The organism is Petrimonas sp. (assembly GCF_963921705.1).
Classification (GTDB): Bacteria; Bacteroidota; Bacteroidia; order Bacteroidales; family Dysgonomonadaceae; genus Petrimonas; species Petrimonas sulfuriphila.
The window spans coordinates 519,045-980,417 of the sequence record NZ_OY997410.1; the positions used below are offsets into that span (position 1 = coordinate 519,045).

Below are 461,373 nucleotides of genomic sequence, written 5' to 3' on the forward strand. Positions count from 1 at the left end.
TCGGTTCGGAAACGATCCCCGTTTATTCCACATATGATGACCTTGTCGGTTTTTTTCGTGAGAACCAATCTTTCTACGGTATCAATCAAGCCAGTGTAGTTGCTTGAAATACAATTGTAAGGAACAACCAAGTGTCATTACGACGGCTTTTTTGGATCAGAATTGAAAAATATTCCGTAAAACCAAATGTTTTTTGCCCAAAGGAAAAAACACACAAAAGTGTGTATTTCGATAGTGTATGCCAAAAACACACTTTTGTGTATAGTAAATGGAAAAACAAGGGTATAATTTTGCATCAGTAAAGCAAAAAAATGAATTAATCAACAGATTTTTATAGTGCGCAATATGGAAAGAAGGTTGTTAAGATAGTTCATTGACAAATATTTATTCATACCCTGAGTACTTGAATACAATATGTACGGTATGGGGACAAAAAAATTACAATTATGAGAACAATTCTTTTTACATTGCTGGCATTAACATGCATGCTACTATCCTCTTGTAATAATGAGTTGGATGAACAACAAGTAGCGATCACCGATGAAACTAATACAGTTTTTAGGCAATCGGATGGAATTCTTATGTTTGATAATGAAGCAGCATTTTTAGAAGCTGTCGAAAAAGTGAGAAATAATGAAGTTGGAACTGCCTCTTTTACCCGTTCTGCTTCCGGGGAAGAATTTATTTCTTTATTTAGAGAATTTGATCAGGCTATGACTGAAGCAGACGATTATTACCAACGTGAGGGAGGATATGAAGAATTTAAGGTGAAATTCCCCAATCTGTATTATCCTGAATACGAAGAAGATTATGCAGCGTTCCTGCCAGTAAGTGACGAGGCTATTGCAAAGCTATTAAATCAGCAAGGTAAAGTTATAATAGCTGGAAAAGAGATAGATATGCGTGATGTTTTTTCTTATGAAAAAATTCAAGAATTAGGATTAGGTATGCCCGAAAATGTAAATGTTGATGTAGAGGAAAATCCCAATACTCGCGCATTTACAGATATAAAGTATCTTACCTTGGATAAAGAAAATATGAATAAAAAAAGAAAAGCTTGGATTACTTTGAGAGGAATTGAGGTTAGTGATAAAAATTCAAAAGACGGGTCTAAAGTTAAACTAGGAAGAGTTGATTTATGTTTTAGGAAGAAAGGGGCTGTTCATTGGTATAATGGGAAAATGACATCAAGGGGTTATTGGTATTCAACAAATGGCGTTCGAACCCCCATAACAAGTCAAGGTCTAAAAGAACTTGAATATTCCCCCCATAAATATTATGTTTCTGCATCCAGGTATTATCAAACTATAAAGCCATCAGAAGTTGATAAAATTAAATTGGAATTCGCATGCGGAGAAGATTATCCTAAATACTCTTTTACAGGAATTTATACTGTAGATATAAATCATTTAATGTCACTAGATAACGGTACGGGTTTTGGGGAAGACCTTGCAAGTTTTTTGGTTAATTGGGGCCTGTGGTTAATACCTGTAGCAGTAACCATTATTTTATTATAAATATAAAAAAAAGGATTATGTTTTCGATTTTAAGGACATCATTATTTGTGTTATTTGTTTTCGCATGCACATACATGAACGGCCAGAACTTAGAAAAGATGGAATTTTTTTTTGAAGCAGGTTCCGCAAAGGGGATAAATGACGTTTTTAGTTATAACTTCCAGTTTTCTCCAGGATATAAATTAACAGAAAATTTCACATTAGGAGTAGGAATTGGATTTGTAGACTATAATAATAGAACGGATTTAAAAAATGAATTAATAGATAATCATTATTTTCAAACAGGCTGGCATAATGCGTGGAAGCCTTATCTACATGGAAAATATAGTATTTCGTCAAATCATCGGGTAAACCCCTTCATTAAGGTTGACATTGGCTATGCATTCTTTTCCCATAAGAAAAAACTTTCTTATGTAGATGAAATTGAAAACGATTATGTTACTATACCGTTTGATATAAAGGGGGGGATTAACTCTACTATCAATTTAGGCATTTTAAAACATTCAAATCATTTTGGAGAGGCATTAACTGTATCCGTGTTTTATCTTTTTCAGCCTGTAACATATAAATATATGTCGAACTCTGTAAGGAAAAACATATCTTCCATTGGATTTAATGTAGGTGTTATTTTTTAGTCTCCTGCGATTGTATCGCATGGATGAGCATGAGCCATATGAATGTGAAATATACGTTCTCCTCACGTGGTAAGATCGCTCCTTACGTCAAAGGCCGGGTAGGACATGGGATTCTCTTATCCACTTGCGGGAGAAGCTCGTATATTGTTAGCTGTTTCTTATCATTATCAGCGGTTAACAAATAGATACCTGGAGCATCCATGAGAATATAGCCGGTTGCAAGACAATTCCTCCGTAGGATTAAACGTCGATATTCTTTTTTAAGACAAATGTCTATTGAAATAGTAGCACTATCATTTCAGCATGCTGCCTTTTAAAAATTTTATGGAAATGAAATTGATTAAGTACTTTTATTTGACAGCTATATTGTCCCTGCTAGTAAGTTTGGGGTCAAATATTACTTTTAGAATATATTTGATTCCAAGCCAATTTCTCTTTCAGAATTACCCGCAGGAGTTTTGTTCTTACATTCAACAATGATCACGGCACTATGTGGGGGGAATTTGAAATTAATTGATAAGGTAGAGTTGAGACTTTAACTAAAGTTTCTTTGTAAACTCTAAATGACAATATTGGATAAATACTCTATCCTCTTCTCAATGGCAGCAAGCTTGTGGCTGAAATAAGACAAGCAATAAAAGCAATTATTAATTTCGTCGTGAATGCGTAGGGACATAACACAATTTTACAAAATGAAAAAGTTTAATGTATTCATGCTTGTAGCATGTTTTGTTGTTTTTCAGTTTTTGTCTTCATGCAATAAAAGTGAAGATAATTTTGAGAATGAAATTTTGGTTAAACAGACAGAATCTGTTTCTGAGATCAATGCTTTTAGTAGTAAGGAAGAATTAAAAAATGCGATAAACAATACAGGTTATACTCGATCGGCATCTTCTGTTTCAGCATTTGACTCTGATATTTCCGAGGTACTCGTTCCAAATGAAAATTTCAGAAAATTATTGAATGAAAAAGGACAAATTATCGTAGATGATACCTTATATATGATTACAAGACAGGGTACACTATTTACCCATATGTCAAATCAAACAGTTGTTGACACGCTTTCTGATTTTTCAGTTTTTGAGCAAGTTTCTACCGATTTAAAAAAATTCAATGAAATATTTCTTTTTGATACTTTCAAAGATTTGTCAGAAGAAGATTTTTATGAAGAACCGGATGGAGATGAAGAGGATATTTCATCTATCTCTACACGTGCAACCGCATATAATCTACAAAGAGATCCTGTAGATATAAAGAATTTTCCTGTTATGTCAACAGAACCGTATACTTTGGTTGGGAAAGGACTTGCAGGTTTATTCGGAAATAACAGTGCTCACAAAATAGATATTCAACATAAAAGAAGATTGAGTGCTTCTTTATATAGTTATAATTATTTGGTCTATAGTGAAACAGGATTAAAAGCGGCTGTAATAAGAAGACGATCGTTGCTTCATAACTGGACTAAAGAAGCAAGTTGGGGGCCTGGAACAGTTATGGGATGGGAACATATTCATTTTGTATATGATAAGTTAGATATACCTGACATGCCTGATTTACATGATCAGACTAAGAGAATGACCTACGGCAAATTCATGGGAAATTTAGCTAAAGTCTCTACATTGTATAAATTTGACAAGAAAGTCTCGGATGGTAATATTATTACCATACCTATTATTTTAGGAAAAGAGATTGAAGTTAATTCACTTGATATTGCAAATGCAGGTATAGACTTAATGACAAAAGCAGGATTAGATTATCTGAAAAAATTAGGAGACCCCTATCTTACTCAAGCTCTTGAGCAAAGAGAAGCGGCGATTAACAAGAGTATATGGAATACAAATCCTTTTCAAAAAGTACCGATTCCGGGTATTTCAATACATATTATAGATTTGAAGAAAAAGCAGATGCATGTTTTTATTGGTTCCGATAAAATTTGGAAACCCGGGCCAAGCCAAGTGAAAGTTTTTGATAGTGGTGTTGTATTTGAAGTTGAATACAATTCAAATTTAGGACTGGTTGGAAGTGCCCTTAAAACTTTAGCAAAAAATGTCAAGAATAAAGCTCCTAATGTGGAATCTGCATTTGTTTACGCATATACAACAACTGATTCCGGCGGTGAAGTAAAAGGTATGATTCTTAAAAAGACAAAAGACAAGTAATAGAATCATAGTAAAATATTATATTTAAATTTTATATCCGGCGTGAGTGTTTATTTGCTTGCGCCGGATTAAAAGTAAAATAATCAAAATAATACGAATATATAAATGGAAACGAAGAAACTACTTTTTAGATACTTTTTATTTTGCTCCCTTTTTATTACAAACACTTTGTATTCACAAGAGTTGCAAACAGTATCCAGAATAGGATTGGGAATAAATGGACTTGATCTGGCGGTTGAGTTACCCATAGCGAAAAAAATAACCATTGAACCGAGCATTGGTCTTGGGCCAAGTTATGATTTCGGTGAAGGTGAAGCCCTTACGTTCAGGATGGATTGGCATTGGACATTATTGAATCCGAGCGTACATTTAGGAGTAAATGGCAAGTTTATTTATAACCATAAAAGTGAACCGAAATTATTCAATTCGGGAAACTTTATCGGTTTAAAAGTGAAATATGTATCAAAACCATTAACTGATGAGATACATTATTTGACCAATACATTGCTAACAAATCTGAATTGGGGAGGACAGCGAAATATTGGAAGACATTGGATTTTCAGTTATTCGTTAGGAGCAGGATACGGCTACAACCTCGATGAACCGTATGGTTTATTCTATCCGGCTTTCGATCTCAAATTTGCCTATGTATTGCCCTACGGAAGAAGCAATTAAAATTTAACTATAGCAAACAAAATACTAAATAGTCTCTTAGCTAATAAATTAATGTTTTCACAATTATAATTAGTATGAGGGACTATTATTTTACTAATTGTTTCTTTCTGCAAAAATAGAAGAACAAATAATGATACAAATATCGGCATGAAACGTATAATATTTTGTACTTTGGTTTTGGTTATGTTTTTTCTTAATTCAGTTTATTTGAATGCGCAAATCCAAAAAACTTTAGGTATGGATGGCGGTTTTTACTTTAATTCCAGTAACATAGCATATCATTTTTCGTTGACTTATAGCCTTCAATTCAATCAGTATTTTGGAATTTCTGCTGGAACTATGTTCCTTTCCGTTCCATTGGATATTGCTGGATGGTCGGATAGTTCAAGAAATAGCAGCTATTATTTTGATGAAGATAATATTAAACGTTTCAATCTGTTTTTTTCTACTTTTTATTCACGACCACTTTTCCAATCTACAGGTGTTTACACGAATTGGTCGGTTTCATTCGAACCAATTCCATATGAGTATATATCATTAGAGAAACGGATGAACAATGATATACTATCCGAGAATGTAGGTAAATACCAATTTACTGGATTTTCACCCGGTACATTTTTAGAAATGGGCTTAGTTCAATATTTAAATAGAGATAATAATGGATTAAGGCTATCCCTCGGGTTTGGTTATGGCTGGTATGATATGTATGCCGGTTATAATAGAGCTATTATTGATGGACAAAGAATATCGACATATATTCCTAATAATAATCTTTATAAAAGGATAAGTCTAAAGTTAATTGGACTTTAGACGATTAATGACTTAAAAATAAATGTAATTACACTTTCTAAATTCTAACGCGCTCATACCATATTTTCATTAAACAAATAGTTGGGATAATGTTTTCATTTAGCGAAGGTGCCTAAAATATCACATTTTACAACCAGTTCGGTGTTATACAGGAATTGGTTTCCTTATCTTTGAAATTAACAGACACAGTCTGTCATATTTCGGGAAACGATCATCCGGTTACAGACAATAGACTTATCGTATTATATTTTCTGATGTTTCGCAGTTAAAAATGAAGTTGATAATCAGAGGATAAGAGATAAAAAAAGCAGCATATTTTAGCTAATATATCATTGAAAATGATTATCTTAGCGATGGAAACCAAACCATTAAAATATGCTGCAGGACAAAGATATTAAAAAGATTCAAGAGTTGAAAGCGGACTTTACCCCCGGCAGGGTTTCCGCTGAAGATATTTTTAGCCGCTTCAAGGCGTTGAAGCTAAGCGAAGGTCTTTCTGAGTTCAAATGGTTCAAGACCCGGGGATATGATTTTAAAATGGTCCTGGCCCTGCTGGTCTCCATGGTGGTCAGTTCAGACAAGACGGTCAACTCCTATCTGAACAGCCCCACAGGTGAAGGTTCCACCATGGGCAAGGATGTGTTCTATCGCTTGAAGAACAGTTCCATCATATGCTGGCGGATGCTTATGTGGCATCTTGTGCATCGTTTTCTGACGGTGACGTCCAAAGATAGTGATGTAGATGATACCTCATCCCGTTACCTGATCTTCGATGACACCACCCTGTCTAAAACCGGGAAGCGTATAGAGAAGATCGGGAAGGTATGGGATCATGTAACCAACAGCTACGTGCTTGGATTCAAGCTGTTGGTGATGATGTACTGGGACGGTAAGTCCTCCATACCACTGGATTTCAGTCTTCACCGGGAAAAAGGGAAAAAGCAGGAACGCCCGTTTGGGATGACCAAAAAGCAGATCCGCAAGCAATACAGTTGCAAGCGTATCAAGGACTCGTACACCGCTAAACGTGTGGAAGAACTGGACACGAACAAGATTCAGATGGTCCTGCGGATGTTTTTCACGGCCATCTATCGCGGGCTTCGTGTTGATTACGTCCTGGTGGACAGCTGGTTTACTTGCGATGCGTTGATACAGGCTATCCGGAGTGTGAAGGACAAGGAAGTTCACCTGATCGGGATGTACAAGTTTGCAAAGACTAAGTTTGAGTATCAGGGTAAGAGCCTGACTCACGCCCAGATCAATAACATGCTGGGCAAACCCAGGCGCTGCCGTTCCCTGGGTTACCAGTACAAACAGGCCAGGGTGCTGTACCAAGGTGTTGAGATCTGCCTTTTCTTTAGTCGTCGGGGCAAAAATGACAAATGGAAGGTTTTGTTGACGACGGACACGAAACTGACGTTCAAGGGATTGATCGGGCATTACCAGGTAAGATGGGTTGTGGAGGTGTTCAATCGAGAATCGAAGCAATTGTTGAACCTGGGAAGATGTCAATCCAGTAACTTTGACGCCCAGGTAGCAGAAACGACCATCAGCATGATAGCCTATCTGTTATTGACACTGCGTTTCCGGTACGATAACTACGAGTCGAAAGGGGCACTTTATCGGTCAATGAACGCCGATGTGCTCAGGGAAACACTCGACAGACGGCTATGGGGGCTGTTCATCGAGTTAGTCTGCTCAGTATGCGAGGTATTGGAGATGGATGCCGATGATTTACTTGAAAAAATGTTGGCCAATCCAAAAGCAGAATCCATGATCATTGCACTGTGTTGTTCGGTGATGGTTAAGGACGATTGAGAAATTGTAAAATATAAAATGTTATAGTACAGAGATATAGATAATAATGCATTTCCCTTCTATTTCTTTGTCAATGGTTTGAGGGAAGTGCGAAACATGAGTATTTTTTGTTTGGGTTTAATAGTTTAGAATTCACCTCTCTCCTTTTTTTGGGGGATGGATTATTATAGCCGGCGGTTACATTCTTTCCAGTACTATGGCCAACCATTTGTTTAACGAAAATCTCACTAATATACATTTCGCTTGTAAGATGAGTTACGTAGCTGTTACGGGTATAGGCGGTCGATAAATTCCGGTCTATCCCTAATTGTGCTGCTATTACTTTTAATGAATTATTTATTGGGTTTAATGCCAGTTGAATAGCGTCTTTTATCTTTCTTTCGTTTTGATCTACTCGTTCGATGCCGTTAAGAAATGGAAAGATATATCCATTCTGTTCTTTATTGCCGTGTCGGTTAATTATTTCTACCATTGGAGGTAGTAGCGGAGCGCAAATAGGCTCTGGATTTTTTTTCTTTTTTGTATCTCTGGTTTTCTTACGATGAAATACAATCTCTTGGGATGCTCCGTCGATGTCTTTGTATTGCAACCTGCATAGATCACCGAAATTTAGTCCGTTACAATAGAACATGAATATGAAAATATCCCTTGCAACCATCAATCCTTGATTGTCAGTCTCAAAATCCTCTATTTTCCAAATGTCCTCAATGTCTAAAGCGATAGATTTTCTCCCACCTTCCGGAATAGAATATTTATTCTTGCCCTCTCCAAATGGATAGCGAGTTCCGCTTAAATAAGGGTCTTCTCCATTGTTTATTATTGCCCTAAGTGTTCTCATATAAATCCCGATAGTAGCGTATTCTATACCGGTCGCACTCCAAAAGTCTTCGCAGTCAGATAAAAATTTCACCGTGATATCGTCAAATTTAATATCAGCGATGACGTTTAAAACATCCTTACCTTTTGTCTTATGCTTTTTACTTACACATTCTTCAATAAATAGTTGTTTGGCTATTTTACTTTTGATTTTTCTGTAATACTGAAAACGTATAAGAGCGTTTAATGTGGTTCTGTATATTGTTGCATTCCCGACCTTGAAGGTGTTGTTTAAAGTGTTTATTTTGGCCGTAAACGCATCATTTACGGTTAAGATATCCGACTTGCCTAATTTGTGATCGAGTGCTGCAAAAGAGAAATTGTCTGCAGTCTCTTTAACTGCGGGTTTAAGAATATCATCAAAATATTTTTGTATGTCGTCTTTATGCTCTCTTAGATGTGCCGCTTTAGTCTTAAAATTAAAATCAGCTTCCTCTGAAGCTTCAAATAATTCCCAGTCCTCACGATCTAATACTTTTCCTGTAGAGTAGTAGTCGCTATCTCTTTTATATGTTACACGCCACCGTAGTGGGCATTCATTTTCGGGATTTTTATTCCTTATATCTCGAACAAGTTTAACGGTTATACCGTTATTGGAATAGTAGAATTTCATATCAGTATATTTTTAGATTGTATTCGATATATAACAAACAATCATAACAAACAAATAACAAACAAAAGTAGCAAAAATATACAAATAGAAGAAATAGGAAAGAGTTAATAATTTATTATATATGCTGTTAAACAGGTATTTATGAATTATTTGAAAATAGAGAAAAAATACAGAAATAACTGTTTAAAAGCTTCCCAAGCTGAGGGTCGCGAGTTCGAATCTCGTTTGCCGCTCCCTCAACAACAAGCACTTATCGGTTTATTCCGGTAGGTGCTTTTTCTTTGGGGAAAACAGTGTAAGAGCAAATCGTTACAGTTCAGCCAATACTCTTAAAATCAACAACTTATAAAAAATACTGCCATGATAAAAAATAAGGTATATTTAAAAGAAATCGATTGGCCCAGTTTTGGTGAAGCTGACCCGATTATTTATCCATCAGCAACGGAGTTAACAGAAAGAATTGAAAAATGCCGGCAAGTGATGGAGGAAAGAGCGCTTACACACCTGGTTGTGTATGGTGATAGAGAACATTTTGGCAATATAATGTACCTGACTCATTTTGATCCTCGTTTTGAAGAAGCATTGTTGTTAATAACCAAAGAAAATAATCCATTGATTCTAGTTGGTAATGAGTGCGTGAGTCATTTAAGCGTATCTCCATTATACAACAACGGTTCTTTAAGGTACGAAAGGTACCAGCCATTCTCTCTACTGGATCAACCCAGAGATGAAAGTCGCTCACTCGCTGAAATCCTTTCAGAAGAAGGAATAGACAAAGAATCGAGAATCGGGTGCATCGGTTGGAAATATTACTCAAGACTGGAGTTTGAACATCATCAGCACGTTATTGAAATACCTTCGTTTATAGTAGATATGCTCCGTTCTTTGAGCAGTTACGAAAACGTAATCAATGTAACTGATATGTTAATGGCCCCCTCCTACGGATTAAAGTCTTTCCTTTCATCTTTCGAAATTGCACATTTTGAATTTGTTAATGTAATGGCATCAGAAGGAATGAAATCCTTAATAACCAATTTTAAGTCAGATATAACCGATTTTGATTTGGCAAAGGAATACCGGTACACAGGCTACCCGTTAGGATGTCATATTGGCATGAAAAGTAATGGAAATCAAAGTATTGGGTTATCCAGTCCAGTTGGAGCATTGATTGAAAAAGGATTGCCCTTTTCTACAGGAATTTCCTATTGGGGAAGTAATATTTGCAGGGCTGGATGGGTTGCTGAAAGCGAGCATGATCTTCCGGAAGATGCACAAGACTATGTTTCGAATTTTGCAGGGCCCTATTTCTATGCCTGCACTAAATGGTTGGAAAATTTGAAAATTGGGACAAAAGGGGGTGTTCTGCGCCAATTGATTGATGAACATTTACCTTTTGAAGACTTTGGAGTTTTTCTGAACCCGGGTCATTTGATTCATTATGAAGAATGGTTAAGTTCTCCCATTTATCCTAACTCTGAAGAAGAGATTCATTCAGGCATGTACATGCAGGTTGATATTATACCCCGGTCAAAGAAATATTCAACCTCAAGAATGGAGGACGGGGTTGTAATTGCAGACAATCATCTCCGAAACAAGGTAAAAGAAGAATATCCCGAAGTGTATGAGAGGTGTATGAAACGACGTTCCTTTATGATTGATGTACTGGGTATAAATTTGCCCGAAGAAGTTCTGCCTCTTTCCAATATACCCTCTTTAGTCCCCCCATTTTTTCTTAATCACAAAAAAGTATTAAGTTTAAAACCTTGATTGATAAAAGATAGGAATATATAAAACTGTTCCTTATAACAACAGTTATTACAATATCTTTTAAGCAAGAAGATCGCTCATGAATCATTTAGTTGAATTAATAGGCATTTTATCAAAGAGAAAAACTGAAGCATGAAACAAGGAGTAACACGTATTTTAATTTTTATATGTGGAATGTTCTTTTTGGTTAGCTGTGTTAACCGTTCAAGACCCACAACTAAAAAAGTTTTAACACTCGGTATTCGTCACGAGTCGAACACATTCTCCACTTTACCCACCAAAGAGTCAGACTTTAAGGTGTTGCGGGATAAGGATGTTTTAAAAGATGAACCATGGGCTGAAGCGGGAAAGGATTTAGGTATGGAGTTTATCCCAACTCTACATGCCTATGCCTGGCCAGGCGGAGTTGTTGAAAAAAGAATATTTGATTCGTTCAAGTCAGAAATATTGGAACGAATACGTAAAGCCGGTTCATTAGACGGAATTTATATGGATATGCACGGAGCCCTTCACGTTGAAGGCTATGAAGATGCACAAGCAGAGTTGATCAGAGAAATAAGGGAAATAGTTGGAAATGATGTATTGATTTCCGGCAGTTTTGATTTACACGGAAATTTATCAAAGGACTTCCTAAAGCATATTAATCTCCTGACAGCTTATAGGACCGCCCCTCACAGAGACGGTACCGAGACAAAGGTACGTGCCATACGGATGCTTTCTGAGGCTATGAATAAACGGCTCAAGCCTTACATAGCCAGTGTTGAGATACCTATTTTAGTTCCTGGAGAAATGAGTATTACAGAGGTTGAGCCGTTGAAGTCGATCTATTCACAGATACCCGAAGTTAGTGGGAAAGAAGGATTAATGGATGTTTCAATTTTTGCAGGATACTGCTAGGCCGATCTCAATCGCTCAGCCATGCGGGTCTTTGTAGTTGCATCCGATAAAAAATTTGCCGACAAAGCGAATCGTGAAGCAGCTCTATTGGCTCAACAAATATGGGAAAAACGCGAAAGTCTAATACTCGATGTCCCTTCAGGTTCTATTGATGAGATGATTGTAAAAGCTTCAGAGTATGACAATACAGTTTTCATCTCCGACTCAGGAGACAATACTACCGCCGGAGCTCCAGGGGATAATCCACAAGTACTAGAAGCTTTAATCAGGCACAATGTCAAGAACACTTTATTTGCCGGAATAGTTGATGAGGAAGCCTTGAAGCAATGTAAAAATACAGGCATTAACAACGAAATAGATTTAGTTGTCGGAGGAAAAGTGGATAATGTCTTTGGTAAACCTTTTGCCATAAAAGGGAAAGTCATTTATTTACCATCGGATTCATTAATAGGTACCAATCATGAATCCGCCATACTTGATGTCAACGGTATTAAAGTTGTTATCATGAATTCCCGACGCTCATTCGTAACGCTGAGAGATTTCGAAGAGTTAGATATTAACCCATTAGACTTCAATATTGTAGTTGTCAAGTTGGGATATCTTTATCCTGAATTAAGGGATATCGCTCCTGTACATCTAATAGCATTAACATCGGGGTTCTGCAATCTGGATATGCGAACATTACCCTTTAAACGTGTAACCAGACCCGTATATCCTTTAGATTTGGATATGACCTGGCAATCTCAATAAGTAATTCAAGCTCACTCTTTCCACAGGCTTTCCATCTCTTCCAGTGATTTTCCTTTGGTTTCGGGGACCATTTTCCAAACGAAAAGAGCCGAAAGTACAGCCATCAGCCCGTAAAAACCGTAGGTCAAAGCTCCACTATATTCCATCATTGCCGGATAGGTAGACGAAATCAGGTAATTGGCAGCCCATTGTGCGCCAACCGCCACGGCGACCGCCTGACCCCGGATTTTGTTTGGAAAAATTTCAGAGATGAGCACCCAACAGATCGGTCCCCACGACATCATAAACGACGCCGTGTAGATAATGATAAATACCAGCGTGCTTATTCCGATAATCTCATTATAGGACAACCAGGATATGGCAAACATACCGATAGCCATGCCAATGGAGCCGGTAATCAACAACGGTTTTCTTCCCCACTTATCCACTGTCAGGATGGCCACAACCGTAAACACGACATTGACAAACCCCATGATGATGGTTTGTAGCATGGAGGCATCTTTCGCGGCCCCCATACTCTCGAAAATACGCGGAGCATAATACAACGCAACATTGATTCCCACAAACTGCTGAAACACCGACAACAAAATACCGATAAGAATGACAATTTTCCCGTAAGAAAAAATACGGGAACGTTCTGTTGTGCGTCCGATGGACTGCTTAATTTCGGAGAAAATGGCTTCAGCCCTTAATTTATCGGCGTTAATCCGGCTTAAAACAGACCGTGCTTTTTCATCGCGATTCGACAATACCAGGTATCTCGGCGTTTCGGGAACCAGAAACAGCAGCATCCCAAACAAGGCTGCAGGAATGGCTTCCGATGCGAACATATACCGCCATCCCACATCGTTGATCCAGTCGATACTCTGTCCAAAGGCGATGCCCCAATTAACAAAATACACCACCAGCATTCCAAAAATAATGGCGAACTGGTTAAAGGAAACCAGCCTTCCCCGAATATCTGCAGGAGCTATCTCACTGATATACATGGGCGAAACGGCAGATGCCAGTCCCACTCCGACACCTCCGATTATACGGTAAAAATTGAATGTCAACAGCAACCCGATGGAAGGGTGCCCTTTGGAGAAAAAAATAAATTCGGGAAATCCAGATCCCAATGCCGACACAAAAAATAAAACAGCAGCTATAAGCAGCGTTTTTCTTCTGCCAAACCGGTTTGAAAACACTCCCGAAATAACTCCCCCGATAATACAGCCGATCAAGGCACTCGATACGGTGGCTCCATGGATTAACGAATTTAAGCCCAACGGCCTGATCAGATAAGCCTCTATCGATTTCTCCGCACCGGAAATCACAGCCGTGTCGTAGCCGAAGAGTAAGCCACCCAGGGTCGCTACCAGGGTGATGCCGAATATGTATGTTTTGTTATATTTCATTTTTCCTTAGATTATAAGACATAAGAACCAGGACAGACAAAATATTGCCAGACCCGATAGGCTTTTTTGTTAAATTGTTCAACGTCGTATCCGATAAGTTCACAGACCGTTGTATTGAGAGTTGAAACAAAGATTCTGATTTCTGGCTCTATCGTCTTGGTTCCGTCAAATATACATGTTAACAATCGCCTCATAAAGTTCCTGCTTGCCACTGATCTGACCCGGCTCTTTACCCAGCGAGAGGGCGTATTCACGCATATCTTCCAACGAAAGGCTGCCTTCTTCAAACTCTTTTCCTTTACCGCTATCGAAAGAGGCATATCTCTCCGTCAGCATCTGCATGTAGGGCGATTCCTCCAGAATCCCGGCGGCAGCTTCCAGAGCACGTGCAAAAGCATCCATGCCGGCAATATGTGCAATAAAGATATCTTCCAAGTCCGTGGAATTTCTCCGGGTTTTGGCGTCGAAGTTTGTACCACCGCCCTGCAGTCCGCCGCCTTTCAGGATAACCAGCATGGCCTGTGTCAGCTCATAGAGATCGATGGGAAACTGGTCTGTATCCCAGCCATTCTGGTAATCACCCCGGTTGGCATCAATGGATCCCAACAAACCAGCGTCGACAGCACATTGCAGGTCGTGTTCAAAGGTGTGTCCGGCCAATGTGGCATGGTTCACCTCAATGTTCAGTTTGAAATCCTTGTCGAGGTTGTGTGCGCGAAGAAATCCAATCACGGTTTCTGCATCCGTATCGTACTGGTGTTTGGTCGGCTCCATCGGCTTGGGTTCAATGAGAAATGTACCTTTGAATCCTTTTGAGCGAGCATAATCGCGTGCCTTGGCCAGCATCATGGCCAGGTGTTCCTTTTCTCGCTTCATATCGGTGTTCAGGAGGCTCATATACCCTTCGCGCCCGCCCCAGAAAACATAATTTTCCCCTCCAAGCTCGATGGTGGCATCAAGTGCGTTTTTGATCTGTGTGGCAGCGTAGGCAACACTGTCGAAGTTGGGGTTGGTGGCTGCCCCGTTCATGTAACGCTTGTGACTAAAAACATTGGCTGTGCCCCAGAGCAGTTTGATGCCTGTCTCTTCCATTCTTTTTTTAGCGTATGCAACGATGGACCTGAGGTTAGCTTCATACTCCCTTATGCTTTTTCCTTCGTCGATCAGATCGATATCGTGAAAACAGAAATATTCGATTCCAATCTTCTGCATAAACTCAAAGCCGGCATCTAGCTTCTTCCGAGCTCTTTCCAAAGCACCATTGCCATTGTTCCATTCAAAATCTTTGGTTTCTTCTCCAAAAGGGTCGCTCGATTCCGCACAAAGGGTATGCCAGTAAGCCATGGAGAATTTGAACCAATCTTTCATCTTTCGTCCGTAAACCACTTTTTCAGCATCGTAGTAACGAAATGCAAGCGGGTTTCTGCTTTCTTTTCCTTCAAACCGGATCTTGCCGATTCCGGGAAAAAATTCTTTTTTTGTTTCCATAATTATTTATTGTGTGTTGTTTGCTATTGAGTTATGTATGTTTTCCAACGTTGGTAAGCCTCCTCATACCTCTCTTTGTCCCTTTCACCGGACCCGATGGTCATGATCTTCTTCAGCGAAGCAAATGCCTCTTCGTTGGAAGAATAAATTCCTACACCCATGCCGGCAGCTTTTGCCGCGCCCGCCGCTCCGTCGGTATCGAACAGTTCAATGGTTGCTCCGGTAACACCAGCCAGTGTTTCCCGGAATACAGAGCTTAAGAACATATTGGCATTTCCGGCCCTGATAACATTGATTTCCATCCCCATCTCTTCCATGATTTCCATTCCGTACCTGAAGGAGAAGACAATGCCCTCCTGCGAAGCACGAACAATATCAGAAAGGGTATGGATATTGAAGTTGATGCCGTGAAAAGAACATCCCGGATTCTTGTTTTCCAGCACCCGCTCTGCTCCGTTGCCGAAGGGGATCACCGAGACCCCCCTTGAACCGACAGGAGACTTTTCAGCCAGCCCGTTCATGTCGTTGTAACTCAATCCCGGCTGTATCATGTTCCTTTTTATCCACGAATTCAGAATACCGGTTCCGTTGATGCACAATAAGACACCCAGCCTCGGCTTCCCGGATGTGTGGTTCACGTGTGCAAAGGTGTTAACACGCGAAAGCGGATCGTAATTCACTTCGCCCAGCACGCCGTAAACCACTCCCGATGTTCCTGCGGTAGAGGCTATTTCTCCTGGGTTGAACACGTTGAGCGAAACGGCATTGTTGGGCTGGTCCCCTGCCCGGTATCCCAGCGGTGTACCCTCTTTCAAACCAAGTTCTATGGCGGCTTTCGCACAAACTGTTCCCTGAAAACCAAACGTCGGGACGATCGGAGGGATGATATCGTTACTAAAGCCAAAATAACTCATTACCTCTGTCGAGACAGTATTTCTCTGAAAATCCCAGAAAACACCTTCCGATAATCCTTCAATCGTAGTGCAAACACCACCCGTCAGCTTCATGGCAATATAATCACCGGGGAGCATGATCTTATCGATTTGTCCATAAAGGTAGGGTTCATTTTCTTTTACCCAAGCCAGTTTTGATGCGGTGAAGTTACCCGGCGAGTTCAACAGTGCAGCCAGGGCATTCTCTGCCCCTATCGCCTCGAATGCTTTTTCACCGTAGGGTACAGCGCGACTGTCGCACCAAATGATGGACGGGCGAAGCACTTTTCCGTTCTTATCGATGGCGACCAATCCGTGCATCTGCCACGATATCCCGATGCCTTTGATTTCGGCAACATCTATACCCGACTTTTTAATTACCGATTGGTTTGCCAGCTTCAGGTTTTCCCACCACATGTCGGGGTCTTGTTCCGCCCAACCCGGTTGTGCAGCATAGATCGGCATCTCGGTCTTCGGGAAAAAATCGGATGCTACCACCTGCCCCGTTTCTGCATTCACCAGGCAAGCTTTTACCGATGAACTGCCTATATCGTATCCCAACAAATACATGATGTTCTCTTTTTATTCGTTAATAAAATAATTATCCCCCTCTGTCTCGATAAAAACCTCTACTACGTTTCCGGTAGCCAGCGAACCGGCATCGGGTTGCTTACCTCCGATCGACACCTGCACTTTTCCGGTCTCAACAACCGGTATGTTCGCTTTGTTCCTTGCAGCAATCTGATGCGGTTTCAACGTAAACTTCACGGTTTGTGTTTCACCTTTTTTCAAATGTACCCGTTTAAATCCCTGCAAAGCACGAATCGGTTTTTGCAATTTACTGTCGGGTAGAGACACGTAAAGTTGAACAACTTCATCTCCATCCATATTGCCGGTATTGGTCACATCGACAGAAACCGAAATATCCTCTCCGTTCTTCACGCTTTCGGGAACAGTGCGCAGTTTATACTGAAAGGTGGTATAACTTAACCCATAACCAAACTCGTACAGAGGTTTTCCTTCAAAATACCGGTAAGTTTTACCCTGCATGTCATAATTATCAAAAGCAGGAATCTGGTTCACATCTTTATAAAAGGTAACCGGAAGGCGGCCTGCCGGATTGTAATCGCCAAAAATAACGTCGGCAATGGCTGTTCCGCCCGACTGCCCGGGATACCATGCCTCCAGAATGGCAGAAATATTTTCAGCTTCCCAGTTAAAGGCTAAGGCGCTTCCATTGAGAAGGACCAGAACAGTGGGTTTCCCGAGTTTCTGAATTTCTTTCATGAGCTCGGTTTGAACAGCGGGTAGTTTGATGTCGAGACGGTCTCCACCCGCAAAACCTTCTACATTGACTTTCATCTCTTCGCCTTCCAATAAGGGGCTCAGTCCCATACACAGAATCACCAGATCGGAGTTCCTGGCCAAATCAATGGCTTCTTGTTTCAAATTAGGATTAGGCACATCCCAAAGTATCTTCACATGAGCATATTCTGTTTTATCCTGAACGTATTCCACCTCTATTTCATACGGTTTTCCGGCTTCAAACTGCACATACTCATACCTTTTTCTCGCGTGATGCTGGTCCCTGCCTTGTGTTACCACCTTACCGTCCACCGACAGTTTGTATCCGGTGAAAGCTTCGCCTCCAATGGCATATTCACCTGTAACAGGTGGCACAAGAACTCCTCTCCAGCAGATCGAGAATTCTTCAGGGTTTAAATCATCGAAGGGTGCTTTATTCCACCACACGAAATCGATATTGTCATCAACGCGCGTGCGCTTTGCGATACCTTCCAGCTTGTTGTTATCGAAATATTCAACATTAAGTCCTTTCGTTTGAAGCGTTTTATCGGTATAAAAATAATCAGCCGGAATAACGGTAAAGTAGGGAAGCTTTTCCGCCAGTGTGCATCCCTGAGCAAAAGCAACTTCAGCATGGGGTAATTTTTCGATAATCCCTTTTAACGGCGTGATTCCTTTCGAAGGGTATCCGTTGTAGTTGCCCAACAGAACCTCGTTATCGTCCGCATTTGGACCAATAACGGCTACCTTTTTTACTTCCTTGCTAAAAGGCAAGAGGTTGTTGTCGTTCTTCAATAAAACCATCGATTTTCGTGCAGCTTGTAATGCCAGCACCCGATGATTCTCACTGTCCACGACCTCAATAGGGATTTGCGCATATTTCACTTCGCTATCCGGGTCAAACATTCCGAGCTTGAATCTGGCAAGCAAAAGCCGCTTTACCGAAACATCCAGCTCCGCTTCCGTGATTAGATTTTGCTTCACGGCTTCAATCAAACCTTTGGCATATGTATCGCCACAATTAAGGTCGGTTCCGGCTTTTACCGCTTTAGCCGATGCTTCTTCGGGTGTGTTGACTATGTGGTGGGCATTTTCCCTGTAAAAATCACTGATGGCCCCACAATCGGAAACAATATATCCGTTGAACCCCCATTTGTTCCGCAACAGATCTTCCAGGTATTTATCGCCACAGCACGGCTCACCCCGTAACCGGTTATAGGCACACATGACGGAATAGGCACCCGCCTCCTGGACAGCACGCCTAAAATGAGGCAGATAAGTTTCTGCCAGATCATAATCTGAAGGATATACGTCGAACGAATGCCGGGTGGATTCCGGACCGCTGTGAACAGCAAAATGTTTGACGGTTGCCACTAACTTCAGGTACTTTGAATCATCGCCCTGTAATCCTTTAATGAAAGGGATGGCAAGTTCTGCCGTCAGGAACGGATCCTCTCCATAGGTTTCCATCCCCCTGCCCCACCGCGGATCACGGAAAATATTGATGTTGGGTGTCCAGAAAGTCAATCCCTGGTAAATACCTCTTTTCCCTTTTGAGACATAATCGTGATGCTTGGCGCGCGCTTCGTCAGAAATGGCTGTTGCAATTTCTGACATTTGCTGACTGTCCCACATAGCCGCCATTCCGATAGCTTGTGGAAAAACCGTAGCCAAACCGGAGCGCCCGACACCGTGCAAGCATTCGTTCCACCAATTATATGCAGGTATGCCCAGCCGATCAATGGCCGGTGAATCGTATCGCATCAGCTCAGCCTTCTCTTCGATTGTCAACCGTGAGAGCAGGTCGTCCGCTCTTTCTTCGAAAGAGAGTTTTGTGTTTAAATAAGGCTGTACCTCTTTGCAGGAAAAAAAGAGAAATCCTGCGATCCACAAAAGAAACAGGTAGTAACCAGAAGTCTTTTTCATCGCAAACTGTATTTTGAGTTTAACATGAACGGCTAACTATATAGTTTTCGTGTATTTTTTTTGTGTACTTTTTTATCGAACCTGTAAAGCCTGGGAGCTCTGTAAGGTACATCTTTCTGCACTTCGTCCAATTGTTCCAGGCCTTCAATCTGCATTATTTTTTTCTTGAAGTTACGGACATCAGACGTTGTGCCCATTATGATATCATACAGGTTTCTAAGTTGTGTCATGGTGAACTTCTGAGGCAGCAGTTCGAATAACATGGAGGGCTCCGACTTCACTTTGTGGCGGATATGCTCTAACGCAGTATCCGCAATTTCATTGTGATCGAAAGCTAGCCGTAAAGATTTTAATGAACTTACGTCGTACCAGTTTGCTGCAGTATTCTCCGACTCAAAAATAATTTTTCTACTTATTTTAATCAGTGCCACATACCCTACTGTAACGATTCTGCCGATTTTCATGTTTGTCAGTTTCTCCAGCCAATTTTTGTCCCTCATATTCTTTGTCCTTTGGGGATTGCCAAAGCTATGAAACTGGCTCAGGTAAATGTTTTTTAATCCCGTCAGTTCGTTAAGGATACGTATAGCTGCCTCATCCAGGTCTTCATCTTCGAAAATAATGCTTCCCGGTAATTTTTTATCGCTGAAGTTTTGTTCTTCTATCGTCCGTTCGATAAGCAATACTTTCAGTTTTTCACCGTCAAACCCAAAAACAACGCAGTCCACCGAAACGTGAGGGTTGTAAACATGAGTGCTATTTTTCATGACATATTCTTAATAAGAATACAAAATTATACAGATTAATCACAATACATGTAAAATTTTTATATGTTTTAAAACATTATTATCAGCAATTTATATAAAGTAAAAAATACATATATAAAAATAACCTTATTGTAATTATTACTTATTGGAATTACTAACTTAGCCGGGACACAGAGTTAAGCATAAACGCTTATTTTTGTGTAATATGAGAAAACAAAGAACCCATTTTGACAAGGCATTCAAAGAGAATGCGGTCAAACTCAGTTTAGAACGCAAGAATATTTCCGAGCTTGCACAGGAATTGGGTATTGCCCCCTTTCTTTTATATCGTTGGCGGAAAGAATACCAGCAGAAAGGAGAAGCCAGTTTCCCCGGACACGGTGTCCAGTCATTAAGTGAAGATACCAAAAGGATTGCTGAACTGGAAAAACGCCTTGGCGAGGCTGAAACGGAGCGGGACATATTAAAAAAAGCTTTGAGCATCATCTCCAAGAGAGATCGTTGATCTATCTCTTTATAAAGGAATATAACTCGAAACAATGGACGGTCGAGGTGATGTGCAGAGTACTGAAAGTCCCCAGGAGCAGTTATTACCGCTGGCTTAAAGATCCGGAGGGCCAACGTAAGCGCAAATATATGGAGCTGGACGAAAAGATCAGGGATGCATATTTTGCAGCCAGGGGACGCAATGGAAGCCCCCGGCTGGCAAAGGATTTGCAGGTATCCGGAACTCCTGTCTCGAGAACCACTGTAGCATGCCACATGAGGAAAATGGGCTTGCGCAGCAAACTCTCGAGACGATTCAAAGTGACGACGGATGCCTCTCACAACTATAAGGTTGCTCCAAATCTGTTGAATCGCGAATTTAATCAGAATGAGCCTGTGAAAGCGTGTGTCTCTGACCTGACGTATATTCCGTGTAAGGATGGATTTCTTTATCTGACCTGTGTGCTGGATCTTTTTGACCGCAAACTGATCGGATGGTCCATAAGCGATCATATGAATGCATCCCATACCGTAGTTCCGGCCATCAGGATGGCCAATAGGAACAGACCTTTTGGAGAAGGAATGATATTTCATTCTGACCGGGGCATACAATATGCTTGCAAACAGACTGTCAATCTGTTGAAATCCTTGAAGCTGGAACAAAGTATGAGTGGAAAGGGAAATTGTTGGGATAATGCCGTGGCTGAAAGCTTTTTCAAAACTTTCAAATCTGAATTGGTCTATGGTACCAAACTCAAAACAAGAGAGCAAATGCGCTTGTATGTATTTGAATATATTGAATCCTGGTATAATCATAAAAGAAGATTCTCAGCATTGGGAAACTTAACCATTGATGAATTTTGGAATCAGTATAATATTAAAAAAGAATCAATTAAAAATGTCGCTTAACTTTTTGTCTCAATTAAGTTTGCAAGTCCATATATTACATCTTGAAAACTACTTCGAATTACTTTTATAGCTTTACCTTTTTATGAAAATATTCATGAATAGTTTTATATATATGATTAGCTTAGGAGAAAAGTTTCCTGCCAAAAGAAACAGATTTCTGACATAATTCCAATAAAAAACTTGTTTCAGGAGATTATCTTCTTTTTTTTTTGTTATTTTGCGTGTAAATCTCCTTAATAATACTTTTTATGATTCACAAATTAGCTGAGCTTACAGAAAAAGCCAAGCAGAAACCCCAACGAAGAATTGCTGTCGCAGCGGCAGAGGACGAATCGGTACTGAAGTCTCTCAAAGCCGCTATGCAGGACGGACTTGTTAGCCCCATACTGATTGGGCACAAAAGTGAAATTGAAAAACTCGCAGAGCTCGTCGATTTTGATCTGAGCCAGGTAGAAATTATCCACAACGATAACGGAGCCCATGAATCGGCGAAAATAGCCGTCTCCGTGATAAAGAAAGGCGGTGCCGATATCCTCATGAAGGGACTTGTCAGCACAGGCGACCTGTTAAAAGCTGTTCTTGATAAAGAAAACGGCCTGCGAAAAGCAGCTATCCTCAGCCATATGGCTTTTTTCGAGTCTCCCTACTACCACAAACTCTTATGTGTAACGGATGCAGCCATGAACATCGCTCCCGATTTCGACACCAAAGTACACATTCTCAACAATGCCGTAGAGGCGTGTCACAAACTCGGGATAACTGAACCGAAAGTAGCTGTTGTCGCAGCCGTGGAAATTGTTAACCCTAAAATGGAAGCCACCGTTCATGCTGCTCTGCTAAAAGAGATGAACATCAAAAAACAATTGCAGGGATGCATCGTGGACGGGCCCTTCGCCATCGATATCGCTGTCGACAAGGAGGCTGCCGCACACAAAGGCATCGTCAGTGAGGTTGCCGGAGATAGCGACATTATTCTCGTGCCCGACATCGAAGCCGGAAATATTTTCTACAAGGCATTGAACTTCTTGGGAGGGGCCGTCTGTGCAGCCGTCATTACGGGCGCAGCGGTTCCTATTGTACTCACTTCGCGTTCTGATTCAGAAACCAGTAAGATGCTTTCCATCGCTTTGGCAGCAGCTATACACTAAACACTACCCTTATGGACAATCATCCGCGGATCCTGGTGATTAACCCGGGTTCAACATCAACAAAAATTGCCGTCTATAAAAACGGAGATGTGGTTTTTTTAAAAACAATCCGTCATTCGGCTGAAGAATTAAGCCAATTTAAAAGAATAAGCGATCAGTATGAGTTTCGTAAAAATATTATTTACAATGAATTAAAAAACGCCGAGATCAGGTTGGACCTTATCCGGATCGTCGTCGGACGTGGAGGCATAGTGAAACCTATTGCGTCGGGAGTTTACAGGGTAAACGAAACAATGAAGAGAGACCTTATCGAGGCAAAAAGAGGAGAACACGCCAGCAACCTAGGAGCACTTATTGCCGATGACATTGCCAAACAACTCCCTTCAGCAGAAGCCTTTATTGCTGACCCGGTGGTAGTGGACGAACTTGAACCCATTGCCCGGTATTCCGGACATCCCCTTTTCGAAAGAGTCTCTCTTTTCCATGCGCTCAACCAAAAAGCCATTGCCCGCGCTCACGCCAAGTCTCTCATGAGAAAATATGAAGACATGGACCTTATTGTAGTGCACTTAGGGGGAGGAATATCGGTAGGCGTACATCACAAAGGACGGGTCGTTGACGTTAACCAGGCGCTTGACGGTGACGGGCCCATCTCACCGGAACGGTCCGGAACACTCCCCGTAGGCGAACTTCTGAAGATGGCTTTCAGCGGCAAGTACACTTACGAAGAAATGAAATCGATGGTGGTCGGCAAAGGAGGACTGTATGCCTATACGGGCCTCAACAATGCCTACGAAGTGGAAAAAGCCGCTCAGGCCGGAGATAAAAAATGCTACGATGTGATGGAAGCCATGGCTTATCAGACGGCAAAAGAAATCGGCGCATTCTCAACCGTACTGAAAGGCGATGTGGATGCCATCCTGATCACCGGAGGAATGGCTAACAGCAAATGGTTCTGCAACCTGATCATCGAACGTATCCATAAAATCGCACCGGTATACGTTTATCCGGGTGAGGATGAAATGAAAGCCCTGGCTGAAAACGGTGCACTGATCCTAAGCGGAGAGATTGAACCGAAAGAGTACGTGTAACCCAAGCGTATGCATCTCTTCAATCCCGAGAACGATCTGGCCCTGGCGAACTTCGGTATTAACTACACGCCTCCGGCATCTGCAGTGAAAATTGCGGACGATCTGGCCATTTTGCCGATGTGGTATGCTCCGGAAGGTGCTAAGGTGATTGCCGCCACTGCTCAAAACGAACAGTTCCTTTCCCGATTGAAAGAGTTTTTCGCTCTCGAGGTTTCCCTCATCCCTTTTTCGGGCATTTCCCTTTTTCCGAAAGAGAAAATTATCCCGTGGGGATGGAACCCCGCATTGAGAAAAAAGTTGCTGGACGCCGGTGCAATGGAAGAGAGCCTGCCTTCGATGGAGGAGTTAAAACAGCTTCGAAGCGACTCGGGCAGGAAGAACGCCATACATATTCTGAACGAACTCAGGGCGGAGAATAACGCGTTTTGTGGAGAATCCTATTTTTTCTCCGCTGTTGATGATGTTTTGCACTTTTTACATTCGCGAAACGGGGATCACGTATTGAAAATGCCCAATTCCGGCAGCGGCAAGGGATTAAGCTGGATCAAAGGGAAAATAACCGACAAACAAGCCGATTGGTGCCGGCGGGTAATTCACGAACAGGGAGGCCTTATTGCGGAGCCTGTTCTGAACAAGATTCGAGATTTTGCCATGGAATTCTGCCTTTCCGATAACAAAGCTGAATTTATCGGGTACTCCCTGTTCCAATCCACATCTTCAGGTGCCTACATGGGCAACTTCCTGATGCCACAAACCGATATTGAAGAAAGGTTGGGTGAATACACCGGTCCGGAGTTGCTGCCGCAACTCCGGAAATCTCTTGCCGAAAAACTCTGCCGCCAGTACCCATCCCATTCCGGTTGTCTGGGAGTGGACATGATGGTTTGCAAAACCAACAGAGGGTATCAAATCCAACCTTGCGTTGAGATTAACCTTCGAATGAATATGGGGATTGTCGCCTACATTCTCTACGACCGTTTTGTAAAACCCGGGTCTACCGGAAAATTTACGGTCGATTTTTTCAAAAAAACGGGCGGAGCGTTAACCTTCCAACAGAAAATGTCAACAGATTTTCCTCTCATCGTTGAAAACGGGAAAATTATTTCGGGATTTTTAGCTTTAACACCGGTTTCCGAACAAACACAATATCTGGCTTATGTGTTTGTTACCTCCCCATCTCTTCTGCAAAATACCGGTAAAACAGCGGAATAGTACGGATTCCGTTGTAAAACTGTTCCAAAGGGTAATTTTCATTGGGTGAGTGAATGGCATCAGATCCTAACCCAAAACCCATTAGCACCGACTTAATACCGAGGATCTCTTCAAAAGTGGCGATAATCGGAATACTTCCTCCCGAACGGACAGGAATCGGAGTTTTTCCGTATACCTCCGTGTAAGCCTTTGCGGCGGCTTTGTATGCCGGCAAATCAATAGGGCAGACATACGACGGCCCTCCGTGCAGGTATTCCACTTTTACCTTTACCGATTTCGGAGCAATGCTTTCAAAAAACTTCACAAACAATTTGGCTATTTTGTTGTGGTCCTGGTTGGGCACCAGCCGGGTACTGATTTTAGCATATGCCCTGGAGGGAAGCACTGTTTTGGCGCCTTCACCCGTGTAGCCGCCCCAGATACCGCATACGTCGAAAGTAGGCCGGATGCCGGTGCGTTCATTGGTGGTGTACCCTTTCTCGCCGAAAACTTCCTTCACGTCAAGCGATTTTTTGTATTCCTCAAGCGAAAACGGAGCTTTCGCCATCATGTTCCGTTCCTTTCGGGAAACCTCTACAACATCGTCGTAAAATCCGGGAATCAAAATACGTCCGTTATCGTCCGTAACCTGTGCAATCATTTTGGCCAGCACATTGATGGGATTGGCTACTGCACCGCCAAAGAGGCCCGAATGAAGATCTTTGTCCGGGCCGGTAACTTCCACCTGCCAGTATGCCAATCCGCGCAACCCGGTGGTAATGGAAGGAACATCCGGGGCTATCATTGAGGTATCTGAGACCAGAATAACATCGGCCTGCAGCATTTTTTTGTGTTTTTTGCAAAACTTGGGCAAACTGGGCGACCCAACCTCTTCCTCACCTTCAATCAGGAATTTCACGTTACAATTCAATTTTTCCGACTTCACGAGGTATTCAAACGCTTTGGCGTGCATAAATCCCTGGCCTTTATCGTCATCGGCGCCACGCGCCCAGATCTTCCCCTCTTTCACCACCGGTTCAAAGGGGTCGGTTTTCCATAAGCCGACCGGATCAACCGGCATAACGTCCATATGAGCGTAAACCATTACGGTGGGTGCCTTGGGGTCGATTATCTTCTCGCCATATGTCACCGGATTTCCATCGGTTTCATATACCTCCGCCTTATCGGCACCGGCAGCGAGCAGAATTTCTTTCCATTTTTCGGCGGCGCGGTACATGTCCGGTTTGTGCTCGGGAAGTGATGAGATGGATGGGATTCGGATCAGTTCGAAGAGCTCGTCTAAAAATCGTTGCTTGTGGGTTTCCACGTAGTTGTTAATCTCCTGCATAATTAATTTAGTTTTAGGGTTTGGGCGTAAAACTACAAAAAAAATTGCATCCAGAAGCGGATGAAACGCTTTTTAATTACCTTTGCAACATAATGTTAAAGTTTAAACATGAAAAAGATGAAGCCACTACTATCCGTTTCACTACTGTTGGCATTACTTGTTTCTTGTAATACCCACCCATCAAAAAAAGAGAATGATATGTCAGAAAGCCGTTTTATTGCAGAAGCGCAGCGCAACGAAGTAATTTCAATGTTGAAGGATTCGTTGGGAGAACCGGCCTATTTCCGTATTGAACGCGGTGTCCGGCAGGTTGCTGACCTTTGGCGGGAACCGGACGGAACGGCAGGAGAATTTGCCGAGTTCTGCAAGCGGAGTTTTGTTGCTGATGAAGCTCGACTCGATCAACTTTTTCATACACTGGAGCGAAACTTTGAAGTATTCGACGGATACTTCCACAAAATCGATGTCCTGTTGAAAGAGCCGCTACAACTGGAAGGTGAAGAAATCACCCCCGTGGACATGATGTTTGGAAGCTACGATGTCACAGCACATCTGAACGATGACCTGTATGCCAATAAAGTTGCCTTTATTACAGCATTGAACTTCCCGTTCTATTCGTTACAGGAGAAGACAGGGCTGGGGGAGAAATGGTCAAGAAAAGAATGGGCTTACGCCCGCATGGGCGACCGTTTCACCGCGCGTGTGCCGGCAGCTGTTCAGCAAAACATATCGAAAACAATTACCGAGGCCGACGCATACATTTCCGACTACAATCTTTTTATGGGAAAACTTCGCAACGATAACGGGGAACAGCTTTTCCCGGATGATATGAAACTGATCTCCCATTGGGGGTTACGCGATGAACTGAAATCGAATTATGCCGACACGGCCAGGGGGCTGGAAAAACAACGCATGATATACACGGTGATGAAACGTATCATCGACCAGACTATTCCTCAGCAAACCATCAACAGCGACAAATTCACGTGGAACCCGGGTACGAACCAACTGTTTGAAAACAATGCCGAGGCATCAGCTTCTCCCGAACCCGATACCCGGTACAAGACTTTCCTCGCGAATTTCCACGCTATGCGCCAGCTCGACACCTATTTTCCGCATTATCCCACTCAACTCTCGCGAGCCTTTGATGCGACCATGGAGATTCCGCAAAAAGACGTGGAAACCCTTTTTAAAGGGTTGCTCTCTTCATCCGAAGTAAAAGAAGTAGCCGCATTTATCGAGTCGCGCTTAGGACGGAAATTGGAGCCGTTCGATATTTGGTACAACGGATTTAAAGCCCGCGGGGGAATACCCGAGGAACAGCTTACAGCCATCACCTCTAAAAAATACCCGAACCCAAAAGCATTGGAGACCGATCTCCCCAATATCCTGGTTAAACTGGGATGGAAGCCAGACAGGGCCCGGGAAATTTCATCACTCATTGTGGTTGACCCGTCACGTGGCGCCGGGCATGCCTGGGGGGCAACGATGCGTAACGACATAGCTCATCTGCGTACAAGAATCGGTGCTGGCGGAATGGATTATAAAGGCTATAATATTGCCGTACACGAGTTCGGTCATACGGTGGAGCAAACCATTACGATGAATGATGTAGACTACTATGTTCTCAACGGTGTACCCAACACAGCATTTACCGAAGCAGTGGCTTTCCTTTTCCAGAAAAGAGACTTGGAACTGCTGGGCCTCAAAAATCCAAATCCTGAAGACGAGCACTACCTGGCTTTGGACAACTTCTGGTCGAGTTACGAGATCATGGGAGTTTCCCTGGTGGATATCCGCGTTTGGGAATGGCTTTACAACCATCCGGATGCCACTCCCGATCAATTGAAAGAAGCGGTTATAACGGCTGCAAGAGATGTGTGGGACACCTATTATGCCGATATTTTGGGAGGGAAGGGAGAGACGCTTCTCGGGATTTACTCGCACATGATCGACTACCCGCTTTATCTACCGAACTATCCGATGGGACACCTCATTGATTTTCAAATCGGCCAACAGGTGCGCGGAAAAAATCTTGCCGACGAAATGGACCGGATGTACACCCAGGGTAGAATCATCCCACAGCTGTGGATGAAGAGCGCTGTTGGCTCCGGCATATCTATTGAGCCGCTTCTGGCATCCACAAAAGCAGCGTTATATGCTTTAAAGAAATAACTTTCAGGGGCCACAACATGCAAATATCCAAAAATATTGTACCTTTGTATCGTTTTTTAAAACCATATTTTAATGATGAAAAAGTTAAGTATTTTATTATTTGCTTTTGTTGCAATTGTCTTCATCAGCTGCAATAACGCAAAACAAAAAAATGCCGAGACTCCCGATATGCATACATCTGAAATGGCTTTAGACTATCTTGGCGTTTACGAAGGCATACTTCCTTGTGCTGATTGTGAGGGCATTAAAACCCAACTGACAATCCACGACGACAACACATTCACTCTCGTCAGCGATTACCTGGGTGAAAAGGAAGCTAAGTTTGAAGATAAAGGCTCCTATTTTATCGAAAGTGGAGAAATTTTAGTTATTCAGGACGAAGACGGAGATCAAAAATATTTTAAACTGCAAGAAGGAAGTCTGGCTCAGTTGAATGCCGATAAAAAAATGATTGAAGGAGAATTGGCTCCTTTTTACGTTCTTACAAAAGTAAGGTAAGACTTGACATAAAGCCAATAGCGAATAGGCTTTAAAAGGAAAGATGCCGGAGTGGTCGATCGGGGCGGTCTCGAAAACCGTTGTACTCTTACGGGTACCAAGGGTTCGAATCCCTTTCTTTCCGCGGAGGTAACACAACAATGATATCCCACGTATTTCCGGAATATGTGGGATTTTTTATTGTCGATTTTCTATTTTCACTTACATTTGCAGTATGAGAAAAGTGTATGCATCGACACAAATAGAAATTTACAAACCGGAGTTTTCGGAAGTGGAAATTTCATTGGGGGGCAGCGTAGCGGCGGGCCCATTCTCGAATGTGGACGATTTTGCAAGCGAACGGATCGATATAAACAAATTGCTTATCCGGCATCCGGAAGCCACATTTTATGCCCGTGTCCGGGGGAATTCCATGCTGGGAGATTTTAACGATGGAGACCTGCTGGTTGTGGACAAGGGAGAGGAATGGTCGCACGGCAGGATTGCCCTGTGTTATCTGGAGGGTGAATTTACCGTGAAACGTATACACCTGGAAAACGGTGTTTGTATGCTTATGCCCTCCAATACAAGTTATAAGCCTATTGTCGTCACATCGGAAAATACACTCATTGTGTGGGGTATTGTCACCTACTCAATCCGCAAACATCCATGATTGCTCTTATCGATTGCAATAATTTTTACGCTTCGTGCGAACGGGTGTTCAATCCTTCCCTTAACGACAAGCCGGTAGTTGTGCTTTCCAACAACGATGGGTGTGTTATCGCACGCAGCAACGAAGCTAAAAAGATAGGCATCGAAATGGGAATTCCGGCCTTTAAAGTACAGGAATTGTTCAGGAGAAATAACGTGGCTGTCTATTCAGCCAACTTTGCCCTATATGGTGATATGAGCCGTAGGGTAATGAGTATTCTATCGGGTTACTCCCCTCTGCAGGAAGTATATTCCGTGGATGAATGCTTTCTCGACCTGGCGGAAACGGCAACCCCGAAAGAGTACGGCCTACGAATGAAGGAGCACGTGGGGAGATGGACAGGAATCCCCATTAGTGTGGGTATTGCCCCCACCAAGGCGTTGGCAAAAGTAGCTAACCGTATTGCCAAAAAGTATCCTTCACAAACGGGAGGATGCTACGTAATGGATACGGAAGAAAAGCGGGTGAAAGCCTTAAGGTGGCTGTCGGTAGAAGATGTGTGGGGCATCGGCAGGCGCAATGCCGTGAAGCTTCAGACGGAAGGAGTGTTCAAGGCCGTCGACTTTGCGGAGATGTCCGAGTCGTGGGTGCGCAGAAACATGACCGTTACAGGAATTAACCTGCAAAGGGAATTAAACGGGATTCGCTGTATTGAGTTTGTGGAAGAAGAGAAAAGCAAGAGTTTTTCCGTCACCCGCACGTTCGAAAAAGAATACGGAACGTGGGACGAGATAAAAGAGCGTGTGGTTACGTTCACAGCAATGGCTGCCGCAAAAATACGCAAACAACAATCGCTGTGCAGCCGGATACAGGTATTTTTACAGACCAATTATTTTAAGGATACGGAGGAAGTGCTTTCAAGGAGCGTTGAAGTGCGATTACCCTTTTCCACATCGTCCACGCTGGAGATAGTGGACTTTGTCGTATCCGGACTAAAAAAAATCTATGAAAAAGATCTCCACTACAAAAGAGCGGGGGTTACACTTTATAATTTCACCGATGAAAAGCACCATCAGCCCGCTCTTTTCCCTGAAATGAATGCCAATCCCCGCCACAAAGGACTGATGAATGCCATAGATGCGATCAATCACTTTTCATCGTCGGGAGGCATAAGGCTGGCTTCACAAGATGCCCGTATGTTTAAAATGCACCAGGAACATCTCTCCGGAAGATATACCACCGATATACGGGATATTTTACAAGTAAGGGGCGAATAGACAGACGATTTTTGCACACACAAAAGTTGTGTATATTTTCCACGTTTTATCCCTCATTTACAATTAATTGAAACAATTAAAGTAATTTTGTCGTTATTAATCTATTAATTAAGATTGTAAGATTATCAACAACAAAAAAGATGAAGGCTATAAAAATCATTGCACTGGCCGCGCTTATCGCATTACTAGCAAGCTGCGGCAACGGACAGCCCGCTGACGAAAACCAAAACGACCTGACTTCAAAAACGGAAAATGAACAGATTGCCAGCCCCTTAACAGATATCTATGGAACCTACCAAGGTGTTATCCCGGCAGCAAACACCGCTGGTATTGCAATCCATCTTACCATTAATTCCGATGAAACTTTTATCCTCACCCGTGAATATCAGGACAAAAAACAAGGTTCTTTCAAGGACCATTTGCCTCACGCTATCAACTCAAAAAGATTTAACCCATGAAAAAGGTTGCTTATTTGCTTCTGGCATTGACTTTTTTGGTCTCATGCGCCAAATCGAAAGAAGACCAGGTATTGAATTACGTTCAGAAAACTATCGGGGAAAAACCGAGTAACGTTGAAGCCAATCTGGGAGATATTCTTTATGAATTTGAATACGTGAATGAAAAAATGATGCTTGACCTGCTCAACGACTTTAGAATCTCGACCAACGGATTGGATAAAATCATGAACAAGAAGCACGAAAACCGAAAAGGAGTGATTGTGAGCGATGCCAGCGGGCGGCAACTCGGCACATCGGAAGTAAATATCTGGGAAACAAGGGATATGACAACTTTACTCGAACTTTTTTCACCCACTGAACAGCAATTCAATCACAAGATAAACGTTCGGGTGATATCCAAATGAGCACGCGGCCTATTTTTTGACTGCCCGCAACATTTCCCTTTTTCCGGGCGGCCCCGGCAGCCTCTCAACAAAGAAACCCGCAGCCTGTAACATTCTCCTCACGGACCCTTTGGCGCAATAAGTGGTCAATATCGCATTTTCGGAAGAAACAGAATATATTTTATCGAAAATTGCCGGTGTCCACATTTCGGGTTGTTTTTCAGGAGCAAAAGCATCGAAAAAGACGACATCAAACTTGTTCTCTGGATGGAAATTAGATGGGTTGCTGAAATCGAGCCGCATTTTCAGCAGCGAAAAATAGAGCGCTACCTGATTCCATTTTCCCCAGCCTGTTTTGTGCAACTCATTAAAAACTTCCTTTCGGGTGGGATCAATCAACTCGGCATAATTTAACTTTTCAGCATCGGTTATTGAAACAGGATAGAGTTCAAGTGAAGTGAAATCTATTTTCCTGCTGTTTTTTTCGGCTTCCAACAAGGTCAGAAATGCATTTAACCCGGTTCCGAAACCGATTTCCAGCACCTTTACTTCGCTTTTCACGCAATGTCGTAATCCGGCATCAATATACACGTGCATCGATTCCTGTATGGCTCCATGCGTGGAATGGTAATGTTCGTTCCGTTCAGGAACAAAAAGGGTGTGCGAACCGTCTTCGGTAATTTCAAATTTGATGTTCATGTCCGTCTTTAACAACAAACAAAAATAGAAAATCTTTGTTTATAACTTTCCTGTTGCGCTATTTATCTTAATTTTGCAACAGATTCTAACAAAACAATCAACCCAACAGGATGAGAAAATATATTTTCACGCTCTTATTTCCATTCTTACTTCTTGCCTGCCATTCCAACCGCGAAAAGGAAGCAAACGTACTCACGGTAACTATTGAGCCGCAGCGGTATTTTCTGGAACAAATCGTGGGCGATAAATTTCAGGTAAACACGCTTGTCCCTCCGGGTTCAAGCCCGGAAACCTATGAACCGTCGCCCTCGGCCATGATAAAGCTGGGAAACAGTCGCGCCTATTTTAAAGTAGGTTTTCTGGGTTACGAAAACGTGTGGACGGGAAAACTTGCCGAAAACAATCCTGACCTGAAAATCGTGGATTGTTCAGTAGGAATTGAACCTGTTTATGGCGGACACGGGCATCACGATCATTCGCACGAGGCCGCAGACCACGGTCATAACCAGACAGATGCTGCTGATCCGCATGTATGGAGCTCTGCCAAGAATGCGGTTCTTTTTTCGCAAAATATGTTGAACGCAGTAGTGGAACTGGACGTTGAAAACGCCGGTCTCTACCGGGCCAACTTCGAAAAACTGACACAAAAGATCGCCGAAACCGATTCCGCGTTAACCCGCTTGCTGAAAGATATTCCTACCCGGAGTTTTATTGTTTACCATCCGGCGTTGGCTTATCTTGCCCGCGACTACAACCTGACGCAGCACAGTATTGAGTTTGAAGGGAAGAACCCGTCACCCGCTCAAATGAAAGAACTGGTGGATCTGGCAAAGGCTGAAAACATCAAGATCGTTTTCGTTCAGCAGGAATTCGATATAAAAAACAGCGAGGTTATTGCCCGGGAAATCGGGGCCACATCACATACCATCAACCCATTGGCTTATGAATGGGACGAAGAATTGATTCGCATTGCCCAACTGTTAGCCAGCCAGGAAAAATGAACCCGATCATTGAAATACATAACCTGAACGCCGGCTACGAAAACAAGCCCGATGTACTGAAAAACGTTTCGCTCACCGTTTTCGAAAATGATTTTCTGGGTATTATCGGGCCTAACGGCGGAGGAAAAACCACCCTGCTGAAAGCTATTTTAGGGTTAATACAACCGTCTTCCGGCAATATCACGTTTCTCGATGCCGGAAAAAAAGTTAGCCACCTTAACATCGGTTACCTGCCACAGATCAACCAGATCGATAAAAAATTCCCCATCAGCGTACACGAAGTTATTCTCTCCGGCTTAACGCTACGGGGGAAGTTTATCAAAAGATACACGGCAGAAGACAAACAAAAGGTAGAACCAATTGCCGTAAAAATGGGCATTGAAAACCTACTGCACAGGGCTATCGGCGAACTTTCGGGCGGACAACTGCAACGCGTGTTGCTGGGGCGAGCCATCATCGACAACCCCAAGCTTATCATTCTCGACGAGCCAAGCTCATATGTCGACAAACTCTTCGAAACTAATTTTTACAAATTGCTCGACGAAATAAATAAAGAGATAGCTATCGTGCTGGTCTCCCACGACGTGGGGACCATTATTTCGCAGGTGAAAAACATCGCCTGCATCAATCAAAACCTTCACTACCATTGTGGAAGCAATATTTCGCAGGAGTGGCTCATGGGGGCTTACGATTCGTGTCCCATCGAAATACTTGGCCACGGTTCCCTGCCGCACCGGGTGCTTTTGCAGCATGACCACGATCACGATGAAAAAGAATAACTCATGTTGCCCGAGCCGTTACTAATCTCCCTGGCCGTAATCTGCGTTATTGTAGGAGCCGTCGGTACGGTTGTACCGGTATTACCGGGTGTTCCGCTTTGTTGGGCAGGATTGCTGGCGCTGAAATTCGTACCTTCGGTAAAAGATAACGTTTCGTGGACCGTAATCGTGCTTCTGGGAATTATCACCATCGGCGTCACTATCCTCGACAATATTTTGCCGCTGTGGGGAACCCGGAAGATGGGCGGAAACAAAAAAGTGGTCTGGGGAGCAACCATCGGTTTACTGATCGGTTTTTTCCTGGGTCCGTGGGGGATTATTTTCGGCCCTTTTGCCGGAGCGCTCGTGAGTGGATTAATCGTCGGGAATAAAATAAAACCCGCCGTAAAACACGCGTCAGGCGCATTTTTCGGCTACATTGCCGGACTCATTATTAAGCTGATCACTGTGGGGTTGATCGTTTTCTTTTTTGTGATGACGTTGGTATAAAACCTTTACTGTTTTACTGTTTCATCAAATACTCTGCAATTTGCACCGCATTTAAGGCGGCACCCTTACAGATTTGATCGGCTGCTGTCCAGAACGTCAATCCGTTGGGGTTAGTAAGGTCTTTTCGAATCCTTCCCACATAGACCGGATCTTGTCCGGCAGCATCCAACGGCATCGGGTATACTTTTTTCTCCGGGCTATCGAGTAATACAACGCCTTCGGCTTTGGCAAACGCTTCACGAGCTTCCTCCACCGACACCGGCCTTTCCGTCTCGATCCAGATAGCTTCCGAATGTGCACGTAATACAGGAACACGTATGCAGGTAGCACTCACTTCGATATTGCTGTGCATTATCTTGCGAGTTTCGTTGAACATCTTCATCTCTTCCTTAGTGTATCCGTTTTCAGTAAACACGTCTACCTGTGGTATCAGGTTGTATGCCAATTGATACGCAAATTTAGAGATCGTCGGATTTTCGTTGTTCACCAGTTGCCTGTGCTGTTCCTGCAACTCGGCCATCGCTGAGGCGCCCGCTCCCGAAGCTGCCTGGTAGGTAGACACGTGTACGCGCTTAATGTGTGAAATATCTTCGATGGCTTTCAACGCCACAACCATCTGAATAGTAGTACAATTAGGATTGGCAATGATGTTTCTGGGACGCTTCAGCGCATCTTCCGCATTCACCTCGGGCACCACTAACGGAACATCGTCGTCCATCCGGAAGGCACTTGAATTGTCTATCATGATGGTTCCGTACCGGGTAATCGTTTCTGCAAATTCCAACGATGTTCCGCCTCCTGCCGAGACAAAAGCAATATCAATCCCTTTAAAATCGTCGTTATGCTTGAGTTCTTTCACGGTAATTTCTTTACCGCGAAAAGTATATGTTGATCCTGCACTTCTGGAAGAACCGAAAAGAAACAATTCATCCACAGGGAAATTTCTTGCATCAAGTACACGAAGCAATTCCTGACCTACCGCTCCGCTTGTTCCAACAATCGCAATTTTCATTTTAGTAACTGTTTTAATGATGATAAATAAATGAAACAACAAAGGTATAAAAAAACTACCATTACACGCAACATCGCCTTCAAAAAGCAAGTGCTTTTATAACTTTATGCGCTAAAATATACTTTTTTCACTTTAATAATATCTTTTTGACTAAATCTCCAATCCGGATGATGTAATACCCCTTAGGAAGGTCGAGTTGGTATTCGTTCGTTCCGGCTTTTATTTTCCGGGTATACACTTTTACACCCATGATGCTGAAAATTTCCAACACTCCATCTTTCGGAAGATTTTCGATGACCAGCCGGTTTTCCGTTACCTTGATTTTTGTTTCAGGGACGACCTCTTCCATAACCTCTTTCCTGTTTTGATCTTGTGCGTAAATTCCGTCAATCCCAAAACCGCATAAAAAAAGCAATATACATAGCGTTGTCCAGTAAAATCTCTTCATACTTAACCCTTTTGAGTGTCGAACCTCCGGGGTTGAAAACCTCACAAACTGTTTTGTGTTCAATACCCTGCAAAAGTAGGAAAAAATTACGTTGTTGTAACTGTTTCTCTTAAAGATTAATCGTCATCCCTTCATCAGCCAGTTCTGTTTCAGGAAAAACGGCCTGGGCTTCGTCAAGCAATTCGCCCAATTCATGGTACCGTGACGAAAAATGACCGATAATAAGTTTTCTCACGTTTGCCGACCTGGCGATTTCGGCCGCCTGTCGTGCAGTGGAATGGTACGTCTCCTGCGCTCTCAGGTTCTCGGCTTCAGCAAAGGTAGCTTCGTGATACAGCACATCGGAATGTTGAATGTATGGAATAATTTCGGGAGAATAGGCAGTATCCGAACAATAAGCATAGGTCCTGGGTGGAATGGCCGGAGTAGTGAGAATTTCATTTTTAATCCATTTTCCATCATCAGTCAGGTAGTCACCCCCTTTTTTGATCTCATTTATCTTGCAGACGGGAATGTTGTAAAAGTCAATCATCTCCCGCTTGATGTGACGGGGCCGGTCTTTCTCTTCGAATAAAAATCCGCTGGTGGGTATCCGGTGCTTCAAAGGAAACGAAAAAACGCGTATGGAGTTGTTTTCGAAGATCAGTTGATGTTGATAAGGATCCAAAGGAGTGAGGTTTATTTTGTACGGAAACTGGTTGCCGAAATGTTTGATGAAAGGGTCGAGAAACAACTCCATATCCTTGTGCGCGTAGATATTCAAATCGCCGGTCCTTCCCAATAAACTCAGTGTAGCCAGCAATCCGGGAAGCCCGAAAACATGGTCGCCGTGCAAATGGGATATGAAAATGCTGTGCAGCTTGTTTATCCGGGTTTTATACTTCCGCAACTGAAGCTGGGTACCTTCACCGCAATCGATCATAAAGAGTTTTTCGTTTACATTGACCAGTTGCGAAGAAGGGTTATGCAGCGTGGTTGGCATTGCCGAACCACAACCTAAAATCGTTATTTCAAAGCGAGTCATAAAATTTTAAACGGATAATCCTACAGTTACCTGATTCCAATGAGCTTATGAACTTGTAAACTCAACCCCCATTGCGGATTTTGCTTGATAAGTTCCACGCAGTAATCCACATTTTCCTGTATTACGTTCAACCCATCAAAGATAGGGCTTAACAAATAACGTTTTGTTTTGGGGAGGACAGAGACATCGGGCAAGGGATCGCCCTTGGCCATGGGAAAGCGCAATTCATCCACCTCAGGAATAAGTATGCGAATCTTCCCGAACTGCTGTTTGGGACTGCACGTGATGTAGTCGATCCCCGAAGGAACCCGGCGCGTCCCATTGGTTTCAATGGCTTGCCTGTATCCCTTGTCTTTGAAAAAAGCAACGATCTCCTCGTTAAGTTGAAGCGTAGGTTCACCTCCCGTCCAGATAATCCACCGGCAAGGATAGGATGAAATTTCAGCGTAGATCTCGTCGAGCGCCATGCTCTTCCCAGACTTGAAATCGGTATCACAAAAACTACACGCTAAATTGCATTTGGACAACCTGATAAATACGGAAGCTTCGCCAGTACGGCCTCCTTCTCCCTGTAATGAATAAAATATCTCATTGATCATCAGGCTCATATATAGCAGAAGTTTTTGGTGTTTCACTCACTTCAACAGCATACAACTCGGGAAGCATCGGTTTAAAAATATCGAAAAACATCCGAGCCAGGTTTTCGGCTGAGGAGTTCAACGGATACATGATGTCATTCAGGTTTCGGTGATCTATATGTTCATCAATATATTGCTTTACTACCTTCAACTCGTTGTAGTCTTTCACAAATCCCGTATCGTTCAGCTCTTTGGACCGAAGGTGCACCGTAATCACATAATTATGCCCGTGTAAACGGGTACACGGATGATCGCCGGGCAATCCGTCAAGCGAATGCGCAGCGGAAAATGCAAACTGTTTACTTATCTTATACATAAATTTTTATCATTTTTTAGTGTTCTATTTCACCAGACTCTCAGCATCGCTTTCTGCGAAACAGATAAAGCCAAGGGAATAATTAGTCGCCCACGTTCAAAAAGGTAGTTAACGGATAATGATCGGAATAGGGCACTTTGTCTACCTTCGCCTTGTAGGATTTCAGGTTGGGGCTGTGCATAATATTGTCGATCCGGAACCAGAAGAAATCCTTATGATAGGTGATCCCCGGACCGAAACCGGTGGATGCAAACGCGTCATCCATTCCTTCCTTCATCTGTGCGTAAACGTAAGAAATGGGTGTATCGTTAAAATCGCCGCAAATCAGGGTTCCATCAACATTTAATTCCGAGAGATGATCTTTTACTTTCCGTACCTGTTCCGCACGCATGCGATAAGCTCTCCCTAAACGGGAACGAATATTGGATGTTACATCTTCCAGGTTTACCTCATCACTGTTCTGAATGAAATCGCCATAAAGTTTCTTATCTTCTGCAGAGATACTGTTCGACTCAAGATGTACATTGGCAACAGCAAGTTTTTTCCCGTTTACATCAATGGTATAAACCGCAGCACCGTTAAACGACGAATTAAAAACGACTTCATGGGTTTTTTCAATGGGGTATTTGGAGAAACAAGCCAACCCGTAAATATGGTATTTCCCCGACGCTTCCAGTGCCGTAGAAGAGTGATACGGATATTTATTGAGGATACGGTTCACATCGCGCTGCGATTTTATCGATTGCCCTGTTTTACTTACGAGGTACTCCTGCAGGCAAACAATATCAGCATCCGTTTCTACAATATAATCGAGGATAGGATGCTCTTTGTCCTCTTTTTTGTTCTCGTTGACAAAACCCTCCACGTTATAAGTAAGAATTCTCAAGCTGTTCCCCGGGACTTTCTCCGGAAAGATGTTCATCGGGAAAAAAGTAGCTATCGGATGGTAACACAACAGCAGAGAGACAAGAGAGAAGAATGCCAATTTCCATTTTTTAAAAGCTATCCATAAAAAAAGATAGCTGATATTCAGGAAGAAAACAAACCCGAACGCGATTCCGATGTAGGAGAACAGGTTGGTTTTGAGCGGCGAGACACGCCAGGATAAAAATGAACTGAAAAGCAACAGTATAGCTATAATATTCGTAGCGAATATTATGTTTCTTACTATTCCCCGGAACAAGGCTATTTTATTTTTTACTGGCATCGAACAACTTCTTTTTCTCTTCCGACGATAAATTACTATATCCCGACTTTTTCAATTTATCCAGGATAGCATCGATCTCTGCCTGTTCATTATGCTTGCGCTCATTATATTCCCTATCTGTTTCTCTTCGACGGTACTCAACTTTCATTTTTGTTTTTTTTCTTCTCGGCTTCGACAGGTTGGCCAAACCGTCAAGCAGTTTACTCACCCAACCGGTAATATCACGTCCGTTCCGGTACTGTCGCGCAAAGATATAACCCGCAATAGCTCCGCCGATATGGGCAACATGTCCGCCTTCGTTTATCCCATTACCCAAGGAGAGGAAGTCTATCAAGAAAACGCCAACAGCAATATAAACAATCCTCACCTGACCTATCAGCAACAGGTTTAACTGAACATTGGGGCGGTAAAAAGCGGCACCCATCACGACAGCCATGACGGCGGCAGATGCTCCAATCATCCAACTGTGACCCATTCCAACAAAATAGGGAACTGTATTAAACGCTACGATATAGAGAAATGCGCCGGCAAAACCTCCCAAAACGTACAAACTGCCTAACGTCCTTCCGCTGAAGTATTGCAGAAAAATGCGTCCAAACCAATAAAGCCAAAGCATATTGAAAAGCAGGTGCCAGAATTGTTCGTGGACAAACATATAACTAAGGAGGGTCCAGAAGCGGTTTAGCAGCTGAGACAACTCGGAAGGAACACCCAAAAAAGAAATCAAGTCTATCGCGCTGACATTGAACAAGACAAAAAAGACGCCAATCACCTTAAGTATGAGAAAAACTGCCACATTGATGAAAAGAAACTTCACCAAAACATCTCCGTTTTTGTACCTGTATTTTAACCGATCAATAATAGTTGCCATGCACCCTGTCTTTTTTCCTCCAATATAATATCATGAATATACCGAATAACATACCTCCCAGGTGTGCAAAATGGGCAACATTATCCCAGGAAAAGTTACTGATACCGAAGATAAGTTCAAAAACACCGTATCCGAGAACAAACCATTTTGCTTTGATGGGAAACGGAAACGGAATGATAAAAAGTTCCGCATTGGGAAACAACATCCCAAAAGCTAGCAGTATCCCAAAAACAGCTCCGGAAGCCCCTACCGTAACCGAATTCAGTGCAATGTTCAAGCTACCCTGTGCACTATTGATGTAATTCATATTCTGCTGCAAAAGCTGATATCCCTGGGAGTAAACCTCCTCTATAGCTTCAACAGACATACCGTTCTTGACGGACTGAATACGTAAAAAGGCAACAACCAGTTGTACCAGCCCTGCTCCAACACCCGTTACCAGGTAAAAACTGAGAAACCGTTTCGATCCCCACACATGCTCTAACGTACGCCCAAACATAAAAACGGCAAACATATTAGAGAAAACGTGCATAAACGAACCGCTATCGTGAAGAAACATATATGTCACTAGCTGATAAACCCGGAAGCCTTCGGACGCTATATAATGCAGCCCGAACAGTTCGGCCAAGCTGATTCCCTGCCTCAAAAAAACCACCTGAGCGAGCCACAAAATAACATTTATTATTATTATATTCAGTGTCACCGGCGGTAATGCAGCGCCAAATCCCGATCTAAAATTGTTCATAATTGCTTTATGGAAATGAAAAGCAAAAATACGTATATTTTCGTATTATGTCGAGATTTTGGGGCATAATTCCTTTTTTTTAAATAAAATCAAATACTTTTTATCTTTTTTCTTGATTGTTTTTAAATAATCAATTATATTTGGCGCTAAAATAGGTGAAAACCTTAACATTAATGTTTGTTTAATTTTTTATTAACGTTTTCTTATGAATAAATCAGAACTAGTTAGTGCTATTGCTGAAAAATCAGGCCTCAGCAAAGTTGATGCGAAAAAAGCATTGGACGCAACCCTCGATGCAATCTCGGGTGAAGTGAAAAAAGGTGGCAAAGTTGTATTGGTAGGCTTTGGAACTTTCTCTTTAACACAAAGAAGCGCACGAAAAGGTATTAATCCCCGCACGAAAAAGGCAATCAACATCCCGGCTAAGAAAGCAGCTAAATTTAAAGCAGGCGCAGCCTTGTCCAACCTCTAATAATTTAGTCAAACGATCTAAATAAGGAGCAAAGTCCAATAACTTTGCTCCTTATTTTTGTTTTTATAAGAAAAATAATCCGTAACTTTGTGCGGTTTTTCAGACTCCGTAGCTCAGCTGGTAGAGCAATTGACTCTTAATCAATGGGTCGAGGGTTCGAGCCCCTCCGGGGTCACAACAATCGCAAAACAGCACGAAAAGGATTTCATTACGAAATCCTTTTTTTGTATTTTTGCACTTTAATTCAGAAGCGTAATGGAAATCTCAAGTAAGTACAACCCTGCGGAGGTAGAAGACAAATGGTATTCATACTGGATGGAACACAAACTGTTTCGTTCCAAGCCCGATGAACGTGAACCTTATACAATTGTCATTCCACCCCCGAACGTCACCGGTATCCTGCACATGGGGCATATGCTCAACAACACCATTCAGGATATCCTGATACGACGTGCACGGATGGAGGGAAAAAATGCCTGTTGGGTTCCCGGAACCGATCATGCCTCCATTGCTACCGAAGCGAAAGTGGTTGCCAAGCTTGCTGCGGAAGGAATAAAAAAATCCGACCTTACGCGCGAAGAATTCCTGTCCCATGCCTGGGAGTGGACACACAAGCATGGCGGAATGATTCTGGAACAGTTGAAAAAGCTGGGTGCATCGTGCGACTGGGACAGAACCTGCTTTACCATGGACGAAAAACGTTCCGAAAGTGTAATCAACGTTTTCGTGGATCTGTACAACAAAGGGCTCGTTTATCGCGGTGTCCGTATGGTAAACTGGGATCCGCAGGCACTTACCGCACTCTCGGATGAAGAGGTGGTGCACAAGGAGGTGAACGGGAAACTTTATTACTTGCGTTATAAAATCGAAGGAGAAGAGACCTATGCGGTTGTAGCCACGACCCGTCCGGAGACCATTATGGGCGACACGGCGATGTGTATCCATCCGGATAATCCTAAAACGGCACATTTGAAAGGGAAAAAAGTTATTGTCCCGCTCATCGGCCGCGTTATCCCCGTTATCGAAGATGAATACGTGGATATGGAGTTTGGAACGGGATGTCTGAAAGTTACGCCGGCCCACGATGTCAACGATTATGTGCTGGGAGAAAAATACAACCTGCCGTCCATCGACATTTTTAACGATAACGGTACGCTCAACGAAAACGGAGCGATGTATGCTGGAAAAGACCGGTTCGAAGTTCGGAAACTCATCGAAAAAGACCTGGAAAATGCGGGCCTGATTGAGAAAACCGAACCCTATACCAATAAAGTCGGTTTTTCTGAACGAACCAACGTCGCCATTGAACCCAAACTCTCCATGCAGTGGTTCCTAAAAATGGAAGACATTGCTAAACCTGCCCTTGATGCGGTTGAAAACGATACCATTAAATTTCATCCGGTGAAATACAAAAATACCTATCGCCACTGGATGGAAAATATCAAGGATTGGTGCATCAGCAGACAATTGTGGTGGGGACATCAGATTCCAGCATATTATCTTCCCAAAGGCGGAGTGGTGGTAGCCGTGACAAAAGAGGAGGCTTACCAAAAGGCGCTTCAAACGGTGGATTACCCACTCACCATAGACGACTTGCGTCAGGACGAAGATTGCCTCGACACCTGGTTTTCATCGTGGCTATGGCCCATCTCGGTTTTCGACGGAATTAACCAGCCCGACAATCCGGATATCAGTTACTATTATCCTACAAACGATTTGGTTACCGGGCCCGACATCATTTTCTTCTGGGTGGCCCGAATGATTATGGCGGGATATGAATACCGCCAGTCTCTCTGTTTCAGCAACGTATACTTCACGGGAATCGTTCGCGACATTCAAGGCCGAAAGATGTCGAAACAGCTTGGAAATTCACCCGATCCCATTGAATTGATGGCAAGACACGGCGCCGACGGCGTCCGAATGGGTATGTTGCTGGCCTCATCAGCGGGAAACGATTTGCTGTTCGATGAATCACTCTGTGAACAGGGCAGAAACTTCAACAACAAAATCTGGAACGCTTTCCGGCTGGTAAAAGGCTGGGAAGTAAACGACACAAATGAACAGCCAGAAACGGCAAAAATTGCCATCAACTGGTTCGGGAACGTATTGTCGAAAACCATTGTCGAGCTGGATGATTTATTCAGTAAGTACAGGCTTTCGGAGGCATTGATGATGGTCTATAAACTATTCTGGGACGAGTTTTCATCGTGGTACCTCGAATTGGTAAAACCGGCTTACCGACAACCCATAGACCGGGCAACCTATCAGGCGACACTAGCGTTCTTCGACAGCCTACTGCGCCTGTTACACCCGTTTATGCCCTTCATCACCGAAGAATTGTGGCAGGCCCTGAACGAAAGGAAACCGGGTGAAAGCATCACGATCGCTCAACAGCCAAAGGCTAATCGGGTGGATGAAAAACTGATCGCCGATTTCGAAATTACCAAACAAATTATTGCCGGCATCCGTACTATCCGTTTGCAGAAGAATATTCCCAATAAAGATGAATTGACACTGCAGGTGATCGGGAATCACGATAGCCGGTTCGATACGGCTGTTGCCAAAATGGCAAACCTCTCATCGATCGAGAACCTATCGGAGAAGCCTGCCGTCACCATCGGTTTTTTGGTGGGTACCACCGAGTTCATCGTCCCGATGAGCGATAAGATGGACGTGGAAGCCGAATTAAAAAAGATGAAAGCCGAACGGGAGTACTACGCAGGCTTCTTGCAATCGGTGATGAAAAAGCTGGGTAACGAACGGTTTGTACAAAATGCCAAACCCGAGATCGTGGAAAACGAACGCAAAAAACAGGCCGATGCGGAAAGTAAAATTGCGTTGCTCGAAGAAAGTATTAAGGCGTTGGAGCAATAACCAATAATGCAAACAATCCTATCTCATATTTCCCAGGAAATCGGAGAAGGCATTGCCTCATACCGCTCCATTCCCGGAGGCGATATTTCTTCAGCATATCAACTGCAAACCGAAACCAAAAAGTATTTTCTCAAAGTAAACACCAACCCGTTTGCGTTGGCAATGTTCCATGCGGAACAAAAAGGGTTGCAGACGATTGAAAAAACAAAGACTATTGCCATACCGCACGTGTATGTAGTGGGGTCGCTTGAAGGAAAATCATTTCTGCTGATGGATTTCGTGGAAGCCAAACGTCCTGACGCAAACGATTTCAGGCAGTTTGGCACGCAACTCGCCCAATTGCATCGGTGTACTCAAAAAGACTTTGGTTTTTTGTCGGATAACTTTATCGGAAGCTTGCCGCAAAGCAACCGCCTCCATCCCGACTGGGCAGAATTTTACTGGCACGAGCGTATTTCCCAGCAATTAAAGCTGGCTTACGACCACCAGTTACTCCATAAAAAGGAGATTCCCTCGCTTGAAAACGCACTTCCGGTTTTTCGTGAAATTTTTGGAGTTGTAAAGCCGTCACTCTTGCACGGAGACTTGTGGGCTGGAAATTACCTCATCTCCACCGACGGAACCCCTTACCTTATCGATCCTGCCGCCTATTACGGACACTCACTGGTAGATATAGCCATGAGCAAACTTTTCGGCGGTTTCACCTCATCATTCTACGACGCCTATCACGAGATCATTCCCAAATCAGGGAGTGACGGCCAACAGATCGAACTCTATCAGTTATACTACCTGCTGGTGCATTTAAACCTCTTCGGAAGCGGATATTATTCTTCTGTTAACTCTATTTTGCAAAGGTATTTTTAACGGACTCATTCCACCTTAAACCTGATTGTCAACGAATTTCCCATTTCATCCACCACCGTCAACCCATGTGCACCCGATTCGGGTGAAAGCTCCATCTGATGAACATCCGCTGTTTCACCGAGGTATTCATTGTCCAAGTGCCAGAACACCCGTGCCGAAGGGTTTCGGTGAGCAAGTTCGAAAACCGCTTTTCCACGCGAACCATCCAGTTGCCTGGTTATTTTGATGACTGAGTTGGGATAAGGGTAGATAAACTGCATCACCTCTCCCGATGCGCCATCGCTACATTCAGGCGAAAAAAGCGGAAGCGACCGGTATGTAGGGTGTTGTTGTTTGTAATACCACTCCCACGACGGAGGCAACACAAACCACGAAACCGGGCGAATTCCCCTGCCTACAGCACAATGTTCATAAACCCGGTAACGCTCATCTTCCGAAACATGCACCCGTTGGTGATAATTGCAGACGCTTCCCTGCACCGCTTTTGCCGGAGCAAAAACAGTATCTGCCGATGAAGGCGGACAATGCAATCCCACGAGGCATCCGCTCTCCCGGCAGACAACAACCTCGGTCAGATGATTATAAGGTGTCTCGAACCAGGAAGTGGGCGGCAACAAGTTGAACAAATCAAACATCACCCGCGCCGATGTACGCGCACCAGTCAGTCCGGGACGGCCTTCGCCACTCGCATTCCCTGTCCATACCGCCACAAGATATTTCGGTGTAACACCCACTGCCCAGGCATCGCGGAAGCCGAAACTCGTTCCTGTTTTCCACGCTACCCTCCGCATCGAAGGGATAAACTGCCAGTCGATCTCTTCGGGGCGGTTGACGTTGGTCAGCGCTTCCAATGTCAACCACGCCGCTCCAGCATCCGTAAAGGCGTTTACCCGTCCTCCCCTATAATCCTGACCTTCATGCACCAGTGAAAATTCCTCCTTACGGGGAGCAACCGTCCTTACGGCGTTCGCCATATCCGCATACGCGTTTGCCACTTCCCAAAGTGTCCCTTCAGCACCGCCCAGAATAAGCGAAAGTCCGTAATAGTCGGCCGGGCGGTTAAGCGTTGTCAATCCGGCTTTTTTCAGAAAATCGTAAAATTTCGGCACTCCATACCGGCGCAGCGAGACTACAGACGGAACGTTCAACGAGCGTGCCAGCGCCTCATTTGCATGAACTGCTCCGTCGTATTGCAAACTGAAGTTTTTGGGCGAAAAACCGCCAACATTTATCGGTATATCGGGCAACAACTCACCGGGTAACAGTGCGCCCTCCTGTAACATGGCACAGTAAAGAAAAGGTTTGAGGATACTGCCCGTACTTCGCGACGATTGAATAATATCCACTTGATTTCCTGATTGTTGTTTGCCGAAGTTTACGTTACCGATATACGAAATGACTTCGTTTTTTTCCAAATCGACAATCAGCGCCGCGAGGTTCAGAATATGGTTCTGCGAAAACTCGGTGTTCCATCGCTCCAGCACATTATCGGCTTGGAGTTGCAAGCTTTTGTCGATAGTGGATTGCACATGCGTTCCGGGTTGAGACAAATAAAGCCGTGTGACCAAATGAGGGGCGATTTGTGGCAACGAATGTGGGTTTTCGGGTAGCGGCTCGGCGGTGGCTAATCGATAATCGGTTTCGGAAATCGTGCCGTTGTCAAGCAATTTTTGCAGCAAACGATTTCGTTTCGTGAGTAACGCATCCCTGTTCCTGCCGAAATGCATTAACGACGGTGAATTAGGCAAAACAGCTAGAGTGGCCGATTCGGCCCACGACAACGACCGCGCGCCGTGACCGAAATACCGCCACGCGGCGGCATCAATTCCCACCACATTTCCCCCCATCGGTGCGTGGGAAGCGTATAGCGCGATAATTCGTTTTTTGGAGTACGACAGTTCCAATCGCGTGGCGAGAATAATTTCAATAAATTTCTCGAAGTAGGTGCGTTTGTTTTTCCGCATTAATCGTACGGTTTGCATCGTGAGGGTACTTCCGCCGCTCACTACCCTGCCCGCTTTGATATTTTGCACCATCGCACGCCCCAACGACAACGGATTCACTCCCGGATGATACCGAAAATAGCGGTCTTCAAACGCCATCAGACAGGTTTTGTATTTATCGGGAATACTATCGGTTGGCGGAAACCGCCACTGCCCGTCCGACGCAATGCGTGCACCCAATAATTCACCGTTCCGGTCAGAGACTAACGTACTGTATGATGCATCGAACAAGGGATCGGGAAGGGAAAAAGCATACCCCATCATCAGTATAAAACCGATAATCAAGGTTGCTTTTTCCCATCGTTTTAAAGATAGAAATTTGTCAATCATCTTACCTCTACCCATATCCCGCTCGTTCGGGCCTGTTCACGCGGTTCATACATCGCCTGGCACGATACGGCAGGCAGGTAATAGTTACCCCGATACGCCGCCTGGAGCCTTGCACGGAACGTGGCCGATTGACCGGCTCCCAGGTTGAAATAGGTCAATACCCGGTCGTCCCGGATATCCCGGTAGTTATAGGCTTCGGCAGCCGATTGGGTTCCCGTCAGGCGTTCGTTAAAAATCTCCCAACCCGACGGAAATACCTGCAGCAACGCCAGATCTGTAAACGACTGCTCCACCGAATTCCGGACAGTAACCACGGCCGTAAATTCCGTTCCCTGTTTCAGCGATTTCACGTCCAGCGGTTTACCTGCGGCATCAAGGTAATTAACCGACAACCGCAACGAACCCTCCGCGGCACGAAGTGTGTCCACCAACGGTTGCATGAAGGCGGTAAGCCGGGCATACACTTTGCCCTTGCCTTTGTTGGAAATCTGTACCGATTGATTGGGCGCCGTTTTCAAATCCACCTGATGAAAAGCATGCGGCGTATTCACGGCAGCCATTTTCTTTCCGTTCAATGTCCAATCCACATCAATATTTCCCGAACCCATTTTTTCTGCTAACTGCGCCATTGCCATCAATCCGAACGCGACGGTTTGCGTGGAGATATAATCGGACGAAAGCGCCCGTGACACATCCGGAGCCAATTGCAACGCTTTCTCTATATTCCCCAGCAGCAGATACGTCTGCATGATCATCGCCTTATCACGTGCCGGAGAACCGTACGTATCGTTATTGGAACGATAATCTTCCACTGCATCCGAAGCATTGAAAACAAGAGAGTTAGCAACATCAGGCTTTCCGGCCAACGCATAAGCCGCCGCAAGCCGCCATTTCGCCTGCAAGTTCAAGTCAGCGATTTCGCGCATCCGGTTCATAGCGCCCAACTCCGTATTTCCACTCAATGCCAAGGCATACAACCGATAAGCCTGCTGCAATTCAGTCATCGAAATCCCGTAATAACCCCGATGAGAATCGATACGTGTCCAGTTTCGGGCTAGCTTCTGCTGAAAGCCTACCCACCGGCCGATCACGCTCTGCGATACATCGAAACCCTTGTTTTTGGCTTCCACCAGGAAATGTCCGGCGTACGTAGAAGCCCATTCCGAGGCAAAGCCTTGTCCGGGCCAATAGACGAATCCTCCGTCCGGCAACTGCCTGGAGGACAAAACCTGAATTACCGACGCTATTTTTTTGTTCGTCAGCTCTTTTTCCCCATCCGATAACGAAACAAAATTACCCAGATACAACAAGGGAAACCCTTGTGATGTAACCTGTTCGGTGCATCCGTGCGGATATTCTGCCAAATAAGACAGATTTTTGTTTAGATTGACACTCGGAATGCGCGACAGCTCCAGTTTTGCCCAATCGGTAGGGTTCACGTTTCCGGGATTGAGCGCAAGTTGCGCATTCCCGTTCGGGTCGATAAGCACCGATTGGCTGATGACAACAGGAGGATTTGGATTCCGGATGCCGATATCGATGGTCTCCGATACCGATTCTCCTCCACCCGACGCCTTGATTCTTACCTGCTCCGCTCCTGTGCTGTTCCCGGCTTTCAGCGCAAAGTAAACGATCGTATCGCCTGTGGCGTTAAACGAAACCGACTTAGACGCTCCATCCAGTAGTTTCAGCAACCCGCCTGTCTGGACGGAAACTTGCACGTTTTTCACTTTTCTGTCCATCGCAAACACATTCACCGGAAGCCAAACCTCTTCACCCGGGCCCAGTACGCGCGGGAGCGTACTGAGTGTCATCAGCGCATTTTTCACCGCAACTGTTTTCTCGGCGCTTCCGTATGCCCCGTTTCCTCCGGCAACTACCATCACGCGGACAGAGCCTACGTATGGCGGAAGTTTTATCTTGTGTGTTTTGGTCTCTCCATTTTTAATCGTAAATGGTCCCAAAAATTTAACTACAGGCTTGAAACGGTTTACCTTATCGCTCGATGCTTTCAGCGCCTCGTCGCCTCCGATGCTCAGCAACGGGCCAATCATTCCCGTATTCGCTCCCAATACACGGTCGAACAAGTCCCAAGTACGCACGCCAAGCGCCTCGCGGGCATAAAACTCATTCCACGCGTTGGGAGTCTTAAAAGACGTAAGATCCAGTAAACCTTCGTCCACAATGGCAAGCGTGTAAGTCATCGACTTTTTGGTTTTCTCCGAAATCAAAACCGAAAATTCCTTTTCCGGACTTAACTCATTGGGCATTTGTATAATGGGTTGTAACTTGCTATTTTTATCTTCAACGTTTATATTTCTCACACCATACAAGCGGATGGGTAAATCGTTTTCGGTTTGCGCGTGCGGTTGAAGTAACGTGATGAAAAGATAGAAATTGGGGTTCATATCTTCGGTAATTTTGAATCGATATTCGGTGTCTTCGGTTTCCGACGTTTTTATCCATTCTTTCCAGATAATGCTCGAACCGTTTTCAATACTTATCAAAGCACGTCCCGATGAGCTTTTCGGAATGATAACCGTAGCCGTTTCGCCCACAGCGTAGGTTTCTTTATCGGTAGAGAATGACAACATGGTCAAGCCGTTCGGATCGGTCTTATTGGAACGTCCATATGTCGATGCCCAGTCCACATAAAAGATTGTTCCCGCCGTGTGTCCGCTCCCGGCATCTTTCACCAAGATCAGGTAACGACCCCAATCGGGATAATCAACCTGAAATTTAACTTTTCCGCTTCCGCCCGATGTCGAAATAACTCCGTTGGCAACGGGCGAGACCGCCGTGTTGTTCACGTACGAGCCCAAATCTTCTTCGGAGCTGTTCCACCACCACGACCAGTTAAGCTTGTAGATTTTATATTCTACATTGTCGCGCGAAACCTTTTTCCCATAAGGATCCAAGGTAACAACATCAAAAACGATGGGTTTGTCTGTCTCCAGAAAGCCCGATGCTTCTGTCTCCGGTGTTTTCACTCCGGCGTACACGCCATAAGGCGAGTAATAAGCGGTTTGCGCGTAAAAACTCATGTCGCCGCCGGTTTCGAAAACGCGTGACACAATATTGCCCCGCAACATGCCCGGTGCACTTTCAGCAACCGGAATCCTCGAATTCACACCCGCCACACCCGATGCATTAAGCGTTCCTTCAAACAACTTGTAGCTGTTGGTTTCAAACTTGAAAAGCGGATTGTTGAAAACATATTTATTGTATCCCGAAAACGGATTTTCCGTACGCGAAAGTGTGATTTCCACTTCCGATTTCAAGTTAGATGCCGGCGCACCGTGCAGCCACTGCGACGTGAGCGTTCCCGAAAAAACACCTTTACTTGCATCGATAATGGAATCGGTTTCCAAACGCACTTTCAACCGGTTCGGCTTAACGGTTTCTATCCGCAATGGTTTGTAGAACGAAGTGCCGCCCACTTTCACATAAGACTGCCAAACACCGGTGGGTGCTGACGGGTCGGTAACGATTTGAAACGTGTAAAATCCGTTTTCACCGTTGGTTTTCACTTGGCGGTGATAAAACTGACGCGTGGGTGTGTACACTTCGAGCGCAACGGGATGTCCTTCGGGCAGTTTCTTTGCCCTGTCCTCTAGGATAAACGACAAGTAGATAGTGTCGCCGGGACGCCAAACACCTCGTTCGCCATATACAGAACCTTTTAAACCTTTCTGGATCTCTTTTCCGCTTACATCAAAATTACTCAGCGAAAGCGAAAGTTCTTCCTTCACTTCCAGATAGCCTATATCTTTTCCGTTGGTGGCAGTAACCACAAACGGTTTCCCGTTTTTATAATCAATTTCGGCAAAACCCTGTCCATCGGTTTTCCCTTTTCCTATTGCCTGCATCTGATAGTTATAAACCGTTACATCAGCACCGGAAATAGGTGATGTGGAAAGAATATCGGTAACAGCGATCAGGATTTTATTCTCGTCTCCGCCTTTGGCAATAATCCCCATGTTGGATGCCATAACCGTGGTTTCGATAATGCGGTCGCGGTTCATATAATAGGTGGATTTGCACGGGTCGTCACGCTCTTCCCAATTGTATTCTGCCCAGTCGATGGGTTCGTAATAATACGGGTTCGTTTCGTCCCAAACCGCTTCATCTTCTTCGCTGATGTTTTCGTCTTCAAAATTACGCATCGATGAGCTTTGGGGAATCTGTGGCGTTATACCTCCACAATTGAAAAGCGAATAATCGGATTTCATAGAGAGTTGCACTATATAGATAGCTCCCGGGTCTTCGTTAATCATCGGTGCCAAGTCGATAGAAAAATTGTTCCAGCGGGTTAAATCCAGTGTTTTATCAGTATCTAAACGAATTTGTTTCTTTTTGATTAACCGTCCGAAACGACGTACTTCGCCATTCGAATTGCTGTTCATTGAATTCGATTGCAAGAAGTAAAGAATATTATTCTGATAAATTTTTATCACTTTCACATCCACGGCCCACAAATTCACAGCACTAAACGGAAGGACTAATTGTGAGGAATTGGGCAGGATATTTCCGCTTTTTCCCATTTTCACCTGTGGTTTTTCGCTTTCGGCACGAAGTTGATAGGTATAATCTCTTGCGAGTGCCCGATTTTCGAAACTCCGTAACCCTTGATGAATTTGCAATGTAATTTCTTCCCGCGGGTAAGCTTCGGGAAATATTTTCAGTACGTTTTTATCGATTTGATACGTGAAATTACTGATTCCTGAAGGAACGACCAATCCCTGAATATCCTGGTCATGTGACAAAGGGCTACTGAAAGCGATACGAATGTGAGAAGCGGTTTCACTTATCATCCGCACATCAATCACCTGAAATTCGGTTTCGGGCAATGAAGGGAGCTGAATGCTAAAGTTCTCCCTTTTTTTGGCTCCGATAGCGTTTCCGTTCACCGTAAGTTCATAGCTTTCCGCATTATTTGTCCGAAGCAAACTATCTATCGAAATCTGATACATTCCGTCTGAAACCGTTTTCACATTAACTTTTGCTTCACGATTAGCCCCTTTCAGTTCAAAGATACCAACGATTTTCTCGGGTGATTCGTTATTGGCCAATCGTAATGCTCCCGTTACGGAGTTCCATTTCAAATCATTGATACTCATAGGAGAATAGGGTAACAGATCGAACGAGAAGTTTTGCTCGTTTACCCTGAAATAGAAATTGAAAGTCTTAAACTTCGGCTCCACTTTCAACGCTTTATCCAAATAAAATTTCGCCGTATATTCTTTTCCGGGTTTTAATTGTCCGTATTCGGGAACGAATCGTATGGTTCTCGAATTGATCCAATATGTTTTCCCTTTGATGAAAGGCGAGAACGAGAAAAACTTCTCTTGCACCTCGGTATTTAATTCCACGGAAGGTAGTTCCTGTGCAAGCTCGATTTCGATGTACGAATCGGGCGAAATATTGCCGTAAGTGAATGCCGCTATATATCGGGCAAATTCGGGGTCGATCTGCGTTGTTTTCTGTTTGCAGGAAACAAACGAGAAGAAGATTATCGTGCAAATAAATGCAACGTAAATATAAAGAAGAGGTTGTTTTTTCATATCGATTGTTTTTTCTGAAGATTTTTTTAACCGAGTTATTTTATGAGCAGGCTGTCGTGAAAGTATGAGGAAAGTCAAAATGCCAGATAGGGTTCAATCCGAAAAATATCTTCCGAGGTAAATTCATCCAATATAACCAATTCATGGATGGAAGCAATATTTCCTTTCTTTTTCCGCAGGTTCATAATGGCTCGTACCTGTTTGTAATTGAGGTAAGGATGCCTTAATAGTTCCTTAAATTCCAACTCGTTAATCCGAAGCTTTCTGAAGTTTTCGTCAGCTTGGATATACGGCGAGATCCTGGAAAACAGTTCGTTGTCAATCCCATAAACCTCCCTGAGTTGCTCTACCGAAACAAATCCCCCCAGCAGATTCCGATACTTCACAATCCGCGAAGCGAAGGTACTGCCTATTCCCGGGATCTTTTTCCATTCAGCCGTATCAGCAGCATTCAAAAGGATCGTTTCTCCTGCGTCTAATTTTTCTGCTGTAGGAAAGGGAGCATCGCGATCCGGACTGTTCTCTTCGGAAAGTTTTTTGGATCGCAACCCGTCGTTACTCCTTCCTTCATTTTGCGGCACAACATGCGCTGAGTCCAGAACGTCTATACCTTCACGCAAACTAAGGTTCCGCTGAAATTCTTCAAATACTTTCACCAGCGAATCGTTTTGCGTGAAAATGACGCCCCGGCTGTTGCGTTGCGAGAGTATCAGGTTTAAAATCAGCGTCAGCACAATCAGGATAAGCAGCAGAATTACCGCTAATTTCTCGCTTTTCCGATAATATAGAAAATCCTTCCAATGCATAGACGGCAGCACTTCTAAGGGGTAAAGATAAAAATTATTTCCCCGAAAGTATTACCTTTGATGGAATAATTGTGAAATGCTTTTGCTATGGTCCTGAATTACATATGGATTGCCTTTTTTCTCATCGCTTTTGTAGTTGCTCTGGCCAGACTTGTTTTCTTCGGCGATGTAAATGTATTTACAGAAATAATGAATTCCACGTACGACTCTGCCAAAACTGGATTCGAGATTTCACTGGGTCTGACAGGCATTCTTTCGCTTTGGTTGGGCGTGATGAAGATCGGCGAACGTGGTGGAATGATCGATCTTTTTTCGCGTGGTGTGGCACCGTTATTCTCCAAACTCTTCCCGGATATTCCTAAAGGACATCCGGCGTCGGGCTCTATGCTTATGAACATCTCTGCCAATATGCTCGGGCTCGATAATGCGGCCACCCCATTCGGGCTGAAAGCAATGCAGGAGCTTCAGGAGATAAATCCTGACAAAGGCAAGGCATCCAATCCAATGATCATGTTTCTGGTGATGAACGCCTCGGGACTGACCCTGATTCCTGTCACTGTGATGGTTTATCGTGCACAAATGGGTGCAGTTAATCCGGCAGACGTGTTTATCCCGATAATGATAGCAACATTTGCTGCCACCCTCGTGGGGGTTATTGCCGTTTGTCTCAAACAACGGATAAACATCTTTAATAAGGCCATAATGGGATTTTTCCTCGGTATGCTGGTAATAATTGGAGGAACCATTTTTGCTTTTAACTCTATGCCGCAGGAGAAAGCAAACATCGTTTCGGGACTTGCGGCTAACATTATTCTGCTCTCTGTCATAGTCCTTTTTATCGTGGTGGCGTTGCGGAAGAGGGTCAACATCTTTGAATCATTTATCGATGGTGCCAAGGACGGGTTTAAAACAGCCGTTACCATCATCCCTTACCTCATTGCTATCCTGGTTGGAATTGGTGTTTTTCGAGCATCTGGCGCCATGGACTTCCTGATGGATGGCCTGCGGAATTTAGTAGCACTTACCGGAATGGATACCCGTTGGGTAGACGGAATGCCCACGGCGATTATGAAGCCGCTCAGCGGAAGTGGTGCCCGCGGGATGATGATTGATGCGATGAAGACTTTCGGAGCCGATTCATTTACCGGAAGGCTCTCATCCGTCCTGCAGGGAGCGACAGACACTACGTTTTACATTGTTGCTGTTTATTACGGAGCCGTGAACATCAAAAACAGCCGCTATACCGTTCCCTATGCGCTTTTGGCAGATTTGGCAGGTGTTTTGACTGCGGTTTTTGTTGCCTACCTTTTCTTCGGATAAAAACAAGCTCTTCTCTGCGTAAATAAAAGTTAAAAAATATGGCAATTACATTTCAGGCTGACAAAATCAATTTTCCGAAGATAAGGAAAGGCAATATTAAAAATTGGATCAAACGTGTTGCCGCCAGCTACGGCAAAACAATCGGCGAGGTCAATTATCTGTTTTGTACGGATGATAAAATTCTCGAGGTAAACACCCAATATCTTTCCCACGATTTTTACACCGACATTATCACGTTCGACTATTCGGAAGGAGATAAAATATCGGGCGATATCATTATCAGCTTAGAGACGGTCCGCACTAATTCACAAAAGTATAGCACCGATTTTACGGAAGAACTACATCGTGTTATTATTCACGGAATCCTCCACATGTGCGGGATTGATGATAAAAGCGAAACGGCTTCCCTCAATATGAGGAAGGCGGAAAACCAGGCTTTGGAACAAATAAACCCCCAATAATTACAGTTCTCTTTATCAGCAATTTACTTTTGGAAACATACAAATGTTAATCACCTAAAATAAACCGTAATGACAACCCCGTTTTCTTTTATGTTTTATAATACCGAGAATTTTTACGATACTTCAGATGACCCTGGAGTAATGGACAGCGAATTCACTCCAGGGGGAAGATTAAGATGGGATGAGAAAAGATTTAACGACAAGGTAACCAAGTTAACATTTGTAATTCAAGACATTGTAAAACCGGAAATTCCCGATATTATCGGACTGGCCGAAATCGAGAACAAAAACGTGATGATGAGTATTCTGGACGATTTACACAGAAAAGGAATGAAGCACTACAGCTTTGTTCATTACGACAGTCCCGACGAACGCGGCAGCGACGTAGCCATGATCTACAATACACAATCATTCATCGTACTCGAATCAAGTCCGGTTCTTGTTCACCTACCGGGTATTGAGGATCGTACCCGCGATATTCTCCACGTGAAAGGCAAAACTACATTTGACGAGATCTTCCACATCTTTATTGTGCATTTCCCTTCGCGAAGGGAGGGGACAGACAGATCGGAGCGCAGGCGCTATTTCGTGGCAAGCGAGCTGCACAGTGCCGTTTACAAGGTATTAAGTGAAAACCCCGATGAGAACATACTTATTATGGGCGATTTCAACGACACTCCGGACGACAACAGCGTTGACGAGGTGCTCGGGGCGCAAAAATCATTCGACAACATAAGCAACACCAAACTCTATAACCTTACATACCCTAGGCACAAAAAAGGTATCGGATCAACCTATCACAAAGGCTGGCTGCTGTTTGACCAGTTTATCGTTTCGGGACATGTGCTTCTGTCCGACAAGTTTGACTGCAAGCCAGAGAACGCCGACGTTTTCAATCCCAAGTACCTGCTCCATTTTGATAAAAAAGGGCGACCCAACACCAATCGGACCTACCGGAATCATTATACCGGTGGCTTTAGCGATCACCTGCCTATCTACCTGAAGATCTATGTGAAGTAAGTTTAATTTCACTCAATTAACATCTTATAAGCGCATTAGCAGCTTCTTTTTTCGTATATTTGCAGCCGCAAAACAAAAAAATGGATTTCAAGTACGACATAATTGTGGTGGGCGCCGGACACGCCGGATGCGAAGCCGCTGCCGCCGCCGCAAATTTGGGCTCAAAAACGTTGTTGATAACAATGGATATGAATAAAATCGCCCAAATGAGCTGCAACCCTGCGGTTGGAGGTATTGCAAAAGGACAGATTGTGCGTGAAATTGATGCGTTGGGCGGACAGATGGGTATTGTAAGCGACAGAACAGCTATCCAGTTCCGTATGCTTAATCGTTCCAAAGGGCCTGCCATGTGGAGTCCTCGTGTACAAAGCGACCGGGCAAAATTCATCCAGGAATGGCGTTCGATCATCGAAAATACGCCTCATCTGCATGTATGGCAGGACACCGTTACGCAGCTTTTTTTCCAAGACGGTGAGGTAGCTGGCGTAAAAACCCGTATGGGGGTTGAGTTTACCGCCAAATCGGTTGTTCTGACCAACGGAACATTCCTTAACGGGCTGATTCACATCGGCAGCGTACAAATAGGCGGCGGACGCATGTCGGAACCGGCCTCTTTCGGGATGACGGAACAATTGCAAGCAATCGGATTTAAAACCGACAGGATGAAAACGGGTACGCCTGTACGCATAGACGGTAGAAGCGTTGATTTTTCACTGCTGGAAGAACAAAAGGGGGACGATGATTTTCACAAATTCTCCTATTTGGATAACATTCAGCGTGAACTCACCCAACGCAGTTGCTGGATAACGTATACCTCGGAAGCCGTGCACAACCTGCTTCGGGAAGGCTTGAATGATTCACCGCTCTATAACGGCCAGATCCAAAGTATCGGACCGCGCTATTGTCCAAGCATCGAGACCAAGATCGTCACGTTTTCAGACAAAACGAGCCATCAGCTCTTTCTTGAACCGGAAGGCGAAACCACCCACGAATACTACCTCAATGGATTCTCCTCTTCCCTACCCCTGCAAATTCAGCTAAACGCACTTCAAGCTGTTCCCGCTTTCAAGAACGTACATATTTTCCGGCCGGGATATGCTATCGAGTACGATTTCTTCGATCCTCGCCAGCTCAATCCGACACTTGAAACAAAACGGGTGAAGAACCTGTTTTTTGCCGGACAGATCAACGGCACTACCGGCTATGAAGAAGCGGGGGGACAAGGCATTGTAGCCGGAATAAACGCCCATATCAATTGCCATGGCGGAAACCCGTTCACACTGCGCAGGGATGAGGCCTATATCGGTGTACTCATTGACGACCTCATCACAAAAGGAGTGGATGAACCGTACAGAATGTTTACGTCGCGCGCCGAATACCGCATCCTGCTTCGCCAGGACAATGCCGACGAGCGACTCACACAGCGAGCTTATGACCTTGGGCTTGCTTCTTCAGAAAGAATGATTTTACTGGCAGAAAAACGAGAAGAAGTGGACAGGATTATCGATTTCGCACGCAATTTCTCCATCAAGGCAGACCGTATAAACCCATACCTGGAGACCTTGAATACGGCACCGTTAAAGCATGGCGTGAAGCTTATCGATCTGCTTACCCGCCCGCATATCGACCTGGAAACAATGTCCAGGGAGATTACCCCTTTAAAGGAGCTGTTGTCGAACATCAAAAACCGAAAGGAAGAAATTATTGAATCTGCCGATATAAAAATAAAGTACGAGGGCTATATCAAACGTGAAAAGTTGATGGCCGATAAGATAAACAGGCTGGAAGATATCCGGATCAAAGACAAGTTCAACTACAACGAGATTCAATCCTTATCAACCGAAGCACGGCAAAAATTAACGTCTATCAACCCCGAAACCATTGCCCAGGCCAGCCGAATCCCCGGAGTATCCCCGAACGACATATCGGTTTTACTTGTGCTTCTGGGAAGATAGAATACAAATGTTCCACGTGGAACAATCCCAAATTATACACACATTTATAATTATACAAAAATGAGTATTGAAACATTAACCGCTGCCGTCAGGAATATCCCTGACTTTCCTACTAAAGGAATACAATTCAAGGACATCACTACGCTGTTCCAGTCGCCATCGCATTTAAAAGAACTGTCCGACATTCTTTACGAAAGGTATAAAGAAAAAGGCATTACCAAGGTGGTAGGTATTGAATCCAGGGGTTTTTTCATGGGGCCTCAATTGGCAGTACGGTTAAACGCAGGATTTGTTCCAATTCGTAAACCGGGTAAACTTCCTTACAAGGTTATTGAAGAAAAGTATACCAAGGAGTACGGAGAAGACACCATCCAGATTCACGAAGATGCACTAACAAAAGAGGACGTTGTTTTGATTCACGACGATTTGTTGGCTACCGGAGGGACAATGGTAGCTGCCCATAAACTGGTGAAAAAAATGGACGTTAAGAAAATTTACATCAATTTTCTGATAGAACTAGAAGCACTCCACGGGCGCTCCCTGTTCCCCGATGAGGTGGAGTTGGATACGATTCTTAGATTTGAAATATGACACAAGAGATACGGGATACACTAAAAATACTTCCTCAGGGACCAGGCTGCTACCAATTTTTAGACGAAAAAGGCAGAATAATCTATGTGGGCAAAGCCAAGAACCTGAAGAAAAGAGTATCCTCGTATTTCAATAAACACCAGGAAAACCCTAAAACCCGCGTTCTCGTCCGGAATATCCGACAGATAAAATATATTGTGGTTAATACGGAAGAAGACACATTTCTTCTCGAGAACAATCTTATCAAAGAGCTGAAGCCACGCTACAATGTGATGCTGAAGGACGATAAATCCTACCCTTCAATCGTTATAAAAAACGAATTTTTCCCACGGGTTTTTAAAACAAGAAATATCGTAAAGGATGGCTCAAAATACTTTGGCCCGTACACTTCCGTTGCTGCGGTCGACGCCCTGATTGAGGTTTTTCGAAAAATTTACAAAGTAAGAACCTGCAGGCTCAATTTAACTCCCGAAAACATCTCTGCCGGGAAATTCAAGGTTTGCCTCGAATATCACATTAAACGATGCGATGCTCCCTGCGTTGGATATCAATCACTGGAAAATTACAACAAAAACATTGCAGAGATTACCGAAATTCTGAAAGGAAACATCTCCCTTATTGAGAAACAAATAACGATTGAAATGCAGCACTACTCCGATGAGCTCCGTTTTGAAGAAGCACAGCGGCTCAAGGAGAAACTTCTGCTGATCCGGAATTTCAGGGAGAAATCGCAAGTGGTAAGCAATGTTCATTATAACTTGGATGTCTATGGATTTGCGGAAGACGAAAATGCGGCTTACATCAACTATCTCCACGTGGTGAATGGCGGTATAATCCAAGCGTACACTTTTGAATACAAGAAAAAACTGGATGAAACACCCGAAGAACTGCTGGGGTTAGGAATTGTGGAAATGCGTCAACGCTTCGGTAGTGAATCGAAAGAGATCATGGTCCCCTTCATTCCTGATCTTATTCTTTCCGGAGTTGAATTTATCGTTCCTATACGGGGAGACAAGCGAAAACTCCTGGACCTTTCCGAGAAGAACGTCAAGCAGTTTAAAGTAGACAAACTGAAAAAGTCAGAGATGCTGAATCCGGAGCAGCGAACCACACGCATTTTAAAGACGGTTCAGAAAGATCTGCATCTGAAAGAGATTCCATGGCACATCGAATGTTTTGACAATTCAAACATTCAAGGTACAAATCCCGTGGCAGCTTGTGTGGTTTTCAAAAAAGCAAAGCCATCGAAAAAAGATTACCGCCATTTCAACATTAAAACCGTCGTAGGTCCCGATGATTACGCCTCGATGGCCGAAATTATTCATAGACGCTATTCTCGTGCAGTTAACGAAGGTCATTCTTTGCCTCAACTCATTGTAATTGACGGTGGTAAAGGGCAACTCCACGCTGCAACAGAATCGCTTCAGAAAATTGGACTTTACGGCAAGATCGCCATTATTGGAATTGCAAAGCGATTGGAAGAAATTTATTTCCCTGAAGACTCCGTCCCGCTCTACATTGACAAAAATTCTGAGACACTAAAACTCATTCAGCAACTTCGCGACGAAGCTCATCGTTTCGGCATTGCTCATCACCGAAACAGAAGAAGTAAATCGCAGGTGACTTCCGAACTGGATCAAATAAAAGGAGTCGGAAAAGAAACCAAAAAGAAACTTCTTTCACACTTTAAAAGTGTGAAGCGCATAAAAGAAACCCGTGAAGAAGAAATTGCTTCAGTTGTCGGAAAAAGTAAAGGAAAACTCATTACCGATTTTTTTAAAGAAAAATAAGATATTTACTTGACCTATGCGTTTATTGATTCAACGAGTATCTGAAGCATCGGTAACGATTAACAACCGAAAAAAGAGCTCCATTAAAAAAGGACTGCTGCTCCTGGTAGGAATAGAAGAATCCGATACAAAAGAAGATATCGATTTTATGTGTAAAAAGACCATTTATTTACGTATATTTGACGATGAAAACGGTGTGATGAACAAATCGATCTTAGAAACCGATGGGGAAATTTTGGTGGTCTCCCAGTTTACCCTTCTCGCAAGCACAAAGAAAGGGAATCGTCCTTCCTATATTCGTGCTGCCAAGCCCGATGTGTCCATACCGCTGTACAGACAATTTTGCATAACATTGTCGGAAATGCTGGGAAAACCGGTGCAAACCGGCGAATTTGGTGCGGATATGCAGGTTCAGCTTATTAACGACGGTCCCGTGACCATTTGGATAGATTCGAAAATGAGAGAATAAGATGACCATTCAGGAAGCACAACAACTAGTAGACAAGTGGATCAAGACCTACGGGGTTCGTTATTTCAGCGAACTTACCAATTTGGCCATTCTCACCGAAGAAGTGGGGGAATTGGCGCGAATTATGGCACGTAAGTACGGTGAACAATCGTTTAAAGAGTCCGATATGGAGAAAAACCTTGCCGATGAGATGGCGGATGTATTGTGGGTATTGCTATGCCTGGCCAATCAAACCGGAGTAGATTTAACGGATGCTTTGAAAAAAAACATCGAGAAAAAAACAAAAAGAGACAAGAACAGGCACAAAAAAAATACTAAATTATAAAAAATAAACATCAACCGATTGATAATATGAATACTACAAACAAATACACCGATGCGCTAAAAAAATATCCGTTTACCCTTTCGGATACTCAGATAACAGAATCCATCAACAAAATCATTGCTGATGGATTCAACGGGAACAATACGCAGGAAGTATACCGGAAAATCTATTCCTGCATCGATCTTACAACACTCAATTCTACTGATTCCAGGGAAGAGGTATGGAAATTCACGGAGAAAGTGAACGCTTTTGAAGATATACACCCTGAATTACAGAATGTTGCATCTATTTGTGTATATCCAAACTTCGCCAAAACCGTAAAAGAAGCATTGACCGTTGATGTCAACATCGCCTGCGTATCGGGGGGGTTCCCCAACTCTCAAACCTTTTCGGAAGTGAAAATAGCGGAAACTGCACTTGCCGTGGCAGACGGAGCCGACGAAATAGACACTGTCATCAATCTTGGACTTTTTCTGGACAAGGAATACGAGGAAATGTGTGAAGAACTTACGGAGATAAAGGACGCGTGCCACGGGGCAACTCTGAAAGTCATTCTCGAAACCGGAGCCTTGAAATCGGCAGAGAATATTCATAAGGCCTCCGTCCTATCGCTCTACTCAGGTGCGGATTTCTTAAAAACATCCACGGGAAAGGGATATTCCGGCGCCTCTCCGGAAGCTGCCTACGTAATGTGCAACGTCATTAAGTCCTATTACGAAAAAACAGGGAACAAAGCCGGATTTAAGGTTTCCGGCGGTGTATCTTCTGTAGAAGATGCGGTAAAATATTATACCCTTGTAAAAGAAATTCTGGGTGAAGAATGGTGCTCCCCTACCCTCTTCCGTATCGGTGCAAGCCGCCTGTCCGATAACTTGCTAAATGCAATAAAAGAGGATTAATAATCCAGAGAGAATCAATAACAAATTAAATAATGAAATTCAAATTTTTATCATCGGTGCTAACGGTTGGACTTTCAACAATCGTAACCCTACACGCTCAGGAGAGCAGAATGATCTCATCCCAGCGAAAAACGCCGTACTGGCAAGATGTAAATGTAGTGCAGGTAAACAAAGAATATCCGCGCACGCAGTTTATGACCTTTGATAACAAGCTGGAAGCGATGAACTCCCGTTTCGAAGAGAGCAAATACTACATTTCGCTCAATGGTACGTGGAAGTTTTACTTTGTAGAAGGATACAAACAACTGCCCGAAAATGTGACTGACTCCGTAGTTTCACTTTCTGACTGGAAAGAGATAAAAGTACCGGGGAACTGGGAATTGCAGGGCTTTGGTACACCTATCTATGTCAATCATCCCTACGAATTTGTAGAGCGTGATCCCAAAACACGTTTTCCAAAATTTGCACCCCCTTATCTCCCCGAGAAAAATCCTGTAGGGGTTTACCGCCGTGAAATTGACATCCCCCAAGACTGGAAAGATAGGGAGATTTTCCTGAGCATCGACGGAGCCAAATCAGGTGTATACGTGTATATCAATGGAAAAGAAGTTGGTTATAGCGAAGATTCAAAAACCAGTGCCGAATTCAGGATAAACAAATACGTGAAACCGGGGAAGAACTCCCTTGTATTGAAAATATTCCGCTGGTCAACAGGCTCTTACCTCGAATGCCAGGACTTTTGGCGCATCAGCGGTATTGAACGCGATGTGTTTTTGTGGTCTCAACCCAAGACTTCACTCCGCGATTTCCGCGTGAAATCCACGCTTGATGACAGTTACCAAAACGGCATCTTCGAACTGGAAACCACCGTTAGCAACTACAGTCCCGGCGTGTCGTATGCCGAGGTCTCTTACGAGTTGCTGGATGCGGCTGAAAAGACGGTAGCCTCCGGATCACAGGCAGTCAGTGTGCAAGGACAAGGCGAAAACACCGTAAAATTTGAAGCTCAGCTACCCAACGTAGCCACATGGACATCGGAACACCCCAACCTCTACAAGCTTCTTATTAGCGTAAGAAAAGAAGATGAGAAGTCGGGAGAAGTAGTCCCCTACTCCGTCGGATTCCGCCGTTTTGAAATCAAAGCCGTAAAAACCGGTGAGAGAACCGACCGCTTATTTCTGGTGAACGGGCAACCCATCAAATTAAAAGGGGTCAACATCCACGAAACCAACCCCAAAACAGGGCATTACGTGCCCGAAGAATTAATGCGCAAGGATTTCGAACTGATGAAACAAAACAACATCAACACCGTCCGTTTGTCGCACTACCCACAAGCACGCCGCTTCTACGAACTGTGCAGTGAATTCGGATTATACGTTTACGACGAAGCCAACATCGAGTCTCACGGCATGTATTACGGCCAGGAATCGCTGGCCAAACACCCCGAGTGGGAACAGGCGCATATGGACAGAACGGTGAACATGTTTGAGCGTAACAAAAATCATCCCTCTGTAGCCATATGGTCACTTGGAAATGAAGCCGGTAACGGAATCAACTTCTTCCATACCTATAGATACCTGAAAGATCAGGAACGCAATTTTATGAACCGTCCTGTAAACTACGAGCGTGGACTTTGGGAATACAATACCGACATGTACGTTCCGCAATATCCAAGCGCAGCGTGGCTCGAAGAAGTCGGGAAAAAAGGGAGCGATCGCCCTGTTGTGCCTTCAGAATACTCGCACGCAATGGGAAATTCAAGTGGAAATCTCGATCTGCAGTGGCAAGCCATCTATAAGTATCCTAACCTCCAAGGCGCATACATCTGGGATTGGGTTGACCAGGGTATGGAGGCTGTTGACGAAAATGGCCGGGTTTACTATAAATATGGCGGCGATTACGGAACAGATATGCCCAGTGACGGAAATTTTCTCTGCAACGGTATTGTAAATCCTGACCGTACCCCCCACCCCGCTATGGCCGAAGTGAAATATACCCATCAAAACTTTGCTGTTGAAGCCGTTGACCTACCGAAAGGGATTGTCAACATCATTAACCGGCAATACTTCTCCAATACAGACAATTACACGTTTAAATACAACATTACAGAAAACGGGAAGCAAATTTCCGAAGGTATCCTCCCGGTAACACTGGCACCGCAACAAGCCGCTCATGCAACCGTTCCTGTTGGCCAAATAAAAGCAAGGCCGGGGATGGAATATTTCCTGAATTTCGAAGTGGTTCAGAAAACCGCAACCCAACTTATTCCAGCCAATCACATCGTGGCTGTAGAGCAATTTAAATTACCGATAACGGTACCCAAACAAGCGTTTACCGACAAGTCCCAAAAACCCGAATTGAAGATTACTTCGTCGGGAAAAAGTATTGTTGTCAAATCACCTACAGTAAACTTTGTTTTTGATAAGAAAAGCGGAACGGTGACATCCTACAAGGTAAACGGTCAGGAATATTTCGATAAGGGCTTCGGCATTCAACCCAACTTCTGGCGTGCACCCAACGACAATGACTTTGGAAATGGAAATCCGCACCGCCTCCAGGTATGGAAACAATCGAGCCGCAACTTCAACGTAACCGACGTCAAGGGATACGCTCAGGGCAATAATGCCGTGGTTGAAACAACCTATCTGCTGGCCGCCGGCAACCTTTACACGATTAAATATACCGTTCATCCATCGGGAGTAGTGAAAGTAGACGTAGAGTTCCATTCTACTGACATGCAGGCCGCCCAACTTGAAGCATCGGAAGCAACACTTATGGCAACCGCATCGCCCGAGGCCACTGCAGCGCGCAAGGCCTCATCGGAACTGGTTGTTCCACGTATTGGCGTACGCTTTCGCCTGCCCGCATCCATGAATGCGGTAGAATACTTCGGCCGTGGGCCCGGTGAAAATTACATCGACCGCGCCTCAGGCTCAAAAGTAGGCCTCTATAAAACCACCGCTGATGAAATGTATTTCCCATACGTCCGTCCCCAGGAGAACGGACATCGTACCGATACACGCTGGGTTGCCCTTAAGGGTGCTGGAAACGGACTGATGGTTGTTGCCGACGAAACCATCGGCTTTAACTCACTGAAAAATTCAGTGGAAGATTTCGATTCGGAAGAAGCTACTCAACGCCCCTACCAATGGAACAATTTCAGCAGCGAAGAAATTGCCGGACGCGACGATGCCGATGCTAAAAATAAGCGCCCCAGACACACCCACATCAATGACATCACTCCACGTAATTTTGTGGAAGTCTGCGTGGATATGAAGCAACAGGGCGTAGCCGGATACAACAGCTGGGGTGCACGCCCGCTGCCCGAATATTCCATACCGGCGAATCAAAACTACAAGTGGGGATTCACGCTGGTGCCGTTCGGTAACGCGGGCGATATTCAAATCAAATCGGTATTGAAGTATTGATCCGTCAGATATATTCGAAAACGGGAATGTTGAATAACAACAGTTCCCGTTTTTTTTTTGAGGAAAACGTCACATTTTCTTCACTTAATTCCGAAACATTACCTCAAGTTTATTGTTGAATCTGTATAAGTAATTCTGCATTAACATGCATTTATCATTGACGTATACAGCTTGATGAGTGACATTTAGCTGCTATACGCACACGTAAGAAAATTCAACAAGCAAAAGATATCAACAATGAGAAAGAACATTTTACTTCTTTTTGCCTTGCTGGCAAGTTTTACCGCTCATGCTCAGCAGATGGCTTCAGGCTATGTGTTTGAAGACACCAATAAAAACGGTAGGAAAGACCGTCGTGAAGCGGGAATTCCTGATGTTGCCGTCTCCAACGGAATCGAAGTAACCGTTACAAACGACAAAGGGCATTACTCCCTTCCGGCGGGAACCGACAATACGATTTTCGTGATAAAGCCTAGCGGATACGGAATTCCTGTGGATGAGCATTTTATACCTCGGTATTATTACCACCATAAGCCGGAAGGCTCACCCGGTTCATTCCGGTACAAAGGTGTTCCGCCAACTGGAGAACTTCCCGGCTCAATAAATTTTGCACTGTACAAACAGGATGAACCCAACGATTTTACAACCGTCGTTTTTGGGGATCCCCAGCCCTACTCCATTCAGGACCTGGATTATTTCTCTCAGAAGATCGTGGCCGATGTGCAAAAGACCGGGAAAACGTTGTTTGGCATCAGCCTGGGCGATATTGTCGGCGACAACCTCGATCTTCAACCGGTTTACAAGGAAAGGATGAAACGGCTTCAGCTGCCCTGGTACAACGTGATGGGCAATCACGATATGAATTACGACGCCACGTCCGATATCCTGTCGGATGAAACTTTCCAGCAAAATTTCGGACTGGCAAACCTTGCCTTCAATTACGGCGATGCCCATTTTGTTATTCTTGACAATATCCTTTATCCCGATCCCCGCGGCGGAAAAGGGTACTGGGGCGGTTACCGGGAGGATCAACTCCGTTTTCTGGAAAACAACCTGAAGCGGGTACCCAAGAACAAGCTGGTGGTGTTGTCGCAACATATTCAAATGAAAGACAACACAGGCAGATCCTACCGATTGGAGGATAAACAACGGATTTTTGAGCTGCTTAAAGATTTTGAGAACGTACTGATTATGTCTGCGCACACCCATCTTCAGGATCAGATTGAATATACCGAAGTCGACGGGTGGCAAGGGAAAAAACCGTTGCATGAATATAACGTGGGTACCACTTCGGGTGACTGGTATTCGGGTAAACTGGACCAAAAAGGATTGCCCGACGCCACCATGCGCGACGGTACTCCACAGGGATACGCATTCCTTCATATAAAAGGCAACCAATACACCGTCGATTACAAAGTAGCCGGAAGAAATCCTGATTATCAAATGAATATATACGCCCCCAACGTAGTTCCCCACAACGGAAGAACTACCTCCCAGGTGGTGGTGAACTTCTTTATGGGAAGCAAAAACGACGCGGTTGAATATAAAATCGACAACGCCCAGTGGCGCCCGATGCGGTACCTCGAAGCTGTTGACCCGAATTATATGATAAAGCTTATTGAGTGGGATTTTACAGAAAAACTTCTTCCCGGCCGGCGTCCATCGAATGCGGTAAACAGCACACATTTGTGGACCGGAGGAATCCAACTGGACCTGGAACCCGGAGCACATACCATTCATGTCCGTGCAACCGACCGGTTCGGGAAAGCGCATTATGGGCAAAAAACGTACAAAATAGTGGCACCCTGATATGCGTGAAAACCTGGCGACTCAATGCCATTTTGTCAGCATTTCTTTCGGTATTCAGCAAATATCATCTTTTTTCAAGCCATTTTGTCGTAAATAATCTCAAAACGACGCAAATATTCCATCGGCACATAATTTGGTGTTTTTTTGATGTATCGCTGGCGATGCATATAAAAAAACGAATAAATAACTAAAAAGAAAGGATAGAATTATGACAATTATTAGACGAACAAACACATGGCTGCCCAGTGTTTTCAACGATTTTTTTGGAAACGAGTGGGTTACGAACAACAACAAGTCGGTGCCGGCAATCAATATTCAGCAAAATGAAGACGGCTTTACCGTTGAGGTGGCTGCTCCCGGCATGACCAAAGAAGATTGCAACGTAAGTGTAGATGAAGATAACAACCTGGTTATCTGCTTTGAAAAGAAAAATGAATCGGAAGAAAAGGACAAGAAAGGGACTTACCTGAGGCGCGAGTTTTCTTACACGCAATTCACCCGAAAAATGATTTTGCCCGATAATGTAGTGAACGAGAAAATCGCTGCTAAAGTGGAAAACGGCGTATTAACGGTTGATATACCGACAATCAAAGAAGAAGAGAAGGTATCAAAGGTAAAACAGATTGATATTCAATAAGGTAATTTACCTTAAGCAGGTTAAGAAATATCACTCCAGGCAGGGGTGATATTTTTTTTGGGATATCCGGCCTAATTGTTAAAATCGAATTGTTTTTACATTTTGATGCAACGTTTTTCCATTTTTTTCATCTATACCCTATACATAACGACAAGCGGCTCGATTATCTGGATTTTATAAATTAATAGTATGAACAAACGCATTACCTTATTTTGTCTGTTTATCTGCCTGTTGCAATATACTGGAGCACAACCCGTCAATGAAGCACTTTATCCGAGAGTTGAGAGAGGATACATCGAATTGAAAGATGGCCGCATTCTCAAAGGAAAATACATCTATTCTCCTGATTTTGGAAAGATAAGGATCGTCACCTTTCACGAATCTGTTGTCCTGGATGCATCGGAAGTGGTGAGGATCACCAAGAAAAAACCGGGAACAGGGGAAACGAATGACTCCGGGGAAGAATTTTCACAAACTAAAAGCTACTTTATTTTTAGTGAATTAGGGATTTTACCCGGAAATCCGGACAACATGAACAAAATGCCGTTTATTTTCCATACGACAGTAAATTACAGGCTGCTTGAAAAACTATCTGCCGGATTGGGAGCCGGTGTTGAGTTTTACAAAGAGACATACCTGCCGGTAACGATAAACGGGATTTACAGGTTCAACAACAACCGTGCTGCCCCGTTTGCAATGCTTCAGGCCGGATATCAGGTGCCAATAGAAGGTTCCCGGACAAAAGTTGTAAACGTAATGCCGGCACATACAGACTACATTTGGCCGGGCCCGCAGGTAAGTTACGATATGGAATTAAAGGCCAGAGGCGGAATTTTGCTTAATCCGTCGCTCGGAATTATGTGGCAAACCCGGTCGGATGTAAATTTCACTTTTTCTGTCGGTTATCGTTTTCACAGGCTGGCTTACCGCAACAAAGAAAAGGAGTATAACTTAAATGTAGATTACAACCGGCTCTCTTTAAAACTTGGTCTTATCTTTAACTAACTTGTTATGAAATATATAAAAATATTTTTTTGTTTTATTTTGGTGTTGGCTCTCAGCTCCTGCATGGATACATACACCGAAGATTACATGGCCAACGTGCCGGTTTATATGAGTTATGCCGATTTAAGAAGCTCCGTCAAGGCTTTGCCCGCCAGGGAACTGGAAAAACCCGGAAAAATTTATTTCAAAGACAATTACTTGTTAATTGTCGAGAAATTTAAAGGAATACACGTGATCGATGTTTCCAATCCGGCAAATCCGAAGAATACATCTTTTGTTGAGGTTCCCGGCTGTGTAGACATTGCCGTAAAAGGCCATATTTTATATGCCGACAGCTATGTAGATCTGGTAGCCATCGATGTTTCGGATATAAGCAAAATCAAGGAAGTAAACCGGTTGAAGGAAGTTTATCCTTACGCGGTTCCGCCCACCGACAATCAACTGCGGATAGGCAATGTGGAAAAGGATAAAGGCGTTGTTATTGCCTGGGAACAAAAGAAAGAGCACAATAAACTGGAAGAGCACATAACATACCCTATTTATTACGGATGGGATAGCTATGGAAAAAACTCAAATCTAAGCATGGATGCGGCCTTTGGTGGCACTGTCGGAGGAATATCAAGCGCATCGTTTGGCAAAGGCGGGTCAATGGCCCGGTTCGGCTTATACGATAACTTTCTTTATACGGTAGATCAGTACCAGCTATTCGTCTTCAATGTTTCGGAAGCGTCCAATCCGGTAAAAGTAGTTACCCAACCTATCGGATGGAACGTGGAAACTATGTTCCTGTATGACCATCACATGTTTTTGGGAACAACCACCGGGATGCTTATTCTGGAGCTGGTGAATCCATCGGCTCCACGGCAAATAAGCTCGCTCTGGCATGTAACAACCTGCGATCCCGTAGTGGTGCAGGACGGATATGCATACATTACCCTCCGCTCCGGTGTTACCTGCAACAGAAATGCAAACCTAAGCGTAAACGTTCTCGATGTGGTAAAACTATCCGACGATTACAAAATGAATAACCTGATAGCTACGTATAATATGAAAGCGCCTTACGGGTTGGGGATCGATAATAATACGCTTTTTCTGTGCGATGATGGATTAAAGGTATTTAATGTAGCAGATAAGTTGAATATCAACAACAACCTGATAGCTCACTTTAAAGAGATAGAAACGTACGACGTAATTCCGCTGAACAAATTCCTGTTTACGATCGGCGACGACGGATTTTATCTTTATGATTACTCCAATTTACAAGATATCAAACTATTGGGAAGTATCCCGGTGAAGGAACAACGTTAAACCATCCGGTTCTTCAAATACATCACCAACAGGTTTAAGATTATTTTAAACTCGTTGTCGATCGAAACATTTTCGATAATCTGTTCAGCCTCTTCCAGTAAATTGTCTATGGTTTTCTGGGCATATTCAATACCTCCGTTACTTTTGGCAAATTCAAGCAAGAGTTCGATGTTTACGGGCGAAAAATCACAGGAACGGATAATCTTCATCATTTCATCCGATAGTGCTTGGGGCGCATGGTTGAGTGCATAGATTAATGGAAGCGTGATCTTGCCTTCCCGAATATCGTTTCCGGTAGGCTTACCTACATCGGCTTTGTAATAATCGAAAATATCGTCACGGATCTGGAAAGCAATACCCAATATACGGCCCGCTTTTCCGAATTCATCTATCGTTACCCGGTCTGCACCTGCAGTAATGGCACCGATCTTTGCACAAGCGTACAGTAGGGAAGCTGTTTTTTTGTCAATTACTTTAAAATACTCTTCTTCATCAATAATTATCTCATTGACCAACGAGTATTGGTTAAGCTCTCCTTCCGCCAGGTTTTGCCCAAGTTCGGAAATGATCCCGATTATTTCCAGGTTATTGGTTTTAACACTCTCACGCAGGGCCGATGACAACACATAATCTCCTGCCAGAACGGAACGTTTATTATCGAAAACTGCATTTGACGATGGTTGTCCGCGACGTGTCGATGCCTCATCCACCACATCGTCATGCATAAGCGTCGCCATATGGAGCAACTCCACCGTAACAGCACCGTGGTACGTGGCAGGCGTTATCTCCCCGCAACATTTTGCCACCAGAAAAACCAACATCGGCCTTATCCGTTTACCGTCAACCTTAAAAGCATGCCGGAGAATCTCCGATATCCGGGAATTATTGTTTTCCAGCGATTTCCAGAGATAAATGTCGAATTGATTCAACTCGTCACGCAACGACTCCTTTATAACCTGACTTTCGTCCATTCCTGTTTTTATTGAACGCAAATTTAAAAATAATTCACCTTAAAGCAATCAAATATTCGTAACTTTACGTCTTTAAAAGAAATATTTAGTTTATATGTCCAAACAGAAACTGTTTCTACTCGATGCTTATGCGTTGATTTACAGAGCATATTATGCATTTATTAAAAACCCTCGCGTTAATTCGAAAGGACAGAATACATCGGCAATTTTCGGGTTTGTGAATACGTTGGAAGAAGTGCTGAAAAAAGAGAACCCGTCGTACATTGCCGTTGCTTTCGATCCCCCGGGACCCACATTCCGTCATACGGAGTTTGAGGCCTACAAAGCACAGCGCGAAGCCACTCCCGAAGACATAAAAGCTTCAGTCCCCCTCATCAAAAAAATCCTGGAAGCCTACAACATACCGGTGCTTGAAAAGGAAGGCTTCGAAGCTGACGATGTAATCGGAACCCTGGCCAAAAAGGCGGATAAAGATAAGTTTGACGTTTATATGATGACTCCGGACAAGGATTACGGACAATTGACGGAGCAGCATGTATTTATCTATAAACCCAAATACGGCAGTAATGAGTTCGAGATACTGGACGATAAGAAAGTGATGGAGAAATACCGCGTTTCCCACCCATCACAGGTAATCGATTTGCTGGGCCTGATGGGCGACACGTCCGACAATATTCCCGGCTGCCCGGGTGTGGGACCTAAAACAGCGGAAAAGCTGTTGGAAGAGTTCGGATCCGTTGAAAATCTGCTTGAAAACAGTGATAAACTGAAAGGAACGCTACGTACAAAAATTGAAGAGAACAAGGAACAGATTTTATTTTCAAAATTTTTGGCCACGATAAGGACAGATGTTCCTATAGAGACCAGTATCGAAAGCTTGAAAAGAAAAGAACTGAACGAAACAGCTATAAAAGAGATATTCGAAGAACTGGAATTCAGGACATTGATAAACAGGGTACTGAAAATTGAACCCCAAAAACCGATTGGTAAACAACCCGTCCAGGGCGACTTGTTCAGTGGCTTCAGCGATGTTTTGGAAGAAGTAAAAACGGCTCCGGTTGAACTCCCGGGCAGCTTCTCCGACATCCACTCCACCAGGCATACGTATAAATTACTGGAAACGGAACAGGAACTTACAGAGTTGAATCAACAACTTTGCGCACAGCAATCGGTTTGCTTCGATACCGAGACAACCGGAATCGACCCGCTGTTGAGCGATCTGGTGGGCCTATCGTTTGCATACACTGAGGGCGAAGCGTTTTACGTGCCCATTTCCGAAAACAGGGAAGAAGCGCAAAAGCAAGTAGATATTTTCAGGCCTTTTTTCGAAAATGACCGGATCGAAAAAATTGGACAAAACCTCAAATACGATATCCTCTCCCTTCGCCATTACGGCATTAGCGTAAAAGGAAAACTCTTCGATACGATGATTGCGCATTATCTCCTCAATCCCGAACTCCGGCACGGGATGGATTACATGGCAGAAACCTACCTGAAATACAAAACCATCCATATTGAAGAGCTAATCGGTCCAAAAGGAAAAAATCAAAAATCAATGCGTGACGTGGATAAACAAGTCGTTTGCGATTACGCGGCAGAAGACGCCGATATCACGCTGAAGTTGAAGAACATGCTGGAGGAGGAGATCAGACAAAACAACTTCGATTACCTCTTTTACGAAGTGGAGTCGCCCCTCGTTTATGTACTTGCCGATATGGAATGGACGGGTGTTCGTCTCGATCTAGACGCGTTGGCTCAACTTTCGGAAGAATTTACCGCCGAGCTGCAACAAGTTGAAGCGGAAATCATCGCTATGGCCGGGGAGGAGTTCAACGTAAATTCACCCAAACAAATAGGGGAAGTGCTTTTCGAAAAGATGAAAATTATCGAAAAACCAAAAAAAACCCGGACCGGGCAATACAGTACCAGCGAAGATGAATTACAGAAGTTGCGCAACAAACATCCCGTTATCGAAAAAATACTGGAGCAACGGGGATTGAAGAAACTGCTGGGAACCTATATCGATGCTTTTCCCTTACTGGTAAATCCCCGGACGGGAAAAGTACACACCTCCTTCAACCAAACCGTCGCTGCAACGGGACGACTGAGCAGCACCAACCCCAATCTGCAGAACATACCCATTCGCGATGAGCGCGGTAAAGAAATGAGACGCGTTTTCATCCCGGACGAAGGGTGCACGTTTCTTTCCGCCGACTATTCGCAAATTGAACTCCGCATCATGGCGCACCTGAGCGAAGATAAAAATATGCTGGAAGCCTTTAACCAGGGACTGGATATTCATACCGCCACAGCCGCCAAAATCAATCATATCCCCGTTGAAGAAGCCACTTCCGACATGCGGCGCAAGGCAAAAACCGCCAATTTTGGAATTATTTACGGCATTTCGGTCTTCGGACTTTCCGAACGGCTGAATATCCCTCGTGGGGAAGCCAAAGCACTTATCGACGGTTATTTCGCCACCTATCCCGGCGTGAAACGCTATATGGACGAAAGCATTGCCGACGCACGCGAAAAAGGTTATGTGGAAACCGTGTTGGGACGCAAACGTTTTTTGGCCGACATCAATTCCAAAAACGCCGTCGTTCGTGGGTATGCGGAAAGGAATGCGATAAACGCACCCATTCAGGGGAGTGCGGCAGACATTATAAAAGTGGCAATGATCCGCATCTTTAACCGGCTGGAAAAGGAAGGACTGCAATCGAAAATGATTCTTCAGGTACACGACGAACTTAACTTCAACGTTCCGGCAAACGAACTGGAAAGGATGAAAAAAATTGTTGTCGAGGAAATGGAAAACGCCTATAAACTCCGTGTCCCTCTGAAAACGGATTGTGGAGTGGGGGATAACTGGCTGGAAGCGCATTGATTATGCTTGACGGATTAGCAGAATACGGGTATTGGGGACTATTGCTTGCATCGTTCCTGGCAGCAACGGTACTGCCGTTCAGCTCTGAAGTAGTTTTTGCGGCGCTTATCGCCGCAGGAATGGATGTTTGGACTTCTGTCTTTTATGCCACCATCGGGAATGCTGCCGGAGGAGCCACTTGTTATTATGTGGGAAAACTGGGAAAAACCGAATGGCTGGAGAGGTGGTTCAAAATAAAACCGGAAAAGATCGATAAAACGATCAGATGGTTGCACGGCAAGGGTGCAATAATGGGTTTTTTCGGATTTCTTCCCGCCGTAGGCGACGCCATTCTGGTAGCGTTAGGGTTTATGCGGGCAAACGTTCCCGTGGTAATGGTTTCGATGACTATCGGAAAATTGTTGCGGTACGTGTTGATCGGTTTTGGGACGGATCAAATTGTATCGTGGCTATGATCTTTCAACATTATTTTTTTAGCTAAACAACATGTCTACCATCCTTTTTCACGAAATAGTTTACGGCCCGGTTCACAGCCGTCGGATGGGCACTTCACTGGGCGTAAACCTGTTACCTTACGACGGCAAGCTTTGTTCGTTCGACTGTATTTATTGCGAATGCGGATTCAACAAGGATTTCAGAACAAAAACAAAGCTTCCCGATAGAGAAAACGTTTACGCCGCTATGGAAGATAAATTGCAATCGCTGCGCGGGCAAAACGTAAAACTCGACGTCATCACTTTTGCCGGAAACGGCGAACCGACGATGCATCCTCAATTTTCAGGCATCATTGAAGATACCGTTTCGCTGCGCGATAGGTATTATCCCGAAGCAAAGATCAGCGTTCTGTCGAATGGAATTAACGTGGGCAAGGTATCCGTTTTCGATACTCTCCGGAAAGTGGACAACCCCATTCTCAAACTCGACTCTGCTTTTGACGAAACCGCTAAACTCATTGACCGTCCGAATTCTCCCAATTATTCGGTTGCCCGCCAAGTGGAACTTTACAAGAAGTTTCGCGGTAATTTTATCTTGCAAACGATGTTTCTCAGAGGCGAGTTTGAAGGGAAGCGGCTGGATAATTCCACCGAAAAGGAAGTTTCTGCCTGGTTAGAGCTCGTCAGAGCACTTTCTCCCCGCGAGGTAATGATTTACACCATCGACCGCGAAACACCCGCCAAACAGCTCGAAAAAGTCTCCCTGGAAGAGTTGCGGAAAATAGCTGACAGGGTAGGGGAGCTTGGAATCCGAACAAACGTGGCAGGATAAAACAAACCCGACAGATGCCAGCATCGCTGAGGTCAATATGACTTATGTTGTTAAGAACAATCCCAATTTCCGGTATTTTTCGTATTTCCCGGCGTAATGAGGTTTACGACCTTCATTCGGCAAATATTCAGCCCGTACTCCTTGTCCCATAGCACACTGCGCATTTTCCAACGAGGAATAGACTCCCGAAGCCACCGCCGCGCACATAGCCGCACCCAGCGCACCTGCTTGTTCCGTAGCAGCCACTTTTATCGGCACTCCCATTACATCAGAAAGTACCTGCATCACATAAGGCGATTTTAATGAAATCCCTCCCACGCCAATCACTTCGGTCACTTTCACCCCTTCTTTTTCAATATGATCCATAATGGCTTTCGAACCAAAGGCGGTAGCTTCCACCAGACTCCTGAAAATCTGAGCTGGTGTTGTTCCGAGTGTCAATCCGGTAATTCCCCCCTTTAAGGTCTGGTCGGCAAAGGGTGTGCGGCGGCCGTTGAACCAATCGCTGGAGGTGATCCCGTCATCGGTTAACGGAAGATCCTGCGCCTCTTCGGTCAGTTTCTGAAGAATTTTCCCGGTGGCATTCTCCACATCCCCTGCCGGCAAAACTGCAAAACTCCACGAAAGCAAATCCCGTAACCAGGCATATACATCGCCGAATGCCGATTGCCCTGCTTCCAGTCCGACAAGGCCCGGAATGACAGAGCCGTCTACCTGCCCACTGATGCCGGGGATCAACCTGTCCTCTATGTCGGACTTGGGAGTAACCACAATATCGCACGTGGAGGTTCCCAGAATCTTAACCATCGTGTTTGCCTTTATTTCTGCTCCGATTGCTCCGGCGTGAGCATCGATGATGCCTACAGCCACATCAATCCCTCCGGGCAATCCGAGTCGCCCTGCCCACTCTTCGGACAGTTTGCCGGCACTTGCGTCACTCGTGTACGTATAAGCGCTCAAATGGGCTGCAAACCCGTTTAGCAGCGGATCCAGTTCCGAGAGGAATTCCTGGGAAGGATAACCGTCCCATTCTTCGGCCCACATGCATTTGTGTCCGGCCGCACAGCGGCTACGTTTCAGTTCTTCGGGTTTCAAATTCCCGGTAAGGAGTGCCGGCATCCAATCACAATGTTCAACGATGGAATAGGCATCTTTACGAATCGATTCATCTTCGCGCAAGGCGTGCAATGCCTTAGCCCAGAACCATTCCGATGAATAAATTCCTCCTGAACGGGAAGTATAATCAATCTCCCACCGGTAAGCGAGTTGGTTGATTTCCCCAGCCTCCTGGATGGAAGTATGATCTTTCCACAAAATAAACATGGCGTTGGGATTATCGGCATAATCAGGCAACAGGGCCAGGGGAGTTCCCTGTCTGTCGGTCAGACAGGGTGTGCTACCAGTGGTATCGATGCCGATACCGATAACTTGCCGGGCCGCATCCGCAGGAAGTTGTCCCAATACTCCTTTTACAGCCTGTTCCAGCGTATCGATATAATCTTGCGGATGCTGGCGGTATTGATTCTTGGAAGCATCGCAGTACAATGCTTTTTTCCACCGGGGATAAAATGCAACATGTGCAGCCATTTCTTTTCCCGAAACAGCATCAACGACTAACGCCCGGCAGGAGTCCGTTCCGTAATCGATTCCTATAACTAATTTTTCCATTATCCGTTAATTTTGATTTTTTTACTTCGTGCTACCGTAAAGCTGTAAAACGCAATGATGATGAAAGCGATGGTGGGCACCCAATACGCAAATTCGATACTTCCTGCCTGGTCGGAAAGAATGCCCTGCATTTGAGTCAATAGTGCAGCACCCGCAATAGCCATCACCATCCCCGATCCTGCAATCTTGGTATCTTCCCCCAGTCCTTTCATCCCAATTCCATAAATGGTGGGAAACATCAGCGACATACAGCCCGATATTCCCATTAAGGCATAAACACCAATAAATCCCTGACCGTAAATAGCAACCAATGAACAAACCACCGCAAGTACTGAAAGGGCTGAAAGTAAATTTACCGGCCTGGTCCATTTCATCAGGAACGTGCACACAAAACGTCCTACTACAAACAAGACAAGAGAAAGTACGTAATAGGTGGCCCCAGCCTGTTCGGCAGTTCTCGGCAGCAAAGCGTCAATCCCCAGCGATTCCGCCAAGTTATAAAATCCTCCGGCAATGGGTTCAACGCTTCGAAGAGCTGCAATAATTGATTCCTGAGATGCATTATTTCCCAAGCCCGAGATTACAGCATCAAACTGCAATTGCTGCATGGCGTACCGGATGATATACGACCAAACTGCAATTTGCGCACCGACGTAAAAAAACTGTGCTACAACACCCCAAACGTAGTTTTTATTTCTTTTCAAGCGATTGAAGGTCGCTTTCAGGTTCAGGGTTTTGTCCTCATCCTGTGCCTGAGGCATTTTAGTAAAAAAGATTAACAGGAAAAGGGCAAGCATTACCAAACCCAGTATGAGATAGGCTATGGTGACCGCATTCAACTCTGCATTCTGAACGTTTACCAACTCGGCTTCGTTCAACACTGCTCTTTCCGCTGCACTCATCGTATTTAATTGCGAGAGTACAAAGATCTGGCTTGCCAGTACTCCGGTTAATGCACCGAAAGGGTTGAATGACTGCGAGAAATTCAGTCGTCGCGTGGCCGTATGCGGATCGCCTAATGCATACACGTAGGAATTTGCCGATGTTTCCAATACCGACAGTCCCGCAAAAAGGACAAAAATAGCCAGCAAATAGGTAGCGAAGCTAAGCGGTGAGCTGATGTTGTTAGCCAACATTGCCGGATAAAACAATACTCCTCCGAAGATACATAATCCCAATCCCAACAATACACCATACTTGTACGTGTGTTTTTTAATGAAAATGGCACCCGGAAGGGCGAAGCACCCATAACCGAGCAAATAACAAACCACCTGGATCCAAGCTGTTTGCGTATCCGACAAGCTCATGATCCGCTTGAAAGCGGCCAGCATGGTATCGGTCATGTTGTTGGGAACCGCCCAAATGAAAAATAGGGAAGTAAGCAGGATAAACGGAAACACAATTCCCGCAGGCACTAAACGATGTTTTTCTACGTTGCTATTCATACGAATAAAATTATTGATTTTAAATGTGTTGCATGGAACTTGCTTTTAATCATTTGCTCGGGTGCAACTGATTTACATGCTCGTTCCATACTGTTTTTTTCAGAAAATGGTTGTAACTTGATGGATACTTACTCCGAGCAATTTTTCGCAAACAGGCGACAAGACTGCTTCGTCACCTACAAAATGGTAAACATTGTGTACATGCGACAATGATTCTCCCGGTTTTAAAAATGCTGCCGGAGAACAGCTTTCCAGTTCCAGGAAAGGCCCCATGATGCTGCCATCTTCCAGCGGGCCATCGTTATACGCATTCAGGGCATCTCCTGTAAGTGGATTTCTTGCCGGATTCCATTCCTGGTTCAGGTACACTGCAGAAGGATCAACATCGAACGTAATTACCGTAAGTCTCTTGGAAATCGGGTCGTAATTGCCCGCAATAGCTTTTGTTCGTTTAGCATTCATCCCCAGTTTGCTTCTGAATTTTCCGTCAGTTTTCAGGTAGAGCGTTCCGTTTTCGGCTTTCAGCCTGTCAGCTGGAATTTCACCGAAATAGTCCGTCGTTGCCAATGTCCCCAGCTGGCCCTCATCTCCCTCGTTATATGGAACAACGGTTACTGCGGAATCCGAAGGATTGAACATATCCAACATCCATATACAAACGGTTCCTGTTTTGCTGGTCCATTCAAAATCATTCTTGTTGGTGATTTTATTCTCGGTAGCATAGCCAACAGCGCTTACTCCATCAGGCAGGGTTACACCCAGTTTGCTTGCCATTTCTGCTTCGGTAACAAGCGAAATTTTCCTCTCTACGGTTATATTTAAGATGCTTCCCTGATAATTTTCAAGTTCCATATATTTGGTTAACACAGTTTCTTCCTGAGTAGCACGGTCCACTTTCCACTCCTCTATGTCTATGGCTTTAGGGGTATGCCAATTATCGAAAACCTGTTCTTTTCCCGGTTTGAAATAGATAGAATACTGTCCTCCCTCGGGGCCCAGCCACAACCGATTCTCCCCACCAAATCCGTTCATATGCTCATCCACTGTTCCGGCATCAAAGAACTTGTAATTCACAAAACCCAGACTATTTCCTTCTTCACCGTTTGCCGTTGAGGTAAAGACTTTTGCCTGATATTTGGCAGACACGATCACCTGTGCTTTTCCGTCGTCGGACTTCAGCACAATGAGGCTGTCTTTTTTCGATAGATAATTCAGATCGTATCCAAATGTCCCTTTTTCATACTCCTTTTTCATATTATCCGATGATTTTTTAGCGTTACCCGTGCAGGAAACAAGGATGGACCCTGCTGTGAGCAAAAACAGATTTAATTTCTTCAGCTTCATACGTTTCATTTTAGACTGTTATATTATAAACTTCTTATTTTTCTATTGTTCGATTTCCCCGAATTTGTCCAATATCCGATTATAGGCTTCGGCAGCAGCTCCGTTTCCCCAATCGTATATAGTGAATTCGCCCATTCCTTCTCCTTCGGAACTTGTTCGTCCCCCGTGGCCGTAATTCTCCATCGTGAATCCGTAATCTTTTTCCCCGAAAAACGGATAAACTTTCTCCCACTGTACTTGTGTCAACGGATTTTCGGGGCAGTACATCATCACAAACGATGCTTTTAGTGCAGCAAAGCCTCTTTCGATATACTCACGGTTATTCAGCAGTTTTCCGTATTGTAAAATAAGCTCAGCAAATAAACTTTCGCGTGAATCGTTCCACTCGCCGTCCGCATTAAGGACTCCAAATCCACCCAGTACATTTACAAACATATATGGCGGTTGCCACGATGCTTGTGTCATCAGCAATTCATCCAGTGTTCGCTGCCCAGATCTCAAATATTTTCTGTTACTTGTCGTGCGATAACACTCGTACAGGGCTTCTGCCGTCCAAAACATGGAAAAATTATTTTGCTTGTGCATGTTATTGCGTAGAACCTTTTTCCCGACCAGATCTTGTGAACCATACCGGGAACAAGACCAGTAGGTCTCAAAATCTTCCCAGCGTCCCGTAGGGATAACCTCACGGATCACCGCCTCCATAGCTTTAAGCGCAGCTTCCTTATATTCCTGCTTCCCGGTCATCTCATGCAGTTTCAGAAGAAAGGTTACCGACAGGGATGTTTCGGGCGAATCGTTCAGGTGCTCCATCGGCTCAAGTTTATCGAGCGACAACCATGCCGGAAAAAAACCGTTGGGATATTGGGTTTTCAGCAGCGATTTGGCATAATTCTCGGCAAAATCAAGCAACCGGATATCTTTTTCCAACTCATCATACCAACGAAGCATCAGTAAACCCGTCCAGCTCATATCCAGAATATGAAACGGCGATTCGCGGGGGTTCCACGTATATGGATTCCGATTAGAGTTGCCCCAATAATGGGTATCCCAACCTTTGCTGCGGTTGTATTTTCTACCGTCAATTTCCACTTCGTGCATTTCGGTGCCGATAAGTCCGTAAAAAAAACCGTTGAGCTGTGGAAAAGAGAGGGCCAGCTCTTTGGTAAGCCGGGCTTTTTTCATCAATTCCTCATTGCCTGTCCTCCTGGCATACCGGTACAATCCGCTTGCCGAGCGAAGAGAGCTAAACCACGCCTGGTTCCAGACAGACCTGAATTCTCGCTCGTTTACCTCACCCGGATAATTGGGGCTTTGTGTTACATTAACGATAAAGGCAGGCGCACCCACTTTTCGCCCTTCAACTTCAAACTCCTGCCACACGCTTTCCTTCCAGTTTTTAAATGCCCAGTCATACGTGTGTTCTATGTAAGGCTCCAAATCGCCTCTTATGGGATTACCAGCTCTGTAGGCTTCTCTTCCCCAGTTTGACCAGATAAAATCCAACGGTTTTCTAAAGGGATTTACGATAGAACCTTCATCCGTATAGTGCAGCAGATAAAATCCGATTTCCACTTTTCCGGCCGGATATTCCGCTCCTTCAGTACGTTCGAAAAGAACATGGTCGGCGACGCGGCTATCACTCATTCCCAGCGTAAGCGTGTTGGTTTCGGCACTCAGGTCCAGGTACCACCGTACAGGCGTACCTCTCTGCATAACGCTTAAATCGGGAATGAGCGCAAGAACTTGATCTTTATCGGCGATAATAAGCGCCGGTGAACGGAAAACATGCTGATCGATCACGTGATTATCGGTAGGAGTCAAATGGGGCGACCAATGGAAAGAGGGAGTAAAGGCCGGTTTAAGGGTCAGTTGCCAGTCATCTTGCCGCAGCAGTTGGTCCAGGGAAAAGGTGAGTTTCACATGCAACGTGTTCCGGTCTATTATTCTCACCGACCTTTTTCCCTTTTCATCTCCCATCCGGTCGTATTGCATATGCTCAAGGGTTTTGCTGAAATTATGCGGGACAGAAATTTGTTCCTGAGCAAATACACTCCAATAAAACAGGGCGATCCACGCAAATCCGATCACAAAAAAACGTTTCTGCATACCAACTAATCTATTCTTTCTAGTGTAATTAAATTCAGTTCAAATAAGTCGGCATTCCCGTTTTTCCGGATATGAAACGTTATCGAATTCGTTTGCTGAGTGAGTTGAATATCACCCACATGAACTTTTTCCTTGTACTTTTCCTGACCGGCTTTGGTCGATATCCATTCCGAGAGTTGGTTTTGCCTTTGCCAAACCTGAAAATCGGCACCGTTTACCCGTTCGTGATAAGTAACCAGAACCTTGTAATTTCCTTCGGGAACGTCCGTGAGCATAATCCTTGCGGCACCCTGACCGTAGGCTGTCAGCATAAGGCCTCTGTCTAAAATCACCCCGATTCCTCTTTCGGGAGTAACTTGCATTAACTGCGGAAAATAGACATGAGCAGAAGGCAGGTAAACCTCGCGTAATTCAGCAGTAGGTTCCATTTTTTCCTTAAGGGGTTGTGACGCATAAAAAAATGCTACCGATGTGTAATCTACCGGAAAATTATTGCCTGATTCGCCGTGTTCCATTCCGTGATAAATCTCTTTCTCGAAAGACAATTTGTCGGAAAGGAAGAAGCGGTAAGCACCGGTTCTGTTCATAGGCAGAGAATAATCCAGCGAACCGTGAACAGGCATGCTTATTCCTCTGTCCCAACGGTCGAGTAGAGCATACCAGCCACCGTTATAATAGTCTTCCGACCCCGTGCCATGCATGCGTGCCTTTCCGTCTATACGCGTGCTGTCATCTCCCTCGAAGAACAGTGTCATCCCCGGACGAAGTCCTTGTGCCAGGTGAACGGTTCCTACATAATGACCCTTACCCGCTGTTTTCAAAAACGTATAAAATTTACCCATATCGGGTTTTTCCCTCTTCCAAACGCTGTAAAATTTTCCTTCGTCTTTTAGGCTACGCTTCGTGTTGTTGTAATAAACCTTCACATTCACCTGGACGGGATTTTGCTGCACGCTCTTTCTTTCTCTGTAAATTAGTCTCATGGAAGCTGCACGGTCATAAGGCATGGGTAGATAACAGTAGTTGGTTGTTCCGTACCTGCCCATCAAGATACTTCGCATGGCCGGTTTTCCATAAGCATAACCAAAGAAATCTGCAACCGGGGCATGGATGGACTCCACCTTTTCATCGTCCCATTTCGCCGAAAGGATAATATCTTTATAAATACCCTCGAACGATGTTCCTCCATCTATTTCGAATCCAACAATGCGTCCTGCTGTTTTTTTATCGAAAAATGTGAACTCCTCTCCCGGTTGCAGCGTAAAGCTTTTTTGTTCCGTTTTAATTCCGGCCGACAACCCCGACGTATAATTTTGTACCGTTGGAAAAATACCGGACCACAACGTGCTTATTTCCGACAAAAGCTCCCGGTCGGATTCCGAGAAGTTCCCTGTCCAACTTTCCACATCCATGCCCGGCAGCTTTCGAGCTTGTATCTGATGAAACATGATCTTTTCTCCTTCAAACACAACCTTCAGTGATTTTTTGAACGGGATGGGAATGTAGCAGTAATATCCACCAATTTCATTTCCGCAAACCGGTTTTACGAACGGATACACTTTTCCCGAAAAGAGATCCGTAAACCGAATCTTCAAACGCGGTGTTTTTTCGCCATCGAAATAAAACGAAAGAAAGTCGTTGGTAGGGGTAGGAGTCCAGATCCTGTTTACCACACCGGGACCTTCAAATTCTGCAAGGACAAGGTGTCCGTTTTCCTTCCGGATATAGGAGTATTTTCCCGAAAAACCGTCGTCGTTTCCCCACGTTCGATCGTAACTCGATTCTTGGTCTATAAGTTGATTGTGACGGTAAGCGGGAAGCAAATCCACTCGTTTTAGTAACGCCAGTTCTTTCCGGAATGTGTGTGTTTGCGAATATGTGTTTAAACTGCAAATAGATACTAATATGACACTCAGAAGAATTTTCAGCGATATCTTTCTCATTATTCCTCGGTTTTTAATTAACTTCCAATTGCTGCCAATCGGGTAATTGCGGGAATTTGGCATGTGGTTCAGATTGGTACCAGAAACACACAGACGAAATATCCGATTGCTGCGGTAAATAACGACCGCCGTGCCGCCATCCCAAATCCTGAATGGTTATGCGCAAGTCTTTTTTGAAACGGATGGGATCCATTATGTGCCACCTGTACAGTCCGAAACGTTGTCCCGATCTGTACGTAATATCGGGAGACAATACCTGAACCAGGCCCGCATAAGGTGTGGTAAATGTAACGTACTTTCCTTGCCTGTCAAAATTGTAGGATCCGCAGAAATAATCTTCAGTACCCGTTCCGATGATGGTCGGGAATTTTTTGTCTCCATCCATAAAGAACTTAATTTCTCCTTCGCCCCACCAACCGTTATTGTTTACTTGCCAGGCCATGTACACACCTACGTAATGGCCTTCTCCCTTAATGCCGTCGACGATTGTATAATCGGATGTTTCGTTCACTTTCGTACGTCGGTACTGCGCATGAAAATAGGCGGCATCTGCCGGAACATCAGTCAATGTGTAGTCAATCTGATAATACAGGTTCATGGCTTCGGCATCGTTGATGTTGGTCATGGTTATTCTGCATTTCCTGCGGAAAGGCATCACCCAGTAAGAGTTAAACGCGCTACCTGGATTTACCGTAACAGGCATCGAGTTCAGGGGTGCATATTCATTCCATCCCATACCGAAAAAATGGCCGATCGGGCACTCCACCGAGGGTTCAGTCTCGTCATCCCAGTATATGCGGATGATTGAAAAGCGCCAGTTGCCTGTAGGGGTCATCCAAATATGTTGGATGGCGCCGGGCCCTTCAATTTCAGCCATAGTGAACGTTTCTCCCGGATTGATGCGGACGTAGGGATTTACTTTCCATCCCTGTCCCAAATCGCGTGCTGCATGAGTAGCGTTCGCCGTGTTGCGGAGAGCATTCGGGTCGGGAGTGGCCATTCCTCCCTGTCCCTTTTCACCGGTAAAGTTTTCGGGACTGATGGAACGGGTTTCGGCATTTGAAAGCTTGTACAAGTTACCCATGTTCATATCCAAGCCGTTGAACTGGCCGGATTGTGAAAATCCGAACAGCGCAATCGAAACGAAAAATAGGGTTGAGATAATTGTTTTTGAGTTCATGACGGTTTGTTTTTTTAGGATTAATGAATAAGCTTTACAAAAATATTTAAAAATATTTAAATTCTAACGCTTCAGCTAATTATTTAAGGTTTGTATGTTGCGTACTCATTTCAACGTATGAACATGCTAAATTTCAACTAAATAAAGCACAAAAAAATATATAGCATATCGTTTATCAATAATTACCTGTAAATTCCTGACAGACGCAGAAGATACTCAAAAATAGTAAAACTAGTTGCTTTACACGTGAGTAAGGAAAGGGGTATGGCAGTTACCTTCTTTTTCTAGCGAAAAAAAGGTGATAAATCTGGATTATACAGACTACTGAATTTGAAATAATTAATGGCCATTTGAATCCCAGTAGCACACCGTAAACAATAAATAAAGCACAGGCAACGAAATTGATCATCCTTACTTTTTTAACCTGTTCAGGGAGAAAGGATACAACAAGGAAGATCATGGCAAGGTAACCGAATATTTCAGTGGTATTCATCATTATCTGTTTCTATGCAGAATTACACATTAAACCTGAAGTGCATGATATCTCCGTCCTGAACGATGTACTCTTTACCTTCCACGTTCATTTTTCCGGCTTCCTTAACGGTGGCTTCTGAACCGTATTGTATGTAGTCTGCGTATTTTATTACTTCTGCCCGGATAAATCCTTTCTCAAAATCAGTGTGAATAACACCGGCACATTGGGGTGCTTTCCATCCTTTCTGAAATGTCCACGCACGAACCTCCTGCGGGCCGGCAGTCAGGAATGTCTGAAGGTTTAACAATTTGTAGGCAGCTTTAATCAACCGGTTTACACCCGACTCTTCCAAACCGAGTTCAACGAGAAACATTTCCCGCTCTTCGTAGGTATCAAATTCAGCTATTTCGGACTCAATTTTTGCCGCCACGATCAAAATTTCAGCATTTTCTATCTTTACCGCCTCGCGAACCTGTTCTACGAATTTATTTCCACTCACGGCACTCTGTTCGTCAACATTACAAACATAAAGTACCGGTTTGGACGTTAAAAGAAATAAATCCCGAGCCACTTTATTTTCATCTTTGGTATCAAAAACAACAGTTCGGGCCGATTCTCCTCGCAGCAATGCTTCACGGATTTTTGAATAAACTTCAAAAGCCAGCTTCGCATCTTTGTCGCCGCCGGTTTTGGCTTGTTTTTCTACTTTTTGAATTCTTGATTCAATAGTTTCCAAATCCTTTAGCTGCAGTTCAGCATCGATTATTTCTTTGTCGCGAACTGGATTAATATTTCCATCAACGTGAGTCACATTTTCGTCCTCAAAACACCGCAACACATGTAAAATAGCATCCGTCTCCCGAATGTTGGCCAGAAATTTATTTCCCAATCCTTCCCCTTTACTTGCTCCTTTTACCAAACCTGCTATATCGACGATCTCAACGGTTGTGGGAACAATTTTTTGGGGATGGACCAACTCTGCCAACCGGTTCAGTCTTTCATCCGGAACAGTTATAACACCCACATTGGGCTCAATGGTGCAAAAAGGAAAGTTTGCAGCCTGTGCTTTAGCGTTTGATAAACAATTAAAAAGAGTTGATTTCCCTACATTAGGAAGCCCAACGATACCACATTGAAGAGCCATGTTTTCGAGATTGTTAGACCGTTACGCTTTTAGAGCCAAGTATCAGGGCTTCTTGACGAAAACGGTATGTGAATATTTTTGCGGGTGCAAAGGTACAAAAATTTACTTGGTTTTTCTAAATGTCCTTGGTTGAGGTTTGTTTTTGCCTTTTCCACGTAATTCCTTTGCTTTTGGATTGACAAAACCTTCGTTTCTTTTGGATTGAGCCTTTTTGGAACTATTAAACGACTCTTCATAGGAGGAGCGAAACTTTTTTCTCTCCTGTTCCTGTCCCGAAACAAGGGGTTGTTTTGATTTGGCCGGTTGGTTTTCGTTAGACGAATAAGCAATCGTCGTTTTTAATTCTTTCATTTCCTGTTCTTCCAACAACCGCCAATCGCCTAAACCAATACCTTTCAGTGAAATGTTCATAATCCGGACACGTTCCAGTTTCTCTACTTCATACCCAAAATATTCGCACATCCTGCGGATCTGGCGATTAAGTCCCTGAACAAGAATTATTCGAAAAATAAATTCCGATATTTTTTCAACTTTACACTTTCGAGTTACCTCTCCTAACACTGGCACTCCACTCGACATCCGCTGCACGAATTCATCGGTTACCGGCCTGTTTACAGTCACAACATACTCTTTCTCGTGACTGTTTCCTGCACGAAGGATTTTATTCACTATATCCCCGTCATTGGTAAGGAGAATCAACCCCTGAGAATCTTTATCCAACCGTCCGATAGGGAAAATTCGCTCGTGGTAACCTATATAATCAACAATATTGTCCCGCACACCTTTCTCGGTGGTACTTACTATTCCCCGTGGCTTATTGAAAGCCAGCAAGACAAAATCTTCCTCCGCTTTGGATTCAATAAGCAAACCGTTTACCAACACTTTATCACTTTTGCTTACGAGTGTTCCTATTTCTGCACGCTTCCCGTTTACTAATACCTGCCCCTTTTCAATGTATTTGTCCGCTTCTCGCCGGGAACAAATTCCGCTCTCGGAAATAAATTTATTAATTCGTACTGCCATTATAATCCGTATTTAGCTGATATTTCCAACATCCTTTCAATCGGTTTCACTGCTTTCAAACGAACCTCTTCTTCGACAAAAATTTCTGGACGTTCGTTCTTCAAACATAAATACAACTTCTCCAACGTATTCATTTTCATATAAAAACAATCGTTGCAAGCGCATGTAGAATCTTCCGGTGGAGCCGGAATAAATTCTTTATCCGGATTATCTTTCTGCATCTGGTGTAAAATCCCCGATTCTGTGGCTACAATAAATTGTTTATATCCTGAATTCCGGGCAAACGCAATTATTGACGATGTCGACCCAACGTGATCGGCGATTTCCAGGATATATTTCCTACATTCCGGATGTGCCAGTAACAATGCCTGTGGATACTCTTTTTTTAACTCAAGAATTTTTTCCAACGAAAATTGTTCATGGACGTGACAAGCACCTTCCCATAAAAGCATATTCCTTCCCGTAAGTTTATTGATGTAATCTCCTAAATTTTTATCGGGTCCGAAAATAATCTTTTCATCTTCAGGAAGTGAATCCACAATTTGTTTTGCATTGGTAGAGGTTACCACTATATCGGTTAACGCCTTTACAGCCGCAGTGGTATTTACATACGAAATAACCGTATAACCAGGATATGCCTGCGTAAATTTCTCAAATTCATCGGCCGGGCAACTTTCTGCCAACGAACAGCTAGCCATACTATCGGGAATAAAAACCCTTTTTTGCGGAGAAAGAATTTTTGCCGTTTCGCCCATAAAATGAACGCCGCAAAGCACAATGATATCTGCCGTTGTCTTAGCTGCCCATTGTGCCAATGCAAGACTATCGCCTACAAAATCAGCAATATCCTGAATATCTGATTCTTGATAGTAATGTGCCAATATAATCGCATTTTTTTCCTTTCGAAGTGTATTTATTTTTTCAATCAATTCTTTTTTTTCCATTGAACATTATTTATTAATATTATAGTTTAAAAATAAAGAAATATAATGATGATGATGAATGCCTGTTGATAGTGTTGATAAATAATTCTAAAAAAAATTGCAAAATAAGTTATTAAAATATAGACGATCCTAAAACTGTCTTATCAACAATTAAAATTAAATCAAGTTGTTTATTAATAATTTATTAGAGACTTTATCAACAATCTTTTTATAATTCTGTTGTTGATAAAATATTTCGAATTTGTTTCTTTTTTCTGTTGATGAGACGTGCAAAAATTCCCGAGAATTTTTAGCAGCCTTTTTTGCATCCTTAACTTAATTTTTTCATATAAACAAAAAATCAACGAAACAAAATAAAGTTATGCAATAATTCTCTACATAGAATTAACAGTTTATCAACAACCTTTTCAAAACATCGAATGCAAAAGTATTATTTAAAAATTAGTTATACAATTACTTATGTTTTAAAGTTATAAAAAATGGCAAAAATCTGATTATTTATTGTTAAGTTAGAAACGCAAGAGTTTTGTTTACAAAATGTTTTAGCTATATTTGCTTGCCAAAATCAAACGCGGGTGAGAATATATAGTTATCAAATTATTTCGGCTTTTTTTTTGTTGATTGCAGCAGGTTGCGCATCAACAGTTAAAATAACATCTGTGGCAGAAAAGAACAAAGACGGTGATTTACTTCTCAAATGGGAAGTCAGCCCCGATCAGGAAGGAAATATCAACATTTATTCTTCTCAGTCAGACAGTGATATTTCCGCTTTTACACCCATAAAAACTTCCAATATTACTGATCAGGTAACGGTAATCAATCCTTCGAGTCCCGATATCCGGGAATTCTACATATTAAAAACTACCTCTGCATATTCGGGAATTATTGCCAACCGGATTATTGAGATGAGTAATATAAAAAATTTCAGGGATATGGGCGGATATTTCACACGAACTGATCAACAAATGAAATGGGGAAAAATTTTCCGCTCAGGTGATTTGAGTAGCGCAACATTATATGATCAGGAGAGGATAAGACGGTTAAATATAAGAACCATTATTGATTTCAGATCAGATAGAACAGCTAAAAGATACCCTATTCTCGTTCATCCGAACATTAGGAAGATATCGTTACCCATTACTCCGTTGGACGACGAAAAAATCAATGAAATGATGGATAACGAACATTTAACGCGCAGCGATGCCATTCGTGATGTTCAGGATTCCTACATAGGAATCATTGAGAACTACAAAAGCGTGTTTGCAGAGATGTTTAATATTCTAACCGATGAAAACAATTATCCTGTGTTGCTTAGCGGATCGTTGGGTAAGGACAGGGTAGGGCTGGCCTCATTTTTCATACTTTACGCAGTGGGAATTCCGCAAAATGTAATTATTGACGATTATCTTCTGTCTCGCCAAACTGTAGATATATCTAAAATTGCAGAAAATGTGAAAACAAAACCCGAATATTTCCAGGAAGCCGTTACAGCGTTGATGTCTGTAAATCCTGCATACATCAATTATACCATCGATTACATAAACCAAAAATACGGTTCGATTGATAATTATCTGGAAAAAGAACTTAAGTTGACTTCCGGGAAAAAGATTTTATTACGCAAATACCTGCTCTATAATCAATAAGATTGATTTTTTTTTCGTACCTTTGCGCCCGATTTAAAATTCGGGCTTTTTTGTTCCGGAATAATCAGATTTTGTATATCAAATTTTCTCACATCTTTATATATATGTCGTGTTGTGGGGGTTTCGAGAAAATGCGAATACTTTCACCATTAAAATAGAATTAAAGAAAAAAATGAGAACTTTTGAAGAACTTGGGATTGCACCCGCGATTTGGCGTGCCATTCAGGAAATGGGTTTTGAACAACCCATGCCGGTACAGGAGGAAGTGATTCCGCAACTGCTGGCAAATACCCGTGACATAATTGCTCTGGCGCAAACCGGAACTGGAAAAACTGCTGCTTTCGGTTTGCCAATCATCCAAAAAACAGCCATCGAACTGCATGCACCGCAGACACTGATCCTTTGTCCTACACGGGAGCTTTGTTTACAGATAGCCGGTGATTTAACCGATTTTTCCAAATATATTGATGATATAAAAATCCTTCCTGTCTACGGCGGATCAAGCATAGAAAGCCAGATTAAAACGTTAAAACGAGGCGTTCATGTTATCGTTGCCACACCGGGTAGGTTGATTGATTTGATAAACCGCAAAACCGTTTCGTTGGCAAATGTCCATACCGTTGTGCTGGATGAAGCTGATGAAATGTTACACATGGGATTTACGGAAAGTATAGATGAAATTTTGTCTCACGTTCCCGACAACCGCAGCATGCTGCTTTTTTCAGCCACCATGCCCCAGGAGATAGCCAAAATTACCCGGAAATATATGTCCAACCCCATGGAGATAACCATTGGACGGAAAAACGAAGGTGCGCTGAACGTGAAACACACCTATTTCATGGTTCACGCAAAAGACAAATACCTTGCGTTAAAACGGATCGTGGATTACTACCCCAACATATACGGCATTGTCTTTTGCAGGACAAGAAAAGAAACGCAGGAAATAGCAGATAAGCTTATTCAGGATGGCTACGATGCCGATTCGTTGCACGGTGACCTGTCGCAGGCACAACGTGACTATGTCATGAACAAGTTCCGCTTACGGAACCTGCAGTTGCTTATTGCTACCGACGTTGCTGCCCGAGGACTGGACGTGGACGATATCACTCATGTGATTAACTTTGGGCTTCCCGATGATTACGAAGTATACACGCACCGTAGCGGACGTACAGGCAGGGTGGGAAAAACCGGAACATCCATATCCATTATCCATACCAAAGAAAAAGGAAAAGTTGCTCAGATAGAAAAACTCATCAATAAAAAATTTGAATATCGTCAGGTACCCAAAGGAGATATTATTTGCGAAAAGCAACTGTTCAACTTTGTAGATAAAATTGAAAAGGTTAAGGTAAATGAAGAAGAAATTGCCCGTTTACTGCCTTCCATCTTCAAGAAACTTGATTGGCTGGAAAAGGAGGATGTCATTAAACGTATGGTCTCCTTGGAATTTAACCGGCTGATTGACTACTACCAAGCCGCCAATGAAATTGAAGAACCCAAAGAACACAACTCGAAAAGAGAGGAACGTGGAAAAGGAAAAAAATTTGACAGAAACGAAGGGGGACCGAAAAAGGCTGAAAATGGATATGCCCGCTTTTTTATCAATATCGGAAAAATGGACGGCGCCAACCCGGCTAACCTGATGGGTTTTATCAACGATTATGTGCCCGGGAAGATCAGGGTAGGGCGTATCGATCTGATGAAGAACTTTTCGTTTTTTGAAGTCCCCGAAGAAAATGTCAAGCAAATTCTCAAATCCTTTAAAGGAGTCTTCGTGGAAGACAGAAAACTGGTGGTTGAATTAGCAGACAACAATATGCCGGAGAACAAGAAATACAAAGGTGACAAACCAAAACAGGATTTCAACGTCTCCAAGAAAGGGAAAAAACGTTTCTAAGGTGTAATTTCCTTTCGTTTACACACCCGGAAGCAGCATTTTAAACACGAAATGCTGCTTTTGTTGTTTTTAGCATGAATTAAAGAAAAAAATCTTTAATTAATTGCTTATAATTCGAAATTAATTTGTTACTTTGTATGGCGAAAGATAAAACTAAATTTCTGTATTTGAGATATTTATAATGTTTAAAAACTGTAAGTATAAATAGTGAAAAACAACGAAACTAATGTCAAAAACCACCATAAAAAGTAGAAATTAAATTTTTAAACAGATGAAACGTAAACTTTTAATCAGAGATCTCACTTTGAGGGACGGTCAGCAATCGGCTTTTGCTACCCGAATGAACCAATCACAAGTTGACAGAGTGTTGCCTTATTACAGAGATGCCAATTTCTATGCAATGGAAGTTTGGGGAGGTGCTGTTCCAGACTCCGTTATGCGCTATTTAGGCGAAAACCCATGGGACAGGTTAAAAAAAGTCAGCGACGGTGTGCAGGGAGCCTCAAAACTCACAGCGCTTTCTCGTGGACGAAACCTCTATGGATACGCTCCCTATCCGGATGAAATTATTGATGGATTTTTCAAAAATGCCGTCTCTAGCGGACTCAACATTATGCGTATTTTCGATGCGCTAAACGATGTTGACAATATAAAATCGAGTATAAAATACATTAAGAAATACGGTGGTTTGGCAGATTGCGCGGTTTGCTACACGATAGATCCCAAATACGACGATGAGGTTAAAATTGTTGAAAAGAAAGGCTTTCTGGGGCTGTTCAACAAGAAAGAAGAAATACGGATAAAAAAAGAAAATGTGTTTACAGACCGCTATTTTCTTCAGAAAGCCAAGGAAATGCTAGCGTTGGGTGCTGACATGATCACCATTAAAGATATGAGTGGACTGATTCCGCCCACGCGTGTGGCAAACCTTATCTCATTATTCAAAAAAGAACTTAATGTTCCCATCGATTTTCACACACATTGCACCCCGGGGTATGGATTGGGTTCCGTACTCTCAGCAATCGTAAATGGGGCAGATATCGTAGACACCAATATCTGGTATTTTTCCGGCGGGCCGGCTGCTCCAGCCATTGAACTCGTTTATATTTTCTGCCAAAAACTGGGCATTGAACTGGATGTAAACATGGAGGCTGTGGCAAAAATAAATGCCGAATTGTTCGGAATCCGCCGGGAATTGGAAGCTTTCGATACGGTAAAACAGTTCCCAAATCCGTTTAACCCGCTTACGGATACCCTGCCTGCTGCTATTGATAAGTTGTTTGACGAAGCTATTGCCGCAGTTCAAATCAACAACGAGACGGCTTTACTGGAGGCCTGCCACCAAATTGAAGCTTATTTCAATTTCCCCAAACCCGACAAGAGGGTGAAAAACGCCGAGATTCCCGGAGGGATGTACACCAATATGGTGGCACAATTGAAACAATTTAACTCGCTGGATATCTTGGAAGATGCAATGAAACTTATTCCAAGTGTCCGGCTCGATGCTGGATTGCCACCTTTGGTTACTCCTACAAGTCAGATCGTAGGAGTGCAGGCGGTCAGTTCGGCCCTGAATCTGAAGAATGGGCGGGATAAATATGCCAATGCTTCTAATCAATTTGTTGCACTAGTAAAGGGGGAATACGGAAAAACTCCCGTTCCGGTAGATCCGGAATTCAGGTTGAAAATTGCCGGAACGCGTGATGAAACTCCGTACGATACCAGCACGTATAAACGTCAGGAGAATCCTGTTTTGCCGGAGTTCGAAAATGTCCGGCTGGCTAAAGACGAAAAAGAGGAGTTGTTACTTGAACTTTTCCCTGCCGTGGCCACCCAATACCTGAGGAAAATCCGTGAAACGGAATTTGCATCGCATCAATCGCAAAAAACAACTGTAACCGGTGCTGGAACGGTACCTACCGATGCGGAAGTAAAGGAACCCGAGGGATACATTACAGAAAGCCCTATGCCCGGCAGCGTTATGAAGTTTCTGGTAAAAGAAGGCGATGAGGTGCAAAGGGGAAAAAACCTGTTTGTTCTGGAAGCTATGAAAATGGAGAACGACGTAATTTCTGAATATTCGGGAAAAGTGTATAAGATATATGTAAAACCGGGTGATATCGTTCAGGCCGGAGAGCCTATAATGAAAATAGTACAATAGAAGTAACAGCACATGAGTAAGTTGGAAAAACCGGTACACCAGTATCGGTTTTTTTATTGGTGAAAACTTAACAATAATGTAATCAGAATGTAACTGCTTTGTAACATTTATACTTGACCTTTGTGACGATAAATTATGATACTCGTTAATGAAAAAAGACTCAAAATTAATGATAAGTAAAGCAAAGGTATTGTTTAGGTTATCTGTTTTACTTTTATTTTTCGTTTCAGCATCCGCTATTTATGCTCAGACGGGAACAATCAAAGGAACAATTGTTGATGCCAAGACCAAAGAACCACTAATAGGAGCTTCGGTTTTGGTCGAAGGAACCACAAACGGGGCTGCCGCCGATCTGGACGGCAATTTCGTTATCAATAACGTATCGGCGGGAACGCACACGCTCGTTGCATCTTACGTGGCATATCAACCGGTAACTAAAACGGGGATTGCAGTAGAAACAAACCGCGAAACGGTGGTGGATTTCGAAATGAACTCCGACGATATCAGCCTCGAAGCGGTTGAAGTGGTCGCACGCGCTAACCGCGAAAGCGAGAATATTCTGCTTCTCGAGCAAAAAAAAGCATTACTTGCCACGCAAGCTGTAGGGGCAAGAGAGCTATCACGCAAGGGGATTGGAAATGCGGAAGCAGCCGTGTCCAAAGTTTCGGGAATATCCAAACAGGAAGGCGTGAAAAATGTTTTTGTGCGGGGCTTGGGCGACCGATACAACGCGACAACCCTCAACGGTTTTCTTGTCCCTTCGGAAGATCCCGAATACAAAAACATCGCACTCGACTTTTTCGGAACCGATATCATTCAAAATGTAGGGGTAAACAAAGTTTTTTCGGGTAGCTCTACCGGAGATGCAGGGGGTGCTATCATAGACATTTCGTCAAAAGAATTGATTAATGACCGGGCTTTTGGTGCCGAAATATCGGGAGGGTTGAACCGGGGGACTATCGGAGTTGATTTCCTGCGTCAGGACGGCTCAAACTACCTGGGATTTGCCAACAATAAAAAACCGAACGAAAACAAGGTTGATTTCGCCAACAGCCTCGATCCAACGGTCATAAAAACACCCGTAAACCACACTTTTGGTATCTCCGGAGGAAAACAATTTAAAGTGGGAGCGGATAATAATCCACTTTCATTTTTTATTGTAGGCTCACACGGAACAAATTATTCTTATACCGGGGAATTGATCAGAAACACCACTTCCGACGGAACCATTTATCAAGACCAGCAAGGCGACAAGTATTCCCAAAACATTAACCAGCTTGTTCTCGGAAATATCAATTTCGGGATTAACAAAGCGCACAACCTGGCGTATAATTTCATGATGGTCCATGCCAATAATCAATACGTTGGGCAATACAGCGGAAAACATACCGAAAGCCATCAAGACAGTAACGATTACACGGGAAGGGCAATCAGACAACAAACGAACGACAATTTACTATTCACGCATCAACTTATTTCCAGCTGGAAATTATCGAACAAAATGAAACTAAACGCCGGGGCATCGTATAACAGGATAAAAGGGCTGGAACCTGACCGTCGCGAAAATTATCTTTCAAAACAGGATGATGGTACCTATATTTTAACGGGAAGTAACCGGCAAAAACGTTTCTTTTCTGAACTGAAAGAAAATGATATAAATACAAAAGTGAATCTTCAGTATAAACTGAATGATGAATTTGACAATACGAACTCTGCCCTGGAAATAGGTTACAATGGACGCTTTGTTGATGACAAGTTTGAGGCTGTAGAGTACAATTTTGACGCTCTTTCGGGAACATTCCCCATAGATAACCTGCAATTGGATGATTTATATAACCAGGCCAACTACGAAAGTGGAAAATATACCATGAGCGTTGGTGAATTAAATACCTACAACGTTAAAAAAAATGTCCATTCAGCATATGCGGAGGCTACATATCAATTGACTTCTCCTCTTACCGCGAATGTGGGTTTACGTGTAGACAATGTGGATATGACCGTTAACCATCGTGTTCAACACGTGGACCCTGGAAGGGAATCTATCAAAAAAACCTATTTTTTGCCCAGTTTGAATCTGAAATATGATTTGAACGATAAAAACGCAATACGGATGGGCTTGAGTAAGACATACACATTGCCGCAATCGAAAGAGATTTCACCCTATCAATATGTGAATATCGGCTTTGCCAGTCAAGGTAATCCTAACCTGAAACCGTCTGATAATTACAATGCTGATCTTAAATGGGATTATTATTTGAGCCCTTCGGAATTGTTTACCGTTACCGGATTTTTTAAACACATTGTCAATCCTATCGGACGAGTGGATCAGGGTAATTCAGCCGGATTACTCTCCTATTCAAACATCAGCGCGTTTGCAACTGTCGCCGGTATAGAGGTGGAGTTGAGAAAAAACTTGATCAACAGAGTGAATACTGCAACTTCAAAAGTAAACCGGGTATCCCTGGGATTGAATGCTTCGTATATTTATACGGATCTCGAAGTTGATATCGTTAACACACCGAGAAGAAAAGCACAGCTGGAAGGAGCTGCACCGTTTATAGGAAATTTCGATGTTTCTTATAGTTATTCAAATCGCGATAAAAATTTACTTGCTTCGGTCGTTTTTAATTATTTCAGTAACAGGGTACATACAATCGGTACACGCAACTACGGCAATATCATAGAAGAAGGAGTTCCCACGATAGATTTCGTGTCTTCCTACAAATTTAACAAGAACTTTACCGCGAAATTTAAAGCATCAAACTTGCTGGATCCTTCGCTTAAATTATCCAGAAGAATGAATTCAAGCGGTGAAAACATTATCCTGAATAAATACAAAAAGGGTATTAACCTCAGCTTAGGAGTAAGCTATGATTTATAACTGACGAATACGAACAACTAATCAACTAAATTTTTAAACTGTATTAAAATGAAAAAGTTTCTTTTGAGTATTATGATGATGGCCACAATTTCAGCTCCTGCAGTTCTGACTTCTTGTGGCTCCGATGATCCGAAACCCGAACCTCCGGTAACCGAGTCGGAACTGAAAGGTTCTATAACCACTACCCAAACCCTGGATGCAGCAATTACTTATACCATTACCGGTCCTGTTATTGTTGAAGACGGGGGTGTATTAAACATTCCGGCAGGAACAATGATCAAGGCTAAAAATGGATTCAGCAATTATATTCTCGTATTGCAAGGTGGAAAAATCAATGCGAGGGGTACTGCCGAAAAACCCATTACCCTGACTGCCGATATTGAAAATGCTAAACAAGGACATTGGGGAGGGCTTATTATTAACGGTAAAGCACCACTTTCGGGTGGGACAAAAGGGTCTACCGAAATTAACAGCGCCTATAGTTACGGAGGCGATAACGTTTCGGATAGCTCAGGTGAATTGACATACGTTAAGATAGAATATACCGGCGCCCGTTCGAGTGCAAACGTTGAACACAACGGACTTACGCTGAACGGCGTTGGAAATGGCACCAAGATCGAAAACATTTACATCCCTTATGGGGCAGACGATGGGATAGAATTTTTTGGCGGTAGCGTAAACGTGAAAAACCTGTTGGTGGTTGACTCGGACGATGACATGTTCGACTTTACTCAAGGGTACACAGGAACACTGGAAAACGCATACGGAATCTGGCAAAAAGGTTACTCCAGCTCAGAATCAGACCCTCGCGGAATTGAAGCTGATGGAAACCTGGACGGTTTAAATCCCGATGAGAAAGGGCAGTCCGACTTCACCGTCAAAAACATGACTATCGAACTTAAGCTGGATGCGAGCAGCGATGTGAAAATGCAAATGCAGGATGTCATCAAGATCCGTCGTGGAGCCAAGACTACCGTTACCAATGCTCTGGTGAAAGGCGTTGGCACAGCTATGGATTTAGTTGACTGTACAGACGGTAAAGGTGATGCCGCTGCGGGAACAGTGATAAATCTTACAAATAGCTTAACCTCTCCCATTACCGGCAAAGACATAAAACCGGGTGCAAATGCCGCAACGATAGATATTAAAACCGGAAATACCGGCTGCCCAACCGATGTATTTGCTTGGACCGGATACAAATTTTAATCAGAACAATCGGTTTATAAAAACAGGAGGTATTTCGTGTAAAAACCGGAGTACCTTTTTGTTTTTATGCACCAGGAAATTGTATCTTTGCTATGGAGGTACAACTTAAAAACAAGAATCGTATGAAAAATAAAACAATACTATTGCTGGGTGTTTTTCTTTTAACGTTAAGTGTTCAGGCTCAAGATCAGCAGGGTAATCCTCAAATCTATCAGAATGAAGGAGTCTATTACAGAGACAAGAAACAAAACGAACTTTATACCGGAGATTATCGTGAATATTACGATAACGGCACACTCAAGCTTGAGATGCAGATTAAAAACGGCTTACCCGAAGGAGCTTACCTGATTTATTTCGATAACCGTAAACCCAAAGAAGTGCGTTCTTACAAGGAAGGTAAATTACACGGCCTGTGGCGTACGTACGATATTTCGGGACAGCTCATTTCGGAAGCTGAATACAAGAATGGCGCAAAACACGGCACCTGGCGTATTTGGGACGAATTGGGAAATCAGCGTTACGAAATGAATTACTACGAAGGCAATAAAATCGGCTTGTGGCGTATGTGGGACGACAAGGGTAATCTATTGGATGAGAAAAAATATTAACAAAAACTTAACCGAAACTTAACCGTTCTGTAACATTTATGCCTCACCTTTGTATCGGTTTAAAACGGAAAATTTTCAAAAATTAGATACATAGGATGAAAACAATTTTGGTATTAATCGCAACGGTTTTATTGTCTGTTTCAGTGTATGCTGAAGACAACAAAAACGACAAGAATGTAAAAAGTACTGCTGTTACCGAAGCTGTACGGAAAGTGAATACGGTGGATATATCGGGTTCCGTTGTCGACAACAAAAGTAACGAATCGTTGGCTGGTGCAGCTATCTTCATTGACGGTAACAAATATTATTCGGACTTGGACGGAAACTTTTCGGTTTCGGATCTTAAACCGGGTAAACATACCGTACGTGTGGAATTGATTTCGTATCAACCTTCTGAAATGCAAGTAGATTTGCAGAAAGATAAAGAAATCAACATTGGGCTGATACAGGAATAGGAGATCAGTTGAGAAAACATTGAAAAGTTTGCTTCATAGCAAACTTTTTGTTTTTTATGTCAGGAAAAGTTAACCAAAACTTAACTGAAATGTAGCGGGTTCGTAACAAAAGATACCGATATTTGCAACGTTGAAACAATATTCATTTGGTTCAAAAATAGCAAAAAATCAATTTTTCATTAACTCTCTATGGGTCTTTGTAAATGGTGAAGATGTGAATCTGCACCATTTTTTATTATCTTTGTAAACCACATTGTTCCCATTATGGCAAAACGAACATTTTCACAAACGCAATTCGGCTTCATCGCCATACTTTGGGTGATTTTAGCCGGGTATATCCTTATGAACGCAGAGATAAACGCTATCACGATTATTTCCCTGATCATGTCGGGGATTATTGTATTTGTTCCTGTTTACAGAAATCTACGAAAATAAACTTTTTTCTGTCAAAACATAAAAAAATGATGAAATATTCTTTCATTTAAATTTTTGATACTATTTTTGTATTTCAAAGTGATTGTTTACAAAGTTATCACAATTAAATCCTTTTTTTATGAAGTACGAAGAAATTATCAGTCTGGTAAAAAGACGTTTTCCAAATGAGCCTGAATATCTTCAGGCTGTTGAAGAAGTGATTGAGTCGATCGAAGAGGTGTACAACCAACATCCTGAATTCGAAAAGGCGAACCTGGTCGAACGGTTGATTATTCCCGACAAGATTCATACGTTTCGTGTCACCTGGGTAGATGACAAGGGTAACGTACAAACGAACATGGGATACCGTATACAGCACAACAACGCTATTGGCCCCTACAAAGGAGGAATTCGTTTTCACGCATCCGTGTCTCCTTCCATCTTGAAATTCCTGGCTTTTGAACAAACCTTCAAAAACGCGCTTACCACACTTCCCATGGGTGGTGCCAAGGGCGGGTCAGACTTTTCTCCACGCGGTAAATCGGAAGGTGAAGTCATGCGCTTCTGCCAAGCTTTTACCGAAGGATTATGGCGGGTTATCGGGCCCGATACCGATGTCCCGGCCGGCGATATTGGTGTGGGCGGCCGCGAAGTGGGCTATATGTTTGGGAAATACAAAAAGCTGGCCGGTGAGTTCACGGGAACGTTTACCGGAAAAGGGCGTGAGTTCGGCGGGTCACTTATTCGTCCGGAAGCTACTGGTTACGGAAACGTTTATTTCCTGCTGGAAATGCTGAAAACCAAAAATATCGATATAAAAGGAAAAAGATGCCTGGTATCTGGCTCGGGGAACGTGGCTCAATATACGTGCGAGAAGCTGATCGAGCTGGGTGCAATTCCGGTTACCCTTTCCGACTCCGACGGATACATTTACGATCCTGACGGAATTACATCGGAAAAACTGAAATTTGTGATGGATTTGAAAAACCTCTATCGCGGCCGTATCCGTGAGTATGCAGAGGAATACGGTTGCAAGTACGTTGCTGGTGCCCGCCCGTGGGGTGAGAAAGCCGATATTGCACTGCCTTCTGCCACACAGAACGAAATCGACGGAGACGATGCCCAGTCACTCGTGAATAACGGAATCTTTGCCGTATCGGAAGGTGCCAATATGCCGAGCACCCCGGAGGCAATCGAGATTTTCCAGAAACACAAGATCCTCTATGCTCCTGGGAAGGCAGCCAATGCCGGTGGAGTATCGGTGTCGGGCCTGGAAATGACGCAAAATTCCGAACGTTACAGCTGGAGCGCTGAGCAAGTGGACGAAAAGCTAAAATGGATTATGGGCAATATTCACGAAAACTGTGTAAAATACGGTACCGAACCGGATGGTTATGTAAACTACGTGAAAGGGGCTAATATTGCCGGATTTATGAAAGTAGCCAAGGCGATGATGGGGCAGGGAATTTTGTAATTTTATCGATTTGCCTTAAATTCAGTTTCATAAATTTTTTTTATTCTCAGAATTGCCGTATTTTTGCAGCCTGAATTTGCACAAGGAGGGTCGGGTAGCTCAGCTGGATAGAGCAACAGCCTTCTAAGCTGTGGGTCCTGGGTTCGAATCCCAGCCTGATCACGTTAGAAACGAAACACTTATCAATGAATGTTGGTAAGTGTTTTTTCTTTTTCAAAAAAATGTGGAAAAATTACACACTCTGCCGTTTTTTTGTAAGAAGCCGGTTTGATTTTGTTTTATCGATTACCTTTGTTTCGGATTCATTAATAAACAATAGAATTACGCGCATTGATTTTTATTTTAATCCAACCAAAATCTTAACTATGTTTTTATTTTTTTCGTAGTGATTACGGGAGCTTAAAAACATAGTTTTTTTATTCTTATTATCCCCAACACTTTGTTGATCTCGTTTGTTATATCGTAAAATGCAACCGGTATGGGCTACGAAATCGAACGTAAATTCCTCGTCAGCGGTGAATATAAATCACATGCTTACGACCATTATGTCATGAAGCAGGGCTATCTCTCCCTGTCGGGTATTAGCGTAGTGCGGGTACGTGTGAAGGGAGAGAAAGGGTATATCACCGTTAAAGGCGCTGTGGGAGAAGGGGGGATCACCCGGCGTGAGTGGGAATATGAGGTTCCGCTCCGCGATGCGGAAGAGATGCTGCTTCTCTGTGAAGACGCCGTGATTGAGAAAACCCGTTACCTCGTGAAGGTGGGAAAGCATACCTTTGAAGTAGATGAGTTTGGCGGAGAAAATGCAGGGCTGCAAATTGCGGAGGTGGAGCTGGAGAGTGAAGAGGAATCCTACGAAAAACCCGGATGGTTGGGTCACGAGGTTACCGGTAATGTCCGCTATTACAACTCTTATCTTTCCATCCATCCCTACAGGGAATGGGCTGAGCAGTAACAAAAAAAAGCGGCAATCGCCGCTTTTTGGTTTTATTCAACGATGGTTACCCAACCGTGCGTATCCGGCTCGTCACCGTACTGGATAGCGCGAAGTTTCTTATATAGTTTTTCCGAGATCGGGCCGGCCTTCCCGTCTTTGCAGAATGCATAGGTTTTATTTTCCACCAGGTCGTCGATGCGCAGGATAGGGCTGATTACTGCGGCCGTTCCGCACGCTCCGGCTTCTTCAAAGGTGGCCAGTTCTTCTTCGGGAACACGGCGGCGTTCCACTTTCATTCCCATATCTTCTGCCAGTTGCATCAGGCTTTTGTTGGTGATGGAAGGCAAGATGGATGTTGATTCGGGCGTGATATAGGTGTTGTTTTTGATGCCGAAAAAGTTGGCAGGCCCGCATTCATCCAGGTATTTTTTCTCTTTGGCATCCAGGTAAAGAACCGCAGAATAACCCATTTTGTGGGCTTTTTCACCTGCTGTGAGGCTTGCAGCATAGTTGCCGCCCACTTTAAAAGTCCCGGTTCCGAGTGGCGCAGCACGGTCATATTCGCGCAAGATCACCATGGGTGTAGGCTTGAATCCTTCTTTAAAATAGGGGCCTACGGGGGTTACAAAGATCAGAAAAGTGTATTCAGATGCCGGTTTTACTCCCACCTGTGCACTGGTTCCAATCAGGAGCGGGCGGATATATAATGATGCGCCGCTTTCGTAAGGCGGCACAAACCGTTCGTTTTTCTTCACGGCCAGTAAAACCATCTCTTCGAATAGTTCCACAGGAAGCTCTGCCATCATGATCCCGTGGCACGATGATTGCAGACGTAACGCATTCTCACGCATACGGAAAATCCGGATTTTTCCGTCTTTTCCTTTAAAGGCTTTTAGTCCTTCAAATGCTTCCTGCCCGTAATGCAGACAAGTGGCAGCCATGTGGATGTTTAAAAACTCGGAGGTATCGACTTGTGGTTCACTCCATTTTCCGTCCTTGAAATAGGTGCGGATATTGAAGTCTGTTTTCATATAGCCGAACGATAAATCGGCCCAATTGATCGTATCCATTTTTGTTGTGTTTAAAATAATAAAGTCAGGTTTTATACCCTATGCAAAAGTAACATTTATTTTCAAATTATCCCTTATTGACGATTAATTTCACTATTTTCGTATTCCCAAAATGATAGATTCGCAAACCATAGAACGGATTCAAGACACGGCTCAGATCGTTGATGTGGTGTCTGATTTTGTCACGCTTCGCCGGAGGGGTGTTAACTTTGTGGGGCTGTGTCCGTTTCACGACGACCGGACCCCGTCGTTTTATGTGTCGCCCGCCAAAAATATCTGCAAATGTTTCGCTTGTGGTGAAGGCGGTTCTTCTGTGCATTTTATCATGAAGCACGAGCAGCTTTCCTATTACGAAGCACTGAAATTCCTGGCAAAAAAATACAACATTGAAGTTGTTGAAAAAGAGCTGACCAGCGAGGAAAAGCAAGCCCAGAGCGATCGCGACAGCATGTTCATCTTGAATGAGTTCGCGCGTGATTATTTTGTGAAAAAGCTTCACGACGACCCGGAGGGGAAAGCCATAGGGTTGAGTTATTTCAAAGAGCGCGGATTTCGGGACGACATAATCAAAAAATTTCAGCTTGGTTACAGCCTCGAGCAGCGCGATGCGTTTTCCTCGGAAGCGCAAAGGGCCGGTTACAGAAGCGACTATTTGCTAAAAACCGGACTTTCCGCCGGAGGTGAAAATAACAGCCCGCTGATCGATCGATTCCGGGGAAGGGTCATTTTTCCCGTACATACGTTATCGGGGAAAGTAGTGGCCTTTGGCGGCCGTATTCTCAAAAAGGCGGAGAACACAGGAAAGTACGTAAATTCGCCGGAAAGTGAGATCTACTCCAAAAGCAAGGAGCTTTACGGGATATTTTTCTCTAAAAGTGCCATTGTTAAAGCCGATAAGTGTTTTTTGGTTGAAGGTTATACCGATGTGTTGTCGATGCACCAGGCAGGTATCGAGAACGTGGTTGCATCGTCGGGAACAGCGCTTACGCACGGACAGATACGGATGATTCACCGCTTTTCCGAAAACATCACGGTCCTGTACGACGGCGATGCAGCCGGTATTAAAGCTGCCCTGCGCGGTATCGACCTACTGTTGGAAGACGGAATGAACGTAAGGGTAGTGCTGCTGCCCGAAGGTGAAGATCCCGATTCGTTCGCCCGCAAGCAGAGTGCTGAAGAGTTCAACCGGTTTATCGAAGAGCATGAGCAGGACTTTATCCGCTTTAAAACCCACTTGCTGTTGGATGAGGTCGGGGATGATCCTATCAAAAAAGCCGGGCTTATCACAAACATCGTCCAGAGTATCGCGCTTATTCCCGACAACATCAAGCGCTCCGTTTACATACAGGATACGGCAACATTACTCAGCACGCGCGAAGATGTTGTTATTGCTGCCGTCAATAAAATCAGGATCAGGAACTACGAAAAGAAGAAAGAACAGCACGAGAAGGAGGAATCCCGGGAAACGGCCGTTGGAACGGCATCCTTACCCGGCGATACTGCAGATAACGGAAGCCGTAAGATCTTAACGGCAAGAAACCCTTACGAGAAACCGGAACGCGAACTGATCCGGTACATCATCCGGTACGGGACGCTACCCATTTTTGTGAGGTATGAAAAAGAAAAACAAAAAGTGGAAGACGAAGAGATTGAAGTGGAGGTAACCATCGAGGACGGACCGTCCGTTATCGAAGTTATCCGGTTCGATCTCATGAGGGATAAATTTATTTTTTCAAGCGAAGCCTTTTTTTCCAACACACTATACCGGGCAATTTTTGACGAAGCCTGCGGAAAGGTAAGCGACGAGTCGTTCGTTTGTGACAGGTATTTTCTTACCCATCACGATCCCGGAATCAGCAAACTGGCTACCGATCTTATCAGCGACAAATACCAGTTGAGCAAGATCCACGCAAAATCAATCGGAGAAAGCGAAGATGAGAAAAGCTCACGCCTTCGCGAACGAAATTCACTGGACAAGTTGGTTATCCGTGCCACCACAGAGCTTAAGAATGCTCACGTGATGCAGCGGATAAACGAAGTGAAAAAAAACATAGAAACTGCAGATGCCCAGCAACAAATGGAGTTGATGAACGAACTTAGGCAATTGCAGGATTTGAAGAAAGTATTGGCCAAGAATCTGGGAGAAAGGATAATACTGAGGTATTAGGTATCTACTGAATAACTACAGAATATAATGTATTTAGAAACCACCAACGTTGTAAAACAGTATGCCAACCATTTGGCGCTGAACAAAGTCAGCATCCGGGTTCCCAAGGGGACAGTTTTCGGGCTGCTAGGACCGAACGGAGCGGGGAAAACCACCCTTATCCGCATCATCACGCGTATCACTGCACCCGACAGCGGTGAGGTGCTTATCAACGGACGCCCGTCGAAGAGCGATGACGTCCTCAATATCGGATACCTGCCCGAAGAGCGTGGATTATACAAAAAAATGAAAGTAGGCGAGCAGGCCATGTACCTGGCTCAACTGCGCGGATTATCGAAAGCCGACGCACATCGCGAGCTGATGGTTTGGTTCAGGCGGTTCGATATCGCGAATTGGTACAACCGCAAGGTGGAAGAATTATCGAAAGGAATGCAGCAGAAAGTGCAGTTTATTTCCACCGTCATCCACAACCCCGACCTGCTGATCTTCGATGAACCGTTCAGCGGCTTCGACCCGGTAAACGCCGAGATGATAAAAAACGAAATGCTTCGCCTGAAGGCCGAAGGGAAGACCATTATTCTCTCCACGCACAACATGGAGTCGGTGGAAGCGTTGTGCGACAATATCGCGCTTATTCACCGGTCGCAGGTCGTCTTGCAGGGAAAGGTCTTCGATATCCGGCGGGAACACCGGACCAACATTTTTCGTTTTCGCCTTCGTGACAGCGACTTCTCGTTTGAACATCCCTCCTTCACGCTGGTCTCAAAAGAGCCCTACCACGAATTTACCGATATCCGGGTCAGGAAACAACCCGAAGTCGCCACTAATGAACTGGCGAAACTTATTTTCGATAAATTCGATGTTGTGGCATACGACGAGGAAATACCTACGATGAATGATGTTTTCATTGAAACCGTATCAAGCTAAAATTATGAATACCTTATCATTAGTTATACAACGCGAATACCTTACCCGGGTAAGGAAAAGATCGTTTATCCTCATGACGCTGCTGATGCCGTTGCTGATGGTGGCGCTGTCATTTGTGCCCCTGTGGCTCTCCACCCTGAACGACGGTGCGGTGAAAAACATCGCCGTCATCGACAATACCGGCATCTATGCGCCGTTATTGAAATCCACCGACCTCTACCGGTTTCAAATCATCAACGAAGCGCAGCCAGGCGAGTACCAATCTAAAATAGGAAAAGACCTGTTTGCCATCCTGCAGATTACCGATGACCTGAACAGGAATAGCCAGGCGGTGACCATATTATCTGAAAAACAGACGCCGCAGGAACTGCGTACGATGGTTGAAAGTGCACTGAACGAAAAGGTTATGGAACAGCGGCTGGACGATTTGTCTCGGCAGGGCAACGTAAACGCGGAAGCCATCTCGGAGGTCCGTTCCATCATTGAAGCCGGTTCAGACATTTCCGTGAAAACGATGAAATGGGGAGACGACGGGACAGTGTCGGAATCATCCACCGAGATTGCCACCATTATCGGAATGGTATTTACCATTCTTATCTACATGTTTATCCTGATGTACGGAAACATGGTGATGCAGGCTGTTCTGGAAGAGAAGAAAAGTCGTGTGGTGGAGGTGATGGTTTCGTCGGTGAAGCCTGTCAACCTGTTGGTCGGAAAAATTACCGGGATCGGTTTGGTGGGGATTACCCAGCTCATTATCTGGGGAGTGCTGACCGGGGTGTTGTTTACCTCGCTCTCCCTGTTTATTGCTTCACCACAACAAGCCCCGGGGGCCGTGCCGGCCGAGATGAGCAGCTTCGACACGGAGGGAATCATGAAAGCCGTATTGAGTGTCAACTGGTTTGAGATTATTGTTTACTTTTTGCTTTTCTTCGTAGGGGGATACATCCTGTATGCTTCCATTTTCGCAATGTTTGCTTCGGCAGTCGACAGCGAAGAAGATACATCGCAGTTCATGATGCCCGTAACCCTGATCATCATGTTTGCCTTTTTTGCCGGATTTTACAGTGTGGGCAATCCCGACGGGCCGTTGGCATTCTGGGGTTCCTTGATTCCGTTTACATCACCCATTGTGATGATGGTGCGACTGCCGTTCGGGATTCCGCTGTGGGAGAAACTGCTTTCGCTGGTGCTGCTTTACGGAACGTTTATCCTTATCTCCTTCTTTGCCGCTAAGATCTACCGAGTGGGGATCCTGATGTACGGCAAGAAACCATCGGTGAAAGAGATGATAAAGTGGGTGAAGTACAAGTGATTGAAAATCCTGAGGCATGAAGCAGAAACTCATTTTTTTCCTTTTGTTTGCCGCAAGCCTGGTGAATGCGCAACAAAAACCGTCGCAACGGTGGATCGACCAGAAATTTTCGATGTTTATTCACTTCGGATTGTATTCCGTTTACGGTGGAGTTTACAACGGAGAGCCTGTTCGGCGCGGCTACAGCGAACAGATCCAGTCGTTTGCCGGGATTTTCAGCGACTGGTACGCGAGTACCGCTCAGGAATTTAACCCGGTAAAATGGGATCCCGATGAAATAGTGAAGCTCGCCAAGGATGCCGGAATGCGCTCCATTGTTTTTACATCCAAGCATCACGACGGGTTTTGCATGTACCACTCCCGGCATACCGATTTTAATATCGTGGATGCCACGCCTTACAAGCGCGATTTGATGAAAGAGCTGGCAGAAGCCTGCCGCCGCGGAGGAATCGATTTTTCGGTTTATTATTCCCTTATCGACTGGAACTTTCCGCAAGCTTATCCTATCTCGAGCCACAATGCGGACCAGCTCACGGAAGAACACTACCGGTTCAACCTGAACCAGGTGGAGGAGATCATGACAAACTACGGCGATATTTCGGAAATCTGGTTCGATATGGGTTCACTCACGCTTTCGCAAAGCCAAGGATTGTACGAGCTGGTCAGCCGCCTGCAGCCGCAGTGTATGATCAGCGGACGGTTGGGCAACGATTGGGTGGATTTTGCCGTGATGGCTGATAACGAATATCCCGATTATAAGCTCGGCGTGCCGTGGCAGACCGCCGCCTCCATCTTCCCCGAAACGTGGGGCTACCGCTCGTGGCAGGAGCGGGGAGAGGTTCAGCCGAAAGTGAAAGAGAAGATCGCCAGCCTGGTAAAGGTGATCAGTCGTGGAGGGAATTACCTGCTCAATATCGGCCCCAGAGGTGACGGATCGGTAGTGGAGTTTGAGCGCGATGTGCTGCTCGGTATCGGTAAATGGATAAAAGTGAATGCCGAAGCCATTTACGGTACGAACGCCAACCCGTTCGACCAGCCATTCGCCTGGGGCAGCATAACCACGAAGGGCAACGACCTGTTTGCTTTTGTGGAAAATATTCCTGTGTCGTCCAGCATACGTTTATCGGGCTTTTCCGGAAAGGTGAGCGAGGTACGCCTGCTGGCGTCGGACGAATCCTGCCGGTTTTCCCAAAAAGGAAACTCGGTTGTGATCAATTTGCCACAAAGGATCTCCGGGGAATTTATCCCTGTTTTAAAGATCCGGTTTGAAAACGGATTTAAAGTTGTCCCTTCAACCGTTGTAACCGGTAATGTGCTTTCGCCACAAAACGCCACACCCGTATTCGGCCATTCCAGCTTAAACTATTATGGTGGATATAAGAGCCTGATCGGGTACGGCTGGAGGGTGTCCTCAGGCAAAAGAGCGGGGAGCCCGGAGCTTGTGTATACGGACAATGAACGGGGGCGTCGTCTCCATATCGAGATCGACGGAAAGACACAAGCCGTTGTGCTTAACGGCGGCAGCCCCAGGATCGAAAAGCTGAAAAAGAACACGGTGAAGTGGGGCAGTTTATACAGAAAACCCGGACGCGGCGTGTTTGGATATGTGGAAGAGGAGGGTATGGCTGTCGTGAATGTCCGTGCGGAGGATTCGGGCTGGGAACCCGTCAGTCATTTCCGGTACGGTGAGCCCTACTCCGAAAAAATTCCGCCGCGTCAAAGCATGTTGTTCCTGCAAGAGATTGAATCAGAAAAAGATCAGTCCATAGCGGTGGAGGTAGGCAGTGGAAACGGGGTATATATGTTGCTCAACGGAGCATACCTCACTGCTCATTTATCTCCCTGGCGCGTAAAATTCGGGAAGGAGATTGTCCTTCTTCCCCTCCAGAAAGGCCCGAATCAATTGGTTATAAAACACTATAACGGATACGAGAGAGAGCTGAATTACAGTTTGCGACCTCTCGAAGAATGGTCGATCTACTCCCAACAACTCCCGGGAACGCGGATAAACCAATCGGTTTCCATACGTGCTGCGGATGCGGAGTCGAAAGTGGCACCGTTGAGGATGAACAATTTAAGGATTATAAAATGAAAATAGGAAACATAGCATTTACATCGCGGTATCCCGTTTTTCTGGCACCGATGGAGGATGTTACCGATATTGGTTTTCGGTTGCTGTGCAAGCAGTTCGGAGCAGATATGGTATATACCGAGTTTGTGTCGAGCGACGCACTTATCCGCCACGTGAGGAAAACCAAGGAAAAGCTTACGATCTGTGAGGAAGAGCGTCCCGTAGCTATACAGATTTACGGAAACGATCCCGATTCAATGGTCGAGGCTGCGAAGATCTGCGAGGAGGCAAACCCCGATGCCATCGATATCAACTTCGGATGTCCGGCCAAGAAGGTGGCCGGGAGAGGCGCCGGTTCGGGAATGATGAAAACACCGGGTTTGATGCTTGAGATCACAGAAAAGGTGGTGAAGGCTGTCGGCCTGCCCGTGACTGTGAAGACCCGGTTAGGGTGGGACGAGAACTCCAGAATCATTGTTACGCTGGCAGAGCAGCTGCAGGATTGCGGAATTGCCGCACTCACCATTCACGGAAGGACACGCTCTCAAAAATATACCGGAGAGGCCGACTGGACCCTTATCGGCGAGGTTAAAAACAATCCCCGTATGCACATTCCCATCATAGGAAACGGTGATCTGGTAACGCCGCAGGACTGTAAACGCCGTTTCGACGAAACCGGCGTGGATGCGGTGATGATCGGGCGGGCGAGTTACGGGCAGCCGTGGATCTTCAGTGATGTAAAGCATTTTCTCGAAACGGGAGAGCTGGCTCCTAAACAATCTTTTTCCTGGTACCTCGATGTGTTGAAGCAACAGGTAATGCAGAGTGTGCAGCGACTGGATGAGCGGCGTGGTATTCTCCATATCCGCCGCCATCTGGCAGGGACCCCCATCTTTAAGGGTATCCCCGATTTTAAACCCACCCGCATAGCGCTGCTCCGGGCGAATACCGTGGAGGAGTTGTTTGCCGTGATGGATGAAATTCCTGAAAAGTTCGGGATACGTTAAACAAACAGCCTTCGGGATAGTCAGATTACTAACACTAAAAAAGGACGAGATGAAAAAATTGGGATTGTTGCTGACCGCTTTGATTGCAATTGCTGCCATCGCCCCGGCACAAAAAACGGGAATTATTGCCGACGTGCTGAAAAAGAGCGCCGAAGAGAAAGTGGCCAGGATGCAGGAGATGATCGGTTTTGACGATAACAAGGCCAGGCAGCTCAATGAGCTGGAGTTTACGTTTCTGCTCGATGTGCAGAAAGCGGAGAACTGCTGCCTGTGCAACAGGAAAAAACGGATCGAAAGGTTGAAGCAAAAACGCGACCAGGAATTGCAGCGAATTTTATCACGCGACGAGTATATCCAATACGATGCGGTGGAGAACGAGCGGATAAAGAAACAACCTTTATGGGCTGAATAAATAGGACAACCTTTTTCAATGGGTAACTATTTACTGTTGAGGGCCTTTTCCGATAACAGAAACCCCCGAAAGACGAATGATAGGGTATGAGGAAATTCCGATTGTGGCAATAAAACGGTTGAACTTTTTGCAATATTTATTTATTTACTCTATCTTTGTGTATACATTTGTGTACTCATTAAAAGATAACAGGTATGAATATGAATATTATTACAACAAGAGAAATCAGAAAAGATACGAAAGCTTTTTTTGAACTAGCCGAAAAAGAAAGGGTTTCCATTAAAAGAGGTAAAAAGTATATAAATCTCCTGGTTTCGGACAACCCGGCAAAAAAATACGTAGATGAAGATTGGATAAAGGAATTTATGGCTATTCCTGCTCAATATAGAGTCAATCCGTTTGATCTTAGCCCATCCGGTGATTTGTTTTTTGCCGATAAAAGAAATATAGATCATATTAACAATGCAATAGATCAAGCTAAAAAAGGACAGGTAAAAAAACTCTCCAAAGAAGATCAAGGTAAGTTCTTTAGCTTATAGTGGTTTTTTATCTTAAAAAGATTTTATGGAGAATAAAGAATACGAGATAAAGTACACAGAGCAATTTTATGCTGATGTGGAAGCTCATAAAAAATCCGGCCAAAAAGCTATTCTTATTAAGATAAATTCTCTTATTAACGAGCTGCGTAAGCATCCAACGACCGGAACCGGGAAGCCTGAACCTTTACAGGGCGACCGTCTGGGCCAATGGTCACGCCGAATAACCTCGAAGCATCGATTAATTTATGAAATTAAGGAGTCTGAAATAACAGTATTGGTTCTTTCCGGATTGGGCCATTACGGTGACAAATAAATAAGGCTCCTATTTATTCATAATATTGCGAATTACTTCTTGGCGTTTATCGTCATACATTTCGGTTATTTTCATGGATTGAGAACTTTTTACTGCTTTCAAGTCTGTATTTGTCTTTACTGATGTTTCGCAGTTAAAAATGAAGTTGATAATCAGAGGATAAGAGATAAAAAAAGCAGCATATTTTAGCTAATATATCATTGAAAATGATTATCTTAGCGATGGAAACCAAACCATTAAAATATGCTGCAGGACAAAGATATTAAAAAGATTCAAGAGTTGAAAGCGGACTTTACCCCCGGCAGGGTTTCCGCTGAAGATATTTTTAGCCGCTTCAAGGCGTTGAAGCTAAGCGAAGGTCTTTCTGAGTTCAAATGGTTCAAGACCCGGGGATATGATTTTAAAATGGTCCTGGCCCTGCTGGTCTCCATGGTGGTCAGTTCAGACAAGACGGTCAACTCCTATCTGAACAGCCCCACAGGTGAAGGTTCCACCATGGGCAAGGATGTGTTCTATCGCTTGAAGAACAGTTCCATCATATGCTGGCGGATGCTTATGTGGCATCTTGTGCATCGTTTTCTGACGGTGACGTCCAAAGATAGTGATGTAGATGATACCTCATCCCGTTACCTGATCTTCGATGACACCACCCTGTCTAAAACCGGGAAGCGTATAGAGAAGATCGGGAAGGTATGGGATCATGTAACCAACAGCTACGTGCTTGGATTCAAGCTGTTGGTGATGATGTACTGGGACGGTAAGTCCTCCATACCACTGGATTTCAGTCTTCACCGGGAAAAAGGGAAAAAGCAGGAACGCCCGTTTGGGATGACCAAAAAGCAGATCCGCAAGCAATACAGTTGCAAGCGTATCAAGGACTCGTACACCGCTAAACGTGTGGAAGAACTGGACACGAACAAGATTCAGATGGTCCTGCGGATGTTTTTCACGGCCATCTATCGCGGGCTTCGTGTTGATTACGTCCTGGTGGACAGCTGGTTTACTTGCGATGCGTTGATACAGGCTATCCGGAGTGTGAAGGACAAGGAAGTTCACCTGATCGGGATGTACAAGTTTGCAAAGACTAAGTTTGAGTATCAGGGTAAGAGCCTGACTCACGCCCAGATCAATAACATGCTGGGCAAACCCAGGCGCTGCCGTTCCCTGGGTTACCAGTACAAACAGGCCAGGGTGCTGTACCAAGGTGTTGAGATCTGCCTTTTCTTTAGTCGTCGGGGCAAAAATGACAAATGGAAGGTTTTGTTGACGACGGACACGAAACTGACGTTCAAGGGATTGATCGGGCATTACCAGGTAAGATGGGTTGTGGAGGTGTTCAATCGAGAATCGAAGCAATTGTTGAACCTGGGAAGATGTCAATCCAGTAACTTTGACGCCCAGGTAGCAGAAACGACCATCAGCATGATAGCCTATCTGTTATTGACACTGCGTTTCCGGTACGATAACTACGAGTCGAAAGGGGCACTTTATCGGTCAATGAACGCCGATGTGCTCAGGGAAACACTCGACAGACGGCTATGGGGGCTGTTCATCGAGTTAGTCTGCTCAGTATGCGAGGTATTGGAGATGGATGCCGATGATTTACTTGAAAAAATGTTGGCCAATCCAAAAGCAGAATCCATGATCATTGCACTGTGTTGTTCGGTGATGGTTAAGGACGATTGAGAAATTGTAAAATATAAAATGTTATAGTACAGAGATATAGATAATAATGCATTTCCCTTCTATTTCTTTGTCAATGGTTTGAGGGAAGTGCGAAACATGAGGTCTTTATTATTCGGGTAGCTGACTTTAGGGCTGTCCCGGTAATAAGGCTAAGAGCTTTACTTCCTTAGCAGGATAAGTTTTTGAAAATCGTCTGCCGTTAATTTTATATTATCAATAATTACAGGTTTAGCTTCATCATGCCTATTGACAATTTCTTTACGAATTGTTTGAATACTTCTTGTTGAGCTAGGTTCAACAGGTAAGTAACTGACATTTCCTGAAATTAAATATAAGGCTTGTCCCAAGAAAACGTCTTTAGTGTCTCCAAGCTGTGTCCAGCGATCAATATATCCAAAACCTTCTTCTAAATTATAATCGGGACTTAAATATCCAGGAATATTAAAACTTTTGCTGTCTTTATTGGCATACATCGCTACGATGGGTTGCATTGCCCATTTTTTCAGTTTAGTTTTTTCATCTGTCTTTAAATCGTTCGTATCATATACTGTTGCTCCTAACTCTTTGTCGTATGCGTGGATTGTCCACGAAGCAGTATATTTTCCACCGGTATTACTCCCAATATGAACAACATTCATAAACGACTTTAGACAATGTGTAACAAGTTCCGATGCAGAATAGGAGTTTCCTGTTGCAATAATGTAAACTTTATCTAAATTTAGATTGGCGTCTAACGGATTTTTATCGTTTGAACTATAAGTTCCCAAATAATCTTTTCTATCGTATTTATACTTATCTGCCGGTGCAGCTTCATCATACCACTTATCGAAAGAGGTATTTAATAAATTATTATAATCCATTACAATAAACGGAGATTTATTTTCCACAGCTGTTCTTGGAGCTATCAGAGAACTTAAATAAATGGCCGATGATACGGATCCTCCTGTGTTATAACGTAAATCTAATATCAAATCAGTTATACCCGCTTGTTTAAATTTGTTGAAAGCCTCAAATAAGCGATAGTTGAAATTGTCATAGAAATTTGTGTAAAACAGGTAGCCTACTTTCTTATCGCCTACGGTATAGATATTCTCGTAAAGAACAGGATCTTTATCGCTCTCATCAGGAGTAATGGACACTTCTTTGTCCAGAATAATATTATTATCCAAAAATTTATAAATTGAAAAATTAACCGTACTGTTACCATAAAGCAGATTCATGTCTTTGTCGCTAACATAAGTATATGCACCTCGTTGTTCAGTTGAAATGAGCTGCCCATTTAGTTTTCCTATTAAATCCAGCCTTTTTAAACCCGCTTTGGCAGCCGGAGTATTGTCATATACATATTTAATGTATGCATAAACAACATTATTAATAATTATAAAACCAATATTGTATCCAAACGATAATGATTTGCCTGAGAAATCCGCTAAAAGGGCATTTACGTCGTCGGTGATCCATGACCAGCCGTGTTGCGTATCGGTACTGTTGAGGATCTTGTAAAAATAATTTTCAGGATTGACATCTGCAACGGTGGGCTTTTTGTTTTTCACTTCATCCGCCCAGAAGTAATAGAGCGACATACCGTCGTAAACAAACTGGCTTACTATATTGATCTCTTTGGCTATGGTTGCCGCTCCGGCTACGGTGGCATCCCCAGCATAAATTACGGTTCCGTCCTTCAGTGTCGCAGTGGCTGTTGGAGGATCGGTCTTGTCATCAACCACCGCATTTACCGTTTCGGTCTGTCCGCTGCTGTAAGTGAGGGTGAATGACTTGGTGGCGGGGTTATATGTTGCCGATTGCAGCGTTCCTTTCTCAACGATCGGATCTTTGGTCTCGCAAGAGGAAACCACAATCATCAGGGTGGCGAGGATCGAAAAGAGTGCAACTAGTTTTTTCATAGGGTTGGCTTTTTTATTGTAACGAACATTTGACTGCGAAAGTAACGAAGATTTTAATCGGGAAGTCGATATTTTAAAGATTTAACACTCCTTTTCCCTGACGCACGATCACCGGCTCATCGGAAGTGCAGTCCACTACGGTAGAGGGTTCAATCCCACCAAATCCGCCATCAATAACGATATCGACAATGTCGCTCCATTTCTCGTGGATAAGGTCGGGATCGGTAGTGTATTCGATCTCCTCTCCTTCGTCCTTTACCGAGGTGCTGAGGACAGGGTTTCCGAGCATCCGGGCAATTTCGCGGATTACCGGATTATCGGGTATACGGATCCCTACTGTTTTCTTGTTTTTGTAGATCTTAGGCAGTGACGATGTGGTGGGTAGGATAAAGGTGAAAGGTCCCGGCAGGTTTCGCTTCATCAGCTTGAAAGTAGGCGTATCTACCCGGGCGTATTCACTGATGGCGCTCAGGTCGTTACAGATGATGGAGAGGTTGCTTTTCTGCGGATTGATCCCTTTCAGGTCACAGATTTTTTCTACGGCACGCACGTTCAGCGCATCGCAACCCATCCCGTAAAGCGTATCGGTAGGGTAGACCACGATGCCGCCGTCCCTCAGGGCCGACACTACCTTCTCAATCTCTCTCGGATTGGGATTCTCATTGTATATCTTCAGTAGCATAACGAACACAAAAATATAAAAAAATAGCTTCGATACACTGTCCGAAGCTATTAAATTGTCATTTATGGGAGCCTGCCTCAACTTTCACTGTCTGAAAGCGTCGTGTTTTCATCAAGGCCATTGCTGTACTGTTTCATTGCCCTGAGGCTCATCCCCATGCTGGAGAATCCTCCGTCGTTGTACAGGTTTTGCATGGTTACCTTGCGGGTGAGGTCGGAAAACATCACTACACAGTAATCGGCACAATCGTCCGCGTCGGCATTTCCGATGGGAGCCATTCTTTCGGAGAAATCCATCAGGTCGGTCATCCCTTTTACTCCACTTCCGGCAGTGGTCATGGTCGGCGATTGTGAAATGGTGTTCACCCGAACCCCTTTGTCGCGGCCGTAAATATAGCCAAAACTCCGCGTTATCGATTCCAGCAACGCTTTGGCATCCGCCATATCGTTGTAGCCGTAAAATACGCGCTGTGCGGCAACGTAAGTGAGAGCAAGGATGGAACCTCCCCGCTGAATAGCATCCAGCTTGCGGGCTACCTGCAACATCTTATGGAAGGAGATGGCTGAAATATCCAGTGTCTTGTTCAGTAAATCGTAATCGAGGTCGTCATACGTGCGCTTTTTACGCACATTGGGCGACATGCCTATGGAGTGAAGTACAAAATCAATTTTTCCGCCCAGTATCTCTACCGATTTAGCAAAAACCATTTCCAGGTCTTCTACGTTGGTAGCATCGGCAGGAAGAATTTCGGCATTGAGCTTTTCGCCCAGTTTGTTTGTGTCTCCCATCCGCACGGCAACAGGAGTATTCGACAATGTGATGGTTGCCCCTTCTTCAACGGCTCGTTCGGCCACTTTCCAGGCGATTGACTGATCGTTCAACGCCCCAAAAATAATGCCTCTTTTGCCTTTTAATAAATTGTGATTCATTTTGACTTTTTGTTTATGAAATAAAAAACTGCACAAAAGTACAAATAATGTGCAAACTTATAAACATCTAAACAAATAAAGATCAAATATGTTCTTTCCCTCGCCTTATTTTGTGCTTTTTACTCAAAAATAAGGTTTCTGCAAGGTGAATCATGCGATTCAGGTTGTTTCCATTTCGTTTTCAACGGTAATTCCTTTCCAGACGAAGGCTGCGATAACTGCACCCAGAAAAGGCGCTACGATGAACACCCAAAGTTGAGCAAGTGCAGCACCTCCTTGGAAGATAGCCGGTCCGATGCTTCGCGCTGGATTAACGGAAGTCCCCGTGATGGGAATACAAACGATGTGTACCAGCACCAATGCAAGGCCTATCGCCAGGCCGGCAAACTTGTTCAGTCCGTTTTTTGCTGTAACTCCAAGCACAACCAGAACAAAAATAAAGGTAAATATCGTTTCTGCAACGAAAGCCTGAGCCATTTGTCCTTCTGCAAAACCGTTAGCACCCGTAAGCGTTGAGGTTGAGCCCGATTCTTTTGCCAAAAACCAAAGAATAGCAGAGCCTAAAATGGCGCCTATAATTTGGAATACAATGTACAATCCCGCATCTTTCCCGCTCATCCGGCCGGTCAACAAAACGCCCAACGTGATAGCGGGGTTAATGTGGCATCCCGAAATACTGCCGATAGCGTAAGCCATGGCCACTACAGAGAGTCCGAACGCAAAGGCTACGCCCAATGTCCCTACCGGGTCGAAAGGCTGGCCAGCACCTGCAAACACGGCTGCTCCGCAGCCCATCAACACCAGTACCATCGTACCGATCATTTCTGCTAAATACTTTTTCATAACTTTTTGAATGAATTTTTGTTGAAATTAAACATAGGTAAAACCAAAATTAAGCAGAATTAAGGTTTATGCAGAAGAATACTTGAGCTAATAAAACAAACGGTGATAAATTCCCCATTTACGTTTTTTTGCCCATTTTTTACCTTTTCATCATTCACTAGGCACTCATTCACAAAGGTATGCTTTTTACAGTTTTTATCAAATTTTATAGCCCTTAAGATGAACAAAATTCCGTAGAATTGTTATAAAGATAAGTTAAGATGTAAATTATGACAGTCACCTATATTTTTCACAGTTGTTACCTGCTTGAATTTGATGGTTTTTCAATCGTTTTCGATTTTTACAAAGACGAAAAAAGAGACGACGGACGTTTTTGGATAAGTGATTACCTGCTTGAAAAGCCGGAGGACCTATACGTTTTCTGTACCCATTCACATCCCGATCACTTCAATCCGGAAATATTGAAATGGGGGTTAAACAAGACAAACGTGAAGTATATTTTTTCAAAAGAGGTGATGGATAGCCGGGAGATATTGGTTTATCAAAACATCGTTTTTCTCGATAAACTAGAGGAGTACGAAGACAACCGGATAAAAGTAAAAGCATTCGGTTCCACAGATACCGGAGGATCGTTTGTGGTCAATGTCTCGGGGAAGCGCTTTTTTCATGCCGGAGATCTCAACAATTGGCACTGGAATGAAGAAGTTCCCCTGCTTGAGTCCACGGGTTATGAAAATAGTTATCTTTGTCAGCTGGAACTGCTGGCGGAAAATGTAGATCAGCTTTATCTGGCGATGTTTCCCGTTGATCCCCGGTTGGGAAGGGACTACATGCGTGGAGCGGAACAGTTGGTCAACAGGATATCTACTGATTATTTTCTGCCCATGCATTTTGGAGAAAATTACGAAAAAGTCAATGCATTCAGCCGGTACGCCCGATTGCAGAACTGCACCTATCTCAACGTGTATAAAAAAGGACAGTCGTTTGAATTATAAAAAGGAGTCATTAGCGCTTACAACAGGCGCGGGGTTTCCGGTATATTGGTTCCGGGTTCCAACAGAATAAACAGTTTAAAAACAATATGAAAATTAAAAGCAGATTTGATCATTACAATATCAATGTGTTTGATCTTCAGAGAAGTATCGAGTTTTATGATAAGGCTCTGGGTTTGAAAGAGGTGAGAAGAAAAGAAGCTTCTGACGGATCGTTTGTCCTGGTTTATCTGGGCGACGGTGAAACCGGTTTTACCCTTGAACTAACTTGGCTACGAGATTGGGACAGGCCTTACAACATGGGCGACAATGAGCAGCACCTGTGTGTACGGGTAGCGGGAGATTACGACCGGGTAAGAGCCTATCACAAAGAAATGGGCTGTGTGTGTTATGAAAATGAATCCATGGGATTGTATTTTATCGTTGATCCGGACGGATACTGGATCGAAATACTCTAAACATTTGCGCAGTTCGGGCGTTTATTTCTCACGTAAAACAATTTATAATGGATTATTTCAATTATCACCGCCGTCCAACCATCGATGTACACATCGGAAACATCAGTATGGGCGGGAATCATCCGGTTGTTGTGCAAACAATGACCAATACCAACACTCTCGACACCGAAGGCAGTGTTGCTCAATGCGAAAGGATTATCGCCGCGGGAGCCGACCTGATCCGGTTAACCACGCAAGGTGTTCGTGAAGCGGAAAACTTACGACTTATTCATCAGCAATTAAGGGAAAAAGGATACAGTACGCCGCTTTCGGCTGACATTCATTTTAATCCGCGTGCTGCGCACGTGGCAGCTACCGTTGCCGAAAAAGTACGTATCAATCCCGGGAACTTCGTCGACAAGCAAAAAACGTTTGCCGTAGTGGAATATACCGATGAGGAGTATGTACAGGAATTGGAAAAGATCCGTTCCAAGGTAGTTCCTTTCCTACAGGTTTGTAAAGAACACGGTACAGCGGTGCGGATCGGTGTCAATCACGGATCACTATCGGACCGGATCATGACCCGTTTTGGTGACACCCCAGAAGGGATGGTAGAATCCTGCATGGAGTACCTGCGTATCGCTCTGGATGAAGGTTTTACCGATATTGTTATATCGATGAAAGCGTCCAACACATTGCTAATGACCAAAGCCGTTCGTTTGTTGGTAGACAGAATGGATAAGGAAAATATCCATTTTCCGTTGCACCTGGGTGTGACCGAAGCAGGTGATGGTGAAGACGGGAGAATGAAATCGGCTGTAGGTATCGGAGCGTTGCTCTCCGACGGCTTGGGCGATACCGTCCGGGTGTCGCTGAGCGAAGATCCCGAAGCGGAAGTCCCCGTAGCCCGAAAAATAGTAGACTATGTGGCGAAGAGAGAAGGACATAAGCCCATATTGGGTGAACTCTATCCCGGATTCTCCCCCTTCTCTACGGACAAACGAGAAACGCGTGCCGTGAGAAATATCGGTGGAGGATTTGTTCCGGTGGTTATCTCCGACAGAAATGCAATAGCCGACATGTCGATCAATCCGCATTTCATTCCAGATTACATATACGTGGGTGACAACGTTCCCGGTAATTTTCCCAAAGGGATGAAGTCAATAGTAGATTTCCCAAACTGGGAAGACAGGATCGATAACTTCCCGATGTTTACTGCCGGAAATATTTCGGATATCAAGGAGTGCCAGGCGGCTGTCAAGTTTCTACAACTTTCCTATCCACAACTGACAGACGAAGTTTTATCCGTGCTGAAAAACACGGAAAAGTTGGTCGTTATACTCCAGACCAGCCACGTGAACGGAGTGGGAGAGCAGCGAGCATTTTTCCATAAATTGCTGAACGGACACTGTGATATTCCGGTTGTGTTGCAACGTAGTTATTTTGAAGACAAGGCGGAAGATATTCAACTTAAGGGAGGAGTTGATTTTGGAACTGTTCTGCTGGATGGTTTCGGTAACGGGATCATGATATCCAACACGGGGAAAATCGATATTGCCGAACTCGACTCCTATGCCTTTGGCATTCTTCAGGCTGCCCGTGTACGCACCAGCAAAACGGAGTTTATCTCTTGTCCCAGCTGCGGGCGCACGCTTTTCGACTTGCGGACGACTGTAGCGCTGGTAAAGAAACATTTCTCTCACCTGAGACACCTGAAGATCGGGGTGATGGGTTGCATTGTGAATGGTCCGGGTGAGATGGCCGATGCCGATTATGGTTACGTGGGGGCAGAACACGGTAAGATATCGCTCTATAGGAAGAAAGAACTGGTGGAGAAAAATATTCCACAGGAGGAAGCCGTAGAACACCTAATCCAGCTGATCAAGGATAACGGGGACTGGATAGAGCCGTAAGGGCCTCTTTATGCCAAAGCTATATGTACCGGTGTAGGATTAGTCAGGTTATCGCTAACCGGACAACGTGCTTCAACCGTTTGTATCCATTTCTGTAATGTATCTTTATCGGTATCGGTGTCGGGCTTGATTTCTACATGTATCGATTTATAACCCGCACGATTTTCGGTCTCTTTTCCAAACAATTTCTCCGGATTCAATGCTCCCGATATTTTTATTTCTACTCCCTTGAGTTTTATATTCATTTCCTGGGCCACAATATGGCACATGACGTTAAGGCAACCGGATAAAGCGGCCAACACGTATTCAACCGGGTTTGGGCCATCGTTTGTTCCTCCCAGATCGGTAGGTTCGTCTATAATCATCTTGAAAGTTCTCGCTTTTACCACAGTTTTTGTGGGATTTTCACTGTGCGCTTTTACGCGGAATGTTAATTCTTCCATTTTTTCTGTTTTTGAAGTTGTGATCTTATTTTTTTGTTTCTGCATTTTATGCGGTGTAAAAATAAGAATAATAAGTGTGAAAAAATCATTAATCTTTTCAATTAAACATTTTTCTTTTATTCCGATCAGTTTAATGCATTCCGGTTTGGTAATTTGCAAAAAAAGTAGTAATATTGCACCCGCTTTCGACGCAAGAACTGTCGAAAAGGTCCCATAGCTCAGTTGGTTAGAGCACCTGACTCATAATCAGGGAGTCCTTGGTTCAAGCCCAAGTGGGACCACAGCCCTCGAAATTTCCTCCGGAACGTCCAGTACGTACCGGAGGTTTTCATTTTATGCCAAAAAAACAGAAGGGAAAAAAAGAATGTGTATATTTACCGTTAAAATTAAGAAACGGTTGACATGATTATTGCGGTTGATTTTGACGGGACCATTGTTGAGCACGCTTATCCAAAAATAGGGAGACCCATTCCTTTTGCCATCGAGACCCTTCGCATGCTTCACAACGACGGACACCGGCTCCTTCTCTGGACGGTACGCGAAGGGCAGTTGTTACAGGAAGCCATTGATTATTGCGAACAAAACGGCATTTACTTTTTTGCAGCAAACGCGAATTATCCCGAAGAAAACCGGGAAGCCTCTCCTCGCAAATTAAAGGCAGATTTGTTTATCGATGATCGTAATTTAGGAGGACTCCCCGATTGGGGAATAATCTACGGGGCGGTGCAAGCTACCGTGAGGGGAGAGTGCTCGTTTGAAGCCTTTATAAGCAATACTCCTGTTCCCGCAAAGAAAGAAAAGAAGGGGTTCATGGGATGGCTTAAGTTGAGGAATTTATTTATTTTTTAAGGGCTTACCGGTGATTTTATTAAAAAAACTACGAACGGGATAATTTGCCATAAACCGATCCAGACCTGTACGGTAGCCTGTGGGAAATGATGCCAAGACAAGTAGAGATGCAATTTCAATCAGATTCCTGTCGACAATCCAGTAATTTCCATCTGCATAAAGTCCGGCCGCGGCACTGCTAAAAGGAGGATAGGTAAAATAATAAAGGGATAATAGTATGATGCCCAGCAGTTTGGCAGGCCTTTCGAAAAATCCCAAAAACAGACACAATCCAATTAAAATTAACCCCCATATATTTAACATGTCAATATAATGTATTGCCTTGTCGGATTGCGCCCACATCTTAAACAAAGAAGCCAGCGGCCCTGTACTGTTTAACAGGAAAGAGCGCGATGACCAGACACCGCCGATATATTTAAACATTCCTTCATAGAGGAAATGCCACCCGATGACTACCCTTAATGCAGTTAGGGTTATAATTTGCCTGGAAGAATATTTTGTATCCATTTTTTTAACCAATAAGGTATTGTTCATTTTGTTTATCCCAGAAAATAGGTTTTTTGTGTAAATATGATAGGTTGGCCAGACAGAAAGTAACGGTTTCTTCAAACCCCTGATCAATGCCGCAACTTACTTTTCCCTGTCCCCTGATGGCATCTATCCATTCTTTTAGGTGTAAGAAAGTCGCATCGATCACCTTTCCATCGATAAATGTAGGGCCATAGCCGCTTTTAAAATAACTGGTCGCCGTTGCAGAAGTGATGCCATCTACCCCTACGCGGGCATTTGGCGCATAATAATAAAACGGTTCTTCCGAATCTTCCACAATATCTTTATATCGCTGGGAGTTTGGATCTTTATAGAGCATAATTGCCCGATCTATTTCCATTGTCGCTTCTGAGCCCAATACCTTGGTTTGTCGATAAATACCACTTTTTAAGGTGCCATCGTAGGTCATCGTCAATGCTCTATCCGGATAATAGAATATAGCGTTGAATACGTCGGGCAAATCATCAATGCCCACGTTATAAAAGAAATGGCCACCCATCGCCATCACAGATTCCGGAATGCCCATTTCGAAGACTTGATTTACACAATCGTAAGTGTGCGAAAAATCATTTCCTATCATGCCCGTACCGTAATCGCTATATCTTTGCCAGTTAAAATAGCGTTTACTGTCAAACTCATGCCAGGGGGCATTGCACAAAAATCCCTTCCAGTCTATTGTTTGCTGGTTTCCCAAATGGTCAAATTCTCTCTCCCGGATCCACGCTCCGAAAAGGGAGTTCCTGTTGGTAAATGTCTGGATCATTGATACGTCGCCCAATACTCCTTTGCGGTACAATTCCCTTCCCAGTTTATAACTCATCTGTTGTCGATTCTCATGGCCTATCTGAAAGACGATGTTGGAGGCGCTTACAACTTTTTTTAATTCGACCGCTTCTTCTATGCTGTGGCACATCGGTTTTTCTAAATATACGTGCTTTCCCGCCTTCACTGCATCTATTGTAATTTGAGCGTGGCTATGGTCGGGTGTTGCCACAATGACCGCATCAATATCCTTGCTGTGGATCATATCCTGATAGGTTTTGTACCGTTTAATTCCGGACGAGATTTCCGGGGTACTCCTCTCTTCCCGGATATTGTTTCTGCCCACTTCTATTCCTCTTTCCGCGTGAATATCGAATGTATCGCAGATACCCGCGATGTCCACATAGAGGTTTTCATGTCTTTTCTGATAAGGCAGCCACCGGTCATATTGCCCGTCAGTCTTCATCTTATCCACATAATCCGGGTGAAAATAACCGAAAGAGTTTAACAGGGATTCGCCCCGCCAGCCGTTTCCGATAAGTCCTATTTTTATTCTTGTTTGTTCATTACCCGTAGAGCCAGGTAATCTCTCGCTCATCACATCAAACTGGTCAATGTCCAGCAGTCGTTTTGAATCGACGCGACGATCATCCAACACTTTCAGTATGTTTTTGGTCGACCCTATTGAATATGCACCCAGGATGGGTACAGTTGAAATCCCCATCAAAAAATCCCTTCTTTTCATACGTACCTCTCTTATTGAATTTTATTATTGTGAATCTGAAATTTGCAACATGACTTTTACACAGTAGCTGGTACAGTTTAGCCAATCAATATACCCGCTTTCCTTTTTTTGGCGTTCATTCAATTGCCAATAAGTAGGGTACCGCCCTGTGTTTGCGTGTTGAGCCACTGTTACGGCATTTGCCAACTCTATCATTTTAGCTTTATAAACCTCATTTTTTGTTGCCTTATAACCGGTCAGGTAGGCTTCCATCATATTGGCTACGCTTGCATTGATGGGTTCATAGCATGCATATTGTTCCAACACACAAGGGGTTATCCACTCTTCTACGTTGTACTGCTTCTGAGGCATTGGTTTCTCCCAGATAATAAATTGATCTTCGCAAAAACGCAACAGATCATCAGCAACTGAACGAAATTCCTTCTTTTGATGTATGTTTTGAAACAGGTATATTGCAAAGGCGCTTGCTTCATCTTTCGATAAATTTTTATACGGTTCTACCGGTGCAACATCCTCAAACTGACCGGACCAGTTGTATGTCTTTAACGGATTATTGATGATCCAATCATAAGCTTTTTTTCTCGTATCGACATATTCTGTTACAGCATACTGCGATTCTAATCGATCCAGAAAGTTGATTATCCCAATGGGGATACAGTCGTTTTCCGTTACGGGAGAGCCATCTATCCATAATTTCAGCTTCCAGGTTCCCGATGGTTCCTGAATTTTTTTATACGTTTGCGCGATTTTTAAAGCAGCTTCCTTGAATTTATTATCGCCGGTGATTTCATACAGGTCTAAATAGGTAGAAGCAGTTTTTGCCGGATAAATTATCATGAATTGATTTTTAAACGCTTTTGATGTGCGCTGCTCTCCCGCATAAGTGGGAGGGAAAAACTCCAATGGGCTACCTACAGGCTCACTTACGCCTATAAGATATTCCGCTGCATTAATGGCTATTTTTAGCGCTTTTTCCCGATTCGGCTCTGAGATTTTTGCATACTCAACCATACTTTCAATCACTGCTCCTATTATTTTTGACGGATAACAGTATAAATTGTATGAGGTGGTATCTGGAGTACCGTTGAATGCCCAATTTTGTATGTGCGGTTGATTAAACTCGTACTCCAATGCCATTTCGGCACTTTTTCGGTAGTTCAACATTTTTTGATGATAAGGCCCATTAAAAAAAGCGGCTTTATAGAACGAAAATTCATGCTTGTCGATTTCGTTCCCCGCCTCATCCATCCCGGAAACAGTCAACTTCATGAAACCAACAGGTAAATCGGCCCATATGGGGGATAAACTTTCACAAGGGCTTGTCGATTCAAAAGTGTATTCTTTATTGTCGACACCTCTTGCTGCAAAAACATATTTTTGTGCGTTAGGAGCAGGCTCAACCTTAAAGTATGGAGCATAAATAAATTGTTGGGAGTATTTGTTCCAAAAAAGATCTTCGTAAGGCCTTACCGGTTTTATTGATTCTTGACGTGTAATACGGTTAACTTTGTCGTATTGAATGGAATCCTTTTTTTTACATGAAATGAGCATTATGAAAAAAAACACTACGATAATGACCGTGATGGTTGGTTTAAAAAAGTTGTGTGGCATAATGTGTTTATTGTAAATTATTTGTATTATATCTTTGTGATTCATATGTTTATGTTGTGTGAAAAGTAATTCCGCAATTAAATGCTTTTGAGGCTTCGATCTATTCATTGCGTTTCTCCTTCCGAATCCGGATTGTTGCGCCAAATCTTATATGTTCCATGATTTCCTGAAAATTGCAATGAATTGGCATTTTCTTTAACCTTAAATTTAAAATGTGTATTGTTATCTTGTTTACATACATACCAAAGGCCCGGCTTCAATCCTGCCAATATGACTTTTTGGTCGGAATGATCCAAAAGGGTGATATCAAAAGAATCGGGAAGTAACTCCGATTTTGAGGGCAGTACAACAAGATAGTCATGGACTTTAATTCTGTATTCCGTGCTCGTCTCATCAAAATGAACCAACGGGGGCCTTACACCGTCTGCTGCCATCAGGAATAGATTCAAAAAAGTATCTTTTTTATTGGCTTGTTGGGGGGATATCACAAGCTGGTACCCCTTTGTTTCAGGTTCATGCGTGCTGATTGCAGGCAAAGGTGCAATCGGATTAACGGTATCCTGGCTGTTCCAATACACCGTCTTCCGGTTTGCTTTTGCAGGCAGTAATGTTTTAATATGAGTCCATCCGGTAGGTCCGGTCTCTTCCCTATTGTGCAGTAGAATGGAAGAATCGGAAATAAGAGGTTCTTTTATTGTATTTATTTTCCAGAATTTTTTAAAATCGGCGTTTGAAGAAGTGATATTGTCCAATACTACAATAAAGGCAGGCACCTGCTTATTCCCTGTATTCACAAAGCAGAATGTTTTGGTGTAGTTTCTAACTTTGGATGAATAGGCATGGGTAAGGTCGGCCTTAAAATAGCTATACTGAAAGCTATTGTTATTATGTTCTATGTTTGAGGCAAGGACAACACCGTTACTGAACCAAGGATCATGTAGCGTATCAAAAACCGACTTAGGACTCCGCTGGTTAAATCGGGTTCCGCCGTCATTGAGCAGATTATTTCCAAACGCCTCATCGGGATCAACAACGAGCATCATACTGTGGGAGGCGGATCGTTTATTGAAATTAAAATCGTAAGGCGATCCGTATGAGATGTAAAGCCCCAAATCACAGACCTGTAGGCCATGGTAATAAATTTGTATGGCTCCGGCATCTGCATGTTGATGGTTCCCAAAAAGATATCCTCCTCCTTTAATTTCAGCCACTACGTCATCACTCCCCGGCTTCATATTCCAGCCGGTACGGGAAATGAGGGATCCGGTAACATTTCCCGTAGAAAAAGCTAATGGGAAATGACTGTAATCTTCAGAGGGGATCAATTCCGGATTATTCAGCAACAAAAAGAGGATCGGGTTGTCGGGTATCCCTCCCTGGCGTTGAAATTCTGCTTTCAAAATTGCATTCTCAGAATAACAGTAATCCAACAACAGCATTTCGGGTTGCCCCCAATAATAAGGCTTCATTCGGTTTACCTCTCTGAACACATCGCCGTCGCGGAACAGCCTTCCGTTGGGTAGCCGCATATACATCCAGTAAAGCGGCAGCTTTTTTATGTTATCGTCGAATACCTGCCTGCCGGACATTCTATAAAAGAGCCAGGCCGCATTCATTTCCCACATATGTCGGTATGCCCCATAGTCTACTCCTTGATTGGGGCGGGCAGATTGATATTGAAACCGGCGCATGGGAACCAGTTCTTCTAAAATAAGGTAGGATGTATATTTGTACGGAATAGGGTCTTGCTCATAAATGGCAATACTCATGGACAATAAATCACGATTTACCTGAGCTTCTGCAGCGTGTCCGTTTACAATGCTTTCTTTAAACGGAGGCCAGCCGATACTCATTTTTCGGGATAAATCCATCATACGTTCATAAAGCTGTTTTTTTTCTTGCTTTGTCAATAAACCGTTACACCAATCGTACACAAGAGCCGATACATAGATTGTGTGTCCTATGTCTCGGGTTATATCTCCATAGTTTATATTTCCGTATTCCAATACGGATAAATAATTTTTTAGGATGCTGATCGCTTCCCGCCCAACCTTTTTTTCATCAGTCATCAAATAGTAGAAAGCTTTAGTTTGCACCGTTTTTTCTAAATCGGTAGAATAGGGTATCTCTTTCCACGGATAAAAGTGAAAGGTGAATTCTTGCAGAGCATCCTTTTTTACTTGTTGCCATACACGGTGATTTTCACCTTTGTCCAAACGTGCTTTAACAACCGGTAACGACTCTCCGTTAACCCAAAGGCGGGGATGGCCTTCAGGAGGAACAATGGGAGGTTGATAAATTTGAACCGTTTCTGGAACTGTAACCGGACAATATTCATTTACTACAATCTTTTCAAACTGGATACCTTTAGGAAGCCAAACTCTTAGAAGTGAATCAGATTCGGTTATTACAAAATCCCCCAAGACATGGTATGTGTAATTTCTTGCATCCGATACAATTCTTTTTGTAATGCGCTGATTTCCGATTTGTATCTCGATATTCAGATCATTTACGGGGCCGTTGGGAAACTGGGTCCGTTTCACGTGACTGCTCAATAAATACCTCCCTCCCTGAGGGATACGAAGGGGAAATGTTATATCGGCTTCTCTCCAAACCTCACCCTCCGCATCCCTTTTAATGCTATCTTTTAGTTCTAACAATTGGTCATTACTTGTTCTCCTAACGGTATTAGGATTAATACGCGCCTCTTTTGAAGTCAGCGACAACTCAGTGCTGTTGCTCTTTTGTTGAGAGAACAAAGAGGCACTGAGAAATAACAAAAGTAAAGTAGAAAAAACATATTTATGAACCATAAAATAAGTGTCATCCGATACTATAAAGAGCACAATAAAATCCATGATAGCAATTGATCTGAGACCCGTCGCTCTCCTTATTTCCAGCCCGGATTTTGCGTTAATTTAGGATTTAAATCTATTTCTGTCTGGGGTATGGGCCATAGGTAATAATGGTCGGGAAACCCTCTTTGACGGATTTTTACTCCGGTAAATTCCGTCATCCAAATTCCATCTACCACCTCTTTCCCAATCTTCCATCTCCGGATATCTGAATAACGTTGCCCTTCCCCACAAAACTCTATCATTCTCTCGTGCTGAATTTTTTCGAACATTTGCGCTTTATCCAGTCCTGCAGGTATAGTGGGCATGCCCGCACGGACACGAACCGAGTTTATAGCATCATAAACAGACTGGTCAGGAGCGCCGAGGGCTTCGTTTTTTGCTTCCGCATACATCAGTATTACGTCAGCTAAGCGAATAAGTGGAAAATTTTGAGGCATGTTATCCTGCAAACCATATACAGAACCTGTTTCAACAAATTTCCTCCAGGAATAACTCCCGTTTTTCCATACAGGCACATAGGCATCAGGGGTATTAACGACTGGGAATCTGTAAGTTAGTGAAATGCTGTTTTTCCCCACAAATTCTGCCCAGGGAACTATTATTGACTGATGCAAACGGGGGTCTCTGTTTTCAAACAATTTTCTTACCGAGGCTTCGTCTTTCCAATCAGCAGGACTATCAGGGTTAAAAGTCTCTCCCTCCGCATTGGTATACTTATTAAAATCAAAGGGGGTGCCGTCTATCATCTCGTAGGAATTGACCAATTTAGGTGTCGGCCGCGTACGCTGTGATCCGGTTGTCGCCCCCATGGCGTTTCCATAGTTCCGATCGGTTGCGATACCGTGTCCCTTTTCTGCGATATATTGTACATCGAAAATGACTTCGCTGTTGTTGTTCCCCGCTACACGAAATAAATCATGATAGTTGTTCAGTAATTTCCGGTCGCTTTTTTCCATGACCTCCTTAAAATCGGCAGCCGCTTTTTCGTATTGTTTCGCCCATAAATGTGCTTTCCCTCTCATAGCTAACGCGGCCCATTTAGTGGCGCGTCCCACATTTGTCTGATCATAGCTTTCCGGCAGGTATGAATAGGCATCCGTCATATCACGCACAATAAATTCATACACCTCCTCATTTGTATTACGTGCCTTATAGGCTTCGTCAACATTCATGGGGGAGTCATAAAGAGGAACTTCGCCAAAAAAGTCCCAGAGCTTAAAATAGAAATACCCCCTCAGAAACAACGCTTCTCCCAAGGTGCGTTTCTTGATGTCCTCACTCATCTCAATTTCCGGTATATGCTTTATCGCTGTGTTTGCCCGGTAAATACCTTTATAGAATATGCCCCACGAGTTGGCATAAAAAGAAGCATTAGCCGGAAAATTTCCCGTAGTGAGGCCTGTTGACCATGACTGATAAGAAATATCGGTAAAATCGTCCATCATGCCATACATTACTATGCTATTGGTAAATTCACGGTTGGCGTGATACAACGAATTAATGCCCATAATCGCATCTTCCTGCGACTTCCAAAAGTTTCCTTCAGATAATCCCACTAATGAATTTCGATCAAGAAAATCATTGCAAGAAGACAAAATACAAACAGCCAGTAGAACTAATATTTTTATATTCTTTTTATTTTTCATGACTCTTTTTTTATAATGTTATATTTAGACCAATCACCCACTGCTTCATCAAAGGATAAGACATGTTCGGATTTTCCGGATTGTATCCTTCAAAACGGGTAAACGTGAGATAATTTTCCAGGTTTGTATATATCCTTAGCCGGTCGACGAAAAGCTTGGACGTTATTTTTGTTGGTAAAGTATAACCTACCTGTAAGGATTTAATTCTGAAATAGGAGGTATTGTATAACCAATAATCGCTATAGGCGGTATTAAGTGAAGATCCCGATGTTAACAAACGGGGATAAACTGTCGATTTTTTTTCGGGAGTCCAACGGTTTAAGATCTCTTTTCGCAACAAGAAACCTTCATTGATATTGAAAGTATTAAAACCATCATTCCCCCAATACCCTTTTACGCCACTGACGCCTTGTCCCACAAGATTAAAGTCCAGACCTTTGTATGCTGCTCCGAGGTCTATTCCGTACGTCATTTTTGGAAGGGGAGAATAATCTTTAATAACCCGATCCTCATCATTAAATATTTTGTCATTATTGGCGTCTTTATACAGCATGTCACCGGGTGAGGGAGTTCCTCCGACATAAGTCCCAAATTTATATCCATCTGCTAATAACTTGTCTATTTCAGCCTGGTCTTGTAGGATATGGTCAAATTCGAGCAAATAGTAGCTATTGAGTGATTTTCCTTCAGTTGTGATTGTAGTTCCGTCAATTGATTTTTCGCCATTGAACTTTATCACCTTATTATTCACGGTTGACAAATTTCCTCCGATATTGTAAGAAAAATCCTTTCCGATATTGCCCAGGTAGGTTAATTGAAGTTCGAAACCCCTGTTCTCCATCTCGGCTATATTTTGCCAGGGAGGTAGGAAGTTCCCCATTACCAGAGGAATGGGAATTTTAGTTAATATGTTGCTCGTGATCTTATCATAATATTCGGCACTTAACGATAATCTGCTCTTTAACAGAAGCAAGTCTATCCCTACATTAGTAATGGTTGTAGTTTCCCATTTTATTTTGCTGTTTGCGATTTCAATCGGGGCTACCCCTTGTTGAAGCTGGTTGCCAAACGGGTAAAGAAAAGAGCCATACACCACTTGATAAGTATAATCTCCAATTCTGTTATTCCCCAGTTTCCCCCACGATCCTCTTAATTTAATATCATCAAAAACTGTTTTTAATGATTGGGCAAAAGGTTCTTCCGTTAATCTCCAACCGGCCGAGAATGATGGGAAGAAACCCCATCGGTTCTCTTTCGCAAACCTCGATGATCCGTCATACCGGGAATTTATCTCAAGCAGGTACTTGTTTTTGTAATCGTAATTAATACGTCCAAAATAAGACTGAAGGGCATCGTCTGTCCCGGATCCGGTAATCGATTCAAGATTGACGCCTACATCCATGATGTATATGGCATCATCCCCCAATATGTCGTTTTTCTTTGCATCGAATTTATCCATCCGGTTGTATTGTTGATCGAATCCGACCAATGCCGTCAGGTGGTGATGGTCCAGAAAAGAGGTGTTAAAGCGTAAAAGAGAGTTAAAAATCATTGAGTAATCCCTTCTGTTTCCGTTGAATAGGCTGTTGATGCTCGGCTTCTTTTGGTATTCAAAATCCGTTTGTAAATTCCACAAAGCATATGGGCGGGTATATTCCCAATTACGGCGGTTATCGTAGTTAAAACCCAGACTGTTTTCCCAATCAAAGAAATGTAAGAATTTTGTTTTTACATAAAACTTTAATCCTAGTTTCTGCCTTTCATAGTTTCCCCGGATATTATCTATATATGCACGCGGATTTGACCCTTGGGGAAGCCCTTCAAACATCTCGCCGCCATAACGCCCGTCCGTATATTTGGGGATGACGCCCGGGGTGGTATTCCTGATATTGTTAAAGAAACTCGTTACATCAATAGGATCCCTATCCGACCAGGTTCCAAAGGCGGTTCCCCCTAGCTCCAATCCATTGGATATTTTTGAATCGGCACTTAACCGGAATGAATATTTGGTATAACCCGAATTGTCAATAATTCCTTTATTATCCAAATAACCGAGGGATAAGTAAAATTTGCCTTTTTCACTACCGCCTCTTGCTGTCAGGTTATGCTCGGTCAAAACAGAGGTGTTTAAAATCTCATCATACCAATCTGTATTAGGATATAAGATGTTGCCTGATTCGGCTTCTTTCCTCCAGTTGTCGATCAAACTGACAGGGTATTTTTCACGTCTTTCCGATTCGTTAACTAACTCCATATGTGTTGCCATATCATTGATAAACTCGATCTCTTTTGCAGCACTCTGCCATCCCATATATCCATTGTAAACGACATTAACTTTACCTTCAACACCCCGTTTGGTGGTAACCAGGATAACACCGTTGGCAGCCCTTGAACCATAAATTGAAGAGGAAGATGCATCTTTTAAAACGGAAACACTCTCCACATCACTGGGATTTACATCATTCAATGCTCCCGGCACCCCATCAATAATAATCAGAGGCGATGCGTCGTTCATAGTTCCCTTACCCCTTACGAAGATGTTTAAGTCCTCCGCACCTGGAGTGGCCGACATCTGGGAAATGTTGAGCCCGGCACTTAAGCCGGTTAATGCGGAAGACAAGTTCAACGAAGAACGGCCCGTCAATGCTTCGTCAAATCGAACAGACGATACGGCTCCCGTTAGATTTGCCTTCTTCTGTACGCCATATCCTACAACGACTAACTCTTCCAATGCCTGGGTATCTTCTATAAGTACAATGTTAAAAGTATTTTTTCCCTCTGCAGACATCTCCTTTGTGTGATAACCGATGTAAGAAATGTTAATTTGGGCGTTATCTTCAATATCCAACGAAAATTCTCCATCCACATCTGTAACGGTCCCATTGGTGGTTCCGGCTTCAACGATATTTGCCCCTATAATGGGCTCTCCTTTTTCATCCACTATTTTTCCGGTAACTTTTTTTAGTGTTTTAATGGGTTGACTTTGTTTTTCTGAGGTTCGGTTCAGGACAATCTGCTTGTTTTTCAGGGTGTATGTAATATCCGTTCCGGTAAACAATTGCGATAAAACAACACTCAAATCCTTGTTCTGTACATTTACACTTACTTTGCGGGTTACCTCTACCAGTTCTTTGTTGTATAAAAAGCGGTAACTTGTTCTGGCCTCGATAGCCGAAAATACTTGTTCCAACGGTACGTTTTGTAAATCTAACGAAAGGCTAATCTGCGCTTGTGCCTGGAATCCTGCGAAATGCGATCCAAAAAGCATACACAGAAAGACAATAATAGGACGAAATGCGTTCCTTCTTTTAAAATTTATCATACATGTTTTTTTTGAAATGATTAAAGTAAAATTAACGTGCTTCTGTATCTAAGACGTTTCAAAAAAGAAATCCCACATCCGAAAGTGAAAAAAATCGAATATGGGATAAAATTTGTTTATATTTTCCGCTACTAATTCTGGGATACCTCAATTATTTTTTTTGGGTTCCGCTTATCCCCGTTGAAACTATAACGGATAGGAGCAGACATCCGCAACAATTCAAGTATTTCGTCTAACGATTCCTGTTCAAAGGTAGCCCTGTAACGTTGTTTTGCTAATGCAGGATCTTTTATGGAAATATCCACATTAAAGGTTCTGGCCACTCTTTTAAAGATATTTTCGAGGGTTTCATCCCTGAAAATAAGAATTCCTTCTTTCCATTTGCCGTACAGTGAAGCATCCACGGTATACACATCGTGCCGGTTGGTATTTGTGTTCCATACAAATTGCCGGTTAATATCCATTTCCGTTTTTTTGTGCTGTTGAGGTGATTCGATGAAAACATGGCCTTCTTCCAGGGTGATTGTCCGTAGTGTGTCGGAAGGGTAGGCATCCACATTGAATTTCGTTCCGGTAGCCGTGATACTGATGCCATCGGCGACAACAATAAAGGGGGATTCCCGGTTAGCCTTTACATCAAAGAATGCTTCGCCTGCCAGGAAGGTTTCCCGTTTGGTTTTTTCAAAAGGGATGGAATAAGATAGCTTGCTGCCGGAATTGAGCCAAACCGTGGATCCGTCGGGTAGGGTTATTTGCGTATAGGTGCCTTTAGGCGCAATGATCTCTTGTCGTGAATCAATGAACTCTTCCTTGGATTGACGATTAAAAAATAGATACAAGGAAATTAACAACAACGGAATGACGATGACTGCCGCTGCCCGTTGCCACCACACAAGAAAGCGAGTTTGCCCTCTCTTTCCTTTTCTTATTTCTCTCAGTATTTTTGCTTCTGCCCGATCGATACGAATATCTTGAGCGGGAAATGCAGGGTGTGTCGTATCCCAGATATTCTTTAATTGAGCAAAAGCTTGTCTGTTTTTTGCACTTTCGTTGCACCAAACAGCCAATCGCTCTTTCTCTTCAGAAGTGATGGTCCCGTTGAAAGACCTGACAATTAATATTTCTATATCTCGTTCCAATTTCAGTTCTTTTTTTATCATAAAATCGTTGAAACTCATTCGACATTTTTTTCGCTCGGCAAATCATCCGTCGGATGAACGATCACCTTAGCTCTTGCTTAATGAACCCGTTCAACGGTTATTTTCTGTATTGATAAGACGTTTCATCTTCTCTTTTCCACATCATGAAACTATAAATAAAGTAAAAATGATATCCATAGAAAAAAGTCTCTTAAATAATGACGCAGGAATTTTAACGCTTTTCCTATTCTTTCTTCAATAGTTCTTTCAGACACATGCAAGCCGGCCGAAATCTCCTTATACTTTAATCCGTAAATCCGGTTTAACTCAAATGCTTGACGATATTCTTCGGGCATTGCGCTCAATCCTTCTTTTAAACGGGATTCCAAATCTGAGTACAAGATATATTGTTCAGTCAAAGAGTCAGTATCGTTCCCTAAAAATGAAACATAGTCAACGTGGGCCCTGACAACTTTACCGTGCCGTAATTCGTCCAGGCATCCATTTCGGACAGATTGCAGGAGAAAGCCTTTAAGAGAAGTCTTGATACTGATGCTACTACGACGGTTCCAAAGATCCAGGAAAACATCCTGTACGATATCCTCACAAATATCCCTTCTATTGGAAAGAATTGTTCCGGCGAACAAAACCAGATCCTTGTAATATCTACGAAACACAAACAAAAAAACATCTTCGTTTCCTTCTTTCAACTGGTCTAATATTTGCGCCTCATCATACATTAACAAAAAGAGATTAGATCGGGAACATTTCTGCTGTTTTCTCTATAAATAATTATACACATATATATTGTCAGGCCCTGTCTGATTTTTCCCCTTTATTCTTTCCAGACCGGCACTAAACAAGGACTGATTTAATATTGACATCTGATATATAGAGGGTTAAATCATAATATCCTGATTACATTGCGTGCAAATTTAGTGTAAATATTTAGATCGGAGATAACTTTAGTAAAGAATTTGAAAAATAAAGAAGGGGTTCATGGGATGGCTTAAAAGGTGAAAAGGGATGCTCAGGGGTTTCTACGAGGTAAAATCGTAAATTTTCCCGTCAGTTCTTCACTGGATCTGTATCCGTACCTGACGGCCTTTACCCGGATGGTATGCGTCCCCTCTGTCAGCCTGAGACTCCCGGCATACAGCTTCCAGCGAGGAGAATCGCCTTCTTCTGTAGTATACACTATGGAAGAACCTTGTGTGGGGCAATAGAACGACAAGGACATCGGGAGTGTGTAGGTCCCTCCTTCCCGGTAGTTTTTCAATCCCCGGTCCTCTTCCGCATTCACAACGAAGTAGGGCTTATCCGTTACCGGTTGTTTCCCGCCAGGCCACATCTGCTCAATCATTTCCGACTCGTTGAGTAACCCCATGTCGTTGGTTTCCTCTCTCCACCGCTTTTGTTGGAGGCGCATCTCATCGAGCACTCTCCTGTATTCCGGGTTTTCGGCCAGGTTGTTCAATTGGAAAGGGTCAGCCTCCACATCGTAGAGCTCTTCCGGCGGCCGGCTGTCTGCCATCCATTTTTTCTGGTGAACGGTCAGCTTGCCTTCCGCATTGAGGCGCATCACTTCCTGCATGATCGGCATCCGGTTGAGGTAGGGAACCCAAATAGCGAAAGGCTCATTGGGGTAGTAGTTTTGGATGTAGAGGTATTTCTTGTTGCGGACGGAGCGCATCATGTCGTACGACTCATCCACCCGATCGCGTGCTGCGAAGACATACTCCCTGGGGGCTCCGGCCTGTGGCCCCAGAAAGGGCAGTCCCTGCATGTGAACAGGGACGGGGATGCCGCTAAGCGAGAGAACCGTCGGGCCGAGATCGATGGCCGAGATCAGGTCGTCGTTGACCGATCCCGCATCCCGCTTGCCGGGAAAACGGATGATTAGCGGGATGTTTAACCCTGAATCGTACAACCACCTTTTGGCCCGGGGGAGTCCGTCGCCGTGATCTCCCCAGAAAAAGACTACGGTGTTGTCCGCCAACCCCTCTTTCTCCAGTTCGTCCAGCAGCCTGCCTACGACCGAATCGAGTCTAGCAGTATTGTCGTACATCCTGGCAAGGTTGCGCCGGACAATGTCGGTATCGGGATAGTAAGGAGGAACCTTCACCTTGTCGGGATTGGTCTTCACCCGTGAAATGTCCCAGTTCTGGCTCTCGTGGGTTCCCGTATAGTTGAAGACTGCGAAGAAAGGTTGGTCTTTTTCCGGGCGGTTTTTGTAGTGGGCCTGATTGCCGCACTCATCCCAGATGCTTTCCGGCACAGGATCTTTGGCAAACTGATAGTCGGTCTTGCTATTGTTGGTGCAATAGTATCCGCCTGCCCTTAGGTATTCGGTAAAAGCTTTGACGTAATGCGGGGGGACCGCTGTGAACTCAACGGGATTCTCAACGGAGCGGCGATAGCTCGTTGTTCTCATGTGCATGCATCCGATGGAGGTCTGATACATGCCCGTTATGATGCCGGCTCTGCAGGGAGCGCTGATTGCTGCAGTTGTAAACACATGGGTATAACGTATTCCCTCTGCTGCCAGCCGGTCTATGTTGGGGGTCCTGGCCAGTTCATCGCCGTAACACCCCAGGTGGGGGCTGAAATCTTCGGTAGAGATCCACAGGATATTGGGCCGGTTTGCCCCGGCTTGATCTTTTTCCGGTTGGGATGCCGCAGGTAGGATGCTCCCCAGGGTTGCCGGCAATACACCCAGCAACAGTTTTTGATGATTTTTCATAGTCATGTCTGTCTAGTCGGTTACCGGGAGCACTCTTTTCAGCAATCTCTCCCCCGAGGCATTGATCACTTCAACGGTCAGCCTGTCACCTTTCTTCTCGAGGACCATCACCGTGCCATCGGGCTCCTTGTTCCCTCCTCCGATGATGACGGGAAAGTTATTTCCCGCTTCGCCTTTCTCGATCACCCGGAAGCGGTGAGTATGGGCATTGAGGGAGATATCGAACGGTGCACCTTTCAGTACCGGTATCCAGAGGTCAGAGCAGGGCGAAAAGCTGCCGGGGTTCACCCCGAAAATGGGAATGTGGTGGATCAGTATCCGTTTGGTTGCTTGGGTAAAGGCTCCGGACTCCAGTTCCTCTTTCAGAAAGTTGGCCTGATCGATCCGGTGTTGCGTGAAGTCGTTCATGCCGTAATAGACCTCGTGGCTGTCGGGTTTGTCTTCCCCGCAGTCAAGAAGGACAAAGCGGGTGTCCCCCAGGGAAAAAGCACTGTAGGAACGGCCTCTCATTCTCCCGAGGTAATCCCACAGGTGTAGGGAGTATTCGCCCCGTGTTTCGTGGTTCCCCCGAATAAAGACGGAGGGCACCTCATCGCTTTTAATGCGGGGCGTGTAGGCGAGCAACCGGTTCACGATATCTCCCTCGACTTCCACGTCATCGAAGCAATCGCCGTTGAAGATAACCAGATCGTACGGCTTCTCCTCTACCAGCGCGTGCAACTTGTGGAACATCGTCATGTTGCTGTGGAGGTCGTTGTAGACGATAACCCGGAAATCCCGCGCTTTATCGTTCCAGGTGGTAAACGTTTTCAGGTCGGACCGGACCGTATCACCGAACTCCTTATAGTAACTGGAATAGCGGGTGATTTCCTGCGAGACAACCCGGTAATAGTACTTCGTGCCAGGGCGGAGGCCGCTCAGGTGTACGCGGTGGATCTTGTTGTTTGCTACCATCACTCCTTCGAGGAAGGGTCGCACCCGTTGCAGGCGGGTACTGTCGGTACCGTATTCCACCCAGCTTCGCGCCGGAACATGGGTAAGCCACATAACGGTCATCTCGTCGCTTCCCGGATTTTGCAGGTAAGGGATGGTACGCATCACCTCCGATGCAGGTGTCTTGAGGCGTATATCGGCGAACAGGGGACGGTGGTCGGATGCCACCGGTTCATCCACCACCTCGGCCTTGTACCTGGCGTAGGTCTCTCCTTTGGCTGTGTATCCAAATATATAATCGATCGTGTTGAGCGGATTGACTGAGGGTGAGGTGGGTTGTTTGGGGTTGGAAAGTATCTGCCATCCTTTTCTCAGGAATTCGATGGGGGCCGAGTCGGGGGTTGCGTTCAAATCCCCGATCAGGAAGACCGGTTTGTTGTAACCGCTCACGGCTTCGGTGATGATTTTTACCGATTGCAGTCGCTCTTCCCCGGTGAGGGAAAGGTGGGTGTTGACCACCACATACTTTTCAAGTTCTACGATGAGCGCTGTGCGGGCTTCAGTGGCTCCGGGCAGGTCGATTTTCTTCACCGCCGCCGGTTTTTCCCGAGTCAGCATGCCGTTGCCGTATTTTCCTCCGTCGTGCAGGATGGAGTAGCCGAAGGTAGCGTACATCCCGGTCTGCTCGGAGAGCAGCCGGATAATATCGATGTTGCCGCTCCTGTTCGTCATGCTGTCCACCTCCTGCAGGCCGACCACTTCCGGGTTGACAGCGAGGATCAGTTTTCCGATGCGTTCGATATCGACTGTGTCGTCCATTCCCCTGCCGTGGTGGATGTTGTAACTCATGATCCTGCGGGTGTTTTCCCTCTGGGGAAATCGGTTGCCCTCCTGCAGAGAAACGGGTTGTGCCCCGCTGTGAAAGAGGGTGAGGAAGAAGATCAGTAAAAGGATCGTTGTTTTCATATGCATTAATTTTGATGCTCGAGGTATTCTTTCAGGAACTTTTTGTCCAGCTCATCGCTGTCCCCGTACTGTCTCCGCAGCTCCTCCAGTTTCTTGTGCATCGTTTCGCGCACACCGGCATAACCGGGATCGTTGTAGACATTCCTCAACTCCATCGGATCCGTGTGCAGGTCGTACAGTTCCCATTCATCGATGTCGTAATAGAAATGCATCAGCTTGTATCGTTCAGTAGCCACGCCGTAATGGCGCTTCACCATGTGTACCGAAGGATACTCGTAATAGGTGTAATAGACCGCGTCGCGCCACTCGTCGGTTTTTCCGGCAACCAGCTCCCGGAACGTTTCCCCTTGCATCTCTTCCGGTGGAGTGATGCCGGCATAATCGAGGAGGGTAGGTGCAAAATCGAGGTTCTGAACAAGTTTGTCGACAACGGTGCCGGGCCTGATCTCTTTGGGATAGCGGATCAATAACGGTGTCCGGAACGATTCTTCATACATGAACCGCTTGTCGAACCACCCGTGTTCGCCCAGGTAAAATCCCTGGTCGGAGGTGTACACCACAATAGTGTTTTCCGACAACCCGGCCTCTTCCAGGTAGTCGAGTAGCTGGCCCACGCCGTCATCCACCGATTGGATGGTGCGCAGGTAATCTTTGATGTACCGGTTGTACTTCCATCGGGCAATCTGTTCGTCGGTGAGGTGGGGGTAACTGACTTTGAACGCTTCGTTTTTGGGTGTATAGGCTGCCAGCCACTTTTCGCGTTGCTGCGGCGTAAACCGCTCGAGCTCACGGTGAAATCCGGTGCTATCGCCCTGCGGATCCACGATCATTTTAAAATCGTGCCCCCACGTAGCATGCCCGTGGACCTGCATCTCCTGCTCCTTTGCGGCCCTTCCCCGCCCTTCGTAATTGTCGAAGAAAGTGGAGGGGGGCTCAAAGGTGACGTCGTCGAAGAGGTTGAGGTACTCCGGTGCCGGCTGCCAGTTACGATGCGGTGCTTTCTGGTGATAGAGCACGCAGAACGGCTTCCCGGGATCCCGTTTGTTTTTCAGCCAGTCGAGAGTAGCTTCGGTGATGATATCGGTGCAGTACCCTTCCTTTCGGATCTTCTTTCCGTTGATCAGGAAGTCGGGATTGTAGTACTGGCCTTGTCCGGGCAACACCATGGAGAAGTCAAATCCCTGGGGGATACCGTCGAGGTGTATCTTGCCGATCATGGCTGTCTGGTAGCCGTTGGCCTGCATGAGCTTCGGGAAGTTGGGCTGGTCCCAGTCGAACGGCTGTACGTTGTCCACCTTGCCATTGACAAAACTGTGTTTGCCTGTCAACAATACAGCCCTGCTCGGAGCGCTGATGGAATTGGTGACGGTCGACCGGGTAAACAGGGCACCTTCCTTCGCCAGCCGGTCGATATTGGGTGTCCGGTTGAGTCCGTATCCGTAAGCGCTAATTGCCTGATAGGCATGGTCGTCGCTCATGATGTAAATAATGTTCGGCTGCCGGGGCTCCTCGTTTTTATTTTGGCAGGCGGTCAGCAGGGCCAGTGAGCCGATGCCGGCCCACGTTGTGCGGATTACCGTGTTGTACTTTTTCATTTTTACGTCACGTTCTAAAGCGTGTTCAGCAACCTCTTGGCGTCGCTCAATCTCTTCTGCCAGTCGCTTGAAGGTTCCAGCGTGCCGAACCCGGCAATCGCCTCTTCTAGCTGCGCCAGCTTCTTCAGGGATTCGGGCGTGTTCTCTCCGGTGTACTTTTTCCGCAGTACCCGGATTTTTTCCGCGTCCTGAATCCCTTCCACCAGTCGTTCAAACCGGATGGAGCTTCGGGCATCGGGATACACGAAATAGGTGTCTCCTGCCGGCCAGGTCCGGAAACGGGAGTCGGTCAGCGGGTTCTCTACCCAGGAGTTATAGGCCCAGCGCAGGAATCCGTCTAAATCGAGGGCAGCCGCATACCAGGCTGCGTATACCGATTCTGCCGAGGGGGAGAAAGTAAACATGTTGGGAAATTTATCGGCACAACAGACGTAGTAAGTGGTGGTAAGCCCTTTTGCTCTTCGTGCCTCGATCTCTTCACGGCTTACCTTGTTGCTGGCACCCACGCAAATATCTTTTATCCACGGATATTCGCGGTAACTCTTGTGATTATCCGCAAGCGAAACACCCAGCTCGGGTGCATAGAGTTCCAACACTCTAAGGGCTGCCTTCATATCGGCAGGCCCACGTTCGTCCATCGCGATATTGGTCTTTTCCAGCCATCCCTTTTCCCGGAGGTGACGGGTAAAGTCTTTCAGGAACACTCCCCACAGCTCTTCATACTCTTTCGACTGCGCCTTCAGCTCTACGGTAACCAGCTCGCCTTTCTCCATATCGTTGTAGTGCAGCTGGTTATTCCAGGTAAGGAGAGAGTAGCAGTTGATCATCTTATTGATGCCCAGATCCATCATGAACTGTACCCAACGGTCGAAAACGGTATAGTCGAAACTCCAGCTCCGGTCTTTGTTCTTCGTCCAGACAATCATGTCGGCATACGCATCAAAGCACTGGTTGTTCCAGGGGTCCTTGTTCAGGGTAGCAGTAATCACTTTTTGTCCCGCATCGGCCAGCATCTGCATCAACGGTTTCATTTTCTCGAAATGGGCGTCGCTCCACAGCTCCAGGTTGTGTACACGGGCTACGGCTGACGGGTGCTGCCACAGGTCGAGGTGGTAGCTCCATTCTGACGGCTCGGGCAACAGCCGGTCAACGATTTCCAGTTCGATCTCGAAATTATGGGGTGACTGGCCCCGGGCGTAGATGGTAAGTTCTCCCTTGTAGTTTCCGGCCGTAGCATCGGAAGGGATGTCAAAGGTGATCCATAGCGGCCTGACGGTTTTTGCATCCAGGTTAAAGCATTCCAGGTTATCCAGCATGTCCGGCGCCAGCGAAGCAGGGAAGTCGCCCGGTTGGCGGTGCCCGCAGCCCGGGCCGAACTCATCGGTCATGACATAACGGACGAACCGGGCTTGTGCTACAGATGCGGGCAGGCTGTTCCCTTCAGTCTTGAAGTCGTTAAACGCGTACTCTACCTGGTCGATATCCTCGGCAGTCCAGAGCAGCAGTTGGGCGGACACTTTCTCGCCTTTCCATCCGGAAATTTTCACGTTGTTGACGAGGGTGATCTCCGGTGCCACGGATTTGGGCAGTTTGTCATCAACAGAGATGAACGAGGCGTGCAATCCCGCAGTTACGTGCGACCAGTCGGACAGGGTGTCGTTGGTGGGGTCTTTCATCTCTTCGAAGGTGATGCACTCTTTTTCCGGACGGTTGTTGTTACACGCCACAGCTGTAAGGACCGGTAACCCTAGAAAAACACCGAGGGCATACCGGGAAATTATTTTCGCGATTCTCATATCTCTTTTGTAGTTTAATGCCAAAGATAGTTAATTTTCGGTTGAAGAACTTAAAATATGGCGTTCAACCTCTTTCCTGTTCCTGATGGGGATCAGCGTAAAACCGTAGGTGGCCGAAGCTTCACCCGGGCGGATCAGGTACTCTTCCAGCGGCAGCTTGCCCCAGCTGTTGTTCCCTCCCACACCCTGCATGCGGTGATCGATAAAGAGGTCCACCACATCCGACGGACGGTAGTCGCTTATATGCTTGTTCCGGGGCGCAGTTCCTGCCGGTGCGTCGTTGTTGAGCGATTCTCCGTTGGTGATCGTCTCCAGCAGGTAGTTGGACACGTTGAACTCAAACAGGTCGTCTGCTACAAAGAGCAGTCCATTACCCGATTTCCGGGTTAGTGCCAGCCAGCGGGTATCGGTATGATGTCCGTTTTCCTGCGGCAACACGTAGCGGGTTACCATTTCGTTGATGGGTGATGTGTAACGGTCGAGGAAGGCGGAACTTTTTCGGTCGGCGTAGTTCTCCCAGGGGCCCCTGCCGTAATAATCCGCTTGCACCAGCTCTCCTGTGAGCTGCATCCGCATACCGATACGGGGTATCATTTCTGTATCTGAGTTGGTGGCATCGAACCGGTTGGAGATATGGAGGGTGCCGTTGTCATAGAGAGTATAAGTCACTTCGTTGCTGGCCCCGGTTTCGGGGTAGCTGTAGCGGTAGGTGAGGGTTGTTGTCTCGCCGCGGGTGATCTTCAGGCCTTCCGCCCTGAGTTCCCGGTAGCTGGCCTCTCTCCATGCGGAGAGCCTTTTAGGAAGCCGTGCGCCGTAATCGTTATCGATGGGAGCCCGCCAGAAGAAGGGACGGGGACCAGCACCGTTTTCGATATATTCGGTGCCGTCCACCCGGTAGGAGGTGAGCAGCCCGGTCTGTTTGTCGAAGACAGCCTTGAAACGGCGGCCGCTTACGATCACCGAGGTTTCTGTCTCTTCTGTTCCGGCTGCTTTCAGCTTCCCGGTTATCCGGGCAGAGTAATCGTTGACCACAAACTGGTTACGGGCTACCACCCAGCCGGCAGGGATCAGCCGTTCCTCCTTCTGCTGTGTGACCGTAAAGTTGACGGTCAGCTGCTCTTTGCGTCCGGCGTAACGGGCCCAGCCGGGTACCGCTACCTTTACGGCCTCCTGTGGAGCTGCTTCTGCCTGCAGCCCCCCCTGGGCCAGTTCCTTTCCTTCGGTTTTGATGCTGTATGTAATCTGGTAATTACTCAGATCGGAGAAGAAGTGCTCGTTGAAGAGTTCTACCGACCCGTCCACCGGGTTGAAATTGCGGAACCAGACATGTTGGTACACCTTGCGCATCTCTTCGGTATGTGGTTTCACGCTCCGGTCGGGGAAGACCACACCGTTGATGCAGAAGTCACCCGAACTGGGAGTACCTGTTGGCCCGTAGTCGCCTCCGTAGGCCCAGAAACGGCTCCCTTTCTCATCGTTCTTCACCAGTCCCTGGTCTACCCAGTCCCAGATAAAGCCTCCCTGCAACAGGGGATACTTCCGGATGATGTCCCAGTATTCGGTGAAGTTGCCCAGGCTGTTTCCCATGGCATGAGCGTACTCACAGAGGATAAGGGGGCGGTCGGATGCGGGATCGTTGGCGTACCGCTCGATCTCATCGGGATCGGAGTACATCGGTGCGAAGATATCGCTGTTCCACTCCATTACAGCCCGTTCGTACTGCACGGGGCGGGAGGTGTCGCGGCTTTTGATCCAGCGATAGGTCTCGTAGAAATTGTATCCGTTACCAGCCTCGTTGCCCAGTGACCAGGTGATGACGCAGGGGTGGTTCTTGTCCCGTTCCACCATGCCGGAGGTGCGGCTCAGGTGATCTTCCAGAAAGAGCGGGTTGTTTCCCAGCGTACCTCCTTTTCGGAGGTTGTATCCCATCCCATGGCTTTCGATGTTGGCCTCGTCGATCACGTAGATCCCGTATTCGTCAGCCAGCCTGTAGAAGAGTTCCGGTTGCGGGTAGTGGCTGGTACGCACGGCATTGACGTTGTATTTGCGGAACAGTTCGAAATCTTTGCGTATCAACTCTTCGGTGACGTAATGGCCGGTATGTTCGTTGTGTTCATGCAGGTTCACCCCTTTCAACAGTATCGGCTGCCCGTTCACTAGGAACTGGCGGTTTTTAATTTCTGCTGTACGGAAACCTACTTTCAGGGCTGTCGCTTCGAGGGTGCTTCCCTTTTCATCCATCAGCTCAACGGCTAGCGTATAGAGGTGGGGTGTCTCGGCGCTCCACTTTTTCACGCCGGGTATCATCTCTTCAAAGCGAACGGATGCTCTTTCGGAAACTTTTTCAGTGAGGGATCCGCCGGCCACTTTTTTGCCGGCTTCGTCCGACAGGGTGTAGGTGAGAGTGAATGGGCGGGTGTTTCTTTCGGGGGAAGCTACGGTGATATCGAGCGCAAACTGTCCGTTGGTGTAGCTGGCATCGAGGCCCGGATGAGCGAAGATATCCGCCAGGTGTAGCTTGGGACGGGCATAGAGGTAGACATCGCGGTCAAACCCCGAGAGCCGCCAGAAGTCCTGACACTCCAGGTAGGAACCACTGCTCCAGCGGTGAATCTGTACCGCCAGCACGTTTTCTCCCGCTTTTGCCTGATCGGTCACGTTGAATCGTGCCGGTAGCTTGCCCTCCTTGTTCATGCCGACGAACTCCCCGTTGAGGTAGTAGTAGGCTGCTCCTCTGGCTGCATCTGCAACGAGGATGATCTCCTTTTCCTGCCAGTTGTCGGGAAGGGTAAATGTTTTCCGATAGGTTCCCGTGGGGTTGAATTCTTCCGGAACGAGTGGGGGATTGGGCCTATCCCAGTAGGGTGTGTGGCCCGGAGAGGTGAATTCGTAGGTGGTATTCACATAAATGGGAACACCAAATCCCTGCACCTCCCAGTTGCCCGGCACCCGGATATCGTTCCATCCGCTGTCGTCAAAATCAGCCTTCTGAAAGCCTTCTTTAGGGCGTTGACTGAACCGGTCGGTGTAATGAAACTTCCAACTCCCGTTCAGTAGCACCACATCGCTTCCTTTGGATATGTAACCGGCAGCAAGGGCTTCCTTTAGATCTGTGAATGAAGAGAATGTTGACCGCGGCTCTTCGCGGTTGATGTGCAACAGTTTAGGGTTGATGATTTCCGCATAACGGTCTGACTGCTCCTGGGCAGATAGCATGCCGGCGGTCGGTCTACCGCATACGATCAGGGACATCAGGATCAGAGGAATTGTTCTTTTCATGTTATGTTTCTTTATGTTTGATAGTGCAAAAATATTAATTAAATCTTCACAAGTGTTACAAAAACACTTAAATCTTGCGGCTAATAATTTTTTGCAGCTTATCTATTTTCTTATTTTGAGTTTCTGAGCATCCCATTTGATTGCTTCGTTGCGTAAATAGCTTTCGTAACTCAGCAGTGCAGGTGCTGCAGTTCTGACTGCGAAGAGGACGTCTGCCGTCAACGGTGTATTGTTCCTGATTCCATTGAAAAAATTGAAATGATGGTCATAATGTCCTCCTTTGTACCCTTTCTTCGCATTGAAAACATACTCACGGGAGGATACTTTCCGGGGAGCATCAAACTCCTGTCCCAATTCCCCCAATGCTTCAAAATCTTTGGTATTGACATCCCCGGTTGTTTTCAGTACAATTTTATCCCAGCCCACGTCCAATGAACCTTTTGAGCCGACAATCCTGAAATCCATGCTTCCCCACTTTTTGGATACGCCATCCACATAATTGGCTCCCAGCTGCACCGTAAAAGCTCCTGTGTTATTCCTGTCGGGATAATCGAAATATCCCAGCATGATATCGGGCGTATCTCGTGAACCGTCGGTATAGTGATGTATTCCTCCGGTGGTATATACCTTTTCCGGGCCTATTGCATCCATGATATAGTGAATGCTTGAGAGGACATGTACAAACAGGTCTCCTGCTATGCCCGTACCATAATCTTTCCAGTTTCTCCATTCAAAAAAATGGTGGGGGTTGAATGGGATTTTAGGCGCGTTTCCCAGAAAACGGCTCCACCAGATTGTTTCTTCAGAGGCATCATCGGGTGCGGTAAAGGCATTTAGCATGCCCGGAGCTGAAGTGAACTGCCCGTCAACAAAATTAACCGCTCCGATAATTCCCTGCCGAATCAGCAACCGGGCTGCTCTGTTTCCCAGGGAGGCCATGCCCTGACTGCCTACCTGGAAAAGGACTCCGCTTTTTTTCTGCGCTTCGATCAGGCCTTTTCCTTCTGCCAGCTTATGGATGACTGGTTTTTCGCAATAGATGTGTTTCCCGGCCTTCATCGCTTCAATGGCAATCGGCTGATGCCAATGGTCGGGAGTAGCAATAATTACCGCGTCGATATCTTTCCGCAGAAGAATTTCCCGGTAATCTTTCGTAACGAAAATTTCATTTCCCCATTGCGCCTTGGCATCTTTTAACCGTTTATCGTACAAGTCACAAACCCCAACAAGCTTAACGCCTTTAACCGTTAATGCGGTAAGGGTGTCTGAGGTTCCCATGCCTCCCTTGCCGATCAGGCCGATATTGATAAAAGAGTTGGGTGATACCGATAATTTCACGTTTTTGGCTGGTTTGCTTCCTGCTGCATGGAGCAGGGAAGTGGCCGAATTCAAGGCAACAGTGCCTATGGCCATTTTTTTTAGAAACTCGCGTCTGTTTTGCATATGATGTAATTTAGGTATAAGTTGTTTTGCCGGTATATTTTTCTGCACGATTTACACTTCAAATTTACAAAAACTTGTGATATAAAAACGCGATCGATCAGTGTTTATGCTACTTTTTTTAGATCTTCCGTTATCTCTTCATTACGGATGGGGATAGGTGCTTGGTTGTATTCTGCTTTTTTAAAAGGAGATAATCTTGTCCATCAGTGCGGAGATTTTCTTTAAATGCGTTAAATCTCCACCGGGAACTTCAGCGGTCAGCCAACCTCCTTTATGGCCAGTGTCCCGTACGGCTTTCATGACCACCGGCCAGTTGTTGTCTCCCTCAAGGAGTTCTACCTTAAAGCCCTCCCTTAATCCTTTCGAGTTCATGTTCTCACGGCTGAACTCCTTGATGTGCAGCCGCATGATACGGGACTTCAAGGTGTGGATCCAGTGTTCCGGCCATCCGTACCGGAGCACATTTCCGATATCGAAATACCAGCCGACCAGCGGGTGGTTGAGTTCATCGATAAATCGCTTTGCTTCTACGGGGCTGAGGATAAAGTTGTTCCAAACGTTTTCCAGGGCAATTTGCACACCCGTTTTTTCAGCATGGGGAATCAGTTCTCTGATCGCGCTTTGCGAGGTTATGTAAGCTTGTTCATAGGATACCTTTTCATTCACTACGCCTGGAACGACCAATACGGTGTCTCCACCCAGTTCTTTCACTTCATGCATTGACTTGATCACCGATTCAATGCATTGCTGCCTGATTTGTTGATCCGGATCCGATAATGGTTTTGACCAATGGTCCTTATTGATCACGCTGGGCAGTTCTATGCCGGCATTCCGTTTTGCCTGAAGGAGATCGGTTAAGGAAAGGTCGGTCGGACTATTGAGCTCAACTCCGTCAAAACCCGCATCCCGGGCAATCTTGAACTTGTCCGTGAGTGAACCCTTGTCCTGGATCATCCCGAAGACCAACGCTTTTTTTAACGACACCTTGGATTTTTGCTGTGCCGCAGCAGATGGTGTTTTATTTTTGCCCGATACGGTTGCAAACGGGGTGATGGCAGAAACTCCCGCCATCACCGCTGCCGATTTGATAAAATCTCTTTTGTTCATGTTGGTTTATTTAAATGCTGTAACCCCCGGTATCGCAATGGGAAGGTCGTACTTTGTATCCCAGGAAATATCTCCCGGGAACAATACCTCCGATGAGTTCAGCGCCTGGTCAAAGGTGATGGTCTGTCCCGAGTAGGCAGCCATGCGGCCGGCCAGAGCGAGCAGGTTGGAGCGTGTCATCCACTCGCCGTCGTTCATCGGCTTGTTTGCCCGGATGGAAGCAAACAATTCGTCGTGCTCCACCTGGTACATGCCTCTTACCTTTGTCTGCTTGTAAGCTTCCGCATCTGTGAATTTTGTCGCGTCAGCCAGGTTCCACGCGTTTTTTCCGGTAATTTTATGTTCGCCGGTTCGACAGTCTACGTAGCATCTACCGTCCTTTCCAATTAATTCAACCGCATAGGAAGGGGTTGTTTCCGCTTGTTGACGGCAGAAGAAATATATTTTCACGCCGTTATCATATTCGTAGGTCAGTCCGAAATGGTCGTATACATTTCCGAACTTCGGATCGGTTCTCTTTTGCCTTCCGCCGGTACCGCTGATTTTCAGCGGAGCTTTGTCCCCCATTGCCCAGGAGAACATATCGATACTGTGGATGGCCTGTTCAATAAGGTGGTCTCCCGAAAGCCAGTTGTAATAAAGCCAGTTACGGAGTTTGTACTCCATGTCTGACCAGCCGCGTTGTCTTTCCTTGAACCACAGTTCACCGGTGTTGTAAGTTGCCTCCCCACCCAGGATCTCTCCGATCTGACCGTTCAGAACCCTTCCGAAGGTATCTCTTTTGGGTTGATGGTACCTCCAGCAGAATCCGGAAACCAGGGACAGGTTTTTTGCCTTGGCCTTCTTTGCGGCATCCATCACCCTTCGTAAACCGGGAGCGTCCACGGCAAAGGGTTTCTCACAGAAGACATGCTTGTTGGCGTTAACGGCTGCTTCCAGGTGTTGAGGCCTGAAACAGGGGGGCGCGGCAAGCAGGACAACATCCACATCGGAGTCGATCAATTTTTGGAAGGCATCGAGACCGGCGAATTTATTGCTTTCCGGCACCTGCACTTTATTCCCGTACTTTTCTTTAAGGGTGTTGAATGATGTTTGCAGCTGATCTTCAAAAGCATCCGCCATTGCGGTTAAGATGACGTTCGGATCGGCATTCAATGCTTCTCCTGCGGCACCTGTCCCGCGGCCACCACAACCGATCAGCCCCACTTTCAGCGTGTTGCTGTTGGACGTCCAGATGGAGTTAGACCCCAAGGCGACCCTGGAAGAGATAATTGTTCCGGCAGTAGCCAGTCCTGCAGTTTTGATAAATTTTCTTCTTGAATAGTTCATTGTTGTGATAGTTTAATTGTATTTATTGCTTTAGTCTTTGTCATAAGGTGGAATCTGAAGATTTATTTTTTTTGGCCCTAAGGTTCCTCCTAAATTATAATTCTGTAAGTTTTCGATGTTATATTTGCTCGCTCCTTTTGTCATGAGCCGTTGTAATTCATCCAGGTGTTTCTGATAAACACCGCGTGGTGTTGTTTTATTTTTTGCAGCGACCGAGGCAGCCATTCCCACCACTTCGCCCATCATACCGGTTGTACGCATAACCCTCACGGTACCTAACGCCACGTGTGTAACGCTGATATTTCTTCCCGCCATAAAAAGGTTATCCACGTTTCGGGAATAAAAACAACGGTAAGGTATGGGGTAGGGATGTATGGTTTTGTGAACCGCAATCGATTTAAATTCAGCGCCGGGAAAATGCTCCGTGTTTTTTGGATCGGGATAATGGAGATCAATCGTCCAGCTTGTTGGTGCGGAGGCGTCAGGGTAGATTACGAAATCGGTAATGTCTTGTTCTGTCAACACCATATCGCCAATTAGCCTGCGTGATTCCCTTTTTCCCGCAATATACGCTACCCAATCCAAATACTTGTTTTTGTACTCTTCTTTAAATGAACTTTTGTTCTTCAGATAGGACCAATTCGAGTATACCACCAGCATGCCGTAGTCCCTTACCCTCTCGAAATCGGAAATCTGGTCAAAGTTCATGCCCGTCTCCCACGTCCATTCACCCATGGTTACTTTTTGAGCGTTTGTTTTATTAAAGTCCATCCCGTAGTCAAACTCCGGAAAATCGGAGCTTTTGTCTCCTTCTTTTGAGTACCACTGGACAGATGATCCCATGGTCATTTTATCCGCTTCCTCGGGAGCGGTCGGTTCATTAAACTCTGCTTTACTTTCCCTTCCCATGGCAAAATCGGCACCTGCGAAATAGCCGATTGTCCCGTCTCCGGTGCAATCCGCGAAAAGGGGCGCAGAAAAGCTTAATTCTTCAGAGGATTCGATATGCCTGGCAAATACCGTTTTAATGGTTGTTCCCTCTTTTTCAACTTTAAATGCTCTGAAATTAAGAAACAGACTAATGTTTTTTTCAGCATTGACCATCTCCAGCTTTTTCTCATCTTCGTAGTAATCTCCCGGCTGGGCGTTACCTCCCCTGAGAGGGGCAATCTCGTTGACCACATCCCCTAGCTTCGGGTAGGGATCGAGGTTAATCCTACCCCCAAGGTGTACCCTGACTTCTGAACTGTTGTTCCCTCCCAAAACTGGCCGATCCTGGATGAGAGCTACCTTAAGGCCCTGCCGGGCAGCGGTGAGCGCGGCGGCAGTGCCGGCTACTCCTCCACCGATAACCACAAGATCGAATTTTCCTGCTTTGGGTACAACTTCAGGTAATCCCAGTTTTTCTTTTCTAAAGGCCGTCAAAACCTCCGGTTCGTTAGGAGGCAAAATGTTGTCCATAGTAAAGTATACAGCATCGCAACGGCCGTTGAAACCGGTCAGGTCACGCAAACCAACGGTAACTGTCCCGGAGCTTATCTTTACTTTACCGACCTCCTGCCACTCCCAAGTATTGCTTTTCGTACCTAAGATTTTGTTGTTTAATACTTTTCCGTTTACCGTCAATTGAAACTTGCCGGGGCCTTCTTTAGTGGTCCAAGGAGATGTCCAGTTGTACGTTCTGACAAATACGGTATATTCTCCGGTCTTGGCGAAGTTCACCGTTGTGGTTGCGTCACTCACGGGAGTACCCAGGCCATGTGCCATCAGGTAGGATGATCCCATCAGGTCCATGAATTGTTGATCTACCACCCATCCTCCCTTGTTTTGAAAACTCTCCGCTTCAATGAAAATCGAACCAGAATCTCCGGCATAGATAGACAAGGTAATAATACAGGCAAAAAAGACAGAGATGATTTTTATCATTTTTCGAATTGATGTTTAGTCGACCAGTCTATCGTCATGATTATAACGTATTTATTCTTTTATTTGGCACTTCCCGGCACAGGGACAGTAAAGCCTTTCATGTCCATCTTGCCGATGTTCAGGTCTGCCGGGGTATAATCCAGGGGAGCCGCCGCCATGGCGTCCCAGGTGGTCTCCTGGCCGCTGTAGGCCGCCTCGCGTCCCATGATGGCTGCCAGGTTGGAAACTGCCGTTTCGGATGCCTGTTCGATGGGGGTGTTTGCCCGGATACAGTTAATCAGGTTCACGTGTTCCAGCGTGTAGGGGTCGGTCTGCTTGAAGTTCGCCTTTTCAGCCTCACCGTCGTATTGCCAGAGGACGTTTCCGGCCAGATCCTTGATCACGTGCCCGCCCTGGCTTGTCCACGAACCTTTTGTTCCCTGGATGAATTCGCTCACGTTGTTGGCGCATCCGTCAATCTGGCGGCACATGCTGTGCAGGTGGATCCCGTTCTCCATGGTGAAATCCACACTGAAATTATCGTACTGGTCTCCGGTCACGCGGCGCTGGCGGGAGCCGAAGGCGACTGCTTTCGCCGGTTTCAACCCGCTGAACCAGGTAAACACGTCGATGTTGTGGACGTGCTGTTCCACGATGTGGTCTCCCGACAACCATTTCCAGTTCACCCAGTCGCGGACCATGAATTCGAAATCGCTCCAGGCGGGTTGGCGGTCGCGGTACCACAACATGCTCTGGTTCCAGTAGACGGCTCCCCCGGTGATCTCCCCGATAAGGCCGCCCATGATCTGTTTGTATGACTCAACGTATGAGCGTTGGTGGTGGCGCTGCGTTCCGGTGACAACGCTTAAATTCTTGGCCTGGGCCTGTTTGGCTGTCGCCACGATGGTGCGGTATCCCACCGAATCCACGCAAACCGGTTTTTCCAGGAAACAATGCTTGCCCTGTTCCACGGCATACTTGAAATGTTCCGCGCGGAAAAACGGCGGCGTGCAGTCGATCAGGATATCAATCCCGCTGTCAATGACCTGCTTGTACGCATCCAGGCCCACGAAACGCTTGTCGGCCGGCACATCGATGCTTTTTTCCGCTTTCAGCTTGTCGGCCAGGCCGTTCACCTTGTCTTCGAACACGTCGCCCAACGCCACGATCGTAACACCGTTAGCGGCATTCAGGAAATTCATGGCGGCGCCCGATCCTCTTCCTCCGCAACCGACAACACCAGCTTTCAACTCTTTTCCGTCTGTAGCCAGGTCCACCAACTCCGGCACATAGTACGTTCCGGGTTCTTTCAGGGGAACCGTCACATCCTTTTTCTCACCGTTGCAAGAGGTTAAAAAACCCGTCGTTCCGGTCCCGATCACGCCTGCTGCTCCGGCAACAGCCGAAGTTTTAAGAAATGTTCTTCTCGTTAAGTTGTTCTCTCTTTTCATATGGTTATATTTTTTTTGTTTGTTATGCATCATTTATTTAACAAGGTCAAGTTTTGCCATCTCGTGAATATTCGCTATTCAATCCATTTCTGCCATTTTGTATGATTATCGCCTCCCGATTGTACCATCATTTCTACGAATTGCATTCCCCTTACCCCGTCGTATACGGATGGAAAGTCGGAAACCAGTCCGTTCGGTTTTTCTCCGTTTTCCCTGGCCACGACGGCCAGGGCGAAATTGCGGTAAATATTGGCAAAAGCTTCTATAAACCCTTCGGGATGCCCGGCAGGCGTTCGTGTATTCCATTTTGCCAGGTCGCTTAGAAATTCATTGTTTCCCATGTATAGTTCCTCGGCTGGCCTGTCTCCCCACCTCAGGATCAACCTGTTCGAATCCATCTGCCTCCATTCCAGTCCGCCCTTGTCGCCATACACACGCAGACGGATATTGTTTGCCTCACCGGTAGCTATCTGGGTAGCCATCAGCACTCCGGTAACCCCCTCTTCCATTCGCAGCAGGGATGCCCCGTCGTCGTCCACCGGGCGTCCCTCCACGTACGTTTGCAGATCTGCACACACCTCCAGCACTTTTAGACCGGTAACGTATTCTGCCAGGTGCCAGGCATGCGTTCCTATGTCGCCCATGCAACCGGCCTTGCCCGTGGTCTTTGGATCGGTTCTCCATCCGGCATTATTCCCTCCCTGCAGCTCTATGCGTTGCGACAGCCATCCCTGGGTATACTCCACGTATACTTTGCGCAGTTTACCCAGTTCTCCGCTTGCGATTCTTGCCTTTGCCTCCTTGACTGCCGGATATCCCGAGTATACGTGGGTCAGCGCCAGAACCAGTCCCGTCTCTTCCACCTTCTCCTTCAGCTTGAGGGCCTCTTCCAGTGAAAAAGTCATCGGTTTGTCGATAACCACGTGAAACCCTCTTTGCAATGCCATCATAGCGGGTTCAAAATGCCACTTGTTCGGTGTGACTATGGTTACAAAATCCATCCGTTCTCCGGCAGGCAGCTCCATCTCCTTCTCGAACATCTCCCGGTAGGAGTCGTAAATCCGGTGATCCGGGAGGAAATATTCCCTGCCTGAGCTTCTGGAGATTTCAGGATTGACGCTGAAGCAGCCACAAACCAGCTCAATGTAGTTGTCCATAAAGGCAGCACGACGGTGTATGGCCCCGATAAAGGCATCGCTGCCGCCGCCGATCATGCCCATTTTCAGTTTTCTCTGTTTCATAATTATGCAATGTTTACGTAGTTGAAATTAGTTTGAAAATAGCTTCGGAAGTCATGTCCGCTGTACCGCTACCCGGTCCCTGACATCTTCCCTGAACAGGAACAGGAACCCGGCAAGGAAAATGATTGCCATGACGAAAGGAACCGTCCATATGGATATCCAGTCGTACTTTCCCTGTTCGGAATAGAGGTCCACCACGTTTCCGGCAATCAACGTGCCGAGGTATTTGCCTACCCCGTACGTGGCAAAGGCGATGAGCCCCTGTGCGGAGTTGCGCAGCGAGGAGGGAGCTTTCTCATCCACGAAGAGCTGGCCGGCGACGAAAAAGAAAGTGAAGCAGAAACCGTGGAGGGGCAATACGGCGAAGATGAATCCGTTTTGTCCGGTGTGCGCCCCCAGCGTGAACAGCCCGTACATCAGGATCCATGCCGCGATGGCGGCGAGGATGCTTCCCTTGTAGCGTAACTTGAGGAAGAAGATGGGGAAAGTGAACAGGAAGATCACTTCGGCAACCTGGCCGAGGCTCATGGCGGCGGCGGCATTTTCGATCCCCACATCGGTAATGAAAAGGTTTGTAAAGGAGTCATAGAATGCCAGCGGGATGCAGATGAGCGCCGAGAAGACGAGCAGGACCAGGAAAGACCTGTCCCTGGTCAGTTTGAACGCGTCGAACCCGAGCAGTTGGCGTACGCCCGCTTTCTCGACGGTCCGCACGGGAGCGTTGTGGGGCAGGGTCAACGCATATACTCCGGCCAGCAGGGAGATGCCTGCCCCGATCAGGAAAGGGGTGGAATAGGGTTCAATCTTCAGGGCGCTGATCAGAAGCCCGGAGCAGATCCACCCAAACGAGCCGAAAAGCCTTATCTTGGAAAATTCCTTGGCCGGATTCCCCAGGTTTGCGAACGAGATGGAGTTGGTCAGCGACATGGTGGGCATAAAGCAGACGCTGTAGAGCAACAAGACGGGAAAAAACAAGGAGAACGATTCGATGCGGGTCAGGGAAAAAAGCAGTACTGCCCCCACGATGTTCAGGAATGCCAGCACCCTGTTTGCCGAGAAAAACCGGTCGGCGATCATTCCCACGATCACCGGTGAGATGATGGCTGCTATGGCGGCGGTGCTGTAGGCCAGGCCGATTTGAACTCCGGAAAAGTCGAGGGTCCTTCCCAAATAGGTTCCCATGGTCACGTACCATGAACCTTGAATAAAGAACTGGAAGAACATCATGGCGGATAGTTGAATCTTCTTGTTTTTGTTTTCCATAAATAATTTAAATTTTATCCAAATACTGTTATTGATTGAATGTATCAAAATGGTTTAAGGTGTAATATAAGCTTAATTGGAACATTGATTTATAACATGTTTCTCAAATATTCTTTAACATTAATCATCTGAATCTTAAATATTGTTGACGCATCAAAGTTATGCAAAATAATGTACAGTGTGATGTATTTGAGTTAATAAATAATGTGTATTCCTGTTGCAGCAATATTCATCCTCTTTTTGTGTGACTTTTTGTATAGAAAAGAAACATCGAAAAAAACAGGGCTGTGACAGCGAATCCTGTTCCGTAGGAGATGGGTCTTGAAAGGGCAAACCCTTCGGGTGCAAGCATGATGTAGGTTGTCACCACGGCAGTCATGAACAGGGCGGGGAGCAGGGTTATCCAGTACGTTTTTCTTTTCTGGAACAGGTAGACCGTTATGGTCCAGAGAACGACGGTTGCCAGGGTCTGGTTGGACCAGGCAAAATAGCGCCAGACCACATCGAAGTTTATCTTTGTAAGCATAAATCCCACGGCGAAGAGCGGAATCGTGATGACCAGCCTGTTCCTTACCGGCTTCTGGTTGAACCCCAACAGGTCTCCGACGGTAAGCCTGGCGCTCCTGAAAGCGGTGTCCCCGGAAGTGATCGGCGCCGCCACGACTCCCAGTATGGCCAGTACCGCCCCGACTTTTCCCAGCAGGGAGTTGGAGATTTCATTCACCACCCAGGCGGCGTTCCCCTTTTGCGCCACCATCACCTCGCCCAGCTCCCGGATGCCGCCGAAGAAGCTCATGCTGATCGCCGCCCAGATAAGGGCCACGACCCCCTCGATGACCATCGCCCCGTAAAATACTTTCCGTCCCTCCTTCTCGTTTTTCATGCAGCGGGCCATCAGGGGCGATTGCGTGGCATGGAAACCGGATATGGCGCCGCAGGCTATGGTGATGAACAGCATGGGGAAAATGGGGAATTTCTCCTTGTCGTAATGAAAGTTCTGCCAGTTCCCGGAGGTCAGCTCCGGGATGGCATAGCCTTTGATTATCAGGGCGATCATCAGGCTTACAGCCATGAACAGCAGGGCAAATCCGAAAACCGGATAGATTTTTCCGATGATCTTGTCGATGGGCAACAGGGTCGCCAGGATATAATAGATGAAGATGGCCCAAACCCAGAACCTGAAATCGAGGGTGGCGGGTGTCAGGCTGGCGAGGATACCGGCGGGGCCCGAAATAAAAACGACTCCCACAAGCACCAGCAGCACTATCGTGAACACCCTCATCAGCTGCCTTGCCTCATTCCCCAGATAGATGCCGATGACTTCGGTTATGCTCAGCCCGTTGTGCCTCACCGAGAGCATGCCCGAGAAATAGTCGTGCACCGCCCCCGCAAACACGGTTCCAAGAACGATCCACACGAACGCGACGGGCCCCCACAACGCTCCGGCAATGGCACCGAAGATGGGACCCAGACCGGCAATATTCAGGAACTGAATAAGGAGAACGCGCCACCAGGGCATCGGAACGAAGTCGACCCCGTCACTCATGGATATGGCCGGGGTAGGCCTCCCGGAGTCGGCTTCCATCAGCCGTTCCAGGTATCTGGAATAAAAAATGTAACCGGCTAAAAGGATGGCCAGGGACAAAATAAATGTAATCATCTGGTGCTCTTTAAAAAGTTTTTAGTAAGATTGGCGGTGTAGGGATCCGAATGTTTTGACAGTTGAACCAGTCGAGATTCTATCTCGTTGTTATTCAGGATATTTTTGTTGGTGACTATCTGTTTAGAAATAATTTTAAAAATTTGATTCAGCCCTCCTGCGCTTATTTTTCCAGTTGCGTATTTATCGATTAAAAGAATAATTGCATCAGTGGATATATTGTCTATCAACTGTAATTTATAAATTATTTCGTATTTTGTTTCCGGCAAAGAATGATCCATTAACTCAATAAACCTAAGTTGATTCTCTGAATTACTCAGATACTGAGGAGTTACTACAGATAGTGCTTTTTCAGAAATATTCTTGTTTTGAGAAGCAATCAGGGGGAGTAATTGGGAGTTAAATTCGAAGAAAAAAGAACTGTTTTGCCTAATTATCTCAAGAGCAAACAGTTTTTGATTTTCACTTCCGTTCAGTAATTTGTTCAGATAATTAGAATCAATCCTCCCTTTCAGTATATCATCTATGTTCACTTTTGTTTCACCATACACCGTATGCCACAATGTGTAACATGTGAACACGGCATCCTTGATCACATATTCTTTCAAGGATGGCAATGTAGCACTTGAGTAGCCGTCCACTTCAAATAGATCCTTTTCAGGTATATCATCGATGTTGGGCTGAGGCCCATCTTCAATGACGAGATCCTCGTATTGAAGTTCTTTTAAAATTGAAACCGTATCCCCCAGAATTTCGTCCAACCGGATATAATCCTGTGGTTCGAAAGGAGTGTGGTCAGATTTTGTCAACGGTTCTTTTTCATCCAGTTGTATGCCTAAATAATTCCCGACACCGTCCCAAAATATCCACAATTTGACCATCCGGCATATTCCTGTTATACAGATATCTTTGTAAAAATAGCGGCCAAACCAGATGGTAAGTCCGTTTTCATCCTGCAATTCTACGATTTTATTGTCAGACAGACTATCGCTGGAATTTTTTATAACGTGGGAAACAGCTATTCCCTTCATATTGAGAAAATCTTCCGAAGGGAAAGCTGTTTTAAAGGAATCACCGGGAGAATAATTGTATCCGCCCAAGAATAGAGAAGAAAAAAAAATGAGTATCGCTAATTTAGTCTTTGTCATAAGGTGGAATCTGAAGATTTATTTTTTTTGGCCCTAAGGTTCCTCCTAAATTATAATTCTGTATATTCTCGATGTTGTACTTGCCGGCACCCACTGTCATGAGTCGTTGTAATTTATCCAGGTGTTTCTGATAAACACCGCGAGGGTTTGTTTTGTTTTTAGCAGCAACCGAAGCAGCCATTCCCACCACTTCGCCCATCATACCGGTTGTACGCATAACCCTCACGGTACCTAGCGCCACGTGTGTAACGCTGATGTTTCTTCCTGCCATAAAAAGGTTATCCACGTTTCGGGAATAAAAACAACGGTAAGGTATGGGGTAAGGATGTATGGTTTTGTGAACCGCAATCGATTTAAACTCAGCCCCGGGAAAATGCTTTGTATTTTTTGGATCGGGGTAATGGAGATCAATCGTCCAGCTTGTTGGTGCAGAGGCGTCAGGATAGATTACGAAATCGGTAATGTCCTGTTCTGTCAACACCATATCGCCAATTAGCCTGCGTGATTCCCTTTTTCCTGCAATATAAGCTACCCAATCCAGGTACCTATTTTTGTACTCTTCTTTGAATGAACTTTTGTTTTTCAGGTAGGACCAGTTCGAGTATACTACCAGCATACCGTAGTCCCTTACTCTCTCGAAATCGGATATTTGATCAAAGTTCATGCCCGTCTCCCAGGTCCATTCACCCATGGTTACTTTTTGAGCGTTTGTTTCATTAAAGTCAATTCCGTAGTTAAATTCCGGAAAATCGGAACTTTTGTCCCCTTCTTTTGAGTACCACTGGACAGATGATCCCATGGTCATTTTATCCGCTTCCTCGGGAGCGGTAGCTTCATTAAATTCAGCTTTACTTTCTCTTCCCATGGCAAAATCAGCACCTGCTAAGTAGCCAATCGTCCCGTCTCCGGTACAATCCGCAAAAAGTGGTGCGGAAAAGCTTAATTCTTCGGCTGTTTCAATATGCTTGGCAAATACTGTCCGAATAGTTGTTCCCTCTTTTTCAACTTTAAATGCTCTGAAATTAAGGAACAAGCTGATGTTATTCTCTGCGTTGACCATCTCCAGTTTTTTCTCATCTTCGTAGTAATCTCCTGGCTGGGCGTTGCCTCCCCTGAGAGGGGCAATTTCATTGACCACATCTCCAAGTTTGGGGTAGGGATCGAGGTTGATCCTGCCTCCAAGGTGTACCCTGACTTCTGAACTGTTGTTCCCTCCCAAAACCGGTCGATCTTGGATGAGGGCAACTTTAAGGCCCTGCCGGGCAGCGGTGAGCGCAGCGGCAGTGCCGGCAACTCCTCCTCCGACGACCACAAAATCAAATTTTCCTGCATTGGGTACAACTTCCGGTAACCCCAGTTTCTCTTTTCTAAAGGCTGTTAACGCTTCCGGTTCATTAGGAGGTAAAACGTTGTCCATAGTAAAGTATATAGCGTCACAACGGCCGTTAAAACCTGTCAGATCACGCAATCCAATGGTGACAGTCTTGGAGTTTATCTTTACTTTACCGACCTCCTGCCACTCCCAGGTATTGCTTTTCGTACCTAAAATTTTGTTGTTTAAGGCTCTTCCGTTTACTGTCAATTGAAACCTGCCGGGACCTTCTTTAGTGGTCCAGGGAGATGTCCAGTTGTACGTTCTGACAAAAACGGTATATTCTCCGGTTTTGGCGAAATTCACCGTTGTGGTTGCATCGCTCACCGGAGTGCCCAGGCCATGTGCCATCAGGTAGGAAGACCCCATCAGATCCATAAATTGTTGGTCGACAACCCACCCTCCTTTGTTTTGAAAACTCTCCGCTTCAATGAAAATTGACTGAGCATGGGATGACACCATGCAGAGGAAAGATAAAGAAAACAATAAGATAGCTTTTATGGATTTCTGTTTCATTAAATATTAATTTATTTGTTACAGGAGAATTTCATCTCTTTTTTTATTTGTACTCTAACCAGGTGGTTGCGGAACAGTCCCTGTCTGCAGAAAAACGTATCCATCGGGCCTGAAAATTAGTTGGGAACTGATGGTTGAAAGTTTCACCCGGCTTGACGGTTATTTTCTTGTAGGTCATCCAGGGTCCGTGTCCCACGGGTTCGGTCTCGATGACGAAAGTTACCGTTTCGCGGGCGTCGTGGGATATTTCGAGCCTGCGCTCGTCGTAAAACCCGATCAGGTAGGGGTCGGAATGCTCTCCGGGCTTCACGCGGCTGTTTTTCCAGGGTCCGCCATGTCCCACGGGTTTTCCCAGCTCCCACAAGTCATCGATCACGCCGACCCACACGGCAGCCTTTCCGTCGTCCGAGCGTACAACATGTTCCCCCGCCTTCGCCTCGGGCTCAATGCCCGTCATCACCAGCAGTCCCCGGTATGATGCGTAATCGTGAATCCTGAAGTCATGTGATGAAATGGGCCTGATCTTGGCGAACCCGTCCGCGTTTTCCGCCGGCAGCTCATAAAAAGTGCCGCAGGAATGGAAGAGGTCCCTTTCGGTGGCCACTTCCCGACAGATACGCAGTTGCGCGTCATCGGTAAGTTGTTTGTAGCGCCCGTCTCCCAGGGGCAGTCTCCACCTGCGGTTCTTGTCGTCCACGACCAGCACCGACGATTCCTGCACGTCGATCACCTTTTCGGGGACGGCGAATTTTTCCCTGATGAACGCGTGGGTTTGCGGGTCCTCCTTTTTTATCAGGTTCAGCCGGCTGTCCAGCTCGTAATATCCGGTTTCCGAGGCTTTCCCGTCCTCGAATGTGACGGCCGCTACCCCCAGTGCCCGCCGGTTGTCGCCCAGGCCGTAGAGCAGTCCGCCGGTTGTCCTGTTCCGGGTTACTTTTGCGATTCCCTTGAACAGGGGCGAGGCGGAAGCGGTGCGCTTCTCGTCCCCGGAGTAATTGAAGCTGACCGTGGCGAGGGCGGGAGTGTTGGCCTTGACCCTGATCCATTCGCCCGGTTCCCGGGGATCGAATTCGATGAAGCTGCTTTCTCCCGCGGCGAGGGAGACGGTTTTCAACTCGCTCCAGTTCCGTGTTCCCTCCCTGTCCACCTCGAGAACGAATACGGCCGGGGTCTCCCCCCCGTTGTGAATCCAGGCTCCGCGGCCGGGCCATCCTGCGAACAGGAAAGGTTCGGAAACGTCCCCGGCCTGTACCCGGTCGTTCAGCCAGACGGATCCCGCGGCCGTGGTTGTTCCCAGCCGGTCGGGTTTGTCGAGGGAGGTGAACCACAGGTTGGAGTTCGACTGTCCGGGTCCCTCGATCCCTCCTTTGTGTTTGCGTTTATTCAGGAATTCCCTGTTTGCCGAATCGTCACATCCGAAGACCAGTTGGCCGTTCCACCTGGCAAAATCGCCGATGACTTTCAGGTAGGCCGACCGCGGTCGGATACCGGATGACTGGCCGGCTGTAAACGATTTGGGGAACTGCCAAAACATGCCGTGCATGGTCATCAGGTAATCGGGGTTGTCCCCGGTTCCGATGTCCCGTATCCTGGGCCACTCCGTATTCCATCCGTGGGCTCCGTCGTAACTGTGGCTGGCCTTTGGCAGCCTGAAAAAATCCCACCCCGTTTCCGGATTCCTCACCGCCAGCAAGACGGATTTATGGTCCCATCCGGTTGCCCATATCGGGTCGGTCTCCGGGTTTGAGTTGCCGTATATTCCTCCGGGGCCTGTAACCTCAACAAACTGGTTGCGGCGAACGAGCTTCCATTCCTTGCCGTCCCATTCAAAAAGCCCTCCCGCCTCGATGTCGAATTGCCTGAGGGCCGCTTCTCCGGTCTCCCCGTTGTTGGAATAGACCATCACGCCCTGGCCGGAGTATAATCCTTTACCGTGGGCACCTGGCAAGAGTGCGGCCTCCTGGGCCATCTCTCCTGCTTTGCGACTAACATTCCCGTCTTCGTAAAGCATTTTTGGCTCCAGGCTGTTTACATCCACTTCGTAAAATCCCTCTTCCATCGTCCCGTAATAAATTTTATTTGCCGGATCGATCAAATGTCGGGCATTTCCGGTATGTCTTCCAGGCATTACGGCATAGGGAATTGTACGGACGCCACCTTCCTGGTCGATCGCATAGGGACCGATGAAAAGCTGGTTGCTTTCCTTGTGGATCATCCGGTTGGCCGGTGTCCCCCCGACGCTTTCCGGGCGGACTATCTGTTCCAGGTCCGGAGTTACTTCATAGAGCTTGTCGGAAGAACCGAAGGGAAGATGCGGTCCGTAGGTGATTACCCACAACCTGTCGGCCCAGGGGACAACAGCTCCTGTGCCGCACTCTCCCTCATTGTTGTAATATGCCAGATGGGGGTAGATACCACTTACCTGGCACCATTTATTGCCTTCATTTCTCTGGTTTATACAAGAACTGAAGTAAAATAATGTACTGAATATAAATATTGAACCGATTTTATTTATAATTCTCATGGATCTCATATGTAAATTTTAGTGAATTCATAATGGTTTTTTTAGATACGAAATAATCATATATATATGTTGGATTATGTAAGTTTTATTTATTTCATTTCATTTCATTTCATTGATTCTTGCATATAGAACTGAATTGTATCAGCCAAGTCTTTACCAAATAATCTTGCATTTTGAGGTGTAACCATTTGTCCTTCATTGTTTGCATAAGGAAGCTCAAGCGAAGTAGCAAGAGATATTCCTTCAACAGTAGATACCCATTCCCTAAAAAAATTTCCATTGCTCCACGTGCTTGGGACATTCCAATCAGTTCCATAAGCGAGAATGAAATTCTCAGGATTCATTCTCAATTCTCCTTTTTGCCGTTTATAAAGAATGTTTACATATTTTTGCTGTTCGTTATCTGGTTTTTTTTCGTTAAAACCAACAAAATGAATGTTTTCGTGCCATCTACCCGATAAGACAGGACAATGCATATCTAAAGCAACCTTTAATTTCCCATCACTCCACTGTAGGATTCTTTCTCTTAATGCTTTTGTGCTTTTATAAATACTCTCACCAGAATAATCTCGATTATGGTCATGCGGCCTTCTGTTTTTTCCTTGATCACCCTCTTCAACTCCATCTTTATCGACAAATGGTACAATCAGAAAATCAACATTTTGTCGGAGCCATTCATAATCAGGTTCGTCTAATACAGCACTTATTAAACCTTCAAGAGCGTAGCTTGCCGTCATTTCACATGCGTGATGCCTGCATGTAATAACGGCCTTGTATTTAGGCCTTTTTTGAGGATGAGAAATGTGAATCTCTTCAACATTTCTGCCTTTTTCAGATATTGTTAAAGAATGCTTTGAAATATAGGGATTGCTTTCATATTGAGATATAAATCTATCGAAATCTGCTTGTGTATAAAGCGGTGCGATACAAAAGTACACTTCATGATCATCTTCACCAAAAGTGAAAGAAAAATCATTAAGTTTTTTCTGAACTTTGTTGTATAGCCAGTGCCAAGTCTTACCATTATCATTACTATAAGCTGGTCCGAAAGATCCTAAATATTTACCGGGGAATTCAAAATGAAATGTTTGGTCAGCTGCTCCACTAACTCGAAAACACCAATAAAACCAGTCCCCCTCAGTGTCTCTAAGGTCAGGCCTTATAGAAATGGTATCATTAAAGAATATCTCATAATATTGCGTACTAGTACTGCTCGTTCTTTCAACGATAATATTTCCTCCGAAGAAATCTGTATCAATATGGATATTCTGCGTATTTTCGATCCTATCAGCAGGATTCCCAAAACCACATACTTCTTCTTTTACGATCATTTCTCTTTCTCTGACCATCATTTCTCGGTGGCCTTTCGCATGTAAACTCATACAAACCATTAATATAGCAGTGAGTACAATAAAAAGTTGTTTCTGTTTCATTTTTATTTTTTCTTTTGAAAATGGAAATATTTCAAAATTTCAGTGAATTCAAAACACGCCATTGATGAAAGTATTAGAGATGGATACCTTCTTTCTATTCAACAATAACCTCCATCTTTAATGTTGCAGGTTCTTTTTTTTCGTTCACTGAGAGCAGTGTAACAACATATCTTCCTTTTGATTTATAAGCATGAGTTATTTCATTTTTGACTGTAACCCAATTTGAGCTATCTCCAAAATTAATTTTTACATCAGAATCTGTGTTGATCATTCGGTTCCAAAATAAAACAGTATCACCTGTTTTGATGTTACGGGTAGGATAATAATATGCCCAGCCGTAAGTAAAATCATATTTATGATCATAATCAAACACTTTGACATACAAAAAATCCCGGTCTTTTTCTCCTTTGTCGTTTTCAACTATCAGTTCTTCTGCATACAGACCAGGTTTATCATAAACAATCTCAACCTGCTCCTGATCTGCTAATTTACCGTTACTTAATTTCCAATTGACGTTAAAAATATTTCCATTTTTTACGATCGAACGGGAAGCATCCAAAACCACTTTTTGTCCAGGAATAGCAAATCGATATCCTCCGGCAATCGCAACTATTGGATCTTTATATTTTCTTAAATATGACTCCATAAGATAAGGAAAAGAGGCCAGATTGATTTTCTTGATTGAAATATCTGTATGAAAATGAGGATCGGAATGTTGTTTTTTTGCACCATCCCACGTCATTCCTGTTTTTGCAACGATGGTACCTGCTCTAACCCTTGCTCCCACCTGATATCTGTTATCTATATGTTCTATGTTCATATGTGACATACGCCATGTAAATCCATATTCATTTTCAATACAGATTGTATTTGAACTCCCATCTCCATCAGGTAAAGGTGTCTCAATTATTATTCCATCTATAGGAGATACAACATCAAATTTGTCAGGAATTGCACCATAATCTTCACCTCTATGATAATATACCTGATTAAAAGGAACAAGTGCTCCCCAAGTGTTGTTGTATACTGACGAGTGCCATAAGTAATCGTTTATTGGGAAAATAATGTTTTCTGGACCCCAAGGTTCATCTTTGAGACAGACAGATAATCTTACCTGTTTCTCCATGTCATCTTTCCTATTGTAAAGAGCACTCTCATCCATCAGCTTAATATTTTCAACGTATATTCTTAGACCTTCAAAATTTATAGGCATTTGGTAAGGTCTATAAAAAAGGGTAACTGGTATTCCATTTACTTCAATTTCTACATTAAACTGATAAAAATTTACCGGATGTGTTTCTTTAAACCAATAATTCGGTTCATAAAAGGGAGTAAACGATATTAGTTTTATTGTCTTTTGAAGTGTTGTATTTTTATATGTACGATCTATTGTCTGTTTTTCTCCAATATTTAATTCAAATATAAAGGGAAATTGTGGCTGGTTTAATATTATCTTACCATCCTTAGCATTTATTGCTTCAAAAGGACCTAGAATAAATATTACAGCAATTATTGATAATTTTAGTTTAATCATTTTATTTTTTATTTACTCGTTATACAAGTATTCATTTACTGCCTTTATAAAGTCTCTACCGAAATTACTGGCGTTTTGTTGGGTTATGGTTTGTTTAACATTTACACCATATGGAAACTCAATACTTGTACCAAGTTTAACATGTTCAAATGTTGATACCCATTTAGAAAAAGAAAACCCTTTCGAGTTATTTTGATGTGTGTTCCAGCCATAGCCAAAGGGATATATAAGATTATTTGAAACTTTAAGCTCTCCACTGTTTGTTTGAGTTAAATGTCTACTAAATTTTGATTGCTCCTCTGCCATCTCAGAGAATTGAGAACCGGGTAAATAGATATGTTCATTTCCATCACCTCTTATCCAGGGACAATGGATGTCAATGCATATGGTGGTCATGTTTTGCGACCATTCGGGAAACCATTCTTTTAGTTTTATTGTAGAGTTATAAACAGCTTCTCCACTGTAATCTCGATTATGATCTCTTGGTAACCTGTTTTTTCCCTGATCACCGTTCTCAACACCATCAATATCAATGAATGGGATAAAACAGTATTCAATGTTGCTTCCTAACTTTTTATTCATTAGTATTTCGTCTATCATTCCTTCTATAACATAATTGGCCATCATCTCACAAGCATGATGCCTGGCTGTGATTAATACCTTATATTCGGCTTTATTTTTTGGCCTAATGATTACTTTCTCAATCGGTCTATTTTCCTCTGTGAGTGTAAGTGTATCGAGTGATAAAGATGGATTTGACGAATATTTTTCGATAAATGTTTGAAATCGACTTTGTGAATATGGCATCCCCATGCTAAATCTGACCTCTTTATTGCTTTCAAATGAAAATTGGAATGACTCACTTCTAAAACTCAATGTGTCCGGGAATAACCACTCCCAAGTATACCCGCTGTCATAACTGACAGCAGGTCCTTTTGCTGTGAGCTTATTGAGGTTTGGTAACAGAAAAGAGAGCGTTTTACCTTTGGCATTGTCTACGGCGAAACACCAATAGAACCAATCTCCTTCAGTATCTCGAAGATCAGGTCTTACCCAGATACTGTCGTTTTTTATTTTTTCGATGAGAATGTTACCTGTTGGAAAATCAGAATAAATATTTACATTTTGAGAGTATAGACTTTCGAGTACTAAAAAAAAGACGATTGATGACAAAATTTTTAATTTCATTTCAAATATTTTAAAAAAATGATACCTTCAAAGGGAAAATGATTGTAAGTTATTATTTATTCACTCCTATACAACAATAATTTCATTGTTGTATAGGAGTGAATTATTTACCATCCCGGATTTTGTTCAAGGTTTTCGTTCAAAGTTAATTCATCACTAGGTAACGGAGATAAGTAGTCTCTTTCAGGATTGAATTGCCAACCGTTTGGAAGAGACTTTTGATAAGGATCAATATATCCATTTTCTTCTACATAAATGTCTTTTCCTATAACAATTTCGGGATAATCTTGATGTATGAATTTAGCACCCATCGGTTTTATACCCACTATTAAAGAATGTGCTCTCCATCTTCTCAAATCATTGTTTCTATACCCTTCACAAGCTAACTCAATGCGTCTCTCTCTCCTAATCTCATTGATAATAGGGGAAAGACTTGGAAAACTCCAGTTTGGATCGCTCCAATTACTAATTTGTTCTAATATCATATCAGGCATTCCAACTCTTCTTCTTAGCAAATTTACAGTAAGATCAAGGTCCTGCTGATTAATTGTCCCTAATTCAGATTTTGCTTCTGCATAATTAAGTAATGCCTCTGCATATCGAAAAATGATAGATGCATTGTCGGAGTCATTGAAATCTGCTGAAGTATATTTTACCGGTCTATGTCCCTTTTCAATTTGATATCCTGTGGTATTTACATAGAATGCTGTTTCAAATAAATCCGGTTTCTCAAAAGTGGCTAAAACAGCACCATCTCTGATAGTAACAACATCACCAGGCATAAATAGTGTCTGTGATAATCTTGAATCTCTATTTTGTGTTGCAGTAATGTAACTCTCATCTCCCATATAATAGCTACTTAAAGCAATGGGTTTACCGTCTACGCATAAGTAATCTTCAACTAGAGATTTTGATAGACCGGTACCATGTCCGTTGTAAGTTGTCAAGTAGACACTGTGACCCATAGATAAACTAAAGTCAAATTTTTTCCATAAAATTATTTCTGAAATAGTTGAATAATCGTTCCTGTTGAAAAGATTGATATAATCTGAACTGTGATCACCACTGGAATAGACTTCACATGTTCCCATTTGGATTAAAGCATTTGCAGCTTCCTCAGCTTGTTTCAGGTATTTAACTGGATCTGAATTTAAAACTCCAAATACACTGTTATCATGATACTTTTCCCATGTCCCCTCAAATAGAGCAACCCTAGACTTAAATAATAAAGCACTTTCTTTATTTACTCTGAATGGAGTAGCCCTCTTTTTTTCCGGTAGGTATTCAGCAGCCTTATCCAATAGATGAAGGATGCTATCAACAACGATGTTACGAGGGGTTCTTGGAGCGTATAATTCTTCTGAATCTGTTTGAAGAGAATTAGTATACCAAGGAACATCCCCGAATGTAGATAATAGATTAAAATAAAAGTAAGCCTTAAAAAATTGAGCTTCCCCTACAAAAGGCAAATATTGTTCTTCAGGTGCCTCGCATTTATGATAATTTTCAAGGAAAATATTTATTGCCCTGATATTATTCCAATTCCATCCACCCCCATTTGACGGAACTGTTCTTGTACCTCCTAAAGTTGAATTAAACTGCACAGGTATCATGTTGTCGCTATTATTGTCAATAACAAAAATACCTGCATCTTGCGAGCCAATTGTAAATCCGGGGAAATTAGTGTAGAATTGGTTTAGATATAATTCCAAGTCATTTACACTTTTCCAATAACTCTGAACTGTAATCTGATCTAAAGGATAACGATCCAGAAAATTATTTTCACATGAGAAGAGAAAGATGATCATTAGTATCAGTAATGAATATTTTTTTTTCATAATATATTTTTTTAAAATGTGATATTTGCGCCCAATGAAATAGACTTACTAATAGGATATATTTTTCCTGTCCCAAAATCACCACTTATTCCTTCCGGATCAAAGATTTTTGATAATTTAGTATATGTAAATAAATTATCTCCAGAAAAATAGAGATGTATTTTTTCTAAAAATATCTTTTGTGAGATTGTTTTAGGAACAGTATAACCTATTTGTGCGTTTTTTAAACGTAAGTAACTTCCATCTTGCAAATATCGGGTTTGAGTTTGTGTGTTCTTGTTATGTTCTGACGACATATACGGTTTTGGGTAAAAAGCATCTTTGTTTTCGGGAGTCCAATGATCTAAATGCTGAACAAATGAACTGCTGCCCCATTCATCTCCAGCAAATCCGAAGAACATATTTCCAGGAAGAGCTAAATCTCTTCTGCCAATTCCTTGGAATAACACAAGAAAATTTAAACCTTTCCAATTAAGTCCCATATTTATTCCATAAGAGAACCGTGGTGTTGAATTTCCTATTATTGACCGGTCACCTGGATCATCAAAAGTGTTTTCTCCAATATCTATTTTACCATCATTGTTTATATCAACATACCTCATATCTCCTTCAGTCCACTTACTATACAAATATTGCTGGCTGACTTTGGATGTCCAGTCTGTTGCATCATCATCAGAAGTAAACAATCCTCCGGAGGTATAACCCCATATCTCACCTATTTGCATTCCTTCGTAATAGGTTGTCAGTATTTTTGTTGGATTGTTGTATTCAGTAATTACCGTATTATAGTCAGATAAAATAAATGCAACATTATAACTGAAATCGGAATTTATTTTATCATTCCATCCGATACTTAACTCAAAACCTTTTGTTTCCAAAGAAGCATTGTTTTTCTTGGGAATAGCTGTCCCAATAACGGCAGGAAGGGCCTCCGATGGGCCGAACATATCTTTAGTAATTCTTTTATACCAATCAAAAATTACGTTTAATTTATTATTAAAAAGACCTGCATCGATTCCCAAATCAATTGTGGATGAAGTTTCCCAGGTTAAATCGGCGCTAATTAAATTTGGAGACTCTGAATATAAAGGTCTTCCATTATTAATATAATAAGGCAGATTACTTCGTACAGGTATTGTGCTTATATATAGATAGTTCGCTACATCTTGATTGCCCAGTTCTCCATATGAAAATCGAAGTTTTAAATTAGTGACATTATTTTTCAGACTTTTCCAGTAATGTTCTTCAGAAATGCGGTAACCTAAGGATATAGAGGGGAAAAATCCCCATCTTCTCTCAGATTGGAATCGTGATGAACCATCATATCTAAAATTTATTTCGGCCAAATATTTACCGTTGTAATCATAATTCAATCTTCCGAAAAATCCTTGTGTTGACCAATGACCCGAAGAATCGTCAATACCGGGTACTTCATCTGTCGCGGTTGATATTGAAGGAACATTATCAGAGATTAAATTTTTTCTGGTTCCGTAAAGACTGCCATAGGTTTGCAATTCTTGTTGATATCCACCCATTACTTTAAAATTATTGTCTTGAATTGATTTTTCGTAAGTGGTATAAGTATTAATTGTTGAATAATTGTCATTGCTGTAGCTTTTTGCAACTGAATTGGGACTTATTAGAATAAATGTTGTTTCATCAACATTATACCCATAAATAATAGGCTTATGATTAAAAGATTCAAAATTTGTGTTATTGAAACTATAATCAAAATAATAAAGCCAGTCTTTTGAGAATTGCAGCTCTGCTCCCAATGTAACCCAGTAATTGTTCCAACTATCTTTTGTTCCTCCATCTAGTAAAGGAAGAATTTGATTTCTGTCGTAAATATATCCATTAGGGTCATAAACCGGCATTGTTGGCCACATCCTGGCAATATTATTATAGATAGCCCCTTTGGCATCTGAAGATTCCTGTTTTGTGTTGGGGTATTTTCTATCTCGTCTGGTATATTTTGAGTCAAGCTTGAATTTAAACCAATCAGTTATTTCAAGTGAAATATTTGCATTGATATTATAACGTTTGTAAGTATCTTCCCCAAAATTCAACATACCTTCTTGATCCAGATAACCCATAGATGCATAATAGGTCGCTTTTTGGGTACCTCCACTTACATTCAATGAGTGTGTTTGATGTAATGCGTTCTTTTTAAACCAGACTGGGTACCAATCTACATTCGCATTTGATAAGGTGTAGGCGCCCCATCTGTTCCATTTAGCATGATTCGGAGCATAGCGTTGGGTGGGGGGAGTATTGACCGGATCCTCAATATATTGTCTGATCAATTTCAGACCTTCTTCATTAAATAATGGAGATCTACCCGAATTTTCAGCGGCATAATTCCAAGAATTTGCGAAATCAATTGAAGATGACATTTTCGGTAAAGAAGTTGGAGAAACCCAACTGAAGTTATTAGAATAATTGAGTTTAATCTTATCGTCTTTATTGCCTTTCTTTGTCGTTATTAATATAACACCATAAGCTGCTCTCGAGCCATAAATAGCAGAAGAAGCTGCATCTTTTAATACCGATATACTTTCAATGTCGTTGGGGTTAATATCCATTATATCTACCGGTATATTATCTACCAGTATATAGGGCGCTCCACCAGAAATACTAGTTGTGCCTCTGATGTTCCAATTCAGGTCGTTGCCTAACTCCCCGCCTCGAGATGTGGTAGTAATGTTCAGATTAGGAATTACTCCTTGTAAGGCCTGCGAAACATTTGCAACCGGTCTATTTTCAAGGATCTTTCCGTCAACGGTAGCAACAGCTCCCGTCAGATTGACTTTCTTCATTGTTCCATATCCCACAACAACCACTTCCTCTAATGCCTGTGTATCTTCTATAAGAGTAATGTTAAAAACGGATTTTCCGGCAGTGGCTATACTTTGCTCCAAGTATCCGATATACGAAATATGAATAGTAGCATTGTCTTCTACACTTAGTGAAAATCCTCCGTCCACATCTGTAACGGTTCCGTTGGTTGTTCCAGCTTCAATAATGTTGGCGCCTATAATAGGTACACCGGCTGCATCAACAATGGTTCCGCTAATGGTTTTTTTCTGCTGCTGTATTGCTTCGGTAACGGTGTTTATTTGACTATATATTTCCTTGGGAGAAAGGATGATTTGCGAACCTTTCACTTCATAGTCCACATTTTCAGATTTAAAAAGCCTCTCCAGTACAGCGGAAATAGCGGCATTCCTTACCCGTACGCTCACCTTCCGGTCAACATTAATTAACCGGTTGTTGTACAGGAAGTAATAATCGGATTTCTCCTCAATGGTTTGCAATACTTTCTCGATGGTTGAATTTTTCATGTCCAGCGAAATTTTGGCGTCTTGAGAATAGATGTGTTCAGCTTGCAGTTGAAAAGTGAGCACGAGCAGTAGTAAAAGCGTTATTCTCATAGCAATAGGGATTTTTTTTAATAAAGCATAAAAAAGGTGTGCTTTTTGGTTGATTGATTTATTATTCATACTTTTACATTGTTATTAAATTCATTTTATGGGTTTAGTAATTGATTGCCTGGCGGTGAGGTGAGATTTTCCGCGATGGCAATGTAAATCATGGGCGGGAGGGGTATTTACTCTCCCGTTTTTTTTGTATTTCAATTGGTATTTATCTTGTCATAGGCGGTCCTCCTTATTTCGATTTTATGATTACTTCTCTTCGTGTGAATGTTTTATTGTTTAACTGTTTTTGTTTGGATATGGAATAGGTAATGGGGGCCGACCGTTTCAGCAGGTCGAGGATGTCCTCGAGCGTCTCGTCGGTAAAAGTGGCCGTGTATTCATACCCTTTAAGCCTGTTGCCCTCAAGACGTATATCTACTCCGAATTTGCGCGAGAGCCTGGTTGCAATCTTATCCAGTTTTTCCCGGCGGAACACCATTTTCCCGTCTTTCCAGGCTGTTTCTACATAGGTATCTGCCGTTACCACATGGATATTACCGGTTTTAACCTGGAGGATCGCCTTTTCGTCAACCACCAACGTTTCCGTTGCTTTTGAGCCGATTTCAGAAGAGACCTCTACATGCCCGCTTGCCAAAGTAACTTCGTGGGTTGCTTCATTTTCATATGCATTTACGTTAAATTCCGTTCCGTAAGCGCTGACGACCATTTTCTGGGGTGTTTCCACATTAAAACGGTGTTTCTTGTCGGAGGTTACTTTGAAATAAGCTTCTCCAGAAAGTTGAACCCTGCGTTCTTTTTCTGTGAAACGTTGTGGATAGGTAAGTGAGCTTAACGCATTCAGCCATACTTCGCTTCCGTCCGGAAGTATGGTTTTTGTCACCATCCCCGGAGCAGAGGTGACCGTAATGGTTTCTACGATGGACCCGCTTTTTTTGAGAATGGGATAGAGCGTATACTGGTATACCAGAAACAGGGGAAGAAGAATCGCGGCCGTATTTCTCAGGTAGTTGAAGAACAAGCGCCTGTTCCGATCGGACGTGATGCGTTTCCGCAATTGTTCCCAATCAGCTGCAGCGTCTATCGTTTTTTGTTTCTCGTAGTTCTCCAGTAAAGCATTCAAAGAATTGGGATTCTCCTTTTCAATCATCTCGTTTTTGACATTTATATATACTTGACGAACAACTCCCGGGTTACCCTATAAAAAAAGTGAAGTTTTTTAAGGAAAGTAAAAATTTAACAATGTGGGGTGAAAAGGAATATCTATATAAACAGCAGTAAAAAGGTTAGGTAATCACGCAATTCAATGCGTAAAATTTTTAATGCCCTACTGATATAGGATTCAATGGTTTTTGGGGAAACCTCCATTTTATCGGCTATGGCAAGGTAGGTCATTCCCTTAAAGCGACTCATCTCGAACGCTTCACGCACGTTGGGCGGTAGTTTTGCCAATGCTTCGCCAATAGTGGTTTCCAACTCTTTTAAGGTATATACTTCTTCCGGTGAAGTGTGAATGACAGACAACATGTTTTCTTCTTGATAGCGGTTTTCTACTTCCTGCTTCCGTAGATAGTCCGTACAATGGTTGCGGACGGAAGTAATCAGAAAATTGCGAAAAGAAACGGTTATATCCATGCTTTTCCGGTTTTTCCAAATTTTAAAAAAAACATCCTGCACAACGTCTCTGGCTGTTTCTTCCTGTGTGATATACCGCATGGCAAATACACACAGTGCCGGATAAAATTCGAGAAAAAGTTCCCTGAAGGCCTGCTCATCGTCCCGAAAAGCAACTTTTCGAAACAGGTTCTCATATATTGTATCTTTTTCTTTCATTCTTTCTCCTTACTTCTTTCCGTTTCAAATCACCCCGCCCAAACCTCCCTGTCGAGATTGCGGTAGTTGATTGCTTCCGCCAGATGAACCGGTAAGACATGGGGGCTGGCTTCCAGATCGGCAATGGTCCGGGAAACTTTCAGTATCCTGTCGTAGGCCCTTGCCGATAGGCTAAGCCTGTCCATGGCGGTTCTGAGTAATTGCAGTCCCGCTGCATCGGGAGTAGCATATTCGAGCAGCATTCTCGATGTCATTTGCGCATTGCAATATATGCCGGGAGTTTTTCTAAACCGTTCCGCCTGAATCCGGCGGGCTTTTACCACACGTTTACTGATTTCTGCACTGCGTTCGGCCGGAGTGCTGTCGGATAGCTTTTCGAACGCGACCGGTACGATTTCGATATGGATATCGATCCTGTCCAGTAAAGGTCCTGAGATTCTGTTTAAATATTTCTGTACGGCTCCTCCCGGACAGACACACGCTTTATCGGGATGGTTGTAATAACCACAAGGGCAGGGATTCATGGCCGAAACCATCATAAAGCTCGCAGGGTACTCCACGGAATATTTGGCGCGGGAAATTGTTATTTTTCGGTTTTCCAATGGCTGACGCATCACTTCGAGAACATTTCGATTAAACTCCGGAAGTTCATCCAAAAACAGCACTCCGTTGTGGGCCAAACTGATTTCACCCGGTTGAGGATCGGCTCCGCCACCGACCATGGCTACATTACTGATGGTATGGTGTGGGGACCGGAATGGCCTGCGCGACATAAGGGAGATGCCTTTTTCCAGTTTGCCGGCAACGCTGTGTATCTTTGTGGTTTCGAGTGCCTCTTCAAGGCTGAAAGGGGGGAGGATAGAGGGCATTCGTTTCGCCATCATCGATTTCCCTGCGCCGGGAGGCCCTACCATAATTATATTGTGGCTACCTGCAGCCGCTACTTCCAACGCGCGTTTCACATTTTCCTGTCCTTTTACATCGCTGAAGTCGAACTCGAAATTCGACTGGCTCTGCAAAAACTCCTGCCCTATATCTGCGGTTGTTTTTTCAAGCTCAAGTTCATTGTTTGCAAAACCGACGACCTGACGGATATTTTCTACCCCGTAAACCTCCAATCCTTCCACAACAGCTGCTTCTTTAGCATTTTCCGTAGGAAGGATGAACCCTTTGAATCCGTTTTCCTTAGCCATGATAGCTATAGGTAAGGCACCTTTGATGGGCAGGATATTTCCGTCGAGCGATAACTCACCCATGATAAGGTAATCGGGCAGTTTATCCGCCATAATGGTTTCGGAGGTGGCCAGTATGCCTATCGCCAGGGGTAGGTCGTAAGCTGATCCCTCCTTCCGGATATCCGCCGGAGACATGTTGATCACAATTTGTTGCCGGGGATACTTAAAACCGCTTACCTGAATGGCGGATACAATCCTTTTGTGGCTTTCTTTCACTGATGCATCGGGCAAACCCACCAGAAAGAACTTGATCCCCTTTGTGCAATTTACCTCAATAGTTATAAGTGTGGCATTTATACCTTGTACTGCCGCACCAAAAACCTTGACCAGCATGGCATTTAACGATTGTTTTTTACAGAATTTTTAAGTGCATTTTCCACTGCGATGGCCGGGACGTTTCTGTCGCTGATGATGCCGGCAGGGGAAATAAGGATATTGTTCGGAATGAACTCAATATTGTATGCTTCCACGATGTCTGAAGCCCAGCTTTTTTTCTCCGGTACAACGGTCCACGGGATAGAATCGTTTTCAATATAACTGATGGGATAAATATCGGAATCGATATATACGGAAATGAACTCCACGCTGTCTTTGTTAACATCCCTGTAGGTTTGCTTGAGTGATTGAATCGTTTCGCGGGAGTCGATTCCTGTAGTTGAGATGAAAGACAACAAGAGGTATTTTCCCCGGTAATCGTACGATTGTATGGTGTCGCCCGATTTATCAACCAGCCGGAAGTAAGGCATAGATGAACCTTCTGCGGAGCGGTTGATTTTTTCGGAATAAGCCTTCAGGTTCAACCCCATTTTCGATTTCAGTATATCCCCCTGCATATATTCCAATACACGGCTAAACCCTTTCGGATTTTCCGAGTTGGCAAAAAACTCGTTGATAAGAATCAGGCTCGATATTTTTGTGGGATTTTTTTTGACCTGCTCTTCGGCATTTAATGTCAACTCCTGATTGAAAGAGTTGATCTTGGCTATTTCGTCAGCATTGGCTAAGATCCTATTATTGGACGCGGAGTTCGATTCTTTTTCTTCTTTCAGGTTACGAAGTAAAAGCGTACGTTGTTGAAGCAGCTCTTTGTTTGATTCTTTAAACAACGTGAGGTCGTTGTTTATTTCGTTTCCGTTTACTTTGATTAAATCGGACAGTTGCGCATCCCCTTTGATGGATATGTTATCTTTCGGATGGGCAAAAACCATGACTGAAGAACTTTGGTTGTTGAAATACAACGAAAATACAGTAAGGGTATCTATAGTATTTTTATACGTAAATCTGCCGCGTTTATCGCTCATGATGGTGTCGATAGCGAGGGTATCGCCGGCGAAATAAGAAACCAGAACCTGGGGATTTTCCAGGCTGGAGATGTCACCTTTAAGCGCAACCCCATTTTCGTTGTTTTTGCAGGAAAACAACAATGTGCAGATAATGATTAATATGGACAACTTTACAAACTTCACTCGATTGATTTTTTTGTTTCTTCTAACTCAGCTTTACCTTTCCCTGATTTTCCAACTGTTCCTCCCGAAATAGTAAAACGTTGAAAGTTGACAAAGATAAAGATTAATTTTAAGAATTCTATATATTTTCACATATTTTTAATACTTTTTATAAAATCACAGAAATGGCTGGGATTACAGATAAAATCATTTAATTTAATTAGTTTTGCACTGTAATTCCAATTTCGTGAACATGAATTTTTCTGTTGTTATCCCTGTTTACAATCGTCCGGAAGAAGTTGACGAGCTTTTAGACAGTTTAACCCGACAATCCGGCAAGAATTTTGAAGTAATCATTGCCGAAGATGGGTCGTCTGAGAAGTGCGATGGTATAGTCCAGAAATATGTATCGCAACTCCCTGTTGTTTATTTTGAGAAACCTAATTCCGGTCCTGGGCTGACCCGAAACGCTGGTGCCAAAAAAGCGAAGTATGACTACCTCATTTTTTTTGATTCCGACTGTATTATCCCCGAACACTACATGGAGTATGTCTCTTTTTACCTGGAAAGGAATTTTGTTGATGCCTACGGTGGCCCTGATAATGCGTTGCCCTCTTTTACAACGGTACAGAAAGCTATAAATTATTCCATGACCTCTTTTTTTACTACCGGAGGTATTCGCGGCGGAAAAAAATCGATGGATAAGTTTCATCCCCGGAGTTTCAACCTGGGGGTCTCCAAAAAAGCGTTCGAAGCCCTTGGCGGGTACGGTAAGATGCGTTTTGGGGAAGACATCGATTTCAGCCTCCGGCTGCTTAAAAAAGGATTTGGAACGGCACTTATTCCCGAAGCATATGTTTATCATAAACGCCGGTCGACCTTCAGGCAGTTTTTCAAGCAAGTTTACAATTCAGGAATAGCCCGGATCAATTTGCACCTGGCGCACCCGGGTTCATTAAGATTAGTACACTTTCTGCCATCGTTCTTCGTAACAGTGATGGTTCTTTCCCTGCTTTTATCCTTTTTTTACCCGGTCGTTGTGCTTGCTCCCGCATTATACAGCTTGCTGGTACTGATCGACTCAACCGCAAGAAACAACTCGTTGAGGGTCGGCTTTTACAGTATTGCAGCTGCCTGGACACAACTTTTCGGATACGGTGCAGGATTCATCTCTGCGATCTGGAAACGATTAATCCTGAAAAAAGGAGAATTCAACGCTTTTGAGAAAAAATTTTATGAGTAGTAGTCTATCAACCTAAATCTTCTCCCCGTAGGCCAAATCGCCTGCATCGCCAATTCCCGGTACGATATAAGAGGATTCATTTAATTCCGGATCAATAGCTGCGACCCATATGGTGGTTTTATCTTCAGGAAAATGTTGGGTGCAATAATCCACAGCCTGCTGGCTGGCAATAATGGATGCAATATGAATCCTCCGAGGTGTTCCCTTCGTTAGTAAAGATCTGTACGTCAGCTCCATGCTGCTTCCTGTGGCCAGCATTGGATCGGTAAGGATAAGCGTTTTTCCATCAATACTGGGCGAGGCAATGTATTCGATATGAATATCAAACGATTGATGCCCTGTTTCCTTGTATTTCCGGTAAGCCGACACAAACGCATTTCCGGCACAATCAAAATAGTTCAGCACGCCATGATGATAAGGTAATCCTGCCCGTAAAATGGTGCCGATAACAATCTCTTCATCGGGGACAGAAACTTCGGCCACGTCGAGAGGGGTGGTTACGGATATTGTTTTGTAGCTTAAATCCTTACTGATTTCATAAGCCATTATTTCACCGATCCTTTCTAAATTTCTACGGAATCTGAGCCTGTCGTTCTGGATGGTTATGTCTCTTATTTCACGGACAAAAGAATTCAGGAGTGAGTTGTTTTTCGAAAAATCAATTACATTCATTGTTGTAATAACAAATTGTTCATACTATCTTTTTTCGAAAAACAAAGGTAATATTTTTGGTCTCAACGATAAACATTTTCACCGTTTTTTTGTTCCATTTACTTGAGTGTTTTTTTCTCAGGAAAGAAATTTGGGTTAAAACAGGAATAATTAAAGAAATTTTTCTTTAATTACTTTATTATCTCAACTTAATTAATTATTTTTGTCGCCGTTTTAGGATATCGTTGATGTTTTAGGATGTTATTCACAAGTAAAACGGTTTGAGCAGATAGAGATTTATTCACACATTTATATTCACAAACAATTATTATTAACATGGCAAATTTAGATTTAAGCAAGTATGGAATTGTAGGCAACTTCGAGATCCTTCACAATCCTACTTACGAAGAGTTATTTCAGGCGGAAATTGATCCGGCCAATGAAGGTTTTGAAAAAGGCGTGCTGACTTCAACCGGTGCAGTAGCAGTGGATACCGGAAAATTTACAGGCCGCTCACCCAAAGACAAATTCATCGTAATGGACGACACTACCAGAGACACGCTTTGGTGGGACGGTACCATCAACCGCCCGACTACTCCCGAGGTGTTCGACCACTGTAAAGATCTCGTGACAACTCAGCTTTCAACAGCTAAAAAATTGTATGTTGTTGATACGTTCTGCGGCACCAACGAAGATACCCGTATGAAAGTGCGTTTTGTGATGGAAGTAGCCTGGCAGGCACACTTTGTGACCAATATGTTTATTCGTCCTTCACACTACGAGCTGGCAAACTATGGTGAGCCTGATTTTGTTAGCTTAAACGGTTCCAAAACCAGCAATCCAAACTGGAAAGAACAAGGTCTGAATTCAGAAGTATTTACGTTGTTTGATCTTACTCGTAAGATGCAGGTAATCGGCGGTACCTGGTACGGAGGTGAAATGAAAAAAGGTATTTTTGCCCTTATGAACTATTATTTGCCATTGAAAGGTATTGCTTCTATGCACTGCTCGGCTAACGTAGGTACAGAAGGAGACGTAGCCATTTTCTTCGGGCTTTCGGGAACGGGAAAAACGACTCTTTCAGCAGACCCGAAACGTTATCTGATCGGTGACGACGAGCACGGCTGGGACGATCACGGTGTATTCAACTACGAAGGTGGTTGCTACGCCAAGGTTATTGATCTGGAAAAAGACAAAGAACCCGATATCTGGAGAGCTATTCGTCGCGATGCATTGCTGGAAAACGTAACTGTCCTTCCTGACGGAACTCCCGATTACTCCGCTGCCGCTTCAAAAACAGAGAACACACGTGTTTCTTACCCCATCTATCACATCAGTAAAATTGTTTCTCCATCTCGCGCAGGACATGCGAGCAAAATCATTTACCTGTCGGCTGACGCGTTTGGCGTATTGCCCCCGGTATCTATTTTGGATGAGAAATCAGCTCAATATCACTTCCTCTCCGGCTTTACTTCAAAGCTAGCAGGCACTGAACGCGGTATCACCGAGCCAGTTCCTTCGTTCTCTCCCGCATTTGGTGAAGCATTCCTGACCCTGCACCCGACTATGTACGCAAAAACATTGATTGGAAAAGCACAAGAACACAATGCAAAAGTTTACCTGGTAAACACAGGCTGGAACGGAACAGGAAAGCGCATCTCTTTGAAGAATACACGTGCCATCATTGACGCCATCATCGATGGTTCAATTGAAGAAGCTGAAACCATTCACATTCCTATTTTGAATCTGGTTGCTCCTACTGCATTGAACAATGTGGACACTGAAATTCTTGACCCGCGCAATACTTACGCTGATGTTGCCGAGTGGGAAGCAAAAGCCAAATCGCTTGCGGCCAAATATATCAAAAACTTTGAGCAATATTGCGACAACGACGATGCGTTGGCGTTAGTTGCGTCCGGACCGCAATTGGACTAAACGTAACCGATTAAAAAAAAAATCCCGCCTCCTTTCGTGAGAGCGGGATTTTTTATTCAGTCAAGAAAGTCAATCGTCCAGTTTCATTATCTCCACTTTCCTAAAATCAATGGGGTGCCCTTCGCTTTGAAGCGAGATGGTCCCTTTGCTCAGCATTTTGTCGCCACCGTTCATCACGATAAGTTTGGCGTAGGTCGCATCCCTTTCATCCAACTGTGGGCGGTTGTACTGTAAAACCGTATCGCCGTTGATAATATGACTAATAACATTGTTTCCCCTGACCTCTACTTCGGCCGTTATCCAATCTTCACCGTAGAAGTTTTCCGAGGAAGAGTTGATGCAATGATCAAGGATCAACTGATCGTCCATGACGATATTTGTTCCGGGTGTGCAAACATTCATATTGGTCCTTTGCACCAGGGAGTCGCTGGCCAGCAACTGTACCTCAATGGAAGTGGGAAAATCCTGGTCTTTTTCCATTGACTCCGGTGTCTGCCCGTGTACCATGATTCCGGAGTTTTTATACGCCCATCCGGGTGCTCCCGGACATTGCTCGCCAACGATACGGTATTCTACTCGCAGTTTATAATGCGAAAACTCATCGTTGTAAAACAGGTGGCCGAAACGGTCGCGTAACGAGTCATACTGTTCGTAACGTACCTTTATCATGCCTTCTTCCACCCGGAATGTATTGCCGAAATTGTCGCCCGCATCGTAACCTTTAATTTTTACCGTCCAACCGGTTAAATCGGTTCCGTTGAAGAGAGGAGTCCAACCGCTGGATGCATCGCTGCTTTTTTTCTGGCTGCAGGATATCAGAATGAATGCCGCGGTCGTGGCACCCAAAAGTGACCATACTTGTTTCATGCTATATTCTATTTTTTGTTGTTGTTCTTAAAATATTCGTCGGCAAACTTGACGAACTGTTTCCAGTCGAAAAGATTCATGTTGTGGATGCCGTCTCGGTTATGAAAGCCCAACGGCAACTGAATGACCTGTTCGTTGTTCGGGGGCATGTTGGCGGGTAAACTTGTTTTGAGGCCAAACAGGCTGAAAACCGGTTGTGCGGCAACCAGAGCCAGGTATTGTCCTTTGGGGTCCGCCCACGAATCATCGGCTGCACTGGCGACATAGACTGCCCGGGGAGCCATTAATGCCAGCAGCATATGTTGGTCAACAGGCAGGTTTCCTTCGTTGTTGGCGAAAGCAGCATATCCCGGAACAAACCAATGCGGGAAGTTACGGGTAATTACTTCCACTGTTTCTCCAAAATTCCTGCGGGAGATTTTTGCGCCCGAGTTTCCCGACTCGTTCGATACGGCAATGGCTACCCGTCTATCTTGTGCTCCGCACCAAAGTGCAGCTTTGCCCCCACGGGAATGTCCAACAACAATTACCTTACTGGCATCTATATCCTTATCGGTTTCAAAATAATCGATTATCCGGCTGACGCCCCAGCCCCAGGCGCCTAATGCACGCATTCCGTTTGGTTGCAGGGTTTGCTCGGGATAAAGTTTGGTGAGAATTTGATTTACGTAGTCTGTTTTGTGATCCGGTGCGACGTCCTTTACATCAAATCCGGCAATGGCATAGCCAGAGTTCACAATCTCTTCGGCAGGCCAGAACTCATTTTCGGGTGATGCTTGCATCGTATCCAGTCCGCGGTGGTTAATCGTCAGGAATACAGGAACCGGCTTTTTTATTTTGTTGGGGATAAACAAGTGGACCTGAACAGTAATAACTTTTTTGTTCCGGATAACGTCAACAGCTACCTGCTTATAGGTGGCCTTTCCGTTCAATGCCTTGTAGTTTTGTTCCAACACCTTGAATTCGATTTTATCGAAATCCTTGGGAACCTGCCCGTACACGTTATCCTCAAAAAGTTTTAGAATTTCTGGACGGCGGATCCTGTCCCAGTCTTCCGCAGACACGATTTCTTTGCCGTTTTGAGCCTTTAGCAGTTCCGGTAATACATAGCTGCCGGCTTTGGTTTCATCGTAGTTCTGGGCAAACAGCGTTGTTGTTAACGTAAACAACAGCAGGTAAAGTATCTCTTTTTTCATTTCCATGGAGTTTGAAGTGTAAAATTATTGGTAAAAGGAGTTCCTGACTAATTAGGCTTTGCAAAAAACGACTCAATGGCTTCAATGGAGGTGTCTTTAAGGATCACCTTCTTGTCTTTGTCCAGCAAATACAGCGTTGGAATGGCTTTAATGTCGTACAGTTTCTGTTTGGTAATAGTTGTTTCTTTATCGTACGAGTGTATCCAGTTTGCAGGCATCTGCGGTAAATATGATCTCCATTCGTCGATATCTGCATCGGGATAAACGGTTAATACGGTTATCATTGTGCGGGTAGGCGAGTTCATTGAAAAAGCCTTGTTAAGAGTGACTGACTTTGTTAGCACATCGGTAACAGAGGCACAAGTAGAACATCCGGGATTTGAAAACATCAAAACAAGGTATTCACTTTTGATGGAGTGCATCCTTTGTGATTCTCCCGAAGCCAGTGTGTAGGCGAAGTCATTGGCCGTCTCTCCCACGCGGTTTTTCATTACCATCTCGAATTGGAACCGGTACCTGGATTTATCCGTTTCGGATAGAATTTCGGAATTTACCAACTCCTGCAAAACGGGAATGTAAAACTCTTCGTTGCGGAATGGGGAATTGGCACCGTAGAAATATTTATCGAACAGCGTGCCAAAATAAGTATACATGGTGTTGTTCGCTTCGGCTTTCCTTAACGTGTGGTTGAGCGATTCTTTGGTTCTGTCGAACGGAACATAAGAAAGAATATTGATATAATCCACGAAAGCCTGCTCTGTAATTTCAGGACGAAGTGTGAGCTTTTCGTCGGAAAAATCGAACCTGTCCCAGTAGTGCATCACAAGATATACGGCACGGGCATCGGAATTGGTCATCTCTTCAGGGATGTATGGCAAAACAAAGGTGTCGGGAACGATGGATTGTTCCCGTTTCAAAGAATCTTCACCGATAGTGTCGATCTGAGCTTTCTTGCTCGATGAGCAGGCATAGATCATAAGAAAAGCGGTAAGTACGAAAAATGATTTTAGAGAATATTGATTCATAATTCATTCGGTTTCATCAGGCTATTTGAGTCGCCTTCGCTCAAGCAAGTCTGGCCCTGTCTCGCTTAGCGAAATAGCTCTTTTTGTTTGGTGTAAAAGTACAAAAATTTCATTGAAGTTCTCAAGCTATTCATCAAATGAATAGAGATTTTGAGTTTTTTTCGTACATTTGTCTTTCATAATTTCAGGAAAAAATGGACAATTATGTTGTTTCGGCGAGGAAATACAGGCCGGTGACTTTTCGCTCAGTGGTGGGGCAGGAGGCATTGACCACTACGCTTAAAAATGCCATTACAGGAAATAAACTCGCTCATGCTTATCTGTTTTGCGGCCCGCGGGGTGTGGGAAAGACAACGTGTGCCCGTATTTTTGCCAAAACCATCAACTGCCTGAATCCGACACCTGAACATGAAGCCTGCAATCAATGTGAATCGTGTGTGGCTTTCGATGAACAACGTTCCTACAACATTCACGAACTGGATGCCGCGTCCAACAACTCCGTGGATGATATCCGTTCGCTTATTGATCAGGTACGCATTCCACCTCAGATAGGGAAATACAAAGTGTATATTATAGATGAGGTTCATATGCTCTCCACATCGGCATTCAACTCTTTTCTCAAAACACTGGAGGAGCCTCCTGCACATGCTATTTTCATTTTGGCAACTACGGAGAAGCATAAAATTATTCCTACCATTCTTTCACGCTGCCAGGTGTATGATTTCAACCGCATCAGCGTTGCCGATATGGTGAATCATTTACAATATGTTGCGCAGAAGGAAAATGTTTCTGCCGAACCCGAAGCATTAAACATCATCGCGCAGAAAGCGGACGGGGGGATGCGTGATGCGCTTTCCATTTTTGATCAAACAGTAAGTTATACAGCGGGAAATGTTACGTATAAATCGGTGATTGAGAACCTCAACGTGCTCGACTTCGAATACTATTTCAAGCTTACCGATGCCATCGTTGCGGGAAGTGTGGTAGATTGCCTGTTGGTTCTGAACGATATTTTGAACCGGGGATTCGAGGGGCAGTATGTAATTAGCGGAATAACGTCGCATTTTCGCGATTTACTGGTTTGTAAAGATCCCGTAACTGCAACATTGTTCGAAGTGGGAGCATCTATTCGTGAAAAGTATGTTGCCACCGCAAAACAGTGCAGTAACGCGTTTTTATATAAAGCCATTGAGATGGCCAACGATTGCGACCTGAACTATCGCATGAGTAAAAACAAACGCTTGTTGCTCGAGCTGACCCTTATCAAGCTTTGTCAGTTATCGGAAAATTCCGAAGATCCTAAAAACCTTAACCCCGTGACTCCATCGGAAAAAGTTCATCCGAAAACAAAAACACAACCTGTTCAAATTTCCGGGACTGTTTCCGAACCAAAACCGGAAATTAAACCCCTGCCCGTAATCCCAGGTGAAAAGAAGTCAGCTGTAACAACGATTGCGGGATTGGGTGTTTCGTTGTCATCATTGACGGAAGAGAATCCGGAAAAACCGGTAGAGAAAAGCATTTCTCTGCAGGCGGAACCCGGGCAGAACAACCGGCTCTTTACCGAAGAAGAGTTGCAAAAAGCCTGGCAAGAATTTGCTGAGAATTTGGTCGAGGAAAAGCTGCTGAGAAATACGATGATGCTTTATAAGCCCAAGATGCTGGGAAACACTGTTTTTGAGGTGGAAGTGAACACGGAAATCAACAAGAATTACCTGGATGATTATGGCAACGTAATCTTAGCCTACTTACGGGAGAGTTTGCAGAACGATGATATTACGATGACCATTAAAATTTCAGAAGCAACCGTGGTTAAGAAACCCCTGACTTCGAGAGAAATTTTTGATGAACTGGTACAGAAAAACCCTTCGTTGCAAAAGTTATCCGATGAATTTGATCTGGAGTTGAGCTGAAATGATCGCTTGCTTTGAAAAGTCAACACAACATAGTTTTCTTTTTTATCGGATTTGCGGTGTTGCTCTGTTCGGTCCAGTCCTGTAAGAAGAACGGAACAGAACAGACCCGGACAGGCTCCCTGCTTACTCAGGCCGGTACCGTTGAACCCCTGGATTCCGTTATTGTCGACTCCCGGTTAACTTTCCAGGAAGCAACAGCAGGGACGAAAGCTCCAAAATCTATTCTGGATGAATTGATTCTTATGGATGTCCTGTATAAATCAACGGATCAAAGGTTGCATCAAGGACAAATACTGACCAACAAAAAAATCGAAAACGACATTCGGGATATGTTCGTGTTTATGCTCGAAAATGATTTCGTCATCGAAAAAGCCATTCCCATTGTACATTACCGCTGGAGTGACAGCTTGTCTATGGAGGACAACAATACGTACAGCTTTTGTTACCGCAATGTTTCTTATTCAAAGCACGCCCGGGGAATGGCGATTGATATAAATCCGCGTTTCAATCCGTTACGGTGGAAAAACGCAAACGGCTCCAGCCAGCCTGAAAATGCCGTGCTGGACACGACCGTTAACGGGACGCTATACCCCGGGCATGTGGTGGCAGAGGAGTTCGGAAGACTTGGTTTCCGGTGGGGACACTCTTTCTCAAAGTACTACGACGACCATCATTTTGAGAAAAGGTGAAGCTTACAGGTACCTTACTGCCCACTCACCGATTAAATTTCCCACGTATCGGGCATCTTTTATGTTTTTGATGAGGTGATCGATACCGTCCAGGGCGATGAAACTTTTCGGATGCCTTGCCGCCATAAATATCTCCGTGGCGTGATCTATGCTAACCATCTCGTCTTCGGGAGAGTGCAAGACAAGTAAGGGTTTGTTCAGTCTGTTGAGCGACCTCTTGATGTTGTGATTCGCCAGATCATCCACAAAACCCTTGCCTATCTCAATTTCCCTTCCGGCCACGTCGATCATCGCACTTCCGTTGTAGGCGATCTCGTCCATTTTAGATACGAACAACCGTTTGATGTGGTCCAATGTCGACGGGGTTCCCAGCAGAGAGATTGCCTTGACAGAGGCTAGTTGTCCGGCAGCCACAATAGATGCGGCACCTCCCAAGGAGTGTCCGACAAGGAGTTTGGGGGCTTCGTAATTGAGCGTTAAAAACTCGGCAGCGTACAATAAATCATCGATGTTCGATGAGAAATCAGTTTCCGCAAAATTACCCTGGCTATCTCCCAATCCTGCAAAATCAAAGCGAAGTACAGCAATTCTTTTTTCACTAAGCGCCTCCGAAATGTATTTGACATTTATCAGGTTCTTGTTGCAGGTAAAACAGTGCGAAAAAATGGCAAAGGCCTTTGGTGAATTGTTTTCAGGCAATTCTATTGCGCCGGAAAGAATCAGCCCCCTTGAATTTTTGAACGTTACTTTTTCTCTTTTCATCGCTACTTTAACGTTAGAGTAAGAGAAATGTTTCTAAATTTTTTTCAAAAAATTAAATTCAAGTTGCAGGTCAATGGTCTCTTTGGTTACAATATTCAAAGGCATGTAATTTTCAACCTTGGGTTTGGTCTGCAAAATCAAGTATTCAAGCAGTGTTTTCATTGCCATATATCCCTGGTAGTCAGGATTTTGATCAATGAGAAAGATAATTCGTTCATTTTTTAAAGCACAGATATTGGGTTTTGTCAAATCCACTCCAACCAGCTTTACGTCGTTTATGTTGTTGTCTTCCAAAAAATCTGCTATTACATTTCCCCTGGAGTTCAGCACTATTATGCCTTTTACGTTGGGATGCGAAGAGAAAAAATCCCTCATTTTTTCTTCGTTCCGCTGGGCTTCATAAACAGAAAACTGGATATGGTGTATCCGGTTGGAGAAGTTGGTTTCAGTCAAATAATCGTATGCGCCTTTTCGTCGGAGGATACTTGTATTTGCACTTTGGTCCCCAATCCGGATGGCTTGAAGTACCCCGATATCACTTGATTCCGGGATAAGTGATTTTAACAATTTACACATCAGGTAGCCGCAAATGTAGTGGTTAGCTGAATAAAATGCCAGGGGTGATGTCCCTTCGACCATGGAGTCGACAAATGTAAACGGGATATTTTTTTCTGTCAGTTTATTTGCGAGGGCAATAGTTTCGTCTTTAAAAGTGGGACCAATGATAACCGCATCAGGTTCAAGGATAAGGATTTGGGTAAAGACATTCTGACAAGAATAAATGTTGTATTGGTCGTAGGTCAGGTAGGTGGTTTTGATATGCAAGCTTTCGTGCTGATCGATCGCTTCCTGAATGCCGTTATGAATACTTTCCCAGTACTCACCGCGAGAAGCATGAGGAGTGGTAATCACTATCTCATACGTTTTTTTCAACGAAAGGCCCGACAAGTGGATATTGGGTTTATAACCCACCTGTTTCAACACCTTTTCCACAGCTATCCTTGCTTTATCCGATACATTGCCGCGGTTGTGCAGGATCCTGTCCACCGTACCCGAGGATACTCCAGCCTGAGCAGCTATGTCTTTGATTCTGATACGTTTTTTCATTGAGGACTTGGGATATTTATCGATTTACAAATTAAAATGCAAATATAGAAAAAGTTTCTGCAAATGTGTAAATACACAACCATCTTTTTACATTAGTAAAATTATAAAATATTTAAGAATAATTAATGATTTATAATGAAAGCTGTAAGTCTATTCGTGTTAACTTTGTGCACGTACACAAGTAGGCGTGAATTCAATCAATAAACAAAAATAAATCATGTACGAACTATTTAACATTCAAGGCAAAGTAATTGTTGTTACCGGCGGAACAGGCGTTTTGGGCGCATCGATGGTGGAGTACTTGGCTTTGCACGGAGCGAAGGTAGCCGTATTGGCCCGGAACAAAGAAAAGGGGGACGAGCAGATTGAGCATGTAAGATCAAAGGGTGGAGATGCGTTGTTCCTTCAAACCGATGTGACTGATGAGGCAGTATTAAGGCAAAACGCAGAGGCGATCATTGCCAGATACGGTAAAATAGATGCCCTTATTAACGGAGCTGGAGGCAATATGCCCGGTGCCACTATAGGACCGAAAAACACCATCTTCGATTTGAAAATGGATGATTTCCGTAAGGTGGTAGACCTGAACCTGATGGGAACTGTTGTTCCGACAGTTATCTTCGCCGAATATATGGTGAAAGAGAAAAAGGGAAACATCATCAATATTTCATCCGCTTCGGCGTTGCGTCCGTTATCACGTGTGGCCGGATACGGCGCAGCAAAAGCCGCTGTTACCAACTTTACCAAATACATGGCCGGTGAACTGGCTATTAAGTTTGGTGAAGATTTCCGTGTAAATGCACTTTGTCCGGGATTTTTCATTACTGAACAGAACAGAAACCTGCTTACTAATCCTGACGGGACTTATTCCGATAGAGGAAATACCATAATTGCCCATACTCCTTTCAGACGTTTCGGCAATCCGGCAGATCTACTTGGTACGCTACACTATCTGGTGAGCGATGCTTCTAGGTTTGTTACCGGTACCGTTGCTATTGTGGATGGCGGTTTTGATGCCTTTAGTATTTAAACAGACTTAACTTCTTCACCATTATGCTTCAACTTAAAAGAGAATGTAAGTATTCACTGATAGTCGCTTCCAGTATGGGAGTGAGAATTACACCGGTAAATGCCCAGCCGGTACATAGCAGCAAGATTTTCGAAATGCAGGCAACGAGCGCCGAAACAAATGTGGCAACGATTTCATCTTCTCTCGGACTTCCGGTCAAGGTGCTGACTACCTTTGTAAAAGACAGCCCGATTGCGGCTTTTATCAAATCCGACCTGAGGGCAAGAAACATTGACTTCGAAGGGCCGGAGATCCCGCAGGGAGGCCCGTGGGGTTACCGTCACCAGTTCAATATTGCCGATAGTGGTTTTGGATTACGTGGGCCCCGTGTCCAGAACGACAGGGCAGGGGAAGTAGGAAAGACCTTGAACGTGAAAGATTTTGATTTGGAACGGATTTTTGCCAAAGAGGGAGTTCAGATCATGCATTTGTCGGGATTGATAGCTGCCTTATCGCCCGAGACAAGTGATTTCTGCCTCCAGCTAGCCCGCTATGCCAAAAGACACGGCACCCTTATCTCTTTTGACCTGAACCACAGGGCAACATTCTGGAAGGGCCGGGAAAAGGAGTTGAAAGAGGCGTTTGCTGAAATCGCTTCCCTGTCGGATATCTTAATTGGAAACGAGGAAGATTTTCAACTCTGTTTAGGTGTCCAGGGTCCGAAAGCCGGGGGTGAGAATATTGAAGACACCATTGATGCCTTTAAAGGGATGATTTTGAATGCAAGAAAAGCATTTCCCAACGTTTCAGTATTTGCAAATACGCTCCGGGAGGTGATCAGTGCCAATGAACATCTTTGGGGAGCAATTGTTTATGAAAATGAGAACTGGCACGTTGCCCCGTTGCGCAAGATTAACGTGGTGGATCGTATTGGGGGGGGTGACGGTTTCGTGGGTGGATTGCTCTATAGTATTCTGAAGGAAATGCCGTCTGAAAAGTGGATCCAGTTTGCGTGGGCCAGTGGCGCTTTGGCCACCACTTTCCTCACCGATTATGCCCAGCCTGCCGATGAAGAAATGATCTGGAGCATCTGGAAAGGAAATGCGCGGGTGAAACGATAAAACAACCAATCAAAAATATAATATGAAACAAAAAGCAGATATTGGACTCATTGGGCTTGCAGTAATGGGCGAAAACCTCGTCCTGAACATGGAAAGTAAAGGTTACACAGTAGCCGTTTATAACCGCACGGTTGAAAAAGTAGATAATTTTGTGAGCGGCAGAGGTAAAGGCAAGAATTTTATCGGGGCACATTCACTTGAAGAATTGGTGGATTCACTCGAACGCCCTCGTAAGGTAATGATGTTGGTAAAAGCCGGAAAGCCGGTGGATGATTTCATTGAACAACTCATTCCTCTCCTTGAACCCGGAGATATTATTATTGATGGGGGAAACAGCCATTTCCCGGATACCGTCCGCCGTACAAAACAGGTGGAAAGTAAAGGATTACTGTACATAGGTACCGGTGTTTCCGGGGGTGAAGAAGGTGCATTGCTCGGGCCTTCGATGATGCCCGGCGGATCGCCGGAAGCATGGCCTTTCGTAAAAGAAATTTTTCAGGCGGTAGCGGCAAAAGTAGAGGATGGATCTCCGTGTTGCGACTGGGTAGGCGAAGACGGTGCCGGACATTTCGTGAAAATGGTACATAACGGTATCGAATACGGGGACATGCAGATAATTAATGAGGCATATCATCTGATGAAGGAATTACTGGGGATGGATGCTTTTGAACAACACGAAGTGTTTAAAAAATGGAATGCCGGAAAACTCGATTCGTATCTTATTGAAATCACCACCGATATCCTGGCGTACAAAGACGAAGACGGGAGCCCTTTGGTAGAAAAAATTCTCGATACGGCCGGACAGAAAGGTACCGGGAAATGGACAGCCGTAACGGCGCTCGATCTGGGAATCCCGCTTACGCTTATCGGCGAGTCCGTGTTTTCGCGCTGCCTTTCGGCTCAGAAAGACCTTCGTGTAAAAGCATCGAAGGTGATTGCAGGAAAAAAAACGGCATTCAAAGGAGACAGGCAACAATTCATTAACGACCTCGAACAGGCCATTTACGGAGCGAAAATCATTTCGTATGCACAGGGGTACGACCTGATGATGGAGGCTGCCAAAGAATATAACTGGAACCTCAATTACGGAGGAATAGCGCTGATGTGGCGTGGAGGATGCATCATCCGTTCGGTATTTCTGGGTGACATCAAAAAAGCATTCGACAATAATCCCAAGCTGGAAAATCTGTTGCTCGATCCGTTCTTCAAAGAAAGTATCGAATCGGTTCAGGAAAGTTGGCGCAGGGTGTGCGCTACTGCACTCGAAAACGGAATTCCTGTTCCTGCACTGACATCGGCTTTGTGCTATTTCGACGGGTTCCGTAACGACCGCTTACCGGCTAACCTGCTGCAGGCGCAGCGTGATTATTTTGGAGCACATCAGTATGAGAGGGTAGATAAACCGCGCGGTGAGTTCTTCCATACCGACTGGACAGGTCGCGGAGGAAATACCGCCTCGTCCACATACCAAGTTTAGTATTCAATCTGAAGAGATGATTTATTATCAAAACGGCTCTGCCACAAACAACCTGTCGCGCGAAGACCTGGAGGCGGGTCTTCGCGAGGCTTTCGGTAAATTGGGTGAAAAGCATAAAGTGCTGGCTATCCCGCCCGATTATACTCGCCTGCCCAGCCGTGCGGGTGAACTGACAGAAATAAGCTGGGAATATTATGGTGACAGGCTAACCGATATTCTTCCGGCGTTGGGGACGCATACACCCATGACCGATGATCAGATCTCACACATGTTCGGAAAAACTCCGGCTAATTTGGTACGAATTCACGACTGGCGAAACGATGTGGTAACGCTTGGTAGGGTTTCGGCAGAAATTGTGGAAGAGGTTTCTGAGTATAAAGTACACTTCGATTGGCCGGTTCAAGTAAATAGGTTGTTGGTTGAGGGCAATTTCGATCTTATCCTTTCTATCGGACAGGTTGTTCCGCACGAAGTAGTGGGGATGGCAAACTATAACAAGAATGTTTTTGTGGGAACCGGTGGATTCGAAGCGATCAACAAGAGCCATTATGTGGGAGCGGTCTATGGCATGGAGCGGATGATGGGACGTGCCGATACCCCGGTTCGCAGGCTATTCAATTATGCTTCGGAAAATTTCGCAAAACAACTCCCTATTGTGTATGTGCTCACGGTAGTGGGTGTAAACAAAGAAGGAAAACAACAGACTTACGGACTGTTTGTGGGTGATGATTTCGCTGTTTTTGACGTAGCTGCCAAGCTCTCTCTCGAGGTTAATTTCCAAATGGTTGAAAAACCGTTGAAGAAGGTCGTAGTCTGGTTAGACCCCACGGAGTTCAAAAGCACCTGGCTGGGAAACAAATCCATTTACAGAACACGAATGGCTATTGCCGACGGAGGGGAGCTTGTTGTGTTGGCGCCGGCATTAAAGGAATTCGGAGAGGATAAGGAGATAGACCGGTTGATCCGGAAATACGGTTATTTTGGAACTCCTGAAACATTAAAAGCAGTTGAGGATAACGAAGAGTTGAGGAATAATCTGGGTGCCGCGGCACATCTTATTCACGGGTCGTCGGAAGGCAGGTTTTCCATCACCTATTGTCCGGGTAAGGGAGCAGAAAACCTCACACGGGAAGAGATTGAAAGTGTGGGCTTTCGGTGGGGAGATATCGATGAAACGATGCAAAAATATAATTTCCAACACCTGAAAGAAGGATTTAACATCCTGCCGGACGGGGAAGAGGTATATTATATTTCAAGCCCCGCCTTGGGATTATGGGCGCACAGGGACCGGTTTGAGTATTGAAGACCGTTTAAAGAGATAGCAATCCAAGCATTTTTTTTGCTTTAAAAGGCGTTTTTTTATATTTTTGTTTTTCTACAAAAACAAATACGTTAGAATATATATTATGACGACAAGAAGAGATTTCTTGAGAAATACAGCTTTAGCCTCTGCGGGAATTGCGTTAAGCGGTATCTATACCAAGACCAATGCAGCTAGCTACAGCCGTATTGTAGGGGCTAATCGAAAAGTAAATCTGGCACACATCGGGATAGGAAACAGAGGTTGGGAGATTATCAACGATTTTGATAAAACAAAATTGGCAAACGTTGTTGCCCTCTGTGATGTGGATTTAGGAGCCGAGCACACCCAAAAAGCCCTGGCTAAATTTCCAAACGCAAAACGTTTCAAGGATTTTAGAGAGATGTTCGATAAAATCGGAAACGAGTTTGAGGCGGTAGCCATCGCCACTCCCGATTTTGCTCATTTCCCATCAGTGATGCTAGCCATTAAAGAAGGAAAGCATGTCTATGTGGAAAAACCTATGGGCCGCACATTTAACGAAGTTGAACTGATGATAAAAGCAGCCCGGAAGTATCCAAAAGTTGTAACGCAGATGGGTAACCAGGGACATTCTGAAGGTAATTATTTCCAGTTCAAAGCCTGGAAAGAAGCCGGCATCATAAAAGATGTTACCGCCATTACAGCGCACATGAACAACGCCCGCCGCTGGCACGGATGGGATCCGAACATCAAGAAGTTCCCTGGTGCCGAGCCCATCCCGGAAACAATGGATTGGGACACCTGGTTGTCGGCCCAGTCGTATCACGAGTACAACAAGGATTTTCACTATGGGCAATGGCGTTGCTGGTACGATTTCGGAATGGGGGCTTTGGGCGACTGGGGAGCGCATATCCTCGATACGGCCCACGAGTTTCTTGATCTGGGTTTGCCGGAAGAGGTGAATCCGGTAAAACTCTCCAAGCACAACGAATACTTCTTTCCGATGTCGAGCACGATCGAATTTAAGTTTCCAAAACGTGGAAAAATGCCGCCTGTTGTCATAACGTGGTATGATGGCGTAGATAACATTCCTCCCGTTCCGGAAGGTTATGGGGTTTCTGAACTTGATCCGAATATTCCCAGTGTTGGAGGCGGAAAAATTCAACCGGCCAAGCTGAATCCGGGGAAGGAAATTTACAGCAAAAACCTGATTTTTAAGGGTGGTTCGCACGGGAGTACGTTAAGCATTATTCCGGATGACAAAGCCCGGGAAATGGAGAGGAAGCTTCCCGTTGTTCCGAAAAGCCCGTCGAACCATTTCGCCAACTTCCTATTGGCCTGTCAGGGAGAAGAGAAAACACGCTCGCCCTTCGAGATTGCCGGCCCGCTGAGCCAGGTGTTCTGTCTGGGGGTAGCAGTGCAGCGACTGAATCGGAGAATTGTCTTTGACCGAAAAACAAAACGGGTTGTTGACGATGTTTTTGCGGATGCTTTTCTGACAGGGGCACCTCCACGAAAAGGATGGGAACATTTTTATGAAATATAAAAAATAGTAATCTATGAAAAGGAATATTCTTGTATTAATTGCAACGGTTTTTATTGTTTCTGCTTCGGCTCAGGAAGCCAAATGGCAGGATCTCTTCAACGGAAGGAACCTGAAAGGGTGGACCAAACTAAACGGAACAGCCGAATATAAAATTCAGGAGAAGGTCATTGTCGGGATTTCAAAAAGCGGAACGCCTAATACATTCTTGGCTACCAATAAGATGTATGACGACTTTATCCTGGAATTTGACTTTAAAGTGGACGACGGACTGAACTCCGGAGTTCAGTTTAGAAGCAATAGCTTGAAAGAGTATCAAAACGGACGCGTGCACGGGTATCAGTTCGAGATTGACCCTTCCGACAGATCGTGGACGGGAGGCGTTTACGATGAAGCACGCAGAGGATGGCTTTATCCTATGACTGTCAATCCCATTGGACAGAAAGCCTTTAAACATAATCAGTGGAACAAAGCACGCATAGAGGCAATCGGTAACTCCATACGCACGTGGGTAAACGGTGTCCCCTGTGCCGATATATTGGACGACGTCACAAAATCGGGTTTTATTGCCTTACAGGTCCACTCAATAAACAACAAAGAACTCGAAGGCAAAACGGTCTCCTGGAGAAACATCCGTATCCTGACTCAGGACCTCGATAAGTTCAGGTCGCGTGAAAACACAGACGGAATAGAACAAGTAAATACCATCGCCAATACCATTTCCGAGCGAGAAGCACGTGAAGGATGGAAACTGTTGTGGGACGGAAAGACTACCAACGGATGGCGAGGAGCAAAGCTCGATAATTTTCCCGAAAAAGGCTGGTCAGTCGATAACGGAATCCTCAAAGTTCAAAAAAGCGGTGGAGGAGAATCTACGAACGGTGGCGATATTGTTACCACCCGCCCGTATAAAAATTTTATGTTGAAAGTGGACTTTAAGATTACCGAAGGTGCCAACAGTGGCATCAAGTATTTTGTGGACACAAACCTGAACAAAGGCGCAGGTTCAGCCATCGGCTGCGAATTTCAAATATTGGATGACAAAAAACATCCCGATGCCAAATTAGGTGTTGCTGGAAACAGGACACTTGGTTCACTTTACGACTTGATTGCAGCCCCCGATAACAAACCTTTCAGGCCCGGCTTCTTTAATACGGCTATGGTGGTTGTGAAGGGAAATCACGTAGAACACTGGTTGAACGGAGTGAAAATTATTGAATATGAACGCAACAACCAGATGTGGGGTGCGTTGGTAAACTACAGCAAGTATAAGGATTGGCCAAATTTCGGAAATGCAGAAGAGGGGTTGCTCTTATTGCAGGATCACGGCGATGAAGTATGGTTTCAGAACATAAAGATTAAAGAACTTGAATAACAATATCATGGATCGAAGAAATTTTCTCAAGAGATCAGCCGTTACGGTTACCGGCCTAAGCCTGAATCCTTTAATAGGGAAATCCTACTCATCCGTTTTCGGACAATCGGCGCCTGGGAATAAAATCAAAATCGGACTCATTGGCTGCCGTAACCAGGGGTGGGCCAACTTGAAAACTTTCCTCGACTACCCCGGGACCGAATGTATCTCCTTGTGTGATGTAGATGATCAGTGGCTCTATCAACGGGCTGCCGACGTAGAAAAAATAACCGGAAAAAAACCACCTCAGCTGGTTAAAGATTGGCGCCGGGTGATTGACAACAAAGATATAGACATGGTGATTATCGGTACACCGGATCATTGGCACTGTCTTCAGTTAGTGGCAGCCTGTGAAACCGGAAAAGACGTATACGTGGAAAAGCCGCTTGCCAATACCATGGAGGAGTGTGACCTGATGGTGCGTGCTACCCGGAAATATAACCGGATTGTACAGGTGGGACAATGGCAGCGGAGCGATCCCCACTGGGATGAGGCGGCTGCCTACGTGCAGAGTGGTAAGTTGGGACGTGTGAGAACCGTTAAGGTCTGGGCGTACCAAACCAGCAAATGGACGTTGCCGGTGGTGCCTGATTCGGCACCTCCCGCCGGAGTAGACTATGACATGTGGCTGGGTCCTGCACCGAAGCGAACGTATAATCAGAACCGGTTCCATTATAATTTTCGCTTTTTCTGGGATTACGCCGGCGGATTGATGGCTGATTGGGGAGTACATTTGCTGGACTATGCCATGAAGGGAATGAATGTCGGATTGCCATCGTATGTATACGGTGCCGGAGGGAAATTCGGTTATCCCGATGATGCAATGGAGACGCCCGATACACTTATGGCGACCTATAAATACCCTGATTTCAACATTATCTGGGATCACGCCTGTGGCATTGGTAATGGATTGTTCGGGCTTCGCGAAGGGGTCGCCTTCTTCGGAGAGAACGGTACGCTTGTCCTAACCCGGCAAGGATGGGAGGTGATGCCCGAACAGGGGGTTAACAGCCGCAATTTTCCTTATTGTTATCCTTGCGACAACGAGCGAAAACCCAACACCCCGAGAATGGAGGCGGTAGAGAAAAAAACGGGTGGAGGGAAAGGATTGTACCTGCATGCAGGAAACATGCTGGAATGCATGCGTTCACGCCAGTTGCCCAATGCCGATATTGCGATAGGGGCGGAAGTAGCCAAGCTGAGCCATATGGCCAATATTTCTTGTAGAGTTGGATCAGCGCTGAACTGGGATAACGAAACCGGCACTTTTGATAACCCGGAAGCGAACCGGCTGGCTAAAGCCCATTATAGGGAACCCTGGAAGTTACCCAAACTCTAAGAAGAAAGAACAGGATTTAAAATGAGAAGACGAGGATGCTTGCTGGTGTGTTTTGTGCTGGTGATTTTCTGTACATATGCACAAAACAAACCTACGGGTTTGATGACGGATTTGTTGAAAAATACGGGGGAGGTTTTTATCAATGGTTATCCCTCTACCCTGGATCATGAAGGGATCGATTCAGCCATTGAACCTGTTCAGACAGCCAAAATCCTCTCGGAGTACCCATCGTTCAGTTGGATTGTTCCCAACAAAGGGAAGAATACGCTACAATCCGGTTACAGGATTATTCTGTCGGACTCTTTGCACCTTATTCAAAAAGGGGAAGGGAATGTGTGGGACAGCGGGACGGTAAACTCCGGCAGGTCTGTCTCCGTTGCGTACCGGGGCAGGTCGTTGCAGCCACGAAAAGTGTACTACTGGAGAGTCAAGGCGATAACCGGCAATAGCGAAGAAAGCGATTGGTCAGATATCAAATCTTTTAGAACAGGAGATGAGTTAAAGCCATACCAATCTTCGAGTGAGGTTCTTGTTAAGTCTGTCGAACATCCGGTTCTGTGTTCGACCCGCGATGACAATTGGTTTTTTGACTTTGGTAAGGCATCCTTCGGGCAATTGCTTGTCAGACTGACGTCTGAAACCGGGAATGATACGGTTATCGTAAACCTGGGAGAGAAAGTCCGGGATGGGCGTGTGGACTCCCGGCCAGGAGGAACCATTCGTTATCAATCCTACTCTTTGGCGTTATTGAAAGGTACTCACCTGTACCGTATAAAAGTGCATAAAGATAAACGAAACACATTGGAAGTTGCCGTAAAAATGCCTGCTTACATAGGCGAGGTAGTTCCTTTCCGTTATGCGGAAGTGCTGCATTACGGCAATAAGTTGGATAAAGAGGATGTCATAAGGGAATCTGTTCATTATCCATTCGATGATTCAACCTCCTTCTTCCGCTGCGATAATGATACCCTAAATCAAATCTGGGAGATGAGTAAGTATACGATGAAGGCAACTTCATTCACAGGAGTTTACGTTGATGGAGACAGAGAACGTATCCCGTATGAAGCAGACATACTTATCAATCAGCTAAGTCATTACAGTGTGGATAGGGAATATTCCATTGCACGTAAATCCCTGGAGTATATCTTGAAAAAACCCACCTGGCCTACCGAATGGATTTTGCAGGCTATACTTATCGCTTGGTATGACTATATGTATACGGGTGATGCTCGATCCCTGGAAAAGAATTATCCGTTGCTGAAAAACAGATCGTTGATGCAACTTAAAACCAGTAAGGGGTTGATTTCCACTACTACAGGCCTGCAAACATCTGCTTTTCTTCAATCTATAAATTTCAATAAACCCATACAGGATATTGTGGATTGGCCCGGGGAAGAAAGAGACGGGTTTGTTTTCTGTGACCATAACGCGGTGGTAAATGCATTTTATTACGAAGCCCTGAAAATAATGGAGCAGATTGCCCGAGTATTGAATAAACAGGAGGACAGGTTGTTTTATGCCAAAGCACATCAAGAGGTTTATAAACTATTTAACGACACTTTTTTTGATCCTAAACGGAAACTGTATACAGATGGCGATACCACCAGCCATACATCATTGCATGCCAATATGTTTGCCTTTGTTTTTGGGTTAGTTCCTCAACAACATTCTCAGGGAGTGCAGGATTTTATCAAGTCCAGAGGAATGGCGTGCAGCGTTTACGGGGCTCAGTTCCTGATGGATGCTTTGTATAACGGTGGTAATGGGGCGTACGCGGAGGAATTGCTGGCATCGACCGGTGAGAGGAGCTGGTACAACATGATACGATCAGGCTCAACAGTAGCGCTGGAAGCCTGGGACATTAAATATAAACCTAACCTGGACTGGAATCATGCTTGGGGAGCGGTTCCTGCAAACACGATTGCCCGATACGTGGTTGGTATTAAACCATCTGCTCCAGGGTTCGAGAGCATTGAAATTAAACCGCATGTTTATAGCCTTACTTCGGTTGAATCTGCTGTTCCCACCATTAGAGGAAACATTTTATTTACTTACAAGACGATCAATAATGATGAATATGAGTTGTCGGTAGAGATTCCGCCAAATACCCAAGCAGAACTCTATCTACCGATTAAATCCGGTAAACGGGTCAGAGAGGTTTTTCTCGACGGTAAAAAAATTACTTTTGCTAAAGGGAAAAAGGAGCCGGAACACCTGTATGTTGGAAGAATAACTTCGGGAAAACAGGTGTATCGGGTAATGTTGAGCAACAGGTAATTAAAACTTTTTCAGTTCCATTTCCTTTCCGTCAAAGACACCGTACGAGAAATGCTGTATCCAGTCGCCGATATTGATAACGCGCGACGTTTCGTTCAGCGGTAAATCCAATAAGAGGTGCCTGTGTCCGAAAACAAAATAGTCAATATCCGGAGTTCGGATAATTTCCTGCTTTGCAAACTGGATAAGGTATTCGTTGTCCTCACCTAAAAAATCCTGTACACCGCCTGATTCCCGGCTTTTATTCGACCATGCGTGTGCCAGGCCCACGGTCCATCGAGGATGGATAGCCGCAAAACAGCGTCGCAAGAACGTACTGTGAAAAATTCTACGAAGTATCCTGAACGAAGCCGATTTATCGGCCAATCCGTCGCCGTGAGCGATAAAAAATTTCTTGCCGGAAAGTTCCGTGACAAACGGTTTGCGGTGGACAATTAACCCGCATTCGTTCTGGAGATAATCGGTGAGCCAGATGTCGTGATTGCCAATGAAAAAATACACAACCACTCCTGAGTCGGTAATTTCCGACAGTTTACCCAGCAGACGCGTAAATCCTCTGGGTACAACGGTTTTATATTCGAACCAATAATCGAAGATATCGCCCAGCAGGTAAATGGCTTGCGCATCTTCCTTTACAAAATCGAGCCAACGGCACAATTTCCGCTCCGTTTCAACGGAATCGGCGTGCATTTTTGAACCCAAATGAGCGTCGGAAACGAAATATACTTTTTTGTTCATTTTTTACATAAACCCAAGTTCCAGCAAAGCTTCTTCGCTCATCATCGATTTATCCCATGGCGGATCAAATGTAAGGTTAAGGTCTACGCTGTTCACTTCCGGTATGGACTCTATTTTCATCTGCACATCCATCAGGATGAAGTCGGCAGCGGGACAACTGGGAGAAGTAAAGGTCATTTCAATGGTTACGTTGTTGGTATCGTCAATGTCCACGTCATATATTAATCCCAGGTCGTAGATATTTACCGGAATTTCGGGGTCGTACACCGTGCGGAGCAAAACCACTATTTTATCTTGAAGTTTTTGTAATTCGTCGTTCATTTTTTTTATTTTTTCAAGTACGTTGAACTGTTTATTAAAATTGTAGATTGATTTAGCTTGAAGAAGATTGAACGAGATTGAGAAGCGGGTTTATCTTATTCAATCTTTTTCAATCTGTTATCTATCTTTTTCAATCTTCTTATATCATGCCATTATCGGCAAAACTGTAATACGTTTCACCACATACGATTATATGATCAAGTAAAGAAATATCCATCCATCGGGCTGCCTCCTTCAGTTTTTTTGAGATTGCGGTATCCTGTGCGCTAGGCGTACAGTTCCCCGACGGGTGGTTATGCCCCAACACGATACTGCTTGCATAATGACTGATTGCTTCGCGGAGGATTAACCGTATGTCAACAACTGTTCCCGATATACCACCACGGCTGACCTGCAAAGTGGCAACCACTTTATTGGATCGGTCGAGAAGCAATGCCCACGTCTCTTCGTGATTTAAATCTACCAGCACAGGATAGAAAACGGCATAAGCATCATCGGAAGAGGTGATTTTTTTTCTGTTAACCGCTCCTTCCGATTTCCTTCTTCTGCCCAGCTCCAGAGCTGCAATTATAGTAATTGCTTTTGCCGGTCCGATACCACGGAAATTAGTCACCAGATCGTTAACGCTGAAACGGCCTAATTTGTTGAGGTTATTACCGGCTTTCTGCAGAATTCTTTTGCATAGTTCCACTGCGCTCTCCTTGTCGTTGCCTGAACCGATAAGAATAGCTAGTAACTCGGAATCCGACAGTGCCGAAACACCCTTCAGCATCATTTTTTCACGCGGACGATCCTCTTCGGCCCACTCTTTTATGCTGATTTTTTTCATTCCTTTCAATTCTCGGTCAATCGCAAAGATAACACAAAAAAAGACACCGTAAAATACGATGCCTTTCTTCTTGCTGGTAAATTTCTCCAATAGCAGGTGTTATTCCTTCACACGTTCAACATATGTTCCCGTGCGTGTATCTACCTTAATTTTTTCACCTTCGTTGATGAACAGGGGAACTCGGACTTCCGCTCCGGTTTCAACGGTGGCCGGTTTCAATGTGTTAGTAGCCGTATCGCCCTTGATACCGGGTTCGGTATACGTAACCTGCAGTACTACGTGTGTAGGCATTTCTGCTGTTAAGATGGTACCGCTTTCGGAATGGATTTGAACTTCCACCAGGTCGCCTTCTTTCAGGAACTGCACTCCCTCAATCTGTTCGGCAGGGATAGGTATCTGTTCGAAAGTTTCGGTGTTCATGAAGTTATATCCCATATCGTCCTGATAAAGGTATTGGAACGGACGGCGTTCTATGCGAACCTCATCCACCCTGACACCCGAGTTGAAAGTCTTTTCGAGAACACGTCCCGTTGTTACGTTTTTAAGTTTTGTACGTACGAAAGCTGCACCTTTTCCGGGTTTCACGTGAAGAAATTCTACGATGAAATAATATTGTCCTTCCAAATCGATGCACATTCCGTTTCTGAAATCAGCTGTTGTTGCCATAAATTGTATTTGTCTGAGTTATATTTGGATTAGGCCGCAAAAGTAATGGTTTTATTCCAGAACAGCAAATAAATTAACGGGTTGAGTGCGTTTTTTGAGCCATTAGTGAACAAATGCATTTGACGCGTCAAGAATAATTTTAATCAGGAAAAAAAGCGTCAGTACATACATGGTAATGCTTACGTCTTTTACTTTTCCCGATAAGAGTTTAACAAGGGTGAAGCTCAACATTCCGAAAATAATTCCGTTTGCAATGCTGTATGTGAACGGCATAAATATGATGGTGACGAATGCCGGAAGTCCTTCGCTTATTTCGTTGAAGTCGATATCAGCAACCGAACTCATCATAAATAGCCCAATAATGATCAGTGCCGGAGCTGTTGCTGCAGCTGGCACCATTAAGAATATCGGGGCAAAGAAAAGGGCCAGTACAAACATTAGTGTAGTGCTCACACTGGTAAGTCCTGTCCTTCCACCGGCTGCGACCCCCGAAGCACTTTCCACGTATGAGGTATTCGGACTTGTACCCAAGACAGCTCCTACGAATGTTCCCAATGCGTCGGCAAACAATGCTTTCTGTAATTGAGGGAAACTACCGTCTTTTTCCGATTTTCCGATTTTTGAGATGACACCAATCAATGTGCCCATAGCGTCAAAGATGTTGACCATCAGGAAAGTAAACACAACGATCAGCATGTCGAAAGTTAAGATACTGCTCCATTCGAATTTAAAAAAGATAGGCTCTATGCTGGGCGGAAGTGTAATCCAGCTGCCTTGAGGTAACTGGATCATTCCCAAAAATCCGGCAAATATGGTGGAAATAATAATTCCGATCAGGATAGCACCGTGTACTTTTTTAACCAAAAGCACTGCAATAACCACCAATCCGAGTACTGCAATCCAAACATTGGGATCTGCCATGTTCCCGAGTTGAACGAGCGTAAACTGGTTTGGGGTTACAATCCCCGCACTTTTAAGTCCTATCAACGTGATAAACAATCCAATACCAATAGGAATCGCATTTTTTAGCGCCACCGGAATATTGTCTACAATAATTTTTCGAATATTGAAAATGGTCAGCAGCATGAAACAGAAACCCGAAAGTAAAACGCCTGTCAAAGCAAATTGCCAGGAGTGTCCCATCGCGATAACTACGCTGAAAGCAAAAAAGTTGTTCAACCCCATTCCAGGTGCCTGGGCTATAGGTACATTGGCAATGAGTGCCATAAAAATGGTTCCGGCAATAGCCGCAACGGCAGTCGTCGTGAATAGCGCTCCTTTATCCATACCTGTCTCACCCAATATTTGAGGGTTCACAGCCAAAATATAGGACATGGTCAAAAAGGTGATGATACCGGCCAAGATCTCTGTGCGGATGTTGGTGTTGTTTTCTTTAAGTTTGAATAGTTTTTCTATCATGATTGTTCGTTTGTAATTCAGTTGATATTCACAGCCAGGACGAAATGATATTCGCCTTTAGGCAATTACATAGGCGAAGCGATTAGAAGTTCCATTTGGTAGCTATAGTAGGTATGGCAGTGAATTTTTCGAGGCGAGCAAAGTTGTAACTCAATTCAATTTCGCTACCGATAGCAAAATTCGGTGTGAAGTTATACCATACCTGAGGCTCGCTTAAAAGAATCAATTTCTTGCCGCCTTCTCCGGTAGCCCGATTTTTGTTTTCAGTCCACAGATCCAGAAAACCGGCCAGCGATACTTTGCTGTTTGGAAATGCTGAATTCCACGTCAAGGTCCATTGTACGTCGTGACTGTTGGTTTCGAAAGCATTTAATTTGTAAGCTAAATAGGTTCCCATAAAGAAATTACCCAATTGAAACGGATATTGCATTCCTGCTAAATAAGAACTCGGAATGGAGAAACTGTAACCCGTGCCTCTTACCAAACCTAGCCCACCGTTGTATTCCAAATGCGGCATCAACGGGAAATCGCCTATCTTAAATGCACGTGCAATCTCTGCATACGCTAATCCCGGATTTCTTTTGTCAAAGTTAAAATCAAAATCCACGAACATGAATGTTGAACCCCAGGCATCGGGTTTAAACATCTCGAAGGTTGCCGTCAGGTAATTGATTGGGGCGTTAATATTATCGCCGTAGAGCGAGTGGCGCGGATCGAAGTGCAATTGTAGGTTTTGCGCATTCATCGAGGCAAAAGCCACCAATGATAAGGTAAACAGAAATAATTTTCGCAACATAAATAATTAAAATTTAAAGATTATTGAAAAGAAATGGCGAAAATAATAAAAAAATGTAAACCTTTTAAGTGTTAATGCTACTTTTTTATCTTTTGTTTGATATCTTCTTCAGTTAATGGATAAATTTGTATTTTTGCTCTTCAATTCAAACTCAAGCTTAGCTATTATGCAGGAAAATATTTCGCAACCTCTGGTCATTTACAATACGCTCAGTCGTGCAAAGGAGCTTTTCGAGCCCATAAAGCCGCCTTTTGTGGGAATGTATGTTTGCGGACCTACGGTGTACAGCGATGTGCATTTGGGGAACTGCCGTACATTTATTTCTTTTGATCTTATTTACAGGTACTTGATTCATATCGGATACAAGGTGAGGTACGTGAGGAACATCACGGATGCGGGACATCTGGAAGGCGATAACGATGAGGGTGAAGATAAGTTTGCTAAAAAAGCGAAATTAGAACAACTGGAGCCGATGGAGATTGTACAAAAATACACCCTCGGTTTCCACGAGATATTGCGTATTTTCAATACGCTGCCTCCTAGCATCGAGCCCACGGCAACCGGACATATCGTGGAGCAAATAGAGATGATAAAAGAGATCCTTGCTGCAGGGTATGCCTACGAAACAGCGGGAACGGTTTATTTCGATGTGGAGAAATACAGCCGTAAATATTCGTACGGGATACTCACAAACCGTAAACTGGAAGATCTGCTCGAAGGAACGCGGGAACTAAGCGGGCAAGACGAAAAGAAAGGCAGGCTGGATTTTGCGCTCTGGATCAAGGCAAAACCCGAGACGTTGATGAAGTGGCCATCGCCGTGGGGTTGGGGATTTCCTGGCTGGCACATAGAGTGTTCTGCCATGGGCACCAAGTATTTGGGAACTACCTTTGACATCCACGGGGGAGGGATGGATTTGCAGGCAACGCACCATACCAATGAAATTGCCCAATCGCAGGCTTGTCATCATGCGGAACCGGTAAAATACTGGGTTCACACCAATATGTTGACAGTTAACGGCGCCCGAATGTCGAAAACAGCTGGAAACGGATTTTTGCCTAAAGAATTGTTTACGGGCGACCACCCCTTATTAGACAGGGGGTATTCACCAATGACCGTACGCTTTTTTATGGCGCAATCGCACTATCGCAGTACACTTGATTTTTCCAATGAAGCGCTGCAGGCTGCAGAAAAAGGCTACAAAAAACTGATGGAAAGCATCAAAAGAATATCAAAGATTGAGCCTGCAGCCCACTCATCGGTGAATATAGATGAGCTTCGCGCAAGTTGTTATTCCGCCATGAACGACGACTTCAACAGTCCTGTACTTATTGCGCAGCTGTTTGAGGCTGTCAGGGTCATCAATTCGGCAGTAGATAAAACGGAAACCCTCACGACAGCCGACATCGACAAATTGAACGCTTTGATGCAAACCTTTGTCTTTGATGTTCTTGGATTGACGGACGAGAGCGAAGCGAATGCCGGGGGCGATGTAATCAATGGCTTGATGGATCTGATACTTGATATTCGCAAATCGGCCCGTGAAAACAAGGATTGGGTTACCTCCGATAAGATTCGCGATCAATTGAAAGCCGCAGGTGTGGAAGTAAAAGATACGAAGGATGGCGTGGAATGGCGGATTTGAGGCTTGGCATTTGACTGATCGAAAATCTAAAGAATATGCAAATCGTTATGTCTCCCGCCAAGCGGATGAATTTTAATGCGCAGGAAGAAAATATAAAAACGACCCCTCCGGTCTTCTCCCGAAAAACCGGAGAAGTGTTGGAAGTGTGCAGAAAACTTTCGGAAACTGATATCGCTGAGAAAATGAAGGTGAACCGCGAAATCGCTCAGCAAGTGTATGGATATTTTCAATCGTTCAACTCCAGGACAATTCCGCTTCGAGCAGCTGCGCTGGCTTATGACGGTATTGCTTACAAAGGGTTGAACGCACATGATTTCAATAAGGAAGAGGTCCTGTTTGCTCAGAAACACCTGAACATCCTCTCCGGACTTTACGGCGCTCTTAAACCTTTCGACCGGATAAAGCCTTACCGGTTGGAATTTGCTCGGAAAATCCAACCCAAGGGGTATAAGGATTTATACGAATTTTGGCAAAACGAAGTAAATCAATACCTTTCCGGAAAATTAGCAAAAGACGAGAAGGTAATCATCAATGTAGCTTCCAAAGAATATTCAAGCGTTTTATCTAAAAAGCTTTTACCTGAAAAAACGCGGATCGTTGAGATAAGCTTCCTTCAGCAGGAAGGCAATGACCTTAAGCAAATAGTGGTTCACAGCAAAAAGGCCCGTGGGTTGATGGCCCGGTTTATCATCAAGAACCGGCTGAATGTTGCTGAGGATGTAAAAGCTTTCGGTTACGAGGACTATTTCTACTATCCGCAACTTTCCTCTGAAAACAAATGGGTGTTTGTCAGATAAAAAAATAACTGTATGAACGAAAAAAGGTCCACGTTCGGATCAAAATTGGGTATGGTGGCAGCGGCAGCGGGTTCCGCGGTTGGGTTGGGAAATATTTGGCGCTTCCCGAGTGAAACGGCCGACGGGGGCGGTGCCATTTTTATCATCGTCTACATAGCGTGCATCCTGTTTTTCGGAATCCCGCTGATGGTGGCAGAGTTTTTAATCGGACGTTCATCAAGAGCCAATGCTGCAGGCGCTTTTCACAAACTGGCGCCGAACACCCCGTGGAAATGGGTGGGGCGGCTCGGAGTGCTTACCGGATTTGTCATTCTGGGGTTCTATATGGTGGTCTGTGGCTGGACTGTGGATTATTTTATTCAATCCGTTACAGGAAGTTTGAAAGAGGTGAGCGATTTTTCAGCCAATTTTAACACGTTGCTCGCCAACCGTCCCAAACAGGTCGGCTTAATGGCCTTTTTTGTCCTTCTTACGGCGTATTTTATTTTTTCAGGGGTACAAAAAGGAATTGAACGGTCGGCAAAAATCATGATGCCGGTTTTGTTTCTGTTGCTAATCGTCCTTGTTGTCAGGGCACTTTCGCTCGAAGGGGCAAGGGGGGGCATCGATTTTCTTTTTAAGCCGGATTTTCAAGAGGTAAAATCCACTGTTTTCCTCGATGCCATGGGACAGGCATTTTTCTCGCTGTCCCTGGGAATGGGATGCATGATGACTTATGCTTCCTATTTCAAGGACAATACGAATTTAACAAAAACAGCAGTACAGGTATCCCTGCTCGATTCTACAGTGGCGCTTCTTGCCGGAATGGTCATTTTCCCTTCGGCTTTTGCGTTGACTGCAAATCCCGATACTATCGTTTCTGAATTGGTGGCAGGCGGTCCCGGATTGCTCTTTATTACCGTTCCCGGGCTTTTCAATCAAATGGGAGGATCGATGATCTGGTCGGCCATGTTTTTCCTCCTTTTGGCGATTGCCGCGCTTACCTCCACCATTTCGCTGATGGAGGTCGTTACGATTTATATCCAGGAAGAGCACAAGGTAAGCCGGAAAAAAGGCTTGCTTTTTGTGGTCATCGGGGTGTTGGCGCTGGGAGCTCTTTCTGCCCTTTCCCCACAGTTCTTTAATATATTGGATATGGCTTCGGCAAAAATAATGCTTCCCGTGGGTGGATTGTTTATCTCGCTTTTTGCAGGATGGTACCTCGACAAGAAAATTGTTCAGGTGGAACTGACCAACGACGGAAAAATAAAATTCAGCATCTCATTCCTGAAAGTATACAGCTTCATTCTTAAATTTCTGGCGCCAGTTGCCATCTTGTTGATATTTTTATACGGACTAATCGGATAGCAATGAAGCGAGCAGCCAGTGGTTCTCACACAGCGAGAATCGATTTTGGTGTTTGCCGAAGCCCGGAAGAACGGTTGTTCCGACACAGGCAATATAGACTTGGTGATACGGCGTTCTACTGACGGCGGCGCGTTTTTGTGATCCATTCCGATACTGACGGATTGAGCTGGTCTGCTCCCGGCCCGGCTTTTTTCCAATCCACGTTCGACCGTGAGGGAGAAGATGACCGTACAAATTAGTCGTGATGGTGGGGTATCGTGGCAACCCAACGTATTGGTTTATGATGGACCCTCCGCATACTCGGACATGACGGTTTTCCGTAACGGAGATGTTGGAATCGTTTACGAAAACGGGTTGGAGAATCCTTACGAAAAGATTACTTTTCTGAGAATGAAAAGAAAACGGTTTAAATAATCCTAAAGACAACCCATTGCTTTGGGACTCCGTAATTTATTATTATTTTTGCATCAAAATAGCGGCACAGCATGCAATACAAAATATATCCGCCCGAAAAGTTAAAAACAACCATCGAACTTCCGGCATCCAAGAGCATCAGCAACCGGGTTCTCATCCTGAATGCGCTTAGCTTGAATACCAACCCGGTGGAGAATCTTTCGGATTGCGAGGATACACAGGTTATTATCGATGCTTTCAACTCCGATTCAAATGTGTTTGACGTGAAAGGTGCAGGAACGGCTATGCGGTTTCTGACGGCTTTCCTGGCCGGAATGGACGGAGAGTGGATTGTTCAGGGCTCAAAACGAATGCACGAACGTCCCATTTATCCGTTGGTGGATACATTGAAGGCAATAGGAGCAGATATTGAATACCTGAAAAATGAAGGTTGTCCTCCGTTGAAAATTCGGGGAAAAAGGTTACAGGGTGGAGAGGTTTATGTCTCCGGTAGCGTCAGCTCGCAGTTTATTTCTGCGCTAATGATGGTGGCTCCCACTATGGAGAATGGATTGATCATCAATATCCGGGACGAAATTATATCGAAGCCTTATATCAGTCTGACCGCTAAACTGATGGAAGAATATGGTATTCACCTTAAATGGGAGGGGAACAGAATAAAGATCAAGCCGCAGTCTTATAAACCCGTTAGTTTTAAGGTAGAGTCGGATTGGTCGGCCGCCTCTTACTGGTACGAAATGGTAGCGCTTTGCCCTGATGCCGAGATTACCCTGCTCGGATTGAAAGAAAACAGCTATCAGGGAGATGCCAACCTGGTAAACCTTTTTAAGGACCTGGGCGTTTCAACGGAGTTTGTTTCAAACGGAGTTGTTATCCGAAAAGCAGGAAAGCCCATCAAAAAGTTTTTCCATAATTTTATCTATGAACCGGACTTAGCGCAAACTTTTGCCGCAACCTGTTGTTTTCTGCATGTGCCGTTTATTTTTTCGGGTGTTCAAAGTTTGCGTATCAAAGAAACGGACCGTATTGAAGCGCTGAAAACGGAATTGAAAAAACTGGGATTTGTCTTGCGTGAAACCGACAGCGAGATGCTGGAATGGGACGGTGAACGTTGCTTTGTTGAAGAGAACGCGGTTATGGACACGTACGACGATCACCGGATGGCGATGTCGTTGTCATCGGCAGCTATTCTGTTTAAGTCATTAACAATGAATGATCCGCATGTTGTCAGCAAGTCGTACCCGAACTTCTGGGACGACCTCAGAAAAGCAGGGTTCCGTATCGAAGAGGTTTGACATACCGATTGACTGATAACTCTATACTTTTTTGTCTGTCTGTTTTGGTTATAAAATTCTTTAATCTTTAAAAAATGACAAGTTTATATATATTACTCGGAATTATCGTGTTCTTTCTCATGGCGTTGTATATTTCCAATACAATACAACGCAAAAAGGGGAACACACAGGAACGTAAAACGCCTCTCCCGTCGATAGACGTAAGGACAAAACAGGAAAAAGAAAGCGGATGTTGCGGTATGCATGAGGTTTGCGAGAAAGACAGCCTTATCGCTGCTTTCCGGGAGGAACCCGAATATTTTGATGATGAAGAGCTCGACCGTTTTCATTTTCGGGAATCCGGTAGTTATTCCGATAAGGAGGTGGAGGAGTTTCGCGAAGTATTCTACACTATTGTGGATGAAGAGAAGCCGCGATGGGTACGCAGCCTGCAGCTACGCGGAATCGCTGTCCCCGATCAGATAAAAGACGAAATTGTGCTTGTTGTCAGTGATTTACGCGAAGCAAAAATGCATGCTTGACCCCACCCATGGATATCATTGAATTACTGGATTATGCTTTTTTTCGGAATGCATTGCTGGGAAGTTTTTTTGCAAGCATTGCGTGTGGTATTATAGGCACCTATGTGGTTACGCGCCGGTTGGTTTTTATCAGCGGGGGAATCACGCATGCTTCGTTTGGCGGACTGGGTATAGGTTTTTATTTCGGACTGAATCCCATCTTTTCGGCGATGATATTCTCGGTGTTTTCTGCATTCGGTATTCAATGGTTATCGCGAAAACAAGGTGTTCGGGAAGATTCTGCCATCGCTGTTTTCTGGTCGTTGGGAATGGCGGTAGGAATTATGCTTACATTTCTCACGCCGGGATATGCTCCCAACTTATCTGAATATCTTTTTGGAAATATCCTCACCATTACCCGAACAGATATTGTTTCTCTCGCCATACTTACTTCTGTCCTTTTTCTGTTTTTCGCAGTCAATTACCATGCCATTGTATCGGTATCATTCGATACGCAATTTGCCCAGACCCGGAGGGTTAATACCCGGTTTATAGAATACGCGATGATGCTTTTTGTTGCCGTCACCATTGTTCTAAGCATTCGGTTGGTCGGCATCGTGCTGTTGATGTCGCTCATTACTGTTCCCCAGATGACAGCCAATCTTTTTACTGTGAATTATTCCCGGATCATTTACCTTTCCGTAGGAGTCAGTTTTGTTGCCTGCGTTGTAGGATTGTTATTGTCATATTACCTGAATGTGCCGTCGGGAGCGTTTATCATTTTCGTTTTGATCGTGATGTTTTTTGCGGGAAAAATAGTGAAAATATGGAATCCCGGTTCAAGTAAGCAATCTTCAGCTTAAAAACAAGCAATTTTATTTTTTCTGGTATTTCTTTTGTCTAAACCATTTATTTTTTATAATATGACTTTAAAAAACTTATTGCTAGCTCAACTATTCTTGCATTTATTTTGTATAATCATCGATGTGTAATTTTTTCTGTGTGCCAACCGAATAATGTACATGTTAATTTTACTGTGGAATTCGAACAAGCGTGTACTTCGATAATAATGATTGGCCTTCTGTACACAATCGCTTCTTATGGATTTGCTTTTAATCGAAAGGGGTTGCTTTTCAAAAAATGACAATATATGGGGTGTCGTATAATGATTTTATGCAGTATCCGCGTATTTAATAGAATAGATGTTTAGTTGTTAGGGATACTTTTCAATGGATAAATGGAAAAATTCTTAGTAGAGTTGTTAAATCTAATTGCGATAGGAGCAATTTTATGTTTTCCTCTTTTTAAAACAAAAGGAAAGGGTATACTTGCCGTTAGTGTGATAACAATACAGGTGATTATTGCATCTGTGGTAGCAATTTCTGTATTTAACAATGGATTGATTGAATTTTATTATCGCGGTTCATGGGTTACGGGAGAGATACCGGTAAGGATTGATTATTTATCGGCTTGGTTTGTGCTGATAATCAGTTTTACTTTCGCAACAGGAGCCTGGTATGGTATCAGGTACATGATGGCTTATAAGAGTCAGTCAGGTAATTTAGCCTCTCATGCTGCTGCTTACTTGCTGGCATATACTGCATTGGTTGATATCTGCCTGGTTCAGAACGGCCTTGTGTTTCTTATTTTGTGGGAGGTTATGGCGCTGAGTTCTTTCGTTCTGGTAATTTTTGAACATTATAAGATCAGGACCTTGAAGGCTGGAATTAATTTCCTGATACAATCACATGTTTCTATTTTGTTTCTAACCATTGCCATTATGATGGTAAAGGTTAATACAGGTACTTTTGATTTCGCTGCTATCTCTTCTTCAACCTATACCCAACCGGCTGCTATTGCTGTTGGATTATTTATCTTTTTCTTTTGTGGATTTGCTATCAAAGCGGGGTTTGTGCCGTTTCATACCTGGTTGCCCCTAGCACATCCGGCTGCTCCTGCACATGTTTCAGGTGTAATGTCGGGAGTAATTATCAAGATTGGTATATACGGGATACTGAGGATGGTATTGTTAATAAAATGTGACATGGTTTTTATAGGCTATTTTATTTTGTTCATCTCAGTCATGACAGGTGTATATGGAGTGATGTTAGCTATAGTGCAGCATAACCTGAAACGGTTGCTGGCCTATCACAGTATTGAGAATATCGGGATTATTGGTATAGGTATAGGGTTGGGTTGCCTGGGTATTGGATACAATAATCCGCTATTAGTAGCCAGTGGGTTCGGAGGTGGGTTATTGCATGTACTCAATCATTCGTTATTTAAGTCCTTGTTGTTTTACGTTTCAGGTAATGTATACCAGGCGACTCACAATCTGGAAATAGATACCTTGGGTGGGCTTATCCGAAAGATGCCGCACTCTGGATATTTATTTTTAATTGCTTCATTGGCAATATGTGGATTACCCCCTTTTAATGGATTTGTATCCGAGTTTTTTATTTATAATGGCCTGTTCAATGGGTTGATATCCAATAATTTTTTGTTTATACTTTTTATACTTTTTGCGATTTTGGGGTTGGTGTTGATTGGTGGCTTGGCATTGATTTGCTTTACAAAAGCATTTGGAGTAGTGTTCCTTGGCAATCCGCGTTCATCAAGGCCTTTAGCTCCGGTTAATGAAAGTTTCATTAAAGCCGCACCGCTATATCTTATTGCCTTGTTTATACTTATTATTGGCGTATTTCCTGTTTTGTTTGGACCCATGCTTATTAAAACAGTGTGCTTATTCCTCCCGGGGTCAGGAACTCAGGCGACACTTGAATTAAGCAATACGTTACAGAGCCTGACCGCGATAGGATGGTACTCGTTAGGTTTTATTGGGTTAACCGCGTTGCTTTATTTTATAAGGAAACTGGTTACCGCAAAACGCAGCCAGGCTTCTGACGTTACCTGGGGGTGTGGTTATACCGGAAGTGCTGAAAAAACACAGTACACCGCTTCTTCATTTGTCAGAACCTATCGTAAACTCGCAGAGCCTGTTTTGATGATTAAACGAAAGAAGAACGAAGCTGCCGGGTTGTATCCGAACAGAATAAGCCAGGCAACACACCCATATGATAAAATAGAATATTGGTTAATTGATAAACCGTTGTTGTTTATAAGGAGTTTCCTGAAACGTTTTACATTTCTGCAAAACGGCCATATTCAGGCATATATTTTATACGGCTTTGTTTTTGTAGGACTCACAATCTTGTTACCTGTGATCGTAGAAAAGATCATTGAACTGGTAAATTTCTTAAATCAATTATAGGATGGTAAGTGTCATTTTAATCATATTCGCCAGTATCTTTTTTGTTGGGATAGTAACCCGAACAAAGAGCATAGCTTCAGGACGCAAGGGCCCGGGTATTATGCAGAATATGAAAGATATAATTAGACTATTGAAAAAGGGAAGTGTCTATAGCAAAACAACCAGCTTTATATTTCAGATCGCTCCAACTGTTTACTTGGCCTCTGTATTGATGGCTATATTAATGCTGCCGCATGGTGTTCATCCGGGTGTTATTTCTTTTAGCGGTGACTTTGTGATGTTCGCTTATCTGTTGGCGTTAGGTAAATTTCTGATCATAGTTTCGGCTCTTGATACGGGAAGTAGCTTTGAAGGAATGGGGGCAAGCCGTGAAGCACTGTTCGCCATGCTTGCGGAGCCTGCGTTCTTTATATTAATGGGTTCTTTTGCTTTATTTACAGGCCATACATCATTCAGTAGCATCTTTAATGCACTTGATTTTGGTTCATATATCTCTTATATGTTAGGGGGATTGGCCACATTTGTGCTGGTAATGATTGCTATGATTGAAAATAGCAGAATGCCTTTTGATGACCCTAAGACTCACCTGGAGCTGACGATGATACATGAGGTGATGGTGCTTGATAATAGCGGATTTGACCTGGGCGTAATTACTTTTACTACTAATTTAAAATTTGCTATGTATGGTGCCATTATCTCAAATTTCTTTATTGGAGCCTTGCCATTGATTCTTTCTATTCCATTATTTATGCTGATTCAGTTTTGTTTCGCCGTGACAGTGGGTGTTATTGAATCTTTTATTGCACGATATAGGATGAGCCATAATCCTGAATTTATTTTTATACTGACCTCATTATCCTTATTGATATTTTTCGGGGTATTGCTGATCCTTGGTAAATTTATGTAAACCGATTGATTATGACAGATATATTATTAATTGCATTGGCCATGACACTGCTCTACATGAGTATTGCTGATCGGTTACAGACCTATCTGTATATACTGGTTTTGCAGGGTTTGATCCTTTTTGGAACTACTTACCTGACTCTTACCGATGTAAGTACCTTAAACCTTCTGTTGGTTTTGCTTGAAACCATTGTTTTTAAAGCCATTGCCGTACCCTGGTTTATGAATTACCTGATTAAACGTAATAAAATTACCCGCGTAACAGAACCCTATCTTCCTAATTTTGTGTCATTAATTATTGTTACGCTGATTATTGTATCAACAATTATTCTCTCGGGTTCAATAGAGGATAAGAATCTTGATAAAACATTCTTTGTTGTGGCATTATCAACCCTATTCACGGGTCTGTATTTAGTTGTCTCCAGGAAAAAGATTATCTCACATGTTGTAGGATACCTTGTTATTGAAAACGGGGTTTTTGTTCTTTCTCTGGCTATTGGAAATGAGATGCCTATGTTGCTAAATCTTGGAATTATGCTTGATATTTTTGCAAGTGTACTTATACTGGGAGTTTTCTTCAATAAAATTGGAGACGTAATCCGTGATCCGGATGTAAACCTGTTGACTAACTTAAAAGATTAAAAACAATGACAGGTATTTTTTTATCCGGAGCTGTATTGGTAAGTATCGGTTTAATCCTTAACAGGAATGCAGTAGTCAATTATTTATTGGTTGTTGGTTATCTGGCATTACTTATAACGACAACAGTCTACGAGTATATTAATCAGGGAATAACCCAATTGGTTTATTTTACTTCTGATTCGTTGGGTCTATTAATGCTGATAGCTATGACTATTGTCAGCATCCCTGCTTTTTATTATGGATATCGTTTTATAGCAACCCGTAATGATGCTCCTCATGCAAGAGGGCTATTCTTTGCTGCCATGGTGATGCTGATTACATCATGTTGCATGGCATATCTATCAAACCACATTGCTGTTACCTGGATATTTGTGGAAATTACTACGCTGAGCGCTTCGGTGCTGATTTATCATAACCGGAGTATGCGTGCGCTTGAGGGAGTATGGAAATATGTATTCCTTTGCGCCATCAGTATCACATTTATCTATATTGGTATTTTGTTTTTGAGTTTGTCCCTCAAATCGGCAGGTGTTGGGGAGATGTCATTTAAAGTACTGTATGAGAATCATCACAACCTGAATGTTTTCTGGCTTAAGCTTGCATTCCTCTTTATCTTCACGGGATTTACAGCAAAGATGGGGCTTGTGCCTATGTACACGGCAGGCATTGATGCAAAAGACAAAGCTCCGGCGCCTGCAGGGGCTTTGTTGGCAAGTGTATTGATGAATGTTGGCTTTGTTGGCATATATCGCGTTTATGCTATAGTAGCCCATACCCCGTTGAAAGGATGGGCAAATTCTGTTATCATTATTGTAGGCTTGCTTTCGGTTTTTGTGGCAGCTGTTTACATGACCCGAATAAAAAATATAAAGCGTTTATTTGCTTATTCCGGTATTGAACACATGGGATTGGTTGTGCTGGGGCTGGCAGCAGGAGGGGTAGGCGTGTACGCTGCAATTTTACATATTATATTGCATACTTTTATTAAACCTACACTGTTTTTTCAGTTTAACCAGATATACACCATTTACCAAAGCAAGAGTGTTTATGATTTGGGAAATTATTTCAGGTATTATAAAACCGGAGCATTTGTAGTGCTTTTAGGATTCCTTTCCGCTACTGCAATGCCTCCGTCAGGGCTGTTTGTTAGCGAGTTTATGATTTTTCAGTCACTGTTTCAATCGCATTATGTGGTTTTACTGGTTGTTGTATTGCTACTCCTTACATTGATAATCTGGGGTTTTGGTGTAAATATATTTAAACTTTTATTTACTCCTACTGGACAAATTAACGAGGACAAGTTGCCTTACATCAGCCCATGGGAGTCTTTACCGCAGTTTGTTTTGTTAGCGCTGTCGGTTTATCTGGCCTATAATCCTCCGGCTGAATTTGTTGTTTTAATTCAGGAATCGGTAAAACTAGTTCAGTAATCATGATTAAATTTATGAATGATTTAAGTTTCGGGTACATCCACTCAATGAGCAGATAACTGAATATAAAATTATGAAATATATTTCCATATCCAACAATCAGGCTGTCAGCCTTGATTCTATTCCGGAACTTCCTTATGAGGAGTTCCTGGAAAGTAATATCGGTATGTTGACTGATTCTCCTGAAAGACATTGCGTAAATTATTTTGGTTTCTGGACGGGAGTTTATTCATCTGGTGGGCCGGTTGAAGATCAGTATGATGAAAATAAAAATAGAAAAGAATACAGCGAAAATGTTAAGCTGATATGTTGTATCGCTGACGACAAGACACACCAGATTTACGTATCATCAGCTACGGTTGCCCCTGAAGTTGTTTATGAGTCATTCACAGCCAGAAATCATAACTTCGAGAAGTATGAGAGGGAAATGCATGAAGCCTTCGGGATTCAATACAATAATCATCCGTGGCTCAAACCGGTCAGGTATTCACACGATAGAGCCGATAAGGCTGAAACAATTGAGAACTACCCCTTCTTTGGCGCAGACAGCCATGAGCTTCATGAGGTAGGGGTTGGGCCCATACATGCAGGTATCATTGAACCGGGGCATTTCCGCTTTATATGTAATGGTGAACAGATTATGCATCTTGAAATCCAACTTGGATACCAGCACAGGGGGATAGAACAATTGTTCCTGCAAAAAAAGAAATTGGCTGAACTGACCACCCTGGCAGAGAATATTGCCGGTGATACCACAGTAGGCCATACTATTGCGTTTGTGAATTTATGGGAGAGTTTGTGTGGTTATAAACCCGGCCGCTCGCTTCATTTCTCGAGAACACTCGCATTGGAATTGGAGCGGATTGCTATTCATACCGGTGATATGTCTGCTGTTTGTGCTGATATCGGTTATCAACTTGGAAACTCCGTATATGGCAGATTACGCACACCAATTATTAATTTCCTGCAGGAGTGGGGAGGCAATCGTTTAGCAAAAGGATTGATACGCGCTGGGAGGACAAATTTTCCGTTTTCCCGGAAATTGGGTGCGAGATTAGCTTCAATACTGGATGAATTTGAGCTGGACTTTAATGAGATGACGAGTAAATTCTTTAAACTGCCATCAGCCTTGTCACGTCTCGAGAAAACAGGAGTTGTAACTTATGGACAGGTTCTTGAGATCGGGACTGTGGGCATGGCTGCACGAATGAGTGGTTTGAACAGAGATATCCGTTCCTCGCACCCTTTTAACCTGTTTGGAGAGGGATTTACCCACGAACCGGTAATCAAACACCACGGTGATGTTTATGCCCGTGTCAGGCTCAGAAGAGACGAGATACATCAGTCAATCGGCTATATCAGAAAGATGATAGCTGATATCCCCGAGTTCACAGAGGTAGCCGATGTTAAGTTGAACCCGCAAAGGAATATGTTCATCCTTTCGCTGGTTGAGGGGTGGCGGGGCGAAATTTGTCACTGTGCCATTACGGATAATGAGGGGAGCCTTGGCCTGTATAAGATTAAGGACCCTTCTTTTCACAACTGGATGGCACTGGCCCAGGCTGTCAGGAATAATGGGATATCAGATTTTCCGATTTGTAATAAGAGCTTCAATTTGTCGTATTGCGGACATGATCTGTAAGTTAAACCGGTAAATTATGTTTGAAAATATAAAAATATGGTGGCATCAGGGAAAACAGTATATTCCCGACGTTACGAATGCTAAATTACCCGGGATATTCAGGGGAAGGCCAGTTATAACAAGATCTGGGGTTGATGAGGCTGCCCTGGTAGAGTTGTGTCCTACCGGAGCGATTACCGGAAATCCGGTTTGTATTGACTTGGGTAAATGCACTTTTTGTGGCGAATGTGCTTTCAGGTTTCCCGAAAAGATATCTTTCACCAGTGACTATAAGCTGTCTGCAAACGTTAGAGAACACTTGGTTGTTAAAGAAGGGGACGATAAAGGTATTGTGGTTGAACCTTCAAAAGTGAGAAAAGGGGTGCGCTCTTTATTTGGACAATCACTAAAACTAAGGCAGGTGTCGGCGGGAGGAGACAATAGTTGTGAGTTGGAGCTGAATGCGTGCAATAATGTGCAGTTTGATATGAGCCGGTTTGGTATTGACTTTGTTGCATCACCCCGTCATGCCGACGGAGTGGTGATTACCGGGCCAATTACTGCAAACATGGCCGGTCCACTGGAAATCTGCTACAACGCTGTTCCTGATCCAAAAATTGTTATTCTTGTGGGTACTGATGCCATTAGTGGAGGGATTTTTGCTGACAGCCCGGCTCTTGACAGGGATTTTCTGACAAAATATCCTGTCGATCTTTACGTGCCCGGCAATCCAGCCCATCCGCTGACGTTTATTAACGGTGTCCTGGATATGTTGAAGAAGCAATAGAATGTTTGTTTGTCAATGAAGAAGAGAGACCATTGATGAAAGATGGAATACTAAACGCTGCTTCGATACTTTTTTGTATTTTTGGAGAGTAAAAATTGCATCAGTGAGTTGAATCTTCGTTTGGGAATAACTTGACAAACAGAAAATATGATTAATAAACCCATTATTATCGGTATAGGAGAGCTCTTGTGGGACATGCTTCCCACAGGAAAGAAAGTAGGGGGCGCACCCGTAAACTTTGCGTACCACGCTTCCCGCCTGGGTGCGGCAGGTTATGCGGTCAGCGCGGTGGGAAAGGATGCGCTGGGTGATGAAATCATACAGGAAATCGATAAGGTTAATATCAACCCTGTCATTGAAAGGGTTAACTATCCGACAGGAACTGTAGGGGTTGAACTCAACGAGGGTATTCCTGCCTATACGATCAATGAAGGTGTCGCATGGGATTATATTCCTCTCACCGAAGCGATGAAACAGTTGGCCAAACGTGCCGACGCCGTGTGTTTCGGGACATTGGCCCAGCGGTCGGAAGTATCTCGCAACACCATACAAGCATTGCTTTCCTGCGTCCCTGTAGATTCTTACCGCATTCTTGATATTAACATCCGCCAGCATTATTATTCGGAGAAGGTCATTACGGATTCGTTGAGAAGTTCTAACGTGTTTAAAATGAACGATGAAGAACTGATTTTATTGAAAAAGTTGTTTAAAAAACAGCCATTTACAGATGAAGAGGTTTGTCATTGGTTTTTAAAAGAGTTTAATCTTAAGTTTTTAATCCTTACCGCCGGAGCCAACTACAGCATCATTTACAAGCCAGAAGGCCTATCATACATAAAGACGCCGGTAGTAAACGTGGTAGATACCGTAGGGGCTGGCGATTCGTTTACCGGTGCGTTTATATCGTCCATACTTGATGGAAAATCAGCTTCAGATGCTCATCAGACCGCTGTGGATAGAGCTGCCTATGTGTGTTCTCAGGCAGGGGCATGGGTGTAAAATGTTATTCCCTATTCTCAATATGCACGCATATTTAAAACATATTGCAGCAGGAATGTTTATCGTTCTTCTGTGTACCGGATGTTCCTCCAAAAGGAATACGCCCGCTACACGTGCCTGGCATGAGCTTACCACACGGTACAATATCTATTTTAATGCGGAAGAAGCATACAACGAGGCCTTAAAATCAATCACTGAAAGTCATATTGACAATTATCAGACATGGTTACCCATGTATCCCAATAGTGCTGATCCAAACGATACTGTGGTTAAGCAACCGGGGGGCCCTTTCGACAGGATAGTTGAAAAAATGACGACAGCTATCCAGGAGCATTCCATCACGGCAAAACCGCGACGTGACCCCGCCCAACCCAACACGCAGGAATACCGCGACTGGCTTCGGCAAAACGAATTCAACCCGTTTATCGACCGGGCATGGCTCCTGATGGGAAAGGCGCACGTGCAGAACAAGGATTATACCGAAGCAATTTCCGTACTGTCTTATACGGTACGGCTTTTTGCCTATGATATTGATGTGGTTTCCGAAGCGCAAATCTGGATGATGCGGGCTTATACAGAAATGGGATGGTTTTCGGATGCCGAAGGCCTTGCGTTGACGTTGCAAGTGCGAAGATTACCCAAGGATCTGCACGATAAATTCACGGAGTTTTATGCTTTTCTATTGATTCGCCAAGAAAAATACCGCGATGCCATTCCGTTTCTTATACAAACCGTCAAGAGCGAAAAAAGCGGAATCCAGAAAAGACGCCTGCAGTTTTTGCTCGGACAGGTTTATGCGCATCTGGGCGAACGCGAAAATGCGTACAACGCTTTTGAACAAATAAAAAAATTAAGTACACCTTACGATGAAGTATTTAACGCCCTCGTAGCACAGTCGCAAGTAGCCACTGGAGACGGAGAGATTATAGGTGAGTTGCAGAAGATGGCCGAAAACAAGAAAAACAGTACTTACCTCGATCGGATCTATGCGGCTATTGGAGACGTTTACTTGTCGCGAAACAATGTCGAAAAAGCCATTGAGAACTACCTGCTTGCGGAGGCAAAAAGTGTAAGAAACGGTGTTGAAAAAGCGTTGACGCAAGTGACACTGGGCGATATTTACTTTGAACGTAAAGATTTTTTGAAAGCGGAACCGCGGTATTCCCAGGCGTTGGGTGCTTTACCCCGGAGTAGCGGAAATTATGCGCGGGTGGAGTTTCGGACGGATGTGCTGGGTGAATTAGTTCCGCATATGGAGGTGCTTGCAAGGCAGGACAGTTTGCGGCAACTGGCAGTCCAGCCGGATGAGTCCGATAAGATTATTGAAGGAGAGTTGTTTCGTATCGGAAGTATTGCGAAAGACAGGTTGGGGGATTTTGAGTTTGCCGTTGAGGTTTACAACCGCCACTTAACGGATTTTCCGGAAAGCATCCGGCGAAAAGAGGTTTATCACCAGCTTTACCAGCTTTACCTGAGAATGGGAAACCGGGCAATGGCTAAAAGCTTAAGGGACAAAATAATTTCTGAATTTCCCCAAAGTGAATATGCTGCGGCCATGAGTGACCCGGATTACGAACATGTCGTGCGTAACTATGCCCGGGTTCAGGATTCGCTTTACCAACAGACGTATCTGGCATACCGGCAAGGCCAGGTGGAAACGGTTCAGGGAAATTTCAAGCGGGCACAAAAACTGTTCTTCAACGGACACCTGATGCCGAAATTTATGTTGCTGAACGCTTTATCGTTGGCACAATCGGGTAATCCGGAACAGTTGAATACTGCTTTAAGCGAGCTCATTCAAAAACATCCAGGTACCGAAGAAACGAAAATGGCTCAACAAATCCTGGCGGGTCTTTCGGAAGGGAAAACGCTAGTTGCAAATGTACAACCCTTTTCGGGAATCGATTGGGAAAGCCACATTGTGGCAGGTAATGCCGCAGATTCCGTTTGTTTTGAAAAGGAGAAAAACCTCCCCCACAGTTTATTGCTTCTGTTCTCACCAAACTCGCTCCGTAAAAATGAGTTGCTCTTTGCTGTTTCCGATTTCAATTTCTCCAATTTCCAGATCCGGTCTTTCCACACGGATTATACCTACGTCTCTCCGTACGAGGCGCTTCAGATTAAACCGTTCCGTTCGTTTGAAGAGGCCGGCCGATACGCCAGCATGCTTGCAGGAGATTCCATTTTTCGGCAAAATATCACCACCGGTATTGTTCCGTTAGTTATTTCCGATAAAAACATGGAAATTCTTCGGGACGGAGAACCGTTGGGAAATTATATATCTTTCGTTACTAATGAGTTAAGTGATGGCCTGTCTGACTCTATTCCGCTTATTGTTTCGGTGAAAATACCGCAGACGATTACGGAAACAGAAAAAAACGTACCTTTGGAACCTGAAAAAACCGGTAAACCAGATATTTCTTCAAAGAAGCCAACACCTAAACAATCCGAACGGCTGACTGATGAGCAACGCCTGGAAGAATTGGAAAGAAAGGCGGAAGAAGCGCTTCGGCAAACCGGTGACGTTTTCTCGAAAAGAGACAGGGAGAGGATATTGAAAGAGCGTGAGGAAGCTCGTAAAGAGTGGATAAAACAACGTGAACGGGATTTGAAACAAAGGGAAAAAGTCCGAAAAGAAATTCTGAAGCAACGCGAGCGTGAGCGCAAGCAAAAATTGAAAGAGCAGGAGCGGTTGCGCAAAGAAAAATTAAAAGAGCGCGAACGTATCGTGCAACAAAGAAACGAAAAATGAAAATTGTATTCGCCACCAACAACAAGCACAAACTCCATGAGATCCGAAAGATAACCGCTGGCAGCATGGAGATTTTAAGTCTGTCGGAAATCAACTGTCACGAAGAAATCCCTGAGACAGGAGCGACCCTCGAAGAGAATGCATTGATGAAGGCGCAGTTTATAAAGGATAAGTTTGGCTTCGATTGCTTTGCCGATGATACCGGACTGGAAGTGGATGCATTGGACGGAGCGCCCGGTGTTTATTCGTCGCGATATGCCGGCGAAGCTTGTGACCCGCAGGATAATATGGATAAAATCTTGCGTGTGTTGCAGGGAGAAAGAAACAGAAATGCCCGGTTCAGAACTGTTATTGTCCTGTTGTTGAATGGGGAGAGGCATTTCTTCGAAGGCGAAATAAAAGGTCAGATTATAGAAGAAAAACGCGGGACAGCCGGGTTTGGGTATGATCCGGTCTTTCTCCCGGACGGTTACAAACAAACATTTGCAGAGCTGGGAGATGACGAAAAAAACAAAATCAGCCACAGGGCTATAGCTACCCGCAAACTGGTGGAGTTTCTTTTGTCGAATTAATTAATTACCTTTGAATAACCAACGACTTAAACCGACAAACATGACAACTATCATTCGCACAGGCATTATCGGATACGGACTATCCGGAAGAGTTTTCCACGCACCGTTTGTAGATGTAGTGGACGGTTACGAACTCACCAAAATCAGTACACGTAAGCCCGACAGTATCAGTATGATCAACAAGAGGTATCCATCAACGGTTATTGTTCCTGATGGGCAGGATATTATCGATGATCCCGATATCGATTTGGCTATCGTGACATCGCCCAATACCGACCATTTCCGTTGGGCAAAGGCGGCTTTGCTTGTGGGTAAGCATGTCCTGGTGGAAAAGCCGTTTACCGTGACGGTCGCCGAAGCCGACGAATTAATCGAGTTGGCGAAAAAACAGGGCAAGGTGCTAACCGTCTATCACAATCGCCGTTTTACCAGCGACACCAAAACGGTAAGGAAATTGCTCGACAGCGGATTACTGGGTGAAGTGCGCGATTACGCGTCACACTTCGACCGTTATCGCCCGGAGCCCCGTCCTTTCGGAGCTTGGAGGGAAAAACCACTTCCCGGGTCGGGAATTTTTTACGACTTGGGTGCGCACCTTATCGATCAGGCTCTTTGGTTTTTCGGGATGCCCGAGGCAGTTACTGCTGAAATAAATTCGCAACGCCCCTGGGCAAAAGCCGATGATCATTTTGACGTGAGGTTGCATTATCCTGCTTTTACCGCTACGTTGAAATCGGGGATGCTTTGTAAAATTCCGGGGCCGACATACATGATCCACGGGACGAACGGTTCGTTTGTGAAATACGGATTGGATGTGCAGGAGGCAACCCTCGACGGGGGAGCTATTCCCGAAGGAAAAAACTGGGGGCGCGAACCTGAGGAAATCTGGGGTACGGTGAATGCGGAATACAAAGGCATTAAAATTCAGGGAAAACTAGAAAGTGAGCACGGTGATTACCGGGAGTATTTCATGAATCTTCGCGATGCTATTTGGGGAAAAGCAGCGATTGCCGTAAAACCCGAGGAGGCCCGCAACGTAATGAGGATTATTGAGTTGTCATTTCGAAGCAGTGAGGAAAGGCGAACGATAAGCGTAAAATAAAAAAAAATAAGTACGCTATAATCCACAAAATCATTACATTTGCAGTTCGAAAAAAAAATTGGAAGAAAACGATATACACGCTATGATAAAAATTACATTTCCCGATAATTCGGTTCGGGAATACGAAGAAGGAATTACAGGATTACAAATTGCAGAGAGTATTAGTTCACGACTGGCCCAAGAAGTCCTGGCGGCAAGCGTAAACGGTGAAACGTGGGATCTAACCCGACCCATCAGTGAAGATGCTGCCATTCAATTGCTCAAGTGGGAGGATACCGAAGGTAAACATGCCTATTGGCACTCGTCGGCGCACTTGATGGCAGAAGCGCTGCAGGCACTTTATCCAGGCATTAAATTCGGCATCGGGCCGGCCATCGAAAACGGATTTTATTACGATGTTGATCCGGGAGAGGGCGTATCCATTAAAGAATCTGATTTTCCCGCTATCGAAAAGAAAATGATGGAACTTATCGCGGCCAAGGAAGAGATCAGGCGAAAAAATATATCGAAAGCTGATGCCATTAAAATGTTCTCCGACCGCAATGAGAACTACAAAGTGGAACTTATCAGTGAACTGGAAGACGGAACCATAACCACATATACTCAGGGGGATTTTACCGATTTATGTCGTGGCCCGCATTTACCCAATACCTCGTACATAAAGTCAGTAAAAGTGTTGAGCGTAGCAGGAGCATATTGGCGTGGCGATGAAAAGCGCCCGCAACTGACGCGTCTGTACGGAATCACTTTCCCGAAAAAAAAGATGCTGGACGAGTATCTTGAGATGATTGAAGAGGCTAAAAAACGTGATCACCGTAAAATCGGAAAAGAACTTGAACTTTTCACCTTCTCTCAAGTTGTCGGAGCTGGACTGCCGTTATGGCTTCCAAAAGGAACTCAACTCCGGTTGAAACTGGAAGAATTTCTAAAAAAAATTCAACAACAATTCGAATACGAACAGGTTATCACGCCTCATATCGGGGGAAAACAGCTCTACGTGACATCGGGGCACTATGCCAAATACGGTAAGGATTCGTTTCAACCCATTCGTACCCCCGAAGAAGATGAGGAGTTTCTGCTAAAACCGATGAACTGTCCGCATCACTGTGAGATATACAAGGCTTTCCCGCGTTCTTACAAAGATTTACCGCTTCGCCTTGCTGAATTCGGCACGGTGTATCGCTACGAGCAAAGCGGTGAATTACACGGGCTCACACGGGTTCGAGGCTTTACACAGGATGACGCGCACATTTTCTGTATGCCCGAACAGGTAAAAGACGAATTCCTGAAAGTGATGGACATTATTTTCATTATCTTCAAGGCGTTGGATTTCAAGGATTTTGAAGCTCAGATCTCCTTGCGGGATCCCGAAAACAAAGAAAAATATATTGGCACAGACGAGAATTGGGATAAAGCGGAACGCGCTATCCTGGAAGCTTGTGAAGAAAAAGGAATGAAAGCGCGGGTGGAGCTCGGAGAGGCTGCCTTCTATGGGCCAAAACTCGATTTTATGGTGAAAGATGCCCTTGGCCGGCGCTGGCAATTAGGAACCATTCAGGTGGATTATAACCTGCCAGACAGGTTTGAACTGGAATATACCGGAGCGGATAACCAGAAACATCGCCCGGTAATGATTCACCGTGCGCCGTTTGGTTCCATGGAGCGTTTTGTGGCTGTACTTATTGAGCATACTGCCGGAAAGTTCCCACTGTGGTTGACGCCGACTCAAGTGGTAATCCTTCCTGTGAGCGAGAAATTTAACGATTACGCCTATTCTGTCGCTCGAACATTAAAGATGCAGGATATCCGTGCTGAAGTGGATGACCGGAATGAAAAAGTGGGCAGGAAAATCCGGGACAACGAGCTTAGACGCACCCCATATCTATTGATTGTGGGTGAGAAAGAGGCAGAAAATGAAGAAGTTTCGGTAAGAAAACAAGGCGGAATTGATCAAGGTTCAGAAAAATTAACTACTTTTGCACACAGAATAAAACAGGAGGTGGATGAAATGATGAATCCACAGGTAAATATTTAATTCATTTTCGACAATCTAAAAAGTACTAACATTTATAAAGAAAGGAATAATACTATCCGAATGAGGAATAACTTTAGAGACACAAAAGATCAACATCGGATCAACGAACGTATCCGTGTGCCCGAAGTCCGCCTTGTAGGCGATAATGTAGAACAGGGGATATACCCCACCAGAGAAGCCTTGCGGATTGCCGAAGAGAAAGAATTGGATCTTGTGGAAATTTCGCCAACTGCCGTTCCGCCTGTTTGCCGGATAACTGATTATCAGAAATTTCTGTACCAGCAAAAGAAAAAACAAAAAGAGCAAAAAGCAAAAGCGGTTAAAATCGTGGTCAAGGAGATTCGTTTCGGCCCACAGACCGATGATCACGATTACAACTTTAAACTGAAACACGCCAAAAGTTTCCTCGAAGAAGGAGCTAAAGTGAAGGCTTACGTATTTTTTAAAGGACGCTCCATTCTGTTCAAGGAGCAGGGAGAAGTGTTGCTGCTTCGTTTTGCTAACGATCTGGAGGACTATGCCCGTGTAGAACAGCTACCGGTGCTCGAAGGAAAACGCATGATAATAATGCTGACACCCAAGAAGCAGGGATCTGCTAAAAAAGAACAACCTTCGGAATAAAAGTATAAAAAAAGAAAAGTCGCATCGATTTTTCAAAAACATGTTGTATCTTTGCACACTTTTTGATGAAAAAGGCTGAGGAAGCCTCAACATAAACATCAACCGGCGATATTGCGAGACCCCTTGGGGAAGAGCAATATCGGGTTGATTATCTAAACTAAATAATTTACAAAAAACAAGAGCAAAATGCCAAAAATGAAGACTAATTCCGGTGCCAAAAAGAGGTTCGCCCTTACCGGAACAGGAAAAATCAAGAGAAAGCATGCGTACAAAAGTCACATCTTAACGAAAAAGACCAAAAAGCAAAAGAGAAATCTTACGCAGACAGGACTTGTTCACAAAGTAGATGAGAACAGCGTAAAACACTTATTGGGATTGAAATAAGCCCGAAGCTTTCCAACGTAACGATTTATTAACCGGATGTATGCACCAAAGATTCCCTCCCGGGGGAACGCTGACATTCAAAAACAAGTAACATTATGCCAAGATCAGTCAATCATGTTGCATCACGCAACCGCAGAAAAAAAGTTCTGAAATTAACAAGAGGGTATATCGGCGCACGCAAAAATGTGTGGACCGTAGCCAAGAACACGTGGGAAAAGGGGTTGACCTATGCCTATCGTGACCGTAAGAATAAAAAGCGTAACTTCCGCGCACTTTGGATTCAACGTATCAATGCCGCCGCACGTCAGTATGGCATGTCCTATTCCCGTCTGATGGGAGCATTGCACAAAAATGAAATAGATATCAACCGTAAAGTGCTCGCCGATTTGGCGATGAATCATCCCGAAGCGTTCAAGGCCATCGTGGATAAGGTGAAATAAAAACTCTCTGAGGTAACATAACAAAAGGGGAAAGGCCGGCCGGTTTTTCCCCTTTATTAATTAGTGGTCTGCTACATCTATAACGCAGCGAGGATCTGTTTATTTGTCGTCCGGTTTAAGAAGATCGGGCAGATTTCTTCAGTGAGGAATAAAATTTCAAGGTGAAAAGGGAGAGAGCTGTTTTTTTTCATTATTTTTACAACTTGAATATTGATTCTTATTTGTTTTATGAACCGGATTTTAGCCCTGTTTTGCCGTCCTCACCCGGGATATGCGAATTTTAAAGTTTACATCGCTACCTGTACTGTGATTGCTGCAGGTGTTTTTTTAGTATTGAGTTTTTTACAGCCTTTTAATTTAGGAGACAGGAACATTCTGGATAATCCGTTTCTCACGGCAGCGTTATATGCAGGAGGTTCTTACGTCACTATGCTGATCAATTTTGTCTGGCTCAAATTCTTCCCGCGTTTTTTTTCAAACGAAAGATGGATAGTAGGTAAGGAACTATTCATGTGTGTTTATCAGATGATGACCATTGCCTCAACAATTTGGTTGATCAATTATATCAGAGGTGCTTTCCCTCCAGATATACATGGTTATCTGGGGATGTTGTGGGTAGTGGTATCGGTAGGTTTCTTTCCGTGTCTGACAGCGCAATTAATCCGGCATATTTATTTTATGAAAAGACGCTTGAGGAAGGCGACTGCAATGAACATCAGTTTAATGCTGGATAAAAAAGAAACGCCTGCTGAGGCAGATCCTCAATTTATCAACCTGCAACGATTTATTAAACCTATTGATATCAATACGTTTATTTCGGCAGAATCAAAAGGGGATTATCTAGTGGTCAATGTTTCCAATAACGGAAGCGTGGAAGAGCTAACAATAAATGCTACGTTGGAGGAGTTTGAAGCAGAAAATACGCATTTCGAGCAACTTTTCCGGTGCCGTGATGAGTTTATTATAAATAAAAATAAAATTACCTGGGTTGAGAGTAACGCCGCCGGCTACAAACTCCAGCTGCATCCTAAATTACCCTCGGTGTTCGTGTCGGGAGAGAAAGCGATAGAATTAAAAAAAAGAATGGATGTCGAAAAATATGCATAAACAATTTAAGGTTAAAACGATTCAACAAAATCTGTTGACGGTCATTTTATTTCTTCTTATTTTTCCCGGATGTATTGCACCGGATAATAAGTCATCAGGGCCAGTCAGGTATATTAATCCATTGCCGGTTGCTCTTGGCGATCCATTTATTCTTTCGGCTTCCGACGGAAAATATTATATGTACGGAACGGGTGGGGTGGAAAAAGGTTTTGGCGCGTACAGTTCTAACAATTTGGCGGATTGGCAGTACGAAGGACAAGTTTATTCGGGAGACACTCCAGAATCGTGGACTTTGAAAAATTATTGGGCGCCTGAGGTGTATGAAATAGACGGCAAATACTACATGTTTTTCAGCGCTGACTGGAAGGTAAATCCCACAAATGAGTCGGAGAATTTCCGTATTGGGGTGGCAGTAGCCGATAAACCGACAGGGCCGTTCAAGGAGCTGTCCGATAAGCCGCTTTTCGATCCCGGTTATCCCATTATCGATGCCAATATCTTGAAGCATAAGGGAAAAACATACCTTTACTATTCACGTTGCTGTTACAAAAACCCTGTCGAAAGTGAAGTGGCGGAATGGGCACGCTCACAAAACCTGTTTGATGAAATTGAAGAAAGTTGGGTGTATGGCGTGGAGATATCCAACGACTTCACATCCGTAATCGGTGAACCGGTCTTGCTTTTGCAGCCACCTTCTAAAATGAGTGACCTGCAAACGGAATGGGAAAGCCGTTCTGTTACGAATGGTGAGGTAAACCGGCGTTGGACAGAAGGCTCGTTCGCTTTTGAGCACGGTGGAAAAATCTACATGATGTACTCTGCCAACTTTTTTGGTGGGCAAAATTATGCTGTAGGATATGCCGTTTCCGACAATCCCCTGGGTCCGTTTGTAAAAGCCGGAAATAACCCGATACTTGAAAAAAACAGGGACGGTGGCGGCAATGTAACCGGAACCGGGCATAACATGATGTTTCGTTTGAAAGGTAGTGAGAAGATGTATACCGTTTATCATGGACGAACCCGTAAAACGGGAGAAGAGCGTGTTGTTTTTATCGATGAATTAAAAATGGATGAAAAGGGTGTCCTTAGTGTAGACGGGCCCTCTACTTCTGAGAAAGAATTGTGAAAGAGCATGAAAACATTTTCAATAGAAGAGCGGGAACGTATTGAAACCGTTATCCGTTCGTGCAAGGTATGTTTTGTAGGTATGGCAGACGAAGAAGGACGTCCGTATGTGTTGCCGATGAATTTCGGTTATGAAGATGGCGTTATCTACCTGCATTCTGCACAGGAGGGTCGTTCCATCCGTACTATGGAGAAAAATCCGCGGATTTGTGTCACCTTCTGCTCCGACCCCGAACTTATCCGCCAGCATCCCGATGTGGCATGCAGTTACCGGATGAAGGCGGGAAGTGTTATCTGCGAAGGTGAGGTAGAATTCGAGGATGATTTTGCCGAAAAAGAAAAAGCACTCCATATCATTATGCGACAGTATGTCGATAAAAAGTTTACCTATTCAGTCCCGGCGGTAAATAACGTGAAGATCTGGAAATTAAGGATGGATAGTGTGGGCGCGAAAGAATTCGGGATCATGCGCCCGGGAAGCATATCGTATAAAGATCGAATGGAGTTTTAAACTTCAGGGACAGATTAAACGTTTTCGATAAACTTTTGTCCGTATGAAGGCGTTTATAGGAAACATTTTATAAATCACAGGTATATACAATCAATAAAAATGAGAAAATTAACGGTAATAGTGGCGGTTTTTACATTGGTTCTTTCCGCATGGGCAGCAGAACCACAGGTTAAAAAAACAGTGAAACCCATCGCGTTGAACACGACGAGTTTTACGGAAAAGGTTTTTGACTACAACAACGAAAAGGAATGGAAGTATAAAGGAGACAAGCCTGCCATTATCGATTTCTGGGCCGCGTGGTGCGGCCCTTGCCGGCAAATTGCTCCTGTTTTAGAAGAACTTGCCGCCGAATATGGAGAGGAGATCTATGTTTATAAGGTGAATGTAGATGAAGAAACTGAACTTGCCCGCGCATTTGGTATTCAGAGTATCCCCACAATACTTTATGTTCCTATGACCGGAACACCGCAAGGGGTATTGGGTGCAGCACCCAAGAGCCAGCTTAAAAAAGCTGTCGATACTCTTCTTCTGAACAAGGAAGAGGGAAAATAATAAAGTTATATGCTTATTACAAGCCTTCAAAATCCGTCGGTAAAAAACATTGTAAAACTTGCAAAAAGCAGGGAACGCAAAGAGCAGCAGCTTTTTGTAATTGAGGGTGCCCGGGAGTTGTCACTGGCTTTACAAAGCGATTATATCGTTGAATCGGTATACGTTTGTTGGGAAATGTTTGAAAAAACCAAGTATCCCGGTGTTTTAGACAGCATGGAGGAGAAAAATGTTTTGGATATTTCACCGGAGGTTTTTGGCAAGATTGCCTACCGGGAAAACTCTGACGGCGTTGTGGCGATTGCAAAACCCAAGCTACATACACTTGAATACATAAAACTCTCTGGAAATCCGTTTGTAATTGTTTTGGAGGCAGTGGAGAAACCTGGAAATCTGGGGGCGATTCTGCGTACTGCCGATGCTGCAGCCGTGGATGCTGTGGTTGTGTGTGACCCGCAGACCGACTTATACAATCCCAATGTGGTTCGTTCCAGTGTTGGCGGAATTTTTACGGTGCAAACGGCCGTTTGCTCATCAGCCGATGCGGCAGCGTGGCTGAAAGCCAACAACATCTCATCCTATGCCGCCGAATTGCAGGCTGCCGAGTTCTACCAGGACATTGATTTCCGTATGCCGTCTGCGATTGTGATGGGCACGGAAGCTGAAGGCCTGACCGGCTTCTGGCTCAAAAATGCAACAAAGCGAATCAAAATCCCGATGCGGGGAAAAATTGATTCGCTGAATGTCTCGGTCTCCACTGCCGTGCTCACGTTTGAAGCCATGCGGCAACGCGGGGAGGGCTAGTTCTTCTTTTCGGTTTCCTCTTCAGATATTTTTTTTACGGTCAGTATCATGTTTCGTTGAGATTTCATCAGGTTAACCGATTGAAGGACGATGGTCTTGGTCTCATTGAGGATGTTCATAAACAAAATACTGTTTCTTGTACCTGATTCTTTGTCTTTTACCCTTCGTATCTGTTTTTTGGTAAGCTTGGCGCATTGTTCTATTATCTCGTCCCTGATATTGATTATCGTAGCAAAACCGGAGTAATCGTTTCTCTCCATCATATCAATAAACGTTTTGTACATGTTGGTCACTTTTTTACTCAAGTCTTCCAGATCCTCTTCCTGCTCATCGTTAAATCCTTTGTGGTTGTTCTCGATGTACAGTGAACTGTCGGAAGTAATTACTCTTAATGCCTTGGTTATTTCGTATGTGTAGTCCACAATCTGAACATATTCCTGTTCTATGTCCAACTCTTTCAATGTAATGGACTGGATAGTTGGTACAACTTCGTATGTCCTTTTATTTTTGTAGTTCAGGTATAACTCATCCGCCTTGGAAGCAATCTCCCTCAACAAGGAGCGGCTTTCCTTGGTTAGTCCCTTCACGTTCTGGTGATAAATGTCCAGCATTTTCCCGATGACCTCCCTTACTTCGGTCGTTGAAGTTTTCACTATCCCTCTTTCATCCTCAATCAATGTAGCGTTTGCTTTTTCAGCCAGTTTCCTTTTTTGGTGAAACTTGGAAGATTTGAACAATATAAAACCAACCAGGGCCAATGCGATAAAGATGGCAATCTTCCCGCCCCAGGCTAGGAACATGGCCACCACCATAGCCACGGTAAAAGCCACGATGGCTGTGATAAACCATCCGCCAATCACGGTTAGTACACCTGTAATCCTGTACACCGCACTTTCACGTCCCCAAGCCCTGTCTGCGAGCGAAGTACCCATCGCTACCATAAAAGTCACGTAAGTGGTAGACAGGGGCAACTTCAGGGAGGTGCCGAGAGAGATCAGCAGGGCTGCAATGGTTAAATTTACAGAAGCGCGGATCAGGTCGAAAGAGACCCCCTGTTCTTCTATTTGTTCGGGAATAACAAAGCGATTGTTGAGTTTTTCCCTGAAAGAAGAAGGCGTCAGTTTATTGAGAAAGCGATTGGTGTCCACGCCCCAACGGACAATCGATCTTGATAAAGGAGTGGACGAGAACCTTTCCAGTCCGCTACCCTGACGTGCCAGATTCACTTCGGTCTCCGTTACTGTTTTAGCTTTTTTGGAGAACCACAAGGCCAGAACCATCACTATGCCCGCTGCGAGAAGCATTCTAATGTCTGCTTTCACAGGACCGTTCAGGGCATCCATGTATAACGTATCTATCGAACTACCTGAAGCTAACGTGGCACTTGCATTTTTGAATGCATCCAATCCGGCAAGAGGTACACCGATGAAGTTTACCAGGTCGTTGCTGGCGAAAGCAAGCGCTAACGCCATGGTTCCAGTTAGTACGATTATTTTAAGTATGTTAACCCTGAATAAGAACTGCAACAACGCCATAAATACCGACCATCCGGCAAAAGTAACCAACAGGGACCTCAGCATGTTGGATTCGACTAAATTAAGGAAATCGGTGGCCACAATCGGACTGTTCTTTAATCCCTTGAATACGATGAAGTAGGTCATCGCAGTTAAGGCAAATCCACCCCAAAGCGCTCCGAAAAATTTAAATGTTCTTTTGTATTTAAAAGAGAAAATAATCCGGGTAATATACATCACCGAGCTACCCACGATGAAAGCAACGGCTACAGAGACAAAAATACCGGAGATAATGGCCAACGCCTTGCCGGTGTTGATGTATTCAATTAAATCGCCCGCATTTGCCTGCCAGATGCTGAAGATTGCTACCGCCACGGCTGAACCCAGCAATTCGAATACCAACGAAACCGTGGTAGAGGTGGGTAGGCCCAGCGAGTTGAAAACATCGAGAAGAATAACATCCGTAAGCATAACGGCGAGAAACAACACCATTATGTTGGGAAACGAAAACATTTCCGGATGGAAGACTCCACTTCGGGCAATCTCCATCATTCCGCTGGAAAACAAGGTCCCAAGCAATACGCCAACGGATGCTACTGTAAGGATTACCCACAGGGGGGCAACTTTTGAGCCGATACTTGAATTGAGAAAATTCACGGCATCATTGGCTACGCCGACACTTAAATCGAGTATTGCTAAACCCAGCAATATGATTACGATAATTAGGTAAATGGGATCCATAAAATTTTTATTTTGGCCACTTGTTGAAGCAAAACCTCAATTCTTCCTTTTATTTTGTGCACAAAATTAATGAAAGATTTTCTTTGTGATTTAAAAATCAAGAGCAATTTATGCTTGAAATCAAAAACTTAACAAAAATGTAACAATTTTATATCTTACTGAAAAAGGAAGAGCGGGATAAACGTTGTAAGTCTCCCGCTCTTTTCTTAAATGCGATAATTCAGTGGCTTTTACTCTGCCTTTTGATAAACCCTTACGTAATCAATATAAAAGTGATGTGGAAAGAGTGAATCATCAATACCCTTTTGTCCGCCCCAGTTTCCACCAACAGCCAGGTTCAGCAGGAGGTGAAACCTTTTGTCGAAAGGCCATTCGGCAAAACTGGTACCCTCATTTACGAATGTAAAATAATGCTGGTCATCCACGTACACACGGTATTCTTTTTCTTCCCATTCGAGGGTATATACATGGAATCCTGTATAGGAGTCAGGGACATAAATCTTGCCATTTTTATGCGTTCCAAGCACATGGTTGTAACTTTTAGTGTGAGCTGACCCTACTATGGTATCCGGATCGTAGCCGACGTTTTCCATAATGTCAATCTCTCCACTATCCGGCCATCCGCCATATTCCCAGTCGGTAGGTAGCATCCAGATGGCTGGCCAGGTACCCAATCCTGTTGGAAGCTTTGCTTTTATTTCGAATCTGCCGTAAAGCCAATCGCCCTTGCCCTTGGTTATCAGTCTGGCAGAAGTATATCTTTTACCTCCTGCACTATCGATTTTCGCGGTGATGGTCAGCAGCCCGTCTTTTACGTGTGCGTTGGCAGTGTCGTTTGCCGTGTAATGTTGTGCTTCGTTGTTGCCCCATCCCCAGGTATTACCGTCAGTATCGTAACTCCATTTCGCGGAGTCGGGCAATCCGTTATAATCGAACTCATCGTTCCATATAAGTTGCCAATTTCCGGTTTGAGTGCTCATTGTTTCAAACTGTTCAGGCTGCTTTTCTTGTTTGCTGCTTTGGCAGGCGAAGAAAAATATTCCGGAAAGAAAAATAAGTAGAATCGTTTTGTTGGTCATCTGATTGAATGTTATTTTAAAATCCACATGATCTTATTGATTTCATCGTATCCGTCGTACTGACGGTTTAACGCCTCAATCAGGTTTTCCCTGTTGTAGGTGGTTTCAGATCCGGGGTACAACCACCGCATTGGAAGACCGTTCTTGTTGTTCTCGTTTAGGCTGGTGGCGGCATTTATCGGAAAAACAGGGTATCCATTCCTCCTGTATTCGAAGAAGCTTGTTTCGGCATCCTGCATAAACTGCAAGATGTAACGTTGCATCCAGATTTGCTGTAATTGCTCCTGGAGGGTGGTTTTAAACGCAGCTTCCCCGGTAAAGTAACCGTCAATGTAAGCCTGATCTATCGGCATGTCCTGTGCATAGTTCTTGTTCACTTTCATAACATCCGCCAAGGCAGATTTTACACCCGATTCATAATAGCTTTTCGCATCACCGGAAATCCATCCTTTCAGGACGGCTTCAGCCAGAATGAGCTGCTGTTCTGCGTGGCTCACAATCCGCAACGGCTCTGTTGCCTCTTCCTGTAAGTACCTTTTGTTCAGCAATGAGTACAGGTTATTGCTGTGACCTGAATTCATAACTGCGTATTCAATCTCTACATCTACTCCAACGTACGCTTCGAGGTCTGATTTTGTTTTTCCCGCAGCAATTTGTGCGCCTGCCGGCTCTGCAAAATAATAGATGCGGCGGTCGTTCAGCTTTTTCAGGTTATCGATCAACAGGGAGCTGATGACCGTTCTGCTGGTAAATAAATCGTTTGTACCGGAAAGCGGATGTTTGTTTTGCGATGAGTATTCCAGTCCGAGAAATCCGGTAGAACCATCAAGTATGTTTCCGGCCGATACTATTTCGGCAAATCGTGATTTTACGTTTATACCTCCTACGGATTCTTTCTTGCCTATGGTCATCAGTACTTTTAGTGCGAAAGAATTTACCGCTTTTCTCCATTTCACCGGGTCACCTTTGTAGGGTGTAGGATCTCCTTCGAAGGTTCTGCCCTTCGCAAAATATTGGTCAGCAGCTTGCAGTTCGTCCAAGATACCTTTTAAGACCGATTCCTGCGTATCGTATTTCACTTTATACACTCCCTGCGCCCCTTTCCCGGCTTCACTGTAGGGTATGTCGCCCATTTCCATCGTAAGCCGGAAAAAAGTGTACGCCTTCGCATACGCTCCCAAGCCCCTGTATGAGTCTTCCATGACGCTGCCTTCCGCGTATTCAATCATCTTTTCAATATTCGGGAGAATGGTCATTCCACCGAAATCGCTGCTTCCTATTTTGTTGTATTGCTGGTCCATCTGGCCTTCATTGGCATACCCGACGTATTTGGGCAGTGCATTATCTGCGATGAGCGATTTTCCGTCTCTTCCGGCAAACTTAGTCACGCGAAGGATAACGTTGGTAGCCAGCAATGAGGCGCTTACGCTGGTGGTGTCGTCGGGATTTGTGTTAATCTCCTCGAAGTTATTGCAACTCAATAACGTAAAAGCAGATAAGACGAATACCGTGAATTTCCTTATGTTGGAATAATTTTTTTTCATACGATTATATTTTATTTTTTTCTTTAAAGTTGTACAGAACTTGCCTCTATCATTTCCTGAGTTGTAATTGATTTACATGCTTGTTCAATACTTCCTTTACAAGGAATTGTTTATATAAATGACCTGCTTAGAAAACAACCCTCAGGTTGAAACCCAAATAACGGATGGAGGGATCGCTAAAATTGTCCGAACCTCCGTCGGGATCGGAATACTTGAATTGTTTTGCCCACAGGAAAACGTTCTGGCCTACAGCCGAAAGGGTAGCATTGTTAGCCCTGAATTTTTCAACCACCGACTTGGGAAGCGTATAGGAAAGCGATACCTCCCTGATTTTAAAGAACGTTGTCGAATATGCATCCAGGGTTGAGGGTGACCCTCCCCACGCTGTTCCCCTGTGCAGGTTGTTGATGTAAGTTTGATAGGTTACGGCTACATCGTTTGGAGCATACGTCCTGTTATCGCTTGTTATGTTGCCGTAAGTGTCGTATGTTGCCGACCCCGATACAACCTTAACTCCCTGTCCAACGTAATTTTTTGTTCCGGGTTGATTAGCGTCGAGAAAGCGTTCCGCTACGACTGATTGGGGATGGGATCCGGCTCTCCACATATACATTTCTGTAGTAGTCTGTGCGATACCGCCTACCCGTCCGTCCAGTGAGATGCCGAACGTGAAATCTTTGTACTTCAGGGAGGAAGAGATACCCCACAACCAGTCCGGATCATAATATCCAAACAGCGATTGGTAACTCGAATAAAGTGGCAGTCCGTTATTGTGGATAATGTTGCCCTGCGGGTCTTTCTGGTAATCGTTGAGAACATAATGATCGGCTCTTTCGCCAACTTTCACCCAGGGCCTGTCTGTTGAATAAACCGAATCCAGCTGCGTATAGTAACGGGCATATTTTGACCAGTTCAAGGATACATCCCATTGCCAGTCCCGGGTTACTACGGGAGTAGCGTTTAAGGTAACTTCAACCCCTTTTCTTGTTATCTCCTCATCGATATTGATGTAGTTGGATGTAAAGCCCGAAGCAGGGCTGATGGGTGCCCATCGTAAAAAGTCGTACATGCGTTTCTGGTAGAAAGCCACATCGATGGATGCCCTGTTTTTCAGGACATTTACTGCCGTTCCTATTTCAAAAGTGGAAGCAGATTCGGGCAGCACGTCGGTACCCCGGATTGCCGAAGGATAAGCTGCGGAACTTAAATTTCCCCAAGCATTGGAGGTGATGTTATACACCGAATTTATGCTGTAAACACCGGCAGGGGTTTTAGACGCTGTCCATGAACCTCTCAACTTCCATAGCGATAACCAATTGTACTTGGGCAGCAATTCCGAAACGATAAAGCTTCCCGAGAGTGAAGGATAGAGATAGGAGCGGGTCGTTTCCGAAAGCGTGGAGCTCCAGTCGTTACGCAGCGTTGCTTCTCCGTAAAGTAGGCTTTTCCACGATAAGGCGAGCCGTCCGTATAAACTGTTGACCTGTTGTTTATACATCACGGAGCTTACGGCTGCCGGATTCACGGATGCCTTTAGCGAATAGAAAGCCGGTATGGTGAGTCCGCCTTGTGTGCGTGCTTCCATCCCGTCATTTTGTGTGTAATAAATAGTTCCTCCGATAAAACTTTCCATGCGGACATCTCCAAATGATTTGTCGGCGGATAACAGCAAGTCGTTGTTCAGGCTGTACCCTCTGCCAAGGCCAATGTTGTAGGAACCTCGTTGCGATTCCCCCCAGACCTGTGTTCCTCCGGCTAAAACGGTAGCACTGCCTGCACCCTGGAACGAACCTTTGGAAACCGTTATATCCTGCCTGTCGCTGTAAATGTCAAATCCACTTCTGACAGTTCCTTTCAACCACGAAGTAAAATCATAATCCAACGATACCGATCCGTTAAAGATATCGCGGTTGATGCTGTGCGTTCTTTCGTATCTGTCGAAGTAGGGATTGTTGTTGGTTGAGGTATAACTGCTATTTTGCACTTCGTTTTTGATTAACCAGTAATCTTTATAGTCCCTGATGTCGTAATCGGGAGCTGACCAGATTAACAGGTTGTACATCGGGTCATAACCGGTATAACCGCTGAACCCCTTGTTGGGGGATGCTTGTTTATTGTATGCCATCGACGCTGTAAGGAGGAACTTATCGATTTTCATGTCTCCTCCAAGGCTGAAGGTTAATTTGTCGAACGTAGAGTTGGGGTATTGTCCTTTGTTGTTCACCCATGTGAGCGATGTCCGGAAACTTCCGAATTCTCCTTGCTGGGCCAGATTAACGTTATTGTTTAAAATATAGCCTTGTTCCAGGAAATTTTGAAAATTATCTTTTCCAACAGGTAAATAGGGCATGGGCTTCATCATTTTGCTTATTGGATCCCACTGAATTATTTCCCGGCCGTCCAGTGGTACACCCCAGGATCCGTCTCCGGAACGAACATATTCGAGGGCTCCGTCGGCATTTTTTCTAACGACACGTCCAAAATCTGATTGCAGTTCAGGAATGGCCAAGTATCCGGCAGAGAACATGGTCCCCGAGTTTACCGAAACGGATAGCCCTTTGTTGGCGAGCCCTTTTTTTGTGGTTACCATGATGGCTCCACTCCCTCCCCGGTATCCGTAAAGAGCCGAGGCTGTAGCTCCTTTCAATACACTAATGCTCTCGATATCGTCAGAAGGAACATCCCGTAAGGTCATGTTGGCGTATGGAACTCCATCAATGACCAGCAGCGGGTCTTCTCCGCGGATTTGGATAGAAGGAGCATCCGAAAATTCCGTGCTGTTTCGCACCAGCAGTCCTGCAATTTTTCCAGTCAGGGAGGTACCCATATCCACCCCTTTTACGGTTTGTAGCCCATCGCCTTCCACTGCCTGTACCGAGTACCCCAAAGCTTTTTCTTCTCTTTTTATGCCCAGTGCGGTGACAACCACCTCGTTAAGAGTCCGTGTGTCTTCCTGCATAACAACATTGAAGGAGGTGCCTCCAGCTGTATTCAATACAACGTCTCCGTATCCGAGGTAGGTGATCTTGATTTTTGCTTTTGACGAAACAGTCAATATGAAATTACCGTTGTAATCGGTGACCGTACCGTTTCCGGCTATTCCTTCTTCTATCACGTTTGCCCCTATTATGGGAACCCCGGCTTCATCAAGTACACGGCCCCGTACCGTTACTTTATCCTGTTGAGTTTCTCCCGGTTGCAGACCCACAGTCCCCTTATCAACCAAAACAACAATGTTGTTGTTTTTTTCATACGCAACATCTGTACCGGCCAGCAAGGTTTGCATGGCTTTATCGATACTGGAGTTCGTTAGCTGGATAGAACTGTTTTTATCCAGGATGGCCAGTGATTCGTTGTAGAAGAACCGGTAATTGCTTACTTTCTCAATTTCTTTCAAGGCCTGACGCAGGGTTTTGTTCTGTACGTTTACAGTAATCTGCGAGAAAGAAGGTAAGAAAAACAACATGAAAATAAATGCGACAAGAAACTTTGCTGAACATAAAGTTTTGCCTTTCCTTCGTAATAGATTCTGATTCATAGACAAATAATTGAGTTAATATTAAAAAATTCTACGCAATAAATAATAAGTTCCACATAAAGGGAACTCCTATAAACAGAATACAGTTGAGTCGGTTCTTTACTCTAACGCAGGTTGATATTTTAATGTTATTTAACCATTTCGGCTTTGTGATGCAGAATGATTGTGGTGTCTTTCATTTCGTAGTACATGGGAGAGGTCATGGACAAGATATCCAGTGCATTCTTAATGCCGCTGCTTCCAAGTGTTCCTGAAAATCGCATAGGGCGAAGCTGTTCAGAAGCAAACTGAATTTCCACGTTATAGATGCGCGATAAAGCCCGGGCAATCTCATCATACGTTTGGTTGCTGAAATAAATGTTTCCGTTTTTCCACTCAATGAAGTTGAGGGCTTCCACCCGGTCTGCCAACAGGGTCTGTTTTCTCTTGTCGAATGTGGCTCGTTCATTAACGGATAAAATTGTCTCATGCCCCGATGCGGAGACCTTTACTTTTCCTTCCAGCAAGACAGCTGAAGCCAGGGAGTCGGTTTCGTAAGAACGTACATTGAAAGAAGTTCCCAGTGCTTGTACGGTAATGTGTTTTGTATGGACGATAAAGGGGCGTTTTTTGTTTTCCGTGACTTCAAAGTAAGCCTCTCCCTGCAAGTATACGGAGCGTTCTTTTCCGTTGAAATGCCTGTCGTAGGTGAGGGTGGAGCCTGAATTGATCCAGACGTTGCTTCCATCGGGTAAAACAACTTCAGCTTTTTCCCCTTTTTGTGCTGTGATCACAGTGGGTTGGAGATTCCTTTGCGGACGTTGAGTAAAGTAGTAGACGGTGAAGGCTGAAAGAACCGGTAGTAAAAAAATAGCTGCCCATTGCATGGCTTTTCGCCAGTTAACCGACAAATAGCTTTTTTCTCGCGTCGTTTCTAGGCGGATCTTTCCGAAAATTCTTTTCTTGATCGTTTCGTCAATGGTTGGATCTGCATTCATCAGTTCGACCTCCAACATCTCCTTGAATTTATCTTCGGAGCCGATGAGGTCGATTAATGCTTCTGTCTCTTCGGCGGTGGACTCACCCCGGAGATATTTCTCGAACAATACCATGTAGTTTTTATCGGTCATTTTTTATTTAGCCTCTCTGTTATGATACAATCGGGTACTGCTTTTCCGCTAATCAAATTTTTACATTACATTAAATTAACAAAAAGAACACCGCCAGAAACAGTTTGTCGTAATTTTTAGCGAATTCGGCTTTCATGAACTTCATCGCGAGCGATAATTGCGTTTCAACCGTACTGACGGATATGTTCATTGCTTCAGCAATTTCCCTTGTGGAAAGGTCTTCCTTCTTGCGTAATATAAAGATCTTTTTCCTCGCAGGCGGAAGCTGGTCAATAAGTTCATCCACAAAGCTCTCGAGCCACTTCCGGTCTATCTCATTTTCTGTTTGTCGGTGATACGGCTTCTGCTCATTGATCATTAATTTTTGATACAAAAATTCGATCGTTTGACGTTGATATCTGTTGAACAATAGATTTCTCGAGATGGTGGACAAGTAGAACAATATTGACTTTTCAGGATCTATTCTTTCTTTTGTTTCCCATAAACGAACGAAAGCAGATTGGATGACTTCTTCTGACATGTACTTGTCGCCATGAGAGATGGTCATGATGAAGTTGTAAAGCTTTCCCGCATATCTGTTGTAAATAGCTTCGAAAGCTTTATGCGAACCGTTTTTCAACGCGATAAGTTCTTCTACTTCACTTGTCATGGACTACTTTTCTCCATCTTCCTGCCGCTCAATTCCCGGGTTGTCCGGCCTCTAGATCATACCCCCACGATTTTCCTTTTTCAGTAGCCGGCAACCCACGTGTCATCCAAACAGGAGCGGGAGCTCCTTTCAGGTAGTGGTCGAAAAATTGTTGGAGCCGGATGGAAAGGTCTTTTGCGTTACGACGCTGGTTCAGGTTATGGGCTTCCTTGTTGTATTGGAGCATCCAAACCGGTTTGCCCAGGCGTCGCAGTGACATGAAATATTCAATTCCCTGATACCAGGGCACTGCGCCGTCGTTATCGTTGTGCATAATGAGCAGTGGCGTGTTTACCTTATTGGCAAAGAACACGGGGGAGTTTTCAATATACAGTTGCAGGGAATCGCTCATTGTGGCTCCAATCCTCGATTGTGTCTGCTCGTACTGGAACTGGCGGCTGCGACCCGTTTCCCATCGGATTCCGCCGTAGGCGCTCGTCATGTTTGATACGGGTGCTCCGGCTCCTGCAGCTTTAAACATGTTTGTCTGGGTGATGAGATAGGCCACCTGGTAGCCTCCCCAGCTTTGTCCCTGTATGGCCATGTTTTCCGAATCTACCCATTGGTTTTTTGCCAATGCCTGCGCTCCCGAAACAACGTAGTTGTATGCGTCAGGGCCGGGTTGTCCCACTCCGTAATGGATGTCGGGAGTGAAAACGATGTAGCCGCGACTGACGAAGAACGGTATGTTGATAACAGACCGGCTTGGGGCGGGCGCAAAATAGCGATAAAGTTCATCGGAATGTTTTTCATAGAAATAGATCATTACCGGATATTTTTTGGAAGGGTCAAAATTCTCGGGTTTATACAAAATTCCCTGCGACTGCTTTCCATCGAAAGCAGTCCACCTGATTAGTTCTGTCGTACCCCAGTTATACTCTTTCATCTGAGGATTTATGTCGGTGAGTTTTTTTGCCGATTGCCAGAAATCCTGGGTGATATACAAATCGGGCGACGTATTGAAATTGCTTTTTTGAAACACAAACAGGTCGGTGTTTTTTGCCTTCTTAACAGAAGTGTATCCATATTTATCCAGTTCCCTCTTTAACAGTGGATTTCGACCTTGTAGTCTTAGCGTGTAGAAACCGGCCTCCTTACTTATGTTGTCGAACGCCGATAAGAGCAACACATCTTTGTTTTCGACGAAACGTTTATCTGGATCGGTGTTGATGTACCGGAAAGTAATGGAATCAGTCCTTCCGGCATTGTTGGTGATGTTCACCGGTTTCTGTTTTCCGGAAGGATCTAATTTCCAGATGTCGAAGGCATCGTACATAAGTACGAATTTGTCCCCCTCTCCCCATGCTGCAATTCCGTATGCACCCGGTTCGCTTGGTGTATCATTTTTCTCATTCCAGAAGTTGACCGGAATTTCTTGTGTCAAGCCGATGGTTTTTCCGGTTTTGTTGTCGAAAGCAAACCACTGTTTTTCCGAAGCATTCCACCAGTAGGTGAAATTACCCGAGGGTGAAATCTGTGGCCTTCCCGAAACAGGTTGGGCAATTACGGTCAATTGATTGGATTGCGTATCGTAAATCCAAGTATCCATTTTGGAGGAAATGTCCCATTGGCTTTCAATTTCGTACGGTAAGCCGGAAGTGAGCAGGACAAACCGTCCGTTTCCCTCGTCGGAGAACGATGCGTTTGGCATTTGCTCGTTGGCAACAGAAATGAACTCGCGTGGACGATTGGGGTCGATAATGCCGGTATAGGTCCTGCGCAATTCGTTTTTCAGCTGGGAGAGTTGTTGTGGCTGTACAACCGGATCCTTCCAGTGCCAAATATCAAGGGCTGCTGTTTCGAAGTCAACAAGGGTAGTATCTTTGGGCGTTTGTCTTGGAGCAGCGCCAACAAGGATCCGTTGCCCGTTTTTACTGAAAGAAGGCTTTGAGTTTTCATTGAAGATCCAGTTTTCCGGCAACCCCCTTGACGTTTTGGAAGCAATCACAACGGCCGAATCCATGGTGTTTTTGAAATACCTCACGTCGAATACTTTTTGTTCAATTTTGGAGGTGTCCTTTGTGGCTAAATAGACTAGTTGGTTTCCTGGCTCGTCGAAGGAAAAGGATCTGTATTCCATTTTTTCGCCGGAGATCTGCTTTTTGTTCCCGTTTTTTAAATCGAAAAAAAGTACCCTGTGCGTATCGGTGGAATCTTTTTTTTCGGGCTCCACTGAGACGGCCAGTGAATTTCCGAACTTGTTAAAAGCAAACTCTTTGGAGTTCTTAACGGTATCTTCCGCAGAGGTGTTTAGGTTTCGGATAATTAGCAGGTCTGCCGGTTTGTTTGGTTTGTTTTTTGCCGTATCTTTCGGTGCGGCTTTTTTATAGGCAATGTGTCCAGCCATCTCTGTAGATGTGGCATAAGATTTTACATCGGCTATTTTGTAAAGCGTAAATGCTTCATTATCGACAATAACCAACGAGTCCTTGGGAAAATCATCGGCTTTCTTTTTCTTGATCTTTGCCTGACGAATTTCTGAAAAAGGGGCTTTCAACAAAGCGACCGTGTATCGTCCGTCGGGCGACAGCGTATATTTGTTTACCCGATGAATTAGTAACTCTTTTTCTTTCTTTGAATCATAGATATAAAGTGTGCTGTCGCCTTCCTGCGGGCTGATAACGGCGTTGATAAACCTGCCGTCATTACTGATGGAAATTTCCTGGAGGCTTTTCCAGTTGTCGTAAACGGAGTGATCGAGTTGTTTTTTCTGAGAGAAGCTCGATAGACTGAGCGTAAGCAAAGTAATAAATACAAAGGGCCTGTAGTAAAAGAAACGTTGCATAAAATTTATTTTTGGCAACGAAATTACGATAAAACTTCAACTTGAACAAGGGAAACCCCATAAAAGAAACAGGACTGAATCGCCTGTACAACTCAGCCCTGTCCGTATCCTTAAGACAGTTTGATCAAATAAACTCTTTTTTTAATTCCTCTACCCAAGCCTTAAGCCGGGCGTCGGTTTGATCGTATTCATTGTCCTCATCAATGGGAAGGCCTACCCAACGTCCGTCTACAACAGCGGTAGAGTCATCGTAGGTGTATCCCTCATCGTCGACGAAGCCAACCACCTTTGTTTTATCCTTTATGGCATCGTAAATTACTTTCATTGCCTCGGCAAAACTGCTCGAAAACGAGGCGCTGTCACCCAGCGTAAAGATTGCAACGGTTTTATCCGATAGGTCGGCTTTCGAAAAAACGGGAAGAAAACTGTCCCAGTCGTCCTGCAAATCGCCAATTCCTGTAGTTGAAGTGCCCAGGATCAGGTATTTATAAGGTTTTATGTCGTCAATCTTAATCGTATCGACGTTGTAAAGGTCGGCATTATCGTCGAAAAGGTTCCGGATGCTTTTAGCCACGGATTCAGTGTTACCGCCGGAAGTGCCGTAAAGTATTGCAATATGGCTCATGAATGAAAAATTATGGGTTGAAATAAATTGTTTACACTCTAAACAGTTTAAATGAAAAATTGTTTGGGGGGCTAATTGATTTGAGCAAATATGTCCGGATGTTTGAGAATATCGGAAAAAACATTACTTTTGCAGTGTATTTGGCGCGGTAGTTCAATGGATAGAATAGAAGTTTCCTAAACTTTAGATCCGGGTTCGATTCCCGGCCGGGCTACAAAGATTAAAACAATCCTCCCCTTTATTTTTGTTGATTATAAGGGGGAGGATTTTATTATGCTGTATCCTCATTTTCCCACCGTAACACTAACCAATCAATAACTGAGGCAGTTGTAATTTCGATAAGGCTAAAGAAGGCATAAGGCAACGTCGGCTTACCTACGAACAGTGGGCCAACCTGAACAAAAGTCAGAAGAACTCCCGCAGCGATATTTAATCATCGATGCCACGATGTTTCTGCCTAAGTTTCGGAGAATCTTTTTTCGGAAAAATATTTGTCGCCATGAGCGACGACAGGACCTTTCATTTTTACGATTGACGGAAATTTCAAAAGCTGATTGATGTTTCGTTTGTCATTGGCAATAATTGATCAGAATCCCGTTTTCTCTTCTTTACTTTTAACTCCTCATCCAGGAAAAACTGCTGGCCTTTTTGGGTTTCAAGTGTCAGGATTTTTCCCCCGTAGCGTAAGTGCAACTTTTCCCCTTTATCGGAGCGAACGCTGACGTGGTTAAGTTTACCGGCTTTCCAGTCGATATCCACCTCAAAACCGCCGCGTGCCCGCAGCCCTTTTACAGAGCCTTCAGGTATTGCCGACGGGAGCGATGGGAGAAGGTGCAATTCGAATCCTCCGTCTGGGGTGCGGACATGGCTTTGAATCAACATCTCTGCAATGGCGGCGGTGGCACCGAAATTCCCATCGATTTGGAACGGAGGATGTGTGTCGAACAGGTTCGGGAGGGTTTTGGAACCCAACAATACCGACAATAGCTTGTAAGCATGATTTCCGTCATGAAGCCGGTTCCACATGTTTATTTTCCAGGCGAGGCTCCACCCGGTTCCGTTGTCGCCACGGGCAATAAGCGTTTTGCGCGCAGCCTCGGCCAGGTCGGGCGTTCCGGTGACTGAAATCTGGTTCCCGGGATGCAATGCAAATAAGTGTGATGTATGGCGGTGATGCGGTTCTACTTCTTTATAGTCTTCCGCCCATTCCATTATACGTCCGGTTTCTTTACTGATACGTGTTGGGGCCAGCTGTTTCAATGCTTGCGTACACCGGCTGCGGAAATTTTTATCTACACCCAGTATTTTACTTGCTTCAATGCAATTTGTAAGCAAATCATGAATGATTTGCAGATCCATGGTGGCGCCATAGGTAAAAACTGCACGTTCACCGTTGGGTAATATAAAAGCGTTTTCAGGAGAATAGGAAGGGTTTGTTACCAGTTTTCCGGCGAAAGCCGTACCTTCGGGAGCGGTTACCAAAAAGTCGAGAATGAACTCTGCTGCGCCCTTCATCAGTGGATAACCCCGTTTTGCAAGAAAACTTCTATCGAGTGTGTGGCAGTAATGTTCCCAGGGATGTTGTGCCAGCCAGGCGGCACCCATCGGCCACACGCCTTGTGGCCCGTCGGCCGGGGCAGAAAATCCCCACGCATCGGTAAGGTGATGTACTACCCAGCCCCTGGCTCCGTAAATTACTTTGGCGCTGCGCCGGCCAAATGGAACAAGGGCTTCGCAAAGATCAAATAAGGGGAGGTGCATTTCCGCCAGATTGGTTATTTCAGCAGGCCAATAATTCATCTGTAGATTTATGTTGGTGTGATAATCGGCATTCCAGGGTGGATTCATTTGCCATGCCCACAGTCCCTGTAGGTTTGCAGGCATGGTTCCCGGCCGTGAACTGGCGATAAGCAGGTAACGGCCAAACTGGAAATAGGTTTCCACCAGGTTGGAGTTGGGTTGTCCTGTCCTCTTCGCTTCCTTTAGTTGTTCGTCGGTTGGAAGGGCCGATTCCGGGCCGAGGTCGAGGGCAACCCGGTTGAAATAAGCCTGATGGTCAGCTATGTGAGCCGACCTCAACATCTCGTAGGGTTTAGCGGAAGCTTTGTTGATCGCTTCGAGGCAGGTCTGCTCGGGATTACCCGGGAGGGAGGTCTGCCCGAGATTGTCTAACCCCGGATAATCGGTAGCGCCTGCAACATAAAGTGTCAATGAGTTGGCTTCAGCTACCGACATGATGTTGCCGTTGAAGCCGATTGTTCCTCCATCGGTAATGGCTTTTACCTGTGCTGCAAAACTTATTCCGCGTGTATTTCCTTTTGTATCTTTTATAGGAAGCCGGCCTTTTAAAAGCAATGTGTTCGATTCCGACGAATGCTTTTTGCATTCTGCATCCTGCTGACGACGCAAGGTAAATGATGCGTTTATTTTTCCACCGTTTATCGAGGTGAAACGGACTACCATAACCCCATCTGCTGCCGACACGAAGTTTTCGCGGACATACTCTTTGCCTTCAAACGTGTATTTTATTGTGGCGATGGCTGTTGTTAAATCGAGGCTGCGAAGGTAGTTGTCTGCCCGCTCATGAGGAGTGTCAAACCATAATTCGCCCAATGACTGGTAGGGTCTCACACCTTTCGGGATGCCCATCATTTTTTTTTCGGCCAGTTGTACGGCTTCGTTGTTTTTGTTCTCGAAAATAAGCCGTTGAACTTCAGGTAAAGCCCTTACTCCTTCGGGATTATTGGGGTCGAGTGAGTAACCGTCCCACAAAGAACTTTCATTAAGTTGAATTCTTTCATCAGCCACGCCTCCAAAGACCATCGCTCCTAAACGTCCGTTGCCTAACGGTAAAGCTTCTTCCCATACTTTGGCCGGTTCACGGTACCAGAGAACATTGCGCCCTTCCGGTTTAGACGCTTTACCTGAAAACAATACGCGATCGGTCCATGCAGCGCTGATATTGTCGGTCCGCGAAGTGGCTTTTAGAGGTTCAATTTTCCCGGATTGAGAAAAGACGGCAACGCACGAGAACAGTAAAGGAAGAATTAATGATTTAGTATTCATGTTTGAGTTTTCTTCATGTTTGATAAATACAAAAATAAAGGGCGGGTATTAATAAATGGAGCCCAGTACAAAATTTGTGTAATTATAAAGCGAATGCTTTAGTTGTCTTTAGAGTTGAAACTGATTTTCAAAGATAATTAAAAATTGAATTAAAATAAATCTCAAGTTATTAATTCGCTTTGTCCATTTCTTCAAGAATTTACTTGAATTTTCACATAAACATGTTGGGATACGGTAAGCATTCAATTGAACTTACCAACAATTATTGCATTTCCGGGATGTGAGGCAGGAGTGAAGTAACAAATAGTTTTACTTTTTTTTACAACAATATGAACTGTTGCCATGTTTATAATGGTATAAATGCAGAAGAATCCCAATAAATATTAAATAATTCGTTTTATGAAGAAGATTTCCTTGCTTGCTGCATTGTTATTCTTTTCTCTAATTGCTGTTACTCAGGAAAAAAGTTTTATCGTTTTGAGAGATATTCATTACGACCTCATCGAAGATCACGATATGGATTGGCTAAAAACAAAGCCTGATGATGTACGGCAAGTAAAAGAGTATACACAAGTGAACAGCCGCTGCTAAAGTTCATACCGGATATGGCTGGAGGATAGCGATGAAATATTTTTCGAATATTATCCGGCAATAAGTTCGGCACCTTATGAAAGGATTTGTATATCCGATCATCTCAAATAATTGTTGAATAAGCGTTAATTAATGAAAACTCCCATTTTTATGACTTCCTCAAAACAACATTTTCGTCTACTGGTCAGCTTTGTCGGAATGCTGATCTTGTCTTGTACCCACTCTTTTGCACAGTCAGACTCCACGGTGATCGTGCAAATTACCGACACACAGTTTGGATTTTTTGAGAATAACACAGGTTTTGAAAAAGAGACTGAACTTTACACAAAAGCAGTTCGACGAATCAATGAATTGAAGCCTGATTTTGTTGTTATTACCGGCGATTTTGTTAACGACTCAAAAAATATTTTGCAAATTGGAGAATTTAAGAGAATTACGTCTCTCATCCATCAGAACGTTCCGGTTTACCTAAGTCCGGGTAATCACGATTTGGGGCAATCACCCACAAAGAATGACTTTAATTTCTATTTTTCTAACTACGGCAGGGGAACCGACCGTTTTTCATTTAAGCATAAAAATTTGGCTTTTATTGGTCTTAACTCGGTCATTGTTAAGTCGAATAAAAACAAGAAAGAGGAGAAAAAACAATTCCGGTGGTTGAGAAACCAACTGCGCAAAGCAAAAAAATCGGGCAGTATTGTCTTATTTACACATTATCCCTTCTTTCTTTACGACTTTAATGAAAAAGAAACTTATTCAAATCAAAGCGTAGAGGTGAGGGATAGATACTTTCAATTATTCGAAAGGTATGGTGTGGATGCTATTTTTGCCGGACATTTGCATAATAATGCCGAAGCATCGCACAACGGCATTTCAATGATTACCACCAATGCCGTTGGAAAACCTTTGGGTAATGCGGAGCCGGGGATGAGAATAATCACAATAACTTCCGAAGGTATAAAAAGTCGTTATATTTCTATTGAATAGGTCTCTACTGAAATTAATGATGCTATTCCCAAGCTCCGTTATAAAAATTATTCATACAACCATTTTATATGCAATAACGTATTTTCTGTGACAGCCAAGTGTGTTTTCTGAGATTGGCTTCCAGCACAATAACTCAGTAAAATATTTTTATTATCTACAAAGTGAATTGCTATATAGCAATACCATCCGTCTGGATCAGCATGAATATTTTTGATTTTCTCCCATGTCCTTCCTTCATCTTTGGAAACGGCAATCGTTATCGGTGTCCTTTTATCCTTGATTTCAAGATTCGAGCCATCGTTGTTGTTCCATACCAGCAACCAGTCGCCAGTACCAGGAATCCTTTCGATAGTCGCTGGTGATAAGGGAGACGGTATATTACTGGCTTCAATGTGGCTCCAGGTTTGCCCCCTGTCCGATGAATAAGACAACCGCTGAAACCCTCCACTTGCGCGAATATACATCATTATTCTACCGTCCTTCATCTCGATTAATCCGGGTTCTTGAGTGATAATGTCGGTATTATTAGGAACTTGGGAGCTAGATTGCCAGGTTTGTCCATTATCATCCGAAAAGTAACAATATAAATCAGCTTGGTTCTCCCATTTCCCTCCAGGAATTTGATGTAATGCAACAGCCATCAATAATCGCCCATCTTGTAATTGGATGACCCTGTCGTTATTGAGGACAAAATAACCTTTTTTATCAGTGATGCAGGGTACGGCATCACTCCAGGATTTGGCTTCATCTCTAGAAATTCGCATCATGGGAATACAGTCTTCCGTTGAGTTTTTCTTCAAGTAAAAGAGGGCTATGTTCCCGTTTTGTAAACGAAGCAACGAAACTGACATCACATTCATCCCTCCTTCATTCTCAATGATGGTTTCATCTTCAGTAGTCCAGGTTCTTCCTCCATCTGCAGAATATCGGCCCGCCAGAAAGGCCGGATCATGATCTCCTCCGGATCCACTGGTGTAGTGGCTGTACACAAACAAAACCCTGCCGTCTTTAAGAGTTATAAAATCGCCTTCACTGTTCCGGGGATTATTGCTTGAGGGAGGTAGTTTTAATACTGTATTAGGAGAATAATCGGATAATCTGTTTGCATCTCTAATGGATAAGCAAGAAATGAGTAACCCAATAATTAGGGCGTTGGCAACAACAAGACTTAATTGCCAGCAAAATATGAACTTTTTATACATAAAAATACTATAAATTTTTATTTTGTCTGAATCATCCGACGACACTCTCCTTGGCAGCACGGAGCATTTCTTTGGCCAGCTGGTCTGTCGGTAGCGGTCGCAGCGAGGGGAAGAGTCCCAGCCGGTTGAAGAAACGAATCGCTTTCACCCCGGCCAGCTCCAACGTCCGATTGCTCTGTTTGCGTATCAGTGATGGAGGCCGAAATATCAATAGTTTTGGGAATTCCAGTTTCCGCACTGCTTCCTCCAGTTTTCCTTTCATCCGGGCATAAAAGAACGGTGATCTCGAGGAGGCGTTCATCGATGAGACCAGGACAAAGCATTTCATTCCGTTTTCTTTGGCAACTTTAGCAAACCGGTACTGGTAATCGAAATCCACCTTCCATTGCGCTGCCTTACTGCCGGCGTCTTTCAGGGTGGTCCCCAGGCAGGAGAAGAGGATATCCCCCTTCACCCGGTGGGCCCATTGCTCCGGCCTTTCAAAATCGATCCGGTTTACTGTCAGTTTAGCGTGTCGTATCTGCGGGTCTCTCCTGACGAAAATCTCTACGCTCTCTATCTCGCCGTCGTTCAGCAACAGCTGCAGCAGGTCGCTGCCCGTAGCACCCGTGGCACCGATTAACAGTGTTTTCATCAATTTTCTCTATTTAAATTCCGGATAAGGCACAAATTCTGACTCTCCCGGCACTTTCGGGAAGCGACGGTTAACCCAATCCTCTTTTGCCTGTAGAAGTCTCTCCCTTCTCGAAGAGACGAAGTTCCAGTCTATATAACGCCGTTCTGGAAAAGGTTCGCCGCCAAAGAGGTAGACCCTGGTGTCAGGGCCCATCTCGAACGCGCAGAGACGGCTGTTTTGTGCAATCAGCAACTTTCCGGGCCCAAGACTGTAGTTTTCAATTCGCACCTTCCCTTTCAGGATATAGAGTCCGCTCTCCCCATACAGTTCACCGTCCGGATTGAACATCTGCGGCTTGTCGCTTTTCAGCTCGATCAGGTATAGAGGGCTGTAGACCGGTACCGGTGATTTCTTCCCGAACACTTCACCGGCGATCAACTTAGTTTGTATCCCGTGCATTTCCCAGGCGGGTATCTCTTCAGCGGGGATGTGGAAGAATGAAGATTCTGTCTCCTCCAGTGCTGTGGGGAGTGCCACCCATATTTGCATACCGTGGAGCACTTTTTTGGTGTCGCGCTGTCGCTCGGGTGTTCGCTCCGAGTGGACCACTCCTCTACCGGCTGTCATCCAGTTCACAGCCCCGGGTGTAATCTCCACCTCATTGCCGATGCTGTCACGGTGCATGATTGCCCCGTCGAGCAGGTAGGTGAGGGTGGAAAGGCCGATATGGGGATGTGGCGGTACATCCAGGTTCTCTCCGGACTGCATCGTGGCAGGCCCCATATGGTCGATAAATGCGAAAGGGCCTACCGTCCTTTTCTGTCGGAAAGGCAGAAGACGTCCTACCATAAAGTTACCGATACTGGCCGCCCGTTCTTCAATGATCAATCCAATGTTTGACATATTATTTTATTTTATGAATTACCTTGTTTTAATTTCCAGTGTGTTGTGAAGACAGAGGTAGGTTCTCCTTGATTTTCCCTTATCGGTTTTTGTGATCGAAGGCCAGCCGAGGCAGCGGTTAGGTTCGATAAAAGGTTGGGTTGCTTTTGGATGGCCGTTTTCGTCAATTGACTGACCAATAATCAGGTACTTTCCGGACTCTTTGGAGACAAGCTTTGTTTCCACGATTTCAGCGATCCTGTTTTGTGGTGTGTCCGCGGGTATTGTTCCTTGGTTCAAAACGGAATAAATATGCTTATTGTTTGTCGGCAATCGATGGGTCAGTAGGCTTCCCATTGTTGTCAATCCGGAGATTTTTAAGAAATTGCGTCTGTTGTACTTTCTGTTGTCCATCTTTTTCTGTTATCGAATAAATATTCAATTGCGTAGAGGTTTGTATCTGTTTAGAAATGAGCTGATTAATTTTGTTTGACTCATGGAAAGTTAAATTAAGTGATGTTTCGTTCGAATAAAAAACAAAAATACCATAATTTTCAAATAAATATCGGACTTACCATTGTGAAATCCAAACACCGGAGGAAATACAAAACAAGTTTATCAACTCGATTATAAGTAAATAGAACCAAGTTTTGGAGCCATCCGGTATCGGTTCTATGCATATGGAACAATATTTTGCACTGCAGCTAGATCTGTAGTGGTAGTTGAGTTTTACCAAGCTTTGTTCTTCAGACAATTGGGGTTGATGATAAAAAGTGACTGTTAAAAGTAGCTAATACTTACTTACTCTTTCAAGTGAATATTTCGCAAAGCTGAGGTTGTCCTCCACGAACAAATGCCAAAGGGCTTTGAAAGGCTTACTTCACTGCGGACGGAAAGTTGCTTTCCCGAGGTAGAAAAATCTACGACTTGTTCCCCATCAATCCATGCTTCAATCTTTTCGGAGGATACTTTTAAGTGAATGGCGTACCAGGTATCGTGGTCGAATTTTTTCAAAGTGTGACTTTCGTTGTCCGATGCGTCTGATCCGTCGATGTTGCTAAGACCCACCACCGGACCGCCCCATCCTCCTATGATCAAAGTGCAAAACGAATCTTTCACAGGGAAAGTCATTCCGCAAAAAAAATCGTTACCGGTTATTTTTTTAGCTTCCAGCTTCACTTCGTAATCTGTTTTTGGGAAATTCCCATTCCAGGTAATACCTGTACAGCCATCTCCCATTCCAAGCACAATTTCACCTTCAATAACCTGAACCGTGCCTTGCGTACCAAAGTTGGTAATTTGCCAGCCATCCAGTGATTTGCCATCAAACAACTGAACCCAGCCGGAATCAACACGTTGGGGTATAGTCTCAGTGGCGTTCTTACTTTTTTGATTGCCAACACAAGCAGATAAACCAATCAGAAAAGCTACTACGATATAAGGGGTTGTTCTCTTGTAAAGTGAATTTTTTATTTGCATGAAGAAATGTTTTGCTTTTTTTATGCACTTATAGCCGCTACTTAACAATTGGAACAAAGGTATAATTATTTTTTAATTGAAAGGGATCGTTCCTGTTTTTTGGTACTTTGTTGATGTTCGTTACTGGGTGTGGAAATTTACCTCAATACGATTCGGGGTGATTGTTTGTATATCCCTGATAGATAGGTTATCGTATGTTTATTTAAGTTGATTTTAACACTTGGAAACAAAGTTTTTGGCGTAAAAGTTTTTTTTTAATAAAAACGGACGTAATTTTGTCCCTGGAAATGATGACTTTTAGCGAAAAGTCAACAGTAAATAAACTTAGTTAAATGCGTGAAGCACAAGTAAGTTTGAGTATTAATTAAAACATTTTTTATGAAGTATGTGAACTTTTGTCTTGTAGCAATTGTTTCGCTTTTCTTTATGTCGAGCTCAATCAAAACCGAAAAAACTTCCACAGGTTATTATCCCGGCGAACAGATTCCAAATATTGTTCTCAGTGGATTGGAAGGACAACATCTCGACTTAAGCGAATATAAAGGCAGAAAAGTAGTATTAAGCTTTTGGGCGGCTTACGATGCCCAATCAAGAGCCAGCAACGTTCAGCTGTATAATTATTTAAAAGAAGCAGCCCCTGACGTTACGTTTCTATCGATCTCGTTTGACGAGAACCGGAACGTCTCTGAAAGAACGGCGCTCTTGGACAAGATTGATTTAAATTCGCAGTTTTGCGATGAAACAGGAGCCAGCTCAGCGATTTATAAAGAATTCAGGTTGAGGCATGGTTTCAAAAATTACTTGATCGATGAAAACGGAGTTATTTTGGCGATAGACCTCTCGATTGAAAAATTAAAAGAACTGATCTAAGTAATTTGAATGTATTAAAATAAAAGTCAGGGTGCCTGTTCTGAGCACCCTGACTTTTTTTATTCATTTCTTCTTGGCTTGATTAGCCACGGCATCCATTAGTTTCTTGATTTCTTCCGGATCGCCCAGGAAATAATCTTTCACCAGATTCATGTTGTCGTCAAATTCGAACACGTAGGGAACAGCTGTTGGCAGGTTTAAGCTAACGATATCTTCATCAGAAATACCTTTCAGGTGTTTGATAATTCCACGTAAACTGTTTCCGTGAGCGGCAATAATCACTTCGTTGTATTTTTCTTTCATTTCGGGAACAACTGTATCGTTCCAGTAAGGAAGAATGCGATCTACTGTGTGGCTCAACGCTTCGGTAAGTGGTAAGTCCTTTTCGTCAACCCCCTTGTAGCGGACATCCATAAAGGGAGAACGGGGATCGTCCTTGGCCAGTTCTGTTGGAGGAATATCGTAGCTTCTGCGCCAGATAAGTACTTGTTCATCGCCGTACTTCTCGGCTGTTTCAGATTTATTTAGTCCCTGCAGCATGCCGTAGTGCTTTTCATTGAGGCGCCATGTTTTTTCTACGGGAATCCAGTCCAAATCCATTTCATCCAGGACGACGTTGAGAGTTTTAACAGCTCTTTTCAGGTAAGAGGTGTAAGCCTTTTCAAAATGAAAACCCTCTTTTTTCAATAATTTCCCTGCTTTGTGTGCTTCTTCAACACCTTTTTCAGTTAAATCCACATCGGTCCATCCCGTAAAACGGTTCTCCTTGTTCCACACGCTTTCGCCGTGACGAATTAATACTACTCTCTTCATTGTGTATAATTTATTTAATTATTGTTTATCGTTTTGGAGGGACAAAACTACTCAAAAAGGATGAATTTTCCGAATTTTTATCGGGCTATTTACATAACGATGGCTCAGCGGTACAAGGGTTGATTCTCTTGCATGTTACGAATAATTCTTATTTGTCCCACCAGTAAATAGAGGGACAGGAGCGATGCCAGGAAGTCTGAAACCGGCATAGCGATCCAAACGCCGTTTAACCCAAGCAACGCAGGGAAGATCAATAACCCGGGGACCAGAAAGATAATCTGCCGGCTCAAACTTTGTATAATGGCTTTTTTCGCTTGCCCGATACTTTGAAAGAAATTCCCTGCAACAACTTGAAAACCCACTAAGGGAAAAGCAATCAAGCTAAGCCGGATACCGTTTTCAGCAATTTCAAGCAATTCCTGGTCACCGGTGAACGCACTGGCAAATTGACGGGGGAAGAACATGCCGATAATAAATCCGGCACTCGTGATAATAGTCGCCACTTTTACGGTATAGAAAAAAGTGTCTTTGACCCGCAAAAAGTTCCCTGCACCGTAGTTATACCCGATAATCGGCTGCGTACCCTGGTTTAACCCCACTACAGTCATAATTATGATCAACAACATGGAGTTAAGTATTCCATAGGCACCTACGGCTAAATCGCCTCCGTGTTTCAACAGTGAGGTGTTTAACAAAACGGCTACTCCTGATGCTGCTACCTGCATAAAAAAGGGAGAAAGACCGATAGATACGATAGCCAGGACGATATTTTTATTTAGCCGGATATTCTCTTTCCGCAAGCGTATAAGACTGCTGTCCTGTATGAAATGATGCATCACAAATAACATTCCTACAAACATGGAAATAACCGTGGCCCAAGCCACTCCGGCAATACCGAGATCAAAAACGAAAATAAACACCGGGTCGAGGATGATGTTCAACAGAGCTCCGATTAACATCGTTATCATCGCTTTTTTGGGATATCCCGAGGCCCGCATCATGTTATTAAAGCTGTAACAGAGACTGATAAAGACATTTCCGATAAGAACGATTTGTAAATATTCCCGTGCGTAGGGCAGTGTGTTTGCGGTAGCTCCGAAAGCGAGAAGGATAGGATCGAGATAAACGTAGAAAAGCGTCATGATCACTGCGTTGAACAAAAGTATAAGTATCAGGGAGTTGCCGAGGATTTGTTCTGCCGTATGTTTCTTCCTTTCGCCCAAACTGATAGAAATCCGGCTTGCGGCACCTACACCAACCAACATCCCGAGCGAAGAGGCAAGTATGGTAACCGGGAAAGTGATGGCCAGTCCCGAAATAGCATACGCTCCAACCCCTTGGCCTATAAAAATTCGGTCAACGATGTTGTAGAGCGAATTTACAAGGGTGCCGATGATGGCGGGAATAGAATATTCCCATACCAGAACGCTTATTTTTTTTGTTTCGAGAGTAAGTTCCGTATCTGTGATCGATTGTCGCACAGTGAAATTGCGCTTTAAAATTTTAATTTTCCGGTAACTACCGGCACAGCAAGATCTGTCCGTCTTATAACGAAATTTCCAGGGTTTATGTTCGAACGATTTTTATCCTTTGTGCGTCATTACTTGCAATACAATCCTGTCGGTTTCTGCCATGCCCTGGTTACCAATGATGGCTAGGTTTTGAATGGTCTTGTCCACGTCTTCATTCACGATACCTTCCTGTGACGTTACCACCCGGTTTTCTATGGCCATCAGGGCAGAGAGCATTGCCGTGGAGGTGCCGCTGGCTATTTTAAGTGCACAACTGGGCTTTGCCCCGTCGCAAATCATACCGGTTATGTTGGCAATCATGTTTTTTATGGCGAACGTAACCTGTCTATAATTGCCTCCCATAAGGTACGTTATGCCGCAGCTGGAACCCGCTGACGCCACTACGCAACCGCATAATGCCGATAACCTTCCCAGGTATTGTTTGATGTAAATAACCGATAGGTTGCTGAGAATCAGTGATCTGATAAGGCTTTCTTCGTCACAGCCAGCGTCCTCTGCATAGGTTAACACGGGAAGTGTCGCGGCTACACCCTGGTTTCCGCTTCCGGAGTTGCTCATCACCGGAATTAGGGCTCCGTCCATCCTTGCATCGCAGGCACCAGCCGTTGCAGAGATCATGCGGCTGTGTGGATTTTCTCCGAAAAGGGCCTTTCCCCTATCGCCTGTCAGGCTTTTGGCCACGTTGTGTCCGTAACTTTGTTTTTGGGATTGTAGTGAAGCTTCCCGATTCATTCTTGCCGCTTCAAGGATGAAATCCAATTCATCTATAGGCGATTCAGCGGCATATTCGTATACTTTCCGGAACGTGAGCTGTACATCCTCTTCCTTTTCTTCTGCTGTTTCCGTTTTATTTTTCAGCAGCACAGTTCCGTTTTTTTCGACGTAGGAGAACTGGGTATGGCTGCCGCGAATAACAGCTACGGACGATTCATTTCCGGCGTAGCACCGGACTTCTATATACAGTTTATCTTCAATTTCCTTTTCAACATCGATTTTTATTCGTTTGTCTTGGATGTATTGTTTGGCGCGTTCCACGTCCGCAGGTTGGAGATCCCGGAGAACTTCCAGGCCGTACTCCGGTTTCCCGATCAGTGCGCCCAAGGCAACGGCTATAGGCAACCCAATCATTCCTGTTCCGGGAATTCCTACACCCATAGCGTTTTTAAGGACGTTGGAACTCAGAATTACCTCGATCTGTTTGGGTTTTCGTCCCAGTGTTTCCGTTGCCTGTGCGACACAAAGCGATACGGCGACAGGCTCTGTGCAACCGATAGCCGGAATTATTTCACGTTGCATCAGTTGCTTGATTTTTTTTCTCTCTTGCGGGTTTAACATGAAAATTTGTGGTTCAATGATTTTAAGTATACGGCAAAGTTACATAAAAATCGACAGAAAGCCGGTTGAAAGGAGAAATAATGAAAAACAGACGTACCGTTGACAGGATTAAAATATAATTGTATATTTGAACTCCAAACAGCCTTAAAGAGATATGACAAACAACGAATATTTGCTTCATTATGTTTGGAAATACCGGCTTTTCGACCGGGCTGACCTCCAAACGATGGATGGACAAAAAGTAGATATCATCGATCCGGGAACACACAACACTGATGCCGGAGCTGATTTCTTCAATGCCAAAATCAAAATAGGGGATAAGATGTGGGCAGGGGATGTGGAGATTCATCCATCATCAGGTGATTGGACCAAACACGGACACCATACCGATGAAAGCTACAACTCGGTGATTTTGCACGTGGCGGAAAGAGTGAAAGGTGTGGTGAGGAACCAAAAAGGTGTGCAGGTTCCGCAAATGCAATTGATTGTACCTGAAGATGTAAGAAAAAATGCAGCGTATTTGCTCAACAGCAAGTCGAGTATCCCTTGCAAGAATCATCTCCCGCTGGTGGAAAGGAGAGTAATATGTGCCTGGATGGTTGAGATGGGGGGTCAACGGTTGGAGCGGAAGATCAACGATATTTTTACACATATGGCCCGATTCAACAATTCATGGGATCATTCCTTTTATGTGTTGCTTGTCCGGAACTTTGGATTCGGATTAAATTCCGACGGATTTGAACGACTGGCGTTGAGCCTTCCTCTCAACTGTATTCAGAGACACAGCGATAGCCTTTTTCAGATAGAAGCGTTGCTGTATGGGCAAGCCGGATTGTTGTATGACGACATTGTTTCCGATGATTACTACCTGCAACTCAGAAAAGAATACGGGTTCTTAAAACACAAATACCAACTTAAGCCTATCGATGGATTTTTATTCAAGAAGTTGCGTGTCCGTCCCCGCGCATTTCCACAAGTACGTATCGCACAGCTGGCAACTCTGCTGAAGCAGTCGGACCGTCTCTTTTCTTCCATACTCGAGAGAGAAGACTATAGACAGTTATGGAGTTATTTTCAGGTTGATACCTCCGATTACTGGCATACCCATTATTCTTTCGGAAAAGAGTCGGAAAGATCCCGAAAGTACCTGGGGGAATCTTCTTTCCATGTTATCCTTATCAACACGGTTGTTCCTATGCTCTTTGCTTACGGAAGAAAAACCGGCCAGGAGAAATTTTGTGACAGAGCGTTGCAGATACTGGAGACGGTAGAACCAGAACGAAATGCTATCGTTGCTGAATTTGCAGTTTCCGGTATATCTCCTGTCAGTGCATTCGATTCGCAAGCGCTCATTCAATTGAAAAAAGAGTACTGCGATAAGCGGAAGTGCCTGTACTGCAAAATCGGAAATCAAATCTTAGCCCGATAGCGCTGCAAAACATCTTGTATTTACTGAATTTCCGTTTTTTTAAACATCAAAACGCTAAAAACTACTTAATTCGTTGTATTTTTGCGCCAATTATGCAAATGACAGGAAGGTAATAATGATAAGGTTGTTGAAATATATACTCATACTCATTTTTCCGGGAGGAATACTGTTCGTATTGAATTCATGCGCCAATATGGCAGCGCCCACGGGCGGGCTGTATGACGAGGCACCACCGCGGGTAGTCCGTTCCAATCCTCAAAACAGCGCATTAAACGTAACCCGCAACATCGTTGAAATTGAATTTGACGAGAACATAAAAGTTGAAAAACCGACAGAGAAAGTGATCATTACGCCTCCGCAGATAAATATGCCTGTGATAAAATCGGTGGGAAAGAAAGCCGTTGTGGAATTCAACGATGAACTATTGCCAAACACTACTTATACGATCGATTTTACTGATGCTATTGTCGATAATAACGAAGGGAATCCGCTCGAAAACTTCTCCCTCTCTTTCTCTACAGGAGATCAACTCGATACGCTCGCCGTTTCCGGCAAAGTGTTATCCGCAGAAAACCTGGAACCTGCTCAAGGTATTTATGTGGGCATGCACACCAACCTGGATGACACCGCTTTTGTAAGGACTCCTTTTGAAAGGATTTCAAGGACTGACTCACGCGGAAGGTTTACAGTAAGAGGATTAGCCGCAGGTAAATACAGGATTTTTGCTCTCGACGATAAAAACAGGGATTATAAATATGACAACCCGCAGGAGGCCATAGCCTTTCTTGATTCCATTGTCGTGCCGTCATCGATGCCTGCTATACGACAGGATACGGTTTTCAAAGACAGTGTGACCATTGATACCGTAAAAACGATAAATTACACCCGTTTTCTGCCTGATAATATTTTACTTCGCTCATTTTCATCCGGATTTCAACGGAAATATTTTCAAAAACACGAACGAACCCAGCGTGAAAAACTTGTTGTCTTTTTTGCGGCTCCAACCCAGGAGCCTGCTTTCGAACTGTTAAAACCGGTATCAGGCAATGAAAACTGGTACGTGATGGAGAAAAGCAAAGATAACGATACCCTTTCCCTGTGGATATCCGACTCATTGGTCTTAAGGCAGGATACCGTTATACTGAAGATGGATTACCTGAAAACAGATTCGTTGAACCGGGACCTTGTGCAGTCGGATACATTGAGTTTTAACTTCCGCGAACCGCGACAAACCCGCAGAGAAAAAGAAAACGAAGGGAAGGAAGAAGAAGTGCGTTTGCTTGCCGTTAATCACAATATCCAATCTTCACACGAAATTTACTTGCCGGTTCAGTTGGAGTTTGAACAACCGGTAATCGATTTTGATTCATCGAAAGTTCACCTCACATACGAAGTGGACTCTGTTTTCTCGCATGTCCCTTTCACTATGCTTGGCGACACGCTCAACCCCCGAAAGTATACGCTTCGGCACAAATGGGAACCCGGAGGGAAGTATAAATTAACCATCGATTCAGCGACTGTTCACAGTATTTACGGATTGTGGAACAACAAGGTAGAGCAGACGTTTGCCGTAAAAGCACTGGATCAGTACGGAAACTTAATGTTTCAGCTGTCGGGACTGCCGGTAGGGAAACCGGCTTATGTAGAGTTGCTGGACAAATCGGATAAACCTTTTCGAAAAGTACGTGTCAAAAACAGCGAAGCCCTGATTTTCGATATTAATCCGGGAACGCTGTATGCCCGACTTTTCATCGATGACAACGAAGACGGTGAATGGACGACAGGTGACTATGAGAAGGGTAGACAGCCCGAAAGAGTTTACTATTATCCGGGTGCGTATGAGATTAGGGCATACACTGACCATGAAGAGTCGTGGAATGTGACGGAGTTGCCGTTAGACAAGCAAAAACCGCTTGATGTCACTAAAAATAAACCCGAAGAAAAGAAACGCCGTAACCTCAACGAAGAACGCGAACGCCAGCAACAGCAGCAAAACCGACGCGGAGGAGCTTCTTTTCCCGGCGGGGCCGGAAGTATGGGCGGACCGGCCACTCCAATGCAGAGACCGGTTGCTCCTGCCCGATAACCGCACTTAATCCAAACGAACGAAAATGAACAAAACGATTCAATTGTTTCTCTTATTTATCTTGGTTGTCTCCCTGCCTCAGGGAGCAATTGCCCAGTGTAAGATCATCAATAACTCTTTTAAAGACGGAGAGAACATCTCTTACGATTTGTATTTCAATTACGGCATAGTGAATGCCAAAGCCGGCACAGGATCATTAAAGACCAATCTGGTAAACTACAAGGGCAACAGCGCTTTCAATGTTCGCATGTTGCTTAATACGAGTGGATTGGCAGGAAGTGTTTATACGGTTAATGATACGCTTGTGTCGTATATCGACATGAATTTGCGACCGCTGCTCTTCACTAAAAATGCATTTGAAGGAAAGGATTATTCCCGGGAAGTGCAGTCTTTCAGTTATGTAGAGGATGGGATAAAAGTAAGGACAAACCGTGTTTTTAACGGAAAAAAGAAATTTGAGGAAACCATTACTACCCATGAATGTACATACGATTACCTGTCGGTATTGGCGTTGATCCGGAACCTGGACTACACGGATATGGAACCCGGTGACCAAAAGCAAATACAGTTTATTTCCGGAAGAGAGATCGTGAACATGGCTGTAAACTACAACGGTTTGTCCAAGATTAAAGCCAATGACGGGCAAACCTATAACACGGTTCAAATCTCCCTGACCATCTACGATAAGGCGTTTAAAGACAAGAAAGAGGCTATTAGTGCTTCATTGACCGATGATACGAACAGAATTCCCATTATCATCAACACGCATTTAAAGATTGGAGCTATACGCGCTGTGCTGAAAAATGTTTCCGGTCTGCGAAATTAAGAAACTGTTTTGAAGTTTCCTTTTGTTCCATACGCCGTATGATGCGAAAATCCAGGTTCATAAAAAATGACACAAACAGTGCATAAATAATCAAAACAGTTTTTAAATTTTCTTAACCTATGCAAAAGCAATTTTTTCTTTTCTGTGTGCTTTTTCTGACGCTTCTTTCTGCTTATCCCCGCCATTCACAGGCACAAAATGCAGGTGAACCCTATGTGATTTTGGTTGAATTTACGTTGGATGAGAGCCGGGTAGATGAGGCCATAGAGTTGTTATCAGACATTCAATTGCAAACCCTTGAAAACGAGGAGGGTTGCCTGGTTTACGATGTTTTGTTGAGTGAAGAGGATCCTGCTCGTGTATTTATCTACGAGAGCTACGAGAGTGAAGCTGCATATAAAGTGCATTCCAATGCTTCTTATTTTAAAGAGATTGTTCTGAAAAAACTGAAGCCACTCATCAAAAGCCAAAAGATAACCAAGGTATTTCCATTGAATTTCGAAGGAGTGTTAGGTGACGCTGAGATTTAACGCTCTCTAAAGAATTTCCATCTCTGTAAAAAGTTGCCTGTATATTTTGGCCTTTTCGGATAATGGCCTGGGGTATGCTCTTGATGAGGAAGGCATCCGGTAAAATTTGTATTTCTTATTGAGGAAATCAACGGTCACGCTGTTCCCAATCTTAGGAATGGGAGTTGTGGCGGGAAAAAGCGACCGAAGAGTCTCAGTCGCTTTTTCACCGGTTGTAGCGAACGCTTTGCAGTCAGGGATTTTCGATAAAATGTTTTCAAGGTTGAGCGGAGTAACTATTTCCAGAAAATTATCCGACGCATTTCCTTTCAGCCGGTGCACTTCGTGTGCCGTATCACATACGGCAATACCTTTCAAGGATAGGAATTCCATAATTTTTTCTTTATCGAAAGAGGACTTGTTTTCCGAAAGGAAATAGTCTTTTTCATTGAAAAACGCCAGCCCCAAAATCCGCCACATATCGTTTTGGAAATTGGGATAATAGAAATCCATCTTCCACTTCGCCTTCGGTGGAGGAAAGCTGCCCAGCATCAGTAACCTGGTTTTGCCGGGTAAAAAGGGTTGCAAAGGGTGAGTCTCGATTGGAAGCATCATTCAGTTGTCCTTCCTGATCGGGTCATCGTATTGCTCCTGGAGGCGTTTAAGTTCGGCGCAAAGCTCGCCGGTAATTTTTTCGTATCCGGTTTTTCCGTACAGGTTGTTCATTTCCATCGGATCGGCTTGCAGGTCGAACAGTTCCCACTCATCTATGTCTCCGTAGAAACGAATGAGCTTGTACCGTTCCGTTCTCACTCCATAATGACGCCTTACGGCATGTTCACCGGGATATTCGTAGTAATGATAATACAGGGATTTTCTCCAATTAGCGGGAGCTTTTTCGTTTTTGAGTAAAGGTACCAGAGAGACGCCTTGTATATCTGAAGGGATAGGAGCACCCGCAAGCTCAAGCATTGTCGGTGCAAAATCGATGTTTTGAACCAGTTGTGGTATGTCGCCCCGTTTCTTGTATGATTTGGGAAGCCACATAACCAGGGGTGTGCTGAACGATTCTTCATACATGAATCGTTTGTCGAACCAACCGTGTTCACCCATGTAAAAACCCTGATCGGACGTGTAAATGACAACGGTGTTCTCCAGCATTCCGTTTTTTTCCAGGTAGTCGAGAATACGCCCCACATTTTCATCCAGCGACTTTATGGTTTTGGCGTAATCACGCATATAGCGTTGATATTTCCACTCTGCCAATTCGTTGCCTTGTAAGCCAGACGCGTAAAATGCATCAATGATTGGCTGGTAATGAGCATCCCATTTTGTTTTCTGTACAGAATCCAACCGGGCATATTCCCCCTGGATATATTGTTCCGACAACCGGGTGCTGACACCCGGACGCAGCATCTTCAGGTCATTCACAATGTCCATATCGCGGTCGCTAGCGATGCTCATCTCCTGCATTTTTGCTGCTTTTCTCCCTGAATAATCGTCGTAAAAATTGGTAGGGAGCTCAAATGTTTTGTCTTCGTAAGCTTTTAGGTAAGTCGTATCGGACATCCAGTTACGGTGTGCCGCTTTGTGATGCAGGAACAGGCAGAAAGGCTTTTTCTTGTCGCGTCCGTTCTCGAGCCAATCCAGTCCGAAGTCAGTAATGAGGTTTGTGGCGTACCCCTGGTGGTTTTTTCTTCCTTCAGGGGTGATAAAATCGGGTTGATAATAATGGCCTTGACCGGGAAGAATTGTCCAGTAGTCGAAATGAGTGGGTTGACTGTCCAGGTGCCATTTTCCAATCATTGCTGTTTGGTATCCCGCCTGTTGCAGCAGTTGCTGGACGGTTTGCTGACTGCCGTCGAACGAAGTGATGTTGTCGATTTTTCCGTTTTTGTGGCTGTGCTTTCCGGTCAGCAGACATGCACGGCTGGGAGCAGAGATGGAGTTTGCCACGAAAGCATTGGTAAATCTCACTCCGTTATTAGCTATTCTGTCGAGGTTAGGTGTTTCTATGTGGCGCTTGTCATAACAACTCATCATTTGCCGGGTATGGTCGTCCGTCATGATATAAACGATGTTCAACGGTTTCGTATTTACCGTTTTTTCTGTTCCTGTGCACGAAGCCAGCAAGGCTGTTCCGGCGATGGTGAATAATAGATTGTTCTGATTGAGTTCCATTGGCTCTTGGGATTCCGTTTTCACAAAAATAGTTTTTTTTGTCCAATTACGGACTTTTTTCTTTAATTATCTGCCGGGATAAAAATTTTTAGCAAAAAACGAGTATCTTTGCAAATTAAAACAGATCTGTCAATGAATCACGACAACTATCATTCGAGAATCCCTGAACCGGCTTTGCGAAGGCTGCCGTGGTATTTGTCTTACGTTAAGTTGTTAAAAAAACAAGGATACAGCAAAGTGTCTTCTACACAAATCGCCAAAAAGATCAATGTGTCAGCCACTCAAATTGCGAAAGATCTTTCCTATGTAAATGTCAGCGGTAAAACCCGGGTAGGCTATGATATTGATAAGCTGATAGGTGTGCTGGAAGATTTTTTGGGTTTCAAAAAGATGCATACCGCCGTGCTTTTCGGGGTAGGAAGTCTGGGGGCTGCCTTGCTTTCCGATTCGGGTTTAGAGCAATACGGCCTAAAGATACGTGCTGGATTTGACGTGAATCCATCCATCGTCGGACAGAAAATTAACAACATCCCCGTGTTTCACTCCGATGATTTCGCGGCAAAAAACAAAAAAATAGATGCCCAAATTGGTATTCTCACCGTTCCCCCCGATATTGCTCAGGAAGTTGCCGACTTTATGATTGCGGGAGGGATTCAGGCAATATGGAATTTTACTCCTTTCCGGATTCGCGTTCCCGAGCACATTGTGTTGCAGAATACATCGCTTTACGCGCACCTGGCGGTCATGTTTAACCGGCTTGTGAAGGAGGGGTAGCACCAATGAAAATTTTTGCTGTCGGCTTAAATTACGATTCGCATAACCGGGAGATGAAGCGGGTCTTTGAGGCCAGTGAACCGGTTATCTTTATGAAACCCGATACGGCTTTATTGCGTAACGGAAACCCTTTTTTCCTGCCTGATTTTTCCAGTGAAATTCATTACGAAACAGAATTGGTGCTAAAAATTAACCGGTTGGGAAAGAACATTGCCGAAAAATTTGCTCACCGTTATTACGATGAAATTACCGTAGGTATAGATTTTACCGCCCGTGATTTGCAACGGAAACAAAAGGAATTGGGCCTGCCTTGGGAGATAGCCAAAGGTTTTGATAATTCTGCGCCCGTAGGAGAATTTATTTCCATAAAGAAAATACCGGACATTAACAACATAAACTTTCGTCTCGATATCAATGGAAAAACTGTACAGCAGGGGAATAGTTGTGATTTGATTTACTCTTTCGATAAAATCATCGCTTACATCAGTCGCTTTTTTACGCTTAAGATAGGGGATCTTGTCTTTACCGGAACTCCGGCAGGAATTGGAGGTGTATCCATCAACGATCGTCTTGAGGGCTATATTGAAAATAAGAAGCTGCTCGATTTTAAAATTAAATAGCACCAATACAATAAAAAGAGATTATATTTGTTTAGAAATTAAACAACATATACAGATCTATGCAATCGAAATCAAGTTTCTTCACTACCGTTTGTTTCTTGAGCCTATTTATACTGTTTTCCGACAAGGCTTTTGCCCAACAATATAATCCGATTCCCGTGGCAATGCCTTCTCTTCAGATCGCACCCGATGCCCGGGGCGGCGGTATGGGCGATATAGGTGCTGCCTCCATGCCCGATGTCTATTCACAGTATTGGAATGCTGCCAAGTATCCGTTTATATCCGGCAGTACCGGTTTTTCGATCTCGTATACTCCCTGGTTAAGTAAGCTGGTAAACGACATTGATCTGGTGTATCTGACCGGTTTTTGGAAATTCGGGAACGAAAACCTGAACGCTATCAGTACTTCACTCCGTTATTTTTCTCTGGGAGACGTTGATGTATTTGATCAGAACACCGATTACGTGATGGCCGTATCCCCCCATGAATTTGCTTTCGATGTGGCGTATTCAAGAAAACTTTCCGAAACCTTTTCAGGAGCGGTCACCTTGCGGTATATACGTGCCGATTATTCCACGGGAAGCGATGACGTGACACCCGGCAACGCTTTCTCAGCCGATATTTCCGGTTACAATGAGACCTATCTCAACCTGGGACAGTCGGAAGCATTGTTGGGGTTTGGGTTTAATATTTCAAATATAGGAACAAAGATATCTTATGACGGAGGCAACACATCCATGTTTTTGCCTGCTAACTTGAGGGTGGGTACATCACTGGGGCTGCCGGTTGATGATAAAAACAGTTTCTCTTTCAGTGTTGATGTCAACAAGTTGCTTGTTCCGACGCCACAACTGCCTGCTGAAGGGGAGAGCGAAGAGGAGAGGACGAAAAGGGTACAGAAATATGCCGATACTTCTCCCGTTGCCGGTATTTTCAACTCTTTTGGTGATGCTCCCGGGGGATTTAAGGAAGAGATGCAGGAAGTGATCTGGTCGCTGGGAGTAGAATATTCTTACGATAATCGGTTTTCGCTCCGTACGGGGTATTATCACGAGAGCGAATACAAGGGAAATCGCCGTTATATGGCTTTTGGAGCCGGATTTAAAATGAACGCCTTTCAAATTGATGCGGCTTATTTAGTCTCAACGGCCCAGTCCAATCCGTTGGATCAGACCTTGCGCTTGTCGCTCGGTTTTGATATCGATGGAATAAAACAGTTGTTGCGGTAATCGAGTAATTTTTCTATGAAGATAAGGGTAGGTTTTGGATATGACATGCATCGCCTGGCAGAAGGCAGAGACCTCTGGATGGGAGGAATAAAAATAGACTTTGAAAAAGGCCTGCAGGGTCATTCCGATGCCGATGTATTGATCCACAGCATTTGTGATGCATTGCTTGGTGCGGCCAACCTGCGGGATATCGGTTTTCATTTTCCTGACACCGCAGACGAGTTTCTGGGTGTCGACAGTAAAATACTGTTGAAGAAAAGCGTTGCCTTGTTGCGAGAAAATGGGTTTGAGGTAGGTAACATTGACGCAACCATCTGTGCCGAAGCTCCCAAAATGAACCCGCATGTTCCGGCTATGCAAAAGACGTTAAGCGAAATAATGGAGACGGATGTCAACACTATTTCCATCAAGGCCACCACCTCTGAAAAGATGGGGTTTGTGGGCCGGCAGGAAGGCATAACAGCCTATGCAGTAGCTTTAATTTATACATTATAATTGTTCCCGGTTTTGTGTTTCAAGTGGTTTAAACGAAGAAAGCAGGCAAGAGGGTTCGGTATTCATTCTCCTTTTGCTTATAATTTTGTCACCCATATTATTAACGAAGAATATGGGTACACGGCATTTCTGGATATTGACCAGCTGTTACGCGCACACAACATAGAGACGTCCGATAAAAAGCTTCATCATTTGTCATACAAGCTTGTCAGGTATTTTAAACCCGGGAGGGTTCTCGAACTGGATACGGGAAAGGGGATTAATACGCTCTATCTAAGTGCAGCTTCTAAGGATGCCGTTTGTCACTGTTTTGATCCGGAAGGGAAAAATGTGTTGCTGGCAAGAAATTTGCATACAACGTATAACAGGCATGTTGAGTTTATCGATGAAATAGACCTTTCCGAGTTGTACGACGGAATATTTGTCTATTTAAACTCATTTCCTGTTGATATGGAGAGCCTGCTATCGATGAGTTCAGACGATACGTTCTGGGTTATCGCGGGAATAAAATCGGGTAATGGCAAACGTTTCTGGAAGGCTGTCGTCGCAGATGAAAGGGCAAGAATTACTTTCGACATGAAAGATATTGGTGTTGTCGTTTTAAAGAAATCGTATCACAAAGCGAGTTATTTGATTTAAAAAGGCAATTAGACATTAAATAAGAGGTAAAATTCCTGACAATAAAACAACCTGAGTGCCTGAGGCCTAAAATGGATTTTGAAATGAAAAAAAGTACTGTATATACAAAATCGGGAGATAAGGGTAAAACATCGTTGGTTGGCGGCACCCGGGTAAAAAAAACGCATGTCCGGCTAGGGGCTTACGGAACAATCGACGAATTGAACAGTTTTATCGGTTGGTTGAACTGCGGTGTTGATGATGAGGAAACCGGTCTCTTCCTTTCTTTTCTACAACACAAGCTTTTTACGGTAGGCTCTTACCTGGCAACAGAAACAGAGCAGATTCCCCCTAAAGCTGCCAGTATCATCTCCCCGGAAGACATTGAAGAAGTGGAAAAGGAAATTGATCGGATAGACCATACTTTACCCCGGTTGAACCGTTTTATTCTTCCCGGAGGCAATGAAGCTGCAGCACGTGCACATATCTGTCGCACCGTTTCCCGAAGAGCTGAACGAAACGTTTATCGGGTGGCTGAAGAATTTCCCGTAGCCGATTTTGTTCTAATTTTCTTAAATCGTTTGTCAGACTACTTTTTCGTGCTCGCACGATACGAAAGTAACAAGACCGGAAAAGAAATATACTGGGAATAGGATAATATCTGATTTTTTTGTATATTTTTGCGCTAAATTTATGAAACAACAAACCCTAAGGAGATAATTATGTATTGGACACTCGAATTAGCTTCTAAATTGGAAGACGCTCCCTGGCCGGCAACAAAAGACGAGCTCATTGATTTTGCTCAACGTTCCGGTGCCCCGCTTGAAGTGATTGAGAATTTACAGGAAATTGAGGACGACACGGAAGTTTTTGAAACGATAGAAGATATATGGCTCGATTATCCCAGTAAAGAAGACTTCTTTTTTAACGAAGATGAGTATTAATGTTTTCCAAAAAAACAAAATCTTACAGCCGTCCGACTTTCCTGGCGGCTGTTTTGTTGGTAGCCGTTAACGAAGCATTATACCGGAAAGCATTCTTCCAGAGTGCAACGATTGCCGCCGGGCCGAGAAAAACAGGCGGCTATTACCGTAGGTACAGTACCGCGTTTTCTCAATCTGGTGCTTGGGAACGCCCATCCTAATGAGTTCCTGTCGGTTGATTTCCTTGAGATCAATATGCAACTTCCGGGATAAGTTATGGCGATACGAAATGGATTTATTGAGATTGAAGCCGCTTTTTTGAAACTCTTCCTCAACTTCCCTCCCTACTTCGTAATTATCGATGCCGATTGCCGGACCAATTGCTGCGAGAATGTCCCGGGTTTCAGTTCCAAAGTTTTTCTTCATTTCAAGAAGTGTCTTTTCAACGATTCTCCCTGAGGTCCCTTTCCATCCGGCGTGAATAGCACCGATAGCTTCGTTTTTCCGGTCGAACAACAACAGCGGAACACAGTCGGCCGTGGTGACACACAAGAAGTAACCTTTCTCCTGTGTAACGGATGCGTCGTATCCGTAGAGCCTTTCAATTTTTTCTGCATTGGAGAGATTCAGAAACTCAGCGTCAATAAGCAGTACCCTATTACCATGGGTTTGATGCGGAGTTATCAGATCATTGGCCTCTTTGTAGAACTTTCGGGCCACAATGGATCTGTTCTCAAAAATATTCAGCGGATTATCATCGGAGTAATTTCCCAGGTTTAACGACCGGAATTCACCGCGGCTCACGCCGCCTGCCCGTGTAGTAGAGAAATGAAGCAACCGCTGTTCATTGGAGAAAATAGTGAAGAAAAGCAGGTTTGAATAATTGGGGTGGCGAAACATAATTTAGAAATCCTCTTCGTAATAATTTTCTTCTTCCTCCCCGTATTCATCGTCCAAATCCTCTTCAATTTCTTCTTCGGGTTCAAACTCCAGGGATTGAACGTCCAGGCGTCTGTGAACAAGCGACTCCCCCGATGTGGAAACGTGGATGGTCTCTTCTGAATTTAATTCCCTCCAGAGAATATCCTTTAACGCAGGGATTCCGTATCCGGTGATGGACGATATGAAAACATAGGGAATTTTCGGTAAGTCATAGGAAATCTCGTGTATCAATTCGTCGTCCAGCATATCTGCTTTAGAGATTGCGAGAACACGATGTTTGTCTAGCAACTCGGGATTATATTTGGTGAGTTCGTTCAACAGAATGTTGTATTCTTCGTGAATATTTTCGGCATCGGCAGGTACCACAAACAAAAGTAGCGAGTTCCTCTCAATATGGCGTAAAAATCGCAGACCGAGTCCTTTCCCTTCGCTGGCTCCTTCTATGATGCCTGGAATATCCGCCATCACGAACGATTTTCCTTCGCGATAACTTACTATCCCCAAATTGGGTTCCAATGTGGTGAATGGATAATTACCAATCTTTGGCTTCGCTGCAGACACCACGGACAGGAGTGTTGATTTTCCGGCGTTGGGAAAGCCAACCAATCCCACGTCGGCGAGCAATTTCAATTCAAGAATAATCCATTTCTCTTCGTAAGGCTCTCCCGGTTGGGAATAACGCGGTGCCTGGTTGGTTGCCGATTTGAAGTTCGTGTTTCCCAATCCTCCACGTCCACCCTTCAGCAAAACTATTTCTTGTCCATCGTCGGTAATGTCGCACAGGTATTCACCCGTATGAGCGTCATAGGCCACAGTTCCGCACGGTACTTCAATGATTTTGCTGTCGCCTCTCTTGCCAGAGCTGTTGCGTCTTGAGCCGCTTTCACCATGTCCGGCAAAGATATGGCGTTGGAATTTCAAATGGAGCAGTGTCCAGTAGTTTCTGTTGCCGCGTAAGATTATATGTCCTCCATCGCCACCGTTTCCACCGTCAGGCCCGCCCTTTGGGATATATTTTTCTCTTCTGAAATGGGTTGACCCTCGTCCTCCCTTTCCCGATCTGCAAAAGATTTTTACATAATCAACAAAATTTGTTTCAGCCATTTTATCTGCCAGTAAGATTATCAACCACTTCTACTATCGAATTAAAGATCTCCTCGATAGCTCCCTCACCGGGTATGCATACTAATTTGTTCTGTCTGGCATAATACTCTTTCAACGGTTCTGTTTGCTGGTGGTATACGTTGAGCCTCGATTTGATGGTATGCCCGTTGTCATCGGAGCGACCCGATAGTTGCCCGCGTTTCAGCAGCCTGTCAATCAGTTCTTCGTCCTTAACCTCCAGGCTTAGTACAGAGGTGATGTCCAAACCGTTTTTCTTCATTTTGTTGTCCAAGGCTTCTCCTTGCGGAAGTGTACGGGGAAATCCATCGAAAATAAATCCTTTTTTATCCAGGTTTTTCCGGATCAGATCTTCCAGCATTTCGATCATAATCTCGTCGGGAACCAAATGTCCTTTCGAAATATATTGATCTGCTATTTTGCCTAACGCTGAGCCAGCCTTTATTTCAAATCTCAATATATCTCCCGTTGATACGTGCTTCAGTCCGTATTTTTTAATCAATAAATCACTTTGTGTTCCTTTTCCAGAACCGGGAGCGCCAAAAATCACGATGTTTAACATAAAAATTATCTATGAGATAAGTTTGTGTAATAATCCATATAAAGATATAACTAACAGATATCCAACGATGATTTGTTTCGTATTATTTAATTGATATTTGTTGTAGCGTTGAAAATTTCATCGTTACAATCAAATTACAATTGAATATCTATTGAATTACTTTAATGATTACAAAGATAAGGTTTTTTTTGCTTTTAATTTATCGTTTTGAACTTAATTAGGGCGATATCTGTTTTAATGTCAGAAAACTTTTTAAAAAAATATCGTATGAACAAACAGGAGTTTAAGCAAAAGACGCAGGAGATATTGGATCAGCTCGATGCCAAAATTGAAGAAATGAAGCAAGGCGTCAGCAACATTACCGAAGACGCCAAAGAAGAATATGCCGAGCAAATAGAAAAATTGAAAAGCTTGAAAGATGAACTGTCGGAAAAGTTGGGAAAGTTTGATGATATTGCTGAAAATAAATGGGATGTAGTTAGAGAAAGTGCCTCCAACTTCTTTTCTAAAGTAGGGGAAGCGTGGAAAGAGGATTTTGAGCGGGTTAAACAAGCTTTCAAAAAAGAGACTGACACAGCTTCAGGTATGGCACAGGATACGGAAACGGGTGCTAAAGAGGACTAGGCATAAAAAAACTCCCGAATTTCGGGAGTTTTTTTATGCCTCTGCGAGAGATAATTATTTGATACCCAGTTTGGTTTTAACCAAAGGAGTGGCATCCTCTGCGTTTGTAGCATTGAAGTAAACCGGGTTTCCAGCTGCCAGGTCAAAAATATAGGTGTATCCTTTTTCATCACCCACTGCTTTAATGGCGGTAGCAATCTTTTGTTGAACCGGAGCCAGCAGCTTCTGGCGTAACTCTTCCATTTCCCGTTGGCTGTTTTGCAAAAACATTTGATACCTTTCATTAATCTGATCCAACTGTTTCTGTTGATCGGCTTTAACGGTCTCGGATGAAGTGGGTGCCAATTTCTGGAATTCTTCTGCTTTTTTATTGAATTCGTCAACCAGTGCCTGGCCGTTTTTAGAAATCTCTTCCTGTTTGGTGTTCAACTGAGTCTCGATGCCCGGGATTTCAGGCATTTGGTTAAAAAGCTCGGAAGTGTTTATGTGTGCTAGTTTTGCGTTTTGTGCAAAGGCAGCGATAGGGGTAATCGCGAGCAATAAGATGATTAATTTTTTAGTCATGATTAATGTATTGAATTTTATTATTTTTTTCGTTTAGACTGAATTAATGTCGGTTTAGCCTTGGTCAGTTTCTGTTTTTGCGTCGCAAAGATAATAAATATTTGGTTATTAATATCCTAATCGAGATAAAACTTGATCACTGATATCAATGTCCGGCGATGCAAATATGATGGATGTAGCCGAAGCTCTGTCGACAACTGCCTGGTAAGAGTTGACCGCGGCAATCTCCTTTACAGCATTGTAAATATCATCCTGGATAGGTTTCATTATCGCTTCGCGGCGTTTGAACAATTCACCCTGCTGCCCGAAATATTTGTTGCGTAGCGTGTTGATTTCGTTTTCCTTGGCAACTATTTCGTTCTCGCGTTTCGTTTTCTCCTCACCGGCCAGAAAAACCAGGTCTGCCTGATATTTTTTGTACATGGCTTCTACTTCCTGGGCTGCTTTATCCACTTCGCTCTGCCATTGCTTTGATACATTTTCGAGCTGCTTGTTGCCGTTTTCGTAAGCCGGGATTTTCCCGAGAATATACTCCATATCAATGAAAGCAAATTTTTGTGCGTAAGTACTTCCGATTGTCAGGGCTAAGAAGAAGCCAACTAAAAATAAAGTCTTTTTCATATTCGTTAGTCGTTTTAATTGTTCAGTGAATGTAAAGACAACAAAAAATGCATTTCGTTTATACCGGCAGGAATAAATTTTGTTAAATTAAAATTCCTGTCCGATGATAAAGTGAAACTGGCTTCCGCTGTTCGACCGGCTTCCCCGGATAGGATCGAATCCATACGCCCAGTCTATCCCCATCAACCCGATCATGGGCAGGAAGATACGGGCGCCAACACCGGCAGAGCGTTTCAGGTCAAAAGGATTAAAGTCTTTCAGGTTATGCCATGCATTCCCTGCTTCCAGGAACCCTACTGCGTAAATGGTTGAGTTAGGTTCAAGTATTAACGGGTAACGGAGTTCCAGCCCCAAGCGGGTATAAGCGCGCCCCTGCTGTGCGATGGAGTTGTTGTCATAACCGCGCAAAGCAATATTTTCCGTTGCAAAAGAAGAGGAGTATCCGCTCATTCCGTCACCACCTACGTCAAACGTTTCGAAAGGGGTCAGTTTATTTTTATTGTAGTGTCCTAAAATTCCGAATTCTGCCCGGGTTGCCACTACCGGAGTTCTTTTTACAGTAAGCGGAGCCAGGGGGGTGTACGTCCTTATTTTCAGTTTCCATTTGTGGTACTCGTTCCAAGTGTATTTTGCGGGATCGGAGTATGCCATTTTGGAATAGTCGGTGTTGTTGAAGAGCGAGAACGGAGGTGTTGCGCTTACGCTCAATGTAAACTGCGATCCCAGGCGTGTATAGATGGGATTGTCGATGGAGTTTCTTTGCAACGTTATACCGAACGTGACGCTGTTACTTGAACCTGTCTGGAATGGGAACTGTTGCCACGACCAGTTTTTGAGGTTGTAACGTTGATATCCCAGTTCAGCCATGACCTGAAAGTAATCATCGGGCCACTCCAGCCTTTTCCCGTAGCCGATGGATGCGCCAATCATTTCGAATACTTGGTTGGGGTCGTATGAATATTCCATCATATCCTGATAACCGTAACCGCCGTAACCGCCGTAACCGCCATATCCTCCGTATCCGTACGGGCTATACCCGCCATATCCGTAAGGACTATATCCGCCGTAACCGCCGTATCCTCCATACCCCCCACCGTACATATAGGGATTCATCTGAGTATAATAATCGGAGTTTAACCCGGTATATCTTGAATAATAGGCGCTTAGCGAGAAGTTGTTGGGACGTTTGCCTCCAAACCAGGGTTCGATAAACGAAAATTGGTAGGACTGGTAATAACGTCCGTTGGTCTGTGCACTAAGAATAAGCGTTTGTCCTTCACCCTGGGGGATAATGCCCCTGTAGTTTTCCCGGTTAATCAGGTTTTTCAACGAGAAATTGTTGAGTTTCAGGCTCAGCTTACCCACCAATCCGGTAACACCCCATCCGGCAGAAAATTCAATCTGGTCGTTTCCTTTGGAGGTCAACGGGTAGGTAAGGTCTACAGTGCCGTCTTCTGGATTTGGATTTACGCCCGGCTGCAGGTTTTCGGGGTCGAAATGTCCGGTCTGAGCTATCTCACGTACCGAGCGGATAAGGTCCTCTTTGCTGAAAACGGCTCCCGGTTTAGTACGTAATTCACGGCGGATGACATCTTCGTAAAGGCGATCGTTCCCCTGAATGATTACTTTCTTGATCGTTGCCTTGGGCCCTTCGGTAACCCGAAGTTCCAGATCCACGGAATCGTTTTCTATGTTTATTTCAATCGGGTCAATGCCCGAAAACAGGTAACCGTTGTTTTGATACAGGTTGATGGCTGCATCATCGTCGGTAGTCAGCCTTTCCTGCAATTTTTTCTGGTTATAGACATCGCCTGGATTCATGTTTAACATTCTGCCCAGATCGATGGAGTTGTATTGCGTGTTTCCCACCCAGTTGATGGAGCGTACGTGATATTTAGGGCCTTCCTCTACCACAATATCAATGTTGACTGTTTTTTCATCGTTCTTATAGACGGAGTCGCGGATTATTTCAGCATCGCGGTAGCCGAACTCGTGGTATTTGTTGATGAAGTTTTTCTTGTCTTCTTTGTAGAGGTCTTCTACAAACTTCTTCGTACGGAACAGGTGTAGAATATTGCCTTTCTCGTTTGTCTTTTTCATCGCCCATTTAAGCGTGCGATCCGAGATGGATTCATTACCCTCTATGTTGATTCTATTGACCTTTATTTTTTCTTTTTTATCCACTTCGATATCGAGAATGACCTGATTTTTTGCGCTTGCATCGGGGCGTTGCATAATGGAGATGACTGCTTCTCCAAATCCTTTCTCATCGAAGTATTTTTCTATGATGGTTTTTGCACTGTTTATCTGGTTCGGAGTAATCTGGTTTCCCTTGACCACGGAAATCTTTTTCTCGATATCGTCGCGTTCGCTTTTTTTCATGCCGATATACCGGATATCTGATACACGTGGCCTGTCCGTCAGTTTGATCTCGAGCCAGGTGCTGTCGCCCTCAATTTTGGTTTGCAGGATTTTAATATCGGAGAACAGGCCTTGTTTCCAAAACCGTTGTATGGCATTGGTGATTTCTTCTCCGGGAATCTGAATTTCCTGTCCTTTTGCCAATCCGGAAAAACTGACCAATACAAAAGGTTGTGCTTCATACATCGTTCCTTCAATGCCGGTAACATCAATACCGGCAATAATGTATTTTTTGGGTGTTGCCGTGTAGTTCACCACGGGAACATCTTCAGCAGGTGCAGTTTTAACAGTATCGTTGGTGGTTATTTGTCCAAACGACCTCACCTGGGAAAACAGGATTAAGAGTATAACTAAATGGAATGTTTTCTTCAACATTGTGATTTTTTTTTCTTTCGCTTCAACTGTTCAGCTTTTCAGTACTGTATATCGAAATTTATTGGTTTTCCTTTTCTAATTGTTCACTGGTTTTTCCAAAGCGCCTTTCTTTCTTCTGGAAATCGAGGATGGCTTCATAAAAGCATTCTTCATCGAAGTCGGGCCAGAAAACGCCGGTAAAATATAACTCGGAGTAGGCTGCCTGCCACAACAGAAAGTTACTGATACGAATATCCCCTCCGGTTCTGATGAGTAAATCAAGTTCGGGCATACCTTTTGTAGCCAGGTATTCATTAATGGTCTCCTCGGTAATGGAACTTTCATCCAACTCTCCGTTTTTGACGCTGGAAGCAATAGCTTTTGCCGCATTGGCCAGTTCCCATCGCGATGAATAACTCAAGGCCAATACCAAGGTCAGGTCTTCTCCAGAGGACGTTTGTTCGATACAGCGATTCAGCGCTTTTCGGGTATTTTCCGGCAGCCGTTGAATATTTCCAATGCACTGTAAGCGGATTCCGTTTTTGACCAAGTTGTCTGTTTCGTTGGCAATGGTGTACACCATCAACTCCATCAATGTATGTATTTCTTCTTCAGGTCTAAGCCAGTTCTCGGTAGAAAAAGCGTACAAGGTAAGAAACTTCACCTTTGCTTTCGCAGCTGCTTTCACCACTTTTTGTACGGATAAAGCGCCTTCTTTGTGTCCTTCGGTCCTGTCCAAACCTCTGGCTTTAGCCCACCTGCCATTGCCATCCATAATGATGGCAACGTGTTGCGGAATATTCTCCTTATCAATCTTGTCAAGTAATGACATATGTTTTTTTAAATTCTCTGTTGATCATTCACAGCACGGATCATGTCTGATTCCGAAGTCCCAGGTCAGAAAGATCATTGTAAGTGAATACCAGTCCTGGTTTTTAAAAATACTGCTTTTAATGCCGTAAGGAGCATCTAAACCCCAATCAGCATTTTTCTCCGCCGCATCGAAACCGTCTCCGAATAATTTCCGTACGGAAAACTCGAGCCCGATGTTTAGCCTTTCTTTTATCTTGTATTTAAAACCGATACCTACCGGTACATTTGTATTGAAAAATGGCTTGCTACCTGTGGCAAAAGTTACTCCGGCACCGGCAAAAACATACGGGGTATATGGCTTTGCATCCTTGTAGGTGAACTTATCACTGAAAGGCAGAAAGTTGAATTCAATCTGTCCGCCCCAATCGATAAATGTCCTGTTAAACGATGTCTGTTGCGCCAGCGGAAAAACAGTATTTGCATCTCTTGTATTTCCCGATACCTTACCGGCAAGCAGGTTTGCTTTTGCTGCCCAATGAAAATTAATGTTGTACCGGTACAAAATGCCTCCCGTAAATCCCGGATGTAGATAGAGTCTTGTTTTGTTGGCATCACCCAAATAGAAAGATATTCCCAACATCCCGCCGGATTCGTGCTTGTATTCCTGCGCTTTAACTTCGTCGGTGTCAAAAACTGCAGCGATCAAAAGCAGAAAAAAGACAAATTCACTTTTTTTCATTGCCGAATTAATACCCCGGTTATCCAACTTCTAATTCCCGGTTTTTCAACTATTCCGCTAACTTGTTGAGCCTTCCTCTCCAAACATCTACGATGGGTACCTGGGCTCCGGATTCTCCGCCGAGAATCCAGATGAAATTATTGGTATCGGTAATTACCGATGCGTGCATTCTCCCTGTGAAATTGTCGGGAAGCGTTTGATTGGTTCCCCCCGAAATCCAGTTTAGCCCATAATTCTCTGAATAATATAACTTGTTTTTACCTGTTTCATACGTCATCAAATATACTTTGTTATCGTACAGGAACAACCGACTTAACTGGAGGGAAATGGACGAAACCTCTGAGAGATGCGTGATATCTCCGTTTAATTCCTGGATAATCCAGAGCTTATTGTTCACGATATTGTTCTTGTCTTTTCCTCCGGAGAGAATGATGTATTTGGCAGAGAAAACTGTGGGATTCTCTAAACTTACCGCCGAGAAATCAACAGTTGGTAATGTGTTGTCGGAAGGTAGTGCACTCTTCACGGTGAATGTTGTGAAATCCTTTGTGAGAGCAAATTTAAGTGTCCCCGCATCATTAACAGCGGTAAGTATCGCAAATTCTCCCGACGCTGAAGGTAGTTTTCCGTATATAGCGATAACCGGATAATCGGAAGTTACTTTACTCCAGACCAATCCATCGGTCGATGTATATATGCTATTATCTGTATTCAAGGCATAAGCAGTTGATCCTGAGTTGTTTGTTGTTGAGAGAATAGTGTTGGTTTTTACAGTGACCGGCAGCCCGGAGACAGTTACCGGGGTCCAGTTCTTTCCGTCTGAAGATAAAGAAGAGGAAGCCTTGATCATTGCCCCCGATTTGTAGTAAGTGATAAATTTCCCGCCGTGAAGAATGGTTTTTTGTTGTTCTACTGGATTGATTAGTTGATTCTGAGTGATTTTTGCCCAGTTTAAGATATAGGGGTCCTGTTGGTGAATGTTTGCTTTGAACTCGTATAACTTCACCGTTTTACCGTCTTCAGCAGTTGTTTCAATGGATTTTAACCGTTTAAAAGCGACAGAGTCTTTCCCGTTCCATAGGTAAGAACTGTCCTTGTCTTGCAGGTTAAGTACAATCCTGGGAAGGGTGTAACTTGATTTCCCGGCGATATTCAGGTAGACGCTGTCTACGTGGAAAAGATAAGGCAGAGAGTCGCGGTTGAAAATCTTGTTGTTAATCTGGTCAATAGTGAACCTCGTCCCCGAAAGTGCGCTGGTTGTGTCTTTTTTGGAGGACATGCTGAACGAATAAATCTGAGCATCGTGAGACAACTCGATATCGCTTTGCGATGAATTAAGACAGGAAGAGAATACCAGAACCCATAATAGTATAGAAGCAGTCTGGTGGAGATATTTTAATGTCATTTGTTTCAAAAAAATATTGTACAATACGTATAAGTTCTGCAAAAGTAGAAAGATTTTTCACTTAAACCATAGCAAAATAAATATTTAAAGAAAATTTTGAGTTATTTTATTCTTTAAATGATGTTGGGTAGAGTCTAAATACTTTTTAGTAATAGCGTTATCCATAGAGATTTCGGGGGCTTTCACTCCTGAAATTAGTTTCGTTGCAGCAATTTCAATATACGCTTCGTCCCAAAGATTTTTATCTATAAAGGTTGATAAGAGGCGGGTGCCACCTTCAACGAGGACTGAATAGATTTTTTCCGCATATAAATGTTTTAGAATCTGCCTGTTGGTATCTCTGTTGAAATCAATGATGATGGGCTTGATGTTTCTTTTTCTTACTGGATAGCCTGATTGGGTAAAAACGATAACGGCCGAGTCTTCGCTGAAGATTGCTGCATTGGAAGGGATTTTGGCTTCCCTGTCAATAACAATCCGGGTAGGATTGTTACCGAACCACTTCCGGGCTGTCAGCTTTGGGTTATCCAATAAGGCTGTGTCGGTTCCCACCATTATTCCCTGCACGTGAGTGCGGAACCTATGGACAATGCTATGAGTCAGATCATTAGATATCTGTGCCGGTGCTTCTTTTGCTGTTGACCGTCGGTAATCGATAAATCCGTCGGAACTCTGTGCCCATTTAAGAATCACATAGGGACGGTTATATAATTGGTTCACAAAAAAGGCCCGGTTTAATTCTTCGGCTTCTTTTTGGAGAATACCTGTAGTTACTTCAATTCCAGATTTTTGTATCTTCTCAATACCCTTTCCCGACACTTTAGGATTCGGGTCTGAAACGGCGATGACCACTTTCGGAATTTTTTTTTCAATGATCAACTCAGCACAAGGGGGAGTTTTTCCATGGTGAGCGCAAGGTTCGAGTGAGACGTACAAGGTAGAAGAAGAAAGTAATGCCTGATCTTTCACGGAGAGTACGGCATTCACTTCGGCATGCGCCTCGGCAAACTGCCGGTGATAACCTTCACCGATAATTTGTCCGTTATGCACAATGACTGCTCCCACCATGGGATTGGGTCTTGCAAAACCTTCACCCTTTTGAGCGAGCTGCAGGCATCGGTACATAAATTTTTCGTCTGTCGTCATTTTTTCTATCTTTGTTTAGTAAAACGATCCAACAATGCAAGATGTGAAAAACTTCCTAAAAAATGAATTAAAAACTCACTTTTCGCCGGAGGAGATCAGTAGCTTAACCCGGCTGATTCTGGAAAAAGAGTTTTCGATCCCACTGGCAGATATTTTAACATGCAAATTTAACCATTTATCCGATGCAGCGGTGAAGAAACTGAGCGAAATTATCGATAAATTAAAGAATGCTGAACCCATTCAATACATTTTGGGTGAAACCGATTTTTTTGGATTACCCTTTTACCTCGATAGTTCTGTTTTAATTCCCCGTCCCGAAACGGAAGAATTGGTACAGTGGGTGATAACTTCGACAAACAATGCATCCGCAAAAATTCTTGACATTGGAACCGGAAGCGGCTGTATTGCCGTTACGTTGGCAAAAAAACTGCCTCATGCAGAAGTACACGCGTGGGATATTTCGCCAGATGCGCTGGAAGTGGCCCGAAAAAATGCGGAAAGAAACGGAGTACATTTGTTTTTCCTGGAAAAAGATATTTTGCAGGAATCTGTTTCGGATAAGATGTTTGACATTATTGTGAGCAACCCCCCTTATGTGACTGAATCTGAAAAATCGGACATGGAGGACAATGTCTTGAGGTTTGAGCCTCACCTGGCTCTGTTCGTTACGGACGAAAATGCGTTGGTTTTCTACGAAAAGATAGCGGACTTTGCCCGGATATACCTGAACAAGGGAGGGGTCCTTTTTTTCGAGATCAATCGGGAAAAGGGATGCCAGGTTGAAGCATTGCTCCAGCAAAGAGGATTCAAAAATATCGAACGGGTAAAGGATATTTCGGGTAACGAAAGGATGATAAAAGCGGTAAAAGAGTAGGGTATGGAACGAGTAGAACGAAAACCAGTTTCCGAAAAAACAGCTTACCAGCGTATGGCGAGACTCTGTTCCATGAAGGAGTGTTGTTCGTTTGACATCCGGCAGAAATTGCTACGGATGCAACTTGCTGATAATGCAGTCAACAACATTATGTCTCTTTTGTTGAAACAGAAATACATCGACGATTCCCGATATACTCGCAGCTTCATCAGCGATAAACTCCGTTTTAGCAAGTGGGGAAAAACTAAAATTGTTTTTACCCTGCGACAGAAACAAATTTCGCAGGAAACTATTGACCAGGCATTGGAGGCGTTTTCTGATGAGGTTCTCCTTCAATCGTTAAAACCTTTGTTGGAGAAGAAGCTGAAATCAGTAAAAGGAAAGTCCGGATATGAAAAGCGGACTAAGGTTATTCGTTTCGCGCTGGGCAGAGGATTTTCGATGCCGGATATTCTGGAATGCCTGGGAAAAATGCCGGAGGAGAATTGAATGAGTGTGAAAAGCCTGTTAAACGAATTATCGAATCTCTTTTTTCCGGAATGCTGCCCGGTTTGTAGTATTCGACTTTTGCCTTCCGAGCAGGGCGTTTGTTTACAATGCTTACATGCCCTTCCCAAAACGAACAATTTTATGGAGCCGGATAATCTTGCTGAAACTCTTTTGGCAGGAAGATTCCCGTTTGAGCGGGCTGCCACTTTCTGCGTATATTCAAGAGGAGGTGTTTTACAGCCGCTTATTCACCAACTCAAGTACAACAACAAAAAAGAAATAGGAGTGTTGTTGGGAAAACTGTTTGGCAAGGATTTGATAGGTAGTGAATTTATTCTACCCATCGATTTAATAGTCCCTGTTCCGCTGCATCCCCAGAAACAGAAAGAAAGGGGCTTTAATCAGGCGGAAACGATTGCTTACGGTTTATCGGAAGTTACCTCCATTCCTGTTTCCAGTGGTAACTTAGTGCGTGCCATTTTTAACCCCACGCAAACCCAACGTACCAAAACGCAGCGATGGGAAAACGTAAAAGGTATTTTCGATTTGTTGCATCCATCCCTGTATGCTGGAAAACATATTTTGTTGATTGACGATATCATTACCACAGGCTCAACGCTGGAAGCTTGTGCTTACGCTTTGCTGAAAAGTCCAGATATAAAGATAAGTGTTGCGACACTTGGAGAAGTGTTTTGAATGGATATTTTATTTTACCACTCATGTTTTGTGCCATTTTTTGCTTTAAAAACACTATTTTTGCATTTCATTTTTAAGTTTGGAAAATATGAATACTGTAGAAAAATTAACAGCCGAAAAGCTTCTCAAGATAAAAGCGGTCAAGTTACAACCATCCAACCCGTTTACCTGGGCATCGGGGTGGAAGTCACCCATCTATTGTGATAACAGGAAACTGATGTCCTATCCTGCCACCCGCAACTTTATAAAAGTAGAATTTGCACGGATCATCCTTGAAAAGTATCCGCAGGTTGAAGCTATTGCGGGGGTAGCTACAGGAGCGATTGCTCCAGGAGCGATTGTTGCCGATGCGTTGGGCCTTCCGTTTGTTTACGTTCGGTCGGCGCCGAAAGATCACGGGTTGGAAAATCTTATCGAGGGTGATTTGAAACCCCGGCAAAAGGTTGTAGTTATCGAAGATCTCATTTCTACGGGACAAAGCAGCCTGAAGGCTGTAGAAGCGATTCGCCAAAGCGGATCGGATGTGCTCGGAATGGTAGCGATATTTACGTACGGTTTCCCTGCGGCAGAAACCAACATGAAAGAGGCTCGAGTGGAGTTGACCACTTTGACTCATTACGATGCCATTCTGGACGAAGCGCTCTTGATTGATTATATCGCTGAATCTGAAGTGAAGACATTGCAGGATTGGCGTAGAAATCCCGAAACGTGGGGAACCACCACCAAAAAAATGAATAAATGACTGAATTTATCAGCGATGTGAAAAATATATCTCACAATGACGTGGATATCTTTCGTGTGCTCTCGGATTTAAGCAAGCTCGATTTGATAAAGGACCAAATACCTGGGGATAAGATCAGGGATTTTAGGTTCGACAGTGATTCCTGTTCGTTTCGCGTCGACCCGATTGGAGAGGTAAGGTTTTGCGTGATAGAACGGGAACCCTGTAAACTGGTCAAGTTTAAATCCGAAAACTTGCCGTTTGATGTTTTCCTGTGGATCCAACTTGTGCAGAAAGCCGAGAAGGATACCAAAATGAAAATTACGCTTCGCGCCGACCTCAATCCATTCATCAAGGGAATGGTCTCAAAACCACTGAAAGAAGGACTGGAGAAAATTTCCGACGTTATAGCATCGCTACCGTACGATAGGATTTGATGTGTCGTTTTTGTGGAACGTTTTAAACCTACGATGAATAAGATCCGGCCGTTCGTTCACTTTAAGCGTGCGTACGGTCCAACCGGATTTTCTTTTTAATATTCCCCCTTTTTTACTAGTTTTGCAACTTATTCTATTACTAAAGATTTGATGCTGATTTCAAAAAAACAGTTTTCGGAATATTACCACAGTTATTATCGTCAACTTTGCTTGCACGCCTTGCATTTCATGTGCGACACCGATGAGGCGGAAGATGTTGTGCAAGAAACATTCGTGAACTTATGGGATAAAAGGGAACAGCTGGAAACGATAAAATCGGTGAAAGCGTATCTTTATACTGCTGTTCGAAACAACTGCCTTACCCGAATACGTGACGCCAAGCCAACTACCTCTCTCGATAAATTGTCCGGAGAAGAGTTTCTTACGGAGGACGAGCAAATGGAACGTGCCGAGATGGAAGCACGTATCTGGAAGATGATCGACGAACTTCCGGAACGCCGCCGCGAAATCTTTTTAATGGCTAAGCGCGATGGGATGCGCTACAAAGACATTGCCGAACAAACCGGGCTAACCGTAAAAACTGTGGAGAACCATGTCCTGCGTGCCATGCAGTCGTTACGTGCAAAAGACATCAAGGCTTATCTTTTCTTCTTTGCTTAAAATATTTCCCTTTAGAAAGAGGGATTTTATACTTTTTTGCATCTTATAAATAGAAAAAGTAATGGAAGAGAAGAAATGTGTAGAAAAATTATCGTGTCCCTTTGCCTTATTATTTGTCCTGTATTCGTTGTAAATACACAAGCCCGGGATAGTGACACAGACCTGCGAATAGGACTGGGATTTTCTACACTTAAGCAGGGAAATGTTTTTTTGGTGCTTAGTGAGTATGAACTTGATGCTAAACTGTCAGATTATTTTACAGTTGCTCCATCCATTGTGCTAAGTGTTGCGGATAAGTGGAAGTCGGATTCGGAAAAATTATTTCAAGCAAACATGAATGTTTTTTTATCTCCTTTTCGCAATAACAGGAGAAACGATTTCAGGATTGGGGGTGGATTAAGTTTTTACAAGTTTAACCAGCCTGTAATTCGCAGTGCATTCGGTTTTAATTTAATTGTTGAAGATTCTTATTCAATAAATGATCGATTTTTCATCGGAGTCAAAGCATTTATGCAGCCGTATTTTAACAGAGAATCCAGTTCCGGCGTATTGTTGAAGGCCGGAATAAATCTGTAGATTGCCAAAACTGAAAATAATGGAAAACCAGTCAAGACATAATATAGATGAGGGTATCCGGTTTGTAGCCCGGTATTACAAGCCCAATGTTTTTGATTCCCGGAAAGGATGGGGAAAGATACAAAAATACATTGCACCCGAACGCAACATTCTCGCTATGAGGATGCTTTATGGCACTGCGGCCGCTGTCGCTTTATTGCTGGTTGTAAGTGTTTTTTATTTCACGTCAAATACCGGCACGAGACTAGTAGCCAAAGCCGATAATGCTTCCTATGTGTTGCCCGACAGTTCCCGCATCGGAATGCAACAGGGAGCAAAACTGAAATACGGTAAAAATTTCGGTAAGGCAGAGCGCCGTGTTTCCATGTCGGGAGAAATTTCGTTTGCCGTTGCCCGAAACGAAGCCCTGCCCTTTGTCGTTTCCACACCCGGAGCAGAGATCCGGGTGCTCGGCACGGAATTTACCGTACTGGCCGACGACGCGGAAACCCGCCTTGGCGTGGTGTCGGGGACAGTGCAGTTTACGCCCGAAAGTCCCGTTATTCCGCTATTGTGCACCGCCGGTATGACCGTGCATTACACTTCCGTAACCGAAACCGTAAAGGTTGTTTCGCCCGGAAGCTCAATGGAAATCAACGGAAAAGACCGCTCCCTGGTCTTCAATAATACGCAGCTGAAAGACGTGGCGTTGGTTTTGTCGCACTTCTATAACGTGCAGGTAGAATTGCCGGAAGAGGAATCCACGCTCACTTTTACCTCGTCATTTGCACAAAAAAACAGTATTGAAATTGTTGATATTATTAATTTAACACTGGATACGCACTTGATAATAAAGAAGGGTTCGAATTAAGAATAAAGAGCAAAAACATTGAAATTCTCGAAACGCTATACTATCCTTGTTTTGTTGGCTGTTTGCTCCTTTTTAGGAGCATCAGCCCAGCAAAACATTACGATTAACGTTGAAAAACAGCCGGTTGCTTCCGTTCTGCAAAAGATTGAGAAGCAGTCAGGATATACGTTTTCATACAATCCGGCACTGTTGAGAAATTTTCCGCCCGTAACGCTTCAGGTAGAGAATATGTTGTTGCAGCCTTTACTGGAAAAGCTTTTTGGCAAGACCGATATCCAATTTATTATCCGCGACAATTATATTATTTTGAAAGAGCGTCAGAAGAACGTTACGATAAGCGGATTTATCCACGAATCCGGATCGCGCGAAACACTTATCGGCGCCAATGTATTTGACTTGCTTTCGCAAAAAGGAGCCGTAAGCAACAATTTCGGTTTTTTCAGCCTTTCTCTTCCCCCTGGAGAAGTCCGTTTAAGGGGAAGTTACGTAGGATACACATCGCAGGAGATAACTTTTGTTGTGGATAACGACACGGTTATCCATTTTTTTTTAGAGCCTACTTTTTTGCTTAAAGAAGTGGTGATAGAGGGTAGACAAACCGGACCACTACATAACGTCGAAACCGGAAAGATAACACTTACTACGCAGACGCTGCAGGCTTTGCCTTCTTTTTTGGGAGAAAAAGATGTGATTAAAACCCTGCAACTTTTGCCGGGGGTGGCCGCCGGGACCGAAGGTGTGGCAGGTATGTACGTGCGGGGTGGAAATTTAGATGAAAATCTCTACTTGGTGGATGGGAATCCGCTTTATCACGTGAATCACCTGGGTGGCATGTTTTCCACATTCAATCCTGAGGCGGTGAAAACCATGGATTTTTATAAAGGCAGCTTTCCTGCGCGTTATGGCGGTCGTCTTTCGTCGGTAGTAGATGTGCGTATGAATGACGGCGATATGAATAAACTTGGCGGCACGGCCTCTATCGGGTTGATTTCATCGCGATTTAATTTTCAAGGTCCGTTAGTGAAAGAGAAGACTTCATTCAATGTTTCTCTTCGCCGTACGTATTTAGATTTAATCGTGCGCCCTGCATTATATTTTGTAGGGAAGAAAGATGAAAAAGATAATCCCGATGATTATAACAGATCGGATGTGGGATATTTTTTTTATGATTTCAATGTCAAAGTCAATCATAAGTTTTCAGAACAAAGTCGATTGTATTTAAGTGTTTACGACGGAAAGGACAAGCTCTTTCTAAATATGAACGCCAAAAGTGAAGGTTCTTACAATTTAGATTCGGATAACAATTCTCCTAATCCGGCATTCAACACACATCACGAAATAAATAAGAATAAAACCAATTTTGACACCGGTTGGGGCACGCGAATGGCATCGCTCAATTGGGCCTATGCTATTAACAATAAGTTGTTTAGCAATGTTGCATTAATTTACAGCCGATACTCGTCGGATATTGTAATGAAATCGAGTAGCGAAAAAGAATTAACTCTATCGGAAGAGAATTCGGACAAGATTGAGAGACGGGTCGATAAAACAAAAGAGAATACTCATTACCGTTCCGGAATTCAGGACATAGGTTATCGCCTGGAGTTTGACTATACACCGGTGAACAATCATTTTATTCGTTTCGGGACATCGTTGTTGCACCACCGGTTTCGCCCCGAACAAAGCGGAATTACCTTGATAACAGAAAACGATACAGAGAAGCGAAACGATACCGTTACTTTTGCCAACGAACGAGTTTTGGTAAAGGAACTTTCGTTCTATGCTGAAGATGAAATGATTTTGAACGAACGCATGAAAGTGAATGCGGGCGTACATTTTTCTGGATTCCTGGTGCAGGGAAGATCTTATATCAGCGCACAGCCACGTCTTTCGGCACGTTACCTGCTCAATAACGATTGGTCGGTGAAAGTATCGTATGGCAAAATGAACCAGTATGTACATTTGTTGCAAAGCAGTAAAATAAGTTTGCCTAACGATTTGTGGGTCCCCATCACAAAAAATGTAAAACCGATGGTCTCACATCAGGTTTCAGGTGGACTTTTCGGGCGTTGGCGCAGGTTTGACCTTTCATTGGAAGGATATTACAAATCTTCCAGGAATCAAGTGGAATATAGGGAAGGTACGTCCTTGCTTTCGGGTAATCTTAATTGGGAACAGCGTATAACTCAAGGATTAAGTAAATCATACGGAGTGGAAATGATGGCGAGCAAGACTTTCGGAAATACTTCGGGGTGGCTGGGCTATACGCTATCGTGGTCGAACCGTCATTTCCCGAACGGTGAAATAAACCGAGGACTTGTCTATCCGGCGAAATACGATAACCGCCACAAAATAAATGCGGTAGTGATGCGCAGATTCGGGAGGAAATTCGATGTGAGCACGTCTTGGATATATTCTACCGGTAACTGGGCTACGCTGGCAAAGCAAAAGTATATTAACGACATGGGAGAGGAAACAGATTATATCGATAAACTCAACAACTTTAAAATGCCTTCCTATCACCGCCTCGATTTAAGTTTCAATTATTACCGCCACAAAAAGAAAGGGCGGTTGGGAATTTGGAATTTAAGTATTTACAATGCGTATTCGCATCACAATTCGTTTATTCTGGTGCCCGCTACCGAGGCCGAGTTTTTTACTCGGGAAGAGAAACAGGACAGGAGTAAACCGGTATTAAAAAGTTTGTCGATTTTCCCTATTATCCCATCATTTTCTTACACGTATAAGTTTTGACCGACTGTATCGGGTGGTTCATAGGTCTCTCGACACGTGAAGAAAGTAGAAATAAATAGAAATATAAAATTCAAGACAGATTCTAAAATGAAGAGAAAATATATTTCGTTTCTGATAACAACGATTCTATTGCTGTCGTGTGAGCGTATGCTTGAAGTGAATTTTTCCGATGAAAAGCCGCTTATTGTGATGAATGGAGTTGTTGAACCCGATAAGCCAATAAGCGTTGCTGTCAGCAAAAGTTTCTTGTTCACCGATACCGACAGCACTGCGCCTTATTTGAAAGATGTTTCGGTGGAATTGCACGTTAACGATACATTTGTTGAAAAACTGCAACGCTTCACCATAGATACTGCCAAGTACCGGGCTCGAAGAGGAAATTCTTATTTCCGTTCCGAGTCACACGTTAAAGTCGGCGACCGGGTTAAGATTAAGGCTTCGGCACCAGGCCTCGAGACCGCATGGGTGGAGACCGTTATTCCCACACCGGCTGCGATTGAAAAAGTGGATACGGCAACGTTTTTCGTACCGGCAACAGGCAACAATACGTTCGGATTCTACTGGAATCCATACGGCGAGTATTCCTGGAATTCAGACAGCGGATGGGGGTACGGCGGATATTATATTCCAGTTCCGGAAATATTTTACGAGCCGTTTTATCGGAGGATGCGCTTGCATATTGGGGTTCGAAAACAAAAAAACGATGTGGCACATTATTTTCTTTTGAGGATCATTGCGGAAAATACGGAGTATAAAGATTATCCTTTTAACTTGCCTGTCGAAACACAGGATGATCCCATTTTTGCGAGAGATCCTAAAAACCTTTTTCTAGAAAAGCTGTTCAATAACAATTACTCCACAAATAGTTCATCTGTTTTTACGGATAACTTGTTTACAGAGAATGCCTATACGTTAAATGTCTCCACCGGAGAACTATACACGGTGAAGGTGGAACACACCAAACCGGAAAAGGAGGGGGAGAAACCGGAATATTTAAGTCACGAAGTGAAAAATCCGCCAATCGAGGTGTGGATTTACACGCTGTCTCACGATTATTATTCGTACCTGAAATCGGTTGAAAAGTGGAATTACGACGAAGAGTTTGATGTTATCTCCGAACCTAGGGTTACCTACTCCAACGTACACAACGGAATCGGGTTTGTAGGATCTATGTCATATACATCTAAGCGCATTCAGATACCACCTTATCCGGGCGGTAAAAACACTGTTCCAAGGTAAGCTTTCTCACAGAAAGAAGATGCTTGCCCCGGCAATACTGATTACTGCCCCGATTACCTGGCGGGCGGTGATTTTTTCGTTGAACATGATGGCCGAAGGCACAATGATAAAAATGGGAACCAGTGCCATCAACGTAGCGGCAATGCCGGTATGGGTATGCTGCACGGCATATAGCGATAGCGTTACGCCCACGAACGGCCCGAAAACAGCTCCCAGGGTGATGGACTTCATGCTTGTCCGGTCTTTCACGGCCAGGGAGACCCTTCGCCACCGTTTCAAAAAAGTGACCAGCAAAAAGAAGCAAACAAATCCGAAAATAGCCCTTATCTGCGTTGCCGCAATGGCATCGTAATCGCCCATCCCTTTTTTACTCAACACCAACCCGACGGCTTGCCCTAAAGCGCCGCCAAGCGCATAGAGGAAACCCTTGAGCGGAATATTGAGTTTCAGTTTTTTGCCAGCGACGGCAATCATAATTCCCGAAATGCTGACAATAATCCCCAGGATACTTTTTACTGGCAGTATTTCCGACAGAAAAAGCCAGCCGATAATTGCCGTTATCATCGGCGCCAGGCTCATGATAAGCTGCGAGGTGCGCGAACCGATCAGGGTGTAGGACTTAAAGAGGAACAGGTCGCCCAGAAAGAAGCCCACCACGCCTGATAACCCTAGCCAGAACCAATTGTACGGAGTGGCATCCATAGGGAAGAACATCCCGCGGGTGAAGAACGTGGTGACTCCCAGAAACAAAATTCCCAGGAAAATCCGGATGATGTTTACCGACAGCGAACCGACTTTCGCTCCCGCTCTTTGAAAAAAAAGGGCGCTCAGCGTCCAGCAGATTGCCGTCAGTATCGAAGCGATCTCGCCAATGTGTGATTGAAAAAGCATGAAATGTAATGTGGGCTGTATTTGTCCGAAAAATCATGCAAAGGTAGGTGAATATTGAGAATTTCCCATTAATAATTGGCAATAGATTTTTTCAATTTTTGTACCGCAGCCTCCACCGATTTTTCACTTCCGAGCAAGGAGACGAACTTACTGCCGATAATGGCTCCCGAAGCATGTTCACAAGCCGCATCGAAGGTGATTTTGTTGGAGATGCCGAACCCGATAAGCCTGGGGTTCCTGAGGTTCATAGCGTTAACGCGCTTAAAATATTGCAGGTTGTCTTCCCCGAAACCGGTTTTTGCTCCGGTAACCGATGCCGACGAGACCATATAGATAAACCCGCCAGTATTTTTGTCAATTAAACGGATGCGTTCTTCCGACGTTTCCGGAGTGATGAGCATAATCATACGCAATCCGTGTTTTTCGGCAACGGCTTTATACTCCCTCATGTATTCGGCAAACGGTAAATCGGGAATGATGATCCCGTCGATCCCGCAGCGTTGCGCTTCGGAGCAGAATGTGTTAAAGCCGAATTGAAGAATGGGGTTCAGGTAACCCATCAATACCAGAGGGATCTGCGCCGACGAGCGGACCCGCGAGAGTTGCTCGAAGAGCACCCGAAGGCTCATGCCATTCTTGAGTGCCTGTGTCCCCGACGCCTGGATGACGGGACCGTCTGCCATAGGGTCGCTGAAAGGGATGCCTATTTCAATCAGTTCCACACCGTTTTTTTCGAGCGATTGAATGACCGGAACGGTGTCACTGAGGTTGGGGAATCCGGCCGTGAAATAGACGGATAAAATGTTGTTCTTTTTTCGTTGAAATAACTCATCTATTCTGTTCATAATTATTAAATTAATAATGTTTTGTTGTCTATCTTGTTTCCCGGATTTTTTATGACTTTAATAAACTGTTTAACCAACTTTGCGTCTTTAACAGCGGGGCTGATTTCAAATTTACTGTTGATATCTACTCCGATGCATTTCGGGTACGAGAAAGTTTTTAATGCTTCTGCATCGCCCGGTGTTATGCCGCCGCTCAGTAAAAAAAACGTATTACCACGGTAATTTAAAAGAGTCTCCCAGTTAAATTTCTCCCCCGAACCGCCGTACAACGATGTTTGGGTATCGAACAGAAAATAGTCGCATTTGCCGTGATAGGGCTCCACCTCTTCCTCCTTGAATTCATCGCCGACCCGGAAGGATTTGATTACTTTTACCCCGCTTCGGCGTATATTCTCACAAAATTCGGGCGATTCATTGCCATGAAGCTGTACCAGATCCAATCCGAAAAGCGATGCCGTTTCGTTGATCTTTTCTTTCGATGCGTTCACGAAGACACCTACCCGTTTGGCTTTCCTGGGTAAATAGTCCGGAACCTCATGCACAAAACGCGGTGATTCCGGATAAAAAATAAATCCTATCCAATCCGCTCTCGCTTGTTCTACTTCGCGGATGTTGGTTGCTTCGCGCATCCCGCATACTTTAACTAATTTCATGTGTATATTTTGTTATTGTAGCACTCCTTTTATAAATTCTTCCAGGCTTGCACCGGGATTAGCTGATCGCATGAAGTTTTCTCCGATAAGAAATCCCCGGTATCCGGCTTTGCGTAACTCTTTTACCGTTTCTGGGTTTGAAATTCCGCTTTCCGATACCCAGACGGCATCCCGAGGCAACAACTCTACCATTCTGTACGACTTTTTCAGGTCCGTTACGAAAGTACCCAGGTTCCGGTTGTTGATGCCGATAATGGTGGTTTCGGGAGAAGTGTATTCAATTTCCTTCTCATCATGAAGCTCCAGTAAAACCTCCAAACCCAGTTGTTTCGATAACCGGATAAACCGATGCGTTTCTTCTATGCTCAGTGCTGCAGCAATAAGTAAGATGGCGCTTGCACCCGATAACCGGGCTTGCAGGATCTGGTATTCGTCTATGATAAATTCTTTGCGTATTACCGGTATTTTTGCCTGTCGGGCTGCATGCTGCAAATCGGCAAGCGTGCCGCCAAAATAGGTTGAATCGGTCAGTACCGATAGTGCAGTGGCTCCGGCAACCTCATATCCTTTAGTTACATTCCCTGCGTTGGCATGTTGATTTATCCATCCCTTGCTTGGCGAACGGCGTTTAAACTCTGCAATGATTCCTGTACTGGATTGCAGCAACGCATCCTTGAGGGAATAGACGGGTAAATGGCAGTCTGCCAGTTCCCGTTCCAGCAGGGAATAAGGTATGCTGTTTTTTTGTGCCGCTATTTCGTTCCGTTTGTGGGCGATTATTTCATTTAGAATATCTTTCATATGGGTGGTTTATCTGTTTATTTCCACGAATTTCTTGAGCGCATTCAATGCCTTTTTCCCGTACAACGAGTTTTTGGCAATCTCAATACACTCCGCAATCGGTTTTTTGTTTTCGATGATCTGAATGGCAAATGCGGCATTGGCAATAACCACATCCATCTGGGGTTGCGTTGCCGTACAGTTGAGTACCCTGTTGAATACAGAAACCACATCTTCGATTGTGTTTCCTCCGAAAATTTCTTCCTGTCTCACACGATTAAACCCCAGCTCTTCGGGCATAAAAAGTTGTTCTCCCTTGTTGGTCACCACTTTGAATTGCCCGGTGAGTGAAATTTCATCATAACCGTCCAGGCTGTGAACGATACCGAATTTTTTTCGGCTTGCCTGGTAAATATAGCTGTACAGCCGCGACATCGATAAATCGTAGACGCCCAGCAACTGATACTCCGGATCGGAAGGGTTGATGAGCGGTCCGAGTACATTGAAAAAGTTTCTCACGCCCAGACTTTTCCTCACCGGGGCGACCGCTTTTAGGGCAGGGCTGAAGAAAGGCGCGTGAAGGTACGCGATGTTAGTGGCCTCGATGCTTTTTCTCAGGACGTGGATGTCGGTTGTGAATTTGACCCCTTGCTGTTCCATGGCGTTGCTCGAGCCGCTGACCGAAGTGGCACCGTAATTTCCGTGTTTCACAACGGGGTATCCGGCTCCGGCAACTACAAAACAGGCCGAAGTGGAAATGTTGAACGTGTTTTTCCCATCGCCACCAGTACCTACAATATCAATGGCCTTGTACTCTTTTAGGTCGACGGGAACCCGCATCTCCACCAGCGCTTCGCGGAAACCGAGCACTTCTTCTACCGAAATGCTGCGCATCAGAAATATGGTGATAAGTGCCGCCACCTGTGTGTCGGGCACTTCTCCCCTCACGATTGCTATCAATAATTCGCGCGATTCGTCGCGGCTCAGGTACTGATAATCCAGTAGTTTGACAAGTATATGTTTCATTTTTCTAAAAAGTTTTTTATGATTTCCGTGCCCAACGGGGTAAGGACAGATTCGGGATGAAACTGAACGCCGTGAACGTCTAATGTTTTGTGCTTCAAAGCCATTATGTTGCCCGATTCATCTGTGGCCGTAATCTCCAGATGGGAGGGAAAGTTTTTGTCCGATACAATCCAGGAATGGTACCGCCCCACTTCTATCCGGGTTGGGAGGGCATCGAAGATATAATCGCTGCCTACCATCCTGATGGGTGTTTGCAGGCCGTGGTGCACCAGGGGAGTATTCTCGAGGGTGGCGCCAAAGGACAATCCGATCGCCTGATGCCCCAGGCAAACCCCCAGCATGCTTTTGCCCGGCGCATATCGGTGGATTAGCGGTAACAGGTCTCCTGCTTCCTCCGGAATTCCCGGACCGGGTGAAAGAATGATTTTGTCGTATCTATCCACATCGTCCAGATCGATTTTATCGTTCCGGATAACGTCTATATCGGTGTACCCAAGCTCCCGGACGACGTGTCGCAGGTTGTAGGTGAAGGAATCGTAATTATCGAATATCAGAATTTTCATTTTTTTAAGACAGTTAGACAGTTTTAGCTTCACACATTATTCAACTTCTCCGCGAGGTCAATTGCTTTCTTCAAGGCCCCCAGTTTGTTTTTAACTTCCTGGAGCTCGTTCTCTTCGATGCTCTGCGATACAATCCCTGCGCCTGCCTGATACCAGAGCTGGTTATTCCGGCTTACAAACGTGCGGATGGTTATGGCCTGGTTGATATCGCCGTTAAATCCGATAAACCCGATGCAGCCGCCATATGCCCCGCGGTTGTGTTCCTCGATCTCCGATATCAGTTGCATGGCCCTCACCTTGGGTGCTCCCGATAATGTCCCGGCCGGGAAGGTATCGAAAAACGCCTGGACGGGATTAACGTCCTCATCGAGCGTGCCGCTTACGCGGGAGACCAAATGAATGACATGCGAATAAAACTGTACTTGCCGGTAAAAATCGAGTTTTACTTTGTGTGCGTTTCGGCTCAGGTCGTTCCGGGCCAGATCGACTAGCATCACGTGTTCGGCATTTTCTTTCGGGTCGCTTTTGAGGCGTTCGGTAGCTTCCGCGTCCTCCTGAAGGTTCCCTGTTCGCTTAGCCGTTCCGGCAATAGGGTCTATGCTGATGGTTTTACCCTTGATCTGACAATGTGTTTCGGGTGAAGAACCGAAAATGCGAAAACCGCCGAAATCAAAGTAGAAGAGATAGGGGGACGGGTTGATGGTTCGCAGTGCGCGGTAAACCTTAAAGTCGTCTCCCGAAAATTCCTGCACGAAGCGTCGCGAGAGAACGATCTGAAACACATCGCCCCGGTGGCAGTGTTCAATGCCCTGCCGGACATAAGACTTGAACCGGTCGTCGGTAATGGGGCTCGATTCCTGACCGTGAATAAAAAAGTCGTACGATGCAAAATTCCGGGCATTGATAAGGCTCTCCACCTTGTAGAGTTTGCTTTCCTCTCCATTGCCAAGCAGTTCGATCAGCAGCAGTTCGTCTTTCTGATGATTAAAAACCATCAGGTATTTATAGAGGATATACCGCATGTCGGGGGCGTCGTTACGGTCCTCGGTACTCTCCTTGACGTTGATCCCCTCGGTATATTTCACACAGTTGAACGTAGTATAGCCAAAAAGCCCCGTCAGGGAGGAGTTGTCGCCGTTTATGCAGAAGTTGTTGATGAAATTGTTTAATGCCCCGGAAATGGTAAACTCTCCGGATATCCTGTTCCTGACGGTGTTCCCGTCGGGATAGGTTTCGATGCACTCGCCCCGGTTTATGTCGATATGCGCCATGGGATTCAGCCCGATGTACGACGTGCTGTTTTCGTTGGCATGATAATCGGAACTTTCGAGCAATGCCGATTGGGGAAAGGCATCCCGGATTTTCAGATAAAGGCTTACCGGTGTATGCAGGTCGCCCATGACCTTTTTGCAGTTTGTTGTGAATTTGTAAGTCATATTTTTTAGATTGAAAGAGATTGAAAGAGATTGAAAGAGATTGATTTCCAGACTGTATACAACAACCTGTTTTCAATCTTAAATCAATCTGCATCAATCTGTTTAAAGTAAGTCTCCAGGTCTTTATCCCCCCTTCCCGAAAGTGTCAGGACAACTATGTCGGACGGTTTGAAAGTGATTTTATCGAGCGCAGCGAGTGCGTGAGCCGACTCCAATGCAGGGATAATGCCTTCATAACGCGTAAGTTCGAAAGCGGCTTTTAGGGCTTCGTCATCGTTTACGGCAACTACCTGTGCCCGCCGGGTAGTTGTCAGGTGGGCGTGGATGGGCCCAATACCCGGATAGTCCAGCCCGGCGGAAATGGAATAAGGTTCCGTGATTTGTCCGTCTTCCGTTTGCATAACCAACGTTTTGCACCCGTGGATAATTCCAATAGAGCCCATTTGTATGGTGGCTGCCGTTTCTCCGCTGTCGATTCCCTTGCCGCCTGCTTCGGCGAGTACGATTTTCACCGCATCATCGTTCAGGAAGTGATAGATGGTTCCCGCAGCGTTGCTTCCCCCTCCCACGCAGGCGAAAAGATAATCGGGAACGGCACGGTTTTCCTTTTCCATCAGCTGCTTCCTGATCTCTTCACTGATGACTGATTGTAACCGGGCTACCATATCGGGATAGGGGTGAGGCCCAACGGTGGATCCGATGATATAATGTGTGTCCGTCGGGTTGCAGCACCAGTCGCGGATGGCTTCGTTGGTAGCATCCTTCAACGTCATGTTCCCCGAAGTAACCGGAACGACCGTTGCGCCCAGCATCTGCATCTTCTTGACGTTTACGGCTTGGCGTTCCACATCGGTTTTTCCCATATAAACAATACATTCCATCTGCATCAACGCACAAACGGTAGCGGTTGCCACACCGTGCTGCCCGGCACCCGTTTCTGCAATAATCCGGGTTTTCCCCAATCGTTTGGCGACAAGAATCTGGCCGATTGTATTGTTGATCTTGTGTGCCCCGGTATGGTTTAAGTCTTCCCGTTTGAGGTAGATGCTGCATCCGTGTTTACCGGAAAGGTACCCAGACCGGTAAAGCGGAGAAGGCCTGCCTACGTAATCCCGGAGAAGCTGGTCAAAATCTTTTTTAAACGATTCGCTTTCCAGGATTCTGAGATAGGCGTCCTGCAATTCGGTAACGCATCTGTGAAGGATTTCAGGAATATAGGCTCCGCCAAATTCACCGTAAAATCCGGACTTATCTACTGAAAAATTCTGCATATACTGTTTTTTTTGTTTGATACCAATGAAAAGAGCCTGTCGCAGGTGCGACAGGCTCTTCTATGTTTATTGTTATTGAGTTCTTGCTATAGATACGACTGCTTCCCTTACGACCGGTTGAGTTGTAAGTAGCGCCACCAATATCCGTTAGCAAGAGAAATGTTCATATTCCAATTATTTTGCTGCAAATGTAGGTTTAAAAAAATAAAAAGCAATGTATTTTTCAAACTTTAACATTTAAAAAATGTTTCTTACATTTAAAACCTGTATCCTATAGAGAAAGAAGAGCGGATAAAAGCCCACGGGCCTTTGGTCTTTGCTTCTGCCGAAGTGGAAGAGACATCAACACGCTCTACCTCCGCAATTTTTTTCCCTCCAATTTCAATGTCGTTCAGGTTCTTTATAATCTCCTGTTTCAGGCTTGCTTGCTCTTCTGCAGACATTTCATGGCTGGAAGTTCCGTTAAATAGGGCTTTATTCGTGCCGTAGTGAGCACCAATGATTGTCCAGTCAAGCGCGATCCTTTTCTTTTTCCCGGCTAACCATTGTATTCCGATAATTGCTCCCCCACTGTGGGTATTCAAATTACCCTTAAGGTTAATTTCTTGCGGCACACTATTCTGATCTTCAAATTCTATTAAGAGGTTTGAAGCTTTAAAGCGTTCGTATTTGTAGTATGGGGCAATATAGAAGCCTTTACCGTAGCCGGATCTGCTTAAGTAAAAACGCACCTCGGGTGTAAAGGAGAACGTGCCAATCCGGATGTCTTCGAGTTGAGGATCATCTGAAAAACGGCTGATATAAGGGACCCCGCCCTGGGGCATAATGTTCACTCCCAGTACGGCGCTGATGTTTTTGCTAATGATCTGTTCTCCGTAGAACCCGAAATTCCGAGTCGCCCACCCCAGGACATTGGCCTTTAGGATGGTTTTTCCTCCCGACAGCAGCCCGTCAGCGGCATTCGATTGTCTGTTAATTTGTTGTGCGTTGACACCACCTATAATCATCAGTGCCAACAGGGATAATAAAGCTGTTTTTTTCATGTGAGTGTTATTAAAAAGTGATACCGGGATTTTACCGCAAAAAAAGGGAACTATTTTTGTAAGAAATAAACGAAAATCCCGGCAAATTGTTCAATAATTTTATATTATTTTTTATAATAAAAAGGTATAGCTGTTAAACTTGAATTTGGTCTGTTGAGTAAAAAATTGTTTCTTTGCTACAGCGTGCGGTCTATTTGGTTCAGTGATATACAGAAGATGTTTCCATCCTGATTATCTACTCGCATTAATAAGGTTGGACGCTGTTTGGTTATCAGGCTTTGAAGGAAAGGGCAGGTCTGCCTTTTTACTGACTTGGGGAATGAGGCACAATATATCGTCTGTTGGAAGATTTGGCCGTAGCAGTAACGGGTACAAAAGTTAAATAAAGAAAATCAGAAAAGGGATGAATTCTAAAAAATCCAAAATAAAATACAGGGTTGAGAAAGATACGATGGGGGAGGTAAAAGTTCCTGCTGATAAACTCTGGGGTGCGCAAACCGCACGTTCGCTCCACAATTTTAAAATAGGAGCGCCTGCTTCCATGCCCCTGGATATTATTTATGGATTTGCGTACCTGAAAAAAAGTGCTGCGTACGCCAATTGCGAGCTGGGGGTGTTGTCGCAGGAAAAACGGGACCTGATTGCGCAAGTGTGTGATGAAATACTGGAGGGGAAGCTGGACGATCAGTTCCCTTTGGTTATCTGGCAGACCGGCTCTGGAACGCAAAGCAACATGAACGTAAACGAAGTGATTGCCAACCGCGCTTATCAGATTTCCGGGAGGGAAGTCGGCGATGGAGAGAAGCCCCTTCACCCGAACGATGATGTAAATAAATCGCAGTCATCCAACGATACGTTTCCAACGGCGATGTCCATTGCCTGCTATAAAAAAATTGTTGAGGTTACCTTGCCGGGATTGCGTGGTTTACAAAGAACACTTGCTGTTAAATCCATCGAAACGGAAGAAGTGGTCAAGATCGGGCGTACTCACTTTATGGATGCTACCCCCCTGACATTGGGACAAGAGTTCAGTGGATATGCTGCTCAGCTGGAATACGGTATAAAAGCCATTGAAACCACCTTGACTCACCTGGCCGAACTGGCTCTTGGCGGAACCGCGGTAGGGACCGGCCTGAATGCTCCCAGAAATTACGATGTCCTCGCAGCAAAATACATAGCGGAGTTTACAGGGTTGCCTTTCGTGACTGCAAAAAATAAATTCGAAGCACTTGCCGCACACGATGCCCTGGTTGAAACGCACGGAGCATTGAGACAGGTGGCGGTTTCGCTTAACAAGATAGCCAATGATATCCGTATGCTTGCATCCGGGCCACGAAGTGGAATTGGAGAGATAACGATCCCTGCCAATGAGCCGGGTTCTTCCATCATGCCGGGGAAGGTGAATCCTACTCAGGCAGAAGCTGTAACGATGGTTTGCGCACAAATCCTGGGAAACGATGTGACGATAGGTGTCGCCGGCATGCAGGGCCATTTTGAATTAAATGTTTTTAAACCGGTTATGGCGGCGAACTTCTTACAGAGCGCCCGCCTTCTTGGAGATGCCGCCGTATCTTTCAATGAACATTGCGTTTCAGGAATAAGGCCGAACTTAGGAAGAATCAAGGCATTGGTGAATAATTCCTTGATGCTTGTAACGGCCTTGAATACAAAAATCGGTTACTACAAGGCGGCCGAGATAGCCAAAGCTGCTCACAAAAACGGAACCACCTTAAAGGAGGAGGCGGTGCGGTTGGGTTATGTTACCGCCGAAGACTTCGATGAATGGGTGAAACCCGGGAATATGACCAAACCTCTGGATTGAACATTTTTACTGAATTTTACTAACTCAATACAATAAAATTACTTTTTATGAGGATAGCTCAACTTTTGATGGTTCTGTTTTATCTAGCAGTGACTTTTTCTGCTGAAGCGCAAACCCGTGTACAATTAACGTTAAAAAAAGGCTGGAAGTTTTCGCGTGAAGACAACGCATCTGCCTCGGGAATAAATTTCAACGATGCCTCTTGGCAGTCGGTGGAGGTGCCCCACGATTGGGCTATTTACGGCCCGTTTGACCGGTCTAACGATATCCACCGGATGGCTATTGTCCAGGACGGTCAGACAAAAGCGACCGAACATTACGGAAGAACGGGCGGACTTCCTTTCACCGGTGTCGGATGGTACAGGAATAGATTCTCGATTCCGGATTTCACCGGTGACAAGCGGGTGACAATTCAGTTCGACGGGGCAATGAGCAATGCCCGAGTTTACGTCAACGGGAAAGAGGCTGGATATTGGCCGAACGGATACAACACGTTTTATCTTGATATTACCGGTCTTATAAACAACGATGGAAAGGAGAATGTGCTTGCAGTCCGCCTCGAAAATTTTGAAGAACAATCGCGCTGGTATCCCGGTGCGGGACTCTACCGAAACGTTCACCTGATCGTTACGGACAAGACACACATTCCCATCTGGGGGACTTACGTTACAACGCCTGTTGTGGAAAAAGATGTTGCGCGTGTGAATGTCCGCACCCGGGTACATGCCTCCGGAGAAGGCAACCTGAAACTGGTTACCGAGATCCGGGACAAGTCGTTCAATACAATCGCTTCCGCAGAGAATACGCTCTCTAAAGCCGACATGGGTGAATTTTCACAAAACCTGGCCGTGGAAAATCCCCAATTGTGGGGGATTAAACAGCCGAACCTGTATACGGCGGTGTCCAGGCTCTACGAAAACAATCAATTGGTTGACGAGTACACCACGCCTTTCGGCATACGTACCCTGGAGATTAAGCCCAACGACGGTTTTTACCTGAATGGCGAGAAGATAAAATTTCAGGGTGTATGCCTGCATCACGATTTGGGACCGCTGGGGGCTGCAGTGAACGAAGCTGCCATCCGTCGCCAGATCCGTACGATGCAGGATATGGGTGTAAATGCTATCCGCACTTCACACAATATGCCTGCACCTGAATATGTTCGGATTGCCGATGAAATGGGAATGATGCTGATGGTGGAAACGTTTGACGAATGGGCCATTCCGAAAGTGAAAAACGGCTACAACCGCTATTTTAACGAGTGGGCGGAGAAGGACCTGACGAACGTGCTGCATCATTATCGGAACAATCCCAGTGTGGTGATGTGGTGCATAGGCAATGAAGTAGAGGAGCAAAGTAACAAGCACGGTTCAAGGGTGGCACGTTTCCTGCAAGATATTTGCCACCGCGAAGACCCGACTCGTCCGGTAACCAACGGAATGGACCGTCCCGACCATGTGCTTTCCAACAACATGGGGGCCGTGATGGAGGTTCCAGGATTCAATTATCGTCCGTTTCGTTATCAGGAGGCGTACGACCGCTTACCGCAACAGGTAATCTTAGGCAGTGAAACGGCATCTACGCTTAGTTCCCGAGGGGTATACAAGTTTCCGGTGGAGCGTAAATCCATGGCGCAGTACGATGATCATCAGGCCTCTTCATACGATGTAGAGCATTGCGGTTGGTCGAATCTTCCTGAGGATGATTTTATTCAACACGAAGATTTGCCGTATACCATCGGAGAGTTTATCTGGACGGGCATCGATTACCTGGGAGAACCGACGCCATACTACAGCGCGTGGCCCAGTCACAGCTCCCTTTTTGGCGCGGTTGATCTGGCGGGAATTCCCAAGGACCGTTTTTATCTCTATCGCAGCCACTGGAATAAAGAGGAAGAAACGCTGCACATCCTGCCCCACTGGAATTGGGAAGGGCGTGAAGGGGAAGTGACGCCCGTTTTTGTGTACACCAGTTATCTGTCGGCAGAGTTGTTTATCAACGGGAAAAGCCAGGGAAAACGTACTAAGGAACTGTCTGTCCCGCTTGAAGGAAGTTATACGACAGAAGCGCAAAAGAGTTTCGAACGGCAGAAGCGCTACCGGTTGATGTGGATGGATACCCGTTATGAACCGGGAACGGTGAAGGTGGTGGCGTACGACAACAACGGAAAAGCGGTTGCCGAGAAAGAAGTGCGTACCGCTGGAAAACCGTATCGCGTTGTTATGCAGGCCGATCGCAACGTGATTAACGCTGACGGCGAGGACATTTCGTTCGTCAACGTGAAGCTTGTGGATAAAGCTGGAAATTTCTGCCCGGTTGAAGACAGGGAAATTTCTTTTACGGTAAAAGGTGCCGGTGTATTTAAAGCTGTTGCCAATGGAAATGCAGCCAGTCTGGAATCGTTCCAACTCCCCAGAATGAAGCTTTTCAGCGGACAGCTTACTGCGTTGGTGCAGGCCGGAGAAGAATCGGGAACGATCGTGCTGGAGGCAAAAGCAAAAGGAGTGCAAAGTAGCAGGATAGAGATTTTAGTAAAATAGGCAATGGCAAAAAAGAGAAAGCAACTTCCTTTATTGGAAAAGGTACCTGTTACCGGTGTAGCGGCAGAAGGCAAAGCAATTGCCCGGGTGGACGGAATGACGGTTTTTGTCCCGTATGCCGTTCCCGGTGATGTGGCCGATATACAGATCACCAAAAAGAAAAGTAATTACGCTGAAGGCAAAGTGACCCGGTTTGAATCGTTTTCCGAAAACAGGGCGGACCCTTTTTGCGAACATTTTGGAACATGCGGGGGCTGTAAGTGGCAGATCCTGCCTTATGGGGAACAGTTGAAATACAAACAAAAACAGGTTGAGGATAACCTGACGCGCATCGGCAAGGTAGAATTGCCGGAAATTTCACCCATTCTGGGTGCTCCGGAAACCACTTTTTACCGGAACAAACTTGAATTCACATTTTCAGACAAACGGTGGCTGACGGAGAAGGAGATTAGCTCCGGGAGTGAGCCCAGGCAGATGGATGCGTTGGGGTTCCATATCCCCGGTATGTTCGATAAAGTGCTTGATATAAACAAATGCTGGTTGCAGGACGACCTGTCTAACCAGATACGGAATGCTGCCCGGGATTTTTGCCTGAAAAACAAATTCTCGTTTTTCGACCTCCGCAACCAGTCCGGGCTGATGCGTACGCTTATCCTGCGCAACACCTCTGTTGGAGAGTGGATGGTTATTGTAGTGTTTTACGAAGATGATGCTGAAAAAAGGGAGATGCTCCTGAATTTTCTAGCCGGCAAGTTTCCGCAAATCACTTCGCTGCTCTACATCATTAACCGGAAGGCCAATGACACCATTACCGACCAGGAAGTGATCTGTTGGAAAGGGCGTGAGTATATTGTGGAAGAAATGGAAGGCCTGCAATTTAAAATAGGCCCGAAATCATTTTACCAGACCAATAGTCGTCAGGCTTACAGCCTGTATAAAGTTGCGCGGGAGTTTGCCGGGCTGTCGGGCAGTGAGCGGGTGTATGATCTTTATACCGGAACGGGAACCATTGCCAATTTTGTCGCGCGAAATGCTGGAAAAGTTATCGGGATTGAATTTGTGGAAGAGGCTATCGAGGATGCGCGAAAAAATTCACGCAACAATAATATCGAAAACACGTCGTTTTTTGCCGGAGATATGAGAAAAATCCTGACGGTAGATTTTATTCGTGAGCATGGCCGTCCCGATGTGATTATCACGGATCCTCCCCGAGCCGGGATGCATGACGATGTGATCGGGGCCATTCTTTTTGCCGAACCGCAGCGGATTGTTTATGTAAGTTGCAATCCTGCCACCCAGGCGCGTGACCTCAACCTGCTGGACAGTAAATACCGGGTCGCCCGCGTGCAGCCGGTGGATATGTTTCCGCAAACCCATCACGTGGAGAATGTGGTCTTGCTAGAGAGACGGACCTAGGTTTTGCCTATTTCACCGGCTCAACCCGGTATCCCATCTTCTGCAGTCCCACGATCAGTCCGTCTTTACCCACCAGGTGAAGGCATCCGACAGCGATGAACGATGGTTTTTCCCGCACAATATCCGGAAGGAGTTTTAACCACCTCTCGTTCCGGTCCTTGTTCATCGCGTCTTTTTCTTCCGGGGTGCCGGGGCAGGGATCTCCGGGCAACTCCTCTTCGTACAAAGCGTTCACCGCGTTAATGTCCTGAGCCATGTACGCCGTTTGCAACCTGTCCATTTGCTCTTTCAGTATCCCGGGATGATTCACCATGCAAGTAAGCAGTTCGGCCTGCCTTTCGATGGTTTGCGTGCCCAACAATAGGCGAATTTGTTCTTCGGCCGTTTCCAAAGAGCGTACGGGACGGGAACGCCTGGCCGCTTCTTCCTGGAAGTGCTGATCGATGCTTGTGCTCCCTGATAGAGCAGGGTAATATTTCTGATATAAAGAGACGGAAATCAAATTGCTCAGCATGGCCGGTTTCATTCTGCCAAGCTGATCCAGTCCGATACCGGTAAGCTCTTTCAGTGTTTTGTCGAGCAACTGAAAATCAGCTTCGCTTATAAGTGTTCGGTAGTCGTACTCGTTGGGCATAATGGCAGCACCCATGATCTTTATTTGCATCTCACTCATTTTGCTCATATCGAGCTCACCCACTGTTTGTTCAGTCGCTTCGAACGCTTCTTCCAGGCCGATGATGCTGTCTAAAAACGACAACGGGACCAAGTGGTGTGTTCCAAACAGGTAGGACGGGAATTCAAGGCCGTTTCCCGAGATTTTCCACAATAGCGCGTTTGTCTCCCCTGTTGTGTTCGCGCAGGCTGTCAGGGTAAAGAAAAGGATCAGGCAGCCGGTTAGTTTTCGTAAATTCATAAAATTATAACGGTATCAGTTGATTTCGACAAAATCTGTATCCACAGGGGGATTGGCCGTTTTGGCTTCTTTCCCGACACCCAGAAAATCGAATAAAAACCAAAAAATAGTAAACGATGGAATTACATCGGTAACGGGTAGTATTTCTTCAATAAAGGTGATAACGGATGTGTATTTTCCCCTTTTCTCCCCGAACATCCTGTAGCTGATAGATGCCGCGATGGGTGCCCACACAACATCGATGACGGGTAGGGCTGCTGACGCCATACCGATAGCGTCGAGCACCATGCATTTGAAGAGCTTTTTGTATTTTCTTTCCATTTTCAAGTTTTTAATATGCATTATACTTGTACTTGCTAAAGTCCGATAAAGGACAGGATGTTAGATGAAGTTTAACCTAAAAAGTTTATTCAGAGACTCTCTTCGCTAAAAAGTTAACCAAACAAAAAAGGAGCCTTTCGGCGAAGAAGGCTCCTGAGTGTGTCTGGTTGAAAAAACTATGCACCAGTTGTAGCGGTGTTAAGCGGAGTATAGCTGCGTTGTGCCAGTTCTTTGTCCATTGTATAGATTCCGAAGCCGTTGGTGCCGATCAGTTTCAGGCTGTCGATCATTCCCTGCGCGGTTTCTTCTTCTTCAACCTGCTCGTTTACAAACCATTGAAGCATGTTTTCGGTCGCATAGTCGTTTTCGCTCCTGGCTAAGCCTACCAGATTGTTAATCAGTCCGGTCACCACTTTTTCGTGTGCCAGGGTGTCTTCGAAAGCTTTTAATATAGATTCCCATGAGGTATCTACTTTCTCAATCGGTTTCAACTCCACCTTGTTGCCTTTGGCAATCAGGTAATCCATGAATTTGAGGGCGTGGTCTTGTTCTTCCTGAAACTGTACTTTAAACCAGTTAGCAAATCCCATCAATCCTTCATTGGCGAAATGAGCCGACATGGACAGATACAGATAGGCTGACCAGAACTCTGCATTAACTTGCTCGTTGATAGCTTTTTCTAAATTTTTACTTACCATAGTGTTTGTTTTTTTAATAATTCGTTAATCCTACCCTGTTAAACGTTTTTCTCATGAAAATGTTTACGTTTGGTTTTGCTTTTTGTGCCACTCGACCGGGTTTTCAATAACCTGAAACAAAAAGGTAAAAGAGGTCAAGTGTCATATTATCAGTTGTTTTGATTTGAAAGTATATTTTTACCTGCCCACTTCGCATTATGAGAAATATTCGTATCTTTGTATCCTGGTTTTTATTGGAAATAGATAAAATATCCAAACTCATTTTAATTTTTATCTGATGAATCTGTTAAAAGAGAAGATGATGAAATATGATGCCCCGCAGAAATTTAAAGCGGCAGGCATTTATCCATATTTCAGGGTTATCGAAAGCGATCAGGACACGGAGGTAGTTATCAACGGTAAGAAAGTGTTGATGTTTGGGTCAAACGCTTACCTGGGGCTCACCAATCATCCCAAAGTAAAGGAAGCGGCTGTTGAAGCCACCCAAAAATACGGAACAGGTATGGCAGGTTCACGTTTTTTAAACGGGACACTGGATATTCATATAGAACTCGAGCGTAAGTTGGCTAATTTTTTAAGAAAAGATGACGCTATCGTTTTCTCCACCGGATTCACTGTCAACGAAGGTGTCCTGGGTGCGATTACCGGACGAGAGGATTACATCATATGGGATGAACGGAACCACGCCTCCATTATCGAAGGTATTCGTGTCTCTTTCTCAACCAAGTTCAAATTCCGTCACAACGATATGGTATCGCTCGAAAGGCAACTGAAGCGTTGCGATCCCAACAAGGTGAAACTGATTGTGGTAGATGGCGTATTCAGTATGGAGGGGGACCTGGCGGATTTGCCGGGAATCGTTAAGCTGGCCAGAAAGTATAACGCCAACATCATGGTAGATGAAGCGCACGGACTGGGAGTTTTGGGGAGGAGGTACAACGGGAAGGGCACTTGCGACCATTTCGGATTACTACCCGATGTGGACCTTATTATGGGGACTTTCAGCAAATCCCTGGCCTCTATCGGTGGGTTCATCGCCGGGGATTATCACACGATCAACTACCTGCGGCACAATGCCCGGACCTATATTTTTAGCGCGAGCATAACACCTGCTGCGACTGCTGCTGCATCTGCGGCCCTGGATATCTTGCGTGCGGAACCCGAAAGGATAAAGAATTTGTGGGAGCTGACGCATTACACCATTCAACAATTCAAAGACCGCGGGTTCGAGGTAGGGCCTACATCTACACCGATTATTCCGCTCTATATCCGCAGCGATGAGAAAACATTTGCCATTACGAAACAACTGTTTGAAGAAGGTATTTTTGTGAATCCGGTTGTTCCGCCTGCTGTTGCACCCAACGAAACCCTTCTCCGTTTCTCGTTGATGGCAACACATACATACGAACAAATTGACTACGCCATAGATCATATTGAAAAAATGTTCAGGAAGTTTGGCGTAATCTAGCATACAGCACAGACAGCTGTGAGACCTCGAAATTCTGTTTCGGGGTCTTTTATTACATGCCAAAACTAAAAGCAACGTTCAGGCGTTAAGAATACTCACAAAAAGGAGGAATTTTGCAAGTCATTGATTTAACCCATAGAATTGAAACGGAACTACCTGAGGTCGTCGCTACCCTGGGCTTTTTTGATGGAGTTCACATCGGCCACCGGCACCTGATAGAACAGGTAAAAACGGAAGCTGACCGGCTAGGTCTGCCATCAGCCGTGGTCACTTTTCCTGTACATCCGAGAAAGGTACTGCACGCTGATTATCAGCCTAAATTGCTTTGCGGTTATGAAGAAAAACTGGAGCAGTTGACTGCAACAGGAGTAGATTATTGCATCAGTCTGCCGTTTACCGTGGAGCTGTCGAAGTTGACGGCCAGTGAATTTATTACCCGGGTACTGAAAGAGAAGATTCATGTCCATACTATGTTGGTGGGTTACGATCACCGGTTCGGACACAACCGGGAAGAGGGCATCAAGGAGTATGTATTATATGGCAAGGCTGTAGGGATGAATATTATTCAGGCTACGGAAATGCGTGTAGATGGCGAAGATGTGAGCTCTTCCCGGATCAGGCGTTTGTTGATGAAGGGCGAAATTGCGAAGGCCAATCAATTGCTGACTTACAATTATACCCTGTCGGGAAAAATAGTGGAAGGTTATCAGGTGGGGCGGACCATCGGCTTTCCGACTGCCAATGTGAAAGCGTGGGAGAAATACAAGGTCGTCCCTCTATTGGGGGTTTACGCCGTCTTGGTTCACTTTAGGGATAAAATACATCAGGGAATGTTGTATGTCGGTACGCGCCCGACCTTGCAAAACGGAACGGAGATCAGTGTTGAAGTGAATATTTTCGATTTCGACGGAGACCTGTACAACGAGTCGTTGACGGTTGAATTTATCGATTTCATCCGTGGGGATGAAAAATTTGAAAGTATCCAACAGCTTATTGATCAAATATACCGGGATAAGGACAATGTGATAAAACGGTTGAAAAACGTATAAACATGGAATATACTTTATTGAATAACGGTATCAAAATACCTATGCTGGGTCTAGGAACCTACAGAATTGGGAAAACAGATAATGATGTTTATCGTGCTATAAGGACGGCTTTGGATATAGGTTACAGACATATTGACACGGCAACTTTATACGGCAACGAAGCTCCGATCGGCAAAGCTATTCGTGAGAGCGGAATACCGCGTGAAGAGATTTTTGTTACCACCAAACTTTGGGGGGATGATGTGATGAAAGAAGCTGTTCCGCAGGCTTTCGACAGGAGCATGCAACTGTTGAATATTGGCTACATCGATCTTTATCTGATCCACTGGCCCGTAAAAGGAAAGCTTGTTTCCACCTGGCGGGAAATGGAGAAAATCTACGCTTCGGGGAAAGCGAAAGCCATTGGATTAAGCAACCACCTGCAACATCATCTTGAAACAATTCTGGAAGAGGCAAACATCCCACCGGCTGTGAACCAGGTCGAGATGCATCCTTATGTGGTGTTGGATGATTTAGTCGGTTTCTGTGCGGAAAACGGGATCATTTGTGAAGCCTGGAGCCCGTTGGGAAGCAATAAGGTCCCTCTTCTCAAAGAGCAGGTATTGCAGGAAATAGGGGAGAGGTATGGAAAGTCACCCGCTCAGGTCGTGTTGAGGTGGGATCTTCAACGTGGAGTGATTGCTATTCCCAAATCGTCCAGCCAAGAACGACAGCAAGCGAACCTGGATATCTTTGATTTTGAACTCACCCCGGAAGAAATGCAGTTCATCCGGTCTCTCGACAGAAATTACCGGACGGGTATCCACCCCGACGAGATAACTTTCTGAGGTGTTTTAAAAGATACCCCTTTCATTGAGCGCCCGCTGGTAACGCGCTGCATTGCGCGAATGCTCTGCGTGAGTGGCCGCAAAATTATGCCTGCCCGACAGATCTTCTTTGGCGCACATAAAAAGATAATTGTGCTGTTGTGGAGACAAGGTTCCGTCAATAGCCTGGATGGATGGTATTCGGATTGGCCCGGGTGGTAATCCGGTATTCCTGTAGGTGTTATAAGGTGATTCCACTTCCAGGTGACGGAACAAGATACGCCGCAACGAGAAATCGCCAACGGCAAATTTCACCGTCGGATCAGCCTCAAGCCGCATCCCTTTTTTTAACCGGTTGAGATACAATCCGGCCACAACCGGATATTCGTCGGAGTAGGTGGCCTCTTCTTCCACAATCGATGCCAGTGTAGAAACCTGCACCGGTGATAATCCGATTTTTTCCGCTTTACTTTTCCGTGCGTCGCTCCAGAAGCGATCGTATTCCTTTTTCATCCGGTTGAGGAAATGGTCAATGCTTGTGTCCCAGTACACTTCATAGGTGTTGGGGATAAACAGGGCCGTCAGCGTGTTTTCGTCAAACCCGACCTCTTTTATTTTTTCCGGGTCATTCAGTGCGTTTACCAATAGGGTGCTGTCCATCATCAGTTGCTGTGAGATTCTACCGGCCAGGTCTTCCTTGGTACGGACATTGTTGAACGTGAGTTTTACCGGTGTTTGAATTCCGGCACGCAGCATGCGAATCACGTCGGGCATGGTCATCCCGTCTTTAACGGCATATCTTCCAGTTTTTATGTTGCTGGGATAGTTCATCCTTTCCGACAAGATCCTGAAGAGCTGCTCCGACGGCAGGTCCGCTTTTTTTAATTGGGTGATTACCTCTTCGTAGTTCTTCTCGTTATCAATATAAATGTACACCGTTTCTTCCAGGCTGAATGGCTTGAAAATGGTTTTTCTGACAACAACTACCCCTGTAATTACTATCAGCAACAGGGAAAGTATTGCCCATAGAAAAATTTTTCTGCCTTTTCTTTTTGGTTTTTGCTCCATACGTCCAAAAGTGATTTGAAAAACTGCACAAATGTAGGAAGATTTAAATAGAAATCTCCCGTTTTTTTTGACAAGATGAAAACAATCTTGTATATTTGCACCCAATTTGGTCGGAAGTCCTACCGGGAAGTGTGGGTGAGTGGCTGAAACCACCAGTTTGCTAAACTGACGTACGGGTAACTGTACCGGGGGTTCGAATCCCCCCGCTTCCGCTAAGAAAGAAAATCCCTTGCAAATAAATAATTTGCAAGGGATTTTCTTTTAAGGAATATGACTACAACACCACTTCTGGTACCACTTTGCCATCAAACAATTTAATTATGCGGTTGGCATAACCGGCATCGTGTTGGCTGTGCGTAACCATCACAATGGTTGTTCCTTCACTATTCAAATCAGTGAGCAAACTCATCACTTCTGCGCCGTTCTTACTGTCCAAGTTTCCGGTAGGTTCGTCAGCAAGGATAAGCTTGGGATTGGCGACTACGGCACGAGCAATGGCAACGCGTTGTTGCTGACCGCCCGAAAGTTGCTGCGGAAAATGTTTCTCCCGATGCGAAATGGCCATACGGTTCATTGCCTCTTTCACCCGTTGTTTTCGCTCGGCGGCCGGGATTCGCATATATAAGAGTGGAAGCTCGATGTTTTCGTACACGTTGAGTTCCTCGATGAGGTTGAAACTTTGGAACACGAAACCAATAATACCTTTCCGCAAGTTTGTCCGTTCGTTTTCAGTAAATTTAGATACGTCGGTTCCGTTGAGGAAATACTGTCCCGATGTGGGGTTGTCCAGCAAACCCAATATATTGAGCAACGTGGTTTTTCCGCAGCCCGACGGCCCCATAATGGCGACAAACTCACCTTCGTTGATTTCGATGTTTACTTCGGACAATGCCCAGGTTTCCACTTCTTCCGTGCGGAAGATTTTTTGTAAGTTTTCTGTTTTAATCATAGTTTTTTTAAATTATAAATTATTAATTACCAATTGTGTCTTTGCGATTATTCCAACTTTAGTGCATTCGCGGGATTTGTTCTCATGGCAGTCTTTATTTGCCACACGAGGGTAAGCAGCGATACGAAAATTACAATAATTGCCGATATCACGGAAAACATCGCTATCCATGATGAAACGGAAATTTTATAAGCGAAATTTTCGAGGTGTTTGCTTATCACAACATATGAGATCGGAATAGCGGTTAGAAAAGATACGGCTAATAGCATCAGGTATTTATTCAGAAACAGATGCATGATATTGTTTGTCGTAGCACCGTTTACTTTTCGCAACGCAATTTCGCGGTAACGTTGCCGAATATCGAAAACCGAAATTGCAAATAATCCCATACAGGAAACCAGAATAGCTATGATGGAAAATAACAGGTAAACGCGGCTTATCCGTTTGTCTTCTTCATAAAGTTTGGCAATATCGTCTTCCAGTAGGCTGTACGTAAATTCTGCGTCGTTGTTAATTTCCTTGTATAAATTTTCCAAATAAGCTAAAGCTTCTTTCTGTTTTCCGGGAACGAAACGTGCCATTAGGTAATCGAAATGGAAACCGCGTTCAGTGTAAGAAATTACTAATGGTGTGGTCGTTTTGGATAAATGTCCGGTATGAAAATCCTTTATTATACCCACTACCTGATGAATCGGCGCTGTTTCTCCTTCTCTTTTATATTGCGATTCGAGTTTTACCGTTCGAATATCAGTTATTTCAAATAATTTCGCAGCCGATTCATTGATGATGTATTTAAATTCACCGTTCACATCGGTTGAATCCCATAAGCGGCCTTCTTTTAACTGAAAACCGAACATCTTCATGTATTGAGGCGACATCCCGACAGAACTTACGGGTTGATAATTACTTCTGTCGGAACGTTTCATCGGAACTTTCGCTTTCAGATTATACACAGGAAGCCCGAACTCCCAGTCTGAAAATAAAGGCGATTTGTTCATCCTGTCCCTAACAAGAGTCGCATTTTCGCTTATTTTGCGGAATGCTGCTTCCATGTCGGAGCTTCTGAAAGCATTCATATCACGGTGCATCATTCTTGCCATAATTACATCTTTGGTGTTGTATCCGGGATTGACGGCTAGCATATAATTCAATTGTTTCATAAAAAAGAGAGCAATAACTATCAACCCGAAAGTGATGACATATAGCAGAAACAGAAACGTTTTGCGTGAGGCCAGTGAAACCCCTCGCACATATACAGATTGGAGCGACGCGATGGGCTTTGAATAATGATACCTGAGATAAGGATGTAGTGAGGTTATTAAAGTCAGAAAAATCAGGATTAAAACTGAAAATAAGATACTGAACACAGGGTTTGGTATCACCTCAAAGTTAAGCCGGGTTGATAAATACGATTGAGCTATCTCGATGAAGAACCAGGCTAAAAAGACCGCAATTAGCGTCATCAGGAGATTTTCACCATAGATTTGCCAAAATATTTGTCCTTTACCGGCTCCGAATATTTTTTTTACACCAAACTCCTTTCCGCGTTTCAATGTGATGACCGTATAGATATTGATGAAGTTAAAAAGCCCCACCAACAAGATGAGTATACCTACAACGAGAAGTATTTTCACGGCATTTCTGTTCCCCTTCACAAATACCGAAAGATCATTGTTACGTGTTATTTTCCATACCTCGTGTGTACGGTCGAAGTAAAAATCTTTCAAGGGAAATAACTGAAGACGGACAGGATTGGGAGCGACAGATCTCGACTCGTCTAACTGTCTATTGCTGTCGTTTAATTTCCTCACATCGGCTCCTGTGTGTAATTTGATCAGGGTAAACGCTTGTATAGCCATAAATTGGCGCTGATCCTTGTCAAGGAGAATATCAAAAGCGAGGAACGATTTGGAAGAAGGCTTTCCGGTAACTCCAACCACTTTTAGTTCGTCGCCCGAAGAGTGGGTGAATTTTTTCCCTATTGGATTTTCTTTCCCGAAAAGCTTTTGTGCGAATTTTTCGGTAATGATTGCATCGCTGGGATCAATCATTTTATGGCTTCCGTAACGTATTGGAAACGGTAGAATTTTAAAGAAATTGCTGTCGGCAGCTATTGCTTTTACATTGATACGGTGGTTGCCTGAAACGATAAAGTCTTCTTCGTATGCAAAAAATGTAGTTGTATTTTTTACCGAAGGATTATTCAACAAGGGAGGAAAGGGGATGTTGTCTTCGGCTCGTACAGTAGCTCCACCAAAACGTTTTCGCCCGTCTTCGGGATTCTCTATCGATAAGATGTAAGTGTGTTTCAGATCCGAAGCAAAATGATTTACGGTAGTTTCCTGATTGATATACCTCGCAATAACAATAACAGACGCCAGACTTATTGCCAATCCCAACATGTTGACAATTGAATACAGTCTGAATCGGCCTAAAACTCTAAACGGCAATGCTAGTAATTTCATTATTTATCTTATATTTTAATAAATATAGTTTTATTTAATAGACTTTGACTTTACTCTGCCTTCAAACTTTCCACCGGATTGCTCCGCGCCATGCGCCACACGTGCCAGCCAACGGTTAAAAATGTGATAACGGCGACTAATAACAATGCAAGTAAAAACGAGCTTACCGATACATCTATCCGGTAAACAAACTGCTGCAGCCACCGTTCCATCAGCCACCACGCCAACGGCGCGGCAACCACAAATCCCACCGCCAACCACACGAACATCGGTTTCATCAGCAGCCATAAGAGTTGCGGCGTTTTCGCCCCGTTTATTTTTCGGATTCCGATTTCTTTGGTTCGCTGCCGCACGGCGTAAAACGTGATGCCGAACAACCCGAAACAGGTAAGCAGGATGCTGATCAGCGAATACATGTTGAGCAGGCGCGACATCTCAAAGATTTTGCTGTTAACACCAACCATATTTGCATACACATCGCCATACATAAAAAAATCATCGGGGTATGCCTGTGCCCAAGCTTGTTTCAGCGATTTTACCACGTTTTTGGTTTCTCCTTTTTGCGTTCGAATATAAATGTTGATGAGTTGCTTTGTTTTATCTTTATATTTTATTATTGCAGGAATAGCTTTGTTTTCCACCGAACCAATGTAAAAATCTTCCACCACTCCGGCTACAACGGCCAACGAGTCATGGTCGTCAATATAACTGCGCAACGAATTACCTACCATATTCTCCGGCGATGTTTCGGCTACATCTGCAAATGTTTTGTTCACAAAAACCGGATGGGGATACTTTCCGTGTGCACTGTCCCAACCAACACCTGAAATCTGATTAAGTTGCAATACTTCGGCAAATCCATCGCTACCGGTAATCAGCAACACATTACTTTTTTGTTCTTCGCCGTTCTTTTTCCGGAAAGTGTTTTCAACAACAAATATGGTATTTACTCCACCTTCACTGAAAGCGTAGCTTTGGATGCCTTGAATGCTTTTCAACCGAGACTCGAATGGCACGATGGATTCTTTAGCAAACGGACTTCCCACCTCAATCACATCCTTGTAACGCTCTATGTTCTTTTTTACCAGATTAACCTGTTTGTTTACCGTCAGTGTTCCGATAATAAGCGCGAAAGCAACGATAAATTGAACCGTCACCATAGCGGCTATCCAACGGTTTTTCCTGGTTACGAAAAACAGGGTGTAATCGCTTCCCGACAGGCGGCTGATTTTCCGGCTTATTATTAAGGCGGGAATTACCGTCAGCAGAAAAATCAACAGCATCAGTAACGGGAAAAAATCTTTGTTATAGAAATATTTCGATGAAAAATCGACGGCCACTACCTGTTTGAAAACGGGCAATAAATCGTGCATCAGGAACATCGCCAGTACAAACGAGATGAAAACTGTGAGAAACGTATCCAAAAAAATCTGCCACCGCACGTCAACAGGTTTTGCGCCCATCAGTTTTTGCGTATGCAGGGTTCTTACTTGCTGCAACACGCGCGAAAAACTCAAATTCACATAATTGAAAATAGCGATAAGAAGCACTAAAATAGCTGAAATAAACCCGATAAGTAATAAAGTATCTTTTCGGGAATGCAGTTTGGTGTGTCTCGAATTTTCGAAAGAGAGAGCATCGTCGAAATCATAAAAATAATACACTTTGTCTTTCGCTGCTAATTTCTCTTTTCTTACTTTCTGCTCAAATTGCTGCAAATTAGTTCCTTTTGCGAGTTTTAAAAACGTGTTTCCTCCGTCTTTTGTATCCGGATTACAAAATAAAGCATCGAAAGCAATACCCGATTGTTCCCGATTTTTTATTACACCTTCCACCGTGTAATCGTTGTCATTTCCGAAAACTTCGGAAATCCGTATCTGTTTGCCTATCGGATTTTCATCGCCAAAAAACAATTGTGCCTGTTTTTCACTCAGGAGAATGGAGTTGGGATTATTGAAAGCGTTCCAACTTCCGTAAAGCAACTCGAACGGGAAGAACGACGGAAACGAAGCATCTACATTGAGAATGACAGGTGCATCAAACTTTTGGTTATTTACCTCAACATACTTTATAAACGGCGAAACAAACTGCAAAACATCTTCCACTTCAGGATATTTTTGCTTGAGTTGTCCGGCGATTTCCTTTTTCATAAATGCCCATTTGGATCCCGAGTCATCAGAAGATCCCTGCATCACCCACACCAATTGGTCGCGGTTGGGATTGTTTTTTTCGATGCCGTATTCGTAGCTGACGAATGAAATCAACAGCGCCGTGCAGGCGATGCCCACCGTAAGGCTGAGCATGGAAATGAGTGTGAACGTTTTGTTACGCCACCAATTCCTGAAAATGAGTTTTAGAGTTGTTTTGAACATTTTTTTTTGATTTTTAGAGTGGGTGAAGCGAGTTCCGGCTCGCTTTATCCGTTACGAAGCGATTTGGAAGTCGCTTGTTCCGTTTATTATTAGTTTTGTCAATAACCGAATTAATTTGGTTTAAGGCATGACAGGCGGTTCGTCCACTTCCCATACCTCGTAAACTTTGTTGGTGTCCACGGCTTCGGTCTGTTCTGTTTTATTCAAAGGCGATTCGTCCTCTGGTTGTTTGTTTTTACCGGTGCAACTTGTCAGTAAAAACAAGCTTGCGAGAGCGAAAAAAATTGTTTTTGTTTGCATTATTTTTAGATTTTAGAGCCGGGAGTCAATAATTAAAAATTAAAAAATAAGAATTAAAAATTAAGACTGCCGGCTGTTGTTTATTTGTATGTTATCCTTTTTATTCTCAGCAATAGACTGACTCATTAGCATATTGGCACGTTAATTCCTTGTTTTTATTCCGATTTCAAACTCTCCACCGGATTGCTTCGCGCCGTGCGCCATACGTGCCAGTTAACGGTTAAAAATGTGATAACGGCGACTAATAACAATGCAAGTAAAAACGAGCTTACCGATACATCTATCCGGCAAACAAACTGTTGCAACCATCTTTCTATAAACCACCACGCTATCGGCACTGCTACCACAAAGGCTATTGCCATCCATATAAATATCGGTTTCATCAGCAACCATAAGAGTTGCGGCGTTTTCGCCCCGTTGATTTTTCGGATACCGATTTCTTTGGTGCGTTGACGAACCGCATAAAATGTGATACCGAACAAGCCGAAACAGGTAAGCAGGATGCTGATAAACGAATACATGTTGAGCAGACGCGACATCTCGAAGATTTTAATGTTGAGTTTGATAAATTCATTATAGGTGTCGATGTAAGTGAACCCGTCATCGGGAAAGGTTTGCCACCATGCCGATTTAATGGCGGAAAAGGTTTCGGAATCATTCTTGCCGTCGAGCCTGACACGCAATGTGCTGGTGTATCTCGGATCATAAGCATATCGCCCTATCACAAACGACGTTGTTTTTTCTTCTAAGGAATTGAAGTGAAAATCTTCCACTACTCCGGCGATAACGGATACCGAATCTCCCACATCGAAATACTTGGATAAGGGCTCGTTCGTTAACTCCGTTTCCCGTTTGCCCAATATATCGACAAACGTCTTGTTCACCAGTACCGAATATGGATTGATTTGGAATGATGACCTCCAATCGTCTCCCGAAAGTTGCCGGAGATTAAGTATGTCTAATAATTCTTCATCTCCCGAGAGTTGCAGCACCGCCGTTTCAATTTCTTCCCCGGTTTCTTTTCGTAACGTGCCGTGCATAATCCATGAGTTCATCACGGGCAGGTTTCCTATGGAAACACCGGATACGCCGGGAATATTTTTTAACCGGGATGTCAGTTTTTGAAGTTCCTGAATCTCCATCACCCCAGATATCTCTATCAGGTTCCGGTACCGGTTGCCGGTTTGTTTCACCAGGCTTACCTGCCGGTTTGCCGTAAGGGTGGCGATGATCAAAGCGAAAGCAACAACAAACTGCACGGTAATCAACGTGCCAATCCATCGGTTTTTACGGGTAGCGAAAAACAGGCGGTAGTCGCTTCCCGACAGGCGGCTGATTTTCCGGCTCATTATCCAGGCCGGGATCACCGTAAGCACAACAATGAACAGTATCAGTATCGGGTAAAAATCTTTGCTGTAGAAATATCCCGGTGAAAAATCGACCGACACCACCTGGTTGAAAACCGGCAGCAAATCGTGCATCATCAGTATTGCCAATACGAAAGAGATGAGAACGGCAAGGAAGGTGTCCGCAAAAATCTGTATCCGCACATCGGATGCGCGGGCACCCATCAATTTTTGTGTGTGGAGTGCTTTTACCTGTTGCAGGACGCGTGAAAAACTCATGTTCACGTAATTGAACACTGCCGTGAGGAACACCAGGATCGCGGAAATCAGCCCGACGAGCAACAGGCTGTTTTTTCTGTAATGCCAGTAATTGAGTTGTTGCTGGTTATAAGTGGATGAAATGGATTGATCGAACGAATAAAAATAATACTGTCCTCCTGCGAGCGTCGGTATCCGGTCTTTCTTCACCTTTTCTTCAAATTGGGAGCGGTCTGTATGCACCGGCATCATCAACAGTGTGGGACCGCCCCAGTTGTTTTCGGGGTCGCAGACAAGCCCGTCGAAGATAATGGCCGACTGCGTGCGGCTTTTTGTTACTGCCCCAACCGTGTAAACGATTATTTTTTCCGAGCCGAAACCGTCCTCCTTACACACTGTAATCTGTTTTCCCAGAGCGTTTTCGTTGCCGAAAAACTTTTGTGCCTGCTTTTCACTAAGAACGATCGACTGCGGATTGTGGAAAGCGTTCCATGAACCGTACAGCAGTTCGAACGGAAAGAATTCCGGAAAAGAGGCATCCACGTTGAGAATTTCCATTGGCTCAAGATGTTGGTTGTTCACCTCGATATACTTCATGCCAAAACTGTTCAGTTGCAGGAACCCTTCCATTTCGGGATACTTCTCTTGCAGTTGTTTGGGAACATCGCTGCTCATATACGCCACTTTTTCTCCGGGGTTGGACGGCATATCCTGCATCACCCACACCAGTTTATTGCGGTTGGGATTGTTCTTCTCGATTCCGTATTCGTAGCTGACGAAAGAAATCAGCAGAGCCGTGCAAGCAATACCCACGGTAAGGCTGAGGATGGAAATAAGTGTGAACGTTTTGTTGCGCCACCAATTTCGGAATATTAATTTAAGTGCCGTTTTGAACATATACTTGTTTTTTAGATGATAAAAGTTAAGAGTCAAGACTTTAGGCTTTTATTCCGATTTCACCACCTCCGCCGGATTTTGATTTGACGCTCTGTTTACCTGACTAAAAATTGTAAGCAGCACGATAACCGCCACAACCAAACTCACCACCGCAAACATCCACCACGAAATGGAAATGCGATAGGCAAACCCTTGCAGCCAACGGTGCATAAATAATCCGGCCAACGGGAACGCCACGGCGCACGCTGCAAGCTGCAAGCGTAATCATCAGGTACTCGCGAATGAACATCACCATTATCTCGCGCGTTTTCGCTCCCGCCGTTTTGCGAATGGCAATTTCCTTGCGGCGGCGTTGCGTTTCGCGCTGCGACACGGAATAGATGCCGAAAACGGCAATCAACACACACAAAGCGGCTACAGTGAAGAACAAATTCATTACATCTTGTTCGGTTTTGCTTAAATCGGCCAAGATACTGTCCACTGTTTTCACTAATTCTTCGTTTTCGTCGTCGGGTTGGTGTTTTAACACAAGTTCATTGATGGCTTTAATGGCATCGTTTTCTGTTCCGGAAACAACACGCACGTAATTAAAGTATCCACCATTGGCGTTACTCATCCCTTTAATTAATAAAGGAGGAATCTCACTTTGCAGGGCAATGGTATGAAAGTCTTTTACTAAACCTATAATCTCAAATTCTTCTTTTCCGCGTCCTTGCTCGTTAGACCAATTGGCGGGGACGGTTATTTTCTTTCCTATGGGATTTTCCATTTCCATTATTCGTTGAGCGGTTTCATTGATGAGTATTTTATCGGATTTCCACCTGCCGACTAAATCCTGTTCGGCAAAATCCCGCCCCATTTGTAAAGTAAGCCCTATATCCGTAACAAAATTCATTTCCACATCAAAAGTTTGAAAAACAGGATTATAATCCATCGGCTTGCCTTCCCATTCAACATCCATCGCGCGTGTTCCTCCCATATTTTCCATATTCGGAATAATGGTGAAAAAATTGGTATTGATGACGTTTTTCACCATTGGCAGTTTTTTTACATTTTCCATAAAGGGAATTCTTTCGTTCAACTTCATTTCTATTTGCAGAAGATGATTTTTGTTGAATCCCCAATCGGCATTGTGCATAAAATGCACTTGACGATAAAGAACAAACGCGCTTAGGATAAAAAACAGGCTGATAGCAAGCTGTAATACCAAGCTAATTCTGTTGGATGAGAATTTGTTTTTTGTCGGGGTAGATTGTCTTAACGAAGTTTTTCGGATAAACCGGGATAAGAACACAAATGCAGTAAGGTAAAGCATTGTGCTAACTGCACAGATAGTAACGAGCAAAATCCGATATATTTTACCGGTAATGATTATGGTGGAAAAAGTTTTTTCGAAAACCGGAATAGTCAACTCCAGTGCGCAAAACGAAAAAAGCAGCACAACGACAATCAACAGAAGCATTTCTATGACTATCTGCCCGAAAATATTGAGTGTGGATGCCCCGTTTACCCGGCGCAAATTCATTTCCCTTACGCGTGTAAACATTGTATTGATGAGAATATTGAGGTAGTTGAAAAACGCGGCAAAAATCAATAACAGCGCCGAAAGAATAAACGTGCGGATATATTTTATATCGAATGTCACTTTATCGAACGGATTGCTGATCGTTTGTCTAACGGATTTTAGGGGAACCATACCAAATAACAGATCATCATTGTAATTATTGTCGATGGCAAAAGTCCTTAATTTTTCGTTGAATTTTTTGATATCTGTATTCTTTTTTAACTGGAAAAAAGCTCTTGTATCATTAAAATCGTGCCATTTTACAACATCGTCGACTTTTGTATATAAGAATAGTGCATCCGAATCGGATAAGTATCCCACTCTTTTGAAAATGCTGTTTGCCGGAGGGTTGCAAATAACCGCTTTTACGACATAAGATTTACCGTATCCCGAAACGAGTACCTTTCCTAATGCTTCTTCCGGCGTTCCGATATGTTCTCGCACGAAAGATTCAGTAAGGACAATCTCATCACTATTTTTAAAGGTATTTGCATCCACTTTACCGGCGATAACGTTGGGTGGAAACATATTGAAAAAACGCTCGTCCACAAACTCAAGCAGTGGATATCCCAAATTTTTATTGTTGTATTTAAAATTAGAGCCAGAGTTTGGATATTGTACTGCCACTTTTTCTATTTCGGGGAAAGCTTGTTGTAATTTCTCTACGGCGATATAGGGCATAGTTCCCATTTCGTATGGTTTCCCAGAACTTTTGTACATACTGTACATTCTGTAAACTCTATCGGCATTAGGATAAAAGTTGTCGTATGTTGTTTCGTATTTATACCAATGGTATCCGTACGCGAAAAACACCACGCCGATGGTCAATCCCAATACACTGATGATGGTTTGGGTTTTGTATTTCAGGAGATTTCTCCACGCGATTTTTAGATAATGTAACAGCATATATTTTTAATTACAAATTATTAATTACCAAATACTAAATAGACTGTTAGAAGTCCGAAAACCGAAGTTTGCAGCCGGCGGTTTGATAAATTTTCAAACTTTAAACCTTAAACTTACTAATAATTACCAACTCAGCACTTAAAACTATTTTATTACCAGTTCCTCCACATCGCCAAAATTAGCGTATCCACTCACCACCACGCGGTCGCCGGCTTGCAGTCCGCTCACTATTTCGTACTGCACCGGATTTTGCCGACCAACGCTGATGGGTGTTTTCACTGCCCTGTCGCCCGATTTGTTCAACTTATAAATCCACTGTCCGCCGGTGGTTTGGAAAAAATCGCCGCGTGGAATGACGATGGCCGTTTCCGGTTGTCCCAGCTCCACCTGCACCCGGAAACTTTTGCCAATGCGTACGTTGTCGGGCATGGTCTCCGTAAACACCAAATCCACATCAAATTGCCGGTCTTTCACTTCGGGAACGACTTTCGACACGCGTAGCGGATATTTCTTTCCCTGATAGGTTACCGATGCAGGCAATCCCACCTGTACGCGGTCGATGTAATACTCGCTCAATCGGGTATGTATCTTGAAATTGTCCATCACTTTTATTTCGCCAATGCTTTCCGATTGTCCCACCCGCAGGCCGAGCGTAACGTTGAGGAAACTCAATTGTCCGTCCATCGGGGCGCGCACAATTAAATTATCCATTCGTCCGCGGGTGTGTGAGGTGGTTTTTCGTACCCGCTCGAGGTCGTTGTCCATCAGCGTTCGGCGCAGGTGTGTGGCGGCGCTGTCTTGTCTTAGCCCGTCTAATTGCAGGGCGGTGCTTTGGGTTTTGTAGGTAAATTCTTCGCGTTGCACATTGAGTTGCGCCTTGCTTTTTACACCCATCTTAAATTCTTCTTCGCCCAGCGCGAAGTCTTTTTGCAAACGGCTCAGTTCGTATCGCGCCTGAAGTGTTTGCTGCTTGAGCAGGATGGTTTTCTGCTCCATTTCCAGCTTTTTCTCCTCGTAGAGGATACGCTGTTTTTCCCATTCGGCTTGCTGCTCTTCGATGATGCGCTCTAATTCGGGATTTTGCAACACAAGAATCACGTCGCCTTTTTTCAGCATCGCGCCTTCTTCGGCAATCACTTCCTGTACCATTCCGCTTTCCAGCGCGTTGAGCTTGATGGTTTGGATGGGCTGCACGATGCCTTCGGCATCCACGTAATCGAGAAACGGCGCTTCCGCCACGTCGGCAATCGCGATTTTTTCGTTGTCCACACGCAGTTTTCGTCCGCCCGATACGCTCACGATAACAAATACGAGGAACGCCACAAACGCCGCTCCGGCAAGCAGGTGGTATTTGTATTTTTGGAAAAACGAACGTTTGGGCAAGCGTTTATCCATAGCGCTGTCGCGGGATTCGTGGAAAGAGTTATCGGTTCTAAGTTTTGAGTTCTGAGTTTCGAGTTCCGGGTTGTTCATTTTTATGTTGGCCATTGGCGTTAAAAGTCTATTATCTGAAATCTGTATGAAAAAACAAAGTTGTACTTTAGATATTCATGAAAAAACAAAGCTATACTTTAGATATTCATGAAAAATAATGTATCTTTGTAACGGTTTTACCTTATTATTCACAAAAAACAAATCAGAATGTTATCACGAAAAATAACAATTCAGGATATAGAGAACGAAAGCATTTTTCTTTGGGGTGCGCGGCAAACCGGTAAGAGTACGCTGCTGAAAATGCTGTTTCCCGACAAACGAATCATCGATTTGTTGAAATCGGATGAATTTGAACGTTATAACCGCCGTCCGGCACTGTTACGCGAAGAACTAAGCCTGTTACCCGTAAACGAGTTGGTTATCATCGACGAAATTCAGAAAATCCCTGCTTTACTTGACGAAGTGCATTGGTTGATAAGCAATCATAATCTTCGTTTTATCCTGAGCGGCTCCAGTGCACGCAAGTTACGCCGAAGCGGTGTGAATTTGCTTGGAGGCAGAGCTATTCGAAAGCACTTGTATCCGTTTGTCAGCGCCGAAATTCCCGATTTCGACCTTGTAAAAGCCTGCAATAACGGTATGCTGCCGCGCCACTATTTAGTGGAAAACGCCACAAACCGGCTTCACGCTTACGTGGGCGATTATTTGCAACAGGAAATAAAAGCCGAAGCACTTACGCGAAACCTGAATACTTTTTCTCGGTTTATGGAGATTGCGGCTTTGAGCAATGGTGAAATTCTCAATTACAACAACATTGCTTCGGAATGCGGCGTGAGTGCACCTACAGTGAAAGAGTATTTTTCTATTTTGGAAGAAACGCTGATAGGTTATACCATTCCCGCTTTTACCCGAAACGTGAAACGTCGTGTTATCCAATCTCCCAAGTTTTACTATTTTGATGTAGGCATTGCTAATTTTCTTCTCAAAAGAACTGAGATAAACCCCGGTTCACCCGAATTTGGACATGCTTTCGAACATTTAATCATGCAAGAACTTATAGCCTACCTTGGTTATTTCAAGCCTCAACTCAGCTTGTCCTATTGGCGCACAACATCGGGTTACGAAGTGGACGCCATTATCGGAAATGCCGAAACAGCCATTGAAATAAAATCATCCGACGAAGTGCAATCGCATCACACAAAGGGATTAAAGGCATTTTCGGAAGAATTTCCCGATTGCCGGCTGATTATTGTTTCGTTGGATAAAAATCCGCGAAGGATGAACAATGTAGAGATTTATCCCGTGTTACAATTCTTGTCGATGCTTTGGAGCGGCGATTTCTTTTGATCTGATCAATTTTCGCTTATATTATTATTTCAATTTTTGAAGTAGAGCAACGCTTTGCTGTACCGGTTTTATTTAATTAAACTATAAAAATTGTCTTCCGTCTTCTGACATCTGTACTCTATTTTCTGTACTGACACATTCAAAATCGGACTATTCTTCTCAAAATCCCATCCCGTGATGCTCCGCAATCCGTAATAGAGGCTCCAGTAGTTTTGCAGTTCGCGGATATAGTCGCGTTGCGATCGGTCTTTTTCGGCAATGGCGGCATTCAGATCGAGAACGGTGGATTTCCCGAGCAGATAGAGCCGGTAGGCTACATCGTTCCGGCGCGCGGCGCGTACCGATGTTTTCTGCGCGATAGCCACTTTATCGGCCTGCAGGTTAAACTGTTTCACGAGTTTTATCACGTTGGCCTCAAAGTCGGTACGAGCCTGGGCGATGTCTATTTTCACTTTTTCGAGGTTGCTTTTTGCCACTTCCACCCGTCCGCGTCCCACGCCCCAATCGAGGATGGGAATACGGATGCCGAGACTTACCAACTGTTGGTTAAGCGGGTTGTTATACACATTGGCAAAACTGCGGTCGGTTTGCGACAAGCCGAACTGCATATACAAATCAGCCTTAAATCCGCGCGAAGCCTTGGCATAGGCCACCGCACTTTCGCTTTGAAGTTTTTGCAAGGCAAGCAGTTCCATATCGGGACTGTTTTGGCGGGCAAGTTCAAGCGCTTCGTTCACAGGCACCATAAATTCGGGTACCGCTTCGCTTACCTGCACCACAATTTCCACATTATCCGTTATTCCCAGAAAACTGCGCAAATCCTGAATCCGGTCGTCCATTTCAATATGGGCATTCAGGCGGTTGGTTTGTTCCGAAAGGTAATTGATTTCCAGTTGCAGCATCTCGTTTTCGGTTATGGTGCCTATTTCGTAACGTCCTTTGGCGTAAGTATAAAGGGTATCGGCATTGGCGTAATTGTAGTTTGCCGAACGTAAATTGCTTTGCGCCGTAGCCAACTGAAAAAATTTCATTGCCGCCTCCGAAGCCACTAATTCGAGCGTTTCGGCGTAGTGTTTTTGTGCTGTGCTGTATCGTACAGGCTCGATGCGCTTATTCCATTTCAGGTAGTTGTAACCGAACAGATTTTGCGAATATCCGACGACCACGGGCGTGGATTTGAACGAGTATTGGTTTTCGGAGAAAATATCCAATCGCTGCAAACCGCTCTGTACGAACACGCTACCTCCAAGTGGGGCAATATTTTGATTGATGGTCATTGAGCCGTCGTTGAGCAATTGGTTGCGGTGTACAAAACTATCGGTTCCATCGGGCAGCGTAACCGGACTGATGGACCGGTTGAGCTGCGAATTGGACGAGAACGTCAGGCTGGGCAGGTAATCGGCCTTGAACGACCGCCAATTCCAATAAGCCGCCCGGTATTGATGGCGTGCCGCCACCGCCTGCGGCGACTGCTTCCGGGCAAGCGCCACCGCTTCGTCCAATGTGAGCCGAAGTGTGTCTTGAGCTGCTGCCAAATGCCCGAAGGCAAACAAGGAGAGAATGACGATGATTTGTTTCATATAAAAAACAAATAACAAAAGTTGTACCAAAGGCGTATGTATAAGATAATTAGATTATTACGATTTTAATGTTTTTTGCAAAAAGTGTGGAATCGCACAAATTGAGTTCGATTTCGCACAGTTTCGTAAAGATATATTGTTTACATTTGTGGTGGGAATTAAGTTTAATGTTTAAAGTCTAATGAATGTTTAGGGTAAAAGTTGTGTAAATTTAAACAACAAATCCTGCAAATTTAAAGTTGGAGTTCTGCAAATTTAAAGTTGTAGTCCTGTAAATTTAAAGTTAGAGTCCTGTATTTTTAAAATATTAAGTATCTTTGCATCCAAAACAATCTAAAAAACAATAAACTATGATGGTTAATCGGGAAATAGCAGGTGCTATGAAACAACTTGCAGAAAAATATCCCATTATCGCACTTACGGGACCAAGACAATCAGGCAAAACAACGTTGCTAAATGAGATGTTTTCGGATTACAGGTATGTGAACCTTGAAAATCCGGATACGCGAAATTTTGCGGAAACCGATCCGCAAAGTTTTTTAAACCAGTATGGTAAATATGTTATTTTTGATGAAGTGCAGCGCGTACCGCATTTGTTTTCATATATTCAATCCATTGTTGACGATAGCAGAATAATGGGGCAATTTATTTTTTCGGGTTCGCAAAACTTTCATCTGATGCAAAACATCACGCAAAGTTTGGCGGGTAGAGTTGCCATTTTTCGGCTTTTTCCGTTCGATTTTCAAGAATTGACAAATGCGGAACTACTTCAACCAGAATACGCGGAATATTTGAAAAAAGGTTTTTACCCTGCTATTTACGACCGAAATATCAAGCCTTCGGATTTTTATCCGAACTACATCGAAACCTACATTCAGCGCGATGTGAGCGAATTGATTGCCATCAAGGATATGAGCCTTTTCCAAAAGTTTTTGACATTGTGTGCAACTCGTGCAGGGCAGATGTTGAATATGAGCAACTTGGCAAAAGAATGTGGCATTTCGTCGCCAACAGTAAAGGCGTGGCTGTCGGCATTAGAAAACAGTTACATCATTTTTCTGCTGAGACCCTTTTACAACAATTTTAGCAAACGCATTGTCAAATCTCCCAAGCTTTATTTCTACGACACAGGGTTATTAAGTAATCTGCTAAAAATAAATGACGTATCGAAAATTGAAAATCAATCCATAAAGGGCACATTGTTTGAAAATATGATTATTTCGCAATACGTAAAGCGTCTGCATCATAAAAATGAAAAACAAATAGAGCCGTGGTTTTGGCGGGATTCGGAAGGCAACGAGGTGGACATGGTACTCGAAAAGTCGCAGCAAACTGAAATTGTAGAAATCAAAGCAACACAGACCATTATGCCGGATTTGTTTAAGGGATTAAATTATTACGCTGCACTCGCAAAAGAAACGAAACTCACAAAAACATTGATTTACGGCGGAAACGAAAGGCAAAACCGTACCGTAGCACAAATTGTGCCGTGGAATGAAACAGATGTTTGATAAGTTTTTTAATTCGACAACCATGACAACCAAACAAGGAAAAATACTCATCGTTGACGATAACGAAGACATTCTCTTCGCTCTTAATCTACTGCTGCAACCGCACGTGGAAAAGGTAAAAGTCACAACACAACCCGAACGCATCGCTCATTTCATAGAAACGTTCGCTCCTGACGTGATTTTACTCGACATGAACTTTACGAAAGATGCAGATAGCGGACATGAAGGTTTTTTCTGGCTAAAAAAGATAAAGGAAACCGATTCCGATGCGGTGGTGATTTTCGTAACTGCCTATTCCGATACGGAGAAAGCGGTGCAAGCAATTAAAGCCGGCGCTACCGATTTTATTCCCAAACCGTGGGCAAAGGACAAATTGCTGGCCACGGTGGCTTCGGGCGTGGAATTACGCCGTAAACGTACAGAAGTTTCGCAACTGAAAAAACAAGTGGCGGCTCTTGAGAGCAACCTTTCGTTTCCCGAAGTTATCGGAGAAAGCCAAGTAATGCAATCCTTGTTTGAAACCATCGACAAACTGAAAAATGCCGATGCCAACATACTGATCCTGGGTGAAAACGGAACGGGGAAAGACCTGATTGCCAACCTGCTTTATTGTTGCTCACCACGCGCCGGCAAGCCGTTTGTGCATATCGATTTAGGCGCTATTCCCGAAACACTGTTCGAAAGCGAACTTTTTGGATACGAAAAAGGGGCGTTTACCGATGCTAAGAAGGAAAAAGCCGGACGGTTTGAAATTGCATCGGGCGGAACACTTTTTCTGGACGAAATCGGAAATCTCACGCCCGCAACGCAAATGAAGTTGTTAACAGCTATCGAAAAACAACAAATAATGCGTCTTGGCGGCACTTCTCCCATACACATAAACGTACGTTTGCTTTGCGCCACAAATGTCGATATTCACGAAATGGTTGCTCGTAGCTATTTTCGGCAAGATTTGCTCTATCGCATCAATACTATCGAGTTGCATATTCCACCATTGCGTGAGCGTGGAAAAGATATTGAACTACTTGCCGGTCACTTTTTACATCGCTTCGCGAAAAAATACAAGAAAGACATCCGGTGCATTTCTACATCTGCGTTGCGGAAACTAAACGCATACAACTGGCCGGGCAACGTGCGCGAATTGCAGCACGCTATGGAACGCGCTGTGATTTTGGCATCGGGATATACGCTTTCTGCCGATGACTTTATGCTGAAACCGGCGCCGGTGCGAAAAACGAAATCCGAGAACCTGAATTTGGAAGAACTGGAACAATCAGCCATCGAAAAAGCCCTCGAACAAGCGGACGGAAACATGAATCAAGCAGCAGAATTGCTGGGTATTTCGAGATTTACCTTATATCGGAAAATAGATAAATATAAACAACGATGAAGTTCAAGTCCAAGCACCTCTTTTCCCTGAAAATCACCACGATTGTGTTGTTATCGTTGATTGTAGCGTGGATTTACCTGAAAGGATTTATCTTCTCGTCAGCAATAATATTGGTTGCAATTGTGGCGGTTGCGGTTTCAATGTATTTAGATCGCAAAAAACTGATCAGTCGCATGGAACAATTGATTGCAGGTATTCGTCATTCCGACTTCTCTACACACTTTGTCAGTTCTGGAGCTAACGATGAGATCAATCTCCTTTCGCAAGAAATGAACGAAGCACTCGATATTTTTCGTTCCCGTACGCACGATGCCATGATGGACGAAGCCGAGTCACAAGCGTGGCAAAAACTTATCAGTGTGCTCACGCACGAAATCATGAACAGTATCACGCCCATTATTTCTCTTTCCGAAACGCTCAACGAACGCAAAATGCCAGATGATACCGATCCCGAAGCGTATCGCATCATGAAACAGGGGATGGAAACCATCCACCGACGTAGCAAAGGATTACTTTCGTTCATCGAAAACTACCGCAAACTTACACGCTTGCCGCAACCTACCGTTCAGCCTATTCACGTGCAGTCGATGCTCAAATCGATGCAACAACTGGTTGGTCCCGGCGGTATTCAATTTGCCTATTCTGTTTATCCCGATCAGCTTATTCTAAAGGCCGACAAGGGCATGACGGATCAATTGCTGCTCAATCTGCTAAAAAACGCCCACGAAGCTTGCGTTACACAACCTAAATCTAAAATAGAGGTAAAAGCCGAAAAGATAGGCGGCGAAATCCATATTTCGGTTTCGGATAACGGTCAAGGTATTTCATCCGAAGCCATGGAGAAAATTTTCATTCCCTTTTATTCTACAAAACCTACCGGATCCGGCATAGGTCTTAGTATTTGCCGACAAATAATGTTGCGCCACAAAGGGAAAATAGTGGTAAGATCGGAAAAAGGTGGAAGTAAATTTACAATGATTTTTCCGGATTAACTCAGGTATCCAGGTAAATGGCATTTCCCTAAAATCAGATGATATATGTTTTACAGCATAAAGGTTGTTTTTTAACTTAAAATATTTTGCTGATTCGATACAGCAAGATATTTTTGTGGAGTAAAACAATAACTGTTGTGGACGAAAAGCCCAGAAATAGAGTTTCCTTAAAGGATTTGGCCCACCACCTCGGCGTATCCAAAACGTTGGTTTCAGCTGTTTTAAACGGAAAAGCCAAGCAATACAGGATAAGCGAGGAGACGGCTACTTTGGTAAAACAAGCGGCCAGGGAGTTGCAATATTCACCCAATATGGTTGCCAAAGGATTGCGTACCGGTAACTCTCAACTCATCGGGCTAATCGTGACGGATATTTCAAATCCTTTCTACTCAACGATTTCGCGTATCATTGAAAACAAAACCAACGAAATTAATTACAAGGTCATTTTCGGCAGTTCCGATGAGAGCTTGGTTAAAACCAGGCAACTGATCGATGTCATGCTTGACAAGGGTGTTGCCGGATTAATCATCGTTCCGTGCGAGGGATCACAAGGCATGATCGCCGAATTACACAAGAAAAATATTCCTGTTGTACTTATCGACAGGTATTTCCCTGAACTGGAGGTAAGTTATTCGTGCCTGAACAATTTCAACGCGACTAAACAGGCTACGATGCATTTAATTGAACAAGGGTACAGAAATATTGCGTTAATCTCTTATAAATCTGGATTGAGTAACATCAGAGACCGTATTCTCGGGTATAAGGAAACCATGAATAACCATGAGCTTGGCGAATACGTTAACGTGAAAAGCGTAAATATTGATCATCCGCTTCCCGAAGTTGAAAAAGCACTTGATTATTTAGTCAATAGAAAGAATGCGGAAGCCGTAATTTTTATTACAAATGCCTTGTTGGTAGCCGGCCTGCGTAGTTTAAACAAATTGAATAAGCGGATTCCCGACGATGTGGCAGTGGTAGGATTCTATGGTAGTGAGTTGTTCGACTTGTACTATTCTCCGATAACGTATATCAAGCAACCGATTGATATGATTACGGAGGAAGCGGTTAATACCTTGATAGATAAGATAAAATATGGGGAGAACCGTAAGTTTTCCAAGACGTTTATCGAACCGGAACTGATTATACAGCATTCATCCATCAAAATGGATAACGTATAAAACTTAATTTTTTCTTAATAAAAACGTATAGGATTGGTAACATTATTTTTATTTTTTTGTACCTGAAGGGTTTGGAAGTCATGTTGTTTTTTTACCACATAGCTGAATCGTTTTAGCATTTCTGCGATTAAAAAGATAATAAGAAGAGGCACTGGATGACAGAACGAATAAGAAGAAAACAATGAATTGAACAATGAATAAAAATCAAGCATTGCATATACTGATGGTTGGGATGACGCTGGGAACTGCATGGGCTGTCCGCGGTCACTTTGGTCATGAGCAGGGAGCAGCATGGGCAGGTGGCATAGCCACTCTGGCCCTGATCTTGGTTTCGAGGCGTAAAGACTGGTACAGCAAAATGTTGCCGACAGTGCTTGCAGCATCTGTCGGATGGGGTATTACCGGAATGATAAGTTACGGTCTTGTTGTGGGTTACGGTATGAGCAATAATTATCCAAATGCCTTATACGGATTGACGATGCTGTTTGCTATCGGAACACTGTTTGGGGTATTGGGGGGAGGTTTGACGGGGCTTTCCCTGGAATCCTCGAAAGAGAGAAAGGTGGAGTGGGGAGTCCTTTTTGCTCAAATGGGCATGGGAGGACTAATCGTTTACGGGCTCCTGATTCAACAACTCGAATGGTTAATGACCCCTCCCCGTTCGGAAGCCTGGGCCATTTGCCTGGGAGCTGCGCTTGCTTTTTTGTGGTACACTGCCCGAAAGGGATTTCCGGCAACGACCAGGATATCGTTGATTACCGGTATCGGCACAGGGTTTGGCTTTGCTTTCGGAAACTTTCTACAAATTGTTGGAATGGTCGCGGAGATTCCGTTTAATATGTGGAATGTCATGGAGTACAGTATCGGATTTTTTGGAGGGATTGCCCTTGCCTACGGTATTTTTACCTCAGTGTGGCCCCAAACCGTTTCTCCGGTTAAAGCATGGGAAAACAGAGTGGCATTTGTGCTGGTGTTTCTGGTTATACCTTTCGTTGTATTTCAGCAATCTCTTTCGTTTGATCCTGTTATCGAGCGGTTTAGAACGGGAGCTGAGGTTGTGCAACCTGAACTGACCGGCAAAATAAGCAGCATATCCTCACTGATTATCTTGGTTATATCGGCAGCTTTGATCGGATATAGGTTGAAAAAAGTCCATACAGGGTTCAATGTAGGAGACATACGTTTTGTTTTTATCGTCTACTTCTCAGTATACATTCTTTTTGGATACATCATCAACGGAGTGATGGGCGGAAAAGCAGCATTGAATATTCACCTCTATGTTGTCAATTTAATTGTGATACTGATGTTGACACGAATACAGGGAAGTCCTTTTTCATCACATCCTTTGTTACAGGTTGACTCCCGGAAACTCTTCAAGGTGCTTGTCGCAGTGATACTTTTTATTACGGTCATGTCGTTTATTGCAGTTAATCTCCACGAGGGATTGCCGGGAACACAAAATCGTTTCTAAATTCATGCGAACAATTTTTTACACAACTAAAAGTTTAGATACATGAAAGGAGCCTAAGGCTGGTGTACTCCTGTTATGCTGAAGTGAGTAGATGCCTTGCTTATAATTTGAAAATAAATAATTTAAATCATATGAGAAAAATTGTTCAGGGAATAGTAACCCCACTTGTAACTCCGCTTATCGACAACAACACCCTGGATATTGCCGGTTTGGAGAGATTGATTGAACACGTGATATCGGGTGGTGTACACGGCATTTTTATTTTGGGGACAACAGGAGAAGCCTCAAACCTGGCCATCAATCTCCGAATTGAAATGATTCGTCAGTCGAGCAGGTTGATACGAAAAAGAGTGCCCCTGCTGGTCGGTATTTCAGATACTTCCATTACGGAAAGTATCCGGTTGGCTGAAACAGCAGCTAGTTTCAGTGCAGATGCAGTAGTTTCCACCCCTCCGTTTTATTTTGTCATGGATCAGACGGAATTGGCAGAATACTATGAATCGCTGGTACCCCAGTTAAATCTACCGCTATACCTGTACAATATGCCTGTAAACACCAAGATAAGCTTTGACCCCAAAACGATAAAGAGAATAGCCGAAAATCCCCGTGTGGTAGGGTTTAAGGACAGCTCGGGTAACGCGCCTTATCTCCAGAGGGTTATACACGAGATGCGTAACTGTGAAAATTTTTCAATATTTGTGGGGCCGGAAGAAATGACAGCCGAAATGGTTTTGCTGGGTGCTGACGGAGGAGTTAACGGAGGAGCAAATATTTTTCCACGGTTGTACGTGGACTTGTATCATGCTGCTGTAGCAAATGACATCGAGGTGGTAAGAAACCTGCAGGCCAAAATAATGAATATCTCTTCTACCCTTTATACTGTTGGTGAAAACGGTTCCAGTTACCTGAAAGGATTGAAATGTTCATTGGAGATACTGGGAATTTGCAACGGTTTTATAGCTTCCCCTTTTAAAAAATTCAGCGGGCAGCAATACGGGCAAGTTAAAACTGCCCTGGAAAAGATTATGAGGATCTGTGAGTGATCCGAAAAGGATGGATAAACCTGGATTAACAATAATCCGAGAGTGATACTGTAGAAACGGCATTGTAGTTATTGGCGAATGGATTAAAACGAATTTAAGTTAATCAAAATTGATCAGTAAAGAAGTTTTTATGAAAACACGTTTTTTGTACTTAACCTCTCTCTTTCTGTGCATGACGGCCTTTTTTTCCTCATCGTGTTCAAGTGAAGAGACAGGGGATGACTTACCGCTTTCTGCCTTGATTTTCCACAGTATAGACGGGAAACAGGCAGCATTCACAGCGCTCACCCACAGTGCGGTAAGCTGGGAGTGGAATTTTGGAGACGGAAATACCAGCAACGAAAAAGATCCCGTGCATGTGTATGGGGAGGGGGGGTATTACCTGGCAAAATTAACGGCAAAAGACAAGATTGGCAATTCAGTAACCGCGCAAGTGAGTTTGGCGGTTGCGCTCACTCCCTATGCCCTGCTAACGGGAGATCATACCGCTGAAGGGTACAATGGCAAGACCTGGAGGTTGACACAGTCGCATACCGTTAACGATAAGTTGGTAAACTCAGACATAGCATTTTCGTTGCTCGATGAAGATATTCCATCGTTGCCCGCAGGAGCTTTTAGTGTATTTGTCGGACTTCCGGAAGCCTATAACGATGAGTACACCTTTTACCACGACGGTGGTTATAGGCATACCCCTACAGATGGTTCCTCTTTTGGGGGTATTGTCTATGCGATGATCTTGCAACAGTCGGGATTAGCCCAGATTACAAAGACGGGGGGAGAAGCCGTGTTTGGACAGGATGTCTTTGCAATGACCACCTGTACTCCCCGGGAAGATGCGACATTTGTATTCAACGAAAGTGAAGATTTTTCCGTCCCTACGGTTCCGGGTTTTGCCACTGGAGTCCGTCCTGACGGAGTTCCCGTAGTTACCTATCCGGGGGTAATGACTATTGACTTTCCGGGAACCGGTGATTTTATAGGAATCAGGGATTTCCACCGCAAGGTTATTGTTCAGGAGATAAAAAACAGCACCATGCGGCTGGTGATGTTCATGACACTGGACCCTAAAGCGATAATCAGCCAGGATCCACTGATAGCACTGAGTACTTCTGCTGCAATACTTACTTTTGAAGCAGTTAATTAAATCCTGTTAAATGGTTCGGTATGAGACGGGCGTGATAAGAGCGCGTTTCCTACAATACCTTTGAAACTATTCGCAAAGCCAAGGAGCAAAACCAAGCTTGAGCGTGTTATGCTGTAGCGCGCGAATAGCTGACTTTATTGAAAGTTAATAATCTTAGTCGTATGAAAATAATTATTTTACAAAAGATAAAAAGCAATAATGTGTTGGCGTTTTTCTTGTCCGTATTCTTTTTTGTGGTTCTTGTGGAGAACTGTTATGCGCAACCAACAGGAGCCGGGCAAAACACCATACGTGTTACAGGAACAGTTACGTCAGCGATCGATGGAGCGATTCTTCCCGGAGTATCCATTGTTGTGGAAGGAACTACTACAGGTACTGTGACCGACATGGACGGAACTTACAGTATAGAGGTACCTGAAAATGCAACCCTTGTGTTCTCCTACTTAGGATTTGCCCCTCAGAAAATTGCTGTAGGAGGCAGGAACTCCATTAACGTTTTAATGGTTGAGAGTGCTGAGGCCCTGGATGAACTGGTAGTTACAGCTCTTGGTATCAGGCGTGAGGAGAAATCGCTGGGCTATTCAGTAGGAAAAATTGCTTCTGAAGAGTTATCGAAGGTTGTTCATGAGAATATCCTCACTTCTATGGCAGGAAAAGTAACCGGGGTAACCATTAACTCTACCGGTGGAACAGGATCTACGGTAAGCATGGTTATACGGGGAGCTACTTCCATGAGTACGGATAATCAGCCGTTGTTTGTTATTGACGGAGTACCCATGACAAGCTCGGTAAATAATGTAGGAGGTTTTGGCAGCGGCAATCTGGTCGACTACGGGAATTCCATTTCGGATATCGATCCCGAAAGTATCGAAAGCATTTCCATCCTCAAAGGCCCAAGTGCAGCGGCCTTGTATGGCACACGTGCCGGTAACGGGGTAGTACTCATTACCACAAAAAAGGCTAATCAGAGGGGAGGAATGAAAGTGGAAGTGGTTTCGAACACCGTTTTTGATATTCCTTCGAAGTACCTGGATGTGCAGAACCGTTTTGGATTTGGAGCACGGAGTTATACGGATAAGACCTTTGCCAATGGAGTTATACCGCCCTACAATGTATCGGAAGTGGCCGGTGCAGGCCCTGAATTAAATAAGGGGTATTGGCAGGTACAACCGTTTGCCCCACTCGACGCGAATGGAGCAGCAATACCAACGGAGCTGATTGCCTATCCTGACAACTACAAAAATTTTATCAACAGGAGTGCAATTACCAGCACCAACAGCATATCCATATCCAGTGTTACGGATCTTGTGAACTACAGGCTTGGAATATCGAATATGACCAATAAGGGTTTGGTGCCCAATTCTGATCTTAACAGAAATAATTTAACTCTTTCTGCAACGTCCGAAATGCGGAAGGGATTTACAGTCAGTACCGATATTAACTATACGCAAAACTGGGCCGACAACAGGCCGGCCACCCAGGAACGGGGGGCTAACCCTTTACAGTGGGCTGCCTGGACGCCACCCAACGTTGATATTCGTCAGTTGAAAGCGTATAAACTTGGTGGAAATGAGGTTCTTACCATCGGAGAGGGTTGGGAAAACCCTTATTTCCTCGTATATGGGATCAACAACCGGTTTAAAAGAAACAGGCTTATCGGAAATGTATCGGCTACATGGGAGGTAACTCCGCAACTCAGTTTTATGGGAAGATACGCATTGAATAAGTCTGATGAAGTCAGGGAAACGAAAATGGATCCGGGCTTTTCAGGGGAGCCCAACAACGGGGCATACGGTATAGTAACCAGTGAAAGTGCTGAAACAAATGCCGATGTGTTGGCTACCTATAAAAACAACTGGAATGATTTTTCGTTAACCGCATCTGCCGGAGGAAACGTGTTGTACGCCAACTGGTCACACATCAGCAATTCGTCCAAACCCGGTTCAGGATTAATCATCCCTTATTTGTACACGGTCCAGAACATTGAAAATACTTCGTTAAACTATTCCAATGCCCGTTACGAAAGAGCAATCCACAGTGTGTATGCGATGGGTAATCTGGGGTGGAAAGACATGGTCTACCTCGATCTGACCGCGAGGAACGACTGGGCCAGTACGCTTCCCTCTGAAAACAGATCCTATTTCTATCCCTCTTCTTCTTTAAGTTTCATAGTGAATAACATGTTCGATCTGGGAAAACGGATAAACCTTTTCAAAATAAGGGGAGGTATTGCACAGGTAGGAAATGATACTTCGCCCTACAGCCTTTATGCCACCTATTTTGATGCGGGACAGTGGGGAGAAGCCATCAGGCTGGGGAAGCCCGGAAACCTGCTAAACCCGGTGCTCCTTCCCGAAGAAGCAACATCGTATGAAGTGGGGGCGGACTTGAGGATGTTCAATAACCGGCTGCGGTTTGAAGGTACCTACTACAAGGAAGATAATCGTAACCAGATTTTAAGTGTTCCCCTGGCTGGGTCAACGGGTTTCAACAGCATAAAGATCAACGCCGGATTATTGCAGAGCAAAGGCGTCGAGCTGATGCTCGGCTTTACGCCTATACAGACCAATGACTGGACTTGGGATATCAATGCAAATTTCACAAAGAACAGAACTCACTTACTGGAATTGTCGGAGGGGACAGATTTTGTGGAGTTTTGGAGCGAGGCAAGAGTTAAGAATATTGCATATGCAAAAAATGAGGAGTTGGGCAGAGACGGTCTGATCGGGAATCTTTACAGCCGGAAAATACTGAGGGTTACCGACAAGAATTCAAAGTACTACAATTATCCTCTGCTGCCGGAAAACAGCGAGGATGCCGAATGGCAGTCGGAAGACGAATACTCCAAAGTAGGAAATTATAACCCCAGCTTTATCATGGGGTTTCAGACCACGCTTTCATACAAAAACTTCAGCTTGAGTATGACCTTTGACTGGAGATCGGGCGGACAATACGTGTCTCAAACCTGGAGGTACCTGACAGAAGGAGTTGTTTCGAATACATGGCTCAACCAACTCGTTATCCCGCCAGACGGGCTGGGCGGCAATCCGAGTAATGCCCTGCGCGACTGGGTAGTAGCCAACGCTGATGCCTTGATTTTTACCAACAATCCAAGGCCTGTTGGGGGACCAACACCTGATTTTGGCGGATATTACAACGATTTTTATACGGGAATAGGAGCTTATGACGGCACTTTTGCACCCGGCGTTTACGGATATTACGACGATAGCGGCAATTTTATCCTGACAAAGGAGAATCTGGGAAACGAAGGAACCGAGTTCAGGCCGTATGTCATGAGTTATCCCTGGGATATTGGAGAAGCGAACCTGTTTGATACGGACTATGTAAAGTTAAGAGAGATTGCACTGAACTACCGGGTTCCTCAGAGAGCCTCCCAAAAATTGGGGATAAGGGACCTGAATGTTTCCGTGTACAGTAGAAACATTATGATTTGGACGAAAAATGCAGGTATGGGAATAGATCCCGAGAAAGCATATCAATCTGCGGGCAATGGAACGTTTAAACAAGGGGTCGAACGCTTCAACGCCGAACCCTGGGTAGTTCCGGTAGGATTCAAATTAAGTTTTTCTTTTTAAATGAGAATAATGTCATGAATAAGATTAAAAAACGTTTTACCGTAGCGTTAATATTGATGGTTGGCTTTGTTATCTCCTGCAAGGATCTCGAAGAGCTAAATATCAATCCAAATGGAGTTGATCCTGCCATTGCAGACGTGAATTTTCTGTTGCCTACCATTCAAACCAATACGGGACAAACAATATATAGCATCGGTTTTGGTACGTTTTCCGGAGTAATGCAACATACACAACATACCGGATGGGCAGGCGGACACAACAATTATGAATGGAACAGCCTTTCACACAGCTGGAATGGTTATTACAGCATTTTGATGAACAACAACGAGTACTTTAATAAAGCGGTAAAAGGAGATTACACCTTTCACGAAGGAGTAGCCCGTATTATGAGATCGTATGTTTTTGGCTTAATAACCGATATCTGGGGTGACGCACCTTATAAGGACGCGCTTAAGGCGGAACTTGGAGCTGATTACTTCAGGCCGGCTTTTGATCCGCAGCAGGAAATCTACCGGGGTATTCTGGCTGATCTGGATACTGCCAATACGTTGCTTTCAAAAAGTGCCGGTGAATATAAGAATATTGTGTCCAAACAAGACGTGGTTTACAAAGGAGATGCTTCAAAATGGCGGAAATTTGCGAACTCCCTTGCTTTGCGGTATTATATGCGGCTACAGGCGAAAGAACCCTCTTTTGCCGAGGCAGGGATCAAGAAGATGGCGGATAACCCTGTACAATTTCCATTGATAACCGTTGCGGAGGATGATGCAAACATCAGTTTCCCCGGGACTTCAGAAGGTGTCTCCAACCCGCTGAATACGGTCTACGATACCGATCCTGCCGGAGCCTATATGAGGGTGAAACTGGCAAAAACACTGGTAGATGTACTCAGGGAATACGATGATCCGCGGCTGGCGGTATGGGCAGATAAGATTGAGATTCCTTTGGTGTTGGTTCAGGGTAGCGGAATAGACCGGATCGTTGAAGGCAAGCGCGAAGTCTCGCAGGACATCGTGAGTGCTTTTGAAGAGACCAATGCGATGAAAGTAGATTTCGATCCGGAATATGCAGGCGTACCTGTTTCTCACTCCAGGGTACAGATCTTTAATATGAATAATGCCAACTCTGCCCAGGGGACAGTTAATCCGCACGCGTCCCATTTGAACAGCAGGTATAAAAAAACAACCGATCCTTTTGTGCTGATGAGGTTGATTTCAGCTTGTGAAACCAACCTGATACTCGCTGAGGCTGCTTATCGAGGGTGGATTCCGGGTGATCCTGCCGAATATTATGCCGACGGGGTCAGGGAGTCTCTCAAAGCCTGGGGGGTAGGGAATGATTTTGACAATTACATCACAAAAGTACCTTATGGTGGACTGGAGAGCATCATTGAACAAAAATGGATAGCCAGTTGGACAACGGCTCAAGAGGCCTGGTTCGACTGGAGAAGGACCGGACTGCCTGACCTGAAGACGGGACCATCGGCCATACGTCCGGTATTACCTATCCGGTGGTACTACCACACGAACGATGAGGTGGAGAAAAACAGGGCCAACGTTGAAGCAGCCGTTGAAAGGCTGGAAGCGACACCCTATCAGGGTACCGATCAGACCAAGAATAGTGCCTGGTCGAAGATGTGGGTTCTTCAGGGAACCGGGAAACCTTATTGATAAACGAATATCACTGTAGAAATTCAAAAAAAAACCAGATGAAAATATATTCTGTCCTAATAACTATCTCTTTACTCGTTTTACTTGCCTGCGGGCCTACCGGAGGAGGTAGGCTCAAGGGTTCGGTAAAAGACGAACCGTATGTTACTCCAGTTTCGGTGAAATACAGGGTGTCGCCCGGGTGGGATGGGACTGAACTAAAAAAAGTAGTGGTTAACGGAGACAACAGCGTATTTGTATTGACAGACAAGGGGGTGTTCAGGGATTTTCCCGGGGAGATTATCTCCAAAGACCTTATGTACAGCTCTCTTGCCGATAAGATCCCGATGGATATATCTATCCAGGAAGAAACGGGTTACCTGTATTATCTCTATGCCGACCGGTTCCTGACTAACATGCATGCAGGAAATATTTGCGGGCAATTTCCTGAAAATCAATACATACGTTTGGCTGTTAATAAATCGGGAGAGGTTCTTCTGCTGGGGGACAGAACAAGCGCCGTATACCGGGGCAACAACAAGCTGTCGGACATTAAACTACCCGAAGACCGTTTTATTGATTTGCAGGTAGAGGCAGGCGAGTTTTACCTGTTATCTCCGACATCCGTTTACCGGTTGGACAACTGCCAATGGAGCAGGATCCACCGGGGAGAAGGTATAACCGCCATGGCCCTTGCCGGAGACAGAATCGTTATAGGAACGGTTGACGGATATTACGAAACCGATGAAAAAGGTACTGTGATATCGGAAAAGAACAACCGCTTACCCGTGCCGGAGATCAGAAAGTTGCTGTCGGCTAACGGCCGTCACTGGTTTGCAACAGACTTTGGCGCATATTACAAGGACAGGGAAGGTATCCGTTACTTTACCGAGGAACGTTGGCTGGACCAGAACAACGTGATCGACATGACACTGGATCGATCGGGCAATGCCTACTTGCTTACTCCCACCGGGTTAAACAAAATCCATTTCAAAGAGGAAACATTGGCCGGAAAAGCAACCTATCTGCAGGACAACCTCCGGAAATACCATTTGAGGTTCGGCTTTTCTGCCGAAGCCCGGCTGTTGGACCCGGAAGACCCCACAACCATCCGGTTGGAAGACAGCGACAACGATGGCCTGTGGACCTCTTTTTACCTGGGAAGCCAGGCTTTCCGGTATGCTGTAAGCAAAGAGAAAGCAGCTAAACGGTATGTATGGGAATCGTTCGAACCTTACGAGCGCCTGCTTGTTATCCATCCCATCACGGGATTCTCAGGCAGGACTTTTGAGCGAACAGGATATATTGCCGGGGATACTATCCCTTGGCGGCCTGCTATTGATCCGGATTGGTGGTGGAAGGGAACGACCAGCACCGACGAGTTTGTAGGCTATATTTTTGTGGCATCCGTTATCGATCAGTTCATTGCGGAAACCCCGGAAGAGAAGAAAAGGGTTGCCGATTATATCGATGCCATCATGACACATATTGTATCCAACGATTATTACTTCATTGATTACGACGGCCAGCCAACCTTGTGGGGAAGATGGAATCCCGAGTATGTGAACTCTTTTGCTGAAACGCAGTTCGACAGAAGATTAAACAGTACGCTGACGATCGCGGGACTACAATTGGCGTACAAACTGACCGGCAAAGAGATTTATAAAACAGAAGCGTACCGCATGATGGAGAAACACGGTTATCTGGAGAACATGAAAATACCGATGAAAAACATTCGGTTTACACCCGGATTTCAGCACCAGGGAATAACCATGGGACAAGACTGGAATCACTCCGATGACGAGATGGCGTTTCTTACCTATTGGGTATTGTATCATTACGCCTTTGATGATACCCTTAGGGGAGAGTATAAAAAAATGATCAACGATCATTGGGAAATAGAAAAACCGGAACGAAATGCGTTATGGAATTTATTGACTTACGGGACCTCGGGAGAAATTGACCTGGAGTCTGTAATCTGGTATTTACGTGAATTTCCTGCGGATACCCGAAGATACGGAGTGCGAAATTCCCACCGTAAAGACGTGGAGTTCTTGCCTAAAGACTCTGCCGAAAATTTCAGGGAACAATCCACCAGGGAGTTGCTTCCCAAGGGAGAACGTCCGATGAACCGGCACAATGCCAACGAATTCCAGCTGGACAGCGACCGGGGAAGCAACAGGATTTTAGCGGGAGATGAATACCTTCTGCCCTATTGGATGGCCCGTTACTTACGAGTATTGGAGTAAGAAATTTGAATTTAAATTGATCAATAACGAAAAAATGAAAAAAACATTCTCTGTAATCTTTATATTGTTCTTGTCGTCTGTAGGTTTCGCTCAATTGAGTGTAACCCCTGAAACGGCATTGATGCATTACCTGAATAACAACGATAATACAAACGCCTGGGAAGTACGTGAGAGGTATCCGGTCAATAAGGCGGAGGCTTATTCGGTCTTGTTTATCTCGCAAAAATGGCAACAAATCCTGTGGAAACACGAAATGATCATTTTTGTGCCTCAAACCGTAGCGCACGACGGTGCACTTTTGTTTATTACCGGCGGATCTGTAAAGGACGGATTTCCCAGTGTGTCGGGAAGAAACGATGAAACAGCGTCATTTATGGCAGATTTAGCGCATAGGAACAAGGCGGTAACCGTTTTGCTACGCCAGGTGCCTAACCAGCCCCTGTACGACGGATTAACGGAAGATGCCCTGATATCCTATACATTGAACGAGTTTAAAGAAGATAAGAATTACTCCTGGCCGCTGCTTTTCCCCATGACAAAAAGTGCCATTAAAGCGATGGACGTGGTACAGGAATTTTCGATTGAGCGCCTGGGGCAGGAACTTAACCGGTTTGTCGTGTCAGGAGCTTCAAAACGGGGATGGACCACGTGGCTGTCAGCCGCGACGGAAGACAAAAGGATCGTTGCCATTGCTCCCATGGTCATTGACATGTTGAACATGCCCGCGACACTGGAGTACCAAAAGGAGATGTATGGAGAATACAGTGAAGAAATTCAGGATTACGTGGACCTCGAGATACCGCAGTCGATGAACAGTGATTTTGGAAGTGCTGTTGTAAAGATGATCGATCCCTACTCGTACAGGAATAAGCTCCTGTTGCCAAAAATGATTATTCTGGGTACCAATGACCCTTATTGGACTGTTGATGCAGTAAAGCACTACATCAACGAAATACCCGGGCATAACCTACTGCATTATGTGGCTAACGCCGGTCATAACCTGGGAGATAAGAAGCAGGCTCTGGCCGCCTTGAGTGCTTTTTTTGCCTTGAACCTGACAAATAAACCTATACCGGCCTGTTCATGGACCCTTAACGAAAAGGGACGAAATATTGATCTGGAGGTTAAGGCAAGTCCCGGAGAGTTGATTGGTGCCAGGTTGTGGTCCTCCTCTTCAGATAGCCGCGATTTTCGCCAATCTACCTGGACAAGCCGGGAAATAAAACCGGATTCAAAAGATGGGTCCACCGTGAAGACCCGTTTGAAATATCCAAAAGATGCCTATACTGCTTTCTACCTCGATTTAATTTATCCCGACCCCAATGGAGGTGAATATTCGGTAAGTACGCGCACTTTCGTTGCGGATAAAAAGCAAGTATTCGTAAAATAGAACATCAATCGTTTATTACCCGAGCAATATGAAAAAAACAGCCTTTTTTTTACTGATTCTAATCTATTCTTGCATGAACCTGTACAGCCAAACCCTGGCTGAAAAATTGGGATTTACACGAAACGACAGGGTCCTGATCATCAACAACGACGATGCCGGCATGTGCCACGCGGCCAACAAAGCCACGGTGGAGGGAATGGAAAATGGACTGATCAGTTCGGCAACCATAATGACGCCCTGCCCCTGGTACAATGAAATTGCCGCGTATGCCGCAGCGAATCCCCGTAAAGGTTTTGGGGTACATTTGACGCTGACCTCGGAATGGAAAAACTATCGATGGGGAACCGTGGCACCTCGCAACGAGGTACCTGGACTGTATGACGAACAAGGGTATATGTGGAAAGGAGTTATGGAGGTATATACCTCTTCCGGTCCGGAGGAAGCGTTAATTGAAGGACGCGCCCAACTTAAAAAAGCGTTGAGCAGCGGCATACCAGTGACCCATATTGATTCACACATGGGTACATATCAATATTCGCCGGACTATATGAAGGTGTACATCCAATTGGCAAAAGAGTTTAATCTCCCACTACGCATGCCTTCCCAAACGACCCTTAACAACCTGGGTGCTCCCGATTACAGGGAGATTTGCCGCAGGGAAGGCATTTTACACCCCGACTACTTCATACACGAAGAGCTTGAAGAGTATTCAACGGAAAATGTAGCCGGGTTTTGGACAAACTACATCAAAAACCTGAAGCCCGGAGTTACGGAAATTTACGTTCACGCATCTGCTGAAGGAGAAGAAATCCGCACCATCACCCATTCGGCAGCGAAACGCATTAAAGAGCTGGAGTTTTTCACCAGCAATGAGTTAAAAGAGCTGATTGAGAAGGAAGGGATTATAGTTATCAGCTACCGTCCCTTGTTGGAACTTCAGAGAAAGAAATGAAAGTAATAAAAACTATCGGGATCTCACTTCTGGTTGTAATAACCCTGATCTGTGTTTTCAGTTACTTCCATATGCGTGACCGCCATCCGGGATATCGCGTCGACCTGAAAATAGAAAACAGGGACCCCGGTGTCGTGCGCGCCGGCTTTGCCGCAGTTACCATTACGCCGGAATATATGGAGCCATGGAGCGATGTGGATAACAATGCACGTTTTGAACCCGATAAAGGAGATACGTATGAAGACCTGAACGAAAACGGGAAGTTTGATACACACTGGATCGCCGGTTTTGGGAATAAAGTCGCCGCGCGGGGTGTTCACGACGATCTGTGGGCGCGGACAATGGTGTTGGATGACGGCACTACCCGCCTTGCTCTGGTTGCAATGGATGTGATCGGCATGTTCCATCCGATGGTAATCGATATCCGGAAGATGGTACCGGAAGAAGCAGGCATTACCTATCTGGTGATCGCATCAACCCATACCCACGAGGGGCCCGACCTGTTGGGCCTTTGGGGCGAATCACCTTTCAGGAGCGGGGTCAACAAGGAGTGGAAAGAGTACGTGAAGAGACAGGTGGTCCAATCTGTATTGAAAGCTGTTGAAGCAATGCGTCCGGCCTATTTTCGTTTCTCACAAAACCTCACGGAAGGGAGGGTAACCATAAAAGATACCCGCGAACCTTATGTCTTTGACGAAGGCCTCCGGATGATGCAGGTGACCGATGCCGAGACTTCAGAAACGTTGGGGACACTGATTCAATGGGGCAATCATCCCGAAACATTGTGGAGCAGGAACCTGCTTATCTCTTCTGATTTTCCCCACTACCTGAGAGAAGTTGTCGAGAAGGGGGTCTATCATGGAGACAACATCATCAGAAAGGGCGCCGGAGGCGTTGCTCTCTATGTGAACGGCGCTGTAGGCGGGTTGATGACTACCCATGCCTCAATGGAGGTTGTCGATCCGTTCCGCGATACGGTGTATGTAGAGCCGTCATTCGATAAGATCCGTGCACAGGGAGACACCCTCGGATTGATCATACTCCGCACGATGGAGGAAAAGGCTGTAGAGATAAGGGAGGCCGGCATCAATTTACGTGCAAAGACGTTCGACCTTCCTCTGAGGAATCGTCTGTTTCGGCTCGCTGCGGCAATTGGGATTATGGATGCAGATATGACCGGATGGATGAAAAAACGTACCGAAGCGGCTGTGTGGAGCATCGGCCCGGCCAGTTTCATTACCTTTCCGGGAGAGCTCTATCCCGAAATAGTGAATGGAGGTGTGGTAGCACTGCCCGGCCGGGATTTTCCGGTCGATCCGCAGGAAGCACCTCCCCTGCGCGATATGATGCAGGGGACGTTCCGTTTTGGTATCGGGCTGGCCAATGATGAGATCGGTTATATCATCCCAAAGAGCCAGTGGGATGTTAAGAAGCCGTATGTATACCGGGACAGGCCTTATTACGGTGAACAGAACTCGCTCGGCCCGGAAACAGCTCCTCTTTTGTATGAAGAGTTGCGTCAGCTGTTGAAGGAGCTACCCGGTAAGCCGTATTGAATATTTTTTCACTGCAAACTCTTTTCATGCGATGGCAAAAAAAAATATGCTGATTCCTCTTTTCATTTTTTATAGCCTGTTTGTGGCTCCAGTGTCTGGTGAAAATCATGACTTCACCAACGCATCCCTGATTGTTTCTGAAAACATTGTTCCTGACTTCAGGGAAACTATTGTCGACATTCTTCGGGAGGAAACCTACAGGCTTTCCCATATCCATTTACCCCAGGGCGGGGAATGGACAGGTACCAACATTGCTCTTTCTCTGGCCGCTGACGCATCACTTTACGGAGAGCCTTTTCCGTCGGGTATCGAACTTCCAACAGAAGATGAATCGTATACCGTAGCGTTGGACAGTGATAACGAGAGAAAAACGCTCTGGTTGATAGGAAAAGATGAACGAGGCCTGTTGTTCGCTGTAGGCCACCTGCTGCGAACGATGTTCTTCGAGTCCCAGACGATCACTTTCAATTCCGGTAATGCCATCTGTTCTGCCCCAGCATACCCGGTACGCGGTCATCAACTGGGTTACCGGAACACAGCGAATTCATACGACGGGTGGAGTCCCGCGCAATACGACCGGTATATCCGTGAATTGGCCCTCTTTGGTGCAAACAGTGTCGAGAACATTCCTTTCGACACGTCGGATAGTCCTCACATGAAAACATCGCCTCACGAGATGAATATCCTCATCAGTCAAATGTGTGAAAAGTACCGCATGGATTACTGGGTGTGGGTTCCAGTTGAAAAACTATCCGACGATGCTGTTTTTAAAACAGAACATCAAAAACATGCCGATTTTTACAAAAGTTGTCCTAAACTGGACCATGTGTTTATCCCGGGAGGTGACCCCGGTGATAATCACCCGCGGGAATTACTGCCTTTCCTGGAAACCGTTTCGAAAGATTTGCAAAAATACCATCCCGGTGCCGGAATCTGGTTATCGTTACAGGGATTCAACGACGAACAAACCGATTATTTTTTCAAGTACCTGACCGAAAAATCGCCCGATTGGCTGAAAGGAGTTGTTAGCGGCCCCGGAAGCCCTTCTCTGGCGGCAACCCGCTATCGACTGCCGGACAAATACATGCACCGCCATTACCCCGATGTGACACATACCGTCAGGTGTCAATATCCCGTACTTAACTGGGATCAGGCTTTTGCGCTGACTTTGGGGCGTGAGCCCGTTAATCCGCAGCCGTTTTATTACGCTAAGGTACATAATGAATATGCCCCGCATACCGACGGATTCATTACCTATTCAGACGGAATAAACGACGACGTGAATAAGTTCATCTGGACACGGAGGGGATGGAATCCGGACGAAGAGGTTGCGAAGATCCTGAATCAATACGTCTGGTTCTTTTTCGGGATCGGTAACGCCGAACCCGTCACTAACGCGGTTATAGCCTTGGAGAAGAACTGGAACGGCCCCGTTAACGAGAACGCCGGAATTGAACTGACGTTGAGCGAATGGAACAGGTTGGAAAAAGAATATCCGCAACTCAGCCGTAATTGGCGATGGCAAATGTGCCTCTACCGGGCGAATTACGATGCCTACACACGCAGGAGGAACCTTTACGAGAAAAACCTGGAGAAAGAAGCAAATCGGATACTCTCCTGCGCAGGCTCAATCGGGATCGAGCAAGCTATGAGACAGGCGCTGGATAAAGTGAATGAAGCCGATAATTTCAATGTGGCTCCCGAATTAAAGCAAAAGATTTACGGTTATGCCGATTCCCTGTTTTTGTCTGTTTCCCTGCAATCCAGCGTCGAACGGTATAGGGCAAGCGGCCCGGAAAGGGGATGTACGTTGGATTTTCTGGATTATCCGTTGAATAACCGCTGGTGGCTGGCCGACGAATTCCAGAAAGTAGAACAGATGAGCACCGATGAAGAGAAGCTGGAACGTATAAAAATCCTAAGTGAATGGGAAAATCCCGGTAAAGGGAGTTATTACGACAATGTTTCAAACATTGCGAAGAGCCCGCATGTTCTAACAACGGTCTATGATGCTACCGATTTTGCCTGGTGGGATAACGGTATGTCCCGTAAACGCTTGTCGACACAGCTGTTTCAGAACTTTCCGGAATTGAGGTACACCGACCTGGATCCTGATGGACGTTATCTGATTCGTGTTGCGGGATACGGAGATGCTTTGCTCCGGGTGGATGGGGAAAGGATAACCCCTGTCCTTTACAACAAAGAATTGGAAACATTCAAGGAGTTTCTGATAGACCCCCGTTACACGCGGGACGGTAGCATCACGGTAACTTTCGATGAACCGGAAGAATCGCACCTGAACTGGCGGCAACATTCCAAAATCTGCGATATCTGGCTCTTAAAACGAGATTAAAAGAACCGGCGACACACGAACATTAAACAATAAAAACGTATGAAATCATTTTCCATTGTAACTTTATTATTAGTAACGGCGCTATCCTGTAGCAGCTATCCAAGTGAGAAACACAATACGGAGCCAACGTCAGGCATCAAACACGGCATTGTCTACTACCAGGAAAACAAGTATGGCGGTTGGCCTGCGAACAACGGTATATGGATCTGGGACAATGAGATATTAGTGGGATTTGTCGAGGCAGACTATAAACCGGCCGACGGCTTACATACGTATAACCAGTCATCAGCACACCATAAATACGCCCGCAGTACCGACGGAGGAGAAACCTGGACGATAGAGGACGCTTACGAAAAGGGGCAAACGGCTTGGGGGAATGATCACAGCATCGCTGTAGACAAGGCGGAAACGCCGGTAGCTTTAAAAACACCGGTGGAAGACTTTACCGATCCCGGCTTTATCATTACATTTGTCCGCCATAACAATAACAACGGGCCCACCCATTTTTATTATTCCATGAACAAAGGGGGTGTGTGGTCGGGCCCCTATTCCTTTCCGGATTTAGGTACGGCAGGAATAGCAAACCGTACCGATTACATAGTGGAAAGCGATCAGGAACTCAGCGTGTTTCTTACTACGGCAAAAACAAACAAAAAAGAAGGGCGTGTTGCTTTTGCGAAAACAACCGATGGGGGTATAAACTGGGAGTTTGTCTCGTGGATTACCGATGAGCAGGGAGGATTCGATATTATGCCTTCATCGCTGCGGTTATCGGATACGGAATTGATAACTATCATTCGTACGAGAACTGCCGAAAGGCAGGATTTACTGACCGCTTACCGTTCCTCCGATAACGGTAAGTCGTGGGCCAGATTAAAGAATCCTGTAAACGATACGGGGAACGGAGGCTCTCCGCCGGCACTGGTCAAACTGCAAGACGGACGGTTGGCCTTGGCCTATATTTATCGGAGCGTATACGGTTCCCGTGTAAATGTGCGTTTCAGCTCGGATAACGGAGAAAGCTGGAGCGATGAGGTTGTGCTCAGAAGCGGCGACGGCGCCAACCGCGATGCCGGTTATCCGCGCATGGTACAAAGACCAGACGGGAAATTGGTATTGATCTACTACTGGAACAATGCGAACGATGAAGATTCAACCCCGTACCGGTACATCGCATCCACCATTTTCGATCCTGGAAAATGGAAGTAAAGGCAACAGGTTTTGCAATAGAAAACACTTTAGATTAATTATACTTTATGCAGTTAACCGTTATTGATATCGTTATTTTTCTTGTTTTTACCCTAGGAACTGTACTGTTCGGGAGTTCATTTTTGCGGAAAAATAAAACCGCTGGTGATTTTATGACCGCAGGAAAGGGGATGTCTGGATTTGTGGTTGGGATGTCTATCTTTGCCACGTACGTAAGTAGCATCAGTTTTCTGGCACTGCCCGGCAATGCATATACAGGAAACTGGAATTCATTTGTATTCAGTCTGTCCATTCCGGTTGCTATCTTTTTTGCTGCAAGGTATTTTGTCCCTTTCTACCGGAGTATCAACAGCCCGTCAGCTTACAGTTTTTTAGAAGAGCGTTTTGGAAAATGGGCCCGATTGTATGCTTCGAGTTGTTACTTGTTAACACAAATTGCCCGTATCGGCTCTGTCCTGTTTCTACTGGCGCTTCCGCTCAATGCCATGCTGGGCTGGAGCATCCCGTTGATTATTATCCTGACAGGAGTCTGCGTAGTGTTATATGCGGCTTTAGGAGGAATCAAGGCGATTGTTTATACCGATGCCATACAAGGATTGATTCTGATTGCCGGGGCATTGGCCTGTCTGGTAATCCTTATGGTATCCATGCCTGGAGGAGGTAACGAACTGTTGCGTATCGGAATGGAGTACGATAAATTCTCCCTGGGGAGTTTGGGATTGACTTTGAATGAGCCCACGTTTTGGGTAACACTCATATACGGGCTGTTCATTAATCTTCAGAACTACGGCATTGATCAGAATTATGTGCAACGGTATAAGACGGCCAGAAATGAGAAGAGCGCACGCTTTTCGGCCCTTTTTGGCGGCCTTTTGTATGTACCCGTCAGTTTATTGTTCTTTTTTATTGGCACGGCGTTGTTCGTTTATTATAAAACCCAGCCCGGTTTGCTTCCGGAAACGGTTACCGGAGACCAGGTATTTCCCTATTTTATCGTGAATGGCTTGCCGGCAGGATTTACCGGCCTGTTGATCGCTGCCATATTTGCTGCAGGAATGAGTACGGTCTCTACCAGCATAAATAGCTCTGCAACGGTTGTATTAACCGATTTTTTTAATGTGACTTCTCACAGTGAAGCCGACGAAAAGAGGAAAATGAATATCCTGCACGCCACATCAGTCATCCTGGGAGCATTGGGAGTAGGTGTGGGATTAGCCATGATGTCTGTGAAGAGCGCGTTGGATGCTTGGTGGAGCATGGCGGCAATTTTCAGCGGAGGCATGCTGGGGTTATTCTTCCTGGGATATATAGCTCGTGGGATAAAAGGGTCATATGCTTTTGTAGGAGTGATTTGCGGCGTATTGCTCATTGCTTGGATGTCGTTAAGCAAACAAACCGTTTTTCACAATTATTTAACCATTGTTCTGGGAACACTCGTTATTTTTACTGTCGGCATGTTGCTGGCAATTGCAGGTAGCAGGCTGAAGAAGGGTAATTAGGAAAAGCTATCGCAGACTAGATCCGTTTTAACCGATTTGTTTAGTGAAAACAGGAAAAACATGAGTATCTTTACTGAGGATTATCTGAAAAACAAGATGTCAAGTTCATTCGTTTTTAGTCTTGACCAATAATAAATTTAATTCCGGTATGGATAAAAAAATTAGAATATTGGCTTTTGGAGCCACGGCCTTTTCTGCTTTATATGCTCAGCAGAAACCCAATATTGTCCTCATTTACGCCGACGATATCGGTTACGGCGATCTTTCGTGCTACGGGGCCACACGCGTACAAACCCCTTATGTGGACGCGCTCGCCAACAACGGCGTGCGGTTCAGAAACGCCCATTCGGCCGCAGCCACCAGCACGCCGTCCCGGTACGGCATGTTTACGGGAGAATACCCGTGGCGCCGGAAAGGAACGGGTATTGCAGCCGGAGATGCCGCACTTATCATTAAACCAGACAGATACACGTTACCCAAGATGATGAAGGAAGCCGGATACGCCACCGGTGCCGTGGGCAAATGGCATTTGGGAATGGGCGCCGAAACCGGGAAACAAAACTGGAACGAAAGGGTATCTCCCGGGCCGGCAGAAATCGGATTTGACTATTCCTACATCATGGCGGCAACGGGCGACCGCGTACCGTGCGTGTACATGGAAAACCAGCGAGCCGTGGGGTTAGACCCCAAAGACCCGATAGAAGTGAGTTACACCAAAAACTTCCCCGGCGAACCCACCGGAAAAGACAATCCCGAATTGCTGACGAAACTGAAACCGAGCCACGGACACGACATGGCAGTAGTAAACGGAATTTCTCGTATCGGGTTTATGAAAGGCGGGAAGTCGGCACTTTGGGAGGATGAAAACATAGCCGACAGCATCACGGTACATGCCATTCGATTTATTGAGCGTAATAAGGATAACCCTTTCTTTCTTTATTTTGGGACTAACGATATTCACGTGCCTCGTTATCCGCACGGGCGTTTTCGCGGGAAGACCGATATGGGATATCGGGGCGATGCTATTTTACAATTCGACTGGTCGGTGGGTGAGGTGGTTCGTGCTCTCAAAGAAGCCGGAGTTTACGATAATACGCTTATTATCATCACCAGCGATAATGGTCCTGTGGTGGATGACGGATATCAGGATGAAGCTGTCGAAAAACTTAAAAATCATAAACCGTGGGGTCCTTTCCGGGGTGGAAAATACAGCACATTTGAAGCGGGGACACGCGTGCCGTTTATTGTTCACTGGACAGGAAACGTCTGTCCGGGAGTTTCCAATGCGTTGGTATCCCAGATAGATATGCTGGGCACCCTTGCCGAACTTGCGGGAATAGATCTTGCCGAAGCCGGGCAGTTCGATACACAGAAACACCTTCCCGCCTGGTTGGGCAATGACCCTAAAGGAAGGGATTATATTATTGGGTCTGCCGGTTCTTTGACATTACTGACCCGTGATTGGAAATATATAGAGCCGAACAAGGGAAATGCATATTCTGCACATACCAATACCGAGTTGGGAAATAATCCTGAAGACCAATTGTACAATATCACCATTGACAGAGGAGAATACGATAATGTGGCCGTAGAAAATCCGTTGATGGTGAAATTTATGAAGCAGATTTTGGAAGAGGAAAAGGCCAAAGGTACAGGTCTGGAACTTTAAACTCTTACGTATCTATAGTCTTTATCTATGATGGGCGGTGAAAAATCTATCAAGAAAATATGTTTTATAACATATTTTTCTCTATCTTTGTACTGATTTTAATGGCAAGCGAGTTATTAGAAATCAATTTTAGGTTATCAACATTATTCTGAAAAAAGTTTCTTGTAAACGGTTGCCGATAAATCATAACTTTTAAAGAAAGGATAAAATTATGAACATCAAAAACCTTACAAAAGAAGACATTTTGTCTCAAATCAAGTATTTGGAACAAAATATCAACAAAGGATCTGCTGTATATCAGACTAATCGAATCAGCAGGATCAGAACATTGAAATCAAGCTTGCGTAACCGCAGGCCAGTATCTCTGTGATAGCATCGCGATCGGTAACTGATCCGAATGCTTTACTTCAACTACAATTTACACCAGATATTTAACAAAAAGCTGCTCATCCGAACAGCTTTTTTTTCGTTTTATCCGGCGATCATCTCTTCCGGTGAAAGATTCTCCAGCTTTTCCTCCTTTTTTTTCTTTAGGGCTATTCTCAGCCAGGTATACCCAATTATCATCGATAAAGTAGATGCTACCAGTACTGCCAGTTTAGCGGTGTCTTGCAGGGATTTGTCGTCGAATGCCAGCATCGATACAAAAATTGACATCGTAAAACCTATTCCGGCGAGGATACCCACACCTATGTATAACATCCAGTTTGGTTTGGTTTTCAGCTTGATGATTCGCGTTTTTGTCATTAAATACACAGCCAATGAAATACCTGCCGGCTTTCCGATTAATAAACCAAGAATAATCCCGATGGATAATTCGCCCAACAAATTAGCTATAGCCGAGCCGTTGATAAATATGCTGGTATTGGCCAACGCGAAAATGGGAATGATAAGGAAGTTGACAGGAAACAAAAGTACTTTTTCATAGACCGGAATCTTTTTTACAGGAAGCAATGCGGATAGAATCACCCCTGCAAAAGTAGCGTGAATACCCGATTGATACATACAATACCACATCACTACTCCGAGTGAAAGATATAAGATTCTGGATAGGGGGTTTCGTAAATATTTTATTACCAGTACGATCAGTATAATACACGCTGCAACTCCCAATAGCCACATAAACTCAGGTTGACTTCCGTAAAAGAAAGCAATGATCAGGATAGCACAGAGGTCATCAATGATGGCGAGTGCGGTAAGAAAGATTTTCATCGAGTGCGGGACAGATTTTCCCAATAAACTTAAAATTCCCAGGGAAAAAGCAATGTCTGTTGCTGCGGGAATGGCCCACCCCGACTGATAAATCGTTCCTTTGGTGGCTGTTAAGAAAATGATTGCCGGGAAAATAACGCCAAACAATGCGGCAACCATCGGTAGCATCATTCTACTTGGTGTAGAGAGCTCGCCTATAACTGTTTCACGCTTGATTTCCATGCCCACCTGAAAGAAAAATAACGCCATTAAGGCATCGTTTATTATGTGCAGGATGCTGTGTGGTAAATGTATGGAGTGTAAGAATGGAATTTCCGTTTCCCAAAAATGGTTGTAGCTTTCGCCGATGCCGGGTAAATTGGTTAAAATGAGTGATGCTGTTGTGCAAAGCAGGAGCAGTACGCCAACTGCACGACTGTCGTGTAGGAAATCTGTTATGGTAAATTTACGGCTTTTTGTTCCTGTAGGGTGTAGATGCTGAGTCATAAATGGACTGTTTATGAAAGTAAGAAATTGAAATCATCTTCGTGGGACAGCTCCCTGGGCTCTTGCCCGAATTTAAAAATACGTGCGTTACGTTCTCCAACAAGAACCAGTTCCTTGTCTTCCAGCAATAACATTGTTCCTTCGCGCAGTCCAACGACAAAAAGATCTCTATTGACTTCGATAAATTCGTTGATGCGCACCTCGCGGGTTTCTCCACCGTGGTTGGCCGGATGATCATCCAGGTAATGCGGGTTTATCTGAAACGGAACCAGCTTGAGCGTTTTAAATTTATCCGGCTCCACAATAGGCATGTCATTAGTGGTTTTCAGCGTGGGACAGGCAATGTTTGAGCCAGCACTCCACCCGATATACGGTGTTCCTTTCTTTACGCGCTTCCGAATGACCTTCATCAATCCTTTTTCCTGAAGAATTTTCACCAATTGCCAGGTGTTCCCACCCCCGACCACTATTGCGTCAGCATTTTCAATAGCCTCTACGGGATTGATAAACCGGTGAATACCGGTTACGTGATGTCCGATTTCGGCAAACCTGTTGTTCACCTTTTCTTCGTATTCATCGTAAGAGAACGTGACGGCCGCATAAGGTATAAAAATAGCGTTTTTGGCTCTGTCGCCCAGGAAATTCTTAATGTGCTCTTTGGGATAATCCAAATAAGCTTCTCCTGGATTCGTGGAGTTGCTGATTAACAATAATCTCATCTTTTTGTGGTTTTGAAGTTTTGTGGATGCAAAGATAACAAAATTGTTGAAAATATCCGGTTTTAAGGCTATATTTGCACTCAAAATTCTTATCAGACAAGCAGATATGAATGAGATATTGCAACAGATCAGAACGGATTTACGCCGTTCCATGAATGGTATCGCTTCTAAGAGTATGCGGGAGAAGGGACTGCATTACAAGCTGAATTTTGGAGTGGATGTTCCCCGGCTGCGTGAACTTTCCAAAAGATATCCCATTGATGCTCAATTGGCTGAACTCTTGTGGAGACAGGAAACCCGTGAGTTAAAGATATTGGCAACGATGTTGTATCCTGTTCATGAATTCGATATGGATAAAGCCGATGAATGGGTGAAAGAAATTCCCAATCACGAAATTCGGGAACAGGTATCTATGAATTTATTCCAGAAACTAGACTTTGCGGACAAGCTGGTGCAAAAATGGACAGATTCGAAAGATGAAGAAGTCCGGACCAGCGGTTACTGGTTGTTTGCCCGGTTGTTGATTGTGAAGTCGGGTTTGGTCAATAAGACAAACCAAAACGAGATTATGGAAAAAATGATTTCAGACTTGAGTGCCGGGTCCTACTTCCTTCGTCTCTCCGCACAACGTGCATTGACCTTTCTAGGCAGGACTGCGGAGTCGTTTTCAAAAAAGATTTTGGACGGGATTCAGGATCTTCAAACTTCGGGTGATGCTGCCAAAAAAGAAATCTTTGACAGCCTGAGCTTCGAATTTACGGATTTTCCCGATTGACTAAAGGCAGTTTGGATATTAAACTATCAATCTCCTCCTCCTTGCAATGGATAAAAATGTTTTTGTGGAAATCACAAAGTTTATCGGATGCCTGCAAAAACAACTCTTTTTCCGGTGGCGCAAGTACGTCGGATAACATCGTGGCAGACTTCCACAACCCGGGAAAAACCTTCGTCAGTTCCGCCCTCCCTTTATCGGTGATAAAAACACGCATCCTGCGCTTGTCTTCCTCGTCGCGGCGCTCACCGATAAGCTTCGCTTTCAGAAGTCGCCGCATAACTTCATTGCCTGAAGTTTTTTCAATCACATTCCTGTTGTTGATCTCTGTCTTGGACAAACTCTCTTCATTAAACAATGCTACCAGGTAGGTGTATTCATCGACTGTTTGGAGCAGTGATCCCTTCAGGGCTTTCTTGATGTAGAACTTGGAATACCGGTGCAGGAAACTTATGTTTTGCGCAATACGTACCGTGTCGTTTCTGTTCTCTTTGATTGTCCGTCTCTGTTGCAGAAAAAGAATAAAGTCATTCAGCGAAAGTTCTACTTCGGTTGATTGAGTTGTTTTCTCAAACTGATCCAGTAATTCAATTATCTCGAGCAACAATTTTTTTGATTTCATACGATAATATTTATTTTTTTTACATTAAGGTCGTATGGAACTCGCGTATTGTCATGTTCTTGGGTGTAACTGATTTACATACTCGTTTCATAAACGACTAAATTTGTACGTAAAAGTACTAAATCTTGTGTTAATATACAAAATATCCTGATTTAAAATAGCATATAGTACGAAAATGTATTATATTTGTGCTCTAATAATTCAGTAGAGATGGAAGTTGCAGCAAGAATTGAAGAGGCGGGTAAGGAATACAAAACGGGAGACACCACGATAGTGGCTTTGGCTCCTTCCACTACTGTATTCAATAAAGGCGAAGTAACCCTGATTGTTGGTCCTTCGGGTTCTGGAAAAACAACCTTGCTCTCGTTGCTCGGATGCGTCATTTATCCCACAACCGGTAACGTCTGGCTGGGAGATACGTGTGTGAATCATTTATCAGAGGCAGAACTGGCGAAAATCCGGCTAAACGAAATCGGGTTCGTATTTCAAGGCTTTAATCTTCTGGCTCCGCTCAATGCTCTTGAGAATGTGATGCAACCGCTTCTCCTCAAAGGCGAATCACGAAAGGTAGCCAAGCAAAAATCGCTGTCAATCATCCGGAAATTTGATATGCAGTCGCGGGTAAAGAACCTGCCCCGAAACCTCAGCGGTGGACAACAACAGCGAATTGCCGTTGCGCGCGCCTTGGTTTCCGATCCGAAACTTATTCTTTGTGACGAGCCCACGGCCTCACTCGATCACAAAAGTGCCGTCTTGGTGATGGATATGTTAAAAGCGCTTTCACGCGAAGACCGTGCCGTGATTATTGTTACCCACGATACACGCTTAAAGAAATATGCAGACCGGACCATTTACGTTTCGGAAGGGAAAATAAGCGATACGCCGTTTGAAGAAGAATTTGATCATTAATTAAAAACAAGATACAAATGAAAAAACTATTCATTGGCTGTTTTCTCATTTTGTTGCTCGTGGGCTGCGGTAACAAAACCGAAAACAGGGTTTCCGTAGAAGTGAGTCCCGTGACAGTGGCCGTTGGTATTGGGAAAATAGTACCACAAGGCGGCGTCAGTAAACTGGCTTCGCCTGTTGCAGGTATTGTTGTTGAAATAGCTGTGGCGACAGGTGACAAGGTGAAATCCGGCGATTTACTGCTTACCCTTGACAATACCGATGCATCGCTGGCGTTGAGCGAAATAAACAGCCGGTTAGTCACGCAGCAAAAATCCATACAATCGGCAGAGCTGATGAAAGAGCAAGGCCTGACCCGGTTACGGGAAAAAGAGCGAAAACTGAACGATGCCCGTGAACTGTTTGATGCGGGGGCGGTAACCGGCGAAAATGTGCGTAACCTTCAAAACGATTACGATTTGGAAAAACAAGGTCAGGAGAAACTTCAAAACGATATTTTGTTGCAGGAGTCTCAGCTTCGCGAAATTGTTTCGCAGAAAAATATGAGGTCAGAAGAGTTAAGCCGGACATCCTTGCGTGCACCCATGGACGGAATTGTACTAGACGTTCTTCCGAAAAAAGGCGAAGCCGTGAACAGGTATGAAACGTATATGATGCTGGCTCCTGACGCCCCGCTTATCGTACAGGCTGAGATAGACGAGATGTTCTCAAACCGCCTGGCTTTGGGGCAATCGTGTGAGATAAGGGTTGCGGGAAATCCTCAACCGGTGGCACAAGGGAAAATCCTCAGTATCTCGCCCGATTTAAAGAAGAAATCGCTCTTTTCCGACAGCGGACAAGATTTGCAGGACCGCCGTGTACGCGAGATTGAAATTTCGATCGACAAAGACACCAATTTGCTTATCGATACTAAGGTTGAATGTATGATTCATTTAAATTGAGTTGACGTGTTTGCAACAGCCTATAAATTCATTCGATTCGAGAAATCCAAAAGTACGGGGATTCTGCTGGGGATTATTATCAGTATCTACCTGATTGGGCTGGAGCTGGGCATTTTCTTTTACCTCACAACACTTATCGGTGGTGTGATAAACAACGCCAAACCCGAATATTCTCAGGTCTTTGTCGTGAACAAACTTACCAACAATGCTAATATTCTTTCGCCGTTTGACAAGCGTTGGGTGAACCAGCTGAGGAGTATAGAAGGGATTGACGATGCGCACGGGATGGTGATGGCTAATGTCAGTGTCCGATTCGATAACGGAGAAAGTTCGCCGGCAATAATTATTGGAAGCGAGTATCCCGAACTGGCTGCAGGCCCGTCGGAATCACTGTTGAACTCCGGTTCCACGAACAATCTGTTCCTTCAGGGAACGGTTTCCACCGATTTTTACGACAACAAGACATTCGGTTATGACGTAAAACAGGGCACAAGTTTCGAGATCAGCGGAAAAAATGTTACTGTAGGGGCTACGACAAAAAATGCCAAAGGCTTTTCGAGCCCGATGCTTTATACAACCGATGCCACGGCACGTTACTATTCCGGCTTTTCGGAAGATGCAGTCAACGCAGTTATTGTGACGGTAAAGGATGAGTCGAAAATCGATGAGGTCATCGAACGGATAAATACCGTTGCTCCAGACCTGCGTGCATGGCGGTCGGAAGAACTCAAAAATGCTACCGTAATAAATGTAATGACGGCGAACAATATGGGTATGAGTTTCGGAACGTTGGTCATTTTTGCTATCGTGAGTGGATTTTTTATCATCGGGCTGACGATGTATTCCGCCACTTACGACCGGATCAAGGATTACGGAACGTTGAAAGCCATTGGTGCTACCGGTAGACACATTACTCTTTTGGTTATAACCCAGTCGTTTATTTATGCAGTTGTGGGGTTTGCGGTTTCGTTGCTTCTTTTGGTCGGGACAAAATTTGGAATGGCTAAAGCCGGACTCATCATCAATCTCTCCCCTCAGTTTTTAGCATTTTTATTTTTCGTTACCCTGATCATTGCGGTAGCCAGCTCCATGTTTTCCATCCAAAAACTAAAAAAAGTAGAGCCGTCGTCGGTATTCAGATAAAGATTTCAAGTTCACAAAAACATTACAATGAAAAAAACATATATACTTTCTCTTGCATGGATTGTATCCGTTTTATCCGTTTTGGGCCAGGAGAAAAAGATAAATCTAAATGCACTGACGCTGGAAGAGGCCGTAAAGTACTCGCTCGATCATTCGCCGACGTTCATCGCGCAACAGTTGAAAGAACAACAGGCCGGATATAAGCTTTCGCAAGTAAAACTGGATTACCTGCCTGACATTTATGTTACATCCGATCTGCGGCGGAACATTATTATTCCGTCAACACCCATCCCTGCATCAATGATCAATCCTTCGGCACCGGAAGACGAGTTGATGTATATGCGTTTCAACACGCCGTGGAGTTCGGGAACGGGGCTAAATGTTACGTTCGATATTTTTAATCCCGAAACAGCGGGATTAAAATCAGAGCAGGAGAAGCAGTTGAAAATCAGTCAGCTTGATTCCAGAATTGCTGAAAACGAGTTGCGAGCCACTGTTTCACAGGCCTATATCGACTGTGCGATTGCGCAGACCCAGCTGGACGCAATAACTGCCGATACGGTTTATTACGCCGCGTTATCACGGGAGATAGAAGATCTTTACCGGCGTGAAAAGGTTTCGCTGGTAGACAAGAACAATGCGGAAATGAATTATAACGCTTCGCTCGCCCGCTTCCATCAGGCCAAAAATATCCAGCACAACTCCAGAATAAACCTGTTGATGTATTTGGGAGTAGAACCGGACGAAGACAAGTTGGATCAGCTACGGTTGTCGGATGATATTCAGTCGCTTTATTCCAAAATGATGTCAGGCAAAGTGTTAAGCGGCGAAAACCCTCTTTCACAACGCCGCCAGGCTGAGTTGGTTTCGCTGTCTGAGATCAAGACAAAAAATGCACTATGGAAATATGCGCCGTCGTTGTCGTTATCGGGATATTATGGAGCCAATTATTTCGGGAAAGAGTTGAAGTTGGGAAACACCAACAGGTGGTTCGGGAACAGTTTTGTGGCTCTTTCGCTTCGGATTCCCATTTCGCGATCGCTGAGCACGGCAAAAGAGGTTTCCCGGTTACGCATACAGGAGCAGCTTGAGCGTGAAAATTTGCGGGATGTAAAGAATAACCGGTTGGGAGAATTATCGAGAGAGCTGGCCCGGTTGGAAACCTGTAAAAATACTTACCGGTTGAAACAATCGAACATGAAATTGATAACCCAAAATATAGTGGCAAAACAGGCACAGTTGCAAAAAGGCTACACGCTCGAAAGTGAATTTTTATCGGAAAAATTGCGTGAACAAAATGCCTTGCAGGAATACTTGCAAGCCGCCTACGATCTGTTGTCGGCTTATATAAACCTGGAAAAACTGACGAAAAACTGATCCCCGCTATTTTTTATCACGATAATTGTTCTGGATAAAAAACATGGATATAAAAATATTCACGATCAGGAAGCCGCCCCCGCTTGCCAGGAAAATGCCTTTCCATTTCGGAAGCACAATCAGGCAGACAATGGAGGCAATCGCTATGACAACGATAATCGCCCACATTGCCGTGAAAATTTGTTTTTTTGTAGCCATTCGGTTAGTTATTTACTCATGTTTCGCACTTCCCTCAAACCATTGACAAAGAAATAGAAGGGAAATGCATTATTATCTATATCTCTGTACTATAACATTTTATATTTTACAATTTCTCAATCGTCCTTAACCATCACCGAACAACACAGTGCAATGATCATGGATTCTGCTTTTGGATTGGCCAACATTTTTTCAAGTAAATCATCGGCATCCATCTCCAATACCTCGCATACTGAGCAGACTAACTCGATGAACAGCCCCCATAGCCGTCTGTCGAGTGTTTCCCTGAGCACATCGGCGTTCATTGACCGATAAAGTGCCCCTTTCGACTCGTAGTTATCGTACCGGAAACGCAGTGTCAATAACAGATAGGCTATCATGCTGATGGTCGTTTCTGCTACCTGGGCGTCAAAGTTACTGGATTGACATCTTCCCAGGTTCAACAATTGCTTCGATTCTCGATTGAACACCTCCACAACCCATCTTACCTGGTAATGCCCGATCAATCCCTTGAACGTCAGTTTCGTGTCCGTCGTCAACAAAACCTTCCATTTGTCATTTTTGCCCCGACGACTAAAGAAAAGGCAGATCTCAACACCTTGGTACAGCACCCTGGCCTGTTTGTACTGGTAACCCAGGGAACGGCAGCGCCTGGGTTTGCCCAGCATGTTATTGATCTGGGCGTGAGTCAGGCTCTTACCCTGATACTCAAACTTAGTCTTTGCAAACTTGTACATCCCGATCAGGTGAACTTCCTTGTCCTTCACACTCCGGATAGCCTGTATCAACGCATCGCAAGTAAACCAGCTGTCCACCAGGACGTAATCAACACGAAGCCCGCGATAGATGGCCGTGAAAAACATCCGCAGGACCATCTGAATCTTGTTCGTGTCCAGTTCTTCCACACGTTTAGCGGTGTACGAGTCCTTGATACGCTTGCAACTGTATTGCTTGCGGATCTGCTTTTTGGTCATCCCAAACGGGCGTTCCTGCTTTTTCCCTTTTTCCCGGTGAAGACTGAAATCCAGTGGTATGGAGGACTTACCGTCCCAGTACATCATCACCAACAGCTTGAATCCAAGCACGTAGCTGTTGGTTACATGATCCCATACCTTCCCGATCTTCTCTATACGCTTCCCGGTTTTAGACAGGGTGGTGTCATCGAAGATCAGGTAACGGGATGAGGTATCATCTACATCACTATCTTTGGACGTCACCGTCAGAAAACGATGCACAAGATGCCACATAAGCATCCGCCAGCATATGATGGAACTGTTCTTCAAGCGATAGAACACATCCTTGCCCATGGTGGAACCTTCACCTGTGGGGCTGTTCAGATAGGAGTTGACCGTCTTGTCTGAACTGACCACCATGGAGACCAGCAGGGCCAGGACCATTTTAAAATCATATCCCCGGGTCTTGAACCATTTGAACTCAGAAAGACCTTCGCTTAGCTTCAACGCCTTGAAGCGGCTAAAAATATCTTCAGCGGAAACCCTGCCGGGGGTAAAGTCCGCTTTCAACTCTTGAATCTTTTTAATATCTTTGTCCTGCAGCATATTTTAATGGTTTGGTTTCCATCGCTAAGATAATCATTTTCAATGATATATTAGCTAAAATATGCTGCTTTTTTTATCTCTTATCCTCTGATTATCAACTTCATTTTTAACTGCGAAACATCAGTTATTTAGTTGTTTTTTTATCCAAACCGTGATATCCGACAAAACATCCGGCGAAAGAGTCTGTTCGATTTTTCCATACTCATCGGCTCGGCCGGTTTCACATTCCTGAAAAAGATGATTCAACCCGGGATACGTTTTTGTTTCGTACCGGTAATTTCGCCCCTTGTCCAAAGCCGATTTTATAGCTCCTAAATTTCTTTCAGCCAGCACCTGTGTGTCTTTTTCGCCGTTAATGGCCAGTACCGGACATTTTACCTTTTGCAGGTATTCAGCCGGATTCAGAGCCAGCACCTGGCGGTACCAGGGGGTGGTGATCGCGTTGAACTGGTCGCGGACAAAAGCATCCTTTTTGAGTTTCATTTTAACGAGAATAGGGTACTGTTCCCAAAGTTGCGAAAGCTGGTCACGCAATGCTACCCGGTCTGCTTCTGTCCCTTTCCATTCCGAAAGGCTTTCAAGCATCTGGCGTATCGCCTTTAATGACTGATCGCTGTTTTCGGGTTCTATATTGAGCAGTTCCAGTGCCATACGGTTTTGCTCCATTATGGTTTCAATCCCTCGTTCTCCCATTCCTGCCATAAGGACGATAAATTTGATGTCCCGGTTTTTCGATGCCACCATGGGCGCGATCACACCGCCTTCGCTGTGTCCAATAAGGCCAATGGCCGATTTATCTACCTCTTCTCGTGCCTTCAAATATTCCACGGCAGCAGCAACATCCGTCGCAAGATCTTGCGTGGTGGCTATTGGGTAGTAACCTGTTGACCGTCCTGTGCCGCGTTTGTCGTACCTGAGTACGACGAATCCTTTTCGCGTCAGATGATCGGCAATCACCAAGAACGGTTTGTGCCCGAAAATGGTTTCGTCCCTGTCGTGTGGTCCGCTGCCTGCAATCAGTATCACTGCCGGGAATGTTCCTGCAGAATCGGGGACAGAGAGTGTCCCGGCAAGTTCAATGCTGTCTTTTTTATGGATGAATTTCACCTCTTCCGTTTTGTACGGAAATGGGGGTTGGGGTTCCTGTGGGCGGTTTAGGACCGGTTTACCAGTCGACTTGAGAACCAAAGGGAAGGGTATCCCGCCCTGATTGAACGTTCCCAATATGGAATCTCCCTCTAATGTTCCCTGATAAAAAATGCCCAATCCTGTTGCTACAATCTCGAGTTTATTTTCAACAAAAGAAGTCTTTGAAGTGGGCAACCCTAATGCGTTCTGTGCGGGGCTATCCATGGTTGTGGAGTAAGAATTGTCGGTTTTAGAGACGTGGAAAACGACGGGCAGCTTGTTTCCCATAACGTTTAGCGTTCCGCTCCAGCTTCCGGTAATTTCCTGCGCGGAAACGGAAACAGACACTAAAAACAAGAAAAGGATTATTGCCTTCTTTTTCATGAAACATTCTCCATTATTCGTGATGATACGGTTCACCATTCAAGATAGTCATTGCCCTGTAGAGTTGTTCCACAAACACCAGTCGAACCATTTGGTGCGTAAAAGTCATTCTCGATAACGACAACTTTTCGTTGGCACGCCTGTACACTTCGTCCGGAAATCCATAAGGCCCCCCAACAACAAAAACAAGCCGTTTAGGGACGGAATGCGACTTCTTCTCAATATAGCGGGAAAATTCCACAGAAGAGTATTGTTTCCCTTTGTCATCTAGCAGAACGACATAATCGCCCTGTTGAATCCGGCTCAGCATGGCTTCCCCTTCGAGGTTCTTTTGCTCTTTTTCCGATAAGTTTTTTGTGTTTTTCACATCGGGGACAAATTCCAGATCGAAAGGAAGGTAATGACTTAATCTTTTCCTGAATATATCCATCGCCTGAACGTAAAAATCCTCATCGGTTTTTCCAAGGGACAGCAAAACAACCTTCATCTTTTATTAATACATTTTTTTTACGTAAAATTAGCAACCAGAGTGCAAATATAACCTTTTATTTTTATATTTTTGCATTCACAATTTACAAGTTTTCTTAACAATACGGGATGAATTTTGTTATTGTTAGTGAGCAACCCAATTTAGCTTGAATGGAATTAAAAAAATTGACGGACAAACTCGTTGATCTGGCTTTTGCCGAGGATATTGGCGACGGCGATCATACCACACTCTGCAGCATTCCCGAAACAGCTTTCGGGAAAGCCCGGCTCTTGATTAAGGAAGAAGGTATCTTGGCAGGAGTGGAAGTTGCCAGGACGATTTTTCATCGTTTCGACGAAGGATTAGTCGTGGAGGTTCTTATTAATGACGGAACATACGTTAAGCCCGGAGATGTTGCATTCATTGTATCGGGAAAAGTCCAATCGTTGCTGCAAACCGAACGGTTGGTACTCAACATTATGCAGCGTATGAGCGGGATAGCCACTACTACAGGGAAATATGTGAAATTACTTGAAGGTACCAAAACCAAAGTGCTTGACACGCGCAAGACTACACCCGGGATGCGAATGCTGGAAAAGCAGGCCGTAAAAATTGGCGGAGGGGAGAATCACCGTATCGGTCTGTTCGATATGATTTTGCTGAAGGACAATCATGTGGATTTTGCAGGCGGTATAGAAAACGCCATTCGTGGAGCACAAAAATATTTGAAGGAGAAAAACAAACAACTCAACATAGAAATTGAAGTACGTAACTTCGATGAGCTTAACCAAGCCCTTGCGGTGGGAGGGGTCGATAGGATCATGTTGGATAATTTCACGCCCGAACAAACGTGTGAAGCGGTGAAGATTGTGGACGGGCGCGTTGAACTGGAATCGTCGGGCGGAATTACCTTTGAAACTATCCGTCAATATGCGGAGTGTGGTGTGGATTATATCTCTGTAGGCGCGCTTACCCATTCGGTAAAAAGCTTGGATATGAGTTTAAAAGCGATAGAATAGCAGTTAGCAAAGTATAATGACAGATACAAAACAGCTCGAACTGGACAAGCGATACATGCGGATGGCATTTATCTGGTCAGAAAATTCATACTGTAAACGCCGTAAGGTAGGTGCCATTTTGGTAAAAGACAAGATGATAATATCCGATGGATACAACGGAACACCATCGGGATTTGAAAATGTTTGTGAAGATGAGGATAACGTAACAAAGCCTTATGTGCTTCATGCCGAGGCAAATGCCATAACCAAAGTGGCCCGGTCCAACAACAGTAGTGAAGGAGCAACGTTGTACGTGACGTCTTCTCCCTGTATTGAATGTGCAAAGCTGATTATTCAGGCAGGTATCCGGAAAGTCGTTTATGCCGATTCTTACAGACTGAGCGATGGTGTAGAATTACTTAGAAGGGCTGATATAGAGTTGATTTCGGTTGATTTGTGAAAAATTAAGTTGCAAGAATAAGATAATGAGTCCTGAAAAAAAAATAAAAACGTGGCTTCCTTTATGGGTTGGATTGGGTATTGCTTTGGGAATTCTTATAGGAAGCATCTATTCGCAATTTGGGAATACGGGAAAAGTGGATGGAACCGGTAAGATTGATGCCATATTTAACTATATCAACAAATCGTATGTAGACACCGTGAATATTCGTCAGCTTGTGGAGGAGGCGCTACCCAAAATTGTTCAGGAACTCGATCCACATTCGGCTTATATCTCTGCCAGCGAAATGAAGCGTTTAAACGAAGATCTGGAGGGCCATTTTTCGGGGATTGGTGTTAGTTTTTATGTATTAAGCGATACGATCGTAGTGACAAGTATTGTGCCTGGCGGTCCCTCGGAGGCGGCAGGTATACAGCAATGGGACAGGATAGTCAATGTCAATGACACGCTGATTGCAGGGCGGAAAATTACAAACGCCGATGTACTGCAAAAGCTTCGTGGTGAAAAAGGATCCGAAGTAAAACTGGGAATTAAAAGAAACGATGATACAAAACTGATTGACATAACCGTAACTCGTGGAGACATTCCCATGAACAGTGTTCAGGCTGCTTATATGCAAACCAACACCATCGGATATATCAAGGTGGGCACATTCGGATTCAACACTTTCAATGAGTTTATATCGGCACTGTCTAAACTCAAAAGCCAGGGGGCACATTCTTTCGTGATCGATCTGAGAGGTAACAGCGGTGGTTCGTTGGAAATTGTTGTTGCCATGGTGAATGAATTTCTTCATAAAGGGGATTTGATTGTTTATGCTGACGGACGGAACTTTCCCAGGCAGGACAGTTATGCCAATGGTTCGGGAACGAGTAAAGAAGACGATGTCGTCATTTTGATTGATGAATTAAGTGCATCCGCAAGTGAAATTTTTGCCGGTGCTATTCAGGATAATGATCGAGGATTGGTGATGGGGCGGAGGTCTTTTGGAAAAGGATTGGTACAAAGCCAGCGAAATTTTCCCGATGGATCCGCTGTGCGTCTTACCGTTGCCCGTTATTATACACCGTCTGGACGTTCTATTCAACGCAAATATGAAAAAGGAAAGTACGATGAATACGAGCTGGAAGCATTGAACAGATATATGCAAGGCGATTACGTAAATTCCGATACAGCGTCTACCCTCATTCCCTTTAAAACTGAAGGAGGGCGAACAGTTTTCGGAGGTGACGGTATAATGCCGGATGTCTTTATTGCCCGTGACACAATCGGCATGAATTCTTATTTTAATACGATCGCAAACAAGGATTTCATTCAAGAGTATGCTGTGACCTATTCAGATATGCATAAGCATAAATTGAGTGAATTTCAATCAGCAGAAGACCTTGCTCGTCACCTGTACAAGCAGCCTCTGCTGATGAATCTAGTAAGTTACGCTGACAACAAAGGAGTCCGGCCAAGACCCTATTATATAGAAGAATCCAGGAAGCTGTTCGAGCGACATTTAGTTGCCTATATTGTTAGGAACTTCTTCGGTGAGGAAAGCTATTTCTCCGTATACATGCAGGACGATGTGTTGATGAAAAATGCAGTGGATTTTATTGAGAGAGGGTTGGCGAAGCCCGAATCTGTGGTACAAGAAAAGTATAAGTCCATTTCGCTGGGCCTGAGGGTCAGCTTTCCTGTTCCCAAGGAATTTGGCTCGTTATTTTATGTATAGAAGAAATGAATATAACAGAGCAGAAAAAAAGACTCCGTGAAAGGATTGCCCAGAAAAAGCAATCGTATTCTCAAAGAGAACTGTTAAACTTCTCGGAAGAGGTTATATCAACACTTGAACTCACTGAGGTATTTCAGAACGCTAAAATTGTACTAGCCTATTACAGCATGTCGGATGAGGTTAGTACGCATGAATGGATAAAAAAATACTGTTTACAAAAACATTTTCTTCTGCCGGTGGTTAATAATGGTGAATTAATTTTGAAAAAATATGTCTCCGAAGAAAGTATGTCGACTTCCGCTTATGGAATTAAAGAACCGGTGGGCGATACTTTCCCGGAATCTGAATACGGTAAAATAGATTTGGTAATTGTCCCGGGTGTGGCTTTTGATCGCACACTAAACCGGTTGGGTAGGGGAAAAGGCTTTTACGACAGATTATTGCCAAAGATAAAGGCTCCTAAGACAGCTATATGCTTTGATTTCCAGGTTTTTGATAATATTCCTGTAAGTCAGGGAGATATTAAAATGAATATGATTGTTTGTCAGAATGAGATTATTGTGGAATAACTACTCAGCAATTTGAAATTCAGATAAACATTTTCTTTAACATCACAATTCTTCATAAACTTGCAGTATATTTAATGATTTTAAATGTGCTGTCGTTGATCTTTGAGTGCAGTTATGAATAAATTCTTAGAGAATTACTTATCCAACAGGGTCTTGTCCCGCATGTCTATCCTGATAATAGACATTCTTATTATACTGTTTTCAACCCTGACCATGTATTTTTTGCGTTTCGGTTTTGAAGGACTTACGACGCAGGTCAAGGCAGATGGTATAACTACAACACTCGTTCTGGTATTTTTCAATGTCATTTCGTTCCTAATCTTCAAAACTTTTAGCGGGGTTTTACGCTTTTCGGCTTTTTCCGATCTTGTTCGGATCATATATGCATTGACTCTGGGCTATTTTATATCGTTTATCTGCCTGATGGTGATAAAAAAAGTCGATCCCACTTTCACTGTTTCCAATACCATTCATTTTGCCACTTATGTGTTGAATGTTTTGCTGATGATTTTTTCGCGTATTGTTGTCAAGGAGGTGTATGAGTCCATAACTGGAAAGCCGCAGAAAGCTACCAATATTTTTATTTACGGTACCAAACAGGCCGGTATTAGTCTCGCAAAAGCGATCAGGGGAAACCGGGAATTCAAGTACAAAGTATTGGGATTTATTACCGATGAAGACAATATGGTCGGTAAAAATCTATTGGGGCTTACTATTTATGCCAACAACGAAAACTTATTCAGGGTACTGGAAGCAAAAGACGTAAAAACAGTGATTGTCTCCCCTCATAAAATGGATCAGATAAGAAATTCGCCTTTACTGGAAAATTTCGTGGACCATAATATTTCGTTGCTGACTACTTCTCCCGTTAACGAATGGAACGGGACATTGACAGGAAAAGAGCAGCTAAAAGATATTCAGATTGAGGATCTGCTCCCCCGCAATCCCATTAACATCAACTTAATGGAAATTGCTGCTCACATCGAAGGAAAGCGGGTGATGGTAACAGGGGCAGCGGGTTCCATCGGGAGCGAGATTGTCCGTCAGGTAGCCTCATTCAATCCTTTCAACATCATTTTGATCGATCAGGCAGAAACCCCACTACATGACATGAGGCTTGAACTGCAAAAAAAATGGATCGATATAAATACCAACATAATTGTTGCTGATGTAGGCAATGCTACAAGAATGGAGCGCATTTTTGCAAAGACGCGCCCGCAGTACATTTTCCATGCGGCAGCTTATAAACATGTCCCTATGATGGAAGACAATGTTTCCGAATCCATTCAGACAAACGTCCTGGGAACAAAAATCCTAGCCGACCTGGCTGTAAAATATGGGGCTCAGAAATTTGTCATGATCTCTACTGATAAAGCGGTGAACCCTTCAAATGTAATGGGTTGCTCAAAAAGAATTAGTGAGATCTATGTTCAATCCTTATCGAGGCATTTGGAGAAGAACGGCCAGAAGACCACGCAATTCATCACTACCCGATTCGGTAATGTATTGGGGTCAAACGGTTCGGTAATCCCGTTGTTCCGGGAACAAATTAAAAATGGAGGCCCTTTAACGGTTACACATCCCGAAATTATTCGTTATTTCATGACCATCCCCGAAGCTTGCCAGTTGGTTCTTGAAGCTGGTTCCATGGGTAAAGGAGGTGAGATTTACCTTTTCGATATGGGAAAACCGGTTAAGATTCTGGATCTGGCAAAACGGATGATCCGGTTGTCGGGCTCTCAAAACATAAAGATAGAATTTACAGGCCTTCGTCACGGTGAAAAGTTATACGAGGAATTGCTCAATGCCTCTGAAAACACCATTAAAACCCATCATGAGAAGATTATGATTGCTCGGGTGCGTGAGTATGAGTACGAAAAAGTAAAGGATCAGATCGAGGGATTAATCGAGATTTCGTATCAATACGACGATATGCGTACTGTGAAAAAAATGAAAGAAATTGTCCCGGAGTTTCAAAGCATAAATTCCCCTTACGAGGCTGTTGACCGCTTACTGGAGAAACTGGAAGACAAGGAAAGCGTTAAGATACAGGATGCTTTTTCAATTTAGATCTCCCTGCATATTGCAAAGTTTTGTATAATAGCCGTTTAATTCATACAACGAATTGTGTCTGCCTGATTCGATGATTTGTCCCTCCTTTAGAACGTAAATTTCGTCTGCATTTTTTATGGTTGACAACCGGTGCGCAATAACAATTGTTGTCCGGTTTCTCATCAGTTTCTCCAGGGCATCCTGTACCAATCGCTCCGAATCGGTATCCAGTGCCGAGGTAGCCTCATCCAGTATCAGGATTTCCGGGTTCTTCAACACCGCTCGCGCAATGCTTATTCGTTGGCGTTGTCCTCCCGATAGCTTTCCTCCCCGATCACCGATGTTTGTCTGATATCCGTGTTGAGTGGCCATGATGAACTCGTGCGCATTGGCCACTTTTGCCGCTTCAATAACCTCTTCCGAAGTTACTTCTTTTAGGCCAAAGGCAATGTTGTTAAAGAACGTGTCGTTAAAAAGAATGGCCTCCTGGGTTACATAGCCTATTTTTGAGCGCAGGTCGTGTAAAGTAACATCCTTTATGTTGATATTATCAATAAAAACCCCCCCCTCCTGAATATCGTAGAACCGGGATAAAAGATCGGTCATGGTAGACTTCCCGGAACCCGATTGACCCACAAGCGCAACCGTTTTCCCTTTTTCAATCTTTAAATCGATCCCTTTCAATACCCACTCTTTGTTGTATTTGAACCATACATTGCGGTAATGTATGTTATTTTTAAAACTCAGCTTTTGCGGGTGCTGTATTTCTGTTATGTCGTTCTGGGCCTCCAGTATCTTGTCGATACGCTCCATGGAAGCAAGGCCTCTTTGTACGGCATATGCCGATCTGGAAAACTCTTTGATGGGATTGATAATACTGTAGAAAATGGTGAGGTAATAAATAAAAGTGGCCGCATCAATAATCCCGTTCCCGCTTAAAATAAGTGAGCCGCCAAACCAAAGGACAATGGCGATGGTAAGGGTTCCCAGGAATTCACTCATCGGATGTGCAAGATACTGCCGTCGCGCAATCCTATTGGACATCTTTCTAAACGTATCACTCCCCGTATAGAATCGTTTGGAGATTTTGCTTTCCGCATTAAACGCTTTTATTATTCTTAGACCGCTCAAGGTTTCTTCAATTTGCGACATAAGTTCCCCCCATTTGTTTTGTGCCTCGAACGAACTTCTTTTCAGTGATTTGCCAACGGTTCCCATCACATATCCCATTATCGGCAATACCACAAAAACAAAAAGGGTAAGCTGCCAGCTGAGAACGATCATGGTAATCAAATAAATCAGAATAAGAATGGGGTTCTTAAAGAGCATATCAAGCGAGCTCATCACCGAGTTTTCCACTTCGTTGACGTCCCCTGAAATGCGGGCCAATATATCGCCTTTGCGTTCTTCTGAAAAAAAACCGATGGGAAGAACCAGAATCTTATCGTTGATTTTGTTCCGGATGTCTTTAACTACTCCTGTCCGGATGGGAATGGTAAAATAAGATCCGAAATAGGCTGTACCGGTTTTAAAAAGAGTCATAACGATAAGCGCAATCGCCAAAAAAAGGAGCGTTGTGCTGCCTCCATGGGTTTCAATGAGCCGGGCCATGTACCAATTCCCGTTATTCAGGACAATATCGATCAATGAAACACCTTTTGTTTCCCAGGGAATAAATTCAAAAACCTTATCGTTGACTTTAAATAAAACCTGAAGTATCGGAATAATCGTTGCCAGTGAGAAAACATTCAATAATGCGGTGAGTAGATTAAAAAGAAAGGAGAGTACCACATATTTCTTGTAGGGAGGCAAGAAGCGCTTCAATATAGTTATAATACCGTTCATTAAAAAATATCCTTATTGCAGTAGTTTTAGTGTAACACGAAAAACGGTGCAAGATACACATAATTTGTGATTCCCAGTGTCAGATTTCGCGTTTTTGCAAAACCCTAGAGTCAACCAGCAAGTGCAATTTAGTAATAATTTTTGTAAAACTCTATTTTAGGATTGCTAAAGTCTAATTTTTCTCTTGGTCTTCTGTTTAGTTTATGCTGTATTTCTTTTACTTTCTCATCGGAATAATCTTTAAATGTTGCTCCTTTTGGGATGTATTGCCGGATTAATTTATTGGCATTTTCAACAGCTCCTTTTTGCCACGATGAATAAGGATCAGTGAAATATACCGGTACTTTCAACTTTTTTGTTATCAGTTCGTGTGCTGCAAACTCGGATCCGTTATCTGTTGTAATGGTTTTCAGTTTGTCCTTATAAGGCAGCAACATAGCAATGACTTCCTTGCAAACCTGCTTAGAGTCTTTGCCCATAGGCAGTTTTCTCATCATTATAAAGTTTGTATTTCTTTCTGTCATTGTCAGTATTATTTCCTTTTGTCCGTTTCCTATTATGGTGTCCATTTCAAAATCTCCAAACCGGCTTCCGTCGGCCTCTTTTGGCCTTTGGCGAATACTTTTTCTGTTGGGTATGTTAGTGGCAGAACCTACGGGTCTTTTTCTGTATTTGAGCTTGTGGCGGCAGTGCTTGTAAAGGTTTCCTCCCGATTTCTTATCTTGCCTGATCCATTGATAAATAGTCTCGTGAGAGATAGATATTTGATCATATTTTGCGAGATATCCGCTGATTTGTTTGGGCGACCAATCTTTGCGAATGAGACGGATTATTTTCTGTTTAATCCACTCCGATGTCGATCTATTGCCCGGTAAACGTTCTTTGCGCTCTTGGGCCATCTCTTGTGCCAAACGCCATGAGTAGCCTCCAGTTTTGTTTTTGTTACGGCTTAATTCCCTATAAACCGTAGAAATATTTACCTTTATCTGCTTGGCTATTTCAGACTTGCTTGTTCCGTTTTGTAAGCCTAAATAAATAGCATATCTTTGTTCTGAAGTTAACTGTTTGTATTTTTTCATAAGCAACATAATAGTTAATTTTAGGGAGACTTCGGTCTCCTTTTTTATTTTTTTATGTTGCTGATTGACTAATTGTTTTTTTCAAAACCCCTTAAGCACTTTTGAAAGGGGATTTTGGAAAAAAACAATTAAGATAAGAAGTGTAATGTAATCAAATCTTTTGCACTTCTATCTTGAACTTAGTAACGGTCTGCCATGAAAACAGAAAAGTGGGAAAAAATTCAAAAAAAAATGAATTAAATAATTCTTTAATTGTCAGGCCATTGTTTTGCGTTTTGTAAAATAGTTGATTTTTTTATCAAATTTGTTGTGAAAATGTTTTGATGGAATGAAATCTTTCCCTACCTTTGCATCCGCTTTCCGAAAACAAGTAGATGTAGAAAGCAATTGATCGTTCTTTGAAAGATTTTCATATACGTTTTTTTAATGACAAGCAGTATATAAAATATATATATTGGTACCCGTTCAATAGAACATAAAAGGAAAAGAAATAGATTCGTGAATCGAGGGTTTGAGGATCACCGGCTATTCGGTTTTTTTGTTTGTCGATGCCTTTCCTGTAGTTGACACAACAGGGGCAGGAAAAGTTCAAGACATATAACAAATATACAACGAAGAGTTTGATCCTGGCTCAGGATGAACGCTAGCGATAGGCCTAACACATGCAAGTCGAGGGGCAGCACATGAGTAGCAATACGATGGTGGCGACCGGCGCACGGGTGAGTAACACGTATGCAACCTACCTTTAACAGGGGAATAACCCGTTGAAAAACGGACTAATACTCCATGACACAGGGGTCCCGCATGGGAATATTTGTTAAAGATTTATCGGTTGAAGATGGGCATGCGTTCCATTAGCTTGTTGGTGAGGTAACGGCTCACCAAGGCCACGATGGATAGGGGAACTGAGAGGTTTATCCCCCACACTGGAACTGAGACACGGTCCAGACTCCTACGGGAGGCAGCAGTGAGGAATATTGGTCAATGGAGGCAACTCTGAACCAGCCAAGTCGCGTGAAGGATGAAGGTCTTATGGATTGTAAACTTCTTTTTCAAGGGAATAAAGTGGGGGACGTGTCCTCCTTTGCATGTACCTTGCGAATAAGGATCGGCTAACTCCGTGCCAGCAGCCGCGGTAATACGGAGGATCCGAGCGTTATCCGGATTTATTGGGTTTAAAGGGTGCGCAGGCGGGATGTTAAGTCGGCGGTGAAATTTTGCAGCTCAACTGTAAAAGTGCCTTCGATACTGGCTTTCTTGAGTGTGGATGAAGTAGGCGGAATTTGTGGTGTAGCGGTGAAATGCTTAGATATCACGAGGAACTCCGATTGCGCAGGCAGCTTACTAAACCACTACTGACGCTCATGCACGAAGGCGTGGGGATCAAACAGGATTAGATACCCTGGTAGTCCACGCAGTAAACGATGATTACTAGTTGTTTGCGATACAATGTAAGCGACTGAGCGAAAGCGTTAAGTAATCCACCTGGGGAGTACGTTCGCAAGAATGAAACTCAAAGGAATTGACGGGGGCCCGCACAAGCGGAGGAACATGTGGTTTAATTCGATGATACGCGAGGAACCTTACCCGGGCTTGAAATGCGGCGGACCGGCAGAGAGATCTGCCTTCCCTTCGGGGCCGCCGTGTAGGTGCTGCATGGTTGTCGTCAGCTCGTGCCGTGAGGTGTCGGCTTAAGTGCCATAACGAGCGCAACCCTCATCATTAGTTACTAACAGGTCATGCTGAGGACTCTAGTGAGACTGCCATCGTAAGATGCGAGGAAGGTGGGGATGACGTCAAATCAGCACGGCCCTTACGTCCGGGGCGACACACGTGTTACAATGGGTGGTACAAAGGGCAGCTACCTGGCGACAGGATGCTAATCTCCAAAACCACTCTCAGTTCGGATCGGAGTCTGCAACTCGACTCCGTGAAGCTGGATTCGCTAGTAATCGCGCATCAGCCACGGCGCGGTGAATACGTTCCCGGGCCTTGTACACACCGCCCGTCAAGCCATGGAAGCCGGGGGTACCTGAAGTCCGTAACCGTCAAGGAGCGGCCTAGGGTAAAACTGGTAACTGGGGCTAAGTCGTAACAAGGTAGCCGTACCGGAAGGTGCGGCTGGAACACCTCCTTTCTGGAGAACGTTCCCGTCCTGTTAACGGCAGGGTTTTGGGCATGGAAGGCAGAAAAGGGGCCCGTTAATCGGAGTCCCGGTCTTCAGACGCTCTTTTCACGTTTTTTTTTTTTTTCAACCGAGAGGTACCGATTCAAAACTGCATCCGTCATAGGAACGTATATAAAACAACATAACACTCACCGGGCAGAACCGTGAGCACGGGAGGCGGGCGTGTCCTGTTTTCCTACGGCGATCGGCCGACACTGCGACCAGCACAGTCCTATAGCTCAGTTGGTTAGAGCGCTACACTGATAATGTAGAGGTCGGCAGTTCAACTCTGCCTGGGACTACAAGGAAGATAACGGGGGATTAGCTCAGCTGGCTAGAGCATCTGCCTTGCACGCAGAGGGTCAACGGTTCGAATCCGTTATTCTCCACTTTGAAACAGGCCGTCTGGCTGCCGAAGAGGAGACCGGGGACCGGTAGGAAGAGTGATGTGAGCCTTGCCGGCAGGAGAGCCGCGGGCGTGAGATTTGAGGAAACATATTGAGGTTTGATGTCCGTCGGGGACAGTGTTCAACGGTTCGACTCCGTATCAGACGGCTATCGAAGGGTGTTCGCGTTAAGCGTTTCCCCTTGGAAGCGATCTTTGACATGATGAAGTAAAAGTAAAAAGAGCAAGAAAATAGTAAGTAACAAAAAGCTAAGTATTTATCAAGCCCTGCTACCGCTGGTTCGTTTTTTCCTTTGGGGAAATTCGGGCGGTGTGGTACAGACGGCACAAATAAAGAGAAAATAAAGTACATAAGGGCACATGGGGGATGCCTAGGCTCTGGAAGGCGACGAAGGACGTGATAAGCTGCGATAAGCCGCGGGGATTGGCAAATACGAATCGATCCGCGGATTTCCGAATGGGGCAACCTGATACGAGAAGATTGTATCATTCCATCCAGTATGGAAGGCAAACGCGGGGAACTGAAACATCTAAGTACCCGCAGGAGAAGAAAACAAAAGTGATTCCCGGAGTAGTGGCGAGCGAAACGGGAATAGCCCAAACCGGTGTTGTTTCGGCAATACCGGGGTTGTAGGACCGGGAAGTGGCAAGAGACCAAGGAAGCGGAAGCGCCTGGAAAGGCGCATCGTAGAGGGTGATAATCCCGTACGCGACTCCCTGGCGAAGCCTACCGGTATCCTGAGTAGCGCGGGACACGAGAAATCCTGTGTGAATCCGGCGGGACCATCCGCCAAGGCTAAATACTCACCAGAGACCGATAGTGAACCAGTACCGTGAGGGAAAGGTGAAAAGAACCTCGAACAGAGGAGTGAAATAGACCCTGAAACCATGTGCTTGCAAGCGGTCGGAGCCCCGTTTACGGGGTGACGGCGTGCCTTTTGCATAATGAACCTACGAGTTACTCTTGTTGGCAAGGTTAAGCGCAATGATGCGCGTCAGCCGCAGCGAAAGCGAGTCCGAACAGGGCGCATAGTCAGCAGGAGTAGACGCGAAACCAAGTGATCTACCCTTGAGCAGGCTGAAGTTTTGGTAACACAACATGGAGGGCCGAACCGGTAAACGTTGAAAAGTTTTCGGATGACTTGAGGGTAGGGGTGAAAGGCTAATCAAACTTGGAGATAGCTCGTACTCCCCGAAATGCATTTAGGTGCAGCCTCGGATAATGAGCTTACATGAGGTAGAGCTACTGATTGGATGCGAGGGCTTCGCCGCCTATCAAGTCCAGACAAACTCCGAATGCGTGTAAGTGATCTCCGGGAGTGAGGGCGCGGGTGCTAAGGTCCGTGTCCGAGAGAGGAACAACTCAGACCATCGGCTAAGGTCCCCAAATATATGCTAAGTTGCATTAAACGAAGTTCTGCCGCTTTGACAGCTAGGATGTTGGCTTGGAAGCAGCCATTCATTTAAAGAGTGCGTAACAGCTCACTAGTCGAGTGGCGGAGCGTGGATAATAATCGGGCATAAGCATATTACCGAAGCCATGGAATTCTAATGAATTGGTAGGGGAGCATTCCGGTCCTGCGTTGAAGGCGTACTGCGAGGTACTCTGGAGCGTCCGGAAAAGCAAATGTAGGTATAAGTAACGATAATGCGGATGAGAAATCCGCACGCCGAAAGACTAAGGTTTCCTGATCAACGCTAATCGGATCAGGGTTAGTCGGGGCCTAAGGATAAGCCTAGAGGCGATTCCGATGGAAGAAACGGTTAATATTCCGTTACTGCTTTGATAAGTTATGTGGGGACGCAGAAGTGACACCACTGCCATCTGACGGAATAGATGGTTGAAGGGGGTAGGCTGTGACCGGTGCAGGCAAATCCGCACCGGGAGCTGAACCTGAAAGTATGGCAAGTCTTCGGATGAGCCAATAATGTGGGTAAGCAGACTGCCGAGAAAATCCGCTAAACGCCAATTATCAACGCACCCGTACCGTAAACCGACACAGGTAGTTGGGTTGAAAATACTAAGGCGCTCGAGTGATTCACGGTTAAGGAACTAGGCAAAATAGTCCTGTAACTTCGGGAGAAAGGACGCCACTGGCGACAGTGGCCGCAGAGAATAGATTCTGGCGACTGTTTAACAAAAACACATGGCTATGCGAATTCGAAAGAAGCTGTATATAGCCTGACACCTGCCCGGTGCTGGAAGGTTAAGAGGAGATGTCATCGCAAGAGAAGCATTGAATTGAAGCCCCAGTAAACGGCGGCCGTAACTATAACGGTCCTAAGGTAGCGAAATTCCTTGTCGGGTAAGTTCCGACCTGCACGAATGGTGTAATGATCTGGACACTGTCTCAACCGTGAGCTCGGTGAAATTGTAGTATCGGTGAAGATGCCGATTACCCGCGATGGGACGAAAAGACCCCGTGAACCTTTACTATAGCTTTACATTGAATTTGGGCACTTGATGTGTAGGATAGGCCGGAGGCAATGAAGCAGGTACGCCAGTATTTGTGGAGCCGTCGTTGAAATACGGCCCTTTGATTGTTTGAGTTCTAACCCGCGGCATGCGGGGACACTGTATGGTGGGTAGTTTGACTGGGGTGGTCGCCTCCAAAAGAGTAACGGAGGCTTCTAAAGGTACCCTCAGACCGATTGGTAACCGGTCGCAGAGTGTAATGGCATAAGGGTGCTTGACTGGGAGACAAACAAGTCGATCAGGTAGGAAACTAGAGCATAGTGATCCGGTGGTTCCGCATGGAAGGGCCATCGCTCAAAGGATAAAAGGTACTCCGGGGATAACAGGCTGATCATTCCCAAGAGCTCATATCGACGGAATGGTTTGGCACCTCGATGTCGGCTCGTCACATCCTGGGGCTGGAGAAGGTCCCAAGGGTTGGGCTGTTCGCCCATTAAAGTGGCACGCGAGCTGGGTTCAGAACGTCGTGAGACAGTTCGGTCTCTATCTATCGTGGGCGTTAGAGATTTGAGAGGCCCCGACACTAGTACGAGAGGACCGTGTTGGACAGACCTCTGGTTTACCGGTTGTGGCGCCAGCTGCATTGCCGGGTAGCTAAGTCTGGGCAGGGATAAGTGCTGAAAGCATCTAAGCACGAAGCCTACCTCGAGATTAGATCTCTTTATAAGGGTGGTTGTAGACGACGACCTTGATAGGCTGCAGGTGGAAGTGCGGTAACGTACGTAGCCGAGCAGTACTAATTGCCCGTACGCTTTATTTTCGTGCAAGCTCTTTGAATCGCAGGATTTGATAAATATGGCTTTTGGGTTGTTTGCCCGTGAGTATTGATCTTTTTACTTTTCATCATGTTTTATCAGCACAGGGAGAAGAAGAGCGGTCAGGAAAGACCTTTTCACTCCCGGACTTACTTAAGGTGGTTGTAGCGTTGGGGATCCACCTCTTCCCATTCCGAACAGAGAAGTTAAGCCCAATGGCGCCGATGGTACTGCACACAAAGTGGGAGAGTAGGTAGCCGCCGTCCTTTATCAGAAAAGCCTTCAGGAGAAATCCGGAAGGCTTTTTTTCATTTATAACCAGTTGACCAGTCAATCACCGGAAGAATGATCAACCGGAATTCATGATAACTCCACTAATTCTTCCTCGCAACCGGTAATTTTCTCCAACCTGTCATTGCGAACGATATAGGTATTTTCTATTCCCACAGCGCCGATTCCCGGAAGTACAAATTTGGGTTCTACGGCAATTGTCATACCTGCTTCCAGGATTTCCTTCGAGCGGGGTGCAAGAACGGGCGGTTCATTAATCTCCAACCCTACTCCGTGCCCTACAAATTTGGCCTGTTGTGCTGTTCCCATGAAATAACCGGAAAGGCCGCTTTCCCTTACCATCATTTCTGCCAGAGAATAAATATTGGCACAAGGTGTTCCCGATTGGCTTGTTGCGGAAATGGCATTGCAAATATTGATGGAAACCTGATGAGCTTTGTGGGCAATATCGGGTACAGTACCAATAGCGAATGTCCGGGTCATATCACTCATCCACGGGCGGTAATTGCCCGCCATATCTACCATCAACGTAGTTCCGGGAATAAGTTTCGTACCGTTGGCTCCAATTGGCAACAAGGGGGATAATCCCTGGCCGCCAAGTGCGAAATCAAACGGGGAAGCGGATTGAGCATTGTCACCGGTAAGAATGCTGCCCATAAAGATATCCATGTTCTCTCCGAAAGTTCTAAAAATACCTGACGAACCGGCTAAACGCATTTCTCTTTCCAGCTCGATCTGAAATTCGATATCCGTCATCCCTTTGCTATAAATATGCGGGATTTGTTTGTAAACCAAAGCATGAATATCGGCGCACTCGCGCATCTGTTTGATCTCAAACTCCGATTTAACACTTCGGATACGGCGCATTTCTCCCGAAACATTTATCAGTTTGGGCATTTCAAGGGCTGTCTGAATCCGTGAAACGGTGGAAAACGACAATACATCGTTTTCCACCATCAGCCTCCTGGGCAACGGAATTTTTCTCTGGTGCAGAAGATCGGGAAGCTGTTCGGGCTTTCGGATGTAGGTAATATTGTCACCTTTGATGCCGCTGGGGCGTTTTACGAACAAAACCGGATCCCCTTCGGGTTGGACAAAAACGAAACCGTCAAAAATAAAACCAAGCAGGTAAAATTGGTTTACTGTCGTGGAAATCAGGCATGCCTCAGCTTGTAATTCCCGGATAGTTTGTTGGAGCCGGGATAGTCTTTGACTGGATTCTTTCTTATTTATAGGATTCATGAAACAACTCTTTTTTTGATTTTCAAATATAGTCAATTCTCGTGTGAACGGAAACCCTCTTTCCCAAAAAAACTTAATCTTATTCTGTCAAATGTTAGGTTTCATAAATGCATTTGCTGACGTAGAACAAATGAAAAATAAAAAACCTATCTTTACGGTGTCAATTATTGCTCAAGTGAACGGAAAAATATTAATAGTCGAAGACGACATCTCTTTTGGAACGATGCTTCAAAAGTGGTTTGAGAAGAATGGATTCTCCGCAAAATGGTGTACGGGAATGTTGTCGGCTCAGGAATTGCTTGCCGATTCAACATACGACATTGTCTTATCGGATTTGCGCTTGCCTGACGGTGACGGGATAATGCTTCTTTCCTGGATGCACGAAAGCGATCCGTCGGTGCCGGTTATAATAATGACCGGATATGGTGAAATACAGACGGCTGTTTCAGCTATAAAACTGGGGGCTTTTGACTTCCTGGAAAAACCCATCAATCCGTCTGTTCTCGCAGAGAAAATAGAGGCTGCTTTCAAGGACAGGAAGGAAACGGAGAACATTCTAAGGAAGCATTCGCAGGAAAAAAAGAAGAAAGAGAAGCGAGGAGGTACGGTAGAAGGATGCAGTCCGCTGTCCTCCCGTATGTACTCTTTTATAAATACCGTTGCTCCCACTTCAATGGCCGTGATGATTATTGGCGAAAGCGGTACGGGAAAGGAACATGCGGCAAGAATGATTCACGAACGGAGCCAGCGTGCCCATGGCCCGTTTATCGCAGTAGATTGTGGAAGCTTATCCATTGAACTGGCGCCAAGTGAGCTGTTCGGACACAAAAAAGGTTCTTTTACCTCCGCCATTGAAGATAAAGTAGGCTTTTTTGCAGAAGCAAATGGCGGTACGTTATTTCTGGATGAAGTGGGAAACTTGCCGTACGGCGTCCAGATGCAGCTCCTCAGGACCTTGCAGGAAAAAAAGATCAGGCCGGTGGGAGCGACTACCGATTTGGAGGTAGATGTGCGAATTGTTACGGCTACCAATGAAAATCTCGAGAAAGCGATTGCCCATGGCCGTTTTAGAGAGGATCTGTTTCATCGACTCAATGAGTTCATGATTGAGGTTCCGCCACTGAGGAGTTGCAAAGACGATATTCCGTTGTATGCCGAACATTTTGTTGACGAAGCAAATGCCGAACTGGATAAAAAAGTGAGGTTCATCTCGGCTAAGGTCTTTTCCCGGTTGGAAACCTATTCTTGGCCAGGCAACCTAAGGGAACTGCGAAATGTAATTCGCCGTGCGGTACTTTTTTCACCCGGTGATACGATTACGTTGGAGAGTCTACCGTTTTTATCGGAAAAGAGTGTTGAAGAGAATAAAGAGGCAGATGTATCCTTGAACGTCTCGCCCGAAGAAGAAAAAGAAAAGATAGTACGTGCTCTGGAAAAAACCAAAGGAAACAAATCCCGGGCAGCAATTCTATTGCGTATAGACCGAAAAACTCTGTACAACAAGATTCGCAAGTACGGCTTATAGCGGAAAATGACGATTGTCAGAATAAATATTCCTTTTTAATAGCATCGGCAAACGCTCTTATTTGACGAATGCTTAACGACAAATCTTCTTTCCAGGAAGAATAGGTAGTTTCTTCCTCTCCCCTGAGTGAGTCCATTTTTATCAAAACCTCACACAAATGAGGGGCATCAATCTGACTGATAAAAGGATGGATCTTGTGGCACAATTGTTGAGCTCCCTGAAAGTCGGATGCTTCAATCAACCCGGTCAGATGTTCGGTATCCTTATAGACGGTTGTAACGAAGGTTGATAGGATTTTTTTGATGGTTTCGGTGTCATCTCCGAATAAAGAAGCCAGTTGCGGAAATTTTTCACCAAGCGAGGGAGGATGGTTCGTAATGACCTGTGTTTCTCCGGAGAGAACATCAATAAACTTGCCCATCCGGATGGGCTTTGTTATAAATCCGCTGAATCCTTCCGAAACGGCCTTTTCGGTGTTGTAATCATCGTAGGCACTCATCAGCCAGACGGGAATGCAGGAATTAATTCTACGGATTTTGAGCAAAATCTCATTTCCGGTGATGTCAGGCATCTGCATGTCTGTGAATACAATGTCAAACAGGGATATGTGATTTATAAAGCCGTCCACGTCACGGGTGTTGTTGCAGATTTTTACCTTAAATCCCTGTTTCGAGAGAAATTCCCTTATCAGATTCCCTAAGGTTATATCGTCTTCAAAAACAAGCACTTTCCTGTAAACGTTGTTGCGGTTCTGATGGCTGTTTTTACTTTCGTCCGGTATTTTTTCTGCAGGGAACAGGGGCAATGTTATCATAACGCGGGTACCTTCGTCCTTTTTCGACTGGACGTTTATTTCACCTTTCAGCGAATGGATAAGCCCTTGTGTTACGTACATTCCAAAGCCGTTCCCCTCGGCTTTTAGCGGATTTCTCACACGGGAAAATGGTTTGAATATCTCCCGGATATCGCTTTCATGCATGCCGATTCCGGTGTCACTGATGGAAAAAATCAGGCTGTTTTCGTAACTTAACCGGACATCGATTCTTCCCTTAACGGTGTATTTTACCGCATTGGAGATAACGTTTATCAATATCTGCCTGAGAACCGTGTGGTCTGTTTCAACATAGAAAGGCGATTCAACCCGGTTTTCAAACTCGATATCCAGTTCTTTCCCTTCGGTCAGCGGCCTGAACATCTGTATAATTTCGTCCACCAGCTCTGTTAAATTGAACCGGCTGTTGTGTAGTTCTCCCGCATTTCGTTCCAACCGGGAGAATTCGAGTAAATTGATGAGCATGCTCAGGATGTGTTTTCCGGAGTTTTGGGCCGATAGCAATTGTTTTTTCATGCTTTCCGGAATTTTTTCTCCCTGCCACATTTCCATATATCCCATCATGGAGCTGAGTGGAGTCTTAATGTCGTGTGAAACGGAGAGAAGTAACTTGTGGCGGCTTTCCATCAACGATTCGGTAAGCTGTTTCTCCCTGGCCAGATCGAGGCGGGCCTTCTGCCCTTTTTTCAGGTCGTCAACGATGAGAAAAATGATAATAAGGATCAATACCAACGACAGGGCACCTACAACAACCGCAAACGTGAAGATTTTGCGTGTGAGCAGTTCACTGCTCTGGATCCCTTCCCGTGTGACGCGTGTTGTCTCGTTGTAAAATTTAGTCAACAGCTGGGATATTTGCAAGGAAATATTTTGTTCGGCTAGAATAAGTTCCCGTACCTGTTTTTCGATGCCCGACAGTTGAGATGAATAGGTTTTTGTGGCAGCTTGAGACATGTTTTTCAAATCGGTGTATACTCCGGTATCGATCCTGGACGTGAGCCGGGTCTCCTGTTCCACCCGAGCAATGCTTACGATGGTATCGGGAGCACGGTTCGGGTTGACTAAATTTTTAAAACGGGTCCAAAATCCTTTTTTATCCTTTACAACGATGGTGGTGTCCTGGTTTGTCGTAACCACCACAGAATCCTGAATGAACTGATCGTACGTCTCAATTTTTTTATCGAGTTCACTTATAGGACTTCGGGAACGGAACTGAACGATAAGCTGATTAACGATTTTGTTTTTTTCGTGTAACAGCGAATCGATGCTTTCCAGGTAGACATCTTGATTTCTTTGTGATGCCAGTTTTTTTAATTCGGTTATCTGGAGAGAAACTGTTGTCGAGATAGAATCGTATTTTAACTGAATCTTTCGGTGCGGATTTATTAAATAGGCGTTCAATGACTCCTGGGCTTCCTGAACAGAAAGTACCAGCTGGTTGCTTTGCGCTAAAACATTGTAAGCACCGGAAATTTCTTCTTTTTGAGTGTCTACATACTTTTTCAGGTTGAAGGAGTAGACAAAAATCCCTGTGACATAAAGAATGATAATGAGAAACAGTAAACTTATTTTCACTCCTATCCGATGCTCTAAAGAATTATCCGATCCCATTTGCATTATCTGTTTTTCGCTCAAAAATACACAATATTTTTTGTTTCGTTGTGCCGTTTCCTGAATCTTGTGTTCATTTCTTCCCCTTATTGTCATGCACCTCTGGATTTTATGTGGAATTTCATCCATGAAATGTGGTGATTTTCTACACTTCTACACCCGGTCCACAGTTTTTAAGGTACGGTGCTTTGTCCTATTTTCAATATAATTCGCTGTTTCTTAAATGGATATGCTTCCGCTGCATACTTGTGAAGTTTTTTTGTACGGTATTTGATTATCTTTTTTTGTACGTTTAATTAAACAGAAAAAACTTAATTGAGAATTTCTAAAATTAATCATTATGAAAAAAGTTATTTTATCCATCGCTCTTGCTGCATCAGGTATTTTTACATCAACCTCAGTTCAGGCAGCAAACACAGTAAATACAACAAACGAAAAACCCATCATAGAAGTTACCCTTGACGATGACGGTTTTGTAGATGTTAAATTCGAAGAATTGAACGAAAAGGTACAGGCGGCCATCAATGCATTAAAAGAGACTTACGATATTGACGTGATCAAGTACAATGCGGAAAAACAAATCACGAAAGTGAAAGTAACCAACAAGGAAGATCAGTCCCAAAAGAAAATTTATTTCGATAATGAAGGAGTAGAAACCACCTGGGAAGAGCCCGTTAAAGACATTGAACAAGAAACAAAGACCGAAGAAGTTTTATAAAGAGCAGTCTGTCAGACACTACACTATCACTCAATCCTCGCCGCTTTGGAATCAAATCGGTGAGGATTTTTATTGTTTACTCCAGATTTCCCAGGCTGCCAGCGCTTGTAATTCCAGCATTTCTGCCCCGTTTTTAATCGTAGCGCCTTGTGTCTTTCCTTTTTTCAAAAATAACGTTTCCGACGGGTTGTAAATCAAATCGTAGAGCAGATGCTCGTGTGTGAGAAACCGGTAAGGGATATCGGGACATTCCTCATCCTTGGGAAAAGTGCCAATGGGAGAGCAATTTACAACAATCTTGTGTTCGAGTAAGACTGCTTCGTCTATTTCGTTGTAGGTAAACCGTTCGTCTGAGCCTGTCCGGGAGACATACTTCCAGGGGATGTTCATCTCTTCGAATACCTGGCGAACGGCTTTCGAGGCCCCCCCCGTTCCCAGTATCAATGCTTTTTTATGAAGCCCGGGACGAATGAGCGGCTCGATTGATTTTTTAAATCCCACATAATCGGTATTGTATCCGGTGAGGTGATAAAAATACATGTTCCCGGGTTCACGTTCGATTTTTATCGTGTTTACGGCGCCGATACGTTGAGCCTCGGGGGTTATCTCGTTTAGAAACGGGATAACCTGTTCTTTGTAGGGAATGGTTACGTTCAGCCCGCGCAAGTGTTGATTGAAAAGAATGACTTCGCGCAGTTGAAGAATATCTTCAATTTCGAAATTCAGGTATTCAGCCTCCACACCTTCCCGGGCAAACTTTTCGGTAAAAAATTTGGATGAGAAGGAGTGTTTTAGCGGAAAGCCGATTAATCCGTAAGTGTGCATCCTTTATTTTTCTGCCATATATAACGTTGCAATCCCCATTGTAAACCGTCTCAGCCGGATGTTCCGGAACCCATTTTTTTTCAGGATCAGCATCATTTCCCTGCCTTGCGGGAAGGCGGCGATGGATTCGGGTAAATATTCGTAGGCCCGTTGCTCGGTGGCCATTGTGTTCGACAAGACGGGCATCACGTACTTCGTATATAGCGAATAGAGTTCTTTCATGGGTGTTGCTTCGGGGGTGGTCAGTTCTATAAAAAGGAACACTCCTCCGGGTTTGAGCACACGCAGCACTTCTCCGAAACTCTTATCGATGTTTTCAAAATTCCGGATACCGAAAGCAGCAGTGACAGCGTCAAATGATTGATCGGGAAAAAAAAGTGCGGAGGAGTCCTGCCGTTCAAACGTGATGACGCGTTCCAGGCCTTTTCGTTTTACTTTGTCTCTGCCTACAGCCATCATCCCTTCGGAAATGTCAATGCCTATAATGCGTCTGGGTTGAAGGATTTTTTTTGCCAGGATGGCAAAATCACCCGTCCCGGTGGCGATGTCGAGAATATATTCAGGCCGGTACGGTTTTAACGCCTTTATGGATTCCTTGCGCCAGTAATCGTCTATTCCCAGGGAAAGGAGGCCATTAAGCTTATCGTAGTTTGGCGCAATTTCGTTGAACATCGCCTCCACTTGTTCCTTTTTGGAAGTACCCGTTTCGTAAGGATGAACTTTTTCTACGTCGTAGGTCATTTTGTTTTATTTTTATTTTTCGAAAAAAGCCAGGACATTCCGTTCAATTCGTGCCTCCAGATCTCTGGCATCGGCTTTAACGAATTCTTCACCCGTTATTTTTTCGAACAATTCGATGTACCTGTCCGATACGCTGTTGCAGTATGCAGCAGTCATTTCGGGAACTTCTTGTCCTTCCTGGCCTTGAAATCCATTATCCATCAGCCATTTTCTGACGAACTCCTTCGAGAGTTGCTTTTGTTCTTCCCCTTTTTCGAACCGTTCCTTGTAGCCTTCGCTGTAGAAGTAGCGGGAGGAGTCGGGCGTGTGGATCTCGTCGATCAGGTAGATTTTGCCGTTCTTTTTACCGAATTCGTATTTGGTATCTACAAGAATCAGTCCTTTCTCGGCAGCCATCTCGGTCCCGCGCTGAAAAAGGGCGTATGTGTATTTTTCCAGTTGTTCGTAATCTTCCTGGCTGACCAGCCCCTGGGCAATGATTTCTTCACGCGAAATATTTTCGTCATGACCTTCATCAGCTTTGGTTGTGGGCGTGATAAGCGGGGTTTCGAACTTTTGATTTTCTCGCATCCCTTCGGGCAGGGTCAATCCGCACAGCGTACGCACCCCTCTTTTGTATTCGCGCCACGCGCTTCCAGTGATGTATCCGCGGATAACCATTTCTACCTTGAACGGTTCGCATCGTACCCCAACGGTAACCATCGGATCGGGCGATGCCAGCTTCCAGTTGGGGACGATATCGGCGGTGGCATCGAGAAATTTTGATGCAATCTGATTGAGAACCTGTCCCTTATATGGAATTCCTTCAGGCAATATAACGTCGAATGCTGAGATCCGGTCAGTGGCAATCATTACCAGTGTATCTTCGCCGATGCTGTACACATCGCGTACTTTTCCGTGGTAGACGTGAGTCTGCCCGGGAAAATTGTAATTGGTTTTTGTAAGGGCGTTGAACATAATCAGTTGATTTTCGATTTCGGATTTATTATTTATTTTTTTCTTTATCAGGTAAATTGTCCGGCGTTTCTTTCTCGTAGGCCTCTACAATCCGCTGTACGAGTTTGTGGCGGACGATATCTTTTTTATTGAACTCCACGGTGGATATTCCTTTGATACCTTTCAGCAGACTCATTGAATGAATTAGTCCCGATTGTTGAGACGCGGGCAAATCGATTTGCGTAATATCTCCCGTAACAATCATTTTTCCATTCAGCCCCAGCCGGGTAAGGAACATCTTTATCTGCGGTTTGGTCGTATTCTGAGCTTCGTCGAGAATAATGACCGCATCATTCAGCGTGCGTCCACGCATAAAGGCAAGTGGTGCAATCTGAATAATCTTGTTTTCGATGTATTCTTTGAGTTTCAATGGAGGAAGCATATCTTCCAGTGCGTCATAAAGGGGTTGAAGATAGGGATCGATCTTTTCTTTCATATCACCCGGAAGGAAACCCAGCTTTTCACCGGCTTCAACGGCCGGGCGGCTGAGTATTATTTTTCTGACTTGTTTGGTTTTTAACGCTCTTACAGCCAGTGCAATAGCGGTATATGTTTTCCCTGACCCGGCAGGACCGATGGCGAAGACCAGGTCGTTATCGTCGAACACCTCCACCAGTTTTTTTTGGTTTGCCGTACGCGCCAAGATCGGTTTTCCGTTGAGCCCGTGAATGATCAGGTTATCCAGGTTCACAACCGTTGGTGCTTTCCCTTTCACTATATCCAGGATGTCTTCCTCTTTCAGCACGTTCATCTCGATGCTGAATTTCTCCAACTCGTGAACCTTTTCTTCGAAGGTAACCAGTTCCTCCTCATCGCCAATAACTTTGATTACATTGCCGCGGGCCACAATACGAAGTTTTGGAAACAACGTTTTCAGTAACTGGACGTTACTGTTGTTTATCCCAAAAAATACAACCGGGTCTACATTTTCGAGAATTAGGATACGTTCGATCATTTAACGCTGTTTGTAAAGTTCAACGAATATTGATACACTTTGTTCTCCTGTCCTTCTATATAATTGATAAACGCATTATTGACCAATCTGTTTCCGCCCGGAGTAGGATAATTGCCCGAAAAATACCAGTCGCCAGCGTTGTTGGGACACGCTTTGTGCAAGTCGTCGATGGTTTGAAACACAATTTTTACTTCAGCCTTTATGTCCTTGTCGGTAAGCATTTCGGCAATCTTATCCGAAATTTCTTCATCCGAAAAAGGGGCATAAATCTCTTTTACATAATTCACGATTTCTTCTTTTTTCTTCCGGCTCTGAACAACACATTTTTCATATACACTTTCTATAATATACTGCATACCCCGTTCTTCCAATAGTTTGATTGCCGCTTTGAAAGCAATGAATTCGCTCATGCGCGACATGTCGATACCGTAGCAATCGGGATAACGGATTTGCGGAGATGAAGAAACAATAACGATCTTCTTCGGGTCCAGCCTGTCCAGAATCTTGATAATACTTTGTTTCAGTGTCGTTCCGCGCACGATACTATCATCAATAATAACCAACGTGTCCTTTCCGCGCTTCAGTGAACCATACGTGACGTCGTAAACATGGGCTGCCAGGTCATTTCTGGATTTTCCTTGTGCAATGAATGTACGCAACTTTATGTCTTTTATCGCGACTTTTTCCGAGCGTACCCTTTTGGCCAGGATCATTTCGACTTCGCCGGGAGTCAATTGGTCACGTTTCTCGAGTAACTCAACCGCCTTGTTGTGGTTGAAATGTTTTTCCAATCCTTCGAGCATCCCGAAGTATGCTACTTCGGCGGTGTTGGGGATGAACGAGAAAACCGTGTTTTCAAAATCATTGTTTATTGTCTCAACAATTTCGGGAACAAGAAGTTCGCCCAGTTTCTTCCTTTCGCGGTAAATATCATAATCCGAGCCACGTGAAAAATAGATCCGTTCAAACGAACAGGGGGTTATTTTTTCTTTTGGTTCCAGAATCTGTTGGGTTGTGATCGTTCCGTTTCGTTTCACGATAAAGGCTTCACCGGGTTGTAATTCGTGAACATCATCTTTCTTGAGGTTAAACGCCGTTTGGATGACCGGGCGTTCCGATGCTACCACCGCTACTTCATCGTCAAAATAGTAAAAAGCCGAACGAATTCCCCACGGATCACGGAGGGTGAACGTGTCGCCGCAGCCGATAAGGCCACAAAGCGCATATCCGCCGTCCCATAATTTGCTGGCACGCTTCAGAAGAAACGGAATGTCCAGTTTTTCTTCGATACGGTGGCTTACCTGCTGGCCGTTCAGGTCCGATTTTTCTATTTTATCGTATTGGTATTGCACCTCCCTGTCGAGGTAATGCCCGAGCGATTCCAGCATCACAAATGTATCGGCATAATCGCGCGGATGTTGTCCTTCCGAAATCAACTGTTCGAACATTTCGTCCACGTTCGTCATGTTGAAGTTTCCGGCGAGCGCCAGACTGCGCGAAGCCCAGTTGTTTCGGCGCAGCAGCGGGTGAACATACGTCAAGCCGCTTTTTCCGGTGGTGCTGTAACGAAGATGCCCGATAAATAATTCGGAAGCAAACGGAACCGAACGTTTTACGAATTCGATATCCTGGAGTTGCTGTGGAGTAAAATCCTTGAATGCATCGTGTACTTTCCCAAAAATCTCTGAGATAGCACCCGATCCCAGTGCTCTTTCCCTGAAAATAAATTCATTACCGGGAGCGGCCTCCAGTTTTACGGCACCCAGGCCGGCACCTTCCTGCCCACGGTTGTGCTGTTTTTCCATCAGCAAGTAAAGCTTGTCCAGACCGTACTGCCACGTTCCGTATTTTTTGTAATAATAATCGAGGGGTTTTAGTAGGCGGATCATTGCAATACCGCATTCGTGCTTGATGATGTCAGTCATTGATAAACCTTTCTGAAATTAAGGCACAAATTTAAGGGTATTTGGGGAGAAAATGATGATGTTTGGGGTTAATTTTTGTTTTGAGTGGCGTGCAGCTAACGATGTTACTAAAAAACTTTATCTTATCTTTGTAGTAAAAGTATGATTTTAGAATGAATTGGGAACGATTATTGTCTTCGAGGCGATTCGGGATGGAGGAATATCACACCGAAAACAGGCACGACAGGACGGAATATCAACGCGATTATGACCGGTTGATTTTCTCATCACCTTTCAGACGTTTGCAAAACAAAACGCAGGTCTTCCCCCTTCCCGGAAGCGTGTTTGTTCACAACCGGTTAACCCACAGCCTTGAAGTGTCGAGTGTCGGGCGTTCACTGGGAGAGAATATCGGCCGTGGAATTCGCCAGAAATATCCCTCTTCGCCGGCTCACTTTGAAGAGACGGGAGCTATCGTTTCCGCTGCTTGTCTGGCGCATGATCTGGGAAACCCTCCGTTTGGGCACTCGGGTGAAAAAGCCATTTCTACTTTTTTCTCCGAAGGTAAAGGACAGGCGTTACAGCAGCAAGTGGAAGCCGAAGGGGGACGGTGGACCGATTTTACCTGTTTTGAAGGAAACGCCAATGCCGTTCGTTTATTGATGCATCAGTTTAAAGGACGCCGTAAAGGTGGTTTTGCTCTGACATATTCCACCCTGGCATCCATTGTTAAGTATCCCTATTCATCGGAGCTGAGCGGCGGAAAAAACAAGTTTGGTTTTTTTGCTTCGGAGGAAGACGATTACAGGATTATTGCCGATGAACTCGGTATTCCCTGCCTAGGAGAGGATCCGGTTTGTTATACGCGTCATCCGTTGGTCTATCTGGTGGAAGCCGCAGATGATATTTGCTACCAGATCATGGATATTGAAGATGCCCATAAACTGCATTTGATTTCTACCGAAAAAGCCAAAGAGCTTTTTCTCAATTTTTTTGAAGGCGAAAGACGACAACGCAGAATCAATAATTTGAATTTTGTTAGTGATATTAACGAACAGATCGCTTATCTGCGCGCAAGTGTCATCGGATTGTTGGTGAATGAATGTTCGGAAGCATTTTTAAAACACGAAGAAGCTATCTTGTCGGGAGAATTTAAGGGCTCGTTAATAAAAAATATATCCGAAAAAACACAAAGAGCATACAGGAACTGTTCCGATTTTGCCGTAAATAATATTTATTTGTCAAAAGATGTACTGGATATTGAGTTGGCCGGATACAGAATTATCGGATTTTTGCTCGAAAAATTGTCGGAGGCCATACAGAATCCTTCTCATACGTATTCAAAGCTGTTGCTGGGAAGAGTCCCTGAACAATATGAGCCGGATTCGGATGATCTCTATTCTAAAGTACAGTCAATCATTGATTACGTATCCGGAATGACCGACATCTACGCACTCGACTTATACCGGAAAATTACGGGAATGGGGTTGCCGGCAATATAATTAATTAGTGTCAAATTGTAAGCGAAAAATATTTTTTAATTTTTTATTGAAAAAATTTGGAGGCTTTTAATTTATTTTTTATATTTGCAACGTGGTTTTTTCATAATAGTATTAGATTTAAGGTTAACATGTTTGGCAGGATGTCGCGAGATATCCTGCCAAAATCTTTTTTAGGGGGATATTCATAAACTTCCGCAAAATAATTACAAAATATTTTCTACCCTACGCAAACTTTTTTAATTTTGTATCAAGATTTTACGTTATGCGGAATAAATTTCACCTCATTTTTCTAATTGGGTTTTCCTTACTACTTTTACAATGTTCAGGCGACGGAAGATTGCATCGGAAACTGGTGGAAATGGCTGATAACCTCAACAAGTCCGTACCGGCTCAACTCGATGACCATACCATTTTTCTGGGGGCAGATGTAACGGAAGGCAATGTTTTTCAGTACCGGTATCAACTGGTGAATACAGCTGAACCTCAGTCGATGCTCCGGGCTGTGGAAGAGCAAACGAAAAACAATATCCGGGAGGCGTTCAGGTTGAATCCTGACTTGAAAATTTTCACGGAAAACGAAGTTAAAATTGATTATATTTATACCGATTCCGCGGGAAACATACTAAAAATAATACACATTACACCTGAAGATTACAAATAAAACATTACGATTATGAACCGTTACTTTTACATTGACAGCGAAGGAAAACAAAAAGGCACATTTTCACCCGAAGAGTTGAAAAGCGAAAACATCAAAAAAGATACGCTGGTGTGGGCGCCAGGGATGAGCGAATGGGTACGTGCTTCGAACGTTGCCGAATTGGATACCCTTTTTGTTGATAATGCAGGTTATTATCCGCCTCAACCGGCTGCGCAACCCGTGACCCCGCCTGCCCAACCGTTGAGTTACGGAGGCTCTCTGCAACAACAGCCGATGCCTAAATCGTGGCTAATCGAATCTATCTTAGCCACTGTACTTCCGTTTTTACTCTGCAGCAGTATATTCAGTCTTCTCGGAATTATAGGGATTGTGCATGCCTCAAAGGTAGAATCTCTTTATGCCCGCGGTGACTATACTGGCTCGCTGGAAGCTTCCGGTCAGGCCGGAAAATGGACAAAAATTGCCATGTGGATAGGTATTGCCTGGGTAGTTCTGTGGATTGTTGCCATAATTCTCATTATCGCTTTTGGCGTGTCGATGGCCGGCATAAGTGAGGTGTTTAGCGGATCTGGATACGAGATTTAATTTGGATTGACCAAGACGGGTAAAATAGTTATAGGTGCTGCCATTAGCCTTTTGCTTGTGGCAGTTGCTTTTATGTTTTATCTCTTCGACCCCGAGGAAATGGCTGTGTTTCCCCGTTGTCCGTTTCTTCTGGCTACCGGATATGAATGTCCCGGATGCGGTTCTCAACGCGCTATTCATGATATGTTGCACCTGGACTTAAAAAGCGCTTTTTCACAGAATGCACTTATCCTGTTCTTGTCTCCGTATTTATTGTTTGGATTTTACCTGGCTTTTTTTAATGGGAAACACCGTTTCCCGAAATGGGAGAAACTGCTTTTTGGTAAATGGGCGGCTATATTTGTGATATCGGGAATAATGGTATATTGGGTAGTTAGGAATTTGTAAATCTGCTACGTTAGCTTCTCCCGTAAGAACCTGCCCGTATGCGATTCCTTACATGCAGAAATTGTTTCAGGCGTGCCTTCACAGACAATATAGCCACCGGATATTCCGCCTTCCGGGCCTATGTCGATGATGTGGTCGGCGCACTTAATTACTTCCATGTTGTGCTCGATAATAATGACCGTATGCCCTCTTTCTATAAGTGCATTAAATGCTTTCAGCAGTGTTTTGATATCGTGAAAATGTAGTCCAGTAGTAGGCTCATCAAAAATAAAAATAGTGGGTTCCGATTTCTCTTCACCCAGGTAAAACGCTAATTTTACACGCTGATTTTCTCCGCCCGATAATGTTGAAGAGGATTGTCCGAGCTTGATATAGCCCAGCCCTACATCTTGTAGCGGTTGCATCCTTTTGGTGATTTTCTTTTCCGTTGCGCCTTTCTGCGCGCCGAAAAACTCGATTGCCTGGTTGATGGTCATTTCCAGCACTTCGTGGATGTTAAATCCCTTGTATTCAACATCCAGGATTTCCCGAGAAAAGCGCTTGCCGTGGCACGATTCACATTCCAGCCGGATATCGGCCATAAACTGCATCTCCACTGTAATTGTACCCTCACCCTTGCACTCGTCACACCTTCCGCCTTCTACATTGAACGAGAAATGTGCCGGGGTATATCCCATCTGTTTGGCAAGCGGTTGAGCGGCAAATAGCTTACGGATTTCGTCGTATGCCTTTATGTAGGTGACCGGATTGGAACGCGTGGATCTGCCGATGGGGTTCTGGTCGACAAATTCCACCGATTGGGCAAGTTTTAAATCGCCGGAAATGGCGTTAAATTCAGTTTGTTCCAATGCACTTCCTTTGTAGTAATTGTGTAAAGCGTTGCTTAGCACATCGTTTACCAGCGAAGATTTTCCCGATCCGCTGACACCTGTTACCACGGTCATGACATTCAACGGAAATCTCACATCTATGTTTTTAAGGTTGTTTTGTCGTGCACCCTTCACTTCGATAAAGTTGTTCCATTTGCGGCGGTGTTTCGGAACATCAATCTTTTCTTCCCCCGTCAGGTACCTCACCGTATGGCTGCCGGTGTTTTTCACCAACTCCGATACATTGCCCTGATACATGATTCTTCCACCTAGTCGCCCCGCTTCGGGGCCGATATCAATAATATAGTCTGCTGCCCGGATAATCTCTTCGTCATGTTCCACCACTACCACGGTATTGCCTAGTTGCTGCAGCTGGCGTAACACTTTAATGAGCAGGTGGGTATCCCGGGAGTGCAGCCCAATACTCGGTTCGTCCAAAATATAGAGTGATCCAACCAGGCTACTTCCCAGGGATGAGGCCAGGTTTATTCGCTGGCTTTCTCCTCCCGAAAGGGTGTTTGATAACCGGTTCAGTGTCAGGTAACCAAGTCCTACCTCAATCAGGAACAGGATACGGTTGTTGATCTCCGTAAGCAACCGTTCAGCAATGGCGGCATCGGTTTCATTGAGTATAAGTGTGTCAAAAAACAACTTTAACTCCGTAACGGGCAAGAGAACCAGTTCGCTTATATTTTTCCCGCCTACCTTCACGAATCCGGCCTCTTTTTTCAGCCGGGCACCTTTGCAAACCGGACAGGTGGTTTTTCCGCGATACCGCGCCAGCATCACCCGGTACTGAATTTTATAAAGATTCTCTTCCAGCATCCGGAAAAAATCGTTGATCCCGTAAATGCCGAGATCATGACGCCCGTTCCATAAGATGTCTTTCTCTTCATCGTTCAACCCGTAATATGCCCTGTGAATGGGAAAATCGACTTTATAAGCGTTGAAAACGAATTCTTTGCGCCATTCACTCATTTTTTCGCCTTTCCAGCATTGTACGCACTCCTCCTGAACCGAGAGGCTCTTGTCGGGGATAACCAGGTTTTCGTCAATTCCAATTACTTTTCCGAAACCCTCGCATTTGGGACAGGCACCTACCGGGCTGTTGAAGTTGAACATCAGGTCCGACGGTTCTTCGAACGTGATCCCATCCGCTTCGAAACGGTTCGAAAAAGTAAAAGTTTCTGCACCGTCTTGTGTCCAGAAACGGACGATACACTCGCCCTTCCCTTCTATAAAAGCGGTTTCTACCGAATCCGACAGCCGGTTGACGACCGATTTGTCGCCCGAACAGGACAACCGGTCAATAACCAACAGGACATCCTGAATATCCGGTATTGTCTTTTGTGCCAAGAGTTCGTCGATCCGATAAAAGGTATCGCCCACATCCACACGCGAAAAGCCCTCTTTCATTAAAACGTCCAGTTGCTCCGGTAACGTTCTTCCGTTTCGCAGTTGTATGGGCGAAAGCACCGCCATACGTGTTCCTTCCCGGTATTGAAGCATTTTGGCAATGACATCGCTGACGGTGTGCTTTTTTACCTCATCACCGGAAACGGGCGAAATTGTTTTACCGATCCGGGCGAAGAGTAGCCGCAGGTATTCATAAATTTCGGTAGAGGTACCTACGGTTGAGCGGGGATTTCGGGTGTTTACTTTTTGTTCAATGGCTATGGCCGGTGGAATTCCTTTAATAAAATCACACTCGGGTTTGTTCATCCTGCCAAGAAACTGGCGGGCGTAAGCCGAGAGGCTTTCTACATAGCGGCGCTGGCCCTCGGCATAAAGCGTATCGAATGCCAGGGATGATTTCCCTGAACCGGAGAGACCCGTGATAACGGTAAATGCATTCCGGGGAATAATTACGTCGATGTTTTTGAGATTATTGACGCGTACTCCTTTTAGTTCTATTTGCTTCTCGCTGCTCATAAATTGGAATTCAACCTGCAAAGATAACGACTTTATTGAAATATTTTCCGTATTTTTGCAAATCACGAAATTTGGAAGAATCAGAATAACACCACCGATGAACGATTTTTTTTCGGATATAACGCACGAATTTACACTGCCGTTTACCAATCCCGTTCTTATCTTTGCGGTGTTGCTGGCTATTGTTTTGCTGGCTCCGATTTTGCTGAAACGCTTCAATGTGCCGAGTATTATCGGACTTATTGTTGCGGGAGTGATCATTGGCCCGTTCGGACTGAATCTTATCGATAATAATCACCCGGGTGTGTCGATGTTCTCGACGATCGGATTGCTTTACATTATGTTTATCGTAGGGTTGGAACTTGATTTGAACGAGTTTGTCGCCAATAAAAACAAAAGCCTTGTCTTTGGTTTCTTCACCTTTATCCTTCCGCTTTCCATTGGATTCCCGGTATGCCACTACCTGCTGGGGTACGACATAAACGCTAGTTTCCTTACGGCCAGTATGTTTGCTACGCACACATTGGTCACCTATCCTATCGTGAGCAGAATGGGGGTCGCTAAAAATCAGGCGGTTGCCATTACGGTCGGAGGTACCATCCTGACTGATACGGCCGTTTTGATTATTCTTGCACTTATCTTATCCAGCAGTGATGGCGGGCTAAATCTGATCTTCCTGCTGAAATTGCTGGTGTCGCTGATCGTTTTTTCCGCTATTGTTTTCCTGCTCATTCCACGAATTACCAAATGGTTTTTCCAGAAAGCCGAAGGGGAGAAATACCTGCATTACATTTTTGTACTGTTTGTGGTGTTCTTCTGCGGCTTTTTGGCGGAACTCGGGGGGATTGAGCCGATTATTGGTGCTTTTGCTGCGGGACTGGCTCTGAACAGGTTGATCCCGCATTCATCGGCCTTAATGAACCGGATAGAGTTTTTTGGAAACTCATTGTTTATTCCTATCTTTTTGATCTCCGTAGGGATGTTGGTGAATATATCGGTAGTATTCAATGGACTAACAACCGTGTTAATTGCTTTGGCACTTACCGTTACTGCTATTTTCGGAAAATGGGTAGCCGCTTTTTTTACGCAGGTTATCTTTAAGTACTCGGTAACACAGCGGAACATTATCTTCGGATTAAGCAGTTCTCATGCTGCAGCTACCATCGCGGTTATTATTGTAGGATATAATGCGGGTATCCTGGATGAATATATTTTGAACGGAACGATTATTCTGATCTTACTGACTTGTATTGTTGCTTCGCTTGTTACGCAGAAATCGGCCAAAGAACTTGCTATAAGCCAGGAGAATGCTCCGTTTGCCGAATCCGACTTAGGCGCTTTTGCGCAGGAGAAAATTCTGGTACCCATTGCTAATCCGTCAAATATTGGACACCACGTGGAGCTTGCTTTGCTGATGAAAGACAAGAGATCGGTGAATGCGGTTTCGTTGCTAGGCGTGGTGCCCAATAATGAGGAAGCCGAAAAAAATATTGTGAGTTTTCGCAAACAGTTGAAGGAATTCGTACAAAACGCCGTGGCTGCTGAAATTGATGTGGACATTGTTACTACCATTGACCATAATGCGGCAAGCGGAATTGTTCGTACTGCCCGTGAGTTGATGACGGATATAGTGATTTTGGGTTGGCCTGGAAAAACAGGAGTGCTGGAAAAACTGTTGGGAGATAAAGTAGATTTGATCATCAAGAATGTGGATAAGAACATGTTTATATGCCACATCGAACAGGAGTTGATTACTCACAAGCGCATTGTAGTGATTTCTCCGCCGCTTGTGGAAAGAGAACTCGGATTCGACTTATGGCTTCAAAAAGTGGTGAAGCTGTCTCAGGAGTTGTCTGTCCCCGTTCTGCACCTTGGACATCCCGATACACAAGCCGTGATATCAAGCAAGAAAAACGGTGGAGCCCCCTTCATCTTCAAACAGTTTGTCGATTGGCACGATCCGCTTTCCTGTGGCGACAATATCAGGGAAGACGATATGATTATTTTCGTATCGGCACACCAGGGATACCTTTCACACATGTCCATACTTGATCATTTACCTACCCGTCTCGAAGAGCGTTTTCCCCACCACAGCCGTATTGTTATTTATCCTAAACAACGGGTAGTTGAAGGGTTGCTGGAAAGTGACGACTCTTTGTTTGTTCCCTCTAATTTTTAAGTAATGAACTATTTTCGAATCACGTTAATCGCTTTTACAGCGCTCCTGGTATTAAGTTGTGGAGCATCAAGACAATCGTTGATCCGCACTGTGGATACTTCTCCCAAGCACGAGTTTCGAGGGGTCTGGGTGCAAACCGTCGGGCAATCCCGTTATCAGCAGATGAACAGTGCAGCCATGAAACACTATTTGTCCGAAATGGTACGTAAGTTTGACGAAGCGGGTATCAACGCACTTATTTTCCAGGTTCGTCCGGAAGCGGATACTTTCTATCCGTCGGATCTCGAACCCTGGAGCCGTTTCTTGACGGGTGTACAAGGTAAATCTCCCGATGATCCCAGTTTCGACCCCCTGGCTTTCCTCATAGAAGAGTGTCATAAACGGGGAATGGAGCTGCATGCTTGGCTAAACCCTTACCGGGTAAAAACAAATATCAATAACCCGCTTGCTCCCAGCCATATCTACTGGAAGTATCCTGAACGATTTGTCCAATACGGAAATCAACTTTTTTTTGATCCCGGGTTGCCGGAGAACCGGAGCTTTATTTGCCAGGTTGTTCGCGATATCGTTTCCCGGTATGATGTGGATGCTGTTCATATGGACGACTATTTTTATCCCTATCCCATTGCCGGAACTCCTTTTCCTGATGATAACAGTTTCAATGCGTATGCCGGTTCTCAGGGATTTTCTGCGGGACAGCGTGCCGATTGGAGGAGAAACAACGTGAATCTACTTATCCAACAACTCAAATACACCATTGCGGGAACAAAACCGTGGGTACGTTTCGGTGTTAGCCCGTTCGGTATTTACCGCAACAAGCGAAACACACCCGACGGCTCCGGAAGCGATACCAATGGATTGGAAAACTACGGAGACCTCTATGCCGATATCAAGCTGTGGGTGGAAAAAGGATGGATCGATTATAATCTCCCGCAACTTTATTGGGAAATCGGACACGAACGTGCCGACTACACCACGTTGCTTCAATGGTGGAATGCCAACAACTTCGGTCAACCACTCTATATCGGCCAAGATTTGCAGCGCAGCATGGATAAAAATGAACTGGATGAAAAGATTCGTCAATCGCGTGAAATGTCATTTGTGCACGGTAGCTGCTTCTGGTACGGTTACCTAATTCTGGAAAATTCCGGAGGAATTGCCGATGCGCTCAAAGCGGGGGCTCATCGTGCCAAAGCGCTTATCCCGGCCTATACTCACCTACACAAAGGACGTCCTGTCAAAGTGAAAAAACTTACGCAGATTTTTACCGAAGATATGCACTTTCTTGCCTGGGAGCACCGAAGACAGCCCCAAAATCCCGAAACCGCCAGGCAGTTTGTTATTTATCGGTTCAGTGCCAACGAAAAAGTAGACCTCGATCGGGCCGAAAATATTGTAGCGGTAACTCCCGACAATTTCTACGTGTTGCCCTACGAAGGAGGAGGAAACAAATATACTTATGCGGTGACGGCATTAGATGCGTTTAAGAACGAAGGAAAAGCGGCAAAGATCAAGGTTCGGTTGTAACATTGATCCTAAGTCGGATTGTTTTTTACGGAATATCTTTTCCTTTGTCCATCTCGCTTACTTTTCATAAGTGCTTTTCCGATTGTAGCCACAATGATAAAGTATGGCAAATCAGGAATCATATCGCTTGATTATGGGAATTAGCGAAATAACGCAGATTGACTTCATGGGAAGAAATGCTTTGACGAGGAGGTGAGCCCGGAGAGCCGTATTACGCTTCCTACGCATGGCAGTAGTTGAACAAGGTCATCCTTACTATTGAAGATACGATTCGATTTTGATGAACGATCCCGGGATGTTGCTGACAAGTGGCGTCCCTCTTTTTTTGAGTATCGATTCTGTAAAGTAAAGTTGGGTGCCCAAAACTTTCGTTTGGGTAAGTTAGTGAAAATGAGGGGTTGCGCTATAAATATAGTTACCCCCCATGATGCTGATGCCGTACGTATCAACATACGAGGAACTTGCCCGATGATATTTCGAACTTTCTCGTTACGCCGTTCAACCCTATAGCACTCCGAAAAGGGAACTTGGCCCGTGGAATGTGTGTAAGCTCGGATACCTTTGAATAATTCTTCTGTGATATTGATTAATTTGTTTTTACCTAGCTTTTAATGATAATTATGTTAAAATATTTGGGTGTTATATTAGATGTTTTTAACATTGAAAATAATTACTATTATGTATTACTGTAGTTTAATTTTCTACTGCTTGCGGTGAGAAAACAAAAATATTCTTTGCTGGTCCCTAATTAGTTTGTTGTAGGATAGTTTATTATAAAAATATAAAAGTAGAAAACACTCACTAGGCTGTTAAAAAAAGTATGTTGTGATAGGCTGGAAAATACATTTATCTAAGTATGAGGCACAAATTAGTTTTCATTGTCCTCTTTTGTTAATGTATTTATTTTCAATTTAATATCCAGATAAATAGTTTAAGTATCATTAAAAATAGCAATACAAAGCAATATAAAAGTGACAGGTATGAATGTTATTGCAAATCTAATTGAGGAGACTGAAAGAGACATTCTAGAAGCAATAAACAACATTAAATTCCTCCGTTTTTTTAGGTCTGACTTATATTTACATCAAACACCAAGTCGCCTTGCAATTAATTCAACGAGCAGATATGTCCTTAAAAACAAAATAAATGACAAACACAATTATCAACCGATTCGATTGATGTAAAAATCTGTTTATAACTATGTGAATAATGAATGTGCATGGGATATTTTTGATATGACCGAATTTTATTATAGAAAGAATAAGTATTCATACAGGTTGATTTATCAAGAAAATCATGTGTTTTTTCATGAATACATAAATTTCAAAGAAATAAATGTCATTGATATCTTGATTGATTCCATAGAATATTATATTTTAGAAAATACAAATTCTCCTATAACTTTGGAACAATTACATAGTGCAATATTCACAAAATATGGTCATGATTTTCAACTGAAAGAAATAATTAATGTATTAAATGATTATTTTTCAAAGGGTTTGATTTATCATAATGATGATTATTCTGAAATAATTTCTGTTATAAATATAAATGAGAACTAATATTATACACATTAAAATTTGAAAAAATTATGTCTGAAATATCTGAATTCTTACGTAGCATTCCTCTTGAAGTTTTTCTCCCAATAGTATTATGGGACTTTATTTGGAAAATGATTGCTTTATGGAAAGCTGCTCGAAACAGCCATCTCACTTGGTTTATTTTTATCGGTATCGTTAATTCAGTAGGAATATTACCTTTAATTTATATTGTTTTAGATAATAGACGAAAAAAAAAGATAACTACTCAACCATAGATAAAGTTGTAAGCACCTGCTCAACTACCTCTTGATTATTCCGGAGCATACGCACCCACGGATTTGATTTGATTATTCATTCCAACAATGGCGGGATCTCTAGTAAATTGTCAGTGTATTATTAGAGTTCCTATGGATATTTATTAGAGCATTATTGGATTTTGACTGGAGATTCGCCGGGTTCCTCCTTTTCCCAGTAATTCGGCAAAAGCTTCTTCAGGTTTTCATCATTTTCCGGCTTCCGTAATAGGGCATCCTGCCCATCACATCGACGAACCACTCCCGAGGATTCACCCCTTGTTCCTTGCATGTGGTTGCCAAACAAAGTTAATAATTTTGTATAGAACTCGTTCGCACAAAAATCCTTAACGCTTAACCCGCTCTTCTGTTGGCATTCCAGTATCGCCAGGAATCCTTCTTTGCTTACAGGCTTCATAAAAAATACGTTTGCCGACAAAGTGGGAAAAACTATTTAAGCTAAATGAGGTAGTTTATCGGGGGCTTACCGATTTTTATTGGATCGTGTATAAATTTTCAACTTTTTTATCTAAGTTTGTGCCGGTATTTAATTTGAATTGATGATGGAGAGAGAACAATTTCCCATGATTGCCAAGACCATGGCAGAGCTCGAAGACGTACTGGCTGAAGAACTGATCACTTTGGGTGCCAACGATGTGGAAATTGGCACAAGAATGGTCTCCTTTACCGGCGACAAGGCTTTGATGTACAAGGCGAACGTGCATTGCCGTACAGCCTTGCGCATATTGAAACCAATCTATAATTTTAAAGCTGAAAATGCCGGCGAGGTGTACGATGCCCTGAAACAACTCAACTGGGAAGATTATTTGTCGCTCGACAAGACATTTTCTATTGATGCGGTAGTGTTTTCCCACATTTTTAACCATTCAAAGTTTGTGGCGTATAAAGTGAAGGATGCTATTGCCGACTGGTTTTCCGAAAGATACGAAAAACGTCCGTCGGTGAGTGTGACCAATCCCGATATTGTTTTCAATATCCATATTGCACACAATAAATGTACATTATCGCTAGACAGTTCGGGAGAATCGCTCCACAAACGGGGCTATAGGATTGCGCAAACCGAAGCGCCTCTGAATGAGGTGCTGGCTGCCGGCATGATTCTCAAGTCGGGCTGGCGCGGAGAAAGCACTTTCGTTGACCCCATGTGCGGATCGGGTACATTGTTGATTGAGGCGGCCATGATCGCTTTGGGAATTCCTCCCGGCATCCACCGGCAGAGTTTCGGGTTCGAAAAGTGGAGCGACTTCGACGAAGACCTCTTCAGTGACATTTACAACGACGATAGTGGTTCGCGTGACTTTCCGTACAGGATTGTGGGTTCGGATATTTCACCTAAAGCGATTTCCACTGCAGAAAAAAATATAAGGAACGCCGGATTGAAGAAACAGATTGATCTAAGTGTAAAGCCTTTTCAGCAGTATGTGGAGCCACCTGCCCCGAAAGGAGTTTTGATCACGAATCCGCCGTACGGGGAAAGGATAAAGGTGGATGAGCTTACGGAACTGTACGCCATGATTGGGGAGCGGCTGAAGCATGTCTTTACCGGATACGACGCCTATGTGCTGAGTTATCGGAAAGAATGCTTCGACAGTATCGGGTTGAAACATTCCAAACGTTTTTTTCTTTTTAACGGTGCGCTGGAATGTGAAATGCGGGGATATGAAATTTTTTCAGGAAAAAGGGATGACCGTCCTAAAAAAGAGGGATACCGCCATTCCAGGACTGCCGGGGAAGGGAATGAATTCAAACCAAAAGGCGAGTTTAAGTCCAAACGTGAGTACGATAAACCGGAGAAATCATTCACCCCGAGCAGGCGTCCCTCCGGAACAGAAAGCAAAACCGGAAGACCCCTCTTTGAGAGGGATGATAGGCCGGCTAGACATATGCCAGAGAGACGTTCTTCCGGTACTGAAAGCAGAAGCGGGAAACGTACGTATGGAGACGATAAAAAACCTCGGGGTTTTAATTCTTCCCGCGGTGAGAAAGGGAGGAAATCCTAAGATATACCTGGCATTGGAATCCGTTTCGATGCCATTCTTTTTGCTGCAGCCCGATCAGTTTTTCCGTTTCCGGTTTGTGGAATTGCCTCCACCATAAGAATATGCAACGGTTGTTGCAAGCGGGGTAAGTGGTGCGAGCATATCTCCCTGGCCCGGGCAATAGCTGATGCTGGTGTAATCAGCAACACCAATGCCTCGCCCAGCTTCGGGTGTGGTACGGAGGTAAATACAACCGGCCCGTCTATATGTGGACGCAATGTCGCTTCTACCGCTTCTATCTGTATTTTGATACCTCCGCTGATGACTACATTGTCTTTTCTACCCAGGATGCGGAAAGTTCCCGTTGTCCCTATCTCCGCGATGTCGTTGGTAGTTAGTGGCTTATCGGCTACCCGCGGGGCATTGATCACCAGCGTTCCTTCGTCCGACAGTTTCACCTGAACGCCCGGTAGAGGAGTATACCGATCGTCGGCCTCTTTGCCGCTGATTCTGCGCAACGCAATGTGTGATACCGTCTCGGTCATTCCGTAGGTGGAGTAGATGGCGTTGGGGAGATCTTTCAGCGCTTCTTCCAGTTGCGGGTCGATAGCCCCTCCGCCAATAATCAGCCTGTCGATTCTTGTGAGCCGTTCTTTCTCCTCTTTCCTTTGCAGGGAGTTGTATACCTGCAGTGGAACCATTGCGGCAAAGTTGATCTGTTGCCTGTCTTCCGTAAGCGGATGGCCGGACGGATCTGCTACCAACAAATTGAAACCACCGTAGAGAGCGCGCACCACCATCATCTTCCCGGCAATGTACTCCAACGGCAGGCAGAGCAGTGCCGTGTCACCCGTTTTCAATCCCAGGTAATCGCAGGTGATCGCCGCGCTCTGCAGCATCTGATCCTTACGTACTATTATCTCTTTCGGTTTACCGGTGGAGCCTGATGTATGCAACGTGAGCAGTAGAGAGGGAGAGTACCACTCTCTCAGAAAAAGCGAGAGTTTATGGTGGAAGGGCGACCGTGTGGCAAACCTCGGAGGAGTTTCACTAACTAACTCTTCCCGGGGATAGCGGATCCCCTCAATCGTTATGCTTTCCATACTCCTGCAGGGGTTTGTCGGGAAAGTTCCCTGACGTTTTAAACCATAGACTGTCGTCCCTGATCTCCAATGGTAGGGGGAGGTTGTTGAGGTATAGCGAGCCGGTGCCGAGTCCCTGAGGCAGGGGGTTGCCGAGGGTGGCGCACCACTGGGCGATGCTGTTGAGCCCGATATTGGATTCCAGGGCGGAGGTAATCCACCAGCCGATTCCCAGCTTTCGAGCCAGTGCGATCCATTCGTTGCAGCCGCTGATGCCGCCATGCAGTGAGGGTTTCAGGATGATATACTGCGGTTGTATCGTTTCCAGCAGTCTCCTCTTCTCATCCGGATAATGGATACCGATGAGCTCCTCATCCAACGCGATGGGCAGGGGTGTGGCATTACAGAGCCGGGCCATCTCCTCCCACTGCCCCGCCCGGATGGGCTGTTCGATGGAGTGAATTTTCAATGGAGCCAGCCTTTGCAGTTTCTCCCCTGCCTCCTGGGGTGCAAATCCACCGTTGGCATCCACTCGGAGGGTTAGACTGGGATGACTGATACGGATATAACGAAGCAATTCAAGCTCCTGATCGAAGTCGATGGCCCCAATCTTCAGCTTGATGCAGCGGAACCCCTTCTCAAGCAGGTTCTTAGCCTGCTGCTTCATCCTGTCAAAGCTTCCCATCCAGATCAGTCCGTTGATGGGAATACCCTCCTCGCCGCGGCTGAAAGGGCTATTCCACAGTTGCCATGAATGTTGCAGGTAATGCCGTAGGGCTGTCTCCAGTCCGAAGAGGATGGAGGGGTAGCGGCGCAGCAGTTCAGTTTCCACCTGCTGCTGTTCCTCCGTGATCCGACAGAAGCGGCTGAGTGTCTCTGCGTAGTTGTCGTCATAGTCGCAACTCAGGTCCGGTAACGGTGCACACTCGCCGATACCCATGTGGGAAGGGTCATTGTTGTTACGAAACAGCACATACCAGACCCGGTGCTCGCGGTATACGCCGCGTGAAGTGCCGGCTGGTTGTTTGAACCGAAGTGTGTGAGGGATGATCTCGGTAGTAAACACGGTGTAAACGGATCAGGGTAGTTTGGGAAACTTTTTGAAATCGGGTTTCCGTTTTTCCAGGAACGCTTGTTTCCCTTCCTGTGCCTCCTCGGTCAGGTAGTAGAGCATGGTGGCGTCTCCCGCCAGCTCCTGGATGCCTGCCTGTCCGTCCAGTTCGGCGTTGAGCCCGGCCTTGATCATGCGCAGCGCCAGGGGGCTGTGTTGCATCATTGTCTCGGCCCATTCCACCACCTCATCCTCGAGGCGGTCGAAAGGCACTATCTTGTTCACCAGTCCCATATCGAGCGCCTCCTGTGCGTTGTACTGGCGGCAGAGAAACCATATTTCCCGTGCTTTTTTCTGTCCCACGATGCGGGCCAGGTATGAAGATCCGAAACCGGCGTCGAAGCTACCCACGCGGGGGCCCGTTTGTCCGAAGATGGCGTTCTCGGAAGCGATAGTCAGGTCGCACACTACGTGCAGTACATGTCCTCCGCCGATGGCGTAGCCGTTTACCATGGCGATCACCGGCTTGGGAATGGAGCGAATCTGTTTCTGTACATCCAGCACGTTGAGGCGTGGAACACCGTCCTTGCCGATATAGCCTCCCTTACCCTTTACGTTCTGGTCGCCACCCGAGCAGAAGGCTTTGTCACCCGCACCGGTGAGCACCACTACACTTACCTCTTCCATCTCACGACAAAGGCGCAGGGCGTCGCTCATCTCTCCGGTCGTGGTTGGGGTGAAGGCGTTGCGGTATCGCGGCCGGTTGATGGTGATTCGTGCAATTCCGTTGTAAAGATCAAAGAGGATATCTTCGTATTCTTTGATGGTAATCCATTCTCTCCGTATCATTTTCTGTTGTTTTTAAGTTGTTGATAATAGGATGCGATATGTTTGCTGTTCTCCTCCATAGAGGTGAACACCTCCAGTAGAACAGGCCGGTCTCCCTTATGGTTCATGAAGAGTGGCAATTGTTGCTGCAACTCTTCTGTGTTGCGGGCCGTGAGGCAAAGGAAGCCCCTCTGCTCTGCCCATGTTCGGGCCTCTGTAGTGTGCGCAGCAGCCACAAAACCATCCAACGCTTCTGACCGGTTGAGTCCGGGCAAGGTGTGGAAGATACCTCCTCCACCGTTGTTGTTCAGCAAGATGCGCAGGTGGGGTGATAAATGCCGGTTCCAGAGTCCATTCATATCATAAAAAAAACTCATATCACCTGTCAATAGAAAGGTGAGCCTTTCCGATGCGGCGGCATAACCCACGGCAGTAGAGAGCGAACCCTCGATACCGTTGGTGCCTCGGTTGCAGAAGAGGTCAACACCGGCTGGGAGGTTAAACTGCTGCGTCAGGTAGACGGCCTGGCTGTTGGCTAGGTGTAGGGCAGATCCTCCCGGTAGTTGTCGTAGGAAGTGACCGGTTATGCCGATGTCGGAGTAGGTCGCTTCCGGAGGTGTGATTGTCACTACGGCGTTCTCCCAGCGTTCCCGGTAGCGGTTTTCTATGCTTTCGGCCGACAATGTTGCCAGCCGTTGCAAGAAAGCGGCAGGGTCACACCGGATGACGTCAGTCAGTTTCTGGAAAGTGTCGCTCACTTCACCCGATGGAGTAACCTGCCAGAGTGCGTTGACGCCGGTTTTGCGGATAAACTGCTTCAGCCGTTTGGAGACAATGTGGCCTCCCAGCATGATTACCAGTTCGGGAACCAGCTCCAGCAACTCCTCTTCATCCGACGTACGAAGCATTGCGTCGAAACGGTCAAAAGGGCCGGTAGGTATATTGGAGAGCCGATCGGCCAGCACCACCACCCCCTGCTCATCCGATATTTTTTGCAGCAATTCTGCGAGTCCGTGGCCGGGAGGCAACTGTCCTACGATAATCATCTTTTTGGTTGCCAGTCGGTAACGGGTTGTGTAGGACTCTTCCTCCTTCTGTGGAAGGGTGAGTATTCCCTTTGAGCGGCGGATCACCCTTACTTGCGGGAGTTGTTTGTACCCAAACGAGAAGAGCGGCTCAGAGAGGGGAATATTGATATGCGCCGGACCGAAGATGCCATTATTGTCGAGGGACAGGATTGCCTCGTTGATTAGCCGGTTGCAGTGCCACTCCTCTTCTTCATCCTTAACCTCCGGTAGTTGTACCGACCGGAGTACCATCCCTTCAAACATGCCGCTTTGGGGAATGGTCTGTCCGTCGCTTTGGCCGATCCATGCCGACGGTCGGTCGGCAGAGATCACCAGCAGCGGTAGTTGCTGATAGTAGGCTTCTGCCACGGCAGGGCCCAGGTTGAGCGCTGCCGTGCCGGAGGTGCAGCATACCGCCACCGGTTGTTGCCGTGCCTGTATTATTCCCAGGGCAAAGAAGCCGGCGCTTCGTTCATCTACCACACTGTAGCAGGTGAAGTCGTTGTCTGCTGTAAAGGAGTGGATCAGCGGTGCGTTACGTGATCCGGGAGAGAGCACAAGTTGGGTAATGCCGTGAGCTTTAAGCAGGGCCACCAGTTGTAATACGCTCTTCTTGTCTGAATACATTGCGCTGTTTTTATTTAACGATGCTTGCCATTGTCTTGAGTTTCTGTTCCGTCTCCTTCCATTCATCCCGGAACGTAGAGGAGGCGAGCAGTCCGCTGCCAGCAAATAATGTGAGCCAGCTTCTTCCAATCTGCATGCACCGGAGGTTGACGTACAGGTTTGTCTCTGCCGACGGATCCAGTATGCCTAAAAAACCGGTGTAGTAACTGCGGTCGTACCCTTCATGATCCGCTATGAATTCAAAAGCTTTCTCTTTGGGAAGCCCGGATACTGCGGGAGTAGGGTGGAGCGCCTTTAACAAGGTTCCAATTTTCCGGTTGTCGGGAAGTGAGAAACTGAAGTCAGTCCGCAGATGGGCCAGGGCCCCTGCTTTGATGGTGTATGGGCCGTTTATTTCCGGAGCCAGTTGAAAGGACGTCAGTTGTTTCAAGATGTAGGATGTGACCAGGTGTTGTTCACGGAGATTTTTGTCGTCCCACGATACTTTTCCTGAATTGGGGTATCGCGTGCCCGCCAGGGCAACTGTTTTCCACTCGTTTCCTGAGCCTGCCAGAAGTATCTCCGGTGAGCTTCCCAGCCAGGTGCCGCTTTGGGGGGTATGGAGCAGGTATACAAAGGAGTGGGGATACTTTTCTGTCGCCCTGAAAAAGGATCGTCCCGGTGAAAAAGCCTCTTCCCTCTCCATCGTCCGATTCCTTGACAGGACCAGTTTTTCCATTTCACCGGTAAGAAGTGGTTCATGAAACCGCTGAAAAATAAGGCTGTAGTCGGATTTTTTGCTCTTTTTCTGTAACTCTGTATCCGTCTTCCCCCACTTTTTGTTCCTAAAGTTGGTGTTTGCCTCGCAGAGATCCGTACAATCGGGACGTATTAGGATGAGCGGCGACGAGGCCGTTATCCGGAAGGGTGCGATGACAAACCCGTGCTGACCGTTCAACTCTTCGACGTCGTTCAACAGCAGGGCATTTTCGCCGGTCTGCATCGCAAAACGGGGAGCCTGTTCTCCAGGTAGCCGGTATATTGCAAAGTAGGCATCCTGTTCAATCAGTGCATCCAGAGTCAGGTATTTCTCCTCTCCGCTCATTTTCGCTTCAGTATGCTATTCACCACACGGACAGTTGAAACCAACCTGCCTGCTGAAGTGAAGATGTCAATATTCCAAATGTGGGAGGAGCGTCCCTGGTGAACGAGCGTTCCTACGGCGTGCACCTGGTCACCTTCCTTTGCCGGTGAAATATGGTTGCCGCTGACTTGTATGCCTGCCGCCATCTCGTCCGGCGCACAAAGGGTTAACGATCCCTGTCCGGCCACCGATTCCGCAAGGGCCAGTGTGGCGCCCCCGTGCAACAAACCGAACGGCTGGCATACTCGTTTATCGACCTGCATTACTGCCTCCGTGCGGCCGGGAGACAGGTGTGTGAAGGTGATGCCCAGCGTATCCATGAGTGTACCCCGGTACGCGGCATTTATCGGATGTTGAGTCTTATCGTCCATGCTTTAATCTTTGTAACCTACAAAAATAGTGAATTCATTCGCATGAACATCTTAAGATTCATTAAAATGATGTTATCTCGCGTTATCCGGGGTGTTTGCAGAAAAACGAATTCTATTGCTGTTGTCTGCCGAACTCTGGGCTACCCACAGTACAAAATCGCCAGCCTCTGTCTTCTTCTTTCCGTCGGTACCGTAGAAAGCCAGGTCTTCGGATTTCAACTCGAAATTAACCTGCTTGGTTTCACCGGCTTTGAGGGCTGTCTTCTGAAACCCCTTCAGCTCTTTCACGGGACGGGTGACGCTGCCCACCAGATCGCGCACATAGACTTGTACCACCAGCTCTCCGTCAATGTCGCCTGTGTTTTGGACATGAGCCGTAACTACCATCTTGTCTCCGGTTGTCCTTATCGATGATTTATCTGCACTCACGTTGCTGATGGAAAATGTGGTGTAACTCAATCCGTAACCAAAGGGATAGAGGGGGGTGATGGAGGTGTCTAGGTAGTTCGACTTGTAATCGGTCGATTCGTTTGAAAGGTCTACCGGTCTGCCGGTATTTTTCTGGTTGTAATAGATGGGGATCTGTCCCACGTTCCTGGGGAACGACATTACCAGCTTTCCTGAGGGGTTGTAGTCGCCGGCTATCACGTCGGCAATGCCGTGACCGGCCTGTGTTCCCGGGAACCATGCCTGAAGGATAGCATCCATATTTTCATCTTCCCAGGACAGGTCGAGAGGGCGTCCGCTCAGGGAAATCAACACAAGGGGTTTCCCGGTCGCCTTTAACGCTTTTAACAGTTCACGTTGCGGCTCCGGCAGGCGGATGTCGGTTCGTACGGCGGCTTCACCCGACCAGTTGAAATCTTCTCCCATCGCGGCGATCACCAAGTCTGCTCTACGTGCGACGGACACCGCTTCGGCAATCTTGCCGGGCGTTGTTCCGGTGATGGAGGATCCTTCTGCAAAGAGCAACTTTACCGAAGTGTCTCTATATTTTTCCATGAGCCCTTTGAGAATAGGGACACTCTTATTACGGTCCCCCAGGCCGGCCCATTCACCGTTCAGGTTGATGGAGTCGTTCATCAGGGGGCCAATCAGCGCAACCGTCTTTCCGCTCTCTTTTGTGATGGGCAGTAGCCGGTTGTCGTTTTTCAGGAGCACCACCGAAGAGGTAACGGCCTTTCGTGCCGTTTCCATAAATTCCGGAGTCATTGTATTCTGTTTAGCGCGCTCTTCATCAAGATAGCGGTAAGGATTATCGAACAGTCCCAACAGGAACTTTATCTCCAGGATACGCCTTGCTGCGTTGTTGATCACTTCTTCCGATACTTTTCCTTCCCTCACCGATTGAGAAAGATATTTGATAAAGGTAGCACCGGTCATGTCCATGTCGATACCGGCGTTGACGGCCAGCTCTGCAGCCTGCTTCTCATCTTCGGCAACCCCATGAGGCACCAGCTCATTTATACCGGTGTAGTCGCTTACCACAAAGCCGGTAAAGTCCCATTCTCCGCGCAGTATGTCGGTCATCAGCCACCTGTCTGCCGTTGCCGGCACACCGTTGATTTCGTTGAAGGATGCCATCATCGTGCCCACCCCGGCATCTATTGCGGCCTTATAGGGCGGGAGATAAATATTTCTGAGGGTGTGTTCCGACAATTCGGCAGGGTTGTAGTCCCTGCCCGATTCGGCGGCACCGTAAGCTGCCAGGTGTTTTCCCGTGGCCAGCAGGGTGTGTAGCTCTCCCAGTGCCTTGCCGTCCGCTCCCCCCTGAAATCCGATGACGCGTGCTTCAGCAATCCTGCTGCCCAGGTAGGGATCTTCACCGGCACCTTCCATTACACGCCCCCAACGCGCATCACGAGCAATATCCACCATCGGGGCAAAAGTCCAGTTGATTCCGTCCGAAGCCGCTTCAATAGCAGCAATTTCTGCGGTTCTACGCATCATTTCCAGATCCCAGGAACAGGCTTCCGCCAGTGGAATGGGAAAGATGGTCTTGTATCCGTGGATTACATCCTGCCCGAAGAGGATAGGGATACCTAATCGTGTTTTTTCAACGGCAACTGCCTGCATTTTCCGTATACCCTCTACCGAGGTAGCATTGAAAATGCTGCCTACAAGTCCTTTTTCAAGGTAAGGCTTGAAGTCGTCCGACATAACCGGGCCCGTGATGGACCAATTAGCGGAGAACTGTGTCATTTGTCCGATCTTCTCCTCCAGGGTCATCAGGGCCAGAACCGAATCGACTCTTTTCTCTACATCTTTGTCGCCGCTGTAGCTCACCCACCTTCCTACACCTGATTTTCCGGCTGAGGGTGATCCGCAAGATGCGAACAGAATTACCACCAACACACCTGTCATTGAAATAACGCTTAGCTTCATGATCTCTCCTTTCATCAATGTTACTAGTCTTGTATCTTATTCATTCAAGTTTTGCATATTTGTATGCAGCTGAATTTTCAACCGGCAATGTCTCTCAGAATGAGTTTCTCTCGAAACATTTACAGGTCTTAACTTTAACTGAATACGTTTCAATAAGAACACACGAAAAGTCAATTATTCAAAAATTCAAATCCCAGGTTTTGAAGGCCTTTTTGTATCTCCGGGGCACCCATGAAGAGGTTCCACAGCAGTCCGCTGCGGTGGTTCTCAATCATCGGGGCAATGGTCAGTTGGTCGATGGCCAGGTACCTCTGTGGATACCAATTGTCCTGGATGCTGAATGCATCGTAAAATCCGTATTTTCCCCAGATACTGTCGCCCAGTTCAACATAGAAATGTTTTAACGCTTTCATCGATTCTTCGGGCGTATAAGGAAAACTGGATAAAGCCGCCGTTGGTGTTATGACGCCCAAATCATTCTTTACAGGCATATGCGCCGAGTATCCGTTCACCGAGTAGCTGGCGGTCAACCCCCAGCAATTCTCCCCGTATCCCTGGAATCCTTTGGGATTTTGTTTACAATAGTTATAATTGATACGTGCCTGGTTTGTATTAACCTCCCAGTAATCGGCGTATTGGTCTTTTAATCCTTTCGGGTTCAGTCCTATATACGAATAGTGCGCCCAGAAAAGAGGGCCGCCGTACTCTTCAGCACCGTTGTGTTTGAGAATAAGTGGCAACCCGTAGGCCACGGCACTGCTCCGGATAGCTCCACCACGGGCCCAGCCGTTGTGATAGGCCGAAGCGGAGATCGGGTGTGTAGGTGAGGATGCGGCCAGGATATAGGTAATGAGGCACTCGTTGTAACCCTCCAGCGGAAAATTCATCTCCCATCCGTATTCGGGACTCCAATGCCAGTATAATACATCTTTGCCGTTGAGGTACCAGTCCCATTCCATCTCCCGCCAAAGTCCGTCGATTTTGGTGGCCAGTTGCTTCTCATTCTCACTCCCGTCCTTGAAATACTCCCGGACGCAAAGCAATCCCTGCATCAGAAAAGCACTTTCCACCAGGTCGCCACCGTTGTCTTTTAGCCCAAACGGTTTCACTTTGCCGGTTGGGCCATGAATCCAATGAGGCCATATGCCGTGGAATCGGTCGGCTTTTGCCAGGTAATCGACAATTCGGTGTAACCGTGCTACGCCGTCGGTACGTGGAATAAACCCCCGCTCAATCCCGACAACAAGTCCGGCAATTCCAAAACCGCTGCCTCCGGTGGTAATTACATCGGCATCGTTTTCGGGATAGTTCCCATCAATATGCATGCGTTCCGGAGCTAATCCTGAAGTCTTTTCCGCTCCGTCCCACATATAATTGATGTGCGCTTGCTGGATAAAGTCGAGAAACGCCTCATCGGAAGCGAAAGTGAGCGGGCGTGTTTCCGGTTTGGGAGTTTCGTTTTGTTCGTTCTTCTTGTCGGAACATCCCGACAAGAGGATGAGCAGAGTGATAAGGGGTAAAAATATTCTGGTCATGACTATTCCGTATCGTGATTTACAATTTCCTTGATCTGTGATGCAGTCAACGCCTTATTGTATATCCGCAGCTCATCGATCAAACTGTTGTCCGAGAGGTGCCCCCATTCGTTGAAACGAGGTTCTCCCGATCCGATAGACATTATGTCACATCCGGCCCAGCTTACTTTTGATAAATCGGATGAGGCTACTTCCTCCCCGTCGATATAGAAAAACGCTTTTCCCTCAGTCAATACCAACGCAAGGTATTTCCACGGGGAGATGGTGGGATCGATGTCGGCTTTATCCCCTCCGTCAAGCCATCCGTCTGCAGTTCCGTTGCCTACATTGGCTTTGATTCGTTGTTTTCCCCCTGCATTTTCGCGGAATATCCGGAAACCCGATGTCCTGTTGTTTTGCGCATTTGCAGGCGCTCCTTCCGATACAGGACCGATCACGATGATACCTGCTCTGTCGGGACTGGCATTTACTTTATACCAGAATCCTACTGTTACAGCGGGTCCAAGCGCTGCCGGCATATCGGATAACTTAAAGGTGAGGTAGCTGTCTTTAGCTCCGGCATAGGCTTTTTCAACCTTTCCCCCCGCAAATCCGGGATTTCCTGTTATGGAAGCCTCTTTATTACTTCTAGCATCCTTATAATTGTCGTTGAATGTCATGTAAAATAGTTGTCCGTCTTCACTGATGGGCGGTTTCGGAGGCTCCTCAGGATAGTCGAACGGTGGATTTTGGCCCAAGTCCTGGAAACAGGAAGAGATCACCAATCCTAAAACGGTTATCAATACAAGTTGATAAATAAATGTTCTTTTCTTCATAATCGTGAGATATTATTTTTAGGTTAATAATTGGGGTTTTGTACCAACACGCCGTTCGACTTATCCACTTCTGCCTGTGGCAAAGGCAACAGAGCGTGTTTATCCTGATAATTCGTCTTCCCTGCAGCATGCAGTACCTCCCTGGCAATACCCCAGCGGACAAGGTCATAGAAGCGGTCCCATTCCATGGCGAGTTCCACTCTCCTTTCGTGGCGTATCGCATCGCGCATTTCTGCCTGGTCCATCGTGGTTATCTTGGGTAAAATATCCGCATTTCCGCCGCGGGCACGGGCTCGAACCATTTCCAGGTACTCCATGGCGTCGCCGGTCTGACCGAGCTCATTGGACGCTTCAGCCGCAATCAGGTACATTTCAGACACGCGTATCATGCGAATGTTCATCCAATAGCCAAACCGGTTGAACTGCGTGCGTTTAGCCGGATCAGTATATACTTTTTTGTTGTAATAGCGGTTCATTACTTCCTGAGCTACCGGCTTTTCACCGTAAGGCTTATTGGCCTGAATAGAATTAGGATCTTCTCCAGGCTTGAGAAAATAGAGCAAGGTTTCGTCTTTTCTCGGATCTCCGGCCTCAAAGGTGCTGGCCAGGTTGGGAGTAGGACAATTCCATCCCCAACCCAGGTCCCACATCCCGGCACCCCTCACGCCTTGTACCTGTGCATACTGACTCCCTATATCGGTGCTGCCCGGTAGTGCTGCTGTAGCGGTGCACTGCAATTCGAAAATGGATTCGCTTGAATTTTCACCGCTTTCCCGGAATATTCTGTCGAAAGGCGTGTTCAGGTCGTACAGGCCCGATTGGATAACATCGGATGACGCCTGGAGCATGTTAGACCAATCATTCCTTTGCATATATGTTTTAGCGTGCAGGGCACGGGCTGCCCCCCATGTGACACGTCCCAGGTATTTCGATTCCCATTGTTTCGGCAACAGGCTCTCCGCTTCGGTTAAATCTGCATCGATTTGAGCGTATATCTCCGCCTCCGTCGATTTGGGGATATTTGTTTCGGCGGCATCCTTGATCTTGAAATTTATCAACGGAACCTGGCCGTATGCTCTTATCAAATTAAAATAGAGGAATGCGCGGAAGAAGTAAGCCTCGCCTCTGCAGGCCAGATCGATTTCAGTCAACTGGATGCCGCCCTCTTCCGCCTCCTTAATGTTTGCAAGAACAGTATTTGCCGTGTGGATAAGGGCGTAGTTGCTCGAGTAATAACTGGCTAAATTGCCGTCTGAAGCGTTGTAGTTAAAATTATCGTACATGGAGGCCACGTCGGAACCATCGGAAAGTGTGCTTCCCTTCTCCACGTCCTCGCTACGAATGCTGTGTACGGCAAATGCTGGTATGCCGCCGGTTACTCCCCATCCTTTCATGCGGGCGTACAACGAAAATACATCCGTTTGAAAGGACCCGCCCGGATTATCCCCGTCAACCCATTTCCCCTGCGGCTCCTGATCCAACAGGTCGCTGCAACCGATTTGCGTTAATGCCAATAATCCCATAACGCAAACAGCTATTGATTTTTTTATTCTATTTTTCATACGATTCGTTTTTATTTCTTGTTTAAGTCTTGCGGGACTTGCGGTGACCCTTTGCACGGAAGCAACTGATTTACTCGCACGTTCCCTAATGTCCTGTTGTAGTTTAGAATGTTAGGTTTAATCCGAATGTATAGATTGCCGGCATTGGATAAGTGCCTCCATCAATTCCCGATCTTACAGCGCTTCCTCCAATTTCCGGAGTATATCCCGTATTTTTGTGCCAGGTCTTCAAGTTCTGGACATTGGCATAGATACGCAGTGATTTCAGGTAAAGCTTGTCCAGGAAAGATCCAGGAAAGGTGTATCCCAGTTGAAGGTTACGCAGGCGGAAGAAACTACCGTCTTCGATGTAGTAACTTGAATAGGCCCGGTTGATAGCTCTGCTTGGATCCAAAATGGGTTCCCAGTTGGACGTCCCTTCACCGTTCCACCTGTTCATGCGTTTAGTCAGATAATTGAATTGAGCAAACGATGAGGTGTCCCAATCGCGGTAGACCTCATTTCCGTAGACACCCATCATATCAACCCCAAAGTCAAAACCCCTGTAAGCTAGATTAACGTTCAAGCCGTAGGTATAGTCGGGAGTCGGCTTCCCAATCATGGTCCTGTCATCCTGATCAATTTTTCCATCTCCGTTTACGTCTTTAAATTTTAAATCTCCGGGTTTTACGGCAAATACATTGTTCGGTTCTGACTGCCTGATATCTTCGTTGTTTTGATAAATACCGTTTACCTGATAGCCATAAAAATAGGCAATGGGGTATCCGGCGACCGTTCTTGCCATACCCTCATAAATGGCATCCCCTTCATCACGACCAAGGGACAGAACCTTGTTTTTGATGCTGGTAAGGTTAGCACCGACGGAATAGGTAAATCCCGATTCTCCGATCTTATCGTTCCACAAAGCGGTTAACTCCAGTCCCTTGTTTTCGATATCTCCCAGGTTTTCCAACGAGTTAAAGGCTCCTCCACGTGAATCGAGCAATACAATAATATCCTTTGTCCTCTTGTTGTAGTAAACCGGCTCGATCCTCAATCTCTGGTTGAGCAGATTTATTTCAATCCCTGCTTCCCAGGAATAGGTTTTTTCCCATTTTAAATCCTGAACATTGTAGATTTTCGTGTATCCAGGGATTATGTTTTCGTTTGGACCAAACACAGCGCTCCCCACAGAAGTGAGTTCCGGATAAGTAGGATAAACACTCCTCCCGGTATTTTCTGTTCCCAAGACTCCCCAGGAGCCTTTCAGTTTCAGGTAGTCAATAACCCGTTGCTCTTTCATAAAATCTTCTTCAGACACTACCCATGCGGTTCCGAAGGAATAGAAGTTTTCCCACGTATTTCCCACTCCGCGGAACACCGATGAACCGTCGCGCCGGAAAGAACCGTTCAATAAATAGCGGTTGTCGTAACTGTATAATCCCCGCAGGAGATAGGACATTGTGAACCGTCTCCATTGATGGTTCTTATCGGTGTCGTATTGATTTTTAGCTCCATCTGAATTTAATGCCGTCAACCACCATTTGTCGTAATTGTCGTTGGGTACCGAAAAATATATTTTATCCAGTAACTCGCTGCGTTCACCCTCCAGCAATGAAAATTCACGATAATTGGTCGTTATACCACCCATCACAGTCAGCGAATGTACGTCGTCAAATGTGTTCTGATACGTCAAGATATGATCACCTTGCGCGGCATATTCCGTTGACTTTACTTGTGAGATGGATTGCCTGTCCTGAACATTTTCCTTGCCTGGAATATCGGGATTATAAAAATAGACGACCGGTGAAAAAGCACGCGCTTCGTTTATCGCATAATCCAGAGACAACGTTGTTTTGAAAGTGAAGTTCTCAAGGAGTTTCAATTCACCGTAGATATTTCCCGCCACCCTGTGGTTCACCCCCAGGTTGTGATTGCCTCTGATGTATGTCTCCACCAGTGGATTCCACAGTTGAGCGCGCTGAAATTCTGGCATGGTGTGCAGCAGACGCTCTGTCTTGTCGGTCAACGGATCTGTATAGTCGTAAAATGTTGGAGCAATGGGAGCTGCTCTTACAATGGACCCTACTCCCTTAGCGTCGGGAGTCTTGCTCTTCGCGCCGTTTACCTGGAACCCGAACTTCAGAAAATCGGTAACGTTGTATTCGCTGCTGAGGTTTACGGTGATTTTCGAAAATTTCTCCGTTTGGATGGAGCCTTCTTCCGAAGTGTATCCCAATCCCATGTAGAACCTGCTCCTATCTCCGGATCCGGTTATACTGATGTTGTTGTTCGTGATAAATCCGGACTGAAACATTTCATCCTGCCAGTCTGTGTCTGCACCCCAATAGCTGTAGTTATAAGGCTGCGCACCCTGATTATTTCGTTGCTCATCATACAGCTCCTTAAACTGAGCAGCATTTGTCAGATCGATTCTATCGTAAATCTCTTTGAAACCGAAAGAAGTATTCAGGTTGACAATGGTTTGACCCGCCTTTGCCTTTTTCGTAGAGATTATAATAACTCCATTGGCGCCGCGTACTCCAAAAATGGCCAGCGATGACGGGTCTTTTAATATCTCCATAGATTCAACGTCCGATGGATTAATATGGCTGATGTTATCCGAAAATAGCCCATCTACAATGTATAGAGGTTTGTATCCGTTAATGGAGTTTGTCCCTCTGATGCGAATTTCAGGATCTTGTCCAGCTCGCCCGGTGTTTACAATTTGCACTCCAGCAACCTTTCCTTGCAGCGATGCTAATGGATTTGCCGATGGTCTGTCTGCTATTTCACCGGCGCTCACACTGACAATTGAGCCGGTTAAGTCCCTTTTACGTGCGGTGCCGTACCCGATTACCACTACTTCGTCCAGGGCCTGAACATCTTCCAGCATCGAAATGTTGATGACGGATCGTCCGTTTACACTCTCCTCAACGGTCAACATACCGATATAACTGAACATTAACGTCGCATTGGCGGGTACATTAGACAGCGTATAATCTCCACCGATACCGGTAACCGTTCCGTTGGTTGTACCTTTCACCAATACGGTAACCCCTATCGCAGGGTCGCCTGTAGCTCCTTCTGTTACTGTTCCCGAGACGGTAATTGGCTGTTGGGCGGATAGGCCAACAAGGAATAACAGAAAGCAAAGAATGAGGATAGTTTTTAATTTCATGGATTCAAATGCTTTTAATTTGTTATTTAAATAATCAAGTTTCTGAACCAAATTAACGTCATTTTTATGCGCATACATAATAAAGCACCTCATTTAAATTACGTTATGTTGTATAACATGTTTTTAAAGGGTACTGTTTATATACGTTTTCATACATAAAATACAGTATATGAGCAGTATAAATAAGTGTTATTAATACGATAAAACGAAGTGGTTAAGTGAAATTAATCACAAAAGATACCAGGTTTTCTTCTTCTTCGAGGTTAAGTTTCTTTCTTAAACGGTATCGGGCGGCTTCAACTCCACGCAATGTCAGATTCAGCATCTTTGCAATTTCTTTTGATGAGTAGTTAAGGCGGAGAAGGGCACAAAGGCGTAAATCACCCGGTGTTAATACGGGGTATCTTTCGGTTAATTTGCGAAAGAAGTTTTCGTGGATAAGGTCAAAATTTTCTTGGAAAAACGCCCACTCGTCTTCTCCAGACAGGTTACTGTCGATCATTTTAACGAGACTGGAGCCGTTGGAGCGATATAATTTTCCGGTTCTGATGTTTTCCTGTATTTCCTTTTTCAGTTTATTGAGCAGTTCCTGGTGGTTGATGACCATCAGGGTGACATTCGCCAATTCTTTACTCTTGTATATCAGCTCATTCTGTAGTTTTTCGCTTTTCATCTCTGCAATAAGTTTTTCCTGGCAAGCCAACTGAGCGATTCTTTCTTTTTCCCGTTGTGCAAATATTTTATTCTTTCTCTTGATAACCATCCGGATGTATATCCGGATAAGATAAGTGAGCAACAATCCGGCCAGTGTCAGGTAGACCATAAGAGCCAGCGTAGTTTTGTACCAGGGATTTTTAATTTGAAACGGAACGGAAAGAGTTGAGAGAACTTCTCCCATATCATTTAACACCCTTGAATTCAATATATAGGAGTTAGCTGGCAAATTGGGATAGGTAATGGTGAAATCCGGAGCGGTTGCTATCCAACGGGTATCGTAATTTTCCAGAAAGCACTCTATGGTGAATTTTTTTTTGCTGTAATCGGGATATTGAAACTCGAACGTAAGGTTGTTCTCTGAAAAATTAATAACATTCCGCTTGTTGACCGGCAGGTTGTTCGGAGTATCAATCTTACGGTTGTAACTCTGAATCTTTGAAATCTCTAGACCGGGCAAGTTAACGTGAAATTTGTCGAATAGATTGTATTTCCCGATGCCGCCGTTTAAACAGAAATAGGATACGTTGTTTTTATCCACGTACATGTTCCCTCTTCCGGTGTTGGGAGGGTTGTTCAGAATGCTGAAGGGAACTTTGTCGGATATGTGGTATTTTCCAGTTGAAAATTTAACCAGCGTGTATTCTTCGGGCCTGAGAAACCAAAATGAGGTATCGTTAATGGTGACGATGTTCCTCGTGTCGGTAAGCTGTGGAAGTTCCTGATTCAATGGATCAAAAGGAGTGATTTTTTGTGCAATATCATCGTACGTGTAAAAAGAGTTACCATTAGTAAACACCATCCTTCCCATTAATTTCATGGTGCGGATGGGTTTTGTTGCCGTGGCGGTGCTGTCCAAGGCCGGATAAAACTCCCGCAATACTACCCGTTGTAACCGATCATCGAGCCGCAATCGGTAAAGACCCTTGTACATATGGGTTGCCCAAATGTTTCCGGCATGATCCTGTTCGACCTGATTGATCAGGTCGAAGAAATTATCAATCTTGTGGCTGTATACCCATTGGCCTTCAGTATTCCGGAGGTAGACCTGAAGGGCTGTATAGGTTGACTCCAACAAAAAATCCCTGTTGTGAATTCTCATGGCCTTTATATCCGTACCGCCGGTACTTTCTTCAGGAAGTTCTTTTTTTCTATTGTTTACGATAAAGGCTGTTCCTGTATTGTTACCGGTAATTATCTGGTTATCAAAATTCCGTATAAACCATGATTGGATATTGAAATCGGGAAGCAGGTAGATTTTTTTTTGTTCGTTAGCATAGGTGTAAATACCCTGATTGGTGGCTACATATAATTGATTGTCTTTTACAAGAATATCTTCCACGAGCCCTATATGGATATTTTTTGGTTCAAAAAAAGAAAGAGGGGAACTGGTCCGGATATGGGAAACGCCGTTGTCCAGAGCTGCCCAAAGGTTTTTATCTTCGTCGGTAAACAAACCCAATACCGTGTTGTTGTAAAGTCCGTTGTCCCGATTTAGTTGCCAAAGCAGGGATCCGTCTGTTTTCAAAGCATAAAGGCCATGTTTTAGCGTGCCCAACACAAGTACTGAATCTGATAATGAAGTTACCCGGTTTACGGTTTCACTTTTTAACTCATTGTCTACGGTCGTTTTTCGGCGGGATAGTTTTTGGGTCGTGAGGTTGAAAGAAAAAATCCCGCTTTTTGCAGTTGTCAGGTAAATTTCTCCGTTAAAAGGCAAAACCGAGACAACCTGGTCGTTATCGAATTTGTCTTTTGTCAAGAGTAAACGGAACCGGGTCCCATCGAAAACATAGAAGTGCTCGTCGATGAATTGCGCGTAAAGCGTATCCTCTGCCGTGAAAAAGTAGAGAGGAGCCGGAAAGGGTTTCTCAACTGTCAGAGAGTTGTCGGATTCGTTGTAAATAAAATAAGACGAGAACGTCTGAAAGAAAATGCGGTTTCCTACCTTGTTAATAGTCCAGACTTCATCGTTGTAAAACGTAAAGTCCTTTATCAAATGTTTCAGGGAGTGGTACAGAAGTTCGTTTTTTTCGTCTCTTTGAAAGAATCCGAATTCTTCAAAAGACCCTACATAAATCTTTTCCTTACCGGACGCATGGTCTATAAATATAGATTTAACAGACAAATGACTGGGCAACGGGGTCAGTTTCCAGTTCGCGCCATCAAAGCTCAGCAAGCCGTAATCATTGCCGACGTAGATCACTCGGTTTCTCCCCTGTGCGACAGCCCAGTTCTGATTCCCGGCGTTATAGTTATGAGTTGTGTAGTTAAAAGCCGGAGGAACAAAGGGTATGTCTTGCGCGAAACATGCCTGGAAGGTGCTTATCGTAATGAGCAGCAGCGCAAGTTGTTTGACAAGAAAAAATTTCATATTTTTCGCGCATAATTAGTTCCTTACTCGTTGCAGTCGGGAATAACCAAGGTGTATCGCCTATTTTTTCTCCAGTAACTGCTCTATTTCACTATCAGACAGGATTTTTACGTTTGTAAATAAAAATTTAGGATCAAGGAAGTTGCCGTATTGGTTTATTTCGTTTACGGCGGCGTTAATGCCTGAGCGAACGTCGGAATCGAGAGGAAAAAGCATTAACAGAGTGAAATAGTTATCCTTCATGTCGAATCTCTCAATTTCCACATCAGCCAACTTAAGCTGGAAGCGAAATTCCCGGTCCACAATCTCTTTTTGCAAATCGGTCAGGGGACGACGGTCGGTTGTGGTAAACAAGCCAAAGAAACGAAGTTTTTTCTCGTGGCCGCCCAGTCCCGAAGAGACATAGATTTGTTGTTGTCCGGACAGGTCGGAACTTAAGATTATCCGGCTGCCTACCAACGACATCGATGACCAGTTGAACAATTCCGGCTCGAGCGGGCTGCTGTGATAGGTCTCTATTGCCCGGTACGCGCCTACATCAGGAATGGATGCTAGCCTCGACAAGCTTTTTTTCTTCCTTTCAATGGTTTCATCGGCAGAAAAAAGAATAGCAATCTCTTCATCGCGTACAAAAGGAGTATTCTCCCGCCTCAACCGGTCGAAGTAACGGAAATACTCCATCTGTTCTTCAATAGGAACCAGGTCTTCCAGCACGTGAAACGACTCAATACCTTGTTCGCTGAGCGTCTGGCGTAAATTCTTCAATAAATCGTCTTGTTGGCTCATAGCGTTACAAAGATATGCAATTTTTTACTCCACGAAAATAATTGCTCCAAAAATTAAACCGTTTTTTGAAGGCCCAATTTCCTTAAATTTTATCAATTCGACAAATATTTGCGCATAAATGACTAAATTCGCAGGTTTAAACAAAATCCGTTTTGAGAGTCTATTCCTTAGGATATTATGCAGGTTAAAATTGTCAATAAATCGAAGCACTCATTACCCGAATATGCTACGGCTTTGTCTGCCGGCATGGATTTGCGGGCAAACATAGACGAACCGGTTACGTTGAGGCCGTTGCAACGGTCGCTTATCCCCACCGGGATATACATTCAGCTTTCCGAAGGATATGAAGCACAGATCCGTCCGAGAAGCGGACTGGCAGTTAAACACGGAATCTCCATTGTAAATTCTCCGGGGACGATTGATGCCGATTATCGGGGTGAAATTCGGGTGATCTTGGTGAATTTATCGGACGAAGACTTTATCATTAACGACGGAGAGCGTATTTGTCAGATGGTAATCGCCCGGCATACCCGGGTAGAATGGTTGCAGGTGGATGATTTAGATGAGACTGAAAGAGGCTCCGGCGGATTCGGACATACAGGTAAGCATTAGATGATTTGTAATAAGGATCAAAACGCGTGTTATGCGGAGGCACAATGTCTTGTGCCCTGCAATAGAGGGACATTATCAGATTAAAAAGAATGAATTACAACAAATACATAAGCGGTATCATCGTTTCTCTTGTGCTTTTTCCGGTAAGCCTTTTTTCGCAGGTAGAAGGATTGATCCTGGATGAGACAAGCCGGCGGAAGTTTGATTACTTTTTTTATGAGGCGGTCAACGCCAAGACCCTGGGTAAATATGCCGAATCTTTCGATTTGCTTCAACACTGTTATTCCATGGATTCCACTAACGCCAGCGTGCTGATAGAATTGGGTGCTTACTACAGTTCCCTGGAGGAGAAAAACAAGGCGTTGGATTTTTTTCGTAGAGCAGTGAAACAGGATCCGGCCAACTATTACTACAACATGATTCTTGCCGGATTGAGCAAAGAGCTAGACCTGAAAAAAGAGGTCATAGAAATTTACAACTATTTACTGAAAACGTATCCCGAAAAAGTAGAACTCTACTTTGAGCTTGCCAATGTATATGGCGATAACGGAGAACTCGACAAGGCCATTCAGTCGCTCGACTCGCTGCAAAAATATACCGGAGTTTCGGATGCCATAACGCTCAATAAGTTCCGATTGTACAACATGATGGATAAAAAGGATCGGGCGTTTGAAGAAATCCAGTCGGTTATTGACAAAAACCCCGATAATATCCGCTACAAACTTCTTATGGGCGATTTGTATTTACAGGATAATCAGGCAGATAAAGCATTGGACTATTACCAGCAGGCAAAGCAGATTGCTCCGGATGAGCCTTCGTTAATTCTCTCCATGGTGAATTATTACGAAAAAACCAACAATAAACCGGCTGCTGTAGAGGAATTGCAAAAAGCCATCACGAGCAGTAAGATGGAGGTGGAGACAAAACTACAACTGTTGGCCCGTTACATTACTTTATTACGCCAGAGCCAGCAGGATATTAAAACGGCCAATCCGCTTTTTCAATCGATGTTTGAGCAGCATCCCAACAATACCCGCATCAACATGATGTACGGTGATGTGTTGTTGTTGCAGGAAGATAAAAAAGGAGCGATGGAGCAGTTTGAAATTTACACCAAAGACAATCCAGCCGATCCTGCCGGATACGAGCAAATGCTTCGCATCGTTTTACCGGACACCCAGGCGCTTGAAAAAGTGGTCGAAATTACCCTGACTGGAATTGAGCATATTCCGACTGCCCCGCAGTTCTACTTTTACCTGGGACTGGCTAAGTTTCAACAAAAAAAATACGGGGAAGCATTGAGTATCTACGAACAGGGCCTGGCGAATGCCGAATTTCAAAGTCCGGTGATCGAGTCGGACTTTTACGGGCAGATCGGAGACATCCACCATTTCCTGAAAAACAACGATACCGCTTTCGAAAATTATGAAAAAGCCCTAAAGCTGAATCCGCAGAACCTGCCGGTACTTAATAATTACAGCTATTATTTATCGCTGGAGCGGAAAAGTCTGGATAAAGCAGAACAGATGAGCGGAATAACCATCAAGGCTGAGCCTACAAACCCCACCTACTTGGATACTTACGGATGGATTCTGTTTGAACAGGGTGCCTATACGATGGCGAAAATATATATAGAGAAGGCGATTGAATATGGGAAGGAAGATCTTACGGCAGAAGTTCTTGAGCATTATGGCGATGTGCTTGCCGTAACGGGTGAAAAGGAAAAAGCCGTGGAACAATGGAAAAAAGCCAAAGAGTTGGGAAGCGGTTCCAAAACATTGAATAAAAAAATTAAAAGAAAAGAATACATAAAAGAATGAATTTCAGAAAACAGATCATTATCTTTCTGCTTGGCATAACTGTTGTTATTCTGGGATTGCATTCGTGCAAATCCAAAAAGCAAATTGTTGCCGCTGCTCCTGTCGAAGAGAAAGTGAATGTCGATTTGTTTACCGATATTTTAAACAATCAGTTCAGTTTCAAGACGTTTTCATCGAAACTCAACCTTAATCTTTCATCGGGAACAAAGTCGCTGAGTTCCAAAGCTAGCCTCCGGATAGTGAAAGACAAGGCCATCCAGCTCTCTGTCCAACCGTTGTTCGGCGTGGAGATGCTGCGCTTGTATGCTGACAGGGACAGCCTTGTGCTGTTGGACAGGATGAACAAACGTTATGTAAAAGAGTCCATCGAGGATGTTAAAAGAATGTATCCTGTGGGGTTTGATTATAAGACGTTGCAATCGCTTTTAACCAATCAAGTGTTTGTTTCGGGACAAACGGACGTTATTTATTCCGATTACGATAAGTTTTCAACCGACCAACTCTCCGATATGCATTACCTGTTGAAGTCAGTTGACAAGAAATCGGGCATCGAGTATAGCTTTACCATCGATGGCAACGACCGCATCGCATTAACGCATTTGATAGAACCGAAAGATCATTATTCGATGAACTGGAGGTACGATGATTTTGTTATGGAATCCCATAAGGCTTTCCCTCGCAAGATGGATGTTGCGTTGGCTTCAACCAGGCGAAAAGTAAATGTTGGACTGGAGTTTTCAGGCATCACACTTGATGAGGATTTCGATCTTCAGGTCTCGGTTCCGGGGAGTTATACGCGGGCGACCCTTTCGGATATTGTTAAAATCCTGACAAACAATTGATGAGGAGAGTTTTTACGATAGGATTGTTTCTGACGCTTGCGAGTACTCTTTTCTCGCAAACTCCGCAAATCGATCAGCTCCAGAAGCAACAGAAGATGTTGTTGGAAGAGATCAAAAGCACCAACAAACTCTTCCTCGATGTAAAAAAAGAAACCACTACCCTCCTTCAGCGCATTAACCTTATAAACAAACAGATTGCTTCCCGGAAAGAGATGATGACACTGCAAAACCAGGAAATTGCAGCGTTGGAGAGGGAGCAATTGCGGTTAGAATCGGAAATAAATCGGCTGGGTGAATCGTTAAAACAGAAACAGGAGAGCTACGCAAAAGCTGTTCGTGTGATGCAGGCCAGCCGAAGTAGGCAGAACGAGTTGTTTTTTGTCCTTTCCGGAAAATCGTTGGGTGAATCGTTGCGCAGGATGCAATACCTGCGTGATTATTCTAAATGGCGCAAAAGTCAGGCCGAAGAGATCAAGCAACAAAATGTACAGTTAAGCGCTCGAAAAGATGAGCTTGCCAAAGCCCGGACCGGCAAACAGGCTGCGCTGGATGCCTTGAAAGCGGAACAGCTCCGGTTGCAGGAAGAAGAACACGTCCGTCAGTCTGAAATGACCGAAGCGCGAGGAAAACAAAGGGAGTTGCAGAGGATGCTCCAGGATAAGCAGCAGCAAGCCCGAAAACTAGATGCCCAGATCGAAAAGTTGATTGCTGAAGAGGTTGCCCGTCAGGAAAGGGAAGCTGAAGCCCGTCGTTTGGCGGCTGAAGCCGAGAGAAAACGAAAGGCCGAAGAGGTTGCTGCCCGTGTGCGCCGAGAAGCAGAGAAAGGAAGAAAAACCGAGGAACTGGCTAGAAAAGAACCGGATAAAACCGAGGACGTAAAACCTGCCGTCAAGCAACCTGAACCGAAAATAGAATCGGCAACAACAGCTGACGAAACGTTCAATCTTTCTAAGAATTTTGTGTCTAATCGCGGAAATCTGCCTATGCCTGTTACTGGAACGGCATCCATTGTGGGAAGTTTCGGACAGCGAAAACACAGCGAATGGAACGTTACCACCAATAGTAATGGTATTGATATTCAGGCGCAACAAGGCGCCAATATCCGTGCGGTGTTTGAGGGTGAGGTCTCGAAAGTGTTCTCCGTTCCCGGTTACAACACCTGTGTGATTGTCCGTCACGGAGATTATTACACATTTTATGGCAATATTTACGATCTGTTTGTAAAATCGGGCGATAAACTAAAGTCTGGTCAGTCACTGGGCAGAATTTATACCGATCCGGACACCGGTGTAGCAACCATGCATTTTCAGTTGTGGCAAAAAACCACCAAGCTAAATCCGGCGCCGTGGCTGAAACGATAGTACATAGAAGAGACTGGACTGCCGGGTCTCTACCTAAAATATCAAACATTTAAATCATGAACATAAAAATCAGACTCATCGTGATGAACTTTCTCCAATACGCCATTTGGGGAGCGTGGCTAATTTCGTTAGGTGCATATCTTGGTGGTGGATTGAAGTTTACGGGTGTGCAAATCGGGAGTTTTTTTGCCACTATGGGTATTGCATCGCTTTTTATGCCTGGTGTAATGGGTGTGATTGCCGACCGATGGATCCCGGCACAAAAATTACTCGGTATTTCTCATCTGATTGCCGGTTTTTTCCTTTTTTTGGCTGCACCGCAAACGGAGTATGCTCCATTATATACCTATGTTTTGCTGTCGGTTATGTTTTATATGCCCACTATTGCATTATCTAATTCAGTGGCATACACATCGTTGACCTCTTGTGGATTGGAAACGGTGAAGTCGTTCCCGCCTATTCGTGTTTGGGGAACTGTGGGTTTTATAGTATCGATGATTGCTGTGGATTTAATTCGCATAGATGGCTTTCAATTATCCAAAACATCGTATCAGCTTTATTTTTCAGCAATACTCTCGCTTGTGCTTGGAATTTACGCCTTTACGCTTCCCAATTGTCCTGTAAACAAAGAATCTGAAAATAGGTCTTTGATCGATAAACTGGGATTACGTGCTTTTGCACTTTTCAAGCACCGACAGATGGCAGTTTTCTTCCTGTTTTCCATGTGTTTGGGTATCGCGTTGCAGATCACCAATGCTTTCGCCAACGATTATCTTACCAATTATTTCGGCAACATTCCCAAATTTTCAGGAACTTTCGGAGTGGAACATGCCAATATTCTCATCTCACTTTCGCAAATGTCTGAAACTTTGTGCATCTTGCTTATCCCATTCTTTTTGAAACGTTACGGCATTAAAACCGTTATGCTGATAAGTATGTTTGCCTGGGTGTTGAGATTTGGATTATTGGGAGCCGGTGATCCCGGAGGCGGTGTTTGGATGCTGATTCTTTCTATGCTGATTTATGGGGTGGCATTCGATTTTTTCAATATTTCGGGCTCACTGTATGTTGAAAAAGTTACGCGGCCTGCCATCCGATCGAGTGCTCAGGGAGTTTTTATGATTATGACCAACGGTTTCGGAGCTTTCATCGGTTCATATGCTGCAGGAAAGGTGGTTGATTTGGTCGGTTGGCCGAACTCGTGGTATGTTTTTGCCGGGTATTCACTATTGGTAGCATTTTTGTTCATGGTTTTCTTTCAATACAAACACGAAAGTGAGACAGGGCGACAGGGTGACTTGGCGACAGGGAAAGAGGATGGTGATGGTGTGATTCTAAACTAAACTTCAGAAATTTATGAAACTATATGTAAAAAATATGGTTTGTAATCGTTGTGTGATGGTAGTTCACAACGAAATGGAAAAGTTGGGTTTCAACCCGAAAGACGTTGTGTTGGGTGAAGTTTTGCTTGAAGAAGAATTGTCTGACGAGCAGAAAGAGAAAGTTCGTGCAGCAATTGAACCGTTGGGTTTTGAACTGATCGATGACCGGAAAAGCCGTATTATTGAGAAAATAAAAAATGTTATTATCGATTTGGTGCATCGCAAAAATAGTCATCTGCAGACAAATCTTTCCGACATGTTGAGTGAAGAACTTAATCACGATTACAGCTATTTGTCCAATCTTTTCTCTGAAGTGGAAGGCACCACCATCGAAAAATATTTTATCGCACAAAAAATCGAAAAGGTAAAAGAATTGCTGGTTTACGACGAACTATCACTCAGTGAGATCGCTTATCGACTCAATTATTCAAGTGTTGCTTACCTGAGCAATCAGTTTAAAAGAGTGACAGGCCTTACCCCCGGCCATTTTAAACAAATCAGAGAAATAAAAAGGAAACCGCTCGACGAAGTGTAAATCTTACAAATCTATTCAAAAAAACTGCAATACTCTATTGAACTTTTGTTGCTAATTTTGCATTCTACTTAAAAAGAAATGGTTATGGCAACAAACGAAAATCAATCTATACAAAAGAATTTTCCCGTTCTACAAATGACCTGTGCCGGTTGTGCTGCAGGCGTAGAAAACAAACTCAAATCACTGAAGGGTGTGAAAAATGCTGCCGTGAATTTTGCTACAGCAACTGCACTGGTAGATTTTCAACCCGGTGAGATAGATGCTGAAGGTATTCAAAAAGCCGTTCAATCCATCGGTTACGACTTGGTTCTCGAAGAAGAAAATCAACAGGATCTGCTCGATGAAATTCATGAAAAGAATTATAGACAACTAAAAAACAAAACTGTCTGGGCATTGATATTATCCCTACCGGTTGTGATTGTAGGGATGTTTTTGATGAACATTCCATATGCTGACCTTATCATGTGGGCTTTTGCAACACCGGTGGTTTTGTGGCTGGGAAGAGATTTTTTCATTACTGCTTGGAAGCAGACCCGGCATCGTACTGCTAATATGGATACACTTGTGGCATTAAGTACGGGGACAGCGTACGTTTTCAGTCTCTTCAATATGCTTTTTCCCGAATTCTGGCAGAGCAAAGGATTGGAAGGTCATGTTTATTTTGAAGCCGCAGCGGTAATTATCGCTTTTATTTTGTTGGGGCGGCTGTTGGAAGAAAAAGCCAAAGGCAGTACTTCGTCTGCATTAAAAAAACTGATGGGTTTACAGCCGAAAACGGTCACTGTTATTCGTGACGATAATAATCAGGTTGAGATAGCTATCGAAAAGTTGGCGGTTGGTGAAATCGTGCAGGTGAAACCGGGAGAAAAAATTGCCGTGGACGGCACGGTAATTTCGGGTGACTCGTTTGTTGACGAAAGTATGTTAAGCGGAGAGCCGATGTCCGTGCGTAAGGTAAAAGGAGAAAAAGTGTTTGCCGGAACGATCAATCAAAAGGGCAGTTTCAGGTTTAGGGCCGATAAAGTAGGTAAAGAAACAATGTTGGCACACATTATTAAAATGGTGCAAGACGCACAAGGCAGCAAAGCTCCGGTACAGAAACTGGTAGACAAAATTGCAGGTATATTTGTGCCGGTAGTTATAGGAATCGCGATCATTACGTTTATCGTTTGGTTAATTTTTGGAGGAGACAATGCGCTCACACACGCGCTACTGGCTTTTGTTACTGTACTGGTTATTGCCTGTCCTTGTGCGCTGGGGCTGGCAACACCAACCGCTATTATGGTTGGGGTGGGAAAAGGTGCCGAAAAGGGTATACTGATAAAAGATGCTGAAAGTCTGGAATTGTCACAAAAAGTGAATGCCGTTGTATTGGATAAAACCGGAACCATTACCGAAGGTAAACCGCAAGTTACAGATGAACTCTGGATGGATGAGTCTGCAAAAGCCTTGCTTATGGCTTTGGAACAGCAATCAGAACATCCGCTGGCTGATGCTGTTGTTGCGCATTTGGAAAATGGTAAGGAGATTTTGGTTTCCGGCTTCGAAAGTCTTACGGGAAGAGGAGTAAAAGGTATTGTTAATGATAAAATGTATTTTGCGGGAAACCGAAAACTGATGTCGGAAAATAATATCTATATTTCGCAGGAGTTACAGGCTAAATCCGATGAGTGGGGCCAATTGGCTAAAACCATCATTTGGTTTGCCGATAACAAAAAAGCCTTGGCTGTTCTGGCAATTTCCGATAAAATTAAGGAGACATCAGTTACGGCTATCCGAAAGATGCAGGAAATGGGTATCGAAATGTATATGCTCACAGGCGATAACGTAGCAACATCCAAAGCCATCGCCGGGCAAACCGGAATCAGGCACTACAAAGCGGAGGTGTTACCGCAGGAAAAATCGGAATTTGTAAAAGAGTTGCAACAACAGGAAAAAGTTGTGGCTATGGTGGGCGACGGCATCAACGACAGCGCCGCTCTTGCACAGGCTGATGTGAGCATTGCTATGGGGCAGGGCAGCGACATTGCCATGGATGTGGCAAAAATGACCATTATTTCGTCTGATTTGACTAAAATTCCGCAGGCCATCCGATTATCCCGCCAAACCGTTCAAACTATTCGTCAGAACCTGTTCTGGGCATTTATCTATAACATTATCGGCATTCCCATTGCTGCGGGGATACTCTATCCCGTAAACGGTTTTTTGCTTAATCCGATGATTGCCGGAGCAGCCATGGCACTGAGCAGCGTGAGCGTGGTGACCAACAGTTTAAGGTTGAAGTGGAAAAAATAATGTAGAGACGGTGTGCGACACCGTCTCTACACATATAAAGTTCAAAGCTTTCGTGTCCCGATTATTCCTTCGGTAACATCACCACGACAGCCTCGTTGCCTTGCGACAGGAATTCTTTCACAAAGTTTTTCACGTCGTTTGCTGTAATGGAATTCAATATCGTTAAATAATTGGAGTGATTGTCTTCTCCATAAAAATAGTTGGTGTCGAGCACGTTCATCCAGTAACTGTTTTCCTTCAGGTTTTCGTTGTACTGCTTCAACATATATTCTTTCACTTTGCTGAAATCCTCGGCGCGGGGACCGTTGTCGGCTATTGATTTCAGTTCGCGATGGATGATGGCATTCAGGTTTTCCATTTTGGTCGGGTCCGTATCGTAAACAATCTGCAATGTACTTTGACCCTTCGGATAGCGTGAAATGCCGCCTTGTGTATAAACGCCATAAGTTCCTCCTTCATCTTCACGGATTTTTTCGGTGTAAACGATGTCAAGAATCTGGTCAAAAATACTCATCAGCAGGGTATTCTTCTGGCTGCGTTCCATGTTTCCTGTGGAAGCAATGAATACCGATGCTTTGGGATTTTGCATTTCACGTTGGAAGATGTTTTCCGACTTTCCTTTCAGGTAATCCATCGGTACATGGATAAATTCACCTTTCACGGCTTTTCCCGGAAGCGAAGCGAGGTATTGCTCGATAACAGGTTTCACCTTTACCTCATCGATATTACCGACAAACGTGAAAACAAAACTGCCGGGATTACGGAACAGTTGTTTGTACATTTCCATGATGCGTTTGTAATCTATCCCTGCCAAGTCCTCCACTTTGGTGCGTTTTGTCAGCGGATTGTCGCCATAAAGAGCTTTCGTCGCTGCATCACTGAAGGCCACCATCGGTTCGGCTTCCTGATTTTTTAACTGTGTTTCCATGCGTTGAATAAACGATTGGAAGGCATCGTCGTCGCTTCGGGGAGCTGTGAAATAGAGATATACCAGTTGAAGCATGGTCTCAAAATCCTTTATGGAAGACGAACCGTTGAAATCTTGTGTGGTAAGCGAAACACCTGGCCGGGCCGATGCCGTTTTTCCGGCAAGCGCTTTTGTCAGATGAGTGGCACTGAAATTACCTACCCCCCCCAACGTGATGATGTTGTTCATCATTCTTGCGTTGATCGGATCCTGTACGGCATATTGTGAATATCCGCCGGTACTGGATCCGGTCATGACAATCTGGTCGTCCTTAAAATCGGTAGTTTTCAGGATTACTTTCATGCCATTCTGAAGCGTCCAGACCGTTGCGTCCAGCGCTTCATTTTTTTCCACTAGTGCGATCTTTCCGGGTGTGGGAGGCGTCGCGATAAGCGGTTCGTTGGATACTTCTTCTACGTAGGCTTCAATCTTTTCACTCTTCACGTTGTTGATTGCCGCAACAAGTTCGTCCTCCGTTGGATAAACCAACCCTTCCTTTTCAGGACCTGATACAGAGATGACCATGTTTTTATCGCCGATAAGCTGCGCGATAGTTTGGTTGATAGCCTCAACCGGAATGTTGGGAGCTATCATGTTCATCATGTTGTACTCGTACTCAATACCGGGGATAGGTTCGCTGTTGATGAAGCTACTTACGTACTCTTGCGAATAGCGGCTGTTCCTCTCTTTATCGCGGTTGTTATATCCGTTTTCGTATTGTTTCAGGATATTGGTACGGGCACGTTCATATTCCGAAGCGGTGAAACCGAAGCGTCTCACACGTTCCGTTTCGCGAATCATGGCGGCTATTGCGTCTTTGATCTTGTCATCCGCAGAGCCTCCAACAACCGTCCAGGCATCTTTGGTCTTGGCTACAAAATATTCGTCGTCGTAAGCATAAGCAGAGGTAAACGGAGCATTCGGTTTTTGAACCATCTCCTGGAACCGCTCATTGATCATGGTAGCTGCAGCCGATTTGATGTAATTTAAAACCAGGCCGGCCTGCGACAGTTTAATTTCGTTGGGTATGGGTTCGTGTTTGTAAAAAACCATCAGTTGTGTACGTGTCGCTTCCGGGTCGGTGGCGATGGAAACGATGGGCGTATCGTTATCGGGGACAGGAAAATATTCGCGGGTAGCGGGATTTTCCTGAGCCGGTATCTTGTTGAAAAGTTCCTTTACTTTGGTTTCCATATTGTCGAGGTCGAAATCACCCACAACGATGATTCCCTGTAAATCGGGGCGGTACCACTTTTTGTAGTACGCGCGGATTTCTTCGGGCTTGAAGTTGTTGATAACATCAATACTCCCAATAGGCAAGCGATTGGCGTATTTGCTGTCTTTATACATTACGGGAAGCATCTTTTTCCACAACCGGAATTGTGCCCCGCCGCCGGTACGCCATTCTTCACGAATAACACCGCGTTCTTTTTCCAACTCTTCGTCTTCCAGCAAAATGCCATTCGACCAGTCGTGAAGGACGAGAAGCACCGAGTCCACCAGGTTTTCATGGGTGGTGGGGACGTCGGTCAAAAAATAGACGGTTTCATCAAGCGAGGTATATGCGTTGATGTTTGTTCCGAATTTAATTCCGTTATCTTGTAGGTAATTGAGCATATCCTTGCCCGGATAATTTTTTGTTCCGTTAAATGCCATGTGCTCCAGAAAATGCGCCAGTCCCGACTGATTGTCTTCTTCCTGCATTGACCCTACTTTTTGAGCGATGTAGAAATCGGCCCGGTTTTCAGGTAGTTTATTCTGACGGATGTAGTAAGTTAACCCGTTTTCCAATATGCCTTTCCGAACATTCGGATCGATAGGCTGAGGTGGATTCTGTTGCGCCGTTGCTGTTATCCCCAGCAACACCAACGACAATAATAAAATTTTTTTCATTGTTGATTGTTAATTAAATAGGTGGTTTGTTCAATCGTAGATAGTTATATCCTTTCCAGTACAACTTTTATTAGATCCTCGATCGATCCTTTGTAGTCAGCATTCGATTCCAGGGCTACCCGGTTGGCAATGATGGCGCAAACGGTCATGCATTTGTGGCCCATCATTTTACCCAAGCCTGCGATGGCCGAACTTTCCATCTCGTAATTGGTGATGGAGTAATGGCTGTAACGGAACGACTCGATTTTTGCATTCAACTCAGGATCAGCAAGGGGCAGCCTCACGTGTCTGCCTTGTGGGCCATAGAAGCCGATGGCGGAAATGGTTACTCCGCGAATCATGTCGTATCCGATGCGTTCCACCAGCTCTTCGTCGGCACTCACCACATAGGGCGAACAGTGGTAGGGTGACCAGTTTACCTGTTTCTGAAAGGCTTCTTCAAAATCTTCTTCCCGTACATTCTGCGAATGGGCATAATAGTGAAGCAACCCGTCAAAACCGATCGATTTTTCGGAGACCACATACGATCCGATAGGGCAGTGCGGTTGCATGCCGCCCGATGTTCCCACGCGGATCATGGTCAATTGCCTAAACTCCGGTTTTACCGTTCGGGTATGAAAATCGATATTGGCCAAAGCATCCAGCTCTGTTACAACAATATCAATGTTATCGGTTCCGATGCCGTGCGAGAGTGCGGTAAGACGTTTCCCCTTGTACATGCCTGTAACCGTGTGGAATTCCCTGCTGCGCACATCGCACTCGATACTGTCGAAAAAGGAAGCGGTCAGTGTTACGCGGTCAGGGTCACCCATCATCACGATCTTGTCCGACAGTTGCTCGGGCCTGATGTGAAGATGAAATACACTGCCATCGGGATTGACAATAAATTCCGAATTAGGGATTATTCTCATAAAAGTAATGGTTTAAGACTTCTTTACTTTCGTTCTCTATTTATTTCGAACTTTCTTCTTTCGCTCCGCCTTGAGGCTTGGCAATCGCATCGCGCATATCGGTATCCGACTGGATGTTCTTCATCCGGTAGAAATCCATAATGCCCATATTGCCACTGCGGAACGCTTCGGCCATTGCCTTGGGTACTTCAGCTTCGGCTTCAATTACCTTCGCACGGGCTTCCTGGGCCTTGGCTTTCATCTCCTGTTCAAGGGCGATAGCCATGGCGCGGCGCTCTTCGGCGCGGGCCTGGGCGATGTTCTTGTCGGCTTGTGCCTGATCCATTTGCAGGACGGCACCGATATTTTTACCTATATCGATATCAGCAATATCAATAGAGAGAATTTCGAATGCAGTCCCGGCATCCAATCCTTTTCTTAACACAAGTTTCGAAATGGAGTCGGGGTTTTCGAGCACCGATTTGTGCGAAGCTGCCGAACCGATAGAGGATACAATTCCTTCACCAACGCGGGCAAGGATGGTCTCTTCACCGGCACCACCCACCAATTGCTTGATGTTGGCCCGGACCGTAACGCGCGCTTTGGCAATTAGTTGAATACCATCGATGGCTACTGCCGAAACCGGCGGTGTGTCAATAACCTTGGGGTTTACCGACATCCTTACGGCTTCCAGTACGTCACGGCCTGCGAGGTCAATGGCTGTGGCCATCTGAAAAGGCAGTTCGATGTTGGCTTTTGATGCCGAAACAAGCGCATGGACAACTTGTTCCACGTGCCCTCCGGCCAGGTAATGCGCTTCCAGGTTGTCCCGGGTAACGTTTTTCAATCCGGCCTTGTGCGCTTCAATCATCGCGTAGACGATGGTGTGAGGCGGAACCCGGCGTAAACGCATCAAGAACAACTGGACAAGCGATATTCGGACGTTTGCCGAGAGAGCGTTAATCCACAAAAAGAAAGGCACATAGTGGAAAAAAATCAGTACGAAAATTACAATTAATGCAATCCCAATAATCAGAGGAAAAGATAATTCCATAATTTAATTTATTTGGTGTTTAAAGTTCAATATTTAAAGTTCGACGTTCTTGTTTGAGTATCTGAGAGCCTTCTGTCTTATATCTTTGCTTCTTGTTCTCTCTTTTTAACCGTCACATTATACGATTCTACCCGTACAACTTCTATTTCTGTATCTTCATCAATAAGTTCCCCATCGAAGGATTTCCCTTCAACAGTTACTTCGTTTATCATCACCTTTCCGATAGGATTCAACCGGGAAACCGTTATTCCGGTATCACCAGGCTGAAGGCTTTTCAGGTCGCTGTTGTCCACCGTTTCACGAATGTCGGCAGTAAGCGCTATCTTTTGCAGTGATTTGGATTTTAGCAGCCACACAAATGCCAGTGCAAGCAAAATTAACGAAAGGGCCAGTGTAATGTTGCCGGCTGTAGAACCTAGGTAGATGTAGGAGTAGATCACGCCGCCTACCATAAAAATAGCGCCGCCTACTCCGGCAATACTGATACCCGGTAACAGAAAAAACTCAATGAGAAGTAGTAAAATTCCCAGAACGATTAAAACGGCAACAATGATTACATTGAAAGTCATGATGTAAAGAATTAAAAACTGTTTCTGATCTCTTCATTGCGCGCCCGTAATTCCAGCGATTCAATCTCTCTGAATAGATTTTCGGTTTCCTTTTCAAGATTTAATATGGACGCCGATAGTGCAGATGAGTTGGAACTTCCTGCAATTTGCCGGCGTTTTTCCGATAGGTCCTTTTCCTGTTGATTCAGTCTGGTCTTCAAGTTGATGGCTTGAGAAAAGAGCGACCTGGCCGTTGCATTTTTAAAATCTGTCAACGTATAGTAGGTTTTTTCGTCGTTAATAACAAACGTAAAATCTTTTTTTTGCGTAGTCTTTTGTGGAGCAGTTGTTTTGTGTGAACGTTGCAGCAAGGCTGAATAGTCAATATCTGGTTTCCAGGATTCCTTTATGGAGGATATCCTTGCCCGGTTTGCCAGGTAAGACGCATCTTCATTCTCCAGCAGCACAACTTCAGGAGAGGGAACAAACGTATAAACACAAACGGAGTCTTTCGGTTGAAACCGGTCGCTGGCGAACCAGCCGATACCTTTTTCTTCATCGATAGCCATCATGTAGTCGTTGAAGGGGGAGTTAAACGGCATGTTCAGCTGATTAGGGGTTAGGTACGAGTTTGTGGCCAGGTTATATCGGGTAACAAACAGATCATACCCACCCAATGAACCGTGCCCGGTGGAGGAGAAATAAATGGTAAGGCCATCGGGCATAACAAACGGGTAAGCCTGATTCCCCTCTTGATTGATCGATTCCGATAACCGTTTCTCATTGCCGAAGCTGTCCAGTAGTTTTTCCATGGTATAGAGGTTACTTCCCGAAATCGAATCGTCTTGCGGATAGTAGATCTTATCCTGACGTTCGTTGAGGAAAAGCACCTGATTGTTGTTGGGTTGATCCCGGAAAAAACCACTTACCGGCTGCAGCGATCCGGCAGATGCACTCAGTTTATAAACCGAGAGAAAATCGGATTTAGGGACAACTATGCTGTCAATGATCTGAACATCCTCAGTGCGGTTTATCAGTCGTTTCAGCTTATCGGCATATTCTTTGTAAGGGTTGAGTAATGCAAGCGCTTGCTTATTTCTCCGGTTGGCTTTTTCGTATCGGGTGAATTCCTTTTCAGCGTCGGCAAACCGGTACATTTTAGTGTAAAGCTGTCCCAGTTGTAGGTACGACTCCTGAATATTTTTTAGCGAAGCAAACTCAAGGTATTGCTGGGCTTTTTGATAATCGCTTTCAGCAAGCGATATTACACCAAGCCATAGATTAAGCTGGGCATTGTTGGGATTAACCCGGTATTCAGCTTCAAAAACAGGTTTTGCTTGCGTAAAGTCCCCTTCCAGGTACCATTTTTTCGCATCATCAACCGATTGGCCCATCGATAAAACGGGAATGATTAAAAGAATGAATGCAAATAATTGGTGGTGTACTTTCATTATCAGTCTGAAATATGATCTTCAAAGATTCAAAGATAGGAAAATAATTTGTAAAATGATCTTCTTTTGTTAATTTATCTATCCGATGCTTATACCATACGTCATGCTATTTTTTTCCATACTTTTCGTATCTTTGCACTGCAAAAAATACAAACAACGCGCCGCTGTTGCTTGTGTGTTCATGCTAATTTCTGGCTTCTAATTTCTAACTTCTTCAAAAATATATGCACGAAAAAATAATCATTCTCGATTTCGGTTCTCAGACAACTCAGCTCATCGGCCGCCGTGTACGCGAGCTGAATACTTATTGCGAAATAGTACCCTTCAACAAATTCCCTTTCGGAGATAGATCGGTAAAAGGAGTAATTCTCTCCGGAAGCCCGTTTTCGGTCAACGACGACAATGCTTTTAAAACCGATCTCCATGAAATACGGCGTAATTATCCGGTACTGGGAATTTGTTACGGTGCCCAGTGGATAGCACAATCATCGGGCGGTACGGTCGACAAGAGCGATTCGCGCGAATACGGGAGGGCCCATCTGAGCGTGAAAGAAACAGGTGACCTGCTTTTGGGGAACCTCCCGCAACAATCGCAAGTATGGATGTCTCACGGGGATACGATCGTGCGGATTCCCGATAATTTCTCGGTTATTGCTTCCACCGAAGAGGTGGAAATCGCTGCCTACAAAGTGAAGGATGAGCCTACATGGGGAGTGCAGTTTCACCCGGAAGTCTTCCATACGGAACAAGGTAACAAGCTACTGGATAATTTTCTGGCGATCTGCGGATGCCGGAAAGACTGGACGCCTGCATCGTTCATTGAGGCGACAGTAGCTGATCTGAAAGAAACACTGGGAGACGATAAGGTGATTTTGGCCCTTTCCGGAGGTGTGGATTCTTCCGTTGTAGCCGTTTTACTGAACAAAGCCATTGGAAAGAACCTGACCTGTATTTTCGTAAATCATGGATTGCTGCGTAAAAATGAGTTTGAAACCGTTCTCGAAAATTACGAACATCTCGGACTGAACGTCATCGGTGTAGATGCCCGAGAACGCTTTTACAAGGAACTTGCCGGAGTAACTGACCCCGAGCGCAAACGTAAAATCATCGGCAAGGGATTTATAGATGTCTTCGACGAAGAAGCGCATAAACTTACCGCCATAAAGTGGTTGGCGCAGGGGACCATTTATCCCGATATCATCGAGTCGCTTTCCATTACGGGAACCGTTATCAAAAGCCATCACAACGTAGGTGGGCTTCCCGAGAAAATGAACCTGAAACTGTGCGAGCCGTTGAAATTACTTTTTAAGGACGAAGTGCGGAAAATCGGTCTGGAACTTGGAATGAAACCGCATCTTATTTATCGCCATCCTTTCCCCGGTCCGGGACTGGGTATCCGGATCCTGGGCGACATCACGCCGGAAAAAGTACGCATAGCACAGGACGCCGATGACATTTTTGTTTCGAACCTCCGTGCAGCAGGGTTGTACGACAAGGTTTGGCAGGCAGGCGCAATCCTTTTACCGGTACAATCGGTGGGCGTAATGGGTGACGAACGCACTTACGAAAATACCATTGCTTTGCGTGCTGTAACTTCCACTGACGCCATGACAGCGGATTGGGCACATCTGCCTTACGAGTTTCTGGCAAAAGTGTCGAGCGAGATTATCAACAAGGTCAAAGGGGTAAACCGCGTGGTATACGATATCTCATCGAAACCGCCGGCAACCATTGAATGGGAATAAAAACCTTTATACTGATTCTGGTTGAGTCTGGGGCTTGTCCAGCTTTGGATAGGCAATCCGTGTGTGGTAGATGGTCTGGAGCTTTTGAAGAAAAACTTCTTTTATGGCCGCAATGTCACGGAAAGTGATGGGGGCCAGCTTGAAGTACCCTTCTGTCACCTGTGAATCGATCAGCGATTCCACCAGATTCCGGATGCTGTCTTCGTTGTATTCCGGCAAGCTTCTTGAAGCAGCTTCCACCGCATCGGCCATCATCATGATGGCCGTCTCTTTTGAGAAAGGATTGGGCCCGGGATAGCGGAACAGGTCTTCGTTTATCTCTTTCCCGGGGTTAGCGTTTTTCCAGGAGATGTAGAAGTATTTCGGCATACTGGTTCCGTGGTGCGTTTCAATAAAATCGGTTATCTGCTTCGGCAAGTTGTTTTTTTGCGCTATTTTCACTCCGTCTCTCACGTGATTGATGATGATGCGCGCACTTTCCTCGAAAGGGAGTCCCGCGTGCGGATTCATCCCCGGCGATTGATTTTCGGTAAAAAAAGCAGGATTTACCATTTTTCCGATATCGTGATACAATGCTCCCGTCCTTATTAGAGAAGCATTGGCCCCGATTTTTACTGCAGCGGCCATACCCAGGTTTGAGACCTGTAATGAATGCTGGAAGGTTCCTGGTGCTTTTTCGGACAACTCCTTCAATAACGGTTTGTTGATGTTCGATAATTCAATCAGGCTTACCCCCGATATGAATCCGAAGGATTTCTCGATGAGGTATACCAGCGAATAGGAGAACAATATAAAAATGAAATTGATGAAAAAATAGATAAATATGATCGGGTCAATTTTGTTGATGTTCCCTTCCTGATGCATGACCAGGCCTATATACATCAAGCTGTAGGCGATCAGGATAAAGAAGGAACTGCGTATTAACTGGTAACGTTCCGAGAGCTCTTTCAGCATAAATACCGACACCATCGCAACGGCAATCTGTATGACGATAAATTCAAACGGAAAGGGGACCATCAGCGAGCTTAGGATAATGGTAATCAAACTGGCAAACAATGCCGTACGGGAGTCAATAAATGTTCGTATCAGAATAGTGACTATGGCATACGGGATAATGTACACGTTGAAAAGGTCAAGCTGACTGGTGATTGCTGTCAGTGCTACAAAGGAGGTCACCAGCAACACCATGAACGTGACGTGCTTCCTGTTTCGGTATTCATGCGGCCGGAAGAAAAGCAGGTATGCATAAAATGCCCCAAACAGAAGAACTACCAGCAAGAGTTGACCGAAAATCATCCATCCGTTTTTACCGGTTCTCCCGCTTCGCTCTTCGGTGACCCGTTTTAGTGAGTTCAATACCTTGTAGGTTTGGGAGCTGACTATTTCCCCTTGGTCAATAATACGTTGTCCCGTTTGCACCATCCCTGTGGAGGGAGAAACCTGCTGGATAAATTCCTCCCTGGCCTTTTCGGATGTAGAAGCATCGTACACGATATTTTCGCGGATATATTTATTTACATCTGCCAAACGTATTAATTCGGCATCCATGCTTTTCGGCGTATTATTGAGGAGTTGTTCGTATGCCGATTTAATGGTGCTAAATGTTTCCACACTTTTTGATTCAGCCAGGTTTCCTTTTCGTAACCGCATGGATTGAGTTTCGGAACTGAAAACCTTGTCGTAATCCTCTGAACGCATGATTCCCGACCGGTATATTTTCTGCAAACTGTTCCTCAGGTAAAGGATATAATCAGGAGACAGGCTGCTGAGCTTCGTGTTCAGGTTAACATCGGCATCGAATTCAGCCATTGCGTTCTTCTCAACACTTTCATCGATGGTATAGTAGGGTTCGTAAAAGCGCAGGATGCTGTCTCGTTCTGCTTTCAGTTGATCGGCAGGTTTGTAAATGGGGAAATCGAACGGAGCAGTCAAAAGCCCGTATTGCCAGGGTCTTCCTTCGCTGAAGGAGTACTTGAAATCTCCCTGGCGGGGAAACAGCAGTGTAACCAGAGCAATTGCCAGGATGAAAACAGCAGGAACAAAAAAACGGGTTCTTAGTCTGAATTTTCTTTTTGACTTCAGGTTCATAACTTCGAATAGTTTTTGGTTGTACAAATATTGGGTTTATGTATTCTCCGGAGCAGGAATGTTTGTTATGGCTGTCGTTAACCGGCCTATGGTTTCCTGCTTGCCCAGAAGCGAAGTAATGTCGAACATGTGAGGGCCCTTGCTCTCGCCTACTACAGCCAGACGGAAAGCATTCATAATGTTTCCGATGGGATAGTTTTTCTCTTCAATCCACTGCTTAACCCGGATCTCCTGATTTTCGGAAGAGAAGTCATCGATGCTTTGCAACACGTTAATAAGTTCGGACAGTTGTGCGGAACTTTCCTTTTTCCAGCGTTTTTTTACCGTTTTTTCGTCGTATGAAGCCGGCGCAATGAAGAAAAACGAGGCCTGATCCCACAATTCTTTCACGAAATTCACCCGTTCTTTCACCAATCCGATAACGTTGGCGGCATAGTTCTTGTCGCAGGGAATGTTTTTTTCTGCCAAAACAGGTTGGATCATCTCCGCCAACAGTTCATTGGGTGTTCCCTGAATATATTTGTGGTTGAACCACTTGGCTTTTTCGAAATCAAACTTTGCACCGCTCTTGCTGCATCGTTCGAACGAAAAGGCCGTAACCAGCTCATCGAGAGAGAAAATCTCCTGCTCTGTTCCCGGATTCCATCCCAGCAAAGCCAAAAAGTTGATAACGGCCTGAGGCAAGTACCCGCTTTCGCGGTATCCCGATGATGTTTCCCCTGATTGGCGGTCTTTCCATTCCAGCGGAAAAACGGGAAATCCGAGGCGGTCCCCGTCGCGCTTGCTCAGCTTTCCGTTGCCTTCGGGTTTGAGCAGGAGCGGCAGGTGGGCGAACTCGGGCATAGTATCTTCCCATCCGAAACTTCTGTATAACCACACGTGAAGGGGAGCCGACGGCAACCATTCTTCACCGCGAATAACGTGCGTGATCTCCATCAGGTGGTCGTCCACCACGTTGGCAAGGTGGTACGTCGGCAGTTCGTCGGCCGATTTGTAAATGACCTTGTCATCGAGCACTGAGGAGTTGATTACCACTTCTCCACGAATTAAATCGTTTACGGTGATATCGATACGGGGCTCAATCTTTATGCGTACCACGTATTGCGTACCGTTGTCGATCAGCTTTTTCACCTCTTCGGTGGGTAACGTCAGTGAATTCCGCATCTGAAGCCGGGTGGTGGCATCGTATTGAAAGTTCGGGATTTCGTTGCGTTTGGCTTCCAGCTCCTGGGGGGTATCAAAGGCGATGTACGCCTTGCCTTCGTCCAACAGTTTGTGGACGTATTTTTTGTAAATGTCTTTTCGTTCCGACTGTCGGTAGGGCCCGAATTTCCCTCCTTTTGCGGGACTTTCGTCGTAGGGCAGTCCCAACCAGTCGAAAGCTTCCTGAATGTATGCTTCTGCTCCGGGAACAAACCGGGTGGAGTCGGTGTCTTCAATCCGAAGGATGAAGTCTCCGTTTTGTTGTTTGGAAAACAGGTAGTTGTATAATGCCGTGCGAACTCCGCCGATATGAAGCGGCCCGGTAGGACTGGGGGCGAAGCGGACTCTTGTTTTTCTGCTCATAATTTTGATGTTGAGGCTACAAAGGTAAGAAAAAAATAAGACCCGGGTATGATTCACAGCCACAACCTCGCTTCGTTGCCCATATTGAACACCAAATCGATGATACTTGCATTCTGGATGAACCCCAGTTTATCCTGGAAAACCTGGTAGTATGGCCTGGTCATGAAGCCGGAGGGTCGTTTGGGATGAATTGCTTCTCTATGGTCCGCTATCCCTTCAGGTATTTCAGCAACGTATTCCGGAGATAGATTAGTTGGCTGCTCTATCCGCAGCCATCCGCAGATGAGTTCGTGAAGCTGAAGGTTAAAATCGACGAGAAAAGGGATCCTCTTTTCGTAGAACGGCTGTAGTTCGTCTGCATAATACTCAAAAAAAGGTGTGGAGCTGTATGCCGATACAATGGCGTTCCAATGCAGGTGCCGCCAGTTTCCGTGGTCTGCAATGCGGACATCCTTCATCCGGCATTTTACTGCAGAAGGTTTTTCGACAGGAATGCTCAATGCCATCGATCCGTTGGCCCCAACAATGTTACACCGGTTTCGGTAAGATTGTTTCTGGTAGTTTTCGTGAACCTCTATAACGGTGCTGGAGGCGCGAAAAAATACCGAATAGTATTCGACGGGCGCCAGGTAGAAGGAAGAAAGCAACACCCTCCCGGTTATTTTTTTGCACTTCGAAATAACCTGTTCCACCGGATTTTTCCGTTAAGCCAGCCGTTGTCTTTTTCCAGGGAAAGCCATATCAGCATCGGTTGTCCCACGATATGGTCTTCGGGAACAAATCCCCACACGCGTGAGTCGGCCGAGTTGTGGCGGTTATCCCCCATCATGAAGTAGTAATCCATCTTAAAGGTATACGAGTCTGCCGGCTCCCCGTTTATGTATACTTTTCCGTCGCGAAAGGCAAAATCGTTCCCTTCGTAATTCTTTATACAACGTTCGTAGGCTGCCGCTTTAAAGGCCACATCAGTGTCGAACGTGAGGGTGGCACCTTTCTCCGGAATCCAGAGCGGCCCGAAGTCGGCGCGGGTCCAGTTGGTCGTATAGCCTAAGGGATAATAATAGCTCGAACCAGGCTGCTCCACGTCTTTTACCACCTCCCACACGAAAGGTTTTTCCTTCAGCTTAGCGGCCATCGCTCCGGTTAACGGGATATTGTAATAGATCTTTCCGTTGTTTCCGTTTTGTTGTTTCAATCCGGAATGGGCCATGGTCAGGCTGTCTATACCCGTTAAATCCTGCATTTTCAAGGAGACCTGCCCGTAGCTGTTCGGCATCATGTAGTCGTCCTTGTTGATACCCAGTTCCTGGAAAATGTGTTCCGATATAACTGTTCCGTCCGTATGGATCATGTAGGTCAACTGCGATAATTTAGGGCTCGGGATGAGTTCCCCATCGATGTAAACACTGTCGTCGCGCAATTCGATGGTTTCCCCGGGAAGTCCGATACAGCGCTTTACGTAATTTTCGCGCCGGTCTACCGGGCGAAAAACCACTTCGCCGTAGGTCCTTTGGTCGGAACGTATTCCGGCGCTTCCGTTGGTGTTGTACCTGGAGAGGGTATAAAAATCAACACCCTGCTGGTTTAAAGCAACCGTATCCCCGGCGGGGAAATTAAAAACGACAATATCGTTGCGCTTTACTTCTCCGAGTCCCTTCAGCCTGCGGTATTTCCACTGCGGCTTATCGATGTATGACTTTCCGCCGATTACCGGCATGGTGTGCTGTGCCAGCGGAAACGACAGGGGAGTGATGGGTGCGCGGGGCCCGTAGCTGACCTTGCTGACCGCCAGAAAATCGCCGACCAGCAAAGATTTTTCCAGTGATGAAGTGGGGATCTGGTAGTTCTGGAAGAAAAAAGTGTTGATAAAATATACAGCTATCAACGCAAACAAGATGGCATCCACCCATTCCATGGTTTTGCGGATGGCCTTATTTTCGCTTTTTTTCCACCACGACCACGGTACAAACTTCGTGATGTATACATCGAAAAAAAGCAGGATGAAGAACAAGATCCACGGGCTCCTTGCCCAAACGGCGAAGAGGACTGTGGAAAGTGTCCATACGCCAAACCACATCCATTGATGCTGTTGGGCAGAGGAAATGCGCACCTTCAAATTTCCCGAAAGGGACTTGTGGGAAGAGGCATTGGTGTTGTCGGCGGTTTTATTCATCTTTTTTGTATTTTTTGCAATTGTTTCAATCGGTTGATGCTGTTTATGCTTCTTTTGAAGCAATCAGGGATGTAGGTTCAGCATGTCTTTCATTCCCAGAAAACCTTTTTTCCCTTTCGTGAATTCGGCAGCTAAGACTGCACCGAGGGCAAAACCCTTCCGGCTCTTGGCATCGTGGGTGATACGTATGCTGTCGGCTTCCGATTCGTATACGACGGTATGAATACCGGGAACTTCCCCTTCACGAAATGACTTGATTTCCAGTTCATTTTTATTGCCGGCTTTGTTGAGTGACCATGTTTCTTTCCGTCCCAGGTTTTCCAAAATACCTTCTGCCAACGTGATGGCTGTTCCGCTGGGTGCATCCAGCTTATGGATGTGGTGTGTTTCTTCCATCCGCACGTCGTAATCGGAAAATTGGCTCATTACCTTTGCCAGGTAATTGCTGAGTGCATAAAAGATGTTTACACCCAAGCTGAAGTTGGAAGCATAAAAGAAGGTTTGCCCCTCGTTTTCACAAGCCGCTTTTATTTCGTTCAGGTGTTCCAGCCACCCGGTGGTTCCGGATACCACGGGAACGTTTGCTGCAAAAGCCCTGCGGTAATTTTGCAGAGCACTTTCGGGAGAGGTGAACTCAATGGCGGCCTCGGCGCTCCTGAACTCGGGAGAATCAAATTTACCGGTTTCGTTGAGGTCGATGGTGCAAACGATTTCGTGCCCGCGTTGCAGGGCGATTTTTTCAATTTCGTGCCCCATCTTGCCGTAACCGATTAATGCTATTTTCATCTGTTTAATTGTTAAAACGCAAAAATACAAAAATAGAACTGATTGTGAATCTGTTTTGCGTTATTTGTTCTTAAATTGTACGTACGATGTCGTTTCGGTTACCAAGCCGCGAGCTTACAACCATCCTCTTTCCCGATACCACTTTACGGTGGCCTCAACCCCCTCTTTTAACCGGTAGCCGGGTCGGAAGTCGAGGTCGTGTTGTAGCGGAGTGGTGTCGCACGACCAGTTCCGTTGCTTCATGATCTTGTATTTGTCGGTATTGAAGGCAGTCGCTTTACCCAGCAGGCCGGAAATTCTTTCGCTGATGAATGCTGCCGGCTTCACCAACCACAGAGGAACGTTAACCCTGAAAACGCGCTTTTTCTGCAGCGCTTGTTGTACAATGGTATTGAACTCCGAATCGGTATAAACATCCCCATCGGCCACGAAATATTCCTTCCGGTGAGTGTTCTTTTCAATACAGTTGAAAATGACCCTTACCAGGTCACCGACATAGATAAATGTGAGGATCTGTTTCCGGAATCCGGCACCAACATTTATTCCGTTTTTTACGGCACGCATCAAGATCAGGTAATCTTTGTCGCGCGGCCCATATACTCCCGTAGGGCGAAGAATAACATACGGGAAACCGGGTAGCTTTTTCAGGTAATTTTCGGCTTTCAGCTTACTTTTGCCGTAAGCCGTATTTGGATTAGGAGTACAGTCGCACGACAAAGGGGTGTATTTTATTTCGTCGCCCGCACCTACGGCTCCCAGTGTGCTCATAAAAACGAATAAATCGGGGACGGCATCGGTTTCGACAAGTGCGTCTACAAAGTTCCGTACTTGTTCGTAATTTACCCTGTCGAATTCCGCTTTGTGAAGAGCCTTGGTAATTCCGGCGCTGTGTACGATGTAATCGAACCGTCCGTTTTTATCGGTGAAATCCTGAAGCTGCTCTTTTAGTTTTTTCTTATCACCGTAGTTTAAATCAATAAACTTTATCCGTTCATCCTGCAAGTAAACTTTGTTACTGCTTGCACGGATTCCTGCCCAGGTTTCGTAACCCAACTCCAATGCTTTGTCAATGGCTGCGCTGCCAATAAAACCGCTAGCTCCGGTGATAAGGATTTTTTTTTGTTCCATTCCTTCCAAAATTCAATCACAAATTTAATCATAACCACGCATTTTAAAAACAATATTCCCTAAAGATGTCCGATAAAAGTCCTGTCCGTTGAAGTTAAATATCCGAAAAACGAATTTTTTTTGTTACTTTGTACTAAGAAGCCGTTCGGCGTTTTACAAAACCTGAAAAATTGGAAACCGCTTCTAACTAAAACAGGATTTCGTTGTTTAATATTGTAAACGAAACAGATTATATGAGTAAAAGAACATCAGTTGCAGAGACTGTATCAAAACCGAAAAAGAAAGAGCTGGAACAGCTCGTTGTCGATTTTCTGACCGAAAATAAAGACAAGCAGTTTAATTATAAGCAGATAGCTGCTGCATTAAATATCCGGGGAGAAGAAGGCCGCCGTGTATTGGTAAAAGCGCTTGACCGGCTTCGCGATTACGATGTGTTGCTGGAGACTTCTCGTGGGAGATACAGGTTAAATAACCGCGGATTGATCCTCGAGGGACGCTTTGAAAGAAGAAGCAACGGTAAAAACTTCTTTGTGCCCGATGACGATGCCAACATTATCTATATTCCCGAACGGAACAGCAAACATGCGATGAACGGAGATCGGGTACGTGTCCAACTGCTGGCAAAAAGGAAACGGGCCGACACCGAAGGGGCGGTCGTTGAGATTCTGGAGCGTGCACAAACCCGGTTTGTAGGAGTACTGGAAGTGCAGAAATATTTTGCTTTCCTGGTAATGGACAGCAAGTTTCTAGCCAACGATATATTTATTCCGACGGACGAGCTTAACGGGGCCGGGAACGGAGATAAAGTACTGGTGGAAATTGTGGAATGGCCCGAAAAAGCCAATAATCCGGTCGGGAAGGTGATTGATGTATTGGGCAAGCCGGGAGACAATACTACCGAGATGCACGCTATCCTGGCACAATACGGATTACCGTACAGGTATCCCGGGGATGTGGAAAAAGCGGCGGAACTGATTCCTGAAAAAATCGACGAGAAGGAGATTGCCCTGCGGGAAGATTTCCGCGATGTGTTTACCATAACCATCGACCCGAAAGACGCCAAAGATTTCGATGACGCTTTGTCGCTACGTAAAATTTCTCCCACACTGTGGGAAGTGGGTGTGCACATTGCCGATGTAACCCATTACGTGAGACAGGGCGACATTATCGATAAAGAAGCGGAAAACAGGGCAACATCCATCTACCTGGTCGACAGGACTATCCCTATGCTGCCTGAAAGGTTGAGCAATGGGTTGTGTTCCCTTCGTCCGAAGGAAGACAAACTTTGTTTTTCGGTTATTTTTGAACTTAATGAGTATGCGGAGATTAAAAAATCACGCATTGTCCGCACCGTCATAAATTCCGACAGCCGGCTCACGTATGAGGAGGCACAAACCGTGATAGAAACCGGGAAAGGTGATTTTTCATCCGAGATTCTGGTCATGAACAGCCTGGCACAGAAATTACGTGAAAAGCGTTTTGCAAACGGAGCCATCAACTTTGAGCGCTACGAAGTGAAATTCAACCTCGATGAGAAAGGCAAGCCGCTTGGAGTTTATTTTAAAGAATCGAAGGAAGCAAACCACCTCATCGAAGAATTCATGCTTTTGGCCAACAGGACGGTGGCCGAATTTATCGGAAAGGTTCCGAAAGGTAAACATGCTAAGGCATTTGTTTATCGCATTCACGATATACCTGATTCCGAAAAACTGGACACCCTGAATGCCTTTATCCTTCGTTTCGGCCATAAAATAAAAACCGAAGGGAACAAAGTAGAGGTGGCAAAGAGCATCAACTCATTGTTGGATAAGGTCCAGGGCCGTCCCGAAGAAAACCTGGTGGAGACCATTGCCATCCGCACCATGTCCAAAGCGGTTTATTCTACCAAAAACGTGGGGCATTACGGGCTTGCGTTTGACTATTACACACACTTCACATCTCCCATCCGGCGTTATCCCGACATGATGGTCCACCGGTTGCTTGAACGTTACCTGGACGGTGGCCGATCCGTTGATCAAACAGAGCTGGAGATGGAATGCAAGCACTCTTCCGATATGGAACAGGTGGCAGCCAATGCCGAGCGCGACTCCATCAAGTACAAACAGGTGGAATTTATGGCTGACAAAATCGGGAAAGTGTACGACGGTGTTGTTTCCGGGATTACGGAATGGGGTATTTACGTGGAAATTAACGAAAACAAATGCGAGGGTATGATCCCTATCCGTGAACTGGACGATGATTTTTACGAACTGGACGAGAAGAATTACCGCCTGGTCGGCCGTCGCACTAAACGTGAATACCGCCTCGGACAACCGGTTTCCATACAGGTTGCAAAAGCCAACCTGGAAAGGAAACAACTGGATTTTGTACTGGCCTAGTTCAGGCCTTTTTGAAGAACGAAGTCTTGCTGAATGCGTGCTGGAAAAAGACCGGACCTTGAAATTCGGTCTTTTTCCATTTGGAAGGATCCTGAAGCTCGGGAAAAGGGGCAAGGTAATAGCTCCTGTCGGTATTGTCCACAATCAGGTAACCTCCTTTTTTCACATGAGGAATTGCTCTTTTCACACAACAGTTTCTAACCCTTCCGTCCACAACGACCAAATCGAAATATTCTTCCGGAAAAGTATCAATTGCTTTTACGTAGTCTTCGAAGGAGAGTCCTGCTGATTTTTTATCTTTCGATACAAAATCGTCGGGGTTCCGGTAGTCCCTTTCGTTGAAGTCAGCAATAGGCTTTCCCGTGATTTCCTGGATACTTACGTTTTTTAAATCCAGTTCTTCGATTTTCTTATTCAAAAAACCTTTCCAGTCCGGATCGTGCTCAACGGTGTGCACCTGTTTGCAGCGTGAAGCAAAAAACAGGGTGGACCCGCCCGACCCCCATTCAAAAACGCTCATGCCGGGCCGGCATGTCGCCGAAAGAAAATCAACGGCATCGTAGGTCATCCAGGGTGACCGGCGGTTCAAGGTAGTGTCACCTGATTTTTTATCTTTATACCAGCGGCTGAACTGTTTTATGTGCGATAATGTCTTGTTGTTTAATGCATAATCAATCGCGAAGCGAACATATAACAAAAATTCTTTCATTTTTTTTCTTTTTTTCTTTTTTCGAACCAATACTCAATCTCTTTCAGCATCTCCAGTTTAAATAGCTTACAGAGAAGAATGTATGACGTGCCCGTGATAACCAGGTTGAGGATTATAAAAACAACGTTGTTCCCTATTTTCATTGTAAGAAGGAAGGACACGGCAGAACTGATAATTGCCAGGAGTAAATAAGGCCCTATATCCTTAATCAGGTGAAAAAGGGTGTATCGGATAAGTTTTCCCGTCAACATTACGGAAATTATCAGTGAAATAACCATGTAGATTATCCAGCTAACGGCTAAAGCGGTGATTCCATGCGGAAAAAGAAGAACGATCAGTAAAATCAGCAAAACCCCTTTTGCCACTTCAATGCCCAGAAAGAACTTGGAGTTCTCCTTAGCTATAAACAATTCTTGAAAGATAAAAATAAAAGGAGAAAGCATTCCTGCGAACGTAAGAATTTGAAAATAAGGAACAGCTGCCAGCCATTTCTCTTTGAAAAGGAGGTGAAACGTTGGTTCTGCAATCACAATCATGGTAAGTCCGATGGGGAATGATAGGAATGCTATGGATTTTATGATCTTACTGACCACTCGCTTTAACCGTTCCGTTTGTTCGTTTATCTCCGATAAAATAAGCATTGCTACGGTACGAAAGGTGTTTGCCAGTGTAAGAAACGGAATGTCCTGGTACTTTTTTGCCTGATTGAAGTAAGCCACCTGACTCATCGGGTAGAAAGCTGCGATCAAACTCGGGTAAATGTTGTTTACCGTAGTTGAAATAACCGATGCGGACAGCAATTTGTTGCTGAAAGCAAAAAATGTGCCCAAGCTCTTTCTGCTGAAACGGGCGATAGGCCGCCAGGGGGAGTAGACCCACAAAAAAAGGGAGCGGAAAAAAGCATAGAGAAGTGTCTGGGCTACCAGTGCCCATACACCGTACCCGGCAATGGCCATTACAACGGCCACTACATCGGAAAAAAGGAGTGAGAGTGTATTTACCTGGGTGAGCCCCTTGAAATTAGCTTTTTTCGTGAGAATGGTTTGGTGGATTAAGCCAAATGCGTTAAAAATGAGCGACAAGAACAGGATCCGGACAACGCTTGTGATCGCGGGGGCATGGAACATCTTTCCCAGCAGAGGGGCGGTAAAGAAGAAGAGCAAATAAAGGACAAAGCTCAGTGAAATGTTGAAATAAAAAACGGTGGTGTAATCCGTTTGCGTCAGGTCTTTCCGGTTCAGAAGTGCTCGCCCGAATCCGCTGTCGATCAGGATGGTAGAGAATGCCACAAAGACTGCCAAGGAGCCAACCAAGCCGTAATCTTCAGCGGCAACGATATTCATCAGTATCAGCATACTGGCAAAGTTGAGCATCTGCTGCCCAAACTTATCGAGAAAGCTCCAAAAAAGAGAGACGGTAGTTTTTTTCTTTAAGGCTGAATCTGCCATATCGGGATTAAGTTTATGCAAAAGTAAGGTTTTTTTCAGACAAAAGACTTTTTGTTGATGTGCTTATTCATTAATACTATAGTTTTCTTATCTTTGATTTTTAGAAACTGTTCCTGGCTCATGGTTCTTATCTTTAAATGACTTTTTCCGAAGAAATAAAACAGCATGCCCTCTCGCTGGGTTTTGATGCCTGCGGTATTTGCCGCGCCGAAGAGAGTGAGCAGGAAGCCCATTACAGGAGCTGGCTCTCAGAAGAATGTCATGCCGGAATGGATTACCTGGAGCGGAATATTGATAAGCGAATGGATCCCCGGCTGATGGTTGAAGGAGCCAGATCAATTATCTCGGTTGCGTTGAATTACTTCCCCCATCGTTTTCAGCATGAAGATGCTCCCCAGTTTGCGTATTATGCTTACGGTGAGGATTATCACGATATAGTCAAAGAGAAGCTCAGCCGGCTTTTCGATTTCATAAAGCTTCGTTTTCCCGGGGTGTCGGGGCGTTATTTCTCAGACTCTGCTCCTGTATTGGAACGTTTCTGGGCGGCACGTTCCGGATTGGGGTTTGTGGGCAAAAACACCTTGCTGATCATTCCCGGAAAAGGGTCTTATTTTTTTTTGGGAGAGCTTATTGTTGATCTTGAACTGGATTACGATTCACCCATATCACAAAATTGCGGGAAATGCCGTCGTTGCCTGGACGCCTGTCCCACCGGAGCCATTGAAAAACCGCACTGGGTGAACGCCCGGAAGTGTATATCGTACCAAACCATTGAAAATAAGGGTGAAATATCGTCCGAGATTGTTCCGCGTTTGAGTAATAATGTATACGGTTGTGATATCTGTCAGGTTGTCTGTCCCTGGAACCGGTATGCCCGGCCGCACAGTACGCCGGAATTTAATCCCTCGGATGAATTCCTTTCGCTCGATTACAAAAGGCTGCAGGAGATGGATGAAGATACCTACCGGCGGATTTTCCGGAGATCGGCGGTAAAAAGAGCGAAATTTGCCGGATTAAAAAGAAACCTCGACGCCTGGAAAAGTTCCGTAAATTCAATTAGTAAATGCAACTAAATATCATTTATTAATGGTCAAAAAGATTCCCAAGGGAACGCGTTCCCTTGGGAAAGTTGGCCAAAATGTTTATAATAGTTGTATTATGAAAAAATTTAAACAATTGACCGTAGAGCGAAGATACCAAATATCAGCTCTACTTCAAAGGGGAAGTACACAAAAACAGATTGCAGGGATTGTAGGAGTATCGGAATCAACCATAAGTCGGGAGTTGTCCCGCAATAAAGCCAAGCGTGGGAAGTATTCTGCGGCTCGCGCTCAAATGCTTGCCGATGAACGCAAGGAACGCTTCAAGCGCAAGCGTAGCTTCAGTTCATCCATGCAGCGGTTCATTGACAAAAAACTACGGGAAGAACAGTGGTCTCCCGAACAGATTAACGGCTATTGCAAAGTCAACGGCATTGAGATGGTAAGCGTGGAAAGGATTTATCAGCACATTCGCAAAGACAAGGCGCAAGGAGGAGATTTATACACTTTCTTACGCCACAAGCTCAAGCACAGAAGACGCCCGGTATCGGATACCCGGGTACACATTAAAGACAGGGTGGGGATTGAACACCGACCGGCAATCGTAGACCAGAAAAAACGATTTGGAGATTTGGAAATCGATACCGTAATCGGCAAAGACGGCAAGGGTGCCATCTTAACCATCGTGGAGCGAACCAAGGCGTTTGTGCTAATGGAAAAATTGGAAAAGGGGAAGAATGCCGAGGCAGTAAAGGAGACTGTCATCCGTCTGTTAATGCCTTATAAAGGAAAGATTCACACCATAACATCCGATAACGGCAAGGAGTTTGCAGAACACAAAGCCATTGCAAGCGCTTTGGATATTGATTTTTACTTTGCCAATCCATACAGTTCCTGGGAAAGAGGATTGAACGAATACACCAATAAACTCGTACGCCAATACATCCCGAAAGGAACTGACTTTAATGATGTTAATAGTGAAAAAGTGAAGGAGATACAATACAAATTAAACCGAAGACCAAGAAAAAAATTGAACTATAAAACACCGGCTCAATTATTTTTTGCATCTTTGGAAAATAAAATTGCATTTGCGAGTTGAATCTACGGTTCCCAACAAACGGAGGGTGGAATTTCCTAAAATCACTATTTTTAGCTACTTTTGCACATTCAACTATGCAAGAGCCATTCGACATACACGTAAATAAAAGCTTTCAGGAAAACGACCGGGAATACGAAAACGCGTTGCGTCCGCTGACATTTAACGGATTTAACGGGCAGGATAAAATTGTTGAGAATCTCAGGGTCTTTGTCAGTGCTGCGCGCATGCGCCGCGAATCGCTTGATCATGTGTTGCTGCACGGTCCTCCGGGATTGGGAAAAACCACCCTGTCGAATATTATCGCCAACGAGCTGGGTGTAGGGTTCAAGGTCACGTCGGGCCCGGTTTTGGATAAGCCCGGTGATCTGGCAGGGATTCTTACCTCGCTGGAAACGAATGATGTGCTGTTTATTGATGAGATTCACCGCCTGTCGCCTGTGGTGGAGGAATATCTTTACAGTGCGATGGAGGACTATAGGATTGACATAATGATTGATAAAGGACCGAGTGCCCGTTCCATCCAGATCGATTTGAATCCGTTCACGCTGATCGGTGCAACCACGAGAAGCGGGTTGCTGACCAGCCCGCTACGGGCCCGCTTTGGCATTAATATGCACTTGGAATATTACGATGCGGATACCCTTACGGGTATTATTCTCCGCTCAGCCAACATCTTGAATATCGCTTGTGCCCGAAATGCGGCTGAAGAGATCGCTTCGAGAAGCCGCGGCACTCCGCGTATTGCCAATGCGCTTCTTCGCCGTGTCCGCGATTTCGCCCAGGTGAAGGGATCGGGTAAAATAGACAAGGCCATTTCGTCCTATGCCCTGGAAGCGCTGAATATAGACCGTTACGGGCTTGATGAGATTGACAATAAAATACTTCTCACCATTATTGATAAATTCAAAGGAGGTCCCGTTGGGATTACGACCATTGCTACGGCCGTAGGGGATGATGCCGGGACCATCGAAGAGGTTTACGAACCGTTTCTCATCAAAGAAGGATTCCTTAAGCGTACGCCGAGGGGACGTGAAGCTACAGAACTCGCTTACCGGCATTTGGGACGAAAAAGGGACCTGGAGCAGGGTTTGTTGTTTTGAGAATCAAGATTGTAGGTGATCTAGCTGTTGGAGAATGGTTTTTATTTGACCGCTTTTATAAAAAACAACGGGCTGCCAATGAAAATTTACAGCCCGCAGTCTTATATTCTCTTGACTCTCTTGTCTTAACTAAAAGGAGCTGTAAATGATGTCCAGTTTCAGTTTTTCCGGTTTATTCTCGAGCATTACCGCCGACGGTTTCATCTGGTTGTAAATAGCCGTGGGGGTACTTGTTCCCGGTGAATAATAGGAGCCGCCTGTCGTGGTGAAAGTGATGTCCACCGGGACCAGGTAATAGGTGAGGTCGAACGCTTCCTTCTTCTGTCTTTTGTAGTAGTTAATCATTGCCGCAATATTCCCGAAATTGTAGGAATAAGTCTCTTTGTCAAAAGAAGCGTAAAAACTGGTTACGTTGTCGTGCAGTCTTCTGTTTTCAAAGAACCCTTTCAGCGAATCCTTATTGACCAGAAGCAAGTGGTCGGGAGGAGATAATTTCACCTTCTCATCCTGGTTCGCTTCGGGCAAGGCGTAAACCATGAGTCGCGCCTGATTTAGCGATCGGTTGGTAAGTTTTGAGTATATTTCGGATATGGGGAAAGTGACTTCTGTGTTTACTCCTGCGGGGCTCTTTACGAAAGTGCCCTTGTCGTTCGGAGCTAGCAACTGGTCGTTGTTGTTTTGTATGTGATTGATTTGCGTCACTTCGGGAGTAATGTTCAACCGGAACTCGGAGGTGCGTATCGTATCTGTTTTTTGTGAAGAACCTTTTGGATCGAGGTACTTGTAGAAAATGTTCAGGGATGTCAGGTTTACGTTCAGGATCGTGCTGTTACCAAAGTTTGTCGTGATGTATAAACCCGGGAAAAATTTCCTGAAAGTATCCGTATTTTTCAGTTCGCCGTGATCCGGTTTTTTAAATTCATCCAGAAACGATTGTCCTATAGATTTGGGCAACTCCGTATAAATCTCGTAAATTTTGACGGTTTGGGTGGTGTTACCTGTATAATATGTTTCTGTACGGTAGGTGTTGTTTTTGCCGGTAAACGTTTTTGTACCGAGCGGGTTGCTCATGTCCGATTTCGTCCTGGGATCGAAATTGGTGTAATCCTTATTTTTAGGTAGTTCCTCAATGACCTTGTATACGGCCAGTCTCATGGGTGCCAGGGAATCACCGATTATGGAGGAATAGGAAACGGTCAATCGGACAGAGTCAATGACGGCTCCATCTTTAAATAATTGACTTTCAGGATAATAAAATTCACCCACATATTCAGACCGGATAGAACCGAAAACCGGATCGATATATTCTCCAAGGATGGGGTATTTGGTCCTGGAAAAAACAGAATCCACTTGTATGGTTCGGGATGAGACATACAACGTGTCCGTACCCACTGAAACCCTGTCGTTTTCCGGTTGAATGGTGAATCCTATTTTATCCAGGGTGTCAACGCAGGAAGCGAGAAC

Annotated in this window: 359 protein-coding genes, 8 tRNA genes, 3 rRNA genes and 1 pseudogene (2 of these 371 running past the window's edge); 196 read left to right on the forward strand and 175 right to left on the reverse strand. The window is 44.6% G+C overall.

Going from position 1 to position 461,373, the window contains the following annotated elements; translation table 11 throughout:
• From AACM02_RS02230 to AACM02_RS02260, 7 genes are all read left to right on the forward strand, one after another.
• Nucleotides 1-107, forward strand: the 3' end of a protein-coding gene (locus AACM02_RS02230) for a hypothetical protein (RefSeq protein WP_045088823.1). It extends 541 nt beyond the left edge of the window; only the last 107 of its 648 coding nucleotides appear in the window; its start codon lies beyond the left edge, outside the window; it ends in the stop codon at nt 105-107.
• Between the two features lie 339 nt (nt 108-446).
• Nucleotides 447-1,517, forward strand: coding sequence for a hypothetical protein (locus tag AACM02_RS02235; protein WP_045088824.1), 1,071 nt, complete (start codon nt 447-449; stop codon nt 1,515-1,517).
• A 98-nt stretch (nt 1,518-1,615) separates the two neighbouring features.
• Nucleotides 1,616-2,152, forward strand: a complete 537-nt coding sequence (locus AACM02_RS02240) for a hypothetical protein (protein ID WP_313379814.1) — start codon at nt 1,616-1,618, stop codon at nt 2,150-2,152.
• Between the two features lie 692 nt (nt 2,153-2,844).
• Nucleotides 2,845-4,311: a hypothetical protein gene (locus AACM02_RS02245; protein WP_053826874.1), complete on the forward strand. Its 1,467-nt coding sequence runs from the start codon at nt 2,845-2,847 to the stop codon at nt 4,309-4,311.
• Nucleotides 4,312-4,494: 183 nt separating this feature from the next.
• Nucleotides 4,495-4,986, forward strand: a complete 492-nt coding sequence (locus AACM02_RS02250; protein WP_053826873.1) for a hypothetical protein — start codon at nt 4,495-4,497, stop codon at nt 4,984-4,986.
• A 147-nt stretch (nt 4,987-5,133) separates the two neighbouring features.
• A complete protein-coding gene (locus tag AACM02_RS02255; RefSeq protein WP_045088828.1) occupies nt 5,134-5,796 on the forward strand; it encodes a hypothetical protein in 663 nt (220 codons plus the stop codon).
• Nucleotides 5,797-6,171: 375 nt separating this feature from the next.
• The gene (locus AACM02_RS02260) at nt 6,172-7,614 is read left to right on the forward strand and encodes a transposase (RefSeq protein ID WP_339115938.1); all 1,443 of its coding nucleotides are present in this window, start codon (nt 6,172-6,174) and stop codon (nt 7,612-7,614) included.
• A 70-nt stretch (nt 7,615-7,684) separates the two neighbouring features.
• On the opposite strand, the gene AACM02_RS02265 is transcribed toward AACM02_RS02260, so the two are convergent.
• Nucleotides 7,685-9,103: a phage integrase SAM-like domain-containing protein gene (locus tag AACM02_RS02265; protein WP_339115939.1), complete on the reverse strand. Its 1,419-nt coding sequence runs from the start codon at nt 9,101-9,103 to the stop codon at nt 7,685-7,687.
• Nucleotides 9,104-9,463: 360 nt separating this feature from the next.
• On the opposite strand from AACM02_RS02265, the gene AACM02_RS02270 reads away from it, so the two are divergent.
• From AACM02_RS02270 to AACM02_RS02280, 3 genes are all read left to right on the forward strand, one after another.
• Complete coding sequence (locus tag AACM02_RS02270; protein WP_339115940.1) at nt 9,464-10,870, forward strand: hypothetical protein; 1,407 nt, start codon at nt 9,464-9,466, stop codon at nt 10,868-10,870.
• Nucleotides 10,871-11,002: 132 nt separating this feature from the next.
• Nucleotides 11,003-11,767: a M81 family metallopeptidase gene (locus AACM02_RS02275; protein WP_339115941.1), complete on the forward strand. Its 765-nt coding sequence runs from the start codon at nt 11,003-11,005 to the stop codon at nt 11,765-11,767.
• Between the two features lie 21 nt (nt 11,768-11,788).
• Nucleotides 11,789-12,517 (forward strand): MlrC C-terminal domain-containing protein, encoded by a 729-nt coding sequence (locus AACM02_RS02280; protein ID WP_339115942.1) that lies wholly within the window; start codon nt 11,789-11,791, stop codon nt 12,515-12,517.
• A gap of 11 nt (nt 12,518-12,528) precedes the next feature.
• Here AACM02_RS02280 and xylE read toward each other — a convergent pair whose 3' ends face one another.
• From xylE to AACM02_RS02305, 5 genes are all read right to left on the reverse strand, one after another.
• Entirely contained in the window at nt 12,529-13,914 is a 1,386-nt protein-coding gene (gene xylE / locus AACM02_RS02285) for a D-xylose transporter XylE (RefSeq protein WP_339115943.1), read from the reverse strand.
• 165 nt (nt 13,915-14,079) lie between these two features.
• Nucleotides 14,080-15,402 carry a xylose isomerase gene (gene xylA, locus AACM02_RS02290; protein WP_339115944.1) on the reverse strand — a complete coding sequence of 441 codons (1,323 nt, stop codon included), beginning with the start codon at nt 15,400-15,402 and terminating at the stop codon, nt 14,080-14,082.
• Between the two features lie 23 nt (nt 15,403-15,425).
• Nucleotides 15,426-16,904: an FGGY family carbohydrate kinase gene (locus AACM02_RS02295; protein ID WP_339115945.1), complete on the reverse strand. Its 1,479-nt coding sequence runs from the start codon at nt 16,902-16,904 to the stop codon at nt 15,426-15,428.
• A gap of 12 nt (nt 16,905-16,916) precedes the next feature.
• Entirely contained in the window at nt 16,917-19,565 is a 2,649-nt protein-coding gene (locus tag AACM02_RS02300; protein WP_339115946.1) for a glycoside hydrolase family 3 C-terminal domain-containing protein, read from the reverse strand.
• Nucleotides 19,566-19,597: 32 nt separating this feature from the next.
• Nucleotides 19,598-20,332: an NrtR DNA-binding winged helix domain-containing protein gene (locus AACM02_RS02305; RefSeq protein WP_332457658.1), complete on the reverse strand. Its 735-nt coding sequence runs from the start codon at nt 20,330-20,332 to the stop codon at nt 19,598-19,600.
• Nucleotides 20,333-20,537: 205 nt separating this feature from the next.
• Between AACM02_RS02305 and AACM02_RS02310 the strand changes: the two genes are divergently transcribed.
• From AACM02_RS02310 to AACM02_RS02330, 5 genes are all read left to right on the forward strand, one after another.
• Nucleotides 20,538-20,837, forward strand: a complete 300-nt coding sequence (locus AACM02_RS02310) for a transposase (protein WP_071135911.1) — start codon at nt 20,538-20,540, stop codon at nt 20,835-20,837.
• Complete coding sequence (locus tag AACM02_RS02315; protein WP_332456298.1) at nt 20,834-21,727, forward strand: IS3 family transposase; 894 nt, start codon at nt 20,834-20,836, stop codon at nt 21,725-21,727. Before AACM02_RS02310 ends, AACM02_RS02315 begins: the two co-directional genes overlap by 4 nt.
• 248 nt (nt 21,728-21,975) lie before the next feature.
• On the forward strand, nt 21,976-22,875 hold the full coding sequence (locus AACM02_RS02320; protein WP_332457659.1) for a bifunctional enoyl-CoA hydratase/phosphate acetyltransferase: 900 nt from the start codon (nt 21,976-21,978) through the stop codon (nt 22,873-22,875).
• Nucleotides 22,876-22,886: 11 nt separating this feature from the next.
• Nucleotides 22,887-23,966: a butyrate kinase gene (buk, locus tag AACM02_RS02325; RefSeq protein WP_214062333.1), complete on the forward strand. Its 1,080-nt coding sequence runs from the start codon at nt 22,887-22,889 to the stop codon at nt 23,964-23,966.
• A 9-nt stretch (nt 23,967-23,975) separates the two neighbouring features.
• Entirely contained in the window at nt 23,976-25,178 is a 1,203-nt protein-coding gene (locus tag AACM02_RS02330) for a hypothetical protein (RefSeq protein WP_339115947.1), read from the forward strand.
• On the opposite strand, the gene AACM02_RS02335 is transcribed toward AACM02_RS02330, so the two are convergent.
• The gene (locus AACM02_RS02335) at nt 25,132-26,505 is read right to left on the reverse strand and encodes a dipeptidase (RefSeq protein ID WP_339115948.1); all 1,374 of its coding nucleotides are present in this window, start codon (nt 26,503-26,505) and stop codon (nt 25,132-25,134) included. The genes AACM02_RS02330 and AACM02_RS02335 overlap by 47 nt on opposite strands.
• Before the next feature lie 117 nt (nt 26,506-26,622).
• Between AACM02_RS02335 and AACM02_RS02340 the strand changes: the two genes are divergently transcribed.
• The 7 genes from AACM02_RS02340 to AACM02_RS02370 all read left to right on the forward strand — a co-directional run bounded on the left by AACM02_RS02340 (nt 26,623) and on the right by AACM02_RS02370 (nt 31,948).
• Nucleotides 26,623-28,680 (forward strand): hypothetical protein, encoded by a 2,058-nt coding sequence (locus tag AACM02_RS02340; RefSeq protein WP_339115949.1) that lies wholly within the window; start codon nt 26,623-26,625, stop codon nt 28,678-28,680.
• A gap of 72 nt (nt 28,681-28,752) precedes the next feature.
• Nucleotides 28,753-29,178, forward strand: a complete 426-nt coding sequence (locus AACM02_RS02345; RefSeq protein ID WP_286853873.1) for a copper resistance protein NlpE — start codon at nt 28,753-28,755, stop codon at nt 29,176-29,178.
• 37 nt (nt 29,179-29,215) lie between these two features.
• A tRNA-Ser gene (locus tag AACM02_RS02350) sits at nt 29,216-29,302 on the forward strand.
• A gap of 90 nt (nt 29,303-29,392) precedes the next feature.
• Nucleotides 29,393-29,830, forward strand: a complete 438-nt coding sequence (umuD, locus tag AACM02_RS02355; RefSeq protein WP_214062328.1) for a LexA family transcriptional regulator — start codon at nt 29,393-29,395, stop codon at nt 29,828-29,830.
• Complete coding sequence (locus AACM02_RS02360; protein ID WP_339115950.1) at nt 29,791-31,086, forward strand: Y-family DNA polymerase; 1,296 nt, start codon at nt 29,791-29,793, stop codon at nt 31,084-31,086. Before umuD ends, AACM02_RS02360 begins: the two co-directional genes overlap by 40 nt.
• 140 nt (nt 31,087-31,226) lie before the next feature.
• Nucleotides 31,227-31,544 carry a copper resistance protein NlpE N-terminal domain-containing protein gene (locus tag AACM02_RS02365; protein WP_339115951.1) on the forward strand — a complete coding sequence of 106 codons (318 nt, stop codon included), beginning with the start codon at nt 31,227-31,229 and terminating at the stop codon, nt 31,542-31,544.
• Complete coding sequence (locus tag AACM02_RS02370) at nt 31,541-31,948, forward strand: hypothetical protein (protein WP_339115952.1); 408 nt, start codon at nt 31,541-31,543, stop codon at nt 31,946-31,948. The genes AACM02_RS02365 and AACM02_RS02370 overlap by 4 nt, the downstream gene beginning before the upstream one ends.
• A gap of 9 nt (nt 31,949-31,957) precedes the next feature.
• On the opposite strand, the gene mnmD is transcribed toward AACM02_RS02370, so the two are convergent.
• Entirely contained in the window at nt 31,958-32,626 is a 669-nt protein-coding gene (mnmD, locus tag AACM02_RS02375) for a tRNA (5-methylaminomethyl-2-thiouridine)(34)-methyltransferase MnmD (RefSeq protein WP_339115953.1), read from the reverse strand.
• A gap of 110 nt (nt 32,627-32,736) precedes the next feature.
• On the opposite strand from mnmD, the gene AACM02_RS02380 reads away from it, so the two are divergent.
• Genes AACM02_RS02380 through AACM02_RS02390 form a run of 3 tightly spaced genes read left to right on the forward strand, consistent with a single transcriptional unit; the run spans nt 32,737 to nt 34,895 of the window.
• Nucleotides 32,737-33,627, forward strand: coding sequence for a metal ABC transporter solute-binding protein, Zn/Mn family (locus AACM02_RS02380; protein WP_339115954.1), 891 nt, complete (start codon nt 32,737-32,739; stop codon nt 33,625-33,627).
• A complete protein-coding gene (locus AACM02_RS02385) occupies nt 33,624-34,406 on the forward strand; it encodes a metal ABC transporter ATP-binding protein (RefSeq protein ID WP_339115955.1) in 783 nt (260 codons plus the stop codon). The genes AACM02_RS02380 and AACM02_RS02385 overlap by 4 nt, the downstream gene beginning before the upstream one ends.
• Before the next feature lie 3 nt (nt 34,407-34,409).
• Nucleotides 34,410-34,895 (forward strand): DUF456 domain-containing protein, encoded by a 486-nt coding sequence (locus tag AACM02_RS02390; protein ID WP_214062935.1) that lies wholly within the window; start codon nt 34,410-34,412, stop codon nt 34,893-34,895.
• A 13-nt stretch (nt 34,896-34,908) separates the two neighbouring features.
• Here the strand turns inward: AACM02_RS02390 and AACM02_RS02395 are convergent, their stop codons facing one another.
• The 8 genes from AACM02_RS02395 to AACM02_RS02430 all read right to left on the reverse strand — a co-directional run bounded on the left by AACM02_RS02395 (nt 34,909) and on the right by AACM02_RS02430 (nt 41,159).
• Nucleotides 34,909-35,907 carry an aspartate-semialdehyde dehydrogenase gene (locus tag AACM02_RS02395; RefSeq protein WP_339115956.1) on the reverse strand — a complete coding sequence of 333 codons (999 nt, stop codon included), beginning with the start codon at nt 35,905-35,907 and terminating at the stop codon, nt 34,909-34,911.
• A gap of 127 nt (nt 35,908-36,034) precedes the next feature.
• Nucleotides 36,035-36,355, reverse strand: coding sequence for a T9SS type A sorting domain-containing protein (locus tag AACM02_RS02400; RefSeq protein WP_214025782.1), 321 nt, complete (start codon nt 36,353-36,355; stop codon nt 36,035-36,037).
• A 109-nt stretch (nt 36,356-36,464) separates the two neighbouring features.
• Complete coding sequence (locus AACM02_RS02405) at nt 36,465-37,379, reverse strand: ribonuclease Z (RefSeq protein WP_339115957.1); 915 nt, start codon at nt 37,377-37,379, stop codon at nt 36,465-36,467.
• A gap of 26 nt (nt 37,380-37,405) precedes the next feature.
• On the reverse strand, nt 37,406-37,987 hold the full coding sequence (locus AACM02_RS02410) for a 7-carboxy-7-deazaguanine synthase QueE (protein ID WP_339115958.1): 582 nt from the start codon (nt 37,985-37,987) through the stop codon (nt 37,406-37,408).
• Complete coding sequence (locus AACM02_RS02415; protein WP_339115959.1) at nt 37,968-38,333, reverse strand: 6-carboxytetrahydropterin synthase; 366 nt, start codon at nt 38,331-38,333, stop codon at nt 37,968-37,970. The genes AACM02_RS02410 and AACM02_RS02415 overlap by 20 nt, the downstream gene beginning before the upstream one ends.
• 82 nt (nt 38,334-38,415) lie before the next feature.
• Nucleotides 38,416-39,540, reverse strand: coding sequence for an endonuclease/exonuclease/phosphatase family protein (locus tag AACM02_RS02420; RefSeq protein WP_339115960.1), 1,125 nt, complete (start codon nt 39,538-39,540; stop codon nt 38,416-38,418).
• Entirely contained in the window at nt 39,524-40,411 is an 888-nt protein-coding gene (locus AACM02_RS02425) for a rhomboid family intramembrane serine protease (protein ID WP_339115961.1), read from the reverse strand. Before AACM02_RS02425 ends, AACM02_RS02420 begins: the two co-directional genes overlap by 17 nt.
• Nucleotides 40,395-41,159 carry a rhomboid family intramembrane serine protease gene (locus AACM02_RS02430; RefSeq protein WP_339117413.1) on the reverse strand — a complete coding sequence of 255 codons (765 nt, stop codon included), beginning with the start codon at nt 41,157-41,159 and terminating at the stop codon, nt 40,395-40,397. Before AACM02_RS02430 ends, AACM02_RS02425 begins: the two co-directional genes overlap by 17 nt.
• Before the next feature lie 202 nt (nt 41,160-41,361).
• Here AACM02_RS02430 and AACM02_RS02435 point away from each other — a divergent pair, with 202 nt between their 5' ends.
• The 4 genes from AACM02_RS02435 to AACM02_RS02450 all read left to right on the forward strand — a co-directional run bounded on the left by AACM02_RS02435 (nt 41,362) and on the right by AACM02_RS02450 (nt 45,366).
• A complete protein-coding gene (locus AACM02_RS02435; RefSeq protein WP_214025391.1) occupies nt 41,362-41,628 on the forward strand; it encodes an HU family DNA-binding protein in 267 nt (88 codons plus the stop codon).
• Between the two features lie 102 nt (nt 41,629-41,730).
• A tRNA-Lys gene (locus tag AACM02_RS02440) sits at nt 41,731-41,803 on the forward strand.
• 80 nt (nt 41,804-41,883) lie between these two features.
• Nucleotides 41,884-44,502, forward strand: coding sequence for a valine--tRNA ligase (locus AACM02_RS02445; protein WP_339115962.1), 2,619 nt, complete (start codon nt 41,884-41,886; stop codon nt 44,500-44,502).
• Between the two features lie 6 nt (nt 44,503-44,508).
• A complete protein-coding gene (locus AACM02_RS02450) occupies nt 44,509-45,366 on the forward strand; it encodes a fructosamine kinase family protein (RefSeq protein WP_332457315.1) in 858 nt (285 codons plus the stop codon).
• Between the two features lie 5 nt (nt 45,367-45,371).
• Here AACM02_RS02450 and pbpC read toward each other — a convergent pair whose 3' ends face one another.
• The 3 genes from pbpC to AACM02_RS02465 form a co-directional block, all read right to left on the reverse strand.
• A complete protein-coding gene (pbpC, locus tag AACM02_RS02455; protein WP_339115963.1) occupies nt 45,372-47,714 on the reverse strand; it encodes a penicillin-binding protein 1C in 2,343 nt (780 codons plus the stop codon).
• Nucleotides 47,696-53,263 carry an MG2 domain-containing protein gene (locus tag AACM02_RS02460; RefSeq protein WP_339115964.1) on the reverse strand — a complete coding sequence of 1,856 codons (5,568 nt, stop codon included), beginning with the start codon at nt 53,261-53,263 and terminating at the stop codon, nt 47,696-47,698. Before AACM02_RS02460 ends, pbpC begins: the two co-directional genes overlap by 19 nt.
• A gap of 74 nt (nt 53,264-53,337) precedes the next feature.
• Entirely contained in the window at nt 53,338-54,069 is a 732-nt protein-coding gene (locus AACM02_RS02465; RefSeq protein ID WP_339115965.1) for a helix-hairpin-helix domain-containing protein, read from the reverse strand.
• 87 nt (nt 54,070-54,156) lie between these two features.
• On the opposite strand from AACM02_RS02465, the gene AACM02_RS02470 reads away from it, so the two are divergent.
• The 14 genes from AACM02_RS02470 (at nt 54,157) to AACM02_RS02535 (ending at nt 71,086) form a co-directional block, all read left to right on the forward strand.
• Nucleotides 54,157-55,389, forward strand: coding sequence for a nucleoside recognition domain-containing protein (locus AACM02_RS02470; RefSeq protein WP_214063741.1), 1,233 nt, complete (start codon nt 54,157-54,159; stop codon nt 55,387-55,389).
• Between the two features lie 38 nt (nt 55,390-55,427).
• A complete protein-coding gene (gene ybeY / locus AACM02_RS02475) occupies nt 55,428-55,850 on the forward strand; it encodes an rRNA maturation RNase YbeY (RefSeq protein WP_339115966.1) in 423 nt (140 codons plus the stop codon).
• A gap of 69 nt (nt 55,851-55,919) precedes the next feature.
• The gene (locus AACM02_RS02480) at nt 55,920-56,870 is read left to right on the forward strand and encodes an endonuclease/exonuclease/phosphatase family protein (RefSeq protein ID WP_339115967.1); all 951 of its coding nucleotides are present in this window, start codon (nt 55,920-55,922) and stop codon (nt 56,868-56,870) included.
• A gap of 80 nt (nt 56,871-56,950) precedes the next feature.
• Nucleotides 56,951-58,825, forward strand: coding sequence for a tRNA uridine-5-carboxymethylaminomethyl(34) synthesis enzyme MnmG (mnmG, locus tag AACM02_RS02485; protein WP_339115968.1), 1,875 nt, complete (start codon nt 56,951-56,953; stop codon nt 58,823-58,825).
• A gap of 60 nt (nt 58,826-58,885) precedes the next feature.
• Entirely contained in the window at nt 58,886-59,416 is a 531-nt protein-coding gene (locus AACM02_RS02490; RefSeq protein WP_339115969.1) for an adenine phosphoribosyltransferase, read from the forward strand.
• On the forward strand, nt 59,413-61,206 hold the full coding sequence (uvrC, locus tag AACM02_RS02495) for an excinuclease ABC subunit UvrC (protein WP_339115970.1): 1,794 nt from the start codon (nt 59,413-59,415) through the stop codon (nt 61,204-61,206). Before AACM02_RS02490 ends, uvrC begins: the two co-directional genes overlap by 4 nt.
• A gap of 16 nt (nt 61,207-61,222) precedes the next feature.
• Nucleotides 61,223-61,675, forward strand: coding sequence for a D-aminoacyl-tRNA deacylase (gene dtd / locus AACM02_RS02500; RefSeq protein WP_339115971.1), 453 nt, complete (start codon nt 61,223-61,225; stop codon nt 61,673-61,675).
• 1 nt (nt 61,676) lies between these two features.
• Nucleotides 61,677-62,000 (forward strand): nucleotide pyrophosphohydrolase, encoded by a 324-nt coding sequence (locus AACM02_RS02505; RefSeq protein ID WP_339115972.1) that lies wholly within the window; start codon nt 61,677-61,679, stop codon nt 61,998-62,000.
• A gap of 26 nt (nt 62,001-62,026) precedes the next feature.
• Nucleotides 62,027-62,899, forward strand: coding sequence for a deoxyribose-phosphate aldolase (deoC, locus tag AACM02_RS02510; protein WP_339115973.1), 873 nt, complete (start codon nt 62,027-62,029; stop codon nt 62,897-62,899).
• 110 nt (nt 62,900-63,009) lie between these two features.
• Nucleotides 63,010-66,327, forward strand: coding sequence for a glycoside hydrolase family 2 TIM barrel-domain containing protein (locus AACM02_RS02515; RefSeq protein WP_339117414.1), 3,318 nt, complete (start codon nt 63,010-63,012; stop codon nt 66,325-66,327).
• A gap of 237 nt (nt 66,328-66,564) precedes the next feature.
• On the forward strand, nt 66,565-68,136 hold the full coding sequence (locus AACM02_RS02520) for a calcineurin-like phosphoesterase C-terminal domain-containing protein (protein ID WP_339115974.1): 1,572 nt from the start codon (nt 66,565-66,567) through the stop codon (nt 68,134-68,136).
• Between the two features lie 208 nt (nt 68,137-68,344).
• Complete coding sequence (locus AACM02_RS02525; RefSeq protein ID WP_332457302.1) at nt 68,345-68,773, forward strand: Hsp20/alpha crystallin family protein; 429 nt, start codon at nt 68,345-68,347, stop codon at nt 68,771-68,773.
• 189 nt (nt 68,774-68,962) lie between these two features.
• Complete coding sequence (locus AACM02_RS02530; protein WP_339115975.1) at nt 68,963-69,778, forward strand: hypothetical protein; 816 nt, start codon at nt 68,963-68,965, stop codon at nt 69,776-69,778.
• Between the two features lie 6 nt (nt 69,779-69,784).
• On the forward strand, nt 69,785-71,086 hold the full coding sequence (locus AACM02_RS02535; protein ID WP_339115976.1) for a hypothetical protein: 1,302 nt from the start codon (nt 69,785-69,787) through the stop codon (nt 71,084-71,086).
• Here AACM02_RS02535 and AACM02_RS02540 read toward each other — a convergent pair.
• Nucleotides 71,083-72,057, reverse strand: a complete 975-nt coding sequence (locus AACM02_RS02540) for a polyprenyl synthetase family protein (RefSeq protein ID WP_339115977.1) — start codon at nt 72,055-72,057, stop codon at nt 71,083-71,085. The genes AACM02_RS02535 and AACM02_RS02540 overlap by 4 nt on opposite strands.
• Before the next feature lie 94 nt (nt 72,058-72,151).
• On the opposite strand from AACM02_RS02540, the gene polA reads away from it, so the two are divergent.
• Genes polA through AACM02_RS02555 form a run of 3 tightly spaced genes read left to right on the forward strand, consistent with a single transcriptional unit; the run spans nt 72,152 to nt 76,210 of the window.
• On the forward strand, nt 72,152-74,944 hold the full coding sequence (gene polA, locus AACM02_RS02545; protein WP_339115978.1) for a DNA polymerase I: 2,793 nt from the start codon (nt 72,152-72,154) through the stop codon (nt 74,942-74,944).
• Nucleotides 74,945-74,946: 2 nt separating this feature from the next.
• Entirely contained in the window at nt 74,947-75,399 is a 453-nt protein-coding gene (locus AACM02_RS02550; protein WP_332457297.1) for a YqaA family protein, read from the forward strand.
• Nucleotides 75,400-75,430: 31 nt separating this feature from the next.
• Nucleotides 75,431-76,210 carry a radical SAM protein gene (locus tag AACM02_RS02555; protein WP_339115979.1) on the forward strand — a complete coding sequence of 260 codons (780 nt, stop codon included), beginning with the start codon at nt 75,431-75,433 and terminating at the stop codon, nt 76,208-76,210.
• Nucleotides 76,211-76,252: 42 nt separating this feature from the next.
• On the opposite strand, the gene AACM02_RS02560 is transcribed toward AACM02_RS02555, so the two are convergent.
• From AACM02_RS02560 to nadA, 9 genes are all read right to left on the reverse strand, one after another.
• Nucleotides 76,253-77,878, reverse strand: coding sequence for a ribulokinase (locus AACM02_RS02560; RefSeq protein WP_339115980.1), 1,626 nt, complete (start codon nt 77,876-77,878; stop codon nt 76,253-76,255).
• Complete coding sequence (fucP, locus tag AACM02_RS02565) at nt 77,878-79,323, reverse strand: L-fucose:H+ symporter permease (protein ID WP_339115981.1); 1,446 nt, start codon at nt 79,321-79,323, stop codon at nt 77,878-77,880. The genes AACM02_RS02560 and fucP overlap by 1 nt, the downstream gene beginning before the upstream one ends.
• A 99-nt stretch (nt 79,324-79,422) precedes the next feature.
• Entirely contained in the window at nt 79,423-80,667 is a 1,245-nt protein-coding gene (locus tag AACM02_RS02570) for a DUF6786 family protein (protein ID WP_339115982.1), read from the reverse strand.
• 42 nt (nt 80,668-80,709) lie between these two features.
• Nucleotides 80,710-82,776 carry a hypothetical protein gene (locus AACM02_RS02575; protein ID WP_339115983.1) on the reverse strand — a complete coding sequence of 689 codons (2,067 nt, stop codon included), beginning with the start codon at nt 82,774-82,776 and terminating at the stop codon, nt 80,710-80,712.
• Nucleotides 82,777-82,781: 5 nt separating this feature from the next.
• Nucleotides 82,782-84,719, reverse strand: a complete 1,938-nt coding sequence (locus AACM02_RS02580; RefSeq protein ID WP_339115984.1) for a glycoside hydrolase family 172 protein — start codon at nt 84,717-84,719, stop codon at nt 82,782-82,784.
• 13 nt (nt 84,720-84,732) lie between these two features.
• Nucleotides 84,733-85,899, reverse strand: a complete 1,167-nt coding sequence (locus AACM02_RS02585) for a glycoside hydrolase family 172 protein (protein ID WP_339115985.1) — start codon at nt 85,897-85,899, stop codon at nt 84,733-84,735.
• A 515-nt stretch (nt 85,900-86,414) separates the two neighbouring features.
• On the reverse strand, nt 86,415-87,518 hold the full coding sequence (gene ychF / locus AACM02_RS02590; RefSeq protein WP_332457281.1) for a redox-regulated ATPase YchF: 1,104 nt from the start codon (nt 87,516-87,518) through the stop codon (nt 86,415-86,417).
• A 102-nt stretch (nt 87,519-87,620) separates the two neighbouring features.
• Nucleotides 87,621-88,541: a 23S rRNA pseudouridine(2604) synthase RluF gene (rluF, locus tag AACM02_RS02595; protein ID WP_339115986.1), complete on the reverse strand. Its 921-nt coding sequence runs from the start codon at nt 88,539-88,541 to the stop codon at nt 87,621-87,623.
• A complete protein-coding gene (gene nadA, locus AACM02_RS02600) occupies nt 88,541-89,485 on the reverse strand; it encodes a quinolinate synthase NadA (protein ID WP_339115987.1) in 945 nt (314 codons plus the stop codon). The genes rluF and nadA overlap by 1 nt, the downstream gene beginning before the upstream one ends.
• 659 nt (nt 89,486-90,144) lie before the next feature.
• On the opposite strand from nadA, the gene AACM02_RS02605 reads away from it, so the two are divergent.
• The 11 genes from AACM02_RS02605 (at nt 90,145) to AACM02_RS02655 (ending at nt 103,179) form a co-directional block, all read left to right on the forward strand.
• Complete coding sequence (locus AACM02_RS02605) at nt 90,145-91,128, forward strand: tyrosine-protein phosphatase (RefSeq protein ID WP_339115988.1); 984 nt, start codon at nt 90,145-90,147, stop codon at nt 91,126-91,128.
• A 172-nt stretch (nt 91,129-91,300) separates the two neighbouring features.
• Nucleotides 91,301-93,025, forward strand: coding sequence for a DEAD/DEAH box helicase (locus AACM02_RS02610; protein ID WP_339115989.1), 1,725 nt, complete (start codon nt 91,301-91,303; stop codon nt 93,023-93,025).
• A gap of 271 nt (nt 93,026-93,296) precedes the next feature.
• Nucleotides 93,297-95,186: a biotin/lipoyl-containing protein gene (locus AACM02_RS02615; protein WP_339115990.1), complete on the forward strand. Its 1,890-nt coding sequence runs from the start codon at nt 93,297-93,299 to the stop codon at nt 95,184-95,186.
• 169 nt (nt 95,187-95,355) lie between these two features.
• Nucleotides 95,356-98,067 carry a TonB-dependent receptor domain-containing protein gene (locus AACM02_RS02620; RefSeq protein WP_339115991.1) on the forward strand — a complete coding sequence of 904 codons (2,712 nt, stop codon included), beginning with the start codon at nt 95,356-95,358 and terminating at the stop codon, nt 98,065-98,067.
• 48 nt (nt 98,068-98,115) lie between these two features.
• On the forward strand, nt 98,116-99,273 hold the full coding sequence (locus AACM02_RS02625) for a hypothetical protein (protein WP_286849413.1): 1,158 nt from the start codon (nt 98,116-98,118) through the stop codon (nt 99,271-99,273).
• Between the two features lie 122 nt (nt 99,274-99,395).
• Nucleotides 99,396-99,881 (forward strand): toxin-antitoxin system YwqK family antitoxin, encoded by a 486-nt coding sequence (locus AACM02_RS02630; RefSeq protein ID WP_214062924.1) that lies wholly within the window; start codon nt 99,396-99,398, stop codon nt 99,879-99,881.
• A 95-nt stretch (nt 99,882-99,976) separates the two neighbouring features.
• Nucleotides 99,977-100,336, forward strand: coding sequence for a carboxypeptidase-like regulatory domain-containing protein (locus AACM02_RS02635; RefSeq protein WP_214062923.1), 360 nt, complete (start codon nt 99,977-99,979; stop codon nt 100,334-100,336).
• A 264-nt stretch (nt 100,337-100,600) separates the two neighbouring features.
• The gene (locus AACM02_RS02640; RefSeq protein ID WP_214062922.1) at nt 100,601-100,771 is read left to right on the forward strand and encodes a hypothetical protein; all 171 of its coding nucleotides are present in this window, start codon (nt 100,601-100,603) and stop codon (nt 100,769-100,771) included.
• 118 nt (nt 100,772-100,889) lie between these two features.
• Nucleotides 100,890-102,224 (forward strand): NADP-specific glutamate dehydrogenase, encoded by a 1,335-nt coding sequence (locus AACM02_RS02645; protein ID WP_286849418.1) that lies wholly within the window; start codon nt 100,890-100,892, stop codon nt 102,222-102,224.
• An 88-nt stretch (nt 102,225-102,312) separates the two neighbouring features.
• Nucleotides 102,313-102,386: transfer RNA gene (locus AACM02_RS02650), tRNA-Arg, on the forward strand.
• Nucleotides 102,387-102,702: 316 nt separating this feature from the next.
• Nucleotides 102,703-103,179, forward strand: a complete 477-nt coding sequence (locus AACM02_RS02655; protein ID WP_214063288.1) for a CYTH domain-containing protein — start codon at nt 102,703-102,705, stop codon at nt 103,177-103,179.
• Between the two features lie 32 nt (nt 103,180-103,211).
• Here AACM02_RS02655 and AACM02_RS02660 read toward each other — a convergent pair whose 3' ends face one another.
• Nucleotides 103,212-104,231, reverse strand: a complete 1,020-nt coding sequence (locus AACM02_RS02660; protein WP_332456405.1) for a branched-chain amino acid aminotransferase — start codon at nt 104,229-104,231, stop codon at nt 103,212-103,214.
• 112 nt (nt 104,232-104,343) lie between these two features.
• On the opposite strand from AACM02_RS02660, the gene dnaG reads away from it, so the two are divergent.
• From dnaG to AACM02_RS02705, 9 genes are all read left to right on the forward strand, one after another.
• On the forward strand, nt 104,344-106,398 hold the full coding sequence (gene dnaG, locus AACM02_RS02665; RefSeq protein WP_339115992.1) for a DNA primase: 2,055 nt from the start codon (nt 104,344-104,346) through the stop codon (nt 106,396-106,398).
• 24 nt (nt 106,399-106,422) lie between these two features.
• The gene (locus AACM02_RS02670) at nt 106,423-107,325 is read left to right on the forward strand and encodes an ATP-binding cassette domain-containing protein (protein ID WP_339117415.1); all 903 of its coding nucleotides are present in this window, start codon (nt 106,423-106,425) and stop codon (nt 107,323-107,325) included.
• A gap of 4 nt (nt 107,326-107,329) precedes the next feature.
• Complete coding sequence (locus tag AACM02_RS02675) at nt 107,330-108,640, forward strand: ABC transporter permease (RefSeq protein ID WP_339115993.1); 1,311 nt, start codon at nt 107,330-107,332, stop codon at nt 108,638-108,640.
• A gap of 16 nt (nt 108,641-108,656) precedes the next feature.
• Nucleotides 108,657-110,732 (forward strand): alpha-L-fucosidase, encoded by a 2,076-nt coding sequence (locus tag AACM02_RS02680; RefSeq protein WP_339115994.1) that lies wholly within the window; start codon nt 108,657-108,659, stop codon nt 110,730-110,732.
• Nucleotides 110,729-111,718: a tRNA dihydrouridine synthase DusB gene (gene dusB / locus AACM02_RS02685; RefSeq protein ID WP_332456409.1), complete on the forward strand. Its 990-nt coding sequence runs from the start codon at nt 110,729-110,731 to the stop codon at nt 111,716-111,718. Before AACM02_RS02680 ends, dusB begins: the two co-directional genes overlap by 4 nt.
• 49 nt (nt 111,719-111,767) lie before the next feature.
• Nucleotides 111,768-112,130 (forward strand): hypothetical protein, encoded by a 363-nt coding sequence (locus tag AACM02_RS02690; RefSeq protein WP_339115995.1) that lies wholly within the window; start codon nt 111,768-111,770, stop codon nt 112,128-112,130.
• Nucleotides 112,131-112,324: 194 nt separating this feature from the next.
• Nucleotides 112,325-112,669, forward strand: coding sequence for a hypothetical protein (locus AACM02_RS02695; RefSeq protein ID WP_214063203.1), 345 nt, complete (start codon nt 112,325-112,327; stop codon nt 112,667-112,669).
• Between the two features lie 25 nt (nt 112,670-112,694).
• Nucleotides 112,695-112,982, forward strand: coding sequence for a Txe/YoeB family addiction module toxin (locus tag AACM02_RS02700; protein ID WP_339115996.1), 288 nt, complete (start codon nt 112,695-112,697; stop codon nt 112,980-112,982).
• 243 nt (nt 112,983-113,225) lie between these two features.
• Entirely contained in the window at nt 113,226-114,668 is a 1,443-nt protein-coding gene (locus AACM02_RS02705) for a transposase (RefSeq protein ID WP_339115938.1), read from the forward strand.
• A gap of 158 nt (nt 114,669-114,826) precedes the next feature.
• Here AACM02_RS02705 and AACM02_RS02710 read toward each other — a convergent pair whose 3' ends face one another.
• The 4 genes from AACM02_RS02710 to AACM02_RS02725 form a co-directional block, all read right to left on the reverse strand.
• Nucleotides 114,827-116,572 (reverse strand): S41 family peptidase, encoded by a 1,746-nt coding sequence (locus AACM02_RS02710; RefSeq protein ID WP_339115997.1) that lies wholly within the window; start codon nt 116,570-116,572, stop codon nt 114,827-114,829.
• Nucleotides 116,573-116,645: 73 nt separating this feature from the next.
• Nucleotides 116,646-117,254 carry an L-threonylcarbamoyladenylate synthase gene (locus tag AACM02_RS02715; protein WP_214063206.1) on the reverse strand — a complete coding sequence of 203 codons (609 nt, stop codon included), beginning with the start codon at nt 117,252-117,254 and terminating at the stop codon, nt 116,646-116,648.
• Between the two features lie 77 nt (nt 117,255-117,331).
• On the reverse strand, nt 117,332-118,183 hold the full coding sequence (locus AACM02_RS02720; RefSeq protein WP_214063207.1) for an enoyl-ACP reductase: 852 nt from the start codon (nt 118,181-118,183) through the stop codon (nt 117,332-117,334).
• Nucleotides 118,184-118,342: 159 nt separating this feature from the next.
• Nucleotides 118,343-119,026, reverse strand: a complete 684-nt coding sequence (locus AACM02_RS02725) for an MIP family channel protein (protein WP_332456412.1) — start codon at nt 119,024-119,026, stop codon at nt 118,343-118,345.
• A gap of 269 nt (nt 119,027-119,295) precedes the next feature.
• Between AACM02_RS02725 and AACM02_RS02730 the strand changes: the two genes are divergently transcribed.
• From AACM02_RS02730 to AACM02_RS02740, 3 genes are all read left to right on the forward strand, one after another.
• Nucleotides 119,296-120,021, forward strand: a complete 726-nt coding sequence (locus AACM02_RS02730) for an MBL fold metallo-hydrolase (protein ID WP_214063209.1) — start codon at nt 119,296-119,298, stop codon at nt 120,019-120,021.
• A gap of 86 nt (nt 120,022-120,107) precedes the next feature.
• Nucleotides 120,108-120,476: a VOC family protein gene (locus AACM02_RS02735; RefSeq protein WP_339115998.1), complete on the forward strand. Its 369-nt coding sequence runs from the start codon at nt 120,108-120,110 to the stop codon at nt 120,474-120,476.
• Nucleotides 120,477-120,523: 47 nt separating this feature from the next.
• Nucleotides 120,524-122,368 (forward strand): 4-hydroxy-3-methylbut-2-en-1-yl diphosphate synthase, encoded by a 1,845-nt coding sequence (locus AACM02_RS02740; RefSeq protein WP_339115999.1) that lies wholly within the window; start codon nt 120,524-120,526, stop codon nt 122,366-122,368.
• Between the two features lie 8 nt (nt 122,369-122,376).
• Here AACM02_RS02740 and AACM02_RS02745 read toward each other — a convergent pair whose 3' ends face one another.
• Nucleotides 122,377-122,811: an OsmC family protein gene (locus AACM02_RS02745; protein ID WP_321719700.1), complete on the reverse strand. Its 435-nt coding sequence runs from the start codon at nt 122,809-122,811 to the stop codon at nt 122,377-122,379.
• Between the two features lie 207 nt (nt 122,812-123,018).
• Here AACM02_RS02745 and AACM02_RS02750 point away from each other — a divergent pair.
• Together AACM02_RS02750 and AACM02_RS02755 are read left to right on the forward strand one after the other, a co-directional pair.
• A tRNA-Ile gene (locus AACM02_RS02750) sits at nt 123,019-123,092 on the forward strand.
• 121 nt (nt 123,093-123,213) lie between these two features.
• A complete protein-coding gene (locus AACM02_RS02755; RefSeq protein ID WP_339116000.1) occupies nt 123,214-123,660 on the forward strand; it encodes a BT0820 family HAD-type phosphatase in 447 nt (148 codons plus the stop codon).
• Here the strand turns inward: AACM02_RS02755 and AACM02_RS02760 are convergent.
• From AACM02_RS02760 to AACM02_RS02920, 33 genes are all read right to left on the reverse strand, one after another.
• Nucleotides 123,646-124,167: a hypothetical protein gene (locus AACM02_RS02760; RefSeq protein WP_339116001.1), complete on the reverse strand. Its 522-nt coding sequence runs from the start codon at nt 124,165-124,167 to the stop codon at nt 123,646-123,648. The two genes, AACM02_RS02755 and AACM02_RS02760, sit on opposite strands and share 15 nt — an antisense overlap.
• 4 nt (nt 124,168-124,171) lie before the next feature.
• Nucleotides 124,172-125,716, reverse strand: coding sequence for a Gfo/Idh/MocA family protein (locus AACM02_RS02765; protein WP_339116002.1), 1,545 nt, complete (start codon nt 125,714-125,716; stop codon nt 124,172-124,174).
• 24 nt (nt 125,717-125,740) lie between these two features.
• The gene (locus AACM02_RS02770) at nt 125,741-127,327 is read right to left on the reverse strand and encodes a hypothetical protein (protein ID WP_339116003.1); all 1,587 of its coding nucleotides are present in this window, start codon (nt 127,325-127,327) and stop codon (nt 125,741-125,743) included.
• A 104-nt stretch (nt 127,328-127,431) separates the two neighbouring features.
• On the reverse strand, nt 127,432-129,987 hold the full coding sequence (locus tag AACM02_RS02775; RefSeq protein ID WP_339116004.1) for a hypothetical protein: 2,556 nt from the start codon (nt 129,985-129,987) through the stop codon (nt 127,432-127,434).
• Between the two features lie 230 nt (nt 129,988-130,217).
• A complete protein-coding gene (locus tag AACM02_RS02780; RefSeq protein WP_339116005.1) occupies nt 130,218-131,831 on the reverse strand; it encodes a RagB/SusD family nutrient uptake outer membrane protein in 1,614 nt (537 codons plus the stop codon).
• Between the two features lie 10 nt (nt 131,832-131,841).
• The gene (locus AACM02_RS02785) at nt 131,842-135,153 is read right to left on the reverse strand and encodes a TonB-dependent receptor (RefSeq protein ID WP_339116006.1); all 3,312 of its coding nucleotides are present in this window, start codon (nt 135,151-135,153) and stop codon (nt 131,842-131,844) included.
• A gap of 131 nt (nt 135,154-135,284) precedes the next feature.
• Nucleotides 135,285-136,331 (reverse strand): FecR family protein, encoded by a 1,047-nt coding sequence (locus AACM02_RS02790; RefSeq protein WP_339116007.1) that lies wholly within the window; start codon nt 136,329-136,331, stop codon nt 135,285-135,287.
• 131 nt (nt 136,332-136,462) lie between these two features.
• Complete coding sequence (locus AACM02_RS02795; RefSeq protein ID WP_339116008.1) at nt 136,463-137,032, reverse strand: RNA polymerase sigma-70 factor; 570 nt, start codon at nt 137,030-137,032, stop codon at nt 136,463-136,465.
• Between the two features lie 290 nt (nt 137,033-137,322).
• Complete coding sequence (locus AACM02_RS02800; RefSeq protein ID WP_339116009.1) at nt 137,323-139,035, reverse strand: sulfatase-like hydrolase/transferase; 1,713 nt, start codon at nt 139,033-139,035, stop codon at nt 137,323-137,325.
• Between the two features lie 12 nt (nt 139,036-139,047).
• The gene (locus AACM02_RS02805) at nt 139,048-140,934 is read right to left on the reverse strand and encodes an endonuclease/exonuclease/phosphatase family protein (RefSeq protein ID WP_214062735.1); all 1,887 of its coding nucleotides are present in this window, start codon (nt 140,932-140,934) and stop codon (nt 139,048-139,050) included.
• Between the two features lie 5 nt (nt 140,935-140,939).
• Nucleotides 140,940-142,529 (reverse strand): sulfatase, encoded by a 1,590-nt coding sequence (locus tag AACM02_RS02810; RefSeq protein ID WP_339116010.1) that lies wholly within the window; start codon nt 142,527-142,529, stop codon nt 140,940-140,942.
• A gap of 14 nt (nt 142,530-142,543) precedes the next feature.
• Entirely contained in the window at nt 142,544-144,325 is a 1,782-nt protein-coding gene (locus AACM02_RS02815; protein ID WP_339116011.1) for a glycoside hydrolase domain-containing protein, read from the reverse strand.
• A 30-nt stretch (nt 144,326-144,355) separates the two neighbouring features.
• Nucleotides 144,356-147,577, reverse strand: coding sequence for a glycoside hydrolase family 2 TIM barrel-domain containing protein (locus AACM02_RS02820; protein WP_339117416.1), 3,222 nt, complete (start codon nt 147,575-147,577; stop codon nt 144,356-144,358).
• A gap of 129 nt (nt 147,578-147,706) precedes the next feature.
• Complete coding sequence (locus AACM02_RS02825) at nt 147,707-149,047, reverse strand: Gfo/Idh/MocA family oxidoreductase (RefSeq protein ID WP_339116012.1); 1,341 nt, start codon at nt 149,045-149,047, stop codon at nt 147,707-147,709.
• Between the two features lie 180 nt (nt 149,048-149,227).
• Nucleotides 149,228-150,154 (reverse strand): sugar phosphate isomerase/epimerase family protein, encoded by a 927-nt coding sequence (locus AACM02_RS02830; RefSeq protein ID WP_339116013.1) that lies wholly within the window; start codon nt 150,152-150,154, stop codon nt 149,228-149,230.
• 6 nt (nt 150,155-150,160) lie between these two features.
• Nucleotides 150,161-151,483, reverse strand: coding sequence for a Gfo/Idh/MocA family oxidoreductase (locus tag AACM02_RS02835; RefSeq protein ID WP_339116014.1), 1,323 nt, complete (start codon nt 151,481-151,483; stop codon nt 150,161-150,163).
• 30 nt (nt 151,484-151,513) lie between these two features.
• Nucleotides 151,514-153,409: an FAD-dependent oxidoreductase gene (locus AACM02_RS02840; RefSeq protein WP_339116015.1), complete on the reverse strand. Its 1,896-nt coding sequence runs from the start codon at nt 153,407-153,409 to the stop codon at nt 151,514-151,516.
• Nucleotides 153,410-153,468: 59 nt separating this feature from the next.
• The gene (locus AACM02_RS02845) at nt 153,469-154,839 is read right to left on the reverse strand and encodes a Gfo/Idh/MocA family oxidoreductase (RefSeq protein WP_339115905.1); all 1,371 of its coding nucleotides are present in this window, start codon (nt 154,837-154,839) and stop codon (nt 153,469-153,471) included.
• A gap of 74 nt (nt 154,840-154,913) precedes the next feature.
• On the reverse strand, nt 154,914-156,080 hold the full coding sequence (locus AACM02_RS02850) for a Gfo/Idh/MocA family oxidoreductase (RefSeq protein ID WP_339116016.1): 1,167 nt from the start codon (nt 156,078-156,080) through the stop codon (nt 154,914-154,916).
• A 51-nt stretch (nt 156,081-156,131) separates the two neighbouring features.
• Entirely contained in the window at nt 156,132-157,391 is a 1,260-nt protein-coding gene (locus tag AACM02_RS02855; protein ID WP_339115903.1) for an MFS transporter, read from the reverse strand.
• Nucleotides 157,392-157,572: 181 nt separating this feature from the next.
• The gene (locus AACM02_RS02860; protein WP_339116017.1) at nt 157,573-159,003 is read right to left on the reverse strand and encodes a carbon starvation protein A; all 1,431 of its coding nucleotides are present in this window, start codon (nt 159,001-159,003) and stop codon (nt 157,573-157,575) included.
• The gene (locus AACM02_RS02865; RefSeq protein ID WP_339116018.1) at nt 159,000-160,151 is read right to left on the reverse strand and encodes a hypothetical protein; all 1,152 of its coding nucleotides are present in this window, start codon (nt 160,149-160,151) and stop codon (nt 159,000-159,002) included. Before AACM02_RS02865 ends, AACM02_RS02860 begins: the two co-directional genes overlap by 4 nt.
• Nucleotides 160,138-161,985 (reverse strand): FAD-dependent oxidoreductase, encoded by a 1,848-nt coding sequence (locus AACM02_RS02870; RefSeq protein ID WP_339117417.1) that lies wholly within the window; start codon nt 161,983-161,985, stop codon nt 160,138-160,140. Before AACM02_RS02870 ends, AACM02_RS02865 begins: the two co-directional genes overlap by 14 nt.
• A gap of 97 nt (nt 161,986-162,082) precedes the next feature.
• Complete coding sequence (locus tag AACM02_RS02875; protein ID WP_339116019.1) at nt 162,083-164,563, reverse strand: hypothetical protein; 2,481 nt, start codon at nt 164,561-164,563, stop codon at nt 162,083-162,085.
• 104 nt (nt 164,564-164,667) lie between these two features.
• On the reverse strand, nt 164,668-165,996 hold the full coding sequence (locus tag AACM02_RS02880) for a M14 family zinc carboxypeptidase (RefSeq protein WP_339116020.1): 1,329 nt from the start codon (nt 165,994-165,996) through the stop codon (nt 164,668-164,670).
• A gap of 94 nt (nt 165,997-166,090) precedes the next feature.
• Nucleotides 166,091-167,530, reverse strand: a complete 1,440-nt coding sequence (locus AACM02_RS02885) for a PKD domain-containing protein (protein WP_339116021.1) — start codon at nt 167,528-167,530, stop codon at nt 166,091-166,093.
• Nucleotides 167,531-167,542: 12 nt separating this feature from the next.
• The gene (locus tag AACM02_RS02890) at nt 167,543-168,718 is read right to left on the reverse strand and encodes a M14 family zinc carboxypeptidase (RefSeq protein ID WP_339116022.1); all 1,176 of its coding nucleotides are present in this window, start codon (nt 168,716-168,718) and stop codon (nt 167,543-167,545) included.
• Nucleotides 168,719-168,825: 107 nt separating this feature from the next.
• On the reverse strand, nt 168,826-170,556 hold the full coding sequence (locus tag AACM02_RS02895) for a RagB/SusD family nutrient uptake outer membrane protein (RefSeq protein WP_339116023.1): 1,731 nt from the start codon (nt 170,554-170,556) through the stop codon (nt 168,826-168,828).
• A gap of 11 nt (nt 170,557-170,567) precedes the next feature.
• Nucleotides 170,568-174,059 carry a TonB-dependent receptor gene (locus tag AACM02_RS02900; RefSeq protein WP_339116024.1) on the reverse strand — a complete coding sequence of 1,164 codons (3,492 nt, stop codon included), beginning with the start codon at nt 174,057-174,059 and terminating at the stop codon, nt 170,568-170,570.
• 166 nt (nt 174,060-174,225) lie between these two features.
• On the reverse strand, nt 174,226-175,143 hold the full coding sequence (locus AACM02_RS02905) for a FecR domain-containing protein (RefSeq protein WP_339116025.1): 918 nt from the start codon (nt 175,141-175,143) through the stop codon (nt 174,226-174,228).
• Nucleotides 175,144-175,256: 113 nt separating this feature from the next.
• A complete protein-coding gene (locus AACM02_RS02910) occupies nt 175,257-175,826 on the reverse strand; it encodes an RNA polymerase sigma-70 factor (RefSeq protein ID WP_339116026.1) in 570 nt (189 codons plus the stop codon).
• A 29-nt stretch (nt 175,827-175,855) separates the two neighbouring features.
• Nucleotides 175,856-177,394: a YifB family Mg chelatase-like AAA ATPase gene (locus AACM02_RS02915; protein WP_339116027.1), complete on the reverse strand. Its 1,539-nt coding sequence runs from the start codon at nt 177,392-177,394 to the stop codon at nt 175,856-175,858.
• Between the two features lie 5 nt (nt 177,395-177,399).
• A complete protein-coding gene (locus AACM02_RS02920) occupies nt 177,400-178,527 on the reverse strand; it encodes a DUF4369 domain-containing protein (protein ID WP_339116028.1) in 1,128 nt (375 codons plus the stop codon).
• A 232-nt stretch (nt 178,528-178,759) separates the two neighbouring features.
• Between AACM02_RS02920 and AACM02_RS02925 the strand changes: the two genes are divergently transcribed.
• Nucleotides 178,760-179,749: a glycosyltransferase gene (locus AACM02_RS02925; RefSeq protein WP_339116029.1), complete on the forward strand. Its 990-nt coding sequence runs from the start codon at nt 178,760-178,762 to the stop codon at nt 179,747-179,749.
• Nucleotides 179,750-179,761: 12 nt separating this feature from the next.
• On the opposite strand, the gene upp is transcribed toward AACM02_RS02925, so the two are convergent.
• On the reverse strand, nt 179,762-180,421 hold the full coding sequence (upp, locus tag AACM02_RS02930) for a uracil phosphoribosyltransferase (RefSeq protein ID WP_339116030.1): 660 nt from the start codon (nt 180,419-180,421) through the stop codon (nt 179,762-179,764).
• A 315-nt stretch (nt 180,422-180,736) separates the two neighbouring features.
• Between upp and pckA the strand changes: the two genes are divergently transcribed.
• Nucleotides 180,737-182,335, forward strand: a complete 1,599-nt coding sequence (gene pckA / locus AACM02_RS02935; protein WP_339116031.1) for a phosphoenolpyruvate carboxykinase (ATP) — start codon at nt 180,737-180,739, stop codon at nt 182,333-182,335.
• 69 nt (nt 182,336-182,404) lie between these two features.
• Here pckA and AACM02_RS02940 read toward each other — a convergent pair whose 3' ends face one another.
• From AACM02_RS02940 to AACM02_RS02950, 3 genes are read right to left on the reverse strand one after another with little or no spacing between them, the layout of a single operon-like run.
• Nucleotides 182,405-183,202: a DUF1080 domain-containing protein gene (locus AACM02_RS02940; RefSeq protein ID WP_339116032.1), complete on the reverse strand. Its 798-nt coding sequence runs from the start codon at nt 183,200-183,202 to the stop codon at nt 182,405-182,407.
• An 8-nt stretch (nt 183,203-183,210) separates the two neighbouring features.
• On the reverse strand, nt 183,211-184,398 hold the full coding sequence (locus AACM02_RS02945; protein ID WP_214062513.1) for an acetylxylan esterase: 1,188 nt from the start codon (nt 184,396-184,398) through the stop codon (nt 183,211-183,213).
• 47 nt (nt 184,399-184,445) lie between these two features.
• Nucleotides 184,446-185,423 carry a DUF5106 domain-containing protein gene (locus AACM02_RS02950; RefSeq protein WP_339116033.1) on the reverse strand — a complete coding sequence of 326 codons (978 nt, stop codon included), beginning with the start codon at nt 185,421-185,423 and terminating at the stop codon, nt 184,446-184,448.
• Nucleotides 185,424-185,617: 194 nt separating this feature from the next.
• Between AACM02_RS02950 and AACM02_RS02955 the strand changes: the two genes are divergently transcribed.
• Nucleotides 185,618-187,336: a DNA polymerase III subunit gamma/tau gene (locus AACM02_RS02955; protein ID WP_339116034.1), complete on the forward strand. Its 1,719-nt coding sequence runs from the start codon at nt 185,618-185,620 to the stop codon at nt 187,334-187,336.
• 14 nt (nt 187,337-187,350) lie between these two features.
• Nucleotides 187,351-188,028 carry a M15 family metallopeptidase gene (locus AACM02_RS02960; protein ID WP_339116035.1) on the forward strand — a complete coding sequence of 226 codons (678 nt, stop codon included), beginning with the start codon at nt 187,351-187,353 and terminating at the stop codon, nt 188,026-188,028.
• A 3-nt stretch (nt 188,029-188,031) separates the two neighbouring features.
• Here the strand turns inward: AACM02_RS02960 and AACM02_RS02965 are convergent, their stop codons facing one another.
• Together AACM02_RS02965 and AACM02_RS02970 are read right to left on the reverse strand one after the other, a co-directional pair.
• Nucleotides 188,032-188,790: an alpha/beta hydrolase gene (locus AACM02_RS02965; protein ID WP_339116036.1), complete on the reverse strand. Its 759-nt coding sequence runs from the start codon at nt 188,788-188,790 to the stop codon at nt 188,032-188,034.
• Between the two features lie 33 nt (nt 188,791-188,823).
• Nucleotides 188,824-189,897 carry a substrate-binding domain-containing protein gene (locus AACM02_RS02970; protein WP_339116037.1) on the reverse strand — a complete coding sequence of 358 codons (1,074 nt, stop codon included), beginning with the start codon at nt 189,895-189,897 and terminating at the stop codon, nt 188,824-188,826.
• A 217-nt stretch (nt 189,898-190,114) separates the two neighbouring features.
• On the opposite strand from AACM02_RS02970, the gene AACM02_RS02975 reads away from it, so the two are divergent.
• From AACM02_RS02975 to AACM02_RS03010, 8 genes are all read left to right on the forward strand, one after another.
• Complete coding sequence (locus tag AACM02_RS02975; RefSeq protein WP_323425391.1) at nt 190,115-190,927, forward strand: SDR family oxidoreductase; 813 nt, start codon at nt 190,115-190,117, stop codon at nt 190,925-190,927.
• Nucleotides 190,928-190,950: 23 nt separating this feature from the next.
• On the forward strand, nt 190,951-192,027 hold the full coding sequence (locus AACM02_RS02980; RefSeq protein WP_339116038.1) for a sugar kinase: 1,077 nt from the start codon (nt 190,951-190,953) through the stop codon (nt 192,025-192,027).
• A gap of 22 nt (nt 192,028-192,049) precedes the next feature.
• A complete protein-coding gene (gene gnd, locus AACM02_RS02985) occupies nt 192,050-193,504 on the forward strand; it encodes a decarboxylating NADP(+)-dependent phosphogluconate dehydrogenase (protein WP_339116039.1) in 1,455 nt (484 codons plus the stop codon).
• 16 nt (nt 193,505-193,520) lie between these two features.
• Nucleotides 193,521-194,807: a lactate racemase domain-containing protein gene (locus AACM02_RS02990; protein ID WP_339116040.1), complete on the forward strand. Its 1,287-nt coding sequence runs from the start codon at nt 193,521-193,523 to the stop codon at nt 194,805-194,807.
• Between the two features lie 103 nt (nt 194,808-194,910).
• Nucleotides 194,911-196,332, forward strand: coding sequence for a Gfo/Idh/MocA family oxidoreductase (locus tag AACM02_RS02995; protein ID WP_339116041.1), 1,422 nt, complete (start codon nt 194,911-194,913; stop codon nt 196,330-196,332).
• 13 nt (nt 196,333-196,345) lie between these two features.
• Nucleotides 196,346-197,704 (forward strand): DUF1080 domain-containing protein, encoded by a 1,359-nt coding sequence (locus AACM02_RS03000; RefSeq protein WP_339116042.1) that lies wholly within the window; start codon nt 196,346-196,348, stop codon nt 197,702-197,704.
• A 7-nt stretch (nt 197,705-197,711) separates the two neighbouring features.
• Complete coding sequence (locus AACM02_RS03005) at nt 197,712-199,082, forward strand: Gfo/Idh/MocA family oxidoreductase (RefSeq protein ID WP_339116043.1); 1,371 nt, start codon at nt 197,712-197,714, stop codon at nt 199,080-199,082.
• Nucleotides 199,083-199,103: 21 nt separating this feature from the next.
• Nucleotides 199,104-201,359, forward strand: coding sequence for an alpha-L-rhamnosidase C-terminal domain-containing protein (locus AACM02_RS03010; protein WP_332455924.1), 2,256 nt, complete (start codon nt 199,104-199,106; stop codon nt 201,357-201,359).
• Here the strand turns inward: AACM02_RS03010 and AACM02_RS03015 are convergent, their stop codons facing one another.
• The 6 genes from AACM02_RS03015 to AACM02_RS03040 form a co-directional block, all read right to left on the reverse strand.
• Nucleotides 201,360-202,097 (reverse strand): UDP-2,3-diacylglucosamine diphosphatase, encoded by a 738-nt coding sequence (locus AACM02_RS03015; RefSeq protein ID WP_214063769.1) that lies wholly within the window; start codon nt 202,095-202,097, stop codon nt 201,360-201,362.
• A gap of 3 nt (nt 202,098-202,100) precedes the next feature.
• Entirely contained in the window at nt 202,101-202,418 is a 318-nt protein-coding gene (locus tag AACM02_RS03020; RefSeq protein ID WP_214063770.1) for an iron-sulfur cluster assembly protein, read from the reverse strand.
• A gap of 139 nt (nt 202,419-202,557) precedes the next feature.
• Nucleotides 202,558-203,247, reverse strand: a complete 690-nt coding sequence (gene radC / locus AACM02_RS03025; RefSeq protein WP_214063771.1) for a DNA repair protein RadC — start codon at nt 203,245-203,247, stop codon at nt 202,558-202,560.
• 99 nt (nt 203,248-203,346) lie between these two features.
• Nucleotides 203,347-203,913 carry an elongation factor P gene (efp, locus tag AACM02_RS03030; RefSeq protein WP_214063772.1) on the reverse strand — a complete coding sequence of 189 codons (567 nt, stop codon included), beginning with the start codon at nt 203,911-203,913 and terminating at the stop codon, nt 203,347-203,349.
• A 102-nt stretch (nt 203,914-204,015) separates the two neighbouring features.
• Entirely contained in the window at nt 204,016-205,332 is a 1,317-nt protein-coding gene (locus tag AACM02_RS03035; RefSeq protein ID WP_214063773.1) for an NCS2 family permease, read from the reverse strand.
• Between the two features lie 82 nt (nt 205,333-205,414).
• Nucleotides 205,415-206,128: a DUF5020 family protein gene (locus AACM02_RS03040; RefSeq protein WP_339116044.1), complete on the reverse strand. Its 714-nt coding sequence runs from the start codon at nt 206,126-206,128 to the stop codon at nt 205,415-205,417.
• A gap of 178 nt (nt 206,129-206,306) precedes the next feature.
• On the opposite strand from AACM02_RS03040, the gene cysS reads away from it, so the two are divergent.
• The 26 genes from cysS to AACM02_RS03170 all read left to right on the forward strand — a co-directional run bounded on the left by cysS (nt 206,307) and on the right by AACM02_RS03170 (nt 233,784).
• Nucleotides 206,307-207,773 (forward strand): cysteine--tRNA ligase, encoded by a 1,467-nt coding sequence (gene cysS, locus AACM02_RS03045; protein WP_339117418.1) that lies wholly within the window; start codon nt 206,307-206,309, stop codon nt 207,771-207,773.
• 35 nt (nt 207,774-207,808) lie between these two features.
• The gene (locus tag AACM02_RS03050; RefSeq protein WP_339116045.1) at nt 207,809-208,570 is read left to right on the forward strand and encodes a YaaA family protein; all 762 of its coding nucleotides are present in this window, start codon (nt 207,809-207,811) and stop codon (nt 208,568-208,570) included.
• 12 nt (nt 208,571-208,582) lie between these two features.
• Nucleotides 208,583-209,917, forward strand: coding sequence for a sodium-dependent transporter (locus AACM02_RS03055; protein ID WP_339116046.1), 1,335 nt, complete (start codon nt 208,583-208,585; stop codon nt 209,915-209,917).
• Between the two features lie 222 nt (nt 209,918-210,139).
• On the forward strand, nt 210,140-210,331 hold the full coding sequence (locus AACM02_RS03060) for a sialidase family protein (protein WP_332455928.1): 192 nt from the start codon (nt 210,140-210,142) through the stop codon (nt 210,329-210,331).
• A 71-nt stretch (nt 210,332-210,402) separates the two neighbouring features.
• A complete protein-coding gene (locus tag AACM02_RS03065; RefSeq protein ID WP_332455929.1) occupies nt 210,403-211,626 on the forward strand; it encodes a 3-phosphoshikimate 1-carboxyvinyltransferase in 1,224 nt (407 codons plus the stop codon).
• A 74-nt stretch (nt 211,627-211,700) separates the two neighbouring features.
• On the forward strand, nt 211,701-212,147 hold the full coding sequence (locus AACM02_RS03070) for a phospholipase (protein WP_214063405.1): 447 nt from the start codon (nt 211,701-211,703) through the stop codon (nt 212,145-212,147).
• A gap of 8 nt (nt 212,148-212,155) precedes the next feature.
• The gene (locus AACM02_RS03075; RefSeq protein WP_286848819.1) at nt 212,156-212,989 is read left to right on the forward strand and encodes a metal ABC transporter permease; all 834 of its coding nucleotides are present in this window, start codon (nt 212,156-212,158) and stop codon (nt 212,987-212,989) included.
• A 476-nt stretch (nt 212,990-213,465) separates the two neighbouring features.
• Nucleotides 213,466-215,397, forward strand: coding sequence for a proton-conducting transporter membrane subunit (locus AACM02_RS03080; protein ID WP_339116047.1), 1,932 nt, complete (start codon nt 213,466-213,468; stop codon nt 215,395-215,397).
• A gap of 1 nt (nt 215,398) precedes the next feature.
• Nucleotides 215,399-216,304 (forward strand): respiratory chain complex I subunit 1 family protein, encoded by a 906-nt coding sequence (locus AACM02_RS03085; RefSeq protein WP_286848829.1) that lies wholly within the window; start codon nt 215,399-215,401, stop codon nt 216,302-216,304.
• An 11-nt stretch (nt 216,305-216,315) separates the two neighbouring features.
• The gene (locus tag AACM02_RS03090; RefSeq protein WP_286848831.1) at nt 216,316-216,945 is read left to right on the forward strand and encodes a hypothetical protein; all 630 of its coding nucleotides are present in this window, start codon (nt 216,316-216,318) and stop codon (nt 216,943-216,945) included.
• A 5-nt stretch (nt 216,946-216,950) separates the two neighbouring features.
• Nucleotides 216,951-218,375, forward strand: a complete 1,425-nt coding sequence (locus tag AACM02_RS03095) for a complex I subunit 5 family protein (RefSeq protein ID WP_286848833.1) — start codon at nt 216,951-216,953, stop codon at nt 218,373-218,375.
• A gap of 73 nt (nt 218,376-218,448) precedes the next feature.
• Complete coding sequence (locus tag AACM02_RS03100; protein WP_339116048.1) at nt 218,449-220,017, forward strand: NADH-quinone oxidoreductase subunit C; 1,569 nt, start codon at nt 218,449-218,451, stop codon at nt 220,015-220,017.
• 16 nt (nt 220,018-220,033) lie between these two features.
• Nucleotides 220,034-220,783: an NADH:ubiquinone oxidoreductase gene (locus tag AACM02_RS03105; protein WP_332455932.1), complete on the forward strand. Its 750-nt coding sequence runs from the start codon at nt 220,034-220,036 to the stop codon at nt 220,781-220,783.
• Nucleotides 220,784-220,930: 147 nt separating this feature from the next.
• Nucleotides 220,931-221,782: a carbohydrate kinase gene (locus AACM02_RS03110; protein WP_339116049.1), complete on the forward strand. Its 852-nt coding sequence runs from the start codon at nt 220,931-220,933 to the stop codon at nt 221,780-221,782.
• 22 nt (nt 221,783-221,804) lie between these two features.
• Entirely contained in the window at nt 221,805-224,534 is a 2,730-nt protein-coding gene (locus AACM02_RS03115; RefSeq protein WP_339116050.1) for a hypothetical protein, read from the forward strand.
• On the forward strand, nt 224,531-225,106 hold the full coding sequence (locus tag AACM02_RS03120) for a non-canonical purine NTP diphosphatase (RefSeq protein WP_339116051.1): 576 nt from the start codon (nt 224,531-224,533) through the stop codon (nt 225,104-225,106). The genes AACM02_RS03115 and AACM02_RS03120 overlap by 4 nt, the downstream gene beginning before the upstream one ends.
• 40 nt (nt 225,107-225,146) lie before the next feature.
• Entirely contained in the window at nt 225,147-226,208 is a 1,062-nt protein-coding gene (locus tag AACM02_RS03125) for an oxidoreductase (RefSeq protein ID WP_286848842.1), read from the forward strand.
• 82 nt (nt 226,209-226,290) lie between these two features.
• Nucleotides 226,291-228,243, forward strand: coding sequence for a threonine--tRNA ligase (gene thrS / locus AACM02_RS03130; protein ID WP_286848845.1), 1,953 nt, complete (start codon nt 226,291-226,293; stop codon nt 228,241-228,243).
• 60 nt (nt 228,244-228,303) lie between these two features.
• Nucleotides 228,304-228,864: a translation initiation factor IF-3 gene (gene infC / locus AACM02_RS03135; RefSeq protein WP_286856008.1), complete on the forward strand. Its 561-nt coding sequence runs from the start codon at nt 228,304-228,306 to the stop codon at nt 228,862-228,864.
• Between the two features lie 186 nt (nt 228,865-229,050).
• Nucleotides 229,051-229,248, forward strand: coding sequence for a 50S ribosomal protein L35 (gene rpmI, locus AACM02_RS03140; RefSeq protein ID WP_286848850.1), 198 nt, complete (start codon nt 229,051-229,053; stop codon nt 229,246-229,248).
• 95 nt (nt 229,249-229,343) lie between these two features.
• Nucleotides 229,344-229,688 carry a 50S ribosomal protein L20 gene (gene rplT, locus AACM02_RS03145; RefSeq protein ID WP_071135992.1) on the forward strand — a complete coding sequence of 115 codons (345 nt, stop codon included), beginning with the start codon at nt 229,344-229,346 and terminating at the stop codon, nt 229,686-229,688.
• A gap of 228 nt (nt 229,689-229,916) precedes the next feature.
• On the forward strand, nt 229,917-230,795 hold the full coding sequence (locus AACM02_RS03150) for a LytTR family transcriptional regulator DNA-binding domain-containing protein (protein ID WP_339116052.1): 879 nt from the start codon (nt 229,917-229,919) through the stop codon (nt 230,793-230,795).
• Nucleotides 230,776-231,921 carry a glycoside hydrolase family 43 protein gene (locus tag AACM02_RS03155; RefSeq protein ID WP_339116053.1) on the forward strand — a complete coding sequence of 382 codons (1,146 nt, stop codon included), beginning with the start codon at nt 230,776-230,778 and terminating at the stop codon, nt 231,919-231,921. Before AACM02_RS03150 ends, AACM02_RS03155 begins: the two co-directional genes overlap by 20 nt.
• A 6-nt stretch (nt 231,922-231,927) precedes the next feature.
• Entirely contained in the window at nt 231,928-232,431 is a 504-nt protein-coding gene (locus AACM02_RS03160) for a pyridoxamine 5'-phosphate oxidase family protein (RefSeq protein WP_214062945.1), read from the forward strand.
• 84 nt (nt 232,432-232,515) lie between these two features.
• A complete protein-coding gene (trxA, locus tag AACM02_RS03165; protein ID WP_339117419.1) occupies nt 232,516-232,983 on the forward strand; it encodes a thioredoxin in 468 nt (155 codons plus the stop codon).
• A 9-nt stretch (nt 232,984-232,992) separates the two neighbouring features.
• Nucleotides 232,993-233,784, forward strand: coding sequence for an RNA methyltransferase (locus AACM02_RS03170; RefSeq protein ID WP_339116054.1), 792 nt, complete (start codon nt 232,993-232,995; stop codon nt 233,782-233,784).
• Here the strand turns inward: AACM02_RS03170 and AACM02_RS03175 are convergent.
• The 8 genes from AACM02_RS03175 to AACM02_RS03210 form a co-directional block, all read right to left on the reverse strand.
• Nucleotides 233,781-236,039 (reverse strand): inorganic phosphate transporter, encoded by a 2,259-nt coding sequence (locus AACM02_RS03175; RefSeq protein WP_332455938.1) that lies wholly within the window; start codon nt 236,037-236,039, stop codon nt 233,781-233,783. The two genes, AACM02_RS03170 and AACM02_RS03175, sit on opposite strands and share 4 nt — an antisense overlap.
• A 230-nt stretch (nt 236,040-236,269) precedes the next feature.
• Entirely contained in the window at nt 236,270-237,019 is a 750-nt protein-coding gene (locus tag AACM02_RS03180) for a glycoside hydrolase family 16 protein (RefSeq protein WP_339117420.1), read from the reverse strand.
• A gap of 110 nt (nt 237,020-237,129) precedes the next feature.
• A complete protein-coding gene (locus AACM02_RS03185; protein WP_286848869.1) occupies nt 237,130-238,662 on the reverse strand; it encodes a SusD/RagB family nutrient-binding outer membrane lipoprotein in 1,533 nt (510 codons plus the stop codon).
• 127 nt (nt 238,663-238,789) lie between these two features.
• Nucleotides 238,790-242,200: a SusC/RagA family TonB-linked outer membrane protein gene (locus AACM02_RS03190; RefSeq protein WP_339116055.1), complete on the reverse strand. Its 3,411-nt coding sequence runs from the start codon at nt 242,198-242,200 to the stop codon at nt 238,790-238,792.
• 128 nt (nt 242,201-242,328) lie between these two features.
• The gene (locus tag AACM02_RS03195) at nt 242,329-243,309 is read right to left on the reverse strand and encodes a FecR family protein (RefSeq protein WP_286848878.1); all 981 of its coding nucleotides are present in this window, start codon (nt 243,307-243,309) and stop codon (nt 242,329-242,331) included.
• Between the two features lie 70 nt (nt 243,310-243,379).
• Nucleotides 243,380-243,958 (reverse strand): RNA polymerase sigma-70 factor, encoded by a 579-nt coding sequence (locus AACM02_RS03200; RefSeq protein ID WP_321716214.1) that lies wholly within the window; start codon nt 243,956-243,958, stop codon nt 243,380-243,382.
• A 28-nt stretch (nt 243,959-243,986) separates the two neighbouring features.
• Nucleotides 243,987-246,782: a prolyl oligopeptidase family serine peptidase gene (locus AACM02_RS03205; RefSeq protein ID WP_339116056.1), complete on the reverse strand. Its 2,796-nt coding sequence runs from the start codon at nt 246,780-246,782 to the stop codon at nt 243,987-243,989.
• Between the two features lie 124 nt (nt 246,783-246,906).
• On the reverse strand, nt 246,907-247,407 hold the full coding sequence (locus AACM02_RS03210; protein WP_332455943.1) for a flavodoxin: 501 nt from the start codon (nt 247,405-247,407) through the stop codon (nt 246,907-246,909).
• 142 nt (nt 247,408-247,549) lie between these two features.
• Between AACM02_RS03210 and AACM02_RS03215 the strand changes: the two genes are divergently transcribed.
• A tRNA-Arg gene (locus tag AACM02_RS03215) sits at nt 247,550-247,621 on the forward strand.
• A gap of 329 nt (nt 247,622-247,950) precedes the next feature.
• Here the strand turns inward: AACM02_RS03215 and AACM02_RS03220 are convergent.
• Nucleotides 247,951-250,473, reverse strand: a complete 2,523-nt coding sequence (locus AACM02_RS03220) for a glycoside hydrolase family 95 protein (protein WP_339116057.1) — start codon at nt 250,471-250,473, stop codon at nt 247,951-247,953.
• Nucleotides 250,474-250,872: 399 nt separating this feature from the next.
• Here AACM02_RS03220 and AACM02_RS03225 point away from each other — a divergent pair, with 399 nt between their 5' ends.
• Nucleotides 250,873-251,064: a hypothetical protein gene (locus AACM02_RS03225; protein WP_286848814.1), complete on the forward strand. Its 192-nt coding sequence runs from the start codon at nt 250,873-250,875 to the stop codon at nt 251,062-251,064.
• 150 nt (nt 251,065-251,214) lie between these two features.
• The gene (locus tag AACM02_RS03230) at nt 251,215-252,051 is read left to right on the forward strand and encodes a metallophosphoesterase (protein WP_286848812.1); all 837 of its coding nucleotides are present in this window, start codon (nt 251,215-251,217) and stop codon (nt 252,049-252,051) included.
• A 47-nt stretch (nt 252,052-252,098) separates the two neighbouring features.
• On the opposite strand, the gene AACM02_RS03235 is transcribed toward AACM02_RS03230, so the two are convergent.
• The 5 genes from AACM02_RS03235 to AACM02_RS03255 all read right to left on the reverse strand — a co-directional run bounded on the left by AACM02_RS03235 (nt 252,099) and on the right by AACM02_RS03255 (nt 256,230).
• Nucleotides 252,099-253,313 carry a sialidase family protein gene (locus tag AACM02_RS03235; RefSeq protein WP_339116058.1) on the reverse strand — a complete coding sequence of 405 codons (1,215 nt, stop codon included), beginning with the start codon at nt 253,311-253,313 and terminating at the stop codon, nt 252,099-252,101.
• Entirely contained in the window at nt 253,285-253,887 is a 603-nt protein-coding gene (locus AACM02_RS03240; RefSeq protein ID WP_214063327.1) for an NAD(P)H-binding protein, read from the reverse strand. Before AACM02_RS03240 ends, AACM02_RS03235 begins: the two co-directional genes overlap by 29 nt.
• Nucleotides 253,888-253,896: 9 nt before the next feature.
• Nucleotides 253,897-254,772, reverse strand: coding sequence for a pirin family protein (locus tag AACM02_RS03245; protein ID WP_339116059.1), 876 nt, complete (start codon nt 254,770-254,772; stop codon nt 253,897-253,899).
• A gap of 18 nt (nt 254,773-254,790) precedes the next feature.
• Complete coding sequence (locus AACM02_RS03250; protein ID WP_339116060.1) at nt 254,791-255,165, reverse strand: hypothetical protein; 375 nt, start codon at nt 255,163-255,165, stop codon at nt 254,791-254,793.
• 387 nt (nt 255,166-255,552) lie between these two features.
• Nucleotides 255,553-256,230 (reverse strand): DUF1080 domain-containing protein, encoded by a 678-nt coding sequence (locus tag AACM02_RS03255; protein ID WP_332455960.1) that lies wholly within the window; start codon nt 256,228-256,230, stop codon nt 255,553-255,555.
• 378 nt (nt 256,231-256,608) lie between these two features.
• On the opposite strand from AACM02_RS03255, the gene AACM02_RS03260 reads away from it, so the two are divergent.
• Nucleotides 256,609-257,100, forward strand: a complete 492-nt coding sequence (locus tag AACM02_RS03260) for a peroxiredoxin (protein WP_332455961.1) — start codon at nt 256,609-256,611, stop codon at nt 257,098-257,100.
• Nucleotides 257,101-257,163: 63 nt separating this feature from the next.
• Here AACM02_RS03260 and gpmA read toward each other — a convergent pair whose 3' ends face one another.
• The 3 genes from gpmA to AACM02_RS03275 form a co-directional block, all read right to left on the reverse strand.
• Nucleotides 257,164-257,913, reverse strand: coding sequence for a 2,3-diphosphoglycerate-dependent phosphoglycerate mutase (gene gpmA, locus AACM02_RS03265; protein ID WP_214063322.1), 750 nt, complete (start codon nt 257,911-257,913; stop codon nt 257,164-257,166).
• A 104-nt stretch (nt 257,914-258,017) separates the two neighbouring features.
• Entirely contained in the window at nt 258,018-259,394 is a 1,377-nt protein-coding gene (locus AACM02_RS03270) for an MATE family efflux transporter (RefSeq protein WP_332455962.1), read from the reverse strand.
• A gap of 102 nt (nt 259,395-259,496) precedes the next feature.
• The gene (locus AACM02_RS03275) at nt 259,497-260,780 is read right to left on the reverse strand and encodes an L-serine ammonia-lyase, iron-sulfur-dependent, subunit alpha (protein ID WP_339116061.1); all 1,284 of its coding nucleotides are present in this window, start codon (nt 260,778-260,780) and stop codon (nt 259,497-259,499) included.
• Nucleotides 260,781-260,934: 154 nt separating this feature from the next.
• On the opposite strand from AACM02_RS03275, the gene AACM02_RS03280 reads away from it, so the two are divergent.
• The 4 genes from AACM02_RS03280 (at nt 260,935) to AACM02_RS03295 (ending at nt 265,651) form a co-directional block, all read left to right on the forward strand.
• On the forward strand, nt 260,935-262,209 hold the full coding sequence (locus tag AACM02_RS03280) for a DUF2851 family protein (protein WP_339116062.1): 1,275 nt from the start codon (nt 260,935-260,937) through the stop codon (nt 262,207-262,209).
• A gap of 127 nt (nt 262,210-262,336) precedes the next feature.
• Nucleotides 262,337-264,295, forward strand: coding sequence for an Ig-like domain-containing domain (locus AACM02_RS03285; protein ID WP_339116063.1), 1,959 nt, complete (start codon nt 262,337-262,339; stop codon nt 264,293-264,295).
• Between the two features lie 25 nt (nt 264,296-264,320).
• On the forward strand, nt 264,321-265,121 hold the full coding sequence (locus AACM02_RS03290) for a DUF3108 domain-containing protein (protein ID WP_339116064.1): 801 nt from the start codon (nt 264,321-264,323) through the stop codon (nt 265,119-265,121).
• A gap of 119 nt (nt 265,122-265,240) precedes the next feature.
• On the forward strand, nt 265,241-265,651 hold the full coding sequence (locus AACM02_RS03295; protein ID WP_339116065.1) for a putative quinol monooxygenase: 411 nt from the start codon (nt 265,241-265,243) through the stop codon (nt 265,649-265,651).
• A gap of 6 nt (nt 265,652-265,657) precedes the next feature.
• On the opposite strand, the gene AACM02_RS03300 is transcribed toward AACM02_RS03295, so the two are convergent.
• Nucleotides 265,658-266,245: a uracil-DNA glycosylase family protein gene (locus AACM02_RS03300; protein ID WP_332455967.1), complete on the reverse strand. Its 588-nt coding sequence runs from the start codon at nt 266,243-266,245 to the stop codon at nt 265,658-265,660.
• A complete protein-coding gene (locus tag AACM02_RS03305; RefSeq protein ID WP_339117421.1) occupies nt 266,246-267,811 on the reverse strand; it encodes a sulfatase in 1,566 nt (521 codons plus the stop codon). It abuts the gene before it with no gap.
• Nucleotides 267,812-267,937: 126 nt separating this feature from the next.
• On the opposite strand from AACM02_RS03305, the gene AACM02_RS03310 reads away from it, so the two are divergent.
• From AACM02_RS03310 to AACM02_RS03340, 7 genes are all read left to right on the forward strand, one after another.
• Nucleotides 267,938-268,585: a redox-sensing transcriptional repressor Rex gene (locus AACM02_RS03310; protein ID WP_321716211.1), complete on the forward strand. Its 648-nt coding sequence runs from the start codon at nt 267,938-267,940 to the stop codon at nt 268,583-268,585.
• Nucleotides 268,586-268,590: 5 nt separating this feature from the next.
• Nucleotides 268,591-269,205, forward strand: a complete 615-nt coding sequence (locus AACM02_RS03315) for a fumarylacetoacetate hydrolase family protein (RefSeq protein ID WP_339116066.1) — start codon at nt 268,591-268,593, stop codon at nt 269,203-269,205.
• 59 nt (nt 269,206-269,264) lie between these two features.
• Nucleotides 269,265-270,434, forward strand: coding sequence for a type IX secretion system outer membrane channel protein PorV (gene porV, locus AACM02_RS03320; RefSeq protein WP_214063685.1), 1,170 nt, complete (start codon nt 269,265-269,267; stop codon nt 270,432-270,434).
• Between the two features lie 15 nt (nt 270,435-270,449).
• The gene (ispF, locus tag AACM02_RS03325) at nt 270,450-270,929 is read left to right on the forward strand and encodes a 2-C-methyl-D-erythritol 2,4-cyclodiphosphate synthase (protein ID WP_214063686.1); all 480 of its coding nucleotides are present in this window, start codon (nt 270,450-270,452) and stop codon (nt 270,927-270,929) included.
• A gap of 12 nt (nt 270,930-270,941) precedes the next feature.
• Nucleotides 270,942-271,568 (forward strand): hypothetical protein, encoded by a 627-nt coding sequence (locus AACM02_RS03330; RefSeq protein WP_214063687.1) that lies wholly within the window; start codon nt 270,942-270,944, stop codon nt 271,566-271,568.
• 83 nt (nt 271,569-271,651) lie between these two features.
• Nucleotides 271,652-272,200: a cob(I)yrinic acid a,c-diamide adenosyltransferase gene (locus tag AACM02_RS03335; RefSeq protein ID WP_339116067.1), complete on the forward strand. Its 549-nt coding sequence runs from the start codon at nt 271,652-271,654 to the stop codon at nt 272,198-272,200.
• 69 nt (nt 272,201-272,269) lie between these two features.
• Complete coding sequence (locus tag AACM02_RS03340) at nt 272,270-272,491, forward strand: DUF2795 domain-containing protein (RefSeq protein ID WP_071136018.1); 222 nt, start codon at nt 272,270-272,272, stop codon at nt 272,489-272,491.
• A gap of 66 nt (nt 272,492-272,557) precedes the next feature.
• On the opposite strand, the gene pgeF is transcribed toward AACM02_RS03340, so the two are convergent.
• From pgeF to AACM02_RS03355, 3 genes are read right to left on the reverse strand one after another with little or no spacing between them, the layout of a single operon-like run.
• Nucleotides 272,558-273,370, reverse strand: a complete 813-nt coding sequence (gene pgeF, locus AACM02_RS03345) for a peptidoglycan editing factor PgeF (RefSeq protein ID WP_214063689.1) — start codon at nt 273,368-273,370, stop codon at nt 272,558-272,560.
• Between the two features lie 3 nt (nt 273,371-273,373).
• Nucleotides 273,374-274,516, reverse strand: coding sequence for a GTPase ObgE (gene obgE / locus AACM02_RS03350; protein ID WP_332455972.1), 1,143 nt, complete (start codon nt 274,514-274,516; stop codon nt 273,374-273,376).
• A gap of 1 nt (nt 274,517) precedes the next feature.
• Complete coding sequence (locus tag AACM02_RS03355; protein WP_339116068.1) at nt 274,518-275,096, reverse strand: adenylate kinase; 579 nt, start codon at nt 275,094-275,096, stop codon at nt 274,518-274,520.
• A 267-nt stretch (nt 275,097-275,363) separates the two neighbouring features.
• Between AACM02_RS03355 and AACM02_RS03360 the strand changes: the two genes are divergently transcribed.
• The gene (locus tag AACM02_RS03360; protein ID WP_339116069.1) at nt 275,364-275,720 is read left to right on the forward strand and encodes a hypothetical protein; all 357 of its coding nucleotides are present in this window, start codon (nt 275,364-275,366) and stop codon (nt 275,718-275,720) included.
• Between the two features lie 54 nt (nt 275,721-275,774).
• Here AACM02_RS03360 and AACM02_RS03365 read toward each other — a convergent pair whose 3' ends face one another.
• The 7 genes from AACM02_RS03365 to ribD form a co-directional block, all read right to left on the reverse strand.
• On the reverse strand, nt 275,775-276,284 hold the full coding sequence (locus tag AACM02_RS03365) for an OmpH family outer membrane protein (protein WP_332455974.1): 510 nt from the start codon (nt 276,282-276,284) through the stop codon (nt 275,775-275,777).
• Nucleotides 276,285-276,392: 108 nt separating this feature from the next.
• Nucleotides 276,393-276,905, reverse strand: a complete 513-nt coding sequence (locus AACM02_RS03370) for an OmpH family outer membrane protein (RefSeq protein WP_214062005.1) — start codon at nt 276,903-276,905, stop codon at nt 276,393-276,395.
• Nucleotides 276,906-276,992: 87 nt separating this feature from the next.
• Nucleotides 276,993-279,701 carry a POTRA domain-containing protein gene (locus AACM02_RS03375; RefSeq protein ID WP_339116070.1) on the reverse strand — a complete coding sequence of 903 codons (2,709 nt, stop codon included), beginning with the start codon at nt 279,699-279,701 and terminating at the stop codon, nt 276,993-276,995.
• Nucleotides 279,702-279,759: 58 nt separating this feature from the next.
• Nucleotides 279,760-280,512: an isoprenyl transferase gene (locus AACM02_RS03380; RefSeq protein ID WP_332455976.1), complete on the reverse strand. Its 753-nt coding sequence runs from the start codon at nt 280,510-280,512 to the stop codon at nt 279,760-279,762.
• A 24-nt stretch (nt 280,513-280,536) separates the two neighbouring features.
• Entirely contained in the window at nt 280,537-281,232 is a 696-nt protein-coding gene (locus AACM02_RS03385) for a DUF6089 family protein (RefSeq protein WP_332455977.1), read from the reverse strand.
• A 49-nt stretch (nt 281,233-281,281) separates the two neighbouring features.
• Nucleotides 281,282-282,637, reverse strand: a complete 1,356-nt coding sequence (locus tag AACM02_RS03390) for a DUF6242 domain-containing protein (RefSeq protein WP_321716210.1) — start codon at nt 282,635-282,637, stop codon at nt 281,282-281,284.
• Between the two features lie 84 nt (nt 282,638-282,721).
• Nucleotides 282,722-283,783, reverse strand: coding sequence for a bifunctional diaminohydroxyphosphoribosylaminopyrimidine deaminase/5-amino-6-(5-phosphoribosylamino)uracil reductase RibD (ribD, locus tag AACM02_RS03395; protein WP_339116071.1), 1,062 nt, complete (start codon nt 283,781-283,783; stop codon nt 282,722-282,724).
• A gap of 34 nt (nt 283,784-283,817) precedes the next feature.
• Between ribD and prmC the strand changes: the two genes are divergently transcribed.
• From prmC to AACM02_RS03440, 9 genes are all read left to right on the forward strand, one after another.
• A complete protein-coding gene (gene prmC / locus AACM02_RS03400; RefSeq protein ID WP_339116072.1) occupies nt 283,818-284,657 on the forward strand; it encodes a peptide chain release factor N(5)-glutamine methyltransferase in 840 nt (279 codons plus the stop codon).
• 3 nt (nt 284,658-284,660) lie between these two features.
• Nucleotides 284,661-285,146, forward strand: coding sequence for a regulatory protein RecX (locus AACM02_RS03405; RefSeq protein WP_339116073.1), 486 nt, complete (start codon nt 284,661-284,663; stop codon nt 285,144-285,146).
• Nucleotides 285,147-285,287: 141 nt separating this feature from the next.
• Entirely contained in the window at nt 285,288-285,842 is a 555-nt protein-coding gene (locus AACM02_RS03410; protein ID WP_332455982.1) for a ComF family protein, read from the forward strand.
• An 88-nt stretch (nt 285,843-285,930) separates the two neighbouring features.
• Nucleotides 285,931-286,584, forward strand: a complete 654-nt coding sequence (gene pyrE / locus AACM02_RS03415; protein ID WP_332455983.1) for an orotate phosphoribosyltransferase — start codon at nt 285,931-285,933, stop codon at nt 286,582-286,584.
• Nucleotides 286,581-287,000, forward strand: a complete 420-nt coding sequence (locus AACM02_RS03420; protein WP_214063306.1) for an SRPBCC family protein — start codon at nt 286,581-286,583, stop codon at nt 286,998-287,000. Before pyrE ends, AACM02_RS03420 begins: the two co-directional genes overlap by 4 nt.
• A 150-nt stretch (nt 287,001-287,150) precedes the next feature.
• Entirely contained in the window at nt 287,151-287,660 is a 510-nt protein-coding gene (locus tag AACM02_RS03425; RefSeq protein WP_214063305.1) for an RNA polymerase sigma-70 factor, read from the forward strand.
• A 595-nt stretch (nt 287,661-288,255) separates the two neighbouring features.
• Nucleotides 288,256-289,086: a FecR family protein gene (locus AACM02_RS03430; RefSeq protein WP_339116074.1), complete on the forward strand. Its 831-nt coding sequence runs from the start codon at nt 288,256-288,258 to the stop codon at nt 289,084-289,086.
• 18 nt (nt 289,087-289,104) lie between these two features.
• The gene (locus AACM02_RS03435) at nt 289,105-291,840 is read left to right on the forward strand and encodes a TonB-dependent receptor (RefSeq protein WP_339116075.1); all 2,736 of its coding nucleotides are present in this window, start codon (nt 289,105-289,107) and stop codon (nt 291,838-291,840) included.
• An 87-nt stretch (nt 291,841-291,927) separates the two neighbouring features.
• A complete protein-coding gene (locus AACM02_RS03440; protein ID WP_339116076.1) occupies nt 291,928-293,079 on the forward strand; it encodes a DUF4249 family protein in 1,152 nt (383 codons plus the stop codon).
• A 6-nt stretch (nt 293,080-293,085) separates the two neighbouring features.
• On the opposite strand, the gene AACM02_RS03445 is transcribed toward AACM02_RS03440, so the two are convergent.
• The 9 genes from AACM02_RS03445 to AACM02_RS03485 all read right to left on the reverse strand — a co-directional run bounded on the left by AACM02_RS03445 (nt 293,086) and on the right by AACM02_RS03485 (nt 301,587).
• Entirely contained in the window at nt 293,086-293,970 is an 885-nt protein-coding gene (locus AACM02_RS03445) for a DMT family transporter (protein WP_214062504.1), read from the reverse strand.
• 68 nt (nt 293,971-294,038) lie between these two features.
• Complete coding sequence (gene trpA, locus AACM02_RS03450) at nt 294,039-294,815, reverse strand: tryptophan synthase subunit alpha (RefSeq protein ID WP_332455987.1); 777 nt, start codon at nt 294,813-294,815, stop codon at nt 294,039-294,041.
• Between the two features lie 5 nt (nt 294,816-294,820).
• Nucleotides 294,821-295,468, reverse strand: a complete 648-nt coding sequence (locus tag AACM02_RS03455) for a phosphoribosylanthranilate isomerase (RefSeq protein WP_332455988.1) — start codon at nt 295,466-295,468, stop codon at nt 294,821-294,823.
• A 12-nt stretch (nt 295,469-295,480) separates the two neighbouring features.
• Complete coding sequence (gene trpC / locus AACM02_RS03460; RefSeq protein ID WP_332455989.1) at nt 295,481-296,269, reverse strand: indole-3-glycerol phosphate synthase TrpC; 789 nt, start codon at nt 296,267-296,269, stop codon at nt 295,481-295,483.
• 9 nt (nt 296,270-296,278) lie between these two features.
• On the reverse strand, nt 296,279-297,274 hold the full coding sequence (trpD, locus tag AACM02_RS03465; RefSeq protein ID WP_339116077.1) for an anthranilate phosphoribosyltransferase: 996 nt from the start codon (nt 297,272-297,274) through the stop codon (nt 296,279-296,281).
• Nucleotides 297,271-297,837 (reverse strand): aminodeoxychorismate/anthranilate synthase component II, encoded by a 567-nt coding sequence (locus AACM02_RS03470; RefSeq protein ID WP_339116078.1) that lies wholly within the window; start codon nt 297,835-297,837, stop codon nt 297,271-297,273. Before AACM02_RS03470 ends, trpD begins: the two co-directional genes overlap by 4 nt.
• 29 nt (nt 297,838-297,866) lie before the next feature.
• Nucleotides 297,867-299,273 (reverse strand): anthranilate synthase component I family protein, encoded by a 1,407-nt coding sequence (locus AACM02_RS03475; protein ID WP_339116079.1) that lies wholly within the window; start codon nt 299,271-299,273, stop codon nt 297,867-297,869.
• A gap of 83 nt (nt 299,274-299,356) precedes the next feature.
• On the reverse strand, nt 299,357-300,544 hold the full coding sequence (gene trpB, locus AACM02_RS03480) for a tryptophan synthase subunit beta (RefSeq protein WP_339116080.1): 1,188 nt from the start codon (nt 300,542-300,544) through the stop codon (nt 299,357-299,359).
• 257 nt (nt 300,545-300,801) lie between these two features.
• The gene (locus AACM02_RS03485; protein ID WP_214062237.1) at nt 300,802-301,587 is read right to left on the reverse strand and encodes a DUF3575 domain-containing protein; all 786 of its coding nucleotides are present in this window, start codon (nt 301,585-301,587) and stop codon (nt 300,802-300,804) included.
• A 424-nt stretch (nt 301,588-302,011) separates the two neighbouring features.
• On the opposite strand from AACM02_RS03485, the gene fumC reads away from it, so the two are divergent.
• From fumC to rlmD, 3 genes are all read left to right on the forward strand, one after another.
• The gene (gene fumC / locus AACM02_RS03490) at nt 302,012-303,409 is read left to right on the forward strand and encodes a class II fumarate hydratase (protein WP_339117422.1); all 1,398 of its coding nucleotides are present in this window, start codon (nt 302,012-302,014) and stop codon (nt 303,407-303,409) included.
• Nucleotides 303,410-303,477: 68 nt separating this feature from the next.
• A complete protein-coding gene (locus AACM02_RS03495) occupies nt 303,478-305,949 on the forward strand; it encodes a DUF4982 domain-containing protein (RefSeq protein ID WP_339117423.1) in 2,472 nt (823 codons plus the stop codon).
• 3 nt (nt 305,950-305,952) lie between these two features.
• Nucleotides 305,953-307,365 (forward strand): 23S rRNA (uracil(1939)-C(5))-methyltransferase RlmD, encoded by a 1,413-nt coding sequence (gene rlmD, locus AACM02_RS03500; protein ID WP_339116081.1) that lies wholly within the window; start codon nt 305,953-305,955, stop codon nt 307,363-307,365.
• Nucleotides 307,366-307,372: 7 nt separating this feature from the next.
• Here the strand turns inward: rlmD and AACM02_RS03505 are convergent, their stop codons facing one another.
• The 3 genes from AACM02_RS03505 to AACM02_RS03515 all read right to left on the reverse strand — a co-directional run bounded on the left by AACM02_RS03505 (nt 307,373) and on the right by AACM02_RS03515 (nt 309,297).
• The gene (locus AACM02_RS03505) at nt 307,373-308,278 is read right to left on the reverse strand and encodes a TraB/GumN family protein (RefSeq protein ID WP_339116082.1); all 906 of its coding nucleotides are present in this window, start codon (nt 308,276-308,278) and stop codon (nt 307,373-307,375) included.
• A 15-nt stretch (nt 308,279-308,293) separates the two neighbouring features.
• Nucleotides 308,294-308,599: a hypothetical protein gene (locus AACM02_RS03510; protein ID WP_339116083.1), complete on the reverse strand. Its 306-nt coding sequence runs from the start codon at nt 308,597-308,599 to the stop codon at nt 308,294-308,296.
• Between the two features lie 176 nt (nt 308,600-308,775).
• Nucleotides 308,776-309,297 carry a ferritin gene (locus AACM02_RS03515; RefSeq protein WP_214062676.1) on the reverse strand — a complete coding sequence of 174 codons (522 nt, stop codon included), beginning with the start codon at nt 309,295-309,297 and terminating at the stop codon, nt 308,776-308,778.
• Between the two features lie 277 nt (nt 309,298-309,574).
• On the opposite strand from AACM02_RS03515, the gene AACM02_RS03520 reads away from it, so the two are divergent.
• The 3 genes from AACM02_RS03520 to AACM02_RS03530 all read left to right on the forward strand — a co-directional run bounded on the left by AACM02_RS03520 (nt 309,575) and on the right by AACM02_RS03530 (nt 312,641).
• On the forward strand, nt 309,575-310,765 hold the full coding sequence (locus tag AACM02_RS03520) for a serine palmitoyltransferase (RefSeq protein ID WP_214062613.1): 1,191 nt from the start codon (nt 309,575-309,577) through the stop codon (nt 310,763-310,765).
• Nucleotides 310,766-310,878: 113 nt separating this feature from the next.
• On the forward strand, nt 310,879-311,814 hold the full coding sequence (locus tag AACM02_RS03525; RefSeq protein WP_339116084.1) for a bifunctional riboflavin kinase/FAD synthetase: 936 nt from the start codon (nt 310,879-310,881) through the stop codon (nt 311,812-311,814).
• Nucleotides 311,815-311,816: 2 nt separating this feature from the next.
• Nucleotides 311,817-312,641, forward strand: a complete 825-nt coding sequence (locus tag AACM02_RS03530; RefSeq protein WP_214062611.1) for an aldo/keto reductase — start codon at nt 311,817-311,819, stop codon at nt 312,639-312,641.
• A 6-nt stretch (nt 312,642-312,647) separates the two neighbouring features.
• On the opposite strand, the gene mltG is transcribed toward AACM02_RS03530, so the two are convergent.
• Nucleotides 312,648-313,688 carry an endolytic transglycosylase MltG gene (mltG, locus tag AACM02_RS03535; RefSeq protein WP_339116085.1) on the reverse strand — a complete coding sequence of 347 codons (1,041 nt, stop codon included), beginning with the start codon at nt 313,686-313,688 and terminating at the stop codon, nt 312,648-312,650.
• A gap of 125 nt (nt 313,689-313,813) precedes the next feature.
• On the opposite strand from mltG, the gene AACM02_RS03540 reads away from it, so the two are divergent.
• Nucleotides 313,814-313,900, forward strand: a tRNA-Ser gene (locus AACM02_RS03540).
• Between the two features lie 62 nt (nt 313,901-313,962).
• Here AACM02_RS03540 and AACM02_RS03545 read toward each other — a convergent pair.
• The 7 genes from AACM02_RS03545 to AACM02_RS03575 form a co-directional block, all read right to left on the reverse strand.
• Nucleotides 313,963-314,637 (reverse strand): ABC transporter ATP-binding protein, encoded by a 675-nt coding sequence (locus tag AACM02_RS03545; protein ID WP_339116086.1) that lies wholly within the window; start codon nt 314,635-314,637, stop codon nt 313,963-313,965.
• Between the two features lie 47 nt (nt 314,638-314,684).
• On the reverse strand, nt 314,685-317,102 hold the full coding sequence (locus AACM02_RS03550) for an ABC transporter permease (protein ID WP_339116087.1): 2,418 nt from the start codon (nt 317,100-317,102) through the stop codon (nt 314,685-314,687).
• A 50-nt stretch (nt 317,103-317,152) separates the two neighbouring features.
• Entirely contained in the window at nt 317,153-319,474 is a 2,322-nt protein-coding gene (locus AACM02_RS03555) for an ABC transporter permease (RefSeq protein WP_339116088.1), read from the reverse strand.
• 120 nt (nt 319,475-319,594) lie between these two features.
• Nucleotides 319,595-319,774, reverse strand: coding sequence for a hypothetical protein (locus tag AACM02_RS03560; protein WP_214063590.1), 180 nt, complete (start codon nt 319,772-319,774; stop codon nt 319,595-319,597).
• Nucleotides 319,775-319,929: 155 nt separating this feature from the next.
• The gene (locus AACM02_RS03565) at nt 319,930-322,275 is read right to left on the reverse strand and encodes an FtsX-like permease family protein (RefSeq protein WP_339116089.1); all 2,346 of its coding nucleotides are present in this window, start codon (nt 322,273-322,275) and stop codon (nt 319,930-319,932) included.
• Between the two features lie 103 nt (nt 322,276-322,378).
• Nucleotides 322,379-324,745, reverse strand: a complete 2,367-nt coding sequence (locus AACM02_RS03570; protein WP_214062233.1) for an ABC transporter permease — start codon at nt 324,743-324,745, stop codon at nt 322,379-322,381.
• 144 nt (nt 324,746-324,889) lie between these two features.
• Nucleotides 324,890-326,140, reverse strand: a complete 1,251-nt coding sequence (locus tag AACM02_RS03575) for an HlyD family efflux transporter periplasmic adaptor subunit (protein WP_339117424.1) — start codon at nt 326,138-326,140, stop codon at nt 324,890-324,892.
• A gap of 246 nt (nt 326,141-326,386) precedes the next feature.
• Here AACM02_RS03575 and AACM02_RS03580 point away from each other — a divergent pair, with 246 nt between their 5' ends.
• The gene (locus AACM02_RS03580) at nt 326,387-327,526 is read left to right on the forward strand and encodes an ATP-binding protein (RefSeq protein ID WP_214062234.1); all 1,140 of its coding nucleotides are present in this window, start codon (nt 326,387-326,389) and stop codon (nt 327,524-327,526) included.
• A 68-nt stretch (nt 327,527-327,594) separates the two neighbouring features.
• Here AACM02_RS03580 and AACM02_RS03585 read toward each other — a convergent pair whose 3' ends face one another.
• Entirely contained in the window at nt 327,595-329,106 is a 1,512-nt protein-coding gene (locus tag AACM02_RS03585; RefSeq protein WP_339116090.1) for a TolC family protein, read from the reverse strand.
• 350 nt (nt 329,107-329,456) lie between these two features.
• On the opposite strand from AACM02_RS03585, the gene AACM02_RS03590 reads away from it, so the two are divergent.
• The 17 genes from AACM02_RS03590 to AACM02_RS03670 all read left to right on the forward strand — a co-directional run bounded on the left by AACM02_RS03590 (nt 329,457) and on the right by AACM02_RS03670 (nt 355,957).
• Nucleotides 329,457-330,617 (forward strand): ATP-binding protein, encoded by a 1,161-nt coding sequence (locus tag AACM02_RS03590; protein WP_339116091.1) that lies wholly within the window; start codon nt 329,457-329,459, stop codon nt 330,615-330,617.
• Nucleotides 330,610-332,007, forward strand: a complete 1,398-nt coding sequence (locus tag AACM02_RS03595; RefSeq protein ID WP_339117425.1) for a sigma-54 dependent transcriptional regulator — start codon at nt 330,610-330,612, stop codon at nt 332,005-332,007. The genes AACM02_RS03590 and AACM02_RS03595 overlap by 8 nt, the downstream gene beginning before the upstream one ends.
• Entirely contained in the window at nt 332,004-332,999 is a 996-nt protein-coding gene (locus AACM02_RS03600) for an ATP-binding protein (RefSeq protein ID WP_214063092.1), read from the forward strand. Before AACM02_RS03595 ends, AACM02_RS03600 begins: the two co-directional genes overlap by 4 nt.
• 137 nt (nt 333,000-333,136) lie before the next feature.
• Nucleotides 333,137-334,177: a LacI family DNA-binding transcriptional regulator gene (locus AACM02_RS03605; protein WP_339116092.1), complete on the forward strand. Its 1,041-nt coding sequence runs from the start codon at nt 333,137-333,139 to the stop codon at nt 334,175-334,177.
• Nucleotides 334,178-334,370: 193 nt separating this feature from the next.
• Nucleotides 334,371-335,648 carry a hypothetical protein gene (locus AACM02_RS03610; RefSeq protein WP_339116093.1) on the forward strand — a complete coding sequence of 426 codons (1,278 nt, stop codon included), beginning with the start codon at nt 334,371-334,373 and terminating at the stop codon, nt 335,646-335,648.
• A 131-nt stretch (nt 335,649-335,779) separates the two neighbouring features.
• Nucleotides 335,780-336,691, forward strand: coding sequence for a dihydrodipicolinate synthase family protein (locus tag AACM02_RS03615; protein WP_286849428.1), 912 nt, complete (start codon nt 335,780-335,782; stop codon nt 336,689-336,691).
• A 130-nt stretch (nt 336,692-336,821) separates the two neighbouring features.
• The gene (locus AACM02_RS03620) at nt 336,822-337,835 is read left to right on the forward strand and encodes a PKD domain-containing protein (RefSeq protein WP_321716206.1); all 1,014 of its coding nucleotides are present in this window, start codon (nt 336,822-336,824) and stop codon (nt 337,833-337,835) included.
• A 161-nt stretch (nt 337,836-337,996) separates the two neighbouring features.
• Nucleotides 337,997-341,431 (forward strand): SusC/RagA family TonB-linked outer membrane protein, encoded by a 3,435-nt coding sequence (locus AACM02_RS03625; protein WP_339116094.1) that lies wholly within the window; start codon nt 337,997-337,999, stop codon nt 341,429-341,431.
• A 14-nt stretch (nt 341,432-341,445) separates the two neighbouring features.
• A complete protein-coding gene (locus AACM02_RS03630; protein ID WP_339116095.1) occupies nt 341,446-343,101 on the forward strand; it encodes a SusD/RagB family nutrient-binding outer membrane lipoprotein in 1,656 nt (551 codons plus the stop codon).
• 38 nt (nt 343,102-343,139) lie between these two features.
• Nucleotides 343,140-345,329 carry a hypothetical protein gene (locus tag AACM02_RS03635; protein ID WP_339116096.1) on the forward strand — a complete coding sequence of 730 codons (2,190 nt, stop codon included), beginning with the start codon at nt 343,140-343,142 and terminating at the stop codon, nt 345,327-345,329.
• 34 nt (nt 345,330-345,363) lie between these two features.
• Nucleotides 345,364-346,719, forward strand: a complete 1,356-nt coding sequence (locus AACM02_RS03640) for a PhoPQ-activated protein PqaA family protein (protein ID WP_339116097.1) — start codon at nt 345,364-345,366, stop codon at nt 346,717-346,719.
• Nucleotides 346,720-346,792: 73 nt separating this feature from the next.
• Nucleotides 346,793-347,671 (forward strand): polysaccharide deacetylase family protein, encoded by an 879-nt coding sequence (locus tag AACM02_RS03645; protein ID WP_339116098.1) that lies wholly within the window; start codon nt 346,793-346,795, stop codon nt 347,669-347,671.
• Nucleotides 347,668-349,227, forward strand: coding sequence for a hypothetical protein (locus tag AACM02_RS03650; protein ID WP_339116099.1), 1,560 nt, complete (start codon nt 347,668-347,670; stop codon nt 349,225-349,227). The genes AACM02_RS03645 and AACM02_RS03650 overlap by 4 nt, the downstream gene beginning before the upstream one ends.
• A 31-nt stretch (nt 349,228-349,258) precedes the next feature.
• Nucleotides 349,259-351,580 carry a hypothetical protein gene (locus AACM02_RS03655; protein ID WP_339116100.1) on the forward strand — a complete coding sequence of 774 codons (2,322 nt, stop codon included), beginning with the start codon at nt 349,259-349,261 and terminating at the stop codon, nt 351,578-351,580.
• A 39-nt stretch (nt 351,581-351,619) separates the two neighbouring features.
• Nucleotides 351,620-352,789 carry a sialidase family protein gene (locus tag AACM02_RS03660; RefSeq protein ID WP_321717918.1) on the forward strand — a complete coding sequence of 390 codons (1,170 nt, stop codon included), beginning with the start codon at nt 351,620-351,622 and terminating at the stop codon, nt 352,787-352,789.
• 47 nt (nt 352,790-352,836) lie between these two features.
• Complete coding sequence (locus tag AACM02_RS03665; protein WP_332456021.1) at nt 352,837-354,288, forward strand: sodium:solute symporter; 1,452 nt, start codon at nt 352,837-352,839, stop codon at nt 354,286-354,288.
• 148 nt (nt 354,289-354,436) lie between these two features.
• Nucleotides 354,437-355,957 (forward strand): arylsulfatase, encoded by a 1,521-nt coding sequence (locus AACM02_RS03670; protein ID WP_339116101.1) that lies wholly within the window; start codon nt 354,437-354,439, stop codon nt 355,955-355,957.
• A 471-nt stretch (nt 355,958-356,428) separates the two neighbouring features.
• Here AACM02_RS03670 and nhaA read toward each other — a convergent pair whose 3' ends face one another.
• Nucleotides 356,429-357,655, reverse strand: coding sequence for a Na+/H+ antiporter NhaA (gene nhaA / locus AACM02_RS03675; RefSeq protein WP_214063061.1), 1,227 nt, complete (start codon nt 357,653-357,655; stop codon nt 356,429-356,431).
• A gap of 11 nt (nt 357,656-357,666) precedes the next feature.
• Complete coding sequence (gene pepE, locus AACM02_RS03680; RefSeq protein WP_286848962.1) at nt 357,667-358,374, reverse strand: dipeptidase PepE; 708 nt, start codon at nt 358,372-358,374, stop codon at nt 357,667-357,669.
• Between the two features lie 106 nt (nt 358,375-358,480).
• Between pepE and AACM02_RS03685 the strand changes: the two genes are divergently transcribed.
• Nucleotides 358,481-359,149 (forward strand): DNA alkylation repair protein, encoded by a 669-nt coding sequence (locus AACM02_RS03685; protein ID WP_339116102.1) that lies wholly within the window; start codon nt 358,481-358,483, stop codon nt 359,147-359,149.
• Here AACM02_RS03685 and AACM02_RS03690 read toward each other — a convergent pair.
• Nucleotides 359,130-359,768, reverse strand: coding sequence for a MarR family winged helix-turn-helix transcriptional regulator (locus tag AACM02_RS03690; RefSeq protein WP_339116103.1), 639 nt, complete (start codon nt 359,766-359,768; stop codon nt 359,130-359,132). The two genes, AACM02_RS03685 and AACM02_RS03690, sit on opposite strands and share 20 nt — an antisense overlap.
• A gap of 210 nt (nt 359,769-359,978) precedes the next feature.
• Between AACM02_RS03690 and AACM02_RS03695 the strand changes: the two genes are divergently transcribed.
• From AACM02_RS03695 to AACM02_RS03710, 4 genes are read left to right on the forward strand one after another with little or no spacing between them, the layout of a single operon-like run.
• Nucleotides 359,979-360,677, forward strand: coding sequence for an ABC transporter ATP-binding protein (locus AACM02_RS03695; RefSeq protein WP_214062038.1), 699 nt, complete (start codon nt 359,979-359,981; stop codon nt 360,675-360,677).
• 17 nt (nt 360,678-360,694) lie between these two features.
• Entirely contained in the window at nt 360,695-361,618 is a 924-nt protein-coding gene (locus AACM02_RS03700; RefSeq protein WP_214062037.1) for an HlyD family efflux transporter periplasmic adaptor subunit, read from the forward strand.
• Between the two features lie 6 nt (nt 361,619-361,624).
• Complete coding sequence (locus AACM02_RS03705; RefSeq protein WP_339116104.1) at nt 361,625-362,761, forward strand: FtsX-like permease family protein; 1,137 nt, start codon at nt 361,625-361,627, stop codon at nt 362,759-362,761.
• A gap of 27 nt (nt 362,762-362,788) precedes the next feature.
• Nucleotides 362,789-364,138: a TolC family protein gene (locus AACM02_RS03710; protein WP_339116105.1), complete on the forward strand. Its 1,350-nt coding sequence runs from the start codon at nt 362,789-362,791 to the stop codon at nt 364,136-364,138.
• A gap of 6 nt (nt 364,139-364,144) precedes the next feature.
• On the opposite strand, the gene AACM02_RS03715 is transcribed toward AACM02_RS03710, so the two are convergent.
• The 4 genes from AACM02_RS03715 to rlmH form a co-directional block, all read right to left on the reverse strand.
• Complete coding sequence (locus tag AACM02_RS03715) at nt 364,145-364,336, reverse strand: hypothetical protein (protein WP_214062034.1); 192 nt, start codon at nt 364,334-364,336, stop codon at nt 364,145-364,147.
• A 116-nt stretch (nt 364,337-364,452) separates the two neighbouring features.
• Nucleotides 364,453-365,895 (reverse strand): transposase, encoded by a 1,443-nt coding sequence (locus AACM02_RS03720; protein ID WP_339115938.1) that lies wholly within the window; start codon nt 365,893-365,895, stop codon nt 364,453-364,455.
• A gap of 120 nt (nt 365,896-366,015) precedes the next feature.
• On the reverse strand, nt 366,016-367,407 hold the full coding sequence (locus tag AACM02_RS03725; protein WP_339116106.1) for an alpha/beta fold hydrolase: 1,392 nt from the start codon (nt 367,405-367,407) through the stop codon (nt 366,016-366,018).
• Between the two features lie 13 nt (nt 367,408-367,420).
• Nucleotides 367,421-367,894 carry a 23S rRNA (pseudouridine(1915)-N(3))-methyltransferase RlmH gene (rlmH, locus tag AACM02_RS03730; RefSeq protein ID WP_339116107.1) on the reverse strand — a complete coding sequence of 158 codons (474 nt, stop codon included), beginning with the start codon at nt 367,892-367,894 and terminating at the stop codon, nt 367,421-367,423.
• A gap of 152 nt (nt 367,895-368,046) precedes the next feature.
• On the opposite strand from rlmH, the gene nadC reads away from it, so the two are divergent.
• The 5 genes from nadC (at nt 368,047) to AACM02_RS03755 (ending at nt 373,693) form a co-directional block, all read left to right on the forward strand.
• Complete coding sequence (nadC, locus tag AACM02_RS03735) at nt 368,047-368,895, forward strand: carboxylating nicotinate-nucleotide diphosphorylase (protein WP_339116108.1); 849 nt, start codon at nt 368,047-368,049, stop codon at nt 368,893-368,895.
• Nucleotides 368,896-368,908: 13 nt separating this feature from the next.
• Nucleotides 368,909-369,334, forward strand: a complete 426-nt coding sequence (locus AACM02_RS03740; protein WP_286849044.1) for a dCMP deaminase family protein — start codon at nt 368,909-368,911, stop codon at nt 369,332-369,334.
• 25 nt (nt 369,335-369,359) lie between these two features.
• Entirely contained in the window at nt 369,360-371,054 is a 1,695-nt protein-coding gene (locus tag AACM02_RS03745; protein ID WP_286879787.1) for a S41 family peptidase, read from the forward strand.
• Between the two features lie 5 nt (nt 371,055-371,059).
• On the forward strand, nt 371,060-371,623 hold the full coding sequence (locus AACM02_RS03750; RefSeq protein ID WP_339116109.1) for a 5-formyltetrahydrofolate cyclo-ligase: 564 nt from the start codon (nt 371,060-371,062) through the stop codon (nt 371,621-371,623).
• A 114-nt stretch (nt 371,624-371,737) separates the two neighbouring features.
• On the forward strand, nt 371,738-373,693 hold the full coding sequence (locus tag AACM02_RS03755) for a nucleoside-diphosphate sugar epimerase/dehydratase (protein ID WP_339116110.1): 1,956 nt from the start codon (nt 371,738-371,740) through the stop codon (nt 373,691-373,693).
• Here the strand turns inward: AACM02_RS03755 and AACM02_RS03760 are convergent.
• Both AACM02_RS03760 and AACM02_RS03765 read right to left on the reverse strand, forming a co-directional pair.
• Nucleotides 373,685-375,520 carry an ABC transporter ATP-binding protein gene (locus tag AACM02_RS03760; RefSeq protein WP_339116111.1) on the reverse strand — a complete coding sequence of 612 codons (1,836 nt, stop codon included), beginning with the start codon at nt 375,518-375,520 and terminating at the stop codon, nt 373,685-373,687. The two genes, AACM02_RS03755 and AACM02_RS03760, sit on opposite strands and share 9 nt — an antisense overlap.
• A 128-nt stretch (nt 375,521-375,648) precedes the next feature.
• Nucleotides 375,649-376,599 carry an IS30 family transposase gene (locus tag AACM02_RS03765; RefSeq protein WP_238866016.1) on the reverse strand — a complete coding sequence of 317 codons (951 nt, stop codon included), beginning with the start codon at nt 376,597-376,599 and terminating at the stop codon, nt 375,649-375,651.
• 608 nt (nt 376,600-377,207) lie between these two features.
• Here AACM02_RS03765 and AACM02_RS03770 point away from each other — a divergent pair.
• The 5 genes from AACM02_RS03770 (at nt 377,208) to rrf (ending at nt 382,669) form a co-directional block, all read left to right on the forward strand.
• A 16S ribosomal RNA gene (locus tag AACM02_RS03770) occupies nt 377,208-378,736 on the forward strand.
• A 258-nt stretch (nt 378,737-378,994) separates the two neighbouring features.
• A tRNA-Ile gene (locus tag AACM02_RS03775) sits at nt 378,995-379,068 on the forward strand.
• 13 nt (nt 379,069-379,081) lie between these two features.
• A tRNA-Ala gene (locus AACM02_RS03780) sits at nt 379,082-379,155 on the forward strand.
• A gap of 356 nt (nt 379,156-379,511) precedes the next feature.
• Nucleotides 379,512-382,409, forward strand: a 23S ribosomal RNA gene (locus AACM02_RS03785).
• Nucleotides 382,410-382,557: 148 nt separating this feature from the next.
• Nucleotides 382,558-382,669: ribosomal RNA gene (gene rrf / locus AACM02_RS03790) — 5S ribosomal RNA — on the forward strand.
• Together the 16S, 23S and 5S rRNA genes with 2 tRNA genes alongside form the textbook arrangement of a ribosomal RNA operon.
• A gap of 94 nt (nt 382,670-382,763) precedes the next feature.
• Here rrf and AACM02_RS03795 read toward each other — a convergent pair.
• The gene (locus AACM02_RS03795) at nt 382,764-383,936 is read right to left on the reverse strand and encodes a Xaa-Pro peptidase family protein (protein WP_339116112.1); all 1,173 of its coding nucleotides are present in this window, start codon (nt 383,934-383,936) and stop codon (nt 382,764-382,766) included.
• 175 nt (nt 383,937-384,111) lie between these two features.
• Between AACM02_RS03795 and AACM02_RS03800 the strand changes: the two genes are divergently transcribed.
• Nucleotides 384,112-385,461 (forward strand): sigma 54-interacting transcriptional regulator, encoded by a 1,350-nt coding sequence (locus tag AACM02_RS03800; protein WP_214062442.1) that lies wholly within the window; start codon nt 384,112-384,114, stop codon nt 385,459-385,461.
• Between the two features lie 16 nt (nt 385,462-385,477).
• Here the strand turns inward: AACM02_RS03800 and AACM02_RS03805 are convergent, their stop codons facing one another.
• Entirely contained in the window at nt 385,478-388,000 is a 2,523-nt protein-coding gene (locus AACM02_RS03805; RefSeq protein ID WP_339116113.1) for an ATP-binding protein, read from the reverse strand.
• Between the two features lie 244 nt (nt 388,001-388,244).
• On the opposite strand from AACM02_RS03805, the gene AACM02_RS03810 reads away from it, so the two are divergent.
• Complete coding sequence (locus AACM02_RS03810) at nt 388,245-388,622, forward strand: hypothetical protein (RefSeq protein WP_214062439.1); 378 nt, start codon at nt 388,245-388,247, stop codon at nt 388,620-388,622.
• A gap of 69 nt (nt 388,623-388,691) precedes the next feature.
• On the opposite strand, the gene AACM02_RS03815 is transcribed toward AACM02_RS03810, so the two are convergent.
• From AACM02_RS03815 to AACM02_RS03835, 5 genes are read right to left on the reverse strand one after another with little or no spacing between them, the layout of a single operon-like run.
• Entirely contained in the window at nt 388,692-389,447 is a 756-nt protein-coding gene (locus AACM02_RS03815) for a shikimate dehydrogenase (protein WP_214062438.1), read from the reverse strand.
• Between the two features lie 3 nt (nt 389,448-389,450).
• Nucleotides 389,451-390,188, reverse strand: coding sequence for a bifunctional demethylmenaquinone methyltransferase/2-methoxy-6-polyprenyl-1,4-benzoquinol methylase UbiE (ubiE, locus tag AACM02_RS03820; protein WP_339116114.1), 738 nt, complete (start codon nt 390,186-390,188; stop codon nt 389,451-389,453).
• Nucleotides 390,189-390,200: 12 nt separating this feature from the next.
• Nucleotides 390,201-391,145 carry a phosphoribosylaminoimidazolesuccinocarboxamide synthase gene (locus tag AACM02_RS03825; RefSeq protein ID WP_332457174.1) on the reverse strand — a complete coding sequence of 315 codons (945 nt, stop codon included), beginning with the start codon at nt 391,143-391,145 and terminating at the stop codon, nt 390,201-390,203.
• 28 nt (nt 391,146-391,173) lie between these two features.
• Nucleotides 391,174-392,139, reverse strand: a complete 966-nt coding sequence (locus AACM02_RS03830) for a PhoH family protein (protein WP_214062435.1) — start codon at nt 392,137-392,139, stop codon at nt 391,174-391,176.
• On the reverse strand, nt 392,136-394,064 hold the full coding sequence (locus AACM02_RS03835) for an amidophosphoribosyltransferase (protein ID WP_332457173.1): 1,929 nt from the start codon (nt 394,062-394,064) through the stop codon (nt 392,136-392,138). Before AACM02_RS03835 ends, AACM02_RS03830 begins: the two co-directional genes overlap by 4 nt.
• 152 nt (nt 394,065-394,216) lie before the next feature.
• Between AACM02_RS03835 and dgt the strand changes: the two genes are divergently transcribed.
• From dgt to AACM02_RS03855, 4 genes are all read left to right on the forward strand, one after another.
• Nucleotides 394,217-395,545 carry a dGTP triphosphohydrolase gene (dgt, locus tag AACM02_RS03840; RefSeq protein WP_332457172.1) on the forward strand — a complete coding sequence of 443 codons (1,329 nt, stop codon included), beginning with the start codon at nt 394,217-394,219 and terminating at the stop codon, nt 395,543-395,545.
• 358 nt (nt 395,546-395,903) lie between these two features.
• On the forward strand, nt 395,904-396,206 hold the full coding sequence (locus AACM02_RS03845) for a hypothetical protein (RefSeq protein ID WP_339116115.1): 303 nt from the start codon (nt 395,904-395,906) through the stop codon (nt 396,204-396,206).
• A 12-nt stretch (nt 396,207-396,218) separates the two neighbouring features.
• On the forward strand, nt 396,219-396,791 hold the full coding sequence (locus tag AACM02_RS03850; protein ID WP_214062431.1) for a GYF domain-containing protein: 573 nt from the start codon (nt 396,219-396,221) through the stop codon (nt 396,789-396,791).
• Between the two features lie 6 nt (nt 396,792-396,797).
• On the forward strand, nt 396,798-397,178 hold the full coding sequence (locus AACM02_RS03855) for a DUF2752 domain-containing protein (protein WP_214062430.1): 381 nt from the start codon (nt 396,798-396,800) through the stop codon (nt 397,176-397,178).
• A 5-nt stretch (nt 397,179-397,183) separates the two neighbouring features.
• Here the strand turns inward: AACM02_RS03855 and uvrA are convergent, their stop codons facing one another.
• A complete protein-coding gene (gene uvrA, locus AACM02_RS03860; RefSeq protein ID WP_339116116.1) occupies nt 397,184-399,979 on the reverse strand; it encodes an excinuclease ABC subunit UvrA in 2,796 nt (931 codons plus the stop codon).
• Between the two features lie 97 nt (nt 399,980-400,076).
• On the opposite strand from uvrA, the gene AACM02_RS03865 reads away from it, so the two are divergent.
• The 3 genes from AACM02_RS03865 (at nt 400,077) to AACM02_RS03875 (ending at nt 405,501) form a co-directional block, all read left to right on the forward strand.
• A complete protein-coding gene (locus AACM02_RS03865; protein WP_214063744.1) occupies nt 400,077-402,158 on the forward strand; it encodes a cation:proton antiporter in 2,082 nt (693 codons plus the stop codon).
• A gap of 3 nt (nt 402,159-402,161) precedes the next feature.
• Complete coding sequence (locus AACM02_RS03870) at nt 402,162-403,685, forward strand: family 10 glycosylhydrolase (protein WP_339116117.1); 1,524 nt, start codon at nt 402,162-402,164, stop codon at nt 403,683-403,685.
• A 1,591-nt stretch (nt 403,686-405,276) separates the two neighbouring features.
• Nucleotides 405,277-405,501: a DUF5652 family protein gene (locus tag AACM02_RS03875; protein ID WP_339116118.1), complete on the forward strand. Its 225-nt coding sequence runs from the start codon at nt 405,277-405,279 to the stop codon at nt 405,499-405,501.
• Nucleotides 405,502-405,652: 151 nt separating this feature from the next.
• On the opposite strand, the gene AACM02_RS03880 is transcribed toward AACM02_RS03875, so the two are convergent.
• On the reverse strand, nt 405,653-405,937 hold the full coding sequence (locus tag AACM02_RS03880; RefSeq protein ID WP_339116119.1) for a hypothetical protein: 285 nt from the start codon (nt 405,935-405,937) through the stop codon (nt 405,653-405,655).
• A 145-nt stretch (nt 405,938-406,082) separates the two neighbouring features.
• Here AACM02_RS03880 and AACM02_RS03885 point away from each other — a divergent pair, with 145 nt between their 5' ends.
• On the forward strand, nt 406,083-407,540 hold the full coding sequence (locus AACM02_RS03885) for a THUMP domain-containing protein (RefSeq protein WP_339116120.1): 1,458 nt from the start codon (nt 406,083-406,085) through the stop codon (nt 407,538-407,540).
• Here AACM02_RS03885 and AACM02_RS03890 read toward each other — a convergent pair.
• From AACM02_RS03890 to AACM02_RS03950, 13 genes and pseudogenes are all read right to left on the reverse strand, one after another.
• The gene (locus AACM02_RS03890) at nt 407,537-408,622 is read right to left on the reverse strand and encodes an AMP-binding protein (RefSeq protein ID WP_339116121.1); all 1,086 of its coding nucleotides are present in this window, start codon (nt 408,620-408,622) and stop codon (nt 407,537-407,539) included. The genes AACM02_RS03885 and AACM02_RS03890 overlap by 4 nt on opposite strands.
• Entirely contained in the window at nt 408,603-409,667 is a 1,065-nt protein-coding gene (locus AACM02_RS03895; RefSeq protein WP_332457166.1) for an o-succinylbenzoate synthase, read from the reverse strand. The genes AACM02_RS03890 and AACM02_RS03895 overlap by 20 nt, the downstream gene beginning before the upstream one ends.
• A 12-nt stretch (nt 409,668-409,679) precedes the next feature.
• The gene (gene menB / locus AACM02_RS03900; protein WP_214062211.1) at nt 409,680-410,501 is read right to left on the reverse strand and encodes a 1,4-dihydroxy-2-naphthoyl-CoA synthase; all 822 of its coding nucleotides are present in this window, start codon (nt 410,499-410,501) and stop codon (nt 409,680-409,682) included.
• Nucleotides 410,498-412,174, reverse strand: coding sequence for a 2-succinyl-5-enolpyruvyl-6-hydroxy-3-cyclohexene-1-carboxylic-acid synthase (gene menD, locus AACM02_RS03905; RefSeq protein ID WP_332457164.1), 1,677 nt, complete (start codon nt 412,172-412,174; stop codon nt 410,498-410,500). Before menD ends, menB begins: the two co-directional genes overlap by 4 nt.
• Nucleotides 412,175-412,184: 10 nt before the next feature.
• Nucleotides 412,185-413,258, reverse strand: coding sequence for an isochorismate synthase (locus AACM02_RS03910; RefSeq protein ID WP_339116122.1), 1,074 nt, complete (start codon nt 413,256-413,258; stop codon nt 412,185-412,187).
• Nucleotides 413,255-413,620: pseudogene (locus AACM02_RS03915) on the reverse strand (PaaI family thioesterase); the annotation flags it as partial. The gene AACM02_RS03910 and the pseudogene AACM02_RS03915, both read right to left, overlap by 4 nt.
• A gap of 120 nt (nt 413,621-413,740) precedes the next feature.
• On the reverse strand, nt 413,741-416,068 hold the full coding sequence (locus AACM02_RS03920; protein ID WP_339116123.1) for a glycoside hydrolase family 3 N-terminal domain-containing protein: 2,328 nt from the start codon (nt 416,066-416,068) through the stop codon (nt 413,741-413,743).
• 155 nt (nt 416,069-416,223) lie between these two features.
• On the reverse strand, nt 416,224-417,588 hold the full coding sequence (locus tag AACM02_RS03925; RefSeq protein ID WP_332457161.1) for a glucoamylase family protein: 1,365 nt from the start codon (nt 417,586-417,588) through the stop codon (nt 416,224-416,226).
• 2 nt (nt 417,589-417,590) lie between these two features.
• On the reverse strand, nt 417,591-418,403 hold the full coding sequence (locus AACM02_RS03930) for a LamG domain-containing protein (RefSeq protein ID WP_214062223.1): 813 nt from the start codon (nt 418,401-418,403) through the stop codon (nt 417,591-417,593).
• Nucleotides 418,404-418,426: 23 nt separating this feature from the next.
• On the reverse strand, nt 418,427-419,965 hold the full coding sequence (locus tag AACM02_RS03935) for a RagB/SusD family nutrient uptake outer membrane protein (RefSeq protein ID WP_332457160.1): 1,539 nt from the start codon (nt 419,963-419,965) through the stop codon (nt 418,427-418,429).
• Nucleotides 419,966-420,068: 103 nt separating this feature from the next.
• Entirely contained in the window at nt 420,069-423,125 is a 3,057-nt protein-coding gene (locus AACM02_RS03940; protein WP_339116124.1) for a TonB-dependent receptor, read from the reverse strand.
• A 214-nt stretch (nt 423,126-423,339) separates the two neighbouring features.
• A complete protein-coding gene (locus AACM02_RS03945) occupies nt 423,340-426,213 on the reverse strand; it encodes a hypothetical protein (RefSeq protein ID WP_339116125.1) in 2,874 nt (957 codons plus the stop codon).
• A gap of 60 nt (nt 426,214-426,273) precedes the next feature.
• Nucleotides 426,274-426,999, reverse strand: coding sequence for a hypothetical protein (locus AACM02_RS03950; RefSeq protein ID WP_214062263.1), 726 nt, complete (start codon nt 426,997-426,999; stop codon nt 426,274-426,276).
• A 177-nt stretch (nt 427,000-427,176) separates the two neighbouring features.
• Here AACM02_RS03950 and dut point away from each other — a divergent pair, with 177 nt between their 5' ends.
• The 7 genes from dut (at nt 427,177) to AACM02_RS03985 (ending at nt 435,846) form a co-directional block, all read left to right on the forward strand.
• Nucleotides 427,177-427,611 carry a dUTP diphosphatase gene (gene dut, locus AACM02_RS03955; protein WP_214062262.1) on the forward strand — a complete coding sequence of 145 codons (435 nt, stop codon included), beginning with the start codon at nt 427,177-427,179 and terminating at the stop codon, nt 427,609-427,611.
• Between the two features lie 89 nt (nt 427,612-427,700).
• The gene (locus tag AACM02_RS03960) at nt 427,701-429,431 is read left to right on the forward strand and encodes a tetratricopeptide repeat protein (protein ID WP_339116126.1); all 1,731 of its coding nucleotides are present in this window, start codon (nt 427,701-427,703) and stop codon (nt 429,429-429,431) included.
• Nucleotides 429,428-430,273, forward strand: coding sequence for a DUF4292 domain-containing protein (locus AACM02_RS03965; RefSeq protein WP_332457155.1), 846 nt, complete (start codon nt 429,428-429,430; stop codon nt 430,271-430,273). The genes AACM02_RS03960 and AACM02_RS03965 overlap by 4 nt, the downstream gene beginning before the upstream one ends.
• Complete coding sequence (locus AACM02_RS03970; RefSeq protein WP_214061918.1) at nt 430,273-431,634, forward strand: murein hydrolase activator EnvC; 1,362 nt, start codon at nt 430,273-430,275, stop codon at nt 431,632-431,634. Before AACM02_RS03965 ends, AACM02_RS03970 begins: the two co-directional genes overlap by 1 nt.
• A 56-nt stretch (nt 431,635-431,690) precedes the next feature.
• Nucleotides 431,691-432,977: a nucleoside permease gene (locus AACM02_RS03975; protein ID WP_339116127.1), complete on the forward strand. Its 1,287-nt coding sequence runs from the start codon at nt 431,691-431,693 to the stop codon at nt 432,975-432,977.
• A 13-nt stretch (nt 432,978-432,990) separates the two neighbouring features.
• Nucleotides 432,991-433,551: an AraC family transcriptional regulator gene (locus tag AACM02_RS03980; RefSeq protein ID WP_332457154.1), complete on the forward strand. Its 561-nt coding sequence runs from the start codon at nt 432,991-432,993 to the stop codon at nt 433,549-433,551.
• A gap of 84 nt (nt 433,552-433,635) precedes the next feature.
• Nucleotides 433,636-435,846, forward strand: a complete 2,211-nt coding sequence (locus AACM02_RS03985) for a cation-translocating P-type ATPase (protein WP_339116128.1) — start codon at nt 433,636-433,638, stop codon at nt 435,844-435,846.
• A 61-nt stretch (nt 435,847-435,907) separates the two neighbouring features.
• Here the strand turns inward: AACM02_RS03985 and AACM02_RS03990 are convergent, their stop codons facing one another.
• The 5 genes from AACM02_RS03990 to AACM02_RS04010 all read right to left on the reverse strand — a co-directional run bounded on the left by AACM02_RS03990 (nt 435,908) and on the right by AACM02_RS04010 (nt 442,649).
• Nucleotides 435,908-438,706, reverse strand: a complete 2,799-nt coding sequence (locus tag AACM02_RS03990; RefSeq protein ID WP_339116129.1) for an insulinase family protein — start codon at nt 438,704-438,706, stop codon at nt 435,908-435,910.
• Between the two features lie 44 nt (nt 438,707-438,750).
• On the reverse strand, nt 438,751-439,617 hold the full coding sequence (locus tag AACM02_RS03995) for a nucleoside phosphorylase (RefSeq protein ID WP_339116130.1): 867 nt from the start codon (nt 439,615-439,617) through the stop codon (nt 438,751-438,753).
• 40 nt (nt 439,618-439,657) lie between these two features.
• Nucleotides 439,658-440,650: a flotillin-like protein FloA gene (floA, locus tag AACM02_RS04000; RefSeq protein ID WP_214061948.1), complete on the reverse strand. Its 993-nt coding sequence runs from the start codon at nt 440,648-440,650 to the stop codon at nt 439,658-439,660.
• Between the two features lie 77 nt (nt 440,651-440,727).
• Nucleotides 440,728-441,219: an NfeD family protein gene (locus AACM02_RS04005; protein ID WP_214061949.1), complete on the reverse strand. Its 492-nt coding sequence runs from the start codon at nt 441,217-441,219 to the stop codon at nt 440,728-440,730.
• An 11-nt stretch (nt 441,220-441,230) separates the two neighbouring features.
• Nucleotides 441,231-442,649, reverse strand: a complete 1,419-nt coding sequence (locus tag AACM02_RS04010) for a tetratricopeptide repeat protein (protein WP_339116131.1) — start codon at nt 442,647-442,649, stop codon at nt 441,231-441,233.
• A gap of 224 nt (nt 442,650-442,873) precedes the next feature.
• On the opposite strand from AACM02_RS04010, the gene guaA reads away from it, so the two are divergent.
• Complete coding sequence (gene guaA, locus AACM02_RS04015; RefSeq protein ID WP_332457151.1) at nt 442,874-444,394, forward strand: glutamine-hydrolyzing GMP synthase; 1,521 nt, start codon at nt 442,874-442,876, stop codon at nt 444,392-444,394.
• A 6-nt stretch (nt 444,395-444,400) separates the two neighbouring features.
• On the opposite strand, the gene AACM02_RS04020 is transcribed toward guaA, so the two are convergent.
• The 6 genes from AACM02_RS04020 to AACM02_RS04045 form a co-directional block, all read right to left on the reverse strand.
• Nucleotides 444,401-446,482 carry an HD family phosphohydrolase gene (locus AACM02_RS04020; protein ID WP_339116132.1) on the reverse strand — a complete coding sequence of 694 codons (2,082 nt, stop codon included), beginning with the start codon at nt 446,480-446,482 and terminating at the stop codon, nt 444,401-444,403.
• A 36-nt stretch (nt 446,483-446,518) separates the two neighbouring features.
• Nucleotides 446,519-448,051 carry a glutamate--tRNA ligase gene (gene gltX / locus AACM02_RS04025; RefSeq protein ID WP_339117426.1) on the reverse strand — a complete coding sequence of 511 codons (1,533 nt, stop codon included), beginning with the start codon at nt 448,049-448,051 and terminating at the stop codon, nt 446,519-446,521.
• A 50-nt stretch (nt 448,052-448,101) separates the two neighbouring features.
• The gene (locus AACM02_RS04030; protein WP_339116133.1) at nt 448,102-448,740 is read right to left on the reverse strand and encodes a WbqC family protein; all 639 of its coding nucleotides are present in this window, start codon (nt 448,738-448,740) and stop codon (nt 448,102-448,104) included.
• Nucleotides 448,707-450,125, reverse strand: coding sequence for a S26 family signal peptidase (locus AACM02_RS04035; protein WP_339117427.1), 1,419 nt, complete (start codon nt 450,123-450,125; stop codon nt 448,707-448,709). The genes AACM02_RS04030 and AACM02_RS04035 overlap by 34 nt, the downstream gene beginning before the upstream one ends.
• Nucleotides 450,126-450,284: 159 nt before the next feature.
• On the reverse strand, nt 450,285-451,007 hold the full coding sequence (gene dapB / locus AACM02_RS04040; protein WP_339116134.1) for a 4-hydroxy-tetrahydrodipicolinate reductase: 723 nt from the start codon (nt 451,005-451,007) through the stop codon (nt 450,285-450,287).
• A 114-nt stretch (nt 451,008-451,121) separates the two neighbouring features.
• Nucleotides 451,122-452,135 carry an NAD(P)-dependent oxidoreductase gene (locus tag AACM02_RS04045; RefSeq protein WP_339116135.1) on the reverse strand — a complete coding sequence of 338 codons (1,014 nt, stop codon included), beginning with the start codon at nt 452,133-452,135 and terminating at the stop codon, nt 451,122-451,124.
• Between the two features lie 233 nt (nt 452,136-452,368).
• On the opposite strand from AACM02_RS04045, the gene rnr reads away from it, so the two are divergent.
• Nucleotides 452,369-454,513: a ribonuclease R gene (gene rnr, locus AACM02_RS04050; protein WP_339116136.1), complete on the forward strand. Its 2,145-nt coding sequence runs from the start codon at nt 452,369-452,371 to the stop codon at nt 454,511-454,513.
• A gap of 1 nt (nt 454,514) precedes the next feature.
• Here the strand turns inward: rnr and AACM02_RS04055 are convergent, their stop codons facing one another.
• On the reverse strand, nt 454,515-455,222 hold the full coding sequence (locus AACM02_RS04055; protein ID WP_339116137.1) for a hypothetical protein: 708 nt from the start codon (nt 455,220-455,222) through the stop codon (nt 454,515-454,517).
• A complete protein-coding gene (locus AACM02_RS04060) occupies nt 455,219-456,670 on the reverse strand; it encodes a lipopolysaccharide biosynthesis protein (RefSeq protein ID WP_332457145.1) in 1,452 nt (483 codons plus the stop codon). Before AACM02_RS04060 ends, AACM02_RS04055 begins: the two co-directional genes overlap by 4 nt.
• A 137-nt stretch (nt 456,671-456,807) precedes the next feature.
• Between AACM02_RS04060 and queG the strand changes: the two genes are divergently transcribed.
• The 3 genes from queG (at nt 456,808) to ruvB (ending at nt 459,909) form a co-directional block, all read left to right on the forward strand.
• Nucleotides 456,808-457,743: a tRNA epoxyqueuosine(34) reductase QueG gene (gene queG, locus AACM02_RS04065; protein ID WP_339116138.1), complete on the forward strand. Its 936-nt coding sequence runs from the start codon at nt 456,808-456,810 to the stop codon at nt 457,741-457,743.
• An 85-nt stretch (nt 457,744-457,828) separates the two neighbouring features.
• Nucleotides 457,829-458,809, forward strand: a complete 981-nt coding sequence (locus AACM02_RS04070; protein WP_076932160.1) for an IS30 family transposase — start codon at nt 457,829-457,831, stop codon at nt 458,807-458,809.
• A gap of 74 nt (nt 458,810-458,883) precedes the next feature.
• Nucleotides 458,884-459,909 (forward strand): Holliday junction branch migration DNA helicase RuvB, encoded by a 1,026-nt coding sequence (ruvB, locus tag AACM02_RS04075; RefSeq protein ID WP_332457143.1) that lies wholly within the window; start codon nt 458,884-458,886, stop codon nt 459,907-459,909.
• A 129-nt stretch (nt 459,910-460,038) separates the two neighbouring features.
• Here the strand turns inward: ruvB and AACM02_RS04080 are convergent, their stop codons facing one another.
• Nucleotides 460,039-461,373 carry the 3' portion of a DUF4270 domain-containing protein gene (locus tag AACM02_RS04080; protein WP_339116139.1) on the reverse strand. 48 nt of this gene lie beyond the right edge of the window, so the window shows 1,335 of its 1,383 coding nt (coding positions 49-1,383); the start codon falls outside the window, past its right edge — the gene reads right to left on this strand; the stop codon is at nt 460,039-460,041.

Coding starts and splice junctions, on each gene's coding strand:
- AACM02_RS02235 (WP_045088824.1), top strand. CDS start 447: ATGAGAACAATTCTTTTTACATTGCTGGCATTAACATGCATGCTACTA.
- AACM02_RS02240 (WP_313379814.1), top strand. CDS start 1,616: ATGGAATTTTTTTTTGAAGCAGGTTCCGCAAAGGGGATAAATGACGTT.
- AACM02_RS02245 (WP_053826874.1), top strand. CDS start 2,845: ATGAAAAAGTTTAATGTATTCATGCTTGTAGCATGTTTTGTTGTTTTT.
- AACM02_RS02255 (WP_045088828.1), top strand. CDS start 5,134: ATGAAACGTATAATATTTTGTACTTTGGTTTTGGTTATGTTTTTTCTT.
- AACM02_RS02260 (WP_339115938.1), top strand. CDS start 6,172: ATGCTGCAGGACAAAGATATTAAAAAGATTCAAGAGTTGAAAGCGGAC.
- AACM02_RS02265 (WP_339115939.1), bottom strand. CDS start 9,103: ATGAAATTCTACTATTCCAATAACGGTATAACCGTTAAACTTGTTCGA.
- AACM02_RS02270 (WP_339115940.1), top strand. CDS start 9,464: ATGATAAAAAATAAGGTATATTTAAAAGAAATCGATTGGCCCAGTTTT.
- AACM02_RS02275 (WP_339115941.1), top strand. CDS start 11,003: ATGAAACAAGGAGTAACACGTATTTTAATTTTTATATGTGGAATGTTC.
- AACM02_RS02280 (WP_339115942.1), top strand. CDS start 11,789: ATGCGGGTCTTTGTAGTTGCATCCGATAAAAAATTTGCCGACAAAGCG.
- xylE (WP_339115943.1), bottom strand. CDS start 13,914: ATGAAATATAACAAAACATACATATTCGGCATCACCCTGGTAGCGACC.
- xylA (WP_339115944.1), bottom strand. CDS start 15,402: ATGGAAACAAAAAAAGAATTTTTTCCCGGAATCGGCAAGATCCGGTTT.
- AACM02_RS02295 (WP_339115945.1), bottom strand. CDS start 16,904: ATGTATTTGTTGGGATACGATATAGGCAGTTCATCGGTAAAAGCTTGC.
- AACM02_RS02300 (WP_339115946.1), bottom strand. CDS start 19,565: ATGAAAAAGACTTCTGGTTACTACCTGTTTCTTTTGTGGATCGCAGGA.
- AACM02_RS02305 (WP_332457658.1), bottom strand. CDS start 20,332: ATGAAAAATAGCACTCATGTTTACAACCCTCACGTTTCGGTGGACTGC.
- AACM02_RS02310 (WP_071135911.1), top strand. CDS start 20,538: ATGAGAAAACAAAGAACCCATTTTGACAAGGCATTCAAAGAGAATGCG.
- AACM02_RS02320 (WP_332457659.1), top strand. CDS start 21,976: ATGATTCACAAATTAGCTGAGCTTACAGAAAAAGCCAAGCAGAAACCC.
- buk (WP_214062333.1), top strand. CDS start 22,887: ATGGACAATCATCCGCGGATCCTGGTGATTAACCCGGGTTCAACATCA.
- AACM02_RS02330 (WP_339115947.1), top strand. CDS start 23,976: ATGCATCTCTTCAATCCCGAGAACGATCTGGCCCTGGCGAACTTCGGT.
- AACM02_RS02335 (WP_339115948.1), bottom strand. CDS start 26,505: ATGCAGGAGATTAACAACTACGTGGAAACCCACAAGCAACGATTTTTA.
- AACM02_RS02340 (WP_339115949.1), top strand. CDS start 26,623: ATGAAGCCACTACTATCCGTTTCACTACTGTTGGCATTACTTGTTTCT.
- AACM02_RS02345 (WP_286853873.1), top strand. CDS start 28,753: ATGATGAAAAAGTTAAGTATTTTATTATTTGCTTTTGTTGCAATTGTC.
- umuD (WP_214062328.1), top strand. CDS start 29,393: ATGAGAAAAGTGTATGCATCGACACAAATAGAAATTTACAAACCGGAG.
- AACM02_RS02365 (WP_339115951.1), top strand. CDS start 31,227: ATGAAGGCTATAAAAATCATTGCACTGGCCGCGCTTATCGCATTACTA.
- AACM02_RS02370 (WP_339115952.1), top strand. CDS start 31,541: ATGAAAAAGGTTGCTTATTTGCTTCTGGCATTGACTTTTTTGGTCTCA.
- mnmD (WP_339115953.1), bottom strand. CDS start 32,626: ATGAACATCAAATTTGAAATTACCGAAGACGGTTCGCACACCCTTTTT.
- AACM02_RS02380 (WP_339115954.1), top strand. CDS start 32,737: ATGAGAAAATATATTTTCACGCTCTTATTTCCATTCTTACTTCTTGCC.
- AACM02_RS02385 (WP_339115955.1), top strand. CDS start 33,624: ATGAACCCGATCATTGAAATACATAACCTGAACGCCGGCTACGAAAAC.
- AACM02_RS02390 (WP_214062935.1), top strand. CDS start 34,410: ATGTTGCCCGAGCCGTTACTAATCTCCCTGGCCGTAATCTGCGTTATT.
- AACM02_RS02395 (WP_339115956.1), bottom strand. CDS start 35,907: ATGAAAATTGCGATTGTTGGAACAAGCGGAGCGGTAGGTCAGGAATTG.
- AACM02_RS02400 (WP_214025782.1), bottom strand. CDS start 36,355: ATGAAGAGATTTTACTGGACAACGCTATGTATATTGCTTTTTTTATGC.
- AACM02_RS02405 (WP_339115957.1), bottom strand. CDS start 37,379: ATGACTCGCTTTGAAATAACGATTTTAGGTTGTGGTTCGGCAATGCCA.
- AACM02_RS02410 (WP_339115958.1), bottom strand. CDS start 37,987: ATGAGCCTGATGATCAATGAGATATTTTATTCATTACAGGGAGAAGGA.
- AACM02_RS02415 (WP_339115959.1), bottom strand. CDS start 38,333: ATGTATAAGATAAGTAAACAGTTTGCATTTTCCGCTGCGCATTCGCTT.
- AACM02_RS02420 (WP_339115960.1), bottom strand. CDS start 39,540: ATGCCAGTAAAAAATAAAATAGCCTTGTTCCGGGGAATAGTAAGAAAC.
- AACM02_RS02425 (WP_339115961.1), bottom strand. CDS start 40,411: ATGGCAACTATTATTGATCGGTTAAAATACAGGTACAAAAACGGAGAT.
- AACM02_RS02435 (WP_214025391.1), top strand. CDS start 41,362: ATGAATAAATCAGAACTAGTTAGTGCTATTGCTGAAAAATCAGGCCTC.
- AACM02_RS02445 (WP_339115962.1), top strand. CDS start 41,884: ATGGAAATCTCAAGTAAGTACAACCCTGCGGAGGTAGAAGACAAATGG.
- AACM02_RS02450 (WP_332457315.1), top strand. CDS start 44,509: ATGCAAACAATCCTATCTCATATTTCCCAGGAAATCGGAGAAGGCATT.
- pbpC (WP_339115963.1), bottom strand. CDS start 47,714: ATGGGTAGAGGTAAGATGATTGACAAATTTCTATCTTTAAAACGATGG.
- AACM02_RS02460 (WP_339115964.1), bottom strand. CDS start 53,263: ATGAAAAAACAACCTCTTCTTTATATTTACGTTGCATTTATTTGCACG.
- AACM02_RS02465 (WP_339115965.1), bottom strand. CDS start 54,069: ATGCATTGGAAGGATTTTCTATATTATCGGAAAAGCGAGAAATTAGCG.
- AACM02_RS02470 (WP_214063741.1), top strand. CDS start 54,157: ATGGTCCTGAATTACATATGGATTGCCTTTTTTCTCATCGCTTTTGTA.
- ybeY (WP_339115966.1), top strand. CDS start 55,428: ATGGCAATTACATTTCAGGCTGACAAAATCAATTTTCCGAAGATAAGG.
- AACM02_RS02480 (WP_339115967.1), top strand. CDS start 55,920: ATGACAACCCCGTTTTCTTTTATGTTTTATAATACCGAGAATTTTTAC.
- mnmG (WP_339115968.1), top strand. CDS start 56,951: ATGGATTTCAAGTACGACATAATTGTGGTGGGCGCCGGACACGCCGGA.
- AACM02_RS02490 (WP_339115969.1), top strand. CDS start 58,886: ATGAGTATTGAAACATTAACCGCTGCCGTCAGGAATATCCCTGACTTT.
- uvrC (WP_339115970.1), top strand. CDS start 59,413: ATGACACAAGAGATACGGGATACACTAAAAATACTTCCTCAGGGACCA.
- dtd (WP_339115971.1), top strand. CDS start 61,223: ATGCGTTTATTGATTCAACGAGTATCTGAAGCATCGGTAACGATTAAC.
- AACM02_RS02505 (WP_339115972.1), top strand. CDS start 61,677: ATGACCATTCAGGAAGCACAACAACTAGTAGACAAGTGGATCAAGACC.
- deoC (WP_339115973.1), top strand. CDS start 62,027: ATGAATACTACAAACAAATACACCGATGCGCTAAAAAAATATCCGTTT.
- AACM02_RS02515 (WP_339117414.1), top strand. CDS start 63,010: ATGATCTCATCCCAGCGAAAAACGCCGTACTGGCAAGATGTAAATGTA.
- AACM02_RS02520 (WP_339115974.1), top strand. CDS start 66,565: ATGAGAAAGAACATTTTACTTCTTTTTGCCTTGCTGGCAAGTTTTACC.
- AACM02_RS02525 (WP_332457302.1), top strand. CDS start 68,345: ATGACAATTATTAGACGAACAAACACATGGCTGCCCAGTGTTTTCAAC.
- AACM02_RS02530 (WP_339115975.1), top strand. CDS start 68,963: ATGAACAAACGCATTACCTTATTTTGTCTGTTTATCTGCCTGTTGCAA.
- AACM02_RS02535 (WP_339115976.1), top strand. CDS start 69,785: ATGAAATATATAAAAATATTTTTTTGTTTTATTTTGGTGTTGGCTCTC.
- AACM02_RS02540 (WP_339115977.1), bottom strand. CDS start 72,057: ATGGACGAAAGTCAGGTTATAAAGGAGTCGTTGCGTGACGAGTTGAAT.
- polA (WP_339115978.1), top strand. CDS start 72,152: ATGTCCAAACAGAAACTGTTTCTACTCGATGCTTATGCGTTGATTTAC.
- AACM02_RS02550 (WP_332457297.1), top strand. CDS start 74,947: ATGCTTGACGGATTAGCAGAATACGGGTATTGGGGACTATTGCTTGCA.
- AACM02_RS02555 (WP_339115979.1), top strand. CDS start 75,431: ATGTCTACCATCCTTTTTCACGAAATAGTTTACGGCCCGGTTCACAGC.
- AACM02_RS02560 (WP_339115980.1), bottom strand. CDS start 77,878: ATGGAAAAATTAGTTATAGGAATCGATTACGGAACGGACTCCTGCCGG.
- fucP (WP_339115981.1), bottom strand. CDS start 79,323: ATGAATAGCAACGTAGAAAAACATCGTTTAGTGCCTGCGGGAATTGTG.
- AACM02_RS02570 (WP_339115982.1), bottom strand. CDS start 80,667: ATGAAGCTGAAGAAATTAAATCTGTTTTTGCTCACAGCAGGGTCCATC.
- AACM02_RS02575 (WP_339115983.1), bottom strand. CDS start 82,776: ATGCAGAAACGTTTTTTTGTGATCGGATTTGCGTGGATCGCCCTGTTT.
- AACM02_RS02580 (WP_339115984.1), bottom strand. CDS start 84,719: ATGAGAAAGATATCGCTGAAAATTCTTCTGAGTGTCATATTAGTATCT.
- AACM02_RS02585 (WP_339115985.1), bottom strand. CDS start 85,899: ATGAACTCAAAAACAATTATCTCAACCCTATTTTTCGTTTCGATTGCG.
- ychF (WP_332457281.1), bottom strand. CDS start 87,518: ATGGCTCTTCAATGTGGTATCGTTGGGCTTCCTAATGTAGGGAAATCA.
- rluF (WP_339115986.1), bottom strand. CDS start 88,541: ATGGCAGTACGAATTAATAAATTTATTTCCGAGAGCGGAATTTGTTCC.
- nadA (WP_339115987.1), bottom strand. CDS start 89,485: ATGGAAAAAAAAGAATTGATTGAAAAAATAAATACACTTCGAAAGGAA.
- AACM02_RS02610 (WP_339115989.1), top strand. CDS start 91,301: ATGAGAACTTTTGAAGAACTTGGGATTGCACCCGCGATTTGGCGTGCC.
- AACM02_RS02615 (WP_339115990.1), top strand. CDS start 93,297: ATGAAACGTAAACTTTTAATCAGAGATCTCACTTTGAGGGACGGTCAG.
- AACM02_RS02620 (WP_339115991.1), top strand. CDS start 95,356: ATGATAAGTAAAGCAAAGGTATTGTTTAGGTTATCTGTTTTACTTTTA.
- AACM02_RS02625 (WP_286849413.1), top strand. CDS start 98,116: ATGAAAAAGTTTCTTTTGAGTATTATGATGATGGCCACAATTTCAGCT.
- AACM02_RS02630 (WP_214062924.1), top strand. CDS start 99,396: ATGAAAAATAAAACAATACTATTGCTGGGTGTTTTTCTTTTAACGTTA.
- AACM02_RS02635 (WP_214062923.1), top strand. CDS start 99,977: ATGAAAACAATTTTGGTATTAATCGCAACGGTTTTATTGTCTGTTTCA.
- AACM02_RS02640 (WP_214062922.1), top strand. CDS start 100,601: ATGGCAAAACGAACATTTTCACAAACGCAATTCGGCTTCATCGCCATA.
- AACM02_RS02645 (WP_286849418.1), top strand. CDS start 100,890: ATGAAGTACGAAGAAATTATCAGTCTGGTAAAAAGACGTTTTCCAAAT.
- AACM02_RS02655 (WP_214063288.1), top strand. CDS start 102,703: ATGGGCTACGAAATCGAACGTAAATTCCTCGTCAGCGGTGAATATAAA.
- AACM02_RS02660 (WP_332456405.1), bottom strand. CDS start 104,231: ATGGATACGATCAATTGGGCCGATTTATCGTTCGGCTATATGAAAACA.
- dnaG (WP_339115992.1), top strand. CDS start 104,344: ATGATAGATTCGCAAACCATAGAACGGATTCAAGACACGGCTCAGATC.
- AACM02_RS02675 (WP_339115993.1), top strand. CDS start 107,330: ATGAATACCTTATCATTAGTTATACAACGCGAATACCTTACCCGGGTA.
- AACM02_RS02680 (WP_339115994.1), top strand. CDS start 108,657: ATGAAGCAGAAACTCATTTTTTTCCTTTTGTTTGCCGCAAGCCTGGTG.
- dusB (WP_332456409.1), top strand. CDS start 110,729: ATGAAAATAGGAAACATAGCATTTACATCGCGGTATCCCGTTTTTCTG.
- AACM02_RS02690 (WP_339115995.1), top strand. CDS start 111,768: ATGAAAAAATTGGGATTGTTGCTGACCGCTTTGATTGCAATTGCTGCC.
- AACM02_RS02695 (WP_214063203.1), top strand. CDS start 112,325: ATGAATATGAATATTATTACAACAAGAGAAATCAGAAAAGATACGAAA.
- AACM02_RS02700 (WP_339115996.1), top strand. CDS start 112,695: ATGGAGAATAAAGAATACGAGATAAAGTACACAGAGCAATTTTATGCT.
- AACM02_RS02705 (WP_339115938.1), top strand. CDS start 113,226: ATGCTGCAGGACAAAGATATTAAAAAGATTCAAGAGTTGAAAGCGGAC.
- AACM02_RS02710 (WP_339115997.1), bottom strand. CDS start 116,572: ATGAAAAAACTAGTTGCACTCTTTTCGATCCTCGCCACCCTGATGATT.
- AACM02_RS02715 (WP_214063206.1), bottom strand. CDS start 117,254: ATGCTACTGAAGATATACAATGAGAATCCCAATCCGAGAGAGATTGAG.
- AACM02_RS02720 (WP_214063207.1), bottom strand. CDS start 118,183: ATGAATCACAATTTATTAAAAGGCAAAAGAGGCATTATTTTTGGGGCG.
- AACM02_RS02725 (WP_332456412.1), bottom strand. CDS start 119,026: ATGAAAAAGTATTTAGCAGAAATGATCGGTACGATGGTACTGGTGTTG.
- AACM02_RS02730 (WP_214063209.1), top strand. CDS start 119,296: ATGACAGTCACCTATATTTTTCACAGTTGTTACCTGCTTGAATTTGAT.
- AACM02_RS02735 (WP_339115998.1), top strand. CDS start 120,108: ATGAAAATTAAAAGCAGATTTGATCATTACAATATCAATGTGTTTGAT.
- AACM02_RS02740 (WP_339115999.1), top strand. CDS start 120,524: ATGGATTATTTCAATTATCACCGCCGTCCAACCATCGATGTACACATC.
- AACM02_RS02745 (WP_321719700.1), bottom strand. CDS start 122,811: ATGGAAGAATTAACATTCCGCGTAAAAGCGCACAGTGAAAATCCCACA.
- AACM02_RS02755 (WP_339116000.1), top strand. CDS start 123,214: ATGATTATTGCGGTTGATTTTGACGGGACCATTGTTGAGCACGCTTAT.
- AACM02_RS02760 (WP_339116001.1), bottom strand. CDS start 124,167: ATGGATACAAAATATTCTTCCAGGCAAATTATAACCCTAACTGCATTA.
- AACM02_RS02765 (WP_339116002.1), bottom strand. CDS start 125,716: ATGAAAAGAAGGGATTTTTTGATGGGGATTTCAACTGTACCCATCCTG.
- AACM02_RS02770 (WP_339116003.1), bottom strand. CDS start 127,327: ATGCCACACAACTTTTTTAAACCAACCATCACGGTCATTATCGTAGTG.
- AACM02_RS02780 (WP_339116005.1), bottom strand. CDS start 131,831: ATGAAAAATAAAAAGAATATAAAAATATTAGTTCTACTGGCTGTTTGT.
- AACM02_RS02785 (WP_339116006.1), bottom strand. CDS start 135,153: ATGATAAATTTTAAAAGAAGGAACGCATTTCGTCCTATTATTGTCTTT.
- AACM02_RS02790 (WP_339116007.1), bottom strand. CDS start 136,331: ATGAGTTTCAACGATTTTATGATAAAAAAAGAACTGAAATTGGAACGA.
- AACM02_RS02795 (WP_339116008.1), bottom strand. CDS start 137,032: ATGTATGATGAGGCGCAAATATTAGACCAGTTGAAAGAAGGAAACGAA.
- AACM02_RS02800 (WP_339116009.1), bottom strand. CDS start 139,035: ATGAAAAATCATCAAAAACTGTTGCTGGGTGTATTGCCGGCAACCCTG.
- AACM02_RS02805 (WP_214062735.1), bottom strand. CDS start 140,934: ATGAAAACAACGATCCTTTTACTGATCTTCTTCCTCACCCTCTTTCAC.
- AACM02_RS02810 (WP_339116010.1), bottom strand. CDS start 142,529: ATGAAAAAGTACAACACGGTAATCCGCACAACGTGGGCCGGCATCGGC.
- AACM02_RS02815 (WP_339116011.1), bottom strand. CDS start 144,325: ATGAGAATCGCGAAAATAATTTCCCGGTATGCCCTCGGTGTTTTTCTA.
- AACM02_RS02820 (WP_339117416.1), bottom strand. CDS start 147,577: ATGTCCCTGATCGTATGCGGTAGACCGACCGCCGGCATGCTATCTGCC.
- AACM02_RS02825 (WP_339116012.1), bottom strand. CDS start 149,047: ATGCAAAACAGACGCGAGTTTCTAAAAAAAATGGCCATAGGCACTGTT.
- AACM02_RS02830 (WP_339116013.1), bottom strand. CDS start 150,154: ATGAACAAAAGAGATTTTATCAAATCGGCAGCGGTGATGGCGGGAGTT.
- AACM02_RS02835 (WP_339116014.1), bottom strand. CDS start 151,483: ATGAACTATTCAAGAAGAAAATTTATCAAAACTGCAGGACTGGCTACT.
- AACM02_RS02840 (WP_339116015.1), bottom strand. CDS start 153,409: ATGATAAAAATCATCTCTGTCTTTTTTGCCTGTATTATTACCTTGTCT.
- AACM02_RS02845 (WP_339115905.1), bottom strand. CDS start 154,839: ATGAAAAGAGAGAACAACTTAACGAGAAGAACATTTCTTAAAACTTCG.
- AACM02_RS02850 (WP_339116016.1), bottom strand. CDS start 156,080: ATGAAACAGAGAAAACTGAAAATGGGCATGATCGGCGGCGGCAGCGAT.
- AACM02_RS02860 (WP_339116017.1), bottom strand. CDS start 159,003: ATGATTACATTTATTTTGTCCCTGGCCATCCTTTTAGCCGGTTACATT.
- AACM02_RS02865 (WP_339116018.1), bottom strand. CDS start 160,151: ATGACAAAGACTAAATTAGCGATACTCATTTTTTTTTCTTCTCTATTC.
- AACM02_RS02870 (WP_339117417.1), bottom strand. CDS start 161,985: ATGGTGTCATCCCATGCTCAGTCAATTTTCATTGAAGCGGAGAGTTTT.
- AACM02_RS02875 (WP_339116019.1), bottom strand. CDS start 164,563: ATGAGAATTATAAATAAAATCGGTTCAATATTTATATTCAGTACATTA.
- AACM02_RS02880 (WP_339116020.1), bottom strand. CDS start 165,996: ATGAAACAGAAACAACTTTTTATTGTACTCACTGCTATATTAATGGTT.
- AACM02_RS02885 (WP_339116021.1), bottom strand. CDS start 167,530: ATGATTAAACTAAAATTATCAATAATTGCTGTAATATTTATTCTAGGT.
- AACM02_RS02890 (WP_339116022.1), bottom strand. CDS start 168,718: ATGAAATTAAAAATTTTGTCATCAATCGTCTTTTTTTTAGTACTCGAA.
- AACM02_RS02895 (WP_339116023.1), bottom strand. CDS start 170,556: ATGAAAAAAAAATATTCATTACTGATACTAATGATCATCTTTCTCTTC.
- AACM02_RS02900 (WP_339116024.1), bottom strand. CDS start 174,059: ATGAATAATAAATCAATCAACCAAAAAGCACACCTTTTTTATGCTTTA.
- AACM02_RS02905 (WP_339116025.1), bottom strand. CDS start 175,143: ATGATTGAAAAGGAGAATCCCAATTCTTTGAATGCTTTACTGGAGAAC.
- AACM02_RS02910 (WP_339116026.1), bottom strand. CDS start 175,826: ATGAAAGAAAAAGATACAATATATGAGAACCTGTTTCGAAAAGTTGCT.
- AACM02_RS02915 (WP_339116027.1), bottom strand. CDS start 177,394: ATGCTGGTCAAGGTTTTTGGTGCGGCAGTACAAGGTATAAATGCCACA.
- AACM02_RS02925 (WP_339116029.1), top strand. CDS start 178,760: ATGAATTTTTCTGTTGTTATCCCTGTTTACAATCGTCCGGAAGAAGTT.
- upp (WP_339116030.1), bottom strand. CDS start 180,421: ATGAATGTAATTGATTTTTCGAAAAACAACTCACTCCTGAATTCTTTT.
- pckA (WP_339116031.1), top strand. CDS start 180,737: ATGGCAAATTTAGATTTAAGCAAGTATGGAATTGTAGGCAACTTCGAG.
- AACM02_RS02940 (WP_339116032.1), bottom strand. CDS start 183,202: ATGAAACAAGTATGGTCACTTTTGGGTGCCACGACCGCGGCATTCATT.
- AACM02_RS02945 (WP_214062513.1), bottom strand. CDS start 184,398: ATGAAAAAAGAGATACTTTACCTGCTGTTGTTTACGTTAACAACAACG.
- AACM02_RS02950 (WP_339116033.1), bottom strand. CDS start 185,423: ATGAATCAATATTCTCTAAAATCATTTTTCGTACTTACCGCTTTTCTT.
- AACM02_RS02955 (WP_339116034.1), top strand. CDS start 185,618: ATGGACAATTATGTTGTTTCGGCGAGGAAATACAGGCCGGTGACTTTT.
- AACM02_RS02965 (WP_339116036.1), bottom strand. CDS start 188,790: ATGAAAAGAGAAAAAGTAACGTTCAAAAATTCAAGGGGGCTGATTCTT.
- AACM02_RS02970 (WP_339116037.1), bottom strand. CDS start 189,897: ATGAAAAAACGTATCAGAATCAAAGACATAGCTGCTCAGGCTGGAGTA.
- AACM02_RS02975 (WP_323425391.1), top strand. CDS start 190,115: ATGTACGAACTATTTAACATTCAAGGCAAAGTAATTGTTGTTACCGGC.
- AACM02_RS02980 (WP_339116038.1), top strand. CDS start 190,951: ATGCTTCAACTTAAAAGAGAATGTAAGTATTCACTGATAGTCGCTTCC.
- gnd (WP_339116039.1), top strand. CDS start 192,050: ATGAAACAAAAAGCAGATATTGGACTCATTGGGCTTGCAGTAATGGGC.
- AACM02_RS02990 (WP_339116040.1), top strand. CDS start 193,521: ATGATTTATTATCAAAACGGCTCTGCCACAAACAACCTGTCGCGCGAA.
- AACM02_RS02995 (WP_339116041.1), top strand. CDS start 194,911: ATGACGACAAGAAGAGATTTCTTGAGAAATACAGCTTTAGCCTCTGCG.
- AACM02_RS03000 (WP_339116042.1), top strand. CDS start 196,346: ATGAAAAGGAATATTCTTGTATTAATTGCAACGGTTTTTATTGTTTCT.
- AACM02_RS03005 (WP_339116043.1), top strand. CDS start 197,712: ATGGATCGAAGAAATTTTCTCAAGAGATCAGCCGTTACGGTTACCGGC.
- AACM02_RS03010 (WP_332455924.1), top strand. CDS start 199,104: ATGAGAAGACGAGGATGCTTGCTGGTGTGTTTTGTGCTGGTGATTTTC.
- AACM02_RS03015 (WP_214063769.1), bottom strand. CDS start 202,097: ATGAACAAAAAAGTATATTTCGTTTCCGACGCTCATTTGGGTTCAAAA.
- AACM02_RS03020 (WP_214063770.1), bottom strand. CDS start 202,418: ATGAACGACGAATTACAAAAACTTCAAGATAAAATAGTGGTTTTGCTC.
- radC (WP_214063771.1), bottom strand. CDS start 203,247: ATGAAAAAAATCAGCATAAAAGAGTGGGCCGAAGAGGATCGTCCGCGT.
- efp (WP_214063772.1), bottom strand. CDS start 203,913: ATGGCAACAACAGCTGATTTCAGAAACGGAATGTGCATCGATTTGGAA.
- AACM02_RS03035 (WP_214063773.1), bottom strand. CDS start 205,332: ATGATAGAAAAACTATTCAAACTTAAAGAAAACAACACCAACATCCGC.
- AACM02_RS03040 (WP_339116044.1), bottom strand. CDS start 206,128: ATGTTGCGAAAATTATTTCTGTTTACCTTATCATTGGTGGCTTTTGCC.
- AACM02_RS03050 (WP_339116045.1), top strand. CDS start 207,809: ATGCAAATCGTTATGTCTCCCGCCAAGCGGATGAATTTTAATGCGCAG.
- AACM02_RS03055 (WP_339116046.1), top strand. CDS start 208,583: ATGAACGAAAAAAGGTCCACGTTCGGATCAAAATTGGGTATGGTGGCA.
- AACM02_RS03060 (WP_332455928.1), top strand. CDS start 210,140: ATGACCGTACAAATTAGTCGTGATGGTGGGGTATCGTGGCAACCCAAC.
- AACM02_RS03065 (WP_332455929.1), top strand. CDS start 210,403: ATGCAATACAAAATATATCCGCCCGAAAAGTTAAAAACAACCATCGAA.
- AACM02_RS03070 (WP_214063405.1), top strand. CDS start 211,701: ATGACAAGTTTATATATATTACTCGGAATTATCGTGTTCTTTCTCATG.
- AACM02_RS03075 (WP_286848819.1), top strand. CDS start 212,156: ATGGATATCATTGAATTACTGGATTATGCTTTTTTTCGGAATGCATTG.
- AACM02_RS03085 (WP_286848829.1), top strand. CDS start 215,399: ATGGTAAGTGTCATTTTAATCATATTCGCCAGTATCTTTTTTGTTGGG.
- AACM02_RS03090 (WP_286848831.1), top strand. CDS start 216,316: ATGACAGATATATTATTAATTGCATTGGCCATGACACTGCTCTACATG.
- AACM02_RS03095 (WP_286848833.1), top strand. CDS start 216,951: ATGACAGGTATTTTTTTATCCGGAGCTGTATTGGTAAGTATCGGTTTA.
- AACM02_RS03100 (WP_339116048.1), top strand. CDS start 218,449: ATGAAATATATTTCCATATCCAACAATCAGGCTGTCAGCCTTGATTCT.
- AACM02_RS03105 (WP_332455932.1), top strand. CDS start 220,034: ATGTTTGAAAATATAAAAATATGGTGGCATCAGGGAAAACAGTATATT.
- AACM02_RS03110 (WP_339116049.1), top strand. CDS start 220,931: ATGATTAATAAACCCATTATTATCGGTATAGGAGAGCTCTTGTGGGAC.
- AACM02_RS03115 (WP_339116050.1), top strand. CDS start 221,805: ATGCACGCATATTTAAAACATATTGCAGCAGGAATGTTTATCGTTCTT.
- AACM02_RS03120 (WP_339116051.1), top strand. CDS start 224,531: ATGAAAATTGTATTCGCCACCAACAACAAGCACAAACTCCATGAGATC.
- AACM02_RS03125 (WP_286848842.1), top strand. CDS start 225,147: ATGACAACTATCATTCGCACAGGCATTATCGGATACGGACTATCCGGA.
- thrS (WP_286848845.1), top strand. CDS start 226,291: ATGATAAAAATTACATTTCCCGATAATTCGGTTCGGGAATACGAAGAA.
- infC (WP_286856008.1), top strand. CDS start 228,304: ATGAGGAATAACTTTAGAGACACAAAAGATCAACATCGGATCAACGAA.
- rpmI (WP_286848850.1), top strand. CDS start 229,051: ATGCCAAAAATGAAGACTAATTCCGGTGCCAAAAAGAGGTTCGCCCTT.
- rplT (WP_071135992.1), top strand. CDS start 229,344: ATGCCAAGATCAGTCAATCATGTTGCATCACGCAACCGCAGAAAAAAA.
- AACM02_RS03150 (WP_339116052.1), top strand. CDS start 229,917: ATGAACCGGATTTTAGCCCTGTTTTGCCGTCCTCACCCGGGATATGCG.
- AACM02_RS03155 (WP_339116053.1), top strand. CDS start 230,776: ATGTCGAAAAATATGCATAAACAATTTAAGGTTAAAACGATTCAACAA.
- AACM02_RS03160 (WP_214062945.1), top strand. CDS start 231,928: ATGAAAACATTTTCAATAGAAGAGCGGGAACGTATTGAAACCGTTATC.
- AACM02_RS03170 (WP_339116054.1), top strand. CDS start 232,993: ATGCTTATTACAAGCCTTCAAAATCCGTCGGTAAAAAACATTGTAAAA.
- AACM02_RS03175 (WP_332455938.1), bottom strand. CDS start 236,039: ATGGATCCCATTTACCTAATTATCGTAATCATATTGCTGGGTTTAGCA.
- AACM02_RS03180 (WP_339117420.1), bottom strand. CDS start 237,019: ATGAGCACTCAAACCGGAAATTGGCAACTTATATGGAACGATGAGTTC.
- AACM02_RS03185 (WP_286848869.1), bottom strand. CDS start 238,662: ATGAAAAAAAATTATTCCAACATAAGGAAATTCACGGTATTCGTCTTA.
- AACM02_RS03190 (WP_339116055.1), bottom strand. CDS start 242,200: ATGAATCAGAATCTATTACGAAGGAAAGGCAAAACTTTATGTTCAGCA.
- AACM02_RS03195 (WP_286848878.1), bottom strand. CDS start 243,309: ATGACCGATAAAAACTACATGGTATTGTTCGAGAAATATCTCCGGGGT.
- AACM02_RS03200 (WP_321716214.1), bottom strand. CDS start 243,958: ATGACAAGTGAAGTAGAAGAACTTATCGCGTTGAAAAACGGTTCGCAT.
- AACM02_RS03205 (WP_339116056.1), bottom strand. CDS start 246,782: ATGCAACGTTTCTTTTACTACAGGCCCTTTGTATTTATTACTTTGCTT.
- AACM02_RS03210 (WP_332455943.1), bottom strand. CDS start 247,407: ATGAGCCATATTGCAATACTTTACGGCACTTCCGGCGGTAACACTGAA.
- AACM02_RS03220 (WP_339116057.1), bottom strand. CDS start 250,473: ATGAATACTAAATCATTAATTCTTCCTTTACTGTTCTCGTGCGTTGCC.
- AACM02_RS03225 (WP_286848814.1), top strand. CDS start 250,873: ATGAAGAAGATTTCCTTGCTTGCTGCATTGTTATTCTTTTCTCTAATT.
- AACM02_RS03230 (WP_286848812.1), top strand. CDS start 251,215: ATGACTTCCTCAAAACAACATTTTCGTCTACTGGTCAGCTTTGTCGGA.
- AACM02_RS03240 (WP_214063327.1), bottom strand. CDS start 253,887: ATGAAAACACTGTTAATCGGTGCCACGGGTGCTACGGGCAGCGACCTG.
- AACM02_RS03245 (WP_339116059.1), bottom strand. CDS start 254,772: ATGTCAAACATTGGATTGATCATTGAAGAACGGGCGGCCAGTATCGGT.
- AACM02_RS03250 (WP_339116060.1), bottom strand. CDS start 255,165: ATGGACAACAGAAAGTACAACAGACGCAATTTCTTAAAAATCTCCGGA.
- AACM02_RS03255 (WP_332455960.1), bottom strand. CDS start 256,230: ATGCAAATAAAAAATTCACTTTACAAGAGAACAACCCCTTATATCGTA.
- AACM02_RS03260 (WP_332455961.1), top strand. CDS start 256,609: ATGAAGTATGTGAACTTTTGTCTTGTAGCAATTGTTTCGCTTTTCTTT.
- gpmA (WP_214063322.1), bottom strand. CDS start 257,913: ATGAAGAGAGTAGTATTAATTCGTCACGGCGAAAGCGTGTGGAACAAG.
- AACM02_RS03275 (WP_339116061.1), bottom strand. CDS start 260,780: ATGTTAAACCCGCAAGAGAGAAAAAAAATCAAGCAACTGATGCAACGT.
- AACM02_RS03280 (WP_339116062.1), top strand. CDS start 260,935: ATGACAAACAACGAATATTTGCTTCATTATGTTTGGAAATACCGGCTT.
- AACM02_RS03290 (WP_339116064.1), top strand. CDS start 264,321: ATGAACAAAACGATTCAATTGTTTCTCTTATTTATCTTGGTTGTCTCC.
- AACM02_RS03295 (WP_339116065.1), top strand. CDS start 265,241: ATGCAAAAGCAATTTTTTCTTTTCTGTGTGCTTTTTCTGACGCTTCTT.
- AACM02_RS03300 (WP_332455967.1), bottom strand. CDS start 266,245: ATGATGCTTCCAATCGAGACTCACCCTTTGCAACCCTTTTTACCCGGC.
- AACM02_RS03305 (WP_339117421.1), bottom strand. CDS start 267,811: ATGGAACTCAATCAGAACAATCTATTATTCACCATCGCCGGAACAGCC.
- AACM02_RS03315 (WP_339116066.1), top strand. CDS start 268,591: ATGAAAATTTTTGCTGTCGGCTTAAATTACGATTCGCATAACCGGGAG.
- porV (WP_214063685.1), top strand. CDS start 269,265: ATGCAATCGAAATCAAGTTTCTTCACTACCGTTTGTTTCTTGAGCCTA.
- ispF (WP_214063686.1), top strand. CDS start 270,450: ATGAAGATAAGGGTAGGTTTTGGATATGACATGCATCGCCTGGCAGAA.
- AACM02_RS03335 (WP_339116067.1), top strand. CDS start 271,652: ATGAAAAAAAGTACTGTATATACAAAATCGGGAGATAAGGGTAAAACA.
- AACM02_RS03340 (WP_071136018.1), top strand. CDS start 272,270: ATGTATTGGACACTCGAATTAGCTTCTAAATTGGAAGACGCTCCCTGG.
- pgeF (WP_214063689.1), bottom strand. CDS start 273,370: ATGTTTCGCCACCCCAATTATTCAAACCTGCTTTTCTTCACTATTTTC.
- obgE (WP_332455972.1), bottom strand. CDS start 274,516: ATGGCTGAAACAAATTTTGTTGATTATGTAAAAATCTTTTGCAGATCG.
- AACM02_RS03355 (WP_339116068.1), bottom strand. CDS start 275,096: ATGTTAAACATCGTGATTTTTGGCGCTCCCGGTTCTGGAAAAGGAACA.
- AACM02_RS03360 (WP_339116069.1), top strand. CDS start 275,364: ATGAACAAACAGGAGTTTAAGCAAAAGACGCAGGAGATATTGGATCAG.
- AACM02_RS03365 (WP_332455974.1), bottom strand. CDS start 276,284: ATGACTAAAAAATTAATCATCTTATTGCTCGCGATTACCCCTATCGCT.
- AACM02_RS03370 (WP_214062005.1), bottom strand. CDS start 276,905: ATGAAAAAGACTTTATTTTTAGTTGGCTTCTTCTTAGCCCTGACAATC.
- AACM02_RS03375 (WP_339116070.1), bottom strand. CDS start 279,701: ATGTTGAAGAAAACATTCCATTTAGTTATACTCTTAATCCTGTTTTCC.
- AACM02_RS03380 (WP_332455976.1), bottom strand. CDS start 280,512: ATGTCATTACTTGACAAGATTGATAAGGAGAATATTCCGCAACACGTT.
- AACM02_RS03385 (WP_332455977.1), bottom strand. CDS start 281,232: ATGAAAAAAAGTGAATTTGTCTTTTTTCTGCTTTTGATCGCTGCAGTT.
- AACM02_RS03390 (WP_321716210.1), bottom strand. CDS start 282,637: ATGACATTAAAATATCTCCACCAGACTGCTTCTATACTATTATGGGTT.
- ribD (WP_339116071.1), bottom strand. CDS start 283,783: ATGACGACAGACGAAAAATTTATGTACCGATGCCTGCAGCTCGCTCAA.
- prmC (WP_339116072.1), top strand. CDS start 283,818: ATGCAAGATGTGAAAAACTTCCTAAAAAATGAATTAAAAACTCACTTT.
- AACM02_RS03405 (WP_339116073.1), top strand. CDS start 284,661: ATGGAACGAGTAGAACGAAAACCAGTTTCCGAAAAAACAGCTTACCAG.
- AACM02_RS03410 (WP_332455982.1), top strand. CDS start 285,288: ATGGAGCCGGATAATCTTGCTGAAACTCTTTTGGCAGGAAGATTCCCG.
- pyrE (WP_332455983.1), top strand. CDS start 285,931: ATGAATACTGTAGAAAAATTAACAGCCGAAAAGCTTCTCAAGATAAAA.
- AACM02_RS03420 (WP_214063306.1), top strand. CDS start 286,581: ATGACTGAATTTATCAGCGATGTGAAAAATATATCTCACAATGACGTG.
- AACM02_RS03425 (WP_214063305.1), top strand. CDS start 287,151: ATGCTGATTTCAAAAAAACAGTTTTCGGAATATTACCACAGTTATTAT.
- AACM02_RS03430 (WP_339116074.1), top strand. CDS start 288,256: ATGGAAAACCAGTCAAGACATAATATAGATGAGGGTATCCGGTTTGTA.
- AACM02_RS03440 (WP_339116076.1), top strand. CDS start 291,928: ATGAAGAGAAAATATATTTCGTTTCTGATAACAACGATTCTATTGCTG.
- AACM02_RS03445 (WP_214062504.1), bottom strand. CDS start 293,970: ATGCTTTTTCAATCACACATTGGCGAGATCGCTTCGATACTGACGGCA.
- trpA (WP_332455987.1), bottom strand. CDS start 294,815: ATGAACAGAATAGATGAGTTATTTCAACGAAAAAAGAACAACATTTTA.
- AACM02_RS03455 (WP_332455988.1), bottom strand. CDS start 295,468: ATGAAATTAGTTAAAGTATGCGGGATGCGCGAAGCAACCAACATCCGC.
- trpC (WP_332455989.1), bottom strand. CDS start 296,269: ATGAAAGATATTCTAAATGAAATAATCGCCCACAAACGGAACGAAATA.
- trpD (WP_339116077.1), bottom strand. CDS start 297,274: ATGAAACATATACTTGTCAAACTACTGGATTATCAGTACCTGAGCCGC.
- AACM02_RS03470 (WP_339116078.1), bottom strand. CDS start 297,837: ATGAAAATTCTGATATTCGATAATTACGATTCCTTCACCTACAACCTG.
- AACM02_RS03475 (WP_339116079.1), bottom strand. CDS start 299,273: ATGACTTACAAATTCACAACAAACTGCAAAAAGGTCATGGGCGACCTG.
- trpB (WP_339116080.1), bottom strand. CDS start 300,544: ATGCAGAATTTTTCAGTAGATAAGTCCGGATTTTACGGTGAATTTGGC.
- AACM02_RS03485 (WP_214062237.1), bottom strand. CDS start 301,587: ATGAAAAAAACAGCTTTATTATCCCTGTTGGCACTGATGATTATAGGT.
- AACM02_RS03495 (WP_339117423.1), top strand. CDS start 303,478: ATGGTTCTGTTTTATCTAGCAGTGACTTTTTCTGCTGAAGCGCAAACC.
- rlmD (WP_339116081.1), top strand. CDS start 305,953: ATGGCAAAAAAGAGAAAGCAACTTCCTTTATTGGAAAAGGTACCTGTT.
- AACM02_RS03505 (WP_339116082.1), bottom strand. CDS start 308,278: ATGAATTTACGAAAACTAACCGGCTGCCTGATCCTTTTCTTTACCCTG.
- AACM02_RS03510 (WP_339116083.1), bottom strand. CDS start 308,599: ATGGAAAGAAAATACAAAAAGCTCTTCAAATGCATGGTGCTCGACGCT.
- AACM02_RS03515 (WP_214062676.1), bottom strand. CDS start 309,297: ATGGTAAGTAAAAATTTAGAAAAAGCTATCAACGAGCAAGTTAATGCA.
- AACM02_RS03520 (WP_214062613.1), top strand. CDS start 309,575: ATGAATCTGTTAAAAGAGAAGATGATGAAATATGATGCCCCGCAGAAA.
- AACM02_RS03530 (WP_214062611.1), top strand. CDS start 311,817: ATGGAATATACTTTATTGAATAACGGTATCAAAATACCTATGCTGGGT.
- mltG (WP_339116085.1), bottom strand. CDS start 313,688: ATGGAGCAAAAACCAAAAAGAAAAGGCAGAAAAATTTTTCTATGGGCA.
- AACM02_RS03545 (WP_339116086.1), bottom strand. CDS start 314,637: ATGATTAAAACAGAAAACTTACAAAAAATCTTCCGCACGGAAGAAGTG.
- AACM02_RS03550 (WP_339116087.1), bottom strand. CDS start 317,102: ATGAAATTACTAGCATTGCCGTTTAGAGTTTTAGGCCGATTCAGACTG.
- AACM02_RS03555 (WP_339116088.1), bottom strand. CDS start 319,474: ATGTTCAAAACAACTCTAAAACTCATTTTCAGGAATTGGTGGCGTAAC.
- AACM02_RS03560 (WP_214063590.1), bottom strand. CDS start 319,774: ATGCAAACAAAAACAATTTTTTTCGCTCTCGCAAGCTTGTTTTTACTG.
- AACM02_RS03565 (WP_339116089.1), bottom strand. CDS start 322,275: ATGTTCAAAACGGCACTTAAATTAATATTCCGAAATTGGTGGCGCAAC.
- AACM02_RS03570 (WP_214062233.1), bottom strand. CDS start 324,745: ATGCTGTTACATTATCTAAAAATCGCGTGGAGAAATCTCCTGAAATAC.
- AACM02_RS03575 (WP_339117424.1), bottom strand. CDS start 326,140: ATGGATAAACGCTTGCCCAAACGTTCGTTTTTCCAAAAATACAAATAC.
- AACM02_RS03580 (WP_214062234.1), top strand. CDS start 326,387: ATGTTATCACGAAAAATAACAATTCAGGATATAGAGAACGAAAGCATT.
- AACM02_RS03585 (WP_339116090.1), bottom strand. CDS start 329,106: ATGAAACAAATCATCGTCATTCTCTCCTTGTTTGCCTTCGGGCATTTG.
- AACM02_RS03590 (WP_339116091.1), top strand. CDS start 329,457: ATGATGGTTAATCGGGAAATAGCAGGTGCTATGAAACAACTTGCAGAA.
- AACM02_RS03595 (WP_339117425.1), top strand. CDS start 330,610: ATGTTTGATAAGTTTTTTAATTCGACAACCATGACAACCAAACAAGGA.
- AACM02_RS03600 (WP_214063092.1), top strand. CDS start 332,004: ATGAAGTTCAAGTCCAAGCACCTCTTTTCCCTGAAAATCACCACGATT.
- AACM02_RS03610 (WP_339116093.1), top strand. CDS start 334,371: ATGAATAAAAATCAAGCATTGCATATACTGATGGTTGGGATGACGCTG.
- AACM02_RS03615 (WP_286849428.1), top strand. CDS start 335,780: ATGAGAAAAATTGTTCAGGGAATAGTAACCCCACTTGTAACTCCGCTT.
- AACM02_RS03620 (WP_321716206.1), top strand. CDS start 336,822: ATGAAAACACGTTTTTTGTACTTAACCTCTCTCTTTCTGTGCATGACG.
- AACM02_RS03625 (WP_339116094.1), top strand. CDS start 337,997: ATGAAAATAATTATTTTACAAAAGATAAAAAGCAATAATGTGTTGGCG.
- AACM02_RS03630 (WP_339116095.1), top strand. CDS start 341,446: ATGAATAAGATTAAAAAACGTTTTACCGTAGCGTTAATATTGATGGTT.
- AACM02_RS03635 (WP_339116096.1), top strand. CDS start 343,140: ATGAAAATATATTCTGTCCTAATAACTATCTCTTTACTCGTTTTACTT.
- AACM02_RS03640 (WP_339116097.1), top strand. CDS start 345,364: ATGAAAAAAACATTCTCTGTAATCTTTATATTGTTCTTGTCGTCTGTA.
- AACM02_RS03645 (WP_339116098.1), top strand. CDS start 346,793: ATGAACCTGTACAGCCAAACCCTGGCTGAAAAATTGGGATTTACACGA.
- AACM02_RS03650 (WP_339116099.1), top strand. CDS start 347,668: ATGAAAGTAATAAAAACTATCGGGATCTCACTTCTGGTTGTAATAACC.
- AACM02_RS03655 (WP_339116100.1), top strand. CDS start 349,259: ATGGCAAAAAAAAATATGCTGATTCCTCTTTTCATTTTTTATAGCCTG.
- AACM02_RS03660 (WP_321717918.1), top strand. CDS start 351,620: ATGAAATCATTTTCCATTGTAACTTTATTATTAGTAACGGCGCTATCC.
- AACM02_RS03665 (WP_332456021.1), top strand. CDS start 352,837: ATGCAGTTAACCGTTATTGATATCGTTATTTTTCTTGTTTTTACCCTA.
- AACM02_RS03670 (WP_339116101.1), top strand. CDS start 354,437: ATGGATAAAAAAATTAGAATATTGGCTTTTGGAGCCACGGCCTTTTCT.
- nhaA (WP_214063061.1), bottom strand. CDS start 357,655: ATGACTCAGCATCTACACCCTACAGGAACAAAAAGCCGTAAATTTACC.
- pepE (WP_286848962.1), bottom strand. CDS start 358,374: ATGAGATTATTGTTAATCAGCAACTCCACGAATCCAGGAGAAGCTTAT.
- AACM02_RS03685 (WP_339116102.1), top strand. CDS start 358,481: ATGAATGAGATATTGCAACAGATCAGAACGGATTTACGCCGTTCCATG.
- AACM02_RS03690 (WP_339116103.1), bottom strand. CDS start 359,768: ATGAAATCAAAAAAATTGTTGCTCGAGATAATTGAATTACTGGATCAG.
- AACM02_RS03695 (WP_214062038.1), top strand. CDS start 359,979: ATGGAAGTTGCAGCAAGAATTGAAGAGGCGGGTAAGGAATACAAAACG.
- AACM02_RS03700 (WP_214062037.1), top strand. CDS start 360,695: ATGAAAAAACTATTCATTGGCTGTTTTCTCATTTTGTTGCTCGTGGGC.
- AACM02_RS03710 (WP_339116105.1), top strand. CDS start 362,789: ATGAAAAAAACATATATACTTTCTCTTGCATGGATTGTATCCGTTTTA.
- AACM02_RS03715 (WP_214062034.1), bottom strand. CDS start 364,336: ATGGCTACAAAAAAACAAATTTTCACGGCAATGTGGGCGATTATCGTT.
- AACM02_RS03720 (WP_339115938.1), bottom strand. CDS start 365,895: ATGCTGCAGGACAAAGATATTAAAAAGATTCAAGAGTTGAAAGCGGAC.
- AACM02_RS03725 (WP_339116106.1), bottom strand. CDS start 367,407: ATGAAAAAGAAGGCAATAATCCTTTTCTTGTTTTTAGTGTCTGTTTCC.
- rlmH (WP_339116107.1), bottom strand. CDS start 367,894: ATGAAGGTTGTTTTGCTGTCCCTTGGAAAAACCGATGAGGATTTTTAC.
- nadC (WP_339116108.1), top strand. CDS start 368,047: ATGGAATTAAAAAAATTGACGGACAAACTCGTTGATCTGGCTTTTGCC.
- AACM02_RS03745 (WP_286879787.1), top strand. CDS start 369,360: ATGAGTCCTGAAAAAAAAATAAAAACGTGGCTTCCTTTATGGGTTGGA.
- AACM02_RS03750 (WP_339116109.1), top strand. CDS start 371,060: ATGAATATAACAGAGCAGAAAAAAAGACTCCGTGAAAGGATTGCCCAG.
- AACM02_RS03755 (WP_339116110.1), top strand. CDS start 371,738: ATGAATAAATTCTTAGAGAATTACTTATCCAACAGGGTCTTGTCCCGC.
- AACM02_RS03760 (WP_339116111.1), bottom strand. CDS start 375,520: ATGAACGGTATTATAACTATATTGAAGCGCTTCTTGCCTCCCTACAAG.
- AACM02_RS03765 (WP_238866016.1), bottom strand. CDS start 376,599: ATGAAAAAATACAAACAGTTAACTTCAGAACAAAGATATGCTATTTAT.
- AACM02_RS03795 (WP_339116112.1), bottom strand. CDS start 383,936: ATGAATCCTATAAATAAGAAAGAATCCAGTCAAAGACTATCCCGGCTC.
- AACM02_RS03805 (WP_339116113.1), bottom strand. CDS start 388,000: ATGACAATAAGGGGAAGAAATGAACACAAGATTCAGGAAACGGCACAA.
- AACM02_RS03810 (WP_214062439.1), top strand. CDS start 388,245: ATGAAAAAAGTTATTTTATCCATCGCTCTTGCTGCATCAGGTATTTTT.
- AACM02_RS03815 (WP_214062438.1), bottom strand. CDS start 389,447: ATGCACACTTACGGATTAATCGGCTTTCCGCTAAAACACTCCTTCTCA.
- ubiE (WP_339116114.1), bottom strand. CDS start 390,188: ATGACCTACGACGTAGAAAAAGTTCATCCTTACGAAACGGGTACTTCC.
- AACM02_RS03825 (WP_332457174.1), bottom strand. CDS start 391,145: ATGTTCAACGCCCTTACAAAAACCAATTACAATTTTCCCGGGCAGACT.
- AACM02_RS03830 (WP_214062435.1), bottom strand. CDS start 392,139: ATGATCGAACGTATCCTAATTCTCGAAAATGTAGACCCGGTTGTATTT.
- AACM02_RS03835 (WP_332457173.1), bottom strand. CDS start 394,064: ATGACTGACATCATCAAGCACGAATGCGGTATTGCAATGATCCGCCTA.
- dgt (WP_332457172.1), top strand. CDS start 394,217: ATGAATTGGGAACGATTATTGTCTTCGAGGCGATTCGGGATGGAGGAA.
- AACM02_RS03845 (WP_339116115.1), top strand. CDS start 395,904: ATGGCTGATAACCTCAACAAGTCCGTACCGGCTCAACTCGATGACCAT.
- AACM02_RS03850 (WP_214062431.1), top strand. CDS start 396,219: ATGAACCGTTACTTTTACATTGACAGCGAAGGAAAACAAAAAGGCACA.
- uvrA (WP_339116116.1), bottom strand. CDS start 399,979: ATGAGCAGCGAGAAGCAAATAGAACTAAAAGGAGTACGCGTCAATAAT.
- AACM02_RS03865 (WP_214063744.1), top strand. CDS start 400,077: ATGAACGATTTTTTTTCGGATATAACGCACGAATTTACACTGCCGTTT.
- AACM02_RS03870 (WP_339116117.1), top strand. CDS start 402,162: ATGAACTATTTTCGAATCACGTTAATCGCTTTTACAGCGCTCCTGGTA.
- AACM02_RS03875 (WP_339116118.1), top strand. CDS start 405,277: ATGTCTGAAATATCTGAATTCTTACGTAGCATTCCTCTTGAAGTTTTT.
- AACM02_RS03880 (WP_339116119.1), bottom strand. CDS start 405,937: ATGAAGCCTGTAAGCAAAGAAGGATTCCTGGCGATACTGGAATGCCAA.
- AACM02_RS03885 (WP_339116120.1), top strand. CDS start 406,083: ATGGAGAGAGAACAATTTCCCATGATTGCCAAGACCATGGCAGAGCTC.
- AACM02_RS03890 (WP_339116121.1), bottom strand. CDS start 408,622: ATGGAAAGCATAACGATTGAGGGGATCCGCTATCCCCGGGAAGAGTTA.
- menB (WP_214062211.1), bottom strand. CDS start 410,501: ATGATACGGAGAGAATGGATTACCATCAAAGAATACGAAGATATCCTC.
- menD (WP_332457164.1), bottom strand. CDS start 412,174: ATGTATTCAGACAAGAAGAGCGTATTACAACTGGTGGCCCTGCTTAAA.
- AACM02_RS03910 (WP_339116122.1), bottom strand. CDS start 413,258: ATGAGCGGAGAGGAGAAATACCTGACTCTGGATGCACTGATTGAACAG.
- AACM02_RS03920 (WP_339116123.1), bottom strand. CDS start 416,068: ATGAAAGGAGAGATCATGAAGCTAAGCGTTATTTCAATGACAGGTGTG.
- AACM02_RS03925 (WP_332457161.1), bottom strand. CDS start 417,588: ATGACCAGAATATTTTTACCCCTTATCACTCTGCTCATCCTCTTGTCG.
- AACM02_RS03930 (WP_214062223.1), bottom strand. CDS start 418,403: ATGAAGAAAAGAACATTTATTTATCAACTTGTATTGATAACCGTTTTA.
- AACM02_RS03935 (WP_332457160.1), bottom strand. CDS start 419,965: ATGAAAAATAGAATAAAAAAATCAATAGCTGTTTGCGTTATGGGATTA.
- AACM02_RS03940 (WP_339116124.1), bottom strand. CDS start 423,125: ATGAAATTAAAAACTATCCTCATTCTTTGCTTTCTGTTATTCCTTGTT.
- AACM02_RS03945 (WP_339116125.1), bottom strand. CDS start 426,213: ATGAAATTTTTTCTTGTCAAACAACTTGCGCTGCTGCTCATTACGATA.
- AACM02_RS03950 (WP_214062263.1), bottom strand. CDS start 426,999: ATGAGCCAACAAGACGATTTATTGAAGAATTTACGCCAGACGCTCAGC.
- dut (WP_214062262.1), top strand. CDS start 427,177: ATGCAGGTTAAAATTGTCAATAAATCGAAGCACTCATTACCCGAATAT.
- AACM02_RS03960 (WP_339116126.1), top strand. CDS start 427,701: ATGAATTACAACAAATACATAAGCGGTATCATCGTTTCTCTTGTGCTT.
- AACM02_RS03965 (WP_332457155.1), top strand. CDS start 429,428: ATGAATTTCAGAAAACAGATCATTATCTTTCTGCTTGGCATAACTGTT.
- AACM02_RS03970 (WP_214061918.1), top strand. CDS start 430,273: ATGAGGAGAGTTTTTACGATAGGATTGTTTCTGACGCTTGCGAGTACT.
- AACM02_RS03975 (WP_339116127.1), top strand. CDS start 431,691: ATGAACATAAAAATCAGACTCATCGTGATGAACTTTCTCCAATACGCC.
- AACM02_RS03980 (WP_332457154.1), top strand. CDS start 432,991: ATGAAACTATATGTAAAAAATATGGTTTGTAATCGTTGTGTGATGGTA.
- AACM02_RS03985 (WP_339116128.1), top strand. CDS start 433,636: ATGGCAACAAACGAAAATCAATCTATACAAAAGAATTTTCCCGTTCTA.
- AACM02_RS03990 (WP_339116129.1), bottom strand. CDS start 438,706: ATGAAAAAAATTTTATTATTGTCGTTGGTGTTGCTGGGGATAACAGCA.
- AACM02_RS03995 (WP_339116130.1), bottom strand. CDS start 439,617: ATGAGAATAATCCCTAATTCGGAATTTATTGTCAATCCCGATGGCAGT.
- floA (WP_214061948.1), bottom strand. CDS start 440,650: ATGGAATTATCTTTTCCTCTGATTATTGGGATTGCATTAATTGTAATT.
- AACM02_RS04005 (WP_214061949.1), bottom strand. CDS start 441,219: ATGACTTTCAATGTAATCATTGTTGCCGTTTTAATCGTTCTGGGAATT.
- AACM02_RS04010 (WP_339116131.1), bottom strand. CDS start 442,649: ATGAAAGTACACCACCAATTATTTGCATTCATTCTTTTAATCATTCCC.
- guaA (WP_332457151.1), top strand. CDS start 442,874: ATGCACGAAAAAATAATCATTCTCGATTTCGGTTCTCAGACAACTCAG.
- AACM02_RS04020 (WP_339116132.1), bottom strand. CDS start 446,482: ATGAACCTGAAGTCAAAAAGAAAATTCAGACTAAGAACCCGTTTTTTT.
- AACM02_RS04035 (WP_339117427.1), bottom strand. CDS start 450,125: ATGTGGTTTGGCGTATGGACACTTTCCACAGTCCTCTTCGCCGTTTGG.
- dapB (WP_339116134.1), bottom strand. CDS start 451,007: ATGAAAATAGCATTAATCGGTTACGGCAAGATGGGGCACGAAATTGAA.
- AACM02_RS04045 (WP_339116135.1), bottom strand. CDS start 452,135: ATGGAACAAAAAAAAATCCTTATCACCGGAGCTAGCGGTTTTATTGGC.
- rnr (WP_339116136.1), top strand. CDS start 452,369: ATGAGTAAAAGAACATCAGTTGCAGAGACTGTATCAAAACCGAAAAAG.
- AACM02_RS04055 (WP_339116137.1), bottom strand. CDS start 455,222: ATGAAAGAATTTTTGTTATATGTTCGCTTCGCGATTGATTATGCATTA.
- AACM02_RS04060 (WP_332457145.1), bottom strand. CDS start 456,670: ATGGCAGATTCAGCCTTAAAGAAAAAAACTACCGTCTCTCTTTTTTGG.
- queG (WP_339116138.1), top strand. CDS start 456,808: ATGACTTTTTCCGAAGAAATAAAACAGCATGCCCTCTCGCTGGGTTTT.
- AACM02_RS04070 (WP_076932160.1), top strand. CDS start 457,829: ATGAAAAAATTTAAACAATTGACCGTAGAGCGAAGATACCAAATATCA.
- ruvB (WP_332457143.1), top strand. CDS start 458,884: ATGCAAGAGCCATTCGACATACACGTAAATAAAAGCTTTCAGGAAAAC.